This window comes from Mediterraneibacter butyricigenes, from assembly GCF_003574295.1.
GTDB lineage: Bacteria > Bacillota > Clostridia > Lachnospirales > Lachnospiraceae > Mediterraneibacter_A > Mediterraneibacter_A butyricigenes.
Map to the genome: position 1 here is coordinate 1,383,183 of NZ_BHGK01000001.1, position 461,373 is coordinate 1,844,555.

A 461,373-nucleotide genomic window follows, 5' to 3' on the forward strand; every position below is an offset into this window, starting at 1 on the left:
CGCCATGGTTCCCAGTGCTCCGTAACGGGTATGACTGTCAGATCCCAGGATCATGCGTCCGCCGCCTGCCAGCATTTCACGGGCAAACTGATGGATAACTGCCTGATGAGGCGGTACATAAACTCCACCGTATTTCTTTGCACAGGTCAGACCAAACATGTGGTCATCTTCATTGATGGTTCCGCCGACTGCACACAGAGAGTTGTGGCAGTTGGTCAGCACGTAAGGAATCGGGAATTTCTCCAGCCCGGATGCTCTTGCGGTCTGAATGATTCCGACAAATGTAATATCATGGGAAGTCAGCTTATCAAACTTGATCTGCAGATTTTCCATATTTCCAGACGTATTGTGGGCTTCCAGAATTCCGTAAGCGATCGTATTTTTCGCTGCCTCTTCCTTCGGGATTGGAGCCTGCACACTTCCGTTATCTTCGATAATCTCGGTGCCGTTTTTCAGATACACACCGTTTTCGTATAATTTAATCATAGTGCCTCCTTTGGTCTTTCCTGTCTTTTTTCTTCAACGATTAAAGTTCCCATAGGCATTATTTTATCATGACGTGATATTCTTGTAAAGAAGCGGACTTTGGCAATTCAGCGCGATTTTTCTTGTTTTTCAGGACTGCTGTTGCCTTTTTTCTATGCAAGAAATTCTTCCAGAATATGCCGGATTGCTTCTTCTTTCCGCCGGGTTTCTTCTTCCGACATGGCAACCCGTCCTCCGCTCTCTTTCTGTCCACCGTCCCTCAGAACGTTTTCCCTCTGCATACTTTCTCTCTGTATACTTTCTCTTTGTACATTTTCTTTTTGTACATTTTCTTTCTGTGCATTTCCTTTCAGAAAACCTCCCTGCTCCGGTTTCTTAATCATCTCCCGAACCGCCTGACGGGCATTTTCGCCCCGATCCCGAACGATTTCTCTGCGCTCGGCATGCGTTCCGTTTTCCATACGATCTGATCCGGACACGCCCGGATTTCTTTGCTCTTCCTCAATCTGAATTGCCAGTGAATCGGCATGCTCTGCGCCTCTGTTTTCCATCCCTCTTGCGTCTGCATTTCTTCCTTCCGTCGCTCCCGTTGGCTCCGGGCTGATTACATTTAATTTTTCCCGCTCATAAGTCCGCACTCTCTGATTCCGGTGCACGTAGATATTTTCCAGAAAATCTACCATGTAAATTCGGATCATTTCCAGCTTATAAGATTCATTTGACAGGCGAAACAAGGTAAACAAAAGCACCACTTCTGCTGCACCGGTCATGCCATAGCGATACATCATTTCTCCCAGTCCCTGCTGATGATACCAGACCGCCATTCCAAACACCGCCAGCAATGCCGCAAACCAGATACTCTGCCTTTGCACCTCCTGCCAGCTATGTAAACGCAATCCCACGCATCGATACTCCCGCAGATATTTTTCTACGAAGACTTCAGGGTTGTCCACCGTATCATGTGCCAGGCAGGCATGTTCATATTTCGCCCGCACCAGTTTCATCAGCCGGTGATTACTCTTTGACATATTTGCCGCTGCATATTCCAGCTTCCTCGTTGCCGTACTGCTGATGATCTTCGCTAGGATTCCGATTCCTCCAACGACTGCCATCAGATAAAAGATTCCATTAGTTTCTGTCCATACATTCCACATAATCGCTCCTCCTGTTTTTCTCTGCACTGATTATAGCGCATCCACCGTCCGGCAGGTTCGATTATCGTATGCCATGATTCTACAAGTCCCTTCTCCTGAATGGATGATTTTGTCGGATTTTCCCTCTTTCCAGTCACTCCCTCTTTTCTTCTCCTTTCGTTTCAAGGATCGCCTGCTCTTTCAGTTTCGCTGTTTATCCGGTTCATTCGCTCGCCTCTTCCCGAAAATTTATCCGCCCCTTTTTCCTCAAGCACTCCCGGATTCTGTCGAACCCCTGTCGAACGTTTTTTCTCCGTCTGGTTTTTTTGGCTCAAGTCTGTTATAATCAACTTCGACAGAAAGTTCTATAATTTTCAGATAGGAGGTTGACTGACTTATGGAATACACTCCAAAAGGCGTCTGTTCACAGAAGATCACCTTTGAGATCGAAGATAACAAAGTGAAATCTGTTCGGTTCTATGGCGGATGCAGCGGAAATACACAGGGAGTTGCAAGACTGGTAGAAGGCATGGATGTAGACGATGCCATCTCCCGTATGGAAGGCATCAAATGCGGATTCAAATCCACATCATGTCCGGATCAGCTTGCACAGGCACTGAAAGAAGCAGCCGGGAAATAATTCCTGACTGCTTCTTTTTTAGACAAAGCTTAGACTGTTACATTAGAAAATACTAATTAGTATTTATGATACAATTCCAGAAAGGAATTGAGGCAGCCGCTCCAGTTGAAGCGCCCCTCGCGGGACTAAAGCATGTGGATTCTCAGAAATAGGTATCTATCTTTTTGCTCTTCCTATCGACAGTTCAAATCGATACATTTTCGCTTATGTTAATAGTTACCAAAACAACTGAAGCGGCTGGCGCAATCCCCTTCCGGGGATGCTCTGGTCATTGCAAATCATATCTACTAATCGATCTTGATACCGTCGGTCAAAGAATTTCCTAAATCCTTTTCTCCATCGGCCGGACCTGCGATGTGATCCGCATGAACCCGGTAGTAATATCCGCGGTCTACCGTCACAGTCTTGGAAGTACTTACGTAATACGTGTTTTCATCCTCTGCATTCCACGCAGTGACTCTTTCCCACTTTCCAGTCTCTTCATTATACTGATCCACATATACATTAACTCCCACATAATCTACAGTCATGTTCGCCGTAGTAGATGCATACACATAAATCCTTCCTCGTCCTGCTTTGCTGATTGAGCAGTCGCCGGTCATCAGGTATACGCCCCGCATCTTCAGTACTGCTTTTCCTGCTGATGAATCTCCCTCTGTCAGATAAGATCCATCGATCTTTTCTCCCTCGCTGGCTTCTACGCTTTTTCCCGTAAGCATGACCAGACAACACATCAATGCCAGCGCCATGATCACCGGCAACCTTCTCTTTCGCATGGTGTTCTCCTCCCTCGTTCTCTTTTTGAAGTACTTCTACTTATATAGACAATCGAGAAGAGAAAAACTTACGCTAATTTCTAAAAATAATACAGATTTTTTAAAATTTCTTCAAAATCCGACCGTTTCATAATCCCCATCAGTTGATAATGCACTCCCTGATATTCAAAATAAGTCACGTAGCGATAGTCAGATGTACCTCTCACTTGATATTCTGTTACATGAATCATCTGTTTCTCGTTTTTTACATCAAATTCATCCGTCAAGTGATCTGAAACCTTTTCGCTGTAAGAAGATTCTGAATCATTCAAATATATTGCATATAAAATATTTTTACTATTTAATTCATAAAAAATTTTTGCAATCTGTTGTTCTTCATTAACTTCATATTTTAAAATACTTGTTCCTTCTGGCAGTTCAAGCGGTAATACCGGAGACACTCCTAATTTTTCTTTTATTTCATAATTAATCGCAGAGAATCCATCATCCCCGTCGATCGTATCCATATCCTCCACATTAATCACGGTATTCTTCTGTTCGCCCAACATTCTCTTCCATAGATTTTTCCAGTAACTCTTACTTCCCACACTGGTGATTCCACATGCAAGAACCAAAATCATAGATGCCGCCAATGGAAACCATACCTTTGCCTTTCTCGGAATCCGACGGTGCGGACGTTTCTTCTGTTCCAGCATCTTTCTGCCCAGTTCCAGTGCTTCTCTGTCTTCTTCTGACAAACAGCTCTCATATTCCTCCTGTTGTTCCTCTTGTTTCTCGACATCAGCACCAGTGTTCTGCACTGACCGCTCTTTCTCTATCGCGCGGAGCCGCTCTTCCATTTTGCGGTCGAAGTCTTCCGGAAGTTCCAGTTCCTTAAGATCCGGATCTGCTTCCAGTTCCTTTTCTATCGCATCTGCTTCTCTTTGCAATTCTTCTTCAAATGACAATTTCTGAATTTCTTTCATGTCACGTCCTCTTTTTACCCTGCTCTTTTTGCCCTATAGTTTTTCTTGACTTTTCAGTAAATAAGTTTAATATGAAACTAAGTATGCTCATCCATCGAGGATAAGGGTTTCTACATTGATTTTAATTGGGAGGTCTTTATATATGAAACGTATTATTCTGACCGGTGGCGGAACCGCCGGACATGTCACACCGAACATCGCTCTTCTGCCTCGTCTGAAAGAGCTTGGCTATGACATTCAATACATTGGTTCTTATAACGGAATTGAAAAGGAACTGATCGAACCTTTCGGCATTCCTTATCACGGAATTTCTTCCGGTAAACTTCGCCGTTATTTCAGTATGAAAAATTTCAGTGATCCTTTCCGTGTCCTGAAGGGTTTCAGTGAAGCCAACAAACTGATCCGGGATCTGAAACCGGATGTTATCTTTTCAAAGGGTGGCTTTGTTTCTGTTCCGGTCGTTCTTGCCGGAAAGAAAAATAAAGTTCCTGTTGTCATCCATGAATCTGATATGACGCCCGGACTCGCCAACAAGTTGTCCCTTCCATCTGCCGCAAAGGTTTGCTGTAACTTCCCGGAAACGCTGGAACATCTTCCGGCTGACAAAGCTGTACTGACCGGTTCTCCGATCCGTCAGGAATTGCTCTCCGGTAACAAGATCGCCGCCCTTGATCTCTGTGGTTTCTCTGCAGACAAGCCTGTCATCCTCGTCATCGGCGGAAGTCTTGGTTCCGTGGTTGTCAACAACGCAGTACGTCTTGCTCTTCCGGATCTTCTGGAGCAGTTCCATGTGATTCACCTCTGCGGAAAAGGAAAACTGGATGCATCCCTTAACAACGTAGAAGGCTACGCACAGTTTGAATATATCAAATCTGAGCTGCGTGATATTTTTGCTCTTGCCGATGTTGTAATCTCCAGAGCCGGAGCCAATGCGATCTGCGAACTTCTTGCACTTCGTAAGCCAAACCTTCTGATCCCGCTTTCTGCAAATGCCAGCAGAGGAGATCAGATCCTGAATGCCCGTTCTTTCGAACGTCAGGGATTCAGTGTTGTGATCGAAGAGGAAGAATTAAGCAAAGAACTTCTTCTGGAAAGCGTCCGTGATCTTTATGCAAACCGCGATACCTATATGAGCGCTATGCGTAAATCAACTTTACAGAATTCCATCGAAACCATCACCAATATCATTGAAGAGGTTCGAAAAAAATAGCCTGTAACCTATGCTTCCAGAAAATGAATTCTTATAACATCAGTGTGCGTTTCGTGACGTATTTTATAAAACAGGTGTCGATTCGACACCTGTTTTTTTCTACTACTCCTGGTTCATTTCTTGATATTCCACGCCATATTCTTTTCGTATCCATTCCCTCACTCTGTGCAGCATACTATGCAGGCTTTGAAGATTCATGTTCAGTTCTGCAGCAACTTCCGCCTGTGGCATTCCCAGATGATAAACCAGATCAACTGCCTGATACCATCTCGGATTTGTCTCCATCAGACCCATGCAGATTTTCTCATGAAGATCATGCGCCTGTTTCTCTCGTTCTCTTCTCAGCATTTCCTCTTCCGCACTTGGAAAAGAGGTCGCAGGCAACTCTTTTGACTCATGTTTTTCGTCATCAATCAATAACAGTTCTCTGTCTTGTTTTTTCTTATAATTCAACGCTTGATTTTTCGCTGTAACGATCAACCATGCCCTGACTTTCTCTTTATCCACCTTGTCATAATGAATATATAATGCTGAAAAAACATCCTGAGTCACACTCTCTGCTGTAGCAGCGTCATGGCAACAATTAAATGCTACTGTATACACGAGCTTTTTATAAAGATTATAAATCTCGTGATATGACTGGTGCTCTGTCACTTTTTCTATCCCCAGGTCTTTTCGTATTTTATTCTTATATTATTTTCAGTCTTTTAACTGCTCCAGCAGTTCATCTCTTTCCTGATCTGTCAGTTCCTTCATTTTCCATCCCAGACCCACCTGATCATTTTCATATCTCGGAATCATATGCATATGAAAATGGAAAACAGTCTGTCCTGCTGCCTCTTCATTATTCTGTACCAGATTATATCCGCTACATCCCAGTACCGGTCTCATTTTATTCACCATCTTTTTTGCAAGAACCAATACCTTAGATGCAGTTTTATCATCCAGATCATACAGGTTGCGATAATGCTCCTTCGGCAGGATCAATGCATGTCCTCTGGAAGCCGGATTGGCATCTAAGATCACGCGAAACTCCTCATCCTCATACAATGTAGCCGTTGGAATTTCTCCATTGGCCAGTTTACAGAAAATACAATCTGCGTCTTTCATGGAAATCCCTTCTTTCCTAAATTTTATTCATATATTCTTAGTGTAGCATACCCCAAATAACTGTTCAATGTCGAATATCATGCACTGTTTTCCTTTATTTTACGGAATATCAACCTTTTTCAGCTCATATCCCGTCTGTTTCCTGTCGAATCCTGACCTTTCCTTGTCATTGAATCTTCCGTTTCTTCAATGCTACACTAAACCTGAAGCTTTTTGTATACCATTTTGAAATACGCATAAACTAAAGACTGTATTTAATACCCGGAGGTTCTTTATGTTAAGTCACATCGATATCTGCCGCATGAACCGGCTCATGGAACACAATCCCGAAGCAAAAAATATCATTGAACAGCTGTTGCAAAATCATCAGACCATCGTCTCTTTAATCTCCCATGAAATCCGCAATCCCCTGACGCTGATCAGTTCTTCCTTGCAGTTGATGGAGCAGACTCATCCAGAGGTCCGTGATTTCTCCAACTGGGATCAGACAATGCAGGATCTGAATTTTCTCTGTCAGTTGCTTTCTGAACTTTCTGCCTATAATAATGGCAGCACGCTCCGTTATCAGGTTTTTTCCCTTCAGAAACTGCTGCGCTCTGTGGCAGTGTCCTTTGCAATTTCTTTAGAGAACGCTTCTGTCAGCTTTCGCTCCAGTATCGATCCTGCTATCAAAGACTATGCAGGAGATCAGATCAAGCTTCGCGAAGTGCTTCTGAATCTGTTGAAAAACGCCCGGGAATCTCAGGCTGATGAGATTGTGCTATCAGCCTCCTCCGGCTGCGACACTTCCGGCATCCAGATCTCCATCCGGGATAACGGATGCGGAATTGAACAAGATCAACTGGATCAGATTTTTCAGGCATTCCATACCACCAAGCAGGAAGGTACCGGACTCGGTCTTTCTCTCTCCAAACGGATCATCGAAGCACACCATGGCACGCTTACTGTTACTTCTGCTCCCGGAAAAGGAAGTACCTTTACCGTTTTTCTTCCCTTATAATTTTTTCTTTTCCTCTTTTGCGATAGAGACAGATTGCAAGCAGGAATCCGCAGATCAGCCCGCCAACATGGGCATAGTTATCTACGCCGGTACTGGTAAATCCGTAATACAGGCTGAGTCCGACCATCAGATAGACTCTCCTGCCGTAAATCCGCCCGTATCCTCCGCGATTTCTTATCACCAGCCACACCAGGGCTCCCATCAGACCAAAGATTGCTCCGGATGCACCTGCTGACACCACCAGAGCCCCACTTGTCCAATCCGCTCCAAGGGACAGCAGATTGCCTCCCAGACCGCTGAGCAAATAGAGGATAAGCGTTTTTATACTTCCCAGTTCCGGTTCCACGGTAGTTCCAAGCGCACCCAGCATGATCATATTGTTCATCAAATGGGAAAAATCAAAATGTAAGAACATACTGGTAAACAACCTGTAATACTCTCCATTTTCAATCACCGCAGGTGCAAAAACCGCGCCGTGATCATACATGAACTGACTGCTCTGTGTATCTCCAAGAAACGACAACACTATAAAGGTCAGTATATTGACCGCCAATAATCCAATTGTAATCCGATTTTCTTTCTGTATTTTGTCTATTCTCATGTACCTGATTATAGGCTACTCTCATCCTCCTGTCCATCACTTTCCAGAATCAAATCCTGCCATCTTCCCCAACGCCTTTTTCTGATTCGACTCCAGGTTTTATGGAAAGGATCCAGAAAACGTCCTTCCCGCATCATTTCTTCCTCCATATTCGACTCCGTATTTGCTTCCTTTCCATCTGGTTTTTCCCCATATGTTTCCCTTTCATACCATTCCTGTTGCTTAGTATCACTGCCGTCATGGAATTCGCCAGCATATTTTTTTGCGTGCTCTCTGCTGCTCATATCTTTTACCGACTCCTTCACCGAGCCAAATACCGGTGTCTCTTCTCTGACCACCCAGTTTTCCCGTGTTTCCAATCGATCATAATGTTCCAGACAATCAGATAGCGAGAACGTTTCTTCCATACTTTCACGATTCAGCTGATGAGCCAGTTGAATACACTCCACATCCCGGTAATCAATTTTTCGCACCAGAAAATTTGTAAACTTATGAAACTGCTCCCTCTCTCCAGTTTTCAAAACAGGAAGATACGCAAACCAATAGATTCCGTCTCTATAATAAATATACGTCGGATCCAGCCACAGAAATTCCGTCATCAGCATATGATCTCTGACTGCCTCTTTTGCCTCCTCATACTGCATCAAGAACTCTCTCAGATCTGCTTCTTTTATCGATCGTTTTTCAAACCTTACTGCCATCGAGGTCATCCCTTCCGCCTGATAGGAAAAGCGGGTTTTTCTCCCGATCCCATCCACTTCCAGTTTCAACAAATGCGGAATCTCGTTTTTCCGAAGCATTGCAATCTGAAAATCCTCTTCATATTCTTCCTCATACTCCACAATCAGACGTGCTCCTTTTTTTACCTTCACCTGGTCTCCTCCTTACTTTTGTGTCTCAGTAGAATTTCCGGTCGCATAACGGCCGCTCTTTCTTCTCCTTGTATCCTCCACTTTCCTTTTTGCGCGCTGATCCGTACCGTAACCTTTTCTAAACTTTCTTCAATTTCTGCAGATGCTCCTGAAAAAAAGATCAGCTTCCCCTTTATTCGTTCCTGAAAATGCTCTGCCAGAATCACTTCATCCGATTCTTCTCTTCGTTCCAGTTCTGCCCCGGTCACTGCCGTTTCATAGGCCGCCGCATACAAAATCACTTTGTCGTGGAAATAAAAAGCAGCCGTCATAATCATCAGAAACATCCACAGGAACAAAGGCATAATATACGCCATTTCTATCGTCGCACTTCCTTTTAAGGTTGTACCTTTTAATGCTGCACTTTTTAAGGTTGCGTTCCCCTTTAACATAGAAACACCACCCACAGATAGCCCAATGTAAGAAAAGGAATAAACGGAACCGAAAACTTTCGATGAAAATTTCCGATGACCATTCCCATTGCTGCATAAAATGCCGCCACGGAAAATGCAATCAATAACAATATCATCAGTTGCCACATTCCCAGATAACTTCCCAGAATCAAAATCAGTCCACTGTCCGCATACCCCAGTGCTTCTCCGGTCCACTTACTGATTCCCAAAAAGACTGCTCCAATCAATATTCCTCCTGCTATTTCCCACCAGACCACTTCCTGTTTCCATACTCCCCAGATCATCACAAAGATTTCCACTGCATACAGCGTCCACACCGGAAGGCTGCGCTTTCTGATATCCCGTATGGATCCCAGTATCAGTAAAACCGCCGCAATTTGTTTTGTTAATGTGTACACTTGCTACACCCTCTCTTTCCCTTTACTTCTTCTTTGGTCACTGCATAAATCGTTCGTTTTAATCCACTGCAACTCACCGAATTATGATATTTATCCCCCTGATCTGTGATGTAACAGTTCCCCATACCGGGATATTTTCCACACTTTTCACAGGCGTGATACTTTCCTCCGCTTTCATTCCGATAACTTCCAAGTTCCTTTCTTGGAACCGCCTGAACCGTAAGCTGAAGATGCGTGCAGTCATAGGCCTCATGATAAACAGACGCCCAATCTGTAATATATACAATCTCTCCATCTGCTGCACTTTGTTCTCCAAAAATCTCATACCCGGTCCAGCTTTTCAGTAGAAACTCTTCTTTCATTTTCATCGGAGAAATTCCCAAAAATGTCAGCGGTAATTTCACCCGATACTCCACACAGACCTGAAGCTGCCCGATCTGGTTAAATCTGGTCTTCCCGCACTTGATTCCTCTGCTGCCGCCTTCTATCAGTGTCCTGTCCAGTCTTCCTTCTCCTGCTGCCCGTATCAGATGACTTCGAAACATCACACTCTGTAATTCCGGCAACAAAAGTGATTCTTCTGCTGTCTGTTTTGCTGCTGCATGTGCCGCCATCCTGACCGTCGTCTGAATCCCCCGAATCTCAAACAACCAGAGAAGACAGACTGCCGCAAACAAAAAGATCGGAACAGCCAGTGCCGCTTCTACAGTTATACTTCCTCTTTTTTCCGAGGCATAACGGACCATCTTTCTTCTGTTTTTTATTTGCCGACCGGCAAATGCGAATTGCACCCGGAATCCCCCTTTCTTATCAGATTTTCTATTGATTTCTTTTTTTGATTTTACGTTCGATATAGAGATTCTTTTTTCAATGATTTGAAAGATGGTCCGCTATCCCCCGGAAGGTCTATTGATAGGAAAATTCCACCGGAAACTCATAGGAGATTCCATGACTTAAGGTATATCGGCTCCGAATTCTTACTCCCGTCATGCATAGATCCACGCGGAACTGCTGTTTTCCTCCCTTTTGTCTTACTCCGCACTCTAAAATGTCCAGTGCTCTCATCGTCACGGTCGCTTTTGGTATCAGAAATAATAAGATTCGGAGATAATCCTGATAGGTCAGTCCTTCTGATTCCTGCACCGTTTTCACGGTTGCCCCTTCCTTTTCTTTCAGAATCCCATGCAGCGGAACCCGCCAGTTGTCCCTTTGTTTTACCAGAGAAACTTTTCCGCCTGTCAGAAGGATCCTGACATCCTGTTGGGCTTCCCTGTACGCCCACAAAAGTAACAGAAGCTGTTGTACCACTTCCGCCGCCTCCGGCATCAGCAATAAGGTACATGCCGTCAGTGCAACGCCTTCTGCTTCCGCCCTTTTTTCTTCATCCGACAGCAGATATGTATAATCTGCCGCAAACCGGAACAGGATCAGTTTTTCCGCCACCGCTTGCAGATTCTTTCTGTCACTTTCCTTTCCTCCAAGCACATATTCCACTTCGTAGGAAAGCCCTGTCTCAGACAGATCCGACAATGCGCTCGAGAAATTTTTCAGCAGATATTCATCAAACAACAGGCGATCTGTAACCCCATCGGTTTTCTTTGTCTGCACTTCCCCATATCCTGTATACAGTTCTCTTTTTGATGACATTCCATCCAGAGTCACCGCCTGTTTTGAAAGTGGAAATTCTTCCGGTAACAGATTTTCCAACATCTGGGAGTTCCAGGTATCTTCCGTCTCAACCGGGAACTCCGGTGCTTCTGAGGTACCGGTTTCCCGGAACTGGTCTTCCAGCGTATTTTTCTTTCCCAGATCCTCTTCTCCCTGTTCCATCTGGTCTTTCCAACCCGAACTGTCTCCGATAAACTCTTTCACAATATCAATCCCATATCTGGAACTTGTATCCTGCACTGCCTGACGATAGAACGCTTCTCCCTGATGATCGGTCAGTAACTGCAATGCCTCAAAATCAAATGCAAAGTCCAATGCTCCATAATAGCGAATACGATTCTCTATCGTCTGTTCAGATCCCGCTCCCGACTCATAGCCAATATCAATTCCAAAGACATGATATCGTTTCCATAGTTCTTTTTCATATTCTCCAAACACCGAATACACCGCCATATCCACTCTGTCCCGGCTCAGATGCTTTTCTGACTGTATAGAGGCTGCCTCCACGAGAGAACACAGAAATCCTGCGAGCAAAACAAATACAATCGTCAGAAAAGCCGTCACTTCTCCGCTTAAATCGTAGAACTCTCGCTGGTAATTTTCTCGAAAATTGTGGTTACCAGATTGGTGAGCTGGGTCTTGAAAATAATAACCAGACCAATCAGTACGACCATAAATTTAGCCCCTGTCTTTTTCATGCCTCAAAAGCCTTATAAACACTGGATTTAACCATATAGACCAAAACGTATCATTCGTCTATTTTCTTTGTTTTTTGCACTTTTTGTATGTTGTGTGCATTTTGTAGCCAGTATTTTTATTTATTCATATCTATACAAAACAAGACAGAATGTACTTGCTTTTTTACTGTACATTCTGCCTTGAATCATTCAAATTCAAATATTTAATTTTTCCTTTTATACTTTAGATATTTTTCTTACCCTTGCCAATTCTTCTCGCAACTCTGCATTTTCTTTTTCCAATTTTTTTATTTTTAGTTTCAATTCCTGTATAGTCGTTTTTGCATTAACTAAAGTTCTTTCCATAGCCATATCAATAATAATCTGTTTCGGATTATACGTTACGCTCTGTTGATGCATAGCTTCATTTACCACCCTGCGCATTTCTTCATTTCGATAAAAAAATCCTTTAGAAAAGCCTGTTTTTTGAATCAATGCAGCAACTGTTATTTTTTCTTTTGATTCCAACATTTCTTGAATTTCCCGTTTTGCGGTTTCTACCTTCTGTTTGCTACGTTCCAAACTACATTCGACCATTTTATCGTATTTCATAGATTATCGTCCTCTCAAAAAACTTGTACCACACCATTCTCACAATTTTTTTAGAACAGAAATTTCTTTCCTACTGACCCGTTTATTCAATTTCTCTAGTTCTTGCTGCAACAGTTCATTTTTTCTTTTCAATTCCTGATTTTGTTCTGCTAATTTCTCGTTCTCTGCTTTGGCTTTTAACAATTCAATTTTCAACTCAATTACTGAATTTTCAAGTTTTCTGTCCATTGCAACCGGATGTCTATTCTTAAAAATTGCTTCCTGTCTATGTATTGCGTCATCCATTTCTCTTCTGATAAGCTCATTTTTATAAAAAAATCCTCTAGAAAGCCCAGTTCTTTTTACCAGCTCTGCTACGGTAATTCTTTCCATATTTTTAAGCATATCAGATATTGTATTTTTTGCAATATTCATCTTCCTCTGACTCTCAGCCTGCGTAATCGCTACCATCTTATCATATTTCATAATCATCCCATCCTTCTATGATATCTAATAGGATCATGTCCATTTTTTCTCTTGCAGCTCTCGTTTCATCTGCCATCAGTTTATTGCCAATTTTTCGATAATGATGTACCGAATATATGGAGGTATGCCCCAGTAGCTTAGCTATCATCCAGTCATCCACATGCATTTCTGTCAATTTCTTTCCATAACAATGTCGAAAAATATGGGTTCCAAACTTCAGAAACTCTCCATTATCATCCCGGATATCTTCCTGGCGGATCATTGTCATAATCTGATTTTGAATCATGCTATATTGATAAGGCCTAGTTGGATCATCTTTTTTTGCAAAAATGTAAGTTGTTTCTCCATACCGTTCCTTTGTATAATCAATTGCTTTCATAATCAGTTGTGCCACTTCTTCACTGATGGCTTTTTCATAGGTGACTGACTTCACCTGATCAATCCTTATAAAATATCGATTATTCCGCATGCTTAGGCAGTCTGTCTTTAAGGTCAGCGTATCTGAAATCCTCGTTCCCAGTAATTGATGGATAATCAGTGCCCTACATATCTGCTCATCCATTTTGAAAATGTGTTCGTTTAATCTTTTGATTTCCGCATCTGAGTAAAATTTGAATACATGCCTTGGTGTACTTGGGAAATCATTACTCAGAAATAATTCGCTCATGTACTGTCGTTCATATAAATTCCCAACATCTTCTATTACCCTTCGTAGTGCATATAGGTCAGATCTATAATTTTTCCGGTCATGTGCTTCCGTCTGAAGATATATCAGATACTCTTCTATATGCATCCGTTCCAGATCCTGCAGCGATTGAATGTCCAAATATTTTCTTTTAAGAAATTTTGAGAACCGCTTTACTGCAGCTATTTCACTATGAATCGTTCCTAAAGGGGAATATTTTAAATGCATAAAAATTACTTTTTTTACTTCTTCCCGAATATCTGGCTGTACAATTTTAGTAAAGTTAATCGTTTCCGTATTCTTGATTGGATTTCTATAAATAGGAAAATCGAAGTTTTTAAGAGTCCAGATATCTTTTTCCTGCTCATCCCTGCCATCCTCTTCTTCCAGAAACTTCAAGATTTTTTTCATATGCCTTACAATGCTAGGACTTTCAATTCCTATTTTGTCATATGCAGGCCGATATTTTTTGCTTGATAAAGCATATCCTCGTTCCAGCATCCATCCTTTTAACATACGGATGATTTTTTCTTCTTCTCTGGCATCAAGGCTTTGTATTTTCCGATCAATCAGAAATTCCCGAATATTATTATAATAGGTCACTTCACTTGCCATGCTGGACGGTGCGAGCATTTTTCCTCTTTCCCATATAAATTCTTCCAACTTTTCGGCAAGTTCTTCTGATGGCAATCCTTCCAGATTAAAATACCGTTCCGGGCTGATACGCATTCTCTGAATCTGCTCTTCGGATGCTACCTTGTAGCAGTCCAGCTCATATATGTAAATTCTTTTTTTCATTTTCTTTCACCACGCTTCTTAGCTTTAATGGTAGAAGCCAAGTCATTTTCCGGTTTCTTAAAGTAAGTATCACTTGCTTTTTCAATTCTCTTTGGCATGAAGTCTACATACTGTTTTGTCATCTCTTCGGAAAAATGTCCTAAATAATCTCGGATTGTCTGTATAGAAACATTCTCATCATAAAATTGGGTGGCCAGCGTATGCCTATAGTCATGGGTTTTGAAGATATAACTGCCATCTGCAATTCCATTCTTATCACAGTATTGCTGAAACTCTTGTCGGAATGTTGTTCCCCGGTACGCTCCACCATCCTTCCCTTTAAAGATATAATCTTTCGGACGAATGTGTTCACGCTCAATATACTTACGCATGATTCTATACATCACAAGCGGTATTGGTATCATTTTATCTGCCTTCATCTTGATCTGATAGACTTTCAACCATGCATCTTCTCCATCCCAGTAATATGCATCCCCTTTTAACGTACACACTTCGCTGATTCTCAATCCAGTACACCACAAGTGTAAAAATATCAATCTTGGAACTAGCGGAAATGCATACAGCTTATGCAGGATTTCCATATAAACTTTTTCTTCCACCGTTCTGTCATGATGCTCTGGATATGTCTTTTTCAGGTAATACTCCGGTTTAAAGGGTATCTCCTTCATATATCCTCGGACATTTAAAAACTGATAAAATTTTATATAATGCACAATTCTTTTATTGAATGTATCATCTTTGGTATCCTTTTCTTCCAGTTTCCTAAAATAGTCATCCAATTGATTTTCATCTACCTGACAAATGGATTCTTCTTCCTTAAAATATTCCAGAAGTCTTTTTACCTCATATAGTTGTCCTCGGATATTTGCTATCGTCAGTCCACCAATTCCAACATGATATTTGGCATATTCCTGTAACAATTCTCGATTCTTTTTGTTAGTCACTTCTATAAAACTCAATCGCTGTACTGGATTGCTTGGGTTAAGCCGATCTTCTGACAGGTGAAAGCGTTCCATATACCACACATTGGCATGCCAATGAATTTCTGGTGCTGTTAAAAATAAGATTTTCCGACTATTGTCAATAATCTGCATAGAGTTTTTCACATTGACCACTTTCTGTTCCACGATTTTCTCAAATCGTTGGATCTGTTCTAATTCCAATCCTTCCAGATCATCAATCTCTTCCTCCACACAAAAATCATATAACCAGTGTAATGGCAATAAATAGCGAACTCTTCTCTCTTTGGGATCGTCTCGATACAAATTATCTAGAATATAATTCAATAGTAGAAAAACCTGCTTTTTTAATTTTTCAGATGCTCTTCTAAAAAAATCCCACACCAGTTCCTGTTTATCTCGGACATATTCAAAATCCTTAACCAACTCCAAATCTGGTAAGTATGGCAGGAATACAACCTGTGCTTGATATTTCCTCCGGTGTTCGATTCTTCCCGGCAGACTTTCTATTTCTTTTTGGATACTATACTGCTTGATATGATCGAAAACCTTTAAATATCTCATCACACTCGCTTCATCCCACATTTTTTTCAGTTCTGCTTCATAACGGCTTCGTACCGTATAATCAATCTCTTTGATATGATGTATTCCCTGCCGGATTAGAAACCGTTTGATGTTTCCCTTCAATGCCTCATCTGACACTTGGCTTTCTCGGATTTCTAAGAGTAGCTCTCCATATTCTGTTTCTATCCAATACTTCTGTATCTTCCGTAATGCGGATGACTGCTCTTTCACCTGCTTTTTCGTATAATTCCCACTATCCAACAAAGTTTGTTTGTATTCCCGCAAATCTTGTTCTTCTGCTAAAATCACATCATAGATTTCTCTTTGGATAAGGAATTTCTCTGCTTCTTCCCATAATTCTCTCTGCAATATTCCGCCTGACATAAACTGCCTGTGAAGATGCTGTATCTCTTCCTTGCGTTCTGCTTGTAGCAATCGAATTGCAGACACTTGATCGCCTCCTCTTTTTTATAACAAATTCTGAACACCATACATTGCTTGATGCCTGTTATAAAAAGCATCACTGACTTCTATTAGTTCATCCTCTGTTATATTCAGATATTTCATAGTCGTTTCGATATTCCGATGCCCGAGTGCTTGACTAATCATTTCTAATTTCCATCCATCTTTTCGTCTTGCATTTGCAAAATAATGCCGGAGCATATGTGGAGATGCTTTAATTCCCGTCTTTCTCTCCAATCTGCGTAACATGGCATATACTCCACTTCCCTTAAAAGGCTTTCCAACGTAATCACCTGAGACATTAATAAATAAATATTCCTGTCCTATAATCAGTTCCTTATAGTCTTCAATATAAAACATTAAAATATCAAATGTTGCGTCGCTGATTTTGGCTCTTCGAAGTTCTGCGTTTTTAGCTCTTGCCCCATTCTCATTATCATCTCGAAAGTTGACATATATTATATGTTTCTCATAGTCTATATCCTCTGCGTATCGTACACCTAAGAGTTCCCCTATTCTAAAGCCTGTTTCTGCTAATAATAAAAGCAGAACCTGATCGCGGCTGTTTGCACATTCTTGCAACAATACTACAATCTTGTCCTGCTCAATGGTTTTTCCTTGATGTCCTTTTTCTTTTAAATATCCTCGAAAACTCTTCCTATTCAATACTTTTCTGATACCGATGGAATTTCGCACAATCATTTGCGTATCTGATAATACCTTCAAGCTTTCCGAATGCTTGTTTTCTTGCTCCATAAAGGTATAAAATCTGAATACTTCTTTTAAATATGCATTGCATGTCTCATTATTAGGAAGTTTTAAATAATCTTCCCTGCTATGCATACCAGCTTTTAACCAAATCAGGAAATCTGTAAAATGTTCATGCTGTTCAATATATTTCATTTGATAAATATCATCCAAACAAAGTTGCTTTTCATCCAGAAAATTCAAATAATAAGATAATGCAAAGGCACTTCTTTGTATGGTATTCGGTGATATCTTTGACCTTTTCTTATGCATTAGATATTTAGAAGGTAAATATACAATATCTCCGCTTTCGTTTTCTCGAATAAAATAAAATTTTTCTTGTTTATCCATCTGCATTTCTACGATATATTTTGCCATATTAATACCTTCCTTCTAAATCTCTAACGCTATACACAGTATACCCACTTCATGTTCAAATAGCTATTCAGCAATACCACCAATTCCACCGAAAACACCCCAGAAATACCACCAAACATTTCGTCGTAAACTCGCTGTGATTGTAGCAAAACCACGGGCATTTACAGGTAATATTCCACACCCTTCCGGTTTCTGATAAAACGCTGAACATCCTTGATGTCTTCTGCCATCTTACACTTCGGAAGTGCACACATCACTTCCTCATGATATCTTCCGTCTTCTCCTGCACGCTCATCTAAGATGGTCACAACACAGGTGTCTGTCTCTGTGCGGAGCGCACGTCCGAACCCCTGCCTTAGTTTTTTCTGCATATCTGGAACGACCACTGCCTGAATGTAATCTTTCAGACAATCATATTCTTTCTTCTGAGCCTCACTGATGGGATCTGGAACAGCGAACGGCAACTTTACAATAATTAACGAAGATACCATATCTCCGGGAAAGTCTACTCCTTCCCAGCAGGATCCAGCTGCGAAAAGAACCGCATTGTCTGTCTGTTTAAATCTCGTGATTTCTTCTGGGGAATGTCTCCACACCTCGATCATCGGGAAAGGGATCTCATCCCGCAACATCTGATATACATTTCCCATCAGGTGATAGGATGTGAACAGCACCAATGTATGTCCGTAAGTCGAACAGATTAACGAATGGATATGGTCAGCTATCATCTCTGTTTCTTCCTGACTTCCTCTTCTGCACTTTTTCAAATCTTTTGGCAGATATAACAGACAGTTTCTCTGATATTCAAATGGAGAGTCTGCCACATATTCATGTACCCTCTGTACTTTCTGCAATCCTGTCATCTTCCGGATATGGGAAAATCCCTGTCCGGTTTTTAATGTTCCACTTGTCAGGATTGCGCCCATTCCTCTGCTCCACAACATCTGGTCAAGATACTGTGGAATCCGCCTGCTGGAAGCACACAATATGATCCGATGTTCCTGATCCTGTTTCAAATGTAGCACATACTTCTTATCCTGATGGAAAAAGCATTCCAGCACACTTCTGGTTTCTTCCAGCTTGTTTCTGATCCACTTCGGAATCTTCTTTTCTAATTTTTCTATGATCTTATTCATGGTCTGTATCCCTTCATATAAATACATGGCACACTCTTCTGTCATGTAAAATTCTTCTTTTAACCCGTATCTGGTTCTGTGGTTTTCTCCTATCACATCCAGCACCATCCGGATCGTCCCAGACAGTTTTCTTATCTCCGGGCCCTGATATTCTTTTCCAAGATAAAAGCAGATCTCCCGGATATCATCATAACACAGGCTCTTCCCGAACATCTGCTTTGCCGCATCCGGCAGTTTGTGTGCTTCATCTACAATCAATGCCCGATAGTCTTTTAATAACGGGCGGTAATCCTGCAGTCTATGATAGCCATCTGCCAGCAGATAATTATGGTTGCAGATCTGGATGAACATTTCATCATCTCTGGAATGTTCCAGATACTGCTGATACCTACAGGAACCTTTTTTCGGGCATTCCCTTGAGCAGAACTTCGGCACGCTTACCATCCTTCTGTCAAATCCGCTTAATCCGGACACTTCATCCATGTCGTAGTGTTCTTTCAGAGACAGCAGTGCTTCTTTCTGCAATGCATTTTTATTTTTATCTTTGATTGCAACGATTCGTTGCGCTAATCTCTCATCACAGACAAAATGCTCTTTTCCCTTTCGGATGACAGCTTTGATCGGCGCCTGAATTGTCCCGTTCTCCTGAAGAATCCGGGAGAGAAAAGGGATATATTCCGTAAGAATTGCTTTCTGGAGTGCAATGCTGGAAGTAGATATCACAACCGGACGCTGTTCGTATGGGGAATATCCGTCTGCAAGAAGAGAATACTTTCTCATCAGAACACAAGCCACCAGATAGGCATACGTTTTCCCGATACCGACACCTGCGTCACACAGTGCTATATTTCTTCCCAGCAGGTTATCCAGCATTTCATGGCATAACAGAATCTGTTCTTCCCTTACTGCCATTCCATGTTCCGGGAACAGCACCCGAAAGATCGTATCAATCTCCCGATGCGCCCTTTTCAAATACTCTTTTCTGTAATACATAGTTTGTTACCTGATATGTCTGCTGATACCACATCAATACGGCTGTAAAAGAATACTCCCTACAGCCGCATGTATCTGATATCAACGACACATTCTTCCTTGATTTCTTATACTTTTGATTTTTGGCATTGTATTTGTCCTCGACTCCCCCTTTGCCTTACGGGAACATTACAGGCGGATGCTTGGCATCGCACCGCTCATGGATTTTCTAAAGGTCTTGCTGATTACAACCCAAAGTCCATCCCCTGCTCACTGGCAGTTCCTATGTATCATTATCCCCTCGTAAGTGATCTTCGCAAAAGACCGCCACGATCCTTGTTTCAGTTAAAGATGATTCGCTCGAAACAAAAACACCACAAAAGAACTCTGCCTCTCACTTTCTGGTCTGATTTCTTCCATGCCCTTTTCATCTGTCCTCGCGTCTTCCTGCCACGCTTCTACTTACGGGAACGTACCTGTAATGCTGGTATGAGATTATCAAAGTACACTGGCAAAATTTATCTGCCTATTAAATAGCCGACGAAAAACGCCATAATTATTCAATTTTTGATAAATTTTTTAATTTTTTTCTCAAACGGTTTCTTTTGGTATAAATCGTCTGTTCTGCCATTCCCATAATCTTAGCAACTTCTCTTCCCGAATATCCCCATGTACTGAGTAAGAGGATTTCCAGTGTCTGATGCTCCGTTTCTTTCAATAGTTCATAGATTCGCTTATCACCTATGTGATTCAGAAGCTCCTTTACATCCCTTGCAAACAGCTCGCTGTCCTTTTCTTTTATGGAATCCATATCCTGCATCATTTCATCCAGATGTTCCCGGTATCTGCGCTCTTCCAGAAAATCTTCCCGGTCCATCTGGCGCAGCTTTTGGATCTTCTCTTCTTCCATTCCCAGTTCACGCAATTTCTTTTCTTCCTGTTCTTTCCAATAATTCCACTTTCGTTCTTCACTTGTCTTGTTATAAGCCATTTATCTTTCCTCCGATCTGATTTTTCGTATAGAAATCAAATCGGAGCATGGCGGTGACCGAATATGTGGTGTCCCACAATTCTCGAAAAATATCGAATAAAAAAGTGCTGCAACCAGTTCGATCACAACACTTTGCTTTTTATTCCCATTTTGTTGTCTTAAGCACTTTCTTTGATACAAATATAATTCTTCTCCTTGTTATACCTCTTCTTAAAACACCACAAAGAAAAGTATATAAAAAAAGGCTGTCAAAACCGTGTTATATACCAGTCACTTAACAGTCATTTTTCGCATTATCCGACATCTTTCGACATTTCTTCTGAATCCGTTAATATCCAAATACTTTCTCACCTTCTTTCGTCCCTTCGGAATTATCTCACATTCTCAAAATCATCTTCAGAGCCTTCATACAGAGAACCTTCCACTGGCGGCTTTTCTTGCATACTTTGATATAAAAACTGCCAGGATTTTATCCCCGGCAGTCCACTTCTTCGATATTCAGTTATTCTGTTGGAAACATTGCTGTCTCCAGCTTGCTTCTTTCGGTTTCAGACAGCTCATACGTCCCAGAATGATTCTTTTCCACTTTTACAGTTACCATCACCAAATCTCCACACTTTTGCTATTCTTATTTTACAAACTCAGCCGAATAATAATACATATACTCATTATCTGTATCTATGTATTCTCCTGTAATGTCCTGTATCGGCAACGAACTCACTCCTTGTTCGCCATAGATCAGTGCTGCCAATCCTTGCTCTGTTCCGTACTCTATCGTGCTTTTGTTCTCTATAGAGGTCGCAGATCTTCCATAATATTCTCTGTTTGCAACACCTTCCAAGATTGGCGTTTCTGTCATATATTTTGAATATTCATCTGCTGCAATAAGCTTTGCAGTAAAATTATCAAAATCCGGAGTGATGACAATCAATCCATTTTTTGCAGATTTCACGTCCTCATAGGAAAGTTCCAAAACTCGTTTATGAGAAACTCGTTTTCCAGAATGATATTCTGACAAGTAAACGTATAATGCTTGAAATGTATCTTTTGAATTGTATCGAAACATCATGGTTCCATCAATTCCGGACAACAATTCAGCCGTTTTCATTTCTACACTATCTGGATCTACTGCTTCTATATAATTTTGTGGTTGCCGCAATTTATTACATACCATGATTCCAAGAGTAATAGCAAATACTCCCACAGCAATAAGAAGTACAGCAATAATCTTCTTTAAATAACGCTGTTTATGACTACTATCTTTTGATATCTGTATCAGTGTATCTTCCGATTTTTTTTCTACATTAGTTACCTCAATATCTTCACCTGCCAAAAATTCATTTAGACTAATGCCTAATATTTCACATAATTCTAAATACACAGACACATCTGGTAAACAAATACCTGCTCGTGTCAACCCCAGACCAAAAAAAAATGATTTTTTTGTACCCTCAAATATCACTTCCCATTATACCTGCTATTGCAAGCCTTTTGCCGGGAGTTCCGATGAATGTCTGCACATTCCCCGGCTTTGCTGATCTAAAGCCAACTGATATGAATTGTGCTGTCAGCACACAATCACATCAGGCTCCGGCTCTTTCCATAAACCACATATTGTTATCTTCATAGAAAAGGAATATTTCCTTTCCATCTACCACACAGGTATAACGCTCTCCAACGCCGCCAGCCCTTGTACTGGCAGCTCTGCGCTTGTCTTTTACTCGTGTAATCTCATACTTTCTGCCATCTTCCCACGTTATCTCTTTGGGAATGAGCAGTCCGTCCTTTGAAAACTCTGCAAGTACATCAACATATACCTTATTGCTCAATGTAATCACCTTCCTTACAAGATTGCTATTGCTCTGGAAGCATCCATCTTCCTTGCTATATAGCCTTTTTCTTCTAATATTTTCAGATGTGCATAAACACTTGAAGTCGATGCCACCCCTACCATCTTGCATATCTCCTTGATAGTAGGAGCATAACCATTCACACGCTGATATTGCATAATGCTTTCATACACATTCTGCTGCTTCTCCGTCAATGGTGCTCTGTCTACCAGATCAATTCTTGCTGCTTCGCCCATGTTCCGCCTCCCTCTTCTTTACTCTATTGGTACTTGTCGTTGCTAACCTGAAAAGTATCCATGTGGATGTACTGTGTGTTCTTCTTTTGCATTGACTGCCGACAGAATCCTGTCCCGGTACATGAGTCCCCTCTGGATACTGTAAAATCCAAATCTTCTGCGTATCTCATCCACCGCTGAATCCATCTTCATCTGCTTTTCACGCTTCTCCACACTTGAGAACAAATCAATCTGTTCCCAATAATTATCTGTTACTAAGTCTGCACCTCGGACACCAACACTGCGGATTGGTTTGCTCCAGTTATAGTTTTCCTTAAATATCTGATAAGCATATGCAGCTATCTCTCCGGTGATATTAGTTGCATGGTCAATCTTTTTCTGACGGGTAAAAGAGAATAACTCATTATCCCTGACACTTATCTCAACCACTCTGCACCTGAATCCATTCTCACGTAGTCTTGCTGCAACACTCTCAGCCAGAATATAAAGAACAATCTTTACATCCTCATCACATACTAAATCCTTTGGTGTCGTTGTGCTGTTTCCTACCGATTTGATTGGAGCGTGGGTATTCTCCAGCTTGACAGGTGAATCATCATAGCCATTAGCAAACGACCATAAGATACTGCCTATCTTTCCAAGGTGACTGTTAAGCACATCTTCATCTGCTCTTGCAAGATCACCTATAGTTTTGATACCAAATAATGCAAGCTTTCTGTTCGTACTTTTGCCAACGTATAAAAGATCTGCCACCGGAAGTGACCATGCCTTCTGCTTAAACTCACTCTTATACATAGTTGTGATTGCATCAGGCTTCTTATAATCAGAACCAAGCTTTGCAAATATCTTATTGAAAGAAACACCAACACTTACTGTGATGCCAAGCTCTGACTTCATTCTCCTGCTGATTTCCTGTGCAATGAGCAATCCATCTCCTTTAAGAGAACTGCTCCCTGTCACATCAAGCCAGCACTCATCAATTCCATATGGCTCCTGTCTGTCCGTATATTCTGCATATATCTCATGAGCCATTCTTGAGAACCGAAGATATAAGTCCATTCTTGGTGATACAAATGTTATGTCCGGACAGACCTGCTTTGCCTGCCAGAGTGCCATTCCTGTTTTCACACCGTACTTCTTGGCAATATGGTCGGCTGTTAAGACAATCCCATGTCTTGCCTCCGGGTCACCGCCTACTGCCAGTGGCTTTCCTGCAAGCTCCGGATGATGCAGATGCTCAATCGAAGCATAGCAACAGTTGATATCTGAATGAAGTATTACCCTGTCTCCCATCTGCATAACCTCCTGCATTTAATCTGTCACTACCATAACCTTTAGTCCAAGTATATGAGTAATGTTTCTTACAGGGCATAGTATAACCCCAAGAATAATCGACTGTCAACGGACACATGTGTCCTTTTTCTCATTATATTGGATTTTTAACTTGAATAATTGGCACTATTGCTATATACTATGGAGTGAAAAGAGACATTTGAAATCAACAAAATGAAAGAAAAGAGGCGTATGTATGTACTCAATCGGAGAAATCATTTCATCATATAGAAAAAAGAAAGGCTTGCTCCAACAGGATCTCGCTGATGAACTGGCAAAGGAAGGCATTACCATTTCCTATAAAGCCATATCCAACTGGGAGAGAAATCTTGCTGAACCAAGCGTTACCATATTTTACAAAGTGTGTAGAATCCTTGGTATTACTAACATGTATGAAGCATATTTTGGAGTAAATCCTGCTGATCCTTTTTCATCACTTACAGATGAAGGCAGGGAAAAAGCTATGGATTATATTAATCTGCTCCACGCATCCGGAATGTATGAAAAGCAGACTGCTAAGATAATTCCATTCCGAAGCATTGATATTTTTGAAAATGCTGTATCAGCCGGAACCGGTAACTTCCTTGTAGACGGACCGAAAGAGACTGTATGTATAGATGAATCTATCTTACCGGAAGATACTACTTTCGGTGTCCGTATTAGTGGTGACAGTATGGAACCTGAATTCCACGATGGTCAGATTGCATGGGTATTACAGCAGGAATCTGTTGCTAATGGAGAAATCGGTATCTTCGCTCTAAACGGAGAAGCCTATATTAAAAAATTGCAAAACGATACAGACGGAATCTTCCTTATCTCGCTTAATGAAAAGTATGCACCTATCAAGGTTAGTGAAAATGACCGCTTAGACATATTTGGAAAAGTTCTTGGAAAATCTGATGCTTCTGCTATTACAGGGCATTGCCGATAAAATTGCAAGTCCTTTTTATCGGACACATCATTTTGCATAATTGACAATAAGAAAATATCTATAGAACTGAAAGAAGGGATTTTTATGGCGGTTACCAATAATATCCGAGAAATCCGAGAACAGCGTGGCATTTACCAGGATGACCTTGCCGCTGCTATCGGATACAGCACCAAAACTGTCGGCAGGATAGAGCGTGGGGACAGCACCCCCTCCGCCGAGTTTATGCTTAGGATTTCAAAATACTTTAATATGCTGGTGGAAGATGTCTTCCATGTGGAAGATTGAGCTGGGTATTATGCCCAACTCATCTTCTCAGCTCTGCAAACTGAAATTGAACTAAATCGCTGTGCAATGGCCTGCGAAGGCTGTGGCACAGTTTTCTCTTTAACTTAAAAAGGCAGTAGATAATGAGCACTAAAAGTAGTATTGTTAAATCACCACAAAATAACAATCAAACAGGATCATCATTAACACTGCCATGAATAGAATAACACCAGAATCTCTTTTTCTCAAGAGGGTATCTTTAATACGTGAACCTCCATGATGGCAGTGACTCATTAACGTTACTAGTATCATGGAGGTTTATTATGTACGAAAAATATTTTAACAAGCTCAGAGAGGAATGCCTGATTCGTAACAGGTCCTCCCGAACTGCAGATACCTATATCAACAACATACGTCACTTTATGAAGTGGACAGGCTATAAATCAATGGAAGATTTCTTCTCCAGTCCAAGCGAAAGGGCGATGACGGCAATGTCCGTCACCGCCCTTTGCTCAAAGGTTCGCAGCTGATTTATTCAGCGTTTTCTTTCTTCTTTTTGCTGTAAACGGTGATGCCGATCACTACGCCGCCGCAGACAAACAGCAGTGCGATCCAGAGGATCATATTGCTGTTGTCACCGGTCTGCGGAGAATCCGAATCGGTCGGCTTGCCCGGCTCAGTCGGTGTTCCGGTAGCCGGAATCTCAACTGCCGCCTTCTTGTAGCCGCAAACCCTGCACTCCTCATGCTTGGAGCCCTTTTGCGTTGCGGTCGCTTCCTTGTCAACAACCCACTTGAAGTCGTGTGCCGCCTTATCGGCCTTATCTCCGCAAGAGCACTCATGCCAGTGGTTCGTAGCATCGTTCTTCCACTCGCTGCCGTAGCTGTGAGTATGCTCGCCGCCGGTTGCCGGGATAGTTTCGATTGTCATCGTATAACCGCAGACGGTGCATTTCTTATGCTTTGTGCCGCTTGTGGTAGCTGTTGCCGGGGTATCGATGATCCATTCGCCGGCGGTATGCGCTGCTGTATCTTTCTTATCGCCGCAGGAGCACTCATGCCAGTGGTTGTCGGCATCGTTCTTCCACTCGCTGCCGTAGCTGTGAGTATGCTCACCGCCGCCGGTTGCCGGGATAGTTTCGGTTGCCATCGTATAACCGCAGACGGTGCATTCCTTATGCTTTGAGCCGTCGGTTGTAGCAGTTGCCGGGGTGTCGATGATCCATTCGCCGGCGGTATGCGCTGCTGTATCTTTCTTATCGCCGCAGGAGCACTCATGCCAATGGTTGTCGGCATCGTTCTTCCACTCGCTGCCGTAGCTGTGAGTATGCTCACCGCCGCCGGTTGCCGGGATAGTTTCGGTTGCCATCGTATAACCGCAGACGGTGCATTCCTTATGCTTTGAGCCGTCGGTTGTAGCAGTTGCCTGGGTGTCGATAATCCATTCGCCGGCGGTATGCGCTGCTGTATCTTTCTTATCGCCGCAGGAGCACTCATGCCAGTGGTTGTCGGCATCGTTCTTCCACTCGCTGCCGTAGCTGTGAGTATGCTCACCGCCGCCGGTTGCCGGGATAGTTTCGGTTGCCATCGTATAACCGCAGACGGTGCATTCCTTATGCTTTGAGCCGCTTGTGGTAGCTGTTGCCGGAGTGTCGATAATCCATTCGCCGGCGGTATGCGCCGCCTTGCTGCCCTCGATGATCACGCCGCAGCCGACAACGGTGCACTCTTTCCAGTGATCGGTATTATCGGACTTCCAGTCGGAAGCGCTATGACCTGTTGCCGCAAGGATTACGCTTGTCTTGTCGGTAATTTCGGATGCACCGGTTGCATCCTCAAACCACTTGTCACAGCCGTCGCAGGTGTAATATGCCGTGTTGCCTTTCTCCGTGCAAGTAGGAGCCTTTGCGGGAACGAGGGTCAGATTGTGCGTATGCGGTACGGTCTTGTCATATCCGCAGGTGTCGCAGATGTTATCGCTACCGTAATCGTGAGCCGCCTCGTCCTTCTTTTCGTGGCAACGAGAGCATTCTTTCCAATGATTGTCTGTGTCCTTGCTCCAATCGCTTGCCCATGCGTGCCCGAGCTGTGTACCTGCTGCTGTAAAGGTTTCTGTTGTGCTGATCTCTCCGCAGGAGCAGCTCTTGAAATATACTGCATCGTTGGTGCAGTCGGCAGCCGACTTGAGGGTTTCCGGCTTCTGAATTTCCTGATCGTAGGTATGGGTATGGGGAATTGTGTAGGTCGCTTTCACGCTGACTTCACTGTCAGGCATTATGAAAGTAGTGGTTTCACTGTTCGCATCTTCAAGAGTAGTGTTGCCGCTTTCTACTACCCACTTATCAAACACCTTACCGTCAGGAGCCGCATTTGCGGTCAGAGTAATGGTTGTGCCTTGCGCCGCTTTACTGATTTCGCTTCCTGCACCGATTGTCGCTTTGCCGTCCGTTACGATGACGGAATACTCTTTACTCTCCCAGATTGCATAGAAGGTAGTATCCGAGTTTACTTCATAGGTCGTACCGGAAATAACCGAACCGTCGGCACCGGTTGACCAGCCCTTAAATTGCTTTCCTTCCGGTTCGGTAAAACCGCAGGCTGGCAGGGTGTAGCTGCCGGAAACGCCGGTGACATCTGCCATTGTGCCGCCGCCACCGTTGGCATTGAATCTGACGGTATACTCGTCAGGTGCAGGAGGTGCGTCCTCCCACAGCGCCTTGACTGTGATGTCAGCGGTGACGGTCACAGGGGCGTTCACCGGATACTCCGTACCGTCGATCTCCCATGCCTTGAACTGCTTTCCTTCGGGCGCAATAAACTCGCACTCCGGCAGAGAATACTCGCTGCCGCGCAATACCTTCTTGGCGGGCATTGCGGTGGTGACCTCCTCCGGCAAATCCTCGGGTTCGGAGCCGCCGTTCGCCTCAAAAGTGATGGTATGCTCGTTGCTCTTTTCAAACGTTGCAGTTATGGTGACGTTTTCCTCCGGCTGGGCGAAGGTATAGGTATCATCCTCAACTGCAAAGCTGGCGGGAGTACCGTTGATGGACAGCGTACTGAGCATATAGCCCTCATTGGGTGCAATGGAGAGCATGACAAGGTCGTCCTTGCAGAACAGGGGCGTGCCGTCCTCGGCGGTTTCTGTGGCATTCACCACCGTGACTGTGCCGTTTTCACTGCTTGCAGCCGTTACCCTGTACTGCGGTGCACCAGCCACCGTTACCTCTACCGTAACCGTCTGCAAGGCTTCCTGCTCCGGTGGGACGACAATGTCCATGCCCGACAGGTCAAGCGTTCCGTTCACGGTAAAGTGCTGCTCCTGTTTGGCCGCTGGAACATAGTCCGCCGCCTCGTCCCATTTGACCGGAACCGAAACGCTCTGATTCCCACTGGCCGCCGTCCGGACGGTGACCGTGGCAGGCAGCGATTCAGACAGCACCGCGCCATGCGGGAGCTTCTGCTCGTCGAGCGTATCGACATGGGCCAGCGTGTTCCAGCGGACCTTGTTTTTCAGATAGAAAATCGTATTTCCACAGGAGTCTCTGATATAAATATTGTGGTAGACATTGTCGTCCATGTCCGCCGGGATCGTATAAATGCCGTTTTCATCCGGCTTCAGAACCGTTTGGCCGTCCTGCACCGTAACCGGCGTCTCGTCATGCACCTTGAACTGCAAATTGCCCCAGTAGGTCGTGCCTTCCACCGCGGCTGTGCTCGAATTGGCTTTGCCTTTCAGCTCCTTGCCGGAGGGATGCACTGTGGCCGCCGGATCTGAGCAGTCCAGTATGAGCTTCGGGGAGGAGACGTATTTCGTCCCCACCTCATTTGTAGCCTTGGCGTAGACATACCACTCGCCATGGTAGTCCTCAAAGGAGGGACCTATGAGGGTAAGACTCCAAGATTCCGAATTGTATTTATACCATTTAATGCTGCCTTTGTCATCCAGCTCCTTCAGCTCATTTAGTGTATAGCGCGTGGCCGTTTCAAAATAGTAGCTGGTTTCGTCAGATGAAATCCCAAGACTCACAGCATAGCCCTCTCCGTACTTGTCTACCGGATCGACATAGCAGAATTCATCCGGCGCATCCGCACGATAGTCCCAAAAGCTTTTGTTTCCTACACGAACCGTCAGCGTAGGCAGTTCCGTTTTCGGGATCACCAGCAAAAACTTCCGGTTCGAGTTGATGATGCCGAAGTTATAGTCATTATTCTCCCCGCGGCTTATTTTGATGTCCTCGTTATCCCAGTCGACAAAATAGGCTTCCTTCGGCAGATGATCGAACGGCAGTTCCAGTTCAGACCCGTGCGGCACGCCAAGGTGGAGGATCGTGCTGCTCGGGTCGTTTCTGTCACTCAGGATCAGGACCCGGTGCCTTCTGTACAGAGTTATCTTTGTTGTGGTGCTGTTGCCCGCATTGTCCGTAACGACGACCTCATACACAAGTCCTTCGTCATTGTTGCCGCCTTCCGGCGCGGTCAGCTGATAAGCCTGTCCGGTCTGCACGGTCTGCTCCTCACCGTTGATCGTCACAGACTTGATGCCAGAGGACACCTCCTTGTCTCTCACCGGGTCGCTGACTGTGAAGCTGATCGTACCGGGCTGCCCGTCGTCGGTGTCGTCGGCGGTATACTCCATTCCATTCGCAATTCCCTCGGTCACCGGAGGCGTGGTGTCCTTCGCCAACACAACCCCGCATACGGTGCACTTCTTTTCCTGGTTTTCCCACTCTCCGGGAATATGCTCACCGTCCGGTACAGGTCCACGCTCTAGCGGATTCCGGGCCGGGCAGCGTGTGCATCCCCAGACATGACAGCCATTCCGGTTTTTCCAGCCGTAGGTATGGTTTCCCTCGCAGGAGGTCTCCATCATTTTCACATCAAGATCAGTTATCGCCCATCCGTAGTTCTGCGTGTATGGCAGAGTCAGCAGCGACAGGTCAATCATTCCGTCGCTGTCCGGAATCAGGAAATCAGTGAGATGCATGAAGTAGCTCGGTTTCCCATCCGTTCTGAGCGCGTGACCGTTAGCCGTCAGCATGACGATCTTTCCATTCTTTGAGCCGACCTTTATCCGGTCGTTCGTCGCGATTGACGGATCCGCCACGAGCTGCTCCGGTTTGTAAACAATGTCGCCGTAGCCGACAGCCGCTGCGTCCGAGCCGTTGCTGCGGTAATTGGTCGACAGATTCAGAGTGGCGTCGGTAAGGGTTATGTCCATTCCGCGGCACCAGCGACCGCCGCCTATCGCCGCTCCGTAGTGTCCTGTCGCCGTCACAACGCCGCCCGTCACCGTGATATTACGGGCGGGGACATACTGCCCACCGCCGATACCCGCGCCGTTGTAGCCGCCTTTGGTCGTGACCGTGCCGCCGGAAATGTAAATGTCGTGGGCGGCGTTGATGCCATTCATATCCTGCTCTGTTTTCCAGCAGCCGCCGCCGATACCAGCGCCTCCCTCACCGCCTTGAGCGCTGACTGTGCCACCATAAATATAGATCTCACTGCCGCGCCCCTCATAACTGCCGCCAATACCGGAAGCAAATCTGCCGCCGGTGGCTTGTATCGTACCGGAGTAGAAATACAGCTTCTCACCGGCACCTCCCCGACCGGCACCGATACCAGCACCGTTTCTGCCGCCGATGGCCGCTATGGTGCCGCCCCAGTAGTCAGGATTGCTCCGAGAGCCAAAGTGCATATTCACGCCGTGACCGTACATATCCAGGTTGAACAGACTTTCTGCGATATTCCGGGTCGCATAGCTGCCGCCGATGCCCGCCGCTTTGTTGCCGCCCTTGCAGGTCACCGTGGTGCCTGTGCGCGCCAGAACATAAAGCTGACCCTCGCTGCGGTTTTTCTGTATTGCCGCGCGGCCGTCGGCGCCTTGCAGGGAGCTGTTCTTGCCGATGAAATACAGATAAGCTGAAGCCTTCTTATTTAATTCAATAGCCGGCCCCTTGGAACTGGGACTCCTCTCGATATTTACGCCGTCAATAAATATGTGGGGCGCAGCTTTGTCTCCCTTGATGAAGATCTTCCAATTCCATGTCCATGTGTCCCTCTCCTTGTCGGGAACGGACGAGTAGATGTAGTAGCTCCGACTGTCCTTAATGGTGATGTCCGATGTCCGGTTGTACACGTCAATGCTCACGTCGTACTTCGGGACGGTGTCCATCGGCCCGTCCGCCGCCGATACGGTCGTCGGCAAAAGGCCAAGCACCATGCAGCACAGCAGCAGGACGCTGAGTATTCGTTTCTTCATTGGCTTTTCTCCTCCTTTTCGTGTCGGGCGGGCTTGTCCGTCCCGTGTTTTTTCTGGTTTTCTCTGGTTCTGAGCCGGAAGCACAGTGCAGTGATAGCTGACGCTGCGGCAAAGGAAATAACGGCTACCAGCACATAGCCGCCTGCGTCCTCCCGCAGCAGCATTGTGCCGAACACGCCCTGTGCGGCGGTCTGTCCCCGCACTATAAGTGCGTCCGCTACCTTGGCAAGTGCCGTGAATAACATCAGGCACAAAGCAGATAGGCTTATTGCCTCGCACCGCTGCCTCCGGCGGGTGTTTTCCCGCACCCGCTGCTTGACGAGTGCGACCCGTCTTGCGGTATCATACATATTGTTTGAACCCCCTTTCCGGTTTGTCTGAAACTGTAATAAAAACCCTTTCACTTATATAGGTACAAAAAATCGAAAAAACTCTCACCAAAAACGAAAAATTTTTTAAAAAAATTTGAGAGCCGCCAAAAAGCAGCTCTCAAGTAGAGGATGTTCAGTTATTTTCTCTGCGATAATCGGAAAGCAGACAATCTTACCGCCGCCACCAGCAGCACCGGCATGGCGTAGGCGATGTACTGCGCCGCGCCGCCGTGGGCGATGAGCAAATTGTAGATGGCGTGGAGGGTGATGGCCGCGCCCAGCAGCCCGCAGGTGCCCGCGATCTTCAGCCATGTCCGCCGCCATGTGTATGCAAGCCCGCCGCCCACGATCAGGCCGCAGAGGACGTGCATGGCTCCCGTGCCGAAGCCCCGGAAGAAGATGAAGGAGAAGCGGTCCGCGCCGTTCTGGATGAGATAGCACACGTTTTCAAAGGTGGCGAAGCTCAGGGCGAGCGTGATGGCGGCGGGCTTAATTCTCTCGCTCTCCGGCTCAAACACCAGAAGATAGAACACCAGCGGCAGCAGCTTCATCATTTCCTCCACCACCGGCGCAATCTCCGCCGTGGCGGCAAGGGCGTCCGCCTGACACACCGCCGCGAGGAAGGTGTTGATATAGGCCGAAAGCAGGCACACCCCCATCCCGGCAATGCAGAACAGGAAGAAGCGGAGCTGCCGCCTGCCCATGCACAAAGCGGCCACCAGCAGGGGAGATACCATGCAGAGGAAGATGTTTTCGATGTAGGTCATGCGTCCACCGCCTTTCTCGTGGCGGGCAGCAGGCCGAGAATGGCGAGCGTCAGCAGCATATCGCACCAGAAGGTGGGGCTTGCCAGAGAGGTATCCGGCCAAAAGCAGCCCACCGTCCAAAGCAGATACTCCGCAAACGCAAAGCACAGCACGCCGATGTGGTAGTACCGCATATTCCGCGCCGTGCCTGTCTGCCCATTGGCGTAGACCAGTCCACGGATGGCGCAGAAGGAGAGCCAAATCATCATGCCGCACCAGATCAGGTTGGAGAGAATATCCCCGAAGGTGCAGTAGAACGCCAGCAGCGGTGCGCCGATCAGCGGCGCAAGCCATGCAGAGCGGCTACGGAAGCTGCGCTCGTCCTGAGTGGCGAGAGTTTCTTGCAAAATGTGCAGGAAGATGAGGCTCGCCACCCAGCCGAACTCCGATACATAAAAAATGTGCGGCGTGGTATTGAACAGCAGCAGATACAGCGTCCAGTAGAATGCGCCGAGGGCAAAGCAACCGTAGAAACACAGCAGAAGAAAATCCGCCTGCCTGCGGCTTTTCCAGTAGAAGATACCCGAAAGCAGCGCACCGACGAATGTGACCAGCAGTTGCAGCAGGTTTTCAATCAGCTCCATGCACATCCTCGCTTTCCTCATCCTGTCTGTCCTCTCGGTTCATCTGCCGCAGCAGGAAGCACAGAACGGTCACGCACACGCCGAGTAAAAACGCCAGAAGCCCGATGACGATGTATCCCAAAGCCGCACCGTCGTGAAAGATGCTTGCCGCCGTTTCAAAGCCCACATAATCCCCAGTCCGGATGCTTGCAGCAATGCCGGGCATGGCGAGGGACGCACCGATGAGCAGCACAAGGCACGCCGCCACGGCAGAAACCATGGTAATTGTATTACGACGCAGCCGTTTCTCCCGCTCAATTTTGGCGATGCGCCGCTTTGTCTCCGCAACACGCTCTTCATAGCTCCGCATTAGTGATTCCCTCCAGTTCTAATAGCCTTCGCAGGCTCTTTTTTCCGCGATACACCATGTTGGTGATCTGCTTTACCGTTTTTCCCGTGACCTCCGCTGCCTGTGCGTAACTCATATCCTCAAAATAGGTGAGATACAGCACCTCCCGATAGTCCGGGTTCATTTCGTCCATGCAGAAGTGCAGAACGCGGTTTCGCTCCTCCGTCCGAATGACCTCCTCCGCCAGCAGCCGTCCGTCCGGCTCGCCGGTCAGCGTATCGAGGCTGAACAGGGGCTTCCGTTTGCTCTTATGGCGCAGCGCCATGTGCCGCGCCGCCTTATAGAGATACGCCTTGAAGCCGCCGTCCCGTATCTTCGGCTTTTTGGTGAACAGATAGGCGAAAACGTCCAGCATCAGCTCCTCCGCCTCGTGAACGTCATGCAGATAGCCGTCGATATACAGGGTCAGGGGGTCGCCGTATTTTTTCATCAGGGCATTGAGCCCTTCGTCGTCGCCGTTCAGATATTGGCGGTACAAGCTCTCGTCGCAGGCCATAGCGTTCACCTCCTTTTTGCGGATGCTTCCCATGCAGAGGGGTATCCGTCAGGTGCTTGTCCTGCCGGAATCGCGGTGCTGTCCTTGAAAGCGCGGGTCGGACGGTTTCTCCGCATTTTCCGGGATCGCCCATGAACGTCCGAACCGGGACGCGCCGGGAATCCGCCCTTCGGCGCAGTATTGGTTGACCCGCCGCTCTGACACGCCCCAACGGTAAGACGCCTCCCGAATGGAGATATAGCCCTTGATCCCGTTCATACCGCACCTCCGCATGGATAATACTCAATACGATACATTATATACGAATATCCGAATAAAAGCAAGCCCACACGGACGTTGGGACGCAGAATCTCTCCCACGTCCTCATATCTATCTGGCTTTATCTTCTCTTACCTTTGATACTTCCTTATGTGACGCTTCCTGCTTCACCTCATCCGCACCTCTAGCCTCAAATGCATCTGCATTATACTGATACTCCTGTGGTTCAGCGACCATCGGCGAATTTACAATCTCTGCTTCTACTCGCTCAGCTTCTGCCCTCTCCGGCTCTGTCTGTTTCAGATTCATCGTATTCTCTATATGCTTTTCCTTATCAAGCTGCACATTCATCGCCAGATTATCCAGCTTATCAATCGAAGCGTCCAGATGAAGCTTCATTGATACAAGCATCTTTTTCACTGCTTTCATAGGTGCAAGCACCGCCTTTGTAATGGGATGTTTCTGCTCTTTCTGAGAATAATCCACCTCCGGCTTGTCAGCAAAAGTACGGAATGCATTGGCTGCTGTCTGCCCGGCTTCACGAAAACCTTTTGCAAGAAGTGCTGTCTTTGCTATATCCTTATCTGTAGTCTTGATTGCTCCTATTACATTTTCCCGGATATCAAGAATTCTTTTCTTAATTCCTAAGAACTCCGACACCCTATGCCTTAACCCTCCCTGTGATTGTTTTTTACAACGTCCATAAAAAGCTGTTCCAAATTTTCGTTTGCATTAAGTTTCCCCTCATAGCCTAAGACGCCGCCCGCAATAATACCGATGTGGTCAGCGGTCTGTTGTACCTCGGAGAGAATATGACTTGATAAAATAACGGTAATAAAAGTAATAATATAAATAATCGGTAATAATATTTTCATATAATCACACTCCTTTTTCTTTATTCCATTTTCCAAGTACTACAACTTTCGAGTTGTTAAAGTTCACAAGTCGAAAATTCTGCATTACTCATCATCCTTAATCATATATAACAAATTATTATATTCTGACTGCACAAGTAATTGCTTAAAACCAGAAAGCACTTCTTCTTTTGTATAATTGTTGTTAATCAAAAACTCACTATCTTTCTCACTAAGGTATTGATAGAAAAGAGCTGCCGCCATCACATCATCATTATTTGTATAATCAATGTTATCTAAAAGTATATTCTCCGCTTCGTTAATTTGCCCTGAATCAATCATATCAAGAAAACTTTTCAAATTTTTCCCTGACACTTCATATTTGTTTTCTTTTTCAAACTCAACAGAAACATACTTTTTCCCACATATTAAAGAAAATAATATTTTCACCATTTCTTTTATCATTCGCATAATGTAATCTTTCTCATCTGAAAAATACATTTTCCACCTCCATAAATTCCAGTTGAACTAAATCGCTGCGCGATGGCCTGCGAAGGCTGTGGCGCAGCGATTTAGTTCAATTGGAATTTGACTTTGTAACTATGACTTTTCCTTCAGAATCCAGAAGAGGTGTAATACCAGCCCCGTATCCAGATTTCCAACAAAGATAATTAACACCAGTCTCCTTATCTACAAGAATTTGGCGAACCCCATCATCCTTAAGCGAACTTCCATCTCTAAATATAACTTCAAATCTTTCTTCTTTCTTTGCCATGTTTATTTCTCCTCGTTAAGTGTTAATTTTCGATTTGAACGAGTCCAGCAAGGGGCTAATGCCCCTTATGCTTTTCTCTTTTCTTTTGCTGTTTCATTTCAAACATTCGCAGTTCTTCCGCTTCTTTTTTCTCTCTGCTTCTGATCTTACATTCCTGTTTATTCTGTTCCTGTTGTAATTTCAATGCTTGCTGCGATTTTGTTCCAATACCAGTTTCCTGCATTTGCCTTCTCGCTTCACGCTGCATCCTTTTTGGATTTCTCTTTATATCCTTTACAACAGCATCAACAGCCGGACTGAATTTCAAACTGGCATAATGTTTTTGGATATATTCCTGCACCTCATAATCTTTTGGTTCTGCACCAAAGGTTACTTTTGCTACAGACAACTTACCGTCCTCGATACGCTCAAATACGCCTATCCAGAATGGTTCTTCAAAATACACCGTCAGTTTTCCATTTACTTTGTCCATAAGAATCCCTCCCAAAATAATTGTTGAACAAAGAATGGACAACCCGGAGGGGCAGGTTACTTACCCTATTTACATAGGACGGCTGGGCTACCTACCAGCTCTAAGTACATTGCTAAATGTACATTGCGTTTTTATCTTTGTATTTATAATCAAGCCATATGGCGCGATTAACTTAGAATGTCAAACAATGATTTATCCAATTAAGACAACTGAAATTTTATTCTTTGTCGTTCAAAAGATTATTTACTCTTTCAACTGGAAATCTGTCTTCAATGTCAATTATTTCAAACAAATTTAGGGGTAATTCTTTCTCTCCAATCAGAGTAAGATATTCATTAACAGCTCTGCGGTCAATCATAATTTTCCCATGACCGGCCCAATGACGATTTCTCTCTCTCTTTTTCAAGCCAGAAATCCAATATTCATCGCCGTTTTCAATATCTACATAGTTAGAATAACCACCATTATATTTTTGAAAAGCATGGTCATTAAAGTAAATGGTTTTCTTGGTTTTTGAAGTTTTCACATATCCAATCCATGCTGGACCATCATCAGAATATCCTGTTTTTAGTTCAATATACATTAAATCTTTAATCATTTATATCACTCCTAAATCACGATTTATCATCCCACTTTATTTCTTCTATTCGACTGTCCATTTCTTGTTTCTCTGTCATTTTTTCTGTTCATCAACGATATCGTAGCCCATATCAAGCATATCTAAAACTTTCGAATCACTGACAGTCCCATCTACTGGAACTGCCAGCCAGTGTTTCTGATTCATGTACTTTGCCGGAGCAAGGTGATACATTTCGATATAATTGCTTATCATATCTGACTCTGCCTGAACTTCCATGATTGACATTACAGATTCGTCTGATTGATAAAAAATAGCATAGGGAATGTTGTTTCTCTGGTTTTTAAAGATTGTGATCTGCTTTCCATTTTGTGTGATTCTCTCCGGGTTGGCTGGATATTGCTTTTTGATGTATTCGAATATTTCTTGTTGATTCATGAGAGGATTCCTTCTTTTTCACTAGTTCTTCTTTTTATTTTGTCGCAATTTTCCCCAGATTACAAGTATAATTTTTTATCTCTCCAATTCCATCAATTTATCACCCCATATCCCATGATGGAGGCATAATCCATCGCATAGTTTCTCTGCCGTACCTGATCACGGGAGTTTCCTTCCACTGTGTAGACTCTTCCACCTTCGCATTTCTCTACAATTCCCACATGGTCCGAGTTTCCATCATGATCCCAGTCGAAAAAGATGAGCATTCCGGCTGTCGGGGTTGTTCCACCACTCTGCCACTTATTCTTTCCCTGAAACCAGGACACTCCGTCACTGCACAATGAGAACTTGGGAACATTCCCACTCTCAATCAGACCGCTTTGGTCCGCACACCAGCTCACAAAACAGGCACACCATTCCACCCGGCTGTCAAATCCATACCAGCTCCAGAACTTCTGACCGCCACTGTTTCCAAGCTGCCCCATTGCAACCGATACGATCTGCTGATTTCCAAACAAACCAGAAAACAGGCTGCCACCGGAATAATACCGCATCACATGGGGAACATATTGGGGATCTCCGTAACGGCTCCATCCATGCGAAGCTGCCTGTTGCTGTGAAAACTGCAGGGCATTGGCTTCTGTATAACCGCCTCTTTGCAATGCCCATCCTATGTATCCATTTCCATAGTTATATCCCTGCCATGCAAGTTTCAGCTTGTCCAGATTCTGTGGGGTGCTGCATCCTGCCTGACTGATGCAGTCTGCGAATGTCTTGACTCCCACTTCGATGGAATAATCCGGCTCTGTAATGGAGCCGGGACTGTGTGGAAATCTGGTATTGTATGGACTCTCCGAACACTGCATCGGGTCTGTCCCCCTTCCCCCGGATTCCTGCATCATGATAGCCTGAAGCGCAGATACATATTCCGGGATACCGTACTGGGAGGCATAGCGCTGGATGACGGAAGTATACGCAAGCACTTCCTCACTTAAGGATTCGGAACTTTCCGAACCACTGCTAAACGCTGCCCCGGCAATGATTCCGGCAATCAGGATAAACACTACAAGAAATGCCATCCCTCCTGCGGCAAACCATTTTCCCATTTCTCCCAGGGCGGCTGTTGCTTTTTGTATGGCTGCTGTAATCCCCTGCATAGAAAGCTTTGCCCCTTTTCCGGTCGTCTGAAGGACTGCTTCTCCCCTTTCTGCTGATACTACTGCGGATTTTCTTGCCATCTGGACTGCTCTTGCTTTCTGCATCGCCTGTGCACCTTTTTCTACCTGCCATTTCTGCATGGATGCCTGTGTTTTTATTTTCTCCTGAGACAGACCGGATACTTTTACCACTCTCGGTGCTGCTTTCACCTGCCGTTTACCATTCTCCTTGGCAAGTGCCGCCTGCTCCGGTTTCAGCTTGATTAATTTCTTTCCGCTTTCTGCCCCCTGCTCCATTGCTTCTTCGGCAGCTTTCACTTCTTTCTGTCTGCTTTTTCTTTCCTTTATCTTCCGATAAGTCACTCCGGCAAGTTTTTTTCCACCTTGATATGTTGTTTTCCCTACCGTTTTTCCTGCTACACTCGCCGTCCTGTACTGTACGGATTCTATTTTTTCAGCACCATACTGTGTCAGGGATTCTGATTGGCTGCCAGTTTTTCCCGGTAGTTCCCTTGGCTTTTCTTTTGCCTCCAGTACCGTCTGGCGAACCAGCTCTTTCGGAAGCCGGGCAGCCGGATTACGAATCTTCGGATTCTTATCCCTTACCCGTTCCTTGATATCTCTCATCCGGTCACCCTCTTTCCGTATCTTTTACCTCATCGGGCTGCATTCCGATATTTTTTCTTTTCCTGCTGTTTCTGTAACTGTTCTACTCTTCGGATGGCTTCATTTACCAGTGGATGCTCATTGTAGTATGGCACAAGCTCCAACAGTTCCCTGTCTTTCGCAGATAGTGGCAACGGATATTCCAGATCCGAGTAAAAAGAGTCTGGATCATGGATGGAAAATTCAATTGCCGGACACATATTGCCAGATGTTTTACAATACTTCCTGTACTTTTTATATGCCTCTTCCAGTGAGTTACATTTTGTATATTCGCCCATCTCATGGAATTCGCCGCATTCTGCAGCGTAAAAGGTAATGGTGATCTCTTCTTTTTTCATTACGATTCTCCCGGTTTTGTTGTCATTAGTTTATAGAGTTCTGTATTCTTTGGGAACGTGTTCTCAAACGGAACGATATTCCCGGAACATCGGATCAGGCCACTGCCGACTGCCACGTTTGTGATATAAGACAGTTGGTTCTCCGAGATGTTCAAAAGGGCAGCCAGTTCTTCCCGGTCTGTACTTGCCTGATTCAACAGGATCAGGAATTCACTGTTGGCGAGCATAAGTCTTGCCGTATCGGATTTCAAAAGTTCCTCCACATTTTGCGTAAGCCCTGTCACGAATCCATTGTATTTACGGATTCTCTTATAAAGCCGGTAGAAGAAATTCGCACTGTATTCATAACGGAATAACAGATAGAACTCATCTGCAAAGATCCATGTGGTTTTCCCTTCTTTCCAGTTCTGGATCACCCTGTTGAAAATGCTGTCTAAGGTAACCAGCATTCCAAGTGGCATCAACTGTTCCCCCAGTTCCCGGATATCATAATCCATGATCCGGTTCTTCTTATTCACATTGGTCGGCTGTGCAAAGGTGTTCAGACTTCCATTGATAAAGAGTTCGGAGGAAAGTGCGAGCCCTCTTGCTTCTTCCTCCGGCTGTAACATCAACTGCCGGTACATATCTTTCAGTGTCGGAACTTCCCCGGTATACCCGCTTCGGATATAATCCCGGTACACATCTGCAGCACAGCGGTCCAGGATGGACTTTTCTTTTGCCGACAGATTTCCTGCCCCGACCAACTGTTCAAATACAGACAGGATGAACTCCGACTTTTCAATCAGTGGGTTCTTTTCATTTCCATAAGCTGCATCCATATCCATTGCATTCAAATGGTTATCGGATGTTGCAGATACTTTTACGACCTGACCGCCCAGAGCCTCTACTAGTTTCGTAAATTCGGACTCCGGGTCAAGGATCAGGATATCATCATCCGTAGCCAGTGCCAGATGCACGATCTCTTCTTTTGCCGAGAAACTCTTTCCCGAACCACTGACACCCAATCGGAAACTGTTTCCATTCATTAGTTTCTTCCGGTCGGCTACCAACAGATTCTTACTGACTGCATTCTGCCCGTAATAGATGCCGCCCGGCTGCAGGATTTCCTGCGTATGGAACGGAATCAAAACAGCCGTGGATTCGGTTGTCAGTGTCCGCAGGGCATTGATTTTTCGCAGTCCGTAAGGCAGCACTGTATTCAGTCCGTCCACTTGCTGCCACTTCAGTGTCGACATCTGGCACAGATGCTTTCTTGCCACCGACAGGAGCAGTTCTGTATCGGAATCCAGCTGTTTTTTACTGTCTGCCAGATGTACCATCGTCAGAATCCCGAACATCATCCGTTGGTCTCTGGTTGTCAGATCATCCAGCATTTCTTTCGTCTCTTTCCTTTGCAACTCCATATCGTATGGGACGATAGCTGAAAAGTTATTGTTTGCGTTCTGTCTTCTCTGCCAGTTGGTCACATTTGTTTCCACCCCAAGCAGACGGTTCTGGATTTCCCTTACCGCCTCATCTGTAGGGACTGGCAGGATGTCGATGGACAACATCAGATTCCGGCTGAAGTCACACAGCTCCGAGATCATGTCATCTTTCACATAACTGGCATAGTCCTGCATATACAGAACCCTTCCGTACCTGTCCCCGATCCGGAAATGGTCCCGTTCAAACTCCATTGAGTCTGGGCACATCCAGTCTTTGAAGCTTGTCCCCTTCTTGGCAAATTGTTTCAGGTCAAACGGAAATGCCTGTGGGACATCTCCTTTGAAAAAGTCCCGGAAGATCTGGAGCCGGCTTTCTGCATCCAGTCCTTCTGCTGTAGAGGACAGCTTTGCCAGATGTGTCACGATGTCTGTTCCGATTCGTGCAAAGTAGGTTCTCGCTTCGTCAATGGATTTTTTATGCACACTGACAGTCAGATACCGTTCCTGATAGATGCTGTTATTCGTTCCTGTGATCTTGGACAGGAGCATTTCGTTGTATTCTTCCCGATAGTGGTCCAGTCCATCTTCCTTCATTGGAAGCAGAATAGACTTTTCGAATTCTTCTTTATTGATTCTCCGGTTATTAATGGTAATTTTGGCAGAAATGCCGGAATCCAGTGAGTTTAAGAGTTCCGAATAATCCAGAAACATCTCGGTCTTATTGTCTTTACTCGCAATGTAATAATTGATATCGGTAAAACGAAATGTTTTCGAAAACTTCGTTCCCTGTTGAAAGATTCCATCCGGCCAGATCCGCTGGATAGGAATCGCCTGTTGAACGGATCTTGGAACTTTGAACCGTTCCTTGTCCATCCGCAGTGCCTGACTTAAGGTTTTAATCAAGGGCATCACTCCTTCCCTTTTGTTTCTTTCCCTGTTTTACTTCTGCTTTCCGTTCCCGTTCTTTTAAGATTTCTGCTCCATCCTTTTGGTTCTTTTCTCCCAGCGAGATGGTCTCCTGCATACAGGAATGGTAGAGATTTTCCGACTGAAACACCAGTTTTTTCGGATACAGAAGTTCTGATTTGATTACTGCCCACAAAAACTGCTCGGCCGTCATCCCATGATATTTGAAGAACCCACAGGCAGCAAACGGAGCCGCCCCGATCACACACAGCCATCCGGTGACTTCCTGCCCGGTAATGTCACGCATCCCAAAGTAGATCCCGATTGCTGTAAGGATGGCAAGAACCGAACACACGCATTGCCGCAGGTCCAGTCCCATAAACATGGATTCCTGATAGTCTCGGATTTCTTTATTCATCTTGACTTCCATAACTTATCGCTCCTTTCCTCTGTTTTGCTTTTTCACTTTCTTTGGTTTCTCTTTTGGCAGTTCGATTCCCATCATTTTGCAATGTTCTGCAACGCCCTCCGGATCAAATTCTGCAAGCCTTGCAAGGTCAAATGCCACTTTCTGATAGGTTCCATATCCAGACTTTGCTGTTTCATCTAATACTTTGCCAAGCTTATGCGCCTTAATAAAACGAATCATATCTTTGGTAAAGTCTCCGGTTATATATGCTTCATTTGGCTCTAAAAAAGAAAATGGCAGATTGATCGTTACATCTCCAAAATCTTCCCATTCTCCCTCTTCCCTGTGGCAAAGTCCTACATATAAGTTCCCATTATTCCTGTAAGAGCTTACTCGAATCGCTACTTCCTCATGTCCATATTCCCAGTCGTATCCTAACGTCTTATTTGTATCCATCTTCTTAACCTCCAAGTCCCATCATTTCTCTTACGATTCGGTCAGATGCCTTGATTGCTCCGACCAGAACCAGTAAATTAAATACCAGTTCCCCTACATAGTTCCACACGATTGTAACTGCACTCAGCCCTGTATCCCCCACTGCCGGAGGGCTTGCGGCATAGGCAGAATAGATGATACATGCCAGTGCAATGATCGCCCCTTCCAGACACACACCCACATAAGAACGGAGAAAGTTCTTTCCGATGGATTGTGTAGGTTCTCCTGCAAAAGAGGAGATCGGGATCGGGGCGATTGCGGTATACATATAGATTTTGAACATCCTGCCATACACCGTCAGGATCATGACAAACGACAGTACTGTGATCAGCAGACTTCCAAGCAGTGTCACGATCCATAACGGGATAGATTCCAGCATTCCCACACTTTCGATCTTATCTACGATCTCTGTCGGCAGTTCGGTCACGCTTCCTGTCATGCCGGAACCACTCATTACCGTGGTCACAATTCCCTGCACAATCGAAAACAGCGCCTGCATCAGCTCCATCCCATAGGTGATTGCCCCCTGCGCCAGTGCAAACCGGATAAATGCTTTTAATACGTGTTCCGGTTTCTTAAGGTCCGTAAAACTCCCACAGGTTTTGACGATCCCGGCTGCGAAAAACAGCACCAGCAGTCCATATGCGATGGCTGTCAGTGCATCATTGATATTGGTCATAATGCGCCAGATGCCGCCGCCTTTAAAAGTTGCCGGATTTTCGGTAAGCAGCGTCCACAGTTCTGCCATCTTTTCACTCCATGTGGATAGTGCCGAGTTCAGATTCTGTACAATCCAGTTATCACTCAAAAATTCTCACCTCCTAGAAAATGGTTTTGAATACAGGAGCACCTTCCGGTACTCCTGCGGTTTCCTTCTATCTTTTTTCAGAGGCTTACGCCATGATCAGGTCCAGGATCTCTTTGGCGAACGTAATGATCACGCCTCCGGCCAGTGTCAGAAATCCATTTGCCCTCTGGCTTGGATCATGGCTTTTTAAGGACAGTCCTACCTGCACCACTCCAAATCCAAGCAGGATCAAGCCGATGGCACGGATCAGTGAGAAGATGAATGTAGACAGGTTATTGATCACCGACAGCGGATCTCCGGCTGCAAACACCGTGGTTGTCCCTACGGTTGCAATAAGAACCAGTGTCATATAAAGCCCCATCCATTTCTTCTGCTTTCTCCCCATCGGCATCGGGGTTGTCATTTTTTCCGTTGTATTCTTTTTTGTTCTATTTTTTTCTCCTGCGAGAAGTTTCTTCAATACACATCACTCCAATCCATAAGAAAAACTGCTATTCACCAAGGATGTCCTCGGTAGAGAGCAGTTCATAATCGTCTAATCTGTTAATGTCAATGTTTAAATCGTCGTGAGCCAGTGGTGTTTTCGCATAGTCATAAGGCGATGCACCACCGTCCTCTGTGTATCTGAAATTCACATGCTTTTTTAAATCATATTTATCGTCCATGATCGGACGTTCCCCACGAATAAACAAAATCGCTTTGCGATTATCTAAAAGCCGTATTTCATCCGGTGTTAAAAGTTCCCTTCCAGTCTGCTGATAATTCACCGAATAGCTGCCGCTACGCCCTTTTGTCTGTCCGTAGGTATTGGTATCCAATGTCTCTTTTCCCAATAATTCCGAGACATACTTATGTCCTTCTTTTTCATTTCCACCCAAATATAAAAATTCATCGCAGTTGCCGATCAGACTCTCATACGAGTCTTTAAACAAGGCTTTCATCTGTGCAATGTTCTGGATGATGATACTGCAGGAAATCCCTCTGGAACGCATGGTTGCCAGAATCTTGTCAAAGTCATCCGGCAATGCTACGTTTGGCCATTCGTCCATAATGCAGTGTACCGGAATCGGAAGCCTTCCTCCGTACTTCCGGTCTGCCACATAATACAGTGTCTGAAACAGATTGCTGTAAATCATGCCGACCAGATAATTCATACTGGTGTCCGCATCTGGAATACAGCAAAACAGTGCCACTTTTTTCTCCCCGATACTGTATAAGTCCAGTTCGTCTGTACAGGTCAGATTGGCGATCTGTTTCAGATTGAACGCTGCCAGACGGACACCAACAGAAATCAAAATCGACTTCGCAGTCTTGCCGGCCGCCTGCTTGTAAATCGCATACTGCTTGACCGCAATACTCTCTGGGTCCCGCATTTCCAGTCTCTCAAACAAAATATCCAGTGGGGACTGGTAATCCTCATCATCTTCTTTTACCTGTGCACTGCCAAGCATTTCCATGATCATCGGGAAGTTCTGTTCTTCCGGTGGTGCCTCATGCAGCAAATACAGCATAAGTGCCTGTAAAAGTGCAGTCTCGGACTTTTCCCAGAACGGGTCTGAACTCTGCGCTCCCTTCGGTGTTGTGTTGCGGATCAGGTTATTGATCAGCTTCAGTACATCCTTATCATCCCGGACATACGCAAACGGGTTATAACACCAAGAAGTCTCCGGATTGATTAAATCAAAAACCCGGACTTCGTATCCATTCCGTTCCAGAACACTTCCGGTTTTACGCAAAAGTTCTGCCTTGGGATCAGTAATCACCATCGAACAGTTGCACTGCATGATATTTGGGATTGCATACGTCCGGCTCTTTCCTGCCCCGGAACCTCCGACTACCAGCACATTTAGATTTCGTTTGTGCTTATAACCGTCCAGCCCCATGCGGAAATGCTGTGTTAAAAGCAGATTCTGGGTGTACTGTTTTTCGCAGTAACGTCTGCAGATTTCGGACACATTGCCCCATTTTGCGGAGCCATGTTCCACACCTCTTCTATAATTTCTTTTTTGGGATTCATAAATACCAATGCCTAAGAAATAGGCTGCTGTGAATATCAGAATACATTGGAACGTATACGGGGTATACGTGATAAAAAACGGCTGTTCGAGTTTTTCGCTCAGCGTTTCTAAGATTTGAATAAAATTCTTATCCGGTGTAATAGCACAGGCAGTGATCGCTGCCGCCCACCAGACAAATGGCAGAAAGACAAGATACAGAACCCAGTCCTGCTTTTTTGTACTTATCTCTGCAAGTCAGATTCTCTTTTCTTGCGTGGCTTTTCTTCTGGATGTCCCTGTCCTTCTTTCTTATGAAAGGAATCCACTCCCGGTATCAGTGAGAGACTTCTGCCGTTGTCCCACTTAACACCGAGCTGGCCTGCATCATCCACATACTGCACAGTTCCTTCCAGTCCCTGCGGCATACCCGCTTCTCCGTCCATCGAATCCAGACAGATTCTTGTTCCTGCCGGATACTGTTCTCTAAGTCTTGCCACTTTTTCTCTTGAATAAATGACCATTCCATCACTCCTCTCTCTACCAGAACATATGTCTGGTGGTATTCGGTCTTGCCACCTGAAGGATGACTTTGTCAATCCCGTCACTGTATCTTCCGGCCGCAAGATATTTACTTCTGAGTCTGTTGAGTGCTTTACGGATCTGTCTTTGTTCCCCTGCCGTGATCTGCAGACGTTTCTCGGCAAGGTCGTATTCCCTTACTTTTTTCAGGAGTGTTTCCGTTTCTTCCGCATGTCCGTCCTGCTCACGCTGTGCCTTAAGTTCTTCGTTCAGTGCCACCACGAACATATTTTTCATAATGTTATCCATCTTCAAATAATAGTTTGCCATCTGTCTGCCCTCCTTCTTTTGTTACACCAACCATATCACAAGACTTCCGTAATAGCTACTCCAACCGTCCAGATTTTCACCTTTATCGTTCCGGCTGCGTCTTTGTTTTTTTCTCTTTCCCGGACGGCTTTTCCGTTTTGGATTCCGGTGTTTTGGTCGGATCTGCAATGGCAAATTCATCGGTCGTAAACTCCTGTTCCTTCGCACCGAAATTACGCTCCACATGGTTTCGGATGGTGTAAGAAGCCTGACGGATATCATTTAAGAAGTTTCGAAGTTCCTGCGGATCTTTCTTTCCGTATTCATTCCTCTGTGCAATATACTCCAGATTGAATCCGGTAACATCCACACCATAACGTTTCGCAATCACATAGGCTGCACAATAAGCCTGTGCACTGACTTTCTGTCGGCTGTAGGTTCCGGTATGCTGGTCCAGTGCTGCACACGCCAGTTCTCTGTTCAGTGCATGGAATGTCGTTACTTCACTCATTCCGTTGCGGATATAAATGGTACGGTATCTCGGATTGTACTGGGCCTGCACTTTGTCTGGCAGATCATCCTCAATCTGCACACGTACCGACTGGTCTTTTAAGACAGTTCCTATCAGTTCTGTCAGACTTCGCTGAGGGCGTTCTTCCAATGGCTTTCCTGACATCTGACTGATGTCAAATCCTTTTCCGATCGTATACCCTCTCCGCATTTCACCGTCTTTTTCGTATTCAGTGGAAATCATATAAGTAATGCCATGCTCCCCTGCTTTTACTGAACGGTGTTCTTCTCTCCAGCGTTCATAAGACCTTACTACCTTAAAATCTGGATGCTGTCCGTAAATCAAAAGCAGATTCGGAGTTCTCTGTGTATTACACTCTGCCATAAAATCCAGAAAGCCTTTCAGTTTTTCTCCATCCTGAAAAACTCCCTGTGCCTGTGAATCTACTTCAGCCCATACCTCTTCTCTTTCCTGCTGCTTCTTGGCTGCATATTCTTCCTTTGTCAGCTTCTGTTCTGGAACCTGTGTTTCTTCTGTTCCGTTTGAAATCATATTTGTTAAATCCATTTTCATTACCTGCCTTTCGTTTTCATATTCTTACGTTTTTTCCGGCTCTCTCTGGCATTTTTCCGTCTGTCCGGCCGTTTACGTTTCTCTCCCTGCTCCTTGCGGATATCTCCGAGTTCTTTCCGCACAGATGGTTTTTCATTTTTTTCTTCCCAGCTAGTTTCCCGACCGGAAGAAGTATTTCTGTTGCGCGAGAAAGGTTCGGATCGATTCTTTTCGTTCCCCTCCTGCGCCTGTGTAAAATTTCTTTCCGTGAAAGCCTCGTCTCCAATCTGGAACATATCCTCTGCATCGTCCAGTTCAAACTCGATCTTACCTTCCGGCAGGACAACAGTTTCTGTCCGTACATTCTCCCCAGATGCTTGTTCCATCTGGCTCTCTGCCTGTTCCGGTGCAGTCTCTTTTTCTACCGCTTCCGTAACCATAGAGCCTGATTCTGCTTTTACAAAGTCCAGATTCATACGGTCTAATACCCGGTTCATCTTTGCTGCGTCATCCGCAAATACCATCACTTCTGTCTGGTCTGGATTCACCTTATCCTTGATGACAACATATAAGATTCCTCTCGCTTTGGCTTCTTTCGCAAACTCTTTCAGCCGGTCACCCGGAACGGTAAAAAATTTCATCGGACGCTGTTCTTTCAGCATTCTGGTAAGCCTTGTTTTTCCTCTTGTCTTTTTCTGGTCCTTCAAGGCGGCAGCAATAAAGACTGCCACATGTTTTGCTACATTCCCGGTGATCTTCAGCGAATACTCCATCCCTTCCAGACTGTACCGCACCACCTGATCTGCCGGTTCTGCTCCGTAATTCATTATCTCACCTCTTCACGTTCTTTTTCTTTGTGTTCCACACGCTTCTCATTCTGGTTCTGTTCTTCTGCCTTTCGAAGTCTTTCTTCAATTTCCAGTGAATGCTTTTCAATCCGGATGGTCATACGGACTTCTTTTCGGAGATTCTTTAATTCCTCATTGATTTCGGACAACCGTACTGTTCCACTGTCTTCGCTTCCATTCCGATAGATCTTTCTGCGTTCCTTCATCAGTCCTGAAATCTGTTTCTGCAATGGCTCACGGTATGTGGCAAGCTGTTCTCTGGTCGTAATGTCATGTTTCATTAAAAATTCAATCTGTTCGATCCTCTGATCCAGTTTCCGGATCTCCTCTCTGACGGCATACGGACTTCTTTTCGGTCTTTTTGGCAGTACCCCCATCTGATATAAATAAGAATAATATAATGCCTGTATCCCGGTCAGTTTCTTCTTGGAATGGATCTGCACCGTCTTTTGATAGATGCGTTTCACTTTTGGCTGTAAGATCTGCCCACGTATTTCCTCTTCGGAATAATTTTTTCCAAGAGAACGCAGACGGATATACCGTTCCATACCCGGAGCCTTTAAAGCGACATATTTCCGGTTCAGTTTCCATGTGTATCCACGCTTTTCCATTTCTTTTAAGAATTGTGACCAGGAGTAGCTTTCCTGTACAGACTCCCTGATATCCAGACGGATCGCACTTCTCCATGTCGGTTTCCCTTCCTGTTCCGCTTTCCACTGTACATAAGGGATTGATTTTTTCTGGTCAGATTCAATGATAGACAGACCATATTTTCTGCACAGCTCATCGGAGATCTTCCGGATCTCCGTATAATAACTCTTTGCATTACTGTGGTACTTACGCCCGTCTGCCATGCTCACAGAGTTCCAGACAATGTGGTTATGATAATGTCTGGTATTCAGATGCGTTGTGATAACGACTTCATACTGTCCCTTCAAGAGCCGGTCTGCCAGTTCCTGTCCGATGAGATGTGCCAGTTCCGGTGTCACTTCACCTTCTGCAAAACTCTGTACCAGATGGTATCCTTCCACACCGCCCATCTTATGGAATCTCTTTTTTGTTGCCACCATATCTGCATACGCATTTTCATTGGTACATCCGATGGTATCTTCGAAGACCGCCTGTTCCGTCTTTGTCCGGTTCATGGCATAATCAATGGCAGCCTCTAGAGAGTCTGCTTTCTGTGTGGTTTTTTCTTTGTCTTTCACATATTCGATGGAACGGTCCAGGCGGTGGACGGGGATAACACTTGTATAAGCCATCTGTCATTACCACTCTTCCTTTACCAGATGCCATGTCTCTTTGGTAAGCCGGAGCATTTCCTGCACACTCTGCTCACTTGCCATTCCCGAAGCATTCGCAACATGGGCAAGCTGGTTCGCATTATTGCACAGACCCGCTATCTTCCTAAGCAGTTCCGGATGATGCTCACAGGGTTTTGCGTGTACCTGTGCTCCTAAGATCAGCGAACGCATAAACTCTTCCCGACTCAGTCCGCTTTTTTCCACCTGTTCCTCCAATTCCCTGAGTTCCCTTGCATTTAACCGCACCGGGATCACATGGTTTCGTTTTCGCATTGCATCACCGTCCCTTCTCTTTTCTCTTTCATCATATTGCCAAGCTCCTGATCCGACCGTTTCGCAGTTACCATACAGCAGGTCACCACGACTCCGAAACAACCTCCACACATCAATGCGATCATAATCATGACTCCGTCTCTTAACATAGCTTATCCTTCCTTTCCGTTTTCATTTTGTATTCGGGGGATTGGGGTTCTCCCCAAAGTGCGTTTGGATATCCAAACGCTATGCTTGCAATACGAGTACCACCAGTTTCTGTAGCACTGGATTGACTCGATTCTGATTTATTTTGATTCTTTTATCTGTACCAATCCATCAAGTGTCGTACAAATGATATGGAGTCTGTCTGCCATACTGATTTCGGTATTCATTGTTCCTGTCACTTCTTTTCCACATACGACTACCATCCGGCATCTCCGTAAAAGGATATGTGACATTCTTCCATATCCCTGCATATCTTCTGCATCGGACTCTTCCAAGAATGGTGAGAATACAAATCTCGGACAGATTGGTACATACCCAAGTTCATAGATTTTTCTGCAATATTTCTGCACTTTTACCCGGCTTTCTTCTGCTGAACAGCACACATAAGCCAGAGCCTGTTCCATACGCTCCATCCCCTTTCTGCATCCAGTTGGATGCCACTGCTTTTCTCTATTAAAAAACAAGATGTCCTATTGGACATCCCGGCTACTTTTCATCCTCGTTTTCTTCTGCTTCTAACGCAAACTTCACTCTGTCACTTCCCAATTTATAGTAGGCATCCGTCACTTCAATCCCTACGGCACGATACCCTGTCGTAACCGCTGCAAGGACAGTTGTTCCAGCCCCGGCAAACGGGTCCAGGATCAGACCTCCCGGCTCGCAGATCTGGATCACATCTTTCATAAGCTGCAATGGTTTCTCTGTCACATGGATGCGGTTCTGCGGATTTCCATATCGGAAAACACCCGGCAGACAGGAGACCGGGCGGTTGATCGGCATCGGTCCGTTACTGCCCCACACGATATATTCAGCCTGCTGGCGGAAGCGTCCTTTCTGCGGACGGGAGTTTCCCTTATCCCACACTGCGGTTCCTCTCCAGATCCAGCCTGCCCACTGCAGGGCATCTGTGATCGACGGGTACTGTCTCCAGTCAATGAACAGACAGATAGGTGCCCCTTTCTTGCAGGCTTTCCGGACATCATACAGCCACTCAGCCATCCAGTGTGTCCAGGATCTCTGGTCTTTGTTGTCTCCATCAAAATCCGGGAGTGCATTTGCGGCACTCATGCTGCTGTATTTCTGGTTGGTGGTGCGGTTCCTTTCATTCTGCTTTGTCCCTCCGGACGCATACGGCGGATCGGTAATAACTGCATCAAAGATTCCCGGCTGGAATGCTTTGACCAGTTTCAGCGTATCTCCATGTAAAATCTTCCAGTTCTTCCCTTCGGCATATTCCTCCGGGTATGTTCCCTCTTTCATAAGTTCTTCCAAACTCAGGTCATTTGTCATAGGCATCATCCTTTCTGTTCTCAGCGCTCCGGCTGATTTTTCTTCTTTGTTTGTTTTTTCTGGTAGGACTTTGGCGGTTTCAGTTTCTCAGGAACAGAAAAAGCTCTCCACTTTCCATTTTCATATAAGAACATATCTTTTGTGTGGTTATTAAATATATCCCAAGGGAAAATATCCCCTTTGATATAGATATTTCCTCTTACTTCTCCATACACATGGCTTTCTCCACCGATAACAGGTGCATTTACTCCTACCGTATCAATAAATGCTTTTCCACTGATTATCGCATTTTCCTTTATCTCACCGCCACAGATATAACAGTCTCTCTTTGCAACTGCTCTGTCATAAAAAGTAGCATCTCCGGTAACAACCGCATAACCTCTGACCAGACTGCCATCATAAAGTGCAGCTTCTTCCTTTACCTCACCGTTTTCGCAACAGATTGCATCATCATAAATCCAGCAAGTTCCTTCCTGTGACAGATTCTTTTCATTCTCTACAAAACCGCCCAGTGTTCCTTCTGGTACTTTCTCGTTCACATCGATCAATGCCTGTATTCGATGGAGCCATGGATATTTTGGATGTTCAATTTCTGTAATTTTATACTTACTCATGCTGTCTCCTTTATCGTTCCGGTGGATTTTTCTTTTTGGTCTTCTTTCTAGGATAATATAATGGTGGCTGTAATTTTTCGATTGCTGGTGAAATACTCCATTGTCCATGTTCAAAAATATGTGTGTCCTGCGTATTCGCTTCAATTTTTTCCCATGAAAAAATATTACCATTAACATGGACATTCCCTTGTACCATCCCATAAACACGACTATCCCCGCTAATCAAAGGCTTTTGCAAACACAAAGAACCAATAATGGCTTTTCCAGCAATTACAGCATCATCTTTTATTTCACCACTGCTTATATAACAACTGTCTTTTGCGACTGCATGATTATAAATTCTTGCTTTTCCGGCAACTACTGCAGTTCCTCTAACCATACTGTCATCGTAAATTTCAGCCTCTTCTCGTACCAAACCGCCTTCACAACAGATCGCATCATCATAAATCCAACACCCTCCTCCCTGTGACAGATTCGTTATACTATCTACAAAACCACCTATTGTTCCCTTTGGTACTTTCTCGTTCACATCGATCAATGCCTGTATTCGATGGAGCCATGGATACTGCGGATGTTCAATCGCTGTAATCTTATACTTATTCATATTATCTCCTTTCACCGTTCCGGCTGATGTTTCTTCTTTGTCCTTTTATTTTCTTTTGGTGGCAGACTCAACTCGGTTTCTACATATTCACTGATAATCAAAAGTGCTTTGTAATAATCCCCACTTTCCAATACTCTTTTACACATTTCTTTTGCTTCTGCTGTCTGTTTATTCTTTTTCAAAAGAGTTGAGGCATCGCCCATAATGGAAAAAATATTCCCATCATGTCCAAGGAGTTGTAACTTGGGACGTTGTTTCTCAGGCTTTATCGGGATTTGCTCTGTTTTCTTTTCATAGATTTTCGGCTGCTCCATATCTGGATGCCAGAAATGCACATTCAGCATTCCACCATCTACCTTGATATCCCTCTGCTCAAATCCTTCACCCCACCCGTCACTGTACTGCCCTGTAATGTATTCGGTGAATTCCTGTAGTTCTTCCTGACTTAAAAATTCATTTAATTCCAGTTTGGTACAGCCGTACAGGATTCCATCTTTGTTTTCTACCGTAACAACTGCACTTTGTATTTTTCCATGAATGGACTCACTTCCATCAAAATACTGCATGAGATCATCTTCCCCATAGCGTTCCAGTTCTTCTCGGATAGCATCTTCATAATCGGCAAGTTCTGTTCCATCTAATGGCATTCCATATTCATCACTCTCCGACCAATCTTCTTCCCATTCGGATTCTTCGGAAAAAAGATTTCCAGTCAGCTCCGTCAACATCTGTACGTGTATCGTTTCTTTTTCTTCCATTCTCTATCACCTTCTTTCTAATGGTCTGTCCCTGCATTTATTTTCCTGCTTTTTTTCTTTCGCAAGGTCTGCGTAATCTGCCCCTTCTTTTTCCGGCAGATTGCAAATAATCTGATACGTTCCCTCGTAATGCTTTTTCATCTGTTCTTTTGCCCATCTCCCGGCAAAATCATTATCAGTACAGATTTCAATTTCTTTGATTTCCGGGTGGTTCTTCAGGAACTCTTCCAGTACGTCCGGCGGCTTTTTAAAACGTTCACTCTGTATCTGTGCGTTTTCTTTCGGAGCAGCAATTCCCCCAAGGGAAAGCCGGTATTTATCCTGCTTTCCCTCTTCCAGTGTCATATGTGCCAGTGCATCAATACAGGCTTCGTAAACAGCAACCCGATTCGTCTCTTTTCTTGGAGGAATACAAAAACTGTACTTCTTTTCACTTCCGGCCTGTTCCATCTTGAATCCTTTCCCGTTTTTTTCATAGATTCCTCGTAGGAAGGCATATCTCGCTTTTCCCGATTCATCTTTCCCGACAAAAACAGCATTATGGTACGGAACACTTTCATAAAGGATTTCCTGTGAGATACAATACGTGATCACTGCATCACTGATTCCACGATGGTTCAGATAGGCCCGGATTCTCCGGCAGTTTAAGAATCTCTCCGGCAGTTTAAATGGTGGTTTTTCTTTTTCAACTGACTGTGTCGGAAGAAAAGACGGACGTTCTTCGCACAACAGCTTTACGGCATCTGTAAATTTCATCCCATCCACTTCTATGAGGAAACGCAGTGCAGACACGCCGCCGATATCTCTGGACTTCCAATGCCATTTACTGGACAGTTCATTGATTTTAAAACTGTCGTGGTCTGTCAACTGCCATTCATTTCTGGTTCTTGTCTTTTGCAGTCTCTGTGCCTGATGCGTTCGTAAATACTCATACGCAGTCATGTTCTTTGCTGCCTGAATCTCCTCTTCCGTTACCCAGGGCATTACAGAATGGTATCCTGAAGAGCCAGTACCTTATCAGTTCGCTCCCAAGGAAACTCCTTTCTTCCAAAGTGTCCAAAAACTGCCGTCTGCCGGAAAATCGGACGGTTCAGTCTGAGAGATTCCATGATCTGGACAGGTGTCACTCCAAACACCAGTGGGATTGCTCTCGCCAGACAATCATCTGCACACACTTTTCCTGTACCAAAGGTATCCACTGCGATCATCACCGGCTCTGCCACTCCGATTGCGTAAGCCAGAGACACCTGACATCTGCTTGCAAGTCCGGCAGCTACCATATTTTTAGCAATATATCTTGCCATATATGCTGCAGATCGATCTACTTTTGAACAATCCTTCCCCGAAAATGCACCGCCGCCATGCGGAACCATACTGCCATAGGTATCCACCATCAGCTTTCTTCCGGTCAGTCCGGTATCTGCATCAAGGCCTCCACACACAAATCTCCCTGACGGATTGACCAGGATCTTCGTATCCTCATCCGGAGGCAGTAATCGGAGTGCCGGACGAAGCACCTTCTCCCTGATCTCGGTCTCTAACTTCTTCAGACTCTTTTCTGCACTATGCTGGCAGGAAACAACCACGCTTTCCAGTCTCACTGGTTTTTCATCTTCATATTCTACGGTTACCTGTGCTTTCCCATCCGAAAAGATATCTTTGATATATCCGCTTCTTCTGCAAGCCGAAAGTTCACGGGTAATCCGGTGTGCCAAGACGATAGGCATTGGCATAAGCTGTGCGGTTTCATCACACGCATAACCGACCATAACACCCTGATCTCCAGCTCCCCGGCTTCTGTCTCTTCCCTTTTTTCCATTGTTGTCCCGGAATTCTTTTGATACAATCACTGCTTTTGCGATATCCGGACTCTGCTGGTGTACAAACGTATCCATTTCTATTCCATCCGTACAATATCCGCATTCTCCCAGAACCTTTCGGATCACATCAAACACTGGCGGCTCATATCCGCTGCTGATCTCTCCTGCTACAAACACATTTCCTCTTGTGGCCAGCACTTCACATGCAACCCTTGAAGATGGATCATGTTTCAGGCATTCATCTAAGATTGCATCTGCGATCTGGTCACATACTTTATCCGGGTGTCCTTCTGTTACTGATTCTGCTGTATAATAACGTCTCATTTTTCTTCTCCTTATATCTACAAGTCCTGCCACTGGAAAATCCTTACTTGCGAATGCATGGCAAGATAAACAGGGCAGGAGCTGCCTGATACACATCTCCTGCCCTGCCGGATTGATTTATCCAGTTATTCTTCTTTTATTTTTCTTCTGTTTCTTCTTTGTTTTCTGTCATTCTTGACTTCTTTCTGCGGTACACAGTCACCCCTGTAACTGTTCCGGCAGATGCCAGTGCAAGCAGGACAAATGCCCATACTTTCTGGTTATCCCCTGTTTTTGGTGCATCGGTCTTTCCAGTTGTTTTCTCCGGTGTTCTGGCATCTTTCATTTCTACTTTCTGCACTTCCATCGTATCTTTCAATGTAAATGTAATATCTTCGGCAATCTCATAACCATCCGGTGCTGTGATCTCACGCAAGGTAAGTTCCTCATTGACCGGAAGCTTCACAACAGAATGTGGCTTTCCGTCCGTGATCCACTCTTCCAGAACAGTTCCGTCTTTTCGGATGATCTGAAGTTTTGCCCCTTCCAGTTCTTTCCCTGTGGTAATGTCTGTTTTGGAAATTTCCACTTTGGAATATTCGTCTTTCATTTCAACCTTTGTCACACTTCCGTCTTCTTTGACTTCAAAGGTCACATCGCTGGCAGACACATAGCCGTCTTCATAAGGAGCCAGTTCTTCATGCAAGGTATAAGTTCCTTCCGGCAGACCATAGATCACATGGTCTTCTTTGGTACTGGTCCATTCTTCCACGATATTTCCGTCTTTGTCGATTACCTGAAGTTTTGCTCCCTCCAGCTCGCTTCCGGTGGTTGCATCTGTCTTGCTGATCCGTGTCTCGGTCGGCTGGTTCTCAACTTCTTTACTCAGTACAATCTTTTCAAGATTCTGGTTTTCGTAGGATGCATCTACTTTCCATACTTCCTCGTTCGGAAGATATCCGGCTTTTCTGACTTCCTCTTTGACATAATATTTCCCATGTGGAAGGTCACTGTCAAAGGTCAGATTTCCGTTCTTATCGGTTGCTTTCTTTTCCAGCAGGGTATCCTTCTCTACAAGAACTTCTCCCTGATTAGAGACGATATCTTCCCCGGCATACAGCCCGAAGATGACTCCTTCCAGTTTTTCTCCCGTAACAGAGTCCTTCTTTTCTACTGATACGGACACCTTCTGTCTCTCGTTTTTGTAAGTAACCCCTTCATAAACAACTGCCTGTGTATCATCCTCGGCTGTCAGAGTAAATTCTTTCTGCTCGGTATTCAGGACAAAATTCTCTCCTGCCACAACCTCTTTCAGATAATAAGTTCCCAGTGGCAGATTGTTGAGTACTGCCATTCCCTCTTCGTCTGTAGTCAGTTTGGCTACCAGGTCATCTTTCTCGTAACGGACAAGCAGATTTCCTTCCTCGTCCTTTGCCCCATCCGGTGAATAAATGCTATCCTTAGCATATACTTCAAACTGGGCACCTTCTACTCCGGTTTCTTCATATTTAAAATCTTTATAAATACCTGTTTCTTCTTTCCCAGATACCGCTTTTTTTACCTTTGACACAAGCGTCTTTACTTTTTCCAGAACAGAATCTCCGGTTACTTCGGTAAGCTGTTCTCCTTTTTTGGTCAGGAGCAGGCTTCCCACCTGTTCATCGTTTTTCTGTTCTACCTCTACGATCGCAGCTCCTGTATCCGGGTCGATCTGGTGTGCCGTGTTTGAGGATACGGTGATCTCAATGGCACTCTGCGGATTTTCTTTATAAGTTCCCTTTGCAGTCTGTTCTAATGGTGAAAGGATCTTTTCTCCGTCATACAGAGACTCTTCGTGTCCCTGTCTTACAAATCCTTCCGGTGCTTTCACTTCCTCGATCCGATAAGTTGAGCATTTCAGTTCCTGCGGTGTAATCAGATATCCTTCCTCATTGGTCTGGAATACGCTGATCTTTTCTTTTTTCGGATACTGAACAACCTGTTCGATGTATCTCTTATTTGTCACATCGTAAATCTTATAAGAAGCACCAGCCTTTAAAACCGTATTTCCAGTCTGTGCATCCTTCTTTACAATTTTCAACAAGAATTCAAACGGACGGTCATCAAATACTCTCCACTGCATTGGTTCTCTGCTGTCATTTTCCACATTTACAACAAATGGATCAATGGTTTTCAGATTCTCCGGGGTAGTGCTTTCCACTACAACATAACTTCCATACGGCAGTTCCGGGCTGACTGCGTATCCTTTTGTATCTGTGATCAGTTCCGGCACTGGTACGGCTGTTCCATTCTCATAGGTGACTGCCACCTTCTCGTTACTGAAATCATAATTTTTAAAATCACTTGCCGTGTATCTTTCTCCATTGGACGGTTTCAGTTTCCCATTTTTCACCTGTGTCAGGTCGCTGATCAGATATACCTGAAATCCTGCTCCTGCAACCAGGTCTGTTTCTGTCTGCTCTCCATCTTCACTGACTTTGATCAACTGGAATGCCTGTTTCTTTACCTGCTCTTTTACCGTAAGGTCTCTTGTCACTTCTGCAACATCCTGACCTTCATAAGTTACGGATACTTCATATTTTGTAGTATCCAGTGTATATCCTTCCGGTGGAGTGATTTCTTTTACATACATTTCTCCAAGGTATAATTCTGAAAACTCCAGTGTTCCATCATCTCCGATGACTCCCTGCGCGATCAGGCTGTCCTGTTTATACAGAACTCCTGTTGTTCCATCCGGATGCACGATGTCCTCTTTGGCATACAGACCATACACCGCACCACGAAGAACACTGTCCCCCTGTGCCTTAAATGCAAGTGTTTCTTTATCGATCTTTGCGATTTTTACCCTTCCGGTGACTCTCTCATCGGTTGCTGCTACAGTCAATGTCTTTCCGGCTGCAACATCTACTTTATATACTTCTGTATTCAGTTTGTACCCTGTCGGAGCAGTAACCTCTTTTACATACACAGTTTTCAGTGCGGAATCAAAATAATCACTGACTGCTTTTCCGTCTGTTCCGGTTGCAGTCATCGTCATCAGCAGATTTTCGCACTTCTTATCGGTGTAAATACCGTATACTGCTCCAGATAGTGGGTTCTGTGTATTGATATCTTTCTTCGTCAACTCAATACGTGTCATGTTCAGCCACTGTACGCTGAAGCTTACCGGAGCTGCTGTTTCGCTTTCGAATACACCGATATCCTGTTTGGAATCTCCGGTCGTCAGCACCAGCGTTCTCCATGTCTTTCCGACAGAACCGTATAAGTTGCCGGAAGCATAACTGCCTGTCAGCAACAGATCTGCCGACATATAAAAGGTATCGCCGCCATAAATCTGGATCTTTCCATTTGTCACACTTGTTCCTTTGGTCAGATTATGTGCGGTGACATGTTCCGGTACACTCAGTGTCACATAATTTCTGTGATCTCCAGACAGTGTGATATTCGGTGTTTTCTGGAGATTTCCATCCCTTACTGCATTCAGTTTCGTACTGGAAAGGCTCAGTTCCCCTTTTGGCGGTTCTTCCTGTCCGAACAGGTAATTGATATATGCGATCACCCCTGCATTTACAAGGTCATTGTAATTACAGCCTGTAAATCCGGCTTCTCCTGCGTAAGCGTAGCTGGCTGCAATGTGCGTATACACATACTTTTCATCCTCTGATTTCCCGGACAGATAACTTCCTGTCAGATCTCCTGCCCCACCATAGCCATAGTAAAGGACTTTCTGCAGATTCTTGTTACTGTCCAATACCTGTGCCACATAACTTCCACTCGGTGGGGATGCTTTCTGGGACTGGAGACAGTATGCGATCTTTCCGTTTACGGTAAACAGACACGTAAGATAATTTCCAAGATAACTTGGATAATAAATCGTTCTTCCTTTTGTCAGTGTGACTGTTGAACCGCTGCTTGTAGCTCTTTCAGCCGCAGACAGTACCATGACATTCCCTTCTTCAATATCCTCTTTGAGTTCTTCGATTGCCTGTGCAGATGCATCTTCCCCGGATGCCTCGATCTCTACATCGGTATAGTTCTGCACAGGCGAGTCCGAATCATCTTCAGATTTTGTATCTGATTTTTGCTTTTCTCCACCATTGTCCTGTGCATGTGCCTGACCTTCCGTATCCGTCAGGATCACCTTTCGGCTGATGGTATAGCTGTCACTCTGATCCTTTGGTACAACCATGTAAGAGGCAATGTAAGTTCCGGCTTTGTCCGGATGGTATGCCCCTCCATTTTCATCTTGGATGCTGACAAGCGTAACATCCTCTTTTTCTGCATCATAATGGATTCCTTCCATACTGGTTTCCACTGCAAATGTTTCATCCGAAATCGCTTTCGTGATATCGTCTGCCGTAACTGCCTTCTCTTTCTGACTCGTAGCCGCCTGTTCGGATGCCTGTACCTCCTGCCCCACATCCGTCTGCTCGGCAGCAAACGCATTGGCACTGCTTAAGGTACTGACGCCCATCAGAACAGCCAGTCCAAAGGCTGCGATTCTGGTTTTTAAATTCTTCACCTTCATATGTGTTTCCTTCCTATAATAAATATATTGTTCAGTAAAATACCGCAGAAGGCGTTCCCTCTGCGGTAACATTTATCTTGTATATTGCTTTTCTGCTTTTTTCATTTCCTGTCTGGTGCGTTTGACTGCATCCATCACTGCCTTTGTCGGCAAACCATTTTCCAGACATCCTTCCAGAATTCCATCCAGATAAAATTTCGATGGTCTTGCCGGAACATCCTTATGAGGGGAGTTCATCGTGTATACGAATACTTCCCTTAAAGCTCCTTCCTGATCCTTTACCTGAATGGTTTCTTTCCCATAAAAATTCGGAAATCCTTCATAAAAATCCAGATTCTTTTCACAAGCTTCTGTGATCTTCCATAAGACTCCTTCCACATAGCTTTCTTTTTCCGGAAGCACAGTTGCAACGCCATTTCCCGGAGCTCTGCCACGAAATGCCAGGCGGTAATCTTCCAGCCGGACATTTCCAACCACTTCCGCATCCGGACAGCGGAATCTCATCTGCCCCAGGTTCATGTTACTTCCATATGCAAAATAATATCTTTCTTCTATTTTCCTCACCTCGATCTGACGTCTTCCGTCCTTTGTTTTTTCTTCAGGCACTCATATGTGCTTTTGTCATATCTCCATGCCAGATCACCTTCCAGATTTGCCAGCAGATGTTTCCGTACATTCTTATATTCTTCTCCGATTAATCCGAGCCGCAACAAAAACGTTCGGAATGTAAACGCCGGGTTTTCTGAGATCGGTGTCTTTTTCATCTGGGTGGATCTCTGATTGATCGCCTGTGCGGAAATCGCAAGTGCCAGTGTAATGTTCGCCCTCACTTTTCCTGCATGAAGGGTACTTTCAAAACAGCGCCACTCCAATGTTCCTTTGGAAAATACAGCATGGAGGTTTAATGCATAATACCGGGTACTGTCATAATGATTATGACTTCCATCCCTGCCTCCATACCAGACATTTCTTACCCGGTCCATTGTAATGGATTTGTTTGGCATTTTTCGGATCTTCTCCAAAACCTCCGGACGCACCTTCTGACAATAGCTGTACTCTCTTCTTTCCTGCACTTTCAGTGCTTTGAACAGAATATCTTCCTTCGCATACATAATCGTCAGCGCATTTTTCAGACTCTGCGGTGTATGGTTCGCCGCATCTACATGAACATGCTGACCACAGGACTCATTGACAAAACCTCCATGTTTTCGCAGACAGCGTACAACTTCCTGTAGTTTTCCCATTTCATCATACGATAATTTCGGTGATACCATCTCTGTTGAATATTCTCCGCTTGCTGCCACGATTTGACCACCTGATTTTCTTTGTGTATCAATGCTCCCATCAGACATGAACTTCCACTTTTTTCCTTCCTGATCTCTCACTGACCATACCCCGTAATAAGTACCGTCATAAAAAGCTTCTGTCCCGAACAGTTCTGCTACAACTTCTGCAGCCCGTTGTCTGGTGATCCCTGTCATTTCGATTTCTGTGCCAAAGTATTGATCTTTTATACCGATCATGCCTAATGGATTCCTTTCTCAGACACTTCCTGTGCGTTGAGTTCGGAGTCTGCCTTTTGTAATAATCTGCCAATTGCCTCGATAACATTGACAGTTACCCCGTTTCCAGCCTGTTTATAAAGCTGTGCGTCAGAAGTGCTGTCTATGATCTTATCAATCTGCCAATCGTAATAACCCTGCAGACGCAAACATTCCCTCGGAACTAACCTTCTTATTCTGCCGTGATACAAGATGCCATGACGATCGGTTGCAGTAATTGTGAACATGGGTTCTTCTGGTTCTTTCATACGTCTGCCATTCTGACGGACATTTTCTTTGGCTGGTGTTAAGACTGCTCTTGCTCCATTCTCTGCTAATACACCGGAACATTCTCCTTTGTGATTATGTATTCCTGATTGTCTGGTATTCAGGCATCTACAATGTTCTGTTACCAATGGTGGTGGAGACAAATCTACAAAATGAAGTGTTCCCTGTTGAACACCTGTAGTCAGGGTGTGTGCGATCTGATGTCCGACTCTTCCTCTCCTGCTGTTGAGATTCGCATAGCCCAGATCAATGCTGTCCCCTTCTCTTGCAAGTTTGTAGCCGAGCTTTGTATTCTCTTTGATTGGAACACCTACATCATATAATCCTGTCTTGCCGCCCATTCCACCTGCCTGTGAGGTCAGGGTACAGCTTAGTCCTTTGGGACTGTAGACTCTTTTCCCTTGACTTCCTGCCCGGATTTGAACAAGAGCTGCTCCATTTGTTTCTGGTTCAGGTAATATTTTTCCGGCACATCTGAAATCAAGATATCCGACAATATACACCCGTTTCCTTGCTTGGGGGACTCCGAAATCCTTGCTGTTAAGCACTTTCCATTCGACATGGTACCCCAGTTGCGAAAGCGTACTGAGGATGGTGCAAAATGTCCGACCCTTGTCATGCGAAAGCAGACCGGGAACATTTTCAAGGATAAAATACTGGGGTCTTTTAGCTTTAAGAAGCCGGGCAATCTCGAAAAAGAGGGTTCCTCTTGCATCTGCAAATCCTTCTCGCTTTCCGGCGATAGAGAATGCCTGGCAAGGAAATCCTGCACAGAGCAGATCAAAATCCGGCATTCGTTCTGGTTCAATTGTTCGTGCATCACTACAATACCACTCCCCTTCTGTGTCAAACAGCAATCGGTAGTTCTTATCCGCATAAGTATCCACCTCGCAGTGTCCGACACAGGTAAATCCCCCTGCACGTCTTAAGCCTTCTCGGAATCCGCCGATTCCGCTAAAGAGATCAAAAAATTGAATGGTTGCGGTTATCAACCTCCTTTGCTGATAAAAACAGGCGGCATGATTTTTCTCATACCGCCTGTTGGTTTCTCTGTGTCTGTTTGTTACCATTCTGTTGGTTCTTCTGCTTTGGTTTCTTCTTCCGGTTGAGTTTCCTCGTCCGGCTCACTTTCTTCTTTCAGTTCGGTTTCCTCGTCCGGTTCGCTTTCCTCGCTCGGTTCGTTTTCTCCTTCCGGTTCGGTTTCCTCGTCCGGTTGAGTCTCCTCTGTTCCAGATTCTCCGGTTGCAGGTTCCGTTTCTTCCATGCTGTCTTTGTTCTGCCATTCGCCTTCTACCTTTTCCAGTGCCTCTTCGATGATCTGAATCAAGAAGTCTTTCTGTTTCATGCCTTTTTTTGCGATGACTGTTTTTAATCTCTGGAATAATTCCTCTGATACCTGTACTGCGATTGTTCTTGCTGTTCCCATGCTCATCTCTCCTTTTCCTGCAAGTCTTTCAAAATGTTCTTCGATGACCTGCTGTATAAATTTCTGTGTGCTGCTTTCTGTCAGTTCAATCTCTTCTCTTACTTTTTCGTGTAAGTCCTTCGGGATCTTTCCGCATATGTTCTTCATCTCTGTCATAGCGTTTCTCCTTTCCGTTTCGCTACACACAACATACTCCAAAGATGCATGGAAAGCTATTCACAATACCTACCAAAGATATCGATGCTGTTTTGTTCCTGCCCCTAGCAGATCCAACAATGTATGTATCGCACAATCATAGGCCTCACCCCCTTTACATATTTTCCATCTGAGACAGGAAATCCATCATCTGGTCCGGGATATCCCCAGCCGGTGGATCTGTTCCAATTTGTTCCGCACCGCCACAAATGTTTAATTCCCGAACACTTTCTTTGATCGTCTTTTGGATGATCTCTTCCATCCACTTCCGGTCCTCTTTTTCCAGAATCGCCTGAACAAGGTACTGGTTTTTCTGTCCTTCCGGAACACACTGGAATTTCTCCCATGCTTTCTGGTGTTCCGGATTTTTCAGGTTTGGACGGAACGAATATACCGGACGTGTCATTTCGCCCACATCTGCTCTACAATCCGTTCATACCCGGCAGCGTTCGCATGGACGTCCTCGATAAAAACAGGGCGGCAAATCGCGTCCTGTGCGGTCACGTGGCGTTTTAAAATCGCAGAACCTCCACCCATAAATACGCTCGGCACTGCCCTGAGATCAAACCCGGATTCCGTTACCGCAGACAGGATTCTTTCGATGTATTTCCGTCCGTTTTCCTGTATGACAACTCTTGCATCTTCTGCCATGCTGCAGGTTTCCCCACGAAGCACACGTTCGATCTGCGTTTCCGTTACAGACAGTCCGGTATTTCTCCGCACCTGTTCTGCAGTCTCATCAATACACCGAATCACACCCAGCTCCAGACTCCTGCAGGTTGCCGCATTCGGAACAGCATTATCCAGTCTCATCAGGTCGACTGTCCAGCCACCAATATCCACCAGAAGAACAGATGGTTCATTCTTCAGGTACTCTGGATGCAGAGCCAGGGCAGAATACCCCTGTGGGAACAGTTTCACATCTTTGATCTGTATCTCATACCATTCACTTTCATATAAAAAGCGCACTGGCTGTTCTTTCCGCAACAGATACTCCCGAAATCCCTGTTTCTCCCTTCCAAAGCTGGACAAAGGCAGTCCAACAGCCAGAATGACTTCCGTCTTTCGTTCTGCTTTCCGATGCTTGATTTCTTCCGCAATCGCAGCCAGCGTCAGCAGATAATAATTATCATTGGACGTTTTATTTTTTACCAGCGTCTGTCTCCCTGTACCGCAGACATAATACTTTCCCCGATACTGCAGAACATTCTGCATCGTATATGGCTCATAATCATACTTGATAATGCCACTGGGAAAAGACACATGTTTTGTCTTGATCGCATAATACCCATGATCAATCCCTACTATCATCACACTCACAACCTTCTTTCATTTTTTCTTGTCTGGCATAATGCCAAAAATCATTTTTTGCTGCAACGGATTGTTGCAAAAGTGTCTGTTTTGAACACTTTTCTAAGTTTCCACGCCCCAAAACCTGCGGAAACTCTGGGGTTCTCATACCGCTGCCGCTTGAGGAACACTCCCTGTTCTTTCCCAGCCGGTTAAAAAATATCCCTCTCCCGGCGGCTGTCCAGCCTGTCCGGGAGAGGGATATATCGCAATGTTCCTTTTTGAACAATGGCCTGTCTTTTTATTTTTATGAGATGTTCTTCCTGCTTTTGTAACATGGCAGAATACTCATCTTCCGTCAAAAATTTCCGGATATAAGCTCCTTTTTTCCCCAGCGTGTTATCTGTTTTTAACATCTCTATTTCTACCATGTAATGGGTATCCGGATGATATCTGGTTTCACATAAAATGCTTTCGCCTTTGATATAATCCGATTTCACCGCCTCCCTTGCCGCCGCTAAAAGTTCATGGATACTTACCTCCACCTGCATCACCTCCTTCAAAAATAGCGAAAGAAAAGCAGACCCCTTAATCGAAGTCTGCCTCTGTTGGATATGGTAATCCTCTTTTTTTATATTTTGAATCAATCATTTTTCGGAGCTTCTCTCTTTTCTCTTTCGTTGGCGCATGCTTTTGAAATTCAACCAGCCATCTTTCTAATCTTCCATCATCATCGATCCACGTATCGTTTTCATATTCCCATTCATCTAATAACTTGATCAGCGCATCCAATGGTTCTTCCACATCATCGCCAAACTCTTTCCATAGATTTATTCCATAACTTTCCAAGCCAAAGAATTCTGTTAAAAATGAAAATCTCTCCATATCCCCCAATGTCATCTTTTTTCTGCCCATCAATAACTCCTGATCCCTGCTGCCACAGTAACTCAAGAAAATCTTTTTTTCTTTCTCACTTTCGGTCATAGATTGTCCCCTTTCAGAAATAATTCTTTATTACGAAACATTATAAATTTTTAACTCATTAGAATCAATATATATGTTTCCAAATAACGAAACTTTTATTTTTTAAGGAGAACGTATTATGCAGAAAATCAGACCAGATATGGATATCGGTAAAAATATTCAATCTCTTAGATACAAAAATAATCTAACGCAAGACCAGGTCATTGCAAAATTGAATCTCATAGGTATTGTCATATCCAAAAGCACTTATGCCAAACTGGAAACAAACCGCATGAACATCAAAGTGTCTGAGTTAGTCGCTCTGGCAAAGATCTTTCATACAGATATCAATGCATTCTTTGATGGTCTGCTGTAACTCGACATTCACCTACTCCCTGTGTATATAATAATCTCTTAAAAAAGAACTAGTCTATATCGTTCTTATCGAATATAAACCAGTTCTTTTTTCTTATCTAACTGAATACACATTCTTTTCTATTCTTTGTGTATCCTATACTTATATATGGCAAAAATCAGACAACAGACACGCTATACACTCTTATGCTACATAATCCAGTTTACTGTCGCTCAATCTTAAACCTACAATATGAATACAAATTCCATAAATTAACCCTGAAAGAAAAATCTTTTCTATAAGTAAATTTGGTCTTAAATGGAATCTGATGGCAATGACACCAGTCTTGTATTTGTTTCATCCTCATGGACTCCCCGTCATCAATTTTCTTTATCAAGCATTGTCTCTTAAAATCATCCATCCCTGTCTTAAAAAATAAATAAAACAGTACATTATAATATCTAATCAACACAATCTCTTCTGCTATTTTTTCCTTTGACCTCATACACATTTTCCACCTTTCACTGTATATTGAGTTTGATTTATACACATATTCTTACGTTATACACTTTATACTCACCCCATAATAGGGGGTTAATATTCCGACCAGAATCAATATCACCTCTACCACTCCGACTCCACTGTCGTCCTTTAATGTCTGCAATAATCTTTTGCCCAGTTCTCTGCACTTGTTTTTGATCTTGTATCCATACCACATATTTTTTCCTCCTGTCTTCAAATCCTGTTCCTTTTTCTCAATATTTGCATCAACATCCATTATCAATTGTCATGAAACTTTCTTCGCACTTCAAATCTGCAGCGAAAGAAATGCCGGAATGATTACCATAACCAGCACGATTGCCAGCATCAGAAACATTGGAAGCAGCAATTTTGTGCCCGCTTCTTCTCCCTGAATCTTCGCCAGAGCCTTTCGCTCTTCAAACGCCTGCATCGCCTCTCTTCGAAGGATTTCTGTCATTCCCTGATTTCCCTTTTGAAGATTCTGCTGAAGCATCATTCCCAACTGCTGATATACCTTTACCTGACACCGCTGCATAAATCGCTCATAGCTTCTCCGTTCCCCTACTCCGCTGTTCATCTCATACCAGGTTTTCTGCATTTCCTCGTATGCATATCTTCCTTCTCCCTTCTTCTGTTTCTGATATTCTTCTACGATCCGCTCCCATGCTGTTCTCACCGTCATTCCTGCCCCGGTGTATAACGTAAGTTTATTGACGATTTCCGGATAATCCAACATCATCTGTCGCTTCCGCTCTTCTTTTCGCTTCTTTTCCTGTTCTTTCTTTTCCAGGATCAGAAGTCCCATGATGACTGCTCCAAGCACCGGAATCGCAATCCATCTTCTTTCCTTTTTCCGTGACCAGATCAGTTTCTTTCCATTGATGTTGTCCGGAAGTTCTACCCAGAGATCCTGTTTCTTTTCCTCGTCTGTTTTTTCCAGAGTCTCCTGCAACAACGCTTCCGCCTGCTCCGATCTGGACAGATCCGGCGGATAAACATGTACCGGAAAGGAGTGACGGATCAGCGTATCCTGATAGTTCAACACCGCGGTCAGCTCTACGATCTTCCCCTCCTCCGGCAGAGCTTCGGCCTTTACTCTTCCGGTCATATCTATCACGGAATAATCATCGCTTTCCCAGCTTACACGAATCGAAGTATCCGGAATCTTTGTGATGAGATCCAGATCCGTTTGGACAAGATCCGGACTTGGATTCTGTTTCAGAATCTTTGTTTCCAGAGCTTCTGCCTCTACTGTCAGAACCTTTTCTGCCTCTTCCGTGCTATAAGCTCTCTCTTGCAATTCGAACTCCAGGATCTCCTTCTGGATCATTTTGCCGTCTTCATCCTGTATTTCTACCTGAAGTTCTTCCTTCTTCTTTCCTTTTCCATAATCATTTCTCCGCACCTTAGAATGCGTTTCATTTTCCGGAAGCACAGTCGATCTCTGATCTGCCAGAAAAACTGCCACAGTCAGCAAAATGATTCCTACAATCCCTACCAGAATCTTCCAATGTTGTCTGCTCAACTTCATTCTTACTCACACCTCGATCTCCGTCATTCTTCTCCCCAGATACCAGGCTCCCACATAACACGCCAGACATCCGCTCATAACAAGAACTCCCAGAAGATTTCCATACAATACCTGAAAGAACTCAGAGAAAGCCAGTCTCATATAAGCAATGATTCCAAACGGAATCACCGTCATGATCCGAAACTCCATTTGTTTCGCCGCTGTGATTGTCTGTATCTCACGGTAGACTTCCAACTTGTCATATAAAATCTTACCAGTCTGTTCCAGTATCCGGATCGGTTCCCCTCCTACGTGACCTGCTGTCAGAAAAACCGAAACAAAGCTGTGTACATCTTCCTGTTCCACTCTCGCCGCAAAACTTCTCAATACCCAGTCCGTTGACAGATTCAGTTCAAACTGATGTACCATATATTCCATTTCTTTGCGGATCCGATCTTCCGGCCCGTACAATGTCCGCAATTCTTTTGCTGTCTCCAACAATGCATTTTCCAGAGAATAACCGGTTCTCAGATCTGCCGTCAGAGTCCGCATAAACTCCTGAAACTGCAGACAGAAAATTCGTTCCTTTTCCTTGCATCTCTTTTTGAGCCAGTCCATAAGATAGATCGTTCCGAATATCGGTGCTCCAAGCAAAAACCAGAACGAATCATAAAACAGCCAGGAAATCACACATAATATCAACACACTCTGAAAGCCCGCCAGACAGAATTCCTTCCGTTCAATATCCTGCAACCAGCAGTTTTTCACACTGGGTAAGGGAATTTTCCTTCACAAGTCTTCCCAGAATCTTTTCATGGTCTCTCCCCTCCTCCCGAAACCGGTATAATGTTTTCAGTAAAATCTGTCCGTCCGCATAATCCAGCACTTCTGAAATTTCCAGTACTTTTCTGCTTTTATCCGGCAATCTCCCCAGATGCACAATAATTTCCAGTGCCGAAGCGATTTGTCTCTGGATCGCTTCCAGCGGAATCTCCATCCCCATCAGTACCATCGTCTCCAGTCGTGCAAGCATATCTGAGGGACTGTTGGCATGACCGGTACTGAGACCACCTGCATGTCCGGTATTATAAGCCTTTATATGGACTCCCTATGTTCCCATCATGCAGAAATACAATAGCTTTACTTAATATACACTGTATATAACGTTATTATCTTGCCATTCCACAGTTGCAAAAAGAAAAGAGCGCCTTTCACAGCCCTCTTTCATATCGACTTTCTCATTCATTTGTCATACTCAACAGTTTTGCAACCAATGTCTCTAAACTTTTTCCCAAAAATGGGACAAAATCTGGTATTGCACCAAATGCCATCCCAATTATTATCATTCGACCACATTCTCTTGCAGATTCCAATGCAAATCCATAACTCAAAACACCTGTCAGAATAAATATAATTGATAAAAAGTAAAGCAAAATATTTCCCAATATCATCGGAATTTTTAATAACCAGTGAATCAATGTCATTACTGCAAGAATTAAATATAAAAACACTTTTATTATGTACTTAACCAACATTTTTAATCCCTCCCTTTTTTATCTTTCCGGACAGCAAGAATCTTGCTATCCGGACTTCCACTTTTTTGCTATCCGGGCTGCAAAATTCTTGCTATCCAATACAGTTCATTATCCTTTCGTGTATATCATTTCCGTCAAAATCATCTCTTCTGCATCATGACAAAGGGTATTCATCCTCCTTGTCCATTCCATGTTGTCTTGCCTTTTTAATTCCTCTGTAATTCCTTCTTTCTCCATCATCTGTTTTACTAATTGTTCTTCTCTATCCCTTGCTTCTGCATCAATCTGATTCAAATGCTCGACAAGTTTTCCTTGTAACAACAATATTTGATATTTTGCCTTTCTGTGTTCCTGTAAATAGCTTTTACGAAGCATCCCATATTTCCCATAAGTTGGTTCGATATCTGTAAGTGCCAATTCTGGCAAATAATAATCACCACATAACATATAAGTAAGTCCATTTTTCTCATCATAAATTTCGTTCTGCATAAAATATTCTCCTTTTCTTCCTATAATTGGTCGTACATCTTCAACAGTGTTCCCTTTTTTATTTGACTATATTTCACCTGTAATTCTTCATATTTTTTCTGAAGACTTTCATATTCGTTTTTCGGAACACTATCGGATAATTTCTGTTCTAAACTCTTAATCCGTGCTTCCTGTGCTTTTGCAATAGCATCACTTTTAGGATTTCGCAATATCATTCCCTGTTGTTTTTCCTTCAATTCCATCATGACCTGTTTCACATTCGGATTATTATAGAAAAAACCTCTAGAAAGTCCTGTTAGTTTTGTAAGTTCAGCAACTGAAATTTTTTTATTTTTTCTATACATTGTTTCAATAGCTGTTATTGCTGTTTCCGTCATTTCCGCACTTTTTTCTTTTGCCAGTGCTACCATTTTATCGTGTTTCTGCATTTTCCTTTTCCCTCCTGTATTGTGCTAATAATTCATTCATTTCATCTCGTACAGCCTTTGTATCCTCCGCTAATGCTTCGTTTCTTAACCGCCGATAATGTGGTATGGTTCGTGTATCCTTATGCCCCAACAGCCTTGCAATGCTATCATCATCTAATTTCATTTCTGTTAGTTTTACTCCAAAAGTATGTCTAAAACGATGTGTACGAAACTCAAAATAATTTCCATTATCATCCCTGATATCATTTTCATAAATCATGATATTTACATGATATTTCAGCATTGAATCTGTATACAATTTTCCATTATCTTGCAGAAAAATATATTCTGAATCTGGATGCTCCTTTTCTGAAACTTCTATTGCTTTTCTAATCAATTCTGCCAGCTGATCGCTAACTGGTCTTTTGTATTTCCTTGTTTTCTGCTGGATAATAGTTATAAAATAATGTCCAGATTTCTCAGATAAGCAATCCCTTCGCAAAGTCAACGTATCCTCTATTCTTGTACCGAGCATCTGATGTATTATTAAACATCTGCCTAACTGGGGCTTTAATTTTGTTAATGCACAATTAAATCTTCTGATTTCTGCATCTGAATACGCTTCTGGTAAAGCGTTGTCATATGCTCTGCAATCACTGGACAGAAAAAGGTTGCATATATTTCCTATTTCCAGTTCACGCCCTATTTCATCCAACAGATTATCCAAAACCGACAGCTCTGTCGTGTAACTGACTGATGTAAGACCGGTATCCGTTTTTATATAAACCAGATAATCTTCTATCATATCCCTGCTAATTTCTGCAAAGTGCTTTACTTCTGGGAATCGATCATACACGAAACTAGCAAACCGACGGAATCCACGCAATTCACCTTTTATACTACCCATTGCTTTTGTCTGGCAGTGGCTATACAATATTTTCTTTATTATCTCTTTAAATTCTTTCTGCCTGATCTCACGAAAATCTAATCTATATCTTCCACGAATCGGATTACTCCTTGGCACAATATCCAACTTTCTCATATCCCATACATCTTTTTCATTTTCTGGAATATCTGCTGTTTTACACTTCACAACATACTCATAATACATTTTCAGAAAAGAAATCTGAGCGCTACTTTGTTGCTCAACATTCCGCCTATCCGGTCTATTTCTTCTAACATACAGCGCCAATCCTTTTTTATATAAAAATGCTTTATAACTTCTCTCCAGTTCTTCCCATTTTTTATCAGTGATGCTGCTACAACTTGTACACTTCTCATTCAGAAATTCTTTCAACAGATCAAATCTGTAAATATCATTTACTACTGTTGATAATGACAAACGTCTACATCTATCATCGATATACCCATAAATCTCATCCTGCATCTTTTCATTATGAATCTCTGATATGTAGTACACCCTGTTTTCCTTCCATTTCAGTCCTGCCAACTGTTTTTCTGTAGCTTGTTGATAACAGTCATACGAAATCAAATTAATATTACCTTTCATCATCTTCTGCTCCTTTCAATTTAAATGACTGATTTTTAGAGAAATATTTATCTTCAGCCGATACAATACGTTCCGGCATGAAATCAATGTACTGTTTTGTCATATTCTCACTTGAATGTCCTAGATAATCTCGTACCCCTTGTATAGAAACCCCATTTCCGTACATTGAAGTTGCAAGGTTATGTCTGTAATCGTGTGCTCTAAAGATATAATCTCCGCAGGCAATCCCACGAACCTTACACTCCCGAATCATCTGATTTGAAAATGTCTGTCCATTAAATGCACCACCCTTTTTATTTTTGAATAAATACTCCCCATTTTTTATTCCGTACTTTTTTTCATAATCATTCACCAGTCCAACCAATAAACTGGGAACAGGAATGACTTTTTCTCTCCGCATTTTGCTTTGATATATGCGCATCCAATTCTCATTGCCTTGTGAATAAAAGGCTCCCGATTTTATTGTGCAAACCTCGCTTTTCCTAATTCCTGTGCAAAACAAAATCAAATACATCAACTGTAAATGCTCTGGGAATGCCGGCAGCTCCTTAATTAGATGAGCAATTGTTTTTTCTGGAACACTTCTTTCATTGTGTTCCGAAAAACCTTTTTTTAAAAATCGTTCCGGATAAAACTTCAACACTTCAATATTTTTCATTTTCAAAAACTGTAGAAATGTATGCATATGTGTGATATATCGGTTAAAAGTGGAATACTTAATATCGGACTCATCCAAAACAGACACATAATCCGCTATATCTTGCATCTCCAGTTCAGTTACTTTCTTACTCTGTCCATCCAGATATTTTAAAAATTGTGAAATAAAACTTATTGTATTTCGGATATTTGATAAAGACAGATCCGATATCCCGACCAAATATTTTGCGTATAATTGTAAATACCAACGATTTTCTTTTTCGTAAATATTAATAAATGAAAGGCTTTTAACAGGTGAACTGGCATTGATTCTCGATTTATCAAACTGAAACCTATCCATATACCAGATACACGCTTGCCAATTTGTCTCTGAATCTGTTAGAAATAACGTTCTTCTCGCAAACTCAACAATCTTAGAAGCCTGTTTTTTTATAATTTCCGACTCTTTGTTTAAATACAGATAAAATCTGTTTTCATCTGCCTGTTCCATTTCTTCAATATCATCTATTCCGTACTTATCGCAAAACCGTATAAGTGCTTTTAATGGTTCTAAAAAATATCTTCGATGTCTTTGTACCTTATCCATATTCAGAATTTCACACAGCAATATTTTTGTCTGTCGCACCAACTGTGATGAATGTATCCTCGTTAAGTCCCATAACAAATCATTCTTATCGACCACCTGACGAAAAGATTGTGCTTTCTTCTTATTGGGGACATACAGCAAAAACAATTTGTCTTGCTTAAAAAACTCCTGTTCTACAGAAAAGGGATTTCCTTGTGAATAGACATCCGGCATATTTTCTATTTTTAAACGATCAAATAAGCTCAGTAATTCCGCTTTATATTTTTCTGAAATATCCTCTTTTTCAAGAGAATCCATATACATTTTTCTCGTTTCATAGTTAATATCTGCAGTACACTGTATATCTGTATACTGGAAAAATTTGTATAACCGGTTATAGTATTTTGCTTCTCCATTCGTAACTAAAGATATTTCTTCCTTTAATTTCTCGGATATTTTTTCCTGATATAACTTCGGAACAATTTTTAATACTGCCAAGGTAATCCCTCCTTCCTTTTACAGAAAATCTGCAATTTGGTATAAATCTTCATTATTTGAGTAGTATTGATCTGTCGCTTCTATCAATCGTTCATTATTTTCACCCAAGTATTTAATGGTAGTTTCAACTTTCTTATGCCCCAGGGCAAAACGAATGTCATTCAAATCCCATCCTTCTTTTCTTCTTTCCTCCGCAAAATAGTGTCGGAGCTGATGCGGATGGGAATTGATATCCGTTTTTTGGGATAGCCTTTTCAACATGCTATACACAGAATCCGCATCTAATGGCTCTCCTTTGTTTTTTCCAGTCAATTTTGTAAATAAATACTCCGAGTTCATCAGACTTTTTCGGTTATCAGAAATGTACTTAACCAAGAACTCAAAAGTTGTATTACTTAACAAAGCCATTCTATATTCTGCATTTTTTGCTCTTGCCAAGTTGGTATTGGATTCACGATACCTTACCCGAACCGTTCTTCTTTCAAAATCAATATCTTCGGTATAATGGATTCCCAGAATTTCCCCTAATCTAAGACCGGTTTCTGCCATCATTGCTATCAGCAATCGATCTCTATCATTCGAACAGGCATTTATCAGCTCCTGTATTTCTTCGGATGTTATTTCTTCCAGATTAGGTTCTTCTTCTTTGAAGAAACCTTTAAACGAATTCACTGCATTTTGATGATTTACTCCCATACTGTCAAAATACGATACTTTTTTTACTCGTAAGACTTTAAGCATTGGCAAAACATCTTCCAGTGCCAAAAACTGGTAGTATCTGAAGACTGCACCAAGATACATATTGCAGGTCTTATTGCTCGTCTGTGTATTATGCTCAGTATGCTTTCCACTCTTAACCCAATACAAGAAATCAATAAAATGTTTATTCTGCTCTGAATAGGATAGCAATGTAATCTCATCCAATCCTATCGTTTGCTCCTGCAGATAATTGTAATAATATGAAAGTGCGAAGGCTGCGGATTTTACAGTATTCGGAGAAGCATTAATCTGATCCAGATGCTTCAAATACTTTGATGGAAGGATTTCAATTTCTTCAATATCAGAAATAATCAAAAAACGTGGTCTATTATCTTTCAAAACCGAAACAACCCTATATTTCAATCCACAGCCCTCCTTCCTTTCTTTTCGATTTATTTGACTTCTTTGACTTCTTGATTTACATTATACGCAAAGATATCAAAATGTCAATTACGTTTTTGACTTCTTTGACTTTTAAAAGAATATCAATAAAGCATTTTTTGATTTCTTTATGTTTTAAATTGATTTTTAGGGATATAATTGATAAGATAAAATACAAGAAGTCAATTTATACAAAGTCAAAGAAGTCAAGAGGAGATTTGAATGAACGAATTTATATCAAATTCAGGCACACTAATAAATCCTGACAGCGTTTACGATCAGGAAAGATTCATCAATATACTTCAAATCATTTTACAGAAAAAAACACAAAAAGAATTATCTGAACAAACAGGCTTAAATAATGCAACCATTTCACGAATGCTCAACGGTGCCCGATCTGGAAGACCATATAAAAGCACTATTGATAAAATTGCAAAAGCCATTGATGATCCAGAACTTATCCAAGAATTATATGATGCAACGGGATATTCTTCTAAGAAAATACGGGAACGGAAAAAGATAATTGCAGACAATGGATTTTCTCTGGATCTCTCTACTGTTCAGGTGCATGAAAAATTTTTTTCTACCTTAATGCGTGGACTTTCCATGATGACAAGTCTGCATAAAGTTGAATGGACAATAAAATCCGGAACACCCAGATCATACGATTATTTAATTGAATTAAAAGAGGGAAATATAGATTATTGGTATATTAGATATGTAGATAGAATTACTTCTGATGAAGAAAGAAAAAAAGCCTTAACTGCCATTTATGGAGAATTTGCAAAATTGAAATTAGGCGGAAAAATCAAAGTTTCTTGCGCCACTCCTTCTTACGAAGATTATGATTATTTTGTTACAATTCCGCCATATCAATTAAATACAAATGCTTCAATTATACATTTTGATTCTGAACTCGAAAGATTTGCAGACGAAACCTTTTTAGAGACAGCTTTACCACTTAAAGAAAATATTCCTGTTAAGGATTTTTGTAATCTTACCGAACCACTGATACTATAACTTTTTGATTTTATCACAGAGAGAGTTACTTATGGCTCTCTCTTTTTTTTACACTTCCTCTTCCCACGTCCCAACTCATTATGGCTAATCATTTTCTAAAGCAAGTATCGCCTAGAGTAACTCAAAATCCCATTTCTGGATTATGATTCTCTGACGTACTTAATGGAGATTACGATTCCCCATACCCTCAATATCACAAAATATCAAATTTTGCTATTAGCTCATAATAAATTTTCGCAGCTATCTGTTTTTGCACTCATAGTTACCAAAAGCTTTTTATAACCATCTGCTTCTACCAGTAACAAAATGTCAATAGTTTTTTAATCACTTTTTCAAAAAAGGCAAAAAAATAGAACGTATAGATTATTTCCATACGCTCTATCTCACATTTCATATTAAATTTTTGAATTCTACAAACTGGAAGTTATAGTGCAATCTTTTTCCATTTTCTAATCTTGGTTCTAAAGGTTCCGAACGGAGCAACTGTATTAACATGTATGAATTTGTATACTTCCCAGACAGCTGTTTTAGTTGCTTCGTCAGCCCATTTTCTCATATGTGGTTTAAATAATTCTTCATCACTCAGAGAATCAATCATTGCATAAATAGAGTTGATATTCTCATTCAATCTGTCTTTCAATTCTTGCAGTGACAGCTGAGCATATGTATCTGTGAACCATTGATATAATTCGCCAAGCTGATTCCACTTAAAATTATCCGAAGGAGTTTTGACAGGAATACCCTTTCTTTCGTCTGATTCCCATTTAATAACAAGAGTTGTCCAGCCAACCTGATAAGCAAGATTTTCTGCCGGAGTTCGATCGACCTCATCAATTCTCTTATCTTTTAAATGCTCCGGAATATCATTAAATTCTGAAATATACTTTGCAAAGCTTTTATTTATCTCGTTTTTAAGCTCGTCTTTATTCTCATATGTTCTCAATAGTCTATCTCCTCAGCTTCCGATTTTCCAGTTTCAAAAAAAGGATTTTTCAAATTAGTCTTTGCAAATAACCTTTGAACCTTCACCATCAATTACAATTCCCTGATGGTTGTTAATAGGGCATAGATTCAAATCCGAAAACTCAGTCATTATTTTCTCGGTAACTTTCTTAAATGGTGCTGTAAGATAATGCGGAAGAACATAGAAATCAATCAAATCAAGCCCTGCATCATCTTCTTGTGAGTAGTCCTCCGGCTTTTCATCCATTTGCTCGATATATTGGATGCTTGGAGCGCATATAATTGCGCCTGCCGACTCGCCGATCATCAATTTTCCATTTACCAATTCCTTTTTCAGCAACCCATCAGTTCTTGTTTTACGGAGTTGGTCCATAAGAAAGAAAGAATTTCCGCCGGTAAAATATATCACATCTGCATCTTCAAAAACAGACTGTATCGTTGAATAAGCCTCCGTTGAAATATCAATTTCAGTTACGATTGCTCCCAACTTTTTGAATAATTTTCGAGCCGAGCCGACATAACCGGTGTAGCCTTCACACAACGAAGCTGTTGGAATAAATGCGACTTTCTTATTTTCAATTTCTTCTTTTATCAGACTTCCTACACTTGAAAAGTGCGAACATAAAAATAGTTTCATCAATATTCTCCTTTATAAATACCGATTTGTTACTCACATGATATCATATTTTTTCTTCAATTACATCCACCTAATTTTAATATACTGCCTGTCGACTTGCTTCTGTAACCAGCATCCGGTTAATCTTCTCCTGCATTGTTTCCTTTGCATTTTCATTGAAATGATAACGGACAACATAGACTGTCTGCCCGATTTTCTTTGTAAATGTGTTACCCTCTGTTTTTGTATTCATCATTTTTTCCATAATCATTTTTCCTTTCTTTTGGAGCCCCAGCAGAGAGTCATTCCATTGGTCTCTGTCAGAACATTATTCTTTAAATCAGGCCCAAAATGGGCACTTCCAGTTTCACAGGCTACCTATATATAGCCTTTTCATTTTTGCTTGCAAAAAGCCTTGTGATCACAGCACTTTTTTAACGTAAAAAGCGTTTTAATATGATACAGCCAACGACAAGAAGCATATCTAACAAATATCATTGTCTATCACTTCTGTTTTCTCTGCCGATATCTCTCTGGTTAATGCCTAATAATCTTCCCTGCCAGACAAGACGATAAGTACAGCGTTTGCTTCTATCGTGTTTCCAAATACTTTCTTCCATCATACGATGGTTCTTCATCAAGTTCCAGTCCGTGACGTTTACAGATATCTAAAAACATTGTCCGGCAGGCAGAATCGGCTGCAGATTCAAAATTTTATTATTCAAAATAAATAAAAATGGATTCCACCAAAATACCCATCACCAAAAATGTACTGGACACTTCTATTCATTATATTTGCACCAACAACTTGAAGTTATCTTCCTGCTTACGACTTTCCAACAACATAAACTCCAAATATCATTTTGATAATATAAAGATACTTCTTTCTTACCCCAGAGCAAGATCCACCTGTGTTTAACAATATTGTCTTTCCGACAAATGTTCTTTCATCAGGTTTTTATCTTGCTGGGGATTCCCCAAACCCATTCTTTCTATTTATGCCGAGGTTACTGTACACATTAGAGCAAGATCCACCCCGGTAATACCATATCGCTATTTTAGCAATATGGCATTTTCCGGATGTTGAAATCTTGCTGAGGATTGTGCTCCCCAGTTCCTCACATTCAGCATAAATATATACTTAGTTCCCCGAATTTCTTCGGTCACAACACAGGGAGAGAAAATAGGCTAAACAGCCCTATATCCCTGTGAAATCACTATGTGATTAAAAAATAGCAAGGACAGGAAGTGTGTATACACTTCCGCAAAATTGCCAATTTTGGTTCCCTGCCCAAAATTAAAAAATACAAAAAATGGAAAAATCGTATATACCTCATAATTCAAATTTTACATTTTTTACTCATACTAATTATTGCGCTCAAATTATTTTTCTTATTTTTTCAATACTCCAAATAAAGAAAAGGACATCAACGATTAATTGTTGACATCCTTCACTTTCAATTTTCTAAGGAAATTTTACTTTGTCAAATTTTGTCCATCACTACATTCCATAGATAATTCTAAATCGTCCTTTGGAGTAAATGTCCAAATTACCCTTGCCTAATCATTAAGCTACTGTTCAAGAGCTAACTTTACAGCTCTCATTACATACCAAAACATTACTGGTGGTATCGCATTTCCTAATGCTCTATACTGAGCACTTTCACTTTCAATCAACTTGAATGTATCAGGAAAAGATTGTATCCTTGCAACTTCTCTTGGAGTAAAGCGACGATATCGCCCACCTTCCATCAATACTGGATCTGTGCTATTAAGCGATACTTTCGCCAAATGTGCACCAACCGTATTACAAGGTTCCTCGATGTTCTGAGCTCTTCCCTTATTCATTGTAGCCCTATTTCTCATCATTCCATCAACAGCCCTTTGCGAAAAGAAGTACTTCTCATCAACATTTGCTTCAATTACTTCCTTAAGGGGCACATAATCTTCTTCCCGTTTTATGACCGGATTGGGAAAATCAAATTTGATTCCCAATTCTTTTTTGAATCCAACTATGATAACACGTTCTCTTTTTTGTGGAACACCATACTCAACAGCCTTCAAAACATGATATGTTACATTATATCCGCTTTCCTCGAACTCTTTAATAATTAAAGGAAATGCTTCTTTCTTATTAGCTGTAAGTAGCCCTTTTACATTTTCTGCAATAAAGCATTTGGGTTTACGCTCTCTAAGTATTCTACACATTTCAAAGAAAAGCATACCTTTTTCATCTTTGATACCTAATCGTTTCGGGTTCTGTGCAACAATCGAAAAAGACTGACAAGGAAAACCTCCTGTTAAAATATCAAATTCAGGGAGCTCCTCAGTTTTTACAGTTCGAATATCTCGATTATCAGGCTTTAACCCAAAATTCTCTTCAAAAATATTGCACGCTGTCTGTTCAAAGTCGTTTGCATATACAATTTCAATGTCATTGGAAGCATAATGGTTCCCAAGGTAATCAAAATCTCCTTGCATTCCAACATCAGTGCCTCCGCATCCACAAAACAATGATGCCACTTTTAATTTTACACCCATGCTAATAACTCCTCGTAATGCCCCGCAGCTTCTCTGAATGTAATTTCCATTCCTTCTCGTGGCGTAATATCAATTAAGTCTTGTTTAAACAGTTCAACAGGATTCTGAATGATATAGAGCTTAATTTCTGTCTTACTGACCATTAGGCGATATACAAAGTATCTTTCTTTATAACTCTTGGCTGCCTGCCATTCGTTCGGAGTAAGATGAATTTTATTAAATACGATTGGCTTTGTACTAATGGTTGTTTTAACCTCAATATTTCGTATTGTGTCATCAAGTTCTCTTGAACTAATGTCATACCCAACACCCAGTTCAGTAGGAATTTTAACAACCAAGTGAACAAGATCTTCTCGTCCTCCAATTTTCAGGCGCTGACACTCATGCCCATGAACCAAACTTTCTCCAATATCTCCAATATCCTTTGTTTTCAAAGATTCTAAACTCTTCAACTTCTCCATATATGCTGCGAACAGCTGCATCTTCGACTCCGGCTCTGTCGGGATTTCAGATTCAACAGCAAAGAAGGATGTGATATCAGTTGCAAAATCTGTTTCCCCAGCTTCTCGATTTACATAGCGAAACCAATCGCATCGACAATCATTTACATCCTGAATCGTGCCAGACCTATTGGCAATCATAGTATCATATTCAGAAAACCATTCTGTTGAATTGATATATTTTAGAATCGCTTCGTTTTCGCTGTGATTTATGAAGAATTCCTTGTTATTATAGGAAACTAATAAATTTGCATGTTGCATATAGTCCAAAATATCACCGGCATACCTCGTAACGTCACCATCCGCAACATATTCTATTTCCAAATCTCGGTTTCTTTGAATTCGTTGCCAAGTGATAACAACATCTTCATTATCTCTTGTGCATCGGAGATCATTGAAGATACAGTAGCAAGCCTCCTCTTTCGTGATTCCACATCGTTTTCCAGTGTTCTCCTCGGCAGTCTTGAGTAATTTCAGTATATATTGAGTGGGTTTAAAATGAATGCCTGCTTCAATCTGCTCTAAAACATCTCTAGATTTGATGTGAGCACCAGGATACTGAAAGTAATATAAGAACAACTTAAAAAACTCAACTAAGTCATTATGCTCAGCTAATTCTTTTGCCCTTAGCATTGCATGATTATAGTGATTTTCATCCTCGTAAAATAATCCAAATAAAGATGAAATCTCTGTTCTCCAGTTATTAACCGTTTTTAAGGCAAGGGTAGAATTTCCTGGAAAACACTTAATTGCATTGTTCAAAGAATTGTTAAACTCATCCTTGGGTGCATCACCAATTCTTGTGATCTCAGTAGCTATATAAATCAATACATTTTCAACATTCCCCTTAAAACGAGGTCTACAGTGATGTATTCTGAAGAAATATTCTTCAGGAATTTGATATACGCTCATTAGTTTTTCTCCTCCAACATAGCCATTACCTGCTTCGCAATTGCTTGGGCCATAAGTGGCGGTACAGCATTACCTACCTGACGGAATTGCTGCGTCTTATTTCCTAAAAAAATGAAATCATCTGGAAAAGACTGCAATCTTGCACATTCACGTACCGTTGGCACACGATTATATTGATAATGGAAGTGGTGTCTATGTCCTGTGTCAATTGTTGGTGCCGGTTTGTTGCTAGCAAATCGCGTCCATGCCACATGAAAGTTACGAGATTCACGATACTCTTCAGGAAGGCTCTTATAATTGCAGCCATCAGGAACAAGAGAAATAATCTTTTTTACCTTTTCAGAATGTGCCGCCGCAACATGATTATGTACCTTTTTTGATCTTTCACGCATCAGTTTCTGATAGGAATTCGTTGGCTCAGTTGCGTAATCAGAAATATCCTCACCAAGTTCATCCTCCAAAGGTGGCAAGTCAGAGAGTGCCATTTTGCAAGTTACCTGTTCTGAAATCTTTTCGGGATACTCAAATTCTACATCTTCTCGAGTTCCAACAAAAACAACTCTCTTTCTATTCTGAGGAACACCATAATCAGACGCACAAAGAATCTGATATTTTACTTTATAACCCATTGCAGTAAATTTCTCGATAATACTGTCCTTTATTTGGCCATTGAACAAACTTACAAGCCCTGGGACATTTTCAATAACAAACGCTCGTGGTTTTATCTCATCAACTAATCTAATATACGAAAGATACAACTTGTTTCTTGGATCATCAAACTTTCTCGGTCCAGAAAGCGACATACCTTGGCAAGGAGGACCGCCAATAATAATGTCAATTCTCTTATCACCAATTTTTTCCTTTATCTGCTCGTAATCTATTTGAGTAATATCTCCGCAAATACTTTTAGCACCCTTATGGTTTCTCTCAAATACTTCAAGCGCCTTCTGGTCATTATCAATTCCCAGCAATATATTAAAGCCAGCGCATTCAAAACCATATGAAAGACCACCAGCTCCACAGAAAAGGTCTATGGCATTATACTGATTCATTTTTATCAACCGCCTTTTTTCTTTTATCTTCGGGCTTCTCCATTTCAGATGGTATTGCCCAATTTTCTCCAAGTTTGAATGCGCCAGGAATCCGATCTTCTGAGCACAGTATTTGAACACGTCTTTGTGATATATTCCACTTTTTGGCTGCTTGACTTGCTGTCATATATTCCATCGAATTATCTCCTTCCTCGTTTTCCGCTTATAGACATTAGTTATATTATATTCGAGGGGACGAATAAAAGCAATCATTTATTCCACGGGACGAATAAACGATTACTGCAAATGTTCAAAGCAGCAACTTTTCAATCGTTCTTTGACCTATATGCAAATAAAATCTTTTTTTTCAGATTATCACTTCTTTGGATAAATCATAAGAATATTGATACACAATCATATTATTCTTTATTTCAATGTATACACTATGTGCTTCTTTCAATAGGGTATTCCATGTATCAACCCATTCAGGTGGTGTGGTATCCAAAAACCACATATTTTCAAAGGCAAATTCAATAGTCCCCCATAAATCATCCTCTTTGCGCTCAGTTTTTATATTCATACTCATATGTTCTGCAATCTCCAATGCCGCCTTTTGTAAAAACGTAAACTCAACAATTTTCTTAGAATCAGGAATCTTCTTATGTTTCTTCATCTGTTCTTCCGCTTTACGAATGATTTCCTTCACCTCTACTTCACGCTGTTTTTTTTCTTCCAATTTTTCTTCTTCTGTCATTTTTGCTTTTTCAGCTTCCAGTTCTCTTTTTATTTCTTCATCTTCACTTTTTGCACTATCAAAAAATCTCTTTTCAATCAACATATTCTCCACCTACCCATAAAAAAAGAAACAGTCAACATTTTCGTTACAACTGTTTCCTTTATTTCTGAAGTCCTCGGAGCATAGCCATTACTACCGCTTGTTCTTTTTCATCAAGACCATCCCAAATCTTTAAGACCTCTTGTTGTGACTCAGATAAATTTACCGGAACGTCCATCCCTGCAAAAAACTGAGCCATTGTTACTCCCAGTGCATCACATATTTTTTCCACAGTAAGCATTGTTGGTAGACTTTCTTTAGCAATGATCTTTCCAATCGAAGATTGAGATATACCTGTCAGCTGTGACAACCGATATTTACTCATATCACGTTTTTTGCACAAAGCTACAATATTGTCTGCAATATAATCCTCTGTACGCAAGTAAATACACCTCTTTTCCGATAGTAGTTACTTTAATTGTACCTACAAATCGGCAAAAATATTAGAGATGTATCTTGAAAGTATTTACTAAGGGAAACAGAAGTATTTGTTCAAAAAAAATAGCACTATATGATATTGTACTCCATTGCTGTCAATCCACTGTCTAAGCGCTCATATTCTCTTTGTACCTTCTCAATTTTATCATATAGTTCTAGTACTGTCGAACCCTTTATCATTTTATTTAAATATCAAACTCCTTAGATTACAATACTCTGGCAAGCCAATGAATATCTCTAATAAAAGATAATAAATATATGTATACTGTAACCCATGAGTACCGTATACATATAATCCAATTGAAGTTTTCTTTAGATACTGATAATATAGAAGATATAAAAACAAACCAAATATTTTATACCATATAGTATTTTCATCTTCCAAAAATAAGAGGAGGTAACCAATGAAAAAACTAATTTTTTGTAATCTGGATTTATTGAAGTCAAATCTTGATCCTACAGATTATCAAGAACTGGATTTATCCAATTTTAATCTTGAGCGCATGAGGAAAAAACGTGACAAATTTAAGGAAAAGTTCAAACAGCTTTCAGAAAATACAGATAATACCATCTACTTCTACAGCAGAAAAACTGATGTTTTAACTAAATATGAAAAAGCATTTCGTGAACATGGATATAGTAATTTCCACTTTCGTGATAGAAGTACTTTAAAAGATTTTGTATCGTCAAACAAAAATAGAAATAATTATTTTGTATTTATTGGCGGAAAAAATACGGATTTTCAACTAGCAGTTAATACACGTTCACTCTATATTGTTCCGACTTGGTTACCGCTAGAAGATAAACCACAAAAATACGGTGTACATGTAGATACTGTAAAACAATTATATAAATTTATTCTTACGCTGAATAATCAAAATGTATGGTACTCCAAACTCACTATAGATGATAAAACAACTTGCTATTCTCTTATGGACGCAAGGTATGGTTACTATGCTAAAACACCTGAAGAAAAAGAAATGATGCAGCATTTTCAAGAATTACTGAAAGAAGGAAAAAGCAGAAATTACTATAAAATTCTTTTATATCACTTCTTAGCAGGCATGACAAATTCCACAGAATTTGATGACATTGAATTATTCGGTATGGTTCCATCCTCTAATTGCGAAGTTAACGAAGATTTATATTCTTTTATGACTTCAATCAGGTGTTTAAAAGGAAAACGTCTTCCTAAAAATTATGCTGCAACAGTGCCAAGGAGAGAGACTAATTTGTTAATTCGACATACCACCAAAAAACAGGCACACATCAATCGAACTTCTCAACAACGTGCATCGTTAGGTGGAAATGACGAATTTGCTACTCTTTGTATTAATCCTGATTACAAAAAAAAGATTGATAAATTAAGAGACGAGGGCCGATTTAATGTATGCATATTTGATGACTATATGACACATGGAAATACCTTTAACTCCGTCAGATGTTTATTAGAATCTCTAGGAGCAAACAAAATTATTTTTATTTCTATGGGCGTATTCAAAAAACCATTTCAAAAAAAAGAATATACTATTACCGGCTCTGTATATAAAAAGGATTACTCTTACCAACTAACAGAAAGCTCTACTTTAGTTGATTTTAGAGTAAATGATAATGCAAAACAGGAAGTATCTGATTTATATGATATTTTCAATTCATAATGAATAGAGGAATCACTTGTGACAAGATATATTATTGCCTTATCCGAACTTGGGCTTAAAAATAATAATTTAATATCGCTTTTAAGAGAACACTCTTATGATATCGTGGATATGTTTGAAAATAAAAATCAAAGTATATTTGAAAAGAATCTGGACTTGATGCCGCTCCATGACATATTTTCAGATTCATCAGCAGTTGATTTAGCTTTATCTAAGGCAGATTATATTCTTACTCGTAATAAAGAGCTTGGAATTAAAACAACTTACTTCACTGCTTCATCATATCCAAAAGAGTTGGCTTTAATAAGTAATCCTCCAGCTATCATATATTATAAAGGAGCTGAATTCTCTGATATATCTTTAAAAACAATTGCTTGTGTTGGAACTCGAAAACCCACAAGACTTTCATATAATGCTGTAAACTATTTAGTTCCTCAATGGGTGCATGAAGACTGCTCAATCATTTCAGGTCTCGCTTGTGGCGTAGATAAATTATCACATCAAGCTTGTATTTCTGCTAATGGTAAGACTGTTGCTGTTTTAGCCCATGGACTTGATACAATTTATCCAAAAGAGAATACAGCTCTGGCAGAAAGAATTCTGGAAACTGGTGGTATTTTAATGTCAGAATATGCCGTAGGAACTAAACCTGATAAATTTAGATTTGTAAATAGAAATCGCCTGATTGTAGGTTTATCAAAAGTTATTGTGATCTATGAATGTGACGAAAAAGGTGGAACCATGCATAACGTTGAACATGCCAGAAGGCAAAAAAAGCCTATTTTCTGTCCCGCAATCGGAGAGGTCGTAGAAGAAATTCAAACAGGAACAAAAAAATTAATAGATGAAGGTACTGCTTGTGTCATACAACAAGGTCGTGATATAGCTGGTGTTCTTTCTGCTCTTGGCTCAGAAATAAAAAAGCCACGATTAAATAATAGAGTGATTAAACTTAATTACTTACATGCAGTGCTTTCAATTTTAAATAACCCTGTTGTTCTGGAATCCACATTAAGAACACTGAATATTAGTATCCCTGCTACACAGGATGTATACACTACTCTTGTTCATCTGATAAACGACAACTCGCTAGACATAGACAGGATACTTAATCTCCTAGTAGAAAATAATATCGCCAGCATCAACAAAACTTTAATATTCAATGACTAGTAGTAGCAAAACTGATTAATTTTTCAAGTAATATTCAAGGGAAATCCTCCAAAAAAATAACTTGATATATCATTTATCACATGCATTTTCTGAACACAAGAAGGATGCCCTATTTCAGGGCTCCCTCTTACTTATCTTTGCCCCCAAACATTTTCCACTCTCCAGCGAAGATACGAATATGCATTCCATATATTTGCCACTAAAGAGTATTCCTTTCTATAAACAAATACCGTTTGGTATTCTATAGAATGCAATCTACACCACTCACGTATGTCTTTCATATACATCCTTTTTATTCCATTGCTTAACTGTTCCATACACCATATATCCTTATCTGTCATTAACTCCATTATGAACAGTACATTATAGTATTGAATGACACCTACTCTCTTTCGTTCTTGCCTTAACCTCTTACACAATAATCTATACTTAATGTTCATGATGTATTTCTTCTCCTCTCCTAAGTATCCATTCTAATCTTTATAAACGTCATATATATAATTATAATATAGTCCATATAAAAGCCTGTAACAAATCCACAGCCTCTTTCCCTCTGACCTCTCCCACGATCAGCCGATCCGGTCTCATACGAAGCGCGGTACGAATCAGATCCCGTATGGTAATCTCTCCTTTTCCTTCCAGATTAGGGCCTCTCGCTTCCAGTCTTACCAGATTGGGGATTCCCTGCAACTGCAGTTCCGCATTATCCTCGATGCTGATGATTCTTTCATCCCCGGGAATAAACTGAGAAAGCGCATTTAAAAATGTGGTCTTTCCAGCTCCGGTTCCACCGCTGATAAAAATATTGTATTTGCCAATCACCAGCTTTTTAAGAAACTCTGCCGTTTCTTTATCCAAACTTCCCAGCTCAAGAAGTTTCTCCATCGTAATTCTTTCTTTCGGAAACTTTCGGATCGTCACAACCGGTCCATCCAGCGCCGTAGGTGCCATTACCACATTGACACGGGAACCATCCGCCAACCTTGCATCTGCAATCGGTGAAGACTCATTAACGTAGCGGTTGGCAGTTGAAACCATCTGCTGGATCACATCCTCCAACTTGCTTTTCGATACAAAGCGTCGCTCTGAGGGGTAAATCCTGCCTTCCTTTTCTACAAAAATCCCATGGGTTCCATTGATCATAATCTCTGTGATATCTTCATCCTCCAGAAGTTCCTGTAAAAGATCCAGTTTTCGAAACGCATTAAACAACTCTCTGCTTAACCGGATCTTTTCTTCCAATGGCAAGAACTCTTCCGGATTTCCTTTCAGAAGCACACTGTGGATCAGTTCCTGTAGCTCCTCATCTTCCATCTCTCTGCTCAGATCTGCCTCTCTTAAGATCCGGTCATAAAACCGCCTCTCTAACTCTTCCTCTGACAGCTTTTCTCTTTTTCTCATCTCATCTCGCATTTATTTTCTCCACTTTACCTTCTATCTGTATTCCTTCTCCCATACCTCCTGAATCGTATGTTCCAGAATCTCTTCGTACCCAAGCCGCTTCACATTGTCTACATACTGTGCCATCTTTTCCCTGGCTCCCGCTTCGTTTGTCACCGGGGAATAAATCCGGTCACAATGCCTTAAAATCTCGAACAGTCCCTGAATACTGTCGCCCAGATCCAGGATTACCGTCTGGTAAATGGTATGGTGTCTGATCTTCTCCAGCAATTCCAGCCATTCTTCAGCTCTTACCTTCCGTAAGTCTCGCGTCACCGGCATGGGACAGATATAATCCAGGCTTCCTCTTTGCGCCACCAGCTTCCCGATCCGAAGTCCGAACAACGCATCTTCCTGTCTGGCATAATACAGAAGATCACTTAGATTTCCATCCTCCTTCATGGGAAGATAATGATCCACACCCGCATATTCTTCCAGATTCAGGTACAGTACCGGTTGCTCTTCCCCCAGTTGTTCTCCCAACTTCAAGGCAAATCCGGTCTTTCCGATCCGGTGAACCGGAGAATACACTCCAATCAGCCCCTCCGCCTGAGTCTGCGTAAGTTTCCTCTCATTCTTTTGCTTCTGAGGTTCCCGTATCATCACGAGTATTTCCTGTAAAATCTTGGACGCCGCCTGATACTTATAGACCCATCGTTCTGACGTCGGCAGTTTCTCCGACACCTCGCTTCTTTTTCCGGATACTCCCTCTGATCTTTTCTCTGCCTCTTTTTTCCCTGTCACGGATCCGCTTGCAGATACTTTCTCCAATCTGCTCTCTGCCGATTCCTCAACTCTCGTAAGAAGAATCCTTTGTTTCGCCGGAATCTTCCCTCTCATCTCTTCCGGGTACTGATCCCCCATCAGTAAAAGATCAATCGTATGCTGCTTCCCATACTGGAACAATTGTCCCGCATCCGAAAAAACACGAACCCGGTAGCCCATATCCTCCGACTGTGAAAAACACTCCATCAGATTTTTTGCATAAACAGACTCACTGTCGCAAATCGCCAGTAATTTTCTTTTCAATGCATCCTGCCTTTCCAAAGCCTCTCTATTCTGTTGTAAAATCATTGAATCTTGCTGCTGAAACGCAGCCTGAACTCCGTCACCGGAGTAAAAAAGAAATAATAGAATCTTGTGAAACGTATTATAAACAAGCTCTTATCATTTGTCCATAGTCATTTTTTAATTTGCCGTTTTTCGTGAAACTCTCACAAAAAATCCAGGAAACGAATCCCATAAAGTACGCAAACCCCAGGAATACCAAGGAATCCGGATGTCAAAACCGTAAGAAAATTTATGCCTACCATCATTCCCTCCCCGGAAGATGGCAGACATCCATTGATCAGAAAAATCACGCCGGAACCTACGATTGCGCGCACTGTAAAATTCACAACCCACTGCAGCATCCTTTTTTTCATGGTCTTCTTTCCTTTGCCATTCCCTTTGATTACTGCATTATATTCCTGAAACCTTGCAGGTATGTCTGATATTTCCCAGAATCATTTTTTCAAAATTTCGGCAGTCTCATACCCGGGTTCGTCTTTTATGGCGCATGCGCATACACGAATCACCTGTTTACAGTTTTACAGTTCAATCATCACGGTTCGTTCTGTCCGATGGTACGCATGATACCGTACCCCGGCTGCATCAAACATCCGCATGGACGCCTGTACCGAAGTCGTTCCGTCGTATTTATTGCTGTCATAGATCACTTCTTTGATCCCGCTTTGGATGATTGCCTTGGCACATTCATTGCAAGGGAACAGTGATACATATAATTTTGCGCCTTCCAGCGAACCTCCCCGATAATTTAAAATCGCATTCAACTCACTGTGTACCGTGTAAACGTATTTGGTGTTGAGCGGATCTTCGCCCTCTCTCTGCCATGGAAATTCATCATCTGAACATCCACTTGGCAGTCCGTTATAGCCCATGGAAAGGATCTTATTATCCTGACTGACAATGCAACATCCTACCTGTGTATTCGGATCTTTCGACCGAAGACCTGACAGTTTTGCAACACCCATAAAATATTCATCCCAAGAAATATAATCCTCCCGTTTATTCGCCATCCGGCCTTCCTCCTGTTCTTCCTTCTTGACTTTCTCTTCTTAGCAGAACCATTTTATCTTTCAGAAATGTATCTGTGATCTCAATTCTTATCCATCTCATTCAGTTTTACAGTCAACTTTTGAATTGCTTCAAAAATTTTATCATAACATTTTCCATATTCTACCAAAGGTTGTCCCACCGGCTGATCATAAGATTCTTCCTCGCGGCCGATAAATTCTCCCAGAGTATACAGATTCTGCCAGATTCCATGTACGCTTTGCAGCTTCTTCTTCTGCGACTCGTCCATGGTCAGGATCAGTGTATCCTCCTCCACTTCTTCCGGGTCGAATAACTGAGCCTTATATTCCGCCATACTGTGCTTGTGCGCCACCATGACCGCTTCCGCTTTCTGGTTCACCGGTTCCGGGAACAATACAACCAACCCTCTGGAACAAATGTCGTATTCCCGCTCCAGATCCTGATGTCTTAAGATCTCAGCCGCCATCGGTCCGCAACACACATCTTCCCCGCTTACGAACAGAATCTGATGAAAGGTCTGCTGCTTCAAAATCTCTTTTGCCGACAGACGTTTGTGACCGGCTGCTTTTTCCAGACGGTTCATGATCGCACTTCCGATTCCTTCTGCCGCCACGGACTCACTGTATATCAGAGAAATCTCTTCCTCGTCAAATTCCCGCAACACCGCATACAGATTTCTTGCGATAGATTTTTCGTTATTTCTGGATCCGATCACCTTTACCAGACCATAGTGGTATGCTTCCGCAGATTCAGTCGTCGCGATCACGCCTGTTTTTTCTCCCTTTCTCACCTGTTCATAGACCAGTTGCCGGATTGCCTTCGTCTCTTCTTCCGGTTCCCCCTCTACAATGATCAGGTCTGCTTTCGGCGCATAGTGACGGTATTTCATTCCCGGAGCTTTCGGTGCCTGATGGCTGTCTGCGCTGAGGATCGTACGATCCACATCTACCTCGCCGATCTCCTGTTCCAACATCTCTTTCGTAATAGCTCCCGGTCGCAGGATCATCGGTGGTTCTACGGTCATATCTACGATCGTCGATTCCAGACCGATCTCCACACTGCCTCCGTCCAGGATCATCTCAATCTTTCCATTCAGATCATCGGCTACATGCTCCGCCTTCGTCGGACTTGGTCTTCCCGATGTATTCGCACTTGGTGCTGAGATATATCCACCTCCGGCACGGATCAGTTCCATAGCAATCAAATTGGACGGCATCCGCACTGCCACCGTCTCCAGTCCTCCGGTGGTCTCATATGGTACAATCTCACTCTTTTCAAAAATCATCGTCAACGGTCCCGGCCAGAACGCATTTGCCAGCGTCTCTGTCTTTGGCGGAATTTCTTTTACGATCTTCTCCAGTGCCCCATACTCCGCAATATGCACGATCAGAGGATTGTCGGAAGGTCTTCCTTTTGCCGCATAAGTCTTTTCCGAAGCCTTCGGATCCAGGGCATTTGCACCCAATCCATAAACCGTCTCTGTCGGAAACGCGACCAGACCTCCTTCTTTTAGAATCTCTCCAGCCTCATTCAGAATGGTTTCGTTTATTTTGTTTTGGTCTATTTTTTCTATTTTTGTTTTCATGAAATTTATTATAACACTATCCGTTCTAAAAAAAAACTAATTTTCCCCTTTTCCAAAGTAGTTTAAAATCCCTTTTGTCACCGCTTCTGCGACCTGATCCTGATAGTTTTCCGAAGACAGTTTCTCCGCCTCATCCGGATTACTCAAAAAGCCGCACTCCACAATAATTACAGGCACTTCTGTCTTTTTCAACAGATAATACGTCTGGTTTTCCTTTGCCTGGCGGTGATTCGTTTCATCCAGTGTATACAAACTGGTCTGCATCAGTTCTGCCACCTTTTTTCCCTCTGTGGATGCCGTATGGTAAAACACCTGCGCCCCTTTCACCCGTTCGTCCGTATAACTATTTTGATGAATACTGACCACCAGATCCGGCCGGGTCTCATTGATCAGTCGCACCCGCTCTTTCAGATCCTTTACGTTATCCTCTGCCAGTCCGTTTTCATCCTCTCGCGTAAGGATCACCTGAATCTTTCCCTGCTTTTCCTTTTCCAGTTGTTCCTGAATCTTTCGGACGATCTGCAGGTTAATATCCCGCTCGATTTCTCTGTGAACGCCGATTTTTCCTCCGTCCTGCCCGCCGTGCCCTGCATCCAGGACCAGACAGTATTCACCCTCCTGTTCCCTCTGATGCAATACGGCGCTGCTCAATACCACATGACTTAATTTCTGGCTTCCCCAGATGATTGCTCCCAGAAAAAGGATTCCCAGGATCCATCCCGCTTTTTTACGCAAAAAGACCCTCCGCCCACTTTCATTCTTTAAATGATATGCCGCCGGAGAGTCTTTTATGACAGGCTTAATTTACATATTTCAAAATAAGATCCCAGATATCTGATGTCTCATAGCCCAGTCGCCATTCTGCGACTCCGGCCAGTTTCTGATCATGGATCAGCTTCATCTTTTCTTCGATCGAAGCTGCATCCTCCAGCCAGATCTTATCCGTTCCTTCGTCTGTTTCCCATTCTGCATAATTCTGCCGGGTACTCTTGTCCCAAGTCGCTGTGGCTCCTGCTTTGGAAATCGCATCCTGAGCATCTGCCATTCCCAGTGCCTGACTGGTGAAATCACCGCTGCTCTTCTCGGTCCACAGTCTGGTGTAAAATGGAATTCCCACAATCAGTTTATCCTTCGATACATTTTCCAGCATCTTCTCGATTCCGTCTTTTACGTATCCGTAAGAAGATACCGAACCGGTTTCTTCTGAATTGTTCGTGTGCTCATCATATCCCATTAATACCACATAATCTGCAACGATCCCCTGCTCTTTTATATTATAGTGCGCATTGTAGGACATCGGTACATAATTATCCACAGAAAATACCAGCCCGTTCTGGCGGCATTTTACGCCCAGTTCCCTTACAAACTGTACATAATGTTCCCCACATTCCGTAGAGATCAGCTCGAAATCCAGATTGATTCCATCCACCCCTGTCTGCAGGGCATCCGCAATCACCTGATTGATCAGTTTGGTTCGTTTTGATGTATAACTCAGCACCTGGTAGACCTGATCTGCCGAGTCCACACCGCCCTGGAAATCTCTTAACACTGCCCAGACTTCCATGTTGGACTGATGGGCATAATTTACATAATCTGCACTGGAAATAGATTTCAGATTACCATCGGTATCTGCAATGTTATACCAGGTCGGTGCCAGTGTTGTCACACCCTTTGTTCCCGCGATCAACTGCAGCACAGAGTTGTTGGCGATCGTATTGGTTACATTGTTCCATGCCATATTGATCGTGTAATCTTTGGAAATGCTGGTATATTCCGGTTCCTGATACTCATCATTGGTAAGTTCCGTTGTCTTTTCATTTTTCAGGCGATTCGCCTTCACGTATCCGATCATTCCATCACTGGTACGGACTTTTTTCCAATCATCGAGTTTCTCCAGAACCGTGACTTTCTCGTCTGCTTTCAGATCACGCAGCACCGGACTTTTGACCCCAGCCAGCCTCCGGACCTGTGTGTCTTTTTTGATTTCTGCCTGTTTTGTCTTTCCCCACTGACTTACGATCATCACACGGGTCGGATCCTCATACTGTGCATACTGGATGTCCGCATATTCTTTGATAAACGGCAATGCAATATACGCTGTCTGTCCCTCCGTCTTTACGATCGTGCAGTCTGCGGTCTTCTTTTCATTGACTTCTGTATAAGTACTCTCTCCTACCTGTACGGACACATTGCCGTTTGGCAGGGTATATAAAAGAACATTTTCATTGGAATCCCAGTAAAATCTGTCACTGATATTATCCCTCAGGACAGTATATTCGATATACGGTACGTTATCGATCACTTTGCCACCGGCACCAAGCAGTTGATTATCCAACACGACTGCCAGATCATCGTCGTTGCTTACCCCATAATATTCTTTCAGATCTGCCTTTTCTTTTGATGGGCTGTACCTGATCCACAAAATTGCACCAACGATTGCTGCAAGCACCAGCAACACCAGTAAAAATCCCAGTATCCTGCGGTTTCTTTTTCTTCTGCGCGCTCTGCTGCTTCTCGGCATATTTCCACGCGTCCTCCGGAGCTGATCCGGTGTCTTCCCGCGTTCCGGTCTTCTTCTCGTACCCGGCTGACTGCCAGCAGGTCTGACACGCTTTCTTGTCCTTGTGTTTTCGCTCATGTCTACCTCCTATTATCAGCCCTATTATACCATAATTTACCTGTCCGTCATCAATTATTTTCTCCTTCCGACGCGGGGAACGCGCTCACTCTTCTGTGATATTGTGAAAGGACAGTTCCTCGATATTTCCACTGGGATCCAGTACATAATCTCTCATGTAACACCCCTGCTCTTTTACCATATATGCAGCAACAACCTGCATCGGACTTACACGACTCCCCTCCAGTTTGATCGGTACCCCTTTCTTTTCAAAATCTTCCAGTTCCTGATACAGCTCCTGCATCTGAAGATTCTGTGGTTCCATATTCATTCCTCCCTTTCTTCCCCCGGACCTGCGCACACAGATTCTTTTTCTGTCCATAAGGTTTGTGATGTACCGTTTCGTGATGTACCGAAATGTATCCGATGTGTCCGCAGCAAAGAAGACAGTTTGATCCTGTTTTATCTTTTATTTATCTAGGTGATGTTTGGTCTTATGAATCAAGACGTAAGAAATTTGCTGAACTACTAGAAAAAATAGATATGTTTTCAGACATGATATTACGACTCATGCGTTGACGTGTTGCTTCCTCCTTTCCCAGACTTTGCGTCGGGGGAACTTCCGTCTTCTTGTATCTGACATTATATCCTGTTATAAAGTTTTTTCAAGTATTTTTTATTTTGCTTTACATATTTTCTGTTTTTGTTTATACTAATAGTGAGGAAGTCTAATTTAGAACTCATATTTAAAAAAAGGATGTGATTTTATGAAAATAGAAAAACTGAACGATAATCAGATCCGGTGTACTTTGACTCCTGCTGACCTGGCAGATCGTCATTTAAAATTGAGTGAACTCGCTTATGGCACCGAAAAAGCCAAAGCTCTCTTCCGGGATATGATGCAACAGGCATCTTTTGATTTTGGATTTGAGGCGGATGATCTTCCGCTTATGATAGAAGCAATTCCCGCATCTTCCGATTCCCTGGTACTGATCATCACCAAGGTAGAAGATCCCGAAGAGCTGGACACTCGATTCTCCCGGTTCACCTCTCTGGCCGATACCGAAACACCTGTCACAGATGTTTTTGACAAGTTAGAAGGAGCCGATGAATTTATGAACCTGTTAGGACGTGTCAAAGAAGCCGTAGCGGATTCTCATGCCGCTGCCCAGAAAGCACAGGAAATAAAAGAACATGAGGAAGCCGAGTCCAAATCTTCCGATTCCAAATCGCCGCTTCGTCTGTTCTCCTTTGCCAATATTGACAGCGTGATCCGTGCTGCTCATATGCTTGCTCCATTTTTCAAAGGAGAGAGCATCCTTTATAAGGATCCGGCAAATGATGTCTATATTATGGCGTTGATCCAGTCGCAGCTTACCCATGCAGATTTCAACAGAGTTTGCAATATGCTGGCAGAATACAGCACCGCCGAAAAAGCAACCGGCACAGCGATGGCATATCTGGAAGAACATTGCGAAACAATCGTTCCTTCTCATACCATCGAGAATCTTGCGACTGTATAATTTCCATATCAGCAAATGTTGTATTTTCAAAGTTTCCGCTCCCATTCCTCAGGATGCGGAAACTTTTTTATGTTCCCGGTGCATTCCTTGTGCCATGGTTTCAGGTTTATAGGTGAAAAACATTATCCTCCCGCCAAAGGTTGCAACGAGAACCGCTTGCGCTTGCCTTCGCCCCATAGAAACATCCTTCGAGCAATGCTAACGCTTGCTCTCAGAAAGTACCGGAGCTTCGGATGTTCCCTTATGCATTCCTTTGGCGGGAGTTAAAGTTGTATTCCTATAACTCGATAGATAGTCGTATGCTTGGCAAATCAAAAAAGAGGGAAGAATCAGAATCGATAATAAAAAAGCAGCCCCGTACTGTACGCATGGGACTGCATTTTACATTCTGCTTTATTTTCGCTTCTATTATTTATTTGCAGCGATATGAGCATTGATCTTTTCTACCAGAAGATCAGCGTCAATTCCGTGAACCATCGCAGCTTCTCCAATAGATTCCATCTGTGAAGACGGGCATCCGAGACAGTGCATTCCGATTTCCATCAGGATCGGTGCTACCTCCGGATTTGTCTGAAGTAATTCTCCGATTGTTGTATTCTTAGAAATTGCCATTTCTTTACCTCCTTTATCATTCAGTCTCAATCATTATAATCCCATCAGAATAATTAATCAACCTCTTTCTGTTTGAATTGTTCATACATTTTACTTATTAATTTGACTACTTAAAAGTCAACATTTTTTCTGCTTTTTTTCGACAGGAATCTAATTTCATAATATTTCAACAAAACGTCCGTTCTTTTTTTCACATATAGTAATCCCCCAAAAACACATGTTTCCCTGTGGATAATGTGGATAACTTTTTAAAACCAACCAGTTTTCCACGATTTTTCAGTTTTTTTGTGTGGATAAGTTGAAAACTCCTGTTTTACAAATTTCCCCTGAATTTTACATTTTTGTACATTTTGTCTAATCTGTTTTTTCCTCAAAAAGAAAACGACAAATTCAGTTTGAGAATTTGCCGTTTTTTATATTAGTCTCAGAACATTCTGCGGATTGTAATGATGTTTGTGTAGGTTGCATTGCTGATTCCGATCCCGTGAGCCTCATCAATGGCATTGACGATCGTTCCGTCTCCCATATAAAGACCGACATGACCATCGTAACACATGATGTCCCCCGGCATCGCATTTTCATAACTTACTTCATAACCCGCGCTTCGCATTTCCGCGGAAGTTCTCGGAAGAGAAATGCCAAAATTCTGATAAACCGCCTGCACGAATCCGGAGCAGTCCGCACCATTTGTCAGACTGGTTCCTCCCCAGACATAGGGATTGCCGATAAACTGACAGGCATAATCGATCACAGCCTGTCCGCTGCTTCTCACCTGGGCCGCTTCCAAAGCTCTCTGTGCTTCTGCCTGTGCAGCCGCTTCCTCTGCTGCTTTCTGCGCCTCTTCTGCCGCAATTCTTGCCTGTTCTTCTTCCCTGGATTCCGCATAGGTAAATGAATCCGTAACCGTTACATACTCTCCGGATACCCAGCCATCCGTCTCGCCTGCACGGATCGGATACCAGCCATCTACAGCCTCACCCGTCACCTGATATGTCTGATCTTTCGTAATCTGTGTCAGGATCTCATATTCTGTTCCCTGTCCACTTCGCACATTCAGCACGTAGGCTGTAACCGTCGCCTGCTTCTGTGCCGCCTGTAATGCATACTCTTTGGCTGCCCCGCCGGTGTAGAGCTGATCTGTCAGAACATATCCTTCCACCGATCCGGACCGGATCAATGTATAGTCTCCCTCCGTTCCAACTGCTGTCGCTGCCCCATCTTTGTACAGCTTACCAAGCCATTCACTGTCTTCGTCTGGCTCTTTGCGAACATAAAGGAAATCCTCTACATTCGCAAAAACCATATTTGAATACTCCTCTTGTTCTGTCGGTACTAAATATAATTCGATCGGATGCTGCCAATCTGACTGATAGCACTCGGCCAGTACCGACTCAATTCCTGCGATCGGCAAGGTGTCATTCTCTTTCGCCTGCGCCGTAATCGCACTCCCCGGAATCATGATCGTTCCTGCCAATGCTGAAATGATCATTCTCTTTGTTACAGTTGCTGTCTTCATATAAAACCTCCTTACTGCATGTTTATCTTTTGTAGGAAGCTTTAAATGTTACAAAAATGTTAAATTTGTTACATTCGCATTATAGCAATTTGATACCCTGTTGTCAACATTACTATGCGTATTTTCCGTTGACAATATACGACTTTATAAAATATTTACGCTCTGTTTATGACATTTTCATGTAACATTTATGTCACATTTTGTATTTTTATCTTGTAAATGCAGGCTATAAGATCTTCTCCCGCAAAATGCTTTCCGGTCAAACCGCTTCTTTCTTCTCGTGCAAAACGCTTTCCAGCCGAACCTCTCGTTTCCTTCTTTAACCCCCTTCATCTCTAAGCGCTTCCGGAAAACACTTTCTATATAGAAGCTTCTATTGCTCAAATACTCTTTCTCGCTCGACTTCCGTCCATATATATTTTCTCAAAAAATTTCAAATAATATATTGACAATTCCTGAAAGATAGTATACATTAGTATCAGTAACAATTACTATTATTGATTTTGAAAGGATGATCTTATGGCAGCTCTTAAATACAGCCGACAGCGGGAATCTATTAAAAAATATCTCGCATCCACAACTGAACATCCCACAGCAGATATGGTTTATCTTCATATTAAAGAAGAATTTCCGAACATCAGTCTCGGAACGGTTTACCGGAACCTGAATCTTCTGTCTGATATTGGGGAAGCTATTAAGATCACAACTCCAGACGGCGGAGATCGATTCGACGGAAACGTTGCCCCTCATAATCATTTTTATTGCGAGGGTTGCAGACGCGTCCTGGATCTGAAGATGGATATGGGTCCACTGAAAGAACTGAACGCCTCCGCTCAACAGACATTTGATGGACTTATCGAAAGCAGCTCCGTTCTGTTTTTCGGGAAATGTCAGAACTGTCTGAAGCACCCTTCTGAAAATCAATAACAAGCGAAATCAACATTATAAGAAAAAGGAGAATTTATCATGAAAAAATTTGTATGTACTGTATGCGGTTATGTTTACGAAGGAACTGAAGCTCCGGAGGTCTGTCCGGTATGTAAGGCACCTGCTGAGAAGTTTAAAGAGCAGACAGGTGACAGAGAGTGGGCTGCTGAGCACGTTGTTGGTGTAGCTCAGGGTGTCAGCGAAGATATCCTTGCAGACTTAAGAGCAAACTTCGAAGGAGAGTGTTCCGAAGTTGGAATGTATCTTGCAATGGCACGTGTTGCTCACAGAGAAGGTTATCCGGAGATCGGACTGTACTGGGAAAAAGCTGCTTATGAAGAAGCGGAACATGCTGCAAAATTCGCTGAACTGCTTGGTGAAGTAGTAACAGACAGCACAAAGAAGAACCTTGAAATGAGAGTTGACGCTGAAAACGGTGCAACTGCTGGTAAATTTGATCTTGCAAAACGTGCAAAAGCTGCAAATCTGGATGCAATTCACGATACTGTTCACGAAATGGCTCGTGACGAGGCAAGACACGGAAAAGCATTCGAAGGACTCCTTAAGAGATACTTCGGCTAATCCTTATTCTTATCGTATAAGTCAGATACTATTTCCAGAAGGAGGGAATCATTATGTCAAAATATGCCGGAACTAAAACAGAAAAGAACTTAATGGACGCCTTTGCCGGTGAATCTCAGGCAAGAAATAAATATACCTATTACGCATCTGCTGCCAAAAAGGCCGGATTCGTTCAGATGGCAAATATTTTTGAGGAAACCGCTGCCCAGGAAAAAGAGCACGCAAAAATGTGGTTCAAAGAATTCCATGGGATTGGTACCGTAGAAGAGAACCTGGTAGACGCTGCTGCCGGTGAGAATTTCGAATGGACCGATATGTACGATCGTATGGCAAAAGAGGCAGACGAAGAAGGATTCCATGAACTGGCTGAGAAATTCCGTGGTGTTGCTGCCGTGGAAGCTGCTCATGAGGCAAGATATAATCGCCTTCTGGAACATTTCAAATCCGGTGAGACTTTCAAAGGTGACGCTCCACTCGGTTGGAAATGCGGAAACTGCGGATATATTTACGAAGGAGAAGAAGCTCCGGAAGTATGTCCGGTATGTGCTCATCCGAAAGCATATTTCGAAAGAAAAGTGGAAAATTATTAAAAAGGGCCTGTCCCTTTTTAATAAAAAACCTCAATGGGGCCTGTCCCCATTGAGGTTTTTTTTGCCGTTTTTCATTTTGCCCTGTCCCTTTTGGGGCACTTTTTCAAGACTTCACAGCTATTTTTTTCGCTTTTCCTACTTTTCCTCCCTGTTTTCTTTTCACTTTCTTTCAATTTTCTCTCTATCAGTTCCATTTTTTTCTTTCTCGAAAACCGTTTGATGGCATATTCCCGCCGCATCGCTTCTTCCTTCGTATCAAAACTTTCCTGATATACCAGCGTCACCGGCCTTCTCGATTTCGTATATTTCGCTCCTTTTCCTTCGTTATGCGCACGAAGCCGTTTCTCCAGATTATTTGTCCATCCTGTGTAGAGCGTTCCGTCCTTGCACTCCACGATATATGTATAATTCATCTTCTACATTCCTTCATGCACCAATCACCGGAAATGCCATCCGGCATCTTCCGGGATTGTATGCGGTCATCATTTTCTCAGGCAACAACGCTATTTTAACATATTTTTACTGTTCCATGAAGTCCATTGGATTTACCGGATTTCCATCTTTTTCCATCTCAAAATAAAGGTTCACACCCTCTACACTGTAATACTTAGTCGGCTGACTCAGATACCCGATCAGATCTCCTGTGCTCACATACTGCCCTTCCGCAACAGAAAGATCTTTCAACTCGCCGTAAGATGCGCTGTATCCATTTCCCAGATCCATTGTAACCATGGTTCCAGTCTGCGCCGACTGCTCAATTCCTGTAATCAATCCCTCCGCAGACGCATAGATCGGCTCTCCCTCCTGTCCGCCTATAATCAGCGCCGGGTTATACCGATACTGATCTAATGTAGGAAAATATGTGGTCTTGTCCATACTGTAATTAATCAGAACGCTGCCGCTTGCCGGCCATTCAATCAGGCTGTTTTCCGAAAACGACAGCGTTCTTGCTCTCTCAGACTGGGTTGCCTGAAGTTCTCCGCTCTGATCCGCTGCTTCCTCCTGTGTTTCCTCCGTCTGACCCTCTCCGCTATTTCCCTGCGTTTCTGTCTTTTCTTCCGGCAAAAGAATGTCTTCCGTATTTGCCTGCTGGCTTTCTTCCAGTTTTGCCTGTTGTTCCTGAATCTTTTTCTGGCTGTTCCTGATCGACCCGATTCCGGTCCATACGATCACTGCCACAAAACAAATCCCGATTCCTGCTGTCCATGCTCTTTTTCTTATATTTGCTGGCCCTTTGTCTTGATTCATATTCATCACCTCTGGTACTATTTTTGCCAGAAAACAAAGGCCTTATTCTATCCTTATCGCTTTTTACTCTTTTTTCTGCGGTAGATCGCAAATCTCTTCTTTTTCTTCAATCTTGGTTCCCTCAAAAAAATAATTTAAAATCTCTTCGCAGCTTTTTCCCTCTTTCGCCATTTCCTGCGCCGTCCACTGACTCAATCCCAGGCCATGTCCATTCCCCATCGTTACAATCTTTAAACGGTCCTCTTCCCCCTTCTGAAATTCGAATGCACTGGACGCCAACCCTAAAAAATTGCGAAACTGCTCCCCGCTCATGGAAGTTCCGCATATCTTCACCCGACGAACATATCCGCTTTCTTCCTTTTCTTCTATTATAAAATCCTCATACTGCAATTTTCTCTCTGCCTCTTCTTTTGGCACTGCCTCCAGAATCGTCTGGCACTTTTTTCGGACTTCAGCATAAGACATCTCGTAAAGATGCATCTCCTGTGTCGCTTCCTTATCAAGCGGACATTCCCTCGAAACCAGATAAGGTGCCTCTTCTGTCCCAAAGAGTTCCGCTCCATCCTTTGTCTGTCCGCTGCTTGACTGATGAAAGGGAGTCCTCGCATAAGTTCCCTGATAAATTAAGACCTGCCCCTTTGTTTCCCGGATTGCTTTTTCCAGTCTCCATTTCCACTCCTGCGTATAAATGCCCCACTTTTCTTTCAGCTTTTTTTCCGTCCAATAAGGCGTGGTAAACACCCCTGTCTCACTCTCTTCCCATTCCCTGCAAAGTGCAGTTCGAAGTAAGATTGTCTGCGCTTTCAACGCCTCCGGTTCCATTTTCCCAGGAAGCTCCTGCGCCAGTACTCCCATCATATAATCTGTCCACAAAACTTCCTTTGATTCTCCATCCGCCTGATATTTTATATAAGAATTCCCGCGCTCCCCCAGTACACTTCCGTCTTTCCCCTGAAAGAAAATGGTCACGATATACGGAAGTAAAATCAAAATACAGAAAAAAGAAAATCCTATTTTCAGCATTTGCCTGAATTTCTGATGCCACATAAAAAGATCCTCCATAGAATATTCTATGAAGGATCTCACATTTCCATGTTCTTTTATTTTCTAACATATCTGACCGGTTCCTCTACTCTTCGCCTGCTGAATCAGATAACTCTTCGGTTGCAGATTCCACGACTTCCGATGCTTCAGCAGATTGCTGCTCCTCTTCCAAAATCAGTTTCGGAATCGACTCCGTACTCACATCAGATGGTGTTCCGGGCAAATTCGCTGACGTCTCCGCCTCTGCATCCTCTGACTGCTCCGGACTTCCCGAACCTTCCCCATCCAGATAAGGTTTATTCCTGTAAACCATCAGGCAAATGCTTTCATACAACGGAACCAGGATTCCCAGCAGCGCATGAACAATCGCCAGATTATTGGAAGTAAATCTCCGATAGATCTGATAGTTCACCAGCACTTTCAACGCACTGATCAGTGCCTGATAAGCCAAAATCGCCACTACAAAGAGTACAACAAAAACCCCTATGCCAAATACAGATCCGGTGTAATGGTTCGTATATACAGCTGTGACTACCATTCCAGCGACTGCAACCCAGGTAATCACTGAGATCACCCCAAAGATCACCGTCTTTATGATCGGTATCAAGATCAGCCAGATCCCCGGATCTCGAATCGTCCGTTTACGAAACATGATATCGCCAGATAATTCTCCCTGCAGATACACTCTTGCAAAGGGTACAAATGCCAGCCATGGATAATCCATCCCTGCTCTTTGCGCCATCCGGTACATCGCCAGACCTTTGATCACATATTCTGCCAGTTTCACCAGCAGTACTCCCCCGATAATCACCGCATAGATCATCAGAATCACTCCCAGGACTTCTGTGCTTCCCGTTGCCGGTTCCCCATACATGTAGTCGTAGGAATACGTGTAATCCATAGTATCTCTCCTATTCTTCTTCTGTTGCCGGAACTGTGATCGGATCCAGATGCCAGATCTCGTCTACATATTCCTGAATCGTACGGTCTGACGTAAATTTACCACTGCATGCCGTATTTAACAGAGCCATCTGAGCCCAATGTTTTTTGTCCCGATATGCTTCCTCCACACGTTTCTGCGCATCCGCATAAGAACGAAAATCCTTCAGAATAAAGTACATATCTGCGCGCGGGCTGTCATTGGTGGTCAGCAAAGCATTATACAGGTCTCTGTACATTTCTCTGTCCCCATTTGCATAGGTTCCGTCTACCAGCTGATCCACCACCTGACGAATCTCGACATCACTGTTGTAAATATCCATCGGATTATAGCCGCCTTCGTTTTCATAGCGGATGACTTCATCTGATCTCAGACCGAAGATAAATGCATTTTCTTCTCCAACTTCTTCCACGATCTCAATATTTGCTCCATCCATCGTTCCTAATGTCGGCGCACCATTTAACATAAATTTCATGTTACCGGTACCACTGGCCTCTTTGGAAGCGGTAGAAATCTGCTCGCTCACATCTGCTGCTGCAAAGATCAGCTCTGCATTTGATACGCGGTAATCTTCGATAAATACCACCTTGATCTTTCCGTTGATGCTGCGGTCATTGTTTACCACATCTGCTACGGAATTGATCAGCTTAATGGTTTCCTTTGCTCTCTTATAACCTGCTGCCGCTTTCGCTCCGAAAATAAAGGTTCTCGGGTAAAATGCGATCTCCGGATGCTGTTTCATCTGATTATACAGATACATCACATGCAGAATGTTTAACAACTGTCTCTTGTACTCATGCAGTCTCTTCACCTGTACATCAAAAATAGAGGACGGATCGACTTCAATTCCATTGTGCTCCAGAATATATTTCGCAAGTCTCTCTTTGTTATGATACTTGATCTCCATAAATTCTTCGCAGGCCTTCGGATCCTCTGCCAGTGGTTTTAACCGTCCGATCTGTGCAAGATCTGTGATCCAGCCATCTCCAATGTGAGCAGTTACCCAGTCTGCCAGCAGCGGGTTTCCGTGTAACAGGAATCTTCTCTGTGTGATACCATTTGTCTTGTTGTTAAATTTCTCCGGCATCATCTCATAGAAATCTTTCAGTTCCTGATGTTTCAGGATCTCGGTATGCAGTCTTGCCACACCGTTGACAGAATAACCTGCAATAATTGCCATTCTCGCCATGTGTACCTGACCATCGTAAAGAATTGCCATCTTGCGAACTTTGTCTTCATTGCCCGGATACTGCGCACGTACCTGTTCTACGAACCGGCGGTCGATTTCCTGCACGATCTGATAAATACGCGGAAGCAGTCTGGAGAACAGGTCGATCGGCCATTTTTCCAGGGCTTCTGCCATGATGGTATGGTTGGTGTAGGCACAGGTCTTTGTGGTAACTTCCCATGCTTCTTCCCAGTTCATGCCCTCTTCATCGATCAGGATCCGCATCAGTTCCGGTACGGAAACGGTCGGGTGGGTATCATTCATCTGGATAACAACCTTTTCATATAACTTGTGCAGATCGTTTCCATTTTCTTTTTTATACTTTGCGATCATAGCCTGCAAGCTTGCAGATACAAAGAAATACTGCTGTTTCAGACGCAGTTCTTTTCCTGCATAGTGATTATCATTCGGATAAAGAACCTCTACGATCGTCTTTGCCAGGTTTTCCTGCTCCACTGCCTTGTGATAATCTCCACGGTCAAAGGAGTCCAGACTGAAATCTGTGATTGCCTGTGCATCCCAGATACGTAATGTATTTACCACATGGTTGCCATAGCCAATGATCGGCATATCATACGGAATTGCCAGAACGGATTCATAATTTTCCTGAATAAATTTGTCCTTTCCGGTTACCGGATCTTTTTCAAACCGGATGTTTCCGCCAAATCTTACTTCCTTTGCATATTCTTCTCTGCGGACTTCAAACGGATTGCCGTCTTTCAGCCAGTTATCTGGAACTTCCACCTGGTATCCGTTCTCAATCTTCTGTTTAAACATTCCATAGCGATAACGGATTCCGCATCCATATGCCGGATAGCCCAGAGTTGCCAGAGAATCCAGGAAGCAGGCAGCCAGTCTTCCCAGGCCGCCATTTCCCAGTGCTGCATCCGGCTCCTGGTCCTCGATCACATTCAGATCGATTCCCAGTTCGTCCAGAGCCTCTTTTACTTCCTGATATGCCTGCAGATTGATCAGGTTGTTGCCCAGGGCACGACCCATCAAAAACTCCATAGACATATAATAAACAGTTTTTACACCCTTTTTATACTGACGCTGGGTCTCGATCCAGTCGTCCATGATTACATCTTTTGCAGCATAAGATACTGCCTGGAAAATCTGCTGCGGAGTTGCTTCGTCTAATGTCCGGCGAAACAGTCGCTTTACATTTTCCTTTACTTCTTTTTTAAATGTCTCTTTCTCAAATAACTTGTTCATGTTAGCTCTCTTTCTCAACACCCATTGTTACGGATTCTCCGTTGATATTCCATTCTTTGGTATATCCAACCGGTGCCGCATTTTTTACATCCAGTGCAAGGACTTCGCTTCCGATCTGTTCTGCGTGTGCATCGAAAATTTCTTCGGCACATTCACTTCCCTGATAAGTAACATGGATCTTATCTGTCACTTCGAAGCCAGCCTCTTTACGCATAGTCTGAATCTTACTGATCAGTTCGCGGACGAATCCTTCCTTCAGCAATTCTTCACTTAAGTTTGTATCCAGAACAACAGTGATTCCATTGTCATCTTCCGATACATACCCTTCCATCTGTGCGGTATCGATCAGCAGATCTTCTTTGAACAGCGTGATCTCCTGCTCTCCAACTTTCAGTTTCAATGCGCCTGTGCTGTTGACTTCATCCATGGCCGCATTTCCATCCACTGCATCCAGTGCGCTTCGAATACCATTTAACATTTTACCATATTTCGGTCCTACTGTCTTTAACTGCGGTTTAAATGTGTATGAAGTAAACTCCCGAACATCGTCGGTAAATTTAACATTTTTCACATTCAGCTCGTCTCTGACGATATCCTGATAATACTCCGGAAGATCAAATTCAGCCTTCACAAACATCTGACCGATCGGCTGACGGTTCTTGATGTTTGCAGTATTTCTGCAGGCACGTCCCATCACAACCAGCTTCAGGACATTATCCATGTTTGCTTCCAGTGTCTTGTCGATATAGTCCTCTTTTACTTCCGGATAATCACACAGATGAATACTTTCCGGTGCGGATTTGTCCAGGCTTCTTACCAGGTTCTGGTAAATCTGCTCTGTCATGAACGGAATCATCGGTGCAGCAACTTTTGAAACGGTAATAAGTGCGGTATACAATGTCATGTATGCATTGATCTTATCCTGTTCCATTCCCTTTGCCCAGAAACGTCCTCTGCTTCTTCTGACGTACCAGTTACTCATATCATCCACGAAATCCTGAAGTGCTCTTGCAGTCTCCGGAATCCGGTAATTGCTTAAGTTTTCATCTACTGTCTTAACCAGTGTATTCAATTTAGACAGCAGCCATTTATCCATAACGGATAATTTTTCATAATCCAGTGTATACTTGGTTGCGTCGAACTCATCGATGTTCGCATACAGTACGAAGAATGCATAGGTATTCCACAGAGTTCCCATGAATTTTCTCTGGCCTTCCTGTACTGCCTTTCCATGAAAACGGTTCGGCAGCCACGGTGCAGAGTTGCTGTAGAAGTACCAGCGGATTGCATCTGCTCCGTATGTCTGCAGTGCCTCAAACGGATCCACGGCATTTCCTTTGGACTTACTCATCTTCTGTCCGTTTTCATCCTGTACATGTCCCAGAACGATGACGTTCTTATATGGTGCCTTGTTAAAGAGCAGGGTTGAAATTGCCAGCAGGGAGTAGAACCATCCTCTGGTCTGGTCTACCGCCTCGGAAATGAAATCTGCCGGGAACTGCTTCTCAAACAGGTCATGATTTTCAAACGGATAATGATGCTGCGCAAACGGCATGGAACCGGAATCGAACCAGCAGTCGATAACCTCCGGTACACGGTGCATCTCTCCGCCACATTCCGGACACTTGATGGTCACTGCATCAATGTATGGACGGTGCAGTTCGATATCCTCCGGACAGTTATCGGACATGGATTTCAGTTCTTCGATGCTTCCGATGGAATGCATATGTCCACAGCTACATTCCCAGATATTCAGCGGAGTTCCCCAATAACGGTTTCGGCTGATTCCCCAGTCCTGTACATTTTCCAGCCAGTCACCGAAACGTCCTTTTCCGATGCTTTCCGGAATCCAGTTAATAGTATTATTATTTGCGATCAGGTCATCCTTTACTTCTGTCATACGGATGAACCAGGATTCTCTTGCGTAATAGATCAGCGGAGTATCACATCTCCAGCAATGTGGATAGCTATGCTCAAATTTCGGTGCATCGTACAGCAGTCCTCTTGCATCCAGGTCCTTCAATACTTCCGGATCTGCCTTCTTAACGAATAATCCGGCAAATGGAGTCGTCTCACCCATATTACCTTTTTCATCCACTAACTGTACAAACGGAAGGTCATATTTTCTTCCGACTTTCGCATCGTCTTCACCAAATGCAGGTGCGATATGAACCACGCCGGTACCATCTGTCAGTGTAACATAGGTATCGCAGGTTACAAAGAATGCCTTTTTATTCTGCTTTGCAGCACAGTCATATGCACACTGATACAGCGGTTCGTACTCTTTATATTCCAGTTCTTTTCCCTGGTAAGTTTCCAGTACTTCATATGCCGGTTTGCCATCTTCCGCGAGCTTACCAAGTACGGTATCAAGAAGTGCTGATGCCATATAATAGGTATATCCATCCGCGGCCTTTACCTTTGCATATTCCTCTTCCGGATTTACACAAAGACCGATATTGGATGGCAGAGTCCACGGAGTTGTGGTCCATGCCAGAATATAGGCATCTTCGTCTTTCACCTTAAATCTTACGATTGCAGAACGTTCTTTTACATCCTTATAGCCCTGTGCTACTTCCTGAGCAGACAGCGGAGTTCCACAACGCGGGCAATACGGAACGATCTTAAAGCCTTTATACAGAAGCTTCTTGTTCCAGATTTCTTTTAAAGCCCACCACTCGGACTCAATGAAGTTATTATCATAGGTAACATATGGATGTTCCATATCAGCCCAAAAACCAACGGTACCGGAGAAATCTTCCCACATTCCTTTATATTTCCAGACACTTTCCTTACACTTTTTGATAAATGGTTCCAGACCATATTCTTCGATCTGATCCTTTCCATCCAGTCCAAGCATTTTTTCTACTTCCAGCTCTACCGGCAGTCCGTGTGTATCCCATCCGGCCTTTCTCGGAACCTGATATCCTTTCATGGTACGGTATCTCGGAATCATATCCTTGATAACACGGGTCAGCACATGACCGATATGCGGTTTTCCGTTTGCTGTCGGAGGTCCATCATAAAAGGTATATTCCGGACAGCCTTCTTTTTCATCCATACTCTTCTGGAAAATCTCATGATCATCCCAGAACTTTTCCACTTCTTTTTCCCGGTCTACAAATTTCAGATCGGTATCCACTTTCTGATACATAACTTTTCCTCCATCTCTGAAAACTATAAGAAGCATTGTAACAAAACAAAAAAGCTTCCGTCCTGTAAAAGGACGAAAGCCTGTACTTTCGTTATACCACCTGTTACAACGCACCAACATGCGTGTTCCCTTTAACGGCGGAACACCGTCAGAAGTTACTCCATCTCGCTATCTTCTTTTCATAGCCCCTTGTTTCACACTCTGCTGCTCGGGAGTGATATTCGGACTTACATTACCGGCACCGGGATCCCACCATCCCCGGCTCTCTGAAGCTTTCAAACGTAGCCTACTGTCTCCGTCTTCACATTCTCCGTATTATTATAGTAACAAAAAACGATTTCGTCAAGCCCACGATACCTGCAATTTCCCGGTTCCTGTCAGTTATATTACGTTTTATCTTGAACTTTTATTCCTCCGGTTCTTTGTGCTCTTACCAGCTCCTGCTCTTCTGTTCCCCGTGCGGCCATTTCCCGAGTGACTGTTTCTCTTTCGTCTCCTTGCATTTCTGTAGCTTTTCTTTATACTCAGCACCATTGCAAAGATTCCCAAGAGAATCACTGCAAGCCCTCCGATTACCAGAAGCACTTTTGTTTTTAAATCGAATGTTCTTTTCTCACAACGATCATTTTTCACTTTGTGAAGTTTCGGATCCGATTTTCCTGCCATCTTTTTATAATAAGAAGCCTTCAGAACCACCTCCGCTTTTCCTACACACTGCCCTTTATACTGATAGATAGCCTGTGCCTCCCGGTTTTCACCTCCGCTGACCAGCTCATATTCTACACTTACATCTTTCAGGTCCAGATCTTTCGGCAGCACTACATAAGGATTCTCGGTCAGACATTTTTCTACCTTCCGGCTGTCCATTTCATTTTCCAGAGAAACCTTCTTGAAATTCTGGAACACGTACTCGAACATCGCCTTCGTATCTGTATAAACATTTGCCCCATAAGAATGAAGATTCACTGCAACCAACTGCAATTCTCCATTATCCGCAAATGTAACCAGCGTAGTCTTTGCCTGATCCGTAAATCCGGTCTTCCCTCCCACACAATATTCATAATAATACTGATTGTTGGCATAAAGCATCTTATGATTCTGCTGAAAGGTTCTGGCCTCATTTACCAGATTCGTAGGTGGAATGGTATGACTTAAGGACTGTTCGATCGTCCGGAATTCTTCCTGCTGAAAGACCGCTGCTCCAATCAAAGCCATATCATGCGCCGTCGTATAATGCTCCTCATCATGCAGCCCATTTGCATTCATCCAATGAGAATTTGTACATCCTAACTCCTTAGATCGGAGATTCATCTGCTGAATAAAGGTATCATAATCTCCGCCCATCTTCGCGCCAACACTCTCAGCAACCGCATGTGATACCTCGTTTGCCGAAGCCAGCAACACCGCATACAGGGCATCTTCCAGCGTAATTTCTTCTCCTGCACGCATTCCTATATGAGCATCTCCCGGCTCCAGAAAAGAAACACTGTCCTGGGTAAACGTCACCTTATCCGTCAATTCCGCATTTTCCAGTGCAACCAACGTCGTCAGAAGCTTGGTGATACTTGCCGGATAATATTTTCCATCCATATTCTTGGCGTACAGAATCGCTCCGCTGTTCACATCCATCACAACCGCTCCGCCGGCATAGACAGATGGTCCCTGCGGCCAGTTCTTTACTTCATTTGTCTCCGGTGTAATCGCATAAGATTCATTCATCTCTTTCTGTTTCGCTTCCTGTTCCTTCTGCGCCTGCTGTTCCGGTGTCAGCGTCTCCTGCTGTGCTGCCGCTTCTTCTGCATGCACAGTCTGTATGGAATTCCTCGAAAATATAGATTTTCCATTATTTTCGGAATTCCCACTCTCCCATAAGATTCCGATACCTCCTGTATGAAATAGTAGTGCAAACAACAAGATTCCGCTCCATATCTTTGTCCAAAGTTTTTTTCTATTTCTGATTCCGGTTTTATTTTTCATTGATTACTTTTTCCTCATTTATTTTCTATACTGTTTCGCATCTTATTTTACTGTATTTATATTTCATATTCTGTACATATAATAAATAATTAAATACAGCCTGTCTTTATTAACTTATATTTTATCATATGTCTTATAAAATGAAAACTAAACCAAATTCAAAACTCCACGCCTAAAATGAAACTATGAGAAACACTCTTTGTGACATAAATAAAAAGGCTAAATCCATGTCTTTACATGAATTTAGCCAAAAATAAAATGCCCAGAACCGGAATCGAACCAGTGACACGAGGATTTTCAGTCCTCTGCTCTACCAACTGAGCTATCTGGGCATTTAGCACATAAAATGTGCGAGTTGCGGGGGCAGGATTTGAACCTGCGACCTTCGGGTTATGAGCCCGACGAGCTTCCAGACTGCTCCACCCCGCGATATTAAGTTTAAAGCCGATGATCGGACTCGAACCGATAACCTGCTGATTACAAATCAGCTGCTCTGCCAATTGAGCCACATCGGCAAGAATCAAATCTAGCCATTCGGCTAATGGATGGAGAAGGATTCGAACCTTCGAAGGCGTCGCCAACAGATTTACAGTCTGCCCCCTTTGGCCACTCGGGAATCCATCCACGTAGTGGGACCTACAGGGCTCGAACCTGTGACCCTCTGCTTGTAAGGCAGATGCTCTCCCAGCTGAGCTAAGATCCCACAACGACCCAGAAGAGACTCGAACTCTCGACCTCCGCCGTGACAGGGCGGCGCTCTAACCAACTGAGCCACTGGGCCACACAAAACTAATGCTTTGCGTTAGAAGGTATGTACCTTCAAAATCACATACAAAGAACTCTTTCATCCATTCTCCTATCACCTGTTTGGTTATGCCCTCGACCTATTAGTAACAGTCAGCTCCATGCATTACTGCACTTCCACCTCTGCCCTATCTACCTCGTCGTCTTCAAGGGGTCTTACTAACTTGACGTTATGAGATATCTCATCTTGAGGGGGGCTTCACGCTTAGATGCCTTCAGCGTTTATCCCTTCCCGGCTTGGCTACTCTGCTATGCTCTTGGTAGAACAACAGATACACCAGCGGCCAGTCCATCCCGGTCCTCTCGTACTAAGGACAGCTCCTCTCAAATATCTTACGCCCACGCCGGATAGGGACCGAACTGTCTCACGACGTTCTGAACCCAGCTCGCGTACCGCTTTAATGGGCGAACAGCCCAACCCTTGGGACCTACTTCAGCCCCAGGATGCGATGAGCCGACATCGAGGTGCCAAACCACTCCGTCGATGTGAACTCTTGGGAGTGATAAGCCTGTTATCCCCAGGGTAGCTTTTATCCGTTGAGCGATGGCAATCCCACTTTATACCACCGGATCACTAAGTCCTACTTTCGTACCTGCTCCACCCGTCGGTGTCGCAGTCAAGCTCCCTTCTGCCTTTGCACTCTTCGAATGGTTTCCAACCATTCTGAGGGAACCTTTGAGCGCCTCCGATACCCTTTCGGAGGCGACCGCCCCAGTCAAACTCCCCACCTGACATTGTCCCCCGACCCGATCAGGGCCGCTGGTTAGAAACCCAATACTGCAAGGGTGGTATCCCAACAGCGACTCCCCAACAACTGGCGTCATTGGTTCTTAGTCTCCCACCTATCCTGTACATGCAATATCGAATCCCAGTATCAAGCTGGAGTAAAGCTCCATGGGGTCTTTCCGTCCTGGCGCAGGTAACCAGCATCTTCACTGGTATTTCAATTTCACCGGGTGCATTGTTGAGACAGTGCCCAAATCATTACGCCTTTCGTGCGGGTCGGAACTTACCCGACAAGGAATTTCGCTACCTTAGGACCGTTATAGTTACGGCCGCCGTTTACTGGGGCTTAAGTTCAAAGCTTCGCTTGCGCTAACCTCTCCCCTTAACCTTCCAGCACCGGGCAGGCGTCAGCCCATATACCTCACCTTTCGGTTTTGCATAGACCTGTGTTTTTGCTAAACAGTTGCTTGGGCCATTTCTCTGCGGCCTGTCACCAGGCACTCCTTCTCCCGAAGTTACGGAGTCATTTTGCCGAGTTCCTTAACAATGCTTCTCCCGTCGGCCTTAGGATTCTCTCCTCATCCACCTGTGTCGGTTTACGGTACGGGTATTTTATGAACAATAGCGGCTTTTCTTGGCAGTTAGCTCACACGCTTCCTTACTTATAGTTCAGTCCGCATCACGTCTTCTCCTTATGAGGCGGATTTGCCTACCTCACGGATACCTCGCTTGCACCGGTCTTTCCATTCCCGGCTCGTGCTCTCTCCCTGCGTCCCCACAGTTCTGTCATAAAATAGTACAGGAATTTCAACCTGTTATCCATCGACTACGTCTTTCGACCTTGCCTTAGGCCCCGACTTACCCAGAGCAGATCAGCTTTACTCTGGAAACCTTAGATATTCGGCCGGAAGGATTCTCACCTTCCTCTCGCTACTCATTCCGGCATTCTCTCTTCCATACAGTCCACTACTCCTTCCGGTATAGCTTCTTCCCGTATGCAATGCTCCTCTACCAATCTTCTAAAAGATTCCTAGGCTTCGGTAGTGTGTTTCAGCCCCGGACATTTTCGGCGCAGGACCTCTCGACTAGTGAGCTATTACGCACTCTTTGAATGTATGGCTGCTTCTGAGCCAACATCCTAGTTGTCTTCGAAATCCCACATCCTTTTCCACTTAACACACATTTTGGGACCTTAGCCGTAGGTCTGGGCTCTTTCCCTTTTGACCATCCAACTTATCTCGGACAGTCTGACTCCCATACAGCATCTACACGGCATTCGGAGTTTGATATTCTTTGGTAAGCTTTGACGCCCCCGCGGAAATTCAGTGCTCTACCTCCGCAAGACTCGTATGAGGCTAGCCCTAAAGCTATTTCGAGGAGAACCAGCTATCTCCGGGTTCGATTGGAATTTCTCCCCTATCCACACCTCATCCCCACCCTTTTCAACGGATGTGGGTTCGGTCCTCCATTGCCTTTTACGGCAACTTCAACCTGGACATGGATAGATCACCCGGTTTCGGGTCTACTCCGTCTGACTTCTCGCTCAGTTAAAACTTGGTTTCCCTTCGGCTCCACACCTACAGTGCTTAACCTCGCCAGACAGCGTAACTCGCCGGACCGTTCTACAAAAAGTACGCGGTTCCGCCAATAATGCGGTTCCACAGCTTGTAAACATATGGTTTCAGGTTCTCTTTCACTCCCCTCCCGGGGTCCTTTTCACCTTTCCTTCACAGTACTATGCGCTATCGGTCACTAAGTAGTATTTAGCCTTACGGGGTGGTCCCCGCTTATTCAGTCAAGGTTTCTCGTGTCTCGACCTACTCTGGATCCCGCCTTGTCAACTCGTCTTTCGCTTACGGGGCTTTCACCCTCTCTGGCTGGCTTTCCCAAAACCATTCTGCTAAACTCATTGAATCAATTTCGCGGTCCGAACCCCAGCATGCACGCACACTGGTTTGGGCTCTTCCGTTTTCGCTCGCCGCTACTCACAGAATCACATGTTGTTTTCTCTTCCTCCGGCTACTTAGATGTTTCAGTTCACCGGGTTCCCCTCCTAACGTTATGTATTGGCGTTAGGATACTTGAGGTCTTCTCAAGTAGGTTTCCCCATTCAGAAATCTCCGGATCAATGGATATTTGCTCCTCCCCGAAGCTTTTCGCAGCTTATCACGTCTTTCATCGGCTCTTAGTGCCAAGGCATCCACCATACGCTCTTTTTAGCATAACCAACTTGCTTCGATTCACGGGAATGAATCTCAGCCACACATGTATAGCGTTACATGCGTTGGTAATAGTTCAATTATTTTAGTTCGTTTTCTTCGAACAAGTTAATGTTGTTAACATTACCTCGGATGTCTTGATATTTCTATCTTATCTTTGTATGCGATTTTCAAGGTACATAAAGATGCTCGATGTTGCTTCGCATCTTCTCTTTATTTCATTGACTGAATTTATCAGTCATTAGAAACCTGAACACTTTTAGAACTTCCTCTTTCTTTTTGTTCAACTCTCTAATCACTGGTAAAACCAGCTATCCGAACAGCACTTCCCTGCTGATGGGGTTGACCTCAGGCTCCCCTCTTTTCAGTTGCCTGTGTCTGTATCTATGCATAAATGTCGAGCAGCGATTCCGCTCTTTCATTTATTCTTTTTCAATTTTGGCGGCCACCTACTCTCCCACACCGTTACCAGTGCAGTACCATCGGCCGCTTAAGGCTTAACCATCGTGTTCGGGATGAGAACGGGTGTTTCCCTTAAGCGCATCGCCACCAAAAACCTTTAGGTTATTGATAACCCAACAATAGACAACAGCACTCTCTACTTTTTCTTCCGTTTTAGTTGGATTGTTCCAGACGAAAGAAATATTTCTTTATCCTTAGAAAGGAGGTGATCCAGCCGCACCTTCCGATACGGCTACCTTGTTACGACTTCACCCCAGTTATCGGTCCCACCTTCGGCAGCTCCCTCCTTACGGTTGGGTCACTGACTTCGGGCGTTACCAACTCCCATGGTGTGACGGGCGGTGTGTACAAGACCCGGGAACGTATTCACCGCGACATTCTGATTCGCGATTACTAGCGATTCCAGCTTCATGTAGTCGAGTTGCAGACTACAATCCGAACTGAGACGTTATTTTTGAGATTTGCTCGGCCTCACGACTCTGCTTCCCTTTGTTTACGCCATTGTAGCACGTGTGTAGCCCTGCCCATAAGGGGCATGATGATTTGACGTCATCCCCACCTTCCTCCAGGTTATCCCTGGCAGTCTCTCTAGAGTGCCCATCCTAATTGCTGGCTACTAAAGATAAGGGTTGCGCTCGTTGCGGGACTTAACCCAACATCTCACGACACGAGCTGACGACAACCATGCACCACCTGTCTCGAATGTCCCGAAGGAAAGGCGACATTACTCACCGGTCATTCGGATGTCAAGGGCAGGTAAGGTTCTTCGCGTTGCTTCGAATTAAACCACATGCTCCACCGCTTGTGCGGGTCCCCGTCAATTCCTTTGAGTTTCATTCTTGCGAACGTACTCCCCAGGTGGACTACTTATTGCGTTTGCTGCGGCACCGAATGGCTTTGCCACCCGACACCTAGTAGTCATCGTTTACGGCGTGGACTACCAGGGTATCTAATCCTGTTTGCTCCCCACGCTTTCGAGCCTCAACGTCAGTCATCGTCCAGTAAGCCGCCTTCGCCACTGGTGTTCCTCCTAATATCTACGCATTTCACCGCTACACTAGGAATTCCACTTACCTCTCCGACACTCTAGATCAACAGTTTCCAATGCAGTCCCGGGGTTGAGCCCCGGGTTTTCACATCAGACTTGCTGTTCCGTCTACGCTCCCTTTACACCCAGTAAATCCGGATAACGCTTGCCCCCTACGTATTACCGCGGCTGCTGGCACGTAGTTAGCCGGGGCTTCTTAGTCAGGTACCGTCATTTTCTTCCCTGCTGATAGAGCTTTACATACCGAAATACTTCTTCACTCACGCGGCGTCGCTGCATCAGGGTTTCCCCCATTGTGCAATATTCCCCACTGCTGCCTCCCGTAGGAGTTTGGGCCGTGTCTCAGTCCCAATGTGGCCGGTCACCCTCTCAGGTCGGCTACTGATCGTCGCCTTGGTGAGCCGTTACCTCACCAACCAGCTAATCAGACGCGGGCCCATCTTGTACCACCTCAGTTTTTACCCCTGCATCATGTGATGCTGTGGTCTTATGCGGTATTAGCAGTCATTTCTAACTGTTATCCCCCTGTACAAGGCAGGTTGCCCACGCGTTACTCACCCGTCCGCCACTCAGTCACAGGATCTTCATCTCCGAAGAAAATCAAATCAAGTGCTTCGTTCGACTTGCATGTGTTAAGCACGCCGCCAGCGTTCATCCTGAGCCAGGATCAAACTCTCGTATAAAGAACTTAGGCTTTGTTCTTTGAAGCCTTATGTTCGTTTACGCTTCGCATGTTCTGAGCGAGGTCTCCCACGAACTTAGAACTGTCGAAGCTTCTTCGTTTGTGTCCAGTTCAGAATCAACCTTCTGGCTAATTCTTCCCTTTTTACTGTTGTTTGGCATTGAACACTTGATGAGGTTCTTCACGAATCTAGTGTGAAAGCCGTTCGGCTTCGCCGAACTTCCTCGTGTCCAATACGTTCTTGAATTTTTTCTCTTATAAGAAATTTTCAAGGGTTGTTGTCTATTGTTCAGTTATCAATGTTCTTTTTCTTTGCTGTGCTCTCACGAGTCAGCCTAAATATAATACCATACATCTTTAAGCTTTGTCAACAGTTTTTTAAACTTTTTTTAAAAACTTTTTCGAAGCAGTTCTTATATTTAGAACGGAGAAAGAGGGATTTGAACCCTCGCGCCGGTCACCCGACCTACACCCTTAGCAGGGGCGCCTCTTCAGCCTCTTGAGTATTTCTCCAGCTACTGAATCAACCTACCAATGATAGGCCTGTATTCAATTACACTTTGCATTTTCGCTGAGTGCAAAAGTTATTATACTAAAAGCTTTTCTTTCTGTCAATGTCTATTTCACATTTTTATAAGATTTTTTTATGCGCTCTTTTAAGCCTGATTTCTAAGTTCCATCTCTTCCCAGATATGGTTCTTTCACGCTCTGTTTCTTCTATATATAGAAGAAAACCAGACCTATTTATTCCCAGGCACATCCATGATGCAGTCTGCTACAACTATTCTGCAAGATGTTCATCGATCGTCTTCTGAACCTGATCATGAACAATCGCTGCTATCTCCGTCGTTTTCATATCTTTATAATCCTCATAATACATCGGTTTCAGAAAATGCACCTGCACAACAGCCTGTCTGATGGAGTGGGTGTCAAAGGGTTTGAAAGAATCAACCAACGCAACCGGTATGATCGGGCACCTCGCCTTGGTCGCTGCTTTAAAACTTCCTCCTTTAAACTCTCCGATTTTATTTCCATTTTTGGAGCGGGTTCCTTCCGGAAAAATCAGATAATTTCTTCCACTTTGAACTTCCTTTGTGACACTCATAATAACTTTCATCGACTGACGAATATCTTCTCTGTCCATCATATAGGCTTTCATACAGGCAAACACCTCTTTTAAAAACGGAACTTTTGCCACTTCTTTTTTAAATACAACGGAAAACGGAGTCGGACACGCTTCCATAATCGCAAGCACATCAAACAATCCCTGATGATTAGGAAAAAACATAAATCCATTTTCCTTCGGAATATTTTCCGCCCCATAGACATCTATCCGGACATTTCCCCCTTTAACTGCCCGATGATCAATAAATCTCAACATTTCATAACGCTGTTCTTCCGTATATTTCTCCACATGCGCTGCATAATAGCACAACTTAAACCACATTATTGGCACCAGAAAAATATTTCGCAGCACCATCATCACGATTCTTCCCATTTTTTTACTCACTTTCGTATCTTTTCTTTTGTTTTTATTCCTCTTTCAGCGTTCTATATTCTCTGATCGCCGTTTCATATAAATTATTCCCCTCACAGTCAATTACCACAACCACCGGAAAATCTTCCACTTCCAGCTTCCGGATTGCTTCCGTTCCCAGATCATCATACGCCACAACCTCTGACTTCTTGATACATTTTGAAAGGAGCGCACCCGCACCGCCTACCGCAGCAAAATATACCGACTGATTGCGTTTGATTGCCTCGATGACTTCCGGGCTTCTTTTTCCTTTGCCAATCATCGCTCCCAGCCCCAGATCCAGCAACTGCGGAGCATATTTATCCATACGGCTTGCTGTTGTCGGCCCTGCAGAACCGATAGGGCGTCCTTCTCTCGCCGGTGACGGTCCCATATAATAGATCATCTGCTCTCTGATGTCTACCGGCAGTTCTTCGCCTCTTCCCAACGCTTCATACATTCTCTTATGAGCTGCATCTCTTGCCGTATAAATCGTTCCCGTAATATATACATAATCTCCGGCATGCAACGAATTTGCCACATCTTTTTTAATCGGTGCTTCTATATGTTTTTCCATCGTTTCTTCCTTCTTTCTTTTCTAATCCCTGTATCTCTGGCACTCATTTTTCACTTGATTCACTGATCCATTCTCCAAAATCTGTTCTTATACATTTTTCAGCAATCACCGCCTGCCATTTTTCATTTTGTCATCCAGTATCCTTCTATATAAATTGCCTGTACCTGTTTCGTGTTCTTTTCAACTTCCATCGAAACGGTATCTATCACAAACAGCGTATTGTCATCAATTGCAATTCGGCTTTGTTCTGCCGCAAATGCAGTAATTTCTGTTGTCGCTTCTCCATCCTCATCCTTCAGATTATGAATCCCAACTTCCACACACTGTGAAATAAAATTTTCAAGATTCACAACCCCAATTACTGATCCACTGCTGTTCTCTGTCAATTTAATCTGCATTAGATCTTCCGTTTCTTCCGCTCCACTCAGATCACAGGTAACCCTTTGCAGGCTGGAATATCCCCGGATGTCCAGATTCTGATTCATATACTCTGTATAAATCAAAACCGTTTCTCCTGCCGCCACATCTCCCGTTTTGTTTTCTCCGGCTATTTTCTCCATTTTTTCCAACTGTCCGGTCGTATAATTTTCTTTTAAGTAGGATTCACCTCCGACCGCTTCCGTCAGATACCGGTAAGCTCCGCTGACTTTTTCCTTCTCAGCCGTATTCAGGTCATCCTTTGCCCTGACAAGTTCCAGATTATGAATCTGACTGTAAAACGACATATCATAAGCATTCACGCCCGGCATCGCCCAAATTATACCAGAAATCACAATACAAACCGGAACTATTTTCTGCATCTTTTCAGCCCCCCGGAAATAAAGACACAGATAAATCGTTTCTACCACAAGCCATATTATTCCAAAGTAACGTTGCGGTGTCACGCCAAACTGCCAGATCCGAATCCCAACCGAATAGATTTGCAAAAAAATCAGTGGAATAAATAACCAGGGTAATCTTTCCGCAATCCGAGCCATCTTCAGCGGCTCCTGATGTTTTCCCTGTTTTTCTCTTTCATCATCCAGTTCATTCCGGCCCCCATGCCCTTCTACCGCTTCCATCATCGTCCAAGCTGCCACTCCGAGCAAAAACGCCACTGTCACGATCAGATAAATCTGATTCGACGGAATATCCTGATAAACCAGTATCTTCAATATATATACATAAATAATCACATACACGATCAGTGCAAGCGGAAATACGATCCCTTTCACCACAATTTTTGCAAACCGCTCCGCCTCTGATTCGGTTTCCGTCAGTGCAAACAGCCAAGACGGCACATAATACAGCCCCGTCACCAGAATCACCAGACGTTCCAACAAAGAAAAGCTATATCCGCGAATAAACAGCGTATAAATGATCGCACTGATCAGTCCGACACCAATCAAAAGAGCCAAATACACAATATGAATCCGTATCATATTTGCAAAGACCTTCAAAACATATTCTGCGAACCCATCTTTCGATCTTCGATAGCAGAAATATACCGCACCAAGCAGCATCAGACTCAGATAAACCATCTCAAGGCGTGTCAGCCAAAATCCGGTTTGCAGCTCTCTTTTTCCATAGAAGTAGTTTCCTGAAGCAATTCTTAAAGACACCAATATCAGAAAGAAACATAAAATCCCTTTCCTGGAAATTTTTATATTTCTTTGATACCAATATGATTCCGCGAAGAACATTCCTATCACCAGCCAGAACAGAAACGGCAACACTCCCCTTTCCAGCATCGGCTGATTCTTCATATCCAGTATCGCTGCCTCCAGAACGGTAACTGCTGCCACAAGCAGAATCGTCACCGGGTATCTCCTGAAACACTCTCTGATTTCTCTGGAAGATCGATCCATTAGCGATCTCACATTTCCCATGCAGTTCCTCCTTATACAATCTGTCTGACCATTAAATCGTCCTTACCGCATGCCGGTTCACATGACAGCAGATATTGATTCCGACCGGAAGTCCTGCAATATGGGTCGGATAGGTATTTACGTTGACTGCAAGTGCCGTGGTCGTTCCGCCAAGTCCACCCGGTCCGATTCCCAGGCCATTGATCTTTGAGAGCATTTCCTCTTCCAGATCTTTTACCCATGCAATGTCCGAATGGGTTCCCACTTCTCTCGTCAATGCCTCTTTCGCCATCAGGGCACATTTTTCAAAGGTTCCACCGATTCCTACGCCTACTACCATCGGCGGACAGGCATTCGGTCCCGCATCCTTTACAGCCGTCAGAATCGCCTGCTTCACCCCTTCGATTCCTTCTGCCGGTTTCAGCATAAAAACACGACTCATATTTTCACTTCCGAATCCTTTCGGCGCAACCTTGATCTTCACCTGATCACCCGGAACAATCCTGGTATGAAGGATCGCCGGTGTATTATCTTTCGTATTTTCTCTGAGGATCGGATCTCCTACTACCGATTTCCGCAGATAGCCTTCCACATATCCCTGGCGCACGCCTTCATTGACTGCTTCCGTCAGATCTCCGCCTTCCAGATGCACATCCTGTCCGATTTCCAGAAAAATAACTGCCATTCCGGTATCCTGACAGATTGGAATCATATCCTTTGCTGCAATCTCAAGATTTTCCTGCAATTGCCCCAGAATCTGCTTTCCAAGAGGAGCCTTTTCCGTCTGTTCTGCATTCTTTAACGCACAGTCCATGTCTTCCGATAAGAAGTGATTTGCCTCAATACACATCTCCTTAATATTTCTTGTTATTTCTCCGACTTGAATCGTTCGAATCATATTTCATCCATCCTTAGTTTTAGATTTTCTTTTTATTATAATATAGTTTGAAGAAAATATATACCCTGTTTCCAACATGAAACATACCATCTGTTGTTTTGCAAAAACTACGGTTCTTTCTCATGGAATCTCCGAAACAACTGTTTTTAGATTCACGCGTTTAGATGGAACAAACAAGTAATTTAGAATTTTTTCTAAATAGTTATTGCTTTCTCCCCCTGAAAGTGTTATAAAGTAATTAGAAAATTTTCTAAATAGTTTTTTATCGGAAGTGATTTTTATGGGATTTGCTGAAACATTCAAAGCCTTATCCGACCCGATTCGCCGTGAAATCCTGACATTACTGAAAAATGGTCGATTGTCCGCCGGCGAGATTGGTTCTCACTTCGAGATGACCGGAGCCACAATTTCCTATCACCTCAGTATTTTAAAAAAGGCCGGATTGATCTTTGAATCAAAAGAAAAAAATTATATTTATTACACACTGAATACTTCTGTTGTGGAAGAAGTCATGCTCTGGCTATCAGAGCTGAAAGGAGATGTTTCTCATGATCAAGAAAAATAAAGGATTTATCCTTGTCACAACATTTGTCACACTACTTCCGATGTTTGTCGGACTTTTCCTTTGGAATCAGCTTCCCGATAAAATGCCTACACATTTTAACGGACAGGGCGTAGTTGACGGATATAGCGGAAAGCCTTTCGCTGTCATAGGAATCTATCTGTTTTGCGCCGCTATGCACCTTCTCTGTGCATTTGTTACCGCTTCAGATCCGCGAAAAAGCAATATCAGCCAGAAAATCTATCGGCTGATTCTGTGCATTTGCCCGTTAGTTTCCCTCTTTGTAGCTGTAACCATGTACGGAACTGCTCTGAACTATAACATTTTATCTGTTGATACTCTGGCCATCCTGCTAGTCGGAGTTCTGTATATTGTTCTTGGCAATTACCTGCCGAAGTGCCGTCAGAATTATACCATCGGTATTAAACTTCCCTGGACCCTCAGCAATGAAGACACCTGGGACTATACCCACCGCATGGCTGGAAAGTGGTGGATTGGCGGCGGAATTCTTACAATTCTTGCAAGCTTTCAACACCTGATAGATCCCGTATATGTTTTCATTGCAATTACTCTGATAATTACTTTGATTCCAGCTGTTGCATCTTATTTATATTACAGAAAGCACATGGGATTTTAGAGCAAAATGCGTTGACGAAAATCATTATCTTACCACAAAAGGTTGCAACGGGAACATCCCTTTTGCAGAAAAATAAGAAAGAAACCTTCATAAAAAACAGAGCAGACATATCATGTTTCCATAAATATATCTGCTCTGTTTTGCATTTTTCTTCATAGAATCGGGATTTCATGTAAATTTCTTAAATCTACAAACTGGTTACCAACTATTTTCTCTTCACCCTGTCGATCACCAACAGCAAAATTCCAAGGATTGCTGCTCCACCAAGGAGCGCAACAAGTACCCCCTCTTTTCCCATTGCAACATACAATACATTCGTCCCGATCAGAACAGCAATTCCCACTGCAATCGCTAATAATAAAGAAACTAACATTACAACCGCTGTTGAAGCAAATATTTTTTTCATCGCACTTACCTCTCAAACTAAATTCCATCCCGTACCTTTACAAATCCAAAAGCGCACCCAAATTCTTTTTTATCAAATCCTCTTTCAGTGTTTCTTTGATTTCTTCTGCATCTGAAAGTTCCTCTGTCAAATATGTATAAGAGATCTCAGGTTCTTCCCGATTTGTCAGTGACAAGATTTTTTTCACACGATTCATAGAATTCGGATTCATACTCAGTTCATCAAGACCTAATGCCATCAGCAATCTTGTTGCCAAAGTATTTCCTCCAAACTCTCCACAGATACAAACATGTTTTCCATGTTTATGTGCACCGTCCACCGTCATTTTTATCAATTTCAAAACTGCCGGATGAAATTCTGTAAACAGTTCACTTACATTCGGATTGTCACGGTCTACTGCCATTGTGTACTGTGTCAGATCATTACTTCCTATAGAAAAGAAATCCGCTTCTTTTGCCAGGGTTTCCGCACACAGTGCTGCGGACGGAACTTCAATCATAAGTCCCACTTCTACATCATCTGCAACAGGAATCCCCTCATCTTTCAATTCCTGTTTTGCCTCCTCCAGCACCGCATTTGCTTCTCGAAATTCTCCGATTCCCGAAATCATCGGATACATAATTCGCAAATGTCCATACACACTGGCTCTTAACAAGGCACGTAATTGTTTTTTCAACAGCTCTTTTCTCTTCAGACAGAAGCGAATCGCTCTGCATCCAAGAAACGGATTCGTTTCTATTGGCATGTCTAAATATTCTATCTGCTTATCTCCGCCTGCATCAAATGTACGAATCGTTACCTTTGCATCCGAAAATGTTTCCAGAACTGATTTATAAACTTCCATCTGTTCTTCTTCTGATGGCATTCTGGATGCTTCCATAAATAAAAATTCTGTTCGAAACAGTCCAATTCCTTCTGCTCCTGCTTCCTTCGCTCTTTTTGCATCTGCAATTCCACCTATGTTGGCACGTATTGCAATATGTTGTCCATCTTCTGTCTTTCCGAGCTGTTTTGAAAAAGGTTCTAATCCTTTCCGAAGCGCATCGGCACGTGCAATATTGTCCAGAATGATTTTCTGTTCTTCGACCGTCTTATTTGTCTCCACGATTCCTTGCGAACCATGAAGATAAATGTTTTCTGCCTCTTTTAATTTTTCAACTGCCTGATCAATTCCAAACACTGCCGGAATCGACATACTTCTTGCAATAATCGCCACATGCGCTGTTCTTCCACCTTTTTCACAGACAATTCCTTTAATATGTCTTGCATCTCCAGCCACCAATTGCGACGGTTCCAGTTCTTCCGCAACCAGAATGACATCCTGATCCAAAATAGTGATATCATTTCCTTTCACACCCTGAAGATCCAATAAGATCCGTTTTGACACATCTTTGATATCAGCCGCCCTCTCTTTAATATATTCATCTTCCACCTCTGCCAGTACCTGACAAATCATTCGTTCATTCTGAATCAGTGCAGATTCTGCGCATAGCTGATCTTCCCGGATCAGCTCTTCTGTATTTTCCACCAGTTCCGGATCATCCAGGAACTCCAGATGAATCTTTATAATTGCCAGTGCTTCTTCCGAAAGCGACGCTCCGCGTTGTCTGATCAAATCCTGAAAATAAGATTTCATATGGTTTCTTGATACCTGAAATCGTTTCAGCTCCTGCTCAACATCTTCTGTCTCTATCTGCAGCATATCCTCAAAAGATACTTCTTCAAGAACCAGAGGTTTGGCAATCGCCTCTCCAGATGAAATTGCAATCCCTTTCATTGCTTTATTCCTCCTCATTAAAGTTTGCTGCTGCCAGTGTCAGAATCGCATCCATTGCCTCTTTTTCATCTGAACCATCCGCAGTTACTTCAATCACACTTCCCTTATGAATTCCCAAAGTCAGTATTCCGATCACACTCTTTGCACTCTTCTTCTTTCCATTTAAACTGACTTTAATATCTGCCTCATACCGTTTCGCTGTTTCCACGAAATCTCCTGCCGGTCTTGCATGCAATCCACTCTTGTTTCGGATCGTAATTTTTTCGCTGATCATAATACAAACTCCCCCTTTTTGTGTAATTAATTTTGAATAGGATTAAATAGGATTGATTACGTCTCTGATATCTTTCGCACATTTTGCTTCTCTGATTTTCTTCTTTTTCTGAGGATCATTCAGAAGTTCTATGATGTCCTCGATAATCGCAATGTGTGAGGTATCATCATTAGATATCAACATAATAATAATCGATACACTTCTTCCACCTTCATGCATCGGAACTTCGTGTTCCAATGTCACCAGACTGATACATGGCACATCCACAGCATCCGTCAACAAATGCGGAAACGCCACTCCCTCGTCTATGACAGTATATCCACGATACTTCTGATTCAGATCAATCATCGTATCAATCTGCTTTTGCCGGATTAAACCTCGATGCATCAATAAATCTCCTGCCAATTGAATTGCTTCATCTCCGGAATTCACAGTAGCCTGTACCTTCACCAAATCGCTATCCAAAAGATCACTTAACCCTTTCATACTCTTATTTGGTTCTTTATACTGACGTTCCTGCAAATATTTTGCTATTTCCATAGACAACATCAGCTTCTGCTCCTTTTGGATTTCCGGCATCCTCATCATGACATTCACTGTTTCATTCACAATCCTTCTTCGCTCAGTGATCGGAAGTCTGAATTGCATCACATGAACCAGATTAATCAATTCTTCTTTTGTTACAACCGAGGAAATCTTATAGTACTTTTCCTCTATTTCCGGCAGATCAATCGTACTCAGAAGAATATCATAATCCAGAAAATCTTTTACTTTTAAAAACTCATGATATGACAAACATTTTATTTCATTTACATTACTGAACAACTGCTCCAATCGATATTTGATCAATCGAGATTCATTTACAATTCCACTGCTCACTACTACAATCTCATGTTTATTGCTCAGCGCTTCAAATTCCGAATTAGCAAGACAGGATACCACTTCCACCAGAATTTCTGCTACTTCATATTCCGTCGGCTGATATACTTTCCTACTCTTATTCGAGATCAGTGCCGTCAGCAGACTTTTACAAAGTTCATACTCTTTCTCCCAGTTTTTAATGCTATACCCAATTTCATCTTCATACGGAAACCGAAGTCCAAGCAAATGCTTGTTAAGAAACACATCCATATCTTTTGAAATATTAAGAATCCCATCTCTTTCCCATGGAATATAATAGCCAAACGCCTCTTCTATTCGATGCAAAAACGTCTGGATCTCATGTTGCGTGAAAACAGAATGGCTGTTTTTTCTTGATTCCCGATTTGCACTGTGCCAGACCATATTCAGATATTTATTCTCGATCTCCGGAATCTCATCCGGCGTCAACATTTCAAAAAACCGGTCAAACCGAATTTCCGTCACTTCACCATATAATCTGTCATAATGTATCGTGCAATAAATACGCATACGAAAAACACCCCTTTGCCTGGCATTGACAAAGAGGTGTTTCTCGTATAGGGCTATTATATGATTTTATTTCAAAAACGCAAAAGCGTTCTTGCCGGCAATCTATTTCTCATCCAGAGCTGGCTCGATCAGAATCTTGTAGAAGAATTCCGAATGATCTGCCATGATCTTCACTGCATCATATGTCTTAGACAGCGGCAGTCTGTGGGAAATGATCGGTGCTGTCTTGATCTTTCCGCTGCTCAGTGCTTCAAGAGCGATATCCCATGCGTTGTGTGGAAGTCTCTTGAATTCGAAACTCCATGTACCTTTGATGGTGATCTGTCCACGAAGGATTTTCTCGTATGTCGGGTTGGTGATTTCCAGAGATTTTGTCGGTCTTCCTACCAGTCCCATACGTCCGCCGCTCTTTAACAGTGCGATTGCCTGATTGAATACAACACCTGCTCCGGATGCCTCGAATACAGCGTCCAGTCCATTGCCGTTTGTCTTTTCTTTAATAATTGCTTCTGCATCTTCTTCAGCACTGCAGATTGCATCTACCAGACCCATTTCCTTTGCAACTGCAACTTTCTTCGGATCCAGATCGATTGCGAATACATGAGCTGCTCCAAATGCCTTTGCCCACTGTGCTACGAAGATACCGATTGCTCCCAGTCCGTATACAGCTACGTCTTCTCCAACCTTTACTTCGTTGTTGGATACTACATGGAGTGCAACAGAGATCGGCTCCAGGAATGCAACAGATTCTTCATCTACATTATCCGGTACGAATACCAGGTTCTTCTCCGGTACTTTTACATACTCAGCGAAACCACCATCATTTCTGGATCCCAGAAAATCATAATGCTCGCACAGAGCAAACTGTCCAACTTCACAGAATTTACAGGTACGGCATGGAATCAACGGAATAACTGCAACTCTCTTACCGATGATGTCTTTAGATACGCTTTCTCCAACTTCAGTGATTGTGCCACCAAATTCATGTCCCGGAATGGTCGGGAAGTGATAAGTTCCCTGTGTCAGAACACGCGGGATATCAGATCCGCATACTCCACAGGCAGATACTTTTACCAGAACATCTTCTGCTCCAAGTTCCGGTATCGGAACCTGCTCATATCTTAAATCATTAGGGGCATGTAAGTTAGCTGCGTACATCATTTTCTGCATAATAAACTCCTCCGTTTATGCTGAAACTTTTTTATTTCTAATTTTATCTTTCTTATTTATTGAATTTCAAAACCTTATTCCAGGTTTGCGTGCTTTCTCCAGAGGCTGTGTAAGTCTGTAATTCCTTCTTTGTCTACGATCAACAGTGCGATCATATCTCCGAGAAGAAGCAGACTCTGCTCAAACAAGCTGCTCATTACCTGGTTTGATTTTATCTCATCCGGAAGATCCAGTTTGGTGCTGCATGGGATTCTTACGAACAGATCTTCGTAAGGAGTCATACTGCTGTTTGCATTGGATCCGATATGCGCGATCTTTGCATTATATTTCTTTGCAATCTTAACGATAGCAACCGGAACTGCACTTTCTCCGGATCCTGATCCAACGATCAGAAGGTCTTTGTCTGTGATTGCAGGCTCATCGATAGCACCAACAAAGTTTGCCTCGATTCCAAGATGGTTCAGTCTCTTTGTGAAAGCCTGAAGCATCAGAAGCACTCTTCCCACGCCAACTACGAATACCTTTTCGGCGCTACAGATCATCTCTGTCAGCTCTACTACCTGTTTTTCATCTACTGTATCAAACACGCCCTGAAGTTCGCTTAAAACGGTCTGTTTTGCCTGTGTAAAATCCATGAATCTTATTCCTCCTACCGATTCATCCTCTGATTCAGCCGATTTCACTCTCCGACTCTTCCGAAAATTTCCATCATCTTCTGTCAGAGATTGTCCATCGCCTTTTCCTCAGATTTCTTTTATTACTCTATCGATTTTCTTCAATTAACTTTATAAAAGATGCCTTGTAACGGGATACGTCTGTTGTCAGAGTCAATCCCACCTGGTTGATGGTAAACAGCTGATTGATGGACCAGTCGAAGATTCCAAGCAGGAATACAGGATCCTGCAACACTTCCGGCTTGTCTGCGATCAGTTCATTCATCTTCATATCCAGCGCTGCAAAGTTCTTCTGGAACTTTTTCAGGTATCCTTTTTGAATACTGTCTTCTCCCAGGATATCTGTGATATGTTCTGTGATATATTTGTTGAAATCGATTTTCTTCTTCACGTTTTATATTCTCCTTACTCGTTGTCAAGAGCAGCACTGTAAATTGCTTTACAGATAACGATCTCGTGATCGTGGATCTGATCGAAGAGTTTCTTCATTCCCTCGATACCAGCCTTGTGTGTGATCAGGTCACCTACCTCCAGTTTTCCTTCACTGATCATCTGTACCGTGTATTTCCACTCATTGATCGGTGTCTCAGAATAGCTGGAGTTCCAGATTCCAAGCATGTTCAGTTCTTTTCTCAGGATCAGGCTGTGGTTTGCCAGTTCGATCTTTGTATCAGTATGCGGGTTACCCATCCATACAAGATTTCCACCGATTCTTGTACACTGGATTGCATTGTTCAATCCTGCAGAGCTTCCTGTTCCTTCTACAACAACGTCCATTCCACGTCCGTTTGTCATTTCATTGACACGTGCTACTACATCTTCTTTGATACTGTTGATTACAGTAAATCCTCTATCTTCTGCAAATTTTACTTTTACATCATCAATATCTACCAGTGCAACTTCTTTTGCTCCAAAGATTTTTGCCCATCTTGCCATCATAATACCGATCGGGCCTGCTCCGAAGATCAATACAGTCTGTCCTGCATTTACTCCACCTCTTCTCAGTGCATGCTGAGCAACACAGGCCGGCTCTGTCATACACAGCTCTTCCAGGTTGATATCCTGATTCTGAGCTTCTACAAGGTGCCAACGGGACGGTACCAGACAATACTGAGCGAATCCACCGTTGTTACGGGATCCTAAGTATCCATAGTTCTGGCACTGGCAGTAATTTCCAATTTCACATGGGTCACAATTGCGGCATGGAATCAACGGGAATACAGCAACTTTCTTACCGATCACATCTTTGTCTTTCTCGTTACCTACTGCTACAACTTCTCCGGAAAATTCATGTCCTGTTACTACCGGATATACTCTTGTTCCCAATTCGTATACACGCGGAATATCGGAACCACAAATTCCACAGGCACCGATTTTTACAAGAATCTCATCACCCTTCGGTGTTGGTGTCTCAATCTCTTCACATCTGAAATCATTAATTGCGTGTAATACCATTGCTTTCATAATCTTACTCTTCCTCTCTCTAATTCGTACGAATAAACTATTTCCAATAACTTCCTGTACATTTTACCTGAATGTACCTCTATTCTTCTCTTATCCTTAACCTTTACGTGGAAGAGACTGCCTTGGAAGCTTTCGCCTCAAGAACAGTCTCCAATTTTAGCTTTCAGCTGATTCTTAGATGTCTTTCAGTTCGTAGCGCTTTTCAGCCGGAATGATCTGAATTGCAACATCGATTCCCTTTGCCTGGAAATCTTTAATGCACTGACGCTCTTCCGGAGAAGCAGATACATTCTTATAAAGAGTGGTACGCTCTGCGTTCTTTCCCATTCCTCCGATGTTGACTGCCTTGATGTCGATTCCAGCATCGACAATCTTTCTCAGGCTCAGTGGGGATTTGCAAAGGATATAACTCGGAACTTTCAGTCCTTCCTGAAGTTTAGCTACTGCATCATCTTCAGATAAAGCAACTACCTTTACTCCCTTCGGAGCAGCATTCTGAAGAACAAACAACATAAAGTCGTCTTTTGCAACTCTGTCATCAACAACGATGATCTCGTCTGCACGCAGTGTCTTCATCCAGGCTGTCATAACCTGTCCATGGATCAAACGATCGTCTACTCTTACCAACAATAAATTTTCCATACTATCGTCTCCTTATATTGTGAATTTTTAGGGTTGCCAAATTTTAACCAATTGCAATCTGATCGATTCCGTTGCCGGCCTCATTCAGTGCATTGTCAAAAATCTCATCAATCTTTCCATTGCTTCTGTCATCGAATACAATGCTCATCAACATTGGAAGATTCATTCCTGTTGCAACTTTGATATTTTTTCCTTTAAATACCAATCCGGCACTTCTGTTGTAAGGAGTACCACCCTTTAAGTCTGTCAGAACGATCACACCATTTCCGTCATCTACCTTATCGATGGCAGCTTCCAGAATTTCGTCATATTCTTCTGCAGATACGCCGGGACGAAGAGGAGCTACTTCACAGTTCTCGATCTCTCCGGTAAACATCTCCGTTGTTCCTTTTAAACCAACGCAAAATTCCCCATGACTTGCAATCACAATTCCTATCATTTTAATTCCTCTTTTAAGCTCTTTCTAAATCCTAAATCCTCTATACAGGATAAATCCTGATCGGCAAATTGCCGTTGTTTTCGATGTTAAAAGTTTTAAAAAGGGGCTGCAAGGCAGCCCCCTTATGTAATTTATGCTGCTGTCTGACCAAGAATTCCAAGCAGTGAGCATACGATACCAAATACAAAGATAATACCGATTACTACTGTTGGGTTCATCTTCTTCTTTCCGATCATCCACCATACTAACATGGTGATAACAAGCGGAATGACACCAGGAAGCAGTGTATCGAACATATCCTGTACAACTACTTCTACATTACCTGACATAAACTTAAGCGGACAAGAAACCGTAACTCGTGAATATGCCATGTTTCCGACTACGATCAAACCTACAATAGAGAATGCTTCTGTGATACGATCGATCACACCACTCTGCAGAAGCTGTACGATAGCGGAACGTCCCTGTTTGTAACCCAGCATAAAGCAGTTATATCCAAACAGGATCATAAGTACTTTGTAAACAATTTCAAACATGATTGGTCCTGCATAGTTTCCATCAAGAGCGAAACTACAGCAGATACCTGCCAAGATCGGGTAACATACTGCCTGAGAAATTGTATCACCGATACCAGCCATAGGTCCCATCAGACCAGTTCTCAGAGCGTTGACGTCTTCACCTGTGATTTCAGCGCCGTTAGCGATCTGCTCTTCCATGGAGATTGTAATACCGTGGATAACAGTACCCATCCATGACGGCTCTGTGTTGAAGAATACCATGTATTTCTTCAGTGCTTCAACCTGTTCCTCTTCAGTATCATACAGTTTTCTAACAACTGTGATCATCTGGTTTGTGTTACCAAGAGCCTGAAGACGTTCGTAGTTGTAACATGTCTCACTTGAATAAGTAAGTGCCCAAGCTTTCACGAGGGTCTTTTTGTCAAGCTGTTTCTTCAATTCTGCCATTTATGCTTCCTCCTTTCCTGCTCCAAAGAAGTACATAATTACTGCGATACATGTACCGAATACGAACAAGGACATTGTATCCAGTCCAAGGTATACAGTAGCAAAGTAACCTACGAAGAAGAAAGCAATAAGCTTTTTCTTTCCGATGTAGTTCAACAGCATTGCAATACCTAATGCCGGCATGATGGAACCTACAAGGTTCAAAGCATCGATCAGCCACTGTGGAACTGCACTCAGAGCACTCTCAGCCCAGCTTGCTCCAAGAACAACCATCAGGAATGCAGGAATTCCATAAAGAACTGCTGCGGTTAAGAATGATGGTAAGTAGTTCATCAAACGTACCATTTTGATATTTCCTTTTTCAAGGAACTTATCAGCCTGGTGTACCCAGAGAGCATTGATTGTCATGTAAGCCTGGTTAATCAGGATACCTACAAGTGACAGTGTTACGGCAAATGTTGTTGCCATTGTCGGATCAGCACCAGACAGTACGGTAAGTGCTGTACCGAAGATACCTGCAACCATCAGGTTACCCGGCATAGATCCTCCAGCTGTAATCCATCCAAGATAGGTCAGCTGAATGTATGCAGCTGCCTGCATACCTACCAAAGGTTCTCCCAGGATGACACCTGTCAGGAAACCTGACCAGATAGGATAAAGCCATGTCCTGGTAACAAGGTGGCAGAACCACCACTGGCTGCCGATAGCCAGAAGCGCGATTAATAACGCCTGCAAGTAAATCATAAGGACACCTCCTCAAAAAAATAGTAATAATAGAGTTATTTAATTACCGCAATCCCTTGCGAATAATTACAAAATCAGGATTCCGTTCAGTCTTTCTGTGAACGGATCAGCGCCAATACGCTGTCGAGAGCTTCTTTTTCATCGGCTCCCTCTGCCTGGATCTTCAGTTCTGTTCCCTGCATCAGTGCTGCAGTCAGAATCTGAAATGGATCTCTGGCATCAATTCTTTCATCTTCTTTGATGAATGTTACAGAACTTTGGTAGTTCTCCAGAAGTTCTTTCATTTGAGCAGCTACCCGAATGTGGATTCCCATTCGGTTTGTAACAGTAAATTCAACTTCTTTCATCTCTTTTTCTCCGATCCGTAAAGATTATTTCTTTTCTGCGATCATCCGAAGATTCTTATATAACACATCTTCGTTTTGAGCTTCCAAAAGCCACTCTGTCTTTTCTTTGCTGTCGCAAACTTTTAAGATTTCTTTCAAGACTCCGAAATGTTCTTTTTCATCAACAGATGCCAATACAAATAAAATGTATATCTTCTTATTATGAGGGAAATTAATTCCCCTCGGGATTGTCATCACCGAGACACCGGAACGGAACACACCGCTGGTATCTTTTGCGTGAGTCAGATACACGCCATTGTCGAAGTAAAAATACGCTCCGTATAATTCTACATTTAATATGATAGAATCGATGTAATGACGATTGATGCTTCCGTCTGCAAGCAACGGATACGCCGCCTGGAACACTGCATCTCTCCAGCTCAGTGAAACATCCTTGTCTCCCAGACATTTCACCCGCTCTCTCGTAAGAAGCTGAGTCAGTGTAGAATTCTGGTCTGATCCGAAGAAATGATCTACGATACTTCTCACAGTACCGACTTGCTTCTTCTGGATATAAGGTTTGATCTGATCAAACAGATCGTCACTTAAGCTGCTGACTTCATCTGCCCTGCTCTGCAGGACTTCATTTAATATATTAATATGGTCTGTATTGTCAAATTTCTTTGAGATCAATACATATCCATCGTTAATATCGAGAACCTCTGTGGAAATCACCACTTCATATTTGTTCTTTTCCGCTTCTGTGTACTCTGCTTTGGTAAGAACTTCATGAATCTGTATCAGTGGGATATTGTCTTCAATCCGCTTTTTCAGATTTTCTCTTTTCTTCTCACTCTCGTCGCAGATCAACATACTGCTGTACCGATATTTCTTTGCGGAAGTTCGATGCATATGGGAACTAAAATGAACTGCCAGATATGCGACTTCCTGATCGTCAATCGGACATTGGATGTCATGACTGAACCGATCTGCAACCTTGCGGACCACATTGAAAAGCTCTTCTGCTTCCCGACGAATAATCGTCTCAAGCTCCGATCCGTCATTGATGCCGTAAATGTAACGGTAACTGGAACGGCTCAGATGTTGGGTCAGATCTTCAATCAGTGAACCTCGCTTATCCATGGTCACACCAACCAGTGTCTCAAAATACCCGACCAGCTTTTCCGCAAGTTCTTCGAATATTTCCTCTGTTTCATTGTAAAGGTAATATTCTTTGTTCATTCTGCCGGCCAACAGATGAATACAGATGTAAGCTTTTTCATCATCCGACCGGTCTTTCATATATTTATCGATAATACCATATACATGGCTCCTGCACACATGATCGATGTTCACACAAACCAGAGCGCTTCCTGTTTTCTGTGGAAAATTCCACTTTGTATTCTCTCCGGTTTCACTAAAGTGAAGCATCAGTGCAAGTTTTTCGATGATACCTTTGTTATAATGTACTTCCAGTTCTTCTTCGATCTTATGGAGAACTTCGATATGTCGTTTTACATCTTCATCCTGAAGGTAATCCAACATTCCATCTGAGATCAAACCGTAAATAGAAGAGATATAATACATGAAGACTTTTCGCTTCTCTAACTCTTCTCCATTGATCAGATATCCTTTCCCTGAAATAAATTCACACTCGATGTTATATTCCTTGAGTTTTTCTCTTACGATCTTCATATCAATAAAAATTGTATTTTTACTGACCATAAGCTGTTCACTCAGATCATCCAGTGTACTGAATCCATTTCTCAGAACATTCTCACAGATAATAACTGCACAGCGTTCTTCCTGAGTCAGCACGTAATTATATTCGCTGTCCTCTTTCTTGTTCTCCTGATCCAGAAGGTCCTTCAACCATTCCCGGTGCACATCCATAAGCCGCACACCTTTGTGTTGTTTTGCTTCGATTGGAGGTAACTTGTCAAATTCAAACAAAGAATTGATCTTGTATATATCATATTGTGTCTGTCTTCTCGTCTGATCCAAAGACTCCGAAAGGCTCTTGATTGAAACAAACTCTGTTTCCTTCTCTAACTCCTGCAAGAGCTTGATGCATCTTCTGTCTATACTGACAAGCATTTACTCAACTCCCATCTCCCCTTCAACTGGTTGTTTATAAATATTTTATATTCATTTGTCATTTTTTATAATTGTAAATTCTTTTTGTATAAATTTCCATACACATTGTTGTACTATTGAATCTGCTAAAAAGTACAATTTTTATAATTGCACTTTTTAGCAATTTTACTAGTTTGTACTATTTATTTTAACACTTTTCAACTATAATAAGTATGTCAAATCAGCGAAAAGAGGTGATTTTATGGTAATTACTATGGATTCCAGAGAGAAAATGACATCCTCAGAAGAAGCAGTCATCCACTATATCAATAAGAACAAAGACAAAATTTCAGAATTATCCATTACGGACATTGCAGAAAACTCTTTTACTTCACCTGCAACCGTTTCCCGTACGATCCGAAAATGTGGATTCCGCAATATTTCAGAACTGCGCTATCAGCTTAGCTCTGATTCTTCTTTAAAAAATGAGTCGTTTCTGATCAATGATATTTTGAAAAAGTCCTATGAAGAGTGTACCAAAACCATCTCCGAACTGGATATTACCTCCGTGCTGGAGATCACTACCCTGATCCATTCTGCCAGAAAGATCTTTATTATTTCCAAAGGTCTGACTTCCCTGATGGCTCAGGAATTTGAAACCGAATTGCAGTTACTACATTATAATACATGTTTTTTGGACGACTCAGAACTGATCAAGAAATTAAAATTTCTGATCCAGCCCAATGATCTGCTTGTTATTTTTACCGTCAACAACAGTACCCCTGATCTGGTAACGGCTGCAACCATTGCGAAAAAACAGGGTTGTCGGGTTGTGACCTGCTGTTGTGTCCATAACACTCCGCTGGACGCTTTATCCGACGTGATCCTTTACGGATATTCCCAGTCCATCATACCCAACAACCTTTTCGGTATGACCTCCAGGATTCCTTTGCAGATTATTTCCCGGACGATTGTCGAATATCTCAGTCTTTGAAAATATATTTTTCGAAAGAATGTCTGATTTTTAACGATTTTAAAGGATTTCTTTTGAAAATATTTTCAATAATATTTTCAGGAAAGACTCTATTTGGAAACACTTCCAGACAGATTCTTATATAATATAACTATATTTTATTAAGACAAGCGATAATCAAGGAGGGTCTATCATGAGTGAAAACATGCGCAGTATTGTTGTGTACGGAGCAAAGGATGTTAAGATTGAGAACTTCCCGGTTCCGGAATGCGATGATGACAAGATTTTAGTTCAGGTAGAACGTTGCGGAGTCTGTACTTATGAACAACGTCTGTTTAACGGAACACATAAAGCCGGAGTTCCTGTTGTACCGGGACATGAAGTTGCCGGAAAGATCGTTGCAATCGGTAAAGAAATCAATACGGACGAATGGAGTGTTGGCGATACCGTAGTCGTTGGTGTTACCCTTCCATGTCGTGACTGTTATCCATGTAAATTAGGAGAGACTCAGAACTGCGAGCACTTCGATGCCTTGAAGAAAGTACTTCCAGGTCAGCACCACGTAGGAACCGGCGGATTCAGTTCTTATATGATGTCTTCCCCGGAGTGTGTCTTTAAATACCACACCGTATCTCCGGAAGAAGCCTGCATGACCGAGCCTCTTTCCTGCGTCATCCACAGCGTCGAGACTGCTGATCCCCAGTTCGGACAGTATTGCTTCATCATCGGTGCCGGATTCATGGGACTTCTGCACACCTTACTCTGTGTCAGAAAAGGAACCCGCGTCATCGTATCCGATATGAACGAAGAACGTCTGGAACTGGCTAAGAAGATGGGTGCTCAGTTCACCATCAACCCTGCCAAAGAAAATACAGCTGAAAAATTAAGAGAATACACCAACGGACATATGGCAAGTGTTGTATTTGACACCACTCCGATCGCAGCCGTTGCAGAAGAAGCATTCCATTATCTTGGAACCAACGGAAAACTGATGATCTACAGCGGAATTTATCCGAACAAGCCAATCACCGTTGATCCGCATTTGATCCACAAGAAAGGATTACAGATCCTAGGAACCGCCAATTCCAACGACCGTGATTTCACAAGAGCATCCGAAATGATCTCCAACGGAATCTTAGATATGAAGCCTTTTATTTCCGGTGTGTATGAAGCAGATGATATCATTGCCTGCCTGGAATCTTCTTGTACAGGATTGACCTTCCGGAATATTGTGAAATTCTAAATTCTGTTATATCATATTTCAGAATTTTGAAACACTTAGTTTTCAGATCGGATTTTATTTTGCAATAGAAATAATACAATAAGCACAACATATAAAAGGAGACAAACTTATGTTAGTTACAACCAAAGATCTGCTGGAAAGAGCAGAGGCAAAAAATCAGGCAGTTGGCTATTTTAACATTACAGGTCTTGAGACACTTCAAGCAGTGATCAGTGCTGCTGAAAAGTTAAAAGAACCTATCGGAGTTCAGTTTGCTCAGGTTCACGAAGAGGTCGGCATGATCGATCTAGATGTGATCGGACCTATCATGGTAGAGATGGCAGAAAAAGCCAGTGTACCGATCGCTGTTCATCTGGATCACGGTGTAGATCTTTCCATCCTGAAAAAAGCTCTGGATATGGGATTTACTTCCATCATGTATGATGGATCTGACCTGCCATTCGATGAAAATGTGGCAAACACCAAAATTGCTGTTCACATGGCAGAAGAATACGGCGCATCCGTAGAGGCTGAGATCGGTATGATGTCCGGTCTGACTCTGGATGAAAGCAAAACAGTCAATGACCGTGGAATGGACCGCTCCATGTTCACAGATCCGCAGCTTGCGAAAAAATTCGTAGAGCTGACCGGAGTAGACTGTCTGGCATGCGCATTCGGTACCGTTCACGGAATGTATCATTCCGCACCGAATCTTGATTTTGAACTGGTAAAAGAATTAAAAGAAACCATCGGAGTTCCGATCGTTATGCACGGCGGATCTGGTGTCAGCGCAGAAGACTATCAGAAAGTCATCGAAGCCGGTGTTCGTAAGGTAAATTACTATACCTACATGGCAATCGCCGGTGGCGAAGCTGCAAAAGCAGCAATCCCGGAACTTGGTGACAATGTACAGTTCCACGATCTCGCAACAGCTGCAAGAGCTGCAATGGAAGAGCATGCAAGCGAAGCAATTCGCATTATGCAACATAATGATTAATATTTTTAAGAGGTGAAAGAAGTAATGAAAGCAGTAGTATTAGAAGGAAAAGGACAGGTTGAGGTTACAGATTTTCCACAGCCGCCAATGACAGATGACAGTGTAAAAATCCGTGTCGCTTATTGCGGACTGTGCGGAACCGATATGCACAAATTCCAGGGAAAGGGCGGATCTCGTCCGGTAAAATACCCAGTACCGCTTGGACATGAAGTATCCGGTGTGGTAGAAGAAGTCGGAAAAAATGTAAAAAACTTCAAACCTGGCGACCGTGTTGCCGCAAATCCGAACTGGTATTGCAAGACCTGCCATTTCTGTAAAATTGGTCTGACTCATATGTGTTCTAATTCTAAGGGTGTTGTAAAAGGATTTGCTGAATACATTTGCCCACCGGAAGAAAATGTACATAAGATTCCGGATTCTCTGCCGCTGAAAGAAGCTGCTCTGACTGAGCCACTTTCCTGCTGCCTGCACGGACTGGATCTGCTGGATGTAAAAATTGGACAGACCGTAGCAATTATCGGACTTGGATCCATCGGAGCTATGATGCTTCAGTTATTAAAACACTCCGCAGCATCCAACATCATCGTTGTAGAACCGATTGAAGAGAAACGTGAAATGGCAATGAAGATGGGAGCTACTCTGTTCCTGAATCCAATGAAAGATGACTTGAAAGCAGAAATCGAAAAAGCAGGCATCGAAAATGTAGACCGCGTAATGGAATGTGTAGGATTTGATACCACAATGGAGACTGCACTGGACATCGCCGGAAAATGTGCAACTGTAGTCCTGTTCGGACTTGGAGATCCGGAGAAACCGGTTCACCTGAATCAGTATGCAGCATTCCAGAAAGAGCTGACTATCAAGACCTCTTTCACAAACCCAAACACTTCCGAGCGTGCCATCGCACTGCTGTCCTCCGGAGCACTGGATACAGACGCTCTGATCAGCAAGGAAATGTCCATGGAAGAAGTCGTAGAAGAGCTGAAGGCTCCGAATTACTTCAAAAAAGGAAAAGTTATCGTTAAGATCGATTAATCAATCTGACGCATCGTTATAAAATTTTCCATACGTAATAATAGGAAACAGCATCCCCGATACCGGTGTAAGACCGGTAAGGGGATGCTGTTTCGTTCTTCTTTATGATTGCATCACCAAAGATGAGCGTGATTTTCCAATCAAATCTTCTTACTCACCCTTAGATCTGCTCAGGTATTCTCCTGTTCTGGTATCAATCTTGATGACTTCTCCTTCTTCGATGAAGATCGGAACTTTTACGATTGCACCAGTCTCAACTGTTGCAGGTTTCAGTACGTTTGTCGCTGTATTTCCTTTTACTCCCGGCTCTGTCTCGATAACCTTCAGGTCCACAGAGTTCGGTGCTTCTACCTGGAATACATTTCCCTGGAAGAATTTCAGGGTTGCTTCATCATTCTCTCTTAAGAATTTGATTGCATCTTCCACGATCTCATAAGCCAGCGGAATCTGATCAAATGTCTCAGGATCCATGAAATAGTAGAATTCTCCATCGTTGTAAAGATACTGCATTTTCTTTGTATCGATATGAGCTTTTTTAAATCTGTCATCCGGGTTGAATGCTTCTTCACGAATTGCACCTGTAATAATGTTTTTATATTTGGTTCTTACAAAGGCTGCTCCTTTTCCCGGTTTTACATGCATGAAATCCAAAACTACATGCGGTTCTCCGTTAATTTCAAATGTAACTCCCTTTCTGAAATCACTTGCACTAATCATACTGTACTCTTTCCTTTCTTTCTTTTTCTTAGTTTTCTTTGTTTTTATTTTTTATTTTAGTCTTCCTCGATCTCGACTTCTTCTCCGTCGATCTCTGCAGAAGCAGTTCTAACTTTTGCAATGCTGACTACTGTTTCATCGTCAGTTAAATTGATCAGTTTCACACCGGATGTGATTCTTCCCAGTTCTGAAATTCCCTCACAGGACATGCGGATAATAATTCCTTCACTGTTGATCATCATGATCTCATCGGATTCGTTGACAGCTTTCATGCCCACTACATTTCCGGTCTTTTCCGTGATCTTATAGCATTTAACACCTTTTCCTCCACGATTCTGTCTCGTGAATTCTTCGATGCTGGTTCGTTTACCCATACCCTTTTCGGATACGATCAGCAGATCTTCTCCCTGGGTATTGACCTGCATTCCGATGACTTCATCGCCATCTACCAGGTTGACTCCGCGAACTCCCATGGAAGCTCTTCCTGTGGATCTCACATCATTTTCATCAAACCGGATACACTGTCCGTATTTGGTTACCAGGAAAATGTCTTTTTCGTTGTCTGTAACCTTTACTTCGATCAGCCGGTCACCTTCCCGAAGGACAATGGCGGTAAGTCCGGTCTTTCTCACATTTGCATAATCCTGAAGCGGTGTCTTCTTGACCAGACCGTTCCTGGTTGCCATGAACAGATATTTCTCATCATCATAATCTGATAATGGAATGATGGCGGTAATCTTTTCTTCCGGCTGCAACTGCAGCAGGTTGATGATCGCCGTACCTCTGGAAGTTCTTCCGGATTCCGGGATCTCATAGCCTTTCAGCCGATACACACGACCGGTATTGGTAAAGAACATAATATAATCATGGGTGGAAGTGATAAACAACTCTCTAACGTAGTCATTTTCCAGCTTCTGCATTCCCTTGATTCCTTTTCCTCCACGATTCTGGCTCTTGAAGTTGTCGATGGACATTCTCTTCACATAACCCAGCTTCGTCATGGTGATGGCTACCTGTTCTCTCGGAATCAGGTCTTCCATGGAAATGTCAAATTCATCAAATCCGATGGAGGTTCTTCTCTCATCGCCATATTTCTCGCTAATTACAAGGATCTCTTCCCGGATTACACCCAGCAATAATTTCTTATCTGCAAGGATGGCTTTCAATTCCCCGATCCGTTTCATCAGCTCTTCATATTCTTTTTCCAGCTTTTCTCTTTCCAGACCGGTCAGTGTACGCAGACGCATATCTACGATTGCCTGTGCCTGTGCATCAGAAAGATCAAAGCGATGGATCAATTCCTGTTTTGCAATCTGTACATTTGCAGAACCACGGATGATCTTGATCACTTCATCAATATGATCCAGAGCAATCAGTAAGCCCTGTAAAATATGTGCACGTTCTTCTGCTTTATTCAGTTCAAACTGAGTTCTTCTTGTAACCACGTCTTCCTGATGAAGCAGATAATATTTCAGCATATCCAGGAGATTCAGTACCTGCGGCTGGTTGTTAACCAGTGCCAGCATGATCACGCCAAAGGTATCCTGAAGCTGTGTATGTTTATATAACTGATTTAAAATTACATTCGGATTGACGTCTCTTCTCAGTTCAATACAGATTCTCATTCCCTCTCTGCTTGACTGATCACTCAGATCGGTAATTCCGTCAACTTTCTTGTCGCGAACCAGTTCTGCGATCTTTTCAATCAGACGTGCTTTATTGACCATAAACGGAAGCTCGGTCACAACAATCCGGTTCTTTCCGTTTGCCATCGGTTCAATATTGCTGACCGCCCGCACTTTGATCTTACCGCGTCCGGTTCTGTAGGCTTCATTGATTCCGCGGGTTCCCAGAATCTCTGCGCCTGTCGGGAAATCCGGTCCCTTCACGATACTGATTATATCATCGATGGTGGTTTCTTTATCCTCGATCTGATCATCGATCAGACGAACCACCGCTGCGATCACTTCCCGCAGATTATGAGGCGGAATGTTGGTTGCCATTCCGACCGCAATTCCGGAAGTACCATTGACCAGAAGATTTGGAAATCTTGCCGGAAGAACTGCAGGTTCCTTTTCGGTTTCATCAAAGTTTGGTACAAAATCTACGGTATTTTTATTGATGTCTGCGGTCATTTCCATGGAAATCTTGCTGAGTCTTGCCTCAGTGTAACGCATGGCTGCCGCTCCGTCTCCGTCCACTGAACCAAAGTTTCCATGACCATCTACCAGAGGATATCTTGTGGACCAGTCCTGCGCCAGATTTACCAGTGCTCCGTAAATGGAACTGTCTCCGTGCGGATGATATTTACCCATGGTATCACCGACGATACGCGCACATTTACGATGCGGCTTGTCTGGTCCATTATTCAATTCGATCATAGAATACAGAATTCTTCTCTGTACCGGTTTCAATCCGTCTCTTACATCCGGAAGTGCACGAGATGCGATAACACTCATGGCATAATCGATATAAGAGGTTTCCATCGTCTTTTTCAGATCGACTTCATGAACCTTATCAAAAATGTTATCTTCCATTGCTGTCTCCTTTATATATCAAGATTTCTGACGTATTTCGCATTCTCTTCGATGAATTCTCGTCTTGGTTCTACTTTATCCCCCATCAGGGTGGTGAAGGTCAGATCCAGTTCGGAGGATGTTTCTTCATTCATGGTTACTTTCAGAAGAATACGGTGTTCCGGATCCATGGTGGTATCCCAGAGCTGTTCTGCATCCATCTCTCCAAGTCCTTTATAACGCTGAATTTTATTATTCTGGTCTCTTCCCACTTCTTTCAGAATTGCATCTAATTCTTCATCGCTGTAAGCGTACCATACTTTTTTATTTTTCTCCAATTTATAAAGTGGCGGCTGTGCCAGATATACATATCCCTGTTTGATCAGTTCCGGCATAAACCGGTACAGGAAAGTCAACAACAACGTACTGATATGTGCACCATCTACATCGGCATCCGTCATGATAATGATCTTGTGATACCGCAGTTTGCTGATATCGAAATCATCATGGATTCCGGTTCCGAATGCGGTGATCATCGCTTTGATCTCTGCATTGGTGTAGATTCTGTCCAGTCTTGCCTTCTCCACATTCAGGATCTTTCCACGAAGCGGAAGAATGGCCTGTGTTGCACGGTCACGGGCTGTCTTTGCAGATCCTCCCGCAGAGTCTCCCTCTACGATGTAGATCTCACAGTTGGCCGGATCTTTATCGGAACAGTCTGCCAGTTTTCCCGGAAGAGACATAGTCTCCAGGGCGGATTTTCTTCTTGTCAGATCTCTTGCCTTTCTTGCAGCTTCCCGTGCACGCTGTGCCATCACAGACTTATCGACGATCATCTTTGCCACAGAAGGATTCTGCTCCAGGAAAATCTGAAGCTGTGTGCTGACGATATTGTCAACCGCACCTCTTGCCTCACTGTTTCCCAGCTTCTGTTTTGTCTGTCCTTCAAACTGAGGATCCTGGATCTTGACACTGATGATTGCGGTCAGACCCTCTCGGATATCCTCTCCGGTCAGATTTGCCTCATTATCTTTTAAGAGTTTGTTCTTTCTTGCATAATCATTAAAGGTTTTGGTCAGTGCATTTCGAAAACCGACCACATGGGTTCCGCCTTCCGGAGTCGTAATGTTATTTACGAAACCGTAAGTATTATCGGAATATCCGTCATTGTGCTGCATCGCCACTTCTACGACCACATCATCTTTTTCGCCTTCACAGTAAATGATGTGCTCATAAAGCGGTGTGGCACTTCTGTTTAAATACTGAACGAACTCTTTGATTCCGCCTTCGTAGTGGAATTCCTTTTCCACAAGCTCCTCTTCCCGTTCATCCCGAAGTGTGATCTTCAGACCTTTTGTCAGGAACGCCATCTCACGAAGTCTCTGTTTTAAAACGCTGTAATCAAAGACCGTTTCTTCAAAAATCTCTTTATCCGGAAGGAATACAACTTTCGTTCCGCTCTTCTCAGGATCACATTCCCCTTCCACTCTCAGTTTATAAATTACTTTGCCACGCTCATAACGCTGCTTGTAAATTTTGCCTTCATGATAGATCTCAACTTCCAGCCACTCAGACAATGCATTGACGACCGAAGCTCCTACTCCATGAAGTCCACCGGATACCTTGTATCCTCCACCGCCGAATTTACCGCCTGCATGCAGAACCGTAAATACGACTTCGACTGCCGGGAGTCCGGCTTTGTGGTTGATCCCTACCGGAATTCCACGTCCGTTATCAATAACTGTAATGGAATTGTCCTGATTAATACATACGAAAATGGAGTCGCAGTACCCTGCCAGTGCTTCATCCACAGAGTTGTCTACAATCTCGTATACCAGATGATGCAGTCCTCTGGAAGAGGTCGAACCAATATACATGCCTGGTCTTTTTCTTACTGCTTCCAGTCCTTCCAGTATTTGTATCTGGTCTGCACCATATTCTGCATCAAATTCTGTCCCTGTTGCACCCATTTAAAAACCTCCTAATTTTCTTTTGTTGCAGTTCCTTCTTTTACATGAAATACCCGGTTTAAGGAAAATCTGTGATTCACAAATTCATCCACTCCGGTACAGGTTACAATTGTCTGTATATCATGAATACTGTCTAATAAATAGTTTTGCCTGTTTTTGTCCAGTTCAGACAGCACATCATCCAACAGGAGAACCGGTGTATCGTGGATCAGTTCCTTCACCAGCTCAATCTCCGAAAGCTTCAGGGAAAGAGCTGCCGTCCTCTGCTGACCCTGGGAACCGAATTTGCGAATATCGATTCCATTTGCCAGAAAACAGATATCGTCCCGGTGAGGACCCGTTCCCGTACTTTTCAGTTTCAGATCTCTGTCCCGCTGTCTTTCCAACGTCTCTTCAAACCTCTCTTCTAAAATATTCGGTTCATAGAGCAGTTCGATGGACTCTTTTTCGCCGGTCAGTTGAAAATGAATGTCCTGAATGATGTGATTTAATTTTTCTACAAATTTTCTTCTTGCCGCGATCACCTTACACCCATACTGGACCAGCTGCATATCCCAGATATCCAGTGTCGAAAGAAGATCCGGCTTGAACGCTGCCTCTTTCAGCACACTGTTTCTCTGCTGAATGATCCGGTTGTAATTGGTCAGATCGCTGAAATATACCTTATCAAGCTGAGATAATTCCAGGTCGATAAACCTTCTTCTTCCTGCCGGTCCCTCTTTGATGATGTTCAGGTCTTCCGGCGAGAAAAATACAAAATGTATGATTCCAAATAATTCGGCTGCTTTTTTCAGCGGAAGCTTGTTGACGGCAATCCCTTTCGGACTGCTCTTTTTCAGATGAATGTCAATCTGAAATTCCAGATCCTTTTTTCGGATCATCGCTTCCAGGTGGGATTCTTCTTCTCCGAATCGAATCAGATCCCGGTCTTTGGTTCCTCTGTGGGATTTGGTAGTTCCGCACAGATAAAGAGCTTCCAGGATGTTTGTCTTTCCCTGGGCATTATCTCCGTACAAAATATTAGTCGCCGGGTCAAATACAATGTCAAGCAGCTCATAATTTCTGTAGTTTTTTAATTTTAAAGATTCAACTATCATTTCTGAATTGCGATATCATATTCATCAAAGGACACCAGATCTTCCGGATATAATTTTCTTCCCCGTCTGGTATCAACTTCTCCGTTGACTGTTACCAGCCCCTGTGTGATGACTTCTTTTGCCTCCACACCGGAATCTACGGCTCCGACTGCTTTCAGTGCCTGTCCAAGTTTGATAAATTCTTCGCCTTCTCTTAATTTAATGATTTCCATTTTTTCTCCCTTGCATCTTATACAGAAGCCGCATTAAAGTTGACCGGAAGAATCAGGTAAATGTAACTCTGTGATTCATCCTTGATAAAACATGGAGCTTTTGCATTCATAAAATAAAGATCTACTTCTTCATCATCAATGACACGAAGCGCATCGATCAGGAACTTCGGGTTAAATCCGATCAGAAGATCCTTTCCTTCTTTGTCGATGGAAATGTCTTCATTCATACTTCCGATCTGGGATTTGATTTTCAACTGCATGGCCTCATCTCCAATATTGATAATGATCGGTTTCTTGTCCCCTTCCTTGATCATCAGGGTTGCGCGGTCGATACAGTCTAAAAGTTCTTTCTTGTTGATTCGAACTTTTGTCTCATAATCACTGGAAAGCATCTGATCGATCTTGAAGTATTCTCCTTCGATCAGTCTGGATACCACGATCGTTTTATCAAATTCAAACATAATGTGATTCTTCGTAAAGGAAATGTCTACATTCTTTTCGGCTTCTCCGCCAACGATCTTACTGATCTCCACCAGAGTCTTGCCCGGTACAATCACCTTCTTCGGCTCGTAAGATTCTTTCAGTTCAATCTTTCGAATGGAGATTCTGTGTCCATCCAGAGATACCACCTTTAAAATATTATCTTCGATCTGGAACAGTTCACCGGTCATCATACGGTTGGTGTCGTTGTCAGCGATCGAAAAGATGGTTTGACGGATCACTTCTTTTAACATAAATTCAGAAATCGTAATATGATCATCTTTTTCTACATCCGGAAGATAAGAAAAATCTTCTCCGGACTGGAATGCGATATTAAATTTTGCTTTTTCACAAGTGATAATAGTCTGTACTCCGTCTTCTGTATCAATGATAACATCGCTGTCCGGAAGTTTTCTGACGATCTCGGAGAAAATCTTTGCATTTAAAGCGACGATTCCGTCGTGGATGATCTCTCCTTCAATCTCTGTTTCAATTCCAAGTTCCATATCATTGGCTGTCAGTTTGATCTTACCATTGGATGCGTCGATCAGGATACATTCCAGAATAGGCATTGTGGTTTTAGATGGAACAGCCTTTAGTACAATATTAACTCCTTTTGCAAGGACAGATTTAGGACAAATAATTTTCATGTGTAAAACTCCTTTCGCGATGTTCAATATAAAGATATATATAATTCATTCCGCCGTAACCGTAGTAGGGGCTGTGGATATGTGTAAAAGTAGTTCAAAGTCTTGAAACCAGAAGGTTTGTCTGCTTTGATAAGTGTGTAGAGAACTTCGGGACAGATGCTGGATGAAAGGAGGAAAACTTTTTGAAAAATTTCCGGTAAAAACTTATCCAGTGGTTATCCTTGAGATATCCCAGAATTATACACATAGTTATCCACACAGGAGAATATATCCACTAAAAAAGGAAAAGTTATCCACATTTTTCGGTTGATAACTTGTAAAAACTGTGGATAAAACAAATTTTCCTGTGGATTATTAAATTGGATTAATCTTCTTTTTAATGATATTTACGGTGTTATTGAGGGCTTCATCCTCCTGAAGCAGACTCTCAATCTTTTGCACACCATGGCTGACAGTGGAATGATCTTTTCCACCGAGTTCAATTCCGATGGATTTTAAAGGTTCATCCGTCAACTCGTTGCAGAGGTACATGAATACCTGACGGGGAAGCACAATTTCAGAATTCCGCTTCTTTCCTTTCAGGTCAGCAATGGAAACATTAAAATGTTCGGATACCACATTCATGATCAGACCGGGTGTCACCACACGATTCTGATCCGGTGAGATGATATCTTTTAATGCTTCTGCAGCCAGTGCAATATCGATTGGTTTATTTTCCAGAACTGCAAGAGCAATCAGTTTATTTAAGGAGCCTTCCAGTTCACGGATGTTAGATTTGACATTGGTAGCTATATATTGAAGGACTTCGTCCGGAATATGATATCGGTCCAGACCGTCCAACTCTTCTTTTTTCCTAAGAATTGCCATACGTGTTTCATAATCCGGTGAGGAAATATCTGCGATCAGACCCCACTCAAAACGGGTACGGAGTCTTGCCTCCAGGGTCTCGATATCTTTCGGTGGCTTATCACTGGAAATAATGATCTGTCCGCCGGCACCGTGAATATGGTTAAAGGTATGGAAAAATTCTTCCTGTGTACTTTCCTTTCCTATAATAAACTGAATATCATCGATTAGAAGTACATCGTTGTTTCGATATTTCTCACGGAAAGAAGTGGTTGCATTTTCATTGTTGATTTTTCCGTGTTTCAATGCGTCGATCAGTTCGTTGGTAAATGTCTCGCTGGTGACATAAAGGACTTTCTTGGTCGGATCATTTTCCAAAATGAAATGCGCGATCGCATGCATCAGATGGGTCTTCCCCAGTCCAACGCCTCCGTAGATAAACAGAGGATTGTAACGATTGCCCGGAGACTCAGCAACTGCAAGGGATGCAGCATGAGCAAAAGTATTGTTGTTTCCGACGACAAAGGTATCGAAAGTGTATTTCGGATTTAAGTTTGCCTGTTCGAAGATGGCGTCGTTCTGCTTTTTGACTGCGACGGCCTCTTTCTGTACCTGAACATTATCTTCTGTCACAAATTCTACCTGATATTCTTTTCCGGTGACTTCTGCAATGCAGACACGGAAAGGAAGCAGATATTTGTCATGGATATGTTCGATACTGGCTTTTAAAGACACAAAAATAAAAACGGTGTCATCTTTTACTTCATATATAGTAAGTGGTTCAATCCAGGTTGTATATGAAATATTGGAAGTACAGTATTCCGTTTTCATTTTTTGAAGTATTTCTTCCCATTTTTCTTCTACGATGCTCATTCGTTGTAAATCCCCATTCATTATAATACTGAGATTTAGACTCTCTCCGTTATATTTTACATCAAAACAGAAACAGACGCAACGGTAAAAGACTTTTTTTGTGGAAAATAGGGTATAATGCTTGACTTTAAGGCATTTTTTAAATATAATAAATAGCAGTGTCTTTAGGAACAAATTTGAAAAAGAATTGAGGTGTATATATATGAAAATGACATTTCAGCCGAAAAAGAGATCCAGATCTAAAGTTCACGGATTTCGTGCAAGAATGAGTTCTGCAGGTGGAAGAAAAGTGTTAGCTTCCAGAAGAGCAAAAGGAAGAAAGAAATTATCAGCATAGGCCGCTATATGTGGCCTTTTCTTCTATAGAAATTTATTAGAAGAGGCAGATCAGGAGGCATTTTTATGCTTTTTTCCGAGTCATTAAAGAAAAATCGAGATTTTCAGAAAGTATATCGAAAAGGAAGATCCCTGGCCAATAAATATCTGGTCATGTACATTTTGGAAAATGGAACTGACAGGAATCATCTTGGAATCTCTGTCAGTAAAAAAGTGGGTAACAGTGTGGTAAGGCACCATCTTACCAGACTTGTAAGAGAAAGTTACAGAAGAAATGAAGAAAGTTTTCAGCGTGGATTGGATTTGATTGTTGTGGTGAGACCGGGCGCAAAGGAAATTAATTATTGGGATATGGAAAGCGCTCTGCTCCATGTTGGAAAACTTCATCATATATATAAGGGAGTGGCGTAGATGAAAAAGTTTGTCATTCGTTTGATTCGGATGTATCAGAAGTATTTATCCCCTCTTAAGACACGATGGCACTGTATCTATATTCCGACCTGTTCCCAGTATGGGATCGAGGCAATCGAAAAATATGGAGTGTTAAAGGGAGGACTTTTGACTGCATGGAGGATTTTACGCTGTAACCCCTTTGCAAAAGGAGGGTATGACCCGGTACCTTAAGGAGGATAAGAAAAAATGTATGGTATTTTAGGAGCAGCGGGCTATGGAAACTGGCCGATCATCAAACAGATCGCCTGGCTTCTAGGTCAGATTATGAACTTGATCTTCAATTTTCTGGATAAAGTGTTCGGAATTCAGAATATTGGACTTTGTATCATCATCTTTACGGTGATTGTATACACTCTGATGATTCCGCTTACGATCAAGCAGCAGAAATTCTCAAAGATGTCAGCTGTTATGAATCCGGAGATTCAGAAGCTTCAGAAAAAATATGCCGGAAAACGTGATCAGGCATCTCAGATGAAGATGCAGGAAGAAATGAATCTCATCTATGAAAAATACGGAACTTCCCCGACAGGAGGATGTCTTCCGATGCTGATTCAGTTTCCGATGCTTTTCGCATTGTATCCGGTAATTCAGAATATTCCGAAATATGTAACCGGTGTAAGAAATGTCTACATGCCGATCGTCAATGAGATCATGGCAACCGACGGATTCCAGAAGATCATGGAAAGTATCGGTAAGGCAAAACCGGTACTGATGAGCCCGGATACTTATAACTATGGAGATGCAAATATTCTGGTTCAGGTATTGTACAAGTTCCAGGATGCAACCTGGGCAACACTTCAGGACAAGATGCCTGTACTCAGTGATTCCATCAGTCAGACCATGGCAAACATCGGTCACATGAACAACTTCCTTGGAATCAACATCGGAGAAGCACCGTGGACGATGTTGACAAGTTCCTTATCTGCAGGCAAGATTGCAGGTGTGATCGCAGCTATCATTATTCCGGTGGTAGCAGCAGGAGCTCAGTTCATCAGCGTGAAACTTCAGCCGACAGCAGCTACAACAAACAATAATTCCAATGATCCTATGGCTGCTTCTATGAAGTCTATGACTTACATGATGCCAATGATGTCACTGTTCTTCTGTTTTACATTGCCGGCAGGTCTTGGTATTTACTGGTGTGCAAGTGCAATCGTAAGATGTATCCAGCAGGTTGGTATCAATAAATATTTAAAAAAATATTCCCCAGAAGATATTGCAAAACAGAATCAGGACAAGATTGCAAAGAAACGGGAAAAGAACGGAACAGATGCAAAAGAATTGAATCGCATGGCTACAACCAATACAAGACATGTAGATAAGAGAAATGTAAACGTCAGCAAGAAAGATGAAGAAAAGATCGAACAGGCAACTTCTTATATTAAAGATGCAAAACCGGGATCTCTTGCTTCAAAGGCAGCTCTGGTAAGCAGATACAACAACTCTCAGAGTGCACCAAAAGCAAAGAAACAGGAAGAGAAAAAAGAGTCTGAAGAGAAATAAGAAGTGTTTAAAGGAAGGATGGGGCCAATATGAACAACAGCATCAGAGTATCAGCTAAGACAGTGGATGATGCAATTACAGAGGCTTTGATTCAGTTAGGTGTTACCAGTGATCAGCTCGAATACGAAGTCATCGAAAAGGGCAGAGAGGGATTCCTTGGAATCGGTATGAAACAGGCAGTGATCGAGGCGAGAAGAAAAACGGTCAAAGAAGAGCCTGTAGAAGAAGTGGTAGAAGAGATTGTCAAAGAAGTAAGCCCTGCCGCTGTAAAAGAAGAAATTAAAAAAGAAAAGAAAGATAAGAGAGACAGAGACCAGAAATCAGAAGACAGACCTGTGAAAAAAGAAAAACAGGACAGACAGGAACGTCCGAAGAAAGAATCCGAACTTGCAAAAGTAGAGGATTCCACGATTGAAGTGGTAAAACAGTTCTTAAAAGATACACTGGCTGCTATGGATATGACCGTAGAGATCACAGCAGGTGTAGATGAAGAAGGAGCCCTGAGTGTCAACATGGAGGGTGAAAATATGGGTATCCTGATCGGTAAGAGAGGACAGACTCTGGATTCTCTCCAGTATCTTGCAAACAGAGTTGCAAACAAGAATCAGGATGGATATGTCAGGGTAAAACTTGATACGGAAAATTACCGTGCAAGAAGAAAAGATACTCTGGAACATCTGGCAAAGAACATTGCTTATAAAGTAAAGAAGACCAGACGACCGGTTTCTCTGGAGCCGATGAATCCTTATGAAAGAAGAATCATCCACGCAGCACTTCAGTCCGATCCAAGAGTTACCACTCACAGTGAGGGAGAAGAGCCGTACAGAAAAGTTGTTGTGACTCTGAACCGCCAGTAATCCGAAGAGCCAGAGATTCTATTCTATAATCCATCAGAATCTGACAGATAAATCGCTGGAGATGAATCAGGAGGATCGGTAATAAATCAGAAAACAGAATTCGGAATAACAGATAGCCATCATTTCACAAAGAGGAGATGATGGCTATTCCTTTACATTTTTCCGGGTTTCTACTATAATATTGTGGATGATGTTCCGGGAGGAAATGAAAATGGAAAAGGATACAATTGCAGCGATTTCAACAGGAATGACGAATTCGGGAATTGGGATCGTAAGGATCAGTGGTCCGGAGGCAATCGAGATTGCAGATCGAATTTATAAAGGAAAAGAATCATTAAAAAATGCAGACAGCCATACAATCCGTTATGGGTTCATAAAGGATCGGGAAGAGACGGTGGATGAAGTTCTGGTGATGCTAATGAAAGCCCCCAGAACGTACACAGGCGAGGATACAGTGGAGATCAACTGTCATGGTGGAACTTACGTGGTAAGAAGAATTCTGGAGACAGTGATCAAGTATGGAGCCAGACCGGCAGAACCCGGTGAGTTTACCAAGAGAGCATTTTTGAACGGAAAGATGGATCTGTCCCAGGCAGAAGCAGTGATTGACGTGATCCACTCGGAAAATGAATATGCATTAAAGAGTTCTATCGGACAGTTAAAAGGTAGCGTTCGAGAGGAAATATCAGACATAAGAAATAAAATTCTTTACCATACGGCGTTTATTGAGACTGCATTGGATGATCCGGAACATATCAGTGTAGACGGATATGGAGAGACTTTAGAAAAAGTCGTGGATGAATTAATCGAAAGACTAAAGAAATTAATTCGTTCCTCAGACAACGGAAAAATACTGACAGAAGGCATTAATACGGTTATTTTAGGAAAGCCGAATGCAGGAAAATCTTCCCTGTTAAATCTTCTTTCCGGACATGAAAAAGCCATTGTTACGGAGATAGAAGGAACGACCAGGGATGTACTGGAAGAAAAGATACTGTTCGGAGGACTGTGCCTGAATATGATGGATACGGCAGGAATCCGGGATACAGAAGATAAGGTGGAGCAGATTGGAGTCAACCGGGCGAAAGAATGTGCGAGGGATGCGGATCTAATCCTTTATGTGGCAGACAGTTCCAGAGAGCTGGATGAAAGCGACCGGATGATTTTTGATTATATTTCTGCAGGAAAAACCATCATTTTAATGAATAAAACCGATTTAAATGAAGTGATTACGAAGGAAATCCTGCAAAAAGAACTGGAAAGACATGGAATTTCGGAGGTTCCGATTCTGGAGATTTCGGTGAAAGATCATAAGGGAATGGAAGAACTGGAAGAAAGAATTTCAGAGATGTTCTTAAAAGGGGACATTTCATTTAACGATGAAATATATATTACAAACCTGAGACAGAAAGATGCACTGATCCGCGGATGTGAAAGTCTGGAAAAGGTATTGGAAAGTATTCACATGCAGATGCCGGAGGATTTCTTTACCATAGATCTGATGGATGCATATGAGGCGTTGGGAAGTATTACAGGTGATTCGATAGGAGAAGATTTAGTAAATGAAATATTCAGCAAATTCTGTATGGGAAAATAAAGATGAGTATGATGTGGCTGTGATCGGTGGCGGTCATGCCGGATGTGAGGCGGCACTTGCCTGTGCCAGACTTGGATTTAAGACGGTCATGTTTACGGTCAGCGTAGACAGTATTGCGCTGATGCCATGTAATCCGAATATCGGAGGTAGCTCCAAAGGGCATCTGGTCAGAGAACTGGATGCTTTGGGCGGAGAGATGGGAAAAGTGATCGACCAGACGTTTATCCAGTCTAAGATGCTGAATCAGTCAAAGGGTCCGGCAGTTCATTCACTGCGTGCCCAGGCTGACAAGGCAGAGTATGGACGAGCCATGAGAAAGGTACTGGAAGAGCAGGAAAATCTGGATATCCGCCAGATGGAAGTCACAGAGATCCTGACGGAAGAAGTGGAAAAGATAGAAAAATCTGGTGTCAGCAGTTCTGAAAAATTTGAGAGTGGAGAAAATGTATCTGAAACAAGAAAAAAGCTTCGCAGGATTACAGGGGTTCAGACCTATTCCGGTGCAATTTATCGTTGTAAATGCGTGGTTTTGTGTACAGGAACTTATCTCCGCGCCCGATGTATTTACGGAGAAGTCAGCACCAATACTGGTCCGAACGGATTGCAGCCGGCAAACTATCTGACGGATTCCCTGAAAAGTCTTGGAATACGGATGTATCGTTTTAAGACGGGAACGCCGGCCAGAATTGATAAAAAATCCATTGATTTCAGTAAGATGGAAGAACAGTTCGGAGATGAAAGAATCGTTCCGTTTTCCTTTACAACGGATCCGGATTCTATCCAAAAAGACCAGGCATCCTGCTGGCTGACATATACAAATGAGACAACCCATGAGATTATTCGAAATAATCTGGATCGTTCTCCGTTGTATTCCGGAATGATCGAAGGAACAGGGCCAAGATATTGTCCGTCTATCGAAGATAAAGTGGTAAAATTTGCGGATAAGAAGAGACATCAGGTCTTTATTGAACCGGAAGGACTGCATACTAATGAAATGTATGTGGGAGGAATGTCCAGCTCCCTTCCGGAAGATGTACAGTATGCAATGTATCGAAGCGTTCCGGGGCTAGAGCATGCAAAAATTGTTCGAAATGCATATGCAATTGAATATGACTGTATTGATGCCAGACAGTTGAAGAGTACACTGGAATTTAAAAATATCAGCGGTTTGTTCAGCGGAGGACAGTTCAACGGAAGTTCCGGATATGAGGAAGCAGCAGCGCAGGGACTGATTGCCGGAATCAATGCGGCAAGAAAACTGCAGAAGAAAGAAGGAATCGTACTGGATCGTTCTCAGGCGTATATTGGCGTTCTGATCGATGATCTGGTAACAAAAGAAAGTCATGAACCTTATCGGATGATGACGTCCAGAGCAGAATACAGACTGCTGTTAAGACAGGATAATGCAGACCAGAGACTGACACCGATCGGTCATGAAATCGGCCTGATTTCTGAGGAAAGATATCAAAATCTGTTAAAAAAACAGGAATTGATTAAAAATGAAATAGACAGAATACAACATGTAAATATCGGAACTTCTCAGAAAATTCAGAATTTTCTTAAAAAAAACAACAGTACACCTCTGACATCCGGAATTAAACTGGTTGAGCTTGCGAGACGTCCGGAGTTGTCCTATAAGATATTGGAAGAAATCGATGAAGGACGTCCAGAATTGCCGGAAGATGTGATTGAGCAGGTGGATATCCATGTGAAGTATGAAGGATATATCAAGCGTCAGGAACGTCAGGTTGAGCAGTTTAAGAAGATGGAAGAAAAGAAGATTCCGGCTGATATAAATTACGCAGAGATTCCAAGTCTGCGAATCGAGGCAAAACAGAAGCTGGAAGAATTGAGACCGGATTCTATCGGACAGGCATCCAGAATCTCAGGGGTATCACCGGCGGATATTTCAGTTCTTTTAGTTTACTTAAAGGCAAACTAGTAAATATCAAAGATAATGTATAGCTATAGCGGAGCTTGTTAACAGAAGAGTTAAGTGAAAGCAGAAAGAAAAGTAGAAAGTAAATTGGAAAAAAGGATGGTAGGATGAAGTTTGATCGTCAGTTAAAAGAAATCGGAATAGAGCTTACAGAACTGAAGAAGGGACAGTTCCAGCAGTATTATGATTTGCTGATTGAATGGAATAAGGTAATGAATCTGACTGGGATTACAGAATATGAAGAAGTAAATGAAAAACATTTTCTGGACAGTCTGGCATTGGTGAAAGCATTTGATCCGGAAAAAGCAACAAGATTGATTGATGTGGGAACCGGTGCGGGATTCCCTGGAATTCCTTTAAAAATTGTATTTCCGGAATTAGAAGTTGTATTACTGGATTCTTTGAATAAAAGAGTGAAATTTTTACAGGAAGTAATATCCACACTTGGGTTGACAAAAATAGAAGTTATCCACGGAAGAGCGGAAGATTATGCAAAAAATGTGGATTATCGGGAAAAATTTGATTTATGTGTGTCAAGAGCAGTAGCAAATCTGTCTACATTGAGTGAATATTGTCTGCCATATGTAAGAGTGAATGGTTTCTTTATTTCTTATAAGTCAGGAGAAATAGAAGAAGAGTTAAAAGAAAGTGAGTATGCCATTCAGACGTTGGGTGGCGAGTTGGAAGATGTGGTCAAATTTCAGCTTCCAGAAACAGAAATTCATCGTTCGTTTGTGAAAATCAGAAAGAAAAGAAATACGGCGAAGAAATATCCAAGGAAAGCAGGACTTCCTTCTAAAGAACCGATAAAGCGGGGATAGGTAAAAAACGTTGGATTTTTTTGAGTTTCTTGTAGAATCATATTAAATAGTGGAATGAAAGTGGAGTTAAAAAGGAGTTCCGAAAAGAATCGGAACTCCTTTTTCTTTTATTTATCCAGAAGTTCTTCTATTACGGAAGTGACAGCCTGTGGATTCTCAAGTTGCGGCAAATGTTTGGTATCTGGAATTCCCTTGATATTGATTGAATTCAACTTATTCTGATATGCCTCAGCAGTTGTAATGTTTTCGGGATTACTGTCTCCAACCAAAATGGTAACCTGACCGTTATAATTCTGTTCAAGCTGTTGCAGTCCAAAGAGTAGGTTTACATTCATATAACCTGAAATGATACTGGAAAACAAGTATTTTGATTTATTTTGATCTAAATGAGCTGCTTCGTAATAAGTATCAATTTCTCGTTCAGTTAATTTACTTCCGGATTCATAATATTTATTCTTGAAAGAAGAAGTAATATTCTTTCTGCTCGCCGCAAGATTATAAATAAATGTACCGAAAATTGGTGTACAGATCAATTTCTTTAAGTATTTGGAGTATTTAGCCTGTGATTTTGATAATCTTAGGATACTTGCAGGGTTAACAAGAATTAAATCTCCAAAATTTTCGGAAGATTTCAGAGATGAGGCCATGAGTGCAAATGCGCTGCTTTCTCCGGTTACAATGAGATCTGTTTTTTCTCCAATTACATGATTAATAAAATCTGTCAGCAGTTTTACATAAATGTAGTTTGTATATGTCATTTGAGGTTTATCTGATCGTCCACATCCGAGCAAGTCGATGGTGTAGACAGTATGTGTTTCAGATAAAGCATCCTGTACTTTCGCCCATTCATATGAAGAACTTCCAAGATTAAAATCATGAATAAGCAATACAGGACTGCCGGAACCTTCTTTTTTATAATAGATTTTTCCAAAAACTGAATCATAATAAGTGTTGTTTTCCTTTTTGAATATCTGGTTTAATAATGCAGACTGAGCAATATATTTGTTGAACAGATGAATTGCCAGAGTTGTAGCACCGGCAAACAATAAAGTGGATTTTAATTTGTTTTTAGAGGACATATTGTTCTCACTTCCTTTTATAACTAGATTTGTTATCATTATACTACATTTGAAGAATCAATAAAAGAAAGAATCTTTGAAAATTGTTTTAAGAATAAGAATAGTTCTAAAGATGATTTTTTATAAAAATGGAAGAAGAGCATCAACAAGTGATACAAATGAAGATAATTATAGCAATATGTAATGTAGATGATGACATTAATATGCAACGTAATTAAGATGAAATAATATTATGACATAATGTTTCACGTGAAACATAAAAAAGAGAAATTTACAATGTGATTTTTTTGAAAAATTATGAAAATGCAAGAAAATCTGGAGAGATGGATACTTAGAATCGAAAATGGCAGGTTTCAGACATCAAAGTGAAAATAAATACGCATGTTTCACGTGAAACATCAGAAAGATAGTAACAGATCTCAGAAACTATAATATAGAGATGGAATATAGAACGGAAAATTGAATATTTGACAATCTATAATATCATATTGAAAACAAATCGTATTGCAAATGAAAGCAGGTATGAATATAAAAGCGGAGATAAGCGTGAATGTAAGTGAAAATGCAAAGTGAGAAAAAGGAATATTCCATTTTAAATTATAAAGCTTAAATAAAAAATATTTCAAGTGAAATATAGGAGAAGAGATTGAAAATGTTTCTTGATAGATGAAGTGAGTTTATATATACTCTGAAATTGATAAATATAGATTTATAAAATTGAAGATTAAATGTAACACGTGTTTCACGTGAAACATTAAAAACGTAGAGAAAAATATAAAAAGTAAACTTTCAATTAAAAAATGAGGGTATATCCACGACGAAATAAAAAAGCTTTAGAAAATTGAAATATAAAAAATGATGGAAAGTAATGAAATATAAAAATTAAAACATCAAAAAATTATAAATAAACGTAAATAAATGGATGTTTCACGTGAAACATGAAAAAGAGTATGTTATAATAGAAAAGCAATTGGAAAGGAGTATAAATAATGGGAAGAGTAATTGCAATAGCCAATCAAAAGGGTGGAGTGGGAAAGACAACAACTGCAATTAATTTATCAGCAGCTTTGGCAAGTGCAGGACAGAAGGTGCTTGCAGTTGATATGGATCCACAGGGAAATATGACCAGTGGACTCGGTGTTGATAAAACAAATGCAGAAAATAATATTTATACCCTGATTGTGGGAGAAAGTGATATAGAAGAGTGCATTTGTAAGGATGCAATTGAAAATCTGGATGTAGTTCCATCCAATATAGACCTTTCCGCTGCAGAAATTGAACTGATCGGTGTGGATAATAAAGAATTTATCGTAAAAAACGCAATGGAAAAGGTAAAGGACAGATATGATTACGTGATCATCGATTGTCCTCCGGCGTTGAGCATGTTGACGATTAATGCGATGACAACGGCGGATACTGTTCTTGTGCCGATTCAATGTGAATATTACGCATTAGAAGGATTGAGTCAGTTAATACATACAATCGAACTGGTGCAGGATCGTTTGAACCCAAAACTGGAGATAGAAGGCGTCGTGTTTACCATGTATGATGCCAGAACGAATTTGTCATTGCAAGTAGTAGAAAATGTAAAGGATAATCTTCAGCAGACAATTTATAAAACGATTATTCCGAGAAATATTCGTCTTGCGGAAGCACCGAGTTACGGAATGCCAATCAATCTATATGATCCAAAATCGGCAGGTGCGGAGAGTTACAAACTATTAGCAGAGGAAGTTATGCATAGGGGAGAGGAAGAATGGCAGTAAAGAGAAGCGGATTAGGAAAAGGTCTGGATAGTCTGATTCCAGATAAAGCTGTCAATAAATCAGCTACAACGGGGAAAAAAGAAGAAAAATCAGAAAAAAATGTGAATGAATCCGGCGAACAGTTGGTTCCAATTAATCAGGTAGAGCCAAACAGGGAGCAACCAAGAAAAGAATTTGATGAAGATGCATTGCTGGAACTGGCGGATTCTATTAAGCAGTACGGAATATTACAGCCTTTGATCGTACAAAAGCGAAAAGATTATTATGAAATTATTGCCGGAGAAAGAAGATGGAGAGCAGCGAAGAAAGCAGGTCTGAAAGAAGTTCCGGTCATCATAAGAGAATATACGGATCAGCAAGTCGTTGAGATTTCTTTGATTGAGAATATCCAGCGTGAAAATTTGAATCCGATTGAAGAAGCTATGGCATTTAAGAAACTGTTGGAAGAATTTAATCTGAAACAGGATGAAGTGGCGGAAAGAGTTTCCAAGAGCCGTACAGCAGTTACAAACTCCATGAGATTGCTGAAATTAAGTGAAAAAGTTCAGCAAATGATCGTGGATGAAATGATTACTACGGGGCATGCGAGAGCATTGCTGGCGTTGGATGATGAAGAACAGCAGTACATACTGGCAAATAAGATTTTTGATGAAAAGCTGAGTGTACGTGAAACGGAAAAACTTGTAAAAGCTTTAAAAAATCCAAAAAAGGAAGATACTACGAAGGAAGTCGAAGATAAAAACAGCTTCATTTATGCTGATATCGAAGATAAAATGAAATCAGTGATCGGAACAAAGGTCAATATTCATCAGAAAAAATCAGGAAAAGGTAAGATAGAAATAGAATATTATTCACAGGATGAGCTCGAACGTATATTCGAACTTATAATGTCTGCAAAAGAACAGAATTCATAATCGGGCAGAAAGGAAAAAAGAATGGGAAACACAACCATGATATTGATCATACTGCTCTTTCTGTTGCAAGTAGTACTTTTATTCCTGCTTGTAAGAGTGAATATGAAGTATGATCGTTTAAAAAGCAGTTATTCTTCGTTTATGAGAGGAAAAGATGGTAAAACTCTGGAAGAGAGCATTTTGATGCGGTTTGAAGATATTGAAGCGTTAAAAAATGTGGCAAAACAGAACAGACAGGATATTAAACAGTTAAATAAAGTTCTGGCGGATAACTTCCAAAAAATTGGAATTGTAAAATATGATGCATTTCATGAGATGGGTGGTAATTTGAGTTTTGCGTTGACAATGCTTGACGGAAACAATAATGGATGGATCATTAATGCAATGCACAGCCGAGAGGGATGCTACACTTATATTAAAGAAATTGTCAACGGAGAAAGTTATATTGAGTTGGCAGAAGAAGAAGCAGAGTCTCTGGATCGGGCAATTTACCAGGAAGCCTACGGACTTGAGGTAGAGGAACCGGTAAAAAAGGAATCCAAAGGTAAGAGGGAAAATAAAAAGGGAAAAGAAAACTGATCCTGAGTTACGTAAAAGAACTCATAAAATAAATTATAAAGATTACAAAGCCAGTAACAAAAAATGAAATTGTAAAAAAATAACAAAAGGAAAAAGAGAGGAAGAATGACATGTTAGACATTAAGTTTGTTAGATCAAATCCGGAGATTGTAAAACAGAATATCCGAAATAAGTTTCAGGATGAGAAACTTCCGTTGGTAGACGAAGTTCTTGAACTGGATGTGAGAAATCGTGAAATTAAGCAGGAAGTGGAAGCACTTCGTGCAGAGAAGAATAAGAAATCCAAAGAAATCGGTGCTTGTATGGCACAGGGGAAAAGAGAAGAGGCAGAGGAGATTAAAAAGATCGTAGCTGCCAGCGGGGATAAGATTGAACAGTTATCCACAGAAGAAAAAGAAGTGGAAGCAAGAATCAAAAAGATCATGATGACAATTCCGAATATCATTGATCCGTCTGTTCCGATCGGAAAAGATGACAGTGAAAATGTGGAAGTTGAGCGTTTTGGTGAGCCGGTTGTTCCGGAGTTTGAGATTCCGTATCATACCGAAATTATGGAAAGATTCAATGGAATTGATCTGGACAGCGCAAGAAGAGTTGCTGGAAATGGATTTTATTATCTGATGGGTGATATTGCAAGACTTCATTCTGCAGTGATCGCTTATGCAAGAGACTTTATGATCAATCGAGGATTTACCTACTGTGTACCGCCATTCATGATCAGAAGTGATGTAGTGACAGGCGTTATGAGTTTCGCAGAAATGGATGCCATGATGTATAAGATCGAAGGTGAGGATCTGTATCTGATCGGAACCAGCGAACATTCGATGATCGGTAAATTTATTGATACAATGCTGGAAGAAGAACAGCTTCCGCAGACACTGACCAGTTATTCTCCGTGTTTCCGAAAAGAAAAAGGAGCACATGGTATCGAAGAACGTGGTGTGTACAGAATCCATCAGTTTGAAAAACAGGAAATGATCGTGGTATGCAAACCGGAAGAAAGCAAGGACTGGTATGATAAACTGTGGAAGAATACCGTGGATCTGTTCCGTAGCATGGATATTCCGGTACGTACACTGGAATGCTGTTCCGGTGACCTGGCTGATCTGAAAGTGAAATCTGTGGATGTAGAGGCATGGTCTCCAAGACAGAAGAAATACTTTGAAGTAGGAAGCTGCTCCAATCTTGGAGATGCACAGGCAAGAAGACTTGGAATCCGCGTAAGAGGAAAAGATGGAAAATATTTTGCACATACACTGAACAACACTGTTGTAGCACCGCCGAGAATGTTGATCGCATTTTTGGAGAACAATCTTCAGGAAGACGGAAGTGTAAAGATTCCGGAAGCTTTAAGACCATATATGGGTGGAAATAGTGTCATTGTTCCGAAAAACTAAAAGGAAGGCATATGCATCAATATTTAAAATCAATCGGGTTTGAAGAAATTCAGACCCGAAAAGAATTAAAAGAATTACTGGCAGAAACAAAAAATACATTTACAGATCAAATGATCATTTCTTACCAGGGAGAATCGGATTTCTGCGAATACCGGAAAGAATACGGTGACAGAATCGGAATGATTCTCTGTGGGGAAATGGATGAAGAAGAATCCTTCGAGACGGAATATTATGTTCCGTACATGGAAGGAGAAGGCGTTACCACTTATGCGGATGTGACCATTGAACATCGAATGGATAAAGAAGCATATGTAGGAATCTGCGAAGATGAGAAGGTAGGAATCAGCCTGATTTTTCATATACAAAACGGAGTAGAGTATATGAAAGAGGCAAGGCTTCGCACCTCTTTTGCACAGGAAGTGACGGTTACATTTTCCGCGCTGGCAAACGAGGGAAGGATTCTGTTTCCGGTCAAAAAAATCGAAAGAGCTGCAGAAAACAAGGTGGAAGAGCAAAACAACAGAAAACGTCTGTTAAATGCAGCAAGAAACGGAGATCAGTCCGCAATCGAAACACTGACTTTAGATGACATTGATACTTATTCGAAAGTATCCAGAAGACTGGTAACAGAAGATGTACTGAGTATCGTAGATACGTATATTATGCCTTACGGTGTAGAATGTGACCAATATGCGATATTGGGTGTGATTCTTGAACTGGAGAAAATGCAGAACTGGAAAACAGGAAAAGAATTGTACCGGATGCGATTGGATGTAAATGAATTGATTTTTGATCTTTGTGTACCGGTAGATCAGTTGCTGGGAGAACCGGAAGTGGGGAGACGGTTTAAAGGAAATATCTGGCTTCAGGGCAGATTGAATTTTTAGAATCGAATTTTTAGAATTGAATTTTCAGGAAGAATTTTAGATTGCAAATTCTAAAAGCCAGTGATACAATGACTAAGGGTTTCTGATAAAGCAAACCTTTCTTGAGTTCCCTTAGTTAAATGGATATAACAAGCGCCTCCTAAGGGTCAGGTGGAGCAATCCCCTTTTGGAAGCGATTTATGAAATAAATTTGAAAATTGCTCCATTACAATTAAATAAGTCTCAGTACCTCAGTAGGATAGAGGGTTCGCCTCCTAAGCGAAACGTCGCAGGTTCGATTCCTGTCTGGGACGCCAGCAAACAACGCTGAAAGCCTTGATTTATCGAGGTTTTCAGCTTCTTTTGTTTTTTGGCTTATAACCTGCCGGATAAGAACATATTTAATTTATATTTTGCAATTTCTTTTGATTTTCAGAATTTGTAATTCGATATTTTTGTGACTGTTTGAGTAGAAGAGTTTGCTAACACTTTTTTTATTTTGAAAAAATATCAGCAGATTTTTGAAGATTTGCTAACACTTTTGAAAAATTACTTTGAAGCTGATTGTTTCAAAAGCATTTCTTTCATCTCCGGCGTAAGTGATTTTAAAAGCTGTAAAAGCTCCATATCACTGTCTGATAAGCCGTTGTTTTCTGGCTGAACTTCCTCATTTTGTGGTTGCATTTCTGAATCATGGTTTAGAGTGGAATAAAATTGTTCGTCCATCTTTTGAGCATTGTAACGTCTATCTTCGTCTATGATTTCTGAATAAACGTCTGTAACCATTTCTGCTTCTGCATGACCTGTATCGCCTTGTACTGATTTTACATCGCCGTTGGTCATTTTCAATTTGTATCCTGTGGATAAATGACGTAGACTGTGGAAAACAACTTTTTCATAGCCATTTTGTTCGCATAACTTTTGAAATCTGTCTCTCACAATTCTGCTTTCAACAGGATTCCCATTTTCCAAAGCTATAACAAGGTTGTAATTGTTATAAGCGTCTCCTAGAAATTCCTGTAATTCTTGTTGGTCTTTTTTATACTGCACCAATAATTCCGCTACTGTTTTTGGCAACCATACGGTACGATTACTTGTTTCTGTCTTTGGTGTCTTTAATACAAGCCTTGTTGTGCAATGTGGCTTTTGTGTCGGAAAAATCTTGATAATATCTTTTTCCTTTAATTTCTGTATAGCTTGTGCATTTACTCTGGAAAGCTCTTTGTTGATGATTACCCTTGCGTTATTCGTTGCAATGGATTGTTCATCAATAACTACATCTTCCCATGTAAGACCTGTAATTTCTCCAATACGCATTGAGCAGGAAAACGCCAAATGCATACAGATGGTTAATAAATCGTCGTCTGACTGCTGAATTGCTTCACGGAATGTATCTACACTCCATACTTTTCTTTTTACCTTAGGAACTTTAGGAAGCGTTGCTAATGAAGCAGGGTTACGCTTGTTGGTATCAATATATTCCCAACGGATTGCTTGATTTAATGCACAGCGTATAATGTCGTGTATTTTCTTGATATTGGCAGGTTGTACGCAACGTCCAGTAGCTTTTCTGTTAGCTCTGGGTACTTCTGGAACACTCAATAAATCGTTGTAGTAGGCAGATAATTTCTTTGTGGTAATCTCATTTAACTTCCAATCCCCGATAAGTGGATTGATGTAATTTTCGATAGTACCGACTTTGCTACTAAATGTACTAGGCGACCATTTTGACGTACCATAGAGATTGACAAATATTTTTAAAAAGTCACAAAGCGTAATATCTTCATCGGTACTATCAAGTTCTTTTTTCGATTCATCAATCTGGCGTGCAAACTGTTCCTCTAAGGGAACAATCACATAACCATATTTTTCTTGATAATACTCAACAAATGCTTTTCTCTGCTTTGCTTCTTTCTTTGTCTCTAACGTATCCCATTTCTGTTTACGTTCTCCTGCATTGTCTAAATACCAGTAAATAACGGAAAATGTTGATTTTCTTTTTTTGATTGAAGCCATAATATATTCTCTCCTTAACAGTTAATTTTGATTTAACCATTTATCGAAAGAATCTTTAGATACCCGTATGGCTCTACCAGCACGAACATAAGCGAACTGTCCACTTTTAACCAATGCGTAAGCCACTTTTTTACTCACACATAATTGTTCTGCAATTTCCTCTACTGTATATGTCTTTTTCTCCTTTTTAGGAGTTTCTGTATTTGATGTATCACTTATCACGAGTAATAATAACTCCTTTCCGTGTGATAACAGCAAAATACATACGTTTAACAAGGTCATTATAGCATATCAATAACTCTTGCGGATATGTTTTTTGCCGTTGCTAACACTTTTGCTAATACTTTTTATATGCAGACAAATGGCTTTGGCAAGCTCCACTGGTATCTCAACCATTCCCATTCCTGTGGGCTGAACCGTGTCATACGGGTGTATCATTATCCTGTGTTGCAGGTCATGGCAGAACGACTTTTCCAACGGTCGCTCCCAGATCATTGCATGAATCGCTATCTCCCGATTGGAAAAGTCACGGCGTACAATCTCTGATGGCTCACTGCAAGCACAAACGTATCTGTCTGCATTATTCAGTTGTCAAAGAACTATTAGGCTCTTGTCAGCCTGTATCAATCTGTTTTGTTAAATAGACTGATACAGAATGACAAGCTAAGAAGTAAGCGGAACAGGAAAGAGGGAAGTGCTTATATGAAGCGTTCCGCAGATATTACCTATTCAATTTTTATGTCAAATTCCAATATCATTTTCATAATGGCTTCTCTGATACGACCTTTTAACTCCATATCCACAGCGATATATACATTTCCGTATTCATCATATAATGGGCGAATACAGCTTTTTGATATATACGGGTCATAGAAATCTAAGATTTTATCAATGGAAATTTTGTCGCCGTCCATAGCCGATGAAATCACATAAAATGATGGCTTCTTATACGAACGTTTTTGTTTCAAATACTAATTTTCCTCCTCTAATGACTTTTTCATTTGTTTTAATGCATAGTGTCGGTTTTGAAATACACCACTTCGGGATATATTCTGCAATTTTGCAATTTCCGTATCACTCATATCCAAGAAATAGTACATAAGTACATTTTCACGGTAACGGTCAGATAATTGTTTAATGACTTTTGCCAGCTCATCGTCATATACATAAATGTCATGTCCACATATATTGAAAGTCGTGTAATCCGTTTTATATGTATCCCATATAGCAACTTTATCTATGATAATGTCGGGAAGCTCACAAAAGGGGATAGCTTCTGCTTGATTCTTTTTCAACTCTTTGTAGTAATCTTTTACAACTCCGAAAACAGTTTTTTTTAAACAACTATCAAAACGACACATTACAGTTTTCTGGAAGTCAGATGGTTTCACGTTCTCACCTCCTCCCTGTGCTGTTTTGTATCTATCCCTCTTTCCACTCCATATAAGAAAAAAACAGGGCAGTTGCTAAGTGATTTGAAAAAATAATCGCTATTTTAGATAAAATTTATATTTGCCCTCAATATATAAGCCGATGAGAAAGGTAAAAATTATTCAATTCGATAAAAAAAGACAAAAAAAGACCTGCACAGTTAATGTACAGGTTAAAGAAGTGATGATTTTTCATAAAATCAGTATTTAATTTTTGTTGCCATCGTATAAACGTATTCTTCTGGTGTAGGTCGTTTCTTTCCGAAATAACTTGAAAATTCAGCTTGCACATCTGGGTCATCGCTGTAATACATTTCATCAATGGTTGACTGAATACGTTCCTTTACTTCTGATACAGAAACACCCTGTTGATGTGCAATCGCTTTAAAAACTTGTTTTGTATCTCGTTTTTTGATACCCAACATTTAACCACAACCTTTCTGAAGAAATTTAATCCCAATCATACTCATCAATGATATTCTTGATTTCGCTGGAGACTGATTTGTCATTCTTTAGTGTTTTAACAACTTTTGCAAATTCATTACGGTTTGGATTTTTTATATCATTATAGCAACGGTGAAGCATTAAAATGTTATGTGAAGTTGGATTTTTTCTGACGGAATTGATTAACAATTCTTCATATCCCTTTTTATAGAACTTTTCTACAAAATGAACTAAATCACCGGGCATTCCAAAATTAACTGAGGGATTAGTGGATATAATTTCTAAAATTGGCTCTACAAATTCATAAGGATTTTGATATGAAAGCATAGCACTTAATATTTCATCATCAAGATAATACTCTTCATAAGGCTTTGCTGATTTTTTTAGTTCTTCAATTATTTGTTCTTTGGTCATTATACATTTTCCTTTCAAACTTTGGTTGTTCAGCTCTACAAGCTGGAAGTTGTCTAATTCTTCTTTTTCTGATTCGAAATACTTCTCTGTGTATTTTTGACATCTCTTACTAATAACTGAACGTTATCATAAGCTAAGCCAAATTTAAAAAGCTTTTCACCTTGTTTATTATAGAAAATCGTGACCTTATCCCAACTGCTGCTTACATTTCCATCTCCATAATCTTTATAAAACTCTTCAATTTTTTCATTAGAGAATGCAATGTCTGACAATTTATATTCTCTCTTTGTTAAGAAAAATGAATACACAACTTTGCCTTTGTATCTTTCACATTTTCTTGTTAAACCATGCAAAAAACAGAATAAAAATATAAGAAAAATAACTGTGATTCCAATATCAAAAATCATCGTATCTGTACCTGCACAAAGTGATATCACTCCAAAATACATCGTACACACCAAAAATAAGGCAAACATAACGATATAAAGAATTCTATATCTCTTCTTTAGCGATATTATGTATTTGGGTTTTTCCTCAGTCAATATATTAGATTCCTTTTTCATCTCCATCTATTTTTCTGTCCCCTTCAATAAAATATCTCATCCAAGTCGCGTATAGACACATCGCTTTTCCTATACCACTTTGCAAATTTTCGATATATCCTTGTCGGGGGAATTACCATACTTAGCATCATCCATACACACATCCAAAAAATTCCTATAGTTGCACCAAAAGCACAGTAAATAAACTCTTTAAAAATAATAAGAAGAACAACTGATGGCACTATAAATCCAGCTAATACACCGATTAATTGAAGCCAAAATGTAAATTTGTATGATCTTATAAATTTATTATAATTCTCCTCAAGTAATATTTCTTTTGCAAAATCCTTCATGTCCAAGTTCTGTCGTAGATTTTCTAATGAAGCATTCGCTTGGATTAAGTCTCTTTTCTGCATATTCCTAACTTCTCCTAATTTTTTCTGCCTATAAAAATTATCTTGTTACAGTAATTACAATAGAGATTAGAATTGCCACTATAATACTAATTATTGGCCAGTGATTTTTTAATATATTTTTTCCAGTGTAAACTCTTCCGACTTCCATATAACCACTGATGATACCTGTACTGTTCATGGCTGAAAGCATGTCATCTGTAACACCAGGAATTACTTTTGTTATGGAATTTATTCCATTTCTTCTCATGGCTGCTTCCTCGATGCCCAGCATAACTTGCAAAACCCATTCCTCAAATTCCGTTCTCTCTCTGTTGCAAAAATTTATGTATCTGGTCATTAGCCCGACCTGAATTCTTCCAATAAAAAACATGATAAATCCAACGACAAATGCTACAGCCGGAACGATAAATTGAAAAACTCTAGGAAGGTCGCAAAGTATAAGAACAAACAAAGGAATCGCTCCAAACAATAAATCTATCCCCCAAAATGACAAATAGAATCCTTTGCGAAGTTTTTTAGTCACTTCTTCCGGTGAGTAAATAATCGTGCTTTTATCAGCTTTGTTCACAGTGTGAACAATTAACCATGTTGGAATTCCGATAAGAACCGATACTATAAGTAGTGGAATTATTATATCCATACAACAATCTCCTCCTCAAATTTCAATTTTCTTGATTCTGTAAACTGGAAGTTATAGCCTGTCAGAGTAATATGTCATACCAGATTGTCATTCTAATAGAAATCCATCTTATTACAAAACATAAAATTTTTCTTTTCTCTAGAAAGTTTTTTCCCAGTCCTCATCTGTATATGAAACTTCTTCATTCATTAGATTTCCGCCAACTACTAATTTCCCTGTATCGACATTATAAATATTTAGATAAATTGAATAATCAGGATTGCCATCTAATATCTGATACATGGCACAATATATAGCTGTTTTTCCAACGCATGAAAAAGCTTTTTTAAATGAAAGCTCTTGATCATAGTACATATTAATAGTGTTATATGAATCATTACAACACATATCATACTTCTGATTGATACCTGTTAATACTGCCTTTTGATCATCTATATGTTTTTCAACATATCCTTTCCAATACTCAATTTCTTCCTGAGTAGCAACCATATTAACTTGTCCGTCAATACATTCGATTTTCTGATAATTTCCGTCACTGTTTTCTTTAAGATAGTCAACTAGTGCTTCTTCATCATACCCAGACAATCCTTTAAACTGTTCTGGAAAAACAATTTCTATTGTATCTTCTAAAACTGTAGGGTTCTTTATTACACTACTTTCCTTTTCGTTTACAGATTCCGTCACAGTGTCTATTTCTTTACTACACGCCGTCAAGAATGTGCATACTAACACAACAACTAGTACAGTAAGAGTGCGTTTTTTCATGATTTTTCCTCCGTTTTTTGCTATTCTCTGTATTCAAACAACATATCATAATCCTTAATTATGATTTTGTGCTGTTCCTCATTAGTTAAGTAATTCTCATTATTCTCTTTTGCAACTTTCGATTTGTCTTTTTTTTCATTATACACAGTATTTATGTATTTTTCTACATATTTATCGCTTTAGAAATTGCCTTAAAATATTATAATAGATTGCAAAATAGTATAGATTAAATAACAACTTTCCATACTATTCTGCTGTAATATTTATTCTACAATCTTCCAGTTATCGTCCTTATGAAGCATAAGCTCATACTGTGAAATTTGCGTCATTTTCGATTTGTTGTCCAGATATTTCACAGACACACTGACCTTGAGATTATCGCCATCTTTGGTAAAGACAGGGTTTTCCAGTTCTGAAAATACATAATCGCCAGATACAGGGGCAAGCACACCGTCTTTGACATAGTAGGCAAGTTCCTTTTCCGTAGCTGTCGGGTACAGCTTAAAGAATGTTTCCAAGAAAGCGGTAGCGTCTTTGACTGAATCGGAGCTGACACTGACATCGGCTTCCTGTGCTTTCGGTTCATACTTTGATTTCTGCACTGCCGGAGCAAGGGTAGGATTCTGGGTAATGACCATTGCACCGTCCTTATCCACATGAACGGTCACGGTGTAGTTTTCTGTGACTGCCTGTGTCTGTTCTCCCTCTTTTACCTGCTGATCTACTTCGTAGGCAACGGTAAAATCGTTCGTTCCAGACGGCTTTACATTCCAGACCAGCACATTTGTAACCGTAGCACTGGTTGGTATATCGGTTCTGATGGTATCGGCGTTCAAGTCCTGTAATTCTTTGGTAAGGTATTTACTGATTTCCGTTGTCCTTGCTTCAATGGCTTCCTTGCTGGTATCCCATGAGTAGTAGGCTTTCGCAAAGTTCTTGACGAAATTCTCAATACCGTTGGTATCGTTCAATCTTAGCTGAATGATTTCTTTTTCATGTACCGTGTGGGTGTCAATGGCGGTAAAGTTCTTATACACACCAAAACTGGTGCTTGCCAGAAGCACCGCCCACAACAGCAGGACAGATTTCTTATGTGTCCCGACTTTCATGGTATGCACTTTCTTATTCTTAGGTGCTTTCTCTGTTTTTTCTTTTTTCTTAAACATATTTCAAGTCCTTTCTATTGTTTGATTCTTCCGGCACAAATGATGTGCTGTTGCCAGTAGGCAGAGGTCAAATCGGTATAGCCGATTGGATTTCCGGCATGGTACATCTGATTGTTTCCCACATAGATTCCTACATGGGTTACATAGTCGCTGGTATTGTAGGTGGAATGGAAAAAGACCAAATCGCCAGCCTGTGCCTGTGACAATGGAATATGCTGGGTTGCGTCATACTGTGCCTGTGCAGTTCGTGGCAGGCTGATTCCGGCTTTTCCGTAGCACCACTGGGTAAGTCCAGAACAGTCAAAAGAGGTGTTCGGGTTACTGCCACCATAGACATATTTCCAGCCTTGATACTTCAATGCTTCATTCATAACCGCCTGTACCGTTTCGTTGCTGAACTGCTTCACAGTCAGATATTGGTTGACCAGCTCCACATAAAACATATTCCCGTAGTTATAACGCCAGCCACCATTTTTACTGACCGCTATTGGGTTCGTATAAGTTACTTTTGCACTGCCGGATTTATTCTTTGCGAAATTCTCTGCAAGGTTGAAGCTGTGCTTTTTCCCGTTCTTCGCCACATAGTCTGCATAGCCACCACCATAGTTATAAGATTGAATGACCACGTTAATGTCATTCATACCTTTGGCTTTACAGGAAGAAAGCAGGGACGCAAAATATTTACACCCCTGCTTAATGGATTCTTCTGTACTTAATGAGTTTGGCGGTAGTCCCAGACTTTCACTGGACTGCATAACATCGGTAGCCGTACCGCCACTTTCCACCTGTATAATGGCAAGCAGGACGTTCACATACTCCGAGATACCGTTTTCTCTGGCGTATCTTTCTACCATCGGCTGATGTTTGAGGACATCGGCTGACAGGTTCATGCCAGAATAGACAGGCGAATAGCTGTCGGAACTGTCGTCATCTTCGCCGGAAATCAATATCCCGAAAAAGAGGACGATGGAAAAAAGGACTGGAAATATCGTACCTATGATAAGGATACGCTTTAATCTCATTTTTTCCGTCCTTTCTCTGGTTGCTTCGTAACAGTCTTACGATTTTGTTTTTGGTTGACCTGTTTCTGTACGGTTGTTTTCTTTTGATTACTTCTGGATTCCGCTACGTTTGACTGATTCGTTCTGGCAACAGATTTGACCTGTTGTTCCTGTCTGATATTGGTTCGGACATTTTCTTTTCCAGCCTTGACTTCTGCATTTTTTATCACAGAAGAAGTAACAGGACGTTTCATATCCGGCTTAGTAACTGTATCGGTCTGTGCAGGTTTTGGAACAGGTGTGGCAACAGGGCGTTCATGGCTTCTGGTAGCTCCGGCTGTCGCTGATCCATTCGCATGAACTGTCTGTCTTGCTTCCTGTGCTTTCTGTAATTCCTGCTTTTTCTGTGAGATATTTTCCCTGTGCAGGTTGCGTTTCTGTGTACGCTGTTCCTGTCGGTTTTCCCGTTCTTCCACAACGCCACGCTTAAAGTCCGATACATTATCCTTTGCTTTCTGTTTTGCAGAGTGAACAGCATAACCAGCCTGTGTCGGTAAGTCTTTCACATTTTCTTTCAGAGAAGAAGCACTGTCACGGACTTTATTTTTTGTATCCATTACAGCACCTACCGCAGAACCGACACGGCTTCCCACGGAAATATCATTATTCCTTTGTGGTCTGCCTGGCGTATTTTTATGTGTAGAACGAGAGTGATTATAAGTAGAACCAGCGACTGCACCAGCACCAGCTCCGACCATACTTCCTGTACCCACAGCCCTTGCAAGTCGGCGTTCCATACGTCTTGCCCTGTGTCGCATGAACACCATCGGTCTACGGAATATCCGGCGACCTATCTGCTGGCTGTCATTGGCATTCAGACTGAACATACTCATTAGTTCTCCGAGTTTCATGTAGATTCCGGCAAAACAGATTATCTGCAAAAATGCCACCATAAAGAACGGATAGTCTGTTGAGATATTGTAGAACATACTGGAAATCGAAAATGCCACCGTCACAACCAATGTAATTCCAGCTCTTGTCATAATGGCATTGAACACACGGACAACTGCCTGTTTCGCCATGTTTTCATAGGTTGGTATCATGGACATTAAAAAGCTGACAGGCAGGAACATGGCATAGATGATAAAAAGTATCTGGGAAAATAACATCATGCCGGTAAGCAGAAAGATAAAGATTGTGATACCGAGATTGAAAATGAGCAGGAAGAACACCATGCCAAGACGGTTGACGACCTGCGGAATGGTAAGGTTGTCATTGTCGTTATCCTCAATCTCTGTTTTTACAACATTTTCCCTTGTTTCCCCATCTTCATCGGACGGGCTGGCAGATACCAGAGCTTCTACACGGTCAGTCCCGATTTCTTCGGTATCGCTGTTCCCGAACTGCAATAACAGCCACGGTTTTTCTACCTGTATCGCAAACAGGCTGTCACGGATAAGGTCTACGCTGTCCTTGCCTTTGCTTTGTGAATCGGGGAGCATGATTTTTGTCCCCAAGTCCAGAGAAGCGGTGCTGATGTCCGAACTGAAATCATTGATTTTCTGGATATAATTGGGAGCATAAGCAATAAAGGACGCAGACACAATGAACACCACCACAAAATTGATAACGGCGTGAAGTGCCTTGCTGGTTTCCCGTTTGAGAAGTCCTGTATAGGCAATGTAAACACCTACAATCAGAATGATAATGAGCAGGAATCCCACATAGAACCCACTGCTGGAAAATCCGTTTTCGGTCACTCCGGCAAGTGTCTGGATACTTTTCCCGATACTGTCTGCCATGTCATTGATGAAGTCCAGCTTATACGCCTGTTGCACCACATACCCTGTGGCATTGCTAAGATACAGGCTGATTGTCCAGACAAAATTTGTGATACAGTAAAGCCCGTACTGCACCGATTTTCCAATGCCGTCCAGCCAGTTCCACGGAAGCCAAGACCAGCTATTGTCCACATAGAAATCAAGCTGATAATTGGAAAGCGGATACTTTGAATACAGGTTGTCTGCATTGACCGTATCATCGACCAGTCCAGACGCATGAGCCACCGTCCCAAGCAGGGACAGCAGTACCAGCGTGACGGTCACGGCAAGCAGAACCAGTTTCAGTACATGGAATACCTTTTCTTTTGTGACAGATTTCATCATTCCAAATCCACCTCACTTTTTATCGGCGGTCTGGTATCAAAGGCATGGAGCAGTTCTACAAAGACAGGGTGTATCTGTACCACGCCGACACGCCCGTATAAATCCTGCATTAAGCATTGTCCGTTCTCCAAATCCCTCAACCGTTTCTGGTTGTTTTCGTCCTCACTGTCCAGTCCGAAAAACTCTAAGGTCTGTTTGATTTCATTAGTATCTGTGGAGCGGAACGCAAACTTTAAACCGATGTTATTTTTCAGGCTTTCTTTCGATACGTCCCCAGAGGATTGTGTCACGAAATAAACTCCGGCGTTCATGGCTCTACCAGCACGCACCAGCTTGTTTGAGAGTGTTTCTCCTTGTGCCACATTTAAGAACGCCCATGCTTCGTCCAAGTCCACGATTTTAAAATGCTTCGGTCACTGTGAATGAAGTCAAGGGCAAAGGTACTGATAACAATTAAGATGGATACCGACAACAGTTCAATGGTCGTGTATTCCTCAAAGGTGGTATCCTTATCCGGCAGAACCAAATCTGCGACCTGTATAATGTTGAGCTGGTTATCCAGACTGATTGCATTTTCCACCGAACCGTCCGAGAACAAAAGCTGTGCAAAATCATAGTCCGTAAAACTTTCGATATGGTCTGCAATGTTACGGGATACGGCGGTATCCTCTTTTCGCAGTTCCTCAATGACCTGCAACAGCCCGTGGTTTGTGTTCTGGGATACCGTGCGGACAGCTTTTCTAAGGACAGGGAACTTTTCGCCGTCCCTTGAAGAAATTCCTGTAAGGAATGTAAGAATGTCGATGGCAAGACTTTCAGCGTCCTTGACATCTTTCATAATCACATACGGGTCTAACAGCCCTTGATTGCTGGAATCACTGGTAATGTTTACAATGTTGATTTCTTCTGCAATCTCCGACAGAGTTTCTTTCCAGTTCCCACGCTCACTTTTCGGGTCTAGGATAACCGCCTGTCCACCGAACAGGACGGAATAATATACCAGCAGGTTATTGCAGAATGATTTTCCACCACCAAGCGAACCCACAAAGGCAGAAGCCAACGCATTTGTGACCGTACCTTTTACCCCTTGACTGGCAAGGGACGGTTGCAGGTAGACATTTCTTCCCGTATCCACGGAATATCCGATATAGATTCCTGTATTTTCGCCCAACATCTGAGTAGCACCGAAACCAAGTCCGGCTAAAAAGTCGGATTTCACATACTGGATATAATCATTGATATAACGTTTGCTGGCTGGAAGAAACTCTCCATGCAGTCCCATCATATCTCCGGCAGGACGTACCAGCTTCACGTTCAAATCATCGTAAAAGTCCTTGACTTCATCACAACGGCGTTTCAGTTCGTCAAGATCGGGTGCAGACACCCGTATGACGTAACTTAACTTGTACATACTTTCCTTGCTCTGGTCTAAATCTGTTTCCAGTTCATCGACACTGTCTAAGGCTTCCACCACATTTGAACTTGTTTCATTTCCGGCTTGATAGGCGTGATTGTCCAAGTCCTTTAATTCCTTTTTCTTATTACGGACAGTGGTTAAGGCTTTCTTATTTCCGACAATCTCAACATTCATGGACGTATCCACAGGGAATGTGAACTGCTGTTGCTGGAAATAAAAGATTTCCGATGATGGGAAGTCCAGCTCCCCGACAATGGCATTGACCGTAAAGTAGGATACATAGCTTTCGCTGTCCTCATGTTCCAGACGCAAATATCGCTGGCTTTCTTCCACCACACAACGGGTAGGACGGATAAGGTCATAATACTTAATCAGAGTTTCTCTTTTTAATTTTCTTTTGGGTAGAGGATACACATAATCTTCATAGGCTATCCCGTCCCTGCCGTAGAGGTGTTCCATCAGATACGCAAAGTCTTTGGCTTCCAGTCGGCGGATTTTGAACCTACGGGAGATTTTATTTTCCAGCAGTTTTTCCATCTTCACATAACGGTTGATTTCATCATTGCTCATGGAAACAAAGTCATTCATCAGCGTGTGCCTTACCTCATTCAAAAACTCACGGAATGTCAGAAATACCGATTTTTTGATGTTCTTCAGATTGACTTCGTCCTCTGTGACCATGAGCTTGAATCCCAGAAAGAAACGGTAATCCACTTGATTATCACCTATCATGGATACAAGGGCTTCGGTCTGTTCGTCTATCTTTTGATAGGCGATTTCCTTTAATTTTCCTGTTACCAGCTTCTTTGACTGTTCCTGTATGCTTCGGATTGAACTTTCGGTTGCAATCTGCAACGCATGAATCTTTCCCTCACGGGACTGTGCTATAAGCTGACGGAAGCTGTCATGCACAAGGTATTTCTGCTCTGGGGATAAGAATGAATAATTGTACGGTATCAGCTCATAGTAGGCGAACACCTCATTGTCGTTATTCCAGACAAGGTTATTGTCGATATATTTAATCGGGAACATAGGTCACACTCCTTACTGCCGTGATAGTTTCCTCAAATTTTTGCTTATGCAGGTTCACGGCTTTTCCGGCATAAGTCACTTTGGGACGCAGGGCATACAGAACCATCGTCTTGATGTAACTGTATGGCTTTTTCCCGTCAAAGGTTTTCTGTGACATAAACCATGTAAGGGCAACGGGAATCCCGAAATATTTTAAAAATGCACCCTCAATCATGGAAAGTGGCGGTACGTCTGCAAACAGAATGATGATAAATTCCGTCAGCACAAACCATGTAATCTGGGTAAAGGTCACAGGGAATGGCAGGTTGACATCATTGATGGCATACAGTACCTTTTCCACGTTCCAGATACTTGTATAACTTCGGATTTTCTTCACTTGTAGTAACTCCTTTCTTCATTTTCATAACAACAGGGACAGCCGGATTTAACAGACTGTCCCCAAGAGAAAAGCTGACAGTAGCACCAGTGGCGGTGCTGATCTGCCAGCCCTTAACGCAGTACCTCACAGATACCAGCGTTTGTTGCAATAAATGTCCCCTCTATATCGAGGTCACGCCCGTAGGCTTCGTAGTCGATATAGTTCTGTAAAGAGGACGGGATTTCTCCGAGTACCTGTTCTTCATCAATCAGATAGTAGGCTAAATCGGTCATTGTTTCACAGCCGGAATACAGAATGATGTCGTCCTTATGCTCCACCAGTTCTTCCAGACTTCCATAGCAGGACACGAAACTTTCCAAGTCGTCCAGCAGGTAATCGGGTAATTCTTCCAACTGCTCATAGATACGGTTCAGTTCCGAAATGGAGATATATTCGCTAATCTCCATCGGGAAGTTGTCCGTATCATGGATTGCGTATTCTTCGTACTCCGTATTTAAGCCGATACGTTCTACAATCACTTCTTCGTCCAATGGAAAAGAGAACCAGTCCCCGACCAGTTCTCCCTCATTGTACTTGCCAAGGTTGGCTATATAGACTTGCATATCATCAATCATAAGCGGTCACTTCCTTTCACTCATTGTATTCATAAAATCTGCCATGCACACACAAGAACCGTTCTGATGGTTCTTCCATATCCGAACAGTTCCGATGGTATGTAATATTGCAAAGTCCGGCTTCCAGCTCTTGCAGGTTTGGAAACCATTCTCTTTGAATTGCAGGTATATCTTCGGGTGGGATTTCACTCTCCGAAATCGCAAGGCAGATATTGTTTAACAGGTCAAGGTCTGTATCTTGCAGGATTTCAAAAGGGAAATCATAATCACTGATAAGATAACGGTCACTGTCCGGCGGTAAGCCAATGGATTGTTTTAATGCTTCTATGTTGCAGGGAAGTGTAAACCATGCACAGCCTGTATCTTTTTCCTGTTCATCAAGATTGATAACAAATACTTTCATTTCTGCCATAAGCAATACCACCTGTCAAAGTTTGAACATGCCGTTGTTGCAGAGGGCATAACGTCCTTTTTCTTCCAGCTCATGGGCGTAGGCTTCCAGATTAAAATATTTCTTTCCCTTTTCGGAGAGAGCAGAAAATTCAATGTTATGCTCCAAGCGGTAACGGGCAACGTCCATGATGTTGTGGCACTCTGGATAAAACAGAAATTCTTCGGATTTCTGCAATAAATCCTCTACACCGCCACAATAGGGAATCAACTCTTTGTATGCCTGCTGAACTTCTGGCGATAAATCCGTGTAAGTAAAGTACAGCTTGTTTAACCGTCTGACAGATGTTGTCCTTACAATGTCGCCAGCAAAAGGGAGCTTCATGTCTGTGATTTGATAATCTTTACTGTCAGCTTCCACACCGAGCAGGTCACGGAACAGTTCATAATCAATAGGTAAATCAAACCAGCGAGAGGTTTTATCCTCTGCTGATTTGGTCGTTTCAATCAATACGCTACATTCTTCCATAGGCTTTACGCTCCAATAATCTTATTGAATAACTGTAACAATACGTCTTTTACGCCGGACGCATTGAATACAAGACCAACGGCTACTAAGGCAACTACCAAGAATCCGATGAGTTTGGAAAACTCACGCTTGAATCCCAAGTAGATACCGATAACAACAATCGCCATCAGCACAAGGCTCTGTGCGTTGCTTAAAAACCAGTTATAAAGGTTCTGTCCAAAATTCATGCTTTCTTTTCTCCTTTCAGTTCCATCATTTTTCGGTCAGACTGTCTGCCAGCCTGTAAAATACACATGGCAATCACGCCAACTGTTCCCCCTAAAGAGAAGAGCAGGAAGTCAAATAATAATCGTTGCATTTTTCAATTCTCCTTTTCCAAAATCACATCTTCGGTAGATGTGGTCTGCTGTTCAATTATCTTGTAATGCTTTTCCGTCAGTTTCGTGGATTTACGGATTTCTTTCAGATAATCAATCCCTGTTTTCGCTGTGATTGTTTCCAGCATTTTGAGTGTCGGGTCAACCTGCCGTTGAATCCAGCGTAGGGTTCTGTCCAGTGTGTAGGGTTCAGGTTTGGTCGTGAGCTTTAACGGCTCTCTGTTTTCCCCGATGAACCACGCCCAACGGACAGATAATTTCCAGTCGCTCCGTTTCTTGTCTGCTTCCTTATCCACAAAGCGTACATAACGGTTGATAATAGAAAATGCCGTCCGTTCAGCGTCATAGTAAGTCAGCAGGTCACGGACAGCATAATAAGCACGTTCATTTTTTAACCGTATTTCAAATCTGTTTTTTATCGGTGCTTCCTCAATGGGAATCCCAAGTTTGATGTACTGCTCATAGCTTTTTTCATAAACACAGAAGTACACCTCACTTTTCAATGAGCCGATATAAAGCGTATACCCCATACCAGCCTTGTCCTGTTCCTCATGCTTGACCAGTTCGCCGGAAGCATAGGACTTAAAGGAACGGAACACCGATACACATTCCTCATTCCGGCATTTTTCGGTCAGTTCTGGAATATCTAACATTCCCGTATGGTCATTGATGGCAAGGTCAAGACGTTTCATCACACCGCCGTCCACCAGAGCGTCCATAAGGAAGTCATACCAGCTCCGTTCCTGTGCCAGCAGATAACTTTCAAACTGGCGACAGCCTTTTCCTTTCAGTTCCAGCAGGACACCTTTTTCTTCATCGGGAGAAGTATATACGAAAATATCTCCGATGTAGTAGTGTTCTGTATAACTGTAATGCCCGAAGTCCTCATGTATCATGTATTGAATATTGAGCTGTAAAATATCTTTGATGATGTGTCCAATATCCAGTGTCGGAAACCGTATCCTCACATAATCAAACAGCATGGTAAGCGGTGCTTCTGGATTGAATTTTTCCAGAGCTTCCAAAAGTTTTACTTTCATTTCTTCTGTGACTGCCACCTTGCCGGATTCGATACGGCTTAAATGTTCACGGCTGATTCCAGCCATGACCGCAAGTTTCGTCTGGGATACACCGTACTGCAAACGCCTGTCTGCAAAATCCTGTATCCACTCTGTATCATTCAGTGCGATACCCCCTTTACGAAAAAACTGTGACATTTTATATCCGATGTCACAGCAGTAAAAAAAGCTACCAAACGCTTGATTTCAGCCAAGAATCGGTAACTTTTGTGTATGTTTCCTTGTGATTTGTGCCCCTCTGTTAGATACCGAGGGGCTTGATATATGCTGGCGTGGCTACCGCCACACCAGCAAGGCTAGTCCGTACCTGTGGCTTTCGCTTCGCACGCCACTTGTCCGTCCTGCCTTATGTGTGCAATCATTCCATTTCCAGAGTAAATTTTTCTGGATTGTCCACAATATTGTATGTGCCGTCTATCTGGTTCTCCTGCCGATAGGAAAAGCTAAATGCCGAGTTGCCGGATTCAGCGTCTTTCTGGTTCTTGTAGACCGTAACAGAAAGTGCGTGGGGAATCTGAATATCATAACTGAAACGGACACTGTGAAAAGAGTTGTCCCTGCATTTTTCAAATATTTGTTCCGCACATTTCTGTTGATCGGTCACGACCAAAGTGTTGAGTATGACCGACACCCGTAGCTCATAATGGTTATCAGAGCCAGAGCCAGACGAAGAAGATACGTCCATCTGTCGTCCCCATTGCAGGTAAAACAGGATTCCTGCCAAGAGCAGAAGTATAGTGATTACTATAATTATTGTCCGTTTTCTTATCATTTTAATTTCCTCCGTACACCTGTATTACAGTACAAGTGTAGAGCAAAACAGCTTATTTTTCAATACAGCTATATTTATAATTTGATTAAAAGAACGAGGTAAACAAAAATGACAGTGTACATGGATTTAGAAAATCTTCTCAAAGAAAAGAATATCAGTAAAAATAAAGTCTGTGAAGCCTGTAATTTACAGAGGACACAGCTCAACAACTACTGCAAAAATAAAGTAACCAGAATCGACTTCTCCATCTTAGCAAAGTTGTGTGAATATCTGGACTGCACACCTAATGACATCTTGAAATTAAAGTAAGGCTTCGGATTGCTCGAGAGCCTTTTTTTCTGTTCTCCTTTCTGCAAGTTCCCCAATCGTACCCAAGAAATCATAGCCTTTGGGTACAAGGGGAGTGTAAAATTCTGATATGACACTTGTTCCCACATCACAGTATCCACGCCCTTTAATTCGCTTCTGGAAAAATTGTTTTTTCACATCACTTCCAAAGAGCATACCGTAACCAAGTTCACTCATGCGACCAAGCCCCACACGGAAGTTAAAGTTATCTCTGATACCGTCCCCGAAATATTTTGCGTCTGGACGCTGGCAAGCCACAATCAGAAAATAGCCAGCCTGTCTGCCAAGCATGACGATTTTCTTTAGCTGGCTTAACAGGGCGGTACTTTCTTTTGTTGTGAGCATTTCTAGGAAAGCCACATATTCATCAAAGATAAGGAATTGTGGAGAAAGTCCCAGATAGGCATAGTTTTCTCCTGTACGGTAGTTCGGGTTCAGTTTCATTTCTTCCGAGCGTGTGACCATGCCCTCATAAAAGGTATTGACGCAGTCAATCATATCGTCTTTCGTGTGGTAGACATTTCCCATAACCGTTCCCAAATCTGCAAGGTCAGCGTTCTTCGGGTCAAGAATATATAAATCTGCATTGGTTCTAAGCAGTGCTTCAATGATGGTCAGTAGAAAATAGGTCTTTCCACCACCTGTACCACCGCAGATAAGGGCATGGGGAAGTGAATCATATTCCCACACCAGATTTTTCATTAACCGCAGACCGCCGTTTTCGGCAATTACTTCATCAATCGAAATACGGTTCGCTATCATATCATAGAGCAGGGTGTATTCGATATAGCCGTCATGCAGTGTCTTGTCGGTCAGCTCACAGTACAGTCCCGATTCCAGTTTATCCTCTAAGGACAGGAGCTGTTCTTGATATTTTCCCATTGTAATTTCACACAGGATATGGAGCAATCCATTGTCCATCTGGTAGTAAATTTTCGGAAACCACACGATTTTTTCTCTTGATCTGCTTTGCAGGTCAGTGAAAAAAACGCTGTCTTTGGTGTTCTCCGCTTCATACCATTTATTTTCCAGCACCATGCGAGCCAGTTTTTGTCTGTGTAGCAACCGCTTGATACGGTCATATCCATAACGGTAGTAGAGAAAAGCGACCAATGCACAAACACCAGTCGCTATCAGAACCGTAATGGAATTGTAGGCAGTCCAAGTAATTCCGGCATGGAGCAGGTTAAAATCTTTCCAGTTGGTAACAAGAAGCTGTCGCAGATTCAGTAGCAGGAACACCGCAACGAACAGGAGCAACAGCCAGCCGATACAGAAATGATAGACCAGCGATTTATCACTGGCATGAATCCTGTTACCTTTAGGTTTTTGCCATACTTTCATATAAACTCCTTTCTTTGGACGTAAGAAAAGCAGTCAATCATGTAGACTAACTGCTTTGTGAATATAAATATAAAATTATAAAGGCTGATTTTTTAATTCTGTATTACTCATTATATTTGAGCAAATAAAGCAAATCGCTATATCCCGATTTCATAAGTAATTGTTTGAAACCAGAAAGCACTTCTTCTTTTGTATAATTGTTGTTTTCCAAAAACTGATTATCTTTTTCACTAAGGTACTGATAAAAAAGAGCCACCGCCATTACTTCGTTTTTGTTTGTATAGTCAATGCTATCTAAAAGTATGTTCTCTGCTTCGTTAATCTGTCCTAAATCAATCATATTAAGAAAAATTTTCAAATTTTTTCCCGATACTTCATACTTGTTTTCTTTTTCAAGTTCAACAGAAACATACTTTTTCCCAAAGGCTAATGAAAATAATACTCTTACCATTTCTTTTATCATTCGCATGATGTAATCTTTTTCATCGGTAAAATTCATTTTCCCATCTCCTTAAATGTTGGTTTAATTGTTTGGAACATATAAGCTAACTTATAAAACTGGAATTTTCAAATTATTCTTTGCAAATAACCTTTGAACCTTCACCATCAATTACAATTCCCTGACGGTTGTTAATTGGGCATAGATTCAAATCCGAAAACTCAGTCATTATTTTCTCGGTAACTTTCTTAAATGGTGCTGTAAGATAATGCGGAAGAACATAGAAATCAATCAAATCAAGCCCTGCATCATCTTCTTGTGAGTAGTCCTCCGGCTTTTCATCCATTTGCTCGATATATTGGATGCTTGGAGCGCATATAATCGCACCTGCCGATTCACCAATCATCAGTTTTCCCTTTGCCAATTCTTTCTTCAACAGCTCATCCGTTCCCGTTTTACGGAGCTGGTCTATAAGGAAAAAAGAATTTCCGCCGGTAAAATATATCACATCCGCATCTTCAAAAACAGACTGTATCGTTGAATAAGCCTCCGTTGAAATATCAATTTCAGTTACGATTGCTCCCAACTTTTTGAATAATTTTCGAGCCGAGCCGACATAACCGATGTAGCCTTCACACAGCGAAGCTGTTGGAATAAATGCGACTTTTTTATTTTCAATTTCTTCCTTTATCAGACTTCCTACACTTGAAAAGTGCGAACATAAAAACAGTTTCATCAATATTCTCCTTTATATATAAATTACGATTTGATTAGATAAGCACATTATATCAATTATATACGACCCGTACAACAGAAAATCTAAGTTATGAACTTATTTCTTCGGCGGTTGCTGTGGAGCATTGTTCTGTGAATTTCCGGCATGAGTGCCTTTGTTCTTCAAAACAATATCGTCTGCTTTTACATACCAGTCCACATCTGCACCACGGTAATTTGCATTGGCTACCGTATCTGCCACAGGGTTGATAAGTTCCACTTCGGCGTTGTAGTCATAGTCCTTTAACGGCACAGTTGCTGGAACGGATACCTGTATCATGCGTCCCTGTGTGTTGCATTTCAAATCGTAGGTACGTTCCTTAATTTCCTCACTTACCGTTCCATCTTCATTTTGTACATGAACCTCACGGCGTAATGCGGAGAACTTCAACACTCCGAAAGTCTTTTCTTTATCAATAACGATTCCATTTGCTAATCTCATAATCTGAATACCTCCTTATTTACTTTCTGCTGGTAACATATCGTCTGCAAGCAGGATATAATTGACAAATCCACGTTCCCCGATTTTATACCCATCGGTAGTAATACGTGGGTTGATAAGTTTTACTTTCTGCTCCGGCGAGAAATGTTTTTCGCCAGCTTTGGCAGGAAGTGTCACAACTACATCATCGGCTCTCTGCACATCGGAATACAGGTTGTAGCTTCTGGTAATGACAGCCATACGCCCGTTGATTCTCTGCTGTTCCGTAGTGTTTTCTCCGGCAAACTCCAAGTTCCCGAAAGTCTCTTCCATGTTTGGTACGACAAATCTTAATTCCATAAATAATTGACCTCTTTTCTTTCAGTTTTAGTTTCTTTCCTGCTGTACGTTGTGGGGAGCTACACTCCCCACGCCCCTAGTGGACTTCACGCTCCTGTAAACCAAGTGCTTCACGGGAGCGTGAAGTTGCAAAAAGGGTGGCGACCTTGAACGCTCTACCAACCGCTACCTTACCGCCTTATGATTTCTTTCTACGGCGTTTGAAGTAAAGCATACCGCCAAGCCCTACGCAGGAAAGACTGAGCATGACAAGATAAGCATAGATATTGGTATTGTCGCCTGTTTTTGGACTGTTACTTGTCTTAGTAATCGTAGATGGTGTATCCGGCGTGTCGGTATCCTTTGGTGTGTCTGGTACTTCCGGCACTTCCTTGATTGTCACAGTCTGTCCATCGTCTGTGATGTCCTTATGTTCCGTCACTTTCTTTGGTTCGTCTGGATTAGTCATATCGTATAATTCCTCAAATGTGACAAGGCTCTTGCCACCAAGAAAAGAACCATCAAAGGTAAAGGCAATCTCAACTGTCATTTTTTCATTGTCGGCTGTAAACTCATAATCATTGGATACTTTCTTTCCATCAATCAGAAGTTTTGCATTTTCCTTTTTTAACATCTGCCAGCCGGAAAGTTTGTATTTTGTTCCAACTTCCAGACCATCTAATGTGACTTTATCCACAATCGTTACATCTTTTCCGGCTTCGATTTCTTTCTTGCCGTTCTTGTCCGTAGCGGTAGTATGGATTTTGATGATACGTTCCGTGATAAGAACGGTCTGTCCATCATCGTTGATGTCCTTATGTTCGGCAACCTTGACAGGCTCTTTCGGATTGCTCATATCGTACAATTCCTCAAAGGTAACAAGGTTCTGACCGCCAAGAGCTGAACCATCAAAACTGTAAGTAATCTCAACCGTCATTTTTTCGCTGTCAGCAGTGAAAGTGTAATCACTGTCTACACGTTTCCCGTCAATCAGAAGTTCGGCGTTTTCTTCCTTTAACATCTGCCAGCCAGAAAGTTTATATTTTCTGCCTGTTTCCAAGCCATCAAGTGTGACTTTGTCCACGATCTTGATGTCTTTTCCGGCAACAATCATTTTTTCGCCTGTTTTCTTGTCGGTAGCTGTGGTATGGATTGTGATTTCTTTTTCGTATTCATCGGTCAGTGTCCCTAAATCTACGGTCACTTTATTTCTGGATACGACCACCTCAAAGGCTGGAATCAGCTTAAATCCGGCGTTGGAATCACACTTTAATTCCTCAATCACATAGGTATCATAGAGTAATGCACCTTTGCTGTCGTCTGGTTCAGATGTCCCAAACCATACACCGTCTTCACTGGATTTTCCGGCATTGGTATTGACCTTGTGGGAAGCCCAGCTTGAAGCAGTAGAGAACTGACCGTTTTTGTCAGTAACTACAATATGGGATTCTCCCGTTGTCTTGCTTGTAATTCTGAATGGAACACCTGCAAGACGTTTGTGTGTACCTGCACCGATTTTTACACCCTCAATATCGCCACGTTTAATCTGGTTGTAGACAGAGTGGGATTTGTCGGTCAAGTCCACGATTTTTCCATCTTCCGTGATAGAAAAGTCGATTGCCTTTGCACCATCTGTCAAGTAGCCCTCTGGTGCTTTGCTTTCTTCTAATCTGTAATTTCCGTAAGGGAGCAAGTCGGCAGAAGTAGAAGCAATTCCGTCAATGCCTGTCTGAATCTTCTTTACGGTTTCATTCTTGTTGTATAATTTTCCCACAACCAGTACAGGACTGTCATTTAAGGAAATGATGTTAAACTCTGTGTACTGTAAGGTCGCACTTCCCTGTGCTTTGGTATCCTTTGTTTCAAGGTCACGTTTCTGGATTTTCATACCGCCACGGATAACCTTGTCGGATACGGAATATTGGTTGCTTCCAGAAAGTACGGCAAGTTCGCCATCTTCGGAAATCTGTGTAAGGTACGTTCCCTTAATCTGTTCGGAACTTCCGTCAGCCTGCATATATGCACCATCTAATAAGTAGCCGTTTGGTGCTTTTGTTTCTGTGACAGTGAGTGTACCAAGTGGCAGTACATTTTTACCGTCCTGTGTATAGAAGCTGTCGCCGGATACTTTGTAGCTGTCGGCAAGTCTGGATACATAATGGATAGTTCCGTCACTGTCTTTTTCGGCAACGGTTTTGGTTGTCCATGTACGGGTAGCCTTTGCAGGAAGATTGTCTGCATTGTAGTAACCGTCATAATAGCTCCATGTGAACTCTGCACCCTCTAAAGAAGCAGTTCCCTGTGGAGTGGATTTTCCTGTTTCCATGTCGATTTTGAATAAATCAATCAAAGTTTCTGTGACTTTTGGAGTGTCGGCAACAGTCAAAGTCGCTGTTTTTCCAACTTCCACATTTAAGGCATGGACAGTAGAATCCAGCTTGTAACCTTTTGGAGCAGAAAGCTCTTTGATGTAAACTGTTCCAGCTTTTACCTCAACTTCTTTGGTATCGCCGTTTCCATCGGCAGTAAGTGTGGCAAGCTGGCTGTTACAGCCCTTATCAGAATAGACACCAAATGTCGCACTCTCAAAAGAATAATTGGCATTGCTATCTGTGACAGTGGGATTGGAAGAAGTCTTTTTGACCTTTGCATTTCCCACATTTAACTTCGCCCAGAACTGTCCGATGTCCTGTCCTTCGCCAGTGTAAATGTAACCGCCACATTCATAGCGTCCCTTATTTGCTTTCACAAATGCTTTCGCACCAGCGTACACTTCATTCTGTACTGCCTGTGAGATTTCATTATAGGAAGCTCTGACGTTGTCGCACTGCCAGCCGAGCTGTTCACTCAATCTCTGCCAGACAACACATTGTTCCAGCAAATACTTCTGGTTGTTATTCAGCCCTGTATGAGTAGCGGTATATTGCTTGACGTACTCTAAGGAAAGAGCAACGTCCGCAATCTGATCACTACTCATACGTGTACTTGCGTCAGACCTTGTTTTATATCCATTCTTGAAATTAGTATTGATGTCCACGCAGTAGGCAGTTTCGCCCTCAACTTTCATGTGTCCCTCATGGAACGTGGATTTAATAGAACCGTCATTCATAATTTGTTCAATGTAGCCGACACGTTCTGCTGATTCTGTCCAGTATTGATTGCCGGAAGCATGAACCGCCGTCACTGGTAATGCCGTAAGAATGGTTGCAAAAGCAAGCGTTCCTGTCAGCAATCGCTTTACTAGCTTATTCATATTTTCTCTTTCTCCTTTCGATTTTGGGTATGAAAAAAGACGCTCATTTATTGAACGCCTTTAACTTAATTAAATTCAACCTAACGGGTATCTTGTTTCCATGTGATAAATGATTTTAAATACGATTGTAACAAATTATCAGTAATTCCCGAAAAAGTGGTTGGTTTGCTAACAGCCTGCTAACACTCTAAAGGATATAATTGAATATTAGAGTTTATTAACAGAGTCGTTGTGCAAGCCCCTTTTCCGCTTTTTGGGGCGTTAAACGTCCCTTACAGGATAATCGAACTACTGCATACTAACCGCCACAGGGAACTCCTAAGCGCTAGCTGTGGGTTCGATTCCCGCAGGGGACGGTTACTAAAAAAGCGGTAATGATTAGCAGAAAATGCTATATCATGAGCCGCTTTTTTTCTTTTCGATGAGATAAGAAAAGGCAGGCAGGGAATGAATTTCCAGCTAATTTGAAGTAATTTTCGTTAGCTGGCAGCTAATCAAAAATGCTGTTTTGCAAACGGGAAAAAATGGACTTCCTGCTAACATCGGGGTTCGTTCCTGTTGAAACCTCAGATCGGGGATGTAAAACAGGGTAAAACGGAGAAAAATCCTTTGCTGAAAGGAACTTCTGCAAACATCTATTAGCTGAAACAATAGAATATTTCATTAGCTGTAGCTAATGGCAAACGGGATGCTCGTTTGGATCAGATTCAAATATAAGAATCTAATCTGAACGGGCATTTTTTAGTTTGGATTACAGGAAAAGGAGGAGTTCAATGGCAGGAAAAGAAAACGAATCAAACAGGCTGTTTGAGGATGAGAAAGTCATAGAAATTGAGATTGAAAGACTCAGATCATTTAAAGGCCATCCTTTTAAAGTGAATGACGATAAGGAAATGCATCTCCTGAAGGACAGCATAAAACAGTACGGTGTATTGAATCCGTTGATCGTAAGGCCGGTACCAGATGGTGCATACGAAATCATTTCTGGTCACAGAAGAAAATATGCGGCATAGCAACTTGGATATCGGAAAGTGCCTGTGATCATTCGAGTTATGAACGATGAGGAAGCCATTATAAAAATGGTGGATGCTAATCTTCAAAGGGAACGGATCAGTTACAGTGAGAAAGCTTTTGCTTACAAAATGAAAAATGATGCTATGAAAGGGACTGCTGGAAGACCGCGTAGCCAAATCGACCACAATTTAAAAGGAAAGAGAACAGTGGAAATTATCGCAGAAGAAACAGGTGAAAGTCCAAAGCAGGTGCAAAGATATATTACTCTTACGAACCTGATTCCAGAGCTTTTACAGCAGTTAGACGATGAACTGATTTCCTTCAATCCGGCAGTTGAACTGGCAGCATTAAACGAAAAGGAACAAAAACAGCTAATCGAAGCCATGGATTATGCTCAGTCAGTGCCCTCTCTTTCTCAGGCACAGCGAATAAAAAAATTGAGCAAAGATGGAAAGCTGACCTTAGAAAAGATGCAGGAAATTCTCAGTGAAATAAAAAAAGGAGAAATAACAAGAGTCACATTTACAAATATTGGAAATTATATTGATTTTGGAGCCATGACTCAGGTTGACAGTGATATTTTTTTAGAATTATTTTCAAAAGTCCAGATAAGTGAATCGGACGAAATCACGTATCAGTCTTTTTTAGATCAATGTTCGAAGGCAGAGACTTTTTTACTGCTGGCAGATAATTGCGGAGAGATTGTATTAGATAAACTGCTGGTAGAACAACTGAAGGAAAGATTTCCTGAATTAAAAGTAGCAGTTATGGTGCGAGGCGGCGAAGTTCTGAATGATGCGACAAAAGAAGATGCTATTTATGTAGGAATGGATCAGGTTGCAGAAGTCGTTTCCAATGGAAAACCGGTACCGGGAACGGTGTATGAATTGCTTTCTGAAGAAGCAAAGGAATTGCTGGACCATGCGGATGTGATTTTGTCAAAGGGTCAGGGGAATTATGAATCCTTATCCAATCAGGGAAGACATATTTTCTTTACCTTCTTATGTAAATGTGATCAATTTACAGAGCGATTTGGGGTTCCGGAACTGACCGGAATGTTTGTGGAAGAATGTTGATTTTTCTTTATAAAATCCACAAAGGATATTGACAATATCACAAAAAAGTTGTAAAATACAACATGTAGAGACGTTTCAAATTCATATTGGGCAGAGAAGATGAAGCCACATAATACGTACTAGAGGTATTTTGTGGCTTTTTTTGTACCATTTTTTAAATCGATTTAAAGGGAGTAACACTATGATCACAACAGCAATACGGAAAAAATTTATGGAATATCCGGTGATTGCGGCGGTACGGACACTGGACGACTTTGAGGCTGCATTTCACTCTAAAGTAAAGATTATCTTTATGGTTGGAGGAGATGTATTTAAATGCAGAAAGAAAATCCAGGAAGCAAAAGAACAGGGAATGGTTGTCTTTTTCCATATGGATCTGGTAGAAGGAATCGGAAAAGATGCAAGCGGAATACATTTTGCAAAAGAAACTCTGGGGATTTCAGGAGTTCAGTCGACCAGAGTACATATTTTAAAGCTGGCGAAGCAGGAAAAACTGGTGACGGTGCATAGACTGTTTGTCACAGACTTTCAGGCACTGCAAAGTGGATTAAAACTTGTTCATACGTCTAATCCTGATTTTGTGGAACTTACTCCGGGGATTTTACATCCCATTGTGAAAAAAGTAAGCAAAGAAATTCCATATCCGGTGATTTCCAGCGGCTTAATTGCAGGAAAAGATGAAGTGGAAAAACTGTTGAAAGAAGGAGCATCCAACATTGTTTGCAGTGATCAGAAATTATGGTCTTTCTAAGAAAGGAGCAAAAAAATGATGAATATATTACCGCCTCCGATATTTAAATATGATGTTGCAGATATGGAAGGGTTGGAAAAAAAGATTTCCAGATGGTCTGACAGAAAAAAATTGCCTGAAATGGAACTGAAACAGGTGTTATGCGGACAGAATGCGATTTATATGCTGCCGGATGCTCTGCGCTTTCTTGGCGTGACACAGGAACAGGAAATATTGGTTATCATGGATGAGGTGGAAATGGTACGTGGAGACCAAAAAGTGAAACCACTGGTCAAGGATATTTTGACAGAAAGCGGTTATCAGTGGAAAGAGATTGTCTTAAAAGGAGATAAGAACGGACAGGTTCATCCTGATTTTGAGACGATTGAACAGATTCTTCCTCATCTTCATGAAAATTGCGCCATTGTGTCAGTAGGATCCGGTGTTGTAACTGATTTGTCGAAACATTCCAGTTTTTTGTGGTATGAAGAGCATAAAGAAGCAGGACAGATTCCACTCATTGCCTGTATGACAGCAGATTCTGTTCCGGCTTATTCTTCCCGTTCTTCTATTATTTCCAAAGACGGTGTAAAAAGAACCTGGCCTTCCAGACTTCCTCATATCATTATTATGGATTATAAAATCTTAAGAGACTGTCCGAAAGAATATAACATTGCAGGTGCGGGAGACTTATTCCCTCTGTTTTGCTCTTTTACTGACTGGTATCTGGCAGACACCCTAGGCCTTGCAAATTTCCTGGATGGTTCCTGGAGAATTCTGGATGATGCCAGAGACTTATTAATTCCTTATGCCGGTGAAATTGCAAAGGGAGAGTTAGACGGAATTGAAGTATTGAGTAAATGTCTGACTCTTTGTGGACTTTCTATGACATTTGCAAGGGATTCGGTTCCGGTATCCGGTTATGAACATGTGATGAGTCATATGCTGGATATGAGTGCGGCAGCCAATGGAAGAGCAACCGGTTTGCATGGAGAACAGGTAGGAGTCAGCATTTTATGGTCATTGGCACAGATTGAAATGTTAACCGATTATCTGGATCAGAATTATGATTCGATTTCCCTGGATGGATGTTATCCGGAAGAAGAGAAAATGCATCAGCATATTATGGAAGTTTTCCATGATGTGGACGAAACAGATGCAATGGGTGCCGAGTGCTGGCATGATTACCAACAAAAACTCCATGGCTGGGAAAATGCAAGAAGTAAGATGGAAGAATTTCTGAAAAACTGGAAAGAATACAGAAATACTTTCCGGACACTGCTTCCATATACAGTAAAAGACTGCGCAAAAGCATTATCTTTGTTTGGACATCCACTGATGCCAACAGAAATGAAAGTGCCGATTGAAGAAAAGAGAATGCGCTGGGCGCTTCGAAATGCCCGACTCATGAGAAAACGATTTACAACAGCTGATTTAGTTGGATTTTTGGGCTTATATGATCAGGCATGGGAAGATCAGGTGGTGGCCAAAGTAATGGCAGCAATTGAAGAGGTTCGAAATTAATCTGTGCAGAAAAATATCATTGGAAAGGAAGAAAAAGGACGATGAATGAAAGATGGACGGAGTTTATAGAAGAAGTAACAAAAGTCTGTAAGGGAACCGATATTTTAACAAGCCCGGAAGACTGTTTGATCTATTCCCATGGTTGTTATCCACGAGAATATAAATGGCTTTTGCAGGGAAAATATCCTTACATATCCAAGGCAGTTCTTGTGCCGGAAAATGAACAGGAGATTAGCGAAATTGTACAACTGGCAAGAAAAAATCAGATTCATATCATTCCTTATGGAGGTGGCAGCGGAATCGTAGGCGGCTCTATCCCATATAATGGGGAGATTATTATTGATGTAAAAAGATTGAAAGACTTTTCCATCAATGTTGTGAATGGAACAGCAAGAGGCGGTGCCGGCCTTACCGGAGCAGAGTTTGAAAATCTGTTAAATGAACATGGTTATACCTGCGGACAGTATCCTCAGTCTTTCCAGAGTGCTACTTTGGGCGGTATGACAGTAACCAGAGCAATCGGAACATTTTCTACAAAATACGGAAAAATGGATGATATGGTAACAGGAATGTCAGTGGTCTTACCGGATGGACAAATCTATCAATCCCATGCGGCGCCAAAGCGCTCTACCGGTCCGGAACTGAATCAGATTTTCCTCGGAAGCGAAGGTGTGTATGGTGTGATCACCAGTGTAGAAATGAAGATTTACCCAATTGCTGAAACAAGAATTTTCCAGGCCTATACTTTCCCATCTACCCACGATGGATTAAATGCAATCCGAAGCTTTATGCATAAAGGGTTAAGACCTGCAGTGGTACGACTTTACGATGAAGTAGAAGCAACCCATAAAATTGCCCAGTATGGTTTTGAAAAAGGATTCACTCTTTTAATCCTTGTGTTTGAAGGATGCAAAGAGATGACAGAGTTAGAAGCAAAATTGACCAAAGAAATCTGTCTGGCCAATTACGGAAGAGATAAAGGGGAAAAATCAGCGGTAGAATGGCTGGAAAGCCGTTTCTCTACGAAAAAAATGCTGGATTATGATGCCATCAAAGGCGGAACAGCAGATGCCATTGAAGTGGCAGCTCCATGGGATTGTATTGAAACCGTCTGGAGAGAGATGAGAAAAGCATTAGAGCCTCTTTGTGAAGTAGTAGACTGCCATTTCTCCCATGTTTATCATAATGGCGCAAGTGTTTATGTAATTTTCCATGCAAAAACAAATGGCGATGACAAAGATGGAGAACAAAGATATTTAGATTGTCTGGATCTTGCCATCCGTACCAGTTTGAAATATGGCGGAAATGTATCCCATCATCATGGTGTTGGAACAGCAAAAGCAGAATACTTAAAAGAAGAACATGGAGAAGCAGGCGTTTATGTGATGAAGGCATTAAAGGACAGCCTGGATCCTGATGGAATCATAAATAAAGGAGTGCTTGGATTATGAGAAAATTATCGTTTGAAACCCCGGATATCATGGATATTTTAAATCATCAGGTGATTCATATGGATCAGGCTGTGACCTATTGTCCGGAGTATCTGGTTACCGGAAAGATGAGAAATTACCCGTCCAGAACGGCTCAGATTATCAGGGCAGTTTATCTTGGAGAGTTGGAAGATAGTAAAGAAAATGCAGATCTGGCTTTTGCACCGATTTTATCCGGCCAGGGAGAGCGGTGGCAGAATTTTGGAGAAAAACCGGAAGGATATTTGTTAAGTGTCATCCTTGGAAGAGAGATGTTTTTAAAGAAAGGATATCACACCCAGGACGCTGAAGCGTTAAAAGAAAAAGTAGAAAAAAACGATGGACATTATTTAAACTGCTCCAAAGAGGAAGAGGAAGAATGGAAAAAAGTGCTTCCGTTATCCAAAAACATCCGGACAGGTTTATTGCTGGATGAAGCAACTTTTGTCTATGCAGCAAAAGAAAAAGAAAAGCTGGGTGCATTTTTACAGAAAAAGAATATCTGTGTATCAGAAGAAATCGGACCATATTTTACCGGCTTTGATTATCTGGCAGCAGGACTTGTAGAGGAAGGAATTAAAGTAGTAAAAGATTTAATTGCAGAATGGGAAAAACAAGGATTTCATCAAATGATTACTTTAACAGGACAAAGTCAGTACCTGTTTACCGAAATGCTTTCCTATCTGGATCTTCAGACAGACATCGAATTTATTTCCATTCTGGATCTTGCAGATGATTTTCGAATTCAGAATGATTATGTATATGGAGGAAGTTTTTATACCAGATATGCCAAAAAGGCGGTAAAACTGAATCAATTATCAAAGGCAGAAAAAGAAACACCGATTTTAAACTGCCCGGAATTTTTACCACAGGTAGAAGGGGAGAAAAGAAAGAATGTAGTTGGAATCTGGACACCGCCGTTATGTGCAGAATATGAAGCAGTGATGACAGAGCCAGAATTCCAAAAGGCTATCTATGAAAGAAGTCTGGCAGAAATCAAAAAAACACATTTTAAAAAGCTAGTAGTATGTGATCCATATGCATATCATATGCTGTTGAAAAATGGCTATGGCAAAGAAAATGTTGCGTATTATTTCAGCGTAATGAATTAAATGGGAGAATGTAATACGGATAACCTGTTGCCAAGTATGCATCAAGCCTGAAACAGCAGGTGGGGGATACTCATAGCAGATAAAATAATAAAAAAGGAGAAGTAATTATGAGTAAGTATGTATGTGGCATCGACATTGGAACAACAGGCGTAAAGGTAATGATTTTTGATATGGACGGAACTGCAATTTCCAGTACTTATTCCGAGTATCCATGTACTTTCCCACAGACAGGCTGGGTTGAACAGGATGGAAATATGACCTGGCAGCGCACCTGTGAAACAAGTAAAAAAGCAATTGAAAAATCAGGTCTGGATCCAAAAGAAATCGTAGCAATCGGTCTTTCTACTCAGAGATGTACCGTTACTCCAATTGACAAAGATGGAAATCCTCTTTGTGATGCAATATCCTGGCAGGATTCCCGTTCTTTCGAAGAAGTGGAAGATATCAAACGTATCGTGGGAGAAGAAAAATTCTATGAAATTACAGGTTATCCTTTAGGAACCGTATTATCCGTAACAGAGATTATGTGGTGGAAAAAACACAAACCTGAAATTTATGAAAATGCATATCTTTTTGTTCTGGATCAGGAACGTGTGTTACATAATCTGGGCGTGGAAGGATATTATCAGGATTGGTCCAATGGTTCTTTGTATGGACTGATGGATATCCGCAAATTTGAATGGGATGTGGAACTGACAAAACAGCTGGGAATTGACCCGGATAAACTTCCACAACTGGTTCCTTCCGGAAAAGTATTAGGTAAAGTATCCAAAGAAGCGGCTGAGTTAACCGGTTTCGCAGAAGGAACACTTCTTGTATCCGGTGCCGGAGATCAGCAGTGTGCAGGAATTGGAGCAGGTGCTATTAAAGACGGTGTCATAGAAGTAACAATGGGTACCGCAGGTGTTACATTAGGTTATATGGGACAGGCAAATCTGGATCCATCTATGAAGATGCCATGTGCAGCTCACGCAATTGCAGGAAAATGGGAAAGTGAAGGCCTTCAGAACGCAGCTGGTGCAGCATTCAAATGGTATCGGAATGAATTTGCATTCCCGGAAGCACAAAAGGCAGCAGCAGAAGGACTGGATGTATATGATCTGATCGATGAACAGATCGAACAGGTAGAACCTGGATGTAACGGATTGATTTTCCTTCCATATCTGGCAAGTTCTGCAGCACCGAACTGGGATGCATTTGCAAGAGGAACCTTTGTTGGATTTAACCTGGGACATGGACGGGCTGACATGGCAAGAGCCATTTTAGAAGGTGTTACTTTTGAAGCACGTGAAATTATTGACCGAATGATTTCAAACGGAATGGTTGTAAATGAAATCTGCTTAAGCGGCGGCGGTTCAAAGGGAGCTGTCTGGTGTCAGATTCAGGCTGATATTTACGGAAAGCCATGTACCTCTCTGGATGTTGAAGAAGCAACCACATTAGGCGCAGCTATTTTAGCAGCTTTAGGCGCAGGACTTTTTGATGATGTAGAACAGGCAGTAGATAAAATGCTGAAACGGAAAAAAGTCTATGAACCAAATATGGAAAACCATGCATTATACAATAAGTATTTTGAACTTTATAAAAAATCCTATCAGGCATTAAGCAGTGCAGGCATTTATGAAGATCTGGTAAAAACAGCATTGAACAAATAATTCTATTTGAGGAGGCTCGATATGAATGAATTAAAACAAAGGGTTTTATCCGATGTGAAAATGTTTGTTCTGGATATGGACGGCACATTTTATCTGGGCGATCAGCTGATTGAAGGTTCATTAGAATTTATTGATAAGGTAAAAGAGACCGGAAGAGATTTTATCTTTTTTACCAACAATGCGTCCAGAATCGGATCATTTTATAAGACAAAGCTTGCGAAAATGGGAATGGATTCGGAAAATGTTACCGTTCTTACAGCAGGAGACGTTACCATTGAGTATCTGAAAACCTTCTACCCGGGAAAAAGAGTTTATCTGAACGGGACCCCCCTGTTAGAACAAAGCTTTTTAGAGGCTGGAATTCAATTGGTTGTGGATGATCCGGATGTGGTGATTCAAAGCTTTGACAAAACATTGACTTATGAAAAACTGGAAAGAATCTGTAATTATATCAGAAAAGGTGTACCATTTTTAGCGACTCATATGGATACCAATTGTCCGACAGAAGACGGATTTATTCCTGACTGTGGTGCCATGTGTGATTTAATCATTTCCTCTACAGGTGTGAACCCAAAATTCCTTGGAAAACCTTGTAAGGAAACCTTGGATATGGTGCTGAAAAAGACTGGATGCAGTGTAGATGAAATTGCATTTGTCGGTGACCGTATTTATACCGATGTTGCCACTGGTGTAAACAACGGTGCGAAAGGCTTCTTAGTATTGACTGGAGAAGCCGATATGAAAACAGTGGAAGAATCTGATGTAGTTCCAACCTGCATCTTCGATTCTCTGTATGAGATGTCATCTTATTTGTCATAAACTTAAAAGGAGCGCCCACATTCATTCGCAAAGGCGCCGGACGGCGCTTTCCCGCTGCAGTGCAGCTAACTTTGCTCATAAAAGGGCGCTTCACCCATCGAAAAACAGAGCCCCCAGATCTTTAAGCAAGCATAAATCCGGGTGTCTCTGTTTTTCAATGCGGGAACTGATGGAAAATATTACATAAATGTTACAAATATAATAATAAATGTTTACAAAAATGGGTTCGTGTGTTAAAATTGGTATTAAGAAATGGGAATATCTATCCAGAAAATGCTTTCTTATGGGATAGCATAAAAGGAGGACACATGAAGAAAACAATTACACATTATCTTTTTAATGGTTTCGCTTTAGGATGCCTGATTTTTGGTCTGATTATGACAGTGGAGTCCAAGGATGTGCAGGCGGCAACGACAAAATATGTTACAGCGTCAGCTCTGAACATCCGGAAGGCAGCGTCTACCAGCAGTGCAAAAGTGGGAACTTATAGTAAAGGAACCAAAGTGACTAGTTACGGAACCAGTGGAAGCTGGACCAAAGTGAAATATCGGGTTATAGGACAAAACGTGTTGATGGCTAATCCCATTCAACAAACGTTTTGTCCTTTTTATGTAAGTCACTCCAAACAATAGCATCGCCCCAAATAGAAAGCGTTTTCTCTAATCGATGCTTTTCGTTCATCCTTTGATATATAGCGGTAATGCTTTGATCTGTAGGCATAACTTTTATGATTTCAGACAAGGGAAGTGGCTTCGGAGAGTGCATGTAACACCACCAATAAACAGCTTTTATTCGCCGTTCTATTGATAATCCCCTATGATTTCTCAACATTTCCCGAAGTCTTGCATTCACCCCTCCTTCTATTCGATTATTCATAGAAGGTGCAGAAAAAGAATGCATCGCCTCATCCAGATATGTAAAAAGTGTGTTTTCCCGGATCAGTTTCAAGAGAGATCTTTCTGCCTTCAATAACCTTTCATGGTTTGGGCGTTTGTTCCCATGCTCATCGATTGTCATTTCATCAAGAAATACCTGATGCCTTTTTATCCATGTCATAAAACGTTCTATCCATCTCCCTGCTTCTTGTTTATTCTCGATTTTTAACAGATTTTTGGCTAAACTATAAAGTTCCATTCCTGTCTGCGTGTTCGGCCTGGAAGTGGTATAGCGTTTCACCTGGCAAAATACGTGAAAGATACACCTATGATCTCCCACCGGTTGTTTTCCACAGTCTCAGACACAGCAGTGTTACCTATAAGCTGAAACTGAATGGTGGAGATATCAAGGCAGTTCAGGGCGACTCCGGACATGCTCAGGTCAGCATGGTTACGGATGTATATTCCCATATCCTGGATGACGACCGGAAGAAAAATGCAGAGCTGTTTGAAGAAGCATTTTATGAGAAAAAAATCTGGATCCGCAGATGCATCCGAATACAGCACAAAATACGGTAACGGTTCCGGAAGGTGTGGATGCAGAACTGCTTGCAAAGGTCCTTAATAATCCTGAGATGGCAGCACTTCTTACGCCACTTGCGAAGACAATGAAGTGAAAAATAGTGAAAAAATAGTGTAATTTTAGTGAAAAAATGGGTTTCGTTAAAAGGAATGTTAAAAATATATCTCCATCATGCTAATTGATATCACCGTCATTTGATGGTAAAATGATGAAGATAATATTAAAATGAAGGAGATTTCGATGAGAAGTTTTGATTATATAAAAACTCCGGAGCAATTTCTAAAACCTGAAATTGTTCAGATGGTCGGAAGCATTCATGAGCATAAAGGTAAGCAGGAATTGTTCCTTGAAGCCAATATAGACGAATTGAAAACTCTGCTGGAAGTTGCTTTGATTCAAAGTACAGGGGCTTCTAACAGGATTGAAGGTATTTATACTACCGACAAACGTTTGGAAGAATTAGTAAGACAGAAAGCCGAACCGCGTAACCGGTCTGAACAGGAAATATCCGGATACCGGGAAGTTCTTACCACTATCCATGAAAGTTATGAGTATATTAATCCGAGACCAAATATTATTTTACAATTGCATCGGGATTTATACTCATATTCCGGAAGAAATGCTGGTGGAAATTATAAAAATTCGGATAATGTAATTGCAGAAACAGATGCAGAAGGTCATCAGAAAGCGCGTTTTATCCCGGTGCCGGCATTTCAGACTCCAGAAGCTATGAATGAACTTTGTACAAATTTTCTGGAAGCATGGGATGCAGATCGAATAGATAAGTTGATTCTTATCCCTATGTTTATTCTTGACTTTCTGTGTATTCATCCATTTAATGATGGAAATGGACGAATGAGCCGCCTGTTAACACTTCTTTTGTTTTATAAAGCCGGTTATATTGTCGGAAAGTATGTCAGTATTGAAATGCTGATTGAAAAGACAAAAGAAACTTATTATGAGGCATTACAGGAAAGTTCCAATGGATGGCACGAGAATGAAAACAGATATGAGTCATTTGTAAAATATTATCTGGGAATTATTCTGAAAGCATACAGTGAGTTTGAGGGGCGTGTAGAGCACCTGAAAAACAGAAGCCTTTCAAAGCCGGATCGTATAAAGACAGTGATTGATAATAAGGTAGGAAAAATTACCAAAAAAGAAATCATGGAGTTATGTCCGGATATAAGCAAGGTAACTGTAGAAAGGACCCTGACGGAACTGGTTAAAAGTGGATATATCGCAAAAGTAGGTGCCGGACCGGCAACTGGATATGTTCGTATTTAAATCGGCTGTCGTGGTCGAAATACCATAGACAAATCAACAACAACGTTGTATAGTAATAATAGAAATCTGGTCAATTGAATATTGTTTATCATTCCCGCTTGTAAGGGGATGGTAGCCGGTATATGATATCTGTCAGTAACAACAGAGCTTTCCCCGGATGTTAGCAGCTGCAAAGAATCTGCTAATTTTCAGGTCTTATCTGGTCTTGACAGAAAGGGTATTCAGATTACTAGAATTTGATTCGAAAATAAAAAAAGTCCTTGATAATAAAAGGCTAAACATATCAGTTCTTGACAGGGATTGACAGAACCACAGAGCTCTCCTAAGAGAAAGCCGAGGCATTCCCCAAAGGGAAAAAATGAAAAACAACTTTCAGTTCGAATCTATTCTGAAAAATGCTAATGGTGACAACAAAGCATTCCCCAAATTGGGGAACGTTCTAATGTTACCAAATCAAAAAAATCTGTAGATTGACAACTCGAAAAAGAGTTGATAATCTTATATATGGCCGAAGGGAAAATCCTAGAAACCCAGTAAAATCAAGGGTTTGCGGCATGTGTCGTCATAGCTCAGCTGGATAGAGCACTCGCCTCCTAAGGGTCAGGTGGAGCAATCCCCTTTCGGAAGCGATTTATGAAATAAATTTGAAAATTGCTCCATTACAATTAAATACGTCTCAGTACCTCAGTAGGATAGAGGGGTCGCCTCCTAAGCGGTAGGTCGGGTGTTCGAATCACCTCGGGAACGCCAAAAACTCCGCCGGAAAACCCAGTAAAATCAAGGGTTTCCGGCGTTTTTTCATTTTTACGGAAAAAGTGAAAAATCGTAAAATTCACAGATTTTCATTAGCAAAATCTCCGTCAGCTAATGGAAATTAGGACGAATGTCGTCCGCCTTTCAGGTGAACGACTTGCTAATAAAAATTAGCAGGATTTTCGCTATTTTGCTAATGAAAATGCCCTCTCTGCTAATGGCAGAAAAATTCGAGCAAAATTCCTGCTAATGAATAAGGCGTTCGTTACCCTGTTAATTCGTTCATTTAGGGGTGGTCAAGCGACAATCGCACACTACTTCTATGCCATTTCTTATTATATAATTGCGGTAACAGGAGGTGGTTGTTTTGAAAGAACAAAAATATCATTTATACCTTTCCAAGGACGAATACAGCGAAGTGCTGCAATCACTTATCCGTTTGAAGAACAGCCTGATAGCACAAGGCAGATACACGGACGCAGCAGATGATATTATTTGCAAGGTGCTTTCAGCCAAGAAAAGAAAGTTCAAAATCAAATATATCTGAACACGAATAAAGACCGCCTACACTTTTGTAAGCGGTCTTTGCTAATTTAGAGTAAGTTAGACAAACTGGAATTTATTAGGCAAACAGAATAAGTGCAACACCTGTGATAAGCAGAACTATACCAACAACAAACTCTATCATTCCCACTTTCTTTGCGTATTCTTCTTTCTTCCGACCGGCTTTGAAATCCGCCTCAAAACCGTTGATAAGATTGTATTTCTTTTTAAAGTAAATGAAGTATCCAAACAGAAGGAATGCCAATCCCAGAACTACAGCCAATACCTTTAGGAATATCATATAAACACCTCCACAAAAAATTCAAATTTGTCTTTCTCTTAATTTCCTATTATACACCAAAATTATGAATATTTCTACCCGCCGTCTATTGACCTCAATTAAGAGGAAAGTAGGTGGCTTTTTTTGTTAGCAAAAAAATTTTCAAGAAATTTTGAAAAAACACCCCCCAAAAACGCTCTCCCATTTCAAACAAGTGAAGGGGTTAATTCCGAGCCACGAAAAGGTCAGCCCTTTCACTTGTATTTTGACAACTGAATAAACCATTCACTAAGACTTTAATTCTGATGATTTTAGCCACCTTATCGGGTACGCCGTGACTTCTGCATTGCAGAACAGCGAGAACTCCCGGTATAGGTAACAGGTTGCCCCTGTTACGGCGATGACAGTCAGAAGGATAATGATACTTCTCTACGGAGCTGGCGGAGTACCCGGCAGAGGTGAAATTCCTATGATACAGATTAGCAGTCTGTTCCTTAGTGACTTCCCGTGAGCTTATTGCTCGGCAAGGGGTGTTGAGAACAAATATTGCCCGACCGGTTAGGAAATGAGCCGGTCAAGTACATAGCCATACTGCGATGGCTATGAATTTCACGAAAGGAGGACGCACAAAGTGTCGAACTGCAAAACGATTGCGATATGCAATCAAAAAGGCGGAGTTGGAAAGACGACCACTACGGTAAACCTCGGCGTCGGTCTTGCAATGCAGGGAAAGAAAGTGCTGCTCATAGACGCAGACCCACAGGGCGACTTAACCACTTGTCTCGGTTGGCAGGATACAGACAACTTGGGTATCACGCTTGCAACGAAACTCACAGATGTCATAAATGAAACGATGAATGACCCTACGGTCGGTATTCTGCACCACGACGAAGGTGTTGACCTTATTCCGGCAAACCTTGAGCTTTCAGCAATGGAGTTTAACCTTGTCAACGCAATGAGCAGAGAGACGGCATTGAGAAACTATCTCAGCGAAGTGAAGGAGAAATACGACTATATCTTAATAGATTGTATGCCTTCCCTCGGAATGGTAACAATCAATGCTCTATCTGCGGCAGACAGCGTAATAATTCCTGTTCAGGCTCAGTATTTACCGGCAAAAGGTATGACGCAGCTTGTTCAGACCATTTCACGAGTTAAGAAGCGTATCAATCCGGGCTTAAAGATTGACGGTATGCTTCTCACTTTGGTGGATAGCCGTACCAACCTCGCCAAAAGCACGGTAGAAGCTCTGAGAGAGAACTTCGGTAGTCAAATCAAGATGTATCGAACATATATCCCGATTGCCGTAAAAGCCGCAGAGACTTCTTCCAAAGGCAAGAGCATTTTTGCCTACGAACCGGGCAGCACGGTGTCAAAAGCGTACACCGAATTTACAAAGGAGGTGTTAGCCGATGGCAGGAAGAAAGAGCGACTTCACTCTCACGAAGCTCGATGACTTATTCTCGACGCAGGAACAGAGAGATGAAGAAAAACTTTCAAAAATCCGAGATATTCCCTTGACTGAGATTGACGATTTCCCCGACCACCCTTTTAAGGTGCGTGATGACGAGGATATGGCACAGCTCATTGAGAGTATTAAGGAACGAGGGGTAATCACTCCGGCGACGGTAAGGCAGAAAGAGGACGGCAGATACGAACTCATATCGGGACACAGACGAAAGCGAGCCTGTGAGCTTGCCGGGTTTGATACTCTCCGTTGTGAGGTCGTTGAACTGAACCGAGACGAAGCCACGATTTTAATGGTTGAGAGCAACTACCAAAGGTCGCAGATACTTCCCTCGGAAAAAGCCTATGCCTACAAAATGCGTTTGGAAGCATTGAGCAGACAAGGCAAAAGAACAGACCTAACTTCCGACCCAGTGGGTTGGAAGTCAAGCGGAAAAGAAACAGCACAACTAATTGGAGAGCAGTCGGGTGACAGTCAAACCCAAGTTCGCAGATATATTCGCCTTACAAACCTTGTTCCCGAACTTTTGGAATATGTTGATGAGGGGCGAATTAAAATGCGACCGGCGGTTGAATTGTCTTTTCTCGATGAGGACAGTCAGCGTGATGTGGTTGATGAAATCGACCTGAACGACGCAACCCCGTCCCACGACCAAACAATCCGTATGCGAAAGTTCTTTGAGGAGGGCAAGCTCACAACCGAAGCAATCCAAGCGATTATGTCGGAGGAAAAACCAAACCAAAGGGAGAAAATTGTTTTGAGGGGCGATAGGGTTCGACAGCTTATCCCGAAGAATATTCCCATAAGCCAAACGGAGGATTTTGTGTGCAAGGCATTGGAGCATTACAACAAGTTTCTGCGAAGCAGAGCCGACCGTGACAGCCGATAGCCTTCCCCCTTTCTCACACTCTAACCCCTATATATACCGGCTATTAACCTGCTGAAAAATATACTCTATCTCCCTTGAGTATATCTATCTCTAATAACATATAGCTGTCTATAAAAGGGTTCGCACATTTGGAGCAAAAGCAAAATGTCTGCTACGATAAAAAGTTCAGCCAATCGCACCTTTGATGTTTTGACCGGTTTTGATTACGATTAAGGCAGAAAGGAGCGATGGATATGAAAAACAGGCTGATACCTTGTGTTCTTGCCTGCCTGATGATTTTCCTCGTAGGTTGTAACGGTAACACAGCCAAAGAAGCTGCACAGGAGATTACGAAAACAGAGACTTCTTTTCCGGCTGGTAATACCGAAACAGATTCTCAGGAAGAAACGGCAGAAGAACCGGAAAGCACGACAGTTCAGGAAGAAACACCGATTACGGCAGAAGAAAGCCAATCAACCGCTGAAAGGCAGACGGTTGCGACTGTTCAGACAAAACCGGCGGAAGAAAAAACGGCTGATACTCCTGCAACCGAAAAGCCAAAGGCAGAGCCACCGAAGCAGACAACCACGCAGGCTGAACCCGAAAAACAAACGGAACAGCCAAAAGAACAGACAACTGCCGAACAAAAGCCGGTTGAAAAACCGACTGAAAAGCCGGCAGAACCGAAACCGACAGAGCCGCACAAGCAGACATTCGATGTCAGCCCTTATGTTAGTTACGCAAAAGAGTATGCGGTAAGCATAGGGCTTTCTCTTGACATCACGGCGACAGAATGTTGGGACAACCCCATATCCGCAAATCCTAACCGAAGCGGTATCAAGTCTGATATTGAAAGCAGACTGAACCGATACAAGAACAGCGAGGGTTTTACCGCTGTGTGGATATGGACAGAAAAGCTATCCGATACGGATTACAACATCTATATCGGCTACTGCTAAAACAAAATAATTTTAAGCGGACGCACTGAGTAAAATCGGTGCGTTTTTGCATTTCAAGGAGGAAAACGCAATGGTTAAAACAAAATTCAAGAAAGCCGTCTCGCTTATGTTGGCGGCGGTTATGAGCCTTACTGCTTTTACGGGCATTGGGGCAACGACAGCCTTTGCAGCCGTAGGAGAAAAAGCCGATGTGTACCTCGTCGATTATCCCCGAAGCGGAGATACCAATAACAACGGCGAATGGGGACACGGCAATCTCAACTATATGAACGGTTGGAAAGGCTTGTCCACAAAATATACAGGACTTCGTGCAATGGGTTCGTATTCGGGCAATATTGCCTACTGTATTGAACCGGGTACAGGTCAGCGGACTGGAGATACTCTCACCGAAAAGGACGAGAACTTCTTTAATAACATCAGCCCGAACGGAACGATTTCCGGCGATGACATTCGCCTGCTTATCGGTCGTATCTTGCAGTACGGCTACCGTGGAGGTATTTCGACAAGCTGGAAGTCGCAGAATGAAAGCGACGCAAACTGCATCGCACACGCTTATGCCACTCAGATTTTGATTTGGGAAACGATTGTCGGAGAAAGAGACGCAGGCTTTAATCACGTTTCTACCAGCGGATACAATGCCGTGCTTGAATGTGTAAGCACTGCACACCCACTCCGCAGTAAAATCTTGTCGTACTACAACAGTATGGTAACAAGTGTTCAGAATCACACCAAAGTGCCGAGCTTCTGCACAAGGTCAAGCGGTTCTGCAAAGGTAAACGAGCTTGAATGGAACGGAAGCAAGTATGTTGCTACTCTCACCGATACAAACGGTGTGCTTGGCAATTACAACTTCTCGGCAAACATTGACGGGGTTTCTTTCTCTGTCAGCGGAAACAAATTGACTGTTTCGATGGAGAAAGCTCCGAGCAAGGAATTTACCATCACAGCCGCAAAAAAGAACGGTGTCCGCAGAGGTGTTGTCGTATGGTCTGACGGTATCCATCAGAACGGAAACGGCATTCAGGATGTGGTCACTTATGCTCAGGAGGTCAGTGACCCTGTCAGCGGCTTTGTCAAAATGAAGGTAAGCTACGGCTCTTGTCAGATTGTAAAGACAAGTGAGGACGGAAAGGTTGACGGCATTCAGTTTACCATAAGCGGTAACGGTGTCAATCAGACTGTAACAACCGCAAACGGCGGTAAATTCCAACTGGATAACCTTATGCCCGGTGTTTACACGGTAACAGAACAGTCTATCGACAAATATGTTCCGCAGGAGGTTCACAGAGTAACTGTTGTTGCCGGTCAGGTGTCAAAGGTCAATTTCAATAATGTTCTCAAAAGAGGTAATCTTCAGGTCATCAAATCTTCTGAGGATAACTTGGTTGAGGGCGTTACCTTCCATCTTTACGGCACATCTCTTTCCGGTATTGCTGTCGATGAGTATGCCGTGACAGATAAGAACGGTGTTGCTTCTTTTGATGATGTGCTTATCAGCGGCACTACCCCATACACCATTGAGGAAGTGGATACCGCAATCCGTTATGTTGTGCCTGCAAATCAGACCGCACCGATTAACTGGAAAGAAGTAACCACAAGAAACTTCACGAACATTCTCAAAAAGTTCAGCGTAACCGTAACAAAGAGCGACCGAGAGGAAGGCACACCGCAGGGCGACGCTACCCTTGCCGGAGCAGTTTACGGTATCTATAAAGGCGAAACCCTTGTGGACAAGTATGTGACGGATAAGAACGGGCAGTTTACCACAAAGGAATATGTCTGTGATAATGACTGGACAATCCGTGAAATCACGCCGTCCGAGGGTTATCTGCTTGATACGACTGTTCACAAGGTCGGTGCTGAACCGCAGCTTTATACGGTGGAACACAATCAGACAGCAAATGATGTTACCGAACAGGTTATGAAAGGCAATATCGCCATTATCAAGCACACCGATGACGGCGAAACTCAGATTGAAACACCGGAAAACGGAGCAACCTTTGAAATCTATCTCAAATCTTCCGGCAGTTTTGACGCAGCAGAAGAAGATGAAAGAGATGTCATTGTCTGTGATGAAAACGGTTTCGGGCAGACAAAGGATATGCCTTACGGCGTATATACCGTTCATCAGACCTCCGGTTGGGAAGGTCGTGAGCTGATGAAGAACTTTGATGTGTTCATTGCTCAGGACGGACAGACCTACCGCTATCTTATCAACAACGCAAACTTTGAAAGCTATATCAAGGTTGTCAAGGTGGACGCAGAAAGCGGTAAAAACATTCCTTATGCCGGTGCAGGCTTCAAAATCTTTGACCCTGACGGCAATCAGGTAACAATGACCTTCACTTATCCTACTCCGACAACGATTGATACTTTCTACACCGACGCAAACGGACAGCTTGTGACACCGGAAAAACTGGAATACGGCAAGGGATATTCTCTTGTAGAAGTTCAGGCTCCTTACGGATATGTGCTTGACAGCACACCGGTGTACTTTGATGTGGCAGAGGAACATTCTTCCGATGAGGGTGGTATTACCGTGATTAAGGTCGATAAGCCTAATATGGCACAGAAAGGTACAGTCAGCATTGAAAAGACCGGCGAGGTGTTTTCAGGGGTAAATATCTCCGGCGTGGAAAACGCCGATGTGATTTATCAGCCTGTCTATGAAGTGAAAGGTCTTGCAGGTGCAGTTTATGAGATTAGCGCAGCAGAAGATATTATCACTCCCGACGGTACACTCCGTTATGCAAAGGGCGAGGTAGTAGATACTGTTACCACAGATGAAAACGGACTTGCCAAGAGTAAGGAGCTTTATCTCGGAAAATATACGGTGGTTGAAATTACTGCACCGGAGGGTATGGTCATCAACAAAGAAGCTCACGATGTTGAGCTGACTTATGCCGGTCAGGAAGTGTCTGTAACCGAAACCGCCACAAGCTTTGTAAACGACAGGCAGAAAGTAGCGGTAAGTCTTGAAAAGACTATTGAAAAGAACGACATCTTCAATATCGGCAACGGCGATGAAATGAAGAATATCAGCTTCGGACTTTTCGCCGCAGAAGAACTTGTTTCTGCAAGCGGTACTTCTATTCCGGCAGACGGACTGATTGAGATTATCTCACTTTCCGAGAACGGCAAGGCTGTTATCAAAACCGACCTTCCTTTCGGAAGCTACTATGTAAAGGAACTTGCCACCGATGAGCATTATATCCTTACCGACGCCAAGTATCCGTTCACTTTCAGCTATGCCGGTCAGGATACCGCAAATGTTGAGATTGCGGTCAATGACGGCAAGCCGATTGAAAACAAGCTCATTTACGGTTCTGTTTCCGGTAAGAAGATTACCGAAAACGGCGAAGCACTGGGAGGTGCTGTAATCGGTCTGTTTAAGGCTGATGAAACCGAATTTACAAAAGAAAATGCTTTGATGACTGCTACCTCCCAAAAAGACGGTAGCTTTTCTTTTGAGAAAGTACCGTATGGCAACTGGCTTGTAAGAGAAATCGAGCAGCCGGAGGGCTTCGTGCTTGATGAAACTTCTTATGAAGTTAAAATCTCCGAGGTCGCTCAGGTCATTGAGGTCGAAATCGTCAATGAGTATGTTCACGGCAATATCAAGTTGACTAAGGTCGATGAAGATTACCCGGACAACAAGCTGACAGGAGCGACCTTTGAGGTTTACAAAGATGTAAACGGCGACGGTAAACTGGATGACGCCGACGAGCTTATCGGAACTCTCTCCGAAACCTCTACCGGTATTTACGAGATGAAGGAACTTCTTTACGGAAAATACCTTGTAAGAGAAACCAAAGCACCGGATGGCTTTGAGCTTGATAAGGGTGTGTACTCTGTTTTCATTGAAAAAGATGAAACCACCTACGAGGTAGAAAACAAAGCCGGCGTCGGCTTTATTAACACAGCTATGAAAGGAAACCTGAAAATCGTTAAAACTTCCTCTGACGGTAAGGTTGAAGGCTTCACTTTCAGAGTTACAGGAGTAAACGGTTACGACCGAAGCTTCACGACCGATAAGAACGGCGAAATCATTATCGAGGGACTTCGTATCGGCGATTACACCATTTCCGAGGTTCAGGATAGTGTTTCTGCTTCCTATGTGCTTCCTGCGGATAAGATTGCAACCGTAAAGGTCGGTTCTACTACCGTTGTGGAAATGCACAATGAGCTGAGAGATACACCAAAGACCGGAGATAACAGCAATGTGGGCTTGTGGACGGCACTTGCGGGACTTTCTGCCCTCGGTATTGTCGGCACAGCCGTTGTTGCGTACAGAAAAAAGAAGAAGGAGGACAATGAGTAATGGACGCTAAAACAATCGTAGCAGTTGTATTAGTCGCCTTTATTATCGGCGGCTTTATCTTCTTGCAGATTAAGAACAGAAAGAAATAAGGAACGCTTGTGTGGGCGGAGTGAAAACTTCGCCCACCGTTCTTTTACGGAGGTGCATTATGAATAAGCAAAAGACGGTTGACAGCAAGGTGCTTGCAATACTCAGAGAATGCCCCGAAACGAGGTATGACGATATGCAGCTTATCCTTTGCTATTACAACCGATACAGCTATATGAGAGTCGGAGATTTACCGCTTGAGGATATAGTCAACAACTATAAAGGCTACGGCTTGCCGTGCTTTGAGACTATCCGCAGAGCAAGACAGAGAGTGCAATCCCTATTTCCCGAACTGTCAAGGCAGTGCAGTGGCTGCGACTGCGGAAACATCAGAATTGTGATTGAAGTAAGCTGAGGTGTGGATATGAACGAGGGAAAAAGAAAAATCGGTGAATACACTGTTCTTTGCTCGGTCAATGTGGGCGAAAAGGAAGTTATCTTGGCTTCCAATGAGCAAAGTACAAACGGCGATAAATTTATGTGCGGCTTTGCAGAGCGAAACGACCTGTTTGAACTGTGTTCGGAATGTATGGTAAGCGATGACTATATCGAAATCGTACACCTTTTCGGAAGCCGTGTGGCAAATGAAGCGGAGCTTTTCAAGGAACAGGTCGAAAAACTGGATATTCCAATCACACTCATAACAGAAGCCGACTGTATCCCCGACCACTATTCCAAAGACATCAACGGCAAAATCATAGCCATTGACCCCAAGGTATTAAAGCCTGAATTTCAGAGAGCCGACAGACAGCTCTACTATGTTACAGGTGGTTTCGGTGCGTCGGCAAACAGCCGTGGAAGTGCCGTGTTTTGTACCAATCTTCACACCGGCAAATCAACCCGATATGAAAGAATGGATGTTATGGGCGAAATAAAGCCTGAGCGTCTGCCTGAATGGGCAAAGGAAAAGGCACAAGAGCTTTCAAACAAGAAGCGAAATAAAGACAAAGAACGATAAGGAGGACAAAGCAATGAAGGAAAATTTCACTTTTCAGCAAAAGACAAAGCTTCTGACGAAACTGTTTGACGCAGGCTGCAATACCGAAAAGAAATTGCAGCAGCTCGACATGGAGAGCATTTTGAAAATTCCGGGTATCACTATTCCGGATATGAGTCTGATTATCGAGTTTCAGAAGCAGACCAAAGCCAATAAGCTGTTCTCTTATTTGGGAGGTGGCACTGATGAGCAGGCAGGAACAGAATGACCGCCATATCATTTGGAGCGACATTAGCCTTGACCTTGATGATTGGCGAGAGTCTTTGGAGGAACTGTATCCCGGATATTCCGATGATGAGCTTTACGACATTATGGTAAAATCCAATGCCGAAAATCTTTATGATGAACGAGTAAATCTCAATATTCAGCTTTCACAGCCGATTATTGTTATCGGCGACCTCGGCAGATGGAACGGCAGAGTGTCGGGCTACAAGATGATTGATTCCGGCAACATTAAGGACTGCCTTTATTCCGATACCGATTACAACGAATGGTATGTGGATAAGTACGGCGACCTTCGTGCCGACGCCGTTCATCACGACGGTACAAACCATTATCTTTACCGTGTATTCAAAGACGGTGTTACCGATACGCAGATTGAAAATCTGCAAGATAAAATCTATAACGGAAAAGCCACAAGAGCCGACATCACACGAGTTACCAAAAGGCTCGGCGATGACATTGCCGGAGTTTATGGTTTTCCTATTCCAAAGCAAAGACAAACAAACGAACAAGCGAGGTGATGAAAATGGATTACAGAGTATTGACCGAAGCAGAGCGTAAATACACCTTCAGCCAAAGTCAGCAGCTCTCTATGCAGACCGGTCTTATCGGATATTTGAGAGCCGACTTCGGTTCTAACGGGAACGAGTTTTGGACGACTTGGAACGATTTCAGAAAAGACTTGAAAACCGATGAATTTAAGGCTGAATTTGATGAAGTCATAAACGGATTGCGTGACGGCGATGTTTTGTCCGGCAGAAAGGCTATGTCCTCTTACTGTTATTCCACTCCCGACAGCTCCTTTAATGATGACTGCAACCACTACGGCATCCGTCTTGATACGGGAAAGTACAGCTATCTTATGAGATTTAACCCCAACAGGGGCGAGTACAATCTGTACTGCTATTGCTATCAGAAAGAGTGGCTAAATGCCCACTTGAAAAACGCTGAGCGAGGTATCCGATTTATCAACCCGCACTATCAGGAGCAGTTTCGCATTGCGGACGGAGAAAAAATCTCAATCAAGCTCGGCGACGGCAAAACAATGGAGAGAACTTGCAGATATATCGACGACTACCATTTGGAGGTCGGCACAAATCTCTACCATATCTGCGAATTTGCCGAGCTTTGCGAGAGAAACGGTCATACCGTAGAACCAGCCGCAAAAGAAAACACGAAATCCGCAAAGGACAAAGAAAAAACACGATAAGGAGGTGCAGACGAGGTGGCAAGAAAATTTGACCTGATTTCAGAGCTGTATGAAAGAACCTGTTTTGCAGTTACAGACAATCCGGTAAACTGGCAATCGTTTCTGAAAACAGCAGGCAGAAATTTCAGGCTCCGATTTGATGAACAGCTTCTCATTTATGCCCAAAGACCCGACGCAACAGCCGTGCTTGAAATCGAACGATGGAACGGTACTTTCGGTCGCTGGGTAAACCGAGGAGCAAAGGGTATTGCCGTATTTGAGGACACAGACAGAAGCCGTCAAAGGCTGATTCATTACTTTGATATATCGGACACCCACGAAAGTCGACATTCCCGCCCTGTTCCGATTTGGGAGATGAGACCCGAATATGAAGCAGAAGTTATTGAAACACTTGAAAATACTTTCGGTGCGGTAAACGATACAACGAGTATTGAAAATGTCGTCAAAGAGAGCATTGCCAATGCCGTTGAGGATAACATCGCAGACTATATCTCCGACTTTATGAGTTTGGGTGCAGGAAGCGATATTGAGTATTTGTCTGCCGACGAAGCAAATGCCTTGTATTTGGAGCTTGTCAGAAACAGCGTATCATATATGGTTATGGCACGATTGGGACTGAACGCAGACAAGGTCTATTCTCCCGATGACTTTGCCGGTATTTCAAGTTTTAATTCACAGGAAGTTCTCAATGCGGTGGGTATTGCTACAAGCGACATTGCAGAAATGGCGTTGCTCCCTGTCAGCAGAACAATCAGCACGCTCAGCAAGGAAAATCGCATAATTGATGAACAGGAGCAATCCGAATACAATAAAGACATCAAAGACGAAAGGAGTCAAAGCGATGAGCGAAATCACATACACGATGGTGGGAGATTACAATCTTCCGAACCTGAAACTGCCGGAGCAGACGGAAGTGACTCTCGGCAGATGGTCGCAGATGAGGAGAACTTATCTGAAGGAACATCACAAAATCCTGTACTACAATCTTCTGACGAAAGGGATTCTGAACAGTCACTTGGCGGAGGTTCAGCAGAGAGCCAGCGAACTGGAGGAAACTCTCGTGAAGCAGATGGCACAGAAAGCCGGGCTGACGGAGCAGATGAAAGCGGAAGATATGATGAAGTGGGTTCGCCTGATGAACAACATCAGGAACTCGGCACAGGAAATCGTGAAGAATCAGGTAATATTCGCTTAGAGTATTACGACAGAAACCACGAGGACAAGAGCCTGCCGTTTTTCGGTGGCGATGATACTATCCGAGAGATACTCGGTACTACCCCGCATTTGTCCGCTTCAAAGGAAGAAATCAAAGACTTCTATGAGAGAAATACGGACAATGCGACCCGTACCGAATATATCAAGGGTATCTTCAATAACGACTACACCCGGCTTACCTTAAACGACGGCAGGCTTGTGGGATACAAAACATTTCAGAATGTCCTCCACTTGTGGGAGGGTGAATACGAAAACAGAACCGCTCAGAGTTTCTACGACTGGGGCGTTATCGCACAGCATTTTGAAGCAATGAGACTTTTGGGAGAATTGACCGATACAATGAAACCGATTCCGTCTATGGACGGTCAGTTGACTCTCATTATGGGAAATCAGGCAGAGGAACAAAAAACCTCTGCCTTTACTTTTTCTCAGGAAATCATAGACGCTGTATTGACCCGTGGAAGCGGAGTTTCCGAGGGTAAAATGCGTATCTATGAGCAGTTTGAAAAGAGCATTTCCGCAAAAGAGAACGCCGACTTCTTGAAAAACGAATACGGTTGGGGCGGCTCTTATCCGGTCATCATCGGTGCAGGCATTGACGAACAGCACGACGGAAAAGGTATCACAATTTCAAAAGGTATCGGAAGCGACAAGCCGCACATTACTCTTTCTTGGTCTCAGGTGGAAAAGCGTATCGGAGACCTTATCCGTATGGACAGATACCTAAACCCAAAGGAAAAAGAAAAGTACCCTGAATGGCTTGAAAAGCAGGAAGAACGGCGAGCCGAGCTTGCAGAGCAGAGAAAAAACCGTGAGATACTTTCTACCGCACCGCCTGAACCTGAAAACAAAGAGGACGAGCCGGAAGCGCAGTATGAATATCATCTCGGCGACAGCGTGTATATTGGGGCTTCTCAGTATGAGATTTTGTCCTTTGATGAAAACCGTGTAATGCTCTATGACTTCGATATGCCCTTATTCAACAAGGAACTTTCAAGGGAAGAATTTGACCGCAAAGTGCGTGAAAATCCGATGAACGACCACTTGAAGGTCAGTGTATTACCGGCGGAAGAAAAAACCGTTACAGGCGAAAATAAAGCTCAAAACGATACTGAAACCGTACCGGATTTCAGTCCGAAAACCGGTTATGACGACGCCTTCTTTATTGACCGGGACAATGAAAGTGTAACTTGGATGTACTATAACCCCGACAGCAATGCCGGAGGTCAGTATGTTACAAATACTCTTTCTTTTGACGAGATACAGCAAGTCGCACGGGAGTATGACTCGGCAGAGGATTTCTTTGATTATCTCGGTAGCATTGCAAATCAGGAGCTTGCCGATGTAGGTACGGAATGGTTTGTGGACGCAGACCGAGAATTTCACAGGACACCGGATTTGACCGACTGTACCTCTGCCACAATGGAAGCTCTTATTGAAAACACTGAAAGAGCTGATATGGTGGCAACAAATATCGGGAATGTACCGATTGAGGATTACAGAGAAATCGTTGCTACTCAAAACGGTTTTGACAGCGATGAGGAAATGTATAACGAGGGTGTTCGTATCGGCAACGGTTACGACAAAGAGCCTGAACCGATTGTCCCCGCTTGGGAGCAAAAGAAAAAGTCAAAAGTAAAGAGCTTTGACCTCCACCCGGATATTCCTATGTCCGAACGACACAACTTTGACCTTGCCAATAATCAGGTTGAAGAAGTGAACAAGAAAGAACGCTTCCACCGAAACTATGCAGCAATAAAAGTCCTGAGAGATTGTCAAAACGAAAACCGTTTTGCAACACCTGACGAGCAGAAAATCTTGTCGAGATATGTCGGTTGGGGCGGTATTCCCGAAGCCTTCGACGAACGAGCAGGAGCTTGGCATACAGAGTATGCAATGCTGAAAAACATCCTGACGCCGGAGGAATATGCGTCGGCAAGAGAAAGCACACTGACTGCATTTTACACTCCGCCCGAAGTATCTACCGCCATTTACAAGGTGTTGGAACAGATGGGATTTCAGGAGGGCAACCTGCTTGAGCCGTCCTGCGGTATCGGTAATTTCATCGGTATGCTGCCCAAGTCAATGGAAAACGCAAAGGTTTACGGTGTTGAGCTTGATACCATTTCAGCCGGTATCGCTCAGCAGCTTTATCAGAAATCTTCCATTGCGGCACAGGGCTTTGAGGAAGTAAATGTCCCCGACAGCTTCTTTGACGGCATTATCGGCAATGTGCCTTTCGGAGATTTCAAAGTCTCCGATAAACGATACGACAAGTACAATTTCTTAATCCACGATTATTTCTTTGCAAAATCGCTTGATAAGTTACGCCCCGGCGGTGTGATGGCTCTTGTGACAAGCAAAGGAACTATGGACAAGGAAAACTCCAATGTGCGTAAATATATCGCACAGAGGGCGGAGCTTCTCGGAGCAATCAGACTTCCGAACGACACCTTCAAAGGTAATGCCGGGACAGAGGTCGTATCCGATATTCTGTTTCTGCAAAAGCGAGACAGACTCATAGATATTGAGCCGGATTGGGTTCATCTTGACACCGACGAAAACGGTATAAGGATGAACTCATATTTTGTTCAGCACCCGGAAATGATACTCGGCGAAATGAAAATGGTAAGCGGTCGCTTCGGACCGGAAGCAACCTGTGAACCGTTTGAAAATGCCGACCTTTCGGAGCTTTTGAACGAAGCAGTCTCAAACATTCACGGAGAAATCTCCGAATACGAGGTTGCCGACGAACTGGAGGAAGAAGATAATTCTATCCCGGCAGACCCTATGGTAAGGAACTTCTCTTACACTGTTTTAGACGATAAAATCTATTTCCGTGAGAACTCCCGTATGTCCCCGGTGGAGGTATCTGCAACCGCTGAGAACCGCATTAAGGGTATGATTGGGATAAGAGATTGCGTCCGTAACTTGATTGAACTGCAAACCGAGGATTACCCGGACAGCGAAATCAAACAGGCACAGGATAAGCTGAACACACTGTATGACAGCTTTACAAAGAAGTACGGACTGATTAACAGCCGTGCCAATACTTCTGCCTTTTCCGACGACAGCTCCTATGCTCTGCTCTCCGCTCTTGAGGTTATCAATGAAGATGGCGAACTGGAACGCAAGGCGGATATGTTCTTCAAAAGGACGATTAAACCGCACAAGCCGGTAACGGAGGTTGACACCGCAGACGAGGCTCTCGCTGTCTCTATGGGCGAAAAAGCAGCCATTGATATGGAATATATGATGGAGTTGTCCGGCAAAAGTGAGGAGGAATTATTCGCTGACTTAAAGGGTGTAATCTTCTTAAATCCCCTTTATGAGTACGGTAATTCCTATGAGCCGAAGTATCTGATGGCAGACGAATATCTGTCGGGCAATGTTCGTGAGAAGCTGGCGACAGCCAAAAGGTCTGCGGCACTGTATCCCGAAGATTACACCGTCAATGTGCAGGCACTTGAAAAGGTGCAGCCAAAGGATTTGACGGCAAGCGAGATTTCCGTAAGGCTCGGTGCGACTTGGATACCGCCCGAAATATTCCAACAGTTTATGTTTGAGTTTCTCGACACCCCACGCTATGCACAATGGAATATCAAGGTTCACTACTCTCAGTTTACCGGCGAATGGAACATTGAGGGAAAGAGCTACGACCGTTCCAATGTAAAAGCGTACAGCACATACGGTACTTCCCGCATCAACGCATATAAGATAATTGAGGAAACACTGAACCTGAAAGATGTCCGAATCTTTGACTATATCGAAGATGAGGAAGGCAGAAAGAAAGCCGTTCTCAATAAAAAAGAGACGGCAATCGCACAGGCAAAGCAGGAACTCATAAAGCAGGGCTTTCAGGACTGGATATGGGCTGACCCTGCCCGCCGAGAAAAACTCACGAAGATGTATAACGAAAAGTTCAACAGTATAAGACCCCGTGAGTACGACGGAAGCCACATTGTTTTCAACGGTATGAACCCGGAAATCGAACTCCGTGAACATCAGAAAAATGCGGTTGCACACATTCTGTACGGCGGTAATACGCTGTTAGCACACGCAGTCGGTGCGGGCAAGACCTTTGAAATGGTAGCCGCCGCTATGGAGTCCAAACGACTGGGACTTTGCAATAAGTCGCTGTTCGTAGTGCCAAATCACTTAACCGAGCAATGGGCGGCGGAGTTCTTACAACTCTATCCGGCGGCGAATATTCTCGTAGCGACAAAGCGAGATTTTGAGACAAAGAACCGCAAAAAGTTCTGCGGTCGAATTGCCACGGGAGATTATGACGCCGTAATCATCGGTCATTCTCAGTTTGAGAAAATCCCGATGTCCATTGAAAGACAGAGGGCAATTCTTGAGCAGCAGCTTGAAGAACTGACAGACGGTATTATGGATTTGAAGCGAAACCGTGGAGAAAACTTCTCCATTAAACAGCTTGAAAAGTCTAAAAAGTCCGTGAAACAAAAGCTGGAAAAGCTCAACGACCAAAGCCGAAAGGACGATGTTGTTACCTTTGAAGAACTCGGTGTGGACAGGCTTTTTATTGACGAGAGTCATTATTACAAGAACCTCTATCTTTACACCAAAATGCGTAATGTGGGCGGTATCGCTCAAACGGAAGCACAGAAATCCTCCGACCTGTTTATGAAGTGCCGATACCTTGACGAGCTTACAGGCGGTCGAGGAACGGTATTTGCAACCGGTACTCCTATCTCAAACAGTATGGTGGAGCTATATACCATTCAGCGATACTTGCAGTACAACACGCTTGTCAAAAACAACTTGCAGCACTTCGACTCGTGGGCAAGTACCTTTGGAGAGACTGTAACAGCCGTTGAGCTTACCCCGGAGGGAACGGGTTACAGAGCGAAAACCCGCTTTGCGAAATTCTACAACCTACCGGAGCTTATGGCGATGTTTAAGGAGGTCGCCGACATCAAGACGGCGGATATGCTGGAACTGCCTGTGCCGGAAGCACACTTCCACAATGTTGCGGTCAAGCCTTCGGAAATGCAGAAAGAGATGGTTGCTTCCCTTGCGGAACGAGCCGAGAAAGTCCGTGGCGGCGGTGTAGATTCGAGTGTAGATAATATGCTTAAAATTACAAACGACGGCAGGAAGTTAGCACTTGACCAGCGTATGCTTAACGATATGCTGCCTGATTTTGAGGGCAGTAAAATCAACGCCTGCGTCGATAACATCTACCGTATTTGGGAGGAAACAGCCGATAAAAAATCGGCACAGCTTGTGTTCTGCGACCTCTCAACTCCAAAGAATGACGGAACATTCTCGGTATATAACGACATCAGAAAGAAGCTCATAGAGCGTGGTGTCCCCGAAAGCGAAGTCCGCTTTATCCACGAAGCAGATACCGATGTGAAGAAAAAAGAACTGTTCCAAAAGACCCGTAAAGGCGAGGTCAGAGTGCTTCTCGGCTCTACGCAAAAGATGGGAGCCGGCACGAATGTTCAGGACAGACTTATCGCACTTCACGATGTGGATTGCCCGTGGAGACCGTCAGACTTGGAGCAGCGTTCCGGTCGAATTATCCGTCAGGGTAACTCAAATCCTGATGTAGATATTTACCGCTATGTAACGGAGCAGACCTTTGACGCATATCTCTATCAGCTTGTAGAGGGAAAGCAAAAGTTCGCCAGTCAGATTATGACGAGCAAATCCCCGGTGCGTTCTGCCGAGGATATTGATGAAACCGCCCTTTCCTATGCAGAGATTAAAATGCTTGCCACCGGCAACCCGTATATTAAGGAGAAGATGGATTTGGACATTCAAGTTCAAAAGCTGAAGCTCTTAAAATCCAACTTTCTATCTGAAAAATACGCTTTGGAAGATAAGATAATCAAATATTATCCGCAGCGAATTACAGCTTTGGAAAACCGTATTGAAGGATTGAAGCAAGATGTAGAAACTGCGAAACAGCACCCGAAACCAACGGACGACCGATTTGTCGGTATGGAGGTTAAGGGTGTTTTTTATTCCGAAAAAGCCGACGCCGGTAAAGCAATCATTGAAGCCTGCAAGCAGATGAACAGCCCCGACCCTATTCCTCTCGGCAAGTACCGAGGGTTTGAAACGGAACTGCTTTTTAATACCGCAGAGCGAAATTATGAGGTTCGACTGAAAGGTGCGACAAGCAGAAATGTTCCTCTCGGTGATGACGCACACGGCAATATTATCCGTCTTGATAACGGCATTGAGAGATTTGCCGAGAGCTTGTCGCTTGCGGAAAATGACCTTGAGAACACCACAAATCAGTTGGAAACCGCAAAGAAAGAAGTCCAAAAACCGTTTATCCAAGAGGAAGAACTAAAGACAAAGCTTGCCCGCTTGGACGAGCTGAATATCTTGCTCAATATGGATAAGCGAGAAAACGAAATTGTCGGCGGCGAACCCGATGAGGGCGAAGTGCCGAACACACGAAAGGAGAAAACCTATGAACGATAAAATGACACCCGATAAGGAAAGAGAAAACTGCCCTTGCAGAAAAGCAATCATTAACCCTTTTGACGCAATGATGATGGTTGTGGTCAGGAGACTTGATAAAGCATATCTCGAATTGAAAAGAAGCAAACCGCCCGCAAAGGAAGCAGAATTTGCCCTTAGAAATGCAAAGCTTTCTTTCTACGGAGAGTTGGTTCGACAGAGCATTGAAACGGTGTTTTCGCCGGAAGAAATCATTGCTTTGTATGAAAACGACGACCTTGCGGGAGGTGCTTGGACTGTTTGGAATGACATCGGCTGCCCTGTTGATAAGATACTCATTATCATTGCAAAGCTCAGTATCAACGAACCGATACAGAAAGCGGTTGCCGATTTGCTGATGTAGAACGGCGGTGATAATTATGCCGTATATTGCACCGGAAGTCATAACCGAAGCCAAACGAATGGATTTATTAACCTATCTTAGAGAGTATGAACCGGGCGAGCTTGTTAAATTTTCAAGTAACACCTACACCACAAGAACCCACGACAGCTTGAAGATTTCCAACGGCAAATGGATGTGGTGGTCGAGAGGTATCGGGGGCAAATCTGCCCTCGATTACCTTATCAAAGTCCGTGGAATGGATTTTGTGGAGGCGGTTCAGACCATTATGGGAAACGGTTCAGTCAGCTTTCCGACTTGTGAAAACATCAAAAGTTATGAGAACCAGCCTTTGCTTCTGCCTGAAAAAAGCCCCACTACCGATGTGGTATTTGATTATCTTTTCGGGCGTGGGATTGATTATGAAATTATCAACTACTGCTTGGAACAGAAGCTAATCATCGAGTCGCTCCCATATCATAATGCTGTTTTTATCGGCTATGACGAGAACAAAGAACCTAAATACGCCGCATACAGAGCAACAAATCAATCAAGAATTATGGGCGACTGCACCGGAAGCAAAAAGCAATATTCTTTCCGCCTGACTGCCGAGAACACCGGAGAGGTTCATCTTTTTGAGTGTGCCATTGACCTGCTTTCCTATGCAACTTTGATGAAGCTGGAGGGCAAAGACTGGCGACAGTTTAACCTTGTTTCTCTTGCGGGAGTGTATTCCCCAAAGCAGAAAATCGAGGACTCGAAAGTGCCTGTTACACTCGGCAGGCTGCTTGAAAAGGACAAAACAATCAGGCGAATTGTTCTTCATTTGGACAATGATATTGCCGGAAGAAAAGCGACCAAAGCGTTGCAGACGATTCTTTCAGATAAGTATGAAGTCGTTGACGACCCTCCCCAATATGGGAAAGATGTCAACGACTTTCTTTGTAAACGCTTGGGAATAAAAGATAAAACCGAAAGGAGTTTTGCACGATGAAACTAAAAGAAATCAGAGAAATGTACCCGGAGGGAACGCAGATTGTACTCACTGAAATGGCTGGCGAAAGTCAAATGCCCTACGGTCTGAAAGGAACGGTTAAATTCGTTGACGACGCCGGACAGATTCATATGAGTTGGGAAAACGGAAGCTCCCTCGCCTTGAATATTAACGAGGATACCTTTGAAAAGGTAGAAGCACCTGAGAAGATTTCCGTCATTCTTGTTGAGCCGGGCAGGTATCCGAAGCTCATTGAAATCGAGGATACGCTTGAAGCAATGCAGTCTCTTGTGGAGGGAGATATTGAAGAATATATGCCCTTTGAGGACGAAGTTGCCATCATCTGCAACGATGAAGGAAAGATGAACGGCTTGCCGTTGAACAGGGCAGTTTATTCCGAGCCTGAGAATGTTGAGATGAGTTATCCGCAGTTGAAAGCTCATTTCCGGCAGGCAGAAAAAGAAAGAAACCACACGACCGGATATATTGTTTTTACGGATGACAGCTTTGACAAGCCTTACACAGAGGAACAAAGAACCTATGTTGTCAGCAGTAACAATAAGGCTTTCATTGAGGGTATGGGAGGATATTCTATCTATGCTTCTTCCCTTGACGGCTCGGATAAATGTGTGCGACTGGAAGCGTATATGGCTGATGAACACGGCGGCAAGGATGGTTGGAAGATTGAAAAATGTTATGTGAAAGACGACAGCAACCGTGAAATGCTCGACATTATTGCCGGCAAGTTCTTCATTGCATACGCACCGATTGAGTCGGAAAAGTTCCTCAGTATGCCGAAAGAACTGGCTCGTAAGTACGAGGAAAAGTTCAAATACCCGGAGAGATTTTATAAGTCCTTGGACGGTATTGAAGCAAAGCCGTATAAGCCTGTCTCAAAGGATATGGAGAGATAAGAGTCAATCTATGGGGCAACCCTGAGTGTCTGCATAATCTTAGCGAGCAGACCATTTATGGACAGGAATGTCCAAAACGGTACACTCGTTAGGGGTTGCCCCTAATACCCCAAGCAAGAAAGGAGCATAAGCTTTGCGGGAGATAGTATTGGTCGCCGCCGGGTTACTCATCGGCGGCTTTTTCGGAGTAACAACAATGTGCCTGTTTCAGATAAACCGGGACAGACACTATATTTACAGAAAGGACAGCGATAAAAATGAGCAAGAGAAACATTGAAAAGCACATTCTGATGAACAAGGCAGAAGCTCAGGATTTGCAGAAAAAAGCAAAGCGGGCGTGTCTTTCCGAAGGCGGACTTATCCGTTTGCTTCTCAGAGGATACGAGCCGAGAGAAAAGCCCGATGAAAGATTTTACGATGTTATGCGTGAGCTTTCCGCTATCGGCAACAACATCAATCAGCTTGCGGCGAAAGCAAACACCCTCGGATTTGTGGACGCACCGCAGCTCAAAAAGGAAGCCGAGCGTTGGCACAAGTTTCAGGCTGATGTGGAGCGTACTTTTTTAAGACCCGATAAGAGCGATATGAAATGGCAGTAAGTAAATTGTGGTCGGTCACATCAAGGCTCGGTCAGGTAATCGACTATGCCGCCAATCCCGAAAAGACGGCGGCAGACATTTACACCGAGGAACAGTATCAGGCTCTCCGTGATGTTCTCAGCTATGCAAAGGACGAAGAAAAAACCGAGCGTGAGTTTTTCGTAGAGGGTATCAACTGCAACCCTGCGACCGCAAGAGACCAGTTTATATCTGTAAAAAAAGCATACGGCAAAGACGACGGCATTCAAGCCTATCACGGATACCTGAGCTTTAAGGAACAGGACATATCCCCGGAGCTTGCACAGAAAATCGGAATGGAATTTGCAAACGAAGTGTGGGGCAAAAGATTTCAGGTGGTGGTTACTACTCATCTGAACACGAAACACCTGCACTGTCATTATGTAATAAACTCCGTTTCCTTTGTGGACGGCAAGCGGTTATGGGGCGACGAAAAAGCGTGGTTCAAGTTTCGTTTGGTTGCCGACTGCCTTTGTGAAAAGTACGGACTGTATTACAATCCGAACCCAAACCGCAGTAAGCAATCCTCTTATTACTACAAGCAGGAACAAGCCGGTATGCCGAGCCGATATTCAATGACCCGTGACGCCATTGATGAAGCGATTGCACACAGCACCAACTTAAAGACCTTTGATTATATCCTGACTCAGATGGGCTATGAACATTGTCTCAGCGACAGTCGAAAGTATTGGACGATTGTCCCGAAAGGATACAAGAAGCCGATACGACTTAAATCACTCGGAGAGAATTATACCGAGGACGCAATCAAGCGTAGGCTGACGGAAAATCAAAAGGTTCTTATCGTTCCTTTTGCAAAGGAAACGGTAAGAGTCAGGCAGTACCGAATGCCCACAAGAGAACACAAAGTCAAAAAGGTCGGCGGACTGTATGGGCTGTATCTGCATTACTGCTATAAGCTGGGTTATCTGCCGAAGTACAAAAAACAGAATACCGCAAGGCTTCACTATCTTTTGAAAGAAGATTTGCTGAAGCTCGACAAAATCACTCAGGAGACAAGGCTGCTTGGACGGGAGAACATTTCTACCGACGAGCAGCTTTTCTCATATAAAGAGTCCGTGTTGTCGCAAATCAAATCCTTGACTGACGATAGAACGCACCTGCGAAAACAGTTAAGAAGAAATTTGAGTGACGATGAGCTATCAAATGTCAAAGAGCAGATTACGGCAATCACGAGCAAGCTGTGGACTCTCCGCAAAGAGGTCGGTCTTTGTGATGACATAGCCGAAAGGTCAAAGGTTATTGAAGCCAACCTTGAAACGGTAAGAGTTTACGAAGAAAAACAAGAACGAAAGGAGCAGAACCGTAATGACAAACGGAGGTGATGCGGCAGAACAGGTCGTCAGGCTATCGCTTGAAGGCTTTGAAGTAGCCGCAAAATTAAGCGGAGCGGCAGCAAAGAATATTGCCGTTCTTTTAGTCTCTGTTCTCAAACAGGAACAGAAAACAAAAGGCAAGGCTCGACTTACTAATATGATTAAGTCGGGCAAGGAGCTGAAGGTGTTTTCTATCCCCAACAAGGACTTGAAGAAGTTTACCGAGCAGGCAAAACGCTACGGCGTTCTCTACTGCGTACTCAGGGATAAAAACACAAAGGGCGATAATGTCCCGATTGATATTATTGCCCGTGCAGAGGACGCTTCCAAAATTCAGAGAATCGTTGAGAGATTTGAACTCGGTAAAGTTGATAAGGCTGCGATTGTCACCGAGTCTCAGAAGGCTGTCGAAAAGCGTGAAGCTTTGGAGAAAGACAAGCCGACGAAAACCAAAAACGAAATCATCACTGAGGAAGCCGTCAGAAAACCTATTCAGAAAGAGGGGTATTCCCAGTCAAACCCCACAGTCGCCAAAACGGACAAAAACCCTCCGTCAAGGCACGACTCCGAGCCGGTAGATATGCAAACTGATAAGGGTACTGTAAGCGACAGACAGAGAAAGCCGTCGGTAAAAGCAAAGCTTGACCGATATAAGGCACAGTCCAAGCAGCAGAAAGAAGCAGAACGCAAAGAGCCGGAGGTATCAAAGCCGGAAGTCAAGAACGCCCCGGCACAGACCGTACACCAGCAGCCGAAACCTAAAAGCAAAAATGTGAAAGAGAGGTAATCACAATGACAAACAATTTTACCCCTGCTAAGGCAGGACAGCAGAGCAAACGACTTTCCAAAGAGGAATATGCCGAGAAGATGAAGGCTGAAAAAGAAGCCGTATATCAGATGGCGGACGACACCGCAAAGGCGATTGTTTCCGACCCGGAAAAGTTCAAAGCCTTCCTTGATACGCAGAGCCGTCTTGACAGATACTCTGCGGTCAACGCACTTCTGATTTTCAAGCAGCTTCCCGAAGCAAGCCAGCTTAAAAACTTTGATGACTGGAGCAAAGATAATGTGAAAATTCAGAAAGGTGCGAAAAGCATTTCCATTCTTGAACCTGTCGAGTATGCAAAGAAAGACGGTACGACCGGCATTTCCTACAATGTGAAAAAGGTCTTTGATGTTTCGCAGACCAACGGCAAAAGACCGCCTGCACCGACTGTCAACCGTGACCCGAAAGCACTCATTACCGTTATGCTGGATTCTTCCCCGGTTGAAGTGGAAGCAACAAATGAGCTTCCGTATCCCAATATGGCGGCGTTTTATAACAACGAGGAACAGACCTTGTATGTAAAGCGTGATGTGGGAGACAGCGTAGCGGTCGCTCAGTGCGTAGCACAGGAGCTTGGCCACGCACAGCTCTCTATCAACAGCGACAGTTACAGCAGAGCGGATATGGGCTTTCAGGCAGTATGTATCGGCTATATGCTTTGCAAAAAGTACGGCGTCGATACACAGAATTTTGCTATCAACCGTATCCCTGAAAAGCTCGCCGGCAAAGAGCCGAAGGACATTCGCTATGAGCTTTCCAAAACGAGAAACGCAATGGCGGATATTCACTCCCGTGTTTCCGATGAGCTTTACAAGAAAAAGCAGGAACGAAGCAAAGACTACGAAAGATAAGGTGAGACTATGGCGAAGGAAGAAATGTATCATATCGCATTGGACGATTATGAACACGGCATTATTATCCGTTCTCTCAACGACGAGAAAACAGATTTGATGAACGAGGGCAAATCTACCGATGCGGTGGACGACCTTATCATCAAGGTCGGAACTGCCCCAAAGAAAAAGTTCAAAGTTATCGAAAAGGAACGCTCCTGTGAATCGAGATAACGAGAGGCAGTCTGCTATTATTCTTTCCGTCATCGGTATTATCCCGGTCGTATGGCTGGCACTTCTGATTGCACCCTCTGTAAAAGGAGGATTGCCGGAAATACTGCCGAGCCTATTAACAGCGTTCAACGAACCATTTCATATTGAGCTATGCGAGGACAGCCTAAAAACTGTCCTCGTTTTGCTTCTCTGCTATGCAATGGGTATTGGGATTTACTTCTCAACACAGAAGAATTACCGAAGGCGTGAAGAACACGGTTCTGCAAAATGGGGCAATGCAAGAGCCGTAAACAAAAAATACAGACAGTCTCCGGCTTCTGCAAATAAGCTGATGACGCAAAATGTCTGTATCGGACTCAATGCGAAGAAACACCGAAGAAACTTAAACACCCTTGTGTGCGGCGGTTCGGGAGCCGGTAAGACAAGGTTTTACTGCAAGCCGAATCTTATGCAGTGCAACACATCATTTGTCATTCTTGACCCAAAGGGCGAAATTCTCCGAGATACCGGAAAGCTGCTTGAAAGCAAAGGCTATGAAGTCCGTGTTCTCGATTTGATTTCAATGGAGAAAAGCCATTGCTATAACCCGTTTGTCTATTTGCAGAATGACAACGATGTGCAAAAGCTCGTGACGAACCTTTTTAAGAGTACCACTCCGAAAGGAAGTCAATCACAAGACCCCTTTTGGGATACCTCGGCTTCAATGCTTTTGCTTGCACTTGTATTTTATCTTCATTATGAAGCACCCGAAGATGAACAGAACTTTGCAATGATAATGGAAATGCTCAGAGCCGGTGCGATTGAGGACGAGGAGGACACAAGACCTTCTCCTCTTGATGAACTGTTTGCGGAATTGGAGATGTCGAATCCCGACCACATTGCTTTGAAGTATTACCGTTCCTATCATTCAGGTGCGGCGAAAACCTTAAAGTCCATACAGATAACCCTTGCGGCAAGACTGGAAAAGTTCAACCTTGAAAGTCTTGCTTCTTTAACCACCACAGACGAGCTTGACCTCCCGTCACTCGGAGAGAAAAAGGTCGCTCTGTTCGCTTTGATACCGGATAACGATTCCAGCTTTAACTTCTTGGTATCTATCCTTTACACACAGCTTTTTCAGCAGTTGTTTTATGCTGCCGACCATATTCACGGCGGCTCGCTTCCCGTTCCCGTTCATTTTTTGATGGACGAGTTTGCGAATGTTTCACTCCCTGATGACTTCGACAAAATTCTTTCGGTTATGCGTTCCCGTGGGGTATCGGTAAGTATTATCTTGCAGAACTTGGCACAGCTTAAAGCCTTGTTTGAAAAGCAATGGGAAAGCATTGTAGGTAACTGCGACGAGTTTTTATATCTCGGCGGCAACGAGCAAAGCACCCACAAATATGTGTCCGAGCTTCTCGGCAAGGAAACCATTGATACCAACACTTTCGGAAAAAGTACCGGTCGAAGCGGCAACTACTCCACAAATTATCAGATTAGCGGTCGAGAGCTTCTTACTCCTGATGAGGTTCGTATGCTTGATAACCAATATGCAATTCTGTTTATTCGTGGAGAACGCCCCGTTATGGACTTCAAGTACGACATCTTGAAGCACCCGAATGTGGCACTTACAACCGATGGAAAGGCTTCTGCATATAAACACGGCGAAGTGACCATCAAGCACTCATCAATTTCCGTTCTTTCTATTGACCCGGAAGAACTTCCGGAGGAAAGCTACGGAGAAACCAATTACGAACTTCTGTCCGATGAGGATTTTGAAGTGAATAAAAACTTATTTTAACGGAGGAAAACACAATGAACATTTTTAAGAAGAACAACGAAAAGAAAACTACTCAGAAGCTGCCTATGACCGGAAAGGTTCAGAAAGGCTTCCGTGCTTACTGCGCCGTAATCGCAGCAGCAACTCTTGTTTGCGGTATGAGCGTTACCGCTTTTGCCGCCAGCGACCCGATTACCGTAGTCAACAATCTGTCCGATTTCATCTTCGGTCTTATCCGTGCCATCGGTCTTATCCTGCTTGGCTTCGGTATCGTTCAGGTCGGTCTCTCTTTGAAGTCTCACGACCCGTCTCAGAGAGCCAACGGTTTCCTGACTCTTGCAGGCGGTATCATCATTACCTTTGCAAAGGAAATCCTTACCCTTATTACCGGTTAAGAGAACACAGTTATCAAACGGGGCATACCTGGCATTTCAGGTATGCCCCTAATCTTAAAGGAGGTGCAAACAGATGAGTGATAACTGGGTAGTTCAGAACCTCGAAAATGCCCTTGAAACTTGGAACAGCAAGCTTTCGGAAATATGGCAGTTGCTAACCACTTCGCCGCAACAGTTCAAAGGCGGCAGTATTTGGTCGGTAATGGTGAATATCAACGGAGCAGTTCAGGCTATCGGTCTTGCCCTGCTTGTTCTGTTTTTTGTTGTCGGTGTGGTTCGCACCTGCGGAAGTTTTACCGATGTAAAGAAACCGGAACACGCATTAAAGCTGTTTATCCGCTTTGCCATTGCCAAAGGTGTGATTACCTACGGGCTGGAGCTTATGCTTGCCCTGTTCGACATCGTACAAGGTACGATTTCAACCATTATGACATCTGCGGGATTCGGTACGCCCAATCAAACAACTTTACCTGCTGAAATGGTAACAACCATTGAAAGCTGCGGATTTTTTGAAAGTATCCCATTGTGGGCGGTTACTCTTATCGGCGGACTGTTTATCACGGTCTTGTCGTTCATTATGATAATGACGGTGTACGGACGATTTTTCAAGCTGTATATGTACACTGCTCTCGCTCCGATACCGCTTTCCACATTTGCCGGAGAACCGTCGCAGAATGTGGGTAAGAGCTTTATAAAGAGCTACTGTGCCGTTTTGCTTGAGGGAGCAGTAATTGTACTTGCTTGTATCATCTTCTCCCTATTTGCTTCTACGCCGCCGGTAGTGAACCCTGACGCAGCAGCCGTTACTCAGGTATGGGCATATATCGGCGAACTGGTATTCAATATGCTTGTGCTTGTCGGTGCGGTTAAGATGAGCGACCGAATTATCCGTGAAATGATGGGCTTATAACGGGAGGTTCTCTGATGAAGAAAAACAAGAATAATAACGATAGATGGCAGGGCTATACGCCTGCCGACTGCGACTGCAAATATTGTGTGTATTACGGAGGAAAGAAAAACGGCAATGTGATTTGCCTTGCGGACACCTGCGTCTGCTCTGATGAAATCCGTCACGCAAAACAAGCATATCGCAGAGAAAGGAGCTTTTGATGGAAGTCAAAATTAACCGAGAGATACGAAATTACACAGAGTCAATGTTTTTTGGACTGTCGCTCAGACAGTTCATTTTTTCTGTCCTCGCCTGTGCGGTAGCGGTAGGACTTTACTTCCTCCTAAAACCGTACCTCGGAACAGAAACTGTATCGTGGGTGTGCATTTTGGGAGCTGCCCCTTTTGCGGCTCTCGGCTTTGTGAAATACAACGGAATGACGGCTGAGAAATTTATATGGGCGTGGATAAAGTCCGAGTTCCTTATGCCGAAAAAGCTGGTCTTTCATTCCACCAACACCTATTACGAATTGATGAAACCGACAATCGAACAAAAACAGAAGGAGGCTTATAAGAACAATGATTAAAACTCTTACAAACCTGTTAAAGCAGGACAAAGAAAAGTTCGTAGTACCAAAGGGCGTACAGGATTGTATTCCCATTACCGCTATTTATGATGACGGCATTTTCCGTGTAGGCAAGGACAAGTATTCCAAAAGCTTCAAGTTCACGGATATTAACTATGCCGTAGCGAGCCGTGAGGATAAGGAAGCAATGTTCCTTGAATACTCCGAGCTTCTCAACTCTCTTGACAGCGGAGCTACTACAAAGCTGACTATCAACAACAGACGGCTTAACCGTCTTGACTTTGAGAAAACCATTCTTATCCCCGAAACCGGCGATGAGCTTGATGTTTACCGAGAGGAATATAACAAAATGCTTCTCGACAAGGCAACCGGGGCAAATGCCATCGTTCAGGATAAATATGTTACTATCTCCATCAATAAAAAGAGCGTGGAGGACGCACGAACCTATTTTGCCCGTGTCGGTGCTGACCTGATTGCCCACTTTGCAAGACTCGGAAGCAAATGTGTGGAGCTTGAAACCGATGAGAGACTGAGAATTGTCCACGATTTCTTCCGTGTCGGGGAGGAAACCGCCTACCACTTCAATATTAAGGAAACGAGAAAGAAGGGACACGATTTCAAGGATTATGTTTGCCCCGATACAATGGAATTTGAAAAGGACTACTTCAAAATGGGAAACCGTTACGGGAGAGTCCTTTTTCTTCGTGAGTACGCTTCCTATATCAAGGACAGTATGGTAGCCGAGCTTACCGACCTGAACCGCAACCTGATGATGTCCATTGACATCGTACCTGTTCCTACCGATGAAGCGGTGCGAGAAGCAGAGAGCAGACTGCTTGGGGTTGAGACGAATATAACCAACTGGCAGAGAAAGCAGAATCAGAACAATAACTTTTCCGCTACCGTTCCGTATGATATGGAACAGCAGAAAAAGGAAATGAAGGAGTTCCTTGATGACCTTACCACTCGTGATCAGCGAATGATGTTCGCTGTACTCACTATGGTTCATACTGCGGACTCCAAAGAACAGCTTGATAACGACACCGAAGCTCTGCTTACTACGGCAAGAAAGCATTTGTGCCAGTTTGCCGTTCTCAAGTATCAGCAGATGGACGGACTGAATACGGCTATGCCCTTTGGAACACGCAAGATTGACGCATTCAGAACCCTTACCACAGAAAGCCTTGCGGTCTTTATTCCCTTCAGGGTTCAGGACATTTACCACGAAAACGGCATTTACTACGGTCAGAATGTCATCAGTAAAAATATGATTATTGCCGACCGCAGACAGCTACTCAACGGCAACTCTTTTATTCTCGGCGTATCCGGCGGCGGAAAATCCTTTGCGGCAAAGGGTGAAATTGAAAATATCATTCTTTCCTCCAATGCAGATGTTATTATCATAGACCCTGAGCGAGAGTATTCGCAGCTTGTAAAAGCTCTCGGCGGCGAAATAATCAATATTTCCGCTACTTCTCCGAGCCATATCAATGCGATGGATATGAACAAGGAATACGGCGACGGAGCAAACCCGGTTATCCTGAAATCCGAGTTCATTATGTCCCTTTGCGAACAGCTTATCGGCGGTACAAACCTCGGAGCAAAGCAGAAATCTATCATCGACCGTTGTACGGCAAGTGTTTACCGAGACTATCAGCAGAGAGGATATACCGGTACTGTTCCTACCTTGCAGGATTTTCGTGCGGAGCTTTTGAAACAGGACGAGCCGGAAGCAAAGGAAATCGCCCTTGCTATCGAGCTGTTTACTCACGGTTCTTTGAATACCTTTGCAAAGCCAACCAATGTTGATACGGATAACCGACTTATCTGTTATGACATTCTTGACCTCGGCAAGCAGCTTATGCCTATCGGTATGCTTGTCGTCCTCGACTCTATTCTGAACCGTATTACACAGAACCGTGCTAAAGGTAAGCAGACCTTTATCTTCATTGATGAAATCTACCTCCTGTTCCAGCACGAGTATTCTGCAAACTTCCTGTTTACGCTTTGGAAGCGTGTAAGAAAGTACGGCGCTTATGCCACCGGCATTACACAGAATGTGGACGACCTTTTGCAGAGCCATACAGCGAGAACTATGCTTGCAAACAGCGAGTTTTTGATTATGCTCAATCAGGCGTCAACCGACAGAATTGAGCTTGCAAAGCTCCTTAACATTTCTGACCTCCAGCTTTCGTATATCACGAATGTTGACGCAGGACACGGATTGATTAAGGTCGGCAGTTCGCTTGTGCCGTTTGCAAATAAGTTCCCGAAGAATACGAAGCTGTATAAGCTGATGACAACCAAACCGGGCGAGGGTGCATAACCCTTGCCCTATTCTGTAAATGAGAAAGGAAACACCTATGAAAAACAAAATCTATATTGCCATAATCTGTGCTTTCAGCATTGTATTTGCCGTCAGTTCAGGTTTTCTCATCAAGCACTATTGCGACTCTGCAAAGCAGGCTGAGATGTACGACAATCTGATTGAGGTTGTGGAGACCGAGCCTGAAGAAACCACAGAGCTGATGAACTACTCCGAAGAAAAGACCTTTATCCCGGAGTATCAGGAGCTTTATCTGCAAAATAACGATATGGTCGGCTGGATTAAGGTTGAGGACACAAAAATCAATTATCCCGTTATGCAGTCAAAGGACAACCCGAACTTCTATCTGAAGCACGGCTTTGATAAGGCATACACCGACTACGGCTGTCCTTATGTTCAGGAAAACTGCGATATGGAACTGCCAAGCGACAATATCATTATCTACGGTCATCATATGAACGACGGCTCTATGTTCGCCGGTCTTATGAAATTCAAGGACAAGAGCTTTTGGGAAAAGCACAAAACAGTATCCTTTGATACGCTGACCGATAGACAGACCTATGAAGTAATTGCCGTGTTCAAAACCGTAGTATATACGGATAGTCCCGACAGCTTCAAATATTATCAGTTCGTCAATGCGGACACCGCCGAGGATTTCACTGCCTATGTTGAGAAGTGCAAGAAACTGTCGCTTTACGAAACCGGCATAACCGCCGAATACGGCGACAAGCTCCTGACCCTTTCCACCTGTGAGTATTCCCGGACAAACGGCAGACTTGTTGTAGTGGCGAAGCTAATAAACGAATAATACAACAGGTAGTTCAGCCTGCATAGGAAGGAGGGATTGTATGGCTGATATTAAAACGAAAGACAATGCAAAAGGTACGATACGAACAATAGATAAGGCTGCCGTCGCAACCCAACGAATGAAGCAGGCGTATATCGCAACAAAAGAAAAGGCGGAGCGGTCGGTAAATGCCAACAGCAGTTCTGCCGAGGAATACGCTTCCGATAAACTGGAAAGCGGTATTGACGAGGTGTTTCACGATGGTGCCTATGCGTTTGACAAGGCGGGACGAAAGGGACTTGAAACCACAAAAGAGAATATCCGCACCGCAAAGGACGGTATTCAGCGTTTCAAGCAGCAGCGAGCCGAGCAGTCTTTGAGAAAACAGGCTTCGCAAAACACAAGCTCTGCGATTAAGACTGTCGATAAGGCGGAAAAGACCATAAAGCAGTCTGCCACTTCCTCCGGAAAGAAAACCATTAAGTTTGCCGGAAAAGAAGCAACAAAGACCGCACAGAAATCGGTTAAGACGGCTGAGCAGACTGCAAAGACTGCGATAAAAACCAGTCAGCAAGCGGCAAAAGCGGCACAGAAAACAGCTCAGGCGACAGTTAAGGCTTCGCAGAAAGCGGCACAGGCGGCAAAAGCCACAGCCAAAGCAACAGCCGCTACGATTAAAGCCGCAGCCAAAGCCACCATTGCCGCAGTAAAAGCAATCATAGCGGCGGTAAAAGGTCTTATTGCCGCTATCGCTGCCGGCGGTTGGGTTGCGGTGGTAGTAATTATTGTGCTATGTCTTGTAGCCTTGATTGCAGGTTCTGTGTTCGGTATCTTCTTTTCGGGAGAGGATTCCGGCACGGGAATGTCAATGCAGACAGTCGTTCAGGAAATCAATCAGGAATATGATGACCGATTGGAACAGGAAAAGAACTCTGTAAGCTATGATGTGCTTGAAATGAGCGGAAGCAGAGCTGTTTGGAAAGATGTTCTTGCGGTCTATTCTGTTAAAGTGAATACCGACCCCGACAATCCGATGGAGGTTGCTACGGTTGATGAAACCAAGAAGCAGCTACTGTCGGATATTTTTTGGGAAATGAACGATATTTCTTCCCGAACGGAAACGAAAACCCATACCGAAATCGAAGAAAGCGACGACGGACACGGCAACATCGTACAGACCGAAACCACAGTAACAGAAACTTTCCTGTATATCACGGTATCGCACAAGACCGTTGATGAAATGGCGGCTATGTACGGATTTAATCAGGAGCAGAAAGAGTATCTTGCCGAGCTGCTAAAGGACGAAAACAATCAACTATGGTCTCAGGTGCTTTACGGTATCGGATACAGCGACGACCAAATCGTAACGGTTGCCTTGTCACAGGTGGGTAATGTAGGCGGTCAGCCTTACTGGTCTTGGTACGGATTTGACTCCCGTGTAGAATGGTGTGCCTGCTTCGTCTCTTGGTGTGCTAACGAGTGCGGATATATCGACGCCGGTATTATTCCAAAGTATGCCGGCTGTGTAAACGGTGTACAATGGTTCAGAGACCGAGGACAGTGGGCAGACGGTTCGTATGAGCCTTCGCCCGGTACAATCATTTTCTTTGACTGGGAGGGCGACGGTGTGACAGACCACACCGGTATTGTTCAGAAATGCGAAAACGGTACAGTCTATACCGTTGAGGGCAACTCAGGCGACACTTGCAGAACCAAAACATACCCTGTCGGAAGCTCTGTTATCTACGGATACGGTATTCCGGCATATTAAAAAGATGGCTGCTCGTTTGAGTAGCCATCAAGTACATTATGAGAAATCAGGTATTTACTCAAGAACAAATATAACCTTCTGAAGCCTTTGTCCCAACAAGAGAAATATGCGGATATATACCATTGACAACATCTTCATAGAATTTACGACCGATTCTTGCAGATGTAACTCTATTTGTGAAAAAGTCTCTAAAGTGGTATGTGCCGGGTAATAATGAAGGAACAACAGCAACAATAAAAGCGTTATATTCATTTTGTTCCATTTTGTTAAGTTTTATCATCAGTGTTCACCTCCTTGTTGATAAGCCTGAATTTGTAAATGGAATTCTGAGTTGTTACTAATAGATTGTTCTTTTTAATATAATAATCATCACGGGAACTAATAATTCCCAAAGAAGTAATTGGTTTAAAATCATCGTCAACAGGATGCCAAACAAAGAATTGTCTGTTTCCATTCTTAAGAATATAGATAACACCGTCTTGACCTATATATCTATTTCTCCAAGATATAGAATGTGAATTATTATTCTTATCACAAGACTCTATATATGTGACAAAATAGACATCAACAATTTCATCTGCCGTTTTCAAATAATCCATAACATTTTTTCTTTCGCTTGACTTTAGTATCTTTCATATTGCTTGATATTATTGTGTAAAATATCACATACTCTAAATCTGTCAGAACAGTTTTCTATTATGTTCTTTAAATATAGGCTTGACAAATAAAGGGTTAAGGAATATAATTAGATTCAGTATTAGACAAGGAGTTAATAAATATGCGGCAAGGTATTCTTAAATAAACTGTCAATTTGATAGTGGGAACAAAAAGTAGCAGTCCCGTTTCACTTTTAATATGGGGCTTAGTTTTTTGTACCCAGTTTAAGAATACTTTTATCATGTAATTTTATATGCCCGAAAACATATAAGTGTTTTGGGGCTATTGGAGTTATTTACCCAGTGATAGGAGTATTTATCACTGGGTATTTTTATGCCCTTTTTTGGGTGTTGATAGGAGGAAAATCACATGAAAATAATTAACTTAGGCATTCTGGCTCACGTTGACGCAGGAAAGACAACATTAACGGAAAGTTTATTGTATACCAGTGGTGCAATTGCAGAACTAGGGAGCGTAGATGAAGGCACAACAAGGACAGATACAATGAATTTGGAGCGTCAAAGGGGAATCACTATCCAGACAGCAGTGACATCTTTTCAGTGGGAGGATGTAAAAGTCAACATTATAGATACGCCAGGCCATATGGATTTTTTAACCGAAGCATACCGTGCTTTATCTGTCCTTGACGGAGCTGTTTTAGTCATTTCGGCAAAAGACGGCGTACAGGCACAGACGCGTATATTATTCCATGCGCTTCAGAAAATGAACATTCCGACAATTATCTTTATAAATAAGATAGACCAAAATGGAATCGACCTACAGCGTGTTTACCAAAGCATTAAAGACAAACTTACCAGTGATATGATTGTCATGCAGGAGGTTTCCCTGTCGCCCCAAATATCCATGACCGATATTTCTGATTTGGACAAATGGGATATGATTATTTCCGGAAGCGATGAACTATTAGAACGATATGTTGCAGAGGATTCTTTGGATATACAGGAATTACAATATGAAAAGTGCAAAAGAACCAGATGCTGCTCTTTGTTTCCTGTTTATCATGGGAGTGCAAAAGACAATTTAGGAACAGAAAAACTGATTGAAGCGGTTACAGAAACTTTCATTACAGAAACAGACGATATTCAGTCTGAATTATGTGGATATGTTTTTAAGGTTGAGTATACAGAGCGGAAAAAACGGCTTTCTTATTTACGCCTGTATCATGGGACGCTCCATTTACGGGATACCCTGCTGCTGTCAAAAAAGAAAAAAATAAAGATTACAGAAATGTGTATTCCGTCAAATGGTGAAATCGTCCCGGCTGACCATGCCTGTCCGGGAGAAATTGTTATTTTAGCTGATGATACTTTGAAACTGAACGACATTCTGGGAAATGAAAAACTCCTGCCTCACAAAACATGGATTGATAATCCCATGCCATTACTTCGGACAACGGTAGAGCCGCAAAAGCCGGAGCAAAGGGAAGCCCTGTTAAATGCCCTCGCAGAGATTGCTGATACAGACCCTCTTTTGCATTTTGACATTGATACTGTTACACATGAGATTATGTTATCTTTTTTGGGAAAAGTACAGTTAGAAGTTATTTGTTCGCTATTAGAAGAAAAATATCATGTGGGCGTGGCTATGAAAGAGCCTTCGGTTATTTATCTGGAAAGACCGCTTAGAAAAGCAGAATATACCATCCACATAGAAGTCCCGCCAAATCCTTTCTGGGCTTCTGTCGGGTTGTCCATAGAGCCGCTCCCTATTGGAAGCGGAGTGCAGTATGAAAGCAGAGTTTCACTTGGATATTTAAATCAATCGTTCCAAAATGCGGTTATGGAGGGGGTTCTTTATGGCTGCGAGCAGGGGCTGTATGGATGGAAAGTGACAGACTGTAAAATCTGTTTTGAATATGGATTGTATTATAGTCCTGTAAGTACCCCCGCAGACTTTCGGCTGCTTTCCCCTATCGTATTGGAGCAGGCTTTAAAAAAAGCAGGGACAGAACTATTAGAGCCATATCTCCACTTTGAAATTTATGCACCGCAGGAATATCTCTCACGGGCGTATCATGATGCTCCAAGGTATTGTGCAGATATTGTAAGTACTCAGATAAAGAATGACGAGGTCATTCTGAAAGGAGAAATCCCTGCTAGATGTATTCAAGAATACAGGAACGATTTAACTTATTTCACAAATGGGCAGGGAGTCTGCTTGACAGAGTTAAAAGGATACCAGCCAGCTATTGGTAAATTTATTTGCCAACCCCGCCGCCCGAATAGCCGTATAGATAAGGTTCGGCATATGTTCCACAAGTTAGCTTAACAGCTTGCAAAAGTCATATAAAATGAGATTTGAAAGGAGAATGTAACTTCATGTTTGCTAAAAATTCAAAGGCATATTCTGTCTACCTGCTGTTCCGATTTGTCTGTTCCCTGGCGGTTTCTATGTCCACAGTGCTTTCCATCGTGTACCACCTGGAGGTGGTGCAGCTGGATGCTTTCCAGCTTGTCCTGGTAGGGACGGTTCAGGAGACCTCCTGCTTTCTGTTCGAGATGCCCACCGGTGTGGTGGCGGATTTGTATAGCCGTCGGCGCTCGGTGCTGATTGGAATGTTCCTCTACGGCCTGGGCTTTCTGATGGAGGGTGCGCTACCGTGGTTCGCGACGGTTCTGCTGGCCCAGGTTGTCTGGGGTTGCGGTGATACCTTCATCACCGGCGCTCTGGAGGCGTGGATTGCCTCGGAGGAAGAGGACAAACCCATAGACAAGGTGTTCCTGCGGGGCAGTCAAATGGGGCAAATCGGCGGCGTTCTGGGCGTGGTGCTGGGCACACTGCTGGGAAACATAAACCTGCAAATGCCTGTCATCTTGGGGGGCAGTTTGTGCTTGTTGTTGGGGCTGGTGTTGGGTCGCATCATGCCAGAAACCAACTTCTCCCCTGCTATTGAGGAACGGCAGGGCTTGCTTAAAGACTTTGTCTGCCTGTTCAAGCTCAACCTGGGCTTTGTGAAAGGCGCACCTGTGTTGCTGACGCTCTTAGCAATCACACTATGCGGGGGACTTGCCAGTGAAGGCTTTGACCGGCTCTCCACCGCTCATTTTCTGGATGACACGGTAATACCCGTTATCGGGCCGCTGAACAGCGTCACTTGGTTCGGTGTTATCAGTCTTATCGGCAGCGGCTTAGGTATTCTGGCTTCTCAGTTGCTCATCGCCCGCATGGAGAAAAAAGGGACTGTCAGCCGAACCAGTGTGGTCATGTCCACCAGCGCCGGGTATATCCTGTGCCTGGTTCTCTTCGCGGTGGGGCGGAGCTTTTGGTTCATGTTGTTGGTGTTCCTGCTGGCGGGGCTTATGCGCACCATCAAGGAGCCTGTGCTGGCCGCCTGGATGAACGACCATGTGGATGAGAAAATGCGCGCCACAGTCTTTTCCACCAGCGGACAGCTGGACTCTTTCGGGCAGATCATCGGCGGGCCTATTGTGGGGCTGGTAGCCCAGCAGGTGTCCATACCCTGGGGGCTGGTCTGTACCGCTTTCCTGCTGTTGCCCGCGCTGTTCTTAGTGCCGGTGGCGGGAAAGAAGCGGGATTGATATGGCATAGTTAAGTTTACTGACGAGCGGGAGATTACTTCCGCTCGTCTTCATTTAGTAGCGCAAAATTTGAGGACTCTTTATTTCCTTATTCGGTATAGCGGAGGCGGCTGTCAATTCGACATAATTTTCTTGTGATACTTTACCGTACATGAGCATTTGTTTCGTATTTGAAAGAACAAACTCACCAAATAAAAAAAACGATATTCGGGTGGGTTATTTTGTTATACCCTAAATTACCCTCTGAATTTGTTTTTAAATTTGGAGGGATTTTTTTATGTCCTTTTTTCGGGCAGTTATCTATCTGCTCATACGAAGCAAAATTTATCAATACATAGCATATCAGAGAACGGCAGGAAACCAGTTAAAAAAATTTCTGCCAGTGCAACGGTACTTCTCACCTTGAAAGTAGAAGTACAATCTCCATACAATAGAATTACTATTTCCTATAACCGTAAAGGTCACAGAGCCTTTGCGGTTTTTCTTTTGTCGATTTTTGTTGGAAAGTGCCGTAGGGCTGTTTCTGATATGCGGTGTCGTTCTCCGCCTCTCCATCTGGATTTTTTACATTTCAAAAATTCAGATGGGAGGTATTTATGGTGAAATATGCACCAAGAAAGGTATATATCAGAGAAAGTGGCGGCTATGTGGAATTATCCTACACGGAGTTCTGCCGTTGCAGGGAATCCGACCAGACCTATATGGACAAGCTGTTTATCCCCATTCAAGGCTGTCTGCTTGAAGTCGTGAGGGAGCAATACACAGACTTCTACCGTGACAAGGAACGGTGGCGTTATCTGCAAAAATTAGATACAAAGAATAGACTGCTATCTCTCGACGGATTTACGGACAGCGAGGGGAATCCTCTGGACTTTATCACTGATGAAGCGGTGGACATTGCAGAAACCGTTGTCAATGCGGTCATGGTGGACAGGCTGAAAGCCGCCCTGCCTTTGCTGTCGGATAGTGAACAGGAGCTGATACAGGCAATCTTTTTTGACGGACTTTCCGAGCGTGAAGTCGGGGCGAGGTTGGGCATAACCCAGAGCGTTGTAAACAAACGCAAAGCCAGAATCCTAATAAAACTAAGAAAGATAATAGAAAATTAAAATTTAAGGCGTTCAGCCCCCTTGTTTTTTCCTTTGGGAAGATGAGGGGGCTTTTCTCTGCCCTCTCAATCAATTCTGATTGGAGGAAGTAAGAATGGCATACAACCACGGACGGGAGGACAGGAAATGGCGTATCTGGAAAGAAGCGGAGGAAAAGCTGCTGCGTGAGTGCGGCGTTGATGAAGCGACCATTGAGCAGATACGCATGGCGGACAGGGCAGACTTCAATTCCAACAGGCGGTTTTACCGATGGACGAATGACGTTGCGGAATATCTTGAGGACATGGCAGGCAGGGAGCGGCAGGCGGAAGTGGGTACGGTTGCGGAGTTACTGGAAGAGATTGAGAGCGAAAATCTCTATCAAGTATTAGTCACGGTGGACGGGCGTACCTTGAAAATCGTCCTGCTGAAAATGCAGGGGTATTCCACAAAGGAGATTGCCCCGCTTGTGCATTTGACGACTGGTGCCATCTATGCGAGGTTAGACCATCTGCGGAAGAAGCTGCGGAAAATTTTATAGCTTCTAAAACAGCCTGCCATCCTGCGGGCTACTGGGTGAGGGATGGAAATCCCCTCACTCATTTTTTGCAGGAGGACAACAGGATGGCATACAGGGTTAAGGCATGGGAAGAACCTATGAGTCTATGATGGAGGAACTGGAAGTAATAGAAATTCTTTCTACTGCTTATGATGGTGACGAATTTCCGGGTTATGAGAACATAAGATTGAGTTTTTCACAACTGGAAACGATTATTCGGAATAAACGCAGCGGTTGGCTTGATGCTTTGAGAAATCAAAAAGCAGTTTATCTTATAACTGATACCAGCAACGGAAAAATGTATGTTGGCTCGGCAACTGCTCAGTATGGAATGTTGCTTCAAAGGTGGACTAACTATATAGACAATGGACACGGTGGGAATGTTGAACTTAAACATATTGTTGACACCAAAGGGTTTGATTATATAAAAGCAAATTTTCAGTATTCAGTATTAGAAAACTATAACGCACGAATGGATGATAATTACATACTGAGTCGTGAAAAATGGTGGAAAGATACCCTTTGCACAAGACAATTCGGATATAATAAAAACTGATAAAAATTAGACCGTCAGATCTCATTCGAGACTTGACGGTCTTATATTTTTTTACTGTATTTAAGAAAATCGTTTTGGTGTTCCTGTTTGCGAAGTTGATAGCCTTGTGCAATCAGCGTATCTACTTTCAGAGCAATTAGGTTTATGTCGGAACACATTGCCCGTGCAATCTGCTGAATGTCATAGCCGTTTTCAATGTATTCCAAAATGGTGTCGTCCGGGAGCGAAGCCTGAGAAGCGAAGATATTTGCTTCATACTCCATACGGTTCTCTCTCATATCAAAGATGTTGAACTCTTTGAACCCGCCGACAGCAACCGCTTCTTGCCTGTGGAGAACATCGTGTCCGATTTCGTGCCATAGCACTATCTGTTCCACGACCGGGTGCATACCGTTTTTAAGGAAAACAAAGCGGTTCTTCAGAATGACCTTGTATGCTCCACGCTGCTTTTCAAAATCTCGGTAGATAATATTGATACCAAGCTCTTTTGCGACCTTGTACGGGTCACGAGTACCGCAACGGTCAATGAGCTTGTTGACGATTTTCACAATTTCAGCCGTAGTGTAATACCCCAATCCGGCTCACCTCCCATATTATAGTATATCGGATATTTACCCTATAATAAATTATAAACTATTGTGTGTCCCATATATTGGACTTAGTTCACTGTGAGGATTACTCGTCTTTGCGGTATTTCTTCGGGGTGTATTTTTTATTGTTCTTCTTTGCAATAAGATATGCTTCCTGAATAGCGTCAACCATTTCACGCATATCTTCGTCAGCCATTTCGCCGCCGGCAAACAGACCGGTAACTTCTGCAAGCAACTCCTGAGCCTGTCTTGCCCCTCTGCGTCCGTATTTATCCTCTACATCGGCGATGAAAGCGTCATCCTCAGACAGCAGATAATTCACATTTACATTTAATGCTTCTGCCAGCTTCTTGTATCTTTCCGTTCCTCTCGGACGGGATTTATCATTTTCATAAGAACAAATTACACGTCGGGTTACGCCTATTTTTTCAGCCAATTCATCCTGATTAAGACCGAGTTTAGTCCTCTCTGCTTTGACTTTTTCACCGAATGTCATCTTTGATTTCACTCCTTAAAAGAATATTTACAGTTTAACTTCTCATTTACTCTTGACAAGTACACTTAAACTGCGTATAATAAGAAACAGGAAGTTGAACTACTCATAGTTTACACTAAACTTCCCAAAATGTCAAGGGGGGTTCAAAAAATGTTACGAAGCATACTTCATTGTGATATGAACAACTTCTATGCCAGCGTCGAATGTATGCTCGACCCCGCATTGAAGAAATATCCGATTGCTGTCTGCGGCTCTGTGGAGGAACGACACGGTATCGTGCTTGCAAAGAACTACAAAGCAAAGGCTTTTGATGTGAAAACCGGGGACGCAGTATGGCAGGCTAAACAGAAGTGCAAGGACTTGGTTGTAGTGCCGCCCCATTATGAGGAGTATATCAAATACTCAAAGCTTGCGAGAAGCGTTTATGAGCGATATACCGACCAAGTTGAACCGTATGGTATGGACGAGTGTTGGCTGGATATTAGCGGGACAGAAAGCCTTTTCGGTTCGCCGGAAAAGGTGGCAAATGAAATTCGTGAAACGATGAAGTTTGAACTCGGCTTGACGATTTCTGTGGGTGTTTCCTTTAATAAGATATTTGCGAAGCTCGGCTCGGATATGAAGAAACCGGACGCAGTAACCGTTATACCAAAGGATACATTCAAAGAAAAGATTTGGGGACTTCCTGCCGCTGACCTGCTCGGTGTAGGACGGGCAACCCAGCGAGTGCTTGACAGCTATTGTATTCGTACCATCGGGGATTTAGCGAATAACGACCCTGAGTTCTTACGCAGAAGATTAGGAAAGAACGGAGTAGTTTTATGGAACTATGCCAACGGCAACGACCTTTCCCTTGTTGCCAAGAAAGATTTCGTTTCTCCTATAAAAAGTGTAGGACACGGTATAACAACAGTAGCAGATTTAGAGAAACCGGAGCAGGTGTGGCCCGTGTTTCTCGAATTAACCCAAGACATCGGACACAAGCTCCGTGTTCACGGACTGAGTGCAGAAGGTGTCGCAATACATATTAGAGACAACACGCTCAATACAAGGCAATGGCAGACGAAGATTGCACTTCCTACACAGTCTCCGATGATTATTGCAAAGACCGCTTTTCAGTTGTTTGAAAAAAGATATGGGTGGAATAACCCTATCCGTTCTGTGACAGTACAAGCCATAAATCTTATTCCACAAGACACGCCCCGTCAAATAGATATGTTTATGGACGCCGCAAAGCAGGACAAATTGGAGCGAATGGAAAAGTGTGTTGAAGAAATCAGACGGCGTTTCGGAAAGGACAGCATAAGGAATGGGGTTCTGTGTCAGAACTTGCGGCTACCACCGGAAAAAGCCGAAATCACTATGCCGACAGGTATGGTTGGTTAAGGAGGTCTAAATGTGATTGACGAAAAAGAGGTTACGGCTTATGTTACGATGCCCGACTGCTTTTTGCAGGGGTGCAGCGAAGATATTGTTATCTTTCGTGCGGACGGCGGAAACCATTTTACCGACTACGGTATATATGAGGGAATGTTTCTTTTCTTTGACCGGAAAAAACGCTTTAAGAAAGGAAGGCTTTCCTGTTACATCAATACTGCCGGAGATGACCGACCCAAGTACAGGGTGTCGGATAAGAACATCGACGGATACAAGCACTTGGGAAGATTAGTTTTGACTTTGAGAAATTACGAGGAATAAAAATGGAATCCGAAAGAAGAAAAGTTTATGTTGAAGTAAATGTAACACATAGACCTGATGGAACGGCTCGTCCGAACTTCATCAAGTTTGAGAATGATGAAAAATATGAGATAGACCGTGTAATTCAGAAATGCCGTGCGGCTTCCACCAAAGTCGGAGGAACCGGTATCCGCTACACGGTACAGATTTGCGGCAAGCCCACATTTCTGTTCGACGAAGAAAACGGAAAGTGGTTTGTAGAAGCAAAATCCTAATGGTAGGAGGTTTTGTAACTTGAAACATTTATCGAGATTTGACATCGAAGCGATTGCCGACAAGTATGTTCAGGCATATATGGCACTTCCCGATGTCCGTAACACACAAATATACAGAATTGACCCGGAGCTTCTCTTGGAGAAGGTTCTCGGATTGAATGTCGAATACCAGCACCTATCTTATGACGGTAGTATTCTCGGAATGACCTCATTTACGGAAATGGGTGTTCAGGTATTTGAAGATGATGATAACGAAGCCTTTTTCTTTTTGGATGGAAAAACCGTTCTCGTGGAAAAGGACTTGAACTTTGACAGCAAGCTGAAAGGCAGAAAGAATTTCACCTTAATGCACGAGGGCAGCCATCAGATATTTAAGATGTTGTTCCCGAATGATTACGGTGTGACACAGAAATCTGCCGGAGTACATTATTACAAGGCAAATTCCGAGAGAAATAAGCCTATATCCGATTGGGAGGAATGGCAGGCAAATACGCTTGGAGCTGCTATCCTTCTTCCCGAAAACCTTATAAAGCAGGGAATGTATCTGTTCAGTCTTGGAGAAAAGATTGAGTGTCTGAACAAAATATACTATCCGAGCGTATATAAGAGATTTGATGCACTTGCGGATTTTTTAGGGTGTTCCAAAAAAGCACTTGCTATACGAATGAAACAGCTCGGACTTTTGAAAAAGGAGTATCTTGATAATCCTTTTGATTTGGTTACGGTTTATCCGGAGGTGAGCGAGCTATGAAATCGTTGGAACAAAAGATAATCGTAAGGTGCAAAAACTGTGGCTGGCGTATTTTTGACAAGGTAACAATGACAACAGGCGTGATTGAACTGAAATGTCCGAACTGCCACAGAGTAGTAGAGGTTGACCTATCCCTACGCAAGGGAACAGTCAAGTACAGATTAACAAGAAGTAGTAACAGAGCGAACAATTAAATATCGGACAGATGTACCGAGCCACGAGTCCTTGAGCGAAAGCTCTTGAGTCATCAAATTGCCGGACGCTGAGAATTAAGGGATAGAAATATCCTAATGTTCTTGGTGTCCGGCTTTTTTGTCGCTCCCGAAAGGAGCAAGACCGTGACATATAAGTGGCTGGCGTATATCGCCAAGTATCCGTAATCTCCGAATTTTTGATTTCAACCAAATTCAAAAATTCAAATTTAAGGAGATTACGACAATGACAAAACTTACATTAGAACAACAGGAATTATTATTTGCGAACGACTGCAAGCTCATTAACCTGCGGTATGAATATCACGGCTACACCGGCACGGAGAAATGGGCGATTGTAACAGAACTGGCGGAAGAAGAATTGTGGGTTAAATACCCTGATGTTATCCGTCGGTACACTCCGTTCATTCTGCTTTCTATGGCTCAGGGCGAAGTGATAACGGAGTATCAGAACTACGAAGCAAGAGAGAGAATGAGAAGGCTTCTTTTCGGACACGCATTTGACATCAATGACGGAGAATTTGAAGTGCATCATCCGGAATTGGCAGTCGATACAGACCCAATCGAAGAAATAATGCTGAAAGACAATATTAAGCGACTTCGGGAGGTTTTGTGTTACTTAAGCGAAACACAGAAACGCAGAGTTTTTAAGTATTTCTTCTACAACAAAACACTTGAAAAAATCGCAGATGAAGAAGGAGTCGATTTTACTTCTGTAAGGGAATCGGTAAACAGTGCAATAAAAAAGTTGAGGAAATTTTTCTAAAACACCCCCCAAAAACGCTCTCCCATTTCAAACAAGTGAAGGGGTTAATTCTAATCCGGATATGAATTACCTCAGAATAATCGAAAGCGAGGATTTACATATGAAAGAAAAAGAATTTAAGAATGTCAGATGGGGCGATATTTATTACTGCGACTTGGGGGTTACAAACGGTAGTGTGCAATCGGGAATGAGACCGGTTCTTGTGGTTCAGACAAATCGCTTAAATGAAAGCAGTCCTACGGTCGTTGTAGCCGCTATAACGGCTGTTAAAAAGAAAACGGCAATGAATACTCATATTGAGCTAAACACGGATTGTGGCTTAAAAGAGCCGTCGATGGTAATGCTTGAGCAGCTACGCACCGTGGATAAAGCCACAGAGCTTGATAATTTTGTCGGAAGAATTACCGACGCAGATAAAATCAGCGAAATCAAGCGAGGATTGAAATTTGCAGTCGGTATTCCCGTTAAACCCAAGACAGAGCGTAAAGGCATTGTACTAAGTCTTTGCCCTCGTTGCAGAAGCGAGTTTCAGTCTATCCCTGAAAACATTGTAAAAAGACTTGACCCCTTTCAGGCAGATAAAGAGATGTGCGATAAATGTCAGGTAGGATACGGCTATGACTATATGATTTTCAAAAAGAACCATCATCACGCTAAGGGAGGTGTTGACAATGTTTGAAGATAAGATTGAAGCAATGAACAAACTACCCAACGCTGTTGATGATAGTTCCGGCTTTGAGAAAAGAGTTTATACGGTAGAAGAAATAATGGATATTCTCAGCATTGGAAAGAACACTGCTTATGCTCTCGTCAACTCAGGCGTTTTCCATTTTGTAAAGGTCGGCGGACATTACAGAATTTCCAAGAAGAGCTTTGACCGATGGCTTGATAATATGGACAGCGAAAGCTCCGGTTGTCAATTATGCGATTAAACCAATCGCATAATTAACAAAAACTCCGATTTTCAGTACCATATAGCCAAGTCACTTGGCTATATGGTAGTCAGAGTGGCAAATAAGAAATCGGGGGTAAACGGTAATGCGAAAGAAAATTGAAAAGAGCGATACTCGACTTCCTAATACATTCAGGCAGACTGAACCTGATATACGAGCATACACGGTAGATGATATACAGCACATCTTGAAAGTGAGCAGAACTACCGTCTATGAGCTGCTTAAAAGCAAGAAATTCCATAGCGTTCGTGTCGGAGGTCAATATCGAATATCTAAAAAGAGCTTTGAAAATTGGCTCAATGGCGAGAAAGGAGGTTCTGAAGATGGCATTTGTTAATATGTTCAATGACCGAGTGGAGCAGTTTAATCTCAGAGAGGAAAATGAACGCTTGGCAGAATTGTTCAGCGATGAAAAGCTTCAGGAGGAAGCACAGTGGCAAGCCTATTCTGTCAAGGAAATATCTCGGTTGTTTTCCATTTCCGAAGAAGAAGCACTGAAACTGATGAATTGCGGCTTATTCAAAACATACCGAGTCGGCAACGAATACAGAGCTTCAAAGAAAAGCGTTGAAGAAAATAAGAAAATCGTCAAGGCAGTTCTTACATATCAGGACAAAAAGACAATGTCTGTACCCGACGTAATGAGAATACTCGGTCTTGGAAAGACGGCTACATACCGACTCATCAATCAGTGCCGATTTAAGACCTATTTGGTACTGGGCAAAATGAGAGTTGATGTGGATAGCTTTGAAGATTGGTATGCAGGACAATTCCATTATGAGAAAGTAAACGGCGAAAGACCCGGTAAGAAATACGGCAAAACGCTCTCTCCTCTTACTGTTGCAAAGGTACTCGGCATTCCGAGAAGCACCGCAAATGACCTTATGAACGATGGCATTGTTGAGTTTATATGGGTTGACGGTAAACGCCGAATAAAAAGAGAAAGCTTTGATAAGTGGTACGCTTCGCAAAGTAAATACACTAAAGTTAAGGAAATCGAGGAGGTGGAGGGATATGTCGATTGAGGATAGAGTTCGTGAATTAAACGGCGGTACATATACAAAAAAGAGCTATTCCGTAGAGGAAGTTCAGTCAATCTTGGGTATTACCCGACAGACCGTATATAAGCTCATCAAACAGGGGTGTTTTCAGGCAGTAATGCTCGAAACCGGATACCGCATAATAAAGACCAGCTTTGATAAATGGCTGGATAATGAATAAGGAGGAACGACTATGGCTTCTATTGTAAAGAGAAAGAATCGATATTCCGTCGTTTATACCTACAAAGACGATGACGGAAACCAACATCAAAAATGGGAAACCTTTGATACAAACGCAGACGCTAAAAAGAGAAAAACTCAAATTGAGTTTGAACAGCAAAGCGGTACATTCATCATTCCTAATGCTACGACAGTTGCGGATTTGCTTGAAGAATACTGCTCCGTGTACGGAGTAAATAACTGGGCAATGTCAACCTACCGTTCAAAGAAAGGGCTTATGTATAATTACATCATTCCGCTTATCGGCGATGTGAAACTTGATGAACTGACTCCGAGACTTATGGATAAATTCTATCAAAGCCTTCTGAAAGTTAAGACCAAAGTGGTACAGAATAAAAAGCCTAAAAATGAGTATCTGACCGTACATACCGTAAGAGAAATCCATAAGTTTTTAAGGAGTGCCTTTAATCAGGCGGTAAAATGGGAGTTGATGACAAGAAACCCGGTTCTCAATGCAACGCTCCCGAAAGAGGAACATCAGAAACGAGAAATATGGACAGCAGAAACTCTTATGCACGCTCTTGAAGTGTGCGATGATGATATTCTCGCATTAGCCATCAATTTATCCTTTGCCTGTTCACTCCGTATGGGTGAAATGCTCGGTCTTACTTGGGATTGCATTGATATTTCGGAGGAAAGCCTGAAAGAAAACAACGCTTCCATTTTTGTAGATAAAGAGCTTCAGCGAGTAAACAGAGATGTAATGGAGGTGCTTGATAATAAGGACATTATCCGTGTCTTTCCGAGAACTCTGTCAAATACAAATACCTCCCTTGTTTTGAAAACGCCAAAAACTAAAACAAGTGTGAGAAAAATCTTCTTGCCGTCAACCGTAGCTCAAATGCTGTTAGAGAGAAAAAAGCAGATTGACGAAATGAAAGAGCTTTTCGGTGATGAGTATTTGGATTATGACTTGGTATTCTGCCATTCGTCAGGCAGACCGATGGAAGGACAGGTAATCAACCGTGCTTTGAAAAAGCTGATACAGGACAACGACTTACCCGATGTGGTATTTCACAGCTTCCGTCACGCAAGTATAACCTACAAGCTGAAATGGAACGGCGGCGATATGAAATCGGTTCAAGGCGACTCAGGACACGCCCGAATGGATATGGTTGCCGATGTTTACAGCCATATAATCGACGAGGACAGGCGATATAACGCACAGAAGTTTGAGGAACAGTTCTACAACGCTAAAGGTCTCAAAAATGCGGAAGAAGGTAAAACTGCTCCAATGCCCAAGTTTGAAACTTCGGTTGAACTCCTTGACCCAATGGCAGAGGTTCAAAAAGAGAGCGAAGTTGAAAAAGAAAAGCCTGCTGAGAACAGTACAGATGAAAACGCCGCCTTGCTCACAAAACTGTTATCAAATCCGGAAACAGCAGCATTATTAAAGGCTTTAGCGAAAACAATTTAGTCATACAAAAAAGGCAATCCGTCAGGGTTGCCTTTTGTAATTCCTGAAAAATCTTGAAATCAAGAAGAAAAACCATTATAATATTTGAACACAGATTATTGATTTGCATAAGAGAATGCGTAAACTTCAAATGCGTTTCCTGTGATTTATGGGCTACAGATTAACTCAATGATGTTTCCCATATTTCTTTGCATTTGCTAATACCCTGCTAAAAGGAAGGCAAAAAACCACGAAAAATTAGCAGGTTTTGGACGAGAATTTACTAACAGTGAAATCCAAGAAAAGCCAGTAAAATCAAGGATTTTCGGGGATTTGTAGGGAGTCAAAAATGCCCCTCGGGGGCTTCTCCTAAGCGAGGGGTCGGAGGTTCAAATCCTCTTGGCGACGGGCTTCAAAGCGTTCGAAAATGTTAGCTGGATTAGCTGACAACGAACGCTTTTGTTATTTTCAAATCACGTTCGTGACACAAAATTCCATTTAAAATGATCAATTTCCAGCTAACGCAATCCGATTTTTGTTAGCTGACAGCTAATCAAAATTACCGGTTTGCAAACATGGGTTTTAAGAAGTCCAGCTAACATTTGGGTTCCGCTCCGTTGTCACCCCTTATTCGGGGATGTAAATCAGAGAAAAGGCGGGAAAAGAAACAATCTCTCCCAAACCTGCAAACATGAATTAGCTGAAACAGTATTTAATTCTATTAGCTACAGCTAATGGTCAAACAGCAATGTCTGTTTGGAACTTTACTATCTATAAAAGTTCCAGGCAGGCATTTTTTATTTCCTGAATCCTGGAGGAAAGGAGTCAAGATGACTGAGCCAAACAGACAATCAGGAGAAAACGAAGAAAGAATCATAGAAATTGAGATTGAGCGTCTTCGTCCGTTCAAAGAGCACCCGTTTCAGGTAAAAGATGATAAGGAAATGTTTCTTTTGCAGGAAAGCATTGAGAAGTATGGAATTTTAAATCCGCTAATCGTCAGACCAGTACCGGATGGATACTATGAGATCATATCCGGTCACAGAAGAAAACATGCTGCGGAGAAACTGGGATACCGTAAAGTACCAGTAATCATCCGGGTATTAAGTGAAGATGATTCCATTTTAAGCATGGTAGATTCTAATCTTCACAGAGAACGGATCAGCTACAGTGAAAAAGCTTTTGCTTACAAACTGAAGAATGACGTATTAAAAAGAAAAAGTGGTCGAAAAAAGAGCCAAGTTGACCACAAAACACCAAGAAAGCGGGCAATAGAAATCATCAGTGAAGATTGTGGTGATAGCCCAAAACAAGTGCAGCGTTATATCTCACTGACAAAACTGATACCGGAAATGCTGCAGAAACTGGATGATGAGATCATTTCTTTTTGTCCGGCTGTAGAGATAGCTGCATTAAGTGAAAAAGAGCAAAAGGAACTGCTTGTAGCAATGGAGTATGCACAGGCAATCCCATCACTCTCACAGGCCCAGAGGATCCGGCAAATGAGTAAAGAAAAGCAGTTGTCACTGGAAAAGATGGAAGAAATCATGTGTGAGGTTAAAAAGGGTGAAATCACAAGAGTGGCTTTCACAAACGAACAGCTACATAAGTATTTTCCGAATTCCTATACACCGGCAATGATGAAGCGGGAAATACTGGCACTGTTGAAATTATGGAAAAAAGAATCATGGGAAAGTTAAAGGAGGAAGAAATCATGTGTAAAGTTATATCCGTAGTAAACCAGAAAGGCGGCGTTGGAAAGACCACCACAACCGTAAATGTAGGCATTGGACTGGCAAGAGAAGGTAAGAAAGTGTTGCTGATTGACGCGGATCCACAGGGAAGTTTAACAGCAAGTCTTGGATATGAGGAACCGGATGATCTTCGCATCACACTGGCAACGATCATGATGGATGTCATCAACGAAGAAGAAATCTCTCTGGAAGATGGTATCTTACATCACCAGGAAAATGTAGATCTACTTCCGGCAAATATTGAGCTTTCTGCCCTGGAAGTAACGATGGGAAATGTTATGAGCAGAGAAATGATCATGAAGGAATATATCGATGCGATAAGATGCCGATACGATTATATCCTGATCGACTGTATGCCAAGCCTTGGTATGATGACAATCAATGCACTGGTCTCCTCTGATTCTGTGCTGATACCTGTACAGGCCGCATATCTGCCTGTTAAAGGACTTCAGCAGCTGATCAAGACCATTCTTACAGTAAAGAAAAGACTGAACCGGAAACTGGCGATTGAGGGCATTCTCTTGACTATGGTAGATTTCAGAACCAATTACGCAAGAGACATTGCATCGAGAGTACATACAACCTACGGAAGCCAGATTGAAGTATTTGAAAATGTGATCCCGATGTCTGTAAAAGCAGCTGAGACCAGTGCAGAGGGAAAAAGTATTTACATGCACTGTCCGAAAGGAAAAGTTGCCGAGGCATATATGAAATTGACACAGGAGGTTTTGAGTAATGAAAAATAGAAGTGGCGAAAAGATTAAACTGGCAAGTATTGATGAACTGCTTGGTGTGGTAAATGAAGAGTCAGCAATGGAGATAGAAATTAGTAAGATCCATCCGTTTAAGAATCATCCGTTCAAGGTGCTGGATGATGAAAAGATGCAGGATCTGGTTGAAAGTGTAAAAATCAATGGAGTACTGACTCCGGTACTGCTTCGCATGGATGAAAATGAAGAATATGAAATGGTATCCGGTCACAGAAGAATGCATGCAGCACAGCTTGCAGGACTTACGACTATTCCGGCAATCGTAAGAGAATTATCGGATGATGATGCCATTGTGGCGATGGTGGACGCTAACATTCAGCGAGAGGAACTGTTGCCGAGTGAGAAAGCTTTTGCTTATAAGATGAAATTAGCAGCTATGAAAAGACAAGCAGGAAGACCAAAAAGTAATTCTGGCCAAAATGACCAGAATTTAATAGGAACTGTATCTAGGGATGTATTAGCAGAGCAAGTTGGAGAAAGTTCTAAACAGATTCAGCGTTACATTCGCCTGACAGAATTGATTCCTGAACTTCTTGATCTGGTAGATAACAAAAAGCTTCAATTCACGGTTGCTGTAGATATCTCTTACATCGATAAGGAAGTACAGGGATGGATTTACGAATATATCTGCGACACAGGATTTATCAAACCAAAACAGATTGCAGCACTCAGAATTCAGCTGAATGATGGACCAATCAATCAGATCCAGATGTTATCAATTTTCAATAACTGTGTGATGGCAAAGAAAGTATCCCGGTCTCTTACTTTCTCAGAAAAGAAACTGACAAAGTACTTTCCGGATGATTATACAGCCAAAGATATGGAGCAGGTGATTGAATCATTATTAGAAAAATGGATGCAGGAACAGTCCTGTTAAGGATAGAAAAAGCTAAGAAAACAAAGTCAAAGAAGTTTAAAAAGAGGACTTCTTAGCAGAAAATGAAAGGAGGAAACTATGGAGAAAAAAATGACATTTAATTATTTTTACGGTACCGAAGCTGATCAGTTCAGCTTCTACCGCATACCAAAAGCATTATTTACAGACAGTTATTTTAAAGATTTATCGAGCGATGCTAAAATTTTATATGGACTGATGTTGGATCGAATGTCTCTTTCCATCAAGAATCAGTGGTTTGACGACAAAAACAGAGCATATATCTACTTTTCCATCGAAGATATCATGGAATTACTGAACTGTGGCAGAAATAAAGCCATTAAATCCATGAGAGAACTGGATGACGAAACAGGAATTGGTCTGATTGAGAAACGCAGACAGGGATTTGGAAAGGTGAACGTTATCTACGTGAAAACCTTTATGCCTGAGAAAACAGATGAGAAAAAATTTGGAGAGGAATTAAAGAAGTTTAAAAAACAAACTTCTGTGGAAAATGAGGAATCTACAGAAGTTTACAATTCAAACTTCATGAAGTCCCAAAATCAAACTTCTAGAAGTCCCGAAAACAAACTTCAAGAAGTTTACATTTCAAACCCTAATAATACTAATCTTAGTGATACTGAAATGAATAATAATAAATCTAATCATATCATATCTGTGGATGAGAAAAGATTTGATAGCGATAATCACTCTGAGGATTATCAGGCTTATGAAAACCTTGTCAAAGAGACCATTGATTATGAATCACTGGAAGTAACCCATCATGACGATATGCGACAGGTAGATGAAATCGTGAACCTGATCGTAGAGACTGTGATGTGTAAAAACGACAAGATATTGATTGCCAGCAACTGGTATCCGGCATCACTGGTGAAGAAAAAATTTCTGATGTTGACCTATTCACATATCGAGTATGTCTTACACTGTATGAGTGGTAACACCACAAAGGTGAAGAATATCAAGAAATATTTGTTAGCAGCCCTGTTTAATGCACCGTCAACGATGAACGGGTATTATCAGGCAGAGGTGAACCATGATATGCCAGGACTGGTAAGATAGGAGGTGCACATGTTTATTTTAAAATTTGCTGGGAAGATATTATTACTGCCAGTATGGCTGATCCTTTTTGTGATCGGCCTGGCAGTAAAGATGACAGTACAGACTTATGCGGTTGTCAGAGGGATCCTTGGGTTTATATTCACTTTGTTGATTATAGCAACTGCATACTGTTACCATGACTGGGTACAGGTTGCATTTCTGTTTTCGCTGAGTGTAATTCTGTATCTGATCCTGTTTGCAGGAGTGTTCGTAGATACTGTACTGGACATGACAAGAGAACGTATTATTGATTTTATTATATCGTGAGGAGGATATGAAAATGAGCGAAAACAATGATTATATTCAGTTACCACCACTTAAAAAAGACACACCGTCCGATGTGGTAGCATTTATGTGGGAGTACATGAAAGTACCGGAGGATTCAAGAGAAAAAGTTAAGAATCTGCTTAAAGATGCAAATGAAAATGGCGTAAAATTAAGTCATCAGGCACCAACACTGTATGATGTTGTCCCAAAAGAAGAAATTACTGAATTTGAAGAGCTTATGCGCAAAACCATAGCTGACATTGTATCAGAAGCCAGTGGCATTGCCTGTTGGGTGTATGTGCAGAAATATGTGAAACAGAAAACTCTTGACGAAATGCTGCAAGAATTGCCAGGAGCAGGCCAGTTTATCATTGTCATGGATACCTGGTTCGAAAGACTGATGGCGGAATAATGGATGCTATGATAGAATAAAGAAAACGATTTGAAGTGCAAATCGGAGTTTGACGAGGTAAAAGAATATGAATGGAAAACATCTATTTCTTACATCTGCAGGGTTGACCGATAAGATGAAAGAGAAATTCTTTGATATTATTGGAAAGTGTCCGAAGGATGTGAAAGTGCTTTATATTCCAACAGCTGGCATTGAAACAGATGGTGCAAGAGAGTCGCTTGCAATATGTTTTCATGAACTCTTTCTAATGGGAATTCAGTACGAAAATATATTAGTGTACAATCTGGAATTAATTCTTTCAAAAGACTATCAAAGAACCTATTCTTCGTATGTTACAACCCCGTTTATGCTTACAAGGCTATTAACTTTTGAAGAATTAAACCAATTTGATGCTGTTTTTGTCAGTGGTGGTGATGTATCTGTGCTTTGTCGTGAAATGTCTAGAACTGGTTTTGATAGAATACTTAATAATGCAATTAAAAACGGACTTATATATGTCGGAATCAGTGCAGGAAGTATGTATGCGGCGGGAAATTTAACAGATGGATTACATATTATTGACAATCCTATTATCCCCCATTGGAATGGTTCTGAAACAACAGTATTACCGAACGGCAAAGATGAGATTAAGCTTGCTGATGGAAAAGCTGTTTATGTAGAGGATAATTACATGAGTGTAATATGATGCACATGTAGGATTAGTCAAATTCAAGTTTACAGAACTGAATCAAAAGAGCTCGAAGGAGCTCTTTTTCCTTTTTTATAATAGTATCTGGGACTGTTGTTCCGTTGATAAGATTTTCAAGTTGTTGTGCGACTTCGGCTTGTTTGTTTGGATACAGACGACTATAAGTATTTAAGGTTTGAAAGAATTGTAGAGCAGATGAAACAGGCACAGGGGATCACGGAACAGTTAAAGGCAGAAAATCAGATGGAATGGGTAGCGAGAATGAACAATATGTAATCGTGTGCAAGGGAGATTGTGGATACAGAGATGGTTTATCAATAATGGAAATAAAATGAAGGAGAAAAGGCGGCAGTTTAGAAAGGCTGTTGCCTTTTAGGAATTGTTGTTTATTTGTTGTTTTTTATAAGATATACTATAAAGAAAAGATAGCATTATAGCCAGAGGTGGAATTTATGAACTATAAAATTTTAATGGTTGATGATGATAGAGAATTGCTAAAAATGTTGAATCAATACTTTACATTGAAGAATTATACAGTGATTATTGCAGAAAATGGCATAGAAGCAATGGAAAAGATAAGTGTAAATCCCGATATTATTTTATTGGATGTAAATATGCCGGGAATGGACGGAATTGAAGTGTGCAGAAGAATCAGAGATATGGTTTCCTGTCCGATTATTTTTTTGACCGCAAAAGTAGAAGAACAGGATCGAGTAATGGGATTGTTGTCTGGTGGCGATGATTATGTTTTAAAACCATTCAGTTTGAAAGAATTAGATGCCAGAATTATTGCTCATTTGAAACGTGAAGAACGTTTACATAGGAAAAAAGAACAAGGGTTTTATGGAGAATTAGTAATTGACTATGCCAGTAAATGTGCACATATTAAAGGGAATGCTTTAGAGCTTACTAAATTAGAATATGAGATTATAGAATTTTTATCCATGAATCCTGAAATGATTTTTGATAAAGAACGTATTTATGAAAAGATTAGTGGATATGACACAGAAGGAGATAGTCGAGTAGTGACTGAACTAATCCGTAGAATTCGTAATAAAATAAAACGATATACAAAACATGAATATATTGAAACAGTATGGGGGATGGGATATAAATGGAAAAAATAAAAAATCTTTCGTTAAGAAAAACCATTGTCTTATATATGATAGTCAGTTTGATAGTTAGTTTTTATCTTTCGGCATTGATTATGCGAATGGCAGCAACTATACAAGATGACATTTGGTGGAAATACGTAGATCAAGAAAAGTATTTTGAAATGGCTGAAGGTGACGGTAGAAAGTATTTGACAGATGTTCCGAGACCGAATTCTTATGAAATGAAAAAATTTGATTATCATGTATCAGAGATATGTGACTTCCTTCAGACGTTTACAGTACTTATTGTGTCTGTGGTAGGCAATATCATAGCAGTGTTTCTTTTTTATAAGCATAAATTAAAAAATCCCATTGAAGAATTAGAACTGGCATCACAACAGGTTGGTCGAAATAATTTGGATTTTCATATTACCTATGAAAATAAGGATGAAATGGGAAGATTGTGCGAGGAATTTGAACGGATGAAGGAGCAGCTTGCAGAAAATAACCATCAATTATGGAAAATAATTGAGGAAGAAAAGGCTTTGCGAGCAGCGATTGCACATGATATCCGTTCACCGCTATCTGTATTGGCGGGGTATCAGGAAATGCTTTCAGAATATCTTCCTGAAGAAGAGATAGATATGGATCGAGCCTTAGGTATGGTAAATGAGAGTAAAAAACAGATTGAACGCATGGATACATTTGTAGAAACAATGAGGAAGATGAGCAGTTTAGATACAAGGGAGTTAGTGGTAGAAGAAATTACAAGTATGCAGTTAGAAATAGATATACAGGCAGAGTTGAATGTGTTTGAGAAAAAATTTGGAAAAAGATGCGAATTAGAATGTGTGGAAACAGCAGAAAAATTTTCGGGAGATAAGGAAGTGATTTTAGAGGTTATAGAAAACCTTTTGTCAAATGCCTTTCGTTATGCTAAAACAAAAGTGGAAATGGAAGTTCTCCTTACTTGTTCTGAATTACAAATCAGAGTAAAGGATGATGGAGTGGGTTTTACAGTAGACAAGCAAAAGGCAACAGAGCTTTTTTATCAGCAAAATGTGAAAGACAGTTTGAAACATTCAGGAATGGGCATGTATATCAGTAGGTTGTATTGTGAAAAGCATGGCGGACAGTTACTAATAGAAAATGAAAAACAGAGTGGAGCTGTAATAACAGCAGTATTTCATCGGATTGCATAAGCAGTCCGATTTTTTTATGCTGTTGTCTTTTTATTGTGATTTATATTTTATGATGTCTATAACAAGGAAAGGAGGCAAACGTATGATTGCTATTTTTAAAAGAGAGATTAAGAATTATCTAAAGCGACCGTTATTTTGGGTAGGTATTCTGCTTGTGATTTATGGTGTGTTTAATACGACAAGTCCATATTTAACCACACATTATTTAGGGCAAGGCGAGAAAATTATCAATGATTATCCTGATACAGTTCGCTTAGGAGATGTTTATGAAGGATATATTCCTGCGAATCCTGAAAAACATCGAGAAATATGGAGTGGACAGATAAAACAAGCACTAATTGATGAATTAGAAATGTCTGATTTAGAGGCACAATCCGTAATGAGCAAACTTGTTGATATGGAGTTAGAAGAAGCATTCGTATATCTGGAGGAAAAATATGATTGGTATAGTGCAAGATATATGTACGAAGATAGTGCCTATTACAAAGGAACGCCAGAAGAAATCAACACATATCTGAACGAAAAAATGAAAAATAAGGCGTTTTCTTTTTATTACTCAAGAAAATTTGCTGATTTTGCAGGGTTGTTTATGTGTTTTTTTGCAACAATTATGTTAGCGGTTCTGTTTTTACAGGATACGAAAAAGCATACTTATGAATTGCTTCACACGAAACCGATCACTGCCGGAAAGTATGTATTTGGAAAAGTAAGCGCAGGATTTGCAATTTGTTTGATTGCTCTGACTATTATAAATCTATTATTTTGGGCATTGTGTGTTATTTATACAAAAGACAGTGGGTTTGAAGTGCGGTTCTGGGATTTTATAGTTTCTACTGTACTTTATATACTTCCCAATATGCTGATGATTGTAAGTGTATATACATTGATTTCACTCATATTTAAAAATCCACTTCCGGGAGTGCCGCTTCTGATTCTTTACATGGTATATTCCAATATGGGCGGAAGAAATGCGGAAGGAGTTTATGGATATTGGGGAAGACCTTTTGCGATTATGGTTCGATTCCCCAATCAGCTTTTCGATACAACACCGCCGCCAATGGCATTTTTAAATCAGAGTTTACTTATTTTAGCATCTGGAGTGATTATTCTGATTTCAATACAGATTTGGAAGAGGAGGCGGATGTAAATGAAGAAGGAAATGAAGATTGTTCTGCCGTTTTATAAGATTGCTTATGCAGTATCTTTTGTTGTGATTTTAAGCTTGATACGTGGGGTTGTATTCACAAATGAAATAGGACTTTCCATTGAGGCACCTTTTGCTATATTGACTGCTGTTTTTTGTGCGGACACTTATGTGCAGGAAATTACAAGCAAGCGTTCAGAAATCCATAGGCTGTATCCAATAAGAAAGAGAATTTGCTCCATCATGCAGCGAATAATGATACAGGAATTTTTTTTATTACTGCTTGCTGTTTTAGGTTACGGATTGTTTTTTGTGTTTCAAAAACCAGTCACACATCCGGCAACGGAAAGTGAAATACTTCAGTTTATTGCCTATTTTTTAGCGATTGTAGTAACCATTTTCTTTTGGGGAATATTGGTCAATACATTGTCAATGCTTTTTCGCAATATGTGGATGGGGATTGGAAGCTGCCTTCTGATATGGGTAGCAACAAATTCCACGGGAGGAGATAAACTTTTTGGGGCATGGAATCTGTTTTCCTATGCTTTCAGAGATATAGAAAATACTGCTGATGTTACATGGCTGCAAGGGAAAGCTTTGTGTATTGGTATTGGATTGATTTTATTGGTAGTATTGCCGAAAATAGTTAGAAAGAGAGGGTAAGTTTATGAGTATTCATATTGAGGATTTAACAGTAAGATTTAAAAATGGTGTGACAGCAATCAATCATGCGAATTTAAATATACCGAATGGAATTTTTGGATTATTGGGAGAAAATGGAGCAGGAAAGACAACTTTGATGAGGGTTTTAACTACTGTACTTAAACCTACAAGTGGAACGGTCACATTGGACGGGATTTTATATAGTGAAAGAAACTATGAAAAAATTCAGAGAAAAATAGGGTATCTGCCACAGGAAATTGAACTTTATCCTAATTTGACTGTTCAGGAGTGTTTAGAGTATATGGGTGATTTGGCAGGTGTTCCAAAAGCAGAATGCAAGAAACGAATAGAATATTATTTGAAAAAGACCAGTCTTGCAGAACACCGGAAAAAGAAAATGAAACAGTTGTCAGGCGGTATGAAACGACGGGTAGGATTGGTGCAGGCGCTTTTAAATGAACCGGAATTTTTAATTGTGGATGAGCCGACTACCGGTTTAGATCCAGAGGAACGTATTCGCATCCGCAATTTGTTAGTAGATTTTTCTGAAAACAGAACGGTTTTGTTTTCAACTCATGTGGTAGAAGACTTAGCTGCCACCTGCAATCAGCTTGCAATTATGCATAAAGGTCGATTTCTGTATGCGGGTTCTATGAAGAATTTGACAGAAGAAGCACAGGGGAAAATCTGGATTTGCAAAGTACCTGATGAGAGAAAAGCAAGAGAAGTGGAACAGAAGTATCGTATTACATCAAAACAGTATGTTGAGGGGGGATTGCAGTTAAGAGTGATTTCTGAAATACAGCCAGAATTGGAGTGTATGTCAATTCCTGCAACGTTGGAAGATGCTTATATTTATGTGACGAATCAATACGAGTAGATAAAGCACCATCTGATGCTTTACTACCAGTTGCACGTTGTTCGCTTTGAATATTTGTGGAGAAAAAGTATGTATTATTTTGGCTTTCTATAAAACCTATAAACCAGCCATTTATATCCTGCCCGTTCACTCGTCCGGTTCCGGTTTTTCCATAAATTCTCCATTTTCAGAGGCGGTAAGATGGATGGAATTTTTGACGGCATGAATATTAGCAGGAGTAAAGTTGAAGTTGTTTCGATATAAATTTTTCAAAAGTTCAACTTGTTCTACTGGTGAAATCTTTAAGGATGACTGCATCCAGTAGGAAGAGAAATCTCCGGATATATTTTCATTGCCATATCCTATTTGCTGAAGGTATGAATTTATAGTGGAAGCTCCGAGCTGCTTGTCGATTGATTCAAAATACCAGTTTGTATATATATTTTAAAAGGTATATGATTAAGAAAAACGGCAGGGGGTATCTGAATGAAATCACATAAATATTGGTCTATCGGTGCACTGATTACAATGCTTGGAACTTTTTATACAGGTTATAAGGGATCAAAAGAAGGCCATAAGTACTTTGCAGCAAGTTCTTTGCTTTGCATGATTATGGCTATTTATACAGGACACAAGATGATTTCTGGTAAAAGTAGGAAGAAAAAAGAAGTTTCAGTAGAGAGTGTTGAAGATTAAAAAACAAAATATTTTAATAAATAACGCCGGTGCGGGATTTTTGATATCCAGTACTGGCGTTATTTATTCTACAGGGGCTTGGGGGTGTAGCTACCAAATATATTATTAATTTTCTTCTTCGGTAAGTTTGTTAAGGATCCACTCCCTATTGATAACAACATCCTCATCATCGCGGAGATCCTTGAAATCATCGCAGTGTGAAGAAGCAAATTCATACATATTGTCAATGTCAACTGCACCAGTAATCTCACTCTTATTAATGATTACAAGAATATTTGTTCCGTCGTCATCGACAGCAAAGCGCAGTTCATCAAATTCTTTATCAGGATCATTTTTGAGAATAGAATCTGTCGCAAGTAATTTGACAAGTTCCATTATCCTGTCATCCTTACCAGCATCAAAGATCTGGATCTTTTCAACGAGCTGATTTGGTGACGTTACAACTCGGTTTAAGTACTTTTCAGTATGAAAATCAGCTAAAGCATTTTTTTCACAAAATATTTCACATGTCTTTTCCACTTCTGATTCCGGAACCAGATAAATCATGATAAGATCTTCCATCTGGTGATAGAGTGTAGGGTAGTTTAAACGGAAGGTCTCTCCACAGTTCGGGCAAGTATAAAGGAAAATAGATTGATTAAGTACCTTCTCTTTCATTTCAGGATCCAGTGCAGTATTAATACTGTCCCAAAGCTCAAAATTCCCCTCATAATGGCAGGAAGGGCAAGTAATCTTTTGAAGGCATTCAAACACTTTTTTTAATTCGATTATTAGTGAATTTGAAACAAAATAACAGAATTGTGCTATACTATTGTTCGACAAAAATTTACTGACATATTTCAAAATATTTAGGAGGATAAACAATCATGTGTACAGCAGCAACTTATAAATCAAAAGATTTTTACTTTGGAAGAACCCTCGATTATGAATTCTCTTATGGTGATCAAATTGTAATTACACCACGTAATTATTCGTTTCATTTTCGTTATATTGGAGATAAAAAAAGCATTATGCAATGATTGGAATGGCTCATGTTGCAGAAAACTATCCGTTGTATTATGATGCGATGAATGAAAAAGGAGTGGCGATTGCTGGACTGAATTTTGTCGGAAATGCTGTTTATTCCGAGGTTCAGTCAGATGTAGAAAATATTGCACAGTTTGAATTCATTCCTTGGATATTGAGTCAGTGTGCTTCTTTGGCAGAAGTTCGGGAGCTTCCTGATCGAATTAATATTGTGAATACTCCTTTTAGTGAACAATTGCCATTAGCGCAATTACATTGGATAATTTCTGATGAAAACGAATCAATTACGGTAGAATCTATGTCACATGGTTTGCATATTTACGATAACCCGGTAGGAGTGCTTACGAATAATCCGCCATTTCCACAGCAGATGTTTCAATTAAACAACTATATGCATTTGTCCCCAAAACAGCCAGAGAACACTTTTGGCGAAAATTTGGCTCTTGATACATATAGTAGAGGTATGGGAGGAATAGGTCTTCCGGGAGATCTCTCATCTTCCTCTCGATTTGTGCGTGTTGCTTTTACAAAGATACATGCAATTTCAGGTGAATCAGAGAAAGAGAGTGTTAGCCAGTTCTTTCACATTCTCGGATCCGTGGATCAGCAACGTGGATGTTGCGAGGTGGCTGATGGAAAATATGAAATTACATTATATACATCTTGTTGTAATGTTACAAAAGGCATTTATTATTACAATACTTATGAAAATCATCAGATAAGTGCGGTAGATATGTACGCGGAAGATTTGGATGGTAATAACTTGATCTGTTATACTGTAATTCAAGGAGAACAAATCAATTATCAAAACAAATAGTATTTATAAATAAGAAGTAGGAAGGAAATTACCATGACAAAGGAAGAAGTAGAAAAACTCTGGATGGATAATCCGGAATCAATGCAGTTTTTAAAGAATGCTACAAAGTTTTATAATTTAATGATGATGTACCGTTGTGCTATCCGGGAAATTCAAACCAAACTTGAAGTTTTAGATGATGAATTTTCAGTTGAGAACAATCGAAATCCTATTTCATTTATAAAGACAAGAATTAAGAAACCCAATAGTATTTATAATAAACTGCAGAAAATGGGACATGATTTTACAACAGAGAATATACAAACATATCTAAATGATGTAGCAGGTGTTCGAATAGTTTGTGCATTTATTGATGATATTTATATGATATCTGATTTGATCACACAACAAGATGATATCAAAGTTATTGAAGTAAAGGATTATATAAAAAATCCCAAACCAAATGGCTATCGAAGCTATCACATGATTGTTGAGATTCCTGTATTTTTTGCTAAGGGTAAAACACCTATGCGTGTAGAACTTCAAATCCGGACTAATGGGATGGATTTCTGGGCAACGTTGGAACATCAGCTTCGTTATAAAAAAGGCATTGAAGAAATGCCTGGATATGAAGAGATCAGTGAAGAATTACTTCATTCTGCAAGAGTTGTCATTGAAGCAGATAATGAAATGCAGAGAATAAAAGACAAAATTGGTATGTTCCACGAAATTTAAGCAGAAATTTGATTGAGTAGAAAGGTTGGAATATATATGAAACAAGATACTTTAGAAGGAAAAGCGAAAACAAAAAACGGAGTAAAACGATTGTGTTTTTCCATAATCTGCATTCTTCTAGAAGTAGTTTTTATTATTACTATTGTAACACGCTTAAATGAATATGCAGAAATCATAAATCTATTTACAAGGATTTTAAGTGGAATTTTAGTTTTGGGATTGTATGCATCAGATAAGACATCTTCCATGAAAATGCCTTGGGTTATATTAATTTTAATTTTCCCAATTATGGGTGTAGGCCTATATTTATTGATTGGTTTGAATGGCGGCACACATAAAATGCGTGAGCGATATGCAGAAATTGATAGCAAATTGTTACCAATGCTTTCCGATAATCAGGAGTGTTTAAGCAGAATAAACGAAACGATTCCGAAGGCAGGAAATATTGCAAGTTATATACAAAGAAATTCACAGTATCCAATCTATCAGAATACGGATGTGATGTATTTCGATGAAGCAGTAAAGGGATTAGAGACCCAGCTTGAAGATCTTGCAAAGGCACAGAAGTTTATCTTCATGGAGTATCATGCTATAGAAGATGCAGAGGCGTGGCATAAGATCCAAAAGATTCTGGAAGAACGAGTAAAAGTTGGAGTGGAAGTACGCATATTTTATGATGATATGGGTTCTATAGGATTTATTAATACTGATTTTGTAAAAAAAATGGAGTGCGTAGGAATTCATTGCCGTGTATTCAATCCGTTTGTACCAGGTTTAAATTTGTTCTTGAACAATCGTGATCATAGAAAAATAACGGTTATTGACGGGAAAGTTGGGTTTACCGGTGGATACAACCTCGCAAATGAATATTTTAATTATACACATCCTTATGGACAATGGAAAGATACAGGTATTCGTTTAGAAGGAGATGCTGTTCAGTCACTCACAGTGACATTTTTGGAAATGTGGAATGCGGTTAGTGATAAAGATGCGAATGATCCTGATTTTGGTAAATATATTTTTCATTATGATTACAAGGCGCAGCAAACGGGGTTTATTCAGCCTTATGCAGACAGTCCTATGGATAATGAACAGGTTGGAGAAGAAGTTTATATTAGTATGATAAATAAAGCTGAAAAATACTGTTGGTTCATGACTCCATATCTGATTATAACAGACGAAATGACACATGCGTTATGTTTGGCTGCTAAGCGAGGAGTGGATGTCAGAATTATTACACCGGGTATTCCAGACAAAAAATTTATTTATAATATCACTCGTTCTTTTTATCATGGATTGGTTAAACATGGTGTGCATGTTTATGAATGGACTCCTGGTTTCTGCCATGCAAAAATGAGTGTGGTGGATGACTGTATGGCAACTTGTGGAACAATTAATCTGGATTATCGAAGTTTATACCATCATTTTGAAAATGGATGTTTTATGATAGATTGTCAGTCTGTTTTAGATATAAAGAGTGATTTGATAAAAACCATGGGTGAATGTCGTGATGTGACAGAACAATATTGTACCGGACGCAGTGCATATTTACGATTAGGACAATTATTTATGAGATTATTTGCTGGATTGCTATAAGAATCTGATGTAACGATCTCTCAAAGAACAGTTAATTTAAAAGTCGACTGTTTTTGAGAGGTCGTTTTGTTATATCGAATGATTTGTACAGAATTTCCGTTTAGTTGAAAAAAATAAATTTTGTTGAGGTTGAATTGAGATTGACATTGTATTATATAAGCATGGAAAAAAGGAATCAGGTGATATACAATGAAAAAGCATAAAATATGTAAAATTCTTCTTGCTATACTGGCAGTTCTTCTGTTTATGGCTTGTTATGAATTACTTGGAATCTGCATTGCATATAAAAAACAGCCAGAAATATCTGAAAAAACCATAAAAGAAATACATAATGAGTCGTGGAACGAATGCAGTGAGAATCCAGAACGGGCAGTGATCATAGAAAAGAATTCGGAAGCTCTTTTACAAAGAGTGCGATTGATTAAGAATGCAAAAGAGGAAATTATTCTTTCTACGTTTGCATTCAAATCCGATGAAAGTGGGAAATTGATCTTAGGAGCTCTTCGTGATGCGGCAGACAGAGGTGTACATGTTCGCTTGCTGGTAGATGGAATGGAGAGTTGGATTGATATGGAAGGTAATCCGTATTTTTATGCATTATCTTCCCATGAGAATGTTGAAATCAAATTATACAATAAGGCCAATCCGTTGAAACCATGGAAAATGATGGGAAGAATGCATGATAAATATTTGATTGCAGATGGTAAGAACTATATTCTTGGAGGAAGAAATACATATAATTATTTCCTGGGCGATTTTCCAGGACACAAGAACTATGACAGAGATGTGTTGGTTATTTGCGATGAACCAAGGAAAGAAAATTCAGTCAACCAGTTGTTAGATTATTTTGAAACGATATGGGAACAAGAAGATAGTGGCTATTTTCATAATGATAAGAAACTTGCAAATAGAAAATCTGTAAAGAAGGCAGTATTAGAACTGCAGGAAGAATATCAGCAATATTTTAATGAAAACAAGGGAATGATTTTCGATACGGATTATACAGACGAAACGTTTGAGACAGAAAAGATTGCATTGGTATCAAATCCTATTCACACAGCTTCCAAGGAACCAGTAGTCTGGTATCAGCTGGGAGAATTGATGAAAAGTGCGAAGAATCGTGTAAAGATTCATACACCATATATTATCTGTAATGATATGATGTACAATACATGGGAGGAGATTGCAGAGAATGTTCCAAATTTTTCAATCATGACAAATTCGGTTGCAAATAATGGCAATCCATTCGGGTCTGCTGATTATGCAAAAAATAGAAATAAGATTTTAAATACAGGAATTGACATCTGGGAATATGAAGGCGGTTATTCTTACCATGGAAAAAGCATCCTGATCGATGATGATTTATCTGTGATTGGTTCCTTTAACATGGATATGAGAAGTACGTATCTGGATACGGAACTGATGCTTGTAATACGTAGCAAAGAAATCAATAAACAGTTGGAAGAAGGAATGATGGAATATGAAAAAGTATCCCGACAGGCATTAGAAGATGGCACGTATCATGATCCGTATCATGTAAAACCGATTGAATTAACAAAAAAACGTCAGAGAAATGTGTTTTTGGTACAGCATTTGCTTGGATGGGCAAGATATCTGTTTTAAAAGATAACAGGGAGGAAGGAAAACGTGTTTCAGATATTAATTGTAGAAGATGATAAAGAATTAAGCCAGCTATTTCAGAAAGTGCTCGAGAAGAATGGTTATCAGGTTAAAAGTGCACCGGATGGAGCTCAGGCATTAGAAGTATTGGATAAGGAATATATTGATCTGATTATTTCCGATATCATGATGCCGGTTATGGATGGTTATGAGCTGGTGTCGGAACTTCGTTCAGCAGGATACCAGATACCGGTACTTATGATCACTGCAAAAGGAAACTTTGATGACATGCGCCAGGGATTTCTTTCTGGAAGTGATGATTATATGGTAAAACCGGTAAATGTGAATGAAATGGTTTTAAGAGTAGGCGCATTGCTCCGTCGTGCACAGATCCTGAATGAACATAAAATTGTGATTGGTTCAACAGAGTTTGATTATGATGCAATGACCGTTACAACGGATAAGGAAAGCCTTGTTTTACCGAAAAAAGAATTTCTGCTTTTATATAAGCTGGCAGCTTCGCCGGGAAGAACATTTACAAAACAGCAGTTAATGGATGAAGTTTGGGGATATGAGACAGAGGCAGACCCACATACGATAGAGGTGCATATAGGAAGAATTAGGGAGCGTTTTAAAGATAATCCAAATTTCGAAATTGTAACCATGCGTGGAATTGGATATAAGGTGGTGAAAAAATAATGAATCAGAAGAAAGAAAAAAGATTGAAGATTCGGTCCTGTCTGACTGGTGCAATCTGGCTGTCTCTCGTATTTTCAACAGTGATATCTGCTTTATTATTTGCATTTTTAAATCATTTCTTTAAGCTACTGGGGAGTATACCTGTGCTTGGCTGGCTTTTGATTTTTAATACACTGATCGCAGGGCTCATTACTTCTTTTATTAATGCAAAGTTACTAGAGCCAATTACCAGACTCAGTAAAGCAATGAAGGAAGTTTCTCAAGGAGATTTTGAACAGCATTTGGAAACGAACAGTCGTATAGCAGAGGTTGGTGAATCCTACCAAAGTTTCAACGTGATGACAAAAGAGCTTCGTGCAACAGAAGTGCTGCAGATGGATTTCGTATCTAATGTTTCTCATGAGTTTAAGACCCCTATCAATGCCATTGAAGGTTATACAATGCTTCTTCAGGGAGAAGAATTATCGCAGGAGCAAGAGGGATATGTAGAAAAAATCTTATTTAACACGAAGAGGCTTTCTGGGTTGGTTGGAAATATTTTGTTGTTGTCTAAATTGGAGAATCAGAATATACCAATGAAAAAAACGAAATATCGACTGGATGAACAGATTCGTCAGGCATTTCTTTCTTTGGAATCAAAATGGACAGAAAAAGAAATTGGCTTCCAGGTAGAATTGGAGGAAGTCAAATATACTGGAAATGAAGGACTTCTTATGCATATCTGGATGAATCTTTTAGATAATGCAATCAAGTTTAGTCCGGCAAAGGGAACAATTACGATGTTTCTGAAACAGGAAAAGAATTCTGTGAAGTTCATTGTGGAGGATGAAGGACCAAGAATCGAGGAGGATGTAAAGGCTAGAATATTCGACAAGTTTTATCAGGTAGATGGTTCTCATAAGGCAGAAGGAAACGGTCTTGGTCTTGCACTTGTAAAGCGGATTGTAGATAGTGCGGGAGGAACGATTAAAGCAGAAAACCGGGAATATGGCGGATGTAGATTTGTTGTAGAACTTCCGATACAGACAAATGAGAATATAATATAAAAGTAGAAGCTGGGAGGATTTATATGACATTTTATCAGGAATTACAGTTAAATCAGGCAGGATCGAAAAACCTGTTGAAAAAGAGTGAAACCACGAAAGAAAAAATGTATCATATACTGGTATATCTGATTAAGATAGCTGTTACAATGGTTTTTTGTTTTTTATTTGTTACTGTTTTCAGCATCCTGTTTGGAAATGAAAACAGTATTGTTGGTGTGGTAGTTTTATTATGTCTTATGGTATTTCGAAATGCGGATTTGGGAATCCACACTGGACAATCTACGATGCTTTTGGCTATGTTTTTTGTAATAATGGCCGTATGTCCTCATCTTGCAAATCAGCTTTCACCGGTACTGGGAATGCTGTTAAATATTGCTGCACTGGCAGTGTTGATATTTTTTGGATGTCATAATCCATTCATGTTTAACCAATCTACATTGGTTCTTGGCTATCTGCTATTATATGGATATGATGTTACAGGAACAAGCTATCAGATGCGATTGGCCGGAATGATTTTAGGCGCAGTTCTTACCTGTTTTGTATTTTATCGAAATCATAAAAATAGAACTTTTAAAAGAAATTTGAAAGATCTAATCCAGGAATTTGATATCACTTCATCGAGAACAAAATGGCAGTTATGCCAGATTATATGTGTACCAATTGTCCTTTGCATTGCAGAACTTTGCAATATGCCACGTGCAATGTGGGCTGGTATTGCGGCTATGTCAGCAATTTTGCCGTTTGTGGAAGACATGCAATACAGAGTCCGTAAAAGGATTGTCGGAAATATTGTAGGTGTTATATGCTTCACCGTATTATATTTTCTGCTTCCATCATCCATCTATGCTTATATAGGAATTCTTGGTGGAATTGGTGTAGGATTTTCAGCGCAATACGGCTGGCAGGCTGTATTTAATACCTTTGGCGCTCTCGCAATTGCTGCGGAAAGTTATGGATTAAAAGGAGCAGTTAGTCTTAGAGTGATTCAGAATGTTTTTGGTGTTGTATTTGCATTGGCATTTTGTGCTGTATTTTATTGGTTTATGTCGAAACAAAAGGAAAGTGATGTGACCGTACATGCAGAGTGAAGGAAGTCAGAAAGAAAATTTGAATAGAATTATTACAGTACCCAATTTGCTTTCTTTTTTTCGGTTTTGTCTGATTCCAGTAATTATATGGAGTTATTGTGTAAAGGAAAATCCTTTGTTAGCAGGAGAAATCTTATTGCTATCCGGTCTTACGGATCTCGCTGATGGATATATTGCAAGAAGATTTCATATGATTAGCAATCTAGGAAAGATTCTCGATCCGGTTGCCGATAAGCTGACACAGGCAGCAATGTTGATTTGCTTGTTTACTCGCTTTCCACATATGCTCCCGTTGATCGTTATAATGGCAGTTAAGGAACTTTATATGGCGGTTAGTGGATGCCTTGTGATACGAAAAACAGGAAAAGTGCATGGTGCAGACTGGCATGGAAAAATAGTAACCTTTTTATTATATGGAACTGTGGCTGTGCATATTATATGGTTCCACATTACACCAATGGTGTCAGATCTGTTAATTGGTTTGTGTGCTATAATGATGGTTGTATCAGTTGTTTTGTACATTATCAAGAATACCAGAACACTTAGGGGAGAGACTGCATAAGCAATTTGATTATATTGAGATGACTAGATAATATTTAGGAGAACACAGATATGAACAGTAAGTCAAACGCACAAGCTATGGAAACAGAAAAAATACCACGTCTTTTGGCCCAGCTTGCAATACCTGCTGTTGTGGCTCAAATCATCAACCTTTTATATAATATTGTTGACCGTATTTATATCGGACATATTCCAGGTGTCGGTGCCGCAGCATTAACAGGTGTTGGATTGTTTACGCCAATTCTCATGCTGATCAATGCCTTCGCCATGCTGGCAGGATCCGGAGGTGCCCCGCGTGCAGCGATTTCTATGGGAAAGAAAGATAATAAGACAGCTGAAAAGATTCTTGGAAACTGTTTTGCAATTCTCATGCTTATGGCCGCAGCTTTGACGGTGATATTCTTTACTTTTGCGCCACAGTTACTGACGATGTTTGGTGCTAGCGATAAGACACTTCCTTATGGCGTGGATTATGCAAGGATTTATATTCTTGGAAGTATTTTTGTTTTGATCGTGATGGGAATGAATCCATTTATTACGACACAGGGATTTGCAAAGATCAGCATGATGACAACAGTGATTGGTGCTGTAATCAATATCATTCTTGATCCGATTTTTATCTTCGTATTTCATCTTGGAGTAAAGGGAGCTGCACTCGCAACTGTTTTGAGTCAGGCTGTAGGGGCAATATGGATCCTTCGTTTCTTGTCAGGAAAGAAGACGATTCTGCATCTTAAAAAAGAAAACTTTAAACTGCAAAAAGAAATCATCTTACCATGCCTTGCTCTTGGTATATCTACATTTGTCATGTTATCTACGGAAAGTATTTTGTCTATCAGTTTTACTTCCAGTTTGTCAAGATATGGCGGAGATCTCGCAGTAGGGGCTATGACAATTATTACCAGTGTTAGCCAGCTTGCAACATTACCATTACAGGGAATTTGTCAGGGTGGACAGCCAATCATGAGCTATAACTATGGTGCAGGAAATAGAGATCGAGTAAAAAAAGCATTTTTTACTCAATTTACAGTTTGTACAATTTTTACGGGATGCTTCTGGTTGATTATGCTTCTATTTCCGAAGATGTTTGCAGGTATTTTTTCGAATAATACAGAATTAATCACGTATACGGCATGGGCGTTAAGAATTTACATGGCAGGTATTTTTTCTCTTGGATTCCAAGTTGCTTGTCAGCAGAGTTTCATGGCATTGGGCCAGGCAAAAGTTAGTTTATTACTTGCCTGCTTAAGAAAATTGATTCTGTTGATTCCGTTGATTTTTATACTGCCGCATTTTATCCAGAATAAAGTATTTGCGGTATTTTTGGCTGAGCCAATCAGTGATATTTTGGCAGCGATAATAACAACTTCAACGTTCTTTAGTCGGTTTAATAAAATTTTAATAACAAAATATAACAGTTATTAAATCTCTTAAAACAGGTGAAATCTCAATCGGGATTTAAGGAGGTCTTGTATGAAGAAAATCGTATGTACAATGCTATGTATTATGCTTTTATTTGGTTTGAGTGCTTGTGGTGGAGATGTTAATGAAGTAAATACGCATAGTCTGGAATTTTAAGTCGATTTGAGTTGTTGCTGTGGTGTTGTTCTATTTCAAAAAAGAGTGAAATGATATAAATAAGGCCACGGCTGATTTCATGTTGGAACAGCCGTGGCTCAGTTTATTTTTTTATCCGTATAAACGAGACTGTTCCGCAGATTATGTAGAACAGACAGAGTACGATTCCGATAGTGAGAACATACGAGAATAGTAAAACAAAAGCTGTCCGCAGCAGAATTGCTTTACAAATTAACCGGTAGAGATATTACTATATGCCCCTGCTTCGGTAACAGCAGACTACACTTGCAATGCAATAATGGGAATGGTAAATCTCCACCAGTTAACCCAGCAATTATATAGCTCCCATTTCTCGCCCACTTTTATTACGGATTGCTTGGGGAGGGGGAACATATAGTGATTTATAGTATATCGGTGGTGTTTTGTCAGTATTATTTTGTCCATATTTTCAATTGTATTTTGAAAGCTATTTTGAAAGTATACATTGTATTTCTCCAATTTTTTATGGATTGGAATAGAATCAATTTCCATAGGTATAGCAGTAATCCATGGTAGTTTAGTACAAATAGGGTTATCCGACATTGGTACTTGAGTTTGATTTAAATTCAAGTGCTGTTTTTTGCCAATCTCGTATAAATCCTACTCATTACGCCGAATTGCTATAAAATAGGATAAAATAACTGCAATTTTAAACTTCTTATCATAAAACAGGCCACCTTCTTAACAGTATTCTCTTAACTAGGTGTCTACTTTATTATACTACTTCCAAAGCTGGACTTATTTTTGTCTAACAAAAGGGGTTCAATTCAAAAGCGGTGGCGTTTAATTTGCACACTTACTGTGCAAATTAAAATTTGAAAAGTGAAAATGTCTGTGGGAAAATAAGAATAAAGGAGGATAACTATGAAACTATTAGAACTTGTGAAAAATGGCTTTTTTTTGATATCAAATGCTGGAAATAGCGACGCATTATTCGAAGAAGTATATGGATTGTTATATAGTGAAGGATATGTAAAAAAAGAATTCCTGGCTGAAGTTAAAAAAAGAGAAAGAAACTATCCTACAGGTCTTCAAATGGGAAATAATAATATTGCATTACCTCATGTGGATGCATGTTATGTACAGAAAAATGCATTAGTAATTTGTAAGTTGAAACGACCGATCAAATTTAAAAGGATGGACGAGAACAGTCAAGAAATAGAAGTAAAAATTGTATTTTTTTTAATCATTAGCGATGTTTCAATTCATGTGGATACTATTTCTAGTCTTACAAAAGTATGGCAATGTGAAAATATTATGAATCAGTTTAATGTCATTGAGACGAAACAAGAGTTGATGGATTGTTTCTTAGCAAATGGCATTAATTGATCAAGAATAACTAAGAGAGGAAGGTATTATATGAAAACTATTATTATCGCATGCGGTTCAGGGGTGGCAACATCTACGATTATCAGTACAAAGGTCAAAGAATTATTAGAGAAAAATCATATTCAGTGTAATATTATCCAGACGAGTATTCACACACTTGATACTTACTTGAATCAAGCGGACTTGGTGGTTAGTTCAATTCAAATATGTAGAGAACTTCCGATTCCGAAAGTTAATGGGATGCCTTACCTGACATCTATTGGTGAAGAGCAAGTATCACAAAAAATTCTTGAGATATTAAATTTGTAAGAGAAGAAAGGAAGAGGTAATATGGAATTTATTATTGGATTTTTTACAGCAATTTCAGGTTTAGGAAAGACTCTTATGATACCTATGATGATTACAATCATTGCATTAATTATCAGGGTGCCGTTTTCTAAAGCTTTAAAGTCAGGCATTACAGTGGGAATTGGACTTACAGGTTTGACACTTACAATGTCACTGGTTACAACATATGTAGGACCAATTATCAATGTTATGGTAGAAAAATTTGGTCTGAAGTTAACTTATGTTGACGTAGGGTGGACTGCAGTATCTGGTATTGCTTATTCAACAGTAGTAGGAGCATTTATTATCCCATTTACACTTTTGATAAATGTTATTGTTTTGGCTCTAAAAGGTACAAAAACACTTAACATTGATATCTGGAATTATTGGAAATATGCTTTGGCAGGTTCATTGGTTTATCTACTTACAGGTAGTCTTGTAGCAAGTTTCCTTGCAGCAACAGTTTATATTGTAGCTTGTTTGGTAATCGCAGACAGAACAGCAGAACTTGTTCAAGAGTTCTTTGGAATACCAGGAATTTCTATTCCACAAGGTTCTGCAGCAGGAAGTGTTCTGATTTGTCTTTTGGTGGAAAAAGTATTTAATATCTTTTCAAGTATCTTTTCAAGAAATAAAGAAAAAGAAAGTACAGACTGGGCTGCGAAGATTAATAACAATAAGGTGTTACAGACGATTAACGATCCAATTTATGTAGGATTGGCTATCGGTACTTTTTTAGCACTTTTAGGGGGATACAATCTCAAGGGAGCGCTTGAAGTTGGCATGTATATGGCAGCATTAATGTTCATCTTACCTAGAATGGCTAGTATATTAATGGAAGGTCTTACACCGATTAGCGCAGCAGCTAAAGAATTCATGGGTAAAAAGTACAAAGGTCAGCAGTTCTATATAGGTATGGATTCAGCAATTATTATTGGACATCCTACAACATTGGCAGTTGGTCTGTTGTCAATTCCTATTTTGTTAGTATTAGCGCTTTTACCGGGTAATAAATTAATTCCAATGGCAGGATTAGCAACACTGGCTTATTTCGGTGTAATGGCTACACCTATTCATAAAGGCAAGTTCTTTAGAACATTGGTTTCACAGACAGTTATCTTAACATTCTGTATGTATCTCGGTAGTTACTTTGCACCATTGATTACAGAACATGCATTAAATGCAGGAACAGCTGTTCCTGAAGGCGCTGGTGGTATTACAAGTATGTCAGCAAATGTATTTGAATTTTTAACATATTTTCTCTTTAAGCTAGGTACAATTCCAGGAGCATGTATTTCCATTGCTATTGTTGCTGTATTGATCATTTGGAATCGAAAATATATCGCTGGAAAAGATAATTTTACAACTCAGGAATTTGTGAGTGCAGAAGCATCTGACTATAAGAAATAAAACATGTTGTACGAGGAGGTTGAGAAATGTTAGTTAATTCAAACGAAATTCTAAGACAGGCAAGTTTGTCTACATACGCGATACCATCCCCTGATTTTTTTAGTCAGAACAGTTTGAAAGCGTATATTGAAGTGGCAGAAGAATTCAACAAACCTATTATAATAGCCTATAGTGGCAATTTTAAAACAAATTTTCTTACATTAGAAGATGCTGCAGTAATAGGAAGATATTATGCAGAGAAAGCAAAAGTTCCTGTATGTCTGCATATAGATCATGGATATAATCTGGATTTTATAAAAAAGGCTATTGATCTAGGATTCACATCCGTAATGATCGATGGATCTAATGATTCATATGATGTGAATGTAAAAAAAACAAAAGAGATTGTTGATTATGCCAAAGGAAAAAATGTCTCCGTAGAAGCTGAAATTGGACATGTCGGTTCGGGACAAAATTATGAAAATGAAGAAGAAAACGATTCTATTTACACAGATGTAAAAGAATGTATTGATTTTGTTGAAGCAACTGGTATTAATTCTGTGGCTGTCTCAATCGGAACAGCACATGGCATATATACTGGAGGAACTCCAAAATTAAATTTTAAAAGGTTGGAAGAGCTTAAAGAGGCAATGGATATTCCGTTAGTCTTGCATGGAAGTTCCTCTAGTGGAGATGCAAATCTGAAAAAATGTGCAGAACTTGGCATTAGTAAAATAAACTTATTTACTGATATAGTGACTGGCGGCTATAAAGAACTGAAAGCATCCAAAGCTGAAAACTTTATTGATATGGTGGCTGATGGTGATGAGGGACTTAAAAAGGTTCTTCGCCATTATTATAATTTGTTTGGTAAATAGGGGGAAAAGATGAAGAAGAAAAAAGTATTAAAGACTCCGATATTTGGTATCAATTCGAAATCCTATATGTATGGAGACAGGCTGCTTGACCTGGCAAAATATGCGGATCAATTAGCTGAAGAATATGATATGACAATTATGTTAAGTGCACCTTACGTTGATCTGGCAAGAATTGCTCAGGAAACAAAAAATCTTATTGTAAATGCACAAGGAATGGATCCAACTGACGTAGGAAGGGGGATGGGACATGTGCTACCAGAATCTTTAGCCAATGTCGGAGTTGATGGCGTATTTCTTAACCATGAAGAACGTCCAATGACTTTAAGACAGTTGGTCAAGGCTGTTTCAAGAGCAAAAGAGTTGGGACTTAATACAATTATTCTCGTAGATTCTGTTGAAGAAGCTAAAATGGTTGCTATATTAGAACCAACAATAATTGTATGTGAGCAGACGAAATTAATCGGTACAGGGAAAACGTCTGATGCGGAGTATATGCATGCTACAAGAGAAGCAATCAAACAAATCAATCCGAATATTATTGTTATACAGGGAGCGGGGAACAGAACTGCAGATGATCAGTATAATGCAATTAAAAATGGTTCGGAAGGATCAGGGGCCAGTTCAGGAATCTTTCTAGCTGAAGATCCAAAGACGAAAATCAAGGAATTACTTGAAGGTGTTATAAGAGCTAGAGACGAATTTGGTACAAAAGTTTATAATGGAGATTAGAGATGATTATTAAGACAAAGCAATTGGAATTGCAAACAAAAGGGAAAAAAATAACTTATTTTAATATTACCAAAGATGTTGAGAAGTTTGTTGAAGAAAATAACGTAAAAACAGGAATTGTGACAGTACAGTCAGAGCATACAACATGTTCTGTTTTCTTTGAAGAAATGGTTCATGATTTTGATATCAAAGGTGATGAATATCTTCAGGTGGATTTAAACAAAGGATTAGAAAAAATCTATCCTAATCAGGAAAGCGATGGGGTATACTATCGTTATCCAGGACCAGCACATCTTAAACGTGCTTCCACGAATGAGTTGTTCATTGCTGATCCGGGAATTGCATTAAATGGACCGGCGCATTTGAAAGCAACAATGCTTGGTGCGAGTCAGACATTTGTAATTGAAGAAGGAGAAATAAAAAAAGGCAGATGTGGCGATATATATTTTGTGGATTTTGATTATTGTCGTTCACGTTCCCGCAAAGTACATATGTGTGTAATTGGAGAGTAATTTTATGAAAAAAGTAGAGCGAGACATTATTGAATATTTGTTAAAAGAGAATAATTGGGTTTCGTCAGAACAGATACTTAGATTTTTGAATGTCTCGCTCAGAACATTGAGGAGTAGGGTTAAAGAAATTAATGCCGAAACCCAGATTATAGTGTCTTCTAAAAAAGGTTATTGTATTCCGTATAAATATATTGATATAGCAAAACAAAAAATAAACGATGGCAATTCCATAGAGGATTACAATGATTTAAAACGACATGATTTTATTGTTAAGAGGTTAGTATTTGCAAATAAGTCAATTGATATGTATAGCTTGGCTGAAGAATTGTTTATCAGTGATTCAACGCTTAATTCAGATTTAAATTCTGTTCGAAAAATTTTAAGAAAATACGATCTTTCTTTGGTAAAAAATAACGATTTTATAAGTATTGAAGGCAAAGAAAATAGGATAAGAAAGTTGATAAGTGATGTTGTTTATAATGAAGCGAAAGAAGGACTGTTAAGTCTAAATATTATTTCGGATACATTTCCAAATTATAAGGTTTTGGAGTTGCGAAAAATCATTATAGAAGAATTGGCAAAATGTGACTTATCAACATCTGACTATAACCTATTAAGTATTATATTACATTTTTGCATTATATTTGAAAGAACTAAGCATACGGTTAGTGATTTGGAATATGAGGATGTTGTAAGTTATAGGAAGATTAAAAAAGATAGTAATCATTTTACTGTAACAATGCGAATCGTAGAGAAGATTGAAAAATTGTTAAATATAAGTATCAGTGAAATGGAAATGCTACCATTTTACTCAATTATATCTCTATATACTAGGGATGCTTCTTATCATAATATTACCATTAATGATGTTAATGAACTGATCAAACCAGAAATATTAACTTTCGTCAAAGAGCTGTGTTTACATATTTATGATAACTTCTTCATTGATCTAAAAAATGATGATTTTATTAAACGTTTTTCTCTTCATTTAAATGAATTGATAGTGAAAAGAAGGAAAAATTCTAGAAATTCTTTGTATAAGAGTATTAAGGAAAGTTATCCTGCTATCTTCGAGCTGGCTGTGTTTATGTCGAAAAAAATTATCGAACGCTGGCCGTTTTTGGAATTAAATGAACATGAAATCTCTTATATTGCGATTCATATTGGCGCGGCATTGGAGAATACGGAATCTAATAAATACAGCATAGCTATAGTTAACCCTAATTATTATTGCGTAAATGAAAATATGGTCAAGAAAATTGAACAATCTTTCGGAAGTGCTGTAAAATATATACATGTATTTTCAGATGAGATGGAATTAAATAATGAGGAATATGATATTGTATTATCGACATCTGACTTGAATAGAAAAGAGTACAAAATTTTGCAGACTGTTTCAGTTTTTATGAACCAAGGAGACTTGGATAAAATTCAAAATTGCCTTAGATTAGCAGAGTATGAACGAGGAAAGAATAACCATATTTCACTTTCTAATATTATCTCTGAAGAAATGACGTTTGTTTTTGAGGGAAAAGATTTAGATAGAGAAACGATTATTAAGAAACTCTGCAGCTTGTTGGTAGATGCCAGAGTAGAGACAGAGGATTATATCGAAAGTGTTCTGTCTAGAGAAGAAGCTTCTTATACTTCGTTCTCGAATATTGCAATACCCCATGGATTTAAAATGAATGCAAAAAGAACAGTTATAGCAATAGGATTATTAAAGCATCCGGTTAAATGGGGGACCAATCCGGTCAATATCGTTTTTTTATTAGCGGTGTCTCCGGATAAAAAAGCGGAATTTATAAGTATTCTTGAAGATTTAATAAAGATTTTTACTTCAAGTGAGTGGAATCGTAAATACAAAACTATGAACTCATTTGATAAAGTATGTAGTTTTATTCAGGAACAAATGAAATCTTGATGTTTTTTGGAGAAAAGGAGAAAAATTATATATGAGAAAATTTAGAATTGTTCCAGATATATGTGAATGTGAAAGTTTTGTGGAGTTTGCAGAAAAATTTTCATTGTGTGATAGAGATTTATTAGTTACTGAAAGTTTTGTATACGAGACTTTTATGAAAAAATTAGATCTGCAATGTCATTTTGTTTTTCAGAATGAGTTTGGAAGTGGTGAACCTACAGATGTAATGGTTGATGCAATCAAGAAGAAAATAGAAGGAATTGAATATGACCGTGTTATTGGCGTGGGTGGTGGAACTGTTATAGATATATCTAAAGTTTTGGCGTTAAAACCATTTGGCTGTATGCAAGAGATATTTGATGATCCTTCTAAGATCGTAAGAGAAAAAGAGTTGGTTATTGTTACAACTACTTGTGGTACAGGAAGTGAAGTAACCCGTTCGGCAATCATTGCATCCATTGAAAAAAAGACAAAGGTCAGAATGGCATATGATCAGTTTTTTGCAAATTCAGCAGTACTCATACCAGAATTAATATCAACTTTACCATATAGATTTTTTGCATTTAGTTCTATTGATGCACTGATTCATGCAGTTGAATCGTTCTTATCACCGATTGCAACGCCATATACAGAGTTGTTTGCAACAAAGGCAATAGAACTTATACTGGAAGCATATAAAAGACTTGCTGAAGAAGGTAAAGAGGTACTAAATGAAGTGGAAAGGGATATCTTACTTGCCAGTAATTATGCGGGTATATCCTTTGGAAACGCAGGTTGTGGAGCAGTACACTGTCTAGCATATCCATTAAGTGGTAGATATCATCTGGCTCATGGAGAAAGTAATTATCAGTTTTTTTGTGGTGTTTTAGAAAAATATTTTGATAAAGAACCAAATGGAAAAATTGCAGTTTTATATGATATTATTAGTTCAAAATTGGGATGTAAAACGGAGCAAAGCTTACCTGAGCTAGCGGAGTTATTAAATAAAATATGGCCAGTGAAACGCTTGAGTGAGTATGGTATGAAAAAAGAGGAGATTGATGAATTTGCAGAAGAAGTGTATAGAGAACTTCAGGTGCCACTTGCTACAAGTTATGTTCCGTTGAGTCTAGAAGAGTTAAAGGAAATCAATAGAAACTTGTATTAGAAATATGAATATATAGATATAATGTTGAGACGGGGTAGTGTAAATTTTTTTGTGTATTCTCCATCTGGATTAATGGAATTAGCATAGAAATTGAAGAATAGTGGCATAGATGTATAGATATGTTTAGTTACAATTATTTTTGCACATGGTAACAGGCTGTCAACAGGCGATGCTGGCAACCTGTTTTTATATGCTAATTATTCTATATCAGATAGACTAATTCGTAATCGGTAAATAGCTTGTACATTAAAACGTAAACGCTCAATAGCGAGTACCTTGAAAAATTAAAAGCTGCCTTGCGGCAGCCCTGGTTATCAGTTCTTTCGAATCCCGTCCGGCAGATTTGGTGACCACGGTAACAGATCATCCAGAAAGGACCGGTCGGTATCATCCATATGTTTCGGAATCTCTTCTAAGAGATATACGAAGTAATCATACGGTTTTAGGTTGTTTGCCTTTGCTGTTTCCGCAATGCTGTAGATGATTGCGGATGAATGGGCACCATTGATGGTGTCGATCATCTGCCAGTTCTTTTTGCCAATGCAGAACCCTCGGATAGCACGTTCTGATGCGTTATTGTCGATTGGAACTTCGCCATCTTCCAGAAATACCCGGAGGTATTTCTCCTGATTCAAGATATATGTGTATGCCTTTCGAAGCTGTCCGCTGGAGGGAACGGTTGGTTCCATTTTTTTGAGGTACACAAATAAGGCATCAACCAATGGTTTTATAACCAGTTGTCGCTGCATAAGTCTCTCATCAGGTGGGAGTTCTTGTAGTTTCCCCTCTTCGCGGTAGATTGCCTGGATCTGTTTCATTACCAGATAGGCGTTGGACTTCTTGCGCTGTTCTTTTGGAACAACGTTCAGCGCCTCGTCAAACTTTCTTCTGGCATGAACCCAGCAGCCTGCGATTCGCAGATCCTCTTGTTCCTTTTCCACTTTGTGGTAGACCTGATATCCATCCGTCACACAGATGCCGGAATAGTTCTTCAGGAATTCCCTTGGATGGGAACTGTTGCGAGTTTTGTGGTAATCGTACAGGACAATCTGTTTGTCTTTATACAGATGTCCGGAGCGATACACCCACATGTAGCTCTTTGGGCGATGAGAACAGGCTGGAAATTGTACAGATGCTGTCGGATGGAGAAAAGTGCGGGTGTAAACTTTTGGAAAGATTTGAAATTACCCAGCCAACTTTATCCCATCAGGTAGCATAAAAGAAGTTCAAAATAGAATGAATTGATTATCTGCCGCATGACGGCAAAAGAAAAACCAGACAATTTAGAACGGCGACTTTGATTTTCAGAGCCGCCGTTTCTTTGCGTTTATACAAACCTATGATGAATTTTCCGGAAATATTGTAGCTAATAGTTATTTAAACTGTTGTATTTGTTTAAAAATTAAAAAATATCTAATGAGTCTTCCGCATCTACCCACATCTGCAAATTTCCATCAAGATATAATCTTGCATATTCAAGAGGATCATCAATGGCGAGTGCGTTTAATGCACAGTCTGATCCTGATGTGGTTTTTAAGTCCTTTTCAGCTTCCCAACAGTCAATGCGGAGCATATAGCCAACAGAGGTATAAACATCAATACTGTTGCGCTTGGGATTGTATTCTGCAAATATTGTTCTCATCGTATCAAATCTCCTTATCGTTAAATCAATCATTTGTTGCAAAAATCAGAAGCATTTCAATCAGTTCACCATGTCACTTTTATTTTGTGTTATACTGTTTTATAGGATTTTCTTGGTCTCCGCTGCCGCTTCGGTCGGCACAGAGCAGATGTCCACCGGACATCTTGTGCCCTTGTATTTGCCCTTATCAGAGTTCGTAAACACTGGTGGGACAATATAACACAAGGGAAACAATAAGGGAAAGCTCACCAGTGATAAATTCAGTGTTTTCAAGGGTTTGCGGAGAATTTAATAACAAAATATAACAGTTATTAAATCTCTTAAAACAGGTGAAATCTCAATCGTAATTTGAGGTGGAAATATGGCATCAAGCAAGGAATACTTAGAGTTTATTTTAGGGCAGCTATCTGAGTTAGAAGAAATTACTTATCGAGCTATGATGGGAGAATTTATTATTTATTATCGTGGCAAGATTGTAGGTGGTATCTATGATGATAGATTACTTGTTAAACCAGTAAAATCAGCAATTAGTTATATGCCGACAGCTCCGTATGAATTACCCTATGAGGGAGCAAAAGAGATGTTGTTGGTAGATGAGGTTGATAATAAGGAATTTTTGACAGGCTTGTTTCATGCAATGTATGATGAATTGCCAGCCCTAAAACCGAAAAAAAGAAATAAACAATTCTCAGTTTGTATATATCTTTTAAAAGGTATATGATTAAGAAAAACGGCAGGAGGTATCTGAATGAAATCACATAAATATTGGTCTATCGGTGCACTGATTACAATGCTTGGAACTTTTTATACAGGTTATAAGGGATCAAAAGAAGGCCATAAGTACTTTGCAGCAAGTTCTTTGCTTTGCATGATTATGGCTATTTATACAGGACACAAGATGATTTCTGGTAAAAGTAGGAAGAAAAAAGAAGTTTCAGTAGAGAGTGTTGAAGATTAAAAAACAAAATATTTTAATAAATAACGCCGGTGCGGGATTTTGATATCCAGTACCGGCGTTATTTATTCCACAGGGGCTTGGGGGTGTAGCCACCAAATATACTATTCGTTTTCTGCTTCGGCAAGTTTGTTAAGGATCCACTCCCTATTGATAACAATATCCTCATCATCGCGGATATCTTTGAAATCAGTGCAGTGTGAAGAAGCAAATTCATACATATTGTCAATGTCAACTGCACCAGTGATCTCACCCTTATTAATGATTATAAGAATATTTGTTCCGTCGTCGTCGACAGCAAAGCGCAGTTCATCAAATTCTTTATCAGGATTATTCTCGTGAAGAGAATCTGTCACAAGTAATTTAACAAGTTCCATTATCCTGTCATCTTTACCTGCATCAAAAATCTGTATCTTTTCAATGAGCTGATTTGGTGATGTTACGATTCGGGCTAAATATTTTTTAGTACGAAAATCAAACAAAGCATTTTCACCATAAAACATTTCATACCTGGTTCGAAAGACTGATGGCGGATCAATAGAAGTTGTGATAGAATGAAGAAATCGATTTGAAGTGCAAATTCGGAAGTTGTAGTAAAGGAGGTTTACAATGGGGTTTTGGATTTTTATGTTGATTATGGATCTGCTTCTTCCATTTACGATGATTGGTTTTGGAAGATATTTTATGAAAAAGGCTCCCAAGGAAATAAATTCAGTATTTGGATATCGGACTTCGATGTCTATGAAGAACAAAGACACATGGAAATTTGCTCATAAATATTGTGGTAAAGTCTGGTATGTCTGTGGAATGGTTATGTTGCCGATAACAGTAATATTCATGCTTTTAGTGATTGGAAAAAATGAAGATTGTGTTGGGAGTATAGGAGGAATTATCTGTGGTGTTCAACTTATTCCTTTAATTGGATCTATTCTTCCAACAGAAATAGCATTAAAAAAGAATTTTGATAAGAATGGAACAAGACGATAAATTTCAATTTATATAAAATATTTGATGGAGTTATTTATGAAATCAGCAGTTTATTTAGGAAAAGAAAATATTGAAGTGAGGGAGATTTCGACTCCCGTGTGCGGAGATAACGACATTCTCGTAAAAAATATCCGCTCCTCAATCTGCGGGACGGATGTAGCCGTTTACCTTAACGGTCCCGGAACCGGTCACAAGGTTACTGTCGGCGGCGAGTTCGGTCATGAAACCGTGTCGAGAGTTGTTGCTATGGGCAAAAGTATTACCAACGTAAAGGTCGGTGACAGAGTTTATCCATATCCGCTTAACGCAAAAGATGACAGAAAACGTGCACACTTGGTGGTTTTTCAGAGTATATTTTGATGCCGAATGCAAAGCTCAATCACTCCTACTATATGGTTGACGACAGTATCAGCGACAGAGTCGCTTCGCTGATAGAACCCTTTACCGTAGGCGGCAGAGCAGGTAATGATTTGCGACAAATCTGATTTCAGGCTGAATATCGCAAAGGAACTCGGTTTTGAAATCTGCAATATTTCCGAGAGCTTTTTGGATAAGGCAAAGGATCTGTTCGGTGAGGGCTTTTCAATTAACGGACCGACTGCGGATATAGATATTTGGATTGACGCGGCAGGCGCGGAGTCTATTCTTGATGATTTTATCGAGTATGGCAAAGTTGACAGCCGTTTCGTCATGGTTGCGGTTAATAATGCGGAGCGAAAGATAAACTTTCTCCCGATTACCTACGCTTCAAAAGCGATTATCGGCTCAGGTGGATACCGTCCCGATGATGTAACAGATGTGATGAATATTATGAAAAGTCAACGATGGGATATTGAGAAAATAGTCACGGATGAGTATATGATTGATGATATTAATGACGCAATACGCAAAGCCGCTGATTCAGAGCATGCGTTTAATGTAGTGGTGAAATTTGAGCAGTAATATAAATCGAATAAATTCAAGTTTGGAGAATTAAGAAAAGCGGAATTGTGAGGTTAAATATGATAAATAAAACGGAATGGAACAGAATGATGGAGGGTAAATTATATAATCCCTATAAAGTTGGTGATAATTCGTTTAAAAACGTTCATGCAGCTCAAAAAAGTTTAATGAATCAGAATACTGGAATGATAAAAGTGCTTTTGAAAAATTGAAAAAATGCTTTAAAGTAGCTCCTGAGGATATGGTACTAACGCCTCCGGTCTATTTTGATCATGGCGATAGAATATCATTTGGAAAACATTTTTATGCTAATACAGATTTGACTATATTAGATGAAAATTATGTTACGTTTGGGGATAATGTATTTTTGGCTCCCCACGTAAGTATATATACAGCAGGTCACCCGATTGATAAGGATGTACGCAACTTGGAACTGGAATATGCCAAGGCTGTAACAATAGGCGATAATGTCTGGATAGGTGGAAATGTTGTAATTAATCCCGGTGTCACAATTGGAAGTGATGTAGTCATTGATTCTGGTTCAGTTGTGGTAAAAGACATTCCAAGCCATGTTGTTGCAGGAGGTAATCCGTGCCATGTAATTAGACAAATAACAGATAAGGATAAAAATAATTGGCACACACAACTAAAAGAATATGAGGATGATATTGAAAAGTAGATTTTTGTAATAGTTGTTTCGACAATCGGGATTTAAGGAGGTCTTGTATGAAGAAAATCGTATGTACAATGCTATGTATTATGCTTTTATTTGGTTTGAGTGCTTGTGGTGGAGATGTCAGTGAAGTAAAAACTTATAATGTTGAATCTGAGAGCTATTCAGAAGAGGATATTAAAGCCGCTATTGACACAATAAAAAAGGAGTTTAAGAGTGACTGGAAAGGATGCACTCTCACAGAAATTTACTATGCCGGAGATGACTGCACGAAAGATCATAAAGATTGGGCAGACAGAAACAATGCAGATGAAGTCATTGTTTTATTATCTTCATTCGATGTTGATTCATCTGGTGGAGACGGGTCTTTGAATCCAAATAGTACATACAGTGATTGGAAGTGGATTTTAGTTAGAACAGATGGCGGAAAGTGGCAGCATGTTGACCATGGATATTAAGTCAAATTCCAGTTTGGAGAATTGAAAAAAATGGAATTTACCTATTAAGACATATAAACTCTTGACAATAAAGCTCCTATATAGTATGTTTTTGATAAACTACTATATAGGAGCTTTTGTATGGAAATGAATGGAGGATTTCTTGTCACCAAAATAAAACAGCTTGGAGACCGGATTTTCGAGAAGATTCTCAGTGAAAAGAATATTGATGCGTTTAATGGAGCCCAGGGACGTATTCTTTATGTGCTGTGGCAGGAGGATGGTATCTCAATCAGGTCACTCTCGACTAAATGCGGATTAGCGATAACATCTCTTACTACGATGCTGGAAAGAATGGAAAATCAAGGGCTGATAAGCCGTGTTCAGTCTGAAACGGACAAAAGGAAAACACTCCTGTTTCTGACTGAGAAAGCACATGCCTTAAAGGGCGAGTACGATTCTGTATCTGATGAGATGGGCAGTATTTACTACAAAGGTTTTTCAGAGGAAGAAATTACCCGGTTTGAGGAATGCCTCGACCGCATCAGAAAGAATCTTGAGGAGTGGCAGAAGTCATGAGTATTTGTATCAAAGATCAGATTCAGAACATGAATATCGTCATCGGCTGCACAGTGGGGTGTACATATTGCTATGCCCGCAACAACGTGAAACGCTGGCATATGATTGATGATTTCGCTGACCCTGAATTCTTTCCGGGTAAGCTCAAGATGATGGAAAAGAAACGTCCGCAGAACTTTCTTCTTACCGGGATGAGCGATCTCTCCGGATGGAAGCCGGAATGGAGAGACGAGGTATTTGAAAAGATCCGTGAAAATCCACAGCATCAGTTCCTGTTCCTTACCAAGCGACCTGATTTGCTGGATTTTGATACCGATCTGGAAAACGCATGGTTTGGCGCTACGGTGACGAGGAAAGCAGAACTGTGGCGTATCGACGTCCTTCGGAAAAACGTCAGAGCAAAACATTACCATGTTACCTTTGAGCCGTTATTCGACGATCCCGGCACAGTTGACCTTTCCGGAATCAATTGGATCGTTGTCGGCACCATGACCGGAGCTCAGAGCAGGAAGATTCATACGGAGCCGGAATGGGCATGGTCTCTGGCGGACCAGGCACATAAGCTCGGTATTCCGGTGTTTATGAAGGAAGACCTTGTCCCTATCATAGGGGATGAAAATATGATTCAGGAAATGCCGGAAGAATTTAATAAAGTGTTAGAGGTACAGAAATCATGGAAGAAGTAATAAATGGAATCCTCATTCGTGAGGTGGAAACAAAGAACATCATGACTAAGTCTAGTCTGCCGGTAGGCGGTTACTCGGTCAATCCCTATGTGGGCTGTACACATGCCTGCAAGTATTGCTATGCTTCTTTTATGAAGCGCTTTACCGGGCACAAGGAGGAATGGGGCACTTTCCTTGATGTGAAGCATTGGCCGGAAATTAAAAATCCGAAGAAATATGCCGGACAGCGGGTGGTCATCGGTTCTGTGACAGATGGCTACAATCCACAGGAGGAGCAATTCGGGAATACCAGAAAACTTCTGGAGCAGCTGATCGGCAGTGACGCAGATATTCTGATCTGCACAAAGTCTGATCTTGTGGTACGGGATATTGATCTGCTGAAAAAGCTTGGACGAGTGACCGTTTCATGGTCGATCAACACACTGGATGAAAATTTCAAGAACGATATGGACTCTGCTTCAAGCATTGAGCGTCGTATCGCTGCTATGAAGCAGGTATATGAAGCAGGGATCCGTACAGTCTGTTTCGTATCCCCGGTATTTCCCGGTATCACGGACTTTGAAGCGATCTTTGAGCGGGTAAAGGATCAGTGCGATCTGTTCTGGCTCGAAAATCTCAATCTTCGGGGTGGCTTCAAAAAGACGATTATGGATTACATAGCAGAGAAACATTCTGACCTTGTGCCGCTTTATGACGAAATCTATAACAAGCATAACCGCAGCTACTTTGAAGCACTTGAAGTAAAAGCTGAGAAAATGGCTAAGAAGTATGATTGTGCCTTTGTGGATAATGAAATGCCTTATGGCAGAGTCCCGCAGGGGCATCCGGTGATCGTAGATTATTTCTATCATGAGGAAATCCGTGGGACAGAGAATACCGGAAAAAGAAATCGCTAAATTCCCAGTTTGTTGAACTGAATCCGAAAAGCATTAGGGCGCAGCATCGGAACCATCTTCTTTTTGTTGTCTACCTATAATAACGATTGGAGTAGTCGATTATGGACACTGCAATCAAAAAAATCTGAAAATATATTTATCAACATTACATAAAAGTGTGTAGATGCACATAAAATGAGAATACATATTGAAATTCAGGTCGTTCTGTGATAGAATCTCATTACTAAAAAGTGTGCAGATGCACAGAAATGGGGAGTGTAACGATGGAGATTAAAAGAGACGCTTACCTACAGCAGCTGATCGAGCGAAAAGATAATGGAATGATAAAGGTGATTACCGGCATTCGTAGATGTGGCAAATCCTTTTTGCTGTTTACCATCTTTAAGAGATACTTACTGGAGAACGGCGTTGATGTTGATCATATTATTGAAATTGCATTGGATGGTATTGAGAACGAGGAATTAAGAGATCCCAAGGTATGCTTCAAGTACATCAAGGATGCCATGAAAGACGACGGGAAGTATTATCTCCTTTTGGATGAAGTGCAGTTCATGCCACGATTTGAGGAAGTGCTGAACAGCCTGCTCCGCATGAGCAATATTGATGTGTATGTCACCGGAAGTAATTCCAAGTTCCTGTCCAGCGACATTGTGACCGAATTCCGTGGCAGAGGTGATGAGATTAGAATCTACCCTCTCTCCTTTGCAGAGTTTTATTCTGTCTATGACGGCGATTATGATGATGCCTGGGATGACTATATGATCTACGGAGGATTGCCGCAGATCGTAAGTTTCCAGAGTGAACGACAGAAAGCGGACTATCTGAAGAACATCTTTGCAAATGTCTATCTGAAGGATGTTATTGAAAGAAATAAGATTCAGAACGTGGATGAGATTGGGATTCTGGTTGATGTGCTTGCATCTGCAATCGGCGCACCGACCAACCCTTCAAAGATTGCCAATACCTTTGCCAGTGAGCGCCAGATGACTTATGCTAATAAAACCATCTCCAAGCATATCAACCATTTGACAGATGCCTTTTTGATTTCCAAGGCAAGCCGATACGATATTAAGGGAAGAAAGTATATCGGTGCAAATCTGAAATACTACTTTACTGATCTGGGACTGAGAAATGCACGTCTGAATTTCAGACAGCAGGAGCCTACTCATATCATGGAGAACATTGTTTATAACGAGCTGCTGATCCGTGGCTACAATGTTGATGTGGGTGTCGTGGATATCTTCGATAAGGATAAAGAGGGCAAACGTGTTCGCAAGCAGTTGGAGGTTGACTTTGTGGTGAATCAAGGAAACCAGAGATACTATATCCAGGTTGCATATGACATGACTTCGGAAGAAAAACAGACGCAGGAGTTCAATTCTCTGCGTAATATCCCGGACTCTTTCAAGAAGATCGTCATTGTAAATGGCAGCAAAAAGCCTTGGAGAAATGATGAAGGTTTTGTCATCATGGGAATGAAGTATTTCTTGCTGAATGCGAATAGTCTGGAATTTTAAGTCGATTTGAGTTGTTGCTGTGGTGTTGTTCTATTTCAAAAAAGAGTGAAATGATATAAATAAGGCCACGGCTGATTTCATGTTGGAACAGCCGTGGCTCAGTTTATTTTTTTATCCGTACAAACGAGACTGTTCCGCAGATTATGTAGAACAGACAGAGTACGATTCCGATAGTGAGAACATACGAGAATAAAGATGAACTTAAGAACGAAATAAACAAAAGTTTGTTGAATGAAAAATGTAAAAATCCAATGTTACGAGTTTCTTACGAGTTGCATTAAAAAAACTCGCAAGAAAACTCGTAAGAAAAAAAGTAAAAAAATTTGCTTTTGACCACTGTAAAACATGCTCTGAGCGTTTCGTTATATGAAGGGATAATTTTTCTTTCATATTTCAAAGGAAAGAGGATAAAGAAATGTCAGAAAAAAGATGTTATACAGTTCAAGAGTTACAGGAAATCTTAGGAGTCAGCAGACCTACTATTTATAACCTTTTAAAGAAAAAGGAATTCCGGAGGATCCAGTTGGATGGCGGAAAGTATCGCATCTCTAAGAAGAGTTTCGATGACTGGCTCGATAACTTGGAACAGTAAAAAACAGGGTGTTGATCAGGCAGATTTTGTCTGCAATCGACATCCTAAATTTTTATCTGGATTTGAGATATGATATAAGAAAAAACACTAACACTAAAAAAGACAGGAAGTGAAGAATAAATGGCAACAGCAATTATGAAACAAAAAGAAGTTCCGGAAATGGATGATGTTGCAGAAATCATTTCGAAGATATCAGAGGACAGTCCTTACAAACGTCGTCCAACGCAAAAGAGAATTTCTCCTTTCTCTTTTCGTTTTTTCTTCGTTCTTGAATCAGGTCCGATTCTTTTAAGACAACTATAATTTGTTCCTCATATATCAGAACGTAGAGAGGGCTTTTTACAAATAAAAAATGAATTTTATTTTTTTGCCTTCACATAACGAAAGGCTCAGAAGGGAAAATACAGGGTGAAAAAAGAAATTTTTTATTTTTCTGCACAAAAAATACCCCTATGACTTCAAAATTGAAATCATAGGAGTGTATTTATTTTATCTATCTTCGTCGATCATTCTATATTTAGTTTTTACAAATCTTAATAAGAAAACAATAAAACTGAATTTTTCTTTACCACTTACTCTATTTTATATCCACAATATGGACAAGATTTCTCGCATTTTATAGGTGTAATTCTTAAACTTTAGCGACAAAATGAACAACGATTTTTGATTGCAATTATAATTAAAATAGTAAGACGAGCAGAACTAGTTTTTTACTTATATAAGTTCTCACCATCAGTTTTTATAACATCCTGATACCAGTAAAAACTATCTTTTTTATAACGATTCAGTGTTCCGCCGTCTTCTTCATCCCGATCTACATAGACGAAACCATAACGTTTCTGATAACCATTCAGCCAGCTCAGAAGGTCTGTAAATGACCATGTACAATAAGCCCAAATTTCGCAACCTTCTTCAATTGCTTTTCCCAGTTCTTTTAAATGTTCTTTCAGATAATGAATCCTGTATTCATCATGAATCTGGTTTCCTTCTGTCTTTTTATCAAATGCTCCTAGACCATTTTCGGAAATCACGATTGGAAGACCATAGCGGCTTGTAATCTCACGACAGCAAAACCTGAGCCCCATCGGATCAATCGTCCAGTCCCAGTCGGTTGTCATTAGATATGGATTTGCTGGATTTTTATAGATTCCCTGCATACCAAGTTCTTGTGCAGAACCTTTTACCCCTGTCGTATTCATTGTACCGTATGGTGTTACTCCATCCATTGGATTATATTCACATACACAACTCTGATAATAATTTACACCCATAAATGTAATCTCTGATGCTGCTTTTTTCAGTATATCCATATCTCCATCTGCTATTTCCGGTGCATATCCCTTTTTCTTCAGATATGCCATCGCAGCTTTTGGATATCTTCCGTATGCATATACATCCATCCACCAGAAGTTTTTCAACTCATCATAGTCTCGTTTCGCCATTGCATTTATCGGTTTGCAGTCAATAGCATAAGATGGTGTATAAGCAAAACTTGCACCAATCTCACCTTTTCCTCCCATTTCGCGATATGCAAGTACTGCTTTCGCGTGTGCCATAAATGCATGGTGGTTTACCTGATAAAATGTCTTCTGAGCATCAAATTTTCCCGGCGGATGCTGTGCTGTCAGCCATCCAAGAGATGTAAAGATATTCTGTTCGTTTAAGGTAATCCAATATTTTACCTTGTCTCCATAATGCTCAAATAAGGTTCTCGCATATCTCACATAATCCTCTATAATATTCGGGCTTTCCCATCCACCATACAGATCCACCAGTGCCTGCGGAAGATCCCAGTGGAAAATTGTCACCATCGGCTCAATTCCATATTTCAAGCATTCATCAATAATATCCTGATAAAATGCAAGTCCTTTTTCATTGACCGTACCTCTTCCTTCCGGATAAATACGGGCCCAGGAGACAGAAAACCGGTATGTTTTTAATCCCATCTCTGCCATTAATGCAATATCCTCTTTATAGTGGTGATAATGATCTACCGCTACATCACCGGTCGTTGCTTTATATGTTTTCCCTGGGATACGTACAAATGTATCCCAGTTTGTCACACCTTTTCCATCTTCTTTCCATCCACCTTCAATCTGATAAGCCGCTGAAGCGCTTCCCCATAGAAAGTCTTTTGGAAATCTTGTCACTTTCATTTCTTCCATATCCATATTCCTTTCCTTTACTGAACTTTGATAAGGTTACTTTCTTTTGTTACTTCTCCTGTTGCTGTTTTTTCAACTATTGCATACTGATCTGTGTTTGAAACGATCACCGGCGTTGTTACATCATATCCAGCCTCTTTTATTTTTTCAATATCAAATTCGATCAACACATCACCCTTTTTCACAACATCTCCTGCTGCTTTCTTCGGTGAGAAATATTTTCCTTCCAGATTTACGGTATCGATTCCGATGTGTACCAGAAGTTCTACCCCATTCTCTCCTACAAGACCTACTGCATGTCCCGTTTCAAACATCACATCTACTTTTCCATCAAATGGTGCATAGATCACTCCTTTTTCCGGAACGATTGCCGCACCTTTTCCAAGAATTTCCTGTGCAAATGTTGCATCTGCAACTTCTGACAGTGAAATTACTTTTCCTTCTGCCGGACTTGCAATATCAATCGCATTCTCCATTACTTTTACTTCTTTTTTGCTTTCTGTTTCCAGCATGTCTAATTCATCATCATTTTCATCTACTACATCTTCAAATCCAATGATCATTGTCGCAATGAATGCAACCACTACTGTAAGGAGAATCGTAAGTGCTGCAAATAACAGACTCTGCGGTTTCCCTTTTTCTACATACTGAACGATTGTTACGATCGCAGGTGTCGCAATACCAAAACATTTCATCTGGAAAAATCCACCAAATAATCCACCTGCAGCAGCACCGATACATGCTCCTAACATCGGACGTTTCAAACGTAATGTTACACCATACAGAGCTGGCTCTGTAATTCCTGCAAATAATGCAGAAAATGCAGAAGATCCGGCAATCTGTTTAAAATCTTTGTTCTTACTCTTTACTGCTACTGCAAGCGATGCAGCACCCTGTGCCATGTTAGAGCAAAGTTCTCCGATACAGATAAAGTTTTCAAATCCTGTGGAAGCAATCATTCCCAGTTTGATTGGTGTAAATGCATGATGCATACCTGCCATAACAACGAAAGGATATACACCCGCCACAAGACCGATCGCAATAAATCCAAGTTTATCATGAATTGTATAAACAACTGTTGATAATACGTTACCACAGATTGCACCTAAAGGTCCAAGAATAATCAATGCAATAGGTGCTTCGATCAGCACTACCAACATCGGTTTTAAGAAGTTCTTGGTTACTACCGGTGTAATCTTATCTACTAGACGCTCGACATATTTCAGCGACCATACTGCCAAAATAATTGGAATAACTGAATAAGAATAGTTTGCATATGTTACAGGAATAAATTTTAGGAACTTTATCGTCTCTCCCGCATTATTCGCATTACTCATCAGTGAAATAAAGTTCGGATGTAACATGATCAATGCAATACTAGCCGCATAATACATATTTGTTCCAAACTTCTTTGATGCTGACATCGCAATCAGGACCGGCATAAAGAAGAATGCCCCATCACCCATAACGCTTAACAAATTATAGGTATTACCTTCTGTACTCAGTACACCAATCATAGGCAGAAGTGTAAGTAGCACTTTGATCATTGCTGCTCCGATAATTGCCGGAATTACCGGTGCCATAATACCTGAGATTGTATCCATTAACATTGAGAATACACTTTGTTTTTCCTGTTTTTCAGGTGCTTTTTTCGATGCTTCATTTGAAAAATTTCCAAGCTTATTAAGCTCTGCATAGACATTTGCCACATCATTACCAATAATAATCTGGTACTGACCAGCTTTTTTCATCACTCCCATAACACCCTTTGTCTTTTTCACTGCTTCATCATCTACCAAGGATTCATCTTTTAATGTGAAGCGCAGTCTCGTCATACAATGTACAAGACTGATTACATTCTCTTTTCCTCCGACTCTCTGGAGAATCTTTTTTGCTGTACTTTCGTAATTCATTTTTTTACCTCCATTTATTTTTCACTTTTTATACATAACAAAGACCTGACCTAAAAGAGCATACGATTCCCGGGATCGTTGCTTTCTTTTAAGTCAGGTCTTGCTTAACTAAATAATAACAAACCTGCAATCTATTCCGATTGTTCGTCCAATATTCTTTTGATGTGTATTAATAAATATAATCTTTCATCTATTGTCAATTTGCAAGAATACTGTTTTTCAATATATTCTACAATCTTTCTGACTCCTGAATAAACATATTCATTCTGTTCAATCAATACTTTGTAAATCTCCTGCATACTATCCTGATAGATTGTATTGTCAAATACTCTAGCTGCAAAAAATTTCAAATGTGTCAGGAAACGTTCATATGATATCGACTTCTCATCAAATTCTATCTTAAAATATATTCTTACGATTTGAAGAACTGCATTGATCAGTTCCGTTATCTTATTGAAATCTACATCACTTCCATTTCCAAGTTCTGCCGAAATAATGTGCATTGCTATAAATGCGGCTTCGTCTACTCCCAGATTCTCATCGTTTTGCTCCTGTATCCATTTTACCGCCTTTAATCCGATTTCATATTCTTGTGGATAAAATTTGCGAATCTCAAGCTTCATCATATTTTTTAATGCTATATTCTCACGATATCTGTCAACTGCAGAATTAATATGATCTGTAAGCGTCATGTACAAGGAATCCCTGACTTTCAGTCCTTCTTCTCTCGCAGTCTTTACAACCCGGCTTGCAATTTCCAGATATTCTTCTGAGATTTCTTTTACTACTTCCTGTAATCTCCGGCTGTCATCGACACTTTCTAGATAATAGGTTTTATCTGCCAGTGCTTCATCCAGATTTTCACCCTTCTTTTTCTTGAACCCGATTCCAGCTCCTGTTATGATCAGTTCTCGTCCTTCCTGATCAATACTAACAACTGCATTTGTATTCAATACTCTGACTATTTTCACGGTTACCCTCACCTTTAAACAAGCTTTAATAACTATTCCATTAATAATGTAATAAGCCATTTCTACGTAATATCCATCACCTGCCGATATCTACTGAGATCAAACGCATTAAAGTATAAAAAAGACTGCTCATAATACAAAATCCCCTTGTATAATAAACAGTCTTGCTTACCATTACGTAATAACAAACGTTTTATTATACTACCATTATTACCTGTTTTTGTCTATACCCTTTTTATTTTTTCGTCATAACACATAAATCCCCTTCTTATTTTTTGTGCATTTTCACATCTCTGTAAGTCATATTTATAAATACATATCCGATCTTTCCATATTCACTGACTAGTTTTCTGAGATCATTCATGTCTGCAACAACTTCAATCTGATGATTGATTTGCTTTTCAAGCAGGAGTTTTCTCAGATATTCTGATCGGCTAATAGATAAACAAGCAGCGCCTTGGTCTAATAAATCCAGTTCGACATCGGTAAGACGTAATCCTATAAAATGTCTGTGATTCAGTTCTTTATCTTTGTTTTTTGTTCTCATACTCCTCCTTCCGCTGAGACTATTCCTCCCACCGGGAGTCCACGTATTTCAATATCGGCTGTCCCTTCTGATATTAGAAATAGTGCTGTGTACCCCTCTACATAACGAAACGCTCAGAGGCTGTTTTACAGTGGGGGAAAAGAAAAAATATCAAAAAATTGATGAATAAAGATAAGCTTATGTTAGAATGGAAAAAAGAGAAAAGCGTAAAGGACGTAGTTGTGGAGAATATTTGTTATGATTAGAAAGATGTTGAACGGAGATATCGATAGAGTTGCTGACATATGGTTAAAGACAAATCTGAAAGCACATTATTTTATTTCCAATCAATACTGGAAAAGTAATTATGAATTAGTGAAAGAAATGATGTCACAATCCGAAGTTTATGTGTTTGAAGTGGATAAAATGATACAAGGATTTGTAGGATTAAATGATGAATATATCGAAGGTATTTTTGTCTCTGATGAGATGCAGTCATGTGGCATAGGTAAGCTTTTATTGGATTATATTAAGGATAAAAAAGTTAGATTACAATTAAATGTATACCAGAAGAATGCCAGAGCAATTTCTTTTTACCAAAGAGAAGGGTTCATTGTTCAATGTGAAGGTTTGGATGAAGCTACTGGTGAAAAAGAATACACCATGCTATGGAAACAAAAATAGAAATCGGAATTTGGAGGTAAAAAGCATGATGAAGCTCGATAATTTTATTAATATGATGACGGGACACTTTAATAACAAAGAGCAGTTTGATAATATGCAGAGAGAAGGGAAAACATATCCTTATGCAGAACACATTAATACAATCTGTAATGAGAAAATTTTAAACCTTCCTAAAGATTTTAATGGTAAATTTGTTGTTGAAGAAAGCTACTATGAGACAAATGGTAAACGCCATGCTTCCCCACATCTTTTCCTTATTACAGAGAAAGAAGACGGAATTGTGTTGTATTCTTATGAAATACCAGAAGGAGAAGATAAAAGTACGTTTTCATATGATTCTATGAAAAATGTTGACTACACTGAATTGAAAAAATCTGAAAAATTCACTCCGGCGCTCTATCATGAGAAAGATGGAATCTGGGAAGGAGGCAGTACAAGCCAGTTTTCACCGGTAATGACATTTAAGCTTTGGGAAAAGTTTTCTGATAGTTGTCTGGAGGTATCTGAAAGCATGGAAGTTAATGGAAAGAAAACTTTTGGATATGATGAACCAATTATCTATAAGCGAGTATAATCCAAGAATGAAATATTGCGATAAATTCCTATTTTTCAGGACTGGAAAAATAGGAATTTTCGGAGGATAAGCATTATGGAAATAAAAAAGATCCATCAAGATTTTTCAGTATGCAAAGTGATGGATTATTCACTTGTAAACATAGATGCAGAATATAGTTTCATTGGGAAAACAGATGAGGAAAAATCTTTGGTATGCATTACCAGTGATGTCCCGCCAAATGTCATTCAACGTGATGATGGCTGGAAAGGTTTTCGTATTCAGGGGATATTGGATTTTTCTTTGATTGGAATACTATCTAAAATTGCTAAGATTCTGGCAGAAAACAGTATTTCGATTTTTGCGATTTCAACCTATAACACGGACTATGTTTTGATAAAAAAGGAAAATTATCAAAAGGCTCTGGATATTCTTAAAGACTCAGGCTATGAAATCGTAGAGTGACAATTTCAAGTTTGTTGAATTAAAAATGAAATAAAGTTCCAGTAATCATAGAGTGTATGGATTCAATTCCATATGCTCTTTTTCTTTACTTAATTTCATGAAAAATGTAAAAATCTAATGTTACGAGTTGCATTAAAAAAACTCGCAAGAAGACTCGTAAAAAAAAAAGTAAAAAAATTTGCTTTTGACCACTGTAAAACATGCTCTGAGCGTTTCGTTATATGAAGGGATAATTTTTCTTTCATATTTCAAAGAAAAGAGGATAAAGAAATGCCAGAAAAAAGATGTTATACAGTTCAAGAGTTACAGGAAATCTTAGGAGTCAGCAGACCTACTATTTATAACCTTTTGAAGAAAAAGGAATTCCGGTGGATCCAGTTGGATGGCGGGAAGTATCGCATCTCTAAGAAGAGTTTCGATGACTGGCTCGATAACTTGGAATAGTAAAAAACAGGGTGTTGATCAGGCAGATATTGTCTGCATCGACATCCTAAATTTTTTTCTGGATTTGAGATATGATATAAGAAAAAACACTAACACTAAAAAAGACAGATCGATACTGGCTGGTGCATAAAAATGTTTTTGAATCGAAAGGGATTGCCGAAAAGATACGAATCAATATTGCCAGCTTTGAAAAATGGTATGCCAATCAGATTAAATATCATAAAGTTACCGGAGAAGAGCCAGGGAAAGAATTGAAATCCTGGTCCTATTCTGTTAAGGAAGTCGCGGATCTGTTGGGCGTTGATGATTATCTTGTTTATGATTTACTCAAGAAAAATCAAATGGAAGCTGTTATTCTCGATTACTGGAAACGAATACCAATTGAAGAAAACCGTGCATATGTCTTCATCAACAAAGAATCACAGCGTATAAGAAAAGAATCGTTGAATGCATTGGATGGAAAAGATGTGTTGTTGGTATTTCCGACAAATCATAAGAAGAATTCTACGGTCCGTATTCTGAAAACACCGAAGACAGAAAGCAGTGTGCGTAAGATATTCTTACCAAAGAGCGTCGCTAATATGTTGGTAGACTGGAAAGCGGAACAGGATGAAATGAAAGAAATCCTTGGTGATGAATATATGGACTATAATCTCCCACCGGTTGTATTTCACAGTTTTCGTCATAGCAGCGTTACTTATAAGCTGAAATTGAATGGTGGAGACATCAAAGCGGTACAGGGTGATTCCGGTCATGCTCAGGTCAATATGGTTACGGATGTGTACTCTCATATTCTGGATGATGACCGAAGGAAAAATGCAGAGCTTTTTGAAGAAGCATTTTATGAGAAAAAGAATCTGGATCCACAGATGCATGTACAGCAGGAAAATAATAATGCAACTGTTGCTGATGAAGTCGATCCGGAACTTCTGGCAAAAGTGTTGGCAAATCCAGAGATGCGGGCATTGCTCAATTCACTGGCGAAGACGATGAAGTAATGAAAAATAGTGAAAAAATAGTGTAATTTTAGTGGAAAAACAATTCATAAAACGATATAATATATGGATGAAATGGAGGTGGATCATGTGATTAAGGTTACGCTAACAAATGAAATTTTAAAAAGAATATCGGAAATAGACGAAAAGCGTTTTTTTCTTAGTACGATAGAAATGCCACCTGTTATAAAAAACAGACTTAGAAAAAACTCTAAGAAAAAAAGTTCCTATGCTTCTAATAAGATTGAAGGAAATCCATTAACTGAAAAACAGGCAAATGAGGCTATTGATAGTGATCCTCACAAACATTTTTTAAAGCCAGAACAGGAAGTTCGTAATTACTTTTTGGCTTTAAATTTTTTAGAAGAAAAACTGAAAAAGAAAGAAGTTTTTTCAAAAGAAATGATTTTAGAAGTGCAGGCAATGGTTGAAAAAGGTGCGTCAAAAGAAAAGATAGGCTTAAGAGGCCCTATGCCACCTGGAATGTTATTTGCAGTATATGATTCCGAAACAGGCGCAGCGGAATATATTCCACCAGAGTATATTGATATTCCAGACTTGTTGGATGAACTTGTTGAATATGTAAATACTACAGATGATCATCCGCTGATTATTGCTGCTGTAGTTCATTATCAATTGGTTACCATTCATCCTTTTGAAGATGGAAATGGAAGAACCGCCAGATTAATGTCAGGCTATATTCTTGATTATTATGGATATGGTTTTAATGGAATAGGTTCTCTGGAAGAGTATTTTGCCTATGATCCAGATGAGTATTATGCATCACTGCAAATGGGGTTACCGGCGTTATATTATTCAGGAAGAGAAAATCCTCCTCATCCGGAAATTTGGATCAATTATTTTTTGCGGATGATGGAATTGTATTCTAAAAAGGTATATGAATTATCAAAAACATCCGAAAACGACGAGTTAGATGGAAGTCTATCTTATTTAAATGCAAAAGAAAAAGAATTCTTAGCATTTCTGTTAAAAAAGCGATTATATGAGTTTACACCAATTGAAGTAAGCAAAATGCTTGGTGTAACCAACAAAACGATTATTAATCGATGTGCAAAGCTGGTAAATAATGGTTTGTTAATTCCAATCATTGTAAAGACACGAGTCCGATCTTATCGGTTAAGTGATTTTTCAAAGACAAATGAGAAAAAAATTTTGAAAAAAATATCGTAATAAAATATAAAATTTGCCAGTCAAAAACGCATTGACAAACCGCCTCGTATGCGTTATATTATTTATAGACAAGAAAATATCTTGTGCTTTCGATAGAAAGTTTAATTGGATACTGTTTACCATGATCGAACGTACGAAGCATGGTGGTCATATAACAGATGTCGATGGTAATATCAAGGCATTCCCCGATTATTAGCTGGAGCAAACAATCAGCGAACTTTCAGAGCTTTACAGAGCTTGACAGAGGGGGGATTCAGAATAACTCGAATTGAATCGGAAACAGTTTTATATAGTGCCCCACTTGGGTTTACCTTACCTCAGATTGACAGAGAGTGACAATAGGTTGGAGCTCTCCTAAGCGAGGGGTCGGAGGTTCAAATCCTCTTGGCGACGGGCTTCAAAGCGTTCGAAAATGTTAGCTGGATTAGCTGACATCGAACGCTTTTGTTATTTTCTAATCACGTTCGTGACATGATTTTCCATTCAAAATGATTAATTTCCAGCTAACGCAATCCGATTTTTGTTAGCTGACAGCTAATCAAAATCACCTGTTTGCAAACATGGGTTTTAGGAAGTTTGGTGTGTGCGGTAATATACTATATTCAGAAAAACTATTCAGGAGGGTGTTAGTGTGAGAAAATCAGATTGGGTAAAATGGTTGATCGTGATTCCGGCAATGCTAGGCATTGTGTTGGTAACCTATGTGGATCGTATAACAGATATCTGGGGATTTGGTGCATTTAGCTGCCAGCTGATTGCGATTTTAGAATTGGCTTATGGTATGCGAATCGCGATGCTGGCACAGAGTAGAAAGAAGTCCTACCGGTTAACACCGGAAGAACGACATGAGTATGCACAGTATTTATATGAGAAACAATATCAACGTTACCCTGCTGTGGCGAATCAGATGCTTTTGGTTATGGCAAGGATGAGTATACTTCTTGACAATTATGAACGGACTACACAGGAGCTGGAAGATATTTGTATAGATAAATTTAATCCGGCACAGTTGAAGGTGTATTATTACCTGAAAGTGGTTACAGCAGTAGTGGCAGGAGATACAGAAGGACTTCAAGAGAGCCAGATGCGTTATGCAGGGATTCCGGATACTAAATGTGTATATCCGCCAGAAACTGAGCTTGATGAGTGGGTCGAGCAGAGAGATACAGTGCAGATGACAGAAGCACTGAAAAAGGCAGTGCCGGATAAGAAAGAGCATCCGGTACGGATCAGTGTCATTACTTTGATTCTTGCATATAGTACCTTCTTTTACGGATTGTGGTATGGTATAAACCGTGATATGGGATATGAAGTGAGATATCGTTTCGCAGAAATATCGATTGCTGTTATTACAATCAGTCTGGCGAGTCTTTTAATCTGGGGAATCGTAAGCTTGTACAGACACAATTGCCAGGCATTATCCATACAGCCTGGTAAAAACAGAGTGGCATTAATAATCATTTTTGGAGCTGCTGCGATATTTACACTTTTGATTATTGGAATGAGTGGTCTGAGTGTAGTGTTCGGAATGGATGGAGAGGAGACGGTGACTGGTCATGACAGCAAATATACGTATATAACCGTGCAGGAGGATTATGGCGGCGAGCGGAGATATCGAACCAATAATCCATTTGTTATGCAGAGTATGGATGGTCTGTGGTGGTCTTCGGATTCTTCGGATATAATGGATGCTGAAGAAGATAACGAAGAATCATCGGATGCGGATACAGAGGATTTACCAGTGACAGAAGATACTCAGAACGGAGATGTGGTAGAAGATTATGAGGCAGAAGGACAGCATGATGGTCTGACGATTCAAAATGCGATGCTGGCGGTCTATAATTATCTTCAGGAGAATAATGCACTTCAAAATATGGCCTTCAGTTACACTGCGAATGCAAAAGGAGAAGTCTATGGTATTGTCAGTGAAACGCAGGAAACAAAAGATGGTAATATGGTAAATGTAAGATATTGTCTGTATGACAACGGAGCGAAGACGGATGCGGATGGTAATTCTTGCGAAGAACTGGTGTTAGAAAAAGTATATCCAGACGGTAATTACGAGACCGAATTGGTAGATTTTTATCTGGTAAATACGGATACGATGCAGGTGACAGATGAACAGAAGAATACGTGGTAAAATAAATTCTGGGGAAGTAGGTGCGATTGATGATAATGGTGTTAAGTGCGAATGTGTCATAACTGATGAAGGAAATGACATACTTGAAATCAAGAGCATTGCGACAGTTCCAGAATATCAAGGGAAAGGTTATGCAAGAGCCTTAATTGAGTTTATTGTTAATAATTACAGAGAACAATACGCCATTCTGCAAGTGGGAACAGGCGATAGCCCGCTGACAATACCATTTTATGAAAAGTGTGGTTTTGTCCGTTCACATATCATATCAAATTTCTTTACAGATAATTACGACCACCCAATCTATGAGAGTGGAATACAGTTAGTAGATATGGTGTATTTGCAAAGACCTTTATAAATTAACTTCAAGTTTGTGAAATCATAGAGTGTATGGATTCAATTCCATATGCTCTTTTTCTTTTAGTAACCAATCGGCTATATCGTGAATTTCGATTCCATCATAGCTATATAGGGGATGTTTGGTTCTGCGGGCATTGCTCAATTTACTGGCGAAGACGATGAAGTAATGAAGAAACACGATTAAAATGCGGGATAAACACTGCTTCTAAAGAATATAATATGATTGTGGAATAGAAATATGCAACAAGTTACAAAAATCTATTTCAATGTCCGGCTGATATATTGATTTTTGAAGTCCATTCGGATATACTAGAATAGAAAAATGCAACATGTTGCAAAAATCTTTTACAGTGAGGTTTTAAGATGGAGATTCGCAGAGATTTTTATTTGGATAAATTGATAAAAAGAAAGAATAATGGATTGATTAAGGTAATTACTGGTATTCGTCGATGTGGAAAATCCTATTTACTGAATAATCTGTTTTATCATCATTTATTAGAAAGCGGAGTTGATGCTGACCACATCATTCGCTTTGCTTTTGATTCCGCCGATGATCTTTATCTGATTGGCGAAAGCCTGATTCAGATTGAAAAGGAAAAGCGTGGAGTTGCCCCCGAAAAGTTTATGGCTTATATCCGTTCCAAAGTTGTAGGTGAAGAAATGTATTATCTGCTGCTTGATGAAATTCAGATGTTGGATTGTTTTGAAGCTGTTTTGAATGGCTATCTTCGCAAAGATAATATGGATGTATTTGTGACAGGAAGTAATGCAAAACTTTTGTCTAAAGATATAGCCACCGAGTTCGCCGGTCGTGGTGACGAGGTTCATATGTATCCCCTGAGTTTTGCTGAGTTTATGACCATTTACAGCAGTGATAAGTACATGGGATTATCTGAATATATGCTATATGGCGGTATTCCTCTGGTTGTTCTTCGTGAGGGAGCAAACGATAAGGCTGTTGCATTGCAGAATCTGTTCAATGAGATTTATCTTCGAGATATTACCAAACGTAACCGAGTGAGGAATATCGGAGAATTGGAAGATCTTCTGAATATTCTTTCCTCTGCCATTGGTTCGCTGACCAATCCAGAAAAATTGAAGAATACTTTCAAGACGGTAAAGAAATCCAGAATCACTTCCGCTACCATTAAGAAATATCTGGATTATTTTGAGAATTCTTTCCTGATTGAATCAGCACAAAGATATGACATTAAAGGAAAAGCATATATTGAAACACCTAAGAAATATTATTTTTCCGATCTTGGTCTTCGCAATGCTAGAATCAATTTCCGTCAGTTTGAGCAGACTCATTCTATGGAGAATGTAATTTATAATGAACTTCGTATGCGTGGTTACAGTGTGGACGTGGGCGTAATACCGATTGCAGAAAGGAATCAGGAAGGTAAGGTTATCCGTAAACAGCTTGAAGTTGATTTTGTATGCAATCTTGGTTCATCCAGATACTATATCCAGTCGGCATACTCGCTGCCAGATGAAACGAAACGCACTCAGGAAATCAGACCGTTCAGGAAAATTGATGATTCCTTCAAAAAGATTGTTATCACAAAAGATATTGTGCAGCCCTATTATGATGACTATGGTATCTTGACTGTAAACATTTATGACTTCCTCCTTGATCCGCAAATTCTTGAAAAATAAACAATGTTATAAAGGATGCTATGCGGTCTTGGAAGAATGTATGCCGGTGGAGGCGAACTTACAGAAAATATTAATTAGGCATCTAAGATATTTTATATTGTCTTGACCTGTGTATGAGGAATGAATTCCGTCATAGAATAAGGATCAAGAATATTTGCTTTTAATTTCGATAAGAATCATGTTCTTCTTTTATAGCCTGTAATTCGTCAGGATGCATTGCCAAATGAATGATAGCTTTACCCATAACGAGAGCTCCTGTTTTCATTCCATTTTCACCAAATGATTCTCTCATGCATTCCGCAAACTCTTTAGAGTATAAAGGGACATCCTTTCCAATTGAAATCATTGGATAAAGAACTGGAATTTCCAGGTTTACATTCCCAACATCGCTAGAACCACTGATATTACTTGTTTCCTGTCGTGAAAGATTTAATTGATCCATTATATTACCAAGGATTTTTTCCGTAGTCGGACCACAAAATATCTCTGCATAGGTTGGATTTAATTGTTCTGTGGTAAACTGATTTTCACTTGCGATGGCAGAACCTTTTGCACAATTTTCAACACGTTCTTTTAAACGCAAAATTTGTTCATAGCGATTTGCACGCAAATAAACGTAAGCGCTTGCCTTGTCAGGTATCAAATTCGGCATTATACCGCCATCTTTGATAATGCCACTAATCTGACTGCCAGGTTCTAAATATGGACGAATCAGATCAATTGCGTGGAAAAAAAGCTGAACACCATTTAAGGCGTTTATGCCTTCCCATGGATTAGCAGATGCATGAGCTGTTTTTCCAAAAAAGTGAACATTCAAATCACTAGCTGCCAATGTATGAAAGCAGGTAGAATTTACCGGACTCATTTGAGAGAGAATAGCAAATTCATAAGAACTAAAAAGTCCCTTTTCAAGCATTGAAATTTTAGCTCCTGCTATTTCTTCATTTGGTGTTCCGATTAGATCAATATCAAAAGGAAAATCTTCATAGGCCGCCTCTAATGCAAGGGCACAAATAATACTAGCAGCACAACTTGCTGAATGCCCACAACTATGACCAACACCTTCTACAGCATCATACTCACATAATATTGCGATCTTTGGTTTTTTTTCAAAAGAATTCTTACGTTTAGCTAAAAAAGAATATTTGATTCGTTTAACAGGCGAAGTAACTTTATATCCGTGTTCACTAAGTTTCTTTACCAAATAAGCGCAAGTCTGTTTTTCATGACCTGATGCTTCTGGTTGGGCATTCATCCAATCAAGAATTTCTTTCCCTAAAGGAATCATTTCTTTTAAGGCTTCTTCAAATTTTTCCCTCATTTTCATTAATACAACACCTCGTAAAATCAAAACCTACTGATCGTTCTGTTTATTGATAATAGCATAAAAGTATAAATAATGGTATAATTGACCACACAAAATATAAAAAGAAAGTTGGAAAGTATCGTGGCAAAAGATTTGGATAAGATTGATTGGAAAATATTAAATATTCTGCAAACCAATGCTAGAATCCCGGTAAAAGATATCGCAGAACAGGTATATTTATCTTCTCCTGCAGTAACCACACGTATACAGCATCTGGAAAAAAACGGATATATTGAGGGATATCATGCACAAATTAATATGGAACGGGTAGGGATGGGAATTAAAGCTTTTATAAAACTTGCTCTTAATAGAAAAAAACGTCCCCAATTTTTAGAATGTATTGAAGAATATCATAATATATTAGCCTGTTACACAATAACAGGTAATTATACAATTTTGCTTGAAACCGTTTTCGAATCAACACAAAAGTTGGATTCCTTTATTCAAAGACTTCAAGAATTTGGTGATACACAGACCGATATCGTCTTTTTAACATCTTCGGAACATAGACAAGTTCTTTTCCCACTTGAAGAAAATAATGACGAAAAAAGCTAGATACTTTAAAAAAATAAGGCATTACAAAATTTAATAAAGAAAGTTGTCTTATTTGGAAAAATAATTTTGAAATCACAAGAAATTATTGATTTATTTCCATGAACAGTCATATAATCATCGCAGAACGACAAGGATGTCATTCCCTAAAGTGGGGATGGCATCTTTTTTTTTTCAAAAAATGCATGCATCAGGAAAGTAACTGAAAATATGAATCAAATACATGGAGGAGATAAAAATGGTAAAAGGAATTCGTAAAGAGGCATATGATTGCGAAAAGTATGTATCCGGAAAAAGCATGGATGAGGTTATGGCAGAGTATGGTTTGAGTAGTGTAATCAAACTCGGTTCTAATGAAAATCAGTATGGACCTTACGAAACCGCTTTTAAAGAGATGCAGGCAGAAGTTGGCAGAATCAATATTTATCCTGAAAAAAATTATATCCGTTTAAAAGAATTACTCGGAGAAAAACTGGGAGTTACTAAGGATTGGGTAAGTCTTGGACACGGTGCTGGAAATGTACTTGATTCAGTAGCAAAAACATTGTTGGAAGATGGAGATGAAGTTATCGTACCACAGCAGTCCTATCGTTTGTATCGTGAAATATCTAAAATTATGGGCGCAAAAGTTATAGAAGTACCATTGAATGATTCCTATACCATTGACCTTAATGACTTTAAGAAAGCATTAACACCAAAAACAAAGATCGTATGGATTTGCAATCCAAACAATCCTACCGGTTCAATTATCGATAAAGATAGCTTTTCTTCTTTTATCGATGCAATGCCGGAGAATTGTTGGATGGTATTAGATGAAGCGTATGCTGAATTTTGTGATTCCGATCTTTTGCCGGATGTTATGAAGTTTATCAAAGAAGGGAAAAATGTAATAGATATTCATACATTTTCAAAATACTACGGACTTGCTGGTGGCCGAATCGGATATCTGGTAGCATCACCAGAATTTGTAAACTGGTATGACACGGTTAGTGAACCATTTAATGCCAACCGTATCGGACTTGCGGGTGCTGTAGCATTAATGGAAAATGAAGAAGAATGCAAAAAATATGGAGATCTTATGATTCATGACAGAGAATGGTTAAATGAAGAATTAACCAAACTTGGATGTAAATGCTATCCTTCTTATGCAAACTTCGTCTTCTTCGAAACTCCATATAGTGCGTCAGAAATTGGAGAAAAATTACTTCAAAAAGGAATCATTGTAAGACCTTGCGGAGGATGGGGATACGAGAAACATCTTCGTGTCAGCATTGGAACGACAGAACAGAATAAAGAGTTCTTGCAAGGCATAAAAGAAGTTCTGCAGACAATGAACTAGTGGGGGTAAGAAATGAAAGTAGCAATTTGTGATTATAAGGAACCACTCAACAGAGATCTTGAGATTGAAAAAGGAATCTTCAAAAAAATGTTGGGGGAAGATACGGAAATTTCTTTATATGTGCACGAGGGTGACTGTGAAGCATTCAAAAAGGCAATAAAAGATGTGGATGGAGTTCTGACTTCCTATCTGGAATTTCCAAAAGAAATTATTCAAAGCAATCCAGCCTTGAAAGGAATTTCTATAGAGGCAACCGGTTATAATTTTGTAGATGCAGATGCTGCTGAAAAACAAAATACAGCCGTAGCAGTAATCGGGGAATATTGCACTCAGGAAGTAGCAGATCATACGATGGCCTTAATGCTTGCAGTAGCCAGAAAACTAAAACACTATGATCGGGAAATCGAGAAGAAACATGTATATGATTATAATTCAACGTCTGGAATGATTCGTCTCGAAGGATCTACATTTGGCATTATGGGACTCGGAAAAATAGGCAAAGCAGTTGCGAAAAGAGCTCAGGGATTTGGAATGCATGTTATTGCATACAGCCCTTCCTGTAACCCAGATGTAGCAGAAACCTTGGGAGTAAAACTTGTTTCCAAAGAAGAATTGTTTGCGACTTCCGATGTCATCAGTCTTCATATGCGTTTAACGGACGAAAACGTTAATATTTTAAATAAAGAAGCATTTGATCAAATGAAAAAGAAACCAGTTATTGTCAATGTATCACGTGGTGCCATGATTGATGAAATGGCACTTCTAGATGCTTTAAATCAAGGAAAGATTTTTGGTGCAGGACTGGATGTTCTAGTAGAAGAAACCAACGAAAACACTTTAAAATCTCCATTTGTTGGCAGAGAAGATGTCGTATTGACACCTCATACCGCTTTTTATTCTGATTTTGCATTGTATGAATGCCAGAGAATTGCCGCAGAAAATCTCTGCTATATTCTTAAGGGTGAAAAAGATAAGATATTTCGTATGGTAAATAATGTGGAAGTCACAGCTTGGAAAGAGTAACGAACTATACCAGGGCAAGGAAAAAAGTTTGTCACAAACGGAAAGAGAGGTCAAAACATTATGAGAGAAGCTCTTAAACAATTGGATAAAAGAGTCTATATCATGACTTTGACTATGATCCTTCTATTGTTGATTTTGCTTGGGACTTGTCCTGGAATCATTACTGGTTGGATAAATGGATTGTTTTCACTTGCTGTAGAAAAATTTGGATGGCTTTATATTCTAACAAATTGCGGCTGTTTTGTATTGTTTTTTTATTTGTATTTCGGAAAATATGGAAATATAAAACTTGGAAAACCTGAAGAAAAGCCACGGTTTTCAACATTTAGCTGGGCCTCCATGATTTTTACTTCAGGTGCAGGTTCAAGTACAGTAATCCTTGGCTTTGTAGAACCGGTAAACTATCTAACAAACACGCCTTTTCATATCAAAGCAATGTCCAATGAAGCTTACGAATATGCACATATGTATGGACAGTTTCATTGGGGAATCAGTGCATGGGCATTCTATGTACCGGCAATAGCCGCTATTTCGTACATGCTTTATAAAAGAAACAGCAAAAGTGTAAAGATTTCCAATACGTTGGTTCCCCTATTTGGTAAAAAAATTGAAACATCCTGGATTGGAAAAATCATTGATTCCATTGTATCACTTGGAATTGTAGCATCTATTACAACATCACTTGGCCTGGGTGTTCCGGTTATGTCAGAACTTATTGCAGACACCTTTAAAATCAAACAAAGTATCTGGCTACAACTATTTGTGTTTTTTGTATGGTTCCTTATTTTTGGTTGGAGCGTATTTCGTGGAATGGATAACGGAATCAAAAAGCTTACTAGCATAAATATGTATATTATTTTCGCATTTCTGATTGCCTTCTTTTTAGTATCTCCTATGAATGACATTATAAGAATGGAAATGAACAGTGTCGGACTATACCTTGATAAACTGCCACGTATGATGTTTAATACAGATCCTTTCGGAAACCAAAAATTTGTAAATGACTGGACAATGTTTTATTGGGGATGGTGGTTAATCTTTATTCCAATCATGGGAATGTTTGTGGCAAAAATCTCCCGCGGCAGAACCTTAAAACAAGTTCTTCTGGGACAAATGATATGGGGAAGTTTAGGATGTTGTACATTTCTTGGTATTTTGGGCGGATACTCTTTGTATTTGCAAAAACACGGAATCGTAGATTTGGTTTCCATCGTAGAAAAGGAAGGAAATGGAAAGGCTGTTCTTGCAATTATGCAGACTCTACCACTCAGTAAATTATTTATTGTTGTATTGATTGTACTCTGTTTTGTATTTTTGGCAACGACGATTGACTCGACAGCAATGGTTCTTGGATCAGCTACTTCAACAGGGTTGCGTCCGGATGAGGACCCTCATCTTTATAATCGTTTCAGCTGGGCAATTGCAATTTTTGCTCTTGCAATAGCTCTTTCGTTCACTGGTGGTTTGCAACTGGTACAAAGATTTGCAATTGTATTGGGTTTCCCTCTGATTTTTATCGCAGGTCTGATGTCCATATCTGTATTAAAAGCAATGAAAGAGGATTATGGAAATAAAACGAAAGAAGAAATCATAAAACTTGAAAACACTTTAGAAATAAAACGAAAGAAGGAATCATTATGAATCAAACATTAAAAAAATATTTGACATTGATTGTTCTAGGACTTGCGGGAGGATCTATTTATATTTTCCCGTATCTAAAATATGTATTTTATGATCCTTTGATTCACGTATTACATATAAGTAATGCACAGTCAGGCATGCTTCTTACGATGTATGCAATAGGATGTGTTATTCTTTACATTCCGGGCGGTATTTTGGCAGATAAAGTAAATCCTAAAAAAGCATTAATATTATCGTTATTAGCAACTTCCGCATTAACAATTATTTTTGCAGTCATAATTTTTCTTGGTTTACCAGGCTCTGTATCTTTTGGAATTTCACTTGTCATCTGGCTTTTACTTGCATTTGGATCTGGTTTTGTTTTTTGGACAGCACTTTTAAAAGCAATCCGAATTATTGGTACAGAAGAAGAACAGGGACGTATGTATGGTGTATATTATGCAGCAAACGGAACAACAGCAGCCATTATTGCAGTTGTAAATCTCTGGGCATATAACCTTGGTGGCGGCGATAAAAATGAGCAAATGGGATTCTTTTTTGCAGTAATCTCTATGGCTATATTTACAATACTTGCTGCAATTCTACTCGCGATTTTTATGGAAGGAACAACAGATAAGGACATCTCTACTGCTGAAGAAGACAAATTCCATTTCAGTGATATTGGTGAAGTTGTAAAAAATCCGGCAGTATGGTTAGTTTCGATTATGTTCTTCTGTATTTATGGTGTATATAGTTGTTCTTCTTATTTCACACCATATTTAACAGATATCGTTGGCTTGTCTACAACTGTGGCCGGTGCATGTTCCGTAATTCGTACCTATGTGGTTATGCTTATTGCGGCACCACTGGGCGGAATTCTTGCAGATAAAATATTTAAATCGACTTTAAACTGGTTTAGATTCGGAGGTACAATCCTTGCATTTTCTATCGCGTTAGTCATCTTAGTCGGAAGTCAGGCTCCTGCTATGTTGATCGCCGTATTAACTCTAATTCCAGGTTTGTTTAGTATGTGTTTGTACGGCGTTATGTTTTCTACAATGCATGAAATCAATATTCCAATTAAAGTGGCTGGAACGGCCATTGGAATTGCTTCGATCATTGGATATTTACCAGACATGTTTTTGAGTACATTTTTTGGATCTATTCTTGATAAGGCACAAGGGGCAGCCGGATATATGCAGATTTTTGAGATTTTAGCTGTATTCTGTGTAATCGTGGTAGTTATTAGTTGTTTCTTATATACAAAATATGTTAAAAAAGCAAAATAGATAATTATTATATAAGTGGCATGAATATACAGATAAACACAAAGGGATAAACACAAAGGAGTCAAATCGCACGGATTTGACTCCTTTGTGTTTTAAAAACAGACGAATTGATTCTAGTACACTTTCACAAAATCACATCATCGCGAGAAAGCTTCCACAAATAGTTCAACAAGAATTGGTGAACTTCCTTATCGGCTGCAATCCAAAAGTCATGATAGGATTTATTTGCATTTTGTATCTTGAAGATATAAAATAAATTTCTATGGAAGGAGGAATAAGGCAATGTCAAAAGATGAATATTTGATCACAGATACGCCTTTGAAAGCGCTGACTGTTTTTGCAATGCCTATGATTCTGGGGAGCTTTTTTCAACAAGTATATAATATGGCTGATTCTATTATCGTTGGTCAGTTTGTCGGATCTTCTGCACTTGCTGCAGTTGGAGCATGTGCTGCGCTTACAAATGTCTTCATTTGTGTGGCATTGGGGGCCGGTGTAGGTGCAGGTGTGCTTGTGAGCCGTTATTTTGGAGCCAGAGATTATAGTAAAATGAAAACAATTGTGTCAACATCATTGATCAGCTTCCTGATTTTAAGCATACTTCTGAGTGTGTTTGGGTTTTGTCTTTCCCATTCGATGATGAGTTTATTACAGACACCTGCTGATATACTGGAGGAAGCAGTATTGTATCTTCGTGTTTATTTTGCAGGTTTTCCGTTTTTGTTTATGTACAACATCCTTTCAACGATGTTCACCTCTATCGGAGAGTCAAAAATTCCACTGGGCCTTTTGATATTCTCTTCTGTTTTGAATATATTTATGGATCTTTGGATGGTAGCTGGACTTGGTCTGGGTGTGTTTGGCGCAGCCCTTGCAACTCTCATTGCACAGGGGATTTCTGCAGTGTTTTCACTTTTGATTTTCTTTAGTCGGATGCACCGGTATAAAAGTCACTTTGCCTGGTTTGATGGGAAGGAGTTACATTCTATGCTTCGAATTGCTGTACCTTCGGTTCTTCAGCAGTCTACCGTGTCAATTGGGATGATGATCGTACAGGCAGTTGTAAATCCATTCGGTACACAGGCACTTGCCGGTTATTCCGCAACGATGAGGGTAGAGAATGTCTTTTCATTGATTTTCGTATCCATTGGAAATGCGGTCTCGCCGTATGTTTCCCAAAATCTTGGGGCAAAGAAACTAGAACGTATGAAAAAAGGATATCATGCGGCACTGGTATTAGATCTCTGTTTTGCGATCCTTGCTTTTATAGTTATTGAAACACTGCATACACAAATTTCTTCGTTATTTCTGGGCAAAGATGGAACCGTCTTAGCATATCAGGTGTCCGGAAATTATATGAGATGGCTCGGTTACTTTTTCATTTTCATGGGGATCAAAATGGCAACAGACGGAGTCCTTCGTGGACTTGGAATCATGAGACCATTTCTTATTGCAAATATGGTAAATCTTACAATAAGATTGTCAGTTGCTTTAATCTGTGCCCCTCGTTTTGGTATTGCATTTGTATGGCTTGCCGTACCGGCTGGCTGGTTCGCAAATTTTCTGATTTCTTATGTGGCACTTAGAAAATCGTGGCCAACCGAAAGCATAGCGAATTCTTGATAAATTGTTTTTTCAACAATTTGCAGGACTGACAATGCGCCTGTTTGTATGTTCTTTGAAAGGAAGAGAAAGATATGGTATACACATGCAAATATAAATCACCGTTAGGAAATATTTTACTGGCAGCGGATGAAATCGGGCTTACTGGCTTGTGGTTTGAAGGACAGAAATATTTTGCAAATACACTTCCGGATGAGCATATTTCGCAGGAAACGGAGATTCTGGCAGAGGCAAAAAAATGGCTGGATGTGTTTTTTTCCGGGGAAGAACCGAAATTTACTCCGCCTCTTCATCCTGCCGGATCAGAATTCAGACAGGCAGTATGGAAGATTTTATTACAGATTCCTTATGGACACACGATCACATACGGTGAAATCGCCCGCAAAATGGCTGAACGGAAACATGCTTCTCATATGTCTGCTCAGGCAGTTGGCGGTGCGGTTGGACATAATGAAATTTCTATGATTATTCCCTGTCATCGAGTCGTAGGCACAAATGGAAGTTTAACAGGATATGCAGGGGGAATTGACAAAAAAATATTACTGCTTAAGTTGGAACACGCAGATATGAGTCATTTATTTATTCCGAAGAAAGGAACAGCATTGTAGGAAGCAGAAATAGCAGAAAAGAAAAAAGAACAGAAAAAGAAGATAAAATTAAGAACCAAAAAAGACAGGAAATGGTTTCGAACCGCTTCCTGTCTTTTTTGATGAAGGATTGCTTATTTTTCAGCGTTCTGACGTTCTTCTGTCAAACCAAGTACCTGGAAGGTATTTGGGTCAACCAAAACACCATAGTCCTCTTTTGCCTGATCTGCTGTGATGTATTCGTTTTTTACATCCATAGCTACTTTTTCGGCCGGCCGCTTGAATGGATCTCCATATCCACCACCGGTTGCAGTAACCATGCGGACAACATCATTGGTATTCATAACACGGCGTGCAGTGATTCCCATTGGTTCGCTTACGGTTCCATCTGCATCGATAAACTGTAAGTAATTCACAGAACCGTCCTTACCGCCGGCAGCTCCCCATACCGGCCATTTATTTCTGCCAAAGGCAGCCGTAAAGGTCTGATTTTCATTCATGGAACGATATACGCGCACCGCACCGCTTCCTCCACGGAATTCACCGGCACCGGCACCATCTGTATGAAGACTGTGCTCGTCGACACGGATACCATAGCGGGTTTCTGCCATTTCAACTGGAACGTTATAGGTTTCTCCGTCACCAACGCAGAAAAGTCCTACTTGTCCATCGTGTCCTTTGCAGGCACCCCATCCACCAACGGTTGGTTCGATAATCAAGTAATCATTTCCGGAATCCTGATGTTTTCCCGCCATCAGAACCGTACAAACAGAGAGTAAATGTCCTGCACCTAGAGATTCTGGGAAAATAGGTGCCAATGCTTTCCATACCAGGTCGATGACATAGATCATACTTTCGTAATAACAGGAGGTGGCTGCCGGTCGATTGGCTTTTAACACACTTCCGGGTTCGCAGATGGTACGCAGTGGAGCAAAGACTCCGTCATTGACTGCAAGCTCTGGCCCTACTACTGACATAAAGACTACCTTTACGCCTGCATATGCTGCGGTTGCACCGGAGTTTACACATCCTACAACCTGTGGATCACTGCCGGTAAAGTCCGCAACAAATTCGTCATCAGTAATGGTGACTTTTACCTGCAAATGAACCGGATTGCCATGTCCGTCGTCATCCATGTATTCATCCATTTCCCATGTTCCTTTTGGCATTTCAGCCAAACGACGACGAGCGATTTGTTCTCCCTGTGATACCAGACGTTTCATAGATCCTTTTACGACATCTGCTCCATATTTATCGCATAATTCGCAAATCCGTTTTTCCCCGGTACGAAGAGAGGAAATCTGCCCCCACATGTCACCCTGTGAAATTTGAGGATACCGCATATTACTGCGCATCAGATCCCATACAGGTTCTACCAGTTCTCCACGGTCCACCAGTTTTGTGCCGGAAAAACACATGCCTTCCTGATAAAGATTTGTTGCATCTGTGGTAAAGGATCCGGGTGCCATTCCTCCGATGTCACTCCAGTGTGCTTTATTTCCGGCAAAAGCGATCAGCTCATCGTGATAGAAGATGGGCATTACCATTCCTACATCAGACATATGGGTTCCGCCACCCATAAACGGATCGTTAATAATATATACATCTCCAGGATGGAGATTTTCTTTTCCGTGTTTTTCTACTACCGCGCAAATCATCGGGGAAATCATACCGATAAATCCGGTAACACCATTTCCCTGTGTAAGCAGGCGTCCTTCCGCATCTGCGATACCACTTGCATAGTCCAGTGTTTCGTAAATAATCGGGCTCATGGAAGTCTGTGCAAATGCATAGAAAATTTCATTACTTACTGCAATCAAAGAGTCTTTTACGATATCCAGTGTGACTGGATTGATTTTGTCGTTCTGAGCCATTATTCCACCTCCGTTTCTATAATCAGGTTGCCGTATTCGTCGACACTCAAGCGTTGTCCGGGGCAAACTACAGTTGCGGTAGTAGGTTCTTCTACGACTAACGGACCTTCTGCTTTTGCACCGTATCCAAGTTTGCTTCGATCATAAATCGGTGTTTCCAGCCATCCGTCTTCACTGAAGAATACACGGCGTGTTTCTTTTAATGCACTAGAAATACTGCCGTTTTGAGGAGCAATTTTCTGTAAAGCCGGCTTATTCAACTGACCATATGCTACGAGATGAAGGTTTACGATTTCTGCCGGGGTATCTGGCAGAGAAAAAGTATAAAAGTGTTCATGAGTCTTATGGAAGCGCTCCATGATTTCTGCACGGTCTTCTTCCTTCCAGGGATAAGCAGGAGCCGGTACCTGTACGGTGTGTTCCTGTCCGGCATAACGCATATCGGCAATAAAGGTAAAGACAGCCTGATCTGTTGTAAGACCTTCGGAAGTCAGAATCTTGTGAGCTTCTTCGATTTGGGATTTCCACATTGCGTTCAATTCATCCATAGGAACATTTGCAAAGGAAAGAATCTTTGTCTGAATAAAATCATGACGAATATCGCTCATTAACATGCCCCATGCGGAGAAAACAGAAGCTGCTACCGGAACAATGACTTTACGGATATTCAGTTCTTTGGCGAGAGTCGGTCCATGCATTGGACCTCCGCCTCCGAATGCAACCATTGCAAAATCGCGGGGATCATATCCACGTCTTACAGAAATCAGTTTCAGGGCATTATTCATATTAGAATCTGCCACACGAATGATACTTTCTGCGGACTCTTCGGCTGAAATACCAAAATGTGTTCCGACTTTATCGGATAATGCATTTTGTACATTCTCCAGAGAGACTTCCATATCGAAGTTCTTTGTAGAAAGACGACCTGCGATCAGGTTGGCATCCGTAGTCGTTGGCTCAGTTCCACCTTTTCCATAGGCAACAGGTCCGGGAAGGGCACCGGCACTCTTTGGTCCGACTTTCAGGGATCCGCCTTCGTCAATCCATGCGATGGATCCACCACCGTTTCCGATTTCCACAATATCGACAACCGGTGCCATAATCGGATATCCGGCATGACGCTCATCTTTTTCGATATAATAGGAAGTTGTTACTTTTACGGCACCCTGATCAATCAGAGAACATTTGGCTGTGGTTCCACCAACATCGAATGCAATAATGTTCGGTTCGCCAATGAGTTTTCCGAGAATGGAAGCTCCAAACACACCGGCAACGGGTCCGGATTCCACAATATTTACAGGGGTCAGTTTTGCCTGATCAAAGGTGGTGGTTCCACCGTTGCTCTGCATAATGTAACGGTTTTCCGGAACCCCGGCATCGGTCAGTCTCTGACCTAAGCGATTCAGATAAGAAGAAGCAACAGGCATAACATAAGCGTTTAGAACAGCAGTTGAGGTTCTCTCATATTCACGCCACTCTTTTGTGATGTCAACAGAAGGGCAAACGTAGACTTCCGGCCAAAGCTTTTTGATTTTTTCGACCGTTTTTCTTTCATGTGCTTCATTTGCGTAGGAGTTAATGTAGCAGACCGCAATCGCTTCTACCTGTTCTTTTTTCAGATATTCTACAGCAGCGCAAATATCTTCTTCGCTTAACGGCGTCAGAATGTCACCCTTATAGCTGATACGTTCGGTTACTTCTCTTCGTAAATAACGTGGAACAAAGGGGGTCGGTTTTTCGCAGACCATGTTAAACAGATCCGGACGATTGCCTCGTGCCAGTTCCAGAATATCACGGAAACCCTTTGTTGTAATCAATGCCGTTTTTGCACCTTTTCGTTCGGTCAATGCATTAATAATGGTTGTGGTACCATGAAAAAAAGCTTCGATACTTTTCATATCTATCCCGCTTTTTTCCAAAACATCCATAACGCCCTGATCAAAATTCGGCGGTGTGGTATGTGACTTTTCCAGGATCAAAGATCCGTTTTCATCGATTGCCACCAAATCAGTAAAGGTGCCGCCAATGTCAGTTGCAACTTTCATAGTAGGTTCCTCCTTGTATATTATAATTTTATGTACAAAAATTTAAGATTAAAATTTTTGCCATGATATGAATTCAGTGTATCACAGATAGGTATTTCTCACAATCTATTATTACACTAAAGCGTTAAACCTATCGTGTTAATATGGAATCGAGAAAAGAAATATGCTATGATAAAAGAAAACAAACAAGAAGAGAATATTTTCTTAAAGAAAGGGAGAAAGAATGAAACAAAATCGTGTGAACGCTGTATTGAAAAACATGGAATCAATGAATTTGTCACAGATTTTAATTACGGATCCGTTGGCTATCTTTTATCTGACCGGTCGAATGATCAAACCTTTTGAACGTTTTTATGCGCTTTATTTAAATCAGAATGGGAATCATAAAATCTTTATTAATCAGCTGGAAACTGTGCCGGAGGATCTAGGGGTGGAAAAGGTGCGATTCACAGATTCTGATCCCTATCTGGATCTTGTGATAAAAGCCATCGACTGTAAAGAACCACTGGGAATCGATAAAAATATGGCAGCAAGATTTCTTCTTCCACTTATTGATAGAAAAGCAGCTTCCGGTTTTGTAAATGCATCATTGGCACTTGATCAGGCGCGTGCGGTCAAGGATACACAAGAACAGGAGCTCATGCGAAAGGCCTCAAAACTGAATGATATGGCAATGACAGAGATCACTCGTTTTTTCAAAGAAGGGGTGACAGAAACAGAGCTTGCGGAACAGTTAAAAAAAATCTATCGTGATCTTGGAGCGGACGGTCTGAGTTTTGAGCCATTATTTGCATTTGGCGAGAATGCAGCGAGTGGACATCACTGGCCGGATCAAACAAAATTGAAAGCTGGAGACTGTATTGTGGCGGACATTGGCTGTACCTGGGAAGGCTATTGTTCGGATATGACCAGAACTTATTTTTATAAAGAGGTCACAAATCGCCAACAGGAGGTGTACAATCTTGTTTTAAAGGCAAATGAAGAAGCAGAAAAAGCCGTTGCTCCTGGAGTTTCCCTTTCTTCTCTGGATCAGATTGCCCGAGGCATTATCACGGAGCAGGGATATGGAGCTGCTTTTACACATCGACTTGGTCATTTTATCGGGCTTGAAGCTCATGAATTTGGAGACGTTTCTTCGGCTTCTACAGGTCAGGCTGTTGCCGGAAATATTTTCTCGATTGAACCCGGAGTATATCTTGAAAAGGATATGGGGGTGCGGATCGAAGATCTGGTGCTCGTTACGGAACAGGGATATGAAAGGCTGAATCATCTTTCCAAAGATCTGACAGTGGTAGAATAAGAAAGGAATTCTTATGAAACAAAATCCGATTGCTACAATTATTTTTTCAAATGGTGGGAAGGTTCAGATGGAACTTTATCCGGACATCGCTCCAAATGCAGTTACCAGTTTTATTTATCTTGCGAAGCAAGGAGTTTACGATCATTATCCGATCGAGAGGATTGTTCCGGGATGGGTTCTGGATATGAGTTATCATGCCTTCCATAATCCGAAAGCCTGTTATTTTATTCCAAATGATGTAAAATCCGGGAAGTATCTGGAAGCGACTCCGGGAACCATCGGACTTGGTGGGTATGGCGCACCTGAAATCGCGGGAGGAGAATTTTTCTTTCCGCTTGCAGACTGTCCTTCGATTACCGGTGTTTATCCTATTTTTGGAAAGATTACAGATGGGATGGAACAGATCCGATGGATGGAACAACTGAAGACCTATCCTGTGCCATATCCGGATGCGCCGGATGTCAAGATTAATACGCCGGTTCGACCTGTATTTATAGAAAAAGTTCAAATCGAAACCTTTGGGAAATGTTACGGAGAACCTACTCGCTTAGAAGGGATAGAAAAACCACTTTTCTGGCCATGTATTTATCCGTGAATACAGAAGAAAAGATGGTACAGACATGGAGCAATCTGTGATATAATAGAGATAGGTGTAAAAAGACCGGATCCGAAAGCAATGGGATTGGGCCTTTTTCATTCCAAACATTACAGAAAAGATCAAAAGATCACAGGAGGAGCGAATATGAGTACAGCGCATAATGAAGCGAAAAATGGAGAGATTGCAAAATGCGTCCTGATGCCGGGAGATCCGTTGCGTGCGAAATTTATTGCAGAGACATTTCTGGAGGATGCGAAGCTTGTAAACCAGGTGCGGAACATGCTAGCATTTACCGGAACTTATAAAGGAAAAGAAGTGACAGTCATGGCAAGTGGTATGGGAATGCCATCCATCGGAATCTACTCTTATGAACTGTTTTCTCAGTATGGAGTAGAGCAGATCATCCGTATCGGTTCCGCAGGAGCTTACACCACCGACCTGAAATTAAGAGACGTGGTACTGGCTGACAGCGTATGGAGCGAATCCAATTATGCAAAGAGACAGAACGGATGCGAAGATGATGTGATGTATCCGAGCAAGGAACTGAACGAAAAGATTCAGAAAGTTGCAGAAGAACTGGGCAAGAAAGTGATTTTAGACAGAGTACATTCCAGCGATGTGTTCTATACAGAAGATAATGTGGATACTTATGCAGACATTTACAGAAAGCATGGATGTACCTGCGTAGATATGGAAAGTTTTGCACTGTTCCACAATGCCAATGTTCTCGGAAAGAAAGCAGCGTGCCTGCTGACCATTTCTGATTCTCTGGCAACCGGAGAAGAGGCATCTACCATGGAGCGTCAGACTTCCTTTACGGACATGATGGAGATCGCTCTGAACGCAAGCATCTAAAAAGTATTAGATCGGGATACAGGAATCCGACAGAATAATATAGAACGATTGGAATGCAGAAAAACTATACAGAAGTCGAAAATTCAGGAAGGAAAATTCGACTTCTGTTTTTTTTTGTCGAAAATTCGGAGATGATTGATTTTAAAGAAAGCTTCTGAGATAATAGTACAAAAATCTGAAAATGGGAAAAACAAAACTAGAAAAGGAACCAAAAAACAAACCGAATGGAACTGATTTCGCGGAAGCGACAGATAGGATAGGAGTTGCGGAATGAGAAACAAAAGCAAAAGAAAATGGAGCTGGAGAATCGCAGCATTCATGGTGTTCACAGGTCTTCTGTTGATGACAGGATGTGTCAGTGAAATACCAGTATCTGAAACGGGACAGGAAGAAATGCAGAAGATCATTGTAGGAAGTGATCGGTACGAACCCTACATTTATCTGGATGAAGAGGGGAAATTTTCGGGAATCGATGTGGAACTGATGACGGAAGCATTTCACAGGATGGGATACGAACCGGAATTTCGGGAAATTCTCTGGGAAAACAAGAAGGATGCGCTGACAGACGGAACCGTGGACTGTCTGTGGGGGTGCTTCAGCATGAACGGCAGAGAGGATGAATACCAGTGGGCAGGGCCTTATTTATATAGCAGCCAGGTGGTTGTGGTGCGTGAAGACAGTGAGATTCAGACAGTTTCAGACCTTACCGGGAAAAGGATTGCAGTTCAGGAGACGTCGAAAGCAGAGGAATATCTGTTGCAGTTGAACAATGAAAAAGTGCCGGATGTGGAAATGGTTTATGCGTTTTCTAATATGGATGAGGTCTATGCAGCACTGAGAAAAGGTTATGTGGATGCGATCTGCGGACATGAATCAGCGTTGAATGTTCTGGTGGAGTCGGCACCGGCTCAGTATCGGATTCTGAAAGAAAATCTATTTGCCGTCAGGCTGGGGGTAGCCTTTGATAAGACATATGATCCAGAGTTTGTGAGAGAACTGGATCAGATTCTGAAAGATATGATGGTGGATGGAACGACTGCAAGGATTGTAGAACGATATGGCTTGGATGTGGAAAAAGCTCTGGACGGAGGTGACTGACGTGAAAAAACAGAAGAGACAATCCGGAGAGTTTAGATGGGGAGTTTTTGCGGCAGTTGGGTTGGTGGTGTTTTTGCTTCTGATGAACCGGATTTTTACAAATGTGTCGATGCGAGACGCGGAAACGGCGGGAGAAGACACCGTCAGTTATGTGAAGGAGCGGTTGGAGACGTATGAAAATTATCAGGCAAATGACCGAACAAAAAGTCTGGTACGTCTTCTGGATAAAACCAGAGAGTTTGTAAGAGATCTGGGAGAGGATGATGTAACAACAGAAAGAATGTCGGAGTATATAAAGGAGCAGAGGCTTGACGGAATCCTGATTCTGGATCAGAATCTGCAGGTAGTGGAACAGGTAGTTTCTGGAGAAGAGACTGACCAAAATCATAGGTTGGACTGGGGGAAAGCGTTGCAAAACGACACGCTAACAAAGATCATACGTTGCAAGAAAAAGGTTTATATGACGCGAACCGAAACAAAAGACGGAAGTTATGATTTGGCGGTGGTTGCCAGAAAGAATCGTTCGGAAGTGGTGATTGCTTATATTCGGCAGGAGACGATCACAGATGGAGTCAATGATATGACATTGGACAGCAATTTTGAAAATATAATGCTTGCATATCAGGGGCTTCTGGTTATTACAGATGAAGAGAATACAGTTGCTGCAAATAATCTAAAATTGTGTGAAAAGAAAGCGGAAGACTGGAAAAACATGTATGAATCCGGCAGAAGAATCCATGGAGATGGAAACGGAAAACTGCGAAAAGTAGTGTATCAGGGAAAACAATGGTATATGTGGGCAGATAACTATAAAAACAACCAGATCTATGTCCTGTTTTCTGTGTGGGAAATCTTGCTTCCTTATTATAGGATTGTTCTGGGGTTGGTGATTCTGTATCTGATGCTGTTCGGGTCCGGATTCTGGCTGTCGAGACGAATTGAGCGCAGATGCTTTCGGAATCCGGCAGATATGAGCAGGGAAGATGAGAAGGATGAAAAGGAGCAGAAGAGTCTGAGAAAATACCGTATGGAAAATTCAGATTTGGAACAAGTGTCGTTTTCTCTTCGGAGTCTTCTGGAGAAATTGAACGAAATGATTCGGATGCAGTGTGAGGGAAAGAACATTACCTATCGGGTAAAGGAACCGGAGATCCTTCATGACCGTCTGATCGGCTGTCCCATTTACTTTCAGCAGATTTTAATGAATCTTGCCGGAAATGCGGTAAAATATAATGTAGAAAACGGAAACGTGACGGTAGGATGCAGGGAGATTTCCTGTGATGGAAATAAAGCAGAGTTTGAGCTGACCTGTGCAGATACGGGAATCGGAATGAGTGAGACATTGCAAAAACAGGTTTTCGGCTCTTTTTCGAGAAAGTCTGAGGTTGAAAATACAGAGGAAAGCAGATACGCGGGTGCCGGTCAGGGAGTGTCTATGGCAGGAGAACTTCTGGGACTTCTGGGCGGAACCATGGAACTGGAAAGTAAAGAAGGGGAAGGCAGTAAATTTACATTACGCATTTCGTTTCGGATAGACCCGGTCTTTGAGAATAAAGTTTTAAAACGAAACATACAAACGCGATAAATGTTTCGTTTTGAAACGGTATATTAAAAAAACGGAGTTCTGAGAAAATAAATCTTCCGAAAAATGAAGGCTCAGCAAAAAGAAGATCAGAAAAACAAAAGAGTAAGGAAAACGAAGATTCAGAAACTAAAGGACAAGAAGGGATAAGGGGGTAGGATGGCAAAAGGAAAGCATCAGAAATTTAAACTGTACCGGCTGGCGCAGATCATGCATTACCGGGTGGATAAGATGCTGAAAATCCAGATGTCGGAGGAAGAACGGGAAGTTACTTTGTTGGCGGACAATTCCCTGGCAGGCGTTATCATTGACCGGTTTGGAAAAGATGTGATGCTGATTCCGAAGGATGAGAAGCAGTTCACGGTTCATGTGAAGGTTCATGTCAGCCGTCAGTTTCTTGGCTGGGTATTTTCGCTGGGAGAACAGGTGAAGATTACAGGGCCGGAAGAAGTAGTGGAAGAGATGCGGCAGGAGGTAAAACGTCTGATGAGTCAATATCATACTGGAGAATAAAAAGGAAAAACCGGCTTGAATAAGGCTGGTTTTTCTGCTTTATAAATTGACACTGAGAGGAGGGAATTTTATAATTAGCAGGAGAGTTTCTTTGCAGACGGAAGGGGAAAATAATGAACAATAGTGCGACAAGTGTGAAAAGGATCAATGTGATCGTGACGATTCTTTTTTCACTGATTCTGATCTTTAGTCTGGCGATCCAGGTGGAGAGCAATCGAAAAAATGCGAAAATGACATGCAATCTGGTACTGGATCAGTCGGAGGGCGTGATCGACCGGAATGCCGGAGAGAACAGCGAAATAACGGATTTTATAGAGAAAATGCCGTTTACAGAGACCGTGACACTCTATATTTTTGACCGGGAGGTGGACTTCTTTGTCCCGATCAAAGGAGGATCCGGGGAAAGAGTTTCCGGCGTGGAGAAATTAGATGGGGAATGGAACTATACCGTTGCCGAGGTCTATAAAGACTATAAGATGGTGGTAGCCTATCCGGTCAATACAGCTAACAGTAATGTGCCGGTAATGGCGGGAATCTTGTTGATTTCTTTTTTGCTCGCCATGGGAATTTTAAATATTGTGATGCGAAAATCCATAGGAGAACTGGAAGATACCAACTCTATCATAGCAAATGCAGGATTTGGCACCTGGTACATTACACTGGCAGAGAAACAGAAACCGAAAATGTTTGCAAATCCGATGATGCAGGAAGCACTGGGGATTGAGGGAAAAAATCTGACAGAAGAGGAAATCTATGAGTTCTGGCATTCAAGGATTCCGGAAGAGGAACTGCCATCGGTGGAAGCAAGTGTACAGGAAATGTTAGAGGGCAAGGTCTCTGAAAATACTTATCGCTGGGAACATCCGGAGAAGGGCATTATTTATGTGAGATGTGGTGGCGCGGCTTATAAGATGGAGGGTAAGAAACAGATTCTGGGCGGATATCACGGGGATGTAACGAAGCTTGTATTGGAAGAACGGAACCGGCAGCAGGAACTGAAAAAAGCCAAAGAAGCGGCGGAACGCGCTAACGTGGCAAAGACCAGTTTCCTGTCCCGAATGTCTCATGACATCCGTACCCCGTTAAATGGAATCATCGGGCTTCTGAAAATCGATGAGCAGCATGCGGATAACCGGGAACTGGTGGATGCCAACCGGGAGAAGATCCGAGTATCGGCAGACCATCTCCAGTCTCTGATCAATGATGTTTTACAGATGAGCAAGCTGGAAAATGGGGAATTCAACCTGGAATATGAGGCTCTGGATTTGAATCAGTTGTCCAGAGATGTGCTGACGATTGTGGAAATGAGAGCGGCAGAGGCTGGAATTACACTGGAATATGGGAAAGACAGCGACGAAGTGAAATATCCATATGTCTATGGAAGTGCCTTGCATCTGCGGCAGATTTTTGTGAATGTTTACAGTAATGCGATCAAGTATAATCATGTGGGTGGACGGATCATGACCCACTTTAAGCTTCTTGGACGAGAAGGGGATCAGGTACGATATGAATGGCAGATTTCTGATACGGGAATCGGAATGAAACCGGAATTTCTGGAGCATATTTTTGAACCATTTGCACAGGAACGGACAGACGCAAGGAGCATTTACCGGGGAACCGGACTGGGAATGGCTATCGTGAAATCATTGATCGACCGGATGGGCGGAACCATAGAGGTCACCAGTGAGGAAGGAGTCGGAAGTACCTTCCGAATCAAGCTTTCATTCCGGATTGCTGCGAAAGAAGAACTGATCGAGAAAAAGGAGCGGCTGAAAGAAGGCAGTGTAGAGGGGCTGCATCTTTTGATGGCGGAAGACAATGAGCTGAATGCGGAGATTGCCAAACTTCAGTTGGAAGAAGCAGGAGCAGAAGTAACGGTAGTGAAGGACGGACAGAAGGCGGTTGAATTGTTTGAAAAGCTGCCGGCGGCAACCTTTGATGCAATTCTGATGGATATCATGATGCCGGTGATGGACGGTCTGAGTGCCACAAGAGCGATCCGCGCACTGGAAAGAGAAGATGCGGGAGAGATTCCGATTATTGCCATGACGGCAAATGCATTTGAAGAAGATGAAAAGAAAAGTCTGGAAGCGGGCATGAATGCCCATCTGTCCAAGCCATTGAAAATTGAGCTGGTGGTGGCGACCATTGCGGATCTGGTGAAGTAGTAATGTTAGTGTACAAGATTTACCAGGAAGATGGCAGTACCAAGGATTGTAAGAACGACACCGGTTGCCCGGTTTAATGTGATGGCACTGGCCTTGTTGGCAAATTTGGCAGCAATCCTTGCCCACAGCAGGGTAAAGATGATGCATAAGGTCAGCGGGAGCAGATCCGGCATGCCACCGATCATAAAGTGACTTCCGGCTCCGGTCAGTGCGGTGAACGTCATGATAAAGACGCTGGTACCCACTGCAGTTTTCAATTCGTAACCAAGAACGCTGGTGAGCAGAAGCAGCATCATCATTCCACCGCCGGCTCCGATAAATCCACAGATGAATCCTACACCTGTTCCACACAGAACAGACTGCAGGATTCTTTTTTTGGGGCTGACATCTGCCATAGACTCTTTGGTGGTCATGACCGGTTTGACGATGAATTTGATTCCGAGAAGCAGCGTCATGATGGTTGAGAAGCTACCCATAGTGCTGTTGGGAACTTTGCTAGCGATGAAGCTTCCGATAAAAGTAAACAGAAGAACGAAGAGCATCATGACCAGTCCGTTTTTGATATCCAGATTCTTGTTCTTGCCATAGGTGTAAGCGCTGATGGCACTGGCAAGGACATCGCTGGCAAGGGCGATTCCTACCGCCTCATAGGCAGGCATGCCGAGAAAAGTGATCAGCATGGGACTGATGACGGCAGCGGCACTCATACCGGCAAATCCGGTTCCGAGCCCGGCTCCCATGCCGGCAAAAAAGCAGATAAGAATGGTAAAAATCAGAGTCATAAATGTGAGTCCTCCTTCTGAGATGCATTGTGAAGAATCCGGTCTGTCATGTCGCGGAAGAGTTGAAGCTCTTCTTCGGAAAATCCCTGGAATAACTGATCGCGGAACTGTTCCTGCGCCTGCCGACCGCTTTGGATGATATCCCGGGCAGCAGGTAAAAGCCGGAGATGAACGGTTTTATGGTTATTGTCTGTGTGAAATGGTTTCAGTAAATTTCTCTGGATCAGAGAGTTGACTGCCACAGAGACATGGGACTTGGTCAGCTTCCGGATCCGGACGATTTCTGCGGCTGTATCAAACTGCGGATTGTTGGCAAGAAACATCAGGATATCAAATTCCATCTGGGTCAGAGAGTAGTTCTGACAGACCTCTTTAGTACAGGTTCTGTAAAAGGAAAAAAAAATTTTTTGATGTTCCCAGAATTGCATGCGGCAACGCCTCCTTTTTGTGAATAGTTCTATTTTGAACTAAATAAAACGAAAAGTCAAGTGCTTTAAAGGGATTCATGTTTTTAGTCTGAAGGAAAGTCAAGACTTTAATGAAAAAGAACAGAATAAATTTACAGAAAGAACCGGAAAGAGAACGGGGAAGAGACGGGAAAACAGTATAATGTTTGATAGGGAAGAAGATTAATGGTATAATTTCAAGACAAAAGCAGAACGAAAAACATCGTGGAGGACGGATGGATGAGACAGTTATTTGAAAAACTGGAGAGTGTGGAAGCGGAGAAAACATCGTTTGTGATCTCGGCGCTTAGATCAGAACATTTGGGAAAAAAGGCGGTGGTTTCCGGGGGAGAAGTTCTCTGGGAAAATGACGGAGACGACTGGTTTGCGGGGCTTGAGACAGACTGGTCTGAAATCTGCGACAGCGGAGTTGTAAAGATCGGAGAGGAACCGGTCTTCTGCGATCTCCTTGGCGGAGAGAACCGACTGGTGATCTGTGGAGCCGGTCATGTGTCGATTCCTGTGATTCGGATCGGAAAGATGCTGGGGTTTGATGTGACGGTGATTGAGGATCGTCTGTCCTTTGCAGATGGAGCGAAGGCAGCGGGGGCGGATCAGGTGATCTGTGACAATTTCGGTCATGCCCTGGAGTCAATCGAAGGAGATGACAGTACTTATTTTGTGGTGGTGACGAGAGGACATCGTTATGATAAGGATTGTCTGCAGCAGATTCTAAAGAAACATTATCGTTATCTTGGAATGATTGGAAGTCGTCGGAGAGTCGCGATGCTGAAACAGGCATTGAAGGAAGAAGGATATTCTCCGGAGAAGCTGGATGCCATGCATTCTCCCATCGGACTGGATATCGGTGCGGAGACACCGGAGGAAATCGGGGTGGCAATTATTGCGGAGATCATCGAGGTGAAGAATAAAAAAGGCAGAACCAGAGGGTATTCCAAGGAGATGATCCGGGGAATCCTGGATGCGGAAGACCGAAAGGAAAAAGGGGTTCTGATGACCATTATTACCAGAAAAGGATCCGCGCCACAGGGCGTCGGTGTAAAAATGTTTCTGAAAGAGGATGGTACCTGTATCGGAACCATCGGCGGCGGCTGCATGGAGGCGGCACTGATTCAGAAAGCCAGAGTCATGATCCGGACCGGACAGGTTGAACCAATGATCGTGAAAGCGGATCTGACAGGGACCGACGCGGAGGAAGACGGTATGGTCTGTGGAGGAATTGTGGAAGTACTGATGGAACCGGCAGGAGTCGGAATTCTGTCTTAAAGGGTAAAAATCAGGTAAAATTAGAGTTGCCATTCGTGTCAAAATCGTGCCTCTCGTGCAAGATCAGACATTTTAGAATGAAAATATGTTATGGTAGAAAGAAGAAGTCAGGACAAGACGAAAAAGAAGAATACAGCCGGATGAAAAGGGTGAGGTCTTATGAAGAGAACCGGACGAAAAAATTCTACGATAATATGTTTGCTGGGAATGAGCATGCTCCTGAGTCTGGGAGTTTGTGTTTTGATGGTCCCGATCGAAGGAAAAGCAAGTTCACGGGATGTGCGGGTGTCTATGGTGGAAAGTGAGACGGAGCAGCAAAAGAGAGAAAGCAGCCAGGATGTACAGATTCAGGTACTAGAGAACGAAAAGGATTCGGAAAAGAAGGAAACAGGAAATTACGGAACGGTCAGGGAAGAAAATGCAAGAACTGTTTTCTTCTGGAATCTGGCAATTTTTGGAGTGCTTCCGCTGACGTTGATCTTTGTACCTGTCGCAAATTTTTTACTACACCTGTCGCAAATTTTTTACTACAATGCACATTGATTTTGCCTTGCCTTTATGGTATTATAGTATGTTACTCTATATATTGTGCATGTTGCATCGTTCTGTACAGTGTATCACGCTATATATTGTACATGTTGCGTCGGTCTGTACAGTGTATCACGCTTTATCAGGGCTTGGCCCTGTTTATTTATAGTAGATATTCCCGCAAAAAAAAGAGAAAGGATTGAATTGAATGGAAACTATGCATAGTAAATTTGTACGGTTGCAAACCGCCCTGTTGATGCTGGCGCTGCTGTTCACGGTGCTGGTTCCTGTCCCCGCGTATGCAGCGGGGGAGGGGGGTGCTGAGGGAACAGCCAACTCTGTGGCCATCAGCGACCCCGACACGTTTAACGCGTGGGAGTATACGCAGGGCTATAACAACTCTACCACAGGTCGTATTTGGGCCGACAAAACGGTGGAGGAAGACAAAATCACCTTCGGCGGTGACCTGACAGGCCAGGCCGACATCAAGGTGCCCACAGACAAAGGCGCCGATTTCCTGGTCGCGCTGTCGGCACTGTCCTCCTATGCGTCTACCACCACCACCGATACACAACCCCTGGACATTGTCATGGTGCTGGATGCCTCCGGTAGTATGGATGATGCTATGGGAAACAATGACAGCACCAAACGCATGGATGCTTTGCACGCTGCGGTGAATAACTTTATTGACAAGGCTACGGAAAAGAACGCGCAAATCACCGATGCTAATAAAAAAATCCGGCTTTCCATCGTGAAATTCTCCGGAAAAGAAAACACGGCTACGGGTAACGGTACTTACCGTGATGGCGGGTATACGTATAACTACTCGCAGATTGTGCAAGAATTTACTGCCTGCGACAGTAGCAATGCTGGTGGACTCAAATCCAAGGTCAATGCCATAACCCCTAACGGTGCCACCCGCGCGGACAATGGCATGAAGCGTGCCAAAGCCGCGTTGACATCTGCGCGCACCAATGCAAAAAAGGTCGTCATCTTCTTTACGGATGGTACGCCTACCTCGGGTAGTGAGTTTGAGTCGTCGGTAGCTTCCGATGCTGTCCAAACGGCGAAAGAAATCAAGGATGCAGGTGCCGAGATCTACACCGTTGGTATTTTCAGCGGTGCTAACCCGAACGCCTCAGTTGCCAATAGTAGCGGAACGTCAAGTGAAAACAAGTTCATGCAGGCAGTCTCCAGCAACTATCCCGAGGCCACTTATCCTTATGAAAGTGGATGGCTCGGTTTCGGTGGTTCCTACAACTGGAACTTCGGCACTAAGGCCGCCGGCGCAAATTACTATCTGGCAGCTTCCAACGCGACTGAGTTGAACAATGTCTTTGCGGACATCTTTACATCCGTATCTACCCCATCGGCAGGCCCCACGGATGTTACGGGTAACCCCCAGCAAGACGGTTATGTGACTTTCGATGATACCCTGGGCGATTATATGGAAGTCAAAGGTTTTGAGGCTGTTGCCTTTGCCAAACATGTCTTTAAGCAACCGACAAAAATCACTTCCGGCAATGTAGATACCTATACCTTTACGGGCAAGCATGACGACACGGTCAGCGGCGCCTACCCCGATACAGGCCATTTAAGCCAAATCATTATCACCGTCACCCACGGCAGCGACGGTAACGGCGACCGTGTGCAGGTTAAGATTCCTGCCAGTATGCTGCCCCTGCGGTATTATAAGATTACAAACACCGATAACACCCCCAAGCTGGAAGTCAACGACGTCCAGCCCATCAGTGTCATCTACTCTGTCGGCCTTAAAACGGAAGCGCGCGACCAGATTGAGTCCGGCAGCTTTACCGACCCCAACCTTGCCGCCTACGTTGCGGATAAGGCCAAAGACGGCAAAATCGACTTCTACTCCAACAAATTTGACGGCAGCAAAACAACGGCAGACGGCACAACCATCGGTCTGACCACTGCCACCTTTACCCCGGCAATAAGCAACAGCTACTACTATCACACCGAGAATACCCTGCTGTACACCAAAACAGGTGAAGGCGAAAATGCTACGTATACGCCGGCCACAGTGGTAGAGCCGAACAAGACCTATTACTATAAGCTGAACTACTTGAAGCTTCTTTCCCCTGATCATACTGAAACGCGTTCCGAGACCGACTATGTGCCCGTTAGCATTGCAACTCAGGAGGAAATCAAAGAGTGCATTATTACAGAAGATGGCAAGTGCTACATCAAGAAGGGCATCAAAAAAGGCAGCTTGCCCTCCGCCATTGATAACCAGCTGGGCAATAAGGAACCAAATATAACCGGCACCGCGGATCGCCGCATTGACTTCCAGTGGGATCTTGGCGCAAACAAGGGTGTGCTGTACCTTGGCAACAACGGTAAGCTGACCATGAACGCCAAGGGCGGCCTGAAGGTTACCAAGAAAGTTGAATCCGCCGACGGTCTGAACCCGAACCCCAACACCGAATTTACGATGAGGTTTACGTTGACGGGCGGGACCTCGGACGACGATGCCGTGTACCAGTATACCGTTACCGGCACTGAGGGAACTAATACCATCAAGAGCGGCGATACTTTCAAGCTGAAAGACGGCCAGACTGCCGAGATTGTGGGTCTGCCCGCGGGCAGCACCTATACCATCACGGAAGACAATCCGCCTGCCGGCTATACCCAAAAGATTGAGAACGGCACGGGCACAGTCACGGCAGGTACAGCCCAGGCAGTTACGGTGACAAACACCTATGAGCCCGCTCCGTTTGTGGCAGACCCGAAGGAAACCAATTACCCGTTCGATGGCGAAAAGATTTTGCAGGGCCGCCCTTGGAAGACAGACGATCGCTTTACCTTCCGGCTGGAGGCCACCAATGGCGCACCGCTGCCTGGCGGGGCTGGCTATATTGAGCGCGAAGTGACGGGATCCAATGGCGCCGCCGGTGAAGGTGTTCGCTTTGACTTCGGAAATGTTACCTTCACCAAACCTGGCAAATATGTGTACGACATCACCGAAGTTGTCCCCGTCGACGACAAGGATAAGATTGCAGGTGTTTCGTATGACAGCTCCTTCTACCGTGTGACGGTTACCATCACGGACGACGGCAGCGGCCAGCTGAATATGGAATCCGCTCATATTCAGCATATATCCGGTGATGACACAACCACAGATGCGCAGAATGTCACGTTTACCAACACCTTTAAGGATGACACCGAGACGCTCATTATTCAGGCTACGAAAGTCTACAAGGATGCGCAAGACAATTTGATGGATTTGACCAACGGTCAGTTCCACTTCAAACTCGAACCTGCAACGGTAGACGAAAACAACACACAGCTGACCGGCAACGCCAACATCCCCATGCCTGGCAACGCAAACGGCGCGGTAAGCACCATCAACAATGCGGTTGGTGAGATTACCTTTGGTGATATTACCTACACGCTGGATAAAGACCACGGTAAGACCTACTATTACCAGCTTACCGAAGAGCAGGATAATAAGAAGGCTAATATTACTTACAGCGAAGAAAAGTATCTGATTAAAGCCGTGGTTTCTGCCGAGGGTACGGAAGCGGAGCCCCTGACCGTCACGACCACCTACTATAAGTGGAATGGCAATCAGTGGGACGCAGTAACCGCCCAAAATGTAACCTTCACCAACACCTTTACAGGTGAAGCCACGGCCACGCTGGGTGTAAGCAAGAGCATTTCCGGCCGTAACTGGAAGGATGGCGAAGAATTCACCTTTACCCTTACGGCGCAAGACGGTACCCCGATGCCCACTGGCAACGGCGCAACCGCAACAGCAACCCAAGACAAACCAGCCCCCGATTTCGGTACAATCACCTACACAAAGGTGGGTACTTACACCTACACCATCAGCGAGGAGGATACCGCCGCCAGTGGTATGACCAAAGCCGCGGATGTCACCGCCACCGTCAAGGTTGCGCTGAATGCCGAAAGCAATCAGCTGGAAGCCACGGTTGTTTACAGCAATGCCGAAAACGAAAAAGCCAAGTTTGTAAACACCTACAAAGCAGAACCGCTCAAGGTTGAAGCCAAAGACCTGTTCCATGTCGAAAAAGTGCTGGATGGCCGCGATTGGAACGATACGGATACCTTCGGTTTCACCCTGACACGTGAGGGCACTGCCCCCATGCCGGACTACCCCACCGCTTCTGTCGACCGCTCGAATACAACCGCCGCCATCGGCAGTGATCAACAGTTGGTATTCACCGCCGCAGGTGAGTATATTTACCACATCTCTGAGGATAGCGGCTCGATTCCGGGCGTCACCTACGACACCACCGATTATAAGGTCGTGGTTAATGTCACGGACGACGGCAACGGCCAATTAAGCGGAGAAACCCGTTATTATAAGAGCAACGGCGAGAACGGTTACTTTGATACACACGAAGAAAACAACGTCGCAAAATTTGTCAACACCTATTCCGCCAAAAGTGTTGCGGTAACTTTGCACGCCACCAAGATACTGGATGTCCAAGTCGGCACACGCACACTGAACGAGAACGAATTCTCGTTTGAATTGCTCGATAAGACAAACGGCACGGTTTCTGATACCGCCCAGAACGACGCAAACGGCAACGTTACGTTTAACCTGAACTTCGAGAAAGCCGTAGGCGAAAAGACCTATGTCATCCGTGAGGTGCAAGGCAACCTCGGCGGCATCAAGTACGATACCCGTGAATACGAGGTCACCTTCGAAGTCAAAGATAACGGCGAAGGCCAACTTGTGGCAACCACCCCCGTTTATAAGCTGGACGGCAAAACCGTTGGCGGTGCACAGTTTGTAAACACCTACACGGCAACGGCGGGCGATGACGTCACGTTTACCCCCGATGCCACCAAGGAATTAACCGGCCGCGCTCTGAAGGAGGGCGAGTTCCACTTCATTGTGACCGATGAGAACGGCGTGGAAGTTTCCACCGGCACGAACAAGGCAGACGGCACGGTTAAATTCTCCCCCATTGGTTTCAACCAAACCATGACAACCTATGCCGCACTGTTTGCCGAGCTGCCTGTTGAGACTGAGCAGCCCGCCGAGACCGAGCAGCCCACTGTGACCGAGCAGCCCGCCGAGACCGAGCAGCCCGCTGAGACCGAGCAGCCCACTGTGACCGAGCAGCCCGCTGAGAACGAGCAGCCCGCTGAGACCGAGCAGCCCGCCGAGACCGAGCAGCCCGCCGAGACCGAGCAGCCCGCCGAGACCGAGCAGCCCACTGTGACCGAGCAGCCCACTGTGACCGAGCAGCCCGCTATGTTTGCGCCGACTTCCGATGACAGCATCGATGCGGAAGTCGCGCCGACCGAAGAGATGCAAGCCCTGCTGACGCATTGGTATACCATCAGCGAGGTTAAGCCTGTCGATGCCAACGGCGGCATTACCTATGACCCCACAGTTTATACTGTGTGCGTAAAATTGCAGGACGAGAACAGTGACGGCAACCTGACCATCGCGAGCACCACCTATTACAAGGCCGACGGGAAAACCCCGCTGGCAGATGGCGAAAAGCCGACTTTCCACAACAGCTATGCCGCAGCGGATTCCGACGCAGTAACCATTACCCTGCAAAAGAACCTGACGGGTCGCCCCCTGAACGCGGGCGAGTTTACCTTTAAGCTGTCCTGCCCGCAGGACACAGCACACGATAACATGACCGCCACCAACGATGCCGACGGCAAAGTGACCTTTGTGCTGACCTATCAGGATCTTGACCCCGACCACAGCGACGCCGACCCCACCACCTACACCTACACGGTATCGGAGGTTAAGGGCAACGCCGAGGGTGTAACCTACGACGAGAGCACGTACACCTTTGCGGTAGATGTGCAGGATAACGGCACCGGCAAGATGCAGGCAACCGTAAAAGCGCCTGAAAACATGACCTTTACGAATACCTACACGCCGAAGCCCACCCCGACACCTGAACCCTCCGCAACGCCGACCCCCACGCCCACGGCTACCCCCACGCCTGCGCCTACCGCTGCCCCGACACCCGCTGCCACGGCAACGCCTGCCCCGGTAACGCATATTCCGCAGACGTCGGACAGCTTCCCCCTGATTCCGCTGATTATCATTTTGATCATCAGCGGAGTCGGCGCGGCTTACCTGCTGGTTAAAGGCAAAAAAAGCAGCAAAAAGTAATTCCCGCATAGTTTCCTAAATAACAGACCCCCTGCCATACCGTATGCAACAGCGGTGTGCGCAGGGGGTCTGCTTTTTTGTGCATTCGGCGCGAATTGAAGCGTTGCACAAAACGTGACGAAATGTACTAGGATGCATTGCATTGATTTAATTAGTTGACTATTAGTAATACAATGTATTGACAACAATCAACTTCTGGAGTGTATTATAGATGAAAACGGATATAATAGTTTTGCATGAGTTTGAAAAGGAGCTGATAATTATGTCAATGACAAGTGCTACATTCCGAATAGATTCAACACTGAAAAGGGAACTAAGGGAGCTGTTGGATAAGCTGGGCTTGGATATGTCTACTTTCTTTGTAATGACTGCAAAGCAGGCTGTTCGAGCGCAGGGTATTCCGTTCAAGGTTACAATGGATACTCCGAATGCAGAAACAATTCAAGCCATGAAAGACACAAGAGACGGAGTAGGATTGAGCAAGGGATTCACTTCTGTTTCCGCTTTAATGGAGGATCTTGACGCTGACGATTAAGTACCAGACCGCTTTTAAGAAAGATTACAAACGAATCAAGAAGCGTGGCTATGACACCAGGCTGATGGAAGCGGTAATCGAATGTTTAGCTTCCGGAGAAAAATTGGATGAGAGCTATCATGATCATTCATTAAGCGGCAATTGGGTGGGATTTCGTGAATGTCATATCGCACCGGATTGGTTATTGATTTATCAAATTGACGGCAAAGAATTGATATTGTTTCTGACTCGAACAGGAACACACGGCTCATGGCATTTACCAGGGATACTTCCATACCAGATAGCTGGATGTCCGCAGGCATCAGATCTACACCCTCTGGGTGGTGCAGGATACCCTCGCCGGGACGAAGTGGCTCGTCCATCAGGATACGCCCCATAGCGTCCGACAGCGTAAAGGGCAGCTTGTCCGGCTGGGGATTGCCCAGGCTGATCGTCAGACTTCCTTGTGGGTCTCCGTCGATCAGCAGGACTTTCTTTCCGGCCTGTGCCAAACCGATTCCAAGATTGGCACAGGTGGTGGTTTTGCCAACGCCGCCCTTCTGGTTGGCGATGGCGATGATTTGCGTGTTCATTGACTTCACCTCATTTCTGATTGTTGCTGTTGCTTCTGGAAATAGAAAAAGCCGCCACTCCAAAATAAAAAGTGAAGTGACGGCTCTTTCTATCGCCGGAATACAAATTCCTGAAATGAAAAAAGCACCCAGTCATTTTATACTGAGTGCTACATCAAATTCATATTCAATTATTCAAATTAGGTCAAACTATGCCAAACTGCCACAGACCAAAACGAGGGGAAGCAGGGCTGAAAAGTCCCCCCAAAAACACCCCCAAAATCGGCTCTCGGTTAACCACTTTGGGCACCACTTGGCCCTCTTTTTGCCCTCTTTTTGGCCGGTCAACCACTTGCGGACCACTAAAAATCGGGTGAAAACGGCTCTTATTTTGTCAAATTTGGTCAAACCATATCAGCCCGTTTAGATACAGTAAAACCCCGGAAAACCTTGATTTTCCGGGGTTTTTGAACCATTTTGATACGGTTTGAACAGCAGATTATCTCTTGCTGAACTGCGGAGCGCGACGAGCTGCTTTGAGACCGTACTTTTTTTTTCAAAATCGTGCTTAAGGTAAAAATTCGGCGCGTCTTTGGACTGCACGACAGGATAGTTGATGTTCGTACCGTCAATTTTGATTCAGCCGACAAGATCGTCGTTTTCGCGGTAGAGCGCCTCATACCGTGCAAGCATGGTCGGTTCCTGCGTGGGGGCGTTTTCCGCGGAAGGCTGCACAGGTTGGGCGGCCTCGTTTTCGGCAGACTGCTCGGCCAGCTCGACCAAATGTCGGTAACTGCGCTTTTGCGCGTAAGAGTTTGCCGCATACCGCGCAATGACGGCGGCACTGAACACAAAGACCGCGAAGAAAATCAAAAACAGAATACGTTGTAGCTTAGACACAGAAGAACCCTCCCCGCTTTTTGCGCAGCGCACAGTCGGCCGAATTTGCCTTTATGATACCACGAAGCCCCCGCTTTGGCAACAGGTTTTGCGGGGCAGGCGGCGTTTGTCCGTGCGTTTTTGCAGGCTCGGCGCAAGGCTGCAAATTGTGAAATTTTTTGATATGGCGCGAAATCACGCGGGATTTTCCCGTTGGCTGCTTGTTTTTGCAGTGGTTTTGCATTATAATAACAGCAGTAAGTCCAAATGAAATGGGCTTGATCATAAGGGCAACGCCGCACAATTCTCGCCTTACGGCGTAAACACCGCCCGGCGGCTGCGGCACGGCATCTGCGCTGCAAAAACCACGGTACAGGAATAGGTATAGTGGGTTTTCTGTACCTTTTTGCCCCTGACACCCCCAAAAAGGATGCAAATGCTGCTGTTGAACGAAAATGCCGCAAATTTTTTCTACATTCCGCTGACGTTGATCTTTGTACCGGAATTGATTGCACAGAAAATGGCACGGCACCGTGAGGAGAAGAATCTGTGGAAATATCCGCAGCCAGGAGTGTATACGTTATATGAATGTAAAAAAGTTGTCGGTTTTTCGGAATCTATCGGACGAGGAACTGGAAAAAAGTCTGCATTGCGCCAGATCAATTCTGGTAAATTTTCAAAAGGATGAATATATTTATCGGCAGGAAGATGAACCGAAGCGGTTATATTTTGTGTTGGAAGGCAAGGTAGAACTGGGCAGAGCGCATCAGTCGGGGAGGCTCCTTCGGACAGAACAGGTGAAAGAGGGAGACGCATTTGGTGCGATCGAAGTTTTTCTGGGAGAGCAGGCACATTCCTGTTATGCAAAGGCGAAAACGCAGGTGCAGGTGTTGGCTGTGGATCGCTATTTCTTCGGCGGACGCTGCGAGAAAAACTGCGTGCATCATGCCCAGGTCATAAAAAATATGTTACAGGTTTTTGCGGAACGGGCAAGAGAAAACGAACGGCAGATCGAGCTTCTGACTATCGGAAATCTGTCACAGAGAGTGGCGGCGTATCTGCTGGAAGAGGCGGAAGATTCGTCGGAGAGGACGAACAATACCGGCAGGAATCGGGAAAAGAATGGATTGGGAAAGCCGGAATCCGGACGTATCATCCGATTACGACAAAACAGGGAAGAACTGGCAGCATACTTAAATACGACCAGACCTTCCCTTTCCAGAATTCTGATGCAGATGCAGGAAGAGGGACTTATAGCTTTTCCTGCAAGAAATCAGATTCAAATCGTTGATATTGAGGGGCTTTCGGAACTACTTGGCGCTCCAAAGTCCATGTAAATTACAATATTCATAAGCGGCGACCACTTCGTCTCCCTCTGCCAAAAGGAAAGTAGCCTCCGGTGCTTCTCCCGGCTGCAGATGACGGATCTGGCCGCCTCGTTTTGTCTCCAGATAAATAGCAGTGATGTAATGTTCTTCTAACATCGGGTGTGCAACACTGCCGACAGAAACATGTACCTGATTGCCATTGATCTCGATCACCGGAACATGTTTTTCAAAGGCTCCATCAGTGTGGTTAGCGTTCAGTTCTTTTAAAACCGGTGCGTCCGGAATTGCGTCCAAACTTACGAAAGAATAGAAAATGTTTTTGCTTTCTGCGTCTTTAAAAAATTTACTCATAATCAAAATCTCCTTTCATTTCAAAAATCCAGTTCTACATTCAAATCTTAAGCGTTGTACCTGAAATCGTTTTCATGAATATTAAAAATGTAATTTTTAAGTTTACAAGTTACTGTTTTTGATGTAATGTGCTTTGATTCTTTGCTTGTTTTATTTCTGTGTTACTTGTTTTGTGTCTTTATCATATCGGAATTGCGATTGGAATTCCGTAACAAATGTTACGAAAACGGAAAAATTTTTCAGAAATTTATCATTTTTTTCTCTGGAAACTGTTCCCAGAAGTCAGTATAATGTTTAAATACGAGTAAACTGGAAGCTGAAAAGTTTTTGAAGAAAGAGAATCACAGAGAAAATAAAGACGGAAAACAGAAATACGAAATGCGAGGAAAATATGATGTATCAGATGATTGCGCTGGATATGGATGGCACGTTGCTGAATGAAAAAAAGGAAATTACCCCGGGAAATATGAAAGCGATTGAAGAAGCAGTTCAGCAGGGAAAATACGTAGTACTGAATACCGGAAGATGTCTTTCGGAACTGGTACGCTATCTGGATATCATACCGGGCCTTCGGTTTGTGAACAGTGTCAGTGGGGCATTGGTGTACGATTTGCAGAAAAAACAGGCAATCTATCAGCAGGCGATGGAGCCGGAACTGATCTGTCAGTTGTTCGAATTTGCGAGAGAAGAAGATGCCATGCCGCAGATTCTTTCGGAGAAATCTTATGTAAAACGGGCGCATTATGAGATTATGGAGCAGTTTCAGATCGCTCATTTTAAACCGATTTATTCCTATGCGGCTACAAAGTTGGAAGATTTTGAAGCAGAGTACCGGAAGAATCCATTTCCGGTGGAAAAATTCAATATATATCACAGGACGGTAGAGTCACGGGAGGTTACAAAGCGAAAGATCATGATGGCGGGACTTCCGGTAGAGATGGCTTATGCGGAATTTACTTCGCTGGAAATCACGGCATGTGGCGTGGATAAAGGAGTCGGACTTCAGAAACTGTCGGAACATCTGGGACTTTCCATGGAGGATGTGATCGTTGTGGGAGATTCGGACAATGACATCGGTGCGCTGAAAGTTGCGGGACTTGCCGTTGCCATGGGAAATGCAAAGGGCGGCATAAAGCGGCTGGCGGATGTACAGGTGGTAGACTGTGAGCATGACGGATGTGCAGAAGCAATTTATAAGTATCTTTTAGCGGAATAAATATCAGAACGCAAATGCAGGGATAAATGCAGTACAGGGCGTTCACACAAAAAACACAATTTTACCCTTGCATCTTTTGAACTAGAGTGTTATAACACAGTTGTAACAAAAAAAGAACACAGTTTCTTAAGACTAGTTTTTGAAAACATCATCATTCTTGTTTCCAAGAAACCAGCCCCAAGAGACCGGAAGAAGTTGACGAGACGAAAGAGGTTCGCTTCGCCGTGATTGGAGGAAGAGTTAAATGGATACTTTAATTGCACAGAAAAGAGATTTAAACAAGAAAGCAAAGGTATTAAGAAGAGAAGGTTATGTAGTAGGAATCCTGTATGGCAGACATCTGGAAGAGTCCGTACCGGTTATGATGACCAAGAGTGATGTGGCTCAGATCCTGAAGGATAAGACAAAAGGAAGCCAGATTATGCTGGATGTAGAAGGTCAGCAGTACGATGTCCTGATTAAAGAATTGGATTTCAATCCGCTGAAGGGTTCCATTGATGCGATGGATTTCCAGGCACTGGTTAAAGGTGAGAAGGTTCATTCCGTAGCAGAAGTTGTTTTGCTTCACCATGAAAAAGTAGTAGAGGGAATCATCGAGGAAAAACTGCAGGAGATTTCATATAAAGCAACACCGGAAGCATTGGTAGATAAAATTGAGATTGATGTTTCTGAGATGCGTGTAGGCGATGAAGTAAAAGTAAAAGATCTTGATATCGCAAAGAAGCCGGGCGTAGTATTGGTAACAGATCCGGAAGAGGTCGTTGTAATGATTACAGAAGCTCATCTGGCGAAGGAAGCCGACGATGAGGAAGCAGACGCAGAAGAGACACCGGCTGAGTAGGAAAAAGAAAACTCCTGGATTTGCGATTTATTGAAAAACCGGAGACGGATAAAATAGATAGAAACAGGTACAGCGTTGGGATTGAAAATCTCAGCGCTGTTTTTGAATTTTCCTTCAAAAGATTGTAATGGAAAAGTTGAGTTTTCGATTATCTAAGAAGGTTGCTTCCGGGAGCGCTCACGCTTAGTCCTCGCCCAACGGAGCACTAACCTTCGAGCGGCGTTTAGAACTTGCTCTCAGGAAGTGCCGGGGCTGTGGATGTCCCTTCCGCAATCCTTCTGAGATAATCAGGATAGACTGCAACCATATAAATCATTCGTCCGCAGGAAGAAGTGGTGCATGGATTATCACAGTGGCATTTACGATAAGTTTTTCCAGTCTGCTTATCACGCATCCATTTCATTTTGGGGTATACAAATTTCATGGTAGGAAGTTTGCTTCTTAAATGAGATTTACTGCCTTCTCGTTTCATAGGAAACGTTGGATCATGTGGACAGCAGGGAATACCATGTTCATTAACTGTGTAGTCCGTTCCTTCCATGGATAGTTTTACACGGAGAGGAATAAAAGCTTTACGAAATCCAATGTCTTCGAAAAGAGTTTTATAGATTTCAATCGTATCAAAGGCGGCATCACCAAGAAAAGTCTTCGGCTCTATCAAAGGATGTTTTTTGAAAAAATCAATTAAAACAGGAAGCAGCGCTTTTGAGTCTGCAAGAGATTTATCCTCATCCGGAGAATCCGATTTCTTTTCTACAACAATGTCAGGATGTGCATTTAGGAAATCCTTATTGTAGAAAGATATGTCGCGGACAATGCCAGGTCCATTTGTGACGAGACCGAATTTATAGGCATAACAGAAGTGACCGTTGATGTACATCTGCTGTATCGCCTGATTGGATGCAGCGTGAGTTGGCATGGAACCATAGGCTGCTTTGTAAGGATCGTAGGAATCATCTGTATGCCGGGAAATATGTCAAAAGAAAGAATCGATCTTCTGAAAGGGTATGGAGCAGAAGTCGTTCTGACACCGGCAAAAGACTATATGGTGGGGTCAAACAAAAAAGCAGAGGAACTCGCTGAGACGCTTCCGGGAGCATTTCTGGTAGGACAGGGATTTAATCCGAACAACCCGGCGATGCATATTAAAACTACGGGTCCGGAAATCTGGAGAGATCTGGATGGAAAAGCAGATATTTTTGTGGCGGCCGTCGGAATCTCTGCAGGTGCAATCGCAATCCTTGACAACTGTGAGTTTGAATGGGAATAGGAGAAATCTGCGGACCGGCGCCAAAATGAGGGGAACATACGGTGGAGATTCTGAAAGAATGTGGAGATTCGGAGAAAGACATTTTCCCCAGGTTGACATTCTGTGGTGAGACAGATACTATAAAAAGAAGGGTTTCCGCAAATCGCGGAGAAAATGAGAGCTGATCCTATCGCTCAAAGAGATTATCATAAAAATTCAAAACAGTACCACAGAAAGGATAAAACGAAAGAATGAAGAAAAGAACGAAAAAAGCAATGATTTTATTTCTTGCAACGATGGCAGCAGCCATTTCAGTAATTGGATGTGGAAAGAAAGAAGAAGCAAAGAAAACGGAAAGTGATGCAAAGAAGTCGAATACAGAAGAAACACCGAAAACAACGGATTCGTCAGCTTCTCTTCCGGAAATAGGAGAGGACGGAAGCTTTACTTCCTCAGACGGAAAGATTACGATGACACTGGCAGGAGAGGGATGGACCTGTACCGCCGATACAGATAATATGAAGACGCTGAAAAGTGATACCGCGGTGATCAATGTAGTCTATGCGACCGGTGACGGAATTGAAGCGACTATGGTACCGACGGACGAGGAAGCCTATCGAAAGATGGTCAACGGTGGAATGGCGGATCTGGCGTTTGATGTGGTAAGCTTCGAAACCTATGCCGAGAATGGCAAGACAATGTATCGAGGATGCGTCCATTATACCGGCGCAGACAATCCGGACAAATATACGGTTCACTATGGTGTATACGGAGAAGGAGCAGGATATACGGCAACGGCAGTCTTGTCCGTGGACGATAAGACCGCAGTGGCAGATCTGGAGAGTTCGGTATACAGTATGCAGGTAAAGGAGTAGAGGTGTGAGAGGAAATTCCCTTTACGAGAAATTAAAAAAATATGAAGCGTCAGATTTCTATGGGTTTCATATGCCGGGACATAAGCGGAATACGGAGCTGATGGGACAGGGACTGCCCTATGGAATTGATATTACAGAGATCGATGGATTTGATGATCTGCATCATGCAGACGGAATCCTGCTGGAGTTGGAGCAGCGTATCGCAAAGCTTTACGGGGCGGATCGATCCCGGATCCTGATCAACGGAAGTACGGCGGGAATTATGAGCGCCATTCTGGGGGGTGTGGACAGAGGCGGAAAACTTCTGGTGGCAAGAAACTGCCACAAATCGGTATATCACGCCATGGAGCTCGGAGGATTGGAACCGGTGTATCTTTATCCGGAATTTGATACAACCTGGGAGATCAATGGTGTAATAGAACCGGGACAGATAAAGGCTGCACTGGAGGCAGATTCTGAAATTCAGGCGGTGATGCTGGTGTCGCCCACTTATGACGGTGTGGTTTCGGATATCCGAACCATTGCGGAAATCGTTCATTCTTATCAGATTCCGCTGATCGTGGATGAGGCTCACGGAGCGCATTTTGGGTTCCACCCTTATTTCCCGGAGAACAGTAACCGCTGTGGTGCGGATGTGGTGATTCACAGTCTGCATAAGACACTTCCGGCACCGACCCAGACCGCGGTTCTTCACATCAACGGAACGATCGCGAAGGAAGAACAGATCTGGCATTATCTGAATATGTTGCAGACCAGCAGCCCATCCTATATTCTAATGGCTGGGATTGACCGGTGCGTAGGATTGCTGGAAAGGGAAAAGGAAATTTCTAAAGCAAATGAAAAGGGACAGGCCCTTTTGGAAAAAGAGCAATATGGCTTCCGGCAATATGTGGCGCGCCTGGAACGACTTCGGACGGAACTGCAAGAATCCCTGCAAAGTCTGAAACTGGTGGAACCGGAAATGAGAAAATCAGGCTTAAAAATCGAATACATGGAGTATGATAAATCAAAGATTTTGATTTCCACGAAAAGATGTTCAAAAACGTCAGAAGAAATTTATAAGTTGCTATTAGAAAAGTATCATTTACAGATGGAGATGCGGGCAGGCTCTTACATTCTGGCTATGACGTCCATTGCAGATACGGATGCAGGATTTGAAAGGCTGAAACAGGCACTGTTGGAATTGGATAAAAGTTGTCGGTTCATTTCCACAGAACGAACAGAGGGGGCGGGCGTTTCCTTCGCACTGCCACGGACTGAGCTGGTGTATCTGCCGGGAAAAGCAGAAGAATTCAGAAGAAAGCAACAGACGGAAAGCCGCCTGTTTGAAGAGGCAGAGGGCAGGATTTCGCTGGAATATGCCTATCTGTACCCACCTGGAATTCCGCTTCTGGTGCCGGGGGAGCGAATCAGTGGAGAAGTGATTTCGCAGTTGCTCGGATATCAGAAACAGGGATTCTCGATCGAAGGAATCAGAGAACAGGGAAGATTAGAGGTAATCAGTCATGGGTAAAATTGTCTATATCATGGGAAAAAGTTCTTCCGGAAAGGACACCATTTTTCAAAAGCTGAAAGAGGCGCTTCCGGAGTTTAAGACCATCGTGCTTTATACCACCCGTCCGATCCGGGCAGGAGAGCAGGATGGTGTGGAATACCATTTTGTAAAAGAAGAAACGCTGAAAGCATTTGAAGAAAAAGGGCAGATCATTGAGCTTCGTGCGTACAATACCGTACATGGAGTCTGGAAATATTTTACGGCAGATGACGGGCAGATCAACCTTGAGAAAGAAAATTATCTGGTGATCGGGACGCTGGAGTCTTATGAGCAGATGAAAAAATATTTTGGAGAGGATGCGCTGCTTCCGATTTATGTTCAGGTGGAAGATGGCATCAGACTGGGAAGAGCCCTGGAACGGGAACGCAGACAGCAGGTGCCGAAATATGAGGAACTGTGTCGCAGATTTCTGGCAGACAGTCAGGATTTTTCGGAGGGAAATATTGCAAGAGCCGGGATCGAGACACGGTTTGAAAATGTGGAGCTGGAGTCCTGTGTCAGTGAGATTCTCCGGTTTGTAAAAGAACGGGTGATATGATATAATTACAATATCTATCTACATATCAGGTCGAAGGCAGACATTTACTGTTTTACGGAAATGAGAAAATTCGACGGAGATAAAAATGAACAGGAAATCAGGTGGTTTTATGAGCAGCAGTTTTAAAGACGTGGTAGGACACAAAGACATTATCCGATATATTGAACAGGCAGTGAAAGAAGGGAAAGTTTCTCATGCGTACATTCTGAATGGGGAAAAAGGTTCCGGCAAGAAGTTACTGGCCAATCTTTTTGCAATGAGTCTGCAATGCCAGAATCTTCAGGAAGACGGAGATGCCTGCGGGGAATGCCAGTCCTGCAAGCAGGCCGCCCATGGAAACCAGCCGGATATTAAGATCATCAGCCATGAAAAACCTGGGAGCATCAGTGTAGATGAGATCCGGGAACAGATCAATCAGGATATTGTGATCAAACCATACAGCAGTAAGCATAAGGTCTATATCATGCCGGACGCTGATCTGATGACCGTACAGGCGCAGAATGCACTTCTGAAAACACTGGAAGAGCCACCGCAGTACGCAGTGATCCTACTTTTGACAGAGAATGCAGAGGTGCTGCTGCCGACGATTCGTTCCAGATGTGTGATGCTGAAGCTGCGCAACATCAAGGACGCGCTGGTGAAAAAATATCTGATGGAACAGAAATGCATACCGGATTATAAGGCAGATGTCTGTGTGGCATTTGCACAGGGCAATCTGGGACGGGCCATTATGCTGGCGGAATCCGAACATTTCAATGAGATCAAAGAAGAGTCGGTGCACCTTCTGAAACATATCAATGAGATGGAACTCTATGAGATCGAGGATGCAATCAAGCACATGTCGGCGTACAAGCTGGACGTGACAGATTATCTGGATATTATGGCAATCTGGTATCGGGATGTTCTCCTGTTCAAGGCGACGATGGATCCGGAGCGGGTGGTCTTTTCCGATCAGCTAAAGGCGATCAAGGAACGGGCACAGAAAAGCTCTTATGAAGGCATCGAAAAAATATTAGAAAGTCTGGAGACAGCAAAAGCGCGGATCAAAGCCAATGTAAACTTTGAGCTTTTGATGGAACTGTTGCTGTTGACGATAAAGGAGAATTAACGGATGGTAAAAGTAATCGGAGTACGTTTTCGCCGGGCAGGGAAAATTTATTATTTTGCACCCGGCAAACATAAAGTAAACCGCGGGGATGCGGTGATTGTGGAGACGGTTCGTGGAGTGGAATACGGACATGTAGTGCTGGGACCGAAGGAAATCCCGGACGACGAAGTAATCCAGCCTCTGAAATATGTGATCCGGAAAGCAACCGAACAGGATCGACAGACCGAGGAGCGCAACCGGGAAAAAGAAAAAGAAGCATTCAAGATCTGCCTGGAAAAGATCAGAAAACATGGTCTGGAAATGAAGCTGATCGATGCGGAATATACCTTTGATAACAACAAGCTACTGTTTTATTTTACGGCGGACGGAAGAATCGACTTCCGGGAACTGGTAAAAGATCTGGCAGCAGTATTCCGTACCCGAATCGAACTGCGGCAGATCGGAGTGCGGGACGAGACGAAGATCCGCGGAGGAATCGGAATCTGTGGACGGCCCCTTTGCTGTCACACGTATCTGTCTGAATTTGCGGCAGTATCGATTCGTATGGCAAAGGAACAGAATCTGTCTTTGAACCCATCCAAGATTTCAGGAGTCTGCGGACGACTGATGTGCTGTCTGACGAATGAGGAGGAGAACTATGAAGAACTGAATAGCCAGCTTCCATCTGTGGGCGATAAGGTGACGACCTGTGAAGGACTTCATGGCGTGGTTCATTCTTTAAGTATTCTGCGGAAACAGGTAAAGGTGATCGTGGATCTGGAAAATGACGAGAAAGAGATCCGGGAATATCAGGCCGAGGATTTGAAATTCAAACCGAGAAAACGCAAAACAAAGGTGTCAAAGGATGAGATGAAGAAGCTGGCGGCACTGGAAAAGCATGAGGGAGCATCGAAATTAGATGGCAATTAAATTACATCAGGGAGAACGTCTGGATGATCTTCAGTTAAACGGACTTCAGATCATTCAGGATCCCAAACGCTTCTGCTTTGGAATGGATGCAGTCCTTCTGTCAGATTTTGCAAAGGTGAGAACCGGGGAAAAGGTGCTGGATCTGGGAACCGGAACCGGGATTTTACCCATGCTTCTTGCCGGGAAGACAAAGGGACAGCATTTTACCGGGCTGGAGATCCAGCCGGAGAGCGCGGAGATGGCGCGCCGGAGCGTAGCCTATAATCATCTGGAAGAAAAAATTGAGATTGTGACCGGAGATATCAAAGAGGCGGGCAGATTGTTTCAGCCTGCTTTTTTTGATGTGATTACGGTCAATCCACCTTATATGGCAGATCAGTGTGGGATTCAGAATCCGCAGGATGCGAAAGCAATTGCGAGACATGAGATTCTCTGCAACCTGGAAGACATTTTTCGCGAGAGCAAGAAGCTGCTTCCGGAAGGGAAAGGTCGGTTTTATATGGTACATCGTCCGGTTCGTCTGGCGGAGATTCTTCTGAAAATGAGTCAGAGCCATATCGAACCCAAACGGATCCAACTGGTACATCCGTATGTAGACAAAGAGCCGGTGATGGTGCTGATCGAAGGGCGAAGCGGAGCAAGGCCGGGAGTTCGGATCGAGCCGCCGCTGATATTACATGAGCATGGTAAATGAGAAGAAGTGGAAACAGATAGAAGAAGCAACCGTGACAGAAAAGGAAGGGAAAAATGGCAGGAACCTTATTCTTATGTGCAACCCCTATTGGGAATCTGGAAGATATGTCTGTCCGTGCGATACGGACACTGAAAGAGGCGGACCTGATTGCGGCAGAAGATACCAGAAACAGTATCAAGCTGCTGAATCATTTTGAGATCGATACGCCAATGACCAGTTATCATGAGTATAATAAATTCGATAAGGGACGTGTACTGGTAAAGAAACTTTTAGAGGGAATCAACATTGCTTTGATCACAGATGCAGGGACTCCGGGAATCTCAGACCCCGGAGAAGAACTGGTGAAAATGTGTTATGAAGCAGGGATCACTGTGACCAGCATTCCGGGACCGGCAGCCTGCATTACGGCGCTGACCTTGTCCGGATTGGCAACCCGGCGTTTTGCATTCGAAGCATTTCTCCCTTCGGATAAAAAAGAGCGGGAAGTGATTCTACAGGAACTGGAACGGGAAACCCGAACCATGATTTTGTATGAAGCACCGCATCGTTTGGTGAAAACGCTGGAACTTCTGTACACAAGGCTGGGCAATCGGAACATTACGGTGGTACGAGAACTGACGAAAAAACATGAGACCGTATTTGCCACAACGCTGGAAGAAGCGATTGCATGTTACAAAGTGCAGGCTCCGAAAGGGGAATGTGTGCTGGTGTTGGAGGGAAAGAGTCGGGAACAGATCGAAAAAGAAGCGAAAGAACAGTGGGAAGAACTGAGTGTGGAGGAACATATGGAGCAGTATCTTTCTCAGGGAATGGACCGGAAAGCGGCGATGAAAGCCGTTGCCAAAGATCGTGGAATTACGAAAAGAGAGGTCTATCAGTATCTGGAACAGAAGAAGTCCGAGAGAGAACAATCAGAGTAAAATTCGGACAAGAAACAGAGTGTGAGAAGAAGGAAACGATCAGAAGTCCGGATTTTCCCGCACTTCAAGAATCTGACCGGAACGCATGAATACCGTCAGATTGCCATAGCGAATGGCTTCATTATAGTCGTTCGTCACATAAAGCATTGTGAGATGAAACTCCCGATGGATGCGAATCATATCCGCAAGCATCCGTTCGCGGAGTTTTTCGTCTTGATGGGAGAAATCTTCATCGATCAGAAGAACCTTCGGTTTGCAGACCAGAGCACGGCTTAAGGCCACACACTGTTTGTTGATTTCAGAAAGGGTGCGGATCTTCCGGGTCAGAATATCGGTGATTCCGAAGAATTCGGCGGCAGTTCGCACACGACTTTCGATCACATTTCTTGGAAGGCTGCGAAGGCGCAGTCCAAGCGCAATGTTTTCATAAACATTCAAATGGCCGTACAGACGATAGTTCTGGAACGCCATTGCCAGCTTTCGATCTCTGGGGTAAATGTCATTGAGCAGGTCATCGCCCAGATAAATCTTACCCGAGGTAATATCTTCCAGCCCGCCGATCATGCGGAGAATGGTGGATTTGCCACAGCCGTGAGGCCCATAGAGTGTGACGAGAGATCCGTCCGCAACTTCAAGACTGAAATCCTTTACGGAAGCAAATCCGTTGGGGTAGGTTTTACACAGGTTTTTAAATGTCAGACTGGCCATAGAAATGTCTCCTTTTCGTTACGATACTTTTATTTTAGCATACCCAAAAATGTAATACAATGATGGTTTATGCATAGGCTGATAGAGAAAAGAAAAAGGAACGCACTGGATTCTGCCAGATGAAAGCAGAAAATCAGGCCGGAAAAGATGCAGATTTTTTTGTATATTTCAGATTTTATCGTTCCGTTTATGATCCTGTCGATCATCGTGTACGGAATGTTGCAGGGAGTGGAGGAATACGACTGCTTCATCAAAGGGGCCAAAAAGGGAATACGCACCGTGGTGGAAATTATGCCGACGCTGATCGGATTGATGGTAGCGGTGGGGATTCTTCGGGCATCCGGGTTTCTGGACATGGTAGCAGGGATGATCGGGAAGGTGACCGGGCGGTTCGGATTTCCGGGGGAACTGGTTCCGCTGACATTGGTGAAAATGTTTTCCTCTTCCGCAGCAACCGGGCTTCTGACAGATCTGTATAAAAATTATGGAACGGATTCCTATATCGGGCTTTGTGCGTCCATCAGCATGGCATGCACAGAGACCATTTTTTATACCATGAGCGTTTATTTTATGACGGCAAAGATTAAAAAGACCAGATATACTCTGCCGGGCGCACTGATCGCAACGCTGGCGGGGTTATTGGCGAGTGTGCTCCTGGCTGGCATGATGGCAAATGGCGGCGCATAAACTGGAAACAAATGAGAAAATGAGAACCGGGAGTGCGGGAACGCGGAATGAAGAGCAAAAAGAAAACTTATACAGTCTGTATGTCAAAAGTCGCAGTGCTCTTATGCATTTGTGTCGTGGCAGGAATTGTGGGATGTGGGACAAAAACATGGAAATCCGAGAAGAACCGTGAGAATGAAAATGCGAAGTTTCAGACCTTTACCGCTAATCTGTTTGTACAGGAAGTATCAGCAAATACCCTGACGCTTCACTACACGCTGGAGCATCCGGAGACCTATGGAATTACTAGCCAGGAGCAAAGGGTAGCTCTTGGGAGCGGAAATGTGGATCCGAAACAAACGGGTGTTGGCATTGAAAACACATCAACAGCAATGAAAAAATTTACATACAAAGAGCTAAACCGGGAAAATCAACTGACGTATGATGTGATCGATCATTATTTAAAGGATGTAAAAGGAAGTCTGCCATACTGGTTGTATCGGGAACCTCTGAATGGGGTCAGCGGAGCCCAGACCCAGTTGCCGGTCTTATTTTCAGAATATCGCTTTTCTTCGGAAAAAGATGTGGAAGAGTATCTGGAGCTGCTAGCAAAGGTTCCAGCCTATCTGGATGAATTGATGCAATATGAAACCGAAAAATCAGAAGTGGGACTGTTTATGCCGAAGACGGTGGCGGAGCAGACGATCCGGCAAAGTCAGGCGTTTCTGGAGCAGAAAGAGAGCCATTATCTGATTACGACATTTGTGGAGCGGATTCGGGAATTGGAAGGGCTTTCGGATGAAAAACTGGATGCCTACATCGAGAAGAATGCGGCAATACTGGAACGAGAAATATTTCCTGCATATGAGAAATTGATTCGTGACTTAGAAAAGCTAAAAAGGACAGGAAAGAACGAAGAAGGATTATGTTATCTTCCGAAAGGGAGGGAATATTATAAGAACCTGGTGCGAAGAGAAACGGGATCAGATCTGACGGTACCGGAAATGAAGCGGCGGACGAAAAAGCAGATTCAGGCAGATTTTCAGGCGATGGAACAGGCGTTGGGACTCTGGATAGGGGCAGATAGAGCGGATGGAAAGGAGACAGCGACACAGGAAACGGTGGGAAAAATTCTGGCACTTGGAAAAGAACAGACACAGGATGTAAAGCTGGGAGAAGTTCAGTGGATGTTGGGAACGCTGGAAGAGAAGATCAAAGGAAAATTCCCGGAACTTATCGAGACATCTGTGGAAGTGAAATATGTGCCGGAGTCCATGACCGAACATCTGAGTCCGGCATTTTATATGATTCCGGCGCTGGATCGTTATGGGGAAAATGTGATCTATATCAATCAGGGTTATGAGCGGGATGGAATTGCTTTATTTACCACACTGGCCCATGAGGGATATCCGGGTCATTTGTACCAGACAGTTTATTATGCGTCCCGGACACCGGATCCCATCCGGAATTTATTTACTTACAGCGGTTACGTGGAAGGTTGGGCGACCTATGCGGAAATGTGCAGTTACTATCTTGCGGATCTGAAGAAGGAACAGGCGATCCTGTTGCAGAAAAATGCATCCATTTTGTTGGGGCTCTATTCTCTGGCTGACATGGGAATCCATGATGAGGGATGGTCGCGGGAAGAATTGCAGACATTCTTTGCCGGATACGGTCTTGGAAATCAGGAATCCATCGATCAAATTTATGATTTGATCCTCAGTGATCCGGCAAATTATCTGAAATATTATATCGGGTATCTGGAGTTCCTGGATCTGAAGGAAGACTACGTAAAAGAAAACGGGAAAGAATTTCGGCAGGAAACTTTTCATAAATGTGTGTTGGATGTGGGGCCGGCACCCTTTGAGCTAGTTGAGAAATATGCCTGGTGAAAAACATGTGTTGTGAGTCCCTCACCGAGATTGACGATCCATACATTTACAGAATAGAATTGCAGCTCCGGTACTGATTGCGGTGGAGAGGATTCCGGCTCCTACAATGGCGGCCGGATTCACACTGCCGTACTGGCTGCGGTAGGCAATCACATGCATGGGGATTAACTGGAGAGAAGAAATATTCAGGATCAGGAAGGTGCACATTTCATTGCCGGCAACGCCTGCCGGTCTTGCGGGGCCGGGTTTGAAAGTACTTATACATGTGGAAGTGGGTGGTGTGGAAAAATGAGCGGACATGGAAGCTGAACAGGTATTTTTACGACGTTCATCCTCCAGGTCGGCCAGATGTTTCATTGCCTGGAGTCCGGCAGGAGTGGCCGCCCATCCGAGCCCGAGAAAATTGGCAATAAAGTTGGCAGTGATGGCAGAAACTGCCGGATGATTTGCAGGAAGTGCCGGAAAAAGAAAACGGATCAATGGACGAAGCTTTCCGGCAGCGGATTCCAGGACACCGCTTCTTTCTGCGATTTCCATCAGTCCGACCCAGAAAGACATGACGCCAACCATGGTAATACAAAGTGTGACTGCTTCCCTGGAAGAGTCCAGTGCTGCGTTGGTGATTTCCGGCATTTTGCCGTGAAAGGCTCCAAAAAGAATGCCGACAAAGATCATGCCGGCCCATAGATAATTTAACATATCCATCCTCCGATTCATTCTGTCTGATTCAACATATGAAACCGGATGGGATGGTATGTCGGAAGATATTCAGAAATTTTGCGATATTGATTTGACTATTTTACTGATTTTACAGAATCAATGGATTCCAGCGATTCGGTTGCTTCTGTTGCTTCAGAATCCTGTGGCAATTTCTTCCAGACAGTGAAGATCATGGTCACAAAACAGGCAGTTCCGCCGATAAAGTTGGAAACAGGTTCTGCCAGAAAAACACCGCTGGTTCCGAGTCCTGCAACAGTAGGAAGCCACAGGGTCAGAGGAATCACGATGATTGCCTTTCGAAGCAGGGAGAAGAAAACGGCCTGCTTGGATTTGCCAAGTGCTGTAAAAACAGACTGACCGGCAAACTGGAACGACATCATAAAGATTCCAAAGAAATAAATCCGCATCGCGGGAATTCCGGCTTCGAGCAGTGACGGATCACTGTTGAAAAGCTGGATGAAATATTTCGGGAAGAAAAACAGGAAAAACCAGAGCAGCGTACTGAAAAAGATGCTCCAGATCGTGGTAAACCGGATGGCGGATTTTACACGGCTGTATTTTCTGGCTCCATAGTTAAAGCTCATCACAGGCTGTGCACCGTTGGTCAGTCCCTGGATCGGCATATTGATAATTTCGCGGACGGAATTGATGACCGTCATAATTCCTACATAAAGATCTCCGCCGTAGCGTGCCAGCATAGCGTTGCACATGATCTGAACGGAACCGTTGGTGATTGCCATAACAAATCCTGCAAGTCCGAGGGCACAAATTTCACGGATCAGCGGAATTTCCAGATGCATCTGGGAAATCCGAAGCGGGATGATCGCCTGTTTCCCGGTCAGAAATCGCAGAACCCAGAGGGCAGAAACGGCCTGGGAGAGGATGGTGGCAAGAGCGGCACCCCGTACTCCGGCTTTCAGTCCAAAGATAAAAATGGGATCCAGGATCAGGTTTAAAACAGCACCGATGGAGACCGTCAACATTCCAATCATACCAAATCCCTGTGCATTGATGAAGAAATTCATCCCCAGGCTGATCATCACGAATAAAGTTCCACACAGGTAGACCGTGATGTAAGCACTAGCGTAAGGATAGGTCTGGACGCTGGCACCAAACAGATAGAGCATGGGACGTTTGAATACATTGCAGAGGATCATCAGAATCAAACCGCTCAGCAACAGCATAGAGAAAGAGTTTCCCATGATCCGTCCGGCGCGATCCATGTCACCACGTCCACGTTCGATGGAGAACAGAGGGCCGCCGCCCATACCAAACAGATTGGTGAAAGCAGTGATAATGGTAATAATGGGCAGAGTCAGACCGATCCCGGTCAGAGCTTCGGTAGATGCATTTGGCAGATGCCCGATATAAATCCGGTCGATCGTACTGTACAAAACGTTGATCAGTTGAGCTAACGTCATGGGAACAGCCAGCTTTAAAATATTGCCGGCAACACTTCCCTTGCTGAAGTCATTTTTTTGAGTATTTGAGGTTGCTTTATTCATGTTTTATTCATTCACATTCTTAAGAAAAAGTTTTTCGTTTTTTATAAGTACTTCTATTATAACATAAAGCCTCTGTTATGAAATATAGAAAAATTTTGAATCTAATATAGAAATTATGGATCTAATACAGAAAAACTGTCATTATATTGCCGGGATACGTATAGCTTATGTACAGATAGTGCCTCGGCTTGACAATTAGGTTGGGGTGTGCTACGCTTTTAAAGATCATGAAAACGCTGAGACGGAAAGAGTAGACGGCAGGACTTTTTACAGAGAATTCCCGGGATGGAATCCGAAGCTGAGAGGGATAGAAGAAATGCAGTTGAACATGGCTCCTGAGCGGTGCACTGAGCAGCAGGATAATATGTAATAAATAGAATTCGCTGTAAGGTGGCAAAGGGTTCCGCCCTTTATCGCGGAGAAGTGCTGACAGGCACTCGGTAAGGTCTGTATCGTGAGATGCAGATAAAGAGAAGTGGTAACACGTTTGGAACGTCTTCTTTGATTCGCAGGAATCAGAGGAGACCTTTTTTGATTACAATGTCGGGGTGTAGCAATCCGTGTAATCAGGAACCGGGTACACTTCCTACTATAATAAAGAGCAATCATTTTAAAATACAAGAAGGAGAGAGTGTTATGTGTGAAAAATGTAAGAAACCATATTACATCACAACAGCAATTGCGTACACATCAGGTAAGCCGCATATCGGAAATACTTACGAGATCGTGCTGGCAGATGCAATTGCACGTTACAAGAGAATGGAAGGTTATGATGTATTCTTCCAGACCGGAACCGATGAGCACGGTCAGAAGATTGAGCTGAAATCTCAGGAAGCCGGCGTAAGCCCGAAGGAGTTTGTAGACAATGTGTCCGCAGAGATAAAGAGAATCTGGGATCTGATGGATACTTCTTATGACAAATTTATCCGTACCACAGATGCGGATCATGAGAAACAGGTTCAGAAAATTTTTAAGAAATTATATGATCAGGGAGACATTTACAAAGGATATTATGAAGGAATGTACTGCACACCGTGTGAGTCTTTCTTTACAGAGTCCCAGCTGGTAGACGGAAAATGTCCGGACTGCGGACGGGAAGTACAGCCGGCAAAAGAGGAAGCATATTTCTTCAAAATGAGTAAATATGCAGATCGCCTGATTGAGCATATCAACACGCATCCGGAATTTATTCAGCCGGTATCCAGAAAAAATGAGATGATGAATAACTTCCTGCTTCCGGGACTGCAGGATCTGTGTGTGTCCAGAACTTCCTTCAAATGGGGAATTCCGGTGGACTTTGATCCGGATCATGTGGTGTATGTATGGCTGGACGCTCTGACCAACTATATCACCGGAATCGGATATGACTGCGACGGAGAAAGCACCGATCAGTTCAAGAAGTACTGGCCGGCAGACCTGCATCTGATCGGAAAGGATATCATCCGTTTCCATACCATTTACTGGCCAATCTTCCTGATGGCACTGGGTGTACCGCTTCCGAAGCAGGTATTCGGACATCCGTGGCTGCTCCAGGGTGACGGAAAAATGAGTAAGTCCAAAGGGAATGTACTGTATGCCGATGAACTGGTAGATTTCTTTGGTGTAGATGCAGTTCGCTATTTCGTGTTGCATGAGATGCCGTTTGAAAATGACGGTGTGATTTCCTGGGAGCTGATGGTAGAGCGTATGAACTCTGATCTGGCAAATACGCTCGGAAATCTGGTAAACCGTACCGTATCTATGACCAACAAATATTTTGGCGGCGTGGTAACGGACAAGGGTGTGGTAGAAGAAGTGGATGCAGACCTGAAGGCAATGGCAGCAGGCGTTCGCGGAAAAGCAGATGCCAAGATGGAAGACCTGCGTGTGGCAGATGCCCTGACAGAGATCTTTAACCTGTTCAAACGCTGCAATAAATATATTGATGAGACAACTCCGTGGGTTCTTGCAAAGGATGAGGCAAAGAAAGACAGACTGGAAACCGTTCTGTACAACCTGATTATGGCAATCTCCGAGGGCGCAAAGGTTCTGGAGCCGTTTATGCCGACCACCAGCAAGAAAGTACTGGAGCAGTTAAATGGCGGACACGTAACAGACAAGCCGGAAATCCTGTTCCAGAGACTGGATCTGGAAGAAGTGATGAAAAAAGTAGAAGAACTTCATCCGCCGGTTGAGGAAGAAAAAGAGGAAGAGGATGTCATTGATATCGAGGCAAAACCGGAGATTACCTTCGAGCAGTTTGGAGAAATGCAGTTTCAGGTAGGCGAGATCATTGCCTGCGAAGCTGTGAAGAAATCCAAAAAGCTTCTCTGCTCTCAGGTAAAAGTGGGAAGCCAGGTTAAACAGATCGTATCCGGAATTAAAGCACACTACACACCGGAAGAAATGGTGGGCAAGAAAGTTATGGTTCTGGTGAACTTAAAACCTGCAAAACTGGCAGGCGTTCTGTCAGAGGGTATGCTTCTGTGTGCAGAAGATGCAGATGGAAATCTGGCACTGATGACACCGGAAAAGAATATGCCGACAGGAGCAGAAATCTGCTAAGAACAGTTTATGAAGTGACTTTGAATGGAAAGGAAGAACCGTCCAACCGGGAGATCGACCGGAGGGGCGGTTCTTTTATAGTTTGGAATGTGTGTAAGTCTGTCAGATAATTATAAAGTCATCTTAAACAGAGAAGAAGGAAAGGCAGTCTATGTCGGGTTGGCACACCATGGGAAAGATGTTGTGATGAAATGGGGAAAAGATAAAAAGTATCTTCAGTGGGAGAACAGGCTTCCTTTTGGGGAAATGTCAAGACCGTTGTGAAGTTGTAGAATAAGAATGAATAAACAGATAATTATACGAAATAAATACAATTATAAATTAATTTTTAAAATACAACTAAATTAGTTGACAAATAAAGACCGCAGTGCTATTATAAACACAACAAAAGAAATAAGGAGGTCAGTCCAATGGACAGTATATCATCGTTTACAATTCAATACATCAGTGGTACGGCGAGTGGCTGTTCCTGTGACGAGGGCCTTTAAAAATAATTGAGAGTGACCCGGCAGGATAGATAGAAAGAAAACAAATCGGAGAATATGAAAGAAGCCGGGGGAAGAACCAAGATTCAACACTTGCAGATGTATTGAAAGGAAAAGAAGTACCACCGTTATTTAAGATCCAGAGATGTGTAAAGAAACATCGGATTTTAGAATATAAAGATCGATCTGAATATGAAATAAGAAAGGAAGATTTTATATCAGAAAAGGTCCACAGGAACAATCAGAACCATTTAGAATCTCCGATTTTCTATATAATTATAGAAGAACAATTGAATAAAAATACAAAATGCATCTTCAGCCAAAACTGAGGATGCATTTTTTTGACATCAGCCATTTCATATGCTACACTATTGTAGATATATTATAGGTAAAGTGCACCACGAGACGGTGTATAAATAAGATTAATGAGGTGAACGCAGTGGACAAATACGAGTATAAGCTTAGAACAGAGCAGATGCTTGAATTCATGGATGAGGGAGCATACCGAAAGGCTGCCGAGATCGCAGATACGATCGACTGGCATCGGGTGAAAAATGTATCCATGTTAGCTTCTGTCGGAGACATTTATGAAAAAACAGGGGAGTACAGCAAGAGTTATGATGTACTGAAGATTGTTTACGATCGGGCAGACGGAAGCAGAAAGATTGTTTACAAGTTGGGACTTCTTGCACTTCGCCTCAGAAATGTAGATGAAGCACTTGATTATTATGAAGAGTTTGTTCAGGTGGCACCGAAGGATCCGAATCAGTACATTTTGCGCTATAAGATCCTGAGAGCGAGACGTGCACCGATCGAACAGCAGATTGAAGCGCTGGAAGAATTTAAGAAAGCGGAATATATTGAAAAATGGGCGTATGAACTGGCAAAATTGTATCAGGAAGCAGGAATGACAGCAGAGTGTCTGGAGGAATGCGATGATCTGATCCTGTGGTTCAGTGAGGGCGAGTATGTGTTTAAGGCTATGGAACTGAAGATGCAGTACAAGCCACTGACACCATCCCAACAGGAAAAATATGACCACAGATTTGAATATGAAGAAGATCCGGGTTATGAAGATGACGAAGATCTGGCAGAACCGGTGAAAGAAGACCCGATTCCGGTGGCAAGAGAGGTTGCACCGACAGCTGCGTCGGAAGAAATACCGGAGCTTACGGAGGAAACATCAGAAGCTTATGAGCCGGAAGACTTTGAGGAAGATGGATTTGAAGAGCAGGACGAGATTACAGAGCAGAAACCAGAACGGAAGAAACCGTCGATCGGAACCAATATGTCTCTGGGAGAAGCTTTGAGTGGAATCGTGCGAGGTCAGAAGAAGCAGGAAGAAGTACTTCAGGCAGAAACGAAGCAGATTCCGGATGTGGAAGAAGTCTTGAAAGAGGAAGAAGCACAGAGAGCGGAAGTGGTTGCAGAAGTAGAAGCGGAAGAAGTGGCAGCTACAAAAGAAGCAGAGCCTGAAAATGCTGTGGAACAGAAAGCAGAAACGAAAGAGACTTCGGCAGATGATGATCAGATTGAAGGACAGATGAGTCTGGAAGACATTTTAAATGGTTGGGAGACCGCAGCAAGTCAGGAAAGTGAGCCGAAGGAAGAAGAACCTGTAGAGCAGGAAGAACAGATTCTGGAAGCGATTGATTCTGCAGAAGAACAGGTAGAATCAAGTCTGAGCTCAGAAGGAAAAGCGGAAGAAATCGTAGAATATGACATAGAAGACTATGAAGAGGAAGAGTACGACGAGTCCGAGGAAGAAGTAGAGGACTACGAGGAAGAAGAGTACGATGACTTCGACGAAGATGCAGAGGAGTACGAAGAGGAAGAAGAGTACGATGACTTCGACGAAGATGCAGAGGAGTACGAAGAGGAAGAAGAGTACGACGACTTCGAGGAAGATGCAGAGGAGTACGAAGAGGAAGAAGAGTACGACGACTTCGAGGAAGACGCAGAGGAGTACGAAGAGGAAGAAGAGTACGACGACTTCGAGGAAGACGCAGAGGAGTACGAAGAGGAAGAAGAGTACGACGACTTCGAGGAAGACGCAGAGGACTACGAGGAAGAAGAGTACGATGACTTCGACGAAGAGGAAGAGGAGTACGACGACTTCGAGGAAGACGCAGAGGACTACGAAGAGGAAGAAGAGTACGACGACTTCGAGGAAGACGCAGAGGAGTACGAGGAGGAAGAGTACGACGAGTCCGAGGAAGACGCAGAGGACTACGAGGAGGAAGAAGAGTACGACGAGTCCGGGGAAGAAGTCGCAGAGGAGTACGAAGAAGAGTACGACGACTTCGACGAAGATGCAGAAGATTACGAAGAAGATTATGACGAAGAGGAATATGATGTCTTTGATTCCGACTTGCAGGAACTGACACCGGATGGAAAGAAAAAGAAAGCAACGGTTAAGAAAAAGCCGGAAGCAAAGAAGAAACCGGTTCTGGATGACCGCGAGATTGAAGACGATGATGACTTCCCGGATCTGCTGGCAAGTACGGCTCCGCTGAGCAGAAAAGAAACCGCAAAGCTGATTGCAACCGGAAAAACGGCACCGCTTCCGTTGGATGAAATTTCCAATGCATTGTCCATGAGTGATACGGGATTTATCGTACACGGAAGATATGATCTTGAGACACAGAGTGGTGTGGGAACCAGAGCGGGTCTAACCGAAGAACAGAAGAAACTGTTCTCCTATTTCGTTCCGGTGAGAGGAATGAGCGAACAGCTGGTAGATGTGCTGGAGCAGGATAAGAATTGCACCAACCGACAGGGAACATCCCGGACAGGAAACCTTCTGATCATTGGACGCAAAGGCTCCGGAAAGACAGTTCTGGCGGTAGATGTTGTAAAAGCGATTCAGAGAGAACGAAGAATCAAACAGGGTAAGGTAGCAATCGTAACCGGAGATTCTTTGAATAAGAAGAAAATGAGTGACATTTTCCAGAAGCTTTACGGTGGTGCACTGATCATCGAGAAAGCAGGAAAGATGAATGAACGGACGGTTGCCAAGCTGAACAAGGCAATGGAAGAAGATACCGGAGAAATGCTGATTGTTCTGGAAGAGCAGAGAAAGCCTCTGGATCGACTGCTCAGTTCCAACCGGGAATTCCGCAGAAAGTTCACCTCCCGTTTGGAAGTCCCGATCTTCATCAATGATGAGTTGGTAACATTTGGTCAGACCTATGCAAGAGAGAATGGTTATAAGATTGATGAGATGGGAATCCTGGCATTGTACAGCCGAATCGATGCATTGCAGAGAGAGGATCACGCAGTGACCGTTGCTGAGGTCAAAGAAGTAATGGATGATGCAATCGCACATTCCCAGAAATCTTCTGCGAAACGTCTGGTAAAACGAGTGTTTGGAAGAGGTACGGATTCGTCAGACCGTATTATTCTGTCGGAGAAAGACTTTAATATTTAGAAAATTTATAATGCATGTATGGAGAAATGAATCTGGAGTAAGTAATTACTCCGGATTCATTTTTTGATATTCCCTTCTGACTTGGTTGAAATACACCGTACAAATGGGGTATAATGAAGGATACAAGAATGGATGAGTTGAGGTGATGTCATGGCCAGGAAAAAGAAGATAAGTCAAACAAAAACAGTAGAAGTGGCAGCAGTGGGAAAGGCAGTAACAGAGACAGCAGCAAAAGCAGAAAAAGTAGTGAAAGAAATCAAAGAAAATAGATCGTATGAGATCGGGGAATTGGATCATTATCTGTTTGGTCAGGGAACCCATTATGAATTGTACCGAAAATTAGGTTCTCATCTGGTAAATGATGGGAAGCAGGATGGCGTATATTTCGCAGTTTGGGCTCCGCATGCCAGAAGGGTTTCGGTTGTCGGCGAATTTAATGGTTGGAATCCGGAAGCAGACGTGATGGAGCGGGAGGAACCTCTGGGAATCTATACCAGATTTCTGACCAGTGCCAAAAAAGGAGATCTCTATAAATATTGCATTGAGACCCAGAGCGGAGAGCTGATTTATAAGGCGGATCCCTTTGCAAATGAGGCGGAGCTGCGCCCGGGAACGGCTTCCCGTATCACCGATATCAGCCGTCTGAAATGGTCGGACAGTACCTGGATGAACCACAGAGAGACTTGGGATCACAAGACAGAACCGATGTCAATCTACGAAGTGCATATCGGTTCCTGGAAGCGTCATCCGGGGCGGGAAGACGAAGGCTTTTATAATTATCGGGAATTTGCCCGTGCTATTACAGAATATGTACTGGAGATGGGATATACACATGTGGAACTGATCGGAATTGCAGAGCATCCGTTTGACGGATCCTGGGGCTACCAGGTGACAGGGTATTACGCACCGACTTCCAGATATGGAACACCGGAAGACTTTGCGTACATGATCAATTATCTGCATCGTCATAAAATCGGGGTCATTCTGGATTGGGTGCCGGCACATTTTCCGAAAGATGACCACGGACTGGCGGATTTTGATGGACAGGCTCTGTTTGAATATCCGGATCCGAGGATGGGAGAGCATCCGGATTGGGGGACGAAGATCTTTAATTATGCAATGCCGGAAGTCCAGAATTTCCTGATTGCAAATGCGTTGTTCTGGATCGAATATTTCCATGCAGACGGACTTCGTGTGGATGCGGTTGCGTCGATGCTGTATCTGGACTATGGAAAGAATGACGGAGAGTGGGTTGCAAACCAGTACGGCGGCAATGAAAATTTGGATGCGGTGAATTTCTTCCGTCACTTGAACTCTGTGGTATTGGGAAGAAATCACGGAACACTGATGATTGCGGAGGAGTCTACGGCATGGCCGAAGGTGACGGGAGCACCGGAAGACGAAGGACTTGGATTCAGCCTGAAATGGAACATGGGATGGATGCATGATTTCACCGAATACATGAAACTGGATCCTCTGTTCCGAAAAAATGCACATTACCAGATGACATTTGCCATGACTTATGCATACAGTGAAAATTATATTCTGGTACTGTCCCATGATGAGGTGGTTCATCTGAAATGCTCCATGCTCAATAAGATGCCGGGACTTGGCTGGGATAAATATGCGAACCTGAAAGTCGGATATGCGTTTATGATCGGACATCCGGGCAAGAAGCTTCTCTTTATGGGACAGGATTTTGCACAGCTTCGGGAGTGGAGCGAGGAGCGGGAACTGGACTGGTATCTGCTGGCGGAGGACGAGCAGCATGTCTATGTAAAGAATTTCTGGCGCGATCTGCTGAAGCTTTATAAGAAAAATAAAGCACTGTACGAGCAGGACTGCTGTATGGAAGGCTTTGAATGGATCAATGCGGATGATAATTTCCGCAGTATTTACAGCTTTGTAAGACATTCCAAAGACGGCAAGAAGAATTTGCTCTTTGTCTGCAACTTCACACCGATGGAACGGGAGGACTACCGGGTTGGAGTTCCGAAGAGAAAGCAGTATAAGCTGATCCTGAATAGTGATGAGAAGCAGTATGGCGGATCAGGCAAGGAACGACCGGAGATTTATAAAGCAGTCAAACAAGAGTGCGACGGCAGAGAGTATTCTTTTGAATATCCACTTCCACCGTATGGTGTAGCTGTATTCGAATTTTAGGAGGCAATCGATTCGCGACCGAATTAACGGAATAAAGTTTCGGAGAAGATAATATGGCATTAGAAAATAAACTGGGAATCACAGATTCTGCAGAACTTGCACGGGAAGAGGAAATGCGAAGCAAGAAAAAGGCGATATGGCTTTTTGAGGAAGGAATCCTGGATACATTGGATGCTGGAAGCCTTGCAACATTAAAGGAAATTCATAAAATTCTCTTCGGAGAAATTTACGAATTTGCCGGGGAGATACGTAAGGTAAATCTGGCGAAAGGAAATTTCAGATTTGCACCGTTGATGTATCTGGAGGCTGCGCTTGCCAATATAGAAAAAATGCCACAGTCAGATTATGATGAAATCATTGAAAAATATGTGGAAATGAATATTGCACATCCGTTTCGGGAAGGAAATGGACGTAGCATGAGAATCTGGCTGGATCATATGTTGAAGAAGGAAATTGGAAAGGTTGTGGATTGGAGGCTGGTAGATAAAGAAGATTATTTGCTGGCGATGGAGCGAAGCCCGGTAAAAGATGTGGAAATCAAAGTGTTGTTAAAAGAGGCGCTGACGGACGAGGTGGACAGTCGAGAGGTTTACATGAAGGGAATCGATCATAGTTATTATTACGAGGGATACACGACCTATAAGACAAATGAACTTTAAGATAAATAAATGGCGCAGGGGATTCAGTTTCATTCCCGGCACCGTTTTTGTCTGCAGATTGTAAGAAAGACCGGCAATCAACCGGTCTTTCTTTTTTTAATGACTTTCAGGCGGGTAAATTCTTCCCGTTCTTTTTCTTCCAATGCGTTGGAAATGTCACGTACCAGAGCCTGGTAGGTCGGGATGGTGATGTTTTTCAGCGCATTTGCCCGTTTCTGGGTCTTTTTGATATTGGTAGCCAGACGATAGGCCGAGGTCTCAATCATGGAAAGCTCGATCGTCAGCTCTTTTACTTTGGTAAATGCGGCCACAGCAGCGTCAATGGATTCCTTGGTGGTACTAAAAGAAAAGGATGGTTTGGCAGGTGTGGGCGTATATTTTACATGGGGGATTTCTGTTCCCATAATGCTTCGTGTCTGAATCTTGATGGAGTCTTCGATCGGGATGGTGTAAGCCAGCTGCTGCACATAGCTGATTCCGTGTTCCACATTGGCGTGCTGCAGGCAGCGGTAAGCATAGGAAAAGGTGGTATCGATCTGGGACTGGATGTCTTTGGCCTGTTCGATCAGATCCATCAGCTCCCGGATCAGGATATTCCTTTTTTTATCCATCAGTTCAAAGCCCTGATTGGCGAGATTCAGTGAATTTTTGGCAAGGATCAGATTTCCCTTGGTAGGAAAAGTACGGGGATCCATACGATATCATCTCCTTTCAGATCCATTTATTTCCATTTGTGTCCATTCGCGGATTCCGGCATGTGTACGCCGGAATTCGGGAAGAACAGGAAGCGGTGTCTCAATCCTTGTTTGCGATAGATCCGGGGCTGGAGGACGGGATGGATTTGGATTCGCCGGTTGGATGATAATATTTATCCAGAATTTTGGTATCCACACGATCCAGTTCTTCTCTCGGAAGCTGGCCTAACAGCTCCCAACCAAGATCCAGTGTTTCCTGAATGGTACGGTTTTCATCCGGCCCCTGTCCGATATAGCGTTCCTCAAAGTCTTTTCCGAAGGCGAGATACTTCTTGTCGATTGGGGAAAGCTCATCTTCTCCGATGACGGAGGCAAGGTTTCTGGCATCGCCTACTTTGGCATAGGAAGAAAAGAGCTGGTTGGCCAGATCCTGATGATCCTCCCTGGTGTATCCGGCCCCGATTCCGTCTTTCATCAGACGGGACAGCGACGGTAACACGCTGATGGGCGGGTAAATGGACTGGCCGTGGAGGTTGCGATCCAATACGATCTGACCCTCGGTAATATAGCCGGTCAGGTCAGGGATCGGATGGGTGATATCATCATTGGGCATGGTCAGGATCGGTAACTGAGTGACAGAACCGTTGACGCCCTGGACGATACCTGCACGCTCGTAAAGCGTAGCCAGTTCGCTGTAAAGATAACCCGGATATCCTTTTCGGCTGGGAATCTCGCCTTTGGAGGAGGACACCTCTCTCATCGCTTCTGCGAAAGAAGTCATATCGGTCAGGATAACCAGAATGTGTTTGTTCTGTTCAAATGCCAGGTATTCCGCAACAGTCAGCGCCACTTTTGGAGTGATCAGACGTTCTACGACCGGATCATTTGCCAGGTTTAAGAACATGGCAACGTGGTCGGAGACTCCGCTTTCTTCAAAGGTGCGGCGGAAGAAATCAGCTACATCATGCTTGACACCCATGGCGGCAAAGACGATGGCGAATTCTTCGTCGGAATCATCCCCAAGAGAAGCCTGGCGCACGATCTGGGCAGCCAGCTGGTCGTGAGGAAGACCGTTCCCGGAGAAAATCGGAAGCTTCTGTCCGCGGATCAGAGTGGTCAGTCCGTCAATGGCGGAAATTCCGGTTCGGATATAGTTTCGCGGATACTCTCGTTTGACCGGATTTAAGGGCAGACCATTTACATCCCGTTTTAACGGGGAAGAAATGGGACCGAGTCCGTCGATGGGCTGTCCGATTCCGTTAAAGGTACGGCCCAGAATATCCGGGGAGAGTGCAATCTCCATGGAATGTCCGGTCAGCTTGGTATGGGTATTTTTCAGGGACATGCCCTCGGTACCCTCAAAGACCTGAATGACGGCTTTGTCTTCGTAGATTTCGATGATACGCCCGATCCGGCGATCCTTTCCGTTTATAACAAATTCTACGACTTCGTCATAGAATGCGTCCTGTACGCCCTCCAGAACGATCAGAGGGCCATTGATTTTACTGAGTCCTAAATATTCGATTGACATGGCGCGCCTCCTTATGCGTTCTTATCCAACACGTTCTGGTAGAAACGGTCGATATCCTGATGATATTGGTCGAAAAGATCCAGCCGGTCATTGGGCACATCGTACTTGATTGCAATGACTTTTTCAAAGATGGGATCCTCTTTCAAAACGGACATGGGATGTCCCATGGAAACCAGTGCCCGGCTTCTGCGGTACAGGTAAAGAATCGTATCCATCATTTTGAACTGCTTTTCCATGGATACGCAGGTATCGTCTTTGTGGAAAGCGTTCTGTTGCAGGAATCCCAGACGGATGACCCGGGCGATTTCCAGAATCAGCTTCTGGTCATCGGGCAGGACGTCGCTTCCGATCAGTTTGACGATCTCCATCAGGGAGCTTTCCTGGTTGAGCAGTGCCATCATCCGGTTGCGGTAGTCCACAAATTTCGGGGAAACCTGTTCCTGATACCAGGGGGACAGGTCGTTTAAATATTCGCTGTAACTGGTGAGCCAGTGGATGGCCGGAAAATGTCTGGCGTAGGCAAGACTCTTATCCAGACCCCAGAAGCAGCGTACGAATCGTTTGGTGTTCTGGGTGACCGGTTCGGAGAAGTCACCGCCCTGTGGGGAAACAGCACCGATAATGGAGACGGAACCGCGGTTTCCGTTCAGGGTCTGCACCATTCCGGCACGTTCGTAGAAAGCGGACAGGCGGGATGCCAGATAAGCCGGAAAACCTTCTTCTGCCGGCATTTCTTCCAGTCGTCCGGACAGTTCCCGAAGGGCTTCGGCCCAACGGGAGGTGGAGTCTGCCATGATCGCCACATCATACCCCATATCCCGGTAATACTCTGCCAGGGTCAGTCCGGTGTAAATGCTGGCTTCGCGGGCAGCCACCGGCATGTTGGAAGTATTGGCGATCAGTGTGGTACGATCCATCAGAGGATGACCGGTCTTGGGATCTTCCAGCTCGGAAAATTCTTCCAGAACCTGGGTCATCTCATTTCCACGTTCTCCGCAGCCGATATAAATGATAATATCTGCGTCGGACCATTTGGCAATCTGGTGCTGGGTCATGGTTTTTCCGGTACCGAATCCGCCGGGGATGGCAGCGGTTCCACCCTTTGCAATCGGGAACATGGTATCCAGGATCCGCTGTCCGGTCACAAGAGGTACGGAGGCGGCGAACCGGTGGTGTACCGGCCTTGGCACACGGATGGGCCATTTCTGCGCCATGCGTAAGTCTTTCGTGGTACCGTCCAGAAGTTTTAAGGTCACCAGAGTCTCGTGAATGGTATAGTCACCATCCGGGACCACAGACAGGACGGTTCCGGTCAGATCCGGTGGCACCATACATTTGTGGACGATGGTTGGTGTCTCCGGAACTTCGGCAATGATATCTCCGCCATGGAGTTCGTCTCCGGGCTTCACGGTCAGATGGGTCTGCCATTTTTTTTCTCCGTCCAGAGAATCCACGCTGACACCGCGGGTGATAAAGGCACCGCCGGTCTCGGAAATCTTTTCCAGGGGACGCTCGATTCCGTCGAAAATATTGTTCAGGATTCCGGGCGCGAGAGTGACTGAGACCGCGTTTCCGGAAGCAACCACTTCTTCGCCGGGATAAAGACCGGACGTCTCTTCATAGACCTGGATCGTGGTCAGATCTTTTTCCAGAGCGATGACCTCGCCCACCAGCTTTTCTTTTCCTACATAGACCATTTCTGACATCTGAAAGCCGATATTTCCCTTTAGATAAATGACAGGGCCGTTGACGCCGTAAATTTTTCCGGTATTAAGCAAGGAACTCACCTCCCTGGAACATAAATTTATCATATTCTTCCGCCAGTGCGGTCTTAAAAGAATGGTCGATCAAAATGTTGCGCTCACGGATGACCGCGCGAATCCCGCCCATGAAATCTTCTGCGCTGACGGTGAGCAGAACGCCGGTGGCATCCTGCAGATCCGACTTCTTGTGTTCGTCGGAGGGATTGATATAAATGGTCAGAGGCTGACCGTCGGCAAAACGTCTTGCTTCCTGAATACAGCGGATCAGATAGTCGTCATAGGCTTCGGTCTGCATGTAATCGGAAAGAAGATCCTGCACTTCTTTAAACAGTCGGTTTTTCAGATCCTGCTGCAGTCGGCTGGATTTGCGTTTCATTTTCAACTGTGCTTTGGCAGCGGATTGGTTCAGTTCCTGGCGGGCTTTGATGGTCTCGGCCTTGATCCGGTTGTCGTTAAGTCGGGCCAGTTCTTCTTTATGCGTGTTAAAAAGTTTCTCCAGGGAGGCACGGTGTGCATCTAAGAGATCCTGACTCTCGGCACGGGCCTGCTCCATGGCAGAAGCCTGTAAATGTTCGATTTTTTCATCAATAGTCAAAGTAAGTTTCCTCCTTTAAAATCTTAAGGGGCAAAGTGGACTTCACAGTTTCAGTCCGATGGCTTCATTGACATAGGAAGTAATGAAGTCGGCTTTTCGTCCGGTTCCGTGACGGTCCGGGATCTCGATCAGAAGAGGCAGTTTGCGCTGCAGCTTCATTTCGTCCACCAGATCGGGGAATTCCTGCCCCAGTTTTTCGGTGAGCAGAACAATCCCGATGGTGGGATCTGACATGACGTTCAGCAAGGCATCGTGAAGTTCGTTCCGTTCGTGAACCACGATGCCATCGACACCTGCCAGCCGCATTCCGGTAAAGGTATCCACATTGTCACTGATTAGAAACATTTTCATAGGAAAGATTCCTCCTGCATTTTAAAACTTACAACTGACCAAGGATCATGAAGGAAATGATCAGACCATAGAGGCACACACCTTCGGCCAGACCTACGAAGATCAGGGATTTACCGAGGACACTGGCGTCTTCACTGATGGCACCCAATGCGGCACTGGCAGCACTTGCAACGGCGATACCACCACCGATACAGGAAAGTCCGGTAACCAGAGCGGCTGCGATGTAACCAAGTCCGGTTGCGGAAGATGCAGCAGTGGATGCAGCATCGGCAGCCTGCACCGGAGAGCCGGTAAATAACATGATCATGGCAACGGCAAATGCTCCGAAGAAGAAAAATGCATTGACGCCGAGCGCGGTTTTGTAGCGGCCTTTATTTTTTTCACCGATCAGATAATATCCGAACGGAAGGATGATGCTTAAGATTAAAGTTGCAACGAGTAAAAGTTTAACGGTAAGAGTCATGAGAATACCTCCTGTAACTGTATTGAAATTTTGTAATAGAAGTGTTGCGTTTTTGTTTGCGTTAATTTTTATAAATGGTTATGTCGATAAATCATTCAGCACCTAGTACGGTTTAAATTCCCGTCCGGTTCCCTTGTAGAAGCGGCTGAACATTTCATAATATTCCAGACGGAGTACCTGGATTCCGACGACCAGTCCTTCCATACCACAGACGAACAGGTTTCCCAGTACGACGATGGCCCAGTTCGGGGATCCGGCTTCCGCGCCGGAAAGCATCAGAACTACTTCCATCATGGCTGCATGGCTGACGGCGAATGCTCCGATTCGGACAAAGGACAGGGTGTTGGAAAAGTAACTTAACAGGGTTTCAAACAATTCGAAGAATCCCTGTACCAGGAACATGCCAATGCCTTCTTTTTCTGTGGCTTTCTGATGGATCAGCTTCCGGGTCAGCGGTTCTTTGAACAGAATCAGCAGAAGCGGAACGACGAATAAGACCGTCAGAAGAATGGCTGCCGGGAGTTTGTGTCCGGTCATAAATAAGAAGATGACCAGAACTGCGGCTCCGTAAAAGATCAGGCCTGCAACGCCGTTGGGATCAAACCAGGTATTTCCGGGATCTTTGGATTTCAAAGCGTTGATGATGTGCAGGATCATGGCCAGCAGAATGATGAACATTCCGAAGGCAACTGCCACAATAAAAATCGTATTCAGTTTTCCGATAAACGGCAAAGTGGTCATATGGTTGATCGGTCGAAGCCACAGAGCCGGCAGGATATCTTCGAATCCAAATACGCTTCCGAAGAGGAAGCCGAAGATCGTGGAGAAGATTCCTGCAATGGAAATGATTCCGGCAAGCGGGATCTTCTTAAAATGGTATAAGAGACCGCCGCCGATCAGGAGGCAGAGTCCCTGCCCGGCATCTCCAAACATGACACCGAAGATAAAGGCATAGGTGATTCCCACAAAGATGGTGGGATCAAGTTCGTTGTGTGCCGGCATTCCGTACATTCGGATGAACATCTCAAAGGGTTTGAACAGCTTTGGATTTTTTAACTGTGTAGGCGGCTCTCCAAAATATTTGTCCACATCGTCTTCTACTACGACGAAGACCTTTTCGTCGTTGGCGCTGTCCTTTAAAAACCTCTGAACATTTTCCTCGGACATCCATCCGCAGAGCAGATAGGAATTGCCCCGTTTGTCTTCCACACAGGCGGCAAGTTTGCGGACGTCGAAGTTGTGGGAAAGGGTCTGAAGCTGGTTTAAAATGGAGAGCAGTTCCGGTCCGCGCTTCGTCAGCATTTCTATGGTCCGCTGCTCCAGAGCCTCCAGTTGCTTGTTGAGTTTGCGGATATGATATTCCAGATCCCGGCAGTTATATTCCGGGCTGCCGGTGACATCTTCCGGAAATGCGATCCGCTCAAAGTGTAGGGTGCGGAAGACGGTGTCAATCTTGCGGGTATCGGTGGCCGCGGCAAAATAAACGCCATAGACGTAGTTATCATCTTGTTTCCCTTCCAGGAAAATGGCGGAAATATCATCCATCAGATAATCTTCAATCTTGTGGTAATATTCGATGGGAATCCGCCCGAACCGGTGCTTGATGTACCGGAAATGTAAGGCCTGGCTCAGATCACAGTCCAGAGGCCGGAAGGGATCTAAAAGTTTCAGACGTTTGGTCAGATCTTCCCGTCTGGACAACAGCGATTTCTTCTTTTCTTCCAGTTCCCGGTATGCCAGATCGATTTCATGGACTCTGGAAAAGATGGCCTTCTTATTCAGTGCAGGATCCGGAGTGATCTGATCCGGATGTTCTAAATAACTGATGAACTCCTGGGTTTTTAACAGCGCATCTTTGTAGGGATTCTTTTCCACAAAGGGACGTAAATTTTCAGTAGTTTTCAACTCACTTAAAGCCGGTTCCAACTGGATCTCGTAGCGGGAAAGATATTGTTCCATAACACGGTCGATATCTTCCTGCGGCCCGGTGATGTTGACGAATTGCATTTTAACGATCATAGTTTCTTTTTCCCTCCTACATAACGCATAGTCTCTGCAGGACTGATCTGATAACGGACACATTCCATGACAGTGGTCAGGCGTTTCAGCTCTTCTTCCTTCAGAAAGAGATAGGTATTGATGGTCGCGATGGAATATGGATTTCGCCGTCGGTCTATGGTGTAAAGCCGATACAGACATTCCGAATACATTTGCTCGATGGAAAGATTCTGGGTGAAATCATATTGGCGGCCGTAAGGGGTGCGCTGGATCAGTGCCAGGAAGTCCTCCAGGGTTTCGGCTTCCACCATTTCTTTGATGGAATCAGAACTTACCTTATAATGAATGGGCAGCAACAGCGCGTAGGTTTCCACATCGGTCAGGTGATAATACTTTTTGCTGCGATAGATCCACTGCATATTGAGCAGATCGATCTGGGCACCGTAATCCCGGGTGAAGAGTTCCAGTTCTTTTTTCTTCAATACCTTTTTCCGGGCTTTCCAGACGGTGGAAAAATGATATAACTCCAAAGCCAGATCATAGTCAAACAAGGTAGAATCCGGCTGATTTGCAATCAGGTGGAGCGGTGCATAATATTCGGTTCCCCGCAGGTTTTCAATGAGCTCGGGGATCGAAGCGGATGAAAAAAGTTTTTCGACGGAAAGTTTGGAATAGTGGTCGAAAAATTCCTTTTTATAATCCAGATCAAAGGATGGCGCCGTATGATTGCTTACGATCCGAAAACAATAATTGATCAGATCAATTTCCAGATGTTTCATGTGCAGCGAAATGAAACTGCGGACAGTTGGGCCTGCGAAGCGGTAAAGTCTGGCATAGTCATGGTACAAAGACTGGGTCAGGACTTTTTCAATATCTCCGCGGTGCAGAAGTCTTTCGTCGATCTCCCTGAAACAGTCCCGGTACGAGGGAAGTCTTGAGAGATACTCTACGATCTCGGAAACCGAAGAAAGAGCCGACAACTCTTCATATTGAGCGGGAGTCAGAAGCTGGGCCTGCATGGCACGTACCTTTGTGACAATCCCGCTGTATGCAAGTAGATTTCCCATAGATTATACCTCGGTGATTTTTTTCAGAATCTGTGTTGCATAAAGGGTATGATTGGTATCGTACTCTTTTTGCAGGGCTTCAATCTCCTGGCACCGGGCCTGATCCTGGATGGTCAGGATCTGCTTCGTTTTATCTTCCAGAGAAGAGCGGATGGAAGAAAGCCTCTGATTGACCAAAGCCTCCTGTTCCTGATCATAACGGTCTTTGCGTTCTTCAAATTCCTGGTTCAAACGCTCCTTTTTTGTCTCTGTATCTTTTAAGATTGCCTGTGCGGCATCTTCGATCTCAGAGAGCCTTAAAACAATGGAATCCATAAAGAACCTCCTGTCTTTGATATTCAAGAATGTCTTTGGCATTCCTGTCTATAATTTTGTGAAATATGCTTTTATCTTACTCCTTTTTTCTGAAAAATCAATCTTGAATTTTTGTTCAATATTATAGAAGAAAAAGATGAGTCGTGTTATACTGGGACAAAAGCAAAAATGGGGAGATATGAATCATGAGATTAAGAAATATACCAAGAGCTGACGGCGTGATCAAAAGCCACCCGATGGTGGTGCAGGATACGCAGAAAAGCCGTGGAAACTGGAAAAATATTTTTGGAAATGACCGTCCGGTTTATCTGGAGATCGGTATGGGAAAAGGTCGTTTCCTGATGAATATGGCAAAGGAGCATCCGCTGGTAAATTTTGTTGGAATCGAACGCTATTCCAGTGTACTTTTGCGGGCGCTGGAAAAATACGACACCGAAGAATATAAAGACCTTCAGAATATCCGTTTCCTTTGCATGGACGCGACGGAGATCGAAAATGTTTTCAATCAGGGGGAAATCCGGAAGATTTACCTGAATTTCTCCGATCCATGGCCGAAAGCAAGACATGCCAGAAGACGGCTGACTTCCGGGACATTTCTGGATCGGTATGCGAAGATCCTGCCTCCGGGAGGAAATCTGGAATTTAAGACGGACAATACGGAGCTGTTTCGCTTCTCTCTGGAAGAGATTCGGGAGAAAGAAGGATGGCGTCTGGATAAATATACCTATGACCTGCATCGCAACGACGAGATGAATCAGGGAAATATCATGACGGAATATGAGGAAAAATTTTCTTCATTGGGCAATCCCATCAACAAACTGATCGCGACGAGATTGTAAAGGGCAGACGGCAAGATGGTTGTCTGGGAAAGGTTGTTGTAGTAGGTGTGGCGAAGATGAGGAGATCGACGGAGTAAAACAGGCGAGTACAACGGTACGAACGAAAAGGAAGAACGGCACATTATGGTAGAAAATACATATTATATAAGAAAGAAGTGGTGAAGCGTCAGAGGATGGAACGATGGTTTCGGAAAGTAGCCGGGATCGCGTTTTTGTCTGGAAAAGCTTCGATCAAATGTGTCCGGGAGGAGAGCTTTGTGAAGAAACGAGGTCGTTGTTGCGGTAGTTGCTGCGGAATGTGGAGAAGGATGCGGATCAATCAATGCATGCGGAAACTTTGCGTCAGGATTCATCATTCGCTGGAGGAAGTCCGGGATGTGCTGGAGTGTCTGTAATGAAATCCGATGAGAAGGAACAAGCCAGAAGAAGAGGTGGAAAGAATTATAAGGTATGGTTATAAATAAATTTCAAAAAAATAATTAATTCAGGCTGTCTCTTCTGAGAAAAAGTATGATATGATTATGAGGTGGCTGAAAAGCTGACATTATAATAAAGAAAATTCTTCAAAGGTACATTGCAGGACGGGAAACCTGTTCAGCCCACTGGGTCGATGTATCTTTTTTTAATCAACGAAAAAGATTAGAGATGAAGGAGGTTATTGTTCCATGGAAAGAACAAAAGAAGGACTCAAGGAAAGAATCCGTGCCGGAAGAGGCAAAATTGCAGCAGAAAAGGTGATCAAAGGCGGACAGCTGGTCAACGTTATGTCCAGTGAGATCTATCCGGCAGACATCGCAGTGTACAAGGATATGATTGCAGCAGTAGGTGATGTGGAAGACTACATCGGACCGGATACCGAGATTATTGACGCAACCGGATATTATCTGACACCGGGTATGATCGACGGACATATCCACAGTGAGTGCAGTAAGATGAGTATTACCAGTTATGCAAAGGCTGTTGTTCCGAGAGGAACCACCAGCATGATCTCCGGACTGGACGAGTACATTTCCGTTTCCGGACTGGAAGGATTGCAGGAAGTACTGGCAGAGATGAAGCAGAGCCCGCTGAAAGTATTCTGGGGTGCTCCGTACAAGACTCCGTATACCATTCCGAAGTCTACCATTGCATTTAATTTTACAGAGGACGTACATAAAGAAGTGCAGAAATGGCCGGAATGCTACGGCGTATGGGAGACCGTAAGAGAATTCCTTCAGGAAGAGGATGAAGATACTCTGGGAGCAATCGCAGAGGCATGGAAGAATCACCTTCCGGTATTCGGATGCGCTCCGATGGCAAGAGGCAATGATCTGAACGGTTATCTCTGTGGCGGCGTTCGTCTGGATCATGAAAGCTATGACCATGAAGAAGTTGTCGAGAAGATGAGAAAGGGAATGCACATGCTGATCCGTGAATCCTGTGTGACACATTTCCTGGAAGAAAATATTAAGGCAGTAACAGAAGTGAATCCTGCATTTGCAAGAAGAGTCAGCTTCTGTACCGATGATGTGGTTCCGTCAGATATTCTGGAAAAGGGACATCTGGACAACGTGGTTCGTCTGGCGATCAAAGCCGGAGTAGAGCCGATGACAGCCATTCAGATGGCAACGATCAACAGCGCCGAGGCATATCGGATCGATGATCAGATCGGGTCCATTTGTCCGGGACGTATCGCAGATATCCTGTTCGTGAAGAATCTGGAAGAGTTTGAAGTGTCAAAGGTTATGACCAACGGTAAGATGGTAGCAGAGAACCACAAATTGACTTATGATCTGCAGGCACCGGAGAGAAGCAGCGTACTGAAAGGTGCTCTGAAATGCAAATTGACAACAAAAGAAGATTTTGAATACAAGGCTTCCATCCGGAATGGTGAGGCAGATGTCCTGGCACTGGATGTAAAAGGACCGTTTGTCCGTAAGAGAAGAGACGTTGTGCTTCAGGTAAAAGACGGTATCGTTCAGCCGGATCCGGAACAGGATGTGGCAATAGTATCTGTTTTGGAACGTTTCGGAAGAAACGGAAATAAATCTTTGGCATTCTGCTCCGGATGGAAATTAAAAAAGGGTGCTATGGCATCTTCCGCAGCACCGGATGATAACAACCTGGTTGTAATGGGCGTCAGCGCAGAAGATATGTCTATCGCAGCCAACTATGTGATCGAGCAGGGAGGCGGACAGGTTGTCGTAGCAGATGGTGAGATCATAGAATTCCTTCCGCTTCCGGTTGGAGGAATTGTAAGTGATGCAGAACCGGAAGAGATCGCAGCTATGGAGAAGAAGATCGATGAGGCAGCAAGAGATCTGGGATCCGATCTGCCGAATCCGATGATGTACATGTTCTTCCTTCCGATCACAGCCATTCCGGATTACGCCATCACCGATGTGGGACCGGTGGATTATGTGAACTTAAGAACCTTTGAGCCGGTATTAAATGTAAGAGAAAAATAAAACAGATCAGGATTCATCAAGGAGGCTTTGAGCATGAAAGATGCAGCAACAAGAAAAGAAGAACTGAAAAAACTGATCGATACCGCTGCCGGAAGAATTCCGGCAGACCTGGTGATCAAGAACTGTAAGGTTGTCAATGTATTTTCCGGAGAGATCACAGAGGGAAATCTGGCATTTTCCGGCGGACAGATCGCAGGAATGGGAGATTATGAAGGAAAGACTGTGATTGATGCAGAAGGCAGATATGCAGCACCGGGATTTATCGACAGCCACATCCATATCGAGTCTTCCTATGTATGCCCAGAAGAACTGGGACGTCTTCTGGTTCCTCATGGTGGAACCACCATCATGGCTGACCCGCACGAGATCGTAAATGTATGTGGAATTCCGGGATTGGATTATATGATGAAGGCTGCAGAAAACACGGTGCTGGATGTGAAATATGAACTGCCGTCCTGTGTGCCGGCAACGCCATGGGAACACTCCGGAGCAGTGATCGATGCAGAAGCCATGAAAGAACCAATTACAAGAGAGGGCATTGCAGGCTTGGGAGAATTCATGAACTTCCCGGGTGTGATCAATGCGGCAGAGAGTGATTTGGATAAGATCATGGTTGCAAAAGAAGCAAATAAGTTTATCGACGGACATGGTCCCGGAATCAGCGACAAGGAGCTGAATGCTTATTCTGCAGCCGGCATCGTGGGAGATCACGAATGTTCGACCGTAGAAGAGATGAAAGATCGTCTGGAACGCGGCATGTATATCCTGCTTCGTCAGGGCTCAGCCTGCCACAACCTGCGTCCTCTTCTGAAAGGCCTTACACCGATGAATAGCCGTAGATGTCTGCTCTGTTCCGATGACCGTCAGCCGAAGACCATGCTCCATGAAGGACATCTGGACAACCATCTGAAAATTTGCGTAGAAGAAGGCGTGGATCCGGTAACCGCCATCCGTATGGCAACCTTAAATGCCGCAGAATGTTTCGGACTGAAAGATCGTGGAGCCATTGCGCCGGGATACCGTGCCGATGTGGTTCTGTTGGATGATCTGAAAGACTTCCATGTCAACCGTGTATTCATCGAAGGCACATTGGTTGCAGAAGAAGGAAACTATCTGCCGGAGATCAAACGTTATGATATTTCTTCCGTAAAAGGAAGCGTTATCGTGAAAGATTTCTCCAAGGAGAAATTCAAAATGCATCTGAAATCCAACAAAGTCAACGTGATTAAGATTCTGCCGGGTGGCGTGGTAACACAGAAGACAACGGCAGAGATCAAGCTGGATGATCAGGGTGAATTTGTCAGAGATCCGGAAAAAGATCTGGTAAAAGTAGCCGTTGTAGAGCGGCATCAGGGAACCGGAAACGTAGCTTGCGGATTCCTGGAAGGATACGGAATCAAAGAAGGTGCCGTTGCCCTTTCCGTAGCCCATGACTCCCACAACATTATCGTGGTTGGTGTCAGTGACGAAGAGATGGAATTTGCAGTGAACAGCCTGATCAAACAGGAAGGCGGAATTGTCCTGGTGAAGGAAGGAAAAGTGATCGAGAGCATGCCGATGCCGATCGCCGGACTGATGAGCGATCAAAGCGGAGAATGGGTAGATCAGAAACTGACAGATATTCATGCAAAAGCCTATGAAGAACTGGGAATTTGTGGAGATGTGGAGCCGGTCATGACCCTGTGCTTTATGTCACTGGCGGTGATTCCGGAAGTGAAGCTGACGGATATGGGATTGTTTGATGTGACAACCTTCTCCTTTATTCCGGTAGAAGCAGAATAAATCATGGCTTCTTTTCCAAAGAGAAGTTGGAAAGAGATTCGTTAGATATAAGAGAATAGAAACACCGACTGGATTCAAACGCCAGTCGGTGTTTTTATGCTTTTGGGAAAGTTTTTCACGAAAATGAGAAATTTGGTAACGCATGAGTTTCGGGTAGCGCAGGCAGTTGATCGAGTAAAAGAATTCGGAAAGGTTGCAGTATTTTTGCACAAAAAAATCACCGCCCCCGCAGCTCCAATGTCTGCAAAAACAGTGATCTTAGACTGCGCGATCAGGGGTTCGAACCCTGGACACCCTGATTAAGAGTCAGGTGCTCTGCCAGCTGAGCTAATCGCGCATTTTCTCTTTTGTACATGCGATTGAAACAATATTTATTTCGTAACGCAAAAAATATTATATCTCAGGGTTTAGAAAAAAGCAAGAGTTTTTTAGAAAAAAATTATGGAAATTTATAACAACTTTTCATACTGAATTAGTAGGAAATAAATTGACAGAAAATGGTCTGATGGGTTATCCTATTTCTAATGGAAAAAATCCTGTTATTTTAAAGCCGTTTGGGCTTCCTGAAACGAAAGAGGGAAGAAACGGGGAATAAAAGGGAAACGAATAAAAAGTTCAGAAAAAGAAAGGAGAAACGTATATGATCAGAGAAGAATTTGTCCGTAAATATGCGGTAGAACGAAAAGAAACCAATTGTCTGAAATGGGATCTGTTAAAGGAGAGATTCGGGGATCCGGATCTGCTTCCGATGTGGGTGGCAGATATGGAATTCCATACCTGCGAGGCAATCACGGATGCCTTGAAGGAACGTCTGGATCAGGGAGTGTTCGGATATTCTTACATTCCGGATTCCTATTATCAGGTATTGTTTGACTGGGAAGAACGCCATTTCGGATATCGTCCGAAAAAAGAAGAACTGCGTCTGGCAACGGGAGTAGTTCCGGCATTATACTGGTTCGTGAACTGTTATACCGAGCCGGGAGACGCAGTGATGATGCTGACACCGGTATATTATCCGTTCCACAGTGCGGTGACAGACTGCAAACGGAGGCTTGTGACCTGTGACATGAATTATGAAGCGGGACATTTTACGGTGGATTTCGAGAAATTTGAGAAACTGGCAAAGGAACAGCAGGTGAAACTGTTCCTGCTCTGCTCTCCGCATAATCCGGCGGGGCGTGTCTGGAAGGAAGAAGAACTGGAACGAATGTTTTCAATCTGTGAAAAATATGATATTCTGGTCGTATCGGATGAGATCCATCAGGATTTTACCTTTGGCAATCAGAAGCATATCGCAGCACCGGCTGTGGCAGGCGGAAAGTACAAAGACCGGATCGTACTGGTCAATGCAGCGTCCAAAAGTTTTAATCTGGCGGCACTGATCCATTCCAATATTCTGATTCCGAGTCCGGAACTTCGGAAACGCTATGATGCATACCGTACACAGCATAACCAGACGGATATCAATCTGTTGGGGCTGATTGCGACCGAGGCGGCGTATACCAAAGGCGAAGAGTGGCTGGAGAGCCTGAAATCTGTGATTGCTGCAAACTATACCTATGTAAAAGAAGAACTGGCACAACATGCACCGGAAATTACGGTGTGTGACATGGAAGGGACCTATCTTCCGATGCTGGATCTGAGAAAGGTTGTGGATGTGGCGACAGACACGAAGACGCGGAAGGTGAATTTCCGACCGGTTTCCGAACGTCTCTGCGAGTTTGTACAGGATCGCTGCCGTCTGGCGGTGGATTACGGTGCATGGTTTGGAAAGAATTTTGATGGATTTATTCGTCTGAATCTGGCGACTACACCTGAAAATGTAAAACAGGCCGTGGACAATCTGATCCGGGAGACGAGAGTCGAGCGTGCGAAATAAAGTCCGGAATCTGGAGTCAGCAGGAAACCACAATGGAAATGAAGACGCCGGATTTGCAGGAGAAAAACTGGAAGATACAAGGTGACAAGAAGCAAATGGAAAGAAATCAGGAAAGGAGCATATCAGACATGAATGAAATAGTAAAAAGTATGATTGAGCGAAGAAGTGTGAAAGCATATACAGACGAAATGCCGTCTCAGGAACTGATCGACCAGATCATTGAGGCAGGAACCTATGCGGCAAACGGAATGGGCATGCAGTCGGCGATCATTGTGGAAGTGACCGACAAAGCGACAAGAGATCAACTGTCAGAAATGAATGCAAAGATCATGGGACATGAAGGAATGGATCCATTTTACGGAGCACCGGTTGTCCTGGTGGTACTGGCGGACAAGAGCCGTCCGACTCATGTGTATGACGGAAGTCTGGTGATGGGCAATCTGATGAATGCGGCGCATGCACTCGGTGTTGGAAGCTGCTGGATCCACCGTGCAAAAGAGGAGTTTGAAAGTGAAGAGGGACAGGCCCTTTTGAAAAAATGGGGGATCGAAGGGGATTATGAAGGCATCGGACATTGCGTCCTTGGATATCCGAAGAATCCTCTGCCACAGGCAAAACCGAGAAAAGAAAATTTTGTATATTACGTAAAATAAAAGTGAAAGCAGATGCGGAATTGGGGATGGAACAAAAATTCTGCAAAACACAGAAACAGAATCAGGAAAGGAATGTGAGATGGGAGAACGAAAGATTATTCAGGTAGAAGACAAGGTGCCGTTTAAGTTGCTGGTACCGCTCAGTATTCAGCATATGTTTGCCATGTTTGGAGCGTCCGTGCTGGTACCGTTTATTTTCGGAATCAATCCGGCAATTGTGCTGTTTATGAATGGAGTAGGAACGCTGATTTTTATGGCAGTGACAAAAGGAAAAGCCCCGGCGTATCTGGGCTCTAGCTTTGCCTTTCTGGCACCGGCTGGAATCGTCATCAGTAAGATGGGATATGAGTATGCTTTGGGCGGTTTCGTGGTTGTCGGATTTTGCGGATGTATTTTATCCTTCATTATTTACAAATGCGGAACGAAATGGGTAGATGTTGTACTTCCACCGGCAGCAATGGGCCCGGTAGTAGCGTTGATCGGACTGGAACTTTCCGGTTCAGCGGCAAGCAACGCAGGACTTCTGGATGCGTCTCCGGATATGAAAAATGTGATCGTCTTTCTGGTGACGTTGGGAGTGACCGTTTTTGGAAATATTTTATTCCGCGGATTCCTGTCTGTTATCCCGATTCTGATCGCGGTCATTGCAGGATATATTACGGCGCTTTGTTGTGGAATCCTGGATTTCTCCCAGGTGATTTCTGCACCCTGGTTTGCAATCCCGAATTTCCAAATGGCAAAATTTAATCTGGGTGCAATTCTGATGATTCTTCCGGTGCTGCTGGTAATTACATCAGAGCATATCGGGCATCAGGTGGTGACAGGAAAGATCATCGGACGGGATCTATTAAAAGATCCGGGACTTCACAGATCTCTGTTTGGAGACAACTTCTCGACTATGATCTCCGGCTTGATCGGATCCGTGCCGACCACCACATACGGAGAGAATATTGGTGTCATGGCGGTAACAAAGGTGTACAGTGTGCGCGTGATCGCAGGGGCAGCAGTTCTGTCGATCGTCTGCTCCTTTATCGGCAAACTGTCTATGCTGATTCAGACCATTCCGGGACCTGTCATCGGCGGAATTTCCTTCCTGCTGTACGGTATGATCGGAACATCCGGTATTCGGATCCTGGTGGATTCTAAAGTGGATTACAGCCGTTCCAGAAATCTGACACTGACTTCGGTCGTTTTTGTCACCGGACTTTCCGGAATTGCAGTAAACTTTGGAGATGTTCAGCTGACCGGTATGGTACTGGCGTGTGTAGTTGCGATGATCTTAAGCCTGATCTTCTATGTGCTGGATAAGCTGAAACTGACCAATGACAGAGAAGAGGAATAAGAGGCGGAAAGCCGGGAAAACAATAAAATAATAGAAGAAAAAAGCGTCGATGACGGGAAATAAAATCCTGTCACCGGCGTTTTTCTTTTATCGGATTTACTTATTTCAGAAGTATCGTTACTTAGGAATAGCAACAACCAGAATGGTTAGTAGGAGCTAACTGCCAAAAGATGTTTAATGAGAAATATGTCAGAAAATGAAATAAAATGAAAAATAATGGTAATTTCATACAAAAACAGAGGGCATATTTGATGCAAAATGCAGAAAAATGATAAATTTGTTGACAATATCTGAAAGAGATAATATTATAATGACATAAATTGAAAAAAGATGAAACAAGTTGAAAGAAACGAGAGCAGAAGAGGTGGAAAATATGAATTATGCAGGGAGAATGAATTCCTTCATTTTTAAAGGAGGGAACGTATTAGATGCCATTGCAGAATATAAGAAGATGCATGGATTAACGCACCTGGAATTCAATTACCCGGAACATGTTGAAGGTTATGATATTCAGGAACTGAAAAAAGCAATGGGAGATTTGAAGGTCAACGGACTGGCGCTCCGCTGGAGAGGCAGTGATTTCCTGGATGGAGACTTTACGCATCCTTGTGAAGAGACAAGAAGACGTGTCATTGACATGTGTAAGAAAGCAACAGATAAATGCAAAGAACTGGGCGGTTCAGTCATCACGCTCTGGCTGGAAAATGACGGGTTCGAATATCCGTTCCAGATGGATTATGAGAAGGGATGGAAACAGATCGTGGAAGCAATCCGTGAGGTGGCGGATTATGCACCGGATATGAAATACAGCATCGAGTACAAACCGTATGAAGAGCGAAGCTTCGCCATGGTGGACAGTACGGGAATGACCATGTACCTGATCAATGAAGTGGATCGACCGAATGTGGGATGTACCTTGGATTTCTGCCATATGCTGATGAAACATGACAGCCCGTCTTACGGATTGGCACTGGCGGCAAGTAAGGGAAAACTTTTTGGGTTACATATGAATGACGGATACGGCTGCAAGGATGATGGATTGATTTTCGGATCCGTAAATTTTGCACTGGCAGCAGAATTTATTTACTATCTGAAGCGTTACAACTATGACGGAGTAGTATTTTTTGATACCTTCCCAATCCGTGAGGCAGCAGCACCGGAAACACAGGCGAATATCGATGCTTTTGAAGCAATCAGGGAAAAGGTAGAGCGTATCGGAGTAGAGAAAATTACAGAAGTAGTATCAAAACATGACGGAATCAGTGCACAGAACCTGATTTTGGAAATGTTGAGATAGAACGACCTCAAAAAGAGAGGAAAAATGTATTAGGAAAAGGAGAGAAAAGATGAAGAAGAAAATTGTAGCAGTAATGTTAGCAACAGCCATGGTATTTAGTCTTGCAGCCTGCGGTGGCGGAAAGACAGACGGAAGTGCTTCTGGTTCTGATTCCAAGACAGAGGCATCCGCAGAGGAGTTCAACCCGGACAGTGCGGAAGATGCAATGACCATTGAAGAGCTGAGAGATGCAAATGGTGCAGACGTTGAGGTGGAAGCTGGTCTGAAGCTTGGTGTAGTAGAAAAATCTCTTTCCAATGAATTCTGGAGAACCCTTCAGGAAGGATACGAGAAGGCAGCAGACAACGTAGCATCTGCAACAGGAAGCGATTTTGATATCGATGTGGAAGCAACCACAGACGAAAGTGATGAGACAGGACAGCAGACAATGGCAGAGACACTGACAAGTCAGGGCGTTAATGCTTTGATGTTAAGCCCGATTTCTGACTCTAACCTGACAGCTGCCGTAGAAAATGCACAGGATGCAGGAATTCCGGTTGTTAATGTAAATGACGGACTGATCGCTTCCGCAGACTACTATGTAGGACCGAATGCATATCAGAACGGACAGCTTGCAGCTGAGTGGATTTCCAATCAGCTGGGAGATGAAGGAGAAGTTGCAATTGTAATTGGTATGGCAAAAGCATTTGCAGCCCGTGAACGTACTGCAGGTTTTAAAGACTGGATCGAAGATAACAACTCCAAACTGGAAGTCGTAGCAGAGCAGAATGCAGACTGGGATCGCCAGAAAGCAAAAGAACTGGCTTCTACCTGGATTCAGCAACATCCGGATCTGAAAGCAATCTTCTGTAACAACGATGATATGGCTCTTGGTGTAGTAGAGGCTGTAAAGGCTGAAAATGCAGATATCCTGGTAGTTGGTGTAGATGGTATCGGAGAAGCGTATGATTCTATCCGTGATGGTGGACTGGACGCAACCGTAGATTCCTTCCCGTATTATATGGCTCAGGTAGCAACAGAAGTTACACTGCGTGCACTGGCAGGGCAGAAGATTCCTAGCGTAGTAGCTACTCCGCAGGCACTGATTGATTCTACAAATGTAGATAAAGATGCAGCAGACATCATTGGATGGACAGATGCTTCTTATGTTGCAAAATAATCTGCAAAAGTAGGACGGACCGTTTGAACTGTATCGTTCGGTCGAAATAGGAATTAAAGGATGAGTGTGGACGAAAAACGTGCTTTTCGTCCGCACTTTTACAAGGAGGATTTTATCAAATGGGAAAAGCAGTAGAATTTGTTAAGATTAACAAATATTTTCCGGGTGTACATGTTCTGAAAGACATTTCCTTTTCGGTGGAAGAGGGTGAGGTACATGCTCTTCTGGGTGAGAACGGTGCAGGTAAATCCACATTATTAAATATACTTCATGGTGTTTATACGAAATATGAGGGTGAAGTGAAGCTTCATGGACAGAAGGTAAACTTCAAGAATCCGAATGATGCAATCTTAAATGGAAAAATTTCCAAGGTACACCAGGAAACAATGGTTGTGGAAGAACTTACAGTTGGTCAGAATGTAACGCTTGGATATGAACCGAAAAAGGGAGTATTCGTTGATTTTGGAAAGATGAACCGAGAGGTGGATGCAATTTTACAGGAACTGAACTGTAATTTCAAATCTTCTGATCTGGTTAGTACGCTGACAGCGGGAGGAAAACAGATGCTTGCAATTGCCAAAGCACTGTACCATCATTCCACCATCATTTCGTTGGATGAACCGACGGCTTCACTGACTTTAAAAGAGACAGAGGCACTTTTTGAAGTGGTAAAGAAGTTAAAGAAAAACGGAGTGACCATTCTTTATGTCAGCCATCGTTTGGAAGAAATATTCCAGATTTGTGACCGGGCGACCATCATGAGAGATGGAGAATACATTCAGACCTTGAATGTAAAAGAAACTACAAGAGAAGAATTGATTCATGCCATGGTCGGACGAAGCGTATCAGCTGTTGCTTCCAGATTGAAACCAAGCCCAAAGACGGATGAAGTGGTTTTAAAAGTAGAAAATTTAACGGACGGACATCATTTCCGGGATGTAAATTTTGAATTGCATAAGGGAGAAATCCTTGGATTTTTTGGACTGGTTGGTGCCGGACGAACCGAGATCATGCGGACAATCATCGGAGCGGATCGAAAGATCGGTGGCAAGATTTTCTTAAAGGGAAAAGAAGTGACGGGAAACTGGAACACCACAAAGGCCTTGAAGGCTGGAATTGGACTTCTGCCGGAAGACCGAAAGACGCAAGGCTTTATGAAACAGTTCACGAATTATGATAACATTGCAATTTCCAGTCTGGAAAAGAACTTGACCGCAGGTTTTCTGGATCAGGGGAAAAAACTGAAAAATGCGGAATATTTCTTTGAAGAGCTGGATGTACATCCGAGAAAACCAGATTATCTGACGGTAAATATGTCAGGTGGAAATCAGCAGAAGGTCATTCTGGCGAGGTGGATGTCTACGGATGTAGATGTCATCATTTTTGATGAACCGACAAAGGGTGTCGATGTGGCAGCGAAAGCAGAAATATATCGTCTGATGGAAGAACTGGTGGAAGAAGGAAAGAGTCTGATCGTTGTATCTTCAGAACTTCCGGAAGCCATGGGATTAAGCGACCGACTTCTGGTTATGAGTGAAGGAAGGATCACGGCAGAGCTTACAGTCCGGGAAGAATATAATTCAGACACCATTTTAGATTATGCAATTGGAGGAAATGAAGAATGAACAGTGTGATTAATAAATATAAACGGGAAATCCTTGTTTTGGCTGTCACCATTTTGATGGGAGTGATCTTTGCAGTGATGAATCCGAACTTTCTGACCTGGCGGAATGTACTGACAGTATTTCAGCAGATGGTCTTAAACGGACTTCTGGCAGTGGGAATCATGTTTACGATCATTACAGCAGGAATCGATCTTTCGATTGGTTGTACCTTTGCAATCGTAGGAATTGCGGTTGCCTATGGATGTGTAAATGACATGAATCCAATCCTGGCAATTGTAATCGGAATCGTGATTGGAGCCATACTCGGAGCATTCAATGGTTTCCTGGTCTGTAACTTAAAACTGCAGCCGTTCATCGCAACTCTGGGTACGATGAGTCTATATCGAGGTATTGCTTATGTGGTAACCGGGGGTACACCGGTCACAAATGTGCCGGATAGCTTCCGTAACATTTTCAATGGACAGATGTTTGCAGGAATCCGTTATTATGTGCTGGTTATGATTATTGTCTTTATTCTGGCACATGTAATCTTGTCAAAGACGAGAACAGGAGACTATCTGTATGCAGTTGGTGGAAATGAAGAAGCTGCAAAGCTTTCTGGTGTAAATGTTATCAAGACAAAGTATATTGCTTATATCGCATGTGGAGTGTGTACCGCAGTGGCAGGGCTGATTATGCTGGCAAGTCTTGGTTCTGCAGAAGCGACTGCCGGTATCGGATATGAGACAAATGCGATCGCAGCAGCAGCAATCGGAGGAACCAGTATGGCAGGCGGAAAAGGAACCGCACTGGGAACATTTATCGGAGCATTGATGTTGGCTGTATTGAAAGTCGGAATGGTAGTCATTAATGTGGATTCCTTCTGGCAATATGTGGTGACTGGTATTATTATTATCGTAGCTTCTTATTTTGAGTTCATTAAGCAGGATGTAGAAGCAATGTTAGCACGGCATAAAAAAGCATAAGAAATTGGTACAAAAAGGGCTATTGTGAATGTATATATGCAAAAGCGGAAGGCATGGGGAACGCTTCCCTGTGCCTTTTTTAAACGGAGGAAAACAAGATGGCAAAGAAGATCGTGGTAATAGGAAGTCTGAATTATGATATCATCTTAAAAATTCCGAGACTTCCGGAGTGTGGCGAGACGCTTCCGGCAGATCAGGCCGGATTCAGTGCAGGTGGAAAAGGAGCAAATCAGGCGGTACAGGCTGCAAAGCTTGGAGTGGAAACCTATATGGTAGGACGTGTGGGGAAGGATGCACACGGAGACGCCTTAATCGAATCGGCACAGAAATATCAGGTAAATACCGATTATATCACCCGCTCAGAGGAAGTGACCGGGATGGGAGTAGTGGAGGCTCTGGAGGATGGCAGTGTATTCTCCTGTATTGTAAGAGGTGCAAATTTTGATGTGGCAAAGGCAGATATTGACCGAGCAGAACCGGTGATCCGGGAGGCAGACCTGATGATCCTTCAGATGGAAATTCCACAGGAAATTAATGCGTATGCCATTGAAAAGGCAGAGGAATGTGGATGCAGGGTTCTATTAAATACGGCGCCATCTGCACCAATAGAAGAAGAATATCTGAAAAAATGTGCGATTATTGTGGCAAATGAGGTGGAAGCCGGATTTTATCTGGGAGAAAATGTAGACAGTGTGGAGAAGGCAATCAAAGGAATTAAGAAACTACAAAATATTTATGGAAACGATATTGTGATCACACTTGGGAAAGAGGGATCTGTGGTATCAGATCATGGAGTTGTAACCTTTATTCCTTCCAGGAAAGTCCATGCCATTGAGACAACCGGTGCGGGAGATTCTTTTATTGGAGGAATGGGTTATGCGCTTTTAAAAGGAGAGTCTTTGACAGAAGCGTGTAAATTTGCGACCGGTTGCAGTGCGATTACGGTCAGCAGAATGGGAGCGCAGGATTCCATGCCGACTTTGCAGGAAGTTCAGAACCAATAAGCATCATGTGGAGAAGATCCCTGTGGCATTTGTGCTTTGACAGACAGAAAAAAAGCAGATACAATAAAGAAAATGGCCTGTAGAAAGTAAGAGGGGCGGCAACGGGAAGGAAGTCTATGATACCATATCAAAGAAGACTGCAGATGCTGCAGTTGTTGGAACAAAAAGAGATTGTTTCACTGGAAGACTTTGGAAAGAATTTAAAAAATGTATCGGAATCTACGATCCGAAGGGATCTAAAGACCATGGAAGCGGAAGGACAGATTATTTTGCATCGGGGAGGGGCGGCCAGCCTGAAGAAAGGATCTTATGATGTTCCGGTCAATTCCAAAAGCCTGAAAAATGTAAACGAAAAGGAAGCGATTGCACGTTATGCAGCAAGTCTGGTAAAAGATGGGGAATCCATTTATCTGGATGCGGGAAGTACACCACTTCGGATGCTGAGACATTTGCGGGATCGCCAGATTACAATCGTAACGACTAATGCGCTGGTCGTATCAGAGTTGCAGGGGACCAAGATTAAATGTTATGTGGTAGGCGGAGAACTGAATGTACCAACCGCATCGATAGCAGGTACGACAACCAATCGGGAATTAATGAACCGCTATTTTGACAAAGCTTTCCTTGGAATCAGCGGATTTTCAGAAAAAGCGGGAATTAATACACCGGATGCGAAAGAGGCAGAAAAGAAGAAGATCGTAAAAGAAAATTCATCAGAAACATATATTCTGGCGGACAGCAGCAAGGCAGGAAAGAGTACTCTCTGCAAAGTGTTTGAATTGGGAGAAGTCCCAATTATCTGTGATAAAGAAGTGGAGGTTCTGGTACAGAGTGGCAACTATCTGATTGCGAGATAATAAGAAAAAGCACAGATTGTTTATAGATGGCGTATGAGATTTTTACGATCTCATACGCCATCTGGTTTTACTTTCCTATCTTTCTAATATATTTCAGCAACTGGATTATCGGCAGATTCAAAAGTGCTAATCCGTACACCATCATCAACTGTACGATGGACAGTGTCTGTACTTTGAAGATTCCATGAAGTGGCGGAATCATCAGAACACTGGTGATGAGCAGCCAGCCAAGGATAAATGCACCGATCAGGTATCTGTTATTACAGAACCTTTTTGTAAAGATTACCGGTTTATTTGCCTTGCAGTTGAACCCATGTACAAGACGGCTGCTGCAAAGTGTTCCAAATGCCATGGTGCTTGCCAGCAATGCATTTCCGTTACGGTATCCGATCAAAAAGGCCGTCATAGTCATTATTCCAATGCACAGACCTTCCACTCCGATGCTTGTAAGAAATTGTTTTGTCAAAATGGACTCATTCACAGTACGCGGTTTATCCTTCATGACTTCTGGATTATGAGGCTCCAGTCCGAGTGCAATTGCTGGCAAACTGTCCGTCAGAAGATTAATAAATAATAAATGTACCGGAGAAAACGGAACCGGAAGATTTACCAGTGATGCGTACAAAACTGCAAGAATAGCTGCAAAATTTCCGGAAAGCAAGAACTGGATTGCATTTTTAATATTCTGGTAAATGTTCCGGCCATTTTCCACTGCTTTGACGATGGTTGCAAAATTGTCGTCCGTCAGTACCATAGCCGCCGCATCTTTTGCGACCTCACTTCCTGTGATCCCCATGGCAACTCCGATGTCTGCCTGCTTTAGCGCCGGGGCATCATTTACACCGTCTCCGGTCATTGCCACAATATTTCCACGCTCCTGCCATGCCCGCACGATACGGATTTTGTGTTCCGGTGACACTCTTGCATATACGGAAATGTTTGGTACGAATTTTCGCAGTTCTTCGTCCGTCATGTTCTCGATGACCGCACCCTCACAGGCCTCTGACATATTTTTCAGAATTCCGATTCGCTTGGCAATAGCCGCTGCAGTTACTTTGTGGTCCCCTGTGATCATGATTGGCTTAATCCCGGCTTTTATACATTCTGCAACCGCTTCCTTCGACTCTACTCTCGGTGGATCCATCATAGAAATGAGTCCTAAGAATGTCAGGTTGTTTTCATCATGGAATGTAAGTCCCCGCTCTTGTTCTAACGTCTTAAATGCAAAAGCAAGAACCCGTAGGCCATTTTCGGAAAAATGCCTGTTCTGCACGTCAATTCTAACACGGTCTTCTTCCGTAATCTCTCTTACAGTATCCCTGTCCTGAATATGACTTATTCGCCCAAGCAGTACGTCCACAGCACCTTTCACAACTATAACGTAATGTCCGTCTATAGAATGTTCGGTGGACATGAGCTTTCTGTCACTGTCAAATGGCACCTCAGACAGACGCGGATACTCTTCACGTATTTGTGCATAATCTACGCCCAGGAGACTGCCAAGATGAATAAGCGCCGTTTCCGTCGGATCGCCAATCTCCTGTCCATCGATGCTCCTGGAATCATTGCAGAGTATGCTGAACATCAATAATTCTCTCTGCGCCGGATCCTTTGGATCAATTTCTTTGGAACAGACACTTGCACCATTCACATAATAATTTTCTACGGTCATTTTATTCTGTGTCAGAGTTCCTGTTTTATCAGAGCAAATGACCGACACGCTGCCAAGTCCTTCCACTGCCTGCAGCTTACGGATAATCGCATGCTCTTTTGCCATTTTCTGAGTGCCAAAGGAAAGTACAATCGTCACAATGGAACTAAGCGCCTCGGGGATGGCTGCCACTGCAAGTGCCACCGCAAATAAAAATGCATTTACAATGGATTCTCCGCGAATCACGCTGATTGCAAATAAAATCCCACAAAATACAAGGATGATAAGGGACAGCTTCTTTCCGAAATCGTCCAGATTTTTCTGAAGTGGTGTCAACTTCGCGGATGCTTGTTTCAGAAGTCCGGCAATCTTACCGACCTCTGTACGCATTCCGATTTCCGTCACTTCAAAGGATGCTCTTCCGTATGTGACAAAGCACCCGGAAAATACCCGGTTCGTCTGGTCACCAAGTGCGGCACCCTCCGGCACTTCATCTAAAGATTTCTCCGCCGGGAGACTCTCGCCGGTCAGTGCGCTTTCATCTACCTTAAGACTTGCAACAGTAAGCAATTTCCCATCTGCCGGGATCAGATCACCAGCCTCTACAATCACCTCATCACCGACTGTCACTTCTCTTGCCGGTATCTGCATGAGTTGTCCGTCACGCATGACTTTTGCGTCTGGTGCCGACAGCTGCTTCAGACGAATCAAGGACTGTTCCGCCTTCACCGTCTGTCCTGTTCCAAGAATTGCATTCATTGTAATCACAACAAAAATAACAATTGCACTCTCTACGTCTCCGAGAAATCCCGAAACTACCGCTGAGATAATCAGGATAATGACAAGAAAATCCTTGAACTGATCCAGAAATATCCGGAAAGTACTCCTCTTCTTTCTCTCTTCCAGCTCATTCGGCCCATATTTCTTCAGATTCTCCTGCGCCTGTTCTTTTGTCAACATAATTTCTACCTCCTCCTATGCCCATTTATCGCTCAGATGGTGCACAAAAGTAAAAAAATAGAGACCCTTATTGCACACCAAAATATGCAATAAAAGTCTCACCATTTCCTTACGATACGGATGATCACTCATCGTACTGACGACATCGTAAACACCTGATTCTCTATTTTCTTAGTCTGACAGGCGCCGGTTACTCCCTTTTATTAATGCTAATATAGTAGATTTCTGTGAATCTGTCAACGGGGATTTTTAATAGTTCTATATTATTCACCCATTGCGTGAAAAACCTCCCAGGCATCTTTTAAGATCTGTGGATTCTTTAGAAGATCCAGTGCGCCCTCCGCCATGCATTGTGCTACATAGAGCATCCCTTTTTCTCCGATGCTCATACCAGACTGAGCGGTGGTCGCCCAGTGGTGCAAGGCGGTGCCTTTGCACATGGTGGCAGCGCTCAGCATAATGGTCGGGATGGTGTGGCTCACATCGGAAACATCGGTGCCGATGGAAAATGGAACCGGCTCATCTTCCAGAGGTTCCAGTCCGCCGAAATAGGTATCGGTAGGATTTGGAAGATTGGCCTCTTTTGTGATCTGAGTGGCAAAATCCAGTTCTTTTTGTGTATAAACCGGAAGCGGAACCCGTTCCATAGCCTTATGGAAGGCGAGAGCTAGAGGACGGTTTGTTTTCATTTCCCAGTTACTGGTGACCACTTCGATTTCCACTCTGGTTCCGGTCATCAGAGCCGCACCGCGGGCACAGTCATCGACGCGGGAAGAAGCATCCTCCGTGCGAGAACGTTTGGTGGAGCGGATAAAGTAATTGGTGGATGCGTAAGGCGGGACAATATTTGCGGGACCGTCGGTGTTGGTGTAGGTATAGTGCATTCGGACATCATCAGCCACATGCTCTCGAAGATAGTTGACACCAACATTCATCAGTTCAGCAGCATCCAGAGCACTCCGTCCAAGTTCCGGATATTTGGAAGCGTGGGCGGCTTTTCCATAGAATTTGTAATTTTTCACATCCTGTGCCTGCCAGATATCGTAGCTGACCCGGTTGCGGTCGAAAGGATGCCAGGTGATCGCAACGTCCAGGTCATCGAAGACACCGGCTTTATTCATACGGATCTTTCCGATGACGATCTCTTCCGCCGGGCAGCCGTACACACGGATGGTGCAATCTGATTCGGCGGAGGTGTTTTCGGAAGTCTCCAGGAAGGATTTTAAGGCCATAGCCGCTCCGGCGCAGGCTGTACCAAGCAGATTGTGTCCGCAGCCGTGCCCCGGAGAGCTAAGCGGTTCTACGTGGCATACCGGAGCCTGTCCCAGACCGGGCAGTGCGTCATATTCGGCGAGAAATCCGAGAATCGGTTTGCCCTGTCCCCATTCGGCGAGAAAGGCAGTGTCAAAGCCGCCAATGCCCCAGGTGATCCGGAATCCGGCCTCTTCCAGAAGCTGTGCCAGCCGGTGGGAAGAATAGGTTTCTTCCCCGGAAAGCTCCGGGTGAGCAAATATATCATGGGCGGTTGCAAGCAGCGCGTCCTCATGGTCAGAAAACCATTGTTTGAAGGCAGTCGTTTGTGTCTGAGTCTGCATGAAAAATTCCTCCTAAACAAATTAAAATTCCAATATAAAGAAATTATCCGAAGAAGCTCATAGTCTGTCAGAGCATCACATTGGAAGGTTCTTTGGTTCTTTTTATTTTACCAAATGGAGGCATGGCAAGCAAGGTAACAATCAGAAGGATCCATGTAGCTTTGTCAAAGAACAGCAGGTAGCTAAGGTGCGGACACCCGTGAGCAGGGTGCAAGTTTGGAAACTTTGTGCTAAAATAAACTTCAGAGAGTTCATAAAAGAATCGTAGAAGAAGCAAAAAAGGAAACAATAAAAGAAGAGGGGCAGCTATGGAAGAAAAGAAAAACCGATATAAAGGAATTTTGTTTATCATTATGTCAGCGTTTTGCTTTGCGTTGATGAATGCATTTGTGAGAATGGCGGGAGACTTGCCATCGACACAGAAAAGTTTCTTTCGAAATCTGGTGGCTTTGTTTTTCGCGCTGATATTATTGAAAAAGGAAGGCGGAGGGTTTTCGGGGAAAAAAGAAAATATTAAATATCTGCTGATTCGTTCGGGAGCAGGAACGATCGGAATCCTGTGTAATTATTATGCCGTAGATCACCTGATTTTATCAGACGCATCCATGCTGAACAAAATGTCACCGTTTTTTGTGATTATTTTTAGTATTTTTGTGTTGAAAGAAAAAATCAGCCTGAAACAACTGAGCATTGTCATTGGAGCATTTTTAGGAAGTCTCTTGATCTTAAGACCGGGCGGAACCAGTCTGGTCTCTGTTCCGGCAGTGATCGGACTGTGTGGCGGAATGGCGGCAGGACTTGCCTATACTTATGTCAGAGTGCTGGGAGAGCATGGCGAAAACGGTAAGTTTGTGGTGGCGTGCTTTTCAGGATTTTCCTGTCTGGTGACAGTCCCGTTTTTGCTGTTTGATTATCATCCGATGAGCTTCTTGCAGTTTGGAAGTCTGGTGATGGCAGGGTTGGCAGCGGCAGGTGGCCAGTTCAGCGTGACGGCGGCTTATTATCATGCGCCGGGACGGGAAATCTCGGTTTACGATTATACACAGATCATATTTGCAGCAATCTTTGGCTTCCTGCTGTTCGGTCAGGTTCCGGATATGTTGAGTTGGATCGGCTACGGAATCATCTGTCTGATGGCGGTATTGATGTTTTTCCTCAATAACGCACAGGAAAAGGGCAAATCCTGATAAAATTTGTGAAAAACGGACTGTAAAACAGGTTGATAGGGAAGAAGTTCGGGGGCTCCATGGAAATCACAATGGAAAATAGGATGAAATCTTTGCAAAATGAACGGATTTCCAGTATACTAATAAATTAAGAAAATAAAGTACTCAAAGACTTAAAAAAATGAAATGAGAAGAGTTGGAGGATAAAGAAGTGGCAGAAGAAATCAAAGCAAAAGAAGCACCGAAAAGAAAGGTGATCCTGACCGGAGATCGCCCGACGGGAAGACTCCATGTGGGACATTATGTGGGATCTCTGAAACGTCGGGTCGAGTTGCAGAATTCCGGAGAATATGATGATATCTACATTATGATCGCGGATGCACAGGCACTGACAGACAATGCAGACAATCCGGAAAAGGTGCGTCAGAATATTATCGAAGTGGCACTGGATTATATGTCCTGCGGACTGGATCCGGCAAAATCCAATCTGTTTATCCAGTCTCAGGTACCGGAACTGACAGAACTGACATTTTACTATATGAATCTGGTTACGGTTTCCCGTCTTCAGAGAAATCCTACGGTGAAATCTGAGATTCAGCAGCGTGGGTTTGAGACAAGCATCCCGGTGGGATTCTTTACCTATCCCATCAGTCAGGCGGCAGATATCACTGCTTTTGACGCAACCACCGTGCCGGTAGGCGAAGATCAGATGCCGATGCTGGAGCAGACGAAAGAAATCGTACACAAATTCAATTCCGTTTACGGAAAAGCGCTGGTAGAGCCGGAGATCCTGCTTCCGAGCAATCAGGCGTGTCTGCGGCTTCCGGGAATCGATGGAAAGGCGAAGATGAGTAAATCTCTGGGCAACTGCATTTATCTGTCAGAAGAATCGGATGAGATTAAGAAAAAAGTCATGAGCATGTTTACTGATCCGACCCATATTAAGGTCAGTGTTCCGGGAAAACTGGAAGGTAACACCGTATTTACCTATCTGGATGCATTTTCCAAACCGGAACATTTCGAAGCTTTCCTCCCGGAATATGCAAATCTGGATGAGCTGAAAGCTCATTATCAGAGAGGGGGACTTGGAGACGTCAAAGTCAAACGTTTCTTAAACGAAGTCCTTCAGGCAGAGCTGGCTCCGATCAGAGAACGCAGAAAAGAATTGATGAAGGACATTCCATATGTATATGAGGTCCTGAAGAAGGGCAGTGAGAAAGCAGAGTCGGTGGCAGCAGCGACCCTGGCCCGTGTAAAAAATGCAATGCGTATTAATTATTTTGAGGATGAGGAACTGATCCGGACACAGGCAGAACAGATGAAATAGCCGGCCCGTCAGGGAACATCAAGAGGGTAAGAAGATGAGGAATGAACAAAATATGCGGCTGAAAGGTCAGTTGAAGCTGTACATGCGCTGGCCCATGATTATGTCGGTTTTGTTGGTTGCGATGAATATCTGGATCTATATGGTGGATACACGATCCGGTATCGTAATGTCCGTGGGCGTGCTCCTGTACATTTTGATTGTTGGAATTTTGTATCTGAGGAACCGAACTGCATTGTTTGCAGATTTGGTTCAGTTTGCCGATCAGTATACGGATGTTCAGAATATTTTGCTGAAAGAGTTGTCTATCCCCTATGCGCTGGTTCTGATGAACGGACAATTGGCATGGTGGAACAACAGTTTTGAGCAGTTGATCCTGGGAGAGTATTACGAGCCTTATCTGAATAAAGTGATTCCGGAGCTGAACCGTGGAGTTTATCCTAAGACCACAGAGGATAAGGTGGAGATGGAGATCACCTATAACGACCGGCAGTATGCAGTGGAACTGCGCAAGGTGTCCATGAAAGGATTCAGTAACAGTGAGCGTCTGCTGCATATTCCGGCAGACCAGGAATATTTTATCGCACTGTATATGCGGGATATCACCGAGCTGAAATCCTATATGCAGGAGAATGAAGAACAGCGTCTGATCGCAGGACTGATCTATATAGACAACTATGACGAGGTCATGGAAAGTGTGGAAGAGGTCCGGCAGTCCCTTCTGGTTGCGTTGATCGACCGTAAGATCAATCAGTATATCGGAAATGTGGACGGTATCGTAAAGAAGCTGGAAAAAGATAAATACTTTATTGTCATCAAGAAACAGAGTTATCTGAAGATGGCGGAAAATAAATTTTCCATTCTGGAAGATGTTAAGGATGTCAATATCGGAAACGCCAGAAGCGCTACGCTCAGTATTGGACTTGGTCTGAATTCCGTGACTTATGCACAGAGTTATAATTATGCAAGAGCGGCCATCAACCTGGCACTTGCAAGAGGCGGTGACCAGGCGGTCATCAAAGATTGCAACGGAATCACCTATTTCGGCGGCAAGAAGGAACAGATGGCGAAAAATACCAGAGTCAAGGCCAGAGTCAAAGCAGAAGGTCTGCGGGAATTTATTCTGGTTAAGGACTGTGTTCTGGTGATGGGACATCAGATCGCAGATGCAGACTCTCTGGGAGCCAGCATCGGAATCTACCGGGCAGCCACAGAACTTGGCAAACGAGCGCATATCATTATCAATGAAATCACCAGTTCCGTGCGGCCTCTGTATGATGAGATTGCGAAGAATTCGTCTTATCCGAAAGATATTTTTATCACCAGTGAGGAAGTGAAGGATTATCTGACGGAAAATACCATGGTAGTTGTAGTCGATACCAACAAGCCGGGTATGACCGAGTGCCCGAAACTTCTGGATAAGGCAAAGACCGTTGCGGTGTTGGATCACCACAGACAGAGCAGCAATATGATCGAGAACGCAGTCCTTTCCTATATCGAGCCGTATTCTTCTTCGGTTTGTGAAATGGTGGCGGAAGTCCTGCAGTATATTGTGGAAGATATTAAGCTGACCCCGGTAGAGGCAGAGTGTCTGTATGCCGGAATCATGATTGACACCAGAAACTTTATGAACCGGACTGGAGTGAGAACCTTTGAGGCGGCTGCATTTTTAAGAAGATGCGGAGCGGATATTACCAGAGTGAGGAAAATGTTCCGTGACGATATGGAGTCGTATCGTGCGAAAGCAGAAGCGGTTCGTCTGGCGGAAGTTTACCGGAAGGAATTTGCGCTGGCCGAGTGTCCGGGAAATATCGAAAGTCCTACCGTACTGGCTGCACAGGCGGCCAACGAGCTTCTGGATATCAGTGGAATCCGGGCATCCTTTGTATTTACCGAATACAATGGAAAAGTCTATATGAGTGCAAGATCCATCGATGAGATGAATGTACAGCTGATCGCAGAGCGTCTGGGCGGCGGAGGGCATATCAATGCATCCGGTGCGCAGTTTACCCACATGAGTGTGGCGCAGGCGATCCGTAAGTTAAAAGAAACCATCGACGAGATGATGGAAGAAGGAGAGATTTAAGATGAAAGTAATTTTATTGGAAGATGTAAGATCCCTTGGGAAAAAAGGAGAGATCGTAACCGTCAATGACGGATATGCAAGAAACTTTATCCTGCCAAAGAAGCTGGGCATGGAAGCAACCGGCAAGAACTTAAATGACCTGAAGCTTCAGAAACAGCATGACGAGAAACTGGCACAGGAGCGTTATGAGGACGCAAAAGATCTGGCAGCCAAATTAGAGGCAGGCAAGATCGAAGTCGGCATCAAATTAGGAGAAGGCGGAAGATCCTTCGGTTCCATTTCCTCCAAAGAGATTGCAGCCGAAGTGAAGACCCAGATGGGGCTGGATGTAGATAAGAAGAAAATCCAGTTAAAAGAAGCAATTAAGACTCCGGGAACCCACAAAGTTCCGGTGAAGCTGCATTCGAAAGTGACTGCACAGTTGAAAGTAATTGTCAACGAAGAAAATTAAAACGGCTTAAGTGAAACGAAGCTAAAAAAATCCGGCTCTAGGTTGCCAGGCATATGAAAAAATAGGAGCAGGTTTAACTGAGGCGGAAACGGAAATGGTTTTGGGGAGAAAAGACGGGAGAGGAGTAAACAACGTGGATGAAGCAGTGATCAAAAGAGTACCGCCGCATAACGACGAAGCAGAACGCTCGGTGATCGGCGCCATGCTGATGGATAAAGACGCGATCATGACGGCAGCGGAAATGTTGAACGGAGATGATTTCTATCAGACGGCTTATGGCATTTTATTCGATGCGATGGTAGAACTGTTTAATGAAGGACAGCCGGTGGACCTGATCACCTTGCAGGAGCGGCTGAAAGAGAAAAATGTACCGCCGGAGATCAGTGACATGGAATATGCCAGAGATCTGTTATCCATGACTTCTACTTCTGCAAATGTACAATCTTATGCGGAAATCGTACAGAACAAAGCGACGCTTCGCAGACTGATCAAGATCACGGAAGAGATTGAAAATACCTGTTATCTGGGGCAGGACCCCATGGATGTGATCATGGAAGGCACGGAGAAAAAGATTTTCAATCTGGTGCAGCGGGGCAATACCAAAGAATTTACGCCCATCAAGGACGTGGTGTTAAATGCATTGGATCGAATTGAGAAGGCATCGAAAACAAAAGGAACGGTAACCGGAATTCCTACCGGTTTCATTGATCTGGACTATAAGCTGTCCGGTCTGCAGCCGTCGGATCTGGTACTGATCGCGGCCCGTCCGTCTATGGGAAAGACGGCATTTGTGTTGAATATTGCTCAGCATATGGCGTTCCGACAGAATAAAAGTGTTGCGATATTCAGTCTGGAAATGTCAAAGGAGCAGTTGGTAAACCGTCTCTTTGCACTGGAAGCCCATGTGGATGCCCAACTGATCCGAAATGGTAACCTGAAAGATTCGGATTGGGAAAAACTGATCGAAGGAGCCGGAACCATCGGTCAGTCCAAACTGATTATCGATGATACCTCAGGTATCTCCATTACGGAACTTCGGAGTAAATGCAGGAAAATGAAACTGGAAATGGGGTTGGATGCCATCATCATCGACTACTTGCAGTTGATGAGCGGAAGCGGCGGCCGTAGCAACGAAAGCCGTCAGCAGGAGATTTCCGAGATCTCACGAGCACTGAAAGGTGTGGCGAGAGAATTGGACGTTCCGGTGATTGCTCTGTCGCAGCTTAGCCGTGCAGTGGAACAGCGTACCGATAAGCGACCGATGCTGTCTGACTTGCGTGAGTCCGGAGCCATTGAGCAGGATGCCGATGTGGTCATGTTTATCTATCGTGATGATTATTATAATCCGGATACCAACGACAAGAATATAGCCGAGATCATCATTGCCAAACAACGTAACGGCCCGATCGGAACGGTACGGTTGGCATGGATCCCGCAGTATACACGATTTGGAAATGAAGCCAGAGGAGATCGGGGTGCGGAGTAAAAAGAAACCAGGAAATTTGCTGGCATTAGAAAATGTTTTATAAATCCCGAAAAAGTTTACATCGGGAACCGCTTACGCTTGCCTTCGCCCCATAGAGAGATCCTTTTCGAGCGATGCTCACGCTCGCTCGAAGAAAGTACCGGGGCTTCGGATGTTCCCTTATGCAAATCTTTTTCGGGATAAATAAAGATGATAAGAAACCAGGAAATTGTCTGTAAAAGGCATTCTTGGTTTCTTTTTATTTAAAGTAATGAGGAAAAATCCGAGGTTGCACGAACAGCTGGAAACTGTCGCGACAACTTGAGAAAGATTGTTTGCGCACTGCTTCATGTCAGCAGTCGTTTCAGGCGTAACAGGGGGCTGGCATGTCCCACGGTTTCCCGGCGGATAGACTGCTGTTGGCGGATCAGTTGATCCAGCTTGCGAAAATGTTCTTCTTCTCTGCGTTCTTTTGCCTGTACTAAAAAGTCCATTTCCTGCATAATATCTGCTGTAAGGGTCTGACGAAGTTCCTGGGTCAGCACTTTGTTGTTGTCGGTAACCACTTCATTCAGGACAGCACCGATCAGTTCCCGCGCCTGTTTGAGCGGAAGGTCTTCAATTACTTCGGTATGGGATGCAGTTGTCAGGACCTGATGTTTGCTGTCGTGTGTGGAGAAAGGAAGTCTGACCGTTCCATTGTCGTTTGCCTCGTCCTTGTTGTCGTCTTCTTTGGGGGAATCCGTTGTACCGGAAGAAGTTGTGGCGTTTGAAGTGCCGGCAGCAGAGAATGTCCCATGATGTAATTCCTGCATTTTCAACAGCTCCGGGACAATCTGTTTCAACTCTTTGATAGAGACGGTTTCATCTTTCAGTCTTTTAATACAGTGAAATAACTGTAAGTCTTCTTTCGTATAGTATCGATGCCCCTGTGCGGTACGTTTGACGGGGATATGTAATTCATCTTCCCAGTAGCGAAGTACATGGGATTCTACATCCACAAGCTTTGCGGCTTCTGAGATCATCACTTTTCGATCATCCATGCTATACTTTTTAACCTCCTTTGGGATACTGGTTACAGTATAACACAGGAAGTCTCGGAATAAGGGAAGAATCGTTCGCCAAAATGTGCCAGGAAATGTAAAAAAGCTGCCGTAAAAGTACGACAGCTTCTTTCTTTTTTAACTGTGATCACATTTTTATATAGCTGATATTAGCCCTGAGAAATAGCTCCTACTGGACACTGTCCTGCACAAGCACCACATTCTACACAAGCGTCAGCATCGATCTCGAAATGAGCATCTCCCTGAGAAATAGCTCCTACTGGACATCCTCCTTCGCAGCTTCCACAACTTACACAGTCATCACTGATTACATATGCCATAGTATGTATCCTCCTTTGATTGAATATAATATGGCAGGTATCTCCCTGACCATTAACTAGATTTTAATACAAAAGTAGGAAGAATACAAGGGAATTTGTGCTTAAATTTTAGTACAATTATCAATATTATCTGAAAATGAAATCCATTCTCAAAATCAGAGGTTTCAAAAGGGAAAATATGGATCAGAGCAGGAAAGAAATGTCGGAAGAAACAATAAAAATTTAAGAAAATATTCCTTTATTTTTTTCTAGAATAGTGTATAGTATAAGGAGCATGAAAGAAAAATGAAAAATGCAAAGTAACGAGAAGCGTAAAAGGATTAAGGAGAGTGCAAAAACGTGAAGTGGAAACAGATAGTCGGAGTATTGTGTGCTGCGGCGGTTATCAGTGGATGCTCGCAGCATGTAAGCAATACCAAATATACAGGAGAAAAGGCGGAACAGTCTGCATATCAGGACAACTTAAATGCAATCAGTCCTCAGGCATATAGCAATGTGGATGGGTTGGAACTGGAGCCGGGAACCTATATTTCCATAATCGGAAAGGAAACGGATACGGCATACTGGAAAGCGGTTGCCAAAGGAGTAGAACAGGCAGTCACAGACCTGAATGAACACTTGGGATATACGGGCAATGACAAGATTAAAGTGACTTACAATGCGCCGGAAGCAGGGGAAGACATTGACGAACAGGTAAATATCCTGGACGAGGAACTTTCCAGATACCCGGATGTGATTGCCATTGCGAGTATTGATGCAGATGAGGGAACCGTACAGTTTGATCAGGCAACAGAAAATGGAATTCCGATCGTGGCATTTGACTCAGGAAATGATTATCAGGGCATCGTCAGTACCTGTAAGACGGATAATCAGGAAGCAGCCAGAACCGGTGCATCAAAGCTTTGTGATGAGATCGGAGATGCAGGTCAGATTCTGGTGCTTGCAAAGAACAGCCATTCGGCCAGTGCAAAAGAACGGTTAAGCGGAATCGAGGAAGAGATCGCCCAGCATGATCAGGTAGAGATCGCAGAGGTGCTGTATTATGATCAGATTCAGGATATGAAGAAGTCTATGGCAGCCGAACGGACGCTGGAACTTCCGGAAGGTTCTCCGGAGATTACAGTAGATAAGATTACAGACGGGGAAGTGCTCAACGAATATCTTGCGCAGCATCCGGACGTAAAAGGAATCCTCGGAACCAACAGTGATGTGACCGAGTGGGCGTTGGAGACTCTTCAGGCAAATGCAGTGGAAAACAAAGCACAGGAGAAGAAGTCGGAAGTCAAGAACTCTAAGACCGTACAGGATGCGCAGGAAGAAGCAGGCGTTCCGGAAGAACCGAAAGAGGAAGATCAGGAGAATGTGCAGAAACGAACGACCGATGATATTGCGCTGGTTGGATTTGATGCGGAGAAGAAGGAACTGGAAGCATTGAAGAGCGGCGAGATCAAAGGTCTGGTTGTGCAAAATCCTTTCGGAATGGGATATGCAACGGTTGTGGCGGCAGCCCGCACCGTTCTGGAACTGGGAAATGAAGCAAAGGTGGATACCGGCTATATCTGGGTAACCAAAGAAAATATGGACAGTGATTCCATTAAAAATATGTTGTATTAGAAAACTCCTCTCAGAAAACCGTGTAAATTTGGTTCTGAGAGGAGTTTTTTTGAAAATCTCATTTTCCGGAATCCCGGCTTAGGGAGAAGATAAATTCGGTTCCCACTCCCTCAGTGCTGACCACGTTGATATTTTCATCGTGTGCCTGAATGGCTTCTTTGACGATGGAAAGCCCTAGGCCGGTACCTTTTTTATCTTTGCCGCGGGACTGATCGGTCTTGTAGAAACGCTCCCAGATCTTACTCAGATCTTTTTTTGGGATGCCGCAGCCAGTATCCTTGACGGAGATAAAATATTTCTCATTCTTTTCTGTGACCTCAACGGTAACGGGGGAATCAGGCTCACTGAATTTGATGGCATTGTCCAGAAGATTGTAGAGAACCTGCTGGATTTTATGAGGATCTGCATAGACCATGGCTTTCTTTGGAAGAAAGAGAAGCTCGATGGAAATATGCTGTTTGGTGCAGATCCCTTCGAAGGTATTTGCGGTCTGTTTGATCATTTTCTGAATATCAAAGGATTCTTTGTTCAGAAGAAGCTCCTGGGTGTCAAATTCGTTGAGGGTGAGCAGATCCCGGGTGAGATCCGTCAGACGATCGGTTTCTGCAGAAATGATTCCCAGATATTTCCCTTGAAGTTCCGGGGGAATGGTACCATCAGCGATGGCTTCCACATAGCCTTTGATGGAAGTCAGAGGAGAGCGAAAGTCATGGGATACGTTGGCGATAAAATTCTTCTGATAATCTTCCATATCTCTGAGATGGGATGCCATGAAGTTCAAAGATGCGGACAGATAGCCAATCTCATCCTGTGTGTGCACCGGAATCTCGTAGTTCAGATTACCGGAAGCAAACTGAGTCGCTCCCTCGGTTACGCTGCGGAGCGGCCGATAGACGAAAAAATGGATTCCGATCATGATCAGGAACGACAACAGATAGATCACGATCAGTGTAATGTAGACCGGGCGCATTATATTGGTCAGTTTCTGCTGGATGACGGCCATCGGCCGGTGAATCAGCAAGTATCCTCTGGTGGAGAATCCGACAGTGACCGGTGCGATGACGGTGATCATGTCTTCCGAAAAATATCCGTGATAGGATCCTTCCAGATATTGCTGGCTTCCAATCTCAGCAGGATTAAAATCTTCAATCCGGGTCGGTGCTGTGGTGTCTTCCAGAGAGGAAGATACCAGAACATTTCCCTGGGCATCGGTAAACCAGAGGGAAGAATCCAGATAGATCTGCATGGCGTTCAACTGCGTGCGCACCGCCAGATAAGAAGTGTCTTCTGTAAAATATTCCGGCAGATAGGAAGTGGCGATCAGATTGGCCTCCTCGTACATGCCGGAAGAAGCGTCAGATTTCAGATGATCCAGGATCAGTTGCTTGGTCAGGGTTGCAACGGTGAACAGGCAGAGAAATCCGAAAGCTATATATAGAAGGAAAAATTTAATCCGTAGGGTATTCTGCATAGTTTTCATGCCAAATGTATGACTCCTGTAAGTGTTGTATCTTTATAGTAGTGTTTAAGTGTTAGTTCTGCTTCGTTTCAAATTTATAGCCGATTCCCCAGACGGTGCTGAGGCTCCAGGACGGATGATCTTTCAGTTTTTCACGGATCCGCTTGATATGAACGTCTACGGTACGGGTGTCACCGATGTATTCATAGCCCCAGATCTGATCCAGCAACTGTTCCCGGGTGAAGACCTGATTGGGAGAGGCAGCCAGAAAATAGAGCAACTCCAGTTCTTTCGGCGGCATTTCCACCGGTTTGGAATCGCAGGTCACGGCATAGTTGGTCAGATTGATCACCAGACCGTCGTATTCTACACATTTGATCTTGTCGGCGGCAGGAGTCGGAGCAGTGACCGGCTGATACCGTCGGAGTACCGCTTTGACGCGGGCAACCAGCTCTTTGGCATCGAAAGGCTTGATCATGTAGTCATCGGCGCCCATTTCCAGGCCCAGAACCTTGTCAAAGACTTCGCCCTTGGCGGAGAGCATGATGACAGGAGTATTGTCTCTTGCCCGGATTTCCCGACAGACCTGATAGCCGTCCATGCCCGGGAGCATCAGGTCCAGAAGCACCATGTTCGGGTGCCATACATCGAAGATCTGCAGGGCTTCTTCTCCGCTTCCCACGGTACGGGTGTCATAACATTCTTTGATCAGATAGAGAGAGATCAGCTCTGCGATATTTTCATCATCGTCTACGATTAATACTTTTTGCTTTCCAATCATGTGAGGGCTCCTCCTAAAATTCTACGATGGTCACACCGGCATCGCCTTCGCCAAATTCGCCCAGCCGGAAACTTTTGACATGTTTTTGCTTGCGCAGGTACTGATGGATGCCTTTTCGAAGTGCGCCGGTTCCTTTTCCATGTACGATGCGCACGGAATTTAAATGGGACAGGTAGGCATCATCCAGATATTTATCCAATTCTGCAATGGCCTCATCTACGGTCTTGCCAAGAAGATTGATCTCCGGGCTCACGGAGAGAGATTTGCTCATCTTAATCTTACCGCTATGGGTCTTGCGAAGATTTTTTGGTGTGTAGGCTGGTGCCTCGTCAATGATCTCCAGATCAGAAATGTTGACTTGGGAACGAAGGATTCCCATCTGGACAGACAGATTTCCTCTGGCATCCGGCAGAGAACGTACAGTTCCGGTCAGGTTCATGCTGAGAACGCGGACGGATTCACCCAGTTTGAAATCCGAAGCCTTATATTGTTTCTGTGGCTTTTTCGTTTTCAACTGGTTCTTGGAATCGTTGTCCTTGATCTTCTGGCGCAGACGTTCCCGCTCCCGTTCCATTTCAGCAGAAGAGATTCCTTCTTTGCCGAATTTTCGAAAGTTCTTCATGGTTTCGTCGGCGGTTTCTTTTGCATCCCGCAGGATTGCGGAAGCTTCTTCCCGTGCTTTCCTTAAAATCTCTTCTTTCTGGGATTCCGCCCGATCCTGTTTCTGTTTGGCCTGAGTTTTCAACTGCTGCAGTTCCCGTTTATAGGCGGCAATCTCTTCCTGTTCTTTTTCGATGGTTCGCTTGCTGCGTTCCAGATCGGACAGGAGATCTTCGAAGGAAACATCCTGTTCACTCAGACGTTCTCTGGCATCTTCGATAATATAATTCGGAAGTCCGAGTTTGCCGGAAATGGCAAAGGCATTACTCTTGCCGGGGATGCCCACCAGCAGGCGGTAAGTCGGACTTAACGTCTCTACATTAAATTCGCAGCTTGCATTTTCCACCCCGTCGGTCGTAAGGGCGAACACCTTCAATTCGCTGTAATGGGTGGTTGCCATCGTACGGATGCCCCGAGAATGGAGATGGGATAAAATGGAAATGGCAAGTGCAGCGCCTTCGGTGGGATCGGTTCCGGCACAGAGCTCATCGAACAGAACCAGACATCGTTCGTCGATCTGGTGCAGGAAGGAAACAATGTTGGTCATGTGTGAAGAGAAGGTGGACAGGCTCTGCTCAATACTCTGTTCATCTCCGATATCGGCAAACACGTTGTGAAAGACAGCCAGTTCACTTCGATCGGCAGCAGGAATGTGGAGACCTGCCTGCCCCATTAAAGTGAAAAGCCCCACGGTTTTCAGGCTGACGGTCTTACCTCCGGTATTGGGACCGGTGACGATCAACTGGTCGAACGTATCGCCAAGTGACAGGCTGATGGGAACGACTTTCTTCGGATCCAGCAGAGGATGACGTCCTTCCCGGATGGAAATGCGGCCGGATTCATTAAAGAGGGGCTTGCTTCCACGCATGGAAAGAGCCAGAGAACCGCGGGCGAAGATAAAGTCCAGTTCGGTCAGTGCGCGGTAATCGGTGCGGATCTCGGAAATATATTCTGCAGCCTGTGTACTTAATTTTGCCAGGATCACCTGAATCTCTTCCTGTTCCTTTCCGTATAATTCTTTCAGATCGTTATTCAGTTTGACAACAGCCATGGGTTCGATAAATAAAGTAGAACCGCTAGAGGACTGGTCGTGGATCATTCCGTTGACCTGGCTGCGGTATTCGGCTTTTACCGGAAGACAGTACCGGTCGCCACGCATGGTGATAATGGGATCCTGCAGATAGGTACGCAAAGATCCGTTGACCAGACTGTTCAGAGTGGCGTGGACACGATCATTCATAGAAGCGATGCTGCGTCGGATATGTTTCAGCGTGGGACTGGCATCATCACTGATCTCGTCCTCTCCTAAAATGCAGTGCTCGATCTCTGCATTTAAAGGGAAGACTGGTTCCAATTGATCAAAATACACGTCCAGACAGTCTGAAGCCTCGGCGGTGGTGTCGTGTCGGCCGTAGGCTTTGACGGCACCGGCGGTTTTCAGAACGCCGGAAATCCGAAGCAGTTCGATGATGGAAAGACTTCCCCCGACTTCCAGGCGTTTCATGGAGGCTTCCACGGTTGCGACGTCGCTGAAAGAGATTCGACCCTTCTGGACGATCCGAGTAAATGCAGCCGCGGTCTGTTCCTGGGCTGTCTGAATCTCAGAAAGGTCAGAGGATGGTTTCAGGTTTCGGCACAACAGCTTCCCGCGCTCGGAAGAAGCCTGCTGAACCAGCAGAGTTATGATTTTGGGATATTCCAGTTTTTCCAGTGTTTTTTTATTCATAATATGAAACTCCAATTTATGTGAAATATGCGTTCTGGTTAAATGAACGTAAGATAAAATGCTCTTATTATTTTACCCCATTTGCTGGGGATTGAAAAGGATAATATAATATTGAACAATCGGGGGGAATCGGGTATACTATACAACGAGCACAAAACCGTTGTTTTGGAGCTTGAGCGAAGAATAAAAGGAGCGTCGAAGCCGGGATGAGAGAAGAAGAAAAACCAGAAAAGCAGGTGGAACATACGCCGGACAATGCATCCGAAGAGTCGCAAAAAAAGGAAGAAGAATTTTCTTTCCTGCAGGAGACCATAAAGAAGGATGGGTTTACCAAAGAAAAGTTATTAAGAAAATGTGTGCAGATCGCATTGATCGGACTGGTGTTCGGAGGCTGTGCGAGCCTTGGGTTTTATGCTCTGAAACCGGTGGCAAGTCGCCTGTTTGCGACGAAGACCGATAAAGTGTCTATTCCGGAAGATCAGGAAGAAGATGGAAGGGATGGAGAGTCTGATGTTCAGGTGACAGAGTCGACCGATGGCACAAATGACGGTCAGAGTATCGGATCGGGAGAGAATTCTGCGGATGTGCTGACCGGAGAAAATTATGAAGAACTGATGGATTCGGTCTATGCGATCGCAGAAGAAGCGGAGAAATCCGTCGTCTCCATTTCCACAGATGACGCAGAAATATCAGGTCTGATCGTGGCGAGTAACGGAAAGGAATATCTGATCCTGACGGGCAATGGAGTCTGGGAGCAGGGAGCGTCCTGTAAAGTGACGCTGGCAGATAAGAGTACCTGCCGGGGAACCTGGAAGACCCAGGACAAAATCATTGGGCTTGCCATCCTTGCGGTGGATCGCAGTGAAATCAGCAGTGCATCCAGAAAACAGATCAAGGTGGCGACACTGGCAAACTCCAATCGGATCAGCCAGGGCAGTGCAGCCATTGCGCTTGGAAATATGTTCGGATACAGCAATGGCGTAGGATTTGGCATGATCAGTACCGCAGATCACAAGAAAGAACTGGCGGACAGTGCTTACCAGATTCTGGGGACGGATATTGCGGCAACTCGGGCAGGAACAGGAGTCCTGTTTAATCTGCAGGGCGAAGTGACCGGGATTATTTTACCCAACCTTCTGACTGATGAGGAAAATGCACCGGCCAGCGCTTATGGAATTTCAGATCTGAAACATCTGATTGAGCGGATGTCCAACGAAGAGAGTGAAGGATATCTGGGAATCCACGGAGTGACCGTGGATGAAGGAATTGCAGAGAGCGAAGAAATGCCAATGGGGCTGTATGTCCAACAGATCGATGCGGAATCACCGGCGATGCAGGCAGGAATCCAGAGCGGAGATGTGCTGACCAAGATCGGAAAGATTACCATCACGGGGATTCAGGGGTACCAGAGAGCGCTGCAGAAGTATAAGCAGGGAGATCAGGTGAAACTGACCGGAATGCGGAGAGGAACCGAAGACTACGTGGAGATTGAATATAGTGTAACCGTGGGCAGCCGGGAGTAAAGAAAACAAGCTATAAGTAAAAAGAGAGATGGAAAGAGGAAAAGACATGTTATACATTAAAGATTTGAGAGATGGGGATACCATTCGTACGATTTACCTTTGCAAAGGAAAACGTTCTGCGGAGACAAGGAATGGAAAGCCGTATGACAACCTGATTCTTCAGGATAAAACTGGAACACTGGACGGAAAGGTCTGGGATCCGAATTCACAGGGAATCTGTGATTATTCTGAGAAAGATTTTATCGAAGTATTCGGTGATGTGATTACTTATAATGGAAATCTTCAGCTGAACATCAAGCAGATCCGGATTGCCCAGGAGGGAGAATACAACCCGGCAGATTACATGCCGACCACAGAAAAAAGTGTGGACAGTATGTACAAGGAACTGCTGACTTATGTTGGAAAAATTGACAATGAGTGGCTGCGTCAGGCCGTGGAATATTATTTTGTAAAAGATGAAGGATTTATCAAAAGTTTTCAGGGACATTCGGCAGCAAAGACGGTTCACCATGGCTTTGCCGGCGGACTCCTGGAGCATACCTTAAGTGTGGTGAAATTCTGTGAATACATGGTGGGCGCTTACCCAATCCTTAACAAAGATCTGCTGTATGCTTCGGCAATCTGCCATGATATCGGAAAAACCAGAGAATTATCCAATTTCCCGGACAATGATTATACCGATGAGGGACAGCTGATCGGACATATCGTGATTGGTGTGGAAATGTTAAATGAAGCTATTCGTAGCATTCCGGATTTCCCGGAGCGTCTTGCAAATGAGTGGAAACACTGCATTCTGGCACATCATGGAGAACTGGAATATGGATCTCCGAAGAAACCGGCACTGGCAGAGGCCATGGCGCTGAATCTGGCAGATAATGCAGATGCGAAGATGCAGACACTGACTGAAATCTTTAAGGCAAAAGATACCAAGGACTGGCTGGGATATAATCGCCTGTTCGAAAGTAATTTGAGAAAGACAACGTGCTAGGAGTGAAAGAAGTGCGAGACTAAAAATGCAGGAAAGAATAGAATTTCGGGAAAAAGATAAGACTCAGAATTCAGAAGGGGTAGAATAACGGAGTATGCAGAAAAATCAGATGGTCACAGTGACAATTGAAGATATGGGAGTCGGTGGAGAAGGCATCGGAAAAGTGGATGGCTATACCCTTTTTGTGAAAGATGCGGTAATCGGTGATGTGGCAGAAGTAAAAGTAACGAAAGCCAAAAAGCATTACGGTTATGCGAGACTAATGAAGATTCTGTCTCCTTCTGAGGAACGGATTGAACCGAAATGCAGGTTTGCCAGACGCTGTGGCGGCTGTCAGATCCAGGAAATGTCCTATGAGAGTCAGCTGCGTTTCAAACAGGAAAAAGTGCAGAATAATCTGGAGCGGATCGGCGGATTTTCCAGAGAACGAATCGAGCAGATCAGTGAGCCGATCGTAGGGATGGCGGTTCCGTTTTATTATCGGAACAAAGCACAGTTCCCGATCGGAACAGAGAAAGAAGGCAATCCGGTAGCCGGATTTTATGCAGGAAGAACTCATGATATTATTGCAAATACAGACTGTGCGCTTGGTGTGCCGGAGAATAAAAAGATTCTGGAGATTCTTCTGGATTTTATGAAGAACCATCAGATTCCTGCCTATGATGAAAAAACGGGACAGGGACTGGTACGCCATATCCTGATCCGGTATGGATTCACCACGAAAGAAGTGATGGTCTGTCTGGTGCTGAACCGGGAAAATCGCTCAGGGGCGAAGTATGAACGTGCAGAAATTAATAGGATGCCAGATGTCATTTTGAAGAAAACCGGAGCAAATGGAGACGGAAACGGGAGAAAGAACAATTGCGGTGAGACGGTAGCTCAGTGGCTTCCGTATCAGGAAGAGTTGATTCAAAAATTGCAGAAAATTTCGGGCATGACCAGCATTTGTATCAGTTCCAATACCAGACGGGACAATGTAATCATGGGGGATTCCTATGAGGTTCTCTGGGGACAGCCTTTTATCACAGACTACATCGGAGAAAATCAGTATCAGATTTCTCCGCTTTCCTTTTACCAGGTGAATCCGGTACAGACAGAAAAGCTGTACGGACTTGCACTGGAATATGCGGATCTGAACGGAACAGAGACGGTGTGGGATCTGTATTGTGGAATCGGAACCATTTCCCTGTTTCTGGCGCATCGGGCAAAACAAGTGTATGGCGTGGAGATTGTACCACAGGCTATCGAAGATGCCAAAAGAAATGCAAAGATCAATGCCATAGAAAATGTGGAATTTTATGTGGGAAAGGCAGAAGAAGTTCTGCCGGAGTATTATAAAGATTATGAAAGAGAGCATCCGGGGCAGCAGGCGCATGCAGATGTGATCGTGGTGGATCCCCCGCGGAAGGGCTGCGACAGCACGCTGCTTGAGACGATCGTGAAAATGGAGCCGGATAAGGTGGTCTATGTGAGCTGCGATTCTGCAACACTGGCTCGTGATCTGAAAATGCTCTGTGAGAATGGATATGAACTGAAACGGGTGCGGGCTGTAGATCAGTTCCCGAATACGGTGCATGTTGAGACGGTAGCTCTTTTATCCCAATAAAAACCAGATGACACGATAGAGATCGACTTAGATCTGGATGAGCTGGATGCCACCAGTGCCGAGTTGAAAGCAACCTATCAGGAAATCAAAGATTATGTGCTGAAAGAATTTGGATTGAAAGTTTCAAATTTATATATTTCTCAGGTAAAACGCAAATGTGGAATCGAAGTGGGAGAAAACTATAATCTTCCAAAATCAGAAAATGCAAGAGTTCCGCAATGCCCGAAAGAGAAAGAAGATGCTATCAAGGCTGCCCTGAAATATTTTGCGATGATCTAAGACATCGCTGATTTCAAGGAGGAATAGCACATGAAAAGCACATTTGAAAAAATGGGTGGAATCTACACACTGGGAGCAGACGGAATTTACTATCCGAATCTTGTCAGTACAGATGAAGAACCGCATTATGGGAAATATGGAATGATGCGGAAAACGTATCTGAAAGAGCATCGTCCGGCAATGTATTCACTGTATATGTTGGAAGACAGATTAACAGAACATCTGAATGCTGTGGACGATGAAGCACAGGAGAGGATGGGTATTCTGGTGCGTCAGATGGTGTGGGTTGGAGCTGTAAATAATATCCGGAATGTTGCGGAAGAAATTGTGTTGAAAGAATTGGTGTATATTTAAGGTACATGGAAAGCTCCTTTGGGAGCTTTTCGTTATTTGAAAAGGAATTATATAGAAAATGGATTAAGAAGGTGGTATGATTTGATGAAAGGGGAAGAATTGAAAAGTTGATTCACTTAGTGTTGATGTGAGGAGGTCATTAAATGCAGAGTCCAATCCATGAAGGGTATGAATATCAGGATTATTTTACTGTTTCGATAATCCTACAACTGATGCTTAAGCAGACAGATGCTGAATTAATTATTGATCGTAAGGATTTCAGTGGAGATAAATTTGACGATCTAAAGGTGAAGACACCTAATGGTACTACTGAATTTCAGATTAAGTATTCTGATGATGAAAACACCCATAAACTTACTAAAGATGACTTCGCAAATGGCAATGGACATGATACGGCATTATGCGATCTTTTCGCTTCTTGGAAAACGAGAAAAGAATCTGAAAATGATAATCAGATAAAGTTGTGCCTTGCGTGGAACAGGCCCACTGATGATGATCCGATTGTAGAATTTTTGAAACCTATTCAAGAATAGCCCCTGCCTTTTTCAATTGCTGCATATTCGTTTGATGGCAAGGCGTTTTGGCCGGTAGGAAATCTACTTCCAAAAACGTGGAGAAAGTTTAATGTGGCGATTAAGTCAGGCCTTATCGATAGAGAAAACTTTTTATCATTTTGCAATGAACTTACGATTATTCTGGAAATGCCTAAGGCAAGTCTTGATTTGAAAAATCCTGGTGGCATAGAAAATGTAATTATACAGCAAGTTGAAAAATTGGGCGTAGGAATATATCCAAATGATAATCTAAACTTAGAAGAAGTTATTTATAAGCTTGCTACGGAAGTGAAGCACTCCAGAGCGATGGGTAATAGACTTTATACCAATACATTAATGGGGCGCCTTGGATTTATAAGGGATTATGGGAAATTTGATCAAAAATTTCCGGTGGATTCAGCGCATAAGGTTATGCTTGACGATGAGATTGAACGGCTGCACGGAGCAATTCGTGATTCAAAACGTGTCATTATTACTGGTAATCCTGGATCTGGCAAGTCTTGGCTTGTCGATGAATACATAGATAAACTTGAGAACGATGACAGTAAAGTTATTCATTATAATTGCTTCCAGTCATTGCAGGACACAAATAGTCTTGAGAGAATACGTGTAACTTCCTTATATGGCAATCTGGTTTCACAGATTGTGGAACAATGCCCAGAATTAGTTGAGCATAAGAATACAACCTTTGGTGCTGATAAAGCAGAGCTTGAAAATCTGCTTCGACTTATTGGAGAGGAATTCTATTTAGTAGTAGATGGTCTAGATCATATCTCCAGAGAATATGATCTACATAAAGATCTTATTTCACGTTCAGAAACTGAAATCATTTCGGAACTGTTGGAAATTCATTTTCCTGATAACTGCTATGTCATAATAGCATCGCAGCCAATAGACGAACTGGATGAATTCAAAGCCAATAGCTACCGTGTATTTGAAATTGAGTCATGGGGTATTAAGCAAGTGAAATCCTTGATGGCGACTTTTCAGATTACTGATGATACTATCAAAGATGATGATGGTTCATCAATAAGTGAATATCTACTTAAGAAATCTCAGGGAAATGCGCTGTACCTCAGTTATATCTTGCGTCAGTTACGAAACTCGAATGTAAATAAAGAATTAATTGACGGAATACCCGATTACGATATCAGTCTATCTGAGTATTATTCCTATTTATATAAAAAGGTTCATAACAATCGCACAGTGAATGCACTTTGTGGGGCAGATTTCTATCTTAGTCTAGATGATTTAATGGAGATTACTGGAGATGGAGAGTTTGTAGAGCAAGATATATCGATGCTTTATCCATTATTGGCGGAAAACGTGTTAAGCGGTGGTTTTTCAATATATCATGAAAGTTTCCGCCGTTTTGTATTGTCCTCATTAAAAAATAAAAAGGTTGATATAGAGAGAAATGTTTATGGTATTCTTGCTGATTGGTTACAGGAGAAACCGTTTTTTAAATTTGACAAGTCGTTTTATTATCTTTCGGAACTATTGTATAAGATCAAGAGAGATGCTGAAAATATTGCTTTGATTGAGAAAGAATTTGTTCTTAATGCAGTCGCAGAGGGCTATTCTCGAAAACGCATAAGAATGAATCTGAATTGTATTATTCGAAGTGCGGCTAGAATCAGAAATTTAGTTGCGTTGGTAACAGCTGGTGAATTATTGGCAATGCTCGATGATATGAACGAATTCGAAAGTACTGGGGAAGAATATTTTCAGGCAATCTGTGATATTAAGGGTGCTTCTAAACTAAATCAGTTAATGCAGATTGATGGAAAACCAACCTTTGATATGAATACAGGCCAAATTGCGTGTTATATTTCTTCGAAAGCTGGTATTACACCTTGGTGGGAGCTGTATTTAGATACAGAGGCTAAACAGTACAAGATTGAGGAGCTTAAATACTATTATAGATATTATCTTGATGAACAGGGAGTGGTGCTAGAGTTAGTATTATTCCTAAGCTTATGGGGGCAATAGAAAAAGAAAAGGTTTCAATAAGAAATCAATGTATTGAGATTGCGTATGATGAGCTACAGGACTATGTGTCTTCATATACAGGAAGTACATATAACCAAGACAAGTTCTGTTTTTGGACAAATATATTTTCATATCATTTATACTTTACGTCCCTCTAATACTTTCGTTATGTAGTATAAATGGTTTGTCCCAAGTCACTTATAGACAGTTACTTTGTTTATTCGCTAAAGGTTTGAAATCACAGGGTTTGAGGAATTTTTTAAATTAAATAATATGTGTTTTTATGTTCCCTGAGTTATGTTGGGGAACATTTTTTTAGTGTGGGAGGTATGCATATGCATTCAAGTGCTTTTATACTGTCAATCTTGTATAAATCCTACTCATTTCCCTGTAAGGTTATAAAATATTTGAAAATATTATTAGATTAATATATTGGCACGATTTTTTGCTAGATTAATAATAAAAAGACTTTTAGACAGAAAGGTGGTGATTTTATGAGAAAGTATATTATAGCTTCCCATGGAGGATTAGCAACAGGAATAAAAAGTGCTGTAGAAATGATAATAGGAACTTGTGGAAATATAGAATGCTATGATTTAAATACCTATTCAACTCCTCAAAAAATATATGATGCTATATTAGCAGAAATAGAGAAAAATGAATCCTATGAATATATAATCTTTGCTGATATTCCTGGTGGAAGTGTATATAATCAATTAATGCATTTATGTAAATTTAATAGTGTTTATTTAGTTGGTGGGGTTAATTTAGGCATGGCGCTTGAGGTTATCATCAATGAAGAAGAGGAAAATACAAAGAACTTAATATTGGACGCTATTAATGAAGCTGTTAATAGCATTGTCTTAATTGATAATGAGTTTATGAAAGAAAAAAGAAATAACGATAAGGAGGAAACTTTATGGTAACAATGCTGAGAGTAGACGATCGCTTGCTCCATGGACAGGTTGCTTTTTCTTGGATAAATCAAACTAATCCAGATGCAATTCTTATTGCGAATGATGGCGTAATAAATGATGAAATAACAAAATTGGCAATAAAGATGGCAAAGCCAGCAGGCGTTAAAATGGCTATTAAATCTTTAAAAGATGGCATAGATTTAATTAATAATCCAAAAACAAACAATATGAAAATTTTTGTAGTAGTTAAGAATACTGATGATGCATTAAAAGTAGTCCAAGAGATTGAAGGGATTAAGATGCTAAATATAGGTGGCGCGAGTAATAAAAAGGAAGGAGGAAAAATGATTTTAAAGGGAATATATATGACAGCCAAAGATATTGAAAATATTAGAAAGTTAATTCCATTGGTCGAAACAATTGATACTCGCGTTGTACCGTCAGATTCATGTAAAAATATAGAAGAATTTATTTAGAAGGAGAGAGAAAAATGGTTAATGCTTTATTAGTAACTTTAATTCTAATTGTATGTAATTTTATTAACTATTGGTTTGGGTATACTTTTACCACCCAGCCAATTATTGTAGCACCTTTGGTTGGATTAGTATTAGGAGATATGCAAGCAGGTATTATTTGTGGTGCTACTTATGAGCTCATTTTCTTAGGTGCAGTAAATATAGGGGGAATCGTACCTTCAGATGCTACAAGTGGAGCGGCTATTGGTACTTCATTTACTATACTTACAGGTATGACTGCTGATACTTCTCTTGCGCTGGCAATACCTGCTGGACTTTTATGTGGACAGTTTATGATGCTGATATTCACTTTAAGGAGCTTTTTTAATCCATCTATAGATAAGCTTGTTGAAAAGGCCGATGCTAAAGGAATAGATATTATGGCTTTTGCTCAAACAATTATATTCTGTATTCTTGTGTCACTTCCTACCTTTTTTGCAGTAAGCTTTGGAGCTAGTGCAGTAGAAGCTGTTGTTAACTCATTGCCAGCAGTAATAACTGAAGGCTTAACTGTAGCCTCTGGATTACTGGCAGCTGTAGGATTCGGATTATTGTTAAAGGTTATATGGTCTAAAAAATTAGCTGTATTTTTCTTTGTTGGATATTTTTTAGCAGCATATCTAGAGGTTCCAATAATGGGTGTTGCTATGGCAGGAATATTATATTGTATAATAGATTTTTCAGTTAGTGGTAGAAATAAGCTGTCAACAGCTGTAAACAATAGTAGTGAGGAGGATTTATTTGATGAGTAAGAAGGATTCATTATTTCATTTAGAGCCAGAAGATAAGAAAATGATTAATTCCGTTACTTGGAGAACTATGATAGGTAGCGGTCCCTACCAATATGAAAAAATGCAGGGCTTAACCTTCTTGTACGCAATGGTTCCTGTAATTGAAAGGTATTATAAGAAAAAGGAAGATAAGGTAGAAGCATATAAGCGTCACTGGGAAATATGGAATACCACTCCTCAAATGGCTGGTTTAGCAACTGGGCTTGCCGCATCTATGGAAAAACAGGCGTCAGAAGATCCTAATTATGACACAAAATCTATTAATGCTGTTAAGGCAAGCTTAATGGGACCTCTTGCTAGTATAGGAGACTCTGTATTCTGGGGTACACTAAAGATTATTGCTACAGGGATAGGAGTTTCCTTTGCTGCAGCAGGAAGTATTTTAGGACCAATTCTATATTTTCTGATTTATAATATACCAGCTACATTTGTAAGGCATATTTTACCAGTAATTGGATTTAAATCAGGTGAAAACTTTTTAAAGAAAGCTAGTGAAAATGGTACAATTCCATTATTGACTCAGTATGCTAGTATGATTGGTTTAATGACTATAGGAGCAATGGCATGTACTATGGTAAGTATATCAATTCCATTTACATATAATGTAAAAGATGTTTCCTTTACAGTACAATCAATAATTGATAGTATTGCACCTGCTATATTACCTACGGGACTTACATTATTATGTATGAATATATTAAAGAAAGGGAAAGTTGCCCCTGCTGTATTAATTATAATATTAGTTATTGCATCTATTATATTGCATTGTTTCGGGATTTTATAACATCCAGTAATAATAAAATTTAACTTTAGGAGGAGAAAATATGAACATTGATAGGAAAAAGGCATTGTTAGATCAAATGAGAGGTGGATTAATTGTATCCTGTCAGACTCAGCCAGGTGATGTAATCCACGATGGTACAAATACAGTTGTACTTATGGCTAAAGCTGCAGAATGGGCAGGAGCTGTTGGCATTCGTTCTAACAGTCCAGAGCAGGTAAAAGCTATTCATGAGGCTGTTAACCTTCCAATAATAGGCTTACATAAGATTAAGTATGACTGTTTAGACGATGTTATTATGACACCAACTATTGAGCATGCCATAGCACTTTGGGAAGCAGGGGCAAGAATAATTGCCTTAGACTCTACCCAAATGTTAAATCATATAGGCAAACCAAGATGTGATCTAATTCCAATAATTAAAAAAGAGTTGCCAGAAGCAATTATTTTTGCTGATATTGATACCTATGATAATGCTTTACATGCTATAGAACTAGGAGCTGATATAGTTGCTCCAACTATGTGCGGTTATACAAAAGCCACCGAAGGGATTGAACCACCAGATCTTAGAGAATTTGCAAGAATGTGTAGAGATTTCAAGGGAAGAGCGGAAGTAATTATGGAAGGGCACATATATACTCCAGAGGATGCAATGAAAGCCATATATTTAGGTGCACATTCAGTGGTTGTAGGAAGTGCAATAACTCGTCCCCAGCTAATAACAAAACGATTTGTTGATTTATTGGGAGGTCTACAAGATAACTGGCGTGATGCAGAGAAAACATGGACAGGTATAACAACTAATGCTTAATATCGTTTTTTAGAAAAAATACTATATATGTCTATACTATTCCATAGTACTTTCTCGATTCAATATAATAAATTTACAGCTGAGAAAGTACTATGGATAGTTTCAACGTAATTAATGATTTTGAAATTATATATGTGAAAATAATCCAAGGAAGGTGAATAGAATGATAAAGAAAAAGCAGAACCTAAGCGGTAAAAAGACAAATGCAGAAATTGAAGCTAAGATGAAATGTGAAAAGTCTTTAGAAGAACAGCTGGAGATAATGGAGGAATATACTAAGAAGCATCAAGAAACTTTGGGTATGCCTAGAGATTTAAGAGAAATCCAATGTTTAAAAGTTATATATCCAAGACTATTGCGCAAAATAGAAAAAGAAGATTTATTTGCAGGCAGAATGGATTATCTCCCAGTAGGGTTTGGTTGTGTTACTTCTGTAGGTGGGGTAGGACATTATTGTCATTTTTATAATATGGAGAAATTTAGAGATGAATTATCTGATGCTGATATGGTTAATAGAGTAGATAAATTAATAGCTTATTGGGAAGAAGAAGATACAAAAACTAAATTTATGAATAGATATACTGATGGAATAATTAACACTGTTTATTCAAGTGATATAATGTATGACGCTCCAGTAAGCACCGGTGCCCGCTTAAGCGGGATGATGCTTAATTACAATAAGCTTGTGGATAAAGGAATTGTTGGAATAAAGAAGGAAATTATTTCACGTATGGATGATGATTGCGATAATTCATTTTATAAAGCATGTATTGAAACATTAGACTTATTTACAAGCTGTTGTGACTTTTATATAGAAGAACTCAAAGCAGAGTGTACAACCTCCGATGAACCAAGGACTGAACAATTAAATACGATAATAGATAGCCTTTCGGTAATCAGAACGGAACCACCAACAAATTTCCATCAAGCATTGCAGCTTGTATGGATGTATGCACTGTTGGCAGGAGTGATAAACTATGGAAGATTAGATGATATAGTAGGTGAATACTTGCAAAAAGATTTAGATGAGGGCAATATTACCTTTGAGAAGGCTAAAGCTTACGTTAAAAGTATATGGACATTAATTGAAAATAAGAGAACAACGGTAAATGGAAGAGTAATTGTTGGTGGAAGGGGAAGAAAAAATCCAGCTGCAGCAGATACATTTGCAAGAATTGCCTTAGAAGTATGTAATGAGTGTAGGTATGTTGAACCACAATTCACACTTCGACTTTATGAAGATACTCCTCAGGACATTTATGATAAAGCGCTTGAGTGTTTAGCTAGTGGTGCTACTTATCCGACCTTATATAACGATGAGGTGCATGTGCCAGGATTAATGAATTGCATGAGAATTAATGAAAAAGAAGCTGAGCAATATGCTCCATTTGGATGCGGAGAAATGAATATTGTAGGTATGACAGTAAGTCCTCCAAATTCAATAATTAACTTAACTAAGACTTTAAATATTGTGTTAAATGAAGGTGTAGATCCTTGGGATAATGTAAATAAAGCTGGTCCAATTAAATTGAAGAAGCTAGAAGATATTAACTCTTTTGAAGAGTTCTATGAAGAATATAGAAAATTACATGACTACTATGCAGAAATATGTGTTGATGGACAAATAAATTCATACAAAATAATGAATGAAGAAGTGTCATTTCTATTTAATAGTATTTTAATGGATGATTGCTTAGAAAAAGGTAAAGCTCTTCTTGATGGAGGTATAAAATACTTAGGTGGGTGCTGTGAAACCTTTGGAAACATAAATTGCTCTGACTCGATTTATGCTATTAAAAAGCTAGTTTTTGATGATAAAAAATACACGTTAAGAGAAATAAATAATGCTTTGGTTAATGACTTTAAAGGATATGAAAGGCTTCAAAAGGATTTAAAGGATTGCCCTAAGTATGGAAATGATTATAAAGAGGTGGATGAAGTTGCCAATATGGTATACGAAACCTCTGCTAAAACCATTCGTAGATTTGGAATTGAAAAAGGATTAAAGTATTATGGCATTGTTATTATTAATAATCAGGCAAATACTGAATGGGGACTTAAAACCAGTGCTTCTGCTGATGGAAGAAATAATAAGGTTTTTCTTAATCCATCTAATAACCCTCAAGGTGGCGCCGATAAAAATGGTCCTACAGCAATGCTTAATTCTCTTTCAAAATTTGATTCTCGATACCATCTTGGTTCCGTACAGAATATTAAGTTCCAGACTAATTTCTTTAAAGAGAATATGGATAAAATCAAAATGTTGTTTAAAACCTATTTTAAACATGGAGGATGCCAACTAATGGTAACGGTGGTAGATAAACATGCTTTAGAAGACGCTATGATACATCCGGAAAACTACCCTAATCTTATTGTAAGAGTAAGCGGCTTTAGCGCTGTTTTTGTTAACCTTGATAGAAGTGTTCAAGAAGAGTTATTGTCAAGAACTCTTTATGAGGGGGTTTAATATGGATATAATCGGAAGTGTTATGGAGATAGAAAAGTTTGCTATCCACGATGGACCGGGCATAAGAAGCACAATTTTTTTGCAGGGATGTCCACTTCACTGCCCATGGTGTGCTAATCCTGAATCCCAACAAATTAATACTCACTTAATGTATAATAGTAAAAAATGTGTTAAATGCGGGACTTGCGTTAAGAATTGCCCACAAAAGGCAATTACGGTAGAGAATGGTCAGTTAAATTTTGACCGAAAAAAATGCATAACTTGTAAGACCTGCAAGGAAAATTGCCCTGCAGATGCAATTAGTTTTATTGGAGAGAGAAAATCTATTGAAGAGGTTATGGAATCTATACTTAGGGATAAGAATTATTATGAAGAATCCGGCGGAGGAGTGACAATCTCTGGTGGAGAGCCTTTTGTTCAGTTCGATTTTCTTATTAATGTATTGAAGAAATGTAAAGAATATAATATTAATACCGCTATAGAAACAACTGGAGATACCAGTTGGAGTAACATAGAAATGGTTCTACCTTATGTTGATTTATTTCTCTATGATATGAAACATAGTGTCCCGGAAAAAATTATTGAAATTACTGGTGGAAATGGATATAGGATTCAAGAGAATTTAGTTAAACTAGCTAAAGAGGATCCCAATAAAATTATCATTAGAGTTCCTGTTATTCCTGGCTTTAATTACTATGATAATGTCATTAAAGATATTATTAATATGGCGTTGCAATTAAAGATCCCAGAAGTGAATTTACTTCCATATCATAATCTTGGAGCCTCAAAGTATGATCAATTAGGAAAAGAATATACTCTAAAAGATGTAAAAATGATGTCTAAAAGCGAACTTAAGCATTATGAGAATTACGGAGAAGCAGTAGGGGTAATGGTTAAAATTGGAGGATGATAATAAACTGATATTTTACACAATAGAGAAATTGTTTATTACAATTTCTCTATTCTTAGTTTTAGAATTTTTATAAAGGTTGTTGATAAGTATGAAGGATATAAAAGCAATTATTTTTGATTTAGATGGACTAATGTTCGATACAGAAAGAATGAATTTATCGTTAATAAACAAGTTGGGAGCAACATATGGAATTAGAATGTCAGAAGATGATTATACCAAACTTTTAGGACTGGGACCAGAAAGTATGGAATTTATAAATAAAGAATTTCCCTACTTTTCAAGGTTAGGATTTAGCGATGAGAAAAGGACAGAGTATATAAGAGAATATTTTAAAAAGCCTGGGGATGCGAATAAAGAAGGCTTAAGAGAACTGTATGAGTATGCAAGAAAAAGATATAAGATAGCTATTGGAAGTAATTCTGCAATGACTTTTATTAGAAGTATGTTAGATTATTCTGGCTTTTCAATGGATTTTGATTTTATATTAGGAGGGGATATGGGAATTAAGTCAAAGCCGGAACCAGATATTTATCTAACCATTGCAAAAAAGCTAGGAGTAAGACCAGAAAATTGTATTGTTTTAGAGGACTCTAAGACAGGATTAATGGCTGCTAAAAGAGCAAATATGTTGTCTGTATTCATTGAGGATATGGTGCATTATAATAGTGAGATAGAGGAGTACATGCAGTATCAGTGCAAGTCATTGAATGAGGTTATAAATATATTAAGAAGTTTACGATAACTTAATTTAGACTGAGACATAGTTTATATGAGACTCTCACTCTGTGTATTATTCCTTAGGACATTAGTATTACGAGACTATGAAGAAAAGGACCTGTTGACAAACTAGAGAGAAATGGCTTTCTGTATGGTATACTTATTATATCAATTGCAGGAGGTCATTATTTATGATGGGAAAACAAAGCGGACAAATCCAGATGGTAATTCTTGACATAGATTCTATGATCCCAGAAGATCATCTTCTGAGACGGATTAAAAACTGTGTAAATTTTGATTTTATATACGAAAAGGCAGCCCCCTATTATTCCCATGTTGGCAGAAAATCTATCGATCTGCATATTGCGAAGCTAATCGGCCGGGTTTGCGGAGCAAAACGGCCGCATTCCGTTTCTGAACAGCCGATTTATCACCTGTCTGTATAATCCAATCCTTATAATGATGATAGCCATCCGAGGGATGGTGAATATATCATTTTAAGGAGGATAATGTATGCAGTTGGATTACAAGGACATCATTATCAAACACTACGCGCTATCAATGACTGGAAGCGAAATAGCACGTCAGACTGGTTTCAGTAAGTCTGGTGTTAATGACTTCTTGAGAGCATTCAAGAAGTGTGAAGATCTGGAGTATCCATTACCGGCAGGTATTACCAACTATGGTATTGCTCTGAAGGTGTATGGATCTGTACCAGGTTCAGGAGGCCGAAACGAGAACATCGAACTTCCTGATTATGAAGAAGCTGCCATGCTTATGGCAACACGCAAAAACATGACACTCATGTTTCTTTGGAATCGCTACAAGAAAAAGTGTGAAGAAGAAGGTGTCCGCTTCTATCAGTATAGTCAGTATTGCGAACTCTACAACAAGTGGTGCGAAGAGAATTACGAAACTGCCCACTTTGATGCTGTTATCGCGCAAAAAATGGAAGTTGATTTTGCAGGTCAGACCTTCTCTATGACAGATCCTCTTACTGGGGAAATCATGACCATCGTCGTATTTGTAACTATCCTGCCGTGCTCACAGTATATCTATGCAGAAGGAATGCTCTCAACGAGGGAACCACAGTGGATTGAGGTCAACAATCATGCTCTGGATTACTTTGGCGGAGTTCCGGCGTTAGTAGTCTGTGATAATTGCAAACAGGCTGTTGAATATTCCGGATGACTTTCCATCACCTATCCGGTGATATGGAAATCACTTTTAAGATTCGTTTTTGTGTATCCCAAATTATTATTTCTACGTGAATATTGGTAAAGGCTGCTTCGCACCGTAGATACGGCAAGGCCTTAACAAATATTCCCATAGAAATAGACATATAATCAAGCACAAAAAAGTTGATTTCCGAGTACCGGAACTCCGATTTCCAAATTTCTGTATATACCGGCCAGATAGAGCACACTGCACGGCGTTTTAGTGCATAGCTTCCGCCAATACAGTGCACGCTTTCCGGTCATCAGTGCATGATGCTTATTCTGGTATAGCTATTCCAGCTTCTGTTAATAGAGCCTCAAGTAGGTTTACCCGGTCTAGCAGATAACTGATTTTCTTCCAGTTGGAAGAACACAGTTCCTCTGCCTCCTGTAATGTAGCACATGCAACCTGGTAATCTACCCAGATTTCACACTTGCTGCGTGAATGGAAGGGACATTCTTTCATCATGAAATGCCTCCTTCCGTTTTTGTCTTCAAGCCATGACGTTTTCTCATTGAGACTTTTCCTTCAATGAGAACATCATATGCATTGTTTGTAATACGATTCATGATAGCCTCTGCAACAGGGCTTCCTTCATCGTATTCTGGATCAATACGACCATACCATTCCTCATCAGTGTACTGTGTACAAAGAATCATGGAGCCTTTCGGACTGTTGACTCTTTTTTCAATGATTTCAAGAAGATCGTATCTTTCCTGGGTAGACAGTTTTCGAATCAACCATTCATCAATGATAAGAAGTTCTGTCTTACAGTAAGCGTTGATTACCTTTCGGTAAGTGCCGTCCTGTTTGGAGAGTGACAACTCATCTAAGAGTTCAGGCATTCTGATATATCTTACTGTTTTGAATTTACGGCACGCTGCATTACCCAAGGCGCATGCGATGTATGTTTTGCCGGAACCGGTGGCTCCTTTTAAGATGATATGGTGCCCTTCATTAATGTATTGGCAGGTCGAGAACCGAAGCATCTGTGCTTTATCAAACTTACGATCAGGAATGTATTCGATATCCTCAATACATGCTGACGAGACAGAGAAAGCAGCTCTCTTGATAAGATTTTTTAACTTGTTTGCCTGACGCCTGTTCCATTCTGCGTCGACCAGAAGTCCAAGGCGTTCCTCAAATCCTAATAGATTATAAGATTTCGAATCGTTTATCTGATTCTGAAATTCATCGGCCATGGCACTACAGTTCAGCGCCTTCAGTTTCTCAAAGGTAGATGCATTAATCATTCTGTTTCACCTCCGTTTCTGTATGCCGAGATGCCACGGGTAATACCATTGCTTCTTTTACGACGTGTTTGACTAGAGGACTCTGAATCAGATGTTAACTTATCCTGTCCGTTTTTAAGGATTGTAATGATACTCTTTAATGATGGCTGCACCGTAATAGTCATAAGCTTTTCGCAAGCTCTTTCAATTCGACTGTCACCATATTTTTCAGCAGCCTTCATTAATCCAACACAATACTTGTATCCCTGTTCCGGTTCTTTTTCGGAATACAGGAAATGATTTACAGTTTTTAATGTATGTGCTCCAATGCCTTCAGCCCAGTGAACAAACTCTTCCGGATTGTAGGAAAGATACTTCTGATGATTGAGCGGCATATGTTCCCTGATACAAATGGGATCCCTTTGAGGAGTAGTCCTCCTCACATGAAAAGCGACACGCCCACCATGATAGAAAACCTCTACTATAGCACTGGTTAAGCGAATATCTACCTGTTCTCCAATTAAATCAAATGGAACAGATTATTTATTGATTCCATCACTTATGAGATAATCGTTTTGAACCTTTGCAGTGGACCAGACTGCTGGTTCATAAGGGGCTTTGGGAAGCGGTAGCATAAATTCTCTTTCTTCATCTTCGAAAGCAGAACGTCGGTTTCCAAGTCTCTTTTTAAATGGGCGGAGATTGAGTTCCTCCAGTTTCTCAGAAACTGCCGTTTTTGCTTCTTCAATAGAAAAGAAATGATAATTACGTAATGCTGCCAGAATCCATGTGGTTGCATACTTAACAGAGCCTTCTGCATTCGGTTTATCGTCCGGATGCTTCACTCTGGCCGGTACGATTGCAGTATTATAATGGTCTGCCATTTCCTTGTAGGCTCTTGGAATCAAGGTGTCATAAAGGGTATTCCTGGTAATACCGGCTTTGAGATTATCCGGGATTAATAAGCGTGTGGATCCACCAAAGTATGTATAGGCATGTACATGGCAGTTGATGAAGGTATCTGATTTCATGTTTGGACAAAGTTCTGCGTATACATATAGGCTACAGGAAAGCACAGCTACAAACAGATAGGCGGGTGATATTTCGCCTGTAACCTCGTCGTAGATATCGATGGTGGCACCGGCCCAGTCGACCTCCATTTCATCACCGGGTTTATGCTGAATACGCATCGTGGCTTTGGTGATCCGAGCCCATTTGTGGTAGTTGTCATTGAACTGCGTGCTCATATATGGCTTTTTGCCGGCAGCACTGGCTTCCAGACAGTATTCTGTCCAGAGTAGGGTAAGGGTAACGCCTTTCTTGGCGAGTTCCCTGTGAATCTTCGGATAATCGGGCATAAGTCGTTCCTCATTATCCTTATTCCGCCCCGGATAGAACAAAGCTTCCAGAGACGCATTGGTGACATCATCATCTAATGGCCAGTAAATATGTAGATTTCCGGCTAGTGTCAGCACTTCAGAAACTGTGTTTCTGGAACTGTGTACACTGGATGCAATGGGATCAAATCAGAGCGGAGACTTGAAGAGGAAGTATCTCTTAACCTTGCTTACCGCTGGTTTTGTGGAATTGATCTTATGTATAGAGTACCGGATCACTCAACGTTTAGCCAGAATAGAAAAAGACGTTTTCAAGAGGCCGGCATATTCCGGGAAATTTTTAATGAGATCGTACTGAAGTGTATAGAGCTTGGGATCGTATCGGGAGAAACTGGTGTTGCTGATGGTTCATTCCTTCCGTCCAATGTGTCCTGGGAAAGCCGCTATGAGGCGGTTGAGACGGTCCAACGTTCCACTGTAAAATATATGGAAGAATTGGAAGCAGAGCTTTCATCCATGCCTGGTTATAAAGAACCGGAAAATGTAAAAAAAGAGAAAGAATCTTTAAAAAGCCGGACAGATCCAGAGTGTGGTTATATCCACCAGGCTCGTAAAAAGGGGCTGGGTTATCTGATGGAGATGACAGTGGATACCAGGCATGGCATTATTACGGGGATGGACTGTTATCCAGCTAACCAGAGGGAAAGTGATATTATCCTGGACCATTTGAAAGGACAGTCTTGTAAATATCAGGAAATTGGATTAGATGGTGAATATGATATAGGAGCGGTACACAGAGGGCAGGAGTTATTAGGGGTCCAAGGTTATACAGCTATACGTGAATATCAGAACAATGCAATGAAAAAGGGATTCTGTTATGAGGACGAAACAGATCGCTTTGTATGTAGACAGGGAGAATATTTAGCATTTCAGAAATTAATTTATAAAAAGTCAACGCAGAACTATTACCGTTTATATAGCCGTTCAAAAAACAATGTAAAAACTGCCCGGATTTTTCAGCCTGTGCCACAGATCTCGGTACAGTCAGAATCAATGCGAGTGCTTATTATCCCTCTTTTTATCGAAATAGCAAAAAAGTAGGGACCAGTGATTATCTGAGGGTCATGAGGCTTAGGAAGATATGGGCAGAAGGAACATTCGCAGTTTTAAAACGAGAACATAAATTGAATAAAATCCAGAAAAGAGGCCTTCAGAAAGCGATAGAAGAATGCCTCTTATCAGCAACGGCATTAAATCTAAAACGGCTGGCAAAAGCGGTTTGAATAACCGAATTTACCAGCTGTTTTATGTCATTTCAAAAAAACATGTAGAAATAAACACTGAAAAAGTGAGTTTGTCAACAGGTCCAAAGTTTCACACTCTCAGTATTACTGGTCCACTAAATATTCCTTTTTTCTTTTTGAGGAGTTTTCTATTTTCATTATATTTCGATACTTTGCTATAGTTCTTCTGGATATATTAAAGCCTTGTTTTTTTAATAAAATATACAACTGATAATCACTATATGGTTGACTGGGGTTTTCTTTCAGTATTAACTTTCTTATAGCATTTTGTAAAGGATCGGATAGATCCTTTACTTTTTTTGAAATAAATAAGGATTTTAATGGATAAACTCGATTTTCAAATTCATAATATTTATTATTAATGCACCTGCTAACAGTTGAATTATGAATTCCTAATTTGCTAGAGATATCCTGGAGTGTGCAACGTTTTAAAGGTTTCCCTAGTAAAAAGTAGTCTTTTTGAATATTTATAAGTTCGTTAGATATTAATAGTAAAGTAGCATTACGTTTCTCTACATCAGATAACAAAATCATAGCTTCTTCGAAATATTTTTTTAGCCTCGGGTGATTTTTTATACTTGAATAGTAATCCTCATTATATTTCCATTCACCATATTCTATAGGAGAAATAACCAAGTTATTATCCGATATATCAATTTTTATATCAGGATATACATAACTTGCTTCTTTTTTGCAATAATTAGAGCAAGGATATGGATTTAGTGTTTTGATTATAGAAAGCGAGTCATATATTTCTTCTACGGTAGCACCACATTTTTGGGCAATTAATTCTAATTTTCCGCTTAAGATTTCATTTTGAAAATTTGTAAGTATTTCTAGAGGAAAGCTTTGGTTATCTGCTATAAGCTGAAGTTTAAGGCAATCAATTACGTTTTCTGCTGCAACACCTGTGGGTTCAAAGGATTGCACGATTTTTAAATTATAGATAAATTTATCTTTACTTATATTGAGTATAGAACAGTAATCATCTATGGAGTAGGATAAAAATCCTTGATCATTTAACGACTCAATAATAAATGTACAAATTTTAGTAGAGTGTTGTTCTCGGCATACATGAAGCTGATGTAAAAGGTCTTCTTGAAGAGTTATTTCCGTATGTATCAAATCAAGTGCTGACATGCTGGAGTTCTGTGTTTTTATATTTGGGGTGTATTCTATAAATGGGTTTTCTTGCATAATGTTTTTAAGATGTGCTAGTAACTGCTCTTTAGACATACTCATAATTTTTAGCGAGTTAATATATGAATGGTTTATTTTTTGGACCTGCTTAATAGTTTGCTTTTGAATAATACTTTGATTGTTCGACATAGTTTGTTCCCTCTAAACAATAATAATATATAATTTTTAATATTATTTTATTGTAATTTTAGTATATAATAAAAGATGAATAAAATAAAGTTCTTATATGAATTGGAGGGATAAATATGAGTAGTTTAAACGATAAGGTTGAAGAATATATTAAAAGTAAGTCAACGGAGATAGATTGGGACAACATTGAGGAATGCTCTGCTACAGCTATTGCTATGGAGATAGGAGAGAAAAGAAGCAATGTTACTAAAGCATTAAATGAAATCTATAGGGCTAACAAGCTTATTAAAATTAATTCTACCCCAGTAACCTTTTTGCATATCAAAACAATAGAGGATTTTTATTCTGTAGTATTAACAAAAAAGTATTTTGACACTATTGATGAATTCAGAAAAGTACTTGGAAATAAGGGTAAAAAAAATGTTTTCGCACAATTAACTGGTTATAACAGCAGTTTAAAGTACTGTATAGAGCAGTGCAAGTCAGCCATAGTATATCCAGAGAATGGACTTCCTATTTTACTTTATGGAGAACCAGGTACTGGTAAGAGCTTTATGGCAAGGCTAATGTTTGAATATGGTAAACAGAAAGGCGTTATACCTAAAGAAGGCAAATTTTTAACTGTTAACTGCGCAGAGTATTCTAATAATCCTGAACTTTTATTGACTAATTTATTTGGTTATAAAAGAGGTGCTTTTACAGGAGCAGATGAGGATAAACAAGGAATCTTGTCTGTAGCTGATAACGGAGTCCTGTTTATGGATGAAGTTCATGGACTGAAGCCTGAATGTCAGGAAAAGATATTTTTATTTATGGATAAGGGAATATACCACATGGTAGGAGATAATAAAACCTGGTATAAATCAAGGGTAAGATTAATTTTTGCAACAACTGAAAAACCGAATAATGTTTTATTAAAAACTCTCCTTAGGAGAATTCCAATAACTGTTACTTTGCCATCCCTAGAGGATAGATTATCAAAAGAGAAAAAAGAATTGATATATAATAGTTTATATTTAGAAGAGATTAAAGTCCAAAAGATAATTAAAATCAGCAGAATGGCTTATCAAATATTATTGAACCATAAATATGTTGGTAATATAGGAGAACTTGAAAATGTTATAAAAGCTTCTGTCGCCAATAGCTTAATTAATTCGAATGGGGAAGATAATATCAATATACATACATATAATTTACCTTTAGATTTAATGGAAAGCTCTTATACTGTATTTAACAATCCTAAAGAAGATAAAGCTATGTTAGAAATAAAAAGCTTAAGGAGTTCTGAAAAATCAGATAACAAACTGTTTGCACTTAATCAATTTTTAATAGAATCTTTGTTAGAATGGAATAAAAATATAATAACACTTGATGATTTTATTATAAAAAGCAATAGAATATTCGAGCAATATATTGATTATCTATATTTCGATGAAAATAAAATTGATAAATTCACAGAAAAACTTACAACTAATCTCTTGACTAATATGGTAAACTTGCTAAACCACAAGTATTGCCCGATTACTCTTTCAAATAATGAGGTGGGAATATTAGCTAGAGTTCTATTAGACTATGGTAATTTTAGTGATTCTAGTGAAAGCCTTTCTATCAAATATTGTACGGAAATAGATAGGATGTTAGAGCAGCTAACTAAAATATATAGTTTTAAGAGCAATATGGCAGATGAGCTGTTGCAGTTATTATATGATAGTAATTTAATAGGAGATAATCCTTTAAGTCATTTGAATATTTTTTTGCTTTTAAATTATTTAAAAAGAGACATAATACCTTCTACGATACCAGGAATAATAATTGCTCATGGTTATTCTATTGCTAGCGGGATTGCAGAAGTGGTAAATCAATTGATAGGTCAGCACATTTTTGATGCCATAGATATGCCTATAAATAGCGATATATTGGCAGTAGCAGAAAAATTAACTGAGCAGCTTAAAAGAATTAAAAACTGTAATGAAATTATTGTTCTTGTAGATATGGGTTCATTAGAAGCAATTAATAGATACCTTGAAGATAAGTTTAAGATGGACATAGGGATAATAAATAATGTTACGACGCGTATGGCTTTGGACGTATCAACAATGATGGTTCAAAAGAAAAATATAAAAGAAATACTTGAGGAGGCTTGCATTAATAATACAAATAAATACAGTCTTATTGAGAATAAAAAGAAACAAGATGTAATATTATCTGTATGTGAAACAGGAATTGGAACGGCGAATAAAATAGTGGATTTAATTAAGAAAAGCTTACCAAGTGAAATAGATACAATAATTATTACCTATGATTTTAGTAATCTTGAAACTATGGGAGATAAATCAACTTTATTTGATAAATATAATGTTTTATTTATTGTGGGAACCGAAAATCCTGATATAACTAATGTTCCATTCCTATCTATAGAAGAGTTAATAGAAGCACAGGATATTACTAAAATATACAGCTTATTTCAGGGTAAACTGAGCTATAATCAGGTTATATGTTTTTCAAAAAATATTATAAAGAATTTCTCCTTAGAAAACTTAATTGGCTACTTGAATATAGTAGATCCAAGAAAAATAATCAAAAGTGTTGAAGAGGTTATTTCCAGTCTTCAAAAGGAGCTTAACATGGAATTTAGTAGTGGAACAACCTTAGGAATTTATATACATATATGTTGCCTAATTGAAAGAACCATAATAGATAAGGAACCAGCTAGCTATAATAACCTTGATGATTTTATAAATAATCATAAGGATTTTATTAGACTTGCTAAAAAAATCTTTTTAGAAATTGAACTATCGTATAATGTAACAATTCCCGAATCAGAGATTGCTTATCTATTCGATTATATTTATTCAGAAAAACGTCCTGGTATGTCAAAGCTAAAAAGTAATTATAATAATGACTTGTTTGAATTTAACGAATAAAGATAGGTTGATTTATACATTTATACCGTGCTACAAATTGGCACGGTTTTTTGCTGTTAACTTAGTGAGGTATATTATTTTGATAAGTGTAGAGGATTTTTATGGGAATAGTATGGAATATACTGTGCCCAAGGAAGAAGATTGTGAGGTGTAAAAATATGAAAGGTCCAAAGAAAGCGATAGAACTTACATGGGAAGAGCAGGCTAGATATATAGATCAATCTGTGCTAAAGCCTGAATTTAGCGATGAAGAAATAATTAAGTATATTCAGGAGGGGGTTGATTTTAAATGTAAAACTGTATGTATAAATCCTTCCTCTTTAGACATAGCAGTGAAGATGACGGAAGGAACAGAAACAGGTATCTGTGTAGTTTGCGATTTTCCTTTTGGTAAAAGCTCTACTGTATCAAAGGTAGCCCAGGGAGAGCTAATATGCAAGAGTGGTAAGGTGGATGAACTAGATGTGGTTTCAAATTATGGATGGATTAGAAGTAAAAAGTGGCTCTAGGTTAGACAGGATATTAAAGCTGTAGTGGATATGTGTCACAGCTATAATGTAAAAGCTAAGATAATATTGGAAACCGACGCTCTTAGCTCACTGGAGATACAGAGAGCGACAGAAATTGCTGTTGAGGCTGGAGCTGATTTCATAAAGTCTTCCACGGGCTTTTATACAGGAGGAACTGCTATAGGAGCATCTAATGAGATAATGGATATTATGCTTAAGGCTTCAGCAGGAAGATGCTTAATAAAAGGAAGCGGTGCTATAAGGACACGGGAGCATTTTTTGGAGCTCATTGACATGGGAGTGGACAGAATGGGAATAGGATACAAATCCACTCCTATTGTGCTTGGAAAAACAATAGAAGAGGTAAGGAAATTATAATATAAAATTAGAGGGGGTATAAGTATGAATATAGGTCTTGTAGGTAATGGAATGATTATACCTGATATACTTAGTCAAATAAAAAGCATACCAGAGATGGAATGTATAGCCATTTGTGGCAGAGAAAAAAGCTCTTTTAAGCTTCAGCAATTAGCTAAAGATTATACTATAAGAAAGGTTTATTACAATTACGAGGAACTACTAGAGGATTCAGAGATTGATGTTATATATGTTGCCATAGTAAATAGTCTTCACTATGAGTATTGCTTAAAGGCGCTTAATGCAGGAAAGCACGTTGTCTGCGAAAAGCCCTTTTCATTGAAGTATGAGGAGGCTAAAAAGCTTAAAGAAATGGCGGAACAAAAAAAACTGTTTTTATTTGAGGCTATAACTACAAGGCATATGCCTGTATATAGTCAGCTTTTTGATATTATTGAGGAAATAGGTAATATTAAAGCTGTATTCTGTAATTTGTCGAAATATTCAAGCCGATATGATGATTTTGTCAAGGGAGAAACTCCTAATGTGTTTAATCCTTCTTTAGGAGGAGGGGCATTAGAGGATATAAATATTTATAATATTCACTTCTGTGTTGGGCTATTTGGAGAACCTATGGAAGTATCCTATTATGCAAATATTATTAGGGATATTGATGTATCTGGAACCTTAATATTAAAATATGATAACTTTACTGCTTTATGTGTTGGTGCTAAGAATAATAATGTAGGAACGGGTATTTTTATACAGGGAGAAAAAGGGGCAATAACTGTTAATGAAGTTCCATATGCAATTACAGGATTTAATATTTTCACAAAGGGTAGTCAGAGAGCTATTATCAGCAAAGAAAATAAAAGACACAGAATGTTTTTTGAACTCTCGGAGTTTTTAAGAATAATTAAAGAGAAAAGGTATGATCAGTGCTATAGTAATTTAGAAGATACTCTAAAGGTTGTAAGGATTAGTGAAGATGCCAGGAAATTTGCAGGCTTAAGTTTTTAATAAAGTACTAAGCACAATTTTATTTACTCAGTGCCATACTATTATAATGATAATCTTGGAGGAATTATGGATGTATCCTATTAAATTTGAAAATATATATTTTGAAAAAATATGGGGAGGAAGTTCTTTAAAAAGTTTTAGAGAAAATGTGCCCGAGGGGAATATAGGTGAAAGCTGGGATATTTCTTGTCACCCAAATGGAATGAGCATCGTGGCTAATGGCTCTTTGAAGGGAAGAACACTTAAAAGTATAATTGATGAATATGGTTATGATTTGATGGGGAATAAGGTATCTGTAGAAAGATTTCCCTTATTGATAAAGCTTATTGACGCAGGAGAGAGACTTTCTGTTCAGGTTCATCCGGATGACGAATATGCCTTGAAGTATGAAAGAGATCAGGGAAAAACAGAAGCTTGGTATGTGCTTAAGGCAGAGCCTGGAGCTAAATTGATTATAGGGACCAAAGATTGTTCGAAAGAAGAATTTATTAGTGCTTTAGAAGGGAATTATTTAGAAAAATATTTGAATGAAGTACCAGTTAAAAAAGGAGATTGCTATTTAATTAAAAGTGGGATGGTTCATGCTATATGTGAAGGAGTAACAATTGCTGAAATTCAGCAAAGTAGTGACTTAACCTATAGAGTTTATGATTATGGAAGACCAAGAGAACTTCATAAAACCAAAGCTCTTGACGTTATAGACTTTCAGCTCAAGAGTAAGAATCTTCGAATTGATGAAGATAAAACATCTAAAAATAATTGGGTTAGTATGTGTGAAAGTGAATTCTTCAATATTGATAAAGCAGTTATAAGTGGGGGACTGAAGGATAAAAGTGATGTAAACACATTTAGTATTTTAACCTGTGTAGATGGATCTGGAACTATAAAAGGAGATGATTTTAAGGAAAATATTAAAGTCGGTGACAGCTTTCTTATAGCAGCTACACTAGGGAATTACGAAATAAACGGTAGATTAACATTATTAAAAAGCGTGCCAACAAAATAGATTTAATTAAGTTGTTAGTATAAACTTTCAAGCATTATTAATAACAAGGCTAGTAATTATTTATACTATAGGCCTACTAGGAACCATATATGATATATGGCTATAACTCCGGTTATTGTTTCAACAGCTTTCAGGATGAGAAAGAAATATGAGCAACTTAGAAATCAATTCATAGTTAGGTTAACTTATAGGCTATAAAGAATTAGTTAAATGTAGGACTGATTTTCACACTATTGGAGACTATGAAGAAAAGGACCTGTTGACAAACTCACTTTTTCAGTGTTTATTTCTACATGTTTTTTTGAAATGACATAAAACGGCTGGTAAATTCGGTTATTCAAACCGCTTTTGCCAGCCGTTTTAGATTTAATGCCGTTGCCGATAAGAGGCATTCTTCTATCGCTTTCTGAAGGCCTCTTTTCTGGATTTTATTCAATTTATGTTCTCGTTTTAAAACTGCGAATGTTCCTTCTGCCCATATCTTCCTAAGCCTCATGACCCTCAGATAATCACTGGTCCCTACTTTTTTGCTATTTCGATAAAAAGAGGGATAATAAGCACTCGCATTGATTCTGACTGTACCGAGATCTGTGGCACAGGCTGAAAAATCCGGGCAGTTTTTACATTGTTTTTTGAACGGCTATATAAACGGTAATAGTTCTGCGTTGACTTTTTATAAATTAATTTCTGAAATGCTAAATATTCTCCCTGTCTACATACAAAGCGATCTGTTTCGTCCTCATAACAGAATCCCTTTTTCATTGCATTGTTCTGATATTCACGTATAGCTGTATAACCTTGGACCCCTAATAACTCCTGCCCTCTGTGTACCGCTCCTATATCATATTCACCATCTAATCCAATTTCCTGATATTTACAAGACTGTCCTTTCAAATGGTCCAGGATAATATCACTTTCCCTCTGGTTAGCTGGATAACAGTCCACCCCCGTAATAATGCCATGCCTGGTATCCACTGTCATCTCCGTCAGATAACCCAGCCCCTTTTTACGAGCCTGGTGGATATAACCACACTCTGGATCTGTCCGGCTTTTTAAAGATTCTTTCTCTTTTTTTACATTTTCCGGTTCTTTATAACCAGGCATGAATGAAAGCTCTGCTTCCAATTCTTCCATATATTTTACAGTGGAACGTTGGACCGTCTCAACCGCCTCATAGCGGCTTTCCCAGGACACATTGGACGGAAGGAATGAACCATCAGCAACACCAGTTTCTCCCGATACGATCCCAAGCTCTATACACTTCAGTACGATCTCATTAAAAATTTCCCGGAATATGCCGGCCTCTTGAAAACGTCTTTTTCTATTCTGGCTAAACGTTGAGTGATCCGGTACTCTATACATAAGATCAATTCCACAAAACCAGCGGTAAGCAAGGTTAAGAGATACTTCCTCTTCAAGTCTCCGCTCTGATTTGATCCCATAAAGATAACCAATCAGCAGCATTTTTATCAGAACAACAGGATCGATAGATTTTCTGCCAACATGGGAATAATAGGGGGCTGCCTTTTCGTATATAAAATCAAAATTTACACAGTTTTTAATCCGTCTCAGAAGATGATCTTCTGGGATCATAGAATCTATGTCAAGAATTACCATCTGGATTTGTCCGCTTTGTTTTCCCATCATAAATAACGACCTCTTGCAATTGATATAATAAGTATACCATACAGAAAGCCATTTCTCTCTAGTTTGTCAACAGGTCCAAAGTTTCACACTCTCGATTCATTCCCAGCACCATTTCTCATTATACAACCAATATTTCGACTCATTCTTAAAAATACAAGAAATACCAGACTTAATCTTATCTCTGAGTTCCAGTATCTTTGCCAGTTTTTTCAAATTCATGCACGCAAAGGTAAGCCCGGCTTTCATTTCCATCCGTGCTTTTCCTATGTATTGCGTATATCGAAAACCATGCTGCTCTTTGGCTGTTCCAAAGATTCTTTCTATGGTTTCTTTCCTCAGCTGATAAATTTGTTTATTTCCTAATCCGTGCCTGATATCTTCTGCTTTTTCCATATATTCTTCCCATACATGGCGCATGATCACTTTGGTATGTTCTTTGCTTTCCGTACATTGGGATATCTGCGGACAGTTTTCGCAAAATAGTCCACAGCTTTTATATTCTCGATACCCATCTCTGTTAGTGGTGTGATAGGTCAGGACTCTATTTTCAGGGCATATATAACAATCATAATACTCATCATAAGCGTACTCATATTTCTTGAAGAATCCATCTTTCGTCATTGGACGTTTATACGGCAATAAAGGTTTAATTCCATCTTCTAATAATAAATGCGCAATTGCTGGTGTTTTGTATCCGGCATCTGCAACGATCATTTCTGGTTGATATATCTTAAGTTTATCATACAGCGTTTTGAATGTTCTGCTGTTGTGTTCGTTCCCCGGATGTACACTATAGCCAAGAATCCATCCATGCTTATCACAAGCTGTTTCTACGGCATAAGCAAAAACATGTTTGTGTTCTCCTTTATGGAACCATCCGCTTTCTGGATCAGTGATACTGCATTTTTGTGTTTTTACATCCTTCGAAACGACTTCTTCTGCGGTTTCGGAATCAACACCCCCATTTCCAGACTGAGGAGGTTTGGGCGGTTTCTTATCTTTTAACGGCTTTTTGTCATGCGCAATCCGGTCTTTCTCAATCTCTTTATTTAATTCTTCTTCGTACCAGAGTGTCTGTTCACGGGCAACTCGTTTTCTCATTTTTTTACTGTTGGCACATGCTTTTACATGCGTTGCATCCACAAATATCTGCTCTGTGTCAACAAGTTTATATTTCATACAGTCTTCAAGAATCTTCGAAAAGATCTGCTCAAAAAGATCCGTATCTTTAAATCGGCGGGTATAGTTTTTTCCAAATGTTGAAAAATGCGGGACCGGATCCAGCATATCTAATCCAAGAAACCAGCGGTAAGCAACATTGACTTCGATCTCTTTCATTGTCTGTCTCATACTTTTGATTCCATAGAGATATTGAATCATAGGTATTTTTATCAGCATCAACGGATCCATGCTTGGACGACCATTATCTAAACAATATTTATCTTCAACCAGGTCATAGATAAATGTCCAGTCAATTGCTTTATCAATCAGACGAAGCATATGGTTTTGAGGAACCATGTCATCCATGCAAAACATAAGCATTTGTTCTCTTTTTTTATCTGTATTTTTAGCCATCATAAAAAACACCGCCTTTTGATATTTATTATACCAGAAAAACGGTTCTAAAAGTAGAAAAGCCCAGCAATTGCTGGACTTTGTCTACAGTCTGACGGCGGACAATTATGTCCGCCGTAAAATTATGTCTGTTTTGTTAAAAAGTCTGATAGCTGTTGTCCAAGAAAGAAACCAACCTGTGGATATAACTCTTGGATTTCCTGATATTTTGCTTTAATCATTTCTGGTTCATCAGCCCAGATCTTTTCATATATTTTGAAAGCTCTTTTAAAATGTGTTTTGGCTTGCGGAAGATTTGGCGGTCATCAGATAAATGGTTCCAAGGGTTTCCTGTACTTTGGCATAATCCAGACAGTGATCGGAATGGTATTCCTTGATGATGCCGGATAATTTTTGCAATTCGGAGATTCCTCTTTCGGGTTTCTGCTGTTCTGTCAGGAACATTGCATAATTGGCAATCTGAGGTATGCTGTCATTTATATGAAGCAGGTTAAATTGGTCAAGCAGTGAGATACTTTTTTCCATGTGTTCTCTTGCAAGATCGGGATGACCGTTCATGCGGTAAAGTCCACCGAGATTGGCATGAAGGTTGGAAACAAGGCGAGCATTGTCAACAGTAATAGTTTCTATCTGGGCAAGTGCATCTTTTTCCAGTTTTATTGCTTTTTCAGGTTTGGTTTCAAGAGTTGCCTGAAAATCCAGTAATAATGCCCGGTCAGAGTCGTTGCCAATACTTTTTGTTTTTAATAGACATTTCAATTCCTGAATGATTCCATTCATACCTTTGTGGTAGTTATAGTTATCCATGTATGGAAATGCATTTTCCAGAAAAAGCAGATACTTTGGTATATCATCCTTTTCAATCAATTCTATGATATTTCCGATTGTTTGAAACAGTTTCTTGTAATAATCAACTTCCATTCCATGGATCATATAACAGACTTTTACATTATTACATCTAATAATAGAATTTTTAAGAGCCTCAAGGCAAGAATCAAGGGTATGTTCGAACCTATATTAATACAGTCGCCAGTAGTGATGCCAATGAAGGACGGATTCAAGGCAAACTGCGAATACTTTAAATTAGGTTTTCTAGATAAAACCTCTGTTGCCCTTGGCAGACAGTTCCGAGAACTGCTTCCGGTGCTCTGGATGAAGGGAGGAGCCATTGGTAGGTGCCCGGCTCTTGAAAATGATGATCTCTCGAATATGCTGATCTTGCCGCAGAATAAGATGGCTGTTTTGATGGATGAGATATACTATTTTGAATTTGATGCGGAATTAAGACGTAATCCAGAGATCCAGACAATTTTCATTGTAACGGATTCAGAAACGGCATATCGGTCGATGATTCGTTCTTACGATGACAAAGACTGCTATCAGCTTTATAGAGATTATCTGGATAATTTCAGAATCAATACGGGGAGGTAAACATGAGAATAGAATTATTCCCTTTTCAGAAGAGAGCTCTTGCTGATATCCGCATGAAGACTGCGGAAGCAATGGGTAGCTATCACAGAACACATGCACCACAGGTGGTTTCTTTCACTGCACCAACCGGAGCTGGAAAGACCATCATCATGTCTGCGCTGATTGAGGCTGTTCTTTTCGGCGATGAACAGTATATGGAGCAACCGAATGCAATTATAGTCTGGCTTTCGGATTCGCCTCAGCTGAACGAGCAGTCGAAGCAGAAGATCGACTCCAAGGCTGATAAGATTAAGTTGTCGCAGTGCGTTACGATTTCTGAGGAATCCTTTGATAAAGAGGTATTTGAGGATGGTCATGTTTATTTTCTGAATACACAGAAATTATCGGTTACTTCTAAACTCACGAAAAATGGCGATGGGCGTACTTATACGATTTGGCAGACTCTTGCAAATACCGTTTGGGAGAAAAGCGACCGACTGTATTTTATCATTGACGAAGCACACCGTGGTATGCAAGGACGCGAAGCCAGCAGAGCAACAACTATAATGCAGAAATTTATTAAGGGGAGTGAAGATGATGGAATTCCTCCAATGCCGGTAGTTATCGGTATGTCTGCTACCACGCAGAGATTCAATGCATTGGTCGAGGGCACGTCCTCTACAATTCATAAATCAATAGTGACAACGGATGAAGTGCGTGCTTCTGGACTTTTAAAGGACAGGATTGTTATCACTTATCCGGAAGAAGGGGCGGTCAATAATGATATGGCTATTCTGCAAGCAGCTGCAGATGATTGGAAGGAAAAGTGGGAACATTGGACGCAGTATTGCTTTGAGCAACACTATGCCTATGTAAATCCAATTTTAATCATTCAGGTTTTGAATGGAACGGGAGATGCTCTAACTGACACAAATCTAGATGACTGTATTGCAAAGATAGAGGAACGGACAGGATTCAAGCTAGAAAGCGGTCAAGTTGTTCATACCTTTGGTAGCACAGCAGCAACACTGAACGTCAATGAGCTTGATGTGCGTTATGAGGAGCCTTCCAATATTGCTGAAGATAGAAACATTCGCGTAGTGTTCTTTAAAGAAAATCTTTCAACTGGCTGGGATTGTCCGCGAGCAGAAACAATGATGTCCTTTAAACATGCAAACGATGCTACATATATTGCACAGCTTCTCGGGCGAATGGTCAGAACACCAATGCAGATGCATATTCAGGTGGACGATGTTTTGAACGATGTACATCTCTATTTGCCGTACTTCAATGAAGATACAGTTAGGGATGTTGTAGAAGCCTTGCAGAGTACGGAAGGTGGAGATATTCCGACCGATATTTATGGTGAATCCTTATCTGGAAAGAAATTTGAAACATTGACTGTTAGACCACAGAAGAAAAAAGAAGTGCAGCAGACTCCGGGACAGATGACGTTGTTTGATGTATTTTCCGGTCAGACAATATCTGAGCGGCAGACTGATATAGTAACAACAAAGCCAACTGGTGATATCGTTCCTACGACGTATCCTCAAATTACTGGAGTGCAGGAACAACTAGCATATACATCGAGACAGAATCAGATGCAACAGACCACTGATACAACAGCTCTTGTTCAGTCTGGATTGACTATGTCACAGACTTCTGACATAGAATCACCACTCAGAAGTAACATTGTGGAAAGTTCCAAAACGGATCAGCAAAATACCTCTGTAGCGGAAGATATGTTTAATCGTGAAGATGTTATGAAATTTATAAACGATGCAGGACTTCTTTCTTATAACATCAGAGCACTTCGAATCAATGATTATCTGAAATCGTTGTATAGGATGGCACATTTACTTACGATGTCTAAATTACATCGTGAGGCAATTCGAGAAGTTCAGGATGAAATCGTTGAGATGATTCACAATTATGTGGAAGGTCTTAAGACAGAAGGAAAATATGATGACCTTGTTCAGCAGGTTAAACAGTTTAAGCTGGCGACTCAAATCTTTGATGCCTTTGGAGAGACTGTGGACAATTATTCGGTGCATGACTTGTTCACAACGACAGATTCTGATATAGAGAGACAATTTAGGATTGCTGATGTAAAGCTCGGGCGAGAAGGCATCGGCATGGCATATGGTAACAAGTATATGGATATGTCTGACCTAACGGCATTTAAAGTTGATGTTATTCTTTTTGTCGCTGACGAAGAGTGCATGAACCGTTTACATTCTTATGCAGAGATTCGCTTTCACGGATTGAATGATGATTATCGCAGATATATTGCTACAATCGACTCTGAAAAAATTCGTAAAGATTACGACAGCATTGTTTCAGATGGTGATTCTGTTAGCAAACATAATTTCCGTTTGCCTGAGACTATTCAGGTGCCACATGAAGTGGGGGGAAAAGAATATAGAAATCATCTTTTCGTCAGCGACATAACCGGTGTAGCAACTATGAAATTAAATACTTGGGAAGCAGGAGTCATTGAAGAGGAAGAAAAACGAGAAGACTTTGTCTGTTGGATTCGGAATCCTTCCAGAGGCTCATGGGCACTTTGTATTCCTTATGAAATTGATGGTGAAATAAAGCCTACTTATCCTGATTTCATTATAGTAAGAAAAGATCGTGTCCTCGGGTATGTTGTTGATATTCTTGAACCACATAATCCTGACTTTAAGGATAATCTCGGAAAAGCGAAGGGATTCGCAGATTACGCAAAAAAGAATCCGGGTGTGGGAAGAATTCAGCTTATTCGTATGAGCAAAGATGCTGCTGGAAATCACAAGTTTAAGAGATTAGATATGTCTAAAACAGCTGTTCGGGATAAAGTATCTCATGCAATAAATACAGACGAGCTCGATCACATCTTTGACACAGATGGCGTTATCGAATAAGAAAAATTCAGTTATGACAAAAGAGCTGCAATTGTTGTTGTAGTTATTTCAAAATAGATGATTCTGCACTATCAGCGTGACCATGAGAGGATGTTGCAACAACTGATAGATTTCTGCGAAGAAGTAGTCATAGGGAGCAAGCCACATTGGATATAATCCACTGTGGCTTGTTTTGAACTGAATGATTTACAATTTCGGATTCCGCCGTCTCAACTTCCGATGCTCCTTTGCAGGCTTAGAACGGGAGAATATTTCTTTTAATGTCTGCTTTTCTTCCACAGAAAGCTGAGTGACTTTCATCTCCAGATTTTTGCAGAAAAGAAGCAAAAGACCATTTATATAAGCATCATTTGATGACTCTGTATCGCCATCTGCGGTAGTAGGTATTTGAGATGTAAAGTCATCAATGATATTTTTGACCATACTTTGATAGTCATGTCGCTGGCGGTATTGCTATCTTTCATATGAGTATTTCGTAGGTCAGCGACAATCGGTTTTAGGTCTGCTGACAGAATATTCATATAATATTGTTCTGACTCAATGTGTGAATTATCAAATACATTTGCAAATGTATCGGTGGAATCGGCACCAAACTCTGTTAATTTGCATCTCATCACATCAAGAAAAGCATTCGCTATCTGAAGTCCCTTATCGTTAAATCCATCAATATAGATTTCCAGGTCAGTCATGAATTTTTTGAAATTTTCATGTGTGAGTAATTCAGATAATAATCGAGGGTTATATTTTTTATCAGTCAGTATTTGTATGGCATCGTCATTTAGGTGCAGATCAGATACTGACTGATTTTTATGTTGCCGTAATTCTGTCCGGCAAAGAAGGTAATCTGTGCTTACGTTGTAAAAATTTGAAAGCGTTATAAGATTGCTGAGCGACATATCTATATTTTCATCTTTTTCATAATTGCCAAGCGTGGAGCTAGGGATACCGGTAGCATCGGATAACTCCTGCAACGACATTCTTTTTTCTGAGACTCTCAAATCTTTCAGTCTTTCTGGTATGGTAAGTTTTGTATGCATAGTATTTTCCTCGTTTTTAAAGATACAGATAGATTACCATGATATTGCTATGAGATAAATAGCAATTCTTTACCTGTCTTGTCCATAATATTAGAAAAAATCACAAAAAGAAAAATTTTCCAGCATCTTGGATATACCGAATCGGCATAGAAAATCTGAGAAAATAATTTCATAAATCAGGAATGGAAGGAGTGAAAAATTTATGAAATGTTGGAAATATATCAGTATGACAAAGCCGATAGGCGTAGCTCCGTGAAAATTTATTTTCATGGTTTTAGGGGATTGGGGCATTTCCCCAACAAGCTAAAAATGCATTTTGTGTGCACAAATGCACTGCTTGCCAAGTAGCGAAATTAGGAATGAAAGAGAGGATAAGACAATGGAAAATGTAACTTTTGATTATAAGTTTTACAGGATACCTAAGAGATTTTTTAAGGAAGACATGTTCAGAGACATGACGAATGCGACAAAAGTATTATATGGAATACTTCTGGATCGCAAGTGCCTGTCAGACTCCAATGGAGACGCATGGCGTGATGAATATGGAATTACCTATATCATTTTTACAATCGAAGAAATTATGAACCTGATGAATTTGGGAAACAAGAAGGTTAACAAAATGTTGAAGGAGCTGGAGGAGCATGGCTTGATCTACCGAAGACACCAGGGCTTGGGAAGACCGAATAAGATTTATGTTTATGATTTGCTCAAAGCAGATAATTCAAATTGGCTGCCAAAACAAATTATGTTCGGAAAGGGGAGCAGCAATGAGAAAGAAGTATTATGAAGATGCAAAAGAGAATGCAGCTTTTGAGAGATGTGCAGATGTAATAACATCCCTGATTCTAAAATATGGACCGGCTTTAAAACAAAAATGGAATCTAAACGAGTGGATTAGGAATATTCAGGCAGAGAGTATATGGAAAGACATAGCTTGCAAAAGGTATCAGCGGTATTTTATTCACATGATGAATATGAAAAGCGCTCTTGTATGACAAAATCAAATTGACTAATACTAATTAGCAATATATAATACAGACAAAACGAAAATGACATGAACGGAGGAACAATGAAGTGGAGAAGGTTATAACACTCGAGGAAGCATTAAAAAGAATTGAAGAATTAGAAAATGAAAACGCCGAGTTACGCGAAGAATTGGAATATTATAAAAATCGTAAATTAAGCGGAAGGCAGAAGCACAATGCAAAATGGATGGCTATTTACAATGATTTTGTCGCTTGCTATGAGAACGGTATGACTATGATAGAGATTGCAAAGCGTAATAATGTCAGCGAGAGAACGATTTACAGGTATAAAGCGTATTATGACAAAATCACCAAAACAGAACACTAGACCATTTTACTGGCATCAGCAAAATGGTCAGATATGATGCTTTCGGACAAAAAATGAACGGAGGAGTTTTATGCCAGAAGATAAAAAGAAGGAAATTGATGTTACAGTAATAGAAGTAACTGAAGAATACTTAAAAGAAAAACTCTATGAAATTAGAGGTAAAAGGGTATTGTTGGATGCTGATTTAGCAGAGATATATGGCTATGATACGAAGGGATTTAATAGACAGGTAAAAAATAATATTGAGAAATTTGATGAAGATTTTATGTTTGAACTGACGGATGAGGAATTAGAAGATTTGCGGTACAAAAATTGTACCGCAAATATAAGTTCAAAAAGCCGCTATAATCCTCATGTATTTACAGAGCAAGGATTATATATGCTGATGACTGTTTTAAAAGGGCCATTGGCTGTTAAACAGAGTAAGGCATTAATAAGAACCTTCAAAAGAATGAAAGATTACATATTAGAAAATCGTGATTTAATCGGACAGAGAGAATTACTTCAGTTAAGTATGGAGAATGCTAACAACAGAATTGAAATTAGTAAAATCAATTCTGATATGATATCTCTTGAAAAACAGATTTCTGATGTCGCAGAAGGCTTGAAGGATGTAGTGACGAAATCTGAACTTGCGGATATGATGAATAGTTTTATTTCAGATGATGATGAAAAGTGGCTTATGTTTAATGCAAAATTTAGTAGTGCGGATGAGGTTTACGAGTCTATTTACAGGCAGGCAAAGTCATCAATATATGTGGTTGATAATTACATTGGTTTAAGAACGCTGGTACATCTTAAGAATTCTCCGACAGGAGTAAATATTATTTTATTCAGTGACAATGTTGGAAATAATAAACTTCACAACATAGAATATACGGATTTCTGTAAGGAATATCCAACTGTAAAACTGTCAATGAAGAAGACTGGCGGCATATTTCATGATCGGTTTATCGTGTTGGATTATGGAACGGCGGATGAGAGAGTCTTTCTGTGTGGCGCTTCTTCCAAGGATGCCGGGGCTAGAATAACAAGCATCGTTGAGGATTATGGAACAGCCAAATACAACTCTGTTGTTGCAGGATTATTGAAAAATTCGCCATTAGTATTACCAAAATAGGAGTGTGAGACTATTGAAGAAGAAAACAAGATGTTACATATATACTCGTGTATCTACAGCTATTCAGGTTGATGGCTATAGTCTTGATGCACAGAAGGACAAGCTAAGAAAATATGCAGAATTTCAAGATATGGAGATTGTAGGAGAATATTCTGATGAAGGACATTCCGGTAAGAATATAAAAGGCCGCCAGGAATTTATGCGGATGCTGAATGATATTGAAGATGGCAAGGACGGAGTTGATTTCGTCCTTGTATTTAAATTATCGCGATTTGGCAGAAATGCAGCAGATGTGCTCAGCTCTTTACAGCTTATGCAGGATTATGGTGTGAATCTTATCTGTGTAGAAGACGGAATTGACAGCTCAAAAGAAGCCGGTAAACTGCTTATATCTATTATTGCTGCTGTAGCAGAGATGGAACGTGAGAACATAAGAGTACAGACGATGGCTGGACGTGAGCAAAAAGCCAGAGAAGGAAAATGGAACGGTGGATTTGCACCTTATGGATATAAGCTGGAAAATGGAGAACTTGTTATTGCAGAGGATGAAGTGGAAATTATTCAAATGATTTTTGATCGGTATATTCATACCAATGATGGAATCAATGGCGTGGCAAATTATCTGAACAATCATGGATATACAAAGAAGCTGCGTCAGAATGGAACAATACCGGGGTTCTCGGCCAGCTTTATCAAGAAGATAATTGATAACCCGGTATATATGGGGAAGATAGCATATGGACGCAGGCGTACAGAGAAGAAAACAGGAACCCGTAATGAAACTCATGTAGTGGAGCAATCAGATTTCCCTGTTTATGAGGGAGTTCATGAAGCAATTATTGCCGAGGAAGACTGGGAACTTGCACAGGAAAAGCGTTCAAAAAATAATTACAAGCGTGAAAAAATTCATGATCCGGAACATGCACATATTTTGTCTGGGATATTAAAATGTCCTTGCTGTGGAAAAGGAATGTATGGAAATATTGCTAAAGCAGGGCGAAAAGATAACAAGACCAGATATTACTATTATTGTAAGAATACCGTGAATGCTACCGGGCACAAGTGTACGTTCCGACGTAACATCGAGCAGACACAGATTGATGATATGCTTGCAAAGCTGATTACAGCAATGACAAAAGAAGGAAAATTCAAGGATGCCATTCAGGATAAAATAGGAGCAACTGTTGACACGACGGACCTGGAAAAGCAGTTATCTGTGTTAAATGCAAGTCTTCATCAGGCAGAGACTATTAAAACACGCCTTGAACAGCAGATGGATAATCTGGATGTTACAGATACCCATTACGATAAAAAAATAGTAGATTTGCAGAGACGATTGGATGCTCAATATGATAGAATAGATGAAGTGGAAGAAACAATGACAGAACTGAAGTCTCAGATTTATGAGCTTAAGAAAAATCAGATTGATGCAGACAGCATATACGGATTTTTAGGTGCTTTTAATGAAGTGTATTCAGAATGTACGGATGCAGAAAAGAAACAGTTCATGCAGGCATTTATTGAACGCATTGATATATTCCCGGAAAGACGGGAAGATGGAAATTGGATTCAGAATATTAAGTTTCAGTTTCCGGTACCGATTATAAAAGAAGGCAAGGAAGTAGCACAAATCAAGGGAATTTCTTTGGACAAGGAGAAATCGGATGAGCATATGGTTTCCTTGGAAAAGTTATCTACACTTGAGACGGTAGTTTTGATGTCAAAGGTGAACCCTAACAAGTAAATAAAGTGTAGAGAACAAAGGACTTTCTCAAAGACTATCGTTAAAAGATATATGAAGTCTTGCGGAAAGTCCTTTTTTGATGCCTGCAAATAGCCGAGTGGAAACTGGTCTACTTGAGAGGGTTGACACTAAAGAATGGATAACAAGGATTTGAACCCTATATCACACGTGCAGAAGGTATCTATTCAGACTAATGTGACCGTATTGTGCAGGATATAGCCAAACAAGGCGGAACACCTCTTGTTGTTGCAAAGAATCATAAAATCCTTGGTGTGATTCATTTGAAAGATATTATCAAACAAGGGGTAAAGGAAAAATTTGCCGACCTTAGGAAAATGGGTATCAAAACGATTATGATTACGGGTGATAATCCAATGACTGCCGCTGCAATTGCAGCCGAAGCTGGTGTAGATGATTTTCTGGCCGAAGCAACACCGGAAGGCAAGTTAGCTATGATTCGTGATTTTCAGGCCAAGGGACATCTGGTGGCTATGACCGGCGACGGAACAAACGACGCTCCGGCGCTGGCGCAGGCGGATGTGGCAGTTGCGATGAATACAGGAACACAGGCGGCGAAGGAAGCCGGTAATATGGTGGATTTGGATTCCTCACCTACAAAGCTGATTGATATTGTCCACATCGGTAAACAGCTTTTGATGACGAGGGGCAGTTTGACAACCTTTTCTATTGCAAACGATGTAGCAAAATATTTTGCCATTAGTTTGGGTGGTCTGATTGCTCCATTTATCTTTGTAAAATTGATTGATATGCTGTTAGTGTTGTTTGGGTTGGCATAAGGGGGATCTGTGATGAAAATATTAAAAAATGTATTGCCGAAGTCAGCAATTATCTTTTTGATTTTTACTGTGATTTGTGGCGTAGTTTATACGGGCATTGTGACGGAAATTGCATAGCTTATTTTCCCTGACAAAGCCAACGGAAGTATTATAGAAGTGGATGGCAAAAAATATGGCTGCGAACTTTTAGGACAGAAATATACCGATGAAGCGCATATGTGGGGACGCATTATGAATATTGACGTATCCACTTACAAAGATGAAAACGGTAAAAGGCTGATGTATGCAGTTCCATCCAATCTTTCTCCTGCAAGTGAGGAATTTGAAGATTTGGTTGCCAAGCGGGTGCAGATGCTTCGTAAGGCAAATCCCGATATGGAGGAAACAGCCATTCCGGCTGAACTTGTGACCTGTTCCGGCAGCGGACTTGATCCGCATATCTTCCCTGCGGCGGCTAAATATCAGATGACAAGAATTGCAAAAGCAAATAATATGAGTGAAGAAAAAGTCAGAGCTATTATTGAAAAATGCACCGACAGTAGATTTTTAGGTGTTTTTGGAGAGAAAACAGTAAATGTTCTGAAAGTCAATTTGATGTTGGACGGTATCCTGTAATGAGTGCTCTCAAAAGATGAGCAAAAGATTTCGGACTTCAGCTCATCTTTATACAATCTTAATTTCAAAACAAACTTACTTACGCCCATTTAATACAAAGAAAGATAGAATAAAGGCAATATAAAAAAGAAATTAAGATTATGGGGATATAGTTATGCAACAGACAAACAGATCAAGACATCGACATATAACATCATTTCAAGTGATTAGTTTAGGGTTTTTATCCGTGATTCTCTTAGGCAGTCTGCTTTTGATGCTGCCGATTGCTACAAAAAGCGGTCAGTATACCTCTTTTTTGGATGCTTTGTTTACCGCAACTTCTGCGGTTTGTGTGACGGGACTGGTTATTAAAGATACGGCAACCTACTGGTCTTTATTTGGCCAAGGAGTTATTTTACTGCTGATTCAAATCGGAGGTATGGGAATTATTACGATTGCGATTGCGATTGCTGTTGTTTCCGGACGCAAAATCGGGTTGATGCAGCGAAGTACCATGCAAGAGGCAATTTCGGCTCCAACGGTGGGTGGTATTGTGCGGAGAACGCAATTTATTATTCGGACTACTATTTTTATCGAAATCATTGGTGCGGTTCTTTTAGCCCCTGTTTTTTGCAGGGACTTTGGGTTTTGGAAAGGAATATGGTATTCACTGTTCCATTCTATTTCTGCTTTTTGCAATGCAGGATTTGATCTAATCGGTATAAGAACCCCTTTTTCCTCGTTGACCTCTTATTCTGTACAGCCGATTGTAAATCTTGTAATTATGATGCTGATTGTTGCAGGAGGTATTGGATTCCTTACCTGGGAGGATATAAAGAATCATAAATGGCATTTAAAAAAATATCGGATGCAAAGCAAGGTGATTTTTATGGTAACAGGAATATTGATATTCTTACCGGCTCTTTACTTTTTTTATTTTGAGTTTTCAAATGTGCCTCTTACAGAAAGGGTATGGGTTTCTTTGTTTCAATCCGTTACGCCGAGAACAGCAGGATTCAATACGGCAGATTTGACTTTATTCAGTGAAGTCGGGCAAATGCTTATCATTATGCTGATGCTCATCGGTGGCTCGCCTGGTTCCACTGCAGGTGGTATGAAAACGACAACTCTTGCAGTTCTCGTTTCATCTGCATTATCTGTATTTAGAAAAAAGGAACACACCCATTTTTTTGGCAGACAAATTCCGGATGGCACTATCAGAAATGCAGCTACGATTTTTTTGATGTATATCGTTTTATTCCTTGTCGGAGGAATGGTAATTAGCAGCACAGAAGATATTCCACTTATGACCGCTTTGTTTGAGACGGCGTCGGCAATCGGGACGGTAGGGTTATCGTTGGGAATAACTCCTGACCTAGGGCTTGTTTCCCATATAATCTTGATTTGCCTGATGTTTTTTGGCAGAGTGGGAGGATTGACCTTGATTTTTGCTACCATTTCTGAAAAAAAGCCTAACGGTTCAAAATATCCTCAGGAAAAAATTACAGTAGGTTAAGGAGAATAAAAAAATGAAATCAATATTACTTATCGGTCTGGGAAGATTCGGACGGCATATTGCTATAAAATTAGATGAATTGCATCATCAGGTGATGGCGGTAGATAAAGAAGATACTCGAGTTGATGCTGTACTTCCCTTTGTAACTAACGCTCAGATTGGGGATGCGACGAATGAGGATTTTTTAAGTTCGCTTGGTGTTGGGAATTTTGATGTTTGTATTGTGGCTATCGGAGATAACTTTCAGAATTCATTGGAAGTAACGTCCCTTTTGAAGGAACTCGGTGCAAGAATGGTGGTGTCTCGTGCCGCTCGTGATGTTCATGCAAAATTTCTTTTACGGAACGGCGCAGATGAAATTGTTTATCCCGAAAGGCAGCTTGCCGATTGGGTTGCAATCCGTTATAGTGCTGATCATATTTTCGATTACATAGAACTAGATGAAGAACATGCAATTTTTGAAATATCTATACCGGGAGAATGGATAGGAAAAACAATCGGTCAGTTGGATATACGAAAAAAATATAACATCAATATTATGGCGCTGAAAACAAATGATATTATGAATTTGAAAATAAGTTCCGATACGCAGTTGTTAAAGGACAGTACCATGCTTGTTCTTGGGGAGACGAAACATATTCAAAAATGTTTTCATATTTAATTTTTGAAAGAAGTTGGTGATATGAAAGACTTTGTTTTACTTATAGTGGTATTGGCAGCATTTATTTATGGTTATTTTCTTATGGAAAAGCTGGATAAATTTCTCGAGGAAAATCAATCCCAAAAACTTATTTCAGATTCTAAGCTCAGGATTGGATTTGAAACACCTGCAATCATAGATTCTATTGCAGATCTATTAGAACAATTTTCAAGCGAATACCCAAACTATGAGCTGAACCTGTTCTACGGTTCTGTAAGTGAAATAATAAATGGGCTGGGAAATAATAAACTTGATTTTGGCTTTATCATAGAAAATTCCAACGATATTTTGAAAGAGGAGTATTGTTCCTTATCCCTTCAAATAAAGCAAAGTGTCATTACTCCAGGCTCTACAGACATTGCGGTACATCCCATCAACACGATTGAGAAACCAGCGAGAGTGATATGGCAAAATGACTTTAATTGTATGAAGGGTCTATTTGTCGAAAAATTGCGTGATTTTTCGGAGCGCTTTCTGCTTTCGGCTACACGCCCGAATGGAAAAAAAGAAGAAAAGGTGGTATAATCTTTACGCGATTTTAATGTCAGTGCTAAAATGCTTTTCTGAAATTTACGTATCATTCTATATAATGTTTTTGTACAAGGAGATGACCGTATGAGTGAAAGCAGACACAATCTGGATCAGTTATTAAAGGAAATCCAAGCTGATGAAGAAAACCGTAATAAAGGACATTTGAAAATCTTTTTCGGATATGCAGCTGGTGTGGGTAAAACCTATGCCATGTTAGAAGCAGCTCATATGGAAAAACAGCAGGGAATTGACGTGGTAGCCGGTTATGTAGAACCCCACGCACGTCCCAAAACAGCAGCTCTTTTGAATGGCTTAGAAGTTCTTCCTACAAGAAAAGTTTTTTATAATGGTATGATACTGGACGAATTCGACATTGGCATGGCGTTGAAAAGAAAACCACAGCTTATCCTTGTAGATGAACTTGCGCATACGAATGCCGAAGGATGCCGTCATGCAAAACGGTATCAGGACATTAAGGAACTTTTGAATGCAGGGATTGATGTCTATACGACTGTCAATGTTCAGCATATTGAAAGCCTTTGTGATACAGTTGCATCCATTACGGAAATTGTTGTACGGGAACGCATCCCGGATTCTGTTTTTGATAATGCAGATCAGGTTGAATTAATAGATATTGAACCACAGGATTTGATCAACCGTTTGAATACAGGAAATGTATACAGACAGACACAGGCAAAACAGGCAGTAGAAAATTTTTTTACAATAGAAAATTTGACAGCTCTCCGGGAGATTTCACTGCGGCGATGTGCGGACCGGGTGAATATCCTCACAGAAAATATCCGCATAAAAAATCATGGAGATTATCACACAGGCGAACATATTCTTGTATGTCTATCTTCTTCTCCATCCAATGCGAAAATTATCCGTACCGCCGCAAAAATGGCTTCTGCTTTTAAAGGGGAGTTTACGGCTCTATTTGTAGAAACCCCAGATTTTTCGGTGATGAGCGAGGAAAATGTAAAACGCCTGCGTTCAAATATTCGTCTTGCTGAGCAGCTTGGGGCAAAAATAGAAACAGTTTACGGAGAAGATGTTCCGTTTCAGATTGCGGAATTTACTCGTTTGTCCGGTGTGTCAAAGATTGTGATCGGACGTAGTTCTGCTACAAAACGGCATTTGCTCAGCAAACCGACCCTGACAGAAAAATTGATTGATTATGCCCCTAATCTGGATGTGCATATTATTCCGGATACGGTTTCTAATGCGGCAGTGTATCAGTTAAGAGGGGGCAGGAAAAAGAACCATATCGTATTCTCTGTCACTGATACATTAAAATCTACTGCGATTCTGATTTTATCCAGTCTAGTCGGAATGATTTTCCAGAAATTTGGATTTGACGAAGCAAATATCATTACTGTTTTTGTTTTAGGTGTTCTTGTCACCGCTGTCATCACGAAACATCAGATATACAGCCTAATTTCCTCGATTGTAAGTGTTTTGGTCTTTAATTTCCTGTTTACGGAACCTCAATTTACCTTGCAGGCGTATGATCAGGGTTATCCTGTTACCTTTATTATCATGTTGTTGGCGGCATTTTTAACCGGTTCTCTTGCTATACGGATTAAAAACCAAGCAAAACAGGTGGCACAATCTGCTTACCGTACCAAAGTGTTATTTGATACAAACCAGCTATTGCAACAGGCAAAAGATAAAAATGAAATTGTATCTGCAACTTCAAATCAGCTCATTAAACTCTTGGGAAAAGATATCGTTTTTTATTTAGCTGATGGAGAAGTGTTGGATACGCCGCATATTTTTTCTGTAACTGAAGAAAATTTGGAATCGTGTATTTCCGAAAATGAAAAGGCCGTTGCCGGCTGGGTATTGAAAAACAATAAACGTGCCGGAGCTACAACAGGAACGCTTTCCAATGCAAAATGCCTGTACCTTGCTGTTCGCAGCAGTATGGTATATGGAGTTATTGGAATCGTGATGGGGGAAATACCTCTTGATCCATTTGAAAACAGTATTCTACTATCCATTCTCGGAGAATGTGCCCTGGCTTTGGAAAATGAGAAAAATGCCCGTGAGAAACAGGAGGCGGCCATTCTTGCAAAAAATGAACAGTTGCGAGCAAACCTGCTGCGTGCTATTTCACATGATTTGAGGACACCGCTGACATCCATTTCCGGTAATGCCAGCAATCTTTTGTCCAACGGTGATTCCTTTGATAATGATACAAAAAAGCAGCTGTACATGGATATTTATGATGATTCCATGTGGCTGATTAACCTTGTAGAAAACTTGCTGGCTGTAACCCGGATTGAAGAAGGACGGTTGAATCTCCGTATAACGGAAGATTTGATGGATGACGTGATCACAGAAGCGTTACATCATATTAACCGAAAGAGTGAAGAACATCATATTTCCGTTGAAAGCAAAGAAGAATTTCTTCTTGCAAAAATGGATGCAAAGCTTATTGTTCAGGTAATCATCAATATTGTTGATAATGCTATCAAATATACACCTAAAAACTCTCATATTGTTATTCGGACAGAAAAGCGGGGAAAACAAGCAATCGTATCTATATCGGATGACGGGAACGGAATTGCTGACGAAATAAAGCCACGGATATTCGACATGTTCTATAGCGGTGCAAATCAAATTGCAGACAGCCGCCGAAGTTTAGGACTCGGATTATCTTTGTGCAAGTCCATTATTAACGCCCACGGCGGAGAACTTACTGTTTCAGATAATCTGCCGCACGGAACAGTATTTACATTTACATTACCGGCAGGGGAGGTCAAAGTATATGAATAAGTCACTAATATTAGTTGTAGAAGATGACAAATCTGTCAGAAATTTAATTACAACAACCTTAAAAACGCACGAATACCGATATCTGACGGCACCCGATGGTCAATCGGCAATTTTAGAAACATCTTCACACAATCCTGACATTGTTTTACTTGATTTAGGACTTCCTGATATAGACGGTGTTGAGATTATTAAAAAAATCCGTACTTGGTCAAATGTGCCAATTATTGTAATCAGTGCTCGCAGTGAAGATACCGATAAAATTGATGCGTTGGATGCTGGCGCAGATGATTATTTAACAAAGCCATTTTCTGTTGAGGAACTGCTTGCCAGACTACGAGTCACGCAAAGAAGGTTATCGATGATGCAAAAAGTATCCCCTGCCGAAGCGGTTGTTTTTGTAAACGGAAAACTTCGTGTAGATTATGCTGCAGGTTGTGCTTATTTGAATGAAGAAGAGTTGCATTTAACACCTATTGAATATAAGTTGCTTTGCCTGTTGACAAGAAATATAGGAAAAGTTCTGACCCATACTTTCCTTACGCAAAGCATTTGGGGAAATAGTTGGAATAATGATATTGCTTCCCTTCGTGTGTTTATGGCAACACTTCGTAAAAAAATCGAGAAAGAACCGAACTCTCCACAATATATCCAAACACACATTGGCGTGGGGTATCGGATGCTGAAAGTTGATTGAACTTCACAACACCATAGTTAAAGTTGGAATATAAGCTGTAGATCTGTATAAGGGACCCGTACGCACAGTTCAATGGGAGGGGCGAGAAAATATATTCTTCCTCTTCCTGTTAAATAACTAGACACAGACGGCAACTTTTAAATTTCCTCTAATAGCGGGCTATTTAAGTATCGCGCAGTTTTGCATTTGCAGATCGCCATTCCCTTTTAGGTTCATGTTTCCCACAATCGTCGCAGGTCTGTGGCCAGTTGATTTTCCATTCAAAATACTCATCTCTGGTAATCACACCGGATTTCAGATCTTCTTTTCTGAGAATCCATTCTTTCATAAAATCATTCAGAATTCCATAATTAAACCACATAGCGACAGGCGGATGAGCTGGCCAGCTATCAGAGTCATGGTAACGGACAGCGGTATCTTCGATGGAATTGTTTTACAGGCTGCTTTTTGTCTTATGATGTACCAAAGAGTAGTACTCTTTGGTACACTTTGCGTTTTCGATTCTTACTTCGGTAAAAATCCCTTGCTAGTCTTTACGATCACCTTGTCAAATACCATAAAGACGGAAGGCAGGACAAAGATGACCACGACCATACTGATCAGGGCCCCACGCGCCATCAGGATACAGAGCGAGCTGATCATATCGATGTTGGAGTAAACGCCGACGCCGATCGTTGCTGCAAAGAAACTCAAGGCACTGACCATGATGGATTGTGCTGATACACGGTGGGCAGTGGTGATGGCGTCGTATTTCTCTGCACCATGATTCCGCTCTCGTTTGTAGCGTGTGGTCATTAGGATCGCATAATCTACGGTGGAACCAAGTTGGATCGTACCGATGACAATGGAAGCCACGAAGGGCAGCTTAGTACCCATATAATAGGGGATTCCCATATTGATGAAAATTGCAAATTCAATGACGCTGACCAGAATCACCGGCAGGGAAATCGATTTAAACAGGATTAGGATGATCAGGAAAATAATGCCGATGGAAACGGCACTGACCGTCTTGAAATCCTTATCGGTAATGTCGATCAGGTCTGCGGTCAAAGGACCTTCGCCGATCAACATACCGCCCTCGTCGTAGGAGTGGAGAATCTGATTCAGTTCTTTGATTTGAGCGTTTAACTTATCGGTGGCCACCTTGTATTCGGAATTGACCAAAACTAACTGATAGTCCTCATTTTTCAGTGCTTCCGTCACAGAATCCGGGATCATGTCTTCTGGAATATTGGATCCAATCATGGAATCCAGACCCAATGCCCATTTGACACCGTCTACTTGATCCATTTCCTTTAACATTTTCCGCGTAGCAGAGGAGGGGACGGAACTGTCTACCAGAATCATATGGGTCGTGTTCATGTCGTAGTCTTCTTTTAATTTCTCATTTGCAATAATACTTGGCAAATCTTTCGGGAGCGTTTCGTCCAGGTTGTAGTAGACCTGTGTATGGTTGTTGCCATAAATAGCCGGGAACAACAAGATCAGGAACAGAATCACGTAGATCTTGTAGCGTTTGGTAACTTTGTCAGATAAACGTCCGATATCCGGCAGGAATGGTTTATGTTTCGTTTTCTCGATCAGCTTGTCACAGCACAGAATCATGGACGGAAGAATCGTAACACAGGCGAGTACGCCAAGGATGACGCCTTTGACCATAACAATTCCGATATCCATACCCAGAGTAAAGGTCATAAAGCAAAGAGCGATAAATCCGGCGATGGTGGTAATGGAACTTCCCAGGATCGAGGAAAATGTTTGGGAAATGGCATGAGCCATGGCGCGGTGTTTGTCTCCCTCATAGCGAATCTGCTGTTCTTCGTAGCTGTGCATCAGGAAAATGGAATAGTCCAAAGTGACACCTAATTGAAGAACGGCGGCCAGAGCTTTTGTGATGTAAGAAATTTCTCCGAGGAAATAGTTGCTGCCCAGATTGTAAATGATGGCAATACCGATACTGAGCATAAACAACAGTGGAACGAAGAAAGAGTTCATGGTTACGGCCAGGACGATGACTGCAAGAATGACTGCAATCAGGACATAAACCGGAGTCTCTTTCTCGGCCAGGTTTTTGGTATCGGTTACAACAGCGGACATTCCGCTTAAGAAACATTGTTTTCCGGCAAGGGAGCGGATTTCAGCGATGGCATCCATGGTTCCGTCAGCGGAAGTTCCCTCGTCAAAGAAGATGGCCATCATCGTTCCGGTGTCGGAATTAAAGACATCATACAATTTGTCCGGCAGCATGCTTCTGGGGACTCTGATATCGGCAACAGAGTCATACCAGAGGACACGTTCTACATGATCGACGTCTTCAATCTTCGCTTTTAAGGCAGCCACATCTTTGTCTTCCATGCCGTCCACGATAAACATGGAGAAGGCGCCGGTATTGAAATCATTGACCAGAATATCCTGTCCCTGCATCGTCTCAATATCGTCTGGAAGATAGGTCAGTACGTCATAATTGACTCGGGTATGCAGGTAGCCGAGAGTGGCAGGAATCAGTAGCAGGATACTGAGAATCAGGATCAGTATTCTGTACTTTACAACTTTCTTTCCGAAATTTACCATAGTGAATTCATTCCTTTCCTAGATAGATTCGGAATGAATCCAGAGATCAGGTATCAGGGGGAGTGCTAAAAGAAGAGGATGATCTATGAAATACATTCCGGTGATAATACTGAATAGACTTTTTGGTAAAATGACCTACGGTCATTTTAGATATGAGAATACTATACACTGAAAATGACTAAAAGTCAATCTTTGAATGGAGAAAATATGGAGAAATTGCATAAAAGATAAGCGAAGATAAGCCTGATTTATGAAAAAATGACCAGATTTCGACCGGGAAGAAGTTCTAAAAAAGGATATGTAGCAGTAACGACATTTATCATACTTGCTACATATCCTTTATGTTTTAAATCTTATGTCCTATCTCAGAAGGACTATTTTTTGATTGCGTTCTTTTTCTTAGTTCCAATGATGAGAACGAACAGCCCACAGGACAAGAAAGTCAACAGAACCCAGAAAGTTACATTTGTTGTATCGCCAGTTTTCACGTGATTAGACGTTGTTTTGGCGGTCTGGGATGCTTTTGAATTCTTATTTTTATCTGTAGACGGACCAGACGGATTGTTTTTGCGGTCCGGCGTTGGCTTCAGGGTATCTTTTGCCTTGACAGTAACGGTGATTGTTTTGGTGACGGAGGCACCCTGGCTGTCGGTTACCTTGTAGGTTACTTCATAAGAACCGGCTTTTGAAGTGTCTACGGTGTTGTTGATCACTTCAATCTTTTGGGTGAGATCTCCATCCTCAGCGTCTTTCGCTGTAACATCAGCCTTTGCATCAAAAGTGTCCCCTACAGTCAGTGTCTTGTCATTTGCTGTGATTACAGGAGCTGCATTGATAACCTCTGCTTTGAGAGAAACAGTCAAAGTAATTTCGATGTCTTTTACAACGTTGTAATTGTCGGTATCTTCTGGTGTATAAGTCACCTTGAACGTATTTGTACCGGCATTTCCGACAGAAGTGGTATCTGCGTCATCCTGCCATGTGAAGCCATTCGGAAGAGTGACGTCTTTCAGGACCTGTCCGGCCATTGCGGTTAAACCGGTTGGTACTTCATAAGTCGGATCTGCCTTAAGAATTGAGAATTCTTTCCAATCTGTCTCAGCGCTTGCATAGGTATCATTTGCTTTTACAATGGCTTTTACACGGTATTCTCCAGCGGAAACAGGCGCAGAAGGAATATCGGTCCATTCACCATTTTCATTTTTTATCTGATAAGCAAAGGTAACGACTCGTTGATCTCCTGTAACGGTATAGTTATCCGTATCTACAGTGTATTCGCTGCCGTTGTAAGTCATGTTGAGGACAAAATTATCATTGAAAGAAATTGTGCTTGCCGCCTTTGCTTCCCAGCCGGCGTAATATGTTTGATTGGTTTTCAGAGTGGTTGCCGGGGTACCGGTACAATCAGCATTCTCATACCAACCTAGGAATTTGTAATTAGCCTTTGTTGGGGTGGCAAGATGATCCGTTGTAAAGTCTGTGTCTTCTGGGAAAGTTCCACCGTTAACAACAGCGATAGAAGCATTGTATTTACGGTTGGCAACAGCTTTCTCCATATCAGTATTTGAAAGATAGATAATCTTTGGAGATGCATTCAACCACTGATATTCCTGTGTGCCAGCTGTTTTAGAGAAATTCTCACATGTTGTTACTGCGGACATATCAAGCACTTCTAAGGAGCGCAGGACATGCAGTGAGAATTGATTTAAGGTACTTAAAGTAGAAGGAAGTTTGATATATTTCAGGCCGGACATTTGACCAATAGCCTGAGAATCCAGTTTTACTACACCTTCTGGAATGACTAAACGTTTGACTTGGTTACTACCAAGAAATACATAGGAATTAATCGTTGCATTCTTTGCCGGGGCAGCCCATTCTATGGTTGAAAGTTGTGTGCAGCCATTAAAGCAAGAAGCGCCTAAAGAGGTTACATTCATAGGTAATGACAGCGATGTCAGTCCTGTGTTTGAGAAAGCAGCGTTGTCGATTTGCAATCCTTCAGCAGAAACAGTTTGTGGAAAGTTTACCTCTGTTAAATTACTTAATCCTGAAAAAGCAGAACCACCGATCTCTTTTATACCTTCTGGCAATGTAATGCTCGACAGACCGCTACAACCACTGAAGGCCTGACCACCGATTACAAGATTATTGGAGGAACCTCTAAAGCTGACCTCAGTAAGAGAAGGACAGGTAGCAAAGCCCTGGGTAGCTATGCCAGAAATACCTTCTGGTAAAATGACAGATTTTAAGGAAGTATTATTCTGAAAGGTCTGTGCACCCATCGTTAATCCTGCGCTACTGCCTAAAAAGTTGAGGGTTTTCAGTGATTTGCAGTTTTTAAAGGCTTGAGAGCCCACTTCTTTGACTCCGGAAGGCAAGGTTAATTCAGTAATTCCTGTACCCTGGAAGGCTTGTATGCTGATCGAAAGGTCAGAAACTTTTTCCGGGAATGTAACCGTTTTCAGGGAAGCTGTTCCGTTAAAGACACCTTGTCCGATACTTTGGATTCCGGTTCCAAAGTGAACGGCTTCAATGGTTGAGTTTGATCCGAACATCCAGGTTCCTACGTTGATAACGCTATCTGAGAAAGTGAGCTCTTTTATTTTACAGCCGGTAAATGCACCATTCGAAATGGTTTCAGTGCCATCCGGAACGGTATAGGTGGCTACTTCTTCTTTCCCGCAAGGGTATGCGATCAATGTTGTTCCGTCAGCAGAGAAGAGGACTCCGTCGATGAGTTTAAAAGAAGGATTCCCGGATTCTACTTGAAACTCATTGATACCAGATACATCGATGGACCAAGTGCCGATTTCTGTTACACTCTTTGAAATAGAAAGGCTGCTGACGGATGTCAGTCCATTGAATGCAAAATTTCCGATTCTTGAGACATCATTTTCGATTACGATTTTCGTAATGTCATTTTTATAGCTTTTCCATGGCTGGGTTGCACTGGCATTTCCGGCATTTGTCGTATAATCTGCAATAGCGCCGTTACCGGAAATTGTTAACGTGTAAGTCGGATTGTTGTTATCCTCATTGTTCTGTTCCAATGTCCATGTTACGTGATCATTTTCGGTTGCACCACAATTTCCGGTTATGGCATTGGCAGTTAATGGGGTGACAACACTCTCTGCATCATCAGTTGCGGGTGTGATACTCTCGTTATGCGACTCTGTGGTCTCATTGCCGTCGTTTGCAATTGTATCAGAATTGCCTGTGGAGTCTGTCTCTTTGGTGACATCTGTTTTATCCGGAACAGATGTTGAAGGCGTCGTATCATTCGTCTGTTCTGTTGATGCAGTGACATCTTCACTTTCTGCGGCGAAAGCGATAGAGTGCGCGCTAAAGAACATGGATAGGACAAGCAGACTGGCAAGCGCGGTTTTAAGTCTTTTTTGCTTCATCTTTTTTACTCCTTTTTTTATTTATCATGTCTGATAGCTGGTAAATCGGACAGGTGAAATGCATGTATTCCCCCTCTCAAAGCAGATGTACTGCGATAATTCATCTGGCCGTAATCACCGAAAACATGGATCACATGTTTTCGGGATTTAGTATGCGGATTGAGTTATCTCGTAAACGTTCATATTTTTGATGGTTACGCATATAAAGTCGTAGAGAAAGCCACTCTGCGATAATAACTCTACTCTATTATACCTTTGGCTTGATAAAAGTGCTATACATTTCAGTAAAATATTTTAACATTTCAGCCTTGAATAAGCTGATTTTTAACATTGTTAGAAAGGTTGGTAGATACTATGTTCCCAATAATGTCCAAAACACATCATCCTCATAAATGTTCATATAAGTGAACAGTATTCTAAAAATAGCCCTGCCATGTGCAGGGCTAAAATTTTTCTGACGGATATTTGTCAGATATCATCGGCAAGCGGATAATCATTTTAACGTACAAAGTTCATATGAATCGTCGGTTCTTTCTCCGGCAGTCCGTAAGCTTCTTTGCCGAGGGCGATGCTCTTCATCAGGAAGGTCATATTATTGGCCAGGGTACGCATGGTCTGAAGGCCTTCTTCGTCCATAACGGCTTCCCCCATATCTCTTCCGTGGACACTGTTCCAGTACTGGCTGGATACAACCGGCATATTGGATACGGTGAAGAACTTGTTCAGTTCATCAAAAGCAGCAGAGCATCCACCTCTTCTTGCACAGACAACGCTGGCACCGACTTTCATGGTCTTGTCGAAAGAGGTGCTGTAAAAGAGGCGGTCAAGACAGGCAATCAGGGTAGCATTTGCGGAAGCAAAGTAGACCGGACTTGCGATAACCAGCCCATCGGAGGCTTCAAATTTTGGGGCCAGTTCGTTGACGATATCATCGAAAATACATTTTCCGTTTTTCTTACAGGAATAACAGGCGATGCATCCTCGTATATCTTGGTTGCCAAGTAAAACGGTTTCGGTTTCTACACCCTGGGTGTGGAAGATGTTTTCAAGTTCCTTCAGGGCAATGGAAGTGTTGCCGTTTGCACGGGGACTTCCGTTGAGAAGTAATACATGTAATGGTTTAGACATGAGAGATCTCCTTTCCTAATGTAATGAAGTATATAATTATGGATTTCAAGGTTGCTTTATTTCAGACGACGCTTTAACATATCTGCGTTGGAAGCGTATGTCAAAGCAGTTTCCTGTGTGATCCGGCCTGCCTGATATAGTTTCAGAAGGCTTGCATCCATGGAAATCAGTTCCTGACTGGCGGAGGAGTAGATCAGTCCGTCAATTTGAGGAATTTTGTTATCCCGGATCATATTACGAATCGCAGGGGTAACAGTCATGATCTCGAAGGCGGGAGTCATGTCGCCGTCTACAGTCGGGACCAGTTGCTGGGAAATAACCGCCTGCAGAACCATGGAAAGTTGAACTGCGATCTGCTGTTGCTGATTCGGTGGAAAGACGTCGATGATTCGGTCGATGGTATTGGCAGCTCCGATGGTATGGAGGGTGGAAAAGATCAGATGACCGGTTTCAGCAGCCGTCATTGCAACCTGCATCGTCTCATAATCCCGCATTTCACCCAGAAGAATGACGTCCGGACTCTGGCGCAAAGATGCGCGGAGTGCGGTGACATAGCTTTCCGTATCTACATTGATCTCACGCTGGCTGACAATACTCTTGTTGTGCCGGTGGAGAAATTCCAATGGATCTTCCAGTGTAATGATGTGTTTCTGATAATTCTGATTGATGTGGTTGATCATACAGGCAAGAGTTGTAGATTTTCCGATGCCGGCAGGACCTGTAACCAGAACCATTCCTTTGGAAAGGTTGGCAAAATCAATCACATTTTCCGGAATGCCGAGTGCTTTATAATCCGGTAACGTGAAAGAAATAATCCGGATAACGGCAGAAAGAGAGCCGCGCTGTTTGTACGCACTGACACGAAAACGGGAGAGTCCGGGAACTGCAAAAGAGAAATCATCATCTCCGTGCTGTTCCAGTGTGGAGAGATCCCGATGACCGGCTAACTGATAAATCTGCTCGATGACGGCACTGGTGTCGTCTGGCTTCAGGATGGGTCCGTCTTCCCGTACAATCTGTCCGTTATGTCGCATAGAAACAGGAAGTCCGGCAACAATGAATATGTCGGATGCACTGGCATCAACGGCCTGTTCCAGAAGTTGTTTGGTGTTTAAATTCATAAAAGCGAAACCTCCTTAGGGAATATGGCTCATATAAAAAATTATGGTTGCATCAGTTTCAAAGAATTATCTCCATTCCACTCTTTGGTAGAGAGTACCTGCCAGGCCGTAATGCGGTAAAAAGAATCGGAATCCGTGCTTTCGGCGGCAGCCTGTGTCTCATAAGGGTTCAAAAGAGAGAGAACGACCTGCAATACCTGGCTATCGC

434 protein-coding genes, 10 tRNA genes, 3 rRNA genes and 24 pseudogenes (2 of these 471 running past the window's edge) are annotated in these 461,373 nt (G+C 42.1%); 240 read left to right on the top strand and 231 right to left on the bottom strand.

The window, feature by feature from the left end; genetic code table 11:
• The 3 genes from KGMB01110_RS06735 to KGMB01110_RS15025 form a co-directional block, all read right to left on the bottom strand.
• On the bottom strand, window positions 1–486 hold the 5' portion of the coding sequence (locus KGMB01110_RS06735) for a hydratase (RefSeq protein WP_117888753.1). The gene continues 1,785 nt to the left of window position 1, outside the view; the window shows 486 of its 2,271 coding nt (coding positions 1–486); the start codon lies at window positions 484–486; the stop codon falls past the left edge of the window.
• Between the two features lie 152 nt (window positions 487–638).
• On the bottom strand, window positions 639–1,640 hold the full coding sequence (locus KGMB01110_RS06740) for a hypothetical protein (protein WP_119297884.1): 1,002 nt from the start codon (window positions 1,638–1,640) through the stop codon (window positions 639–641).
• On the bottom strand, window positions 1,598–1,777 hold the full coding sequence (locus KGMB01110_RS15025) for a hypothetical protein (protein ID WP_119297885.1): 180 nt from the start codon (window positions 1,775–1,777) through the stop codon (window positions 1,598–1,600). The genes KGMB01110_RS06740 and KGMB01110_RS15025 overlap by 43 nt, the downstream gene beginning before the upstream one ends.
• Before the next feature lie 239 nt (window positions 1,778–2,016).
• Between KGMB01110_RS15025 and KGMB01110_RS06750 the strand changes: the two genes are divergently transcribed.
• On the top strand, window positions 2,017–2,259 hold the full coding sequence (locus tag KGMB01110_RS06750) for a TIGR03905 family TSCPD domain-containing protein (RefSeq protein ID WP_117604199.1): 243 nt from the start codon (window positions 2,017–2,019) through the stop codon (window positions 2,257–2,259).
• A 287-nt stretch (window positions 2,260–2,546) separates the two neighbouring features.
• Here the strand turns inward: KGMB01110_RS06750 and KGMB01110_RS06755 are convergent, their stop codons facing one another.
• A complete protein-coding gene (locus KGMB01110_RS06755; protein ID WP_119297886.1) occupies window positions 2,547–3,035 on the bottom strand; it encodes a DUF6147 family protein in 489 nt (162 codons plus the stop codon).
• Window positions 3,036–3,115: 80 nt separating this feature from the next.
• Window positions 3,116–4,000: a DUF4367 domain-containing protein gene (locus KGMB01110_RS06760; RefSeq protein WP_119297887.1), complete on the bottom strand. Its 885-nt coding sequence runs from the start codon at window positions 3,998–4,000 to the stop codon at window positions 3,116–3,118.
• Between the two features lie 142 nt (window positions 4,001–4,142).
• Between KGMB01110_RS06760 and KGMB01110_RS06765 the strand changes: the two genes are divergently transcribed.
• A complete protein-coding gene (locus KGMB01110_RS06765; RefSeq protein ID WP_119297888.1) occupies window positions 4,143–5,210 on the top strand; it encodes an undecaprenyldiphospho-muramoylpentapeptide beta-N-acetylglucosaminyltransferase in 1,068 nt (355 codons plus the stop codon).
• Window positions 5,211–5,312: 102 nt separating this feature from the next.
• Here the strand turns inward: KGMB01110_RS06765 and KGMB01110_RS06770 are convergent, their stop codons facing one another.
• Both KGMB01110_RS06770 and KGMB01110_RS06775 read right to left on the bottom strand, forming a co-directional pair.
• Window positions 5,313–5,864, bottom strand: a complete 552-nt coding sequence (locus KGMB01110_RS06770) for an RNA polymerase sigma factor (protein ID WP_170141698.1) — start codon at window positions 5,862–5,864, stop codon at window positions 5,313–5,315.
• A gap of 45 nt (window positions 5,865–5,909) precedes the next feature.
• Window positions 5,910–6,320 (bottom strand): HIT family protein, encoded by a 411-nt coding sequence (locus KGMB01110_RS06775; RefSeq protein WP_117604195.1) that lies wholly within the window; start codon window positions 6,318–6,320, stop codon window positions 5,910–5,912.
• A gap of 274 nt (window positions 6,321–6,594) precedes the next feature.
• Between KGMB01110_RS06775 and KGMB01110_RS06780 the strand changes: the two genes are divergently transcribed.
• The gene (locus KGMB01110_RS06780) at window positions 6,595–7,320 is read left to right on the top strand and encodes a sensor histidine kinase (RefSeq protein ID WP_119297890.1); all 726 of its coding nucleotides are present in this window, start codon (window positions 6,595–6,597) and stop codon (window positions 7,318–7,320) included.
• Here the strand turns inward: KGMB01110_RS06780 and KGMB01110_RS06785 are convergent.
• The 18 genes and pseudogenes from KGMB01110_RS06785 to dinB form a co-directional block, all read right to left on the bottom strand.
• A complete protein-coding gene (locus KGMB01110_RS06785; RefSeq protein WP_117604193.1) occupies window positions 7,298–7,921 on the bottom strand; it encodes a rhomboid family intramembrane serine protease in 624 nt (207 codons plus the stop codon). The two genes, KGMB01110_RS06780 and KGMB01110_RS06785, sit on opposite strands and share 23 nt — an antisense overlap.
• A gap of 8 nt (window positions 7,922–7,929) precedes the next feature.
• Window positions 7,930–8,793, bottom strand: a complete 864-nt coding sequence (locus KGMB01110_RS06790) for a DUF6382 domain-containing protein (protein WP_119297891.1) — start codon at window positions 8,791–8,793, stop codon at window positions 7,930–7,932.
• Window positions 8,790–9,224, bottom strand: a complete 435-nt coding sequence (locus tag KGMB01110_RS06795) for a TadE family protein (protein ID WP_119297892.1) — start codon at window positions 9,222–9,224, stop codon at window positions 8,790–8,792. Before KGMB01110_RS06795 ends, KGMB01110_RS06790 begins: the two co-directional genes overlap by 4 nt.
• Window positions 9,218–9,643, bottom strand: a complete 426-nt coding sequence (locus tag KGMB01110_RS06800; RefSeq protein ID WP_117888744.1) for a prepilin peptidase — start codon at window positions 9,641–9,643, stop codon at window positions 9,218–9,220. The genes KGMB01110_RS06795 and KGMB01110_RS06800 overlap by 7 nt, the downstream gene beginning before the upstream one ends.
• Window positions 9,631–10,434: a TadE/TadG family type IV pilus assembly protein gene (locus KGMB01110_RS06805; protein ID WP_119297893.1), complete on the bottom strand. Its 804-nt coding sequence runs from the start codon at window positions 10,432–10,434 to the stop codon at window positions 9,631–9,633. Before KGMB01110_RS06805 ends, KGMB01110_RS06800 begins: the two co-directional genes overlap by 13 nt.
• Before the next feature lie 115 nt (window positions 10,435–10,549).
• A complete protein-coding gene (locus KGMB01110_RS06810; RefSeq protein WP_119297894.1) occupies window positions 10,550–11,875 on the bottom strand; it encodes a DUF5702 domain-containing protein in 1,326 nt (441 codons plus the stop codon).
• 8 nt (window positions 11,876–11,883) lie between these two features.
• Window positions 11,884–11,985: pseudogene (locus KGMB01110_RS15530) on the bottom strand (Flp1 family type IVb pilin); the annotation flags it as partial.
• Window positions 11,986–12,225: 240 nt separating this feature from the next.
• Window positions 12,226–12,600, bottom strand: coding sequence for a DUF6262 family protein (locus KGMB01110_RS06820; protein WP_029730553.1), 375 nt, complete (start codon window positions 12,598–12,600; stop codon window positions 12,226–12,228).
• Between the two features lie 39 nt (window positions 12,601–12,639).
• Window positions 12,640–13,065 (bottom strand): DUF6262 family protein, encoded by a 426-nt coding sequence (locus tag KGMB01110_RS06825; protein WP_226969289.1) that lies wholly within the window; start codon window positions 13,063–13,065, stop codon window positions 12,640–12,642.
• Entirely contained in the window at window positions 13,055–14,440 is a 1,386-nt protein-coding gene (locus KGMB01110_RS06830; protein WP_330508059.1) for a tyrosine-type recombinase/integrase, read from the bottom strand. Before KGMB01110_RS06830 ends, KGMB01110_RS06825 begins: the two co-directional genes overlap by 11 nt.
• A gap of 104 nt (window positions 14,441–14,544) precedes the next feature.
• The gene (locus KGMB01110_RS06835) at window positions 14,545–16,521 is read right to left on the bottom strand and encodes a tyrosine-type recombinase/integrase (protein WP_119297895.1); all 1,977 of its coding nucleotides are present in this window, start codon (window positions 16,519–16,521) and stop codon (window positions 14,545–14,547) included.
• 18 nt (window positions 16,522–16,539) lie between these two features.
• Window positions 16,540–17,658, bottom strand: coding sequence for a tyrosine-type recombinase/integrase (locus KGMB01110_RS06840; protein WP_117559407.1), 1,119 nt, complete (start codon window positions 17,656–17,658; stop codon window positions 16,540–16,542).
• Between the two features lie 161 nt (window positions 17,659–17,819).
• On the bottom strand, window positions 17,820–19,787 hold the full coding sequence (locus KGMB01110_RS06845; RefSeq protein WP_117739180.1) for an ATP-dependent DNA helicase: 1,968 nt from the start codon (window positions 19,785–19,787) through the stop codon (window positions 17,820–17,822).
• A 535-nt stretch (window positions 19,788–20,322) separates the two neighbouring features.
• Window positions 20,323–20,757: a helix-turn-helix transcriptional regulator gene (locus KGMB01110_RS06850; protein WP_117739181.1), complete on the bottom strand. Its 435-nt coding sequence runs from the start codon at window positions 20,755–20,757 to the stop codon at window positions 20,323–20,325.
• 628 nt (window positions 20,758–21,385) lie between these two features.
• A complete protein-coding gene (locus KGMB01110_RS06855; RefSeq protein WP_243112697.1) occupies window positions 21,386–22,219 on the bottom strand; it encodes a transcriptional regulator in 834 nt (277 codons plus the stop codon).
• A 121-nt stretch (window positions 22,220–22,340) separates the two neighbouring features.
• Window positions 22,341–22,586 carry a hypothetical protein gene (locus KGMB01110_RS06860; RefSeq protein ID WP_154266625.1) on the bottom strand — a complete coding sequence of 82 codons (246 nt, stop codon included), beginning with the start codon at window positions 22,584–22,586 and terminating at the stop codon, window positions 22,341–22,343.
• A gap of 14 nt (window positions 22,587–22,600) precedes the next feature.
• On the bottom strand, window positions 22,601–22,843 hold the full coding sequence (locus tag KGMB01110_RS06865; RefSeq protein WP_119297896.1) for a LexA family protein: 243 nt from the start codon (window positions 22,841–22,843) through the stop codon (window positions 22,601–22,603).
• A gap of 42 nt (window positions 22,844–22,885) precedes the next feature.
• A complete protein-coding gene (gene dinB, locus KGMB01110_RS06870) occupies window positions 22,886–24,136 on the bottom strand; it encodes a DNA polymerase IV (protein ID WP_119297897.1) in 1,251 nt (416 codons plus the stop codon).
• A gap of 235 nt (window positions 24,137–24,371) precedes the next feature.
• Between dinB and KGMB01110_RS06875 the strand changes: the two genes are divergently transcribed.
• The 3 genes from KGMB01110_RS06875 to KGMB01110_RS06885 all read left to right on the top strand — a co-directional run bounded on the left by KGMB01110_RS06875 (window position 24,372) and on the right by KGMB01110_RS06885 (window position 25,900).
• The gene (locus tag KGMB01110_RS06875) at window positions 24,372–25,106 is read left to right on the top strand and encodes a helix-turn-helix domain-containing protein (RefSeq protein WP_119297898.1); all 735 of its coding nucleotides are present in this window, start codon (window positions 24,372–24,374) and stop codon (window positions 25,104–25,106) included.
• An 84-nt stretch (window positions 25,107–25,190) separates the two neighbouring features.
• On the top strand, window positions 25,191–25,391 hold the full coding sequence (locus KGMB01110_RS06880) for a helix-turn-helix transcriptional regulator (protein ID WP_004611564.1): 201 nt from the start codon (window positions 25,191–25,193) through the stop codon (window positions 25,389–25,391).
• A gap of 302 nt (window positions 25,392–25,693) precedes the next feature.
• A complete protein-coding gene (locus KGMB01110_RS06885) occupies window positions 25,694–25,900 on the top strand; it encodes a hypothetical protein (protein WP_117781706.1) in 207 nt (68 codons plus the stop codon).
• Between the two features lies 1 nt (window position 25,901).
• Here the strand turns inward: KGMB01110_RS06885 and KGMB01110_RS06890 are convergent, their stop codons facing one another.
• From KGMB01110_RS06890 to KGMB01110_RS07105, 45 genes and pseudogenes are all read right to left on the bottom strand, one after another.
• Window positions 25,902–31,628, bottom strand: a complete 5,727-nt coding sequence (locus tag KGMB01110_RS06890) for an InlB B-repeat-containing protein (RefSeq protein WP_119297899.1) — start codon at window positions 31,626–31,628, stop codon at window positions 25,902–25,904.
• On the bottom strand, window positions 31,625–31,978 hold the full coding sequence (locus KGMB01110_RS06895; protein ID WP_119297900.1) for a glycosyltransferase: 354 nt from the start codon (window positions 31,976–31,978) through the stop codon (window positions 31,625–31,627). The genes KGMB01110_RS06890 and KGMB01110_RS06895 overlap by 4 nt, the downstream gene beginning before the upstream one ends.
• A 158-nt stretch (window positions 31,979–32,136) precedes the next feature.
• Window positions 32,137–32,766, bottom strand: coding sequence for a PrsW family glutamic-type intramembrane protease (locus KGMB01110_RS06900; protein ID WP_243112699.1), 630 nt, complete (start codon window positions 32,764–32,766; stop codon window positions 32,137–32,139).
• Window positions 32,763–33,389, bottom strand: a complete 627-nt coding sequence (locus KGMB01110_RS15300) for a histidine kinase (protein WP_243112701.1) — start codon at window positions 33,387–33,389, stop codon at window positions 32,763–32,765. The genes KGMB01110_RS06900 and KGMB01110_RS15300 overlap by 4 nt, the downstream gene beginning before the upstream one ends.
• Window positions 33,376–33,738, bottom strand: a complete 363-nt coding sequence (locus KGMB01110_RS06910; RefSeq protein ID WP_118662832.1) for a DUF4179 domain-containing protein — start codon at window positions 33,736–33,738, stop codon at window positions 33,376–33,378. Before KGMB01110_RS06910 ends, KGMB01110_RS15300 begins: the two co-directional genes overlap by 14 nt.
• Complete coding sequence (locus tag KGMB01110_RS06915; protein ID WP_242972113.1) at window positions 33,725–34,273, bottom strand: RNA polymerase sigma factor; 549 nt, start codon at window positions 34,271–34,273, stop codon at window positions 33,725–33,727. Before KGMB01110_RS06915 ends, KGMB01110_RS06910 begins: the two co-directional genes overlap by 14 nt.
• A gap of 48 nt (window positions 34,274–34,321) precedes the next feature.
• On the bottom strand, window positions 34,322–34,531 hold the full coding sequence (locus tag KGMB01110_RS06920; protein ID WP_158707401.1) for a helix-turn-helix domain-containing protein: 210 nt from the start codon (window positions 34,529–34,531) through the stop codon (window positions 34,322–34,324).
• 111 nt (window positions 34,532–34,642) lie between these two features.
• Window positions 34,643–35,197: pseudogene (locus tag KGMB01110_RS15305) on the bottom strand (DUF6674 family protein); the annotation flags it as partial.
• 2 nt (window positions 35,198–35,199) lie between these two features.
• Window positions 35,200–35,367, bottom strand: a pseudogene (locus KGMB01110_RS06930) (lantibiotic ABC transporter ATP-binding protein); the annotation flags it as partial.
• Window positions 35,368–35,490: 123 nt separating this feature from the next.
• Complete coding sequence (locus KGMB01110_RS06935; RefSeq protein ID WP_118659925.1) at window positions 35,491–35,886, bottom strand: DUF6483 family protein; 396 nt, start codon at window positions 35,884–35,886, stop codon at window positions 35,491–35,493.
• A 76-nt stretch (window positions 35,887–35,962) separates the two neighbouring features.
• A complete protein-coding gene (locus KGMB01110_RS06940) occupies window positions 35,963–36,160 on the bottom strand; it encodes a DUF6440 family protein (RefSeq protein ID WP_119297902.1) in 198 nt (65 codons plus the stop codon).
• Window positions 36,161–36,215: 55 nt separating this feature from the next.
• Window positions 36,216–36,632, bottom strand: coding sequence for a YjdF family protein (locus KGMB01110_RS06945; protein WP_004614496.1), 417 nt, complete (start codon window positions 36,630–36,632; stop codon window positions 36,216–36,218).
• Window positions 36,633–36,849: 217 nt separating this feature from the next.
• Window positions 36,850–37,230 (bottom strand): mannose-1-phosphate guanylyltransferase, encoded by a 381-nt coding sequence (locus tag KGMB01110_RS06950; RefSeq protein ID WP_119297903.1) that lies wholly within the window; start codon window positions 37,228–37,230, stop codon window positions 36,850–36,852.
• Window positions 37,231–37,305: 75 nt separating this feature from the next.
• Window positions 37,306–37,647, bottom strand: coding sequence for an MmcQ/YjbR family DNA-binding protein (locus tag KGMB01110_RS06955; RefSeq protein WP_119297904.1), 342 nt, complete (start codon window positions 37,645–37,647; stop codon window positions 37,306–37,308).
• Between the two features lie 92 nt (window positions 37,648–37,739).
• Window positions 37,740–39,431, bottom strand: a complete 1,692-nt coding sequence (locus KGMB01110_RS06960) for a lysozyme family protein (RefSeq protein ID WP_119297905.1) — start codon at window positions 39,429–39,431, stop codon at window positions 37,740–37,742.
• 29 nt (window positions 39,432–39,460) lie between these two features.
• Window positions 39,461–39,808, bottom strand: coding sequence for a hypothetical protein (locus KGMB01110_RS06965; RefSeq protein WP_119297906.1), 348 nt, complete (start codon window positions 39,806–39,808; stop codon window positions 39,461–39,463).
• The gene (locus KGMB01110_RS06970; RefSeq protein ID WP_330426413.1) at window positions 39,808–42,138 is read right to left on the bottom strand and encodes a VirB4-like conjugal transfer ATPase, CD1110 family; all 2,331 of its coding nucleotides are present in this window, start codon (window positions 42,136–42,138) and stop codon (window positions 39,808–39,810) included. Before KGMB01110_RS06970 ends, KGMB01110_RS06965 begins: the two co-directional genes overlap by 1 nt.
• On the bottom strand, window positions 42,131–42,571 hold the full coding sequence (locus KGMB01110_RS06975; RefSeq protein WP_119297907.1) for a PrgI family protein: 441 nt from the start codon (window positions 42,569–42,571) through the stop codon (window positions 42,131–42,133). Before KGMB01110_RS06975 ends, KGMB01110_RS06970 begins: the two co-directional genes overlap by 8 nt.
• Window positions 42,572–42,574: 3 nt before the next feature.
• Window positions 42,575–43,006: a DUF4313 domain-containing protein gene (locus KGMB01110_RS06980; RefSeq protein ID WP_117542463.1), complete on the bottom strand. Its 432-nt coding sequence runs from the start codon at window positions 43,004–43,006 to the stop codon at window positions 42,575–42,577.
• Between the two features lie 4 nt (window positions 43,007–43,010).
• On the bottom strand, window positions 43,011–43,853 hold the full coding sequence (locus KGMB01110_RS06985) for a hypothetical protein (protein ID WP_174714249.1): 843 nt from the start codon (window positions 43,851–43,853) through the stop codon (window positions 43,011–43,013).
• Window positions 43,854–43,938: 85 nt separating this feature from the next.
• Window positions 43,939–44,256 carry a glutamyl-tRNA amidotransferase gene (locus KGMB01110_RS06990; RefSeq protein ID WP_118660171.1) on the bottom strand — a complete coding sequence of 106 codons (318 nt, stop codon included), beginning with the start codon at window positions 44,254–44,256 and terminating at the stop codon, window positions 43,939–43,941.
• Between the two features lie 88 nt (window positions 44,257–44,344).
• A complete protein-coding gene (locus KGMB01110_RS06995) occupies window positions 44,345–46,069 on the bottom strand; it encodes a VirD4-like conjugal transfer protein, CD1115 family (RefSeq protein WP_243112860.1) in 1,725 nt (574 codons plus the stop codon).
• A 23-nt stretch (window positions 46,070–46,092) separates the two neighbouring features.
• On the bottom strand, window positions 46,093–46,371 hold the full coding sequence (locus tag KGMB01110_RS07000; RefSeq protein WP_117468884.1) for a DUF4314 domain-containing protein: 279 nt from the start codon (window positions 46,369–46,371) through the stop codon (window positions 46,093–46,095).
• A 16-nt stretch (window positions 46,372–46,387) separates the two neighbouring features.
• A complete protein-coding gene (locus KGMB01110_RS07005) occupies window positions 46,388–46,699 on the bottom strand; it encodes a hypothetical protein (protein WP_117559088.1) in 312 nt (103 codons plus the stop codon).
• 82 nt (window positions 46,700–46,781) lie between these two features.
• Complete coding sequence (locus KGMB01110_RS07010) at window positions 46,782–47,756, bottom strand: ArdC family protein (RefSeq protein WP_174714250.1); 975 nt, start codon at window positions 47,754–47,756, stop codon at window positions 46,782–46,784.
• Between the two features lie 5 nt (window positions 47,757–47,761).
• Window positions 47,762–48,568: a PcfB family protein gene (locus KGMB01110_RS07015; RefSeq protein ID WP_119297910.1), complete on the bottom strand. Its 807-nt coding sequence runs from the start codon at window positions 48,566–48,568 to the stop codon at window positions 47,762–47,764.
• Entirely contained in the window at window positions 48,568–49,851 is a 1,284-nt protein-coding gene (locus KGMB01110_RS07020; RefSeq protein ID WP_119297911.1) for a relaxase/mobilization nuclease domain-containing protein, read from the bottom strand. The genes KGMB01110_RS07015 and KGMB01110_RS07020 overlap by 1 nt, the downstream gene beginning before the upstream one ends.
• A gap of 6 nt (window positions 49,852–49,857) precedes the next feature.
• A complete protein-coding gene (locus KGMB01110_RS07025) occupies window positions 49,858–50,166 on the bottom strand; it encodes a plasmid mobilization protein (RefSeq protein ID WP_024852688.1) in 309 nt (102 codons plus the stop codon).
• Window positions 50,145–50,315, bottom strand: coding sequence for a hypothetical protein (locus tag KGMB01110_RS15030; RefSeq protein WP_170141699.1), 171 nt, complete (start codon window positions 50,313–50,315; stop codon window positions 50,145–50,147). The genes KGMB01110_RS07025 and KGMB01110_RS15030 overlap by 22 nt, the downstream gene beginning before the upstream one ends.
• 138 nt (window positions 50,316–50,453) lie before the next feature.
• Window positions 50,454–50,777, bottom strand: coding sequence for a DUF7768 domain-containing protein (locus tag KGMB01110_RS07030; protein WP_015513330.1), 324 nt, complete (start codon window positions 50,775–50,777; stop codon window positions 50,454–50,456).
• Between the two features lie 82 nt (window positions 50,778–50,859).
• Window positions 50,860–51,663, bottom strand: a complete 804-nt coding sequence (locus tag KGMB01110_RS07035) for a DNA-methyltransferase (protein ID WP_330508063.1) — start codon at window positions 51,661–51,663, stop codon at window positions 50,860–50,862.
• Between the two features lie 20 nt (window positions 51,664–51,683).
• A complete protein-coding gene (locus KGMB01110_RS07040; protein WP_119297912.1) occupies window positions 51,684–52,277 on the bottom strand; it encodes a hypothetical protein in 594 nt (197 codons plus the stop codon).
• A gap of 10 nt (window positions 52,278–52,287) precedes the next feature.
• On the bottom strand, window positions 52,288–52,881 hold the full coding sequence (locus tag KGMB01110_RS07045) for a hypothetical protein (RefSeq protein ID WP_117739220.1): 594 nt from the start codon (window positions 52,879–52,881) through the stop codon (window positions 52,288–52,290).
• Window positions 52,882–52,892: 11 nt separating this feature from the next.
• A complete protein-coding gene (locus KGMB01110_RS07050) occupies window positions 52,893–53,639 on the bottom strand; it encodes a hypothetical protein (RefSeq protein ID WP_117541896.1) in 747 nt (248 codons plus the stop codon).
• Window positions 53,640–53,645: 6 nt separating this feature from the next.
• Window positions 53,646–54,623: a DUF3991 and TOPRIM domain-containing protein gene (locus KGMB01110_RS07055; RefSeq protein ID WP_117541895.1), complete on the bottom strand. Its 978-nt coding sequence runs from the start codon at window positions 54,621–54,623 to the stop codon at window positions 53,646–53,648.
• The gene (gene metK / locus KGMB01110_RS07060) at window positions 54,623–55,783 is read right to left on the bottom strand and encodes a methionine adenosyltransferase (RefSeq protein ID WP_117541894.1); all 1,161 of its coding nucleotides are present in this window, start codon (window positions 55,781–55,783) and stop codon (window positions 54,623–54,625) included. Before metK ends, KGMB01110_RS07055 begins: the two co-directional genes overlap by 1 nt.
• 136 nt (window positions 55,784–55,919) lie before the next feature.
• Window positions 55,920–60,290 carry a SpaA isopeptide-forming pilin-related protein gene (locus KGMB01110_RS07065; RefSeq protein WP_119297913.1) on the bottom strand — a complete coding sequence of 1,457 codons (4,371 nt, stop codon included), beginning with the start codon at window positions 60,288–60,290 and terminating at the stop codon, window positions 55,920–55,922.
• 72 nt (window positions 60,291–60,362) lie between these two features.
• A complete protein-coding gene (locus KGMB01110_RS07070) occupies window positions 60,363–60,896 on the bottom strand; it encodes a gamma-glutamylcyclotransferase family protein (RefSeq protein WP_330508064.1) in 534 nt (177 codons plus the stop codon).
• Window positions 60,851–61,813 carry an amidoligase family protein gene (locus KGMB01110_RS07075; protein ID WP_117541892.1) on the bottom strand — a complete coding sequence of 321 codons (963 nt, stop codon included), beginning with the start codon at window positions 61,811–61,813 and terminating at the stop codon, window positions 60,851–60,853. Before KGMB01110_RS07075 ends, KGMB01110_RS07070 begins: the two co-directional genes overlap by 46 nt.
• A 2-nt stretch (window positions 61,814–61,815) precedes the next feature.
• Entirely contained in the window at window positions 61,816–63,111 is a 1,296-nt protein-coding gene (gene dcm, locus KGMB01110_RS07080) for a DNA (cytosine-5-)-methyltransferase (protein ID WP_117541906.1), read from the bottom strand.
• 71 nt (window positions 63,112–63,182) lie between these two features.
• Entirely contained in the window at window positions 63,183–63,701 is a 519-nt protein-coding gene (locus KGMB01110_RS07085; protein WP_119297914.1) for a hypothetical protein, read from the bottom strand.
• A 154-nt stretch (window positions 63,702–63,855) separates the two neighbouring features.
• On the bottom strand, window positions 63,856–64,146 hold the full coding sequence (locus KGMB01110_RS07090) for a plasmid segregation centromere-binding protein ParR (RefSeq protein ID WP_117559065.1): 291 nt from the start codon (window positions 64,144–64,146) through the stop codon (window positions 63,856–63,858).
• Complete coding sequence (locus tag KGMB01110_RS07095) at window positions 64,143–65,051, bottom strand: ParM/StbA family protein (RefSeq protein WP_170141742.1); 909 nt, start codon at window positions 65,049–65,051, stop codon at window positions 64,143–64,145. The genes KGMB01110_RS07090 and KGMB01110_RS07095 overlap by 4 nt, the downstream gene beginning before the upstream one ends.
• A gap of 191 nt (window positions 65,052–65,242) precedes the next feature.
• The gene (locus KGMB01110_RS07100) at window positions 65,243–65,581 is read right to left on the bottom strand and encodes a DUF5720 family protein (RefSeq protein WP_004614529.1); all 339 of its coding nucleotides are present in this window, start codon (window positions 65,579–65,581) and stop codon (window positions 65,243–65,245) included.
• 37 nt (window positions 65,582–65,618) lie between these two features.
• A complete protein-coding gene (locus tag KGMB01110_RS07105) occupies window positions 65,619–65,945 on the bottom strand; it encodes a hypothetical protein (RefSeq protein ID WP_243112704.1) in 327 nt (108 codons plus the stop codon).
• A 187-nt stretch (window positions 65,946–66,132) separates the two neighbouring features.
• On the opposite strand from KGMB01110_RS07105, the gene KGMB01110_RS07110 reads away from it, so the two are divergent.
• Window positions 66,133–66,369 (top strand): helix-turn-helix domain-containing protein, encoded by a 237-nt coding sequence (locus KGMB01110_RS07110; RefSeq protein ID WP_117559063.1) that lies wholly within the window; start codon window positions 66,133–66,135, stop codon window positions 66,367–66,369.
• Between the two features lie 535 nt (window positions 66,370–66,904).
• On the opposite strand, the gene KGMB01110_RS14910 is transcribed toward KGMB01110_RS07110, so the two are convergent.
• The 10 genes and pseudogenes from KGMB01110_RS14910 to KGMB01110_RS07165 form a co-directional block, all read right to left on the bottom strand.
• Complete coding sequence (locus KGMB01110_RS14910; RefSeq protein WP_156085437.1) at window positions 66,905–67,066, bottom strand: hypothetical protein; 162 nt, start codon at window positions 67,064–67,066, stop codon at window positions 66,905–66,907.
• A 90-nt stretch (window positions 67,067–67,156) separates the two neighbouring features.
• Window positions 67,157–68,401, bottom strand: coding sequence for an immunoglobulin-like domain-containing protein (locus KGMB01110_RS07125; protein WP_119297916.1), 1,245 nt, complete (start codon window positions 68,399–68,401; stop codon window positions 67,157–67,159).
• A gap of 6 nt (window positions 68,402–68,407) precedes the next feature.
• Window positions 68,408–69,085 carry a type II secretion system F family protein gene (locus tag KGMB01110_RS07130; RefSeq protein WP_136626680.1) on the bottom strand — a complete coding sequence of 226 codons (678 nt, stop codon included), beginning with the start codon at window positions 69,083–69,085 and terminating at the stop codon, window positions 68,408–68,410.
• Window positions 69,086–69,119: 34 nt separating this feature from the next.
• Window positions 69,120–69,479: pseudogene (locus tag KGMB01110_RS07135) on the bottom strand (ATPase, T2SS/T4P/T4SS family); the annotation flags it as partial.
• A 139-nt stretch (window positions 69,480–69,618) separates the two neighbouring features.
• On the bottom strand, window positions 69,619–69,915 hold the full coding sequence (locus tag KGMB01110_RS07140; RefSeq protein WP_055151996.1) for a hypothetical protein: 297 nt from the start codon (window positions 69,913–69,915) through the stop codon (window positions 69,619–69,621).
• A gap of 108 nt (window positions 69,916–70,023) precedes the next feature.
• Window positions 70,024–70,404 (bottom strand): TnpV protein, encoded by a 381-nt coding sequence (locus KGMB01110_RS07145; RefSeq protein WP_055151993.1) that lies wholly within the window; start codon window positions 70,402–70,404, stop codon window positions 70,024–70,026.
• 20 nt (window positions 70,405–70,424) lie between these two features.
• A complete protein-coding gene (locus tag KGMB01110_RS07150; protein WP_055289257.1) occupies window positions 70,425–70,832 on the bottom strand; it encodes a DUF6262 family protein in 408 nt (135 codons plus the stop codon).
• Window positions 70,816–72,324 (bottom strand): tyrosine-type recombinase/integrase, encoded by a 1,509-nt coding sequence (locus KGMB01110_RS07155; RefSeq protein ID WP_243112706.1) that lies wholly within the window; start codon window positions 72,322–72,324, stop codon window positions 70,816–70,818. The genes KGMB01110_RS07150 and KGMB01110_RS07155 overlap by 17 nt, the downstream gene beginning before the upstream one ends.
• A complete protein-coding gene (locus KGMB01110_RS07160; RefSeq protein WP_055289261.1) occupies window positions 72,311–74,041 on the bottom strand; it encodes a tyrosine-type recombinase/integrase in 1,731 nt (576 codons plus the stop codon). Before KGMB01110_RS07160 ends, KGMB01110_RS07155 begins: the two co-directional genes overlap by 14 nt.
• Before the next feature lie 18 nt (window positions 74,042–74,059).
• Window positions 74,060–75,163, bottom strand: a complete 1,104-nt coding sequence (locus KGMB01110_RS07165) for a tyrosine-type recombinase/integrase (RefSeq protein ID WP_055289263.1) — start codon at window positions 75,161–75,163, stop codon at window positions 74,060–74,062.
• Between the two features lie 240 nt (window positions 75,164–75,403).
• Here KGMB01110_RS07165 and KGMB01110_RS07170 point away from each other — a divergent pair, with 240 nt between their 5' ends.
• Window positions 75,404–76,201: a helix-turn-helix domain-containing protein gene (locus KGMB01110_RS07170; RefSeq protein ID WP_055289265.1), complete on the top strand. Its 798-nt coding sequence runs from the start codon at window positions 75,404–75,406 to the stop codon at window positions 76,199–76,201.
• 424 nt (window positions 76,202–76,625) lie between these two features.
• Here the strand turns inward: KGMB01110_RS07170 and KGMB01110_RS07175 are convergent, their stop codons facing one another.
• The 9 genes from KGMB01110_RS07175 to KGMB01110_RS07215 all read right to left on the bottom strand — a co-directional run bounded on the left by KGMB01110_RS07175 (window position 76,626) and on the right by KGMB01110_RS07215 (window position 83,981).
• Window positions 76,626–77,144 carry a ClbS/DfsB family four-helix bundle protein gene (locus tag KGMB01110_RS07175; protein ID WP_033126079.1) on the bottom strand — a complete coding sequence of 173 codons (519 nt, stop codon included), beginning with the start codon at window positions 77,142–77,144 and terminating at the stop codon, window positions 76,626–76,628.
• 54 nt (window positions 77,145–77,198) lie between these two features.
• Window positions 77,199–77,801, bottom strand: coding sequence for a Type 1 glutamine amidotransferase-like domain-containing protein (locus KGMB01110_RS07180; protein WP_117682920.1), 603 nt, complete (start codon window positions 77,799–77,801; stop codon window positions 77,199–77,201).
• A gap of 76 nt (window positions 77,802–77,877) precedes the next feature.
• Window positions 77,878–78,045, bottom strand: a complete 168-nt coding sequence (locus KGMB01110_RS07185) for a transposon-encoded TnpW family protein (protein ID WP_015513594.1) — start codon at window positions 78,043–78,045, stop codon at window positions 77,878–77,880.
• A 1,307-nt stretch (window positions 78,046–79,352) separates the two neighbouring features.
• A complete protein-coding gene (dcm, locus tag KGMB01110_RS07190; RefSeq protein ID WP_082432672.1) occupies window positions 79,353–80,321 on the bottom strand; it encodes a DNA (cytosine-5-)-methyltransferase in 969 nt (322 codons plus the stop codon).
• Complete coding sequence (locus tag KGMB01110_RS07195) at window positions 80,312–81,733, bottom strand: protein NO VEIN domain-containing protein (protein ID WP_119297920.1); 1,422 nt, start codon at window positions 81,731–81,733, stop codon at window positions 80,312–80,314. The genes dcm (KGMB01110_RS07190) and KGMB01110_RS07195 overlap by 10 nt, the downstream gene beginning before the upstream one ends.
• Entirely contained in the window at window positions 81,733–82,785 is a 1,053-nt protein-coding gene (locus KGMB01110_RS07200) for a DNA cytosine methyltransferase (protein ID WP_055289271.1), read from the bottom strand. Before KGMB01110_RS07200 ends, KGMB01110_RS07195 begins: the two co-directional genes overlap by 1 nt.
• Window positions 82,772–82,960, bottom strand: a complete 189-nt coding sequence (locus KGMB01110_RS07205; protein WP_055289273.1) for a MerR family transcriptional regulator — start codon at window positions 82,958–82,960, stop codon at window positions 82,772–82,774. Before KGMB01110_RS07205 ends, KGMB01110_RS07200 begins: the two co-directional genes overlap by 14 nt.
• 171 nt (window positions 82,961–83,131) lie before the next feature.
• Window positions 83,132–83,602 carry a hypothetical protein gene (locus tag KGMB01110_RS07210; protein ID WP_055289275.1) on the bottom strand — a complete coding sequence of 157 codons (471 nt, stop codon included), beginning with the start codon at window positions 83,600–83,602 and terminating at the stop codon, window positions 83,132–83,134.
• A 58-nt stretch (window positions 83,603–83,660) separates the two neighbouring features.
• Window positions 83,661–83,981: a helix-turn-helix domain-containing protein gene (locus tag KGMB01110_RS07215; protein WP_119297921.1), complete on the bottom strand. Its 321-nt coding sequence runs from the start codon at window positions 83,979–83,981 to the stop codon at window positions 83,661–83,663.
• Between the two features lie 460 nt (window positions 83,982–84,441).
• Between KGMB01110_RS07215 and KGMB01110_RS07220 the strand changes: the two genes are divergently transcribed.
• Window positions 84,442–85,695, top strand: coding sequence for a hypothetical protein (locus tag KGMB01110_RS07220; protein WP_055289277.1), 1,254 nt, complete (start codon window positions 84,442–84,444; stop codon window positions 85,693–85,695).
• Between the two features lie 18 nt (window positions 85,696–85,713).
• Window positions 85,714–86,865, top strand: a complete 1,152-nt coding sequence (gene dprA, locus KGMB01110_RS07225) for a DNA-processing protein DprA (RefSeq protein WP_055289278.1) — start codon at window positions 85,714–85,716, stop codon at window positions 86,863–86,865.
• Between the two features lie 522 nt (window positions 86,866–87,387).
• On the opposite strand, the pseudogene KGMB01110_RS07235 reads toward dprA, so the two are convergent.
• The 8 genes and pseudogenes from KGMB01110_RS07235 to KGMB01110_RS07270 all read right to left on the bottom strand — a co-directional run.
• A pseudogene (locus tag KGMB01110_RS07235) lies at window positions 87,388–88,266 on the bottom strand (CpaF family protein); the annotation flags it as partial.
• A 33-nt stretch (window positions 88,267–88,299) separates the two neighbouring features.
• Window positions 88,300–89,334, bottom strand: coding sequence for a P-loop NTPase family protein (locus KGMB01110_RS07240; RefSeq protein ID WP_136626681.1), 1,035 nt, complete (start codon window positions 89,332–89,334; stop codon window positions 88,300–88,302).
• Window positions 89,335–89,519: 185 nt separating this feature from the next.
• On the bottom strand, window positions 89,520–89,729 hold the full coding sequence (locus KGMB01110_RS07245; RefSeq protein WP_117888720.1) for a pro-sigmaK processing inhibitor BofA family protein: 210 nt from the start codon (window positions 89,727–89,729) through the stop codon (window positions 89,520–89,522).
• Window positions 89,730–89,894: 165 nt separating this feature from the next.
• A complete protein-coding gene (locus KGMB01110_RS07250; RefSeq protein WP_119297924.1) occupies window positions 89,895–90,383 on the bottom strand; it encodes a deoxycytidylate deaminase in 489 nt (162 codons plus the stop codon).
• 80 nt (window positions 90,384–90,463) lie between these two features.
• Window positions 90,464–91,987 (bottom strand): L-threonylcarbamoyladenylate synthase, encoded by a 1,524-nt coding sequence (locus KGMB01110_RS07255; protein WP_119297925.1) that lies wholly within the window; start codon window positions 91,985–91,987, stop codon window positions 90,464–90,466.
• A 36-nt stretch (window positions 91,988–92,023) separates the two neighbouring features.
• The gene (locus KGMB01110_RS07260) at window positions 92,024–92,722 is read right to left on the bottom strand and encodes an N-acetylmuramoyl-L-alanine amidase (RefSeq protein ID WP_243112708.1); all 699 of its coding nucleotides are present in this window, start codon (window positions 92,720–92,722) and stop codon (window positions 92,024–92,026) included.
• 64 nt (window positions 92,723–92,786) lie between these two features.
• Entirely contained in the window at window positions 92,787–94,625 is a 1,839-nt protein-coding gene (locus KGMB01110_RS07265) for a glycosyl hydrolase family 18 protein (RefSeq protein ID WP_119297926.1), read from the bottom strand.
• Window positions 94,626–94,710: 85 nt separating this feature from the next.
• Window positions 94,711–94,929: a hypothetical protein gene (locus KGMB01110_RS07270; protein WP_117604175.1), complete on the bottom strand. Its 219-nt coding sequence runs from the start codon at window positions 94,927–94,929 to the stop codon at window positions 94,711–94,713.
• A 442-nt stretch (window positions 94,930–95,371) separates the two neighbouring features.
• On the opposite strand from KGMB01110_RS07270, the gene KGMB01110_RS07275 reads away from it, so the two are divergent.
• Window positions 95,372–96,127 carry an adaptor protein MecA gene (locus KGMB01110_RS07275; RefSeq protein ID WP_119297927.1) on the top strand — a complete coding sequence of 252 codons (756 nt, stop codon included), beginning with the start codon at window positions 95,372–95,374 and terminating at the stop codon, window positions 96,125–96,127.
• Window positions 96,128–96,535: 408 nt separating this feature from the next.
• Here the strand turns inward: KGMB01110_RS07275 and KGMB01110_RS07280 are convergent, their stop codons facing one another.
• Together KGMB01110_RS07280 and KGMB01110_RS07285 are read right to left on the bottom strand one after the other, a co-directional pair.
• On the bottom strand, window positions 96,536–96,739 hold the full coding sequence (locus KGMB01110_RS07280) for a DUF1858 domain-containing protein (protein WP_117604145.1): 204 nt from the start codon (window positions 96,737–96,739) through the stop codon (window positions 96,536–96,538).
• 424 nt (window positions 96,740–97,163) lie between these two features.
• Window positions 97,164–98,255, bottom strand: a complete 1,092-nt coding sequence (locus KGMB01110_RS07285; protein WP_117888716.1) for a C40 family peptidase — start codon at window positions 98,253–98,255, stop codon at window positions 97,164–97,166.
• Between the two features lie 519 nt (window positions 98,256–98,774).
• Here KGMB01110_RS07285 and KGMB01110_RS07290 point away from each other — a divergent pair.
• From KGMB01110_RS07290 to rbr, 3 genes are read left to right on the top strand one after another with little or no spacing between them, the layout of a single operon-like run.
• Window positions 98,775–99,182 carry a Fur family transcriptional regulator gene (locus KGMB01110_RS07290; protein WP_117604143.1) on the top strand — a complete coding sequence of 136 codons (408 nt, stop codon included), beginning with the start codon at window positions 98,775–98,777 and terminating at the stop codon, window positions 99,180–99,182.
• A 39-nt stretch (window positions 99,183–99,221) separates the two neighbouring features.
• Window positions 99,222–99,764 (top strand): NADH peroxidase, encoded by a 543-nt coding sequence (locus KGMB01110_RS07295; RefSeq protein WP_117604142.1) that lies wholly within the window; start codon window positions 99,222–99,224, stop codon window positions 99,762–99,764.
• Between the two features lie 53 nt (window positions 99,765–99,817).
• Window positions 99,818–100,354, top strand: coding sequence for a rubrerythrin (gene rbr, locus KGMB01110_RS07300; protein ID WP_119297928.1), 537 nt, complete (start codon window positions 99,818–99,820; stop codon window positions 100,352–100,354).
• Window positions 100,355–100,533: 179 nt separating this feature from the next.
• Here the strand turns inward: rbr and KGMB01110_RS07305 are convergent.
• The 21 genes and pseudogenes from KGMB01110_RS07305 to KGMB01110_RS07405 form a co-directional block, all read right to left on the bottom strand.
• Window positions 100,534–100,767 (bottom strand): annotated as a pseudogene (locus KGMB01110_RS07305) (GIY-YIG nuclease family protein); the annotation flags it as partial.
• Window positions 100,768–100,873: 106 nt separating this feature from the next.
• Complete coding sequence (locus KGMB01110_RS07310) at window positions 100,874–101,602, bottom strand: M23 family metallopeptidase (protein WP_119297930.1); 729 nt, start codon at window positions 101,600–101,602, stop codon at window positions 100,874–100,876.
• A gap of 63 nt (window positions 101,603–101,665) precedes the next feature.
• Window positions 101,666–102,649, bottom strand: coding sequence for a SpoIID/LytB domain-containing protein (locus KGMB01110_RS07315; protein WP_170141700.1), 984 nt, complete (start codon window positions 102,647–102,649; stop codon window positions 101,666–101,668).
• Between the two features lie 82 nt (window positions 102,650–102,731).
• Window positions 102,732–103,547, bottom strand: coding sequence for a hypothetical protein (locus KGMB01110_RS07320; protein WP_119297932.1), 816 nt, complete (start codon window positions 103,545–103,547; stop codon window positions 102,732–102,734).
• A gap of 10 nt (window positions 103,548–103,557) precedes the next feature.
• Complete coding sequence (locus tag KGMB01110_RS07325; RefSeq protein WP_119297933.1) at window positions 103,558–106,029, bottom strand: glycogen/starch/alpha-glucan phosphorylase; 2,472 nt, start codon at window positions 106,027–106,029, stop codon at window positions 103,558–103,560.
• A 1-nt stretch (window position 106,030) separates the two neighbouring features.
• Complete coding sequence (gene ileS / locus KGMB01110_RS07330; RefSeq protein WP_119297934.1) at window positions 106,031–109,183, bottom strand: isoleucine--tRNA ligase; 3,153 nt, start codon at window positions 109,181–109,183, stop codon at window positions 106,031–106,033.
• A gap of 393 nt (window positions 109,184–109,576) precedes the next feature.
• A complete protein-coding gene (locus tag KGMB01110_RS07335) occupies window positions 109,577–110,989 on the bottom strand; it encodes a D-alanyl-D-alanine carboxypeptidase family protein (protein WP_243112710.1) in 1,413 nt (470 codons plus the stop codon).
• 430 nt (window positions 110,990–111,419) lie between these two features.
• Window positions 111,420–111,492: transfer RNA gene (locus KGMB01110_RS07340), tRNA-Phe, on the bottom strand.
• 23 nt (window positions 111,493–111,515) lie between these two features.
• Window positions 111,516–111,589: transfer RNA gene (locus KGMB01110_RS07345), tRNA-Met, on the bottom strand.
• Window positions 111,590–111,602: 13 nt separating this feature from the next.
• Window positions 111,603–111,675 (bottom strand) — tRNA-Thr (locus KGMB01110_RS07350).
• Between the two features lie 27 nt (window positions 111,676–111,702).
• Window positions 111,703–111,784, bottom strand: a tRNA-Tyr gene (locus tag KGMB01110_RS07355).
• Between the two features lie 6 nt (window positions 111,785–111,790).
• A tRNA-Val gene (locus KGMB01110_RS07360) sits at window positions 111,791–111,863 on the bottom strand.
• Between the two features lie 4 nt (window positions 111,864–111,867).
• A tRNA-Asp gene (locus KGMB01110_RS07365) sits at window positions 111,868–111,941 on the bottom strand.
• A gap of 86 nt (window positions 111,942–112,027) precedes the next feature.
• Window positions 112,028–114,918 (bottom strand): 23S ribosomal RNA (locus KGMB01110_RS07370).
• A 428-nt stretch (window positions 114,919–115,346) separates the two neighbouring features.
• Window positions 115,347–115,464, bottom strand: a 5S ribosomal RNA gene (gene rrf / locus KGMB01110_RS07375).
• A 106-nt stretch (window positions 115,465–115,570) separates the two neighbouring features.
• Window positions 115,571–117,103: ribosomal RNA gene (locus KGMB01110_RS07380) — 16S ribosomal RNA — on the bottom strand.
• Together the 16S, 23S and 5S rRNA genes with 7 tRNA genes alongside form the textbook arrangement of a ribosomal RNA operon.
• 424 nt (window positions 117,104–117,527) lie before the next feature.
• Window positions 117,528–117,615: transfer RNA gene (locus KGMB01110_RS07385), tRNA-Ser, on the bottom strand.
• A 268-nt stretch (window positions 117,616–117,883) separates the two neighbouring features.
• Entirely contained in the window at window positions 117,884–118,600 is a 717-nt protein-coding gene (locus KGMB01110_RS07390) for a lysophospholipid acyltransferase family protein (RefSeq protein ID WP_119297935.1), read from the bottom strand.
• 34 nt (window positions 118,601–118,634) lie between these two features.
• Window positions 118,635–119,195: a Fe-S-containing hydro-lyase gene (locus KGMB01110_RS07395; RefSeq protein WP_117602860.1), complete on the bottom strand. Its 561-nt coding sequence runs from the start codon at window positions 119,193–119,195 to the stop codon at window positions 118,635–118,637.
• Between the two features lie 122 nt (window positions 119,196–119,317).
• Window positions 119,318–121,063 (bottom strand): DUF4153 domain-containing protein, encoded by a 1,746-nt coding sequence (locus KGMB01110_RS07400; RefSeq protein WP_119297936.1) that lies wholly within the window; start codon window positions 121,061–121,063, stop codon window positions 119,318–119,320.
• 31 nt (window positions 121,064–121,094) lie between these two features.
• On the bottom strand, window positions 121,095–121,940 hold the full coding sequence (locus tag KGMB01110_RS07405; protein WP_117889674.1) for a fumarate hydratase: 846 nt from the start codon (window positions 121,938–121,940) through the stop codon (window positions 121,095–121,097).
• 280 nt (window positions 121,941–122,220) lie between these two features.
• Between KGMB01110_RS07405 and KGMB01110_RS07410 the strand changes: the two genes are divergently transcribed.
• Together KGMB01110_RS07410 and KGMB01110_RS07415 are read left to right on the top strand one after the other, a co-directional pair.
• Window positions 122,221–122,505: an autorepressor SdpR family transcription factor gene (locus KGMB01110_RS07410; RefSeq protein ID WP_136626682.1), complete on the top strand. Its 285-nt coding sequence runs from the start codon at window positions 122,221–122,223 to the stop codon at window positions 122,503–122,505.
• Entirely contained in the window at window positions 122,489–123,139 is a 651-nt protein-coding gene (locus KGMB01110_RS07415) for an SdpI family protein (protein ID WP_119297937.1), read from the top strand. The genes KGMB01110_RS07410 and KGMB01110_RS07415 overlap by 17 nt, the downstream gene beginning before the upstream one ends.
• Before the next feature lie 205 nt (window positions 123,140–123,344).
• Here the strand turns inward: KGMB01110_RS07415 and KGMB01110_RS07420 are convergent, their stop codons facing one another.
• The 14 genes from KGMB01110_RS07420 to KGMB01110_RS07485 form a co-directional block, all read right to left on the bottom strand.
• On the bottom strand, window positions 123,345–123,545 hold the full coding sequence (locus tag KGMB01110_RS07420) for a hypothetical protein (protein WP_119297938.1): 201 nt from the start codon (window positions 123,543–123,545) through the stop codon (window positions 123,345–123,347).
• A 37-nt stretch (window positions 123,546–123,582) separates the two neighbouring features.
• Window positions 123,583–125,322: a phosphoenolpyruvate--protein phosphotransferase gene (ptsP, locus tag KGMB01110_RS07425; protein ID WP_170141701.1), complete on the bottom strand. Its 1,740-nt coding sequence runs from the start codon at window positions 125,320–125,322 to the stop codon at window positions 123,583–123,585.
• Between the two features lie 4 nt (window positions 125,323–125,326).
• On the bottom strand, window positions 125,327–125,596 hold the full coding sequence (locus KGMB01110_RS07430; protein WP_117602867.1) for an HPr family phosphocarrier protein: 270 nt from the start codon (window positions 125,594–125,596) through the stop codon (window positions 125,327–125,329).
• 42 nt (window positions 125,597–125,638) lie between these two features.
• Window positions 125,639–127,006: a PTS sugar transporter subunit IIA gene (locus KGMB01110_RS07435; protein WP_119297940.1), complete on the bottom strand. Its 1,368-nt coding sequence runs from the start codon at window positions 127,004–127,006 to the stop codon at window positions 125,639–125,641.
• A gap of 102 nt (window positions 127,007–127,108) precedes the next feature.
• Window positions 127,109–128,176, bottom strand: a complete 1,068-nt coding sequence (locus KGMB01110_RS07440) for a galactitol-1-phosphate 5-dehydrogenase (protein ID WP_117602877.1) — start codon at window positions 128,174–128,176, stop codon at window positions 127,109–127,111.
• Window positions 128,177–128,250: 74 nt separating this feature from the next.
• The gene (hxlB, locus tag KGMB01110_RS07445) at window positions 128,251–128,811 is read right to left on the bottom strand and encodes a 6-phospho-3-hexuloisomerase (protein WP_117602878.1); all 561 of its coding nucleotides are present in this window, start codon (window positions 128,809–128,811) and stop codon (window positions 128,251–128,253) included.
• A gap of 127 nt (window positions 128,812–128,938) precedes the next feature.
• On the bottom strand, window positions 128,939–129,241 hold the full coding sequence (locus KGMB01110_RS07450; RefSeq protein ID WP_119297941.1) for a hypothetical protein: 303 nt from the start codon (window positions 129,239–129,241) through the stop codon (window positions 128,939–128,941).
• A gap of 14 nt (window positions 129,242–129,255) precedes the next feature.
• Complete coding sequence (locus KGMB01110_RS07455; protein ID WP_119297942.1) at window positions 129,256–130,314, bottom strand: galactitol-1-phosphate 5-dehydrogenase; 1,059 nt, start codon at window positions 130,312–130,314, stop codon at window positions 129,256–129,258.
• 174 nt (window positions 130,315–130,488) lie between these two features.
• Window positions 130,489–130,956, bottom strand: a complete 468-nt coding sequence (locus KGMB01110_RS07460) for a PTS sugar transporter subunit IIB (protein WP_117602881.1) — start codon at window positions 130,954–130,956, stop codon at window positions 130,489–130,491.
• Window positions 130,957–130,999: 43 nt separating this feature from the next.
• Window positions 131,000–131,395: a PTS sugar transporter subunit IIA gene (locus KGMB01110_RS07465; protein WP_117602882.1), complete on the bottom strand. Its 396-nt coding sequence runs from the start codon at window positions 131,393–131,395 to the stop codon at window positions 131,000–131,002.
• A 131-nt stretch (window positions 131,396–131,526) separates the two neighbouring features.
• Entirely contained in the window at window positions 131,527–132,360 is an 834-nt protein-coding gene (locus KGMB01110_RS15310) for a PTS system mannose/fructose/sorbose family transporter subunit IID (RefSeq protein ID WP_119297943.1), read from the bottom strand.
• Entirely contained in the window at window positions 132,361–133,104 is a 744-nt protein-coding gene (locus KGMB01110_RS15315; protein ID WP_243112712.1) for a PTS mannose/fructose/sorbose/N-acetylgalactosamine transporter subunit IIC, read from the bottom strand.
• An 86-nt stretch (window positions 133,105–133,190) separates the two neighbouring features.
• The gene (locus KGMB01110_RS07480; RefSeq protein ID WP_117602884.1) at window positions 133,191–133,451 is read right to left on the bottom strand and encodes an HPr family phosphocarrier protein; all 261 of its coding nucleotides are present in this window, start codon (window positions 133,449–133,451) and stop codon (window positions 133,191–133,193) included.
• Window positions 133,452–133,475: 24 nt separating this feature from the next.
• On the bottom strand, window positions 133,476–135,527 hold the full coding sequence (locus KGMB01110_RS07485) for a PTS sugar transporter subunit IIA (protein WP_117602885.1): 2,052 nt from the start codon (window positions 135,525–135,527) through the stop codon (window positions 133,476–133,478).
• A 241-nt stretch (window positions 135,528–135,768) separates the two neighbouring features.
• Between KGMB01110_RS07485 and KGMB01110_RS07490 the strand changes: the two genes are divergently transcribed.
• The 4 genes from KGMB01110_RS07490 (at window position 135,769) to KGMB01110_RS07505 (ending at window position 139,733) form a co-directional block, all read left to right on the top strand.
• Complete coding sequence (locus tag KGMB01110_RS07490; RefSeq protein ID WP_117602886.1) at window positions 135,769–136,500, top strand: MurR/RpiR family transcriptional regulator; 732 nt, start codon at window positions 135,769–135,771, stop codon at window positions 136,498–136,500.
• A gap of 172 nt (window positions 136,501–136,672) precedes the next feature.
• A complete protein-coding gene (locus tag KGMB01110_RS07495) occupies window positions 136,673–137,722 on the top strand; it encodes a zinc-dependent alcohol dehydrogenase (protein WP_117602887.1) in 1,050 nt (349 codons plus the stop codon).
• Window positions 137,723–137,831: 109 nt separating this feature from the next.
• Complete coding sequence (locus KGMB01110_RS07500; protein ID WP_117889694.1) at window positions 137,832–138,698, top strand: class II fructose-bisphosphate aldolase; 867 nt, start codon at window positions 137,832–137,834, stop codon at window positions 138,696–138,698.
• Between the two features lie 24 nt (window positions 138,699–138,722).
• Window positions 138,723–139,733 carry a zinc-dependent alcohol dehydrogenase family protein gene (locus KGMB01110_RS07505; RefSeq protein ID WP_119297944.1) on the top strand — a complete coding sequence of 337 codons (1,011 nt, stop codon included), beginning with the start codon at window positions 138,723–138,725 and terminating at the stop codon, window positions 139,731–139,733.
• A 150-nt stretch (window positions 139,734–139,883) separates the two neighbouring features.
• On the opposite strand, the gene efp is transcribed toward KGMB01110_RS07505, so the two are convergent.
• The 7 genes from efp to dnaA form a co-directional block, all read right to left on the bottom strand.
• Window positions 139,884–140,450, bottom strand: coding sequence for an elongation factor P (gene efp / locus KGMB01110_RS07510; protein ID WP_117602890.1), 567 nt, complete (start codon window positions 140,448–140,450; stop codon window positions 139,884–139,886).
• A 56-nt stretch (window positions 140,451–140,506) separates the two neighbouring features.
• Window positions 140,507–142,987: a DNA gyrase subunit A gene (gene gyrA / locus KGMB01110_RS07515; RefSeq protein WP_117602891.1), complete on the bottom strand. Its 2,481-nt coding sequence runs from the start codon at window positions 142,985–142,987 to the stop codon at window positions 140,507–140,509.
• A gap of 11 nt (window positions 142,988–142,998) precedes the next feature.
• Window positions 142,999–144,936, bottom strand: a complete 1,938-nt coding sequence (gyrB, locus tag KGMB01110_RS07520; protein WP_117602892.1) for a DNA topoisomerase (ATP-hydrolyzing) subunit B — start codon at window positions 144,934–144,936, stop codon at window positions 142,999–143,001.
• Window positions 144,937–144,947: 11 nt separating this feature from the next.
• Window positions 144,948–146,033: a DNA replication/repair protein RecF gene (gene recF, locus KGMB01110_RS07525; protein WP_119297945.1), complete on the bottom strand. Its 1,086-nt coding sequence runs from the start codon at window positions 146,031–146,033 to the stop codon at window positions 144,948–144,950.
• Window positions 146,030–146,245, bottom strand: coding sequence for an RNA-binding S4 domain-containing protein (locus KGMB01110_RS07530; protein ID WP_117602894.1), 216 nt, complete (start codon window positions 146,243–146,245; stop codon window positions 146,030–146,032). Before KGMB01110_RS07530 ends, recF begins: the two co-directional genes overlap by 4 nt.
• A 17-nt stretch (window positions 146,246–146,262) precedes the next feature.
• The gene (gene dnaN / locus KGMB01110_RS07535; protein WP_117602895.1) at window positions 146,263–147,375 is read right to left on the bottom strand and encodes a DNA polymerase III subunit beta; all 1,113 of its coding nucleotides are present in this window, start codon (window positions 147,373–147,375) and stop codon (window positions 146,263–146,265) included.
• Between the two features lie 354 nt (window positions 147,376–147,729).
• The gene (gene dnaA, locus KGMB01110_RS07540) at window positions 147,730–149,094 is read right to left on the bottom strand and encodes a chromosomal replication initiator protein DnaA (RefSeq protein WP_117602896.1); all 1,365 of its coding nucleotides are present in this window, start codon (window positions 149,092–149,094) and stop codon (window positions 147,730–147,732) included.
• 202 nt (window positions 149,095–149,296) lie between these two features.
• Between dnaA and rpmH the strand changes: the two genes are divergently transcribed.
• The 8 genes from rpmH to rsmG all read left to right on the top strand — a co-directional run bounded on the left by rpmH (window position 149,297) and on the right by rsmG (window position 156,600).
• Window positions 149,297–149,431, top strand: a complete 135-nt coding sequence (rpmH, locus tag KGMB01110_RS07545) for a 50S ribosomal protein L34 (protein WP_117602897.1) — start codon at window positions 149,297–149,299, stop codon at window positions 149,429–149,431.
• 65 nt (window positions 149,432–149,496) lie between these two features.
• Window positions 149,497–149,841, top strand: coding sequence for a ribonuclease P protein component (rnpA, locus tag KGMB01110_RS07550; RefSeq protein WP_117602898.1), 345 nt, complete (start codon window positions 149,497–149,499; stop codon window positions 149,839–149,841).
• A complete protein-coding gene (yidD, locus tag KGMB01110_RS07555; RefSeq protein ID WP_117602899.1) occupies window positions 149,842–150,054 on the top strand; it encodes a membrane protein insertion efficiency factor YidD in 213 nt (70 codons plus the stop codon).
• A gap of 15 nt (window positions 150,055–150,069) precedes the next feature.
• Window positions 150,070–151,386, top strand: a complete 1,317-nt coding sequence (locus KGMB01110_RS07560; RefSeq protein WP_119297946.1) for a YidC/Oxa1 family membrane protein insertase — start codon at window positions 150,070–150,072, stop codon at window positions 151,384–151,386.
• 29 nt (window positions 151,387–151,415) lie between these two features.
• Complete coding sequence (gene jag / locus KGMB01110_RS07565) at window positions 151,416–152,243, top strand: RNA-binding cell elongation regulator Jag/EloR (RefSeq protein WP_117602901.1); 828 nt, start codon at window positions 151,416–151,418, stop codon at window positions 152,241–152,243.
• A 211-nt stretch (window positions 152,244–152,454) separates the two neighbouring features.
• Window positions 152,455–153,840, top strand: a complete 1,386-nt coding sequence (gene mnmE, locus KGMB01110_RS07570; protein ID WP_119297947.1) for a tRNA uridine-5-carboxymethylaminomethyl(34) synthesis GTPase MnmE — start codon at window positions 152,455–152,457, stop codon at window positions 153,838–153,840.
• Window positions 153,806–155,782 (top strand): tRNA uridine-5-carboxymethylaminomethyl(34) synthesis enzyme MnmG, encoded by a 1,977-nt coding sequence (mnmG, locus tag KGMB01110_RS07575; protein WP_117889703.1) that lies wholly within the window; start codon window positions 153,806–153,808, stop codon window positions 155,780–155,782. The genes mnmE and mnmG overlap by 35 nt, the downstream gene beginning before the upstream one ends.
• A gap of 104 nt (window positions 155,783–155,886) precedes the next feature.
• On the top strand, window positions 155,887–156,600 hold the full coding sequence (gene rsmG / locus KGMB01110_RS07580) for a 16S rRNA (guanine(527)-N(7))-methyltransferase RsmG (RefSeq protein ID WP_119297948.1): 714 nt from the start codon (window positions 155,887–155,889) through the stop codon (window positions 156,598–156,600).
• A 107-nt stretch (window positions 156,601–156,707) separates the two neighbouring features.
• Here rsmG and KGMB01110_RS07585 read toward each other — a convergent pair whose 3' ends face one another.
• Complete coding sequence (locus tag KGMB01110_RS07585) at window positions 156,708–157,679, bottom strand: alpha/beta fold hydrolase (RefSeq protein WP_117602905.1); 972 nt, start codon at window positions 157,677–157,679, stop codon at window positions 156,708–156,710.
• 989 nt (window positions 157,680–158,668) lie between these two features.
• On the opposite strand from KGMB01110_RS07585, the gene KGMB01110_RS07590 reads away from it, so the two are divergent.
• The 6 genes from KGMB01110_RS07590 to KGMB01110_RS07615 all read left to right on the top strand — a co-directional run bounded on the left by KGMB01110_RS07590 (window position 158,669) and on the right by KGMB01110_RS07615 (window position 163,518).
• Window positions 158,669–159,445 (top strand): ParA family protein, encoded by a 777-nt coding sequence (locus KGMB01110_RS07590; RefSeq protein WP_119297949.1) that lies wholly within the window; start codon window positions 158,669–158,671, stop codon window positions 159,443–159,445.
• A complete protein-coding gene (locus KGMB01110_RS07595) occupies window positions 159,436–160,359 on the top strand; it encodes a ParB/RepB/Spo0J family partition protein (RefSeq protein WP_119297950.1) in 924 nt (307 codons plus the stop codon). The genes KGMB01110_RS07590 and KGMB01110_RS07595 overlap by 10 nt, the downstream gene beginning before the upstream one ends.
• 21 nt (window positions 160,360–160,380) lie before the next feature.
• Window positions 160,381–160,938, top strand: coding sequence for a DUF4446 family protein (locus tag KGMB01110_RS07600; protein WP_117602908.1), 558 nt, complete (start codon window positions 160,381–160,383; stop codon window positions 160,936–160,938).
• A 110-nt stretch (window positions 160,939–161,048) separates the two neighbouring features.
• Complete coding sequence (gene serS, locus KGMB01110_RS07605; RefSeq protein WP_117889711.1) at window positions 161,049–162,335, top strand: serine--tRNA ligase; 1,287 nt, start codon at window positions 161,049–161,051, stop codon at window positions 162,333–162,335.
• Between the two features lie 11 nt (window positions 162,336–162,346).
• Entirely contained in the window at window positions 162,347–163,222 is an 876-nt protein-coding gene (locus KGMB01110_RS07610) for a DUF3881 family protein (RefSeq protein WP_119297951.1), read from the top strand.
• A 219-nt stretch (window positions 163,223–163,441) separates the two neighbouring features.
• Window positions 163,442–163,518, top strand: a tRNA-Arg gene (locus KGMB01110_RS07615).
• Between the two features lie 232 nt (window positions 163,519–163,750).
• Here KGMB01110_RS07615 and KGMB01110_RS07620 read toward each other — a convergent pair.
• From KGMB01110_RS07620 to KGMB01110_RS07740, 22 genes and pseudogenes are all read right to left on the bottom strand, one after another.
• Window positions 163,751–165,217 carry a site-specific integrase gene (locus tag KGMB01110_RS07620; RefSeq protein ID WP_119297952.1) on the bottom strand — a complete coding sequence of 489 codons (1,467 nt, stop codon included), beginning with the start codon at window positions 165,215–165,217 and terminating at the stop codon, window positions 163,751–163,753.
• A gap of 21 nt (window positions 165,218–165,238) precedes the next feature.
• The gene (locus KGMB01110_RS07625; protein WP_226814520.1) at window positions 165,239–165,439 is read right to left on the bottom strand and encodes a helix-turn-helix domain-containing protein; all 201 of its coding nucleotides are present in this window, start codon (window positions 165,437–165,439) and stop codon (window positions 165,239–165,241) included.
• 503 nt (window positions 165,440–165,942) lie between these two features.
• The gene (locus KGMB01110_RS07640; RefSeq protein ID WP_005334926.1) at window positions 165,943–166,131 is read right to left on the bottom strand and encodes a helix-turn-helix domain-containing protein; all 189 of its coding nucleotides are present in this window, start codon (window positions 166,129–166,131) and stop codon (window positions 165,943–165,945) included.
• Between the two features lie 57 nt (window positions 166,132–166,188).
• Window positions 166,189–166,608 (bottom strand): sigma factor-like helix-turn-helix DNA-binding protein, encoded by a 420-nt coding sequence (locus tag KGMB01110_RS07645; protein ID WP_005334925.1) that lies wholly within the window; start codon window positions 166,606–166,608, stop codon window positions 166,189–166,191.
• 239 nt (window positions 166,609–166,847) lie between these two features.
• Entirely contained in the window at window positions 166,848–167,072 is a 225-nt protein-coding gene (locus KGMB01110_RS07650) for a sporulation initiation factor Spo0A C-terminal domain-containing protein (RefSeq protein ID WP_005334915.1), read from the bottom strand.
• A 25-nt stretch (window positions 167,073–167,097) separates the two neighbouring features.
• Window positions 167,098–167,505: a hypothetical protein gene (locus KGMB01110_RS07655; protein WP_055200598.1), complete on the bottom strand. Its 408-nt coding sequence runs from the start codon at window positions 167,503–167,505 to the stop codon at window positions 167,098–167,100.
• 53 nt (window positions 167,506–167,558) lie between these two features.
• A complete protein-coding gene (locus KGMB01110_RS07660) occupies window positions 167,559–168,074 on the bottom strand; it encodes a hypothetical protein (RefSeq protein WP_118319782.1) in 516 nt (171 codons plus the stop codon).
• A 17-nt stretch (window positions 168,075–168,091) separates the two neighbouring features.
• A complete protein-coding gene (locus KGMB01110_RS07665) occupies window positions 168,092–168,463 on the bottom strand; it encodes a hypothetical protein (RefSeq protein WP_119297953.1) in 372 nt (123 codons plus the stop codon).
• A gap of 37 nt (window positions 168,464–168,500) precedes the next feature.
• Entirely contained in the window at window positions 168,501–169,103 is a 603-nt protein-coding gene (locus KGMB01110_RS07670; RefSeq protein ID WP_119297954.1) for a hypothetical protein, read from the bottom strand.
• 138 nt (window positions 169,104–169,241) lie between these two features.
• Window positions 169,242–169,868 carry a hypothetical protein gene (locus KGMB01110_RS07675; protein ID WP_119297955.1) on the bottom strand — a complete coding sequence of 209 codons (627 nt, stop codon included), beginning with the start codon at window positions 169,866–169,868 and terminating at the stop codon, window positions 169,242–169,244.
• 263 nt (window positions 169,869–170,131) lie between these two features.
• Window positions 170,132–171,034, bottom strand: a complete 903-nt coding sequence (locus tag KGMB01110_RS07680; protein WP_119297956.1) for a conjugal transfer protein — start codon at window positions 171,032–171,034, stop codon at window positions 170,132–170,134.
• A gap of 14 nt (window positions 171,035–171,048) precedes the next feature.
• Window positions 171,049–172,056 (bottom strand): bifunctional lytic transglycosylase/C40 family peptidase, encoded by a 1,008-nt coding sequence (locus KGMB01110_RS07685; protein ID WP_119297957.1) that lies wholly within the window; start codon window positions 172,054–172,056, stop codon window positions 171,049–171,051.
• The gene (locus tag KGMB01110_RS07690) at window positions 172,053–174,200 is read right to left on the bottom strand and encodes a CD3337/EF1877 family mobilome membrane protein (protein WP_119297958.1); all 2,148 of its coding nucleotides are present in this window, start codon (window positions 174,198–174,200) and stop codon (window positions 172,053–172,055) included. The genes KGMB01110_RS07685 and KGMB01110_RS07690 overlap by 4 nt, the downstream gene beginning before the upstream one ends.
• Window positions 174,197–176,649, bottom strand: a pseudogene (gene tcpF, locus KGMB01110_RS07695) (conjugal transfer ATPase TcpF). The gene KGMB01110_RS07690 and the pseudogene tcpF overlap by 4 nt, the downstream one beginning before the upstream one ends.
• Window positions 176,636–177,025, bottom strand: a complete 390-nt coding sequence (locus KGMB01110_RS07700) for a conjugal transfer protein (RefSeq protein ID WP_005611098.1) — start codon at window positions 177,023–177,025, stop codon at window positions 176,636–176,638. Before KGMB01110_RS07700 ends, tcpF begins: the two are co-directional and overlap by 14 nt.
• A gap of 113 nt (window positions 177,026–177,138) precedes the next feature.
• Complete coding sequence (locus tag KGMB01110_RS07710; RefSeq protein WP_119297960.1) at window positions 177,139–177,642, bottom strand: antirestriction protein ArdA; 504 nt, start codon at window positions 177,640–177,642, stop codon at window positions 177,139–177,141.
• A gap of 16 nt (window positions 177,643–177,658) precedes the next feature.
• Window positions 177,659–178,054 (bottom strand): hypothetical protein, encoded by a 396-nt coding sequence (locus tag KGMB01110_RS07715; protein ID WP_118278883.1) that lies wholly within the window; start codon window positions 178,052–178,054, stop codon window positions 177,659–177,661.
• Window positions 178,055–178,069: 15 nt separating this feature from the next.
• Entirely contained in the window at window positions 178,070–178,543 is a 474-nt protein-coding gene (locus tag KGMB01110_RS07720) for an antirestriction protein ArdA (RefSeq protein WP_179960482.1), read from the bottom strand.
• A gap of 23 nt (window positions 178,544–178,566) precedes the next feature.
• On the bottom strand, window positions 178,567–178,788 hold the full coding sequence (locus KGMB01110_RS07725) for a hypothetical protein (protein WP_004844214.1): 222 nt from the start codon (window positions 178,786–178,788) through the stop codon (window positions 178,567–178,569).
• Complete coding sequence (locus KGMB01110_RS07730; protein WP_082413842.1) at window positions 178,785–178,919, bottom strand: DUF3789 domain-containing protein; 135 nt, start codon at window positions 178,917–178,919, stop codon at window positions 178,785–178,787. Before KGMB01110_RS07730 ends, KGMB01110_RS07725 begins: the two co-directional genes overlap by 4 nt.
• A gap of 3 nt (window positions 178,920–178,922) precedes the next feature.
• Window positions 178,923–180,155 carry a MobT family relaxase gene (mobT, locus tag KGMB01110_RS07735; protein ID WP_005423183.1) on the bottom strand — a complete coding sequence of 411 codons (1,233 nt, stop codon included), beginning with the start codon at window positions 180,153–180,155 and terminating at the stop codon, window positions 178,923–178,925.
• A 220-nt stretch (window positions 180,156–180,375) separates the two neighbouring features.
• The gene (locus KGMB01110_RS07740) at window positions 180,376–180,789 is read right to left on the bottom strand and encodes a hypothetical protein (protein WP_119297961.1); all 414 of its coding nucleotides are present in this window, start codon (window positions 180,787–180,789) and stop codon (window positions 180,376–180,378) included.
• Between the two features lie 108 nt (window positions 180,790–180,897).
• Between KGMB01110_RS07740 and KGMB01110_RS07745 the strand changes: the two genes are divergently transcribed.
• Window positions 180,898–181,098 carry a helix-turn-helix domain-containing protein gene (locus KGMB01110_RS07745; protein ID WP_005334884.1) on the top strand — a complete coding sequence of 67 codons (201 nt, stop codon included), beginning with the start codon at window positions 180,898–180,900 and terminating at the stop codon, window positions 181,096–181,098.
• Here the strand turns inward: KGMB01110_RS07745 and KGMB01110_RS07750 are convergent.
• From KGMB01110_RS07750 to KGMB01110_RS07775, 6 genes are all read right to left on the bottom strand, one after another.
• Entirely contained in the window at window positions 181,090–182,481 is a 1,392-nt protein-coding gene (locus tag KGMB01110_RS07750) for an FtsK/SpoIIIE domain-containing protein (RefSeq protein WP_119297962.1), read from the bottom strand. The two genes, KGMB01110_RS07745 and KGMB01110_RS07750, sit on opposite strands and share 9 nt — an antisense overlap.
• 103 nt (window positions 182,482–182,584) lie before the next feature.
• The gene (locus tag KGMB01110_RS15040; protein WP_170141702.1) at window positions 182,585–182,980 is read right to left on the bottom strand and encodes a DUF6483 family protein; all 396 of its coding nucleotides are present in this window, start codon (window positions 182,978–182,980) and stop codon (window positions 182,585–182,587) included.
• A gap of 73 nt (window positions 182,981–183,053) precedes the next feature.
• Window positions 183,054–183,656, bottom strand: a complete 603-nt coding sequence (locus KGMB01110_RS07760) for a Type 1 glutamine amidotransferase-like domain-containing protein (RefSeq protein ID WP_119297963.1) — start codon at window positions 183,654–183,656, stop codon at window positions 183,054–183,056.
• A gap of 96 nt (window positions 183,657–183,752) precedes the next feature.
• Window positions 183,753–184,136, bottom strand: a complete 384-nt coding sequence (locus KGMB01110_RS07765; protein WP_117980758.1) for a YdcP family protein — start codon at window positions 184,134–184,136, stop codon at window positions 183,753–183,755.
• A 15-nt stretch (window positions 184,137–184,151) separates the two neighbouring features.
• Window positions 184,152–184,475 carry a YdcP family protein gene (locus KGMB01110_RS07770; RefSeq protein WP_117525532.1) on the bottom strand — a complete coding sequence of 108 codons (324 nt, stop codon included), beginning with the start codon at window positions 184,473–184,475 and terminating at the stop codon, window positions 184,152–184,154.
• A 178-nt stretch (window positions 184,476–184,653) separates the two neighbouring features.
• A complete protein-coding gene (locus KGMB01110_RS07775; protein ID WP_119297964.1) occupies window positions 184,654–187,707 on the bottom strand; it encodes a VaFE repeat-containing surface-anchored protein in 3,054 nt (1,017 codons plus the stop codon).
• A 773-nt stretch (window positions 187,708–188,480) separates the two neighbouring features.
• Between KGMB01110_RS07775 and KGMB01110_RS15665 the strand changes: the two are divergent.
• The 8 genes and pseudogenes from KGMB01110_RS15665 to KGMB01110_RS07815 all read left to right on the top strand — a co-directional run bounded on the left by KGMB01110_RS15665 (window position 188,481) and on the right by KGMB01110_RS07815 (window position 197,738).
• Window positions 188,481–189,797, top strand: a pseudogene (locus KGMB01110_RS15665) (ARMT1-like domain-containing protein).
• Window positions 189,798–189,978: 181 nt separating this feature from the next.
• On the top strand, window positions 189,979–190,548 hold the full coding sequence (locus KGMB01110_RS07785; protein WP_119297965.1) for a glycerol-3-phosphate responsive antiterminator: 570 nt from the start codon (window positions 189,979–189,981) through the stop codon (window positions 190,546–190,548).
• A 15-nt stretch (window positions 190,549–190,563) separates the two neighbouring features.
• The gene (locus KGMB01110_RS07790) at window positions 190,564–192,051 is read left to right on the top strand and encodes an iron-containing alcohol dehydrogenase (protein ID WP_119297966.1); all 1,488 of its coding nucleotides are present in this window, start codon (window positions 190,564–190,566) and stop codon (window positions 192,049–192,051) included.
• A gap of 41 nt (window positions 192,052–192,092) precedes the next feature.
• Window positions 192,093–193,502, top strand: a complete 1,410-nt coding sequence (locus tag KGMB01110_RS07795; RefSeq protein WP_119297967.1) for an FAD-binding oxidoreductase — start codon at window positions 192,093–192,095, stop codon at window positions 193,500–193,502.
• Window positions 193,499–194,632, top strand: a complete 1,134-nt coding sequence (locus tag KGMB01110_RS07800) for a hypothetical protein (RefSeq protein WP_119297968.1) — start codon at window positions 193,499–193,501, stop codon at window positions 194,630–194,632. The genes KGMB01110_RS07795 and KGMB01110_RS07800 overlap by 4 nt, the downstream gene beginning before the upstream one ends.
• A gap of 107 nt (window positions 194,633–194,739) precedes the next feature.
• Window positions 194,740–196,287: an FGGY-family carbohydrate kinase gene (locus KGMB01110_RS07805; RefSeq protein WP_119297969.1), complete on the top strand. Its 1,548-nt coding sequence runs from the start codon at window positions 194,740–194,742 to the stop codon at window positions 196,285–196,287.
• A gap of 21 nt (window positions 196,288–196,308) precedes the next feature.
• Window positions 196,309–197,106, top strand: coding sequence for an HAD-IIA family hydrolase (locus KGMB01110_RS07810; protein WP_119297970.1), 798 nt, complete (start codon window positions 196,309–196,311; stop codon window positions 197,104–197,106).
• Between the two features lie 308 nt (window positions 197,107–197,414).
• Window positions 197,415–197,738, top strand: a complete 324-nt coding sequence (locus tag KGMB01110_RS07815) for an SH3 domain-containing protein (protein ID WP_119297971.1) — start codon at window positions 197,415–197,417, stop codon at window positions 197,736–197,738.
• On the opposite strand, the pseudogene KGMB01110_RS14840 reads toward KGMB01110_RS07815, so the two are convergent.
• A pseudogene (locus tag KGMB01110_RS14840) lies at window positions 197,683–198,309 on the bottom strand (IS256 family transposase); the annotation flags it as partial. The gene KGMB01110_RS07815 and the pseudogene KGMB01110_RS14840 sit on opposite strands and share 56 nt — an antisense overlap.
• Window positions 198,310–198,314: 5 nt before the next feature.
• Here KGMB01110_RS14840 and KGMB01110_RS16005 point away from each other — a divergent pair.
• The 5 genes and pseudogenes from KGMB01110_RS16005 to KGMB01110_RS07835 form a co-directional block, all read left to right on the top strand.
• Window positions 198,315–198,509 (top strand): annotated as a pseudogene (locus KGMB01110_RS16005) (site-specific integrase); the annotation flags it as partial.
• 20 nt (window positions 198,510–198,529) lie between these two features.
• The gene (locus KGMB01110_RS16010) at window positions 198,530–198,658 is read left to right on the top strand and encodes a hypothetical protein (RefSeq protein ID WP_456299265.1); all 129 of its coding nucleotides are present in this window, start codon (window positions 198,530–198,532) and stop codon (window positions 198,656–198,658) included.
• 131 nt (window positions 198,659–198,789) lie between these two features.
• Window positions 198,790–199,851, top strand: coding sequence for a Fic family protein (locus KGMB01110_RS07825; protein WP_119297972.1), 1,062 nt, complete (start codon window positions 198,790–198,792; stop codon window positions 199,849–199,851).
• A gap of 679 nt (window positions 199,852–200,530) precedes the next feature.
• Window positions 200,531–200,601: transfer RNA gene (locus tag KGMB01110_RS07830), tRNA-Arg, on the top strand.
• Between the two features lie 361 nt (window positions 200,602–200,962).
• Window positions 200,963–201,151, top strand: coding sequence for a hypothetical protein (locus KGMB01110_RS07835; protein ID WP_330418909.1), 189 nt, complete (start codon window positions 200,963–200,965; stop codon window positions 201,149–201,151).
• Window positions 201,152–201,226: 75 nt separating this feature from the next.
• On the opposite strand, the gene KGMB01110_RS07840 is transcribed toward KGMB01110_RS07835, so the two are convergent.
• The gene (locus tag KGMB01110_RS07840; RefSeq protein WP_015573075.1) at window positions 201,227–201,448 is read right to left on the bottom strand and encodes a DUF3784 domain-containing protein; all 222 of its coding nucleotides are present in this window, start codon (window positions 201,446–201,448) and stop codon (window positions 201,227–201,229) included.
• Between the two features lie 610 nt (window positions 201,449–202,058).
• Between KGMB01110_RS07840 and KGMB01110_RS07845 the strand changes: the two genes are divergently transcribed.
• The 27 genes from KGMB01110_RS07845 to KGMB01110_RS07975 all read left to right on the top strand — a co-directional run bounded on the left by KGMB01110_RS07845 (window position 202,059) and on the right by KGMB01110_RS07975 (window position 233,862).
• On the top strand, window positions 202,059–202,883 hold the full coding sequence (locus KGMB01110_RS07845; protein WP_024721698.1) for a ParA family protein: 825 nt from the start codon (window positions 202,059–202,061) through the stop codon (window positions 202,881–202,883).
• On the top strand, window positions 202,840–203,784 hold the full coding sequence (locus KGMB01110_RS07850; protein WP_024721697.1) for a ParB/RepB/Spo0J family partition protein: 945 nt from the start codon (window positions 202,840–202,842) through the stop codon (window positions 203,782–203,784). Before KGMB01110_RS07845 ends, KGMB01110_RS07850 begins: the two co-directional genes overlap by 44 nt.
• Before the next feature lie 233 nt (window positions 203,785–204,017).
• Window positions 204,018–204,722 carry a hypothetical protein gene (locus KGMB01110_RS07855; RefSeq protein ID WP_024721696.1) on the top strand — a complete coding sequence of 235 codons (705 nt, stop codon included), beginning with the start codon at window positions 204,018–204,020 and terminating at the stop codon, window positions 204,720–204,722.
• Between the two features lie 70 nt (window positions 204,723–204,792).
• On the top strand, window positions 204,793–209,043 hold the full coding sequence (locus KGMB01110_RS07860; RefSeq protein WP_015573073.1) for a SpaA isopeptide-forming pilin-related protein: 4,251 nt from the start codon (window positions 204,793–204,795) through the stop codon (window positions 209,041–209,043).
• A gap of 148 nt (window positions 209,044–209,191) precedes the next feature.
• Window positions 209,192–209,485, top strand: a complete 294-nt coding sequence (locus tag KGMB01110_RS07865) for an exodeoxyribonuclease VII small subunit (protein ID WP_003525240.1) — start codon at window positions 209,192–209,194, stop codon at window positions 209,483–209,485.
• A gap of 9 nt (window positions 209,486–209,494) precedes the next feature.
• The gene (locus tag KGMB01110_RS07870; RefSeq protein ID WP_015573072.1) at window positions 209,495–210,088 is read left to right on the top strand and encodes a hypothetical protein; all 594 of its coding nucleotides are present in this window, start codon (window positions 209,495–209,497) and stop codon (window positions 210,086–210,088) included.
• Window positions 210,089–210,101: 13 nt separating this feature from the next.
• Window positions 210,102–210,335 carry a hypothetical protein gene (locus tag KGMB01110_RS07875; RefSeq protein WP_015573071.1) on the top strand — a complete coding sequence of 78 codons (234 nt, stop codon included), beginning with the start codon at window positions 210,102–210,104 and terminating at the stop codon, window positions 210,333–210,335.
• Window positions 210,313–210,870 carry a hypothetical protein gene (locus tag KGMB01110_RS07880; protein WP_024721694.1) on the top strand — a complete coding sequence of 186 codons (558 nt, stop codon included), beginning with the start codon at window positions 210,313–210,315 and terminating at the stop codon, window positions 210,868–210,870. The genes KGMB01110_RS07875 and KGMB01110_RS07880 overlap by 23 nt, the downstream gene beginning before the upstream one ends.
• A gap of 5 nt (window positions 210,871–210,875) precedes the next feature.
• The gene (locus KGMB01110_RS07885; RefSeq protein WP_015573070.1) at window positions 210,876–211,559 is read left to right on the top strand and encodes a hypothetical protein; all 684 of its coding nucleotides are present in this window, start codon (window positions 210,876–210,878) and stop codon (window positions 211,557–211,559) included.
• A 15-nt stretch (window positions 211,560–211,574) separates the two neighbouring features.
• On the top strand, window positions 211,575–219,239 hold the full coding sequence (locus tag KGMB01110_RS16015) for an N-6 DNA methylase (protein WP_102364677.1): 7,665 nt from the start codon (window positions 211,575–211,577) through the stop codon (window positions 219,237–219,239).
• On the top strand, window positions 219,229–219,621 hold the full coding sequence (locus KGMB01110_RS07895; protein WP_014635901.1) for a hypothetical protein: 393 nt from the start codon (window positions 219,229–219,231) through the stop codon (window positions 219,619–219,621). Before KGMB01110_RS16015 ends, KGMB01110_RS07895 begins: the two co-directional genes overlap by 11 nt.
• 16 nt (window positions 219,622–219,637) lie before the next feature.
• Complete coding sequence (locus tag KGMB01110_RS07900; protein ID WP_024721691.1) at window positions 219,638–220,591, top strand: DUF3991 and TOPRIM domain-containing protein; 954 nt, start codon at window positions 219,638–219,640, stop codon at window positions 220,589–220,591.
• Window positions 220,588–221,505, top strand: a complete 918-nt coding sequence (locus KGMB01110_RS07905) for a DUF3846 domain-containing protein (RefSeq protein WP_102364678.1) — start codon at window positions 220,588–220,590, stop codon at window positions 221,503–221,505. Before KGMB01110_RS07900 ends, KGMB01110_RS07905 begins: the two co-directional genes overlap by 4 nt.
• A 148-nt stretch (window positions 221,506–221,653) precedes the next feature.
• On the top strand, window positions 221,654–221,782 hold the full coding sequence (locus KGMB01110_RS07910; RefSeq protein ID WP_242989553.1) for a DUF3789 domain-containing protein: 129 nt from the start codon (window positions 221,654–221,656) through the stop codon (window positions 221,780–221,782).
• Complete coding sequence (locus KGMB01110_RS07915) at window positions 221,763–222,104, top strand: plasmid mobilization protein (RefSeq protein WP_024721689.1); 342 nt, start codon at window positions 221,763–221,765, stop codon at window positions 222,102–222,104. The genes KGMB01110_RS07910 and KGMB01110_RS07915 overlap by 20 nt, the downstream gene beginning before the upstream one ends.
• Window positions 222,095–223,465 (top strand): relaxase/mobilization nuclease domain-containing protein, encoded by a 1,371-nt coding sequence (locus KGMB01110_RS07920; protein ID WP_024721688.1) that lies wholly within the window; start codon window positions 222,095–222,097, stop codon window positions 223,463–223,465. The genes KGMB01110_RS07915 and KGMB01110_RS07920 overlap by 10 nt, the downstream gene beginning before the upstream one ends.
• The gene (locus KGMB01110_RS07925) at window positions 223,449–224,243 is read left to right on the top strand and encodes a PcfB family protein (RefSeq protein ID WP_003525219.1); all 795 of its coding nucleotides are present in this window, start codon (window positions 223,449–223,451) and stop codon (window positions 224,241–224,243) included. Before KGMB01110_RS07920 ends, KGMB01110_RS07925 begins: the two co-directional genes overlap by 17 nt.
• A 5-nt stretch (window positions 224,244–224,248) precedes the next feature.
• Complete coding sequence (locus tag KGMB01110_RS07930; RefSeq protein WP_015573064.1) at window positions 224,249–225,133, top strand: hypothetical protein; 885 nt, start codon at window positions 224,249–224,251, stop codon at window positions 225,131–225,133.
• 9 nt (window positions 225,134–225,142) lie between these two features.
• Window positions 225,143–225,346 carry a hypothetical protein gene (locus tag KGMB01110_RS07935; RefSeq protein ID WP_002606285.1) on the top strand — a complete coding sequence of 68 codons (204 nt, stop codon included), beginning with the start codon at window positions 225,143–225,145 and terminating at the stop codon, window positions 225,344–225,346.
• Window positions 225,333–227,129, top strand: coding sequence for a VirD4-like conjugal transfer protein, CD1115 family (locus KGMB01110_RS07940; RefSeq protein WP_024721685.1), 1,797 nt, complete (start codon window positions 225,333–225,335; stop codon window positions 227,127–227,129). The genes KGMB01110_RS07935 and KGMB01110_RS07940 overlap by 14 nt, the downstream gene beginning before the upstream one ends.
• 14 nt (window positions 227,130–227,143) lie before the next feature.
• On the top strand, window positions 227,144–227,503 hold the full coding sequence (locus KGMB01110_RS07945) for a glutamyl-tRNA amidotransferase subunit A (RefSeq protein WP_014635894.1): 360 nt from the start codon (window positions 227,144–227,146) through the stop codon (window positions 227,501–227,503).
• Window positions 227,504–227,576: 73 nt separating this feature from the next.
• Window positions 227,577–228,413, top strand: a complete 837-nt coding sequence (locus KGMB01110_RS07950) for a hypothetical protein (protein ID WP_003525214.1) — start codon at window positions 227,577–227,579, stop codon at window positions 228,411–228,413.
• 14 nt (window positions 228,414–228,427) lie between these two features.
• The gene (locus KGMB01110_RS07955; RefSeq protein ID WP_015573063.1) at window positions 228,428–228,613 is read left to right on the top strand and encodes a hypothetical protein; all 186 of its coding nucleotides are present in this window, start codon (window positions 228,428–228,430) and stop codon (window positions 228,611–228,613) included.
• Window positions 228,613–228,978, top strand: coding sequence for a PrgI family protein (locus KGMB01110_RS07960; RefSeq protein WP_015573062.1), 366 nt, complete (start codon window positions 228,613–228,615; stop codon window positions 228,976–228,978). Before KGMB01110_RS07955 ends, KGMB01110_RS07960 begins: the two co-directional genes overlap by 1 nt.
• Entirely contained in the window at window positions 228,971–231,304 is a 2,334-nt protein-coding gene (locus KGMB01110_RS07965) for a VirB4-like conjugal transfer ATPase, CD1110 family (RefSeq protein ID WP_015573061.1), read from the top strand. Before KGMB01110_RS07960 ends, KGMB01110_RS07965 begins: the two co-directional genes overlap by 8 nt.
• Before the next feature lie 37 nt (window positions 231,305–231,341).
• Entirely contained in the window at window positions 231,342–232,112 is a 771-nt protein-coding gene (gene srtB, locus KGMB01110_RS07970) for a class B sortase (RefSeq protein ID WP_015573060.1), read from the top strand.
• A gap of 40 nt (window positions 232,113–232,152) precedes the next feature.
• The gene (locus KGMB01110_RS07975; RefSeq protein WP_015573059.1) at window positions 232,153–233,862 is read left to right on the top strand and encodes a CHAP domain-containing protein; all 1,710 of its coding nucleotides are present in this window, start codon (window positions 232,153–232,155) and stop codon (window positions 233,860–233,862) included.
• 58 nt (window positions 233,863–233,920) lie between these two features.
• Here KGMB01110_RS07975 and KGMB01110_RS07980 read toward each other — a convergent pair whose 3' ends face one another.
• Both KGMB01110_RS07980 and KGMB01110_RS07985 read right to left on the bottom strand, forming a co-directional pair.
• Entirely contained in the window at window positions 233,921–234,142 is a 222-nt protein-coding gene (locus KGMB01110_RS07980) for a hypothetical protein (RefSeq protein ID WP_015573058.1), read from the bottom strand.
• Window positions 234,129–234,461 carry a hypothetical protein gene (locus KGMB01110_RS07985; protein WP_119297973.1) on the bottom strand — a complete coding sequence of 111 codons (333 nt, stop codon included), beginning with the start codon at window positions 234,459–234,461 and terminating at the stop codon, window positions 234,129–234,131. The genes KGMB01110_RS07980 and KGMB01110_RS07985 overlap by 14 nt, the downstream gene beginning before the upstream one ends.
• Window positions 234,462–234,888: 427 nt before the next feature.
• On the opposite strand from KGMB01110_RS07985, the gene tet(O/32/O) reads away from it, so the two are divergent.
• The 5 genes from tet(O/32/O) (at window position 234,889) to KGMB01110_RS08015 (ending at window position 240,282) form a co-directional block, all read left to right on the top strand.
• Complete coding sequence (gene tet(O/32/O) / locus KGMB01110_RS07990; RefSeq protein ID WP_024721683.1) at window positions 234,889–236,808, top strand: tetracycline resistance ribosomal protection mosaic protein Tet(O/32/O); 1,920 nt, start codon at window positions 234,889–234,891, stop codon at window positions 236,806–236,808.
• 50 nt (window positions 236,809–236,858) lie between these two features.
• Complete coding sequence (gene tet(40) / locus KGMB01110_RS07995) at window positions 236,859–238,079, top strand: tetracycline efflux MFS transporter Tet(40) (protein ID WP_117823347.1); 1,221 nt, start codon at window positions 236,859–236,861, stop codon at window positions 238,077–238,079.
• A gap of 599 nt (window positions 238,080–238,678) precedes the next feature.
• Complete coding sequence (locus tag KGMB01110_RS08005; protein ID WP_105116765.1) at window positions 238,679–239,188, top strand: sigma-70 family RNA polymerase sigma factor; 510 nt, start codon at window positions 238,679–238,681, stop codon at window positions 239,186–239,188.
• A 94-nt stretch (window positions 239,189–239,282) separates the two neighbouring features.
• Window positions 239,283–239,708 (top strand): RNA polymerase sigma factor, encoded by a 426-nt coding sequence (locus KGMB01110_RS08010; protein WP_000323895.1) that lies wholly within the window; start codon window positions 239,283–239,285, stop codon window positions 239,706–239,708.
• 124 nt (window positions 239,709–239,832) lie between these two features.
• Window positions 239,833–240,282, top strand: coding sequence for a GIY-YIG nuclease family protein (locus KGMB01110_RS08015; RefSeq protein WP_015573053.1), 450 nt, complete (start codon window positions 239,833–239,835; stop codon window positions 240,280–240,282).
• 41 nt (window positions 240,283–240,323) lie between these two features.
• Here KGMB01110_RS08015 and KGMB01110_RS08020 read toward each other — a convergent pair whose 3' ends face one another.
• The gene (locus KGMB01110_RS08020) at window positions 240,324–240,857 is read right to left on the bottom strand and encodes an ImmA/IrrE family metallo-endopeptidase (RefSeq protein ID WP_024721678.1); all 534 of its coding nucleotides are present in this window, start codon (window positions 240,855–240,857) and stop codon (window positions 240,324–240,326) included.
• A 100-nt stretch (window positions 240,858–240,957) separates the two neighbouring features.
• Window positions 240,958–241,368, bottom strand: a complete 411-nt coding sequence (locus KGMB01110_RS08025) for a helix-turn-helix domain-containing protein (RefSeq protein WP_015573052.1) — start codon at window positions 241,366–241,368, stop codon at window positions 240,958–240,960.
• A 150-nt stretch (window positions 241,369–241,518) separates the two neighbouring features.
• On the opposite strand from KGMB01110_RS08025, the gene KGMB01110_RS08030 reads away from it, so the two are divergent.
• From KGMB01110_RS08030 to KGMB01110_RS08160, 24 genes and pseudogenes are all read left to right on the top strand, one after another.
• Window positions 241,519–242,754, top strand: coding sequence for a DNA polymerase Y family protein (locus KGMB01110_RS08030; protein ID WP_015573051.1), 1,236 nt, complete (start codon window positions 241,519–241,521; stop codon window positions 242,752–242,754).
• A 12-nt stretch (window positions 242,755–242,766) separates the two neighbouring features.
• Window positions 242,767–243,066 (top strand): hypothetical protein, encoded by a 300-nt coding sequence (locus KGMB01110_RS08035; protein ID WP_024721677.1) that lies wholly within the window; start codon window positions 242,767–242,769, stop codon window positions 243,064–243,066.
• A gap of 2 nt (window positions 243,067–243,068) precedes the next feature.
• Window positions 243,069–243,320 carry a hypothetical protein gene (locus tag KGMB01110_RS08040; protein WP_003525178.1) on the top strand — a complete coding sequence of 84 codons (252 nt, stop codon included), beginning with the start codon at window positions 243,069–243,071 and terminating at the stop codon, window positions 243,318–243,320.
• Window positions 243,321–243,339: 19 nt separating this feature from the next.
• Window positions 243,340–244,071 (top strand): ImmA/IrrE family metallo-endopeptidase, encoded by a 732-nt coding sequence (locus KGMB01110_RS08045; protein ID WP_024721676.1) that lies wholly within the window; start codon window positions 243,340–243,342, stop codon window positions 244,069–244,071.
• Window positions 244,072–244,509: 438 nt separating this feature from the next.
• A complete protein-coding gene (locus KGMB01110_RS08055) occupies window positions 244,510–245,049 on the top strand; it encodes a sigma-70 RNA polymerase sigma factor region 4 domain-containing protein (protein ID WP_015573050.1) in 540 nt (179 codons plus the stop codon).
• Between the two features lie 100 nt (window positions 245,050–245,149).
• On the top strand, window positions 245,150–245,728 hold the full coding sequence (locus tag KGMB01110_RS08060; RefSeq protein WP_024721675.1) for a type II toxin-antitoxin system PemK/MazF family toxin: 579 nt from the start codon (window positions 245,150–245,152) through the stop codon (window positions 245,726–245,728).
• Window positions 245,721–245,981, top strand: a complete 261-nt coding sequence (locus KGMB01110_RS08065) for a helix-turn-helix domain-containing protein (RefSeq protein WP_015573048.1) — start codon at window positions 245,721–245,723, stop codon at window positions 245,979–245,981. Before KGMB01110_RS08060 ends, KGMB01110_RS08065 begins: the two co-directional genes overlap by 8 nt.
• A gap of 106 nt (window positions 245,982–246,087) precedes the next feature.
• Entirely contained in the window at window positions 246,088–246,339 is a 252-nt protein-coding gene (locus KGMB01110_RS08070) for a helix-turn-helix domain-containing protein (RefSeq protein ID WP_015573047.1), read from the top strand.
• Window positions 246,326–247,027: a helix-turn-helix domain-containing protein gene (locus KGMB01110_RS08075; RefSeq protein ID WP_015573046.1), complete on the top strand. Its 702-nt coding sequence runs from the start codon at window positions 246,326–246,328 to the stop codon at window positions 247,025–247,027. The genes KGMB01110_RS08070 and KGMB01110_RS08075 overlap by 14 nt, the downstream gene beginning before the upstream one ends.
• Window positions 247,017–247,223 (top strand): helix-turn-helix domain-containing protein, encoded by a 207-nt coding sequence (locus KGMB01110_RS08080; RefSeq protein ID WP_015573045.1) that lies wholly within the window; start codon window positions 247,017–247,019, stop codon window positions 247,221–247,223. The genes KGMB01110_RS08075 and KGMB01110_RS08080 overlap by 11 nt, the downstream gene beginning before the upstream one ends.
• A 12-nt stretch (window positions 247,224–247,235) precedes the next feature.
• Entirely contained in the window at window positions 247,236–248,699 is a 1,464-nt protein-coding gene (locus tag KGMB01110_RS08085) for a tyrosine-type recombinase/integrase (RefSeq protein WP_015573044.1), read from the top strand.
• A 713-nt stretch (window positions 248,700–249,412) separates the two neighbouring features.
• Window positions 249,413–250,378, top strand: a complete 966-nt coding sequence (locus KGMB01110_RS08095) for a ParB/RepB/Spo0J family partition protein (RefSeq protein ID WP_055194962.1) — start codon at window positions 249,413–249,415, stop codon at window positions 250,376–250,378.
• A 14-nt stretch (window positions 250,379–250,392) separates the two neighbouring features.
• Window positions 250,393–251,178, top strand: coding sequence for a ParA family protein (locus KGMB01110_RS08100; protein ID WP_055160152.1), 786 nt, complete (start codon window positions 250,393–250,395; stop codon window positions 251,176–251,178).
• Window positions 251,168–252,079 (top strand): ParB/RepB/Spo0J family partition protein, encoded by a 912-nt coding sequence (locus KGMB01110_RS08105; protein ID WP_118742199.1) that lies wholly within the window; start codon window positions 251,168–251,170, stop codon window positions 252,077–252,079. Before KGMB01110_RS08100 ends, KGMB01110_RS08105 begins: the two co-directional genes overlap by 11 nt.
• 78 nt (window positions 252,080–252,157) lie before the next feature.
• Window positions 252,158–253,156 carry a DUF6017 domain-containing protein gene (locus tag KGMB01110_RS08110; RefSeq protein ID WP_118742200.1) on the top strand — a complete coding sequence of 333 codons (999 nt, stop codon included), beginning with the start codon at window positions 252,158–252,160 and terminating at the stop codon, window positions 253,154–253,156.
• 9 nt (window positions 253,157–253,165) lie between these two features.
• Window positions 253,166–253,462 carry a hypothetical protein gene (locus tag KGMB01110_RS08115; RefSeq protein ID WP_008708038.1) on the top strand — a complete coding sequence of 99 codons (297 nt, stop codon included), beginning with the start codon at window positions 253,166–253,168 and terminating at the stop codon, window positions 253,460–253,462.
• Between the two features lie 7 nt (window positions 253,463–253,469).
• Window positions 253,470–253,874 (top strand): hypothetical protein, encoded by a 405-nt coding sequence (locus KGMB01110_RS08120; protein WP_118742201.1) that lies wholly within the window; start codon window positions 253,470–253,472, stop codon window positions 253,872–253,874.
• Between the two features lie 67 nt (window positions 253,875–253,941).
• Complete coding sequence (locus tag KGMB01110_RS08125) at window positions 253,942–254,559, top strand: Type 1 glutamine amidotransferase-like domain-containing protein (RefSeq protein ID WP_005930833.1); 618 nt, start codon at window positions 253,942–253,944, stop codon at window positions 254,557–254,559.
• A 171-nt stretch (window positions 254,560–254,730) separates the two neighbouring features.
• A pseudogene (locus tag KGMB01110_RS08135) lies at window positions 254,731–254,838 on the top strand (TnpV protein); the annotation flags it as partial.
• A gap of 176 nt (window positions 254,839–255,014) precedes the next feature.
• Window positions 255,015–255,689 (top strand): response regulator transcription factor, encoded by a 675-nt coding sequence (locus tag KGMB01110_RS08140; protein WP_118742202.1) that lies wholly within the window; start codon window positions 255,015–255,017, stop codon window positions 255,687–255,689.
• The gene (locus tag KGMB01110_RS08145; RefSeq protein ID WP_077325132.1) at window positions 255,677–256,858 is read left to right on the top strand and encodes a HAMP domain-containing sensor histidine kinase; all 1,182 of its coding nucleotides are present in this window, start codon (window positions 255,677–255,679) and stop codon (window positions 256,856–256,858) included. The genes KGMB01110_RS08140 and KGMB01110_RS08145 overlap by 13 nt, the downstream gene beginning before the upstream one ends.
• Before the next feature lie 82 nt (window positions 256,859–256,940).
• The gene (locus KGMB01110_RS08150; protein WP_119297975.1) at window positions 256,941–258,005 is read left to right on the top strand and encodes an ABC transporter permease; all 1,065 of its coding nucleotides are present in this window, start codon (window positions 256,941–256,943) and stop codon (window positions 258,003–258,005) included.
• A complete protein-coding gene (locus KGMB01110_RS08155; protein WP_055298348.1) occupies window positions 258,006–258,665 on the top strand; it encodes a hypothetical protein in 660 nt (219 codons plus the stop codon). It begins immediately after the preceding gene.
• Window positions 258,666–258,669: 4 nt separating this feature from the next.
• Window positions 258,670–259,545 (top strand): ABC transporter ATP-binding protein, encoded by an 876-nt coding sequence (locus tag KGMB01110_RS08160; protein WP_077325129.1) that lies wholly within the window; start codon window positions 258,670–258,672, stop codon window positions 259,543–259,545.
• A gap of 73 nt (window positions 259,546–259,618) precedes the next feature.
• On the opposite strand, the pseudogene KGMB01110_RS16020 reads toward KGMB01110_RS08160, so the two are convergent.
• Window positions 259,619–259,675 (bottom strand): annotated as a pseudogene (locus KGMB01110_RS16020) (hypothetical protein); the annotation flags it as partial.
• Window positions 259,672–259,965: a penicillin-binding transpeptidase domain-containing protein gene (locus KGMB01110_RS15825; RefSeq protein ID WP_081019506.1), complete on the bottom strand. Its 294-nt coding sequence runs from the start codon at window positions 259,963–259,965 to the stop codon at window positions 259,672–259,674. The pseudogene KGMB01110_RS16020 and the gene KGMB01110_RS15825, both read right to left, overlap by 4 nt.
• Before the next feature lie 45 nt (window positions 259,966–260,010).
• Here KGMB01110_RS15825 and KGMB01110_RS08170 point away from each other — a divergent pair, with 45 nt between their 5' ends.
• The gene (locus KGMB01110_RS08170) at window positions 260,011–260,220 is read left to right on the top strand and encodes a DUF6219 family protein (protein ID WP_008392833.1); all 210 of its coding nucleotides are present in this window, start codon (window positions 260,011–260,013) and stop codon (window positions 260,218–260,220) included.
• Between the two features lie 105 nt (window positions 260,221–260,325).
• On the opposite strand, the gene KGMB01110_RS08175 is transcribed toward KGMB01110_RS08170, so the two are convergent.
• Complete coding sequence (locus KGMB01110_RS08175) at window positions 260,326–260,973, bottom strand: CpXC domain-containing protein (protein WP_117889719.1); 648 nt, start codon at window positions 260,971–260,973, stop codon at window positions 260,326–260,328.
• Window positions 260,974–261,086: 113 nt separating this feature from the next.
• Between KGMB01110_RS08175 and bsh the strand changes: the two are divergent.
• From bsh to KGMB01110_RS08265, 17 genes and pseudogenes are all read left to right on the top strand, one after another.
• A pseudogene (gene bsh / locus KGMB01110_RS08180) lies at window positions 261,087–262,063 on the top strand (choloylglycine hydrolase).
• A 33-nt stretch (window positions 262,064–262,096) separates the two neighbouring features.
• A complete protein-coding gene (locus KGMB01110_RS08185) occupies window positions 262,097–262,777 on the top strand; it encodes a GTP pyrophosphokinase (protein WP_055057101.1) in 681 nt (226 codons plus the stop codon).
• A gap of 36 nt (window positions 262,778–262,813) precedes the next feature.
• Window positions 262,814–264,373: a cardiolipin synthase gene (gene cls, locus KGMB01110_RS08190; protein WP_119297976.1), complete on the top strand. Its 1,560-nt coding sequence runs from the start codon at window positions 262,814–262,816 to the stop codon at window positions 264,371–264,373.
• 189 nt (window positions 264,374–264,562) lie between these two features.
• Window positions 264,563–265,996, top strand: coding sequence for a phospholipase D family protein (locus KGMB01110_RS08195; RefSeq protein ID WP_119297977.1), 1,434 nt, complete (start codon window positions 264,563–264,565; stop codon window positions 265,994–265,996).
• Window positions 265,997–266,020: 24 nt separating this feature from the next.
• Window positions 266,021–266,692 (top strand): response regulator transcription factor, encoded by a 672-nt coding sequence (locus KGMB01110_RS08200; RefSeq protein WP_117602944.1) that lies wholly within the window; start codon window positions 266,021–266,023, stop codon window positions 266,690–266,692.
• Window positions 266,692–267,738, top strand: coding sequence for a HAMP domain-containing sensor histidine kinase (locus tag KGMB01110_RS08205; protein ID WP_119297978.1), 1,047 nt, complete (start codon window positions 266,692–266,694; stop codon window positions 267,736–267,738). The genes KGMB01110_RS08200 and KGMB01110_RS08205 overlap by 1 nt, the downstream gene beginning before the upstream one ends.
• A 23-nt stretch (window positions 267,739–267,761) precedes the next feature.
• The gene (locus tag KGMB01110_RS08210; RefSeq protein WP_119297979.1) at window positions 267,762–268,826 is read left to right on the top strand and encodes an FUSC family protein; all 1,065 of its coding nucleotides are present in this window, start codon (window positions 267,762–267,764) and stop codon (window positions 268,824–268,826) included.
• Window positions 268,816–269,388, top strand: a complete 573-nt coding sequence (locus tag KGMB01110_RS08215; protein WP_117602947.1) for a CDP-alcohol phosphatidyltransferase family protein — start codon at window positions 268,816–268,818, stop codon at window positions 269,386–269,388. The genes KGMB01110_RS08210 and KGMB01110_RS08215 overlap by 11 nt, the downstream gene beginning before the upstream one ends.
• A gap of 50 nt (window positions 269,389–269,438) precedes the next feature.
• On the top strand, window positions 269,439–270,812 hold the full coding sequence (locus KGMB01110_RS08220) for an MATE family efflux transporter (RefSeq protein ID WP_117602948.1): 1,374 nt from the start codon (window positions 269,439–269,441) through the stop codon (window positions 270,810–270,812).
• 1,056 nt (window positions 270,813–271,868) lie between these two features.
• Window positions 271,869–272,333: a PTS sugar transporter subunit IIA gene (locus tag KGMB01110_RS08230; protein ID WP_119297981.1), complete on the top strand. Its 465-nt coding sequence runs from the start codon at window positions 271,869–271,871 to the stop codon at window positions 272,331–272,333.
• Window positions 272,334–272,363: 30 nt separating this feature from the next.
• On the top strand, window positions 272,364–272,642 hold the full coding sequence (locus tag KGMB01110_RS08235) for a PTS sugar transporter subunit IIB (protein WP_117990295.1): 279 nt from the start codon (window positions 272,364–272,366) through the stop codon (window positions 272,640–272,642).
• Between the two features lie 21 nt (window positions 272,643–272,663).
• The gene (locus KGMB01110_RS08240; protein ID WP_119297982.1) at window positions 272,664–274,070 is read left to right on the top strand and encodes a PTS galactitol transporter subunit IIC; all 1,407 of its coding nucleotides are present in this window, start codon (window positions 272,664–272,666) and stop codon (window positions 274,068–274,070) included.
• A gap of 26 nt (window positions 274,071–274,096) precedes the next feature.
• Window positions 274,097–274,927 (top strand): class II fructose-bisphosphate aldolase, encoded by an 831-nt coding sequence (locus tag KGMB01110_RS08245; protein WP_119297983.1) that lies wholly within the window; start codon window positions 274,097–274,099, stop codon window positions 274,925–274,927.
• Between the two features lie 9 nt (window positions 274,928–274,936).
• Window positions 274,937–275,656, top strand: coding sequence for a triose-phosphate isomerase (locus KGMB01110_RS08250; protein WP_117990292.1), 720 nt, complete (start codon window positions 274,937–274,939; stop codon window positions 275,654–275,656).
• Window positions 275,657–275,658: 2 nt separating this feature from the next.
• The gene (locus KGMB01110_RS08255; protein WP_117990291.1) at window positions 275,659–276,168 is read left to right on the top strand and encodes a YjbQ family protein; all 510 of its coding nucleotides are present in this window, start codon (window positions 275,659–275,661) and stop codon (window positions 276,166–276,168) included.
• 4 nt (window positions 276,169–276,172) lie between these two features.
• Window positions 276,173–278,092 (top strand): BglG family transcription antiterminator, encoded by a 1,920-nt coding sequence (locus tag KGMB01110_RS08260; RefSeq protein WP_119297984.1) that lies wholly within the window; start codon window positions 276,173–276,175, stop codon window positions 278,090–278,092.
• Between the two features lie 31 nt (window positions 278,093–278,123).
• A complete protein-coding gene (locus tag KGMB01110_RS08265) occupies window positions 278,124–279,239 on the top strand; it encodes an iron-containing alcohol dehydrogenase (RefSeq protein WP_117990289.1) in 1,116 nt (371 codons plus the stop codon).
• A 314-nt stretch (window positions 279,240–279,553) separates the two neighbouring features.
• Here KGMB01110_RS08265 and tnpC read toward each other — a convergent pair.
• A pseudogene (gene tnpC, locus KGMB01110_RS08270) lies at window positions 279,554–280,339 on the bottom strand (IS66 family transposase); the annotation flags it as partial.
• Between tnpC and KGMB01110_RS15335 the strand changes: the two are divergent.
• Window positions 280,339–280,452 (top strand): annotated as a pseudogene (locus tag KGMB01110_RS15335) (ArsR family transcriptional regulator); the annotation flags it as partial. The pseudogenes tnpC and KGMB01110_RS15335 overlap by 1 nt on opposite strands.
• A gap of 189 nt (window positions 280,453–280,641) precedes the next feature.
• On the opposite strand, the gene KGMB01110_RS08280 reads toward KGMB01110_RS15335, so the two are convergent.
• Window positions 280,642–280,881 (bottom strand): DUF6061 family protein, encoded by a 240-nt coding sequence (locus tag KGMB01110_RS08280; RefSeq protein ID WP_107001876.1) that lies wholly within the window; start codon window positions 280,879–280,881, stop codon window positions 280,642–280,644.
• A gap of 361 nt (window positions 280,882–281,242) precedes the next feature.
• Between KGMB01110_RS08280 and KGMB01110_RS08290 the strand changes: the two genes are divergently transcribed.
• Complete coding sequence (locus KGMB01110_RS08290) at window positions 281,243–281,602, top strand: TfoX/Sxy family protein (protein ID WP_119297986.1); 360 nt, start codon at window positions 281,243–281,245, stop codon at window positions 281,600–281,602.
• Window positions 281,603–281,629: 27 nt separating this feature from the next.
• Window positions 281,630–281,839, top strand: coding sequence for a DUF6219 family protein (locus tag KGMB01110_RS08295; RefSeq protein WP_008392833.1), 210 nt, complete (start codon window positions 281,630–281,632; stop codon window positions 281,837–281,839).
• Window positions 281,840–281,940: 101 nt separating this feature from the next.
• Here the strand turns inward: KGMB01110_RS08295 and KGMB01110_RS08300 are convergent, their stop codons facing one another.
• Window positions 281,941–282,339 carry a CpXC domain-containing protein gene (locus KGMB01110_RS08300; protein WP_243112717.1) on the bottom strand — a complete coding sequence of 133 codons (399 nt, stop codon included), beginning with the start codon at window positions 282,337–282,339 and terminating at the stop codon, window positions 281,941–281,943.
• A gap of 106 nt (window positions 282,340–282,445) precedes the next feature.
• On the opposite strand from KGMB01110_RS08300, the gene KGMB01110_RS08305 reads away from it, so the two are divergent.
• The 12 genes from KGMB01110_RS08305 (at window position 282,446) to KGMB01110_RS15350 (ending at window position 289,448) form a co-directional block, all read left to right on the top strand.
• The gene (locus KGMB01110_RS08305; protein ID WP_119251557.1) at window positions 282,446–282,823 is read left to right on the top strand and encodes an SdpI family protein; all 378 of its coding nucleotides are present in this window, start codon (window positions 282,446–282,448) and stop codon (window positions 282,821–282,823) included.
• A gap of 36 nt (window positions 282,824–282,859) precedes the next feature.
• Window positions 282,860–283,183, top strand: coding sequence for an alcohol dehydrogenase catalytic domain-containing protein (locus tag KGMB01110_RS15340; protein WP_243112719.1), 324 nt, complete (start codon window positions 282,860–282,862; stop codon window positions 283,181–283,183).
• Between the two features lie 105 nt (window positions 283,184–283,288).
• Entirely contained in the window at window positions 283,289–283,765 is a 477-nt protein-coding gene (locus KGMB01110_RS15345) for a zinc-binding dehydrogenase (RefSeq protein WP_243112721.1), read from the top strand.
• A 59-nt stretch (window positions 283,766–283,824) separates the two neighbouring features.
• Window positions 283,825–283,977: a hypothetical protein gene (locus KGMB01110_RS15045; RefSeq protein ID WP_170141703.1), complete on the top strand. Its 153-nt coding sequence runs from the start codon at window positions 283,825–283,827 to the stop codon at window positions 283,975–283,977.
• Window positions 283,974–284,444 carry a sugar O-acetyltransferase gene (locus KGMB01110_RS08315; protein WP_243112722.1) on the top strand — a complete coding sequence of 157 codons (471 nt, stop codon included), beginning with the start codon at window positions 283,974–283,976 and terminating at the stop codon, window positions 284,442–284,444. Before KGMB01110_RS15045 ends, KGMB01110_RS08315 begins: the two co-directional genes overlap by 4 nt.
• Before the next feature lie 47 nt (window positions 284,445–284,491).
• Window positions 284,492–284,896, top strand: coding sequence for an LptM family lipoprotein (locus KGMB01110_RS08320; RefSeq protein WP_119297987.1), 405 nt, complete (start codon window positions 284,492–284,494; stop codon window positions 284,894–284,896).
• A 120-nt stretch (window positions 284,897–285,016) separates the two neighbouring features.
• On the top strand, window positions 285,017–285,454 hold the full coding sequence (locus KGMB01110_RS08325; protein WP_004853467.1) for a radical SAM mobile pair system MarR family transcriptional regulator: 438 nt from the start codon (window positions 285,017–285,019) through the stop codon (window positions 285,452–285,454).
• The gene (locus KGMB01110_RS08330; protein ID WP_119297988.1) at window positions 285,451–286,140 is read left to right on the top strand and encodes a radical SAM mobile pair protein A; all 690 of its coding nucleotides are present in this window, start codon (window positions 285,451–285,453) and stop codon (window positions 286,138–286,140) included. Before KGMB01110_RS08325 ends, KGMB01110_RS08330 begins: the two co-directional genes overlap by 4 nt.
• Window positions 286,128–287,036: a radical SAM mobile pair protein B gene (locus KGMB01110_RS08335; protein WP_119297989.1), complete on the top strand. Its 909-nt coding sequence runs from the start codon at window positions 286,128–286,130 to the stop codon at window positions 287,034–287,036. The genes KGMB01110_RS08330 and KGMB01110_RS08335 overlap by 13 nt, the downstream gene beginning before the upstream one ends.
• Before the next feature lie 263 nt (window positions 287,037–287,299).
• Window positions 287,300–288,553, top strand: a complete 1,254-nt coding sequence (locus KGMB01110_RS08340) for an ATP-binding protein (RefSeq protein WP_119297990.1) — start codon at window positions 287,300–287,302, stop codon at window positions 288,551–288,553.
• 415 nt (window positions 288,554–288,968) lie between these two features.
• Entirely contained in the window at window positions 288,969–289,145 is a 177-nt protein-coding gene (locus tag KGMB01110_RS08345; RefSeq protein WP_119297991.1) for a helix-turn-helix domain-containing protein, read from the top strand.
• Between the two features lie 120 nt (window positions 289,146–289,265).
• On the top strand, window positions 289,266–289,448 hold the full coding sequence (locus KGMB01110_RS15350; RefSeq protein ID WP_243112724.1) for a hypothetical protein: 183 nt from the start codon (window positions 289,266–289,268) through the stop codon (window positions 289,446–289,448).
• Window positions 289,449–289,855: 407 nt separating this feature from the next.
• On the opposite strand, the gene KGMB01110_RS08355 is transcribed toward KGMB01110_RS15350, so the two are convergent.
• The 4 genes from KGMB01110_RS08355 to KGMB01110_RS08370 all read right to left on the bottom strand — a co-directional run bounded on the left by KGMB01110_RS08355 (window position 289,856) and on the right by KGMB01110_RS08370 (window position 294,741).
• The gene (locus tag KGMB01110_RS08355; RefSeq protein ID WP_119299123.1) at window positions 289,856–291,310 is read right to left on the bottom strand and encodes a glycoside hydrolase family 1 protein; all 1,455 of its coding nucleotides are present in this window, start codon (window positions 291,308–291,310) and stop codon (window positions 289,856–289,858) included.
• A 17-nt stretch (window positions 291,311–291,327) separates the two neighbouring features.
• On the bottom strand, window positions 291,328–293,223 hold the full coding sequence (locus KGMB01110_RS08360) for a beta-glucoside-specific PTS transporter subunit IIABC (protein ID WP_119297992.1): 1,896 nt from the start codon (window positions 293,221–293,223) through the stop codon (window positions 291,328–291,330).
• A gap of 131 nt (window positions 293,224–293,354) precedes the next feature.
• The gene (locus KGMB01110_RS08365) at window positions 293,355–294,194 is read right to left on the bottom strand and encodes a PRD domain-containing protein (RefSeq protein WP_243112726.1); all 840 of its coding nucleotides are present in this window, start codon (window positions 294,192–294,194) and stop codon (window positions 293,355–293,357) included.
• Between the two features lie 268 nt (window positions 294,195–294,462).
• Window positions 294,463–294,741, bottom strand: coding sequence for a plasmid mobilization protein (locus KGMB01110_RS08370; RefSeq protein ID WP_243112727.1), 279 nt, complete (start codon window positions 294,739–294,741; stop codon window positions 294,463–294,465).
• Between the two features lie 237 nt (window positions 294,742–294,978).
• On the opposite strand from KGMB01110_RS08370, the gene KGMB01110_RS08375 reads away from it, so the two are divergent.
• The 9 genes and pseudogenes from KGMB01110_RS08375 to KGMB01110_RS08420 all read left to right on the top strand — a co-directional run bounded on the left by KGMB01110_RS08375 (window position 294,979) and on the right by KGMB01110_RS08420 (window position 303,208).
• Window positions 294,979–295,404 carry a GNAT family N-acetyltransferase gene (locus KGMB01110_RS08375; protein ID WP_119297994.1) on the top strand — a complete coding sequence of 142 codons (426 nt, stop codon included), beginning with the start codon at window positions 294,979–294,981 and terminating at the stop codon, window positions 295,402–295,404.
• A gap of 25 nt (window positions 295,405–295,429) precedes the next feature.
• The gene (locus KGMB01110_RS08380) at window positions 295,430–295,978 is read left to right on the top strand and encodes a hypothetical protein (protein ID WP_119299125.1); all 549 of its coding nucleotides are present in this window, start codon (window positions 295,430–295,432) and stop codon (window positions 295,976–295,978) included.
• Window positions 295,979–296,053: 75 nt separating this feature from the next.
• Window positions 296,054–296,422 (top strand): ACT domain-containing protein, encoded by a 369-nt coding sequence (locus KGMB01110_RS08385; protein ID WP_119297995.1) that lies wholly within the window; start codon window positions 296,054–296,056, stop codon window positions 296,420–296,422.
• A 270-nt stretch (window positions 296,423–296,692) separates the two neighbouring features.
• Window positions 296,693–296,866, top strand: coding sequence for a helix-turn-helix domain-containing protein (locus KGMB01110_RS08390; RefSeq protein ID WP_119297996.1), 174 nt, complete (start codon window positions 296,693–296,695; stop codon window positions 296,864–296,866).
• Window positions 296,867–297,246: 380 nt separating this feature from the next.
• A pseudogene (locus KGMB01110_RS15355) lies at window positions 297,247–297,864 on the top strand (site-specific integrase); the annotation flags it as partial.
• 87 nt (window positions 297,865–297,951) lie between these two features.
• The gene (locus KGMB01110_RS08405; protein ID WP_243112731.1) at window positions 297,952–299,052 is read left to right on the top strand and encodes a Fic family protein; all 1,101 of its coding nucleotides are present in this window, start codon (window positions 297,952–297,954) and stop codon (window positions 299,050–299,052) included.
• 631 nt (window positions 299,053–299,683) lie between these two features.
• Window positions 299,684–301,192, top strand: a complete 1,509-nt coding sequence (locus tag KGMB01110_RS08410) for a hypothetical protein (RefSeq protein ID WP_119297998.1) — start codon at window positions 299,684–299,686, stop codon at window positions 301,190–301,192.
• Window positions 301,170–301,547: a GNAT family N-acetyltransferase gene (locus KGMB01110_RS08415; RefSeq protein WP_119297999.1), complete on the top strand. Its 378-nt coding sequence runs from the start codon at window positions 301,170–301,172 to the stop codon at window positions 301,545–301,547. The genes KGMB01110_RS08410 and KGMB01110_RS08415 overlap by 23 nt, the downstream gene beginning before the upstream one ends.
• Before the next feature lie 365 nt (window positions 301,548–301,912).
• Window positions 301,913–303,208, top strand: coding sequence for an ATP-binding protein (locus KGMB01110_RS08420; protein ID WP_119298000.1), 1,296 nt, complete (start codon window positions 301,913–301,915; stop codon window positions 303,206–303,208).
• Between the two features lie 160 nt (window positions 303,209–303,368).
• Here KGMB01110_RS08420 and KGMB01110_RS08425 read toward each other — a convergent pair whose 3' ends face one another.
• Entirely contained in the window at window positions 303,369–304,535 is a 1,167-nt protein-coding gene (locus KGMB01110_RS08425; RefSeq protein ID WP_119298001.1) for a M20/M25/M40 family metallo-hydrolase, read from the bottom strand.
• A 120-nt stretch (window positions 304,536–304,655) separates the two neighbouring features.
• On the opposite strand from KGMB01110_RS08425, the gene KGMB01110_RS08430 reads away from it, so the two are divergent.
• The 7 genes from KGMB01110_RS08430 to KGMB01110_RS08460 all read left to right on the top strand — a co-directional run bounded on the left by KGMB01110_RS08430 (window position 304,656) and on the right by KGMB01110_RS08460 (window position 312,628).
• Complete coding sequence (locus tag KGMB01110_RS08430; protein ID WP_170141704.1) at window positions 304,656–305,129, top strand: Lrp/AsnC family transcriptional regulator; 474 nt, start codon at window positions 304,656–304,658, stop codon at window positions 305,127–305,129.
• Between the two features lie 235 nt (window positions 305,130–305,364).
• A complete protein-coding gene (gene hisC / locus KGMB01110_RS08435) occupies window positions 305,365–306,465 on the top strand; it encodes a histidinol-phosphate transaminase (protein ID WP_170141705.1) in 1,101 nt (366 codons plus the stop codon).
• A 12-nt stretch (window positions 306,466–306,477) separates the two neighbouring features.
• Window positions 306,478–307,488, top strand: coding sequence for an NAD(P)-dependent oxidoreductase (locus tag KGMB01110_RS08440; RefSeq protein ID WP_119298004.1), 1,011 nt, complete (start codon window positions 306,478–306,480; stop codon window positions 307,486–307,488).
• 60 nt (window positions 307,489–307,548) lie between these two features.
• Window positions 307,549–309,129 carry a BCCT family transporter gene (locus KGMB01110_RS08445; protein ID WP_119298005.1) on the top strand — a complete coding sequence of 527 codons (1,581 nt, stop codon included), beginning with the start codon at window positions 307,549–307,551 and terminating at the stop codon, window positions 309,127–309,129.
• Window positions 309,126–310,397 carry an MFS transporter gene (locus tag KGMB01110_RS08450; protein ID WP_119298006.1) on the top strand — a complete coding sequence of 424 codons (1,272 nt, stop codon included), beginning with the start codon at window positions 309,126–309,128 and terminating at the stop codon, window positions 310,395–310,397. The genes KGMB01110_RS08445 and KGMB01110_RS08450 overlap by 4 nt, the downstream gene beginning before the upstream one ends.
• Before the next feature lie 282 nt (window positions 310,398–310,679).
• A complete protein-coding gene (locus KGMB01110_RS08455) occupies window positions 310,680–312,020 on the top strand; it encodes an MATE family efflux transporter (protein ID WP_119298007.1) in 1,341 nt (446 codons plus the stop codon).
• Between the two features lie 74 nt (window positions 312,021–312,094).
• Window positions 312,095–312,628, top strand: coding sequence for a methylated-DNA--[protein]-cysteine S-methyltransferase (locus tag KGMB01110_RS08460; protein ID WP_119298008.1), 534 nt, complete (start codon window positions 312,095–312,097; stop codon window positions 312,626–312,628).
• A 113-nt stretch (window positions 312,629–312,741) separates the two neighbouring features.
• On the opposite strand, the gene KGMB01110_RS08465 is transcribed toward KGMB01110_RS08460, so the two are convergent.
• Together KGMB01110_RS08465 and KGMB01110_RS08470 are read right to left on the bottom strand one after the other, a co-directional pair.
• Complete coding sequence (locus KGMB01110_RS08465; protein WP_119298009.1) at window positions 312,742–314,481, bottom strand: hydantoinase B/oxoprolinase family protein; 1,740 nt, start codon at window positions 314,479–314,481, stop codon at window positions 312,742–312,744.
• On the bottom strand, window positions 314,481–316,526 hold the full coding sequence (locus KGMB01110_RS08470) for a hydantoinase/oxoprolinase family protein (RefSeq protein WP_119298010.1): 2,046 nt from the start codon (window positions 316,524–316,526) through the stop codon (window positions 314,481–314,483). Before KGMB01110_RS08470 ends, KGMB01110_RS08465 begins: the two co-directional genes overlap by 1 nt.
• 223 nt (window positions 316,527–316,749) lie before the next feature.
• On the opposite strand from KGMB01110_RS08470, the gene KGMB01110_RS08475 reads away from it, so the two are divergent.
• From KGMB01110_RS08475 to KGMB01110_RS08505, 7 genes are all read left to right on the top strand, one after another.
• Complete coding sequence (locus KGMB01110_RS08475) at window positions 316,750–317,826, top strand: M24 family metallopeptidase (protein ID WP_119298011.1); 1,077 nt, start codon at window positions 316,750–316,752, stop codon at window positions 317,824–317,826.
• A gap of 13 nt (window positions 317,827–317,839) precedes the next feature.
• On the top strand, window positions 317,840–318,421 hold the full coding sequence (locus tag KGMB01110_RS08480; RefSeq protein WP_119298012.1) for a peptidylprolyl isomerase: 582 nt from the start codon (window positions 317,840–317,842) through the stop codon (window positions 318,419–318,421).
• 147 nt (window positions 318,422–318,568) lie between these two features.
• Window positions 318,569–319,279, top strand: coding sequence for a purine-nucleoside phosphorylase (gene deoD / locus KGMB01110_RS08485; RefSeq protein WP_117602964.1), 711 nt, complete (start codon window positions 318,569–318,571; stop codon window positions 319,277–319,279).
• Window positions 319,280–319,549: 270 nt separating this feature from the next.
• A complete protein-coding gene (locus tag KGMB01110_RS08490; RefSeq protein WP_119298013.1) occupies window positions 319,550–320,377 on the top strand; it encodes a substrate-binding periplasmic protein in 828 nt (275 codons plus the stop codon).
• Window position 320,378: 1 nt separating this feature from the next.
• The gene (locus KGMB01110_RS08495; protein WP_170141706.1) at window positions 320,379–321,962 is read left to right on the top strand and encodes a sensor histidine kinase; all 1,584 of its coding nucleotides are present in this window, start codon (window positions 320,379–320,381) and stop codon (window positions 321,960–321,962) included.
• A 156-nt stretch (window positions 321,963–322,118) separates the two neighbouring features.
• Window positions 322,119–322,472, top strand: a complete 354-nt coding sequence (locus KGMB01110_RS08500) for a WYL domain-containing protein (RefSeq protein ID WP_119298015.1) — start codon at window positions 322,119–322,121, stop codon at window positions 322,470–322,472.
• 113 nt (window positions 322,473–322,585) lie between these two features.
• Entirely contained in the window at window positions 322,586–324,640 is a 2,055-nt protein-coding gene (locus KGMB01110_RS08505) for an ATP-binding protein (protein WP_119298016.1), read from the top strand.
• 5 nt (window positions 324,641–324,645) lie between these two features.
• Here KGMB01110_RS08505 and KGMB01110_RS08510 read toward each other — a convergent pair whose 3' ends face one another.
• Together KGMB01110_RS08510 and KGMB01110_RS08515 are read right to left on the bottom strand one after the other, a co-directional pair.
• A complete protein-coding gene (locus KGMB01110_RS08510; protein ID WP_243112732.1) occupies window positions 324,646–325,422 on the bottom strand; it encodes a sulfite exporter TauE/SafE family protein in 777 nt (258 codons plus the stop codon).
• A complete protein-coding gene (locus tag KGMB01110_RS08515; protein WP_119298017.1) occupies window positions 325,419–325,850 on the bottom strand; it encodes a MarR family winged helix-turn-helix transcriptional regulator in 432 nt (143 codons plus the stop codon). Before KGMB01110_RS08515 ends, KGMB01110_RS08510 begins: the two co-directional genes overlap by 4 nt.
• Window positions 325,851–326,108: 258 nt before the next feature.
• On the opposite strand from KGMB01110_RS08515, the gene KGMB01110_RS08520 reads away from it, so the two are divergent.
• From KGMB01110_RS08520 to KGMB01110_RS08540, 5 genes and pseudogenes are all read left to right on the top strand, one after another.
• Window positions 326,109–327,155: an XdhC family protein gene (locus KGMB01110_RS08520; protein ID WP_119298018.1), complete on the top strand. Its 1,047-nt coding sequence runs from the start codon at window positions 326,109–326,111 to the stop codon at window positions 327,153–327,155.
• A 243-nt stretch (window positions 327,156–327,398) separates the two neighbouring features.
• A complete protein-coding gene (locus KGMB01110_RS08525; protein ID WP_136626684.1) occupies window positions 327,399–327,698 on the top strand; it encodes a hypothetical protein in 300 nt (99 codons plus the stop codon).
• Window positions 327,699–327,891: 193 nt separating this feature from the next.
• Complete coding sequence (locus tag KGMB01110_RS08530; RefSeq protein WP_119298020.1) at window positions 327,892–333,822, top strand: Spy0128 family protein; 5,931 nt, start codon at window positions 327,892–327,894, stop codon at window positions 333,820–333,822.
• A 262-nt stretch (window positions 333,823–334,084) separates the two neighbouring features.
• Window positions 334,085–334,357 carry a type II toxin-antitoxin system RelB/DinJ family antitoxin gene (locus KGMB01110_RS08535; RefSeq protein ID WP_119299131.1) on the top strand — a complete coding sequence of 91 codons (273 nt, stop codon included), beginning with the start codon at window positions 334,085–334,087 and terminating at the stop codon, window positions 334,355–334,357.
• A pseudogene (locus KGMB01110_RS08540) lies at window positions 334,341–334,601 on the top strand (type II toxin-antitoxin system YafQ family toxin); the annotation flags it as partial. The gene KGMB01110_RS08535 and the pseudogene KGMB01110_RS08540, both read left to right, overlap by 17 nt.
• Here KGMB01110_RS08540 and KGMB01110_RS08545 read toward each other — a convergent pair.
• Window positions 334,600–334,929 (bottom strand): annotated as a pseudogene (locus KGMB01110_RS08545) (ParA family protein); the annotation flags it as partial. The pseudogenes KGMB01110_RS08540 and KGMB01110_RS08545 sit on opposite strands and share 2 nt — an antisense overlap.
• A gap of 618 nt (window positions 334,930–335,547) precedes the next feature.
• Entirely contained in the window at window positions 335,548–335,808 is a 261-nt protein-coding gene (locus KGMB01110_RS08565; protein WP_119298021.1) for a hypothetical protein, read from the bottom strand.
• Window positions 335,809–336,371: 563 nt separating this feature from the next.
• Here KGMB01110_RS08565 and KGMB01110_RS08575 point away from each other — a divergent pair.
• Window positions 336,372–337,124: a Crp/Fnr family transcriptional regulator gene (locus KGMB01110_RS08575; protein ID WP_119298023.1), complete on the top strand. Its 753-nt coding sequence runs from the start codon at window positions 336,372–336,374 to the stop codon at window positions 337,122–337,124.
• Here KGMB01110_RS08575 and KGMB01110_RS08580 read toward each other — a convergent pair.
• Entirely contained in the window at window positions 337,098–337,466 is a 369-nt protein-coding gene (locus KGMB01110_RS08580; protein WP_119298024.1) for a desulfoferrodoxin family protein, read from the bottom strand. The two genes, KGMB01110_RS08575 and KGMB01110_RS08580, sit on opposite strands and share 27 nt — an antisense overlap.
• A 391-nt stretch (window positions 337,467–337,857) precedes the next feature.
• Here KGMB01110_RS08580 and KGMB01110_RS08585 point away from each other — a divergent pair, with 391 nt between their 5' ends.
• Both KGMB01110_RS08585 and KGMB01110_RS08590 read left to right on the top strand, forming a co-directional pair.
• Window positions 337,858–338,682: a Cof-type HAD-IIB family hydrolase gene (locus tag KGMB01110_RS08585; RefSeq protein WP_243112733.1), complete on the top strand. Its 825-nt coding sequence runs from the start codon at window positions 337,858–337,860 to the stop codon at window positions 338,680–338,682.
• 244 nt (window positions 338,683–338,926) lie between these two features.
• Window positions 338,927–339,523 (top strand): 50S ribosomal protein L25, encoded by a 597-nt coding sequence (locus tag KGMB01110_RS08590; protein ID WP_119298025.1) that lies wholly within the window; start codon window positions 338,927–338,929, stop codon window positions 339,521–339,523.
• Between the two features lie 253 nt (window positions 339,524–339,776).
• Here the strand turns inward: KGMB01110_RS08590 and KGMB01110_RS08595 are convergent.
• A pseudogene (locus KGMB01110_RS08595) lies at window positions 339,777–340,481 on the bottom strand (ISNCY family transposase); the annotation flags it as partial.
• A gap of 15 nt (window positions 340,482–340,496) precedes the next feature.
• Here KGMB01110_RS08595 and KGMB01110_RS08600 point away from each other — a divergent pair.
• The 8 genes from KGMB01110_RS08600 to rsmI all read left to right on the top strand — a co-directional run bounded on the left by KGMB01110_RS08600 (window position 340,497) and on the right by rsmI (window position 347,371).
• Window positions 340,497–340,793, top strand: a complete 297-nt coding sequence (locus KGMB01110_RS08600; RefSeq protein ID WP_243112861.1) for a pyridoxal-phosphate dependent enzyme — start codon at window positions 340,497–340,499, stop codon at window positions 340,791–340,793.
• A 230-nt stretch (window positions 340,794–341,023) separates the two neighbouring features.
• Window positions 341,024–341,647: a hypothetical protein gene (locus KGMB01110_RS08605; RefSeq protein WP_119298027.1), complete on the top strand. Its 624-nt coding sequence runs from the start codon at window positions 341,024–341,026 to the stop codon at window positions 341,645–341,647.
• Between the two features lie 4 nt (window positions 341,648–341,651).
• On the top strand, window positions 341,652–343,160 hold the full coding sequence (locus KGMB01110_RS08610; RefSeq protein WP_279220918.1) for an aminotransferase class I/II-fold pyridoxal phosphate-dependent enzyme: 1,509 nt from the start codon (window positions 341,652–341,654) through the stop codon (window positions 343,158–343,160).
• Window positions 343,153–343,740: a nucleoside/nucleotide kinase family protein gene (locus KGMB01110_RS08615; protein WP_117602991.1), complete on the top strand. Its 588-nt coding sequence runs from the start codon at window positions 343,153–343,155 to the stop codon at window positions 343,738–343,740. The genes KGMB01110_RS08610 and KGMB01110_RS08615 overlap by 8 nt, the downstream gene beginning before the upstream one ends.
• Before the next feature lie 85 nt (window positions 343,741–343,825).
• On the top strand, window positions 343,826–344,848 hold the full coding sequence (gene holB / locus KGMB01110_RS08620; RefSeq protein ID WP_243112734.1) for a DNA polymerase III subunit delta': 1,023 nt from the start codon (window positions 343,826–343,828) through the stop codon (window positions 344,846–344,848).
• 3 nt (window positions 344,849–344,851) lie between these two features.
• Window positions 344,852–345,757, top strand: a complete 906-nt coding sequence (locus KGMB01110_RS08625; RefSeq protein ID WP_119298029.1) for a PSP1 domain-containing protein — start codon at window positions 344,852–344,854, stop codon at window positions 345,755–345,757.
• Window positions 345,747–346,451: a tRNA1(Val) (adenine(37)-N6)-methyltransferase gene (locus KGMB01110_RS08630; protein ID WP_119298030.1), complete on the top strand. Its 705-nt coding sequence runs from the start codon at window positions 345,747–345,749 to the stop codon at window positions 346,449–346,451. Before KGMB01110_RS08625 ends, KGMB01110_RS08630 begins: the two co-directional genes overlap by 11 nt.
• 53 nt (window positions 346,452–346,504) lie before the next feature.
• Entirely contained in the window at window positions 346,505–347,371 is an 867-nt protein-coding gene (gene rsmI, locus KGMB01110_RS08635; protein ID WP_117602995.1) for a 16S rRNA (cytidine(1402)-2'-O)-methyltransferase, read from the top strand.
• A 39-nt stretch (window positions 347,372–347,410) separates the two neighbouring features.
• On the opposite strand, the gene KGMB01110_RS08640 is transcribed toward rsmI, so the two are convergent.
• Window positions 347,411–348,079 carry an ABC transporter ATP-binding protein gene (locus tag KGMB01110_RS08640; RefSeq protein ID WP_117889415.1) on the bottom strand — a complete coding sequence of 223 codons (669 nt, stop codon included), beginning with the start codon at window positions 348,077–348,079 and terminating at the stop codon, window positions 347,411–347,413.
• A gap of 147 nt (window positions 348,080–348,226) precedes the next feature.
• Between KGMB01110_RS08640 and KGMB01110_RS08645 the strand changes: the two genes are divergently transcribed.
• Both KGMB01110_RS08645 and KGMB01110_RS08650 read left to right on the top strand, forming a co-directional pair.
• Window positions 348,227–348,766, top strand: coding sequence for a spore maturation protein (locus KGMB01110_RS08645; protein WP_117602997.1), 540 nt, complete (start codon window positions 348,227–348,229; stop codon window positions 348,764–348,766).
• Window positions 348,767–348,813: 47 nt separating this feature from the next.
• Complete coding sequence (locus KGMB01110_RS08650; RefSeq protein WP_243112736.1) at window positions 348,814–350,637, top strand: DUF885 domain-containing protein; 1,824 nt, start codon at window positions 348,814–348,816, stop codon at window positions 350,635–350,637.
• Between the two features lie 21 nt (window positions 350,638–350,658).
• Here the strand turns inward: KGMB01110_RS08650 and KGMB01110_RS08655 are convergent, their stop codons facing one another.
• Together KGMB01110_RS08655 and KGMB01110_RS08660 are read right to left on the bottom strand one after the other, a co-directional pair.
• Window positions 350,659–351,336: a nucleoside recognition domain-containing protein gene (locus tag KGMB01110_RS08655; protein WP_119298031.1), complete on the bottom strand. Its 678-nt coding sequence runs from the start codon at window positions 351,334–351,336 to the stop codon at window positions 350,659–350,661.
• A 95-nt stretch (window positions 351,337–351,431) separates the two neighbouring features.
• Window positions 351,432–352,862 carry an MATE family efflux transporter gene (locus KGMB01110_RS08660; protein ID WP_119298032.1) on the bottom strand — a complete coding sequence of 477 codons (1,431 nt, stop codon included), beginning with the start codon at window positions 352,860–352,862 and terminating at the stop codon, window positions 351,432–351,434.
• A gap of 636 nt (window positions 352,863–353,498) precedes the next feature.
• On the opposite strand from KGMB01110_RS08660, the gene metG reads away from it, so the two are divergent.
• The 4 genes from metG to fic all read left to right on the top strand — a co-directional run bounded on the left by metG (window position 353,499) and on the right by fic (window position 362,143).
• The gene (metG, locus tag KGMB01110_RS08665; RefSeq protein WP_117889421.1) at window positions 353,499–355,406 is read left to right on the top strand and encodes a methionine--tRNA ligase; all 1,908 of its coding nucleotides are present in this window, start codon (window positions 353,499–353,501) and stop codon (window positions 355,404–355,406) included.
• 960 nt (window positions 355,407–356,366) lie between these two features.
• Window positions 356,367–359,321, top strand: a complete 2,955-nt coding sequence (locus KGMB01110_RS08675) for an AAA family ATPase (RefSeq protein WP_408631092.1) — start codon at window positions 356,367–356,369, stop codon at window positions 359,319–359,321.
• Window positions 359,322–359,471: 150 nt separating this feature from the next.
• A complete protein-coding gene (glgB, locus tag KGMB01110_RS08680) occupies window positions 359,472–361,484 on the top strand; it encodes a 1,4-alpha-glucan branching protein GlgB (RefSeq protein ID WP_117889425.1) in 2,013 nt (670 codons plus the stop codon).
• A gap of 53 nt (window positions 361,485–361,537) precedes the next feature.
• Window positions 361,538–362,143 carry a protein adenylyltransferase Fic gene (gene fic, locus KGMB01110_RS08685; protein WP_117603004.1) on the top strand — a complete coding sequence of 202 codons (606 nt, stop codon included), beginning with the start codon at window positions 361,538–361,540 and terminating at the stop codon, window positions 362,141–362,143.
• Between the two features lie 77 nt (window positions 362,144–362,220).
• Here fic and KGMB01110_RS08690 read toward each other — a convergent pair whose 3' ends face one another.
• From KGMB01110_RS08690 to KGMB01110_RS08730, 9 genes are all read right to left on the bottom strand, one after another.
• Window positions 362,221–362,838, bottom strand: coding sequence for a V-type ATP synthase subunit D (locus tag KGMB01110_RS08690; protein ID WP_117603005.1), 618 nt, complete (start codon window positions 362,836–362,838; stop codon window positions 362,221–362,223).
• A 100-nt stretch (window positions 362,839–362,938) separates the two neighbouring features.
• Complete coding sequence (locus KGMB01110_RS08695; protein ID WP_119298034.1) at window positions 362,939–364,369, bottom strand: V-type ATP synthase subunit B; 1,431 nt, start codon at window positions 364,367–364,369, stop codon at window positions 362,939–362,941.
• 11 nt (window positions 364,370–364,380) lie between these two features.
• Window positions 364,381–366,147: a V-type ATP synthase subunit A gene (locus KGMB01110_RS08700; RefSeq protein ID WP_119298035.1), complete on the bottom strand. Its 1,767-nt coding sequence runs from the start codon at window positions 366,145–366,147 to the stop codon at window positions 364,381–364,383.
• Window positions 366,140–366,727 (bottom strand): V-type ATP synthase subunit E, encoded by a 588-nt coding sequence (locus KGMB01110_RS08705; RefSeq protein ID WP_243112738.1) that lies wholly within the window; start codon window positions 366,725–366,727, stop codon window positions 366,140–366,142. The genes KGMB01110_RS08700 and KGMB01110_RS08705 overlap by 8 nt, the downstream gene beginning before the upstream one ends.
• Window positions 366,728–366,769: 42 nt before the next feature.
• Entirely contained in the window at window positions 366,770–367,078 is a 309-nt protein-coding gene (locus tag KGMB01110_RS08710; protein WP_117603008.1) for a V-type ATP synthase subunit F, read from the bottom strand.
• A 28-nt stretch (window positions 367,079–367,106) separates the two neighbouring features.
• A complete protein-coding gene (locus tag KGMB01110_RS08715; protein WP_117603009.1) occupies window positions 367,107–367,541 on the bottom strand; it encodes an ATP synthase subunit C in 435 nt (144 codons plus the stop codon).
• A gap of 102 nt (window positions 367,542–367,643) precedes the next feature.
• The gene (locus KGMB01110_RS08720) at window positions 367,644–369,560 is read right to left on the bottom strand and encodes a V-type ATP synthase subunit I (RefSeq protein WP_119298036.1); all 1,917 of its coding nucleotides are present in this window, start codon (window positions 369,558–369,560) and stop codon (window positions 367,644–367,646) included.
• Entirely contained in the window at window positions 369,557–370,606 is a 1,050-nt protein-coding gene (locus KGMB01110_RS08725; protein WP_117889433.1) for a V0D/AC39 family V-type ATPase subunit, read from the bottom strand. The genes KGMB01110_RS08720 and KGMB01110_RS08725 overlap by 4 nt, the downstream gene beginning before the upstream one ends.
• Window positions 370,607–370,609: 3 nt before the next feature.
• Window positions 370,610–370,921: a hypothetical protein gene (locus tag KGMB01110_RS08730; RefSeq protein WP_117603012.1), complete on the bottom strand. Its 312-nt coding sequence runs from the start codon at window positions 370,919–370,921 to the stop codon at window positions 370,610–370,612.
• A gap of 185 nt (window positions 370,922–371,106) precedes the next feature.
• On the opposite strand from KGMB01110_RS08730, the gene trmB reads away from it, so the two are divergent.
• The 4 genes from trmB to ade all read left to right on the top strand — a co-directional run bounded on the left by trmB (window position 371,107) and on the right by ade (window position 375,989).
• Window positions 371,107–371,760, top strand: a complete 654-nt coding sequence (trmB, locus tag KGMB01110_RS08735; protein ID WP_119298037.1) for a tRNA (guanosine(46)-N7)-methyltransferase TrmB — start codon at window positions 371,107–371,109, stop codon at window positions 371,758–371,760.
• A 257-nt stretch (window positions 371,761–372,017) separates the two neighbouring features.
• Complete coding sequence (locus tag KGMB01110_RS14920) at window positions 372,018–372,155, top strand: hypothetical protein (protein ID WP_156085439.1); 138 nt, start codon at window positions 372,018–372,020, stop codon at window positions 372,153–372,155.
• Between the two features lie 270 nt (window positions 372,156–372,425).
• Window positions 372,426–374,207 (top strand): adenine deaminase, encoded by a 1,782-nt coding sequence (locus KGMB01110_RS08740; protein ID WP_117603014.1) that lies wholly within the window; start codon window positions 372,426–372,428, stop codon window positions 374,205–374,207.
• 33 nt (window positions 374,208–374,240) lie between these two features.
• Window positions 374,241–375,989: an adenine deaminase gene (ade, locus tag KGMB01110_RS08745; protein ID WP_119298038.1), complete on the top strand. Its 1,749-nt coding sequence runs from the start codon at window positions 374,241–374,243 to the stop codon at window positions 375,987–375,989.
• A 264-nt stretch (window positions 375,990–376,253) separates the two neighbouring features.
• Here ade and KGMB01110_RS08750 read toward each other — a convergent pair.
• A tRNA-Lys gene (locus tag KGMB01110_RS08750) sits at window positions 376,254–376,326 on the bottom strand.
• Between the two features lie 303 nt (window positions 376,327–376,629).
• Between KGMB01110_RS08750 and KGMB01110_RS08755 the strand changes: the two genes are divergently transcribed.
• The 9 genes from KGMB01110_RS08755 (at window position 376,630) to KGMB01110_RS08795 (ending at window position 386,770) form a co-directional block, all read left to right on the top strand.
• Window positions 376,630–377,868 (top strand): MalY/PatB family protein, encoded by a 1,239-nt coding sequence (locus KGMB01110_RS08755; RefSeq protein ID WP_119298039.1) that lies wholly within the window; start codon window positions 376,630–376,632, stop codon window positions 377,866–377,868.
• A gap of 128 nt (window positions 377,869–377,996) precedes the next feature.
• Entirely contained in the window at window positions 377,997–378,521 is a 525-nt protein-coding gene (locus KGMB01110_RS08760) for a nitroreductase family protein (protein ID WP_119299135.1), read from the top strand.
• A gap of 79 nt (window positions 378,522–378,600) precedes the next feature.
• Window positions 378,601–379,863, top strand: a complete 1,263-nt coding sequence (gene uraA / locus KGMB01110_RS08765; protein ID WP_117603018.1) for a uracil permease — start codon at window positions 378,601–378,603, stop codon at window positions 379,861–379,863.
• Between the two features lie 373 nt (window positions 379,864–380,236).
• Window positions 380,237–381,160 carry a sugar phosphate isomerase/epimerase family protein gene (locus KGMB01110_RS08770; RefSeq protein ID WP_117603051.1) on the top strand — a complete coding sequence of 308 codons (924 nt, stop codon included), beginning with the start codon at window positions 380,237–380,239 and terminating at the stop codon, window positions 381,158–381,160.
• Window positions 381,161–381,209: 49 nt separating this feature from the next.
• Window positions 381,210–382,319 carry a sugar ABC transporter substrate-binding protein gene (locus KGMB01110_RS08775; protein WP_117889440.1) on the top strand — a complete coding sequence of 370 codons (1,110 nt, stop codon included), beginning with the start codon at window positions 381,210–381,212 and terminating at the stop codon, window positions 382,317–382,319.
• 119 nt (window positions 382,320–382,438) lie between these two features.
• Window positions 382,439–383,944 (top strand): sugar ABC transporter ATP-binding protein, encoded by a 1,506-nt coding sequence (locus KGMB01110_RS08780; protein WP_119298040.1) that lies wholly within the window; start codon window positions 382,439–382,441, stop codon window positions 383,942–383,944.
• Window positions 383,941–384,909, top strand: coding sequence for an ABC transporter permease (locus KGMB01110_RS08785; protein WP_117603021.1), 969 nt, complete (start codon window positions 383,941–383,943; stop codon window positions 384,907–384,909). Before KGMB01110_RS08780 ends, KGMB01110_RS08785 begins: the two co-directional genes overlap by 4 nt.
• A 98-nt stretch (window positions 384,910–385,007) precedes the next feature.
• Window positions 385,008–385,913, top strand: a complete 906-nt coding sequence (locus tag KGMB01110_RS08790; RefSeq protein ID WP_119298041.1) for a ribokinase — start codon at window positions 385,008–385,010, stop codon at window positions 385,911–385,913.
• Window positions 385,914–386,029: 116 nt separating this feature from the next.
• Window positions 386,030–386,770, top strand: a complete 741-nt coding sequence (locus KGMB01110_RS08795; protein ID WP_117889444.1) for a DeoR/GlpR family DNA-binding transcription regulator — start codon at window positions 386,030–386,032, stop codon at window positions 386,768–386,770.
• A gap of 67 nt (window positions 386,771–386,837) precedes the next feature.
• Here the strand turns inward: KGMB01110_RS08795 and KGMB01110_RS08800 are convergent, their stop codons facing one another.
• Window positions 386,838–389,381, bottom strand: a complete 2,544-nt coding sequence (locus tag KGMB01110_RS08800; protein ID WP_119298042.1) for a cation-translocating P-type ATPase — start codon at window positions 389,379–389,381, stop codon at window positions 386,838–386,840.
• Window positions 389,382–389,644: 263 nt separating this feature from the next.
• A complete protein-coding gene (locus KGMB01110_RS08805) occupies window positions 389,645–390,976 on the bottom strand; it encodes an amidohydrolase (RefSeq protein ID WP_119298043.1) in 1,332 nt (443 codons plus the stop codon).
• A 308-nt stretch (window positions 390,977–391,284) separates the two neighbouring features.
• On the opposite strand from KGMB01110_RS08805, the gene KGMB01110_RS08810 reads away from it, so the two are divergent.
• From KGMB01110_RS08810 to dnaB, 5 genes are all read left to right on the top strand, one after another.
• Window positions 391,285–392,163: a DMT family transporter gene (locus tag KGMB01110_RS08810; RefSeq protein WP_119298044.1), complete on the top strand. Its 879-nt coding sequence runs from the start codon at window positions 391,285–391,287 to the stop codon at window positions 392,161–392,163.
• 190 nt (window positions 392,164–392,353) lie between these two features.
• Window positions 392,354–393,469: a tryptophan--tRNA ligase gene (gene trpS / locus KGMB01110_RS08815; RefSeq protein ID WP_243112740.1), complete on the top strand. Its 1,116-nt coding sequence runs from the start codon at window positions 392,354–392,356 to the stop codon at window positions 393,467–393,469.
• Between the two features lie 34 nt (window positions 393,470–393,503).
• On the top strand, window positions 393,504–395,552 hold the full coding sequence (locus KGMB01110_RS08820) for a DHH family phosphoesterase (protein WP_119298045.1): 2,049 nt from the start codon (window positions 393,504–393,506) through the stop codon (window positions 395,550–395,552).
• 1 nt (window position 395,553) lies between these two features.
• Window positions 395,554–396,003 carry a 50S ribosomal protein L9 gene (rplI, locus tag KGMB01110_RS08825; protein ID WP_119298046.1) on the top strand — a complete coding sequence of 150 codons (450 nt, stop codon included), beginning with the start codon at window positions 395,554–395,556 and terminating at the stop codon, window positions 396,001–396,003.
• A gap of 133 nt (window positions 396,004–396,136) precedes the next feature.
• On the top strand, window positions 396,137–397,489 hold the full coding sequence (gene dnaB / locus KGMB01110_RS08830) for a replicative DNA helicase (RefSeq protein ID WP_119299139.1): 1,353 nt from the start codon (window positions 396,137–396,139) through the stop codon (window positions 397,487–397,489).
• A gap of 326 nt (window positions 397,490–397,815) precedes the next feature.
• Here dnaB and KGMB01110_RS08835 read toward each other — a convergent pair whose 3' ends face one another.
• Window positions 397,816–398,511 (bottom strand): helix-turn-helix domain-containing protein, encoded by a 696-nt coding sequence (locus KGMB01110_RS08835; RefSeq protein WP_117889452.1) that lies wholly within the window; start codon window positions 398,509–398,511, stop codon window positions 397,816–397,818.
• 170 nt (window positions 398,512–398,681) lie between these two features.
• Window positions 398,682–398,852, bottom strand: coding sequence for a DUF362 domain-containing protein (locus KGMB01110_RS08840; protein ID WP_117603030.1), 171 nt, complete (start codon window positions 398,850–398,852; stop codon window positions 398,682–398,684).
• A gap of 339 nt (window positions 398,853–399,191) precedes the next feature.
• Here KGMB01110_RS08840 and KGMB01110_RS08845 point away from each other — a divergent pair, with 339 nt between their 5' ends.
• Window positions 399,192–400,466, top strand: a complete 1,275-nt coding sequence (locus KGMB01110_RS08845) for a substrate-binding domain-containing protein (protein ID WP_117889455.1) — start codon at window positions 399,192–399,194, stop codon at window positions 400,464–400,466.
• A 58-nt stretch (window positions 400,467–400,524) separates the two neighbouring features.
• On the opposite strand, the gene KGMB01110_RS08850 is transcribed toward KGMB01110_RS08845, so the two are convergent.
• The 3 genes from KGMB01110_RS08850 to KGMB01110_RS08860 form a co-directional block, all read right to left on the bottom strand.
• Entirely contained in the window at window positions 400,525–401,937 is a 1,413-nt protein-coding gene (locus tag KGMB01110_RS08850; RefSeq protein WP_119299141.1) for a sensor histidine kinase, read from the bottom strand.
• Window positions 401,938–401,998: 61 nt separating this feature from the next.
• Window positions 401,999–402,706 carry a response regulator transcription factor gene (locus KGMB01110_RS08855; protein ID WP_117603032.1) on the bottom strand — a complete coding sequence of 236 codons (708 nt, stop codon included), beginning with the start codon at window positions 402,704–402,706 and terminating at the stop codon, window positions 401,999–402,001.
• Window positions 402,707–402,719: 13 nt separating this feature from the next.
• A complete protein-coding gene (locus tag KGMB01110_RS08860; RefSeq protein ID WP_117603033.1) occupies window positions 402,720–405,092 on the bottom strand; it encodes an endonuclease MutS2 in 2,373 nt (790 codons plus the stop codon).
• A 206-nt stretch (window positions 405,093–405,298) separates the two neighbouring features.
• Between KGMB01110_RS08860 and KGMB01110_RS08865 the strand changes: the two genes are divergently transcribed.
• The 17 genes and pseudogenes from KGMB01110_RS08865 to KGMB01110_RS15155 all read left to right on the top strand — a co-directional run bounded on the left by KGMB01110_RS08865 (window position 405,299) and on the right by KGMB01110_RS15155 (window position 421,491).
• Window positions 405,299–406,615 carry a S1C family serine protease gene (locus KGMB01110_RS08865; protein ID WP_119298047.1) on the top strand — a complete coding sequence of 439 codons (1,317 nt, stop codon included), beginning with the start codon at window positions 405,299–405,301 and terminating at the stop codon, window positions 406,613–406,615.
• Between the two features lie 46 nt (window positions 406,616–406,661).
• Window positions 406,662–407,603, top strand: a complete 942-nt coding sequence (locus tag KGMB01110_RS08870; protein WP_117603055.1) for a 3'-5' exoribonuclease YhaM family protein — start codon at window positions 406,662–406,664, stop codon at window positions 407,601–407,603.
• 94 nt (window positions 407,604–407,697) lie between these two features.
• Window positions 407,698–409,206 (top strand): annotated as a pseudogene (rlmD, locus tag KGMB01110_RS08875) (23S rRNA (uracil(1939)-C(5))-methyltransferase RlmD); the annotation flags it as partial.
• A 66-nt stretch (window positions 409,207–409,272) separates the two neighbouring features.
• Window positions 409,273–409,488, top strand: a complete 216-nt coding sequence (locus KGMB01110_RS08880) for a hypothetical protein (RefSeq protein ID WP_119298049.1) — start codon at window positions 409,273–409,275, stop codon at window positions 409,486–409,488.
• 30 nt (window positions 409,489–409,518) lie between these two features.
• Window positions 409,519–409,842: a TnpV protein gene (locus tag KGMB01110_RS08885; RefSeq protein WP_119298050.1), complete on the top strand. Its 324-nt coding sequence runs from the start codon at window positions 409,519–409,521 to the stop codon at window positions 409,840–409,842.
• Window positions 409,843–409,985: 143 nt separating this feature from the next.
• The gene (locus KGMB01110_RS15360; protein WP_243112742.1) at window positions 409,986–410,375 is read left to right on the top strand and encodes a hypothetical protein; all 390 of its coding nucleotides are present in this window, start codon (window positions 409,986–409,988) and stop codon (window positions 410,373–410,375) included.
• A 93-nt stretch (window positions 410,376–410,468) separates the two neighbouring features.
• Entirely contained in the window at window positions 410,469–412,388 is a 1,920-nt protein-coding gene (locus KGMB01110_RS08890) for a P-loop domain-containing protein (protein WP_243112743.1), read from the top strand.
• A gap of 494 nt (window positions 412,389–412,882) precedes the next feature.
• Window positions 412,883–413,314, top strand: a complete 432-nt coding sequence (locus KGMB01110_RS08895; RefSeq protein ID WP_119298051.1) for a PTS sugar transporter subunit IIA — start codon at window positions 412,883–412,885, stop codon at window positions 413,312–413,314.
• On the top strand, window positions 413,308–413,781 hold the full coding sequence (locus KGMB01110_RS08900) for a PTS sugar transporter subunit IIB (RefSeq protein ID WP_119298052.1): 474 nt from the start codon (window positions 413,308–413,310) through the stop codon (window positions 413,779–413,781). Before KGMB01110_RS08895 ends, KGMB01110_RS08900 begins: the two co-directional genes overlap by 7 nt.
• Window positions 413,782–413,795: 14 nt before the next feature.
• Window positions 413,796–414,572: a PTS mannose/fructose/sorbose/N-acetylgalactosamine transporter subunit IIC gene (locus tag KGMB01110_RS08905; protein ID WP_119298053.1), complete on the top strand. Its 777-nt coding sequence runs from the start codon at window positions 413,796–413,798 to the stop codon at window positions 414,570–414,572.
• A complete protein-coding gene (locus KGMB01110_RS08910) occupies window positions 414,565–415,395 on the top strand; it encodes a PTS system mannose/fructose/sorbose family transporter subunit IID (protein ID WP_119298054.1) in 831 nt (276 codons plus the stop codon). Before KGMB01110_RS08905 ends, KGMB01110_RS08910 begins: the two co-directional genes overlap by 8 nt.
• Window positions 415,396–415,435: 40 nt before the next feature.
• A complete protein-coding gene (locus KGMB01110_RS08915; RefSeq protein WP_119298055.1) occupies window positions 415,436–416,203 on the top strand; it encodes an N-acetylmannosamine-6-phosphate 2-epimerase in 768 nt (255 codons plus the stop codon).
• Between the two features lie 163 nt (window positions 416,204–416,366).
• Complete coding sequence (locus tag KGMB01110_RS08920; RefSeq protein ID WP_119298056.1) at window positions 416,367–418,670, top strand: pyruvate formate lyase family protein; 2,304 nt, start codon at window positions 416,367–416,369, stop codon at window positions 418,668–418,670.
• A 1-nt stretch (window position 418,671) separates the two neighbouring features.
• Window positions 418,672–419,580, top strand: a complete 909-nt coding sequence (locus KGMB01110_RS08925) for a glycyl-radical enzyme activating protein (protein ID WP_119298057.1) — start codon at window positions 418,672–418,674, stop codon at window positions 419,578–419,580.
• Between the two features lie 91 nt (window positions 419,581–419,671).
• Window positions 419,672–420,325, top strand: a complete 654-nt coding sequence (locus KGMB01110_RS08930) for an HAD family hydrolase (RefSeq protein WP_119298058.1) — start codon at window positions 419,672–419,674, stop codon at window positions 420,323–420,325.
• Window positions 420,326–420,491: 166 nt separating this feature from the next.
• Complete coding sequence (locus KGMB01110_RS08935) at window positions 420,492–420,746, top strand: hypothetical protein (protein ID WP_119298059.1); 255 nt, start codon at window positions 420,492–420,494, stop codon at window positions 420,744–420,746.
• Between the two features lie 67 nt (window positions 420,747–420,813).
• A complete protein-coding gene (locus KGMB01110_RS15155; protein ID WP_174714251.1) occupies window positions 420,814–421,491 on the top strand; it encodes a hypothetical protein in 678 nt (225 codons plus the stop codon).
• A gap of 303 nt (window positions 421,492–421,794) precedes the next feature.
• Here the strand turns inward: KGMB01110_RS15155 and KGMB01110_RS08950 are convergent, their stop codons facing one another.
• The 4 genes from KGMB01110_RS08950 to istA form a co-directional block, all read right to left on the bottom strand.
• Window positions 421,795–421,986 carry a mobility-associated LCxxNW protein gene (locus KGMB01110_RS08950; RefSeq protein ID WP_119298060.1) on the bottom strand — a complete coding sequence of 64 codons (192 nt, stop codon included), beginning with the start codon at window positions 421,984–421,986 and terminating at the stop codon, window positions 421,795–421,797.
• Window positions 421,983–422,771 carry an ATP-binding protein gene (locus tag KGMB01110_RS08955; protein ID WP_119298061.1) on the bottom strand — a complete coding sequence of 263 codons (789 nt, stop codon included), beginning with the start codon at window positions 422,769–422,771 and terminating at the stop codon, window positions 421,983–421,985. Before KGMB01110_RS08955 ends, KGMB01110_RS08950 begins: the two co-directional genes overlap by 4 nt.
• Window positions 422,768–423,145 carry a hypothetical protein gene (locus KGMB01110_RS15175; RefSeq protein ID WP_193989132.1) on the bottom strand — a complete coding sequence of 126 codons (378 nt, stop codon included), beginning with the start codon at window positions 423,143–423,145 and terminating at the stop codon, window positions 422,768–422,770. The genes KGMB01110_RS08955 and KGMB01110_RS15175 overlap by 4 nt, the downstream gene beginning before the upstream one ends.
• A gap of 144 nt (window positions 423,146–423,289) precedes the next feature.
• Complete coding sequence (gene istA / locus KGMB01110_RS08960; RefSeq protein ID WP_193989133.1) at window positions 423,290–424,267, bottom strand: IS21 family transposase; 978 nt, start codon at window positions 424,265–424,267, stop codon at window positions 423,290–423,292.
• Between istA and KGMB01110_RS15970 the strand changes: the two are divergent.
• The 3 genes and pseudogenes from KGMB01110_RS15970 to KGMB01110_RS15830 form a co-directional block, all read left to right on the top strand.
• Window positions 424,250–424,378, top strand: a pseudogene (locus tag KGMB01110_RS15970) (transposase); the annotation flags it as partial. The gene istA and the pseudogene KGMB01110_RS15970 overlap by 18 nt on opposite strands.
• 195 nt (window positions 424,379–424,573) lie before the next feature.
• A complete protein-coding gene (locus KGMB01110_RS08965; protein ID WP_243112747.1) occupies window positions 424,574–425,188 on the top strand; it encodes a hypothetical protein in 615 nt (204 codons plus the stop codon).
• Window positions 425,137–425,370, top strand: coding sequence for a transposase (locus tag KGMB01110_RS15830; RefSeq protein ID WP_243112863.1), 234 nt, complete (start codon window positions 425,137–425,139; stop codon window positions 425,368–425,370). The genes KGMB01110_RS08965 and KGMB01110_RS15830 overlap by 52 nt, the downstream gene beginning before the upstream one ends.
• Before the next feature lie 105 nt (window positions 425,371–425,475).
• Here the strand turns inward: KGMB01110_RS15830 and KGMB01110_RS08975 are convergent, their stop codons facing one another.
• Window positions 425,476–426,720 carry an RNA polymerase factor sigma-54 gene (locus KGMB01110_RS08975; protein WP_119298064.1) on the bottom strand — a complete coding sequence of 415 codons (1,245 nt, stop codon included), beginning with the start codon at window positions 426,718–426,720 and terminating at the stop codon, window positions 425,476–425,478.
• Window positions 426,721–426,836: 116 nt separating this feature from the next.
• On the opposite strand from KGMB01110_RS08975, the gene KGMB01110_RS08980 reads away from it, so the two are divergent.
• From KGMB01110_RS08980 to KGMB01110_RS08995, 5 genes are all read left to right on the top strand, one after another.
• Window positions 426,837–429,644: a sigma 54-interacting transcriptional regulator gene (locus KGMB01110_RS08980; RefSeq protein WP_119298065.1), complete on the top strand. Its 2,808-nt coding sequence runs from the start codon at window positions 426,837–426,839 to the stop codon at window positions 429,642–429,644.
• A gap of 101 nt (window positions 429,645–429,745) precedes the next feature.
• On the top strand, window positions 429,746–430,153 hold the full coding sequence (locus KGMB01110_RS15605; RefSeq protein ID WP_306307828.1) for a hypothetical protein: 408 nt from the start codon (window positions 429,746–429,748) through the stop codon (window positions 430,151–430,153).
• A 12-nt stretch (window positions 430,154–430,165) separates the two neighbouring features.
• A complete protein-coding gene (locus KGMB01110_RS15610) occupies window positions 430,166–430,531 on the top strand; it encodes a hypothetical protein (RefSeq protein ID WP_306307836.1) in 366 nt (121 codons plus the stop codon).
• A 24-nt stretch (window positions 430,532–430,555) separates the two neighbouring features.
• A complete protein-coding gene (locus KGMB01110_RS08990; RefSeq protein ID WP_119298066.1) occupies window positions 430,556–431,530 on the top strand; it encodes a Gfo/Idh/MocA family protein in 975 nt (324 codons plus the stop codon).
• Window positions 431,531–431,600: 70 nt separating this feature from the next.
• Window positions 431,601–432,536: a type I phosphomannose isomerase catalytic subunit gene (locus KGMB01110_RS08995; protein WP_119298067.1), complete on the top strand. Its 936-nt coding sequence runs from the start codon at window positions 431,601–431,603 to the stop codon at window positions 432,534–432,536.
• Window positions 432,537–432,873: 337 nt separating this feature from the next.
• Here KGMB01110_RS08995 and KGMB01110_RS15835 read toward each other — a convergent pair whose 3' ends face one another.
• The 4 genes and pseudogenes from KGMB01110_RS15835 to KGMB01110_RS15365 all read right to left on the bottom strand — a co-directional run.
• Entirely contained in the window at window positions 432,874–433,107 is a 234-nt protein-coding gene (locus KGMB01110_RS15835) for a transposase (protein ID WP_243112863.1), read from the bottom strand.
• Entirely contained in the window at window positions 433,056–434,183 is a 1,128-nt protein-coding gene (locus tag KGMB01110_RS09005; protein ID WP_119298068.1) for a transposase, read from the bottom strand. Before KGMB01110_RS09005 ends, KGMB01110_RS15835 begins: the two co-directional genes overlap by 52 nt.
• A gap of 96 nt (window positions 434,184–434,279) precedes the next feature.
• Complete coding sequence (locus tag KGMB01110_RS09010) at window positions 434,280–435,761, bottom strand: IS1182 family transposase (RefSeq protein ID WP_243112749.1); 1,482 nt, start codon at window positions 435,759–435,761, stop codon at window positions 434,280–434,282.
• A 119-nt stretch (window positions 435,762–435,880) separates the two neighbouring features.
• A pseudogene (locus KGMB01110_RS15365) lies at window positions 435,881–436,703 on the bottom strand (tetratricopeptide repeat protein); the annotation flags it as partial.
• 57 nt (window positions 436,704–436,760) lie between these two features.
• Between KGMB01110_RS15365 and KGMB01110_RS09020 the strand changes: the two are divergent.
• Window positions 436,761–437,189 (top strand): hypothetical protein, encoded by a 429-nt coding sequence (locus tag KGMB01110_RS09020; protein ID WP_136626685.1) that lies wholly within the window; start codon window positions 436,761–436,763, stop codon window positions 437,187–437,189.
• A 2-nt stretch (window positions 437,190–437,191) separates the two neighbouring features.
• The gene (locus KGMB01110_RS09025) at window positions 437,192–440,074 is read left to right on the top strand and encodes a DEAD/DEAH box helicase (RefSeq protein ID WP_119298070.1); all 2,883 of its coding nucleotides are present in this window, start codon (window positions 437,192–437,194) and stop codon (window positions 440,072–440,074) included.
• Between the two features lie 335 nt (window positions 440,075–440,409).
• Here the strand turns inward: KGMB01110_RS09025 and KGMB01110_RS09030 are convergent, their stop codons facing one another.
• Complete coding sequence (locus KGMB01110_RS09030; RefSeq protein WP_119298071.1) at window positions 440,410–441,111, bottom strand: helix-turn-helix domain-containing protein; 702 nt, start codon at window positions 441,109–441,111, stop codon at window positions 440,410–440,412.
• A 379-nt stretch (window positions 441,112–441,490) separates the two neighbouring features.
• Here KGMB01110_RS09030 and KGMB01110_RS09035 point away from each other — a divergent pair, with 379 nt between their 5' ends.
• The 12 genes and pseudogenes from KGMB01110_RS09035 (at window position 441,491) to KGMB01110_RS09090 (ending at window position 452,941) form a co-directional block, all read left to right on the top strand.
• Window positions 441,491–441,898 carry a replication initiator protein A gene (locus tag KGMB01110_RS09035; protein ID WP_170141707.1) on the top strand — a complete coding sequence of 136 codons (408 nt, stop codon included), beginning with the start codon at window positions 441,491–441,493 and terminating at the stop codon, window positions 441,896–441,898.
• Window positions 441,879–442,106 carry a hypothetical protein gene (locus KGMB01110_RS09040; protein WP_119298073.1) on the top strand — a complete coding sequence of 76 codons (228 nt, stop codon included), beginning with the start codon at window positions 441,879–441,881 and terminating at the stop codon, window positions 442,104–442,106. The genes KGMB01110_RS09035 and KGMB01110_RS09040 overlap by 20 nt, the downstream gene beginning before the upstream one ends.
• A 79-nt stretch (window positions 442,107–442,185) precedes the next feature.
• Window positions 442,186–442,464 carry a helix-turn-helix domain-containing protein gene (locus tag KGMB01110_RS09045; protein WP_119298074.1) on the top strand — a complete coding sequence of 93 codons (279 nt, stop codon included), beginning with the start codon at window positions 442,186–442,188 and terminating at the stop codon, window positions 442,462–442,464.
• Between the two features lie 70 nt (window positions 442,465–442,534).
• Window positions 442,535–443,584: an ORF6N domain-containing protein gene (locus KGMB01110_RS09050; protein WP_119298075.1), complete on the top strand. Its 1,050-nt coding sequence runs from the start codon at window positions 442,535–442,537 to the stop codon at window positions 443,582–443,584.
• Between the two features lie 4 nt (window positions 443,585–443,588).
• Window positions 443,589–445,328, top strand: a complete 1,740-nt coding sequence (locus KGMB01110_RS09055) for a recombinase family protein (RefSeq protein ID WP_119298076.1) — start codon at window positions 443,589–443,591, stop codon at window positions 445,326–445,328.
• Window positions 445,329–445,522: 194 nt separating this feature from the next.
• A pseudogene (locus KGMB01110_RS09060) lies at window positions 445,523–446,125 on the top strand (HAD-IC family P-type ATPase); the annotation flags it as partial.
• 120 nt (window positions 446,126–446,245) lie between these two features.
• Window positions 446,246–446,740, top strand: coding sequence for a potassium-transporting ATPase subunit C (locus tag KGMB01110_RS09065; RefSeq protein WP_330508277.1), 495 nt, complete (start codon window positions 446,246–446,248; stop codon window positions 446,738–446,740).
• Between the two features lie 154 nt (window positions 446,741–446,894).
• A complete protein-coding gene (locus KGMB01110_RS09070) occupies window positions 446,895–448,235 on the top strand; it encodes a TrkH family potassium uptake protein (RefSeq protein ID WP_119298077.1) in 1,341 nt (446 codons plus the stop codon).
• 13 nt (window positions 448,236–448,248) lie between these two features.
• Window positions 448,249–448,896, top strand: a complete 648-nt coding sequence (locus KGMB01110_RS09075; protein ID WP_118725339.1) for a potassium channel family protein — start codon at window positions 448,249–448,251, stop codon at window positions 448,894–448,896.
• A gap of 21 nt (window positions 448,897–448,917) precedes the next feature.
• Window positions 448,918–449,460 (top strand): LysR substrate-binding domain-containing protein, encoded by a 543-nt coding sequence (locus KGMB01110_RS09080; protein WP_119298078.1) that lies wholly within the window; start codon window positions 448,918–448,920, stop codon window positions 449,458–449,460.
• Window positions 449,461–449,550: 90 nt separating this feature from the next.
• Entirely contained in the window at window positions 449,551–452,247 is a 2,697-nt protein-coding gene (locus KGMB01110_RS09085; RefSeq protein ID WP_119298079.1) for a sensor histidine kinase, read from the top strand.
• Window positions 452,240–452,941 (top strand): response regulator, encoded by a 702-nt coding sequence (locus tag KGMB01110_RS09090; RefSeq protein WP_119298080.1) that lies wholly within the window; start codon window positions 452,240–452,242, stop codon window positions 452,939–452,941. The genes KGMB01110_RS09085 and KGMB01110_RS09090 overlap by 8 nt, the downstream gene beginning before the upstream one ends.
• 163 nt (window positions 452,942–453,104) lie before the next feature.
• Here KGMB01110_RS09090 and KGMB01110_RS15840 read toward each other — a convergent pair.
• From KGMB01110_RS15840 to KGMB01110_RS09120, 6 genes and pseudogenes are all read right to left on the bottom strand, one after another.
• Window positions 453,105–453,371 (bottom strand): annotated as a pseudogene (locus KGMB01110_RS15840) (helix-turn-helix domain-containing protein); the annotation flags it as partial.
• A 74-nt stretch (window positions 453,372–453,445) separates the two neighbouring features.
• The gene (locus KGMB01110_RS09100; RefSeq protein ID WP_119298081.1) at window positions 453,446–455,512 is read right to left on the bottom strand and encodes an efflux RND transporter permease subunit; all 2,067 of its coding nucleotides are present in this window, start codon (window positions 455,510–455,512) and stop codon (window positions 453,446–453,448) included.
• Window positions 455,513–455,886: 374 nt separating this feature from the next.
• Complete coding sequence (locus KGMB01110_RS09105) at window positions 455,887–458,916, bottom strand: leucine-rich repeat protein (RefSeq protein ID WP_119298082.1); 3,030 nt, start codon at window positions 458,914–458,916, stop codon at window positions 455,887–455,889.
• Between the two features lie 498 nt (window positions 458,917–459,414).
• Entirely contained in the window at window positions 459,415–460,044 is a 630-nt protein-coding gene (locus KGMB01110_RS09110) for a flavodoxin family protein (RefSeq protein WP_117604034.1), read from the bottom strand.
• A gap of 56 nt (window positions 460,045–460,100) precedes the next feature.
• Window positions 460,101–461,165 (bottom strand): type IV pilus twitching motility protein PilT, encoded by a 1,065-nt coding sequence (locus KGMB01110_RS09115; protein ID WP_119298083.1) that lies wholly within the window; start codon window positions 461,163–461,165, stop codon window positions 460,101–460,103.
• A gap of 41 nt (window positions 461,166–461,206) precedes the next feature.
• On the bottom strand, window positions 461,207–461,373 hold the 3' end of the coding sequence (locus KGMB01110_RS09120; RefSeq protein WP_119298084.1) for a hypothetical protein. The gene runs 418 nt beyond the window's last position; the window shows 167 of its 585 coding nt (coding positions 419–585); its start codon lies beyond the right edge, outside the window — the gene reads right to left on this strand; its stop codon occupies window positions 461,207–461,209.

Bases quoted from the DNA above. Each gene is read 5' to 3' on its own strand.
- KGMB01110_RS06740 (WP_119297884.1), bottom strand. From the start codon at position 1,640: ATGTGGAATGTATGGACAGAAACTAATGGAATCTTTTATCTGATGGCA.
- KGMB01110_RS06750 (WP_117604199.1), top strand. From the start codon at position 2,017: ATGGAATACACTCCAAAAGGCGTCTGTTCACAGAAGATCACCTTTGAG.
- KGMB01110_RS06755 (WP_119297886.1), bottom strand. From the start codon at position 3,035: ATGCGAAAGAGAAGGTTGCCGGTGATCATGGCGCTGGCATTGATGTGT.
- KGMB01110_RS06760 (WP_119297887.1), bottom strand. From the start codon at position 4,000: ATGAAAGAAATTCAGAAATTGTCATTTGAAGAAGAATTGCAAAGAGAA.
- KGMB01110_RS06765 (WP_119297888.1), top strand. From the start codon at position 4,143: ATGAAACGTATTATTCTGACCGGTGGCGGAACCGCCGGACATGTCACA.
- KGMB01110_RS06775 (WP_117604195.1), bottom strand. From the start codon at position 6,320: ATGAAAGACGCAGATTGTATTTTCTGTAAACTGGCCAATGGAGAAATT.
- KGMB01110_RS06780 (WP_119297890.1), top strand. From the start codon at position 6,595: ATGTTAAGTCACATCGATATCTGCCGCATGAACCGGCTCATGGAACAC.
- KGMB01110_RS06785 (WP_117604193.1), bottom strand. From the start codon at position 7,921: ATGAGAATAGACAAAATACAGAAAGAAAATCGGATTACAATTGGATTA.
- KGMB01110_RS06795 (WP_119297892.1), bottom strand. From the start codon at position 9,224: ATGTTAAAGGGGAACGCAACCTTAAAAAGTGCAGCATTAAAAGGTACA.
- KGMB01110_RS06820 (WP_029730553.1), bottom strand. From the start codon at position 12,600: ATGAAATACGATAAAATGGTCGAATGTAGTTTGGAACGTAGCAAACAG.
- KGMB01110_RS06825 (WP_226969289.1), bottom strand. From the start codon at position 13,065: ATGAAATATGATAAGATGGTAGCGATTACGCAGGCTGAGAGTCAGAGG.
- KGMB01110_RS06840 (WP_117559407.1), bottom strand. From the start codon at position 17,658: ATGGCAAAATATATCGTAGAAATGCAGATGGATAAACAAGAAAAATTT.
- KGMB01110_RS06845 (WP_117739180.1), bottom strand. From the start codon at position 19,787: ATGTATTACAGAAAAGAGTATTTGAAAAGGGCGCATCGGGAGATTGAT.
- KGMB01110_RS06850 (WP_117739181.1), bottom strand. From the start codon at position 20,757: ATGGCTTATAACAAGACAAGTGAAGAACGAAAGTGGAATTATTGGAAA.
- KGMB01110_RS06865 (WP_119297896.1), bottom strand. From the start codon at position 22,843: ATGGGCGAAGCAGCAAGAATTGATCTGGTAGACAGAGCACCATTGACG.
- dinB (WP_119297897.1), bottom strand. From the start codon at position 24,136: ATGGGAGACAGGGTAATACTTCATTCAGATATCAACTGTTGCTATGCT.
- KGMB01110_RS06875 (WP_119297898.1), top strand. From the start codon at position 24,372: ATGTACTCAATCGGAGAAATCATTTCATCATATAGAAAAAAGAAAGGC.
- KGMB01110_RS06880 (WP_004611564.1), top strand. From the start codon at position 25,191: ATGGCGGTTACCAATAATATCCGAGAAATCCGAGAACAGCGTGGCATT.
- KGMB01110_RS06885 (WP_117781706.1), top strand. From the start codon at position 25,694: ATGTACGAAAAATATTTTAACAAGCTCAGAGAGGAATGCCTGATTCGT.
- KGMB01110_RS06890 (WP_119297899.1), bottom strand. From the start codon at position 31,628: ATGAAGAAACGAATACTCAGCGTCCTGCTGCTGTGCTGCATGGTGCTT.
- KGMB01110_RS06895 (WP_119297900.1), bottom strand. From the start codon at position 31,978: ATGTATGATACCGCAAGACGGGTCGCACTCGTCAAGCAGCGGGTGCGG.
- KGMB01110_RS06900 (WP_243112699.1), bottom strand. From the start codon at position 32,766: ATGACCTACATCGAAAACATCTTCCTCTGCATGGTATCTCCCCTGCTG.
- KGMB01110_RS15300 (WP_243112701.1), bottom strand. From the start codon at position 33,389: ATGGAGCTGATTGAAAACCTGCTGCAACTGCTGGTCACATTCGTCGGT.
- KGMB01110_RS06910 (WP_118662832.1), bottom strand. From the start codon at position 33,738: ATGCGGAGCTATGAAGAGCGTGTTGCGGAGACAAAGCGGCGCATCGCC.
- KGMB01110_RS06915 (WP_242972113.1), bottom strand. From the start codon at position 34,273: ATGGCCTGCGACGAGAGCTTGTACCGCCAATATCTGAACGGCGACGAC.
- KGMB01110_RS06920 (WP_158707401.1), bottom strand. From the start codon at position 34,531: ATGAACGGGATCAAGGGCTATATCTCCATTCGGGAGGCGTCTTACCGT.
- KGMB01110_RS06935 (WP_118659925.1), bottom strand. From the start codon at position 35,886: ATGTATTTTTCAGATGAGAAAGATTACATTATGCGAATGATAAAAGAA.
- KGMB01110_RS06940 (WP_119297902.1), bottom strand. From the start codon at position 36,160: ATGGCAAAGAAAGAAGAAAGATTTGAAGTTATATTTAGAGATGGAAGT.
- KGMB01110_RS06945 (WP_004614496.1), bottom strand. From the start codon at position 36,632: ATGGACAAAGTAAATGGAAAACTGACGGTGTATTTTGAAGAACCATTC.
- KGMB01110_RS06950 (WP_119297903.1), bottom strand. From the start codon at position 37,230: ATGATTAAAGATTTAATGTATATTGAACTAAAAACAGGATATTCTGAT.
- KGMB01110_RS06955 (WP_119297904.1), bottom strand. From the start codon at position 37,647: ATGAATCAACAAGAAATATTCGAATACATCAAAAAGCAATATCCAGCC.
- KGMB01110_RS06960 (WP_119297905.1), bottom strand. From the start codon at position 39,431: ATGAGAGATATCAAGGAACGGGTAAGGGATAAGAATCCGAAGATTCGT.
- KGMB01110_RS06965 (WP_119297906.1), bottom strand. From the start codon at position 39,808: ATGAAAAAAGAAGAGATCACCATTACCTTTTACGCTGCAGAATGCGGC.
- KGMB01110_RS06975 (WP_119297907.1), bottom strand. From the start codon at position 42,571: ATGGAAGTCAAGATGAATAAAGAAATCCGAGACTATCAGGAATCCATG.
- KGMB01110_RS06980 (WP_117542463.1), bottom strand. From the start codon at position 43,006: ATGGATACAAATAAGACGTTAGGATACGACTGGGAATATGGACATGAG.
- KGMB01110_RS06990 (WP_118660171.1), bottom strand. From the start codon at position 44,256: ATGACAACCCCGATGCCGATGGGGAGAAAGCAGAAGAAATGGATGGGG.
- KGMB01110_RS07000 (WP_117468884.1), bottom strand. From the start codon at position 46,371: ATGGTCATTTATTCAAGAGAAAAAGTGGCAAGACTTAGAGAACAGTAT.
- KGMB01110_RS07005 (WP_117559088.1), bottom strand. From the start codon at position 46,699: ATGGCAAACTATTATTTGAAGATGGATAACATTATGAAAAATATGTTC.
- KGMB01110_RS07010 (WP_174714250.1), bottom strand. From the start codon at position 47,756: ATGGATTTAACAAATATGATTTCAAACGGAACAGAAGAAACACAGGTT.
- KGMB01110_RS07015 (WP_119297910.1), bottom strand. From the start codon at position 48,568: ATGAATTACGGAGCAGAACCGGCAGATCAGGTGGTGCGGTACAGTCTG.
- KGMB01110_RS07020 (WP_119297911.1), bottom strand. From the start codon at position 49,851: ATGGCTTATACAAGTGTTATCCCCGTCCACCGCCTGGACCGTTCCATC.
- KGMB01110_RS07025 (WP_024852688.1), bottom strand. From the start codon at position 50,166: ATGCGAAAACGAAACCATGTGATCCCGGTGCGGTTAAATGCAAGGGAA.
- KGMB01110_RS15030 (WP_170141699.1), bottom strand. From the start codon at position 50,315: ATGTTAAGAGACGGAGTCATGATTATGATCGCATTGATGTGTGGAGGT.
- KGMB01110_RS07030 (WP_015513330.1), bottom strand. From the start codon at position 50,777: ATGGAACAGGCTCTGGCTTATGTGTGCTGTTCAGCAGAAGAAAGCCGG.
- KGMB01110_RS07035 (WP_330508063.1), bottom strand. From the start codon at position 51,663: ATGACAAATGACCTGAGTTTGGAAGAACTTATGAAAGAGGGAACATAC.
- KGMB01110_RS07040 (WP_119297912.1), bottom strand. From the start codon at position 52,277: ATGAGTAAGTATAAAATTACAGAAATTGAACATCCAAAATATCCATGG.
- KGMB01110_RS07045 (WP_117739220.1), bottom strand. From the start codon at position 52,881: ATGAATAAGTATAAGATTACAGCGATTGAACATCCGCAGTATCCATGG.
- KGMB01110_RS07050 (WP_117541896.1), bottom strand. From the start codon at position 53,639: ATGGAAGAAAAAGAAACGATACACGTACAGATGTTGACGGAGCTGACT.
- KGMB01110_RS07055 (WP_117541895.1), bottom strand. From the start codon at position 54,623: ATGCCCTGGGTAACGGAAGAGGAGATTCAGGCAGCAAAGAACATGACT.
- metK (WP_117541894.1), bottom strand. From the start codon at position 55,783: ATGAGACGTTATTATACAGCAGAATCAGTAACAGAAGGACACCCGGAT.
- KGMB01110_RS07065 (WP_119297913.1), bottom strand. From the start codon at position 60,290: ATGAAGGTGAAGAATTTAAAAACCAGAATCGCAGCCTTTGGACTGGCT.
- KGMB01110_RS07075 (WP_117541892.1), bottom strand. From the start codon at position 61,813: ATGATCGGTATAAAAGATCAATACTTTGGCACAGAAATCGAAATGACA.
- KGMB01110_RS07085 (WP_119297914.1), bottom strand. From the start codon at position 63,701: ATGACAGAGATGAAGAACATATGCGGAAAGATCCCGAAGGACTTACAC.
- KGMB01110_RS07090 (WP_117559065.1), bottom strand. From the start codon at position 64,146: ATGACACGTCCGGTATATTCGTTCCGTCCAAACCTGAAAAATCCGGAA.
- KGMB01110_RS07095 (WP_170141742.1), bottom strand. From the start codon at position 65,051: ATGATAGTAGGGATTGATCATGGGTATTATGCGATCAAGACAAAACAT.
- KGMB01110_RS07100 (WP_004614529.1), bottom strand. From the start codon at position 65,581: ATGCAGGTGGAGGTAAGTATCCATGAACTTTTAGCGGCGGCAAGGGAG.
- KGMB01110_RS07105 (WP_243112704.1), bottom strand. From the start codon at position 65,945: ATGGGCAGAAAAAAGATGACATTGGGGGATATGGAGAGATTTTCATTT.
- KGMB01110_RS07110 (WP_117559063.1), top strand. From the start codon at position 66,133: ATGCAGAAAATCAGACCAGATATGGATATCGGTAAAAATATTCAATCT.
- KGMB01110_RS14910 (WP_156085437.1), bottom strand. From the start codon at position 67,066: ATGTGGTATGGATACAAGATCAAAAACAAGTGCAGAGAACTGGGCAAA.
- KGMB01110_RS07125 (WP_119297916.1), bottom strand. From the start codon at position 68,401: ATGAAGTTGAGCAGACAACATTGGAAGATTCTGGTAGGGATTGTAGGA.
- KGMB01110_RS07140 (WP_055151996.1), bottom strand. From the start codon at position 69,915: ATGTTGGTTAAGTACATAATAAAAGTGTTTTTATATTTAATTCTTGCA.
- KGMB01110_RS07145 (WP_055151993.1), bottom strand. From the start codon at position 70,404: ATGCAGAACGAAATTTATGATGAGAAAAATGGACTTACTTATATGTTA.
- KGMB01110_RS07150 (WP_055289257.1), bottom strand. From the start codon at position 70,832: ATGCAGAAACACGATAAAATGGTAGCACTGGCAAAAGAAAAAAGTGCG.
- KGMB01110_RS07155 (WP_243112706.1), bottom strand. From the start codon at position 72,324: ATGATGAAAGGTAATATTAATTTGATTTCGTATGACTGTTATCAACAA.
- KGMB01110_RS07170 (WP_055289265.1), top strand. From the start codon at position 75,404: ATGAACGAATTTATATCAAATTCAGGCACACTAATAAATCCTGACAGC.
- KGMB01110_RS07180 (WP_117682920.1), bottom strand. From the start codon at position 77,801: ATGAAACTATTTTTATGTTCGCACTTTTCAAGTGTAGGAAGTCTGATA.
- KGMB01110_RS07185 (WP_015513594.1), bottom strand. From the start codon at position 78,045: ATGGAAAAAATGATGAATACAAAAACAGAGGGTAACACATTTACAAAG.
- dcm (WP_082432672.1), bottom strand. From the start codon at position 80,321: ATGGGTGTAAAATTAAAAGTGGCATCATTGTTTTGTGGATGCGGAGGC.
- KGMB01110_RS07195 (WP_119297920.1), bottom strand. From the start codon at position 81,733: ATGAGCGTATATCAAATTCCTGAAGAATATTTCTTCAGAATACATCAC.
- KGMB01110_RS07200 (WP_055289271.1), bottom strand. From the start codon at position 82,785: ATGAATCAGTATAATGCCATAGACCTTTTCTGTGGAGCTGGTGGTCTT.
- KGMB01110_RS07205 (WP_055289273.1), bottom strand. From the start codon at position 82,960: ATGGAATATATGACAGCAAGTCAAGCAGCCAAAAAGTGGAATATATCA.
- KGMB01110_RS07210 (WP_055289275.1), bottom strand. From the start codon at position 83,602: ATGTTGATTGAAAAGAGATTTTTTGATAGTGCAAAAAGTGAAGATGAA.
- KGMB01110_RS07220 (WP_055289277.1), top strand. From the start codon at position 84,442: ATGAAAAAACTAATTTTTTGTAATCTGGATTTATTGAAGTCAAATCTT.
- KGMB01110_RS07245 (WP_117888720.1), bottom strand. From the start codon at position 89,729: ATGAAAAAAAGGATGCTGCAGTGGGTTGTGAATTTTACAGTGCGCGCA.
- KGMB01110_RS07250 (WP_119297924.1), bottom strand. From the start codon at position 90,383: ATGGCGAATAAACGGGAGGATTATATTTCTTGGGATGAATATTTTATG.
- KGMB01110_RS07255 (WP_119297925.1), bottom strand. From the start codon at position 91,987: ATGAAAACAAAAATAGAAAAAATAGACCAAAACAAAATAAACGAAACC.
- KGMB01110_RS07265 (WP_119297926.1), bottom strand. From the start codon at position 94,625: ATGAGCGAAAACACAAGGACAAGAAAGCGTGTCAGACCTGCTGGCAGT.
- KGMB01110_RS07270 (WP_117604175.1), bottom strand. From the start codon at position 94,929: ATGGAACCACAGAATCTTCAGATGCAGGAGCTGTATCAGGAACTGGAA.
- KGMB01110_RS07275 (WP_119297927.1), top strand. From the start codon at position 95,372: ATGAAAATAGAAAAACTGAACGATAATCAGATCCGGTGTACTTTGACT.
- KGMB01110_RS07280 (WP_117604145.1), bottom strand. From the start codon at position 96,739: ATGGCAATTTCTAAGAATACAACAATCGGAGAATTACTTCAGACAAAT.
- KGMB01110_RS07285 (WP_117888716.1), bottom strand. From the start codon at position 98,255: ATGAAGACAGCAACTGTAACAAAGAGAATGATCATTTCAGCATTGGCA.
- KGMB01110_RS07290 (WP_117604143.1), top strand. From the start codon at position 98,775: ATGGCAGCTCTTAAATACAGCCGACAGCGGGAATCTATTAAAAAATAT.
- KGMB01110_RS07295 (WP_117604142.1), top strand. From the start codon at position 99,222: ATGAAAAAATTTGTATGTACTGTATGCGGTTATGTTTACGAAGGAACT.
- rbr (WP_119297928.1), top strand. From the start codon at position 99,818: ATGTCAAAATATGCCGGAACTAAAACAGAAAAGAACTTAATGGACGCC.
- KGMB01110_RS07310 (WP_119297930.1), bottom strand. From the start codon at position 101,602: ATGAATCAAGACAAAGGGCCAGCAAATATAAGAAAAAGAGCATGGACA.
- KGMB01110_RS07315 (WP_170141700.1), bottom strand. From the start codon at position 102,649: ATGTGGCATCAGAAATTCAGGCAAATGCTGAAAATAGGATTTTCTTTT.
- KGMB01110_RS07320 (WP_119297932.1), bottom strand. From the start codon at position 103,547: ATGGATTACACGTATTCCTACGACTACATGTATGGGGAACCGGCAACG.
- KGMB01110_RS07325 (WP_119297933.1), bottom strand. From the start codon at position 106,029: ATGAACAAGTTATTTGAGAAAGAGACATTTAAAAAAGAAGTAAAGGAA.
- ileS (WP_119297934.1), bottom strand. From the start codon at position 109,183: ATGTATCAGAAAGTGGATACCGATCTGAAATTTGTAGACCGGGAAAAA.
- KGMB01110_RS07390 (WP_119297935.1), bottom strand. From the start codon at position 118,600: ATGGGAAGAATCGTGATGATGGTGCTGCGAAATATTTTTCTGGTGCCA.
- KGMB01110_RS07395 (WP_117602860.1), bottom strand. From the start codon at position 119,195: ATGGAAAAACATATAGAAGCACCGATTAAAAAAGATGTGGCAAATTCG.
- KGMB01110_RS07400 (WP_119297936.1), bottom strand. From the start codon at position 121,063: ATGGGAAATGTGAGATCGCTAATGGATCGATCTTCCAGAGAAATCAGA.
- KGMB01110_RS07405 (WP_117889674.1), bottom strand. From the start codon at position 121,940: ATGATTCGAACGATTCAAGTCGGAGAAATAACAAGAAATATTAAGGAG.
- KGMB01110_RS07410 (WP_136626682.1), top strand. From the start codon at position 122,221: ATGGGATTTGCTGAAACATTCAAAGCCTTATCCGACCCGATTCGCCGT.
- KGMB01110_RS07415 (WP_119297937.1), top strand. From the start codon at position 122,489: ATGATCAAGAAAAATAAAGGATTTATCCTTGTCACAACATTTGTCACA.
- KGMB01110_RS07420 (WP_119297938.1), bottom strand. From the start codon at position 123,545: ATGAAAAAAATATTTGCTTCAACAGCGGTTGTAATGTTAGTTTCTTTA.
- ptsP (WP_170141701.1), bottom strand. From the start codon at position 125,322: ATGAAAGGGATTGCAATTTCATCTGGAGAGGCGATTGCCAAACCTCTG.
- KGMB01110_RS07430 (WP_117602867.1), bottom strand. From the start codon at position 125,596: ATGATCAGCGAAAAAATTACGATCCGAAACAAGAGTGGATTGCATGCA.
- KGMB01110_RS07435 (WP_119297940.1), bottom strand. From the start codon at position 127,006: ATGCGTATTTATTGCACGATACATTATGACAGATTATATGGTGAAGTG.
- KGMB01110_RS07440 (WP_117602877.1), bottom strand. From the start codon at position 128,176: ATGCAGAAAATGATGTACGCAGCTAACTTACATGCCCCTAATGATTTA.
- hxlB (WP_117602878.1), bottom strand. From the start codon at position 128,811: ATGGATTTTACACAGGCAAAACAGACCGTTTTAAGCGAACTTCAGGGC.
- KGMB01110_RS07455 (WP_119297942.1), bottom strand. From the start codon at position 130,314: ATGAAAGCAATGGTATTACACGCAATTAATGATTTCAGATGTGAAGAG.
- KGMB01110_RS07460 (WP_117602881.1), bottom strand. From the start codon at position 130,956: ATGGAAAATTTATTGTTGGTAAGAGTAGACGATCGTTTGATCCATGGA.
- KGMB01110_RS07465 (WP_117602882.1), bottom strand. From the start codon at position 131,395: ATGATAGGAATTGTGATTGCAAGTCATGGGGAATTTTGCGTTGGTTTA.
- KGMB01110_RS15310 (WP_119297943.1), bottom strand. From the start codon at position 132,360: ATGGCAGAATTGAAGAAACAGCTTGACAAAAAGACCCTCGTGAAAGCT.
- KGMB01110_RS15315 (WP_243112712.1), bottom strand. From the start codon at position 133,104: ATGATTTACTTGCAGGCGTTATTAATCGCGCTTCTGGCTATCGGCAGC.
- KGMB01110_RS07480 (WP_117602884.1), bottom strand. From the start codon at position 133,451: ATGAAAGAAGTTGAATTTACTGTTACAAACCGAATGGGAATCCACATT.
- KGMB01110_RS07485 (WP_117602885.1), bottom strand. From the start codon at position 135,527: ATGCTTGTCAGTATAGACAGAAGATGCATCAAGCTCTTGCAGGAGTTA.
- KGMB01110_RS07490 (WP_117602886.1), top strand. From the start codon at position 135,769: ATGGTAATTACTATGGATTCCAGAGAGAAAATGACATCCTCAGAAGAA.
- KGMB01110_RS07495 (WP_117602887.1), top strand. From the start codon at position 136,673: ATGAGTGAAAACATGCGCAGTATTGTTGTGTACGGAGCAAAGGATGTT.
- KGMB01110_RS07500 (WP_117889694.1), top strand. From the start codon at position 137,832: ATGTTAGTTACAACCAAAGATCTGCTGGAAAGAGCAGAGGCAAAAAAT.
- KGMB01110_RS07505 (WP_119297944.1), top strand. From the start codon at position 138,723: ATGAAAGCAGTAGTATTAGAAGGAAAAGGACAGGTTGAGGTTACAGAT.
- efp (WP_117602890.1), bottom strand. From the start codon at position 140,450: ATGATTAGTGCAAGTGATTTCAGAAAGGGAGTTACATTTGAAATTAAC.
- gyrA (WP_117602891.1), bottom strand. From the start codon at position 142,987: ATGGAAGATAACATTTTTGATAAGGTTCATGAAGTCGATCTGAAAAAG.
- gyrB (WP_117602892.1), bottom strand. From the start codon at position 144,936: ATGGGTGCAACAGGGACAGAATTTGATGCAGAATATGGTGCAGACCAG.
- recF (WP_119297945.1), bottom strand. From the start codon at position 146,033: ATGATAGTTGAATCTTTAAAATTAAAAAACTACAGAAATTATGAGCTG.
- KGMB01110_RS07530 (WP_117602894.1), bottom strand. From the start codon at position 146,245: ATGGAAATCATTAAATTAAGAGAAGGCGAAGAATTTATCAAACTTGGA.
- dnaN (WP_117602895.1), bottom strand. From the start codon at position 147,375: ATGAAAATTATTTGTCCTAAATCTGTCCTTGCAAAAGGAGTTAATATT.
- dnaA (WP_117602896.1), bottom strand. From the start codon at position 149,094: ATGAGCATCGTAGAAGAAAAATGGGAAGAAATACTTCAAAAAATGAAA.
- rpmH (WP_117602897.1), top strand. From the start codon at position 149,297: ATGAAAATGACATTTCAGCCGAAAAAGAGATCCAGATCTAAAGTTCAC.
- rnpA (WP_117602898.1), top strand. From the start codon at position 149,497: ATGCTTTTTTCCGAGTCATTAAAGAAAAATCGAGATTTTCAGAAAGTA.
- yidD (WP_117602899.1), top strand. From the start codon at position 149,842: ATGAAAAAGTTTGTCATTCGTTTGATTCGGATGTATCAGAAGTATTTA.
- KGMB01110_RS07560 (WP_119297946.1), top strand. From the start codon at position 150,070: ATGTATGGTATTTTAGGAGCAGCGGGCTATGGAAACTGGCCGATCATC.
- jag (WP_117602901.1), top strand. From the start codon at position 151,416: ATGAACAACAGCATCAGAGTATCAGCTAAGACAGTGGATGATGCAATT.
- mnmE (WP_119297947.1), top strand. From the start codon at position 152,455: ATGGAAAAGGATACAATTGCAGCGATTTCAACAGGAATGACGAATTCG.
- mnmG (WP_117889703.1), top strand. From the start codon at position 153,806: ATGAAATATTCAGCAAATTCTGTATGGGAAAATAAAGATGAGTATGAT.
- rsmG (WP_119297948.1), top strand. From the start codon at position 155,887: ATGAAGTTTGATCGTCAGTTAAAAGAAATCGGAATAGAGCTTACAGAA.
- KGMB01110_RS07585 (WP_117602905.1), bottom strand. From the start codon at position 157,679: ATGTCCTCTAAAAACAAATTAAAATCCACTTTATTGTTTGCCGGTGCT.
- KGMB01110_RS07590 (WP_119297949.1), top strand. From the start codon at position 158,669: ATGGGAAGAGTAATTGCAATAGCCAATCAAAAGGGTGGAGTGGGAAAG.
- KGMB01110_RS07595 (WP_119297950.1), top strand. From the start codon at position 159,436: ATGGCAGTAAAGAGAAGCGGATTAGGAAAAGGTCTGGATAGTCTGATT.
- KGMB01110_RS07600 (WP_117602908.1), top strand. From the start codon at position 160,381: ATGGGAAACACAACCATGATATTGATCATACTGCTCTTTCTGTTGCAA.
- serS (WP_117889711.1), top strand. From the start codon at position 161,049: ATGTTAGACATTAAGTTTGTTAGATCAAATCCGGAGATTGTAAAACAG.
- KGMB01110_RS07610 (WP_119297951.1), top strand. From the start codon at position 162,347: ATGCATCAATATTTAAAATCAATCGGGTTTGAAGAAATTCAGACCCGA.
- KGMB01110_RS07620 (WP_119297952.1), bottom strand. From the start codon at position 165,217: ATGGCTTCAATCAAAAAAAGAAAATCAACATTTTCCGTTATTTACTGG.
- KGMB01110_RS07640 (WP_005334926.1), bottom strand. From the start codon at position 166,131: ATGGACGGCGACAAAATTTCCATTGATAAAATCTTAGATTTCTATGAC.
- KGMB01110_RS07650 (WP_005334915.1), bottom strand. From the start codon at position 167,072: ATGTTGGGTATCAAAAAACGAGATACAAAACAAGTTTTTAAAGCGATT.
- KGMB01110_RS07655 (WP_055200598.1), bottom strand. From the start codon at position 167,505: ATGACCAAAGAACAAATAATTGAAGAACTAAAAAAATCAGCAAAGCCT.
- KGMB01110_RS07660 (WP_118319782.1), bottom strand. From the start codon at position 168,074: ATGGAGATGAAAAAGGAATCTAATATATTGACTGAGGAAAAACCCAAA.
- KGMB01110_RS07665 (WP_119297953.1), bottom strand. From the start codon at position 168,463: ATGCAGAAAAGAGACTTAATCCAAGCGAATGCTTCATTAGAAAATCTA.
- KGMB01110_RS07670 (WP_119297954.1), bottom strand. From the start codon at position 169,103: ATGGATATAATAATTCCACTACTTATAGTATCGGTTCTTATCGGAATT.
- KGMB01110_RS07675 (WP_119297955.1), bottom strand. From the start codon at position 169,868: ATGAAAAAACGCACTCTTACTGTACTAGTTGTTGTGTTAGTATGCACA.
- KGMB01110_RS07680 (WP_119297956.1), bottom strand. From the start codon at position 171,034: ATGTTTAAGAAAAAAGAAAAAACAGAGAAAGCACCTAAGAATAAGAAA.
- KGMB01110_RS07685 (WP_119297957.1), bottom strand. From the start codon at position 172,056: ATGAGATTAAAGCGTATCCTTATCATAGGTACGATATTTCCAGTCCTT.
- KGMB01110_RS07690 (WP_119297958.1), bottom strand. From the start codon at position 174,200: ATGATGAAATCTGTCACAAAAGAAAAGGTATTCCATGTACTGAAACTG.
- KGMB01110_RS07710 (WP_119297960.1), bottom strand. From the start codon at position 177,642: ATGATTGATGATATGCAAGTCTATATAGCCAACCTTGGCAAGTACAAT.
- KGMB01110_RS07715 (WP_118278883.1), bottom strand. From the start codon at position 178,054: ATGGCAGAAATGAAAGTATTTGTTATCAATCTTGATGAACAGGAAAAA.
- KGMB01110_RS07725 (WP_004844214.1), bottom strand. From the start codon at position 178,788: ATGAATTTTGGACAGAACCTTTATAACTGGTTTTTAAGCAACGCACAG.
- KGMB01110_RS07730 (WP_082413842.1), bottom strand. From the start codon at position 178,919: ATGCAACGATTATTATTTGACTTCCTGCTCTTCTCTTTAGGGGGAACA.
- mobT (WP_005423183.1), bottom strand. From the start codon at position 180,155: ATGTCACAGTTTTTTCGTAAAGGGGGTATCGCACTGAATGATACAGAG.
- KGMB01110_RS07740 (WP_119297961.1), bottom strand. From the start codon at position 180,789: ATGATAAGAAAACGGACAATAATTATAGTAATCACTATACTTCTGCTC.
- KGMB01110_RS07745 (WP_005334884.1), top strand. From the start codon at position 180,898: ATGACAGTGTACATGGATTTAGAAAATCTTCTCAAAGAAAAGAATATC.
- KGMB01110_RS07750 (WP_119297962.1), bottom strand. From the start codon at position 182,481: ATGAAAGTATGGCAAAAACCTAAAGGTAACAGGATTCATGCCAGTGAT.
- KGMB01110_RS15040 (WP_170141702.1), bottom strand. From the start codon at position 182,980: ATGAATTTTACCGATGAAAAAGATTACATCATGCGAATGATAAAAGAA.
- KGMB01110_RS07760 (WP_119297963.1), bottom strand. From the start codon at position 183,656: ATGAAACTGTTTTTATGTTCGCACTTTTCAAGTGTAGGAAGTCTGATA.
- KGMB01110_RS07765 (WP_117980758.1), bottom strand. From the start codon at position 184,136: ATGAGATTAGCAAATGGAATCGTTATTGATAAAGAAAAGACTTTCGGA.
- KGMB01110_RS07770 (WP_117525532.1), bottom strand. From the start codon at position 184,475: ATGGAATTAAGATTTGTCGTACCAAACATGGAAGAGACTTTCGGGAAC.
- KGMB01110_RS07775 (WP_119297964.1), bottom strand. From the start codon at position 187,707: ATGAATAAGCTAGTAAAGCGATTGCTGACAGGAACGCTTGCTTTTGCA.
- KGMB01110_RS07785 (WP_119297965.1), top strand. From the start codon at position 189,979: ATGATCACAACAGCAATACGGAAAAAATTTATGGAATATCCGGTGATT.
- KGMB01110_RS07790 (WP_119297966.1), top strand. From the start codon at position 190,564: ATGATGAATATATTACCGCCTCCGATATTTAAATATGATGTTGCAGAT.
- KGMB01110_RS07795 (WP_119297967.1), top strand. From the start codon at position 192,093: ATGAATGAAAGATGGACGGAGTTTATAGAAGAAGTAACAAAAGTCTGT.
- KGMB01110_RS07800 (WP_119297968.1), top strand. From the start codon at position 193,499: ATGAGAAAATTATCGTTTGAAACCCCGGATATCATGGATATTTTAAAT.
- KGMB01110_RS07805 (WP_119297969.1), top strand. From the start codon at position 194,740: ATGAGTAAGTATGTATGTGGCATCGACATTGGAACAACAGGCGTAAAG.
- KGMB01110_RS07810 (WP_119297970.1), top strand. From the start codon at position 196,309: ATGAATGAATTAAAACAAAGGGTTTTATCCGATGTGAAAATGTTTGTT.
- KGMB01110_RS07815 (WP_119297971.1), top strand. From the start codon at position 197,415: ATGAAGAAAACAATTACACATTATCTTTTTAATGGTTTCGCTTTAGGA.
- KGMB01110_RS16010 (WP_456299265.1), top strand. From the start codon at position 198,530: ATGCATCCGAATACAGCACAAAATACGGTAACGGTTCCGGAAGGTGTG.
- KGMB01110_RS07825 (WP_119297972.1), top strand. From the start codon at position 198,790: ATGAAGGAGATTTCGATGAGAAGTTTTGATTATATAAAAACTCCGGAG.
- KGMB01110_RS07840 (WP_015573075.1), bottom strand. From the start codon at position 201,448: ATGATATTCCTAAAGGTATTGGCTGTAGTTCTGGGATTGGCATTCCTT.
- KGMB01110_RS07850 (WP_024721697.1), top strand. From the start codon at position 202,840: ATGGCAGGAAGAAAGAGCGACTTCACTCTCACGAAGCTCGATGACTTA.
- KGMB01110_RS07855 (WP_024721696.1), top strand. From the start codon at position 204,018: ATGAAAAACAGGCTGATACCTTGTGTTCTTGCCTGCCTGATGATTTTC.
- KGMB01110_RS07860 (WP_015573073.1), top strand. From the start codon at position 204,793: ATGGTTAAAACAAAATTCAAGAAAGCCGTCTCGCTTATGTTGGCGGCG.
- KGMB01110_RS07865 (WP_003525240.1), top strand. From the start codon at position 209,192: ATGAATAAGCAAAAGACGGTTGACAGCAAGGTGCTTGCAATACTCAGA.
- KGMB01110_RS07870 (WP_015573072.1), top strand. From the start codon at position 209,495: ATGAACGAGGGAAAAAGAAAAATCGGTGAATACACTGTTCTTTGCTCG.
- KGMB01110_RS07875 (WP_015573071.1), top strand. From the start codon at position 210,102: ATGAAGGAAAATTTCACTTTTCAGCAAAAGACAAAGCTTCTGACGAAA.
- KGMB01110_RS07880 (WP_024721694.1), top strand. From the start codon at position 210,313: ATGAGCAGGCAGGAACAGAATGACCGCCATATCATTTGGAGCGACATT.
- KGMB01110_RS07885 (WP_015573070.1), top strand. From the start codon at position 210,876: ATGGATTACAGAGTATTGACCGAAGCAGAGCGTAAATACACCTTCAGC.
- KGMB01110_RS07895 (WP_014635901.1), top strand. From the start codon at position 219,229: ATGAACGATAAAATGACACCCGATAAGGAAAGAGAAAACTGCCCTTGC.
- KGMB01110_RS07900 (WP_024721691.1), top strand. From the start codon at position 219,638: ATGCCGTATATTGCACCGGAAGTCATAACCGAAGCCAAACGAATGGAT.
- KGMB01110_RS07905 (WP_102364678.1), top strand. From the start codon at position 220,588: ATGAAACTAAAAGAAATCAGAGAAATGTACCCGGAGGGAACGCAGATT.
- KGMB01110_RS07915 (WP_024721689.1), top strand. From the start codon at position 221,763: ATGAGCAAGAGAAACATTGAAAAGCACATTCTGATGAACAAGGCAGAA.
- KGMB01110_RS07920 (WP_024721688.1), top strand. From the start codon at position 222,095: ATGGCAGTAAGTAAATTGTGGTCGGTCACATCAAGGCTCGGTCAGGTA.
- KGMB01110_RS07925 (WP_003525219.1), top strand. From the start codon at position 223,449: ATGACAAACGGAGGTGATGCGGCAGAACAGGTCGTCAGGCTATCGCTT.
- KGMB01110_RS07930 (WP_015573064.1), top strand. From the start codon at position 224,249: ATGACAAACAATTTTACCCCTGCTAAGGCAGGACAGCAGAGCAAACGA.
- KGMB01110_RS07935 (WP_002606285.1), top strand. From the start codon at position 225,143: ATGGCGAAGGAAGAAATGTATCATATCGCATTGGACGATTATGAACAC.
- KGMB01110_RS07945 (WP_014635894.1), top strand. From the start codon at position 227,144: ATGAACATTTTTAAGAAGAACAACGAAAAGAAAACTACTCAGAAGCTG.
- KGMB01110_RS07950 (WP_003525214.1), top strand. From the start codon at position 227,577: ATGAGTGATAACTGGGTAGTTCAGAACCTCGAAAATGCCCTTGAAACT.
- KGMB01110_RS07955 (WP_015573063.1), top strand. From the start codon at position 228,428: ATGAAGAAAAACAAGAATAATAACGATAGATGGCAGGGCTATACGCCT.
- KGMB01110_RS07960 (WP_015573062.1), top strand. From the start codon at position 228,613: ATGGAAGTCAAAATTAACCGAGAGATACGAAATTACACAGAGTCAATG.
- KGMB01110_RS07965 (WP_015573061.1), top strand. From the start codon at position 228,971: ATGATTAAAACTCTTACAAACCTGTTAAAGCAGGACAAAGAAAAGTTC.
- srtB (WP_015573060.1), top strand. From the start codon at position 231,342: ATGAAAAACAAAATCTATATTGCCATAATCTGTGCTTTCAGCATTGTA.
- KGMB01110_RS07975 (WP_015573059.1), top strand. From the start codon at position 232,153: ATGGCTGATATTAAAACGAAAGACAATGCAAAAGGTACGATACGAACA.
- KGMB01110_RS07980 (WP_015573058.1), bottom strand. From the start codon at position 234,142: ATGATAAAACTTAACAAAATGGAACAAAATGAATATAACGCTTTTATT.
- KGMB01110_RS07985 (WP_119297973.1), bottom strand. From the start codon at position 234,461: ATGGATTATTTGAAAACGGCAGATGAAATTGTTGATGTCTATTTTGTC.
- KGMB01110_RS08010 (WP_000323895.1), top strand. From the start codon at position 239,283: ATGGCATACAACCACGGACGGGAGGACAGGAAATGGCGTATCTGGAAA.
- KGMB01110_RS08015 (WP_015573053.1), top strand. From the start codon at position 239,833: ATGATGGAGGAACTGGAAGTAATAGAAATTCTTTCTACTGCTTATGAT.
- KGMB01110_RS08025 (WP_015573052.1), bottom strand. From the start codon at position 241,368: ATGACATTCGGTGAAAAAGTCAAAGCAGAGAGGACTAAACTCGGTCTT.
- KGMB01110_RS08030 (WP_015573051.1), top strand. From the start codon at position 241,519: ATGTTACGAAGCATACTTCATTGTGATATGAACAACTTCTATGCCAGC.
- KGMB01110_RS08040 (WP_003525178.1), top strand. From the start codon at position 243,069: ATGGAATCCGAAAGAAGAAAAGTTTATGTTGAAGTAAATGTAACACAT.
- KGMB01110_RS08055 (WP_015573050.1), top strand. From the start codon at position 244,510: ATGACAAAACTTACATTAGAACAACAGGAATTATTATTTGCGAACGAC.
- KGMB01110_RS08060 (WP_024721675.1), top strand. From the start codon at position 245,150: ATGAAAGAAAAAGAATTTAAGAATGTCAGATGGGGCGATATTTATTAC.
- KGMB01110_RS08065 (WP_015573048.1), top strand. From the start codon at position 245,721: ATGTTTGAAGATAAGATTGAAGCAATGAACAAACTACCCAACGCTGTT.
- KGMB01110_RS08070 (WP_015573047.1), top strand. From the start codon at position 246,088: ATGCGAAAGAAAATTGAAAAGAGCGATACTCGACTTCCTAATACATTC.
- KGMB01110_RS08075 (WP_015573046.1), top strand. From the start codon at position 246,326: ATGGCATTTGTTAATATGTTCAATGACCGAGTGGAGCAGTTTAATCTC.
- KGMB01110_RS08080 (WP_015573045.1), top strand. From the start codon at position 247,017: ATGTCGATTGAGGATAGAGTTCGTGAATTAAACGGCGGTACATATACA.
- KGMB01110_RS08085 (WP_015573044.1), top strand. From the start codon at position 247,236: ATGGCTTCTATTGTAAAGAGAAAGAATCGATATTCCGTCGTTTATACC.
- KGMB01110_RS08095 (WP_055194962.1), top strand. From the start codon at position 249,413: ATGGTCAAACAGCAATGTCTGTTTGGAACTTTACTATCTATAAAAGTT.
- KGMB01110_RS08100 (WP_055160152.1), top strand. From the start codon at position 250,393: ATGTGTAAAGTTATATCCGTAGTAAACCAGAAAGGCGGCGTTGGAAAG.
- KGMB01110_RS08105 (WP_118742199.1), top strand. From the start codon at position 251,168: ATGAAAAATAGAAGTGGCGAAAAGATTAAACTGGCAAGTATTGATGAA.
- KGMB01110_RS08110 (WP_118742200.1), top strand. From the start codon at position 252,158: ATGGAGAAAAAAATGACATTTAATTATTTTTACGGTACCGAAGCTGAT.
- KGMB01110_RS08115 (WP_008708038.1), top strand. From the start codon at position 253,166: ATGTTTATTTTAAAATTTGCTGGGAAGATATTATTACTGCCAGTATGG.
- KGMB01110_RS08120 (WP_118742201.1), top strand. From the start codon at position 253,470: ATGAAAATGAGCGAAAACAATGATTATATTCAGTTACCACCACTTAAA.
- KGMB01110_RS08125 (WP_005930833.1), top strand. From the start codon at position 253,942: ATGAATGGAAAACATCTATTTCTTACATCTGCAGGGTTGACCGATAAG.
- KGMB01110_RS08140 (WP_118742202.1), top strand. From the start codon at position 255,015: ATGAACTATAAAATTTTAATGGTTGATGATGATAGAGAATTGCTAAAA.
- KGMB01110_RS08145 (WP_077325132.1), top strand. From the start codon at position 255,677: ATGGAAAAAATAAAAAATCTTTCGTTAAGAAAAACCATTGTCTTATAT.
- KGMB01110_RS08150 (WP_119297975.1), top strand. From the start codon at position 256,941: ATGATTGCTATTTTTAAAAGAGAGATTAAGAATTATCTAAAGCGACCG.
- KGMB01110_RS08155 (WP_055298348.1), top strand. From the start codon at position 258,006: ATGAAGAAGGAAATGAAGATTGTTCTGCCGTTTTATAAGATTGCTTAT.
- KGMB01110_RS08160 (WP_077325129.1), top strand. From the start codon at position 258,670: ATGAGTATTCATATTGAGGATTTAACAGTAAGATTTAAAAATGGTGTG.
- KGMB01110_RS08170 (WP_008392833.1), top strand. From the start codon at position 260,011: ATGAAATCACATAAATATTGGTCTATCGGTGCACTGATTACAATGCTT.
- KGMB01110_RS08185 (WP_055057101.1), top strand. From the start codon at position 262,097: ATGACAAAGGAAGAAGTAGAAAAACTCTGGATGGATAATCCGGAATCA.
- cls (WP_119297976.1), top strand. From the start codon at position 262,814: ATGAAACAAGATACTTTAGAAGGAAAAGCGAAAACAAAAAACGGAGTA.
- KGMB01110_RS08195 (WP_119297977.1), top strand. From the start codon at position 264,563: ATGAAAAAGCATAAAATATGTAAAATTCTTCTTGCTATACTGGCAGTT.
- KGMB01110_RS08205 (WP_119297978.1), top strand. From the start codon at position 266,692: ATGAATCAGAAGAAAGAAAAAAGATTGAAGATTCGGTCCTGTCTGACT.
- KGMB01110_RS08210 (WP_119297979.1), top strand. From the start codon at position 267,762: ATGACATTTTATCAGGAATTACAGTTAAATCAGGCAGGATCGAAAAAC.
- KGMB01110_RS08215 (WP_117602947.1), top strand. From the start codon at position 268,816: ATGCAGAGTGAAGGAAGTCAGAAAGAAAATTTGAATAGAATTATTACA.
- KGMB01110_RS08220 (WP_117602948.1), top strand. From the start codon at position 269,439: ATGAACAGTAAGTCAAACGCACAAGCTATGGAAACAGAAAAAATACCA.
- KGMB01110_RS08230 (WP_119297981.1), top strand. From the start codon at position 271,869: ATGAAACTATTAGAACTTGTGAAAAATGGCTTTTTTTTGATATCAAAT.
- KGMB01110_RS08235 (WP_117990295.1), top strand. From the start codon at position 272,364: ATGAAAACTATTATTATCGCATGCGGTTCAGGGGTGGCAACATCTACG.
- KGMB01110_RS08240 (WP_119297982.1), top strand. From the start codon at position 272,664: ATGGAATTTATTATTGGATTTTTTACAGCAATTTCAGGTTTAGGAAAG.
- KGMB01110_RS08245 (WP_119297983.1), top strand. From the start codon at position 274,097: ATGTTAGTTAATTCAAACGAAATTCTAAGACAGGCAAGTTTGTCTACA.
- KGMB01110_RS08250 (WP_117990292.1), top strand. From the start codon at position 274,937: ATGAAGAAGAAAAAAGTATTAAAGACTCCGATATTTGGTATCAATTCG.
- KGMB01110_RS08255 (WP_117990291.1), top strand. From the start codon at position 275,659: ATGATTATTAAGACAAAGCAATTGGAATTGCAAACAAAAGGGAAAAAA.
- KGMB01110_RS08260 (WP_119297984.1), top strand. From the start codon at position 276,173: ATGAAAAAAGTAGAGCGAGACATTATTGAATATTTGTTAAAAGAGAAT.
- KGMB01110_RS08265 (WP_117990289.1), top strand. From the start codon at position 278,124: ATGAGAAAATTTAGAATTGTTCCAGATATATGTGAATGTGAAAGTTTT.
- KGMB01110_RS08280 (WP_107001876.1), bottom strand. From the start codon at position 280,881: ATGAGAACAATATTTGCAGAATACAATCCCAAGCGCAACAGTATTGAT.
- KGMB01110_RS08290 (WP_119297986.1), top strand. From the start codon at position 281,243: ATGGCATCAAGCAAGGAATACTTAGAGTTTATTTTAGGGCAGCTATCT.
- KGMB01110_RS08295 (WP_008392833.1), top strand. From the start codon at position 281,630: ATGAAATCACATAAATATTGGTCTATCGGTGCACTGATTACAATGCTT.
- KGMB01110_RS08300 (WP_243112717.1), bottom strand. From the start codon at position 282,339: ATGTTTTATGGTGAAAATGCTTTGTTTGATTTTCGTACTAAAAAATAT.
- KGMB01110_RS08305 (WP_119251557.1), top strand. From the start codon at position 282,446: ATGGGGTTTTGGATTTTTATGTTGATTATGGATCTGCTTCTTCCATTT.
- KGMB01110_RS15340 (WP_243112719.1), top strand. From the start codon at position 282,860: ATGAAATCAGCAGTTTATTTAGGAAAAGAAAATATTGAAGTGAGGGAG.
- KGMB01110_RS15345 (WP_243112721.1), top strand. From the start codon at position 283,289: ATGATTTGCGACAAATCTGATTTCAGGCTGAATATCGCAAAGGAACTC.
- KGMB01110_RS15045 (WP_170141703.1), top strand. From the start codon at position 283,825: ATGATAAATAAAACGGAATGGAACAGAATGATGGAGGGTAAATTATAT.
- KGMB01110_RS08320 (WP_119297987.1), top strand. From the start codon at position 284,492: ATGAAGAAAATCGTATGTACAATGCTATGTATTATGCTTTTATTTGGT.
- KGMB01110_RS08325 (WP_004853467.1), top strand. From the start codon at position 285,017: ATGGAAATGAATGGAGGATTTCTTGTCACCAAAATAAAACAGCTTGGA.
- KGMB01110_RS08330 (WP_119297988.1), top strand. From the start codon at position 285,451: ATGAGTATTTGTATCAAAGATCAGATTCAGAACATGAATATCGTCATC.
- KGMB01110_RS08335 (WP_119297989.1), top strand. From the start codon at position 286,128: ATGGAAGAAGTAATAAATGGAATCCTCATTCGTGAGGTGGAAACAAAG.
- KGMB01110_RS08340 (WP_119297990.1), top strand. From the start codon at position 287,300: ATGGAGATTAAAAGAGACGCTTACCTACAGCAGCTGATCGAGCGAAAA.
- KGMB01110_RS08345 (WP_119297991.1), top strand. From the start codon at position 288,969: ATGTCAGAAAAAAGATGTTATACAGTTCAAGAGTTACAGGAAATCTTA.
- KGMB01110_RS15350 (WP_243112724.1), top strand. From the start codon at position 289,266: ATGGCAACAGCAATTATGAAACAAAAAGAAGTTCCGGAAATGGATGAT.
- KGMB01110_RS08355 (WP_119299123.1), bottom strand. From the start codon at position 291,310: ATGGAAGAAATGAAAGTGACAAGATTTCCAAAAGACTTTCTATGGGGA.
- KGMB01110_RS08360 (WP_119297992.1), bottom strand. From the start codon at position 293,223: ATGAATTACGAAAGTACAGCAAAAAAGATTCTCCAGAGAGTCGGAGGA.
- KGMB01110_RS08370 (WP_243112727.1), bottom strand. From the start codon at position 294,741: ATGAGAACAAAAAACAAAGATAAAGAACTGAATCACAGACATTTTATA.
- KGMB01110_RS08375 (WP_119297994.1), top strand. From the start codon at position 294,979: ATGATTAGAAAGATGTTGAACGGAGATATCGATAGAGTTGCTGACATA.
- KGMB01110_RS08380 (WP_119299125.1), top strand. From the start codon at position 295,430: ATGATGAAGCTCGATAATTTTATTAATATGATGACGGGACACTTTAAT.
- KGMB01110_RS08385 (WP_119297995.1), top strand. From the start codon at position 296,054: ATGGAAATAAAAAAGATCCATCAAGATTTTTCAGTATGCAAAGTGATG.
- KGMB01110_RS08390 (WP_119297996.1), top strand. From the start codon at position 296,693: ATGCCAGAAAAAAGATGTTATACAGTTCAAGAGTTACAGGAAATCTTA.
- KGMB01110_RS08415 (WP_119297999.1), top strand. From the start codon at position 301,170: ATGAACAGAAGAATACGTGGTAAAATAAATTCTGGGGAAGTAGGTGCG.
- KGMB01110_RS08420 (WP_119298000.1), top strand. From the start codon at position 301,913: ATGGAGATTCGCAGAGATTTTTATTTGGATAAATTGATAAAAAGAAAG.
- KGMB01110_RS08425 (WP_119298001.1), bottom strand. From the start codon at position 304,535: ATGAAAATGAGGGAAAAATTTGAAGAAGCCTTAAAAGAAATGATTCCT.
- hisC (WP_170141705.1), top strand. From the start codon at position 305,365: ATGGTAAAAGGAATTCGTAAAGAGGCATATGATTGCGAAAAGTATGTA.
- KGMB01110_RS08440 (WP_119298004.1), top strand. From the start codon at position 306,478: ATGAAAGTAGCAATTTGTGATTATAAGGAACCACTCAACAGAGATCTT.
- KGMB01110_RS08445 (WP_119298005.1), top strand. From the start codon at position 307,549: ATGAGAGAAGCTCTTAAACAATTGGATAAAAGAGTCTATATCATGACT.
- KGMB01110_RS08450 (WP_119298006.1), top strand. From the start codon at position 309,126: ATGAATCAAACATTAAAAAAATATTTGACATTGATTGTTCTAGGACTT.
- KGMB01110_RS08455 (WP_119298007.1), top strand. From the start codon at position 310,680: ATGTCAAAAGATGAATATTTGATCACAGATACGCCTTTGAAAGCGCTG.
- KGMB01110_RS08460 (WP_119298008.1), top strand. From the start codon at position 312,095: ATGGTATACACATGCAAATATAAATCACCGTTAGGAAATATTTTACTG.
- KGMB01110_RS08465 (WP_119298009.1), bottom strand. From the start codon at position 314,481: ATGGCTCAGAACGACAAAATCAATCCAGTCACACTGGATATCGTAAAA.
- KGMB01110_RS08470 (WP_119298010.1), bottom strand. From the start codon at position 316,526: ATGAAAGTTGCAACTGACATTGGCGGCACCTTTACTGATTTGGTGGCA.
- KGMB01110_RS08475 (WP_119298011.1), top strand. From the start codon at position 316,750: ATGAAACAAAATCGTGTGAACGCTGTATTGAAAAACATGGAATCAATG.
- KGMB01110_RS08480 (WP_119298012.1), top strand. From the start codon at position 317,840: ATGAAACAAAATCCGATTGCTACAATTATTTTTTCAAATGGTGGGAAG.
- deoD (WP_117602964.1), top strand. From the start codon at position 318,569: ATGAGTACAGCGCATAATGAAGCGAAAAATGGAGAGATTGCAAAATGC.
- KGMB01110_RS08490 (WP_119298013.1), top strand. From the start codon at position 319,550: ATGAGAAACAAAAGCAAAAGAAAATGGAGCTGGAGAATCGCAGCATTC.
- KGMB01110_RS08500 (WP_119298015.1), top strand. From the start codon at position 322,119: ATGGCAAAAGGAAAGCATCAGAAATTTAAACTGTACCGGCTGGCGCAG.
- KGMB01110_RS08505 (WP_119298016.1), top strand. From the start codon at position 322,586: ATGAACAATAGTGCGACAAGTGTGAAAAGGATCAATGTGATCGTGACG.
- KGMB01110_RS08510 (WP_243112732.1), bottom strand. From the start codon at position 325,422: ATGACTCTGATTTTTACCATTCTTATCTGCTTTTTTGCCGGCATGGGA.
- KGMB01110_RS08515 (WP_119298017.1), bottom strand. From the start codon at position 325,850: ATGCAATTCTGGGAACATCAAAAAATTTTTTTTTCCTTTTACAGAACC.
- KGMB01110_RS08520 (WP_119298018.1), top strand. From the start codon at position 326,109: ATGAGACAGTTATTTGAAAAACTGGAGAGTGTGGAAGCGGAGAAAACA.
- KGMB01110_RS08525 (WP_136626684.1), top strand. From the start codon at position 327,399: ATGGTCCCGATCGAAGGAAAAGCAAGTTCACGGGATGTGCGGGTGTCT.
- KGMB01110_RS08530 (WP_119298020.1), top strand. From the start codon at position 327,892: ATGGAAACTATGCATAGTAAATTTGTACGGTTGCAAACCGCCCTGTTG.
- KGMB01110_RS08535 (WP_119299131.1), top strand. From the start codon at position 334,085: ATGTCAATGACAAGTGCTACATTCCGAATAGATTCAACACTGAAAAGG.
- KGMB01110_RS08575 (WP_119298023.1), top strand. From the start codon at position 336,372: ATGAATGTAAAAAAGTTGTCGGTTTTTCGGAATCTATCGGACGAGGAA.
- KGMB01110_RS08580 (WP_119298024.1), bottom strand. From the start codon at position 337,466: ATGAGTAAATTTTTTAAAGACGCAGAAAGCAAAAACATTTTCTATTCT.
- KGMB01110_RS08585 (WP_243112733.1), top strand. From the start codon at position 337,858: ATGATGTATCAGATGATTGCGCTGGATATGGATGGCACGTTGCTGAAT.
- KGMB01110_RS08590 (WP_119298025.1), top strand. From the start codon at position 338,927: ATGGATACTTTAATTGCACAGAAAAGAGATTTAAACAAGAAAGCAAAG.
- KGMB01110_RS08600 (WP_243112861.1), top strand. From the start codon at position 340,497: ATGTCAAAAGAAAGAATCGATCTTCTGAAAGGGTATGGAGCAGAAGTC.
- KGMB01110_RS08605 (WP_119298027.1), top strand. From the start codon at position 341,024: ATGAAGAAAAGAACGAAAAAAGCAATGATTTTATTTCTTGCAACGATG.
- KGMB01110_RS08615 (WP_117602991.1), top strand. From the start codon at position 343,153: ATGGGTAAAATTGTCTATATCATGGGAAAAAGTTCTTCCGGAAAGGAC.
- holB (WP_243112734.1), top strand. From the start codon at position 343,826: ATGAACAGGAAATCAGGTGGTTTTATGAGCAGCAGTTTTAAAGACGTG.
- KGMB01110_RS08625 (WP_119298029.1), top strand. From the start codon at position 344,852: ATGGTAAAAGTAATCGGAGTACGTTTTCGCCGGGCAGGGAAAATTTAT.
- KGMB01110_RS08630 (WP_119298030.1), top strand. From the start codon at position 345,747: ATGGCAATTAAATTACATCAGGGAGAACGTCTGGATGATCTTCAGTTA.
- rsmI (WP_117602995.1), top strand. From the start codon at position 346,505: ATGGCAGGAACCTTATTCTTATGTGCAACCCCTATTGGGAATCTGGAA.
- KGMB01110_RS08640 (WP_117889415.1), bottom strand. From the start codon at position 348,079: ATGGCCAGTCTGACATTTAAAAACCTGTGTAAAACCTACCCCAACGGA.
- KGMB01110_RS08645 (WP_117602997.1), top strand. From the start codon at position 348,227: ATGCAGATTTTTTTGTATATTTCAGATTTTATCGTTCCGTTTATGATC.
- KGMB01110_RS08650 (WP_243112736.1), top strand. From the start codon at position 348,814: ATGAAGAGCAAAAAGAAAACTTATACAGTCTGTATGTCAAAAGTCGCA.
- KGMB01110_RS08655 (WP_119298031.1), bottom strand. From the start codon at position 351,336: ATGTTAAATTATCTATGGGCCGGCATGATCTTTGTCGGCATTCTTTTT.
- KGMB01110_RS08660 (WP_119298032.1), bottom strand. From the start codon at position 352,862: ATGAATAAAGCAACCTCAAATACTCAAAAAAATGACTTCAGCAAGGGA.
- metG (WP_117889421.1), top strand. From the start codon at position 353,499: ATGTGTGAAAAATGTAAGAAACCATATTACATCACAACAGCAATTGCG.
- KGMB01110_RS08675 (WP_408631092.1), top strand. From the start codon at position 356,367: ATGCTTGAATTCATGGATGAGGGAGCATACCGAAAGGCTGCCGAGATC.
- glgB (WP_117889425.1), top strand. From the start codon at position 359,472: ATGGCCAGGAAAAAGAAGATAAGTCAAACAAAAACAGTAGAAGTGGCA.
- fic (WP_117603004.1), top strand. From the start codon at position 361,538: ATGGCATTAGAAAATAAACTGGGAATCACAGATTCTGCAGAACTTGCA.
- KGMB01110_RS08690 (WP_117603005.1), bottom strand. From the start codon at position 362,838: ATGGATCCCCGTACTTTTCCTACCAAGGGAAATCTGATCCTTGCCAAA.
- KGMB01110_RS08695 (WP_119298034.1), bottom strand. From the start codon at position 364,369: ATGTCAATCGAATATTTAGGACTCAGTAAAATCAATGGCCCTCTGATC.
- KGMB01110_RS08710 (WP_117603008.1), bottom strand. From the start codon at position 367,078: ATGAAAATGTTTCTAATCAGTGACAATGTGGATACCTTTACCGGAATG.
- KGMB01110_RS08715 (WP_117603009.1), bottom strand. From the start codon at position 367,541: ATGACTCTTACCGTTAAACTTTTACTCGTTGCAACTTTAATCTTAAGC.
- KGMB01110_RS08720 (WP_119298036.1), bottom strand. From the start codon at position 369,560: ATGATCGTTAAAATGCAATTCGTCAACATCACCGGGCCGCAGGAAGAT.
- KGMB01110_RS08725 (WP_117889433.1), bottom strand. From the start codon at position 370,606: ATGGGAAATCTACTTGCATACAGCGGGATTGTCACAAAGGTACGTGCC.
- KGMB01110_RS08730 (WP_117603012.1), bottom strand. From the start codon at position 370,921: ATGGATTCCATTGTTTTAAGGCTCTCTGAGATCGAAGATGCCGCACAG.
- trmB (WP_119298037.1), top strand. From the start codon at position 371,107: ATGAGATTAAGAAATATACCAAGAGCTGACGGCGTGATCAAAAGCCAC.
- KGMB01110_RS08740 (WP_117603014.1), top strand. From the start codon at position 372,426: ATGGAAAGAACAAAAGAAGGACTCAAGGAAAGAATCCGTGCCGGAAGA.
- ade (WP_119298038.1), top strand. From the start codon at position 374,241: ATGAAAGATGCAGCAACAAGAAAAGAAGAACTGAAAAAACTGATCGAT.
- KGMB01110_RS08755 (WP_119298039.1), top strand. From the start codon at position 376,630: ATGATCAGAGAAGAATTTGTCCGTAAATATGCGGTAGAACGAAAAGAA.
- KGMB01110_RS08760 (WP_119299135.1), top strand. From the start codon at position 377,997: ATGAATGAAATAGTAAAAAGTATGATTGAGCGAAGAAGTGTGAAAGCA.
- uraA (WP_117603018.1), top strand. From the start codon at position 378,601: ATGGGAGAACGAAAGATTATTCAGGTAGAAGACAAGGTGCCGTTTAAG.
- KGMB01110_RS08770 (WP_117603051.1), top strand. From the start codon at position 380,237: ATGAATTATGCAGGGAGAATGAATTCCTTCATTTTTAAAGGAGGGAAC.
- KGMB01110_RS08775 (WP_117889440.1), top strand. From the start codon at position 381,210: ATGAAGAAGAAAATTGTAGCAGTAATGTTAGCAACAGCCATGGTATTT.
- KGMB01110_RS08780 (WP_119298040.1), top strand. From the start codon at position 382,439: ATGGGAAAAGCAGTAGAATTTGTTAAGATTAACAAATATTTTCCGGGT.
- KGMB01110_RS08785 (WP_117603021.1), top strand. From the start codon at position 383,941: ATGAACAGTGTGATTAATAAATATAAACGGGAAATCCTTGTTTTGGCT.
- KGMB01110_RS08790 (WP_119298041.1), top strand. From the start codon at position 385,008: ATGGCAAAGAAGATCGTGGTAATAGGAAGTCTGAATTATGATATCATC.
- KGMB01110_RS08795 (WP_117889444.1), top strand. From the start codon at position 386,030: ATGATACCATATCAAAGAAGACTGCAGATGCTGCAGTTGTTGGAACAA.
- KGMB01110_RS08800 (WP_119298042.1), bottom strand. From the start codon at position 389,381: ATGTTGACAAAAGAACAGGCGCAGGAGAATCTGAAGAAATATGGGCCG.
- KGMB01110_RS08805 (WP_119298043.1), bottom strand. From the start codon at position 390,976: ATGCAGACTCAGACACAAACGACTGCCTTCAAACAATGGTTTTCTGAC.
- KGMB01110_RS08810 (WP_119298044.1), top strand. From the start codon at position 391,285: ATGGAAGAAAAGAAAAACCGATATAAAGGAATTTTGTTTATCATTATG.
- KGMB01110_RS08820 (WP_119298045.1), top strand. From the start codon at position 393,504: ATGAGGAATGAACAAAATATGCGGCTGAAAGGTCAGTTGAAGCTGTAC.
- rplI (WP_119298046.1), top strand. From the start codon at position 395,554: ATGAAAGTAATTTTATTGGAAGATGTAAGATCCCTTGGGAAAAAAGGA.
- KGMB01110_RS08835 (WP_117889452.1), bottom strand. From the start codon at position 398,511: ATGGATGATCGAAAAGTGATGATCTCAGAAGCCGCAAAGCTTGTGGAT.
- KGMB01110_RS08840 (WP_117603030.1), bottom strand. From the start codon at position 398,852: ATGGCATATGTAATCAGTGATGACTGTGTAAGTTGTGGAAGCTGCGAA.
- KGMB01110_RS08850 (WP_119299141.1), bottom strand. From the start codon at position 401,937: ATGCAGAATACCCTACGGATTAAATTTTTCCTTCTATATATAGCTTTC.
- KGMB01110_RS08855 (WP_117603032.1), bottom strand. From the start codon at position 402,706: ATGATTGGAAAGCAAAAAGTATTAATCGTAGACGATGATGAAAATATC.
- KGMB01110_RS08860 (WP_117603033.1), bottom strand. From the start codon at position 405,092: ATGAATAAAAAAACACTGGAAAAACTGGAATATCCCAAAATCATAACT.
- KGMB01110_RS08865 (WP_119298047.1), top strand. From the start codon at position 405,299: ATGAGAGAAGAAGAAAAACCAGAAAAGCAGGTGGAACATACGCCGGAC.
- KGMB01110_RS08870 (WP_117603055.1), top strand. From the start codon at position 406,662: ATGTTATACATTAAAGATTTGAGAGATGGGGATACCATTCGTACGATT.
- KGMB01110_RS08885 (WP_119298050.1), top strand. From the start codon at position 409,519: ATGAAAAGCACATTTGAAAAAATGGGTGGAATCTACACACTGGGAGCA.
- KGMB01110_RS15360 (WP_243112742.1), top strand. From the start codon at position 409,986: ATGCAGAGTCCAATCCATGAAGGGTATGAATATCAGGATTATTTTACT.
- KGMB01110_RS08895 (WP_119298051.1), top strand. From the start codon at position 412,883: ATGAGAAAGTATATTATAGCTTCCCATGGAGGATTAGCAACAGGAATA.
- KGMB01110_RS08900 (WP_119298052.1), top strand. From the start codon at position 413,308: ATGGTAACAATGCTGAGAGTAGACGATCGCTTGCTCCATGGACAGGTT.
- KGMB01110_RS08905 (WP_119298053.1), top strand. From the start codon at position 413,796: ATGGTTAATGCTTTATTAGTAACTTTAATTCTAATTGTATGTAATTTT.
- KGMB01110_RS08910 (WP_119298054.1), top strand. From the start codon at position 414,565: ATGAGTAAGAAGGATTCATTATTTCATTTAGAGCCAGAAGATAAGAAA.
- KGMB01110_RS08915 (WP_119298055.1), top strand. From the start codon at position 415,436: ATGAACATTGATAGGAAAAAGGCATTGTTAGATCAAATGAGAGGTGGA.
- KGMB01110_RS08920 (WP_119298056.1), top strand. From the start codon at position 416,367: ATGATAAAGAAAAAGCAGAACCTAAGCGGTAAAAAGACAAATGCAGAA.
- KGMB01110_RS08925 (WP_119298057.1), top strand. From the start codon at position 418,672: ATGGATATAATCGGAAGTGTTATGGAGATAGAAAAGTTTGCTATCCAC.
- KGMB01110_RS08930 (WP_119298058.1), top strand. From the start codon at position 419,672: ATGAAGGATATAAAAGCAATTATTTTTGATTTAGATGGACTAATGTTC.
- KGMB01110_RS08935 (WP_119298059.1), top strand. From the start codon at position 420,492: ATGATGGGAAAACAAAGCGGACAAATCCAGATGGTAATTCTTGACATA.
- KGMB01110_RS15155 (WP_174714251.1), top strand. From the start codon at position 420,814: ATGCAGTTGGATTACAAGGACATCATTATCAAACACTACGCGCTATCA.
- KGMB01110_RS08950 (WP_119298060.1), bottom strand. From the start codon at position 421,986: ATGATGAAAGAATGTCCCTTCCATTCACGCAGCAAGTGTGAAATCTGG.
- KGMB01110_RS08955 (WP_119298061.1), bottom strand. From the start codon at position 422,771: ATGATTAATGCATCTACCTTTGAGAAACTGAAGGCGCTGAACTGTAGT.
- KGMB01110_RS15175 (WP_193989132.1), bottom strand. From the start codon at position 423,145: ATGCCGCTCAATCATCAGAAGTATCTTTCCTACAATCCGGAAGAGTTT.
- KGMB01110_RS08965 (WP_243112747.1), top strand. From the start codon at position 424,574: ATGGAAGAATTGGAAGCAGAGCTTTCATCCATGCCTGGTTATAAAGAA.
- KGMB01110_RS08975 (WP_119298064.1), bottom strand. From the start codon at position 426,720: ATGTCGAACAATCAAAGTATTATTCAAAAGCAAACTATTAAGCAGGTC.
- KGMB01110_RS08980 (WP_119298065.1), top strand. From the start codon at position 426,837: ATGAGTAGTTTAAACGATAAGGTTGAAGAATATATTAAAAGTAAGTCA.
- KGMB01110_RS15605 (WP_306307828.1), top strand. From the start codon at position 429,746: ATGGGAATAGTATGGAATATACTGTGCCCAAGGAAGAAGATTGTGAGG.
- KGMB01110_RS08990 (WP_119298066.1), top strand. From the start codon at position 430,556: ATGAATATAGGTCTTGTAGGTAATGGAATGATTATACCTGATATACTT.
- KGMB01110_RS08995 (WP_119298067.1), top strand. From the start codon at position 431,601: ATGTATCCTATTAAATTTGAAAATATATATTTTGAAAAAATATGGGGA.
- KGMB01110_RS09005 (WP_119298068.1), bottom strand. From the start codon at position 434,183: ATGATGGGAAAACAAAGCGGACAAATCCAGATGGTAATTCTTGACATA.
- KGMB01110_RS09010 (WP_243112749.1), bottom strand. From the start codon at position 435,761: ATGATGGCTAAAAATACAGATAAAAAAAGAGAACAAATGCTTATGTTT.
- KGMB01110_RS09020 (WP_136626685.1), top strand. From the start codon at position 436,761: ATGTTCGAACCTATATTAATACAGTCGCCAGTAGTGATGCCAATGAAG.
- KGMB01110_RS09025 (WP_119298070.1), top strand. From the start codon at position 437,192: ATGAGAATAGAATTATTCCCTTTTCAGAAGAGAGCTCTTGCTGATATC.
- KGMB01110_RS09030 (WP_119298071.1), bottom strand. From the start codon at position 441,111: ATGCATACAAAACTTACCATACCAGAAAGACTGAAAGATTTGAGAGTC.
- KGMB01110_RS09035 (WP_170141707.1), top strand. From the start codon at position 441,491: ATGGAAAATGTAACTTTTGATTATAAGTTTTACAGGATACCTAAGAGA.
- KGMB01110_RS09040 (WP_119298073.1), top strand. From the start codon at position 441,879: ATGAGAAAGAAGTATTATGAAGATGCAAAAGAGAATGCAGCTTTTGAG.
- KGMB01110_RS09050 (WP_119298075.1), top strand. From the start codon at position 442,535: ATGCCAGAAGATAAAAAGAAGGAAATTGATGTTACAGTAATAGAAGTA.
- KGMB01110_RS09070 (WP_119298077.1), top strand. From the start codon at position 446,895: ATGCAACAGACAAACAGATCAAGACATCGACATATAACATCATTTCAA.
- KGMB01110_RS09075 (WP_118725339.1), top strand. From the start codon at position 448,249: ATGAAATCAATATTACTTATCGGTCTGGGAAGATTCGGACGGCATATT.
- KGMB01110_RS09080 (WP_119298078.1), top strand. From the start codon at position 448,918: ATGAAAGACTTTGTTTTACTTATAGTGGTATTGGCAGCATTTATTTAT.
- KGMB01110_RS09085 (WP_119298079.1), top strand. From the start codon at position 449,551: ATGAGTGAAAGCAGACACAATCTGGATCAGTTATTAAAGGAAATCCAA.
- KGMB01110_RS09090 (WP_119298080.1), top strand. From the start codon at position 452,240: ATGAATAAGTCACTAATATTAGTTGTAGAAGATGACAAATCTGTCAGA.
- KGMB01110_RS09100 (WP_119298081.1), bottom strand. From the start codon at position 455,512: ATGGTAAATTTCGGAAAGAAAGTTGTAAAGTACAGAATACTGATCCTG.
- KGMB01110_RS09105 (WP_119298082.1), bottom strand. From the start codon at position 458,916: ATGAAGCAAAAAAGACTTAAAACCGCGCTTGCCAGTCTGCTTGTCCTA.
- KGMB01110_RS09110 (WP_117604034.1), bottom strand. From the start codon at position 460,044: ATGTCTAAACCATTACATGTATTACTTCTCAACGGAAGTCCCCGTGCA.
- KGMB01110_RS09115 (WP_119298083.1), bottom strand. From the start codon at position 461,165: ATGAATTTAAACACCAAACAACTTCTGGAACAGGCCGTTGATGCCAGT.